This is a genomic window from Paenibacillus sp. FSL P2-0121 (assembly GCF_037975345.1).
Classification (GTDB): domain Bacteria; phylum Bacillota; class Bacilli; order Paenibacillales; family Paenibacillaceae; genus Paenibacillus_AQ; species Paenibacillus_AQ odorifer.
Map to the genome: position 1 here is coordinate 2,422,205 of NZ_CP150245.1, position 461,373 is coordinate 2,883,577.

Sequence of the window (461,373 nt, forward strand, 5' to 3'; positions counted from 1 at the left end):
GCCGCCAAACAGCCGTGCTGTGCCTAATAGTTGACTAGCGTCCAGCCAATCATTAACTGGAATCATAGCTTCATCTTCTGGAGAGGTACTAACCGCAACATTGTAGGCAAATCTCATAGCTGGGAGAGTAATGAATCTTACATGAATAGGGGTAGAGTGATTAATAGTTGGCATAGATATAACCTCCTCAGTTTTAGTCATACCATCCGATGGACTGCATGACTTTTCGTTTAGTTCAGATAATAATTGATTTGTAATGGGTTCCTCGAGATGGGCGGATATCCACTGTAAAAAGAGATGGATTTCACCTTCTCTATTTGTTAGTTCTGTTTTTTGATTGTGAATAGAAGCCGCTTGCTGGCTGAGCGCTTCGTACATGGACTGAACGGACATATTTTTAAGCACGGTTCCAATATCCTTGATGCTAATATCCAGCTTTCTTAATAATGAGGTAACCCGGATGGCGAGTATTGCTTTCTCATCATAAATCCGCCAGCCAGAGCTGCTATCCCGCTTACTTTCATACAATCCTTGAGCTTCCCAGTGACGCAGAGTCCGACTCGTCAGTCCGAATTGCGCAGAAAGCTTATCAATGGTAACAAATCCGCTCATAGACAACTCCCATTTCATAGTTTGATAAGGCGCCTTATGTGGATTATTTTAGCATTTAACGTTACGTCAATTGCAAGGAGAATTAATGATTGGGTATTCGAGATAATTTACATTTCTCATACAAAACATTGTCCAGTATTTAACGTCCAGCTTCTACAATCAAGATATTGGTAGAATGTACCTATTGCAATATGAGGCTTTATACGGAGGATGATATTGTTGAAAGCTAGGTCTATGCATCTAACTATGAAATGGAAGTTGATTTTGAGTTTTTCCGCCGTTGTTCTTTTCTTTTTGGGAGTAGCGTTTTATCAAAACCATAAAATCAGCCAAGTGGAGATTTCTATGGAAACGCAAAAAGCTGAGATGGAAAAAAGAATTACCGTGTCTATAATTACGCAACTGCTGCAGGAAATGAATGCGGTAGAATCTTCGTTAGCGGGTTCGAGTGATTTGGAATTCGTCCAACCTTTTAAGGACAAGCAAACAAAGCTGACTAAAGAGTTGGCGACGGTGAATTTTGCGGCAGATTCGCCGGCATTTAAAAAGTTAGAACAATTACATAGTCAGATTGGGGAATATACGGGATATTTTGACGAATTGGTAAAGACCATAGAAGACGAGCAGCTTGATCCCATGAGTGTGCTGGAACAAATCGATGAATTACATACGAAGGCTACAGCGTTGAGTGAAGTCATGCTAGTGACAAATGAAAAGTTGTATACGGCAGCAGCAGAGAATGCAGAAAAAGCACAGGATTATTCTTTTGATCTGCTTAATCTGACCACCTCTATAGTTGCTTACGCAGCTGTGCTAGTGTTTATTTTCACATTAGTGATTGCGGTTATGCTCATACGTTCCTTCCTCAATCCTATTCATAAACTGCAAGTGGCTCTGCGAAAAATTGCCGAAGGAGATTTGCGTCAGCAGATTAATTCACCTTACAACGATGAGTTGGGCAGTTTGAGTCATCATTTTGATCATATGGTGGAGCGGGTCCGGGAAATGCTTCAGCATACCCAGTCAGTAGCCTCTTCGCTGGCAACTTATTCGCATTCTTTTCAAGAATCTTCATCTATAACGGCGCATACGAATCAAGATATCGTAAGCACTATACAGGAAATCTCGGTAGGCGCAGAACAGCAGGCAGGACAATCTGAGCAGAGCGCTGGCCTGATTCAGGAGCTGGAACGTGAAGTGAATGAGATCACGGAGTATACCGAGGTTATGCTGGCTACCAGTCAAACGGCTAATCACAATACTCGCAAAGGATCTGAATCCGTCATCGCCCTCCGGGAGGTGTCTGAGCATTCGCGAGAATCTGTTAATAAAGTATATCTGGCTTTAACCAAACTGAGTGATCAATCAAAGGACATCTCGCGCATCACTAAATCCATAACAGATATATCTAATCAGACCAATATCCTCTCACTTAACGCAGCAATTGAAGCAGCCCGGGCAGGTGCCTACGGAAAAGGGTTCGCTGTCATCGCTGATGAAGTAAGACAATTATCTGTGCAGACCAAAGAGTCCTCCGTACATATCAGTCAGATTATTAGCGAGCTGCAATCCGGGATGGATGAATTCCAGCAATATATGCTGGTGACCAAAGGAAATCTTGAGGAACAGGATCATAAAGTGGCCGAAACGTTGTCCTCTTTTGAAGCGATTGATCATTCTATTGTGGAGATTAGTAAACAGATTGGGCAAATTCACGACAAAGTGGATATGACTCAGACTATGAACCGTAGACTCGCGGAATCTGTTCATGCCGTCGCGGCCATCGCCGAGGAAACTGCGGCAGGGGTACAAGAGGTGAACGCCTCCAGCGTACAGCAGGATCATGCTATCCGTGATATAGCCCGTCAAGCCATTGAGATTAATGAAATTTCGCAGAATTTATTCAAAGAAATCAACATTTTTAAGATTGATTCGGATGGGGACGATGGGGTCAGATATGAAGGTGACAGGGATACAAAGCATGCTGGCAATCCAGAAGCTGGGGACACATTAGGAGACGCATTAGGAGATGATACATTAGGTGCTGGTGATCCTCCAGATGATGGCGGTACTCCAAATGATGGTGGTACACCAAATGCAGACGGTTCTAAAGAGGGGGCTTATCTGACAATCTCTGCTTAGCTCAGCGGGAAATGGCATTCGTAGCGTAAGGTGGAGTAGAGAATAGAGAATAGAGAATAGAGAATAGAGAATAGAGTAGGGAGTAGGGAGCAGTGAGTAGAGTCTAGAGATTAGAGTTTATAGAATAGAGTTTAGAGATGAGAGGCTAAAATTTAGTGCGTAGTGAGTTCTACCTGCCGTTTTGATTTTAAGTGTATTTTATACAACTAAAAAAGTTTGTATTTAGCTTGATTAGGGTTTAGTTGTATTTAGTGCAGTTATTTCGAGGCGAAATGACGATAACGGTGGTTTAGTGGGGATATAATTGCATGAAATACAACTAAAACCAGGTGGGAGTGCACATACCTGAAAATAGTTGTATAGAGTGCAATTAACTCATCGCGTAATTGTGATTTGTTGCATAAAGAAGCTGGCTCATTCGTGGGAGTATCCACGAATGAGCCAGCTTTTTATCGTAGAAATATAATTAGTAATTAGTCCTCGTAAGTTTGATTTAGGGTGCTAACTAACTCTGGGAGCCAGTCGCTTAGAGTGAGAAACTTGTATCCCTCCGATTGAGCTTTAGCTGTATCCATAAACCAGGATTGTGTGATCCCGAATGGAGAATTATGCGCATCCGCTGTTTCGCTTTGAATGACGGCTTGTTTTCCGGTCTCTTTTTCAATCAGCGAGATAAGGTCTTTAATACTAACGGTACCGTCTGAGCAAGCGTTGAGAGGACCCGTCACCATCGAGTTGCCGAGCCAATATAGAAAATCAGCGGCTTCGTCCGAACGGATAAAACAGATATTTGCATCTGGATTCGGAATCCCGATGGGCAGTTCGTTACGTACATGTTCAATATGAAAATGGAGTCTTCGTGTATAATCGTCAGTTCCCAGAACAATCGGAAAGCGGACAGCGGCTACCGGGAACGTAGCTTGTTGGATAAGGACAGCTTCCGCCAGTCTTTTCCCCTCCTGATAGGTGAAATCCTTTCGTCCTCCATAACGAATTGGGTACGTTTCAGGATCGAATATCTCTTCCGTCAGTGCTTGCTCACTGAAATCATAGACAGATAAACTTGAAGTCAGTATGTAACGTGTGGTTTTGCCGTCAAAAATACGGCGCGCCTGATCCGCTTCATCAGGTGAAAAACAAATATTATCGTAAACTACATCCCAACTCGTATCACCTAATGCTTGAGCGAAGGCCTCCGGTTGAGACCGATCTACCTGTATCCGGTGAACGAGATTGCCAAAAGGATCGCTTGTTTCCCCGCGCGTTAATATGGTGACTTCGTTCTTAGAATCCTCAAGCAGACGCTCGACCAAACGTTTTCCAAAAAAGCGTGTGCCGCCTAAAATAAGAATCTTCCTCATCAACCTCACTCCTTGATTGCTATTAATGGTTATTAAAACGACTGTTTATTGGTTTATATAAAGCTTCTGACTCATTGTAGATAAGCAGCGGGATCAGCCAGATCAGCAGCAATGTATTGAGTTTTGAGTGATACAAATTGGACTAAAGGGAAAGAGTTAGTTTGATTGTACTTCGTGCAATAGAATTCGTATTAGAGTGGAGAAAATTTGATCCTATTGCACTCTCTACAATCAATGGATGAGCAAGTGGCATTAAACTAACTTTTCACCAGAATCTATTGCAGAAAGTGCTGCAGATTCAATTTTTGCGGCCAGGACGGCGGATTCTGTTGCACAATATGCAACGTTTGTAGCTAGTTACCACAAACCGCCCAAACGCTAATTACACATTAAGCGCACTACTCGCAAATATATCTACTCGTTTTTAACGTAACGAGACACTTAGCTGCCCGAGATCCAGCTTAACGAAAAACTACGCCACCATACACATTCCTGGCGTGGTATAGTTCCAGCTGTTTGAACTGAATCCACCAGCTTGGAAGGTCTGGAAGCCTTGCAAGCTTTGGCTCGATACCGCCATTACAGGTTCCTGGCTTTCGTCCGCAAATACAAGCTCGATCAGCTCGTCAATTTCCCCATGTTCATACGCGGCTGCAAGGCGGCTCAAGACGATCTGCATGGCTGTGTCCTGTGGTAAGGAAGGACCATCGGCCTGAAGCAGCTCTTGTCTTACGAGAGGAAGGGCTTGCCGGGCTCGGTGCAGAGCGGCTTTTATTGCCCCTTCTGTGGTATCGAGAATCTCGGCAGCTTCCATTGCAGAGTGTCCCAACACATCTCGAAGCAGGAAGACCGCCTGCTGCAGCGGAGACAAATGCTCCTGTAGTGCTTGAAAAGCAGCTTCAATCTCAAATGAACCATACTCCGCAGAGGCCTCAGTGGGGGACTGATCCAGCTCCAACACTCGTGACAAGGTGGCTTTTCGCCGCATGATATCAATCCATGTGTTTCGGGCAATCCGAAAAAGCAATGCCTCAGGATTTGGGTGATTTGTAGAACGGGTATGATGAGTAGAATTTGTAGGAATCGTAGAATGCATTGCAGATTTTGCAGACGTTGCAGTATTAGTAGACGTTGCAGTATTAGTAGACGTTGCAGTCTTAGATGGCGTTACAGCCTTTGCAGACGTTGCAGTATTAGCAGACGGTGCAGTCTTAGATGGCGTTACAGCCTTGGCTGACATTGCAGTATTAGCTGCCGTTGCAGCCGTAGAAAACGTATAGTTCATTTTATTAGTTTGATTAGTTTCAATTTTTTCATTAGCTCTATTAGCCTCATTAGCTTTATCATTTTCAATGGCTTTATTTTGTTTAACTTCATTCATTGGACTGTTCCCATTATTTGCGCTCGTTGGGTGTGATGTCTTCATATAACCTAGGGCCTTGACCCATGTATCCTGAGCTAAATCATCGGCATCCCACGGGGATTGTGTCAATGCAAGACAATATCGCTTCAGAGCTATCTGCAAAGACCTGGTGTTACTTTCATCCGGCGCATCTCCGGTGCTAAGCTTCTCAAGGATGATCACTCTGCATAACTCCTTTTCCAGTAAGGTAATTTCGATTACTTCTAATAATAAACGAATGAGCAGGAAATTAAGATACGCAATTTTAAAAAATAAAAATTCTCACGCCTAACGTATCCTATCCCCATACTAATCCGTTTACAGGGTAGATTTCAAAACTCTAAAACAGATGGAGGTCGAATACGGATGGCGTACGTTCCTTATGTAGTCGAACAAACGAATCAAGGTGAAAGATCTTACGATATTTATTCGCGGCTGTTGAAGGACCGGATAGTGTTCGTAGGTGCGGAAATTGAGGATCAGCTGGCTAACAGTATTGTTGCCCAGTTATTGTTTTTATCAGCAGAAGATCCGGATAAAGATATACACATGTATATTAATTGTCCAGGTGGCTCTATCACCGCAGGCTTCAGTATTTATGACACGATGCAGCTTATTAAACCGCCGGTGAATACCATTTGTACAGGAATGGCGGCTTCCTTTGGTTCTTTGTTGTTATTGGCTGGGGCCAAAGGGAAACGTTATGCCTTGCCGAATAGCGAGATTATGATTCATCAGCCGCATGGTGGGGCGCAGGGGCAAGCTAGTGACATTGCGATCAGTGCCAAACGTATTTTGAAGGCAAGGGAAGTGCTTGTGCAAATTACAGCGGACCGAACTGGGCAGACGGTAGAGAAGGTACTGCAAGATATGGATCGAGATTATTTCATGTCAGCCGATGAGGCGGTTGAATACGGAATTATCGATAAGGTCATCACAAATCTCTAAGACGAAGGAGTGAAGAAGGCTATGCTGGAGGTTTTGCAGGGAAAAGAGGTAACAATCTATTTTGTGGATGGCTCCAACGCTACAAAAGGAGTGCTGGAAACGGTAAGTGAAAAGTTCGTCAAATATCGGACGGATTTTGAAGAGTTTTATATTCCAATCAGCTCGATCTGTTCTATCTCTCTAGATACCAAAACGCGTGAACGAGCCAAAGTAGGATTCACACAATAACATCAATAACATCATCTGTATAAAAATGGGTTAGGAGCTCCACAGCTCCTAACCCGTACTTTCCCGAATAGCCAAATAATGAGCCACATTTGCATGATGCGGCACAACGGTCTCCCCTTTAATCAGCTTGATTAAGGTTCGAGTAGCGGTCATCCCAATCTCCGTTCCTGAGTATTCAACCGAGGAAAGCTTAGGTCGAACGATAGAGGCAATGAAGCTGTTATCAAATCCGAACACGGCAACATCAGCTGGCACCCGTAGACCGTTATCGATTAAATGATTCATGGCTCCAACTGCCATCCAATCTGTAGAGCAAAACACCGCAGTAGGTAACTCTCCGCTATCCATAATTCGGCGCATGGCGTCGCTCCCATCTTCGACGGCCATCGCACTTTCTACTACCCATTCTTTTCTTAAGGTTATGCCTGCATCCATAAGGGCTTGTAGATAGCCTTTATACCGATCCCCACCCACCGCATTATCTCCCGAGCCGCGAATCATAGCGATTTTGCGATGACCTTTTTGAATCAGATAAGTAACAGCTTCATAAGAGGCAGTTATATTGTCCAGATGAACGGAAGGAATCGTATCCACCTGCGATTGTTGCCCGACAAGCACGCAAGGTGTATTTGAGTTGCGGATGATCTCCAAATGTTCATGGTTTGGAATAGAACCCACAAATATATTTCCTTCTGTCCCCATCCGCTGGAACATCTTCAAATAATGTTGTTCACTTTCTGCACTGCCGTCCGTTAATCCGACCATAATGTCGTATCCATACAAATCCGCGAGATCGCGAATGCCAACATTGAAGTCATCCAGTACAGTGTTGCTATTCTGCGGAATGATCACACCGATCAGCTGTGTATTAGCTTTGTCCGTTTCAAGGCCGATGACATTCGAACGGTAGTTGGTTTGTTTAATAGCTTCCAGTACTCGTTTACGGACATCATCGTTAACTGGTTTGCTGTTATTGATTACCCTGGACACCGTAGAGATCGAAACGTTCGCCAATTGGGCTATATCTTTTATCTTTACCTTCAAGAAGATCACCATAACTTTCCATATGATTCACTTGGTGTTTCAACTCTCGCAAGCATATCACGGATAGCTTCAAGAATCCAAAAGATTGTTGTTGACCTAGGAAATAAAAGGTCCTATAATGATCGCTGAAGGAAAATTATTTCCTTGAAAAAAGCTTGTTTTGAACGATAAAGTTGAATTTTTGCTAAAAACAATAACTGAATTATTAATTCTAATGAATTTCGGGAAAATATTTTCCTGTGAAGGGTATATGAATACGAAGGAGCTGCATGCATTGAACAGAACATGGTGGAAAGAAGCCACAGCGTATCAAATTTACCCACGGAGCTTTATGGACAGCAATGGTGATGGTGTAGGCGATCTGCAGGGAGTCATTTCTAAACTTGATTATTTGCAGGAGCTTGGCATCAATGTCATTTGGATCTGTCCTATTTATAAATCCCCAAATGATGATAATGGTTATGATATTTCGGATTATCAGGATATTATGGCGGAGTTCGGCAGCATGGCCGACTTTGATCAGCTGCTGCATGAGGTTCATGCACGAGGCATGAAGCTGATTCTGGATCTAGTGATTAATCATACTTCGGACGAACATCCATGGTTTGTTGAAGCACGTTCAAGCATGGATAATCCGAAGCGGGATTATTATATTTGGAGTGATCCTAAGGACGGGAAGGAGCCGAATAACTGGGAGAGTATTTTCAGCGGTTCGATTTGGGAGCTTGATCCCGCCACAGAGCAATATTTTATGCATGTATTTTCCAAAAGACAGCCAGACCTCAACTGGGAGAATCCTGAGGTGCGCCGTGAATTGTATAGCATGGTCAACTGGTGGCTGGACAAAGGAATCGACGGCTTCCGGGTGGATGCCATTTCACATATTAAAAAAATCACCGGACATCCCGATCTGCCGAATCCACAGAATCTTCCGTATGTTCCGTCTGGCGATGGGCACATGAACCGTGAAGGGATTCACGATTTCTTGCAGGAGCTCAAGCAGGAGACGTTTGACCGATATGACATCATGACGGTTGGCGAAGCGAGTGGTGTAAATGTTGATCAGGCGGAGTCGTGGGTGGGTGAAGAGCAAGGCAAATTTAATATGATTTTTCAATTCGAGCATTTAGCTCTTTGGAATAAGAGTGTGACAGGTGGATTGGATGTTCTGCAGCTAAAATCAGCTCTCTCCCGTTGGCAAAAAGGTCTTGAGGGCAGAGGCTGGAACGCATTGTTCATCGAAAATCACGACCAGCCGCGTTCAGTTTCTACTTGGGGAAATGATGGCCAGTATTGGAAAGAGTCAGCTAAATCGTTGGCTACGATGTATTTCCTGATGCAGGGAACACCATTTATTTATCAAGGTCAAGAAATTGGGATGACCAATGTAAGATTTGAATCAATGGATGATTACGATGATGTGGCGATGAAGAACTTGTATCGTTTGGAGACTGAAGCCGGTAAATCGCATGAGGAAGTCATGGAGGTAATCTGGAAGAACGGTCGGGACAACTCTAGAACACCAATGCAATGGAGCGACTCTGAAAACGCTGGTTTCAGCAGCGGCAAGCCATGGATGAAGGTGAATCCGAATTATACGGAAATCAATGTGGAGCGGGCGAAGCAGGACCCTTATTCCATCTATCATCATTACAAAAAGCTTATCGCTCTTCGGGCTGCTAATCCCGTTACTGTTTACGGGACTTATGATCTCATTTTGCCTGAAGATGAACGTATTTATGCTTATACGCGGACGCTTGGAAATGAAAAACTGCTGGTCATGTCTAACCTGACAGCAGAGGAAGCGCTGTTTGACCTTCCATTTGATTTGGAGTTTGATACTAGTGAATTGCTCTTGCATAACTATGAGGTTGATCCTGCGGAGCCGATTGAGACTGTCGCATTACGGCCTTACGAGTCCCGTGTGTATATGCTGGTTAACGCACCTGTAGAGCAAGAGGGTAGCAGTGAACTTGTACCTGCACAAGAGTTAAGTGAAGCTTCTTTTCCAGAAACCGTTTAATATATTTATTGTAATTCAAAGCGCCCAGTTATCCGGGCGCTTTTTTTGTTGCGGTAGTGTAGGGCTCTTGCACAAAATGAATGCGCTTACTTAGGCAAGTCGTATAAAAATATTATTTTTTCTATTATTTTTGTTCCCAAAATTAATAGAATACTATATTATGTTATGAATACAGATTCATATAAGTGTATATTCATTCAATTTGGGGTGAAAGTAGACAAAATTATAGGAGGTAAAAAATGTCCAAGAGAATACTATCTTTATTACTAGCTTTTACACTTATGATGTCGGGTCTGCTTCCAGCTGCATATGCAGGTGAAGTTGCAACCGAAATTAACCCGCAGGCGGTTGTTGCTCCGGTTTCTACGGAGAACACAGCTGATCCAGCGGTGCTTTCTTCAGAACAAACTACGGTAGCGACTGCTGTCTATGAACAAATAGCGGCGACAGTTTCCACAGAAGTATACAAAGCTTCTATGACGGAAGCTAGAACATTAGAATTGACTTTAGAGCTTCCTGATGGGGCATCGCCTCAAGATATCATCTGGAATTTTGGCAGAACGGCGGAAGAGATGAAGCCGCTGGCAGAGTGGAAGAAATGGAATAAAGATGCGAAAGATTATTCAGGTAATCCTTTCGTAACAGTGACCTATGAGCCGATCTCAGGTTCAAAAGTAAAAGCTTTAATTCATTTTGATTTGCTGTACGGAGAGAATCTCTCACTAACGGGTATACGTGCAGAGTACGTTAAACGAGTGGGAATTTATAATCTAATCGGGACATTACCTGCTGGAGATGTGCTGGTAGAGCAGCAAGTCAAACTAAATCCATATGAAACCTATCATACATATGATGAGATTAAACCGGCGATCGATAGGATTACTGCTGAAAGCAATAATAAATATGATCGATATGTAGAGTATCAGCAAATTGGGACCTCAACTCAAGGTCGTGCCATTCATTTCTCTATTGTTGCTAAGGATAAGTCCTCAGTAGATCAATATTTGAACGAGACCTTACCGCTTATGATGAATGATCCTGAAGCCCTGCAAAAGAAAATTAACGACGGGGATCTGCAGGATTATAAGGTACCTATCTGGTTGAACAACATTCATGCCGATGAAGCCAATGGTGTCGATGTAATCATTAAGTTTTTGGATACGCTGATGACACAGCAAATTGTCACCTATGATACCACTGATGAGAATGGAAATCCGAAAAAGGTAGTTCTGAACATCGACGAAGCGCTTGACCATGTGATATTCCTGCTTGATTATGTAGAGAATCCTGACGGTCGCGCGTTAAACACGCGTCAAACTTCAACACTGCTTGATCCAAATCGGGACAACTCTTACCAGACCCAGCCTGAGACACAAGCGGTAACTGCACAAATTGCTAAGTGGACGCCGCTTACCTTTTTGGACATGCATGGATTTGTAAGTGGCTTCTTGATTGAGCCTTGCACACCACCTCATGATCCTAACATTGAATATGATCTTGTAATGCCAAGTATGCTTGAGCAAGCAAATGCCATGGGGAAGGCGGGAATTGCTAATACTAAATATGATTCCTACCATATCCCTTATGAAGAATACGAAAAAACACAACAGGATCCGAACTATAAAGGAACGAATGCAACAGGTTGGGATGATGCTTCACCAGCCTACACAGCTGTATATGCCATGCATCAAGGCGCACTTGGGCATACGATTGAAGTGCCTGAATTGAATGAAGATTCACTGGATGCCTTTTATTATGCGGCTTTGGGGGCAACCGATTATGTGATCAACAACAAGCAGGAACTGTTCCTGAATCAATTGGAAATCTTCAAACGGGGTATCCAAAATGAGAATACTAATGCTGCTGTTAAAGATTATCTAATCAATGCACAGAATGAGTCCATTGGACGTCCAGGGGTAGATGAGAATACGAATTTCTTCCCTGAGTATTACATTCTTCCGGTTGCAAAAGATTTGCAAAAAAATGATCTGGAAACCTACAAAATGGTTCAGTATCTACTGCGTAACAATGTGAAAGTAGAACGGACAACAGCCAGTGTAACTGTAGATTCTGTAGTCTATCCGGCTGGAACCTATGTGGTGAATATGCATCAAGCCAAAAGAGGTTATGCGAATCTTGTCTTGTATGATGGACTAGATGTCTCGGATTTTAATGAGATGTATTCAGATACGGTACAGAATTTCTCGGCTATGCGTGGTTTTGACCGATATATTAGCCGTTCTGTTGGAGCATTCACTGGGAAAACAGAACAGGTTAGCAGTGTAACGATCCCTAGTACGAATCTGGATCAATCTCCGTTCGAGCAAAATTATGTGATTAAAAACAGCAACAATGATGCGATAAAAGCTGTGAATGAGCTGCTAGCCAACCATAAGGCAGTGACACTGCTGGAGAATGGGGGGACGGGTTACGAGAAGGGAAGTTTCCTTGTTTCCAGATCCAACCTTAGAACGGTATCGTCTAAATATCTGCTGGATATTGTGCCGTTTAGTGCTTCAGAGAACAGAACGGGTAAATTGCTTAAGGCTCCTGAGGTAGCTATTGCAGGAGCGACTGCATTTATGCTGAAGGATCTTGGATTTAACGTAACTACGGATACAGTGGCAGCAGATGTTCTAATCAATTCGGGAACGAATCTGATTGCTACAGGTAAATCATTTATCGGTTATGGAAGAACGATGCTGAAAACTGTTAAAGGGCTTAAGGTCCTCCCTGGACTGGACTATTCAACTCCGGTCAATAAGGAGGGCAAAGAAGATGCTCATGAGGGATTGTTTAAGGCTGAGGTCTCTCAGGACAATGTAATTACAGCGCCTTATGCCGATAGCGAATACCTCTACACGGTTTCCGCGGCTTATATTACAAAAGTGCCTGAAGGCGCAGAGATCTTGGCGAAATACGGATCAGGCGCTGACTTTTTCAAAGCAGGCTGGTGGCCGAATAACGAGGCTGCACAAGACCAAGTATTGGCGCTTACTTACAATACAGACAACATTCATGTGACGTTATTTGCGAATGATCTGATGAATAAATATCATCCGCAAAATCAATTCAGATTGCTTGCCAATTCAATCTATGCTGCCGCTCCAGCGGCGACTGAAGAGGATGGTATGGATAACGGGGTGAATGAACAAGAGCCAACAATACCTTCGACACCGTGGCAGCCATCTGTAACATCAACACCTGCACCGACCGTGCAGCCGTCTGCAACACCAACGCCAGCTCCAACTCCAACTGTGCAGCCGTCTGCGACACCAGCCCCAATAGGTTCTAACTTCACGGATCTAGGTAAGGTGGCGTGGGCAGCATCGGCGATTAAAGAGCTGGCGGCAAAAGGGATTCTGCAAGGGGTGAGCGATAATACCTTTGCTCCGCTTAAAGAGGTGACGCGTGCCGAGTTTATTACCATGATCGTGCGAGCTTTTGATCTGCTTGATGTGAAATCATCCGCTGCCTTCAGTGACGTGAAAGCTACTGACTGGTCTTACGGATACATTGCATCCGGGGTCAAGAACGGATTGATTAACGGTGTAGGCAATGGAAAGTTTGATCCTAACCGTGCGATTACACGCGAGGAAATGGCAATCATTGTATCCAATGCACTTAAGAAATTTAAAGGCAAGTCGGTAAGTGATACAAATGCCGCTTTGGCTAACTTTAAAGATCAGGCTACAATCGCTGCTTACGGTAAAGAAGCGGTGGCATTACTAACTCAGGAAGGTATTGTGCAAGGTCTGACTGCGGATACCTTCGGTCCTAAAAACATTGCCAACCGTGCTCAAGCAGCAGTGATTATCGATAGGATGTTGAAGCTTAATTAAGTTTTAGATTCTTATAAAAAATGCAAAAATGCCCCTCAGCTATTTGGCTGAGGGGCATTTTTTTATAGTTACTTTGCATCATCCGTAGAGGGTAAATCCGGCAGTTGTTGAATGTAGCTGTTTGACATATTTAGAAGCCGCTGAACGGCGTCAAATTGTTCTTTTGTCGAACCGCCCTCTGTTTCTGAGCCATCGATTAGATTAAAGTTGTCTCCATCGTCGTAATCGACACCAGTTAAATACATGCTTGTGTCATTAATGAAAGAGCCGGTAGGCAAAAAGTGTCTGACAGGCAGCATGTTGGTCTGTTGGTTCATCAGGTCTTCTCCGAAGTGGAGCTGGTCTTTCATTGAAATCCCTAACAGGTTAGCTACAGTTGGCATAATGTCGATTTGACCGCCAGTTTGGCTGTACACGGCAGGTTCACCTACACCAGGGGCATGAACGATGAAAGGAACATTGAACATATCGGTATAACCATATTCGTGTCCGACCATTTCTTCCATTAACGATTTCTCGTTGCCATCAAGGGAATATAGCGATACACCCTGATGGTCACCGTAAAAGACAATGACGCTATCATCCCATAGACCACTGGACTTTAATTGATCCAGGAATTGTCCCATTGCATAATCTGCGTAATTTTGAGCTAGAATATAGTTGCCAACTAGGGTGCCTTCATACCGTTTAGGCAGTGTCATTTTATTTTTTAACTCTGGCATTTTATAAGGGTGATGAGCACTCATAGAAATGACCATCGCGTAAAAAGGATCATCTTTAGCATCCATTTTGACTAATTCAGGAACAGTCTTGGCATAGAGTACCTCATCTGAAGCACCGAATGCGATATGATCATCATCCCCATAGAACGCTTGATCATAATACTTATCAAAGTCTAGAACTTTGTATAGGGTTTTGCGGTTCCAGAATTCTACGCTATTGGTGTGAAAGGTTGCTGTGTTATATCCATTAGCTTTCATTAACTTAGGCAGGCTCGGAAGCGCCTTATCCATATAATTGGATGAAGTGGCTACTTCGTGGTGAGGAACGTACAACGAAGTATTCACTACAAATTCAGCATCCGAAGTTGTTCCTTGCCCGGCATTAGTATAGAAGTTATTGAAATAATGTTCGCTTTTCAAAAGCTTATTTAGATTGGGTGTTACTTCCTGCCCGTCAATGCTCAGGCCCAGCAAAAAGTTCTGAAAAGATTCCATTTGTACCACGATTAGATTCTTACCTTGAGCTGCCGCCCAGTACTTCGGTGAGACAGGCTCTGTAATCCCTTTGGTCTCGTTAATGGATGGTTGCGTGATTTCTTTGCTGTCGATTATTTCTTCTGTTTCCCTTGTATCGGCAAAAATAGTATAGACCTCGTAATTAAGAATCCCCATACTCTCCGCTTTTTTGTTCTCGTTCATACTGGCATGATTTGGCCAAACATTAAAGACACAGACCGCCAAAGAAACACTGATGATTCCAAACAAAGCAGTCCGGTTCATGCGGCGGTTCATACCTCTTTCTTTCCAGATCGCAATATATTTCGGACGGAACATAAAAAACATGAAAACTACAATATCCACAAAAATGAACAAGTAGTAAGGGTCCAGCAATGAGTATGTGCTTTCTCCCACCTTAGTTACTTTATCTGCTTGTTCTAAGGCATGATAAGTAGCAATTACACCGTAATATTTGTAATACATTAGCACGGCAAAATATATGACTGAAATCAATAGGTTGGCTATCATGTAATACAGAAACTTTCGTTTGGAAGCCATCCATTCTATGAGTCCAAATACGATAAAGAAAAATGGGATCTCTGTCAGCAGCATGCTCCAGTTAGGACCGTCGCTAAAAACTACGAACCAGGCCACTGCGCATTTTAGCAGCAGGACGAAGCTAAAGACTAGGAAGGGTTTATTTTTTATATCAAAATCTTTTTTCACTCGTTATCATCCTCTCTGATGCAATTACACCAAGGTCCTGCATATACCTGTATTTCATGGAAATCCGTTGCAATATGCCGAAGCTTATTATGCTCTCGAAGTTAACAAGTGTCAAAAGGTGGACGAGAGCCCTAGAGCGAAGCAACAGGCGATTTATGCCGCATAAGCAGGTAAAATCAACGCCAATCCCAAACTACAGGGTCCTATGCGTATAAAATGATTTTAATAATTTCCAGTATCCCGCAACTTTGTATAATATTCCTCAGTCTAAATATAGAGGAGTGATTAGAGAGGCGGGAATCAGATGACTAAGCGGCAGTTTGTAACGATGGTAACGATTTGTTTTTTTGTACTCTTAAACTCTGGATGTAATCAAGGGGAGAACTCCATAGGTGTGGAACCTGCTGCCTCTATAGCTTCAACGTCTGTACCACAGGTAACGCCGACATCTGCTCAAGTAACTATGATTCCCGAAGACTTTTTGCAAACACTGGATTATAAAGTTCAGAGCCATCCGGAGGTATTTGCAGTTGAGGTACCGCAGAACTGGGAGGTTAAGCTGGGGGAGTATCCAGTGGGACTTTACTGGCAATTAGCGAATGAGTTCTCTAAAGATGCAGGATTGGATTTGACACTGCTGAAGGGGACCACGGTAGAGGTGCAGCGGTATTCCTTAGTCGATGGTTTACCTGGTTCTGGCGAACAAAAAGAATTTTCTTATCCCTCCAACCTCGTTTTGCTTGTGCAATCAGGGAATACCGTTGGTGCGTGGCTGGAATTTAATATTCAAAGTATCGGCCCGTCGATTAAGAAGCGTAGCTTGACCGACATTACAGGACTTACATTTGAGGAGTGGACGGAGAGAGAAGGTTTGTTTGCTGAGGAAGGTGAGAATGGTGACTTAGCCTCATTAGACCATTTCGAACTTCTGGATGCTTTCTTTCAGGCTATTCAGGATGGTAATCATCCCCGTGCCCGCGCATGTTTGAATCCTAATGCCTTACTCACTGCATTGACGGTTAACCGTCAAACGCATCAACTCTATAACCCGGATTTTGGTGGTGAAAATGCTCTCAGTGAAAGTATTGTTGAGGCTAAGCCTACCTCTTATAAAGTGATGGATTATGATACTGGCTCAGAAATTAAAGACATCGGTGACCGCACAACGTTAAATATTGTGGTCGATCTGTATATGAAATCACTAAATCCCGTCTTCAATACCCCAGATGGCCGGGAGACTCGCTTCGCAGTGTTGACCAAACACGCTAACGGCTGGAAGATTGGAGGTTTTGGAACGGGACCGTGAGTTGTTGCGTTATCTATTTTTTAATAAAAAGGAGTGATCTCAAGTGTTTAAACAAAGCTTGATGTCAAAAGTGCAGGTAAGTCGGATTTGTAGAGTTGTTGTCGGGACTGTTCTTTGCCTGACTATGGTCTCACCCTTAGTGGCAGCAGCAGATAATGTGAATTCACCTGAAGAAAAGAAATTATTGTCTGGCATCACCCAACTGGACGCTGGTGACAGAAGTGCGTATGCCGTCACTGTGGATGGAACAGCCTGGGCGTGGGGTGGTGGGTACGGCTCTATTGGTAATGGGGCGACCACACCAGCGTATACTCCTGTCAAAATGCATATCGATCATGTAAAGCAAATCTCAGGTGGTTATCGCCATAACTTGATGTTGAAGGACGATGGTACAGTGTGGGCGGTAGGGGGGAACGAGCATGGACAACTTGGCATTGGAACACAGTCTTCTAAGATTCTTGTAGAGCCTGTTCAAGTGCAAGGGCTAACAGATGTGAAAGCTGTTTCTGCGGGGGGCACCTTTAGCTTAGCTCTTCTTAAAGATGGAACGGTCTGGGCGTGGGGAGGCAATGAACAAGGAGAACTCGGTGACGATTCGCGGAAAAACAAGCTAACCCCGGTGCAGGTGAAGGGACTACCCACCGTCCTGTCTATAGCAGCGGGATCGAATAATTCAGTGGCTCTTGGTAACGGCGGAGAGGTATGGGTGTGGGGATCACAGCAACCACTGGGAACTCAGAAGGGCGTAATCTTAAAGCCTACGCTTATTAAAGGAAGCGGAGAATATAGAGCGGTTGATATGGATGGAGCCTATGGACTTTATGGGGCGGCATTGAGATGGGATGGCACAGTATGGATTTGGAATAATTACATAGATCCATATCTGGGAGAAGCTCTAAAGCCTGTTCAGATTCCAGGACTTACAGACGTCATTTCGCTGACAACAGATTCCGCAGTGAAGGCGGATGGGACCGTGTGGCAGTGGACGGTTGGCGATAAGAACAAGATTAATGTTACACAGTCTAAAGGCATCCAGAATGCAGTTTCCGTTTCTAAAGGGAGCAGAAATCATTATGTACTCTTAAAAGATGGTCATGTCCTTGCCTGGGGGGCAAATGAATTTGGACAGACGGGTCTGGGGGTCAGAGAGATCGAGGTGAGTACGCCTCAGCTGGTGAAGAAATCTATTCAAGTGTTGTTGAATGGGAATGAAATGGAACTGACTATGCCGCCGTTACTAATCAATAATTCGACATATGTTCCTTTAAGAGGAGTCTTCGAGCAGATGGGAGTTAATGTTCGTTGGGATGTTCCATCGAGAGCTGTGGTTGCTGTGAAGGGATCTACAACGCTGATCTTGAATTCGGTAACTGGACAAACGACTGTTAATGGAAAGATTATCGCAACAGATCAAAAACCGGTCTTCATTAATGATAGCGTTTATGTACCCCTCAGATTGATAAGTGAAATGTTGGGGGCGCAGGTAGAATGGGATGCAGATGCTTATGCCGTTCGAATAAATTCCAATAAATAAGTTGACTATATATTAGAAGCTTTAGGCTGAACTCTCCTTCAGGGGAGCTCAGCTTTTTTGCGTGGAAGGCAGAAGATTTAGGGGGGATATGCAATGATCGTAAACAAAGCGTACGCGATTTTGAAGAATGTGTGCGGGAATCTTTTCGAGGATTCTTTATACGGATGATGATGAATATTGGAAAAATGGGACAACTTATAATTATCCCAATGATCGTTCAATTATGGGCGCGAAACGGATGGGCATAGCAACAACGATTAATATTGGGACAAAAACGGGTAAGAGTATATATTACGGCCTCTTTGTATTTGCTGCAGTGCTGTTGATTGGAATGTGTGGAAACCGAACTTCTTTAGGCGGAGTTGAAAGGGTGGTGAGATTTTTCATTGATTTTAAAATAAATCGTATGAAGTATAACCCTCTTGTGATAGAATAATCTAGTTGCCCTAGTTTCTGAAAATCCACTCTGTTCCAGCAAAACACCTGATCTATACACGTGGATAATCGAGGAAATATGAGCATTTAAGAGTATTAACAAGATTTCTTAGAGATTTTACACAAAACACATCATTTTTTGTCGGTTTTTATTGATTTATTCAAAAATATTATGTATAATCAGCCTTGTTGATTTTGCAAATGGAATTTTAGGAGGTTTTTATTTTGGGAAAAGCGTTAATTATTGGCGCTGGCGGCGTAGCAAGTGTTGTTGTTCATAAATGCTGCCAGAACCCGGATGTATTTGAAGAGATCTGCATTGCTAGCAGAACTGTCGCGAAATGTGACGCTCTGAAAGATAAATTAGCCGGAGGCCGCACGAAGATTTCTACTGCTCAGCTCGATGCAGATAACACGGACGAAGTCATTGAACTGATCAAGAGCTTTGAGCCGGATGTCGTTATTAATGTCGCTCTCCCATATCAGGACCTGACGATCATGGATGCGTGCCTGGCAACAGGAGTGCACTATGTGGATACTGCCAATTATGAACCACAAGATACAGCGAAATTTGAATATTCCTGGCAGTGGGCTTACAAAGAAAGATTTGAGAAAGCTGGCCTTACCGCTTTGCTCGGCAGTGGATTTGACCCAGGTGTAACTGGCGTATTCACGGCTTATGCGCAAAAGCACTATTTTGACGAGATCCATACCATTGATATTGTAGACGCCAACGCTGGCGATCATGGATATCCATTCGCTACAAACTTTAATCCTGAAATCAATATTCGTGAAATTACAGCTAATGGCCGTTATTTCGAGAATGGCGAGTGGATTGAAACTGCACCACTTTCTGAGAAGAAAGTTTACGATCTTCCGGAAATTGGACCTAAAGATATTTATCTTTTGTACCATGAAGAGCTGGAATCCTTGGCTGTTAACATCAAGGGCGTGAAAAAGATCCGTTTCTGGATGACTTTCTCACAGAACTACCTGACTCACTTGAAAGTGCTTGAGAATGTGGGTATGACTTCTATCGAGCCTATCATGTACGAAGGTAAAGAGATCGTTCCTTTGCAATTCTTGAAGGCAATGCTGCCTGACCCAGCTTCCCTGGGACCAAGAACAAAAGGTAAAACTAACATTGGATGTATCATCCAAGGTACTAAAGACGGTAAGCCAAAAACTTATTATGTATACAACGTTTGCGATCATGAAGAATGTTATGCAGAGGTTGGCTCCCAAGCCATTTCCTATACTACAGGCGTTCCTGCAATGATCGGAGCAATGTTAATTATAAAAGGAATCTGGAAGAAACCAGGCGTGTACAACGTAGAAGAGTTCGATCCAGATCCATTCATGGAAGCTTTGAATAAACATGGTCTGCCTTGGCAAGAAGATTTCTCGCCAACGCTGCTAGACTAAGGCGCGATTGATGGATATTGATATCAGCGTTGTCCCGTCACCATGTTACCTTGTAGATGAAAGATTGCTTACCCGCAATCTTGAGATTATGAATTCTGTACAAGAACGTACAGGAGCTAAGATTTTGCTCGCCCAAAAAGGCTTCTCTATGCACTCCTTGTATCCGCTAGTTGGCAAGTACTTGCATGGCGTAACTTCCAGCTCCTTATTCGAAGCCAGACTTGGCTATGAAAAAATGGGCAAAGAGGTTCATGTCTACGCACCAGCTTATGTGGACAGTGAATTCGATGAGCTTCTTGAATACTCCGATCACATTGTGTTCAATTCTTTTGACCAGTGGAATCGATTCAAGGATCGTGTGAAAAATGCACCGAAGCACATCAGCTGCGGCATTCGAGTGAATCCGGAGTATTCCGAGATCGAAGTTCCGCTGTATGATCCATGCTACAATTATTCCAGAATGGGAGTAACTCTCCCTAACTTTAGACCTGAAGAGCTTGAGGGGATTGATGGATTACACTTCCATACCATGTGCGAACAAAATTCAGACACACTGGAGCGTACGCTCAAGGTAGTCGAAGAGAAGTTCGGACCTTATCTCAAAGGGATGAAATGGCTTAATTTTGGTGGCGGTCATCATATTACACGTCCCGATTATGATCTGGAGACCCTTGTCCGCTGCATTTTGCATATGAAAGAGACTTACGGTGTGGAAATCTATCTGGAGCCAGGTGAGGCCGTTGCGCTTAATACTGGATATTTGGTAGCTACCGTTCTGGATGTTATGCATAACGGAATGGACATTGCGATTCTCGATACTTCGGCTGAATGCCACATGCCAGATGTACTGGCTATGCCATACCGCCCGAACATTATCGATGCTGGACAACCTGGGGAATATCCTTATACGTACAGATTAGGTGGAATGACTTGCCTAGCCGGAGATGTTATTGGAGATTATTCCTTCAAGGAGCCTTTGAAATACGGCGATAGACTCGTATTCCTAGATATGGCGCATTATTCTATGGTGAAGAACCATATGTTTAACGGCGTGAATCTGCCAGCTATCGTCAGCTACAATGACGAAGAAGGAATTAAAGTAATCAAACAGTTCGCTTTCGAAGATTTCAGCGGACGTTTATCTTAATAGAATGATCTAAAAAGGTGTCCCTTCAGGGACACCTTTTTGCTATGGTTCCAGTCCTTTGAAAGCGCGATTACATCTAGGAAAAGAGAAGTGATGCTAAAGGACCGTATGACAACTATTGGTGTTTATTAGCTCGTTTAGCTAAGGTTATGGACAGTATGGCTCTTATTGGCCGGATAATGACTATAATTAGGGCGCATTTGGTAGAATAGCTGCAACTGAGTCCGATTGTATGCTGATACAGCCGATTTTTCGGAAATAGAGTCTCCTCGGTCCGATTCATGTTCGTGGGGATGGGGAGAAGATAGATATCGAACCGTTTTTTCATAGGGATCCTTCTCTTGTTATTGGGTCTAGCTTACAGTTGTATACTTGTATTACTGGAAAAGTTTCTTCATAATTAGCCGCTCACAAGTAAGGTCTCATGTGATACAATAATTTAGTCTGTTTTTAAAAATAGTTATTGAAGGGTCCGTATCTGAGGAGGAAGTCAGCATCAATGAAACATGCACCGTTTATTGCAGTGGAAGGCCCGATCGGGGCTGGAAAAACAACATTAGCTTCGATGCTTGCAGAGGAATTAAACTTACCGATTATTAAGGAGATTGTTGATGAAAATCCGTTTCTAGCTAAATTTTATCAGAACATGGATGACTGGAGCTTTCAACTGGAGATGTTTTTTCTCTGTAATCGGTACAAGCAGCTTGAAGATACAGTAACTCAATACATAGATAAAGGTAAACCGGTGATCTCGGATTATCATATTTATAAGAACCTTATCTTTGGGGAACGAACGCTGAAGGGAACGAAACGAGAAAAGTATCGACAAATCTATCATGTGCTGACGGATGACCTGCCGAAGCCAAATATTATTCTCTATATAAAAGCGGATCTCGATACCTTGTTAAAAAGAATTGCCAAACGCGGACGCCCTTTTGAAGGGGATATGGATACTGCGTATTTGCAGCAATTGATAGAAGATTATGATGATGCGATGGCCTCTCTAGCGATTCAAGAGCCGTCTACCGTTATTATTACCATAGATGGAAATGCAGTCGATTTCGTGGAGAACCCAGAACACTTCGTCGAAATTGCCTCTCACCTAAAGGAGCTAATGAAATGAATCCATATAACATCCCAGATAACGCCATAATTACCGTGGCAGGAACCGTGGGGGTGGGGAAATCCACTTTAACAGGTGCTTTGGCTAAAAGGTTGAATTTTCAAACCTCGCTGGAGCAAGTTGATCATAATCCTTATCTTGAAAAATTCTATCATGATTTTGAGAGATGGAGTTTTCATCTACAGATTTATTTCTTAGCCGAACGTTTTAAAGAACAGAAGAAAATGTTCGAAATTGGCGGTGGTTTTGTTCAAGATCGCTCGATTTATGAGGACACTGGTATTTTTGCTAAAATGCATGCGGATCAAGGCACGATGTCTAAGACAGACTATGAAACCTATACAAGCTTGTATGAAGCTATGGTTATGACACCCTATTTCCCGCACCCTGATGTACTGATTTATATTGAAGGCAGTCTTCCTTCTATTTTAGCGCGAATTAATGAACGTGGCCGTGAAATGGAAATTCAAACGGACGTGTCCTACTGGGAGCATATGCATGGCAGATATTCGAAATGGATCAATGAGTTTACAGCTTGCCCAGTGCTCCGACTGAACATTGATGATTATGACGTGAATGATTCGGCATCAATGGCGGATATTCTTACGAAGGTAGGCAACACCATTCGTAAGCCTGTTGATACAATATAATAGTTGATGATTAGCAGCTCCCGTGGTTTGGGGGTTGTTTTTTTATATGCTCATAAAAAAAGACCCAAATCTATGATTTGGGCTAATAGGGAAGTGTCAGTTGTCCTAATCATAAAATACGAAAAGTAAATTAAAATGGTGTGGACATTGTAATGTGCTTAAGGGCCACCTCCTATTTTATTAGCCTTTTTTTATAAAAATAGGTTCCAGTCTAATAGAAACTAGTTATTGGTCCATGTCTAAAATTAATAAGATGCGTACACTGAACTATCTTTATAGGGAGGTGTACGCATTGAGTTGTCCAGACGATAAAAAGTGTCATAAGAAAAAAGTCGCCACTGTATTTCCTTCGAAAAGAAAAAGAAAAGAACATCGCCGAAAGGTTATTAAGAAGATTGTAAAAGTAACCTGTCCTCCACCAGAAGTGAATGTTACTACTCCCACAGTCGTTGGTGCTACAGGACCGCAAGGGCCACAAGGAGCACAAGGACTCCAAGGAATACAAGGGGCCCAAGGCATTCCCGGAGCTCAAGGAGCACGAGGACTCCAAGGAGCTGAAGGACCTCAAGGACCTGCAGGCGGCCCTCCGGGACCCCAAGGACCTCAAGGTGAACCCGGGCCAGCGGGAGCGATTGGTCCTCAGGGTGTAGCGGGCCCCGTTGGTCCTCAGGGTGCGCAAGGCGTTCCGGGTGCCCAAGGAGTTGTAGGTCCTCAGGGATCGCAAGGTTTACCGGGTCCTGCAGGAGCTATAGGACCACAAGGTTTTGTAGGAGCAACCGGAGCGCCGGGAGCGCCGGGAGCACCGGGAGCACCAGGAGCACCGGGAGCAACCGGAGCAACAGGAGCACCGGGAGCGCCGGGAGCGCCGGGAGCGCCGGGAGTAGCTGGAGCAACAGGAGCACCGGGAGCGGCCGGAGCACCGGGAGCAGCAGGAGCACCGGGAGCAGCAGGAGCACCGGGGGCAGCAGGAGCCGCGGGAGCAACCGGAGCACCGGGAGCAGCAGGAGCAACGGGCGCAACCGGGGCAACAGGAGGCGTATTAGGTTTTGCTGATTTTTTTGCCCTAATGCCTCCTGATAATGCAGCAACTGTAGCACCGGGCACAGACGTAAGTTTTCCTCAAAACGGACCTACTAGCGGGACAACAATAGCACGAACAGGTCCTAGTTCTTTTAATTTAGCGGCAATAGGGACTTATCAGGTGTTGTTTCAGGTTAGTGTAACCGAAGCGGGACAACTCATCTTGACTCTTAATGGCGCAGATCTCGCTTATACCGTAGTTGGACGCGCAACAGGTACATCGCAAATCGTAGAAATGGCTATAGTGCAAACAACGGTCATTAACACCATCCTGACCGTTCGGAATCCTGCTGGTAACTCTACTGCACTTACTATTACTCCTCTCGCTGGAGGAACAAGATCTGTTTCAGCACATCTCGTTATTACACAATTAGCGTAACAAGGTATATTTCGTATAGATAAGTTGGTCATCTTAATATTGGTGATTTTACTTATGATTATTGTAAGAGGAGGACGAACGAAGGTCTTCCTCTTTACTCAGAGTATATACTGGCTTTCAAAAAAGCAGCAATCGAACAAGTTCATTTTTTAATCAAGGTGATGCTAACATTCTATTGTTTTTCTATCGTCTAACAACTTAAAATTCATCATCTATTTATGTGAATTCTTTTGATTCTATCTTAAGATGCCATATCGGTTTCCTCATGATACAATAAAAGATAAGTTTATAAGGATGAGGTGACTCTAGTTGAAGTATGATTTCGATCGCGTAATTGACCGCCGTAATACTAGCTCTTACAAATGGGACCAATCCGAGAAGTTGTTTGGTGAGAAGGATATTATGCCGCTTTGGGTGGCAGACATGGATTTTGAAAGTCCTCCCGCAGTGAAGGAAGCCATTCTGCGCCGCGCAGAACAAGGAGTTTACGGTTACAGTGTACCTAGTGATACTTATAAAGAAGCCATCACGTCATGGTTTAAAAGACGGCATGATTGGCAGATCAAACCGGAGTGGATTTCAGATTCTCCCGGAATTGTAACTTCCTTAAGCCTCTCTGTTGAACTGTTTACTGAGCCTGGGGACGAGGTTATTTTACAATCGCCAGTTTATTATCCCTTTTATGATGTCATCCAGATGAATGACCGGAAGGTTGCCAAGAATCCGCTTATCGTCCATAATGGGCGCTTTGAGATGGATTATGAGCAATTGGAAGGGTTGATGTTGGGTGGAGCGAAGCTGCTGCTGTTATGCAGTCCGCATAATCCAGGCGGTAGAGTATGGGAAAGAGAAGAGCTGTTGAAGCTCGGTGAACTGTGCTTGCGTCACGGAGTGACAGTTATCTCTGATGAGATCCATTGTGATTTGGCGCTTCCAGGTTATGAGCATATTCCTTTTGCGTCCTTGTCTGAGGAAATTGCCAATATTACGTTAACCACCCTTGCTGCGACCAAAACCTTCAATCTTCCGGGGCTTCAATCCTCTTTTATCGTGTCCTCGAATCCGGAATTGAAACGTAAATTTGATCAAAAAATGAAAGCCTTGAGCTTACATATGGCTAGTTTCTTCGCGCAAGGAGCGGTACAAGCCGCTTACAATGACGGAGAAGAATGGCTGGATGAGCTGTTACAATATGTATCAGATAATGTGGATTATACGGTCAGCTATTTGGCGGAGCATTTACCACAGGTTCATGTGATGCAGCCGCAAGGAACCTACCTGCTCTGGGTGGATTGCCGCGAACTGAACTTGGAAATAGACGGTCTGAAGCAGCTGATGTACAAAGAGGCTAAAGTGGCTTTTAATGAAGGTTCTGTTTTTGGAACAGAAGGCAAAGGCCATCTGCGGATTAATCTGGCTTGTCCGAGATCCACATTAGTTGAGGCATTGGAACGCTTTTGCAAGGCAGCCGCAGCTTATACAACGAAATAAACGGTGATTACTGAAGCTTGATGATTCCGCTAATGGGATCGTTAAGCTTCTTTATTTTGCAATAGGGTAAAAAGAATAATAAAATAGAGTCCATTACGACAAGCAGGAGGACTGCAAATGAAATGGGTAGCTCAGCTTCCGTATTATAAGATACAACGAGAAATTAGGGATGGAGAACAACGAAATGTTGCTTCGAATCGGCTAATGTATCTGTATCAAGATAGAATTGTAACACGCCATCGGGAATTCCCGCTAAAAGATATTTTCGATATGTCTTATCGCTCAATGGGGGATATGGGCGGCATGTTCTATCTCCACACGAGTAAGGGCGTGTATGCTTATTTGATAGAGTGCGATCCTGAGCGGTTTATTGAAGCCTTTAAAGAACAGGAATTGAATAAAAATTGAGCGACCCTCGTTGGCCGTGATATGATAGCTTTTATGAAAAAAACATAATGGGAGAGAACATAAATGAGCAAAACACGAATTATTATTGATGCAGATACAGGTATTGACGATGCACTGGCGATTCTATATGCCTTGCGTGCTCCAAACGTAATTGTAGAAGGAATTACAACCGTTTTTGGAAATATTGAGGTCGAAAAGGCGGCGGACAATTCACTGCGGCTAATTGAGCTTGTTAAGCCCGGTTATGAGATTCCTGTAGCGATCGGAGCATCCAAGGCGCTTGTTCGTGAACACTCAGGCTACGCCACTCATGTGCATGGTGAGAACGGTATTGGCAATGTGGAAATTGCTCCATCCAGCCAGCGTCCCATTAGCGAAACTGCATCTGAGTTTATTGTTCGGATGGCTAATGAGAATCCCGGAGAGATTGTATTAGTCACACTGGCACATCTAACCAACCTTTCAATGGCGCTTGATATGGACCCTGGTATTAAGAATACTTTGAAAAAAGTAGTGGTGATGGGCGGTACGATCTTCAATCCCGGCAATAGAACACCGGTTGCGGAAGCAAATATTGCCGGGGATCCGGAAGCTGCTGATCATGTATTTACATCTGGGCTTCCTGTTATGATGGTGGGTCTAGACGTTACGCTTAAGACGCGGATTACACAAGAGCATATCGATTTATTAAAACGTTTTGGACGTGAAGAAAATAAAGCGATCATTTCGTTTATGGAACAATCGCTTACTCATTATTTTAATTTCTATCGTGAAGCGAACTTTTTGATCAACAGCGCACCGCTGCATGATCCACTCGCACTTATGGTTGCGCTGCAACCAGATCTGGTAACCTACAAAGAGATGAATGTTCGTGTGGAGCACAAAGGTGAGTTTACATCGGGAATGGTCGTAGCGGACTTGCGGGCTCAGCCAAAAGTGGGTAAACCCATACAAGTTGCAGTGGATGTAGATGTTGAACGAGCAGTGGGAACCTTTTTGAGCGTGTTTATGTAATTTTGCCGACCTCTTCTAATATGACAAATAATTTCGCAGCTCATAAATGACAATCTATTAATTTTACAATTGGATAATCTTTGGTAAAATGGTAGAGGACATATAAGAGTTTACAAGATTAGACTGCATATCATAGAAGAGGGAGACTTAACATTCATGAATAAGCGAATCGGTAAATTAGTATTATGTATGGCTATTTCGCTAGGAGGCACCACGGCGTTATTCCAAAATACTACACAGGCAGCCACAGCTGGTGGAGTTAGTATTGTGCTGGATGGTTATCCACTACCATTTCCAGTAGAACCTGTTGTGATGAGCGGAACAACGATGGTGCCATTCCGAGCTATATCTGAAGCTTTGGGAATTAATGTCGAGTGGAATCAAGCGCAGAAGAAAATTACGGCTACCAAAACAGATACTGCAGGGACCAAAGTGGTAACCCTGACCCTTGGCAGCAAAAATGCAGGTGTTAACGGCGCGGTTGTGAAGTTAGGAGTTGCTCCGCAGACGATCCGGGATACAACGATGATTCCCCTTAGCTTCTTCGGCCAGCAGTTTGGTGCGGGTGTAGCTTGGAATCAATCCACGAAGACCGTATCTATTACTTCGCCGAAGACTGAGCTGTACACTCTTGGTTTCTATGCGCTGAGTTCTTATAGTGAGATTTCCTTACTTCCTAATTTTGATGCTATGGCCTTCGGTTGGAGTGGGATTGATAAAAGCGGGCAATTCACCACAACGGGGACTGATTTCAAATGGCCTCAGGCGGCTGGTGACGTAACACCAGAATCAATTGTCACGAATGCAGCGGCAGGTGGAACAGCTCCTTATCTGATGGTCTTCTCTGGAGACACCGCATCAGAGTTAACTAAGAACCTGGAAGATAAGCAGCTTCAAGAACAGACGATTACTGGAATCGTAGATCTTGCAACGCAAAAAGGATTCCAAGGCATTACCCTGGATCTGGAGGGCCTAGGTCTAACCGGTGATAAGGCGAAGGTGCAAGCAGATTACAATGCTTTTGTGAAAAACCTATCACAAAAAGCACATGCAGCAGGACTTAAACTTACCGTTATTCTTCATCCATTAAATAGTTCTTATAAAGGTTATGATTACAAAACTTTAGGAACACTTGCAGATGATTTGGTCATTATGGCGTACGATTATTTACAAGAGAAAAAAGTTCCAGAGCCGATGAGTTTAGTTGATGAAGGCATCCGGCTTGCGCTTCAGCAAGTGAGTAAGGATAAGCTGATCCTCGGGATCTCTGTGTATAGCGAAAACGAATCTTCAGTGAATTCTAAGGTAGGACTTGCTAAACGTTATGGTCTTAAAGGAATTGCAATCTGGCGTTTAGGTCTGATCGGACAGCCTGTCTGGAACGAGATGGGGAAGTCAGTAGAGTAAGCAGCAACGATCAAAAAGAGTGGTACCGCGAAGGTTAAACCTATCGCCTCTTTGGAGGCGATAGGTTTTTTCTGTTCTCTATTGAATAAATACTATTGAAGGTGGGTGTTTTATCTACCTAAGGTTTTTTTATGGGCAGAATGCAACTGTTTAGAGAGAATATCAGACGAGAGTGTTGAACAATTGGACTGCTATGCCGCTGCTTGCGAGTATCTTTTAATACCAAAGTATGAAGAACGTTATTTAGATACGGAGGTTACACTCAACGATATAACTATGCACATGCAAAATCTCAAGAAAAAATGGATAAATGGATGGCGTGGATAATTAGCCGCCGTAACTGGCAGCCGATTGCTGTCTTCATAAGCGTTTAACGCCAATCTTTCGAGTGTTGGAGGTGAACACAACTGAGGGCATAAAGAGACCAAAAATACGAAACCAGTCCGAAGTTCGGAGCAGGTGTTGTGTTTTATCGTTCATTAAGCAGTAGCACAGAAAAATTGTAAGTTCTTCATTGGCCTCTGCATCTGCAGAGGGCTTTTCTATTGATCGGATCAATTCCATTAATCGCAATACTCAAGTCATTTAACTAACGAATCATATTCATGAGGAACAAACATATCACCAAATTTCTTTCTCATCATTATTTGAGTTTGTAATGCTTGTTCATAATTAGAACCCGTAGCAATGAAAGCCAAATTCTTCTCTTTAACATCTATCCAGTTAGTAGATGGCCAAATATTGATGTTTTCAAATCTATCATCAAACCACATTAGACCGTATTGATTTATTTCGTATGGTGCGGAGGAGTCTAGATAAAATAGAGTACTCATATTTATGCCTTTATTTCTTTTAGTGATATATACAGTGACCTCTTGATCTTTTGTGAAGTCATAGGCATCTATTGAGACATTTCCAACAAATTTCTTTTGACCAAATATTGGTTTATATAGTGTCCCATTAACCTTAATTATGGTACTTTTAGCTGAAGAAGAGTTGTTAAGGGTGAACACGACGGCAGTACGTTCTACGTTAACCTTTTTCGGGAAATTGTAGTTATATAAAAACAAAGCAACACCTATTAGCACTAAAAATAGTACAACTGAAATTAAGGTTATAGGTTCCTTTAATCTCATAATTCCCCTCCAAATCTCAACTTCAAATAATTGAAATCTATTACAATAAATAACCCATACCCATAGGCATAGCAGGGGTAATAGTTTGAACGGTTTTACCATCAATCCCGGTAAGAGTAATTTTTGTTATGAAAGAAGTTGTAGTAGGCCCGCTGAGATAATAATTTATTGCGGCAGAAGAATCTCTATGATACAGGGCAGTATAACTAAATTGTTTCGATGATCCCTGATTTATTGTTGCATTTGTTGTGGCACCAGTTGTTGAAGCATAGCTAAACGTAGGAATAGAATATGCACTAGCGCCGCTAACTGTACTAGTAATTAATGCTAAACTTTGATAAGAATCAGAAATAAAGTTCTTTACCGCGTCATATATAGTTATGGTAGCACCTACATAACTATTAAATGAACCAAGAGTAGTTGTCGCAGCTGACACCAAAAGATTGGAAGCCCCCGCTTGAATTTGAGTTTGAAAGAAACGTTACTCCCGTATTCTTGAGTGCAGAATTTTGAGCATTAGATTCTGCCGTTACATGTTGAACTTCATATGTAACCCCATTTTTGACCCAGTTAGACCGGAAACTAGACCAAACAATATTTGTGCTCGCCGGTAAATCAACAAATGGTTGTATTTGTGAGCTGTCTGTTCCTAAGAATTTTTTGTCCTATTACAACTTGTGCTTCCTCTGGAGTTAAATAATCTACCCCCAAAGATTCTAGTTCCTTCCCTAGCTTTTCATATTCTATTTCGTAGCCAGCCTTATGTTCTCCCAGTAGATCCGCTCTTTCTTGATAAATCTTACTAATCTGTGCTTCGACATCGTTGTTGTTGCTACTTGAAGCGCTTACAACACCTCTTGATCCAAGAAGTAAAGAACTAATCAGTACTAATGAGGCAATTTTTCGGTATATCAGATTCCTCTTTTTTACCAAAAATACTATATTTCGGATTTTTATTAGTATATAAGATCTTATGAAAATCTGTCAATGATTAACATAATCGAATGAAGGAGAGATTCAGGAATGCGCTTCGAGAGTACCATACAAGGGAGATATGATTGTAACTTCTGATGATCGTAGGTAACTTTGTGTCATTGACTTTTGCGTGTTCTTCTAATTCCTCAAATGAAATACTTGTGAAGCTCACGTGCTCTTCTCTTACTTTAGGGGCTTCGCCAACAACGCCTACAGATAAACTTTCTTCATATAAAAGCTCCTTTAATTTAAAAGGGTCTATATAATCCAGAGTGAAAGTAATGTAAAATATAACCTTTATTATATTGTATAACCAATATATAGTGGTAAAGGAAATTTTGAAACTGTGGCGTGTTAGCGACTGTCCGAAAGCTTTCCGAAGGAAAATTCGCCTCGTTAGCAGAGGTTGTCTCCGGAATCCGACCAATTGATACGGTAATAACAAAGAAAACTGGAGACAAATCCGGTTGGAAGAACGGATATTTCCGTAGTCACGATCGTTAGCTGTTATAGCTGGAAATCCGAATGTTATAAAACTCACATTAACCTAAGCCATAAACCTATATAATCTCTAAGGTTGAACTTTTGAACTAAATTCATTATTTTTCAGGAGGACTTTAGAGTATGAGATATAAAGCATTAGAGCTCGACAAACCGCTTACTTATGAGCTGGAAGGGTTAGAAATAGGGGTAACTTCGAACTGTAATTTCCGCTGCGATTATTGCTGTGCATATAATAGAAATGATGGACAAAGCATCAAAGCCAAAGAGGTCATCCGCATTCTGGACGAACTTCCAGGCCTTAAAAGAGTACGCTTATCAGGTGGAGAAGTGACGCTGAAATTCGATGACTGTGTGGAAATTGTAACCTACTGCGCATCCAGAGGGATTCAGACACAGTTAAATTCCAACGGCAGTCTTTTAAATGCTGAACGAATTGGCCAATTGGTCTCCGCAGGATTAACGACTATACATATTTCCTTCAATTTTACTACTGCGGAAGCTTTCTCAAAATATTATAATATTCATCCAAGCATCTATGAAAAAATAAGAGAAAATATTACCCTATTCGCTGCAACAAGTGTGGATACCGTACTGGAGACGCTGCTGTTCAGTGAAACCCAGGATAATATGAAGGAGATCAGCGATCATGTCTACGCAATGGGCGTGCGCACACATGAAATTCAGAACAGTATTATCATGGATCATACGGGTTGGAAGTCTATAGCTGCACGGGAACAATTAAAGAATGCAGTGAGCGAGCTGATCGCACGGAAGAAAGAAGATACGATTCTGTATTTCACCTGTATGGACCGCTTTATGGACGCCCTTGGGTTCGAAGAGCAGCCGGGTGTGTATTTTCCTCACTGTATTGAGGGGAAGAAGCAGCTTCATCTGCATGGAAATGGCGACATTTTGATTTCAGAGCTTTGCCATCCGGTGATTATCGGCAACATTTATCAAGGAACTTCACTAAAAGATTTATACAATAATATGCCGGCGCCATTGGCACAGTTTTTGGATAAGCAGCCCTGCCCAGCACTGGATGCATTGTTTCCACAAGGCATAGAAGTTTAACACTCTATATAGATTACTTCGAGGGGCCAATTTAAGAATTGGTTCCTATTTTTTTATGGTAGACTTAATAAAAAACAAAGATAAGGGATGTATGAGCTTCATACATAAGGTGTACTGCCAAGTGTTTGCTAATATAAGAAATGGACTCATCAAATCTAATGTTGTTCTAGAAAAGATTATGCCGTTATTAACACCCACGGCCATCGTGGTCGGCGTACTTAACGAAAGCAGACTGCTGCCGTTCACAGGTCTCGTGCCCTGGATTTTTGCTGTAATGACGCTGATCGGTAGCTTGAAGTCCAACCTAAAGGATCTGTTGGGGGTACTTCTGAAACCTCAGAAGCTGATTATTCTAATGGTAATTTTACATATTGTAATGCCGCTGATCGGCTGGCTTGCAGCCATGGCTTTTTTTCCGGGAGATCCATATACAGTAACTGGTTATGTATTGTTGTTCGCGATTCCTACAGGTGTTGTAAGTGTGGTATGGGTGTCGATGTACGGAGGGAATATTGCGCTGACATTGGCGCTTATTCTGATTGATACGCTCTTGTCGCCCATTGTTGTCCCGGGTACCTTATATTTGCTGATGGGAGCGAGTGTTGAAATTCAGCTAGGCGATATGATGAAAGGGCTGCTATGGATGGTAGTCATTCCTTCTGTAGTTGGGATGCTGCTGAATCAATGGACAAAAGGGAAAGTAAATACGGTATGTGGACCGCCGCTTGCTCCGTTTGTTAAAGTCGGATTGTTTGTAGTTGTTTCTATTAATGGGGCCAGCATTGCCCGTTATCTGAAACATCCGGATGGCAAATTAGCGATCATTATTGGAGTGACCTTCATAACCGTTGTGCTTGGCTATGTGATCGGAGCTTTGGTGTCACGCCGTTTCCGCTTTAGTTATGAAGATTCCGTTGCGGTGCAGTTTAATTCGGGTATGCGGAATTTAAGTGCAGGAGCTGTATTAGCGGTGAAATATTTTCCTCCTGCTGTTGCGCTTCCAGTAATTTCGGGGATGTTATTCCAACAAATACTCGCTGCGATGTCTGGTCTATTTTTACGTAGTAGAACTAAACGACTGTTAAGTGAGGGTGCATTAATGCAAGCGAATACGGTCTCTCAGCTAGAACCACCTAGTTCTTCTAGGACAGATGACAGGCCTTGTTAACCATCTCTTGAGGGCTATATGACCTAAAAGCTGTGATATTTTATTCATTTACATGAAAAATTTCGACATTTTATGATATATTTCTTATTTTTGCGCGATTTATATTCACTATTCAACTTTGCCACCCGATAGTAATTGTATTATTTACAATTTCATTGTTCGCAAATGAACAAGCAGTCGGAAGGATGAAAAGAATATGAAGATTCGCCTAAAGTTATCACTTGTTATGATAGGTGTGACCCTTTTATGTATTTCTGTAATGGGGATATTTACGTATTTGAAATCAACTCAGGCGATTGTGAATCTTACTGAGAATTCTATGAAGCAGGTCAATACGAACAAAGCTCAGACTATATCAGCCATGATAGCAAAAGAGCAGAGAAGTACAGAGCTTATTGCGAGCCGTTCGGAAATTGTTGATCTACTGCTGCAAGCTGGGAATGGTGGAGTTAACAAAGGAGATAAGCTTCAGAATGAGGTGAACGCCAGTCTACAAAGCATTGTGGAGGAAGCAGGAAACCTTGAGCACATTCTAGTCAGTGATATGAAAGGTATTAGTGTGGCTGACAGTGATACTAAGCTTATAGGGACAGATTTTAGTGAAAGAGATTATACGAAAAGAGTAATGGAGACGGCTGAGCCTGTGATCAGTGAAACGCTGAAATCAAAATCTACAGGAGCTTATGTAGTGGCTTTTGTACAGCCAGTAAAGAGTAATGGAAAGATGATTGGATTTATTGCATCAGCTGTTTCCGCAGATAGTATGATTAAGTATTTGGCCGATACCAAAGTGGTAAACACGACGAGCTCCTACGCTTATTTACTGGATGAGAACGGCAATAAATTATATTATCCGGATAAAACACAAATTGGTCAGCCTATTGAGAATACGCAGATCGCAGCTGTTATGGAGCGTGTGAAATCTGGTGAGAAGGTAGCGGATGGCCTGCTCAATAATACATATAATGGTGTGGAAAAAAAATCAACCTATACAGTTTTACCTGAGACGCACTGGTTGCTTGTATTAACCGCAGACCTCGATGAAATCGTGAAACCTGTCACTGATATGAGAAATTTCAACTTATTTCTTGGTGTGGGAAGTTTGATTATTGCCTTGCTGATTGCTCTTTATTTTGCTAAAAAAATCTCTTCTCCGATTGTTAAACTAACGGACATGATTAATAAAACGGCAGAATTGAATTTGACGCATGACTCAGAGTATGAGTATTTGACTAAAAACAAAGATGAGACAGGGACGATCGCCAAAGCGATGTTCAGCACCCGGGCTACACTTCGTGAGATGGCTGGAAGCTTAATTACGATCTCGTCCAAAGTGCTTGAAAATGCAGAAACGCTGGAGAAGCTGTCTATAGATGTGCGGGAAAATGCCCACGATAATTCAGCGACTACGCAGCAGCTATCGGCAGGTATGGAAGAGACCGCAGCCTCCACAGAGGAAATGACAGCAGCAATTACTGAAATTGATAACAATGTATCCGGGATCACCAATAATGTGAAGGAAGGCGCTGCCGTTTCTAGACAAATTAGTGAGCGGGCGCTGGCTCTCCAAGATGAGGCAACAGAATCTACGACGAATGCTAAACAAATTTATGAATCCGTGCGAATGGATATGGAAAAAGCGATTGAGCAGTCGAGCGCGATTGCAGAGATTAATGTACTGACGGATACGATTCTATCCATTGCCAGTCAGACCAATCTGCTGGCCCTGAATGCAGCTATAGAAGCGGCAAGAGCGGGTGAGGCAGGCAAAGGTTTCGCGGTTGTAGCTGGTGAGATTCGGAAGTTGGCTGAGAAGTCGTCTAAGATTGCGGCTGGAATTCAAGGTGTGGTAACAGGTGTATATTCCTCTGTTGAATCCATGAAGGAGAATTCTGAGGCATTACTTTCTTTTATTGATCAGAATGTCCTAGCAGATTATGAACGATTAACTGAGGTAAGTCAGCAATACAACAGTGATGCTGCTACTGTAAATACGCTGTTAAAACAATTTGAGAGCGCAGCCGATCATTTGAGTATGGCTATATCAAGTATTAATATTGCCGTTAATGAGGTAGCTGCTACAGTAAACGAGGGAGCCATAGGGATTCAGGATATCGCGGTAAAAACGGCGGATATCGTGGAAAAAACATTCCTGGAGGTTACTATGGCTGATGAAAATACTCAAAGTGCCAAAGAGCTTCAGGGGTTAGTAGATAAGTTTAAGATCTAAGGGTTTGAAATGAATTAAGGGAATCCTTATCTCTTTTTCATAAAATATTAAGCTTGCAGGGTTATAGTACATGTATAACCTCCCTTATATATAGACTTTACCCCGCCGGTCGCCGGCGGGGTCTTTTTTTATGCAGATCTTTTTAGGAGGATATCAGGCAGCAGTTTAGCCAGTAATAAGGTAGATAGCTTCATCTAATGGAACTATAACCTCTGTTTGTTCCTTCATATCCTTCAGACGCACCTTATCCACACTGGATTCACTCTCGCCGATCAGAATAACGTAACGTATATTTTGGGATGAGGCTGTGGCGAGTTGCTTTTTAAGTTTTCTTTTACCGGATACCAGACTGGTCCGGATAGAACAGGCACGGAGCTCGGCGGCTGCAATTAAAGCCTGTGGGAGCGTCTCGCCAATCGGAATGACCATAACCTCTGCTGTCTTGCGCTCTTGGATAGGACGTTCTGCAAGGAGCGCCATGATAGACTCCATACCAAAAGATAAGCCAACCGTAGGATATTGAATATCCTCTCTGCCCACTAGCTGTCCGATGATAGCGTCATATCTGCCTCCACCACCCAAGCTTGAGGTAAAGGAACCGGATGCATCAAAGATCTCGTAGACGGTTCCAGTGTAGAAAGAAAGCCCGCGGGATAAGAAGGGATCGAAACGGCAAGTCTGCTGCAGCTGAATGTCTTGGAGCAGCTTTTGCAGGACAAGAACCTCCATTGCTCCCGGTTGTCCGGTAAGACTATATTTTTCGCATAACTGCTCAAAGCTTGGATTGTCCATTTCAATAAGCTCTAGAATATCAGCGATGGTTGCAGATTCGATTTCCTTGCTGATCAATTCATTTTTCACGCCGACGAGGTTGATTTTTTCTAATTTATCCAAGGTTAGCATAACGGACAGTTGGTCCTCGGCAGGTACACCAATCGATTCCAGGATCTCACCGAGAAAACGTCTGTTGTTCCATTTTAGGATGATCGGGATGTCCAGCTTGCGAAAAGCTTCTGTGGCCAGCTGCATCAATTCAGCTTCCGCCTCAGGTCCTGAAATACCAACAACATCAACATCGCATTGCAGAAATTCACGCAGGCGCCCACGTTTCACGGGACCATCACGGAATACTTTTCCGATCTCATAACGCTTGAAGGGAAACACTATTCCAGGATTTAAGGCGATCACTTTGGCAAAAGGGATGGTCAGATCATATCGTAAGCCCAGCTTGCGGTTGCCTTGATCGGTGAGTTGGTACATCTCCTTGAGAATTTCATCCCCACCTGCATATTTCGAGGTTAATAACTCCAGTTCATTTAATAATGTGGTGTCCATGGATTCAAAATCATAGAGTTCGAACAAATCCTGCAGCGTATTTTGAATGTTCTTTCTGAGCGCCTGCTCTTTTCCGAAGTAATCATAAGTTCCTTTAATGTTTTGCATCGTTAGTAGCTCCTTTGAATTGGCATAGTTTAGAAATAAAAAAACGCGCAGGACCTCATGGTCCTGCGCGTGATCTATGCCGCAGGGAGGCCAACGCGAGTAGCGTTAGCCTCCCTGAGAATTTCAGGGTTGCTAACGCTGTTTGTGATAATAATGAAGTTGATTCAGCATGATTGTTATGGTGTTCATCAGAATCAATTCCCTTCGACATTTTGATTACTGCCGATTATAGCGGATCATTTGGAGTCGTGCAAGTAAGAATTTGTTATAACAAAGATTTTTAGTAGGCGAATGGACAGGCAATCAGCTATAATAGGGCTTCGATATTTCATAGGTGAGGGGAGCTTGTTGACGATGAATCAATCTTTAATAATAGCCCGGGCGGAAGAATTTGTGAAAGAACAACTAGGACAAGATACTACGGGGCATGACTGGTGGCACACCCATCGGGTCCGCAGCACGGCATGTGAAATTGCTGAGATCGAGCGTGCGGATGTTTTTATCTGTACGATGGCAGCCTTGCTGCATGATGTTGCAGATGAGAAGCTTAATCCGTCAAAAGAAGCAGGTCTGCTTAAAGTCCACACTTGGCTTACGGCAAACCTTACAGAGGAGGAGCAAATTCGTCATATCATGCTGATCGTTGAAACGATGTCTTTTAGTGGTGGTGGAGGAGAACCTATGCAGACTCTGGAAGGTCAAGTGGTGCAGGATGCAGATCGACTAGATGCACTTGGCGCGATTGGCGTTGCCAGAACCTTTATTTTCTCAGGCGCAAAGGGACGTCCGGCTTATGATCCGGAAGTTTCTCCACGTGAGGAGTCGCTGCAGAAGGAATACAGGGATTATAGCAAAGGGACGGCTGTGAATCATTTTTATGAGAAGCTGTTGAAACTAAAATTCTTAATGAATACGGCTTATGGACGCAAGTTAGCGGAAGAACGGCATGATTTCATGTTGAATTTTCTGGACCAGTTCTATAAGGAATGGAATCAAGGACGCCAATAACTGTTATAATGATAAGTATGCACAAGATGGAAGGATCGCGGAGTTTCCGCTTTAACCAGAACAATCGGCATAGAAGAGGTTGAACGATGAGTGAATTGCAATTTAGAGATTATGAGTTAGACGAAGAGATAATTAAAGCACTGGATGTTCTGAAATTTATGACACCTACGGAGGTACAGAGCAAGGTAATTCCTGTGGCTTTGCAGCAAAAGGATCTGATTGTGAAATCGCAAACAGGCAGTGGCAAGACGGGAGCTTATGGTATTCCGCTTTGCGATCTGGTGGATTGGGTGGAGAATAAGCCGCAGGCTTTGATTCTTACGCCAACTCGGGAGCTTGCGATGCAGGTGAAAGAGGATATTACGAACATCGGACGTTTTAAACGGATTAAAGCAGTTGCTCTTTTCGGCAAGCAGCCCTTTGCCCCTCAAAAGATAGAGCTTACGCAAAAAACACATGTTGTCGTAGGTACGCCTGGACGCGTATTTGACCATATTGAAAGAGGCACACTTCCGCTAAAAGAAATCAAATATTTGATCATCGATGAAGCTGACGAAATGCTGAGCATGGGCTTTATTGAGCAGATCGAGAAGATCATTAAGCAGCTGCCCAAAGAGCGAGTAACGATGTTATTCTCAGCTACCTTACCCGAAGTCATTAAGAATTTGTGCTTAAAATATATGAGCGATCCAACAGATATCGAGATTCAGGCAAGTGGAATTACGACGGCTACGATTGAACATGCGTTGATTGAAGTGAGACAAGCTGCCAAATTCTCTTTGCTAAGCGATATCATAACGGTGGAGAATCCGGATAGCTGTATTATTTTTTGCCGTACGCAGGAGCAGGTGAATGCTGTATTCAGAGGACTGGCGGATCTGGAATATCCTTGTGATAAGATCCACGGGGGTATGGAGCAGGATGAGCGCTTTGAGGTCATGAATGCTTTTAAAAGAGGGCAATTCCGCTATTTAATCGCTACCGATGTGGCGGCTAGAGGGATTGATATCGAGAATATCACCCATGTGATTAATTACGATATTCCACTGGAAAAAGAAAGCTACGTGCATCGTACAGGCAGAACCGCGCGTGCAGGCAAGACAGGTAAAGCGATCACTTTTGTCACTCCGAATGAGCAGAAGTGGGTAACTGAAATCGAAAGCTATATTGGCTTCAGCATTCCGCATATGAAAGCTCCTTCGGACGACGCAGTGGCCTACGCAAAGGATGCGTTCGAGCAGAAGATCAATAAGCAGCCTGTCCGCAAGAAGGACAAAAGCGAAAGCTTAAACAAAGAGATTATGAAGCTATACTTCAACGGCGGCAAGAAAAAGAAGCTAAGAGCCGTCGATTTTGTCGGCACAATAGCAAAACTTGAAGGTATTTCCGCCGGAGATATCGGGATTATCTCGATTCAGGACAATGTGACCTATGTGGATATTTTGAACGGTAAAGGCGCAATGGTGCTGCAAGCGATGAGAGAGACCACCGTGAAGGGCAAGCAGCTGAAGGTTCATATTGCGAAAAAATAAGTCAAGGATGACAGCTTATTGCTGAGTTCCTTGCAAATATGCCGCTACTGATGCGGTTTAGATGAAGAGGGAGTCGTGTTCACAACACGGCTCTCTTTTTATTTGTTGTTGTATCTCAGTATCTCCAAGGAATGCCGAAATGAATGGTATAATTCCCGTACAATGCGTTGATCCAGCTGGAAGTGGCGAAATGTACGGTAGAACTCCCGTACAATGTGCTGATCCTGCTGGAAACGTCCAAATGAACGGTATAAATCCCGTACAATGCGCTGATCCAGCTGGAAGTGGCGAAATGAACGGTAGAACTCCCGTACAATGCGCTGATCCTGCTGGAAACGCCGAATTGTACGGTAAAATTCCCGTACATTCAGTCAGCATGTTATGTAATCCAAGGAACAACACCATAATGGTGTCGTCTCTTGGGTTTTTTCGGCGCTAAATGGAGCTGATAACGCAGATCCGTTCAGCTTAAGTAAAATAAGATCGAAAATAATTTATTTTCGTTCCATAAATGGAAACAAATGTGATATTATGGCGATATAGAGCCCATACTTCACGGATGACCTGCCTAGCTTGGTTCCTCCTGAGGATAGGCTCTGATTTTTTTTATGAGGAAGGTGGTGTGGCCCGAGCGGTATCGGGGAACAGGAAGAAACGAAGCCATAAGGTTCGAACCTAATTCAGAAGGGAGAATCGAAGCGATGAAAAAAGGAACTTTTTTGAAAGCGCTTAATTTTGTTTTGGTTTTATGTTTGCTTGTACCTGTGTATTGGGCTGCACCCGCACATGCGGAGAACACGCTTATTCAGCAAAGCGATTTTGAAGATGGCACTGTTCAGGGCTGGAATGGACGTGGGGAAGTTGAGGTGCTTACAGCCAAAACAGATGCGGCACGCAGCGGCACATATGGCCTGGAGGTAAGCGGCCGAACAAAAACGTGGCATGGACCTTCACTGGATGTGACTAGCCAGCTGGAAGTAGGACAAACTTATGTGTTTATTGGATGGGTGAAGCTGCCTGCCGGATCATCTAACGCGAATATCTATATGTCACTGCAGCGGACATTACCTTCTACTATTCATTATGACAATTTGACCTTTGGTGCAGTGACAGCGAACGGTTGGGTGAAGCTTCAGGCGCAGTACAAGCTATTGGAGCCGGCAGATCAGCTTTCTATTTATTTTGAAGTGCCGGGTAGCGCGACAACTTCTTTTTATTTGGATGATTTTCGATTGGAAAAGCTACCGGATCTCGGTCCAATTGTCATCGAGGATGCGATTCCTTCGCTGAAGGATGTGTTTGCAAACAAATTTCTGATCGGCTCGGCGTTTACGAATAGTGAGCTGCTGACAGCTCCGGATCGGCAATTGTTGGCCAAGCATTTTGATAGTGTGACGCCAGGAAATGTTCTGAAATGGGACAGCACGGAGCCGCAGGAAGGTGTGTTTAATTTCGCTGAAGCTGACACGGCAGTAGCTTTTGCCACCGCAAATGGACAGCAGGTACGTGGACATACCCTAGTCTGGCATTCGCAGACACCGGATTGGGTGTTCCGTGACGCCAGCGGTAATTTGGTCTCCAAAACGGTGTTATATGAGCGGATGAAGAGTCATATTAAGACCGTTATGGAACGTTATAAAGGTGAAATCTATGCTTGGGATGTCGTCAACGAAGTGATTGACACTTCGCAATCTGATGGCATGCGCCGCAGCCTGTGGTACCAGATCGCGGGTGAAGAGTATATTGAGAAGGCGTTCCAGTTCGCTCATGAAACTGATCCTAACGCAAAACTGTTCATCAATGACTACAATACCCATGAGCCAGCCAAAAGCCAAGCGCTATACAATCTGATTGTACGACTTCAGTCTAAAGGGGTTCCTATTGACGGAGTAGGGCATCAAACGCACATTAGTTTGTATTATCCTTCGCTCTCTGAAATCGAAAATTCGATTATCAAGTTCAAGGCTTTAGGGCTGGAAACTCATATTACTGAGCTGGATATTAGTGTGTATTCTGATAATTCTCAAGCCTATGAGACCTTCCCTGATAATTTGAAGCAGCGCCAAGCGGCTTTATACAAATCATTATTTGAGATCTTCCTGCGGCACACGGATACGGTCACGAATGTCACTCTCTGGGGAAAGGATGACAGTAATACTTGGTTGCGCACTTATCCGGTAGCCCGTAACAATTGGCCTTTATTGTTCGATGAGCGCCTTCAATCTAAGCCGGCCTACTGGTCTGTATTGGAGACAGTGGCAGCTCCCGTAGTTCCAGCAGCTCCTGCTAACTTGAATGCAGCTGCGGGCAATGGGCTCGTGAATCTTAGCTGGAGCACCTCGGCGGGCGCGACTTCCTATACGGTGAAACGGTCACTTACGAGTGGTGGTCCTTATACCGCTCTGACTACGGCTACCGGGACGAGCTATAGCGATGCGGCGGTTAGCAACGGAACGACTTATTATTATGTTGTGAATGCTGTCAATAGTGCGGGTACGAGCAGCAATTCTGTACAAGCGATGGCTACACCGCAAGGCTCGGGGCCTGTCGAACCGTTCACCGGGCTTGCAGTGGCGTATCGGACAGCGGATACTAACCCAAATGACAACCAGATGAAGCCCTATTTTAATATTAAAAATAACGGCACAACTGCAGTCGATCTTAGCGAGCTGAGCATCCGTTACTGGTATACGATCGATGGAGACAAGCCGCAATCCTTTTTCTGTGATTATGCCCAGATCGGCAACAGCAAGGTAGCAGGCAGCTTTGTAAAGCTGGACACGCCACGAACGGGAGCAGATTACTATTTGGAAGTGAAATTCAATGCAGGTGCGGGCATGCTTGCCGCTGGAGGAACTTCCGGGGATATTCAGACCCGGATACACAAGACAGATTGGAGCAATTTTAACGAGGCCAATGATTATTCGTTTAATTCACTTCAGACCGCTTATGCGGATTGGAACAAGGTGACCCTTTATCGGAACGGGGTGCTGGTATGGGGAACAGAGCCGCAATAGCGAAAGTAGGAGAACTGAGCTTTAATTATGCCGTTTTTAATTTTTAGGGAAAACCTCCCTGAAAATAGCTATTTTTGCTGGTTACTTAGCTTTTCAGGGAAATCCTCCCTAAATATCGCCTGAATTCCACTATTATGAGTAAATTGGGGTGAATTGCGGGAGGTTTTCCCTGATTGCAAGGGTTAGAGCAATAAACCAAAGAAAATCAGGGAGGAATTCCTTAATCAAGCATCACGTTTGCTGCAAATAGAGGAGTTACGTGAAAAAGCAAGCCTAGTCGCCAAAAACATGGTGACTAGGCTTGCTTCATTTTTGCCCAGCTGTGGCAAATTACTTTTTAAAAATTATATTGCGCCTGATGCAGACGGCTGTAAATTCCACCAGCATGGACTAATTCCTCATGTCTGCCTTGCTCAGCGATTCCTTCTTCATTCACGACCATAATCCGGTCGGCATTTTTGATTGTCGTCAAACGGTGAGCGATGACGAGTGTGGTTCTGCCTACGGACAGATCAGCCAGGGATTGCTGAATCGCGGCTTCGGTCTCTGTATCCAGCGCGGAAGTAGCTTCATCCAGAATCAGAATCGGCGGATTCTTGAGGAACATGCGAGCGATAGCCAGGCGCTGCTTTTGTCCACCGGACAGCTTCACACCGCGCTCCCCGATGACTGTCTCCATTCCATCTGGCAGATTCTGAATGAGCTCCTCCAGATGAGCACGTCGCGCAGCTTCCCAGATTTCAGGCAGCTTTGCATCCAGTTTCCCATAGGCGATATTCTCGCGAATTGTCCCGGAGAACAGGAAAACATCCTGCTGCACGATCCCGATTTGTTTGCGCAGCGATTCCAGCTTCATGTCACGGATATCGATGCCATCAATCGTGATGGCCCCGGCTGTGACATCATAGAAGCGCGGAAGCAGGCTGCAGATTGTTGTTTTGCCTGCGCCGGACGGCCCAACAAAGGCAATGGTTTCGCCAGCCTTTACGTTAAGGCTTATATTTTGCAGAACCGGACGATTCTCTTCGTATCCAAAAGATACATCCTGGAATGTAATATCACCGCGCAAAGCGTTGATCTCCACGGCATCCGGTTTGTCACTGATGTCAGGTTCCGTGTCAATGATCTCCAGATAACGTCTGAAGCCGGCAATTCCTTTAGGATAACTTTCGATCACGGCATTGATTTTCTCGATAGGGCGGAAGAAGATATTAGACAACAAGATAAACGCCACAAATTCACCGATTTGCAGCTCGCCATTGATAAAGAACCATGCGCCGCAGATCATCACCAGGATGGTAATGAGGCGGGTCATCATATAGCTGACGGACAAGCTTCTAGCCATGATTTTATAAGCCATAAGTTTTGTTTTGCGGAACATTTGATTATCTACTGCGAATAGCTCTTGTTCATGCTGCTCATTGGCAAAAGATTGCACGACCCGAATCCCGCCGACATTGTCTTCGATACGGGCATTGAAACTGCCTACATTTCCAAATAGCTGGCGATAAGTTGAAGTCATATTGCGGCCGAAGTAGATGATTACCCAAGCCATAATTGGAACGATAATAAAAGTAATAATCGCCAGCTTCAGATTAATATCAGCCATTAGGAGAAAGGCTCCGACAAGGGTCATGATTGCAATAAATACATCCTCAGGACCGTGATGCGCCACTTCGCCGATATCATTTAAGTCATTGGTGATTCTTCCGATTAGATGGCCTGTTTTATTATTATCAAAGAATCGGAACGAGAGTTTCTGAATATGGTCAAACATTTTTTTGCGCATATCAGTTTCGATATTTATGCCCAGCATATGACCCCAGTAAGTGACAATATACTGCATCACCGTATTTAAGGCGTAAATCGCCAGCAGCGCAACACAAGCGATAAGAATAAGCGGCCAATCTTGACCAGGAAGCAAATCATCAATAAATTTATTGACGGCTACCGGAAAAGCCAGTTCTAGCAGTCCCGCAAAAACAGCGCAGGAGAAATCCAATATAAATAATTTTCTATACGGACGATAGTAGGAAAAAAATCTTCGAAGCATTCTGTTCACTCTTTTCTGTGGTTTAAATATGAGTTCAAATGAAATTGATTCTCAACTACCCGATGATATGGATACTAAAGATGGTCAGCGGTTTTGTCAATAATTCGGGTATAAAATTACTTAAGGGTTGTAACTTCTAATAGAATAGTAGATGATGGTTCATAGTGTTTAAAATATTTCAAATCCTTGACAAGCTCTGTGCTTGGCGGGGTTATTTGTTTGTAATTTAGGAGGATACACGATGAAAGCTTCACAAAGCGAAGGACACATTCAGAATAATAGCTTAATGGACAGCAAATATGATCGCTGGCTGCTTGTGCTGGGAATTATTTTTATCGCTGCAGCGCTGCGGGCTCCATTTACTTCTGTGGGTCCATTAATACAATTGATTCAGGATGACCTCGGCTTATCCAATACTCTAGCAGGAGCTATTACTACTTTACCATTATTGGCTTTTGCCATCTTGTCCCCGTTTGCTCCAAAGCTGGCCCGCCGTTTTGGTTTAGCTAATGTGTTATTAGTTGCCATGGTCATGCTGGCTATGGGGATTCTAATTCGCTCGGGATCTGGAGCAGGTCTGTTGTTCACAGGTACTGCTATACTTGGATTATCTATTGCCGTGTGTAATGTACTGCTTCCAGGTCTTATTAAGGGGAAGTTTCCTCACAAAATCGGGCTAATGACAGGTATCTACACGGTTTCTATGAATTTATGCGCAGCTATTGCCTCAGGAATTAGTGTACCGCTGGCAACGAATGCTGGATTCGGTTGGAGAGGGACCTTGGCCATCTGGTTTATGATCGCAGCTCTAGCAACAGTGTTCTGGATTCCGCAAATGCGTAAGCTTAATCAAGGAACCGGCTCTAAGAGTGCAGCCTCAAGCAAAAATATGTGGCGTTCATCTCTTGCTTGGAAAGTCACGATCTTTATGGGCTTACAGTCACTGCTTTATTACGTCTTTATTGCCTGGTTTTCGGTTCTTCTCGGTGAACGGGGAATGTCGTCGAGTAATGCGGGTTGGTTTCTCTCGCTCATGCAATTGGCACAGCTACCCTTTACTTTCTTCGTACCGCTGTGGGCAGGCCGGATGAAGAACCAACGTATTCTAGTTATAATCACTGCTGTTCTTTATTTCATCGCATTAGGTGGCATCTGGCAAGGCAGCGGCGCTTTAATGGCTGTCTGGGCGGTATGCTTTGGTATTGCCGGAGGATTTGCCTTCGGTCTTGCGATGATGTTCTTCAGTCTAAGAACAAGAAGCACGCAAGAAGCGGCGGAGCTGTCAGGAATGGCCCAATCTGTGGGTTATGTACTGGCAGCAATGGGACCGGCATTATTCGGCTGGCTGCATGATGTAACGAACAGCTGGACGGTGCCATTGATTTTACTGCTGGGTGCAAGTGTGCTCTTGATGGTTGTGGGACTTGGCGCTGGCAGTGATCGGTACGTTGGAGATAGAAAATAGGATCCCGTGTAAAAAGAGTGTGCTAGCGCGTGTTAAGCGCCAGTGCACTCTTTTTTTGGCTATTGAACATGAGAAGGATTTCTTATCTATTCTAGCTTCGTTTGTAAGCAACAATCCGGATTCTGCGATAATCCATTACCCAGCGGCCGTCCTGATATAGCTTGGGTTTCAATTTCTGTTCCATAGAAGAGAGAACTTCTGCGCGTTCGGTGGGTGTGAGCACACTTAAGATTCCATCGGCAAAAGTATTCAGCCACCGCTGAAATCCTTGCTCCAAGCCTTCCAGTGGTGTTGGTCGGTCAAAACAAAGAGCGAGGTCCACGGTCAGTCCGTGCTTCTCTAGTAGAGTTGCATACTCGCCAACGCTTGGAAAGTACCAGGGCAAATGCAGCTTATGACTACAGCCAATGGCTGCAAAAGCTTGTGGAAGGCCAGCGACGATGGAAGCAATATTGCCCAGTCCACCGAACTCGGCCACGAAACGGCCGCCTACCCGCAGGCTGGCAACAATGGACGCCGCCGCTCCGTTTACGTCTGTTAGCCAGTGAAGGGCAGCGTTGCTGAACACAGCATCGACTGGCTGTTCCGCGACATAAGTTTGCCCATCAGCTAAGACAAAGCTTAGATGGGGATGTTTGTCATGGGCTGTCTGAATCATTTCGGCAGAGGCATCAATACCTGTCACAGTGGCACCCCTAGCAGCAATGGCTGCCGCCAAATCCCCGGTTCCACAGCCCCAATCGATAATCTGTTCGCCTGGCTGTGGGTGAAGCAGCTCAATCAATGATTCTCCAAACTGAGACACAAAGGCCATATCAGTATCATAGGTTTGGGTATTCCACTGCTGGTTCATAAGTATTCATCCTTTCTATTGATCGATTATTCCGACATCTCCGTCATAGCGCCTTACTTTATCTATGTTGTACCATAGGAGGCTTTATAATAGAAATATATAAACTGAATAATATTGATTGGTTGTGCCTATGAGTCTATATGAAGCCTATTTCAATAACACAAAAACCTTGCGTTTTAAGTGCAGAGGGAGTATAGTATTATGTATAGGCGGTTTTGGTCGCCAGTTACATAATATGCGGTCATGGCGGAATTGGCAGACGCGCTGGCTTCAGGTGCCAGTGGTAGCAATATCGTGGAGGTTCGAGTCCTCTTGACCGCATCCTATCAACAAAAACAGGTTTCTGATTTACCTATTCAGGTAGATTGGAAACCTGTTTTTTTTATTGAATCAGGTTCGAGTTCTTCTTCGAAAAAATACTTACTTAGCTAAGTATTGATATTCACCGGTTACTATGTTATTATTTTCACAATCTTAAGGAGGAGGTAATACATATGTTAACTACTTTTAAAGCGACAGCTAAAAAACTGCCTAATGGAATGCAAGTTGAAACCAATTCTAGAGGTTTTAAGATTATTATGGACGAACCAGAGGATTTGGGGGGGACCGATGTTGGTTTGAATCCCGTCGAGGCGTTATTGTGTGCCTTTGGTGCATGTCAGTCCATTGTCGCTAGTGCCTTTGCAGACGCTAATGATTTTAGCTTCGAAGAATTTTATGTTGAACTTGAAGGAGACTTAGATCCGGATGGTTTCATGGGTCTTGCAGATGTGAGAAATGGTTTCCAAGAAATTCGTTTTGTTATGCATTTTAAAACCAACGAAAGCCAAGAAAAGGCAGATGCTTTTGCAGACTTTATCGAGAAGACATGTCCTGTTGGAGATTGTCTTGCTAACGGTGTGAAGCTGGTAAAAGCAGGCGTAGTCATTCACTAATACATTCGCTTGAGGGGGCTCTTTATGAGTCCCCTCAAGGATATGAGGAGCATAACGATGGAAATAAAAATGTCTATGATTCCAGGTGGCAAAAAGGGGAAAGCAGGCAAGATAAATGTAAATATCGGAGACAAGATATCTGCAGGAGATACCTTGGTACAGATTGAAACTGGAAAAGGTAACAGATCGATTGAAGCGGCAGAAGAGGGGATTATTATCAATATATTGTTTGAAGAGGGGAGCGAAATTGCCTCAAATCAAGTCTTATTTGAAGTAAATCCGATCCAGGTGGAGGCTCCGGTCCAATCATCTGTCCCACAACCTGCAGTCGCCGTGCAACAAACTCATGCTATAAACCCTGACTTGCTTATCATTGGAGCAGGACCAGGAGGTTACGTTGCCGCTATTTATGCAGCAAAAAAAGGACTTCAGGTAGCGATGATTGAGAAAGAAGAATTAGGAGGTACCTGCTTAAATGTTGGCTGTATCCCTACAAAATCTTTAGTCAAATCATCTGAAATCTGTCATGAAATAAAAAACTCCTCTTTGTTTGGTATAACAACAGGATCTGATCTTCAAGTGGATATGAAGCAGGTTATTCGTCGTAAAAATGAAGTCAAAGAGAAATTGGTCTCCGGCGTTGGTTATTTAATGGAAAAAAACGGTGTTCAGGTTGTTCGCGGCCACGCTTCGTTCCTATCGGCGCATGAAGTGAAGGTAACCGGCGAAAATAGTTACCGTATTTCAGCAAAAAATATCATTGTGGCAACAGGCTCGAGGATTTCCAAGGTGAATATCCCAGGAATTGATCTGCCATTTGTAATGAACAGTACTGAAGCGCTCGCCTGCGAAGAGTTACCAAAGGTAATAACTATCATCGGTGGCGGGGTTATCGGCATGGAATTCGCCTTCATTTACCGTAACCTAGGAGTTGAAGTTCATGTTGTAGAATTTATGGACCGTCTGCTAACGATGCTGGACAGTGATATTTCGGTAGAAATTATGTGTTTAGCTCAGCGGGCTGGGATTCATATTCATACCAACTCCAAAGTTTCCAAAATCCAACGTGCGGATGATGGTCAGGCGATTGTAACCTATGAGAATAGTGAGGGTGAGCATCTGCTAGTTAGTGAAAAAGTATTGGTCGCTATTGGACGCGAGCCTAACCTAGAGGGTCTGGATATTGAAAAAGCAGGTATTCAACTAAATGAACGTGGTAAAGGTATTGCCGTTGATAAACAAATGCGTACGAATGTAGAGAATGTGTATGCGATTGGCGATGTAACTAACATTATTCAGCTTGCTCATGTTGCTTCACATCAGGGCATTACGGCTGTAAACACCTTACTCGGCGAATCCCAAGATATGCATTATTCCGCGGTACCGAATGTAATTTTCACCTCTCCAGAGATTGCCAGCGTCGGGCTGTTGGAAGATGAATGTAAGGAGAATGGGCTGGACTATCGCGTGAGTAAGGCATCTTTTGCAAGTAACGGAAAAGCATTGACTATGAATGAACCGGAAGGTTATATCAAATTAATCAAAGATAATGGCTCCGGAAAGATTGTGGGAGGGTCTATCATTGGTCCCGATGCGTCTTCTCTGATTAGTAGCCTTACACTTGCGATTGCCAATGGGCTTACGGAACAACAGATTACACAGACAATCTTTGCCCATCCAACTACTGGGGAAGTAATTCATGAAGCTGCATTCGGTTTAGGAATTGGGGCGTTGCATCAAGGATAAGTTGTTCTATGTATCTCGGGAGACGGATCCCCTACTGCAGCCTAAATAAATAAACTATTTGATCGCTTGAAAAGTATGTTCAGCTTCCTTAATATATTTTGCTATAATAAATTAGAAAAGAGTTGATTATTTTAAGATAAAACAGTTGGGATTGGTTGGTGTAAACATTGTTTAATTTAGATGACTGTATGGCCTTTATTGCAAACCGTAGTGCAAAAATATTCGCGGAAGCCTTGGAAAAGGAATTTCGGCCGTATAATATGACCCGGAGCCAATGGATTGCGATGTATTACATCTATACCAGTGAATCCATTACCCAGAGAGAACTAGCAGATAAAATGTCTATAAAAGAGCCCAGCGTAGTCAGGCTGCTTCAAAAACTAGAATCTGAGGGTTTCTTGCATCGCTCTGGCACCCATGCGGATAAGCGAGTCAAGCAGTTGGAATTGTCAGATAAGGGAGTACAGATCTATCTCGATTTACTGCCAGTTGCCGAAAAGTTTAAAGATGATACGATCACCAATATTTCCGAACAGGATCTTCAAACGTTTAAAATTGTACTAGGTGTCATGGTTGAAAATGCCTCAAAAGAGAGACCATAAAAAACTATGCAGAACAAAATAAAGAATAGGTCAGGTTGGGTATGTTCTTTTTTTACATATCTTATCTGGCCTATTTTTTTGTATAGACTTTTGTAGTTTTAGTATATGTACGAACAGTGTCTGCCATAATCAGATAGTTTGAAACGGTAAATTTGTTTAGAACATCAAAGTATCAAAGGAGAATCTTGTGGGGGAGTACCACATTTTCAGAGCGTTGGTTGGACTATTAACCCCGTGACGAAACTTTATTGAACAGTGTCTGCTAACGGAGTGTAGTGTCTGCTAACGGACCGTATGGCCGCTATTATTGATATTTGGCACATTTTACAGGGGTTTCGGACTGCATAGCGCTTATTGCTAAGGAATCGTGTGAAAAGCGAGTGTTTGGAGACGAATAGCTGCATCTGAGTCCGAACGTAAGCTGAAACACGCTTTTTTTCGGAAATAGCGGCATCTCAGTCCGATACATCATAATGAGGAAGGTATAGTTGCCACGGTGGGAGTATCTAGTTGCTGAGTAGCCCCCCAACAAATCCGTCCTAGCTAAGTGCTAGGCGTTTTTTTGTTGCGCTCATGATCGCTGCGATGAAAAAAATGGGTGTTTTTGTATTGACAATTATATCGGCTTCCGTAATAATGGTATTACGGAAGCCGATATATCGACAACAGTAATAGAATGGGGATGAAATGATGCCTGAAAGCACAGAAAGAGGCGCATTAACTGAAGCTGTATTTTATATCTTATTGTCTCTATATACAGCAATGCACGGATACGCAATTATGCAGAATGTGAAGGACTTAAGTAACGGTCGGGTTGATCTCGGCGCAGGCACTTTATACGGAGCACTTAACACTTTACTGGAAAAAGGCTGGATAAAAGCAGTGGAAGGGGAGCAAGGTTCCCGCAGAAAAGAATATGAAATTACCGGCTTAGGAAAGTCAGTGATTCAGGGAGAGATTATCCGTCTGGAAGAATTGATAGCGAATGGGAAGAGAATAGCTGGAGGTGAGTCCAAATGAAACATGTGGTTCGCAAGCTGATTTGGGATTATGAGAAGGAAGAAAAGTGGCTTAATGAAATGTCTGCGAAGGGGTTGGCTCTATCAGAATTATCCTGGTGCAAATATGTGTTTACAGAGACCCCCAATAATGAGTACACGTATAGAATTGAGCTTTTAGATAACTTGCCGGATCATCCGGATAGCATCAAATATCTCAAGTTTTTAGAGGAAAACGGTATAGATTGTGTTAGTACTTACATGCGCTGGGTTTACCTCAGAAAGAAGTCAGTGGAAGGTCCGTTTGATATTTACACAGATCTGGAATCCAGAATAAAACACTATAAGCGAATCAACAGGTTATGGAAATCTGTAATGTGGCTAGAGTTGATTTTAGGTCTATTTAATGTGATGATTGGTGTAATAAATTATTCTTTTTCATCACAGAATCTCAGTATGGTAAACGTAATAATGGGCGGAATGTTGATTTTGTTAGGTCTTGCTTTTTTAATTCTTGGTGCACCTATCCGTAAGAAAATTAAGAAGCTTCAACTGGAAAATTTGATAATAGAATAGGACTTTAGAGTTGTAACATGCACACACGGCAAGTTTCCTTTTCAGAGGGAGACTTGCTGTTTATTTTTGCGGAGTTTTACTGCGAAATTTACCAGTCTATCATTTAGGACTCAACTATCAAGCTTATTTACCGAAAAAAAGGTATACTGAAATTATTACAAGTTTGTTAATATAGTCCCCCATTTTCAAAAGAGGAGGCTTACAGGTGTCTGATTTTCTTTTTAAACAGCTATACTTACGGTCTTCTATCGGGATTGCGGTAGTCTCTCCGAAGGACGGGACGTTATTACAATCGAATCCTGCGCTATGCCAAATGTTTGGTTATGCAGAAGAAGATCTTTTGAATATAAATTATCTGGATCTTGTGTATCCGGAAGATAAAACTAATAACGATCATTCCGTTATCCTGAACGATTTGCTAGCTGAGCCTGGGACTGCATTGGAGAAAGAACGGCGGTTCTTGCGTAAGGATGGAGAAATCATCTGGGTAGCCCAACATATATTTTTAATCTATCAGGAGAATTCCAGTGAACCCTATGTCCTGATTTCTGAGTTAACGGATATCACTGACCGAAAACTTGCTGAACAAAAGATTCATGAAGATGAGCAGTTATATAATTTGATTACGAAAAATACACCGGATATGATTTCTTTTGGCGATCCTGACGGGACACTGCACTACGTATCTCCCTCAGTGGAGCTGCTATTAGGTTATTCTGCACAAGAAATGATAGGTACCAAAAGACCCGAGTATTATCACGTAGATGATGCTCTAGAGATGATTGAACAAGGTAAGATATATTCCGATACGGACGTATTTACTCGTAGAGCCCGTCATAAAGATGGACATTATTTGTGGATAGAGAGTTCTTCCCAAGTGGTACGTGATGAGCAGGGGAACGTTAAACAAATATTAACCATTGGTCGTGATATTACTCAGCGCAAGAAATACGAGGATATGCTGGCTAAAGCGCAACACCTTGCGAAGATGGGATCCTGGGAATGGGACATGACAAAATCACGGCTGACGGTTTCCAGAGAGATGCGTAATATTTTTGGCTTTTTGGAAGATGAGAGCAATCATTCTTATTTTGATTACAGACGTGTTTTTGCTTGCATTGATCCTGACGATTTCATCAGACTTGAACGGTTAGTACATCAATCCATGGAGAATGGGACTAATGGCGAAGTAACGGTCCGTATTCATAGTGCGGATGGAGAGCTGAAATATCTGGATGCGCACTGGGAAGTGATTACGGATGAAGAAGGAAGACTGCTGCAGATCAGCGGGATAGCCCAGGATGTCACCGAACGTCAACGAATGGAAGAACAACTGCGGGAAAGTGAGCAGAACTATCGTCTGATCTCAGAAAATTCTATGGACTTCATTTCACGTAATGCAGCGGACGGGAGCTTTACCTATCTTTATGCCTCACCCATCTGCCAGACTATGTTTGGCTATGCACCAGAAGAAATGTGCGGAACTAGAGGGATTGATTACATACATCCGGAGGACAGAATCAAATTAACTTCATATCTCAGCAATTGTATGGAGGGGAAGAAGCTTGAGCCTGTTATTCTCCGGTTTATTTGCAAAGACGGAACCTGTATTTGGACAGAAACGACACTGCGGTATATTTACTCTGAGACCTGCGGGAATCAGGAGCTTGTCTGTGTAACCCGCGACATTGGGGAACGTACGCGTCATTTTGAAGAAATACAGAAATTAAGTAACGAGTATGCGCTGATCTTGAATTCGGTCTCTGAGGGCATATTTGGGATGAACCTTGAAGGCAACACGATGTTCATTAATCCAGCAGCCATTACTATGTTGGGTTTCGATCCTACTGAGTGGGGAAACAGCAAATTTCATGCGATTCACCAAACCTGGCTGGATAACGAGTCTTTTACAGGAATTCAGAAGACGCTGCTTCCTTCGCGCTCCAATAATCTCACTATTGAAGATAGGGAGGGTGTGTTTTGGAGGCAGGATGGTTCAAGCTTTTTAGTCAGATATCGAATGACCCCACTGTTTGATGGTGATGAACGGATTGGGGCGGTTGTCGTCTTTCGTGATATCACGGAGGAGAAGGAGATTGTGCGGGCGAAGGAGTCTGCCGAGGAAGCGGACCGGGCAAAATCGGAGTTCCTAGCGATCATGAGCCATGAGCTGCGTACGCCTATGAACGGTATTATTGGGATGGCTGATCTTTTATCTGGGACGGAGCTGGATGAAGAGCAAAGCTACTACACACAGATCATTAACAAAAGCGGAGAGGCATTGCTTCATATTCTGAATGAAGTGCTGGATTTCAGCAAAATTGAAGCAGGCATGATGACGCTTGAACTGCAAATGGTGGATTTGCATGAAGTGATACAGAACGTTTGTGAACTGTTTTATCCGAAGGTTAAGGAAAAAGGGCTTTTACTTACTAGCGAGTTATCTCCTGAGCTTCCAGCCGTCATCATGACTGATGGGGCGAGATTGCGTCAAATTCTCGTAAATCTGGTTGGGAACGCAGTGAAATTTACGGAGACAGGTGAAATCAGTATCTCTGTTATGCTAGAAGCCTCAGAGGCATCCGGAAATCTTATCGTGAAATTTGTCGTAAAAGATACTGGGTTGGGGATTCCAGTTTCCAGCCAAGGTCTATTATTTCAATCCTTCTCGCAATTGCATCCGTCGATCAATCGTAAATATGGCGGAACAGGGCTTGGCCTTGCCATTAGTAAAAAGCTGGCCGAGCTTCTTGGCGGATCTATCGGTGTAAATAGCTGTGAGAATGAAGGCTCGGAGTTTTATTTTACAGTGGAGGTTTCTCTACCCAAAGAGGAATGGGATCAGAAATTGACCGTCAACGCCTCAACGGATTTGGTCAGAAATGATAAATCCACTGTTAAAGAGTTAACTACCGGTGAATATGGACCGATGTCCATTCTTATTGCTGAAGATCATCCTGTGAATCAGCAGCTTATGCAGGCGTATCTGAAAAAGAGGGGATATGTTCCTGACATCGCCTTAAATGGTGAGGAAGCAGTTCGGGCTGTGCTTTCCAATCATTATGATCTGGTATTTATGGATATTCAGATGCCTATTATGGATGGAATAGAAGCAACAGGAATCATACGTGAGAAGCTTGGGCTGAATCCAATCATCATTGCGGCTACAGCCTTTGCCAGAGATGAAGATAAGATGATGTGTCTTAGTGCTGGAATGCAGGATTTCATTTCTAAACCCATCTCGATAAAAGAGCTCGACCGGGTATTAAGAGAGTGGTCTGCCCAAATTCGTTTAGGTGAGCATCATTGACAAATAAGGTTATGATTAATATATTGATATTAATCGTAATCATTACGTATATTATTTGTCATGAAAGGATTCTTATCTTGCTAACAATGAAGCGCGGGGATATTTTAATTATTGTGATAGCCTTGTTAGCTGCGGGCTTGATTTATGGCATGAAGTGGTGGGACAGCAGCAATGAGCAGTATCAGCAAGGGGATTTGAAAGCTATAATTACGGTGGACGGTAAAGAGTACAAAACCGTTTCTTTGACTAAAGAAGAACAAATTATAGATATTCAAACGAAATTCGGTCACAATACGCTAAAGGTGTTTGATTATGGAATCCAAATGACCTATTCTGATGCTCCCTTAAGAATTGCTTTGGAAATGGGGTTCATCTCAAGACCCAAACAGCAAATTATCTGTATTCCAGCTCGTATTATGGTAGAAGTATTTAATCCTAATAAGTCTGAGAATGATGAGGATGAGCTAGATGCGATTATTTAGTAATCTTAGTTGAGCCTTCTAGCCCCTTCCATGCGGTGATAGAGTCAGGACTGGTGTAGATGTAAGGTGTTACGGGTTGTTTGATAGGTGTAATAGACTCTGCACTAATTTGCATAATTTCTTGACCTTTATAGGGAACAACTTGAAGCTTGCCCCGGACCTCTATCCAGGTATCGGTAGGCAGGCTTTTTAGCTTGCCGGAATCCACTAATATCCCAAAAGGTGTAGCATCGGCAGTACAGCATTGGACCAGAAATCTACCTATGGCAAAAGAATTCTCTGAATGTTCACCTTGATCACGATATAAAAAGCCGGAAATAGTAATTTCTTTGCCTGCAAATTGTTGTTTGTACAGCTCAAGCGCACCTAAAGTTTCGGAGAAAATCGCCGAATAAACTGGGACCACAGGTTGTGCATAAAGGATCTTGGCCAGCTCGGTAAGCTCTTCATGGTAAGGATCAATGGACTCGAATCTCGCGGAATTTTTAGCTTCAGTGGGCAAGGAGGATAGGGAGATTCCTTTTTTAGCAGCAGCCATACTTCCCAATGCGCGATCAGGAAGAAGAAATCCGAGCAGCAGTGGAAAAAGGAATAATCCATATAGCGCTGTACTTTTGAAAAAAGAATGTGGGAGCCGATGCTCGCAGTCACAGAGAACACTACCTTTGCCAAATAAAGCCTGTATGGTCAGACTGAGCGCCATAAGTGTCAGCGGGATTGGGCATAATTGAACCCAGCGTGCCAGTTTAGGAGCTACATAATAATGCAAAGCGTCCTGCTGTACCAGATGCCCGATATAGAGGGCGAAAGCGAGCAGAATGACCGCCCTTAAGAAATAGTGAAACCGGATGCTACGAGAGTCATTCATGCTCTATCCTCCTACCCATGTTGTAAGCAACAGCTTACCACCTCTATGAATTACAGCCACAAGGACATGAATACCGCCCCAACAAACACGCTTGCGAAGATCAGAAAGAACAAATAAAGAGCGAATTTGGTCTTAAACAGTGAGAGCAACATCAATGAATTTTTGAAATCCAGCATGGGTCCGAATACCATAAAAGCGAGCAGAGCCCCAGATGGAAAAGAATGTACGAAGGTGGAAGCTACAAAGGCATCTGAGGTGGAGCAGAGCGAGAGCACAAATGCCAGTCCCATCATGAAGAAATATGACCCCAGCGGCTTAGCTCCGATCGCGGCCAGACTGTCTTGAACCATAAATGTCTGAATACCAGCGGTTAACAAGCAGCCGATCATTAAATATTTCCCCATCTCAAAAAACTCATCTGAGGTATGGACGAAGACAGCGGCTATTTTTCCCCCGCGAGAATTATTCTGATGAGCTTCCCCCGTTTCACGCTGAACATTTAGGCGGATGGGAGATTTTTTGATCGTTGCGTAGATTATCAAGCCTATGAGACAGGCTACAACAAACGCCAGACCCATACGGGCATAGGCCAGCTCCGAGTGGCTGCGAAATGCTGTCATGGTCGCCCCATAGACGACAGGATTTAGGATCGGTCCGGACAAAATAAAGACGATAGCCACGTAAACAGGCATACCTTTATGGATAAGTCGGCGGACGAGTGGGATCATTCCACATTCGCAGACCGGGAAAATAATTCCAAGCAGACATGCGAACAGAATGGCCGGAAGAGGTCGCCGCGGAATGCACCGGGAAATCATTTCATCCGGGATAAAGACGCGAAGCAGTGAAGATAACAATGCTCCTGCTAATACAAACGGCAAGGCTTCCAGCAATATGCCGATAAAAGCGGTTTTGAAGGTGTCGATGTACGCATTATCCAACAGTTCCAGATGATTCGGCAGCCATACAAAACCAATGATAATCAGGAACGAGATCGGGAGGAGCAACGGCAGTATTTTTAATGGTGAAAAGGTAGTCAAAACTCGAATAAGGCGGACCACCGATCTGCCAGCTGTTCTTCATCTATATTCATCCCGATGAACACTACATAAGGCATACCAGGATAACGAGAGGCTTCCCAGGTAGTACGCATCCCCGCATATTGAACAAGCTGAACCGGCTCCTGTTCGGACAAAAGAATATGCCCCTTGGCACGTAATAGGTTGTCACCCCATTCTTGGAAGAAGGCCTCTAGGCGTTCTTTAGAAGGCATAGTTGTCCTTACCTGCGGAATGGTTAACGTGATGGCTGTTACCTGCGAGAAAGAAGCATGCTGCTCCTCATGCAGCTCTTTTACAGCGGTTCCCCCATGCTCTGAATGCATTTGTTTCAGTGATGCTCCTTTGAAGGTTTGAGGCGCTCGCTGCGGAGCCGGAGCTATGATTTTACGTGGGATAATTCCTGACAATATCGGAGACAGGTTGATTTCACTGTAATGGGTGTACACAATTTCAGCCTCCGTATTTTGTTTACGAACTCCCTTTTCAATTCGCCATAAGGTTTCCGGTTCTACGAGATCACTTTTATTAACGACAATAAGATCAGCTGTGGAAAGCTGCTTACGCAGGGTCCGAACGAGCTGTTTGTCAGAGGAGAGTCTGCTGTTATATTCCAGAGCATTTTCCGCATCTAACAGAGTGATGGTATAGTGCAGCTCCACCAGATCCTGTAGAGGAGTTTCCTGCAACGTTTTGGCGATTTCTTCAGGATCGGCGACGCCGGTCAACTCCATATAAATGGCATCTGGACGTCCTCTCAGCAGCACCATCAGGCTATCTGCCAAATCCTCTTTACGGCTACAACATACGCATCCGTCCAGCAGTTTAGTTACAGCTGTACCGGTATGCTCCTGCAAAATATACCCGTCCACATCTCGTTTGCCCAGTTCATTCATTACTACTCCTGGATTCAGCCCTCTTACCTTGCTCTCTTTCAGCAGGGACAACAGCAGAGTTGTCTTCCCGCTCCCCAGAAACCCGCTCAAAATAATTACTGGTATCTTCATGATCTCCACTCCTGCCTGATTCTCTAGGAATTACAAGAATCATATTTTTTATAATTCCATCTATACGTAATTTGTCCACCAGAAAGACCACAAAATTAAGAGAGTTGAAATTTTTACAAGATCATAGTTGACAGATTGTGAATAAACCGTGTACGATGTGTTAATCGTAATTATTACGATTTAATCAAAAGGAGATGGAAACAATGAGAGTAATCATAACTCTGGCATGTACGGAGACAGGAGATCGCAACTATACCACTACCAAGAATAAACGAAATCATCCAGGGCGTATGGAAATGAAAAAATATTGTCCACGCCTAAAGAGAGTAACCTTACATCGCGAAACCCGTTAAGGGCGGATGTTTTTAATCTTGATTTTATAAACGATAGGAGTGGTATAGTTGAAAAAGCTCCCTGTTACCGTGCTCAGTGGATATTTGGGCTCTGGGAAAACAACATTGTTGAATCATATTCTGCACAACCGTGACGGTCTTAAAGTAGCTGTTATTGTAAATGACATGAGTGAAGTGAATGTGGATGCGAATCTGGTGAAGTCCGGAAATACGCTTTCCAGGACTGAAGAGAAATTGGTTGAGATGTCCAATGGTTGCATCTGTTGTACACTTCGTGATGATTTGATTGTCGAAGTACAAAAACTGGCTGCGGAAGGGCGATTTGATTACATCCTGATTGAATCCTCAGGCATTAGCGAACCTGTACCAGTAGCACAGACCTTTACCTATGCCAATCCCGAGTTGGATATTGATCTGACTTCGCTTGCTCAATTAGACACGATGGTGACTGTTGTGGATGCTGGGCGTTTCTGGCATGACTTCTCCTCAGGTGATAGTCTGATGGACCGCAACCAAACGGCTGGAGAAGGGGATTTCCGCGATATTGTGGATCTGCTTATTGATCAGATCGAAACTTGTGATGTCTTGCTGCTTAATAAGTGCGATCTGTTGAAAGAAGATGAACTCAATAAGCTTGAAGCTGTGCTGCGTAAGCTTCAGCCGTCTGCTAAGCTGATCCGTACAATTAACGGCGTAGTAGATCCAAAGGAAATTCTAAATACCGGATTGTTTGATTTTGAGAAAACAAGCTTATCCTCTGGTTGGATCGCCGAGCTGAATAAAGAGACCCATACCCCTGAGACGGAGGAATACGGGATTTCTTCTTTCGTCTATCGCCGGAGAACACCGTTCCACCCGCAAAGATTAAGTTTTTTCTTTAGCAACTGGCCGGAAGAGGTCGTTCGGGCAAAAGGGGTGGCATGGGTAGCGGCAAAAGGTGATCTTGCAGCTACTGTAAGTCAGGCAGGACCTTCCATTCAGTTCGGACCTGCTGGTTACTGGTTGGCTACAATGCCTAAGGATCAGCAGCTGGAGGTGCTGGAAAGCGAACCTGAGCTGCGGGCAAAATGGGACGAGCAGTGGGGCGATAGAATAAATGAAATCGTATTTATCGGTGTAAATATAGATCAGGCACAACTCGAAGCCAGATTGGACAGATGTCTGCTGACAGCGGAGGAGCTGAAGCAGGATTGGACAAAGTTCAACAATCCACTTCCGTGGCCTGTTGAAGAACTCCTTGCGGCTGCTGAGGAATAGATACTTAGTAAATTAACGGTGGAAATCCGGAATCCAGAAGGTGGGATTCCGGATTTTTGTTGTATTCGAAAAAGGACTAATAGTTATTATTACGATTAATTTTCAGTTTTGGGTTTACAAATCGTAATGATTACGATATTATCAAATTTGTTAAATCGTAAAACTTACGATTTAATCTGGGTTGGACATAATATCAGTCAGAAGGGAGGCGAGGCATGATGATCCTATCATCCATGCGGAATGTAGTGTTCGGGTATGGGGATGAACCTGTTCTTGATGATATCTCATTAGATATTCATATCGGACAGTTTATTGGTATAACGGGACCCAATGGTGCTGCTAAAACCACCCTGCTGAAGCTAATGCTCGGCCTGCTTCGTCCATGGAGTGGAACGGTTCAGTTGAATAAAGAGTTATCAGATAACGGAAAGATGGTTATCGGCTACGTTCCACAGCAGGTAGCTTCTTTTAACGCAGGGTTCCCAAGTAAGGTGATCGAACTGGTTCGCTCGGGTTGTTATCCAAGGCTTGGATTATTTAGACGCTTTACACCTGAGCAGGACGAGATCGTTGAGCGAAGTTTAAAGCAGGTGGAGATGTGGCATTTGCGAGACCGGAAGATAGGAGAACTGTCAGGCGGCCAGAAGCAGCGGATTTGCATCGCTCGAGCATTGGCACAACAGCCGCAGATATTGGTTCTCGATGAACCTACTACGGGGATGGATCTGGACAGTCGTATTGGGTTCTATAAGCTGATGCGCCATGATGTCAGTGAACACGGCCGGACCGTAATCATGGTGACGCATGGCCTGGAAGAGACCAGCTCCTATCTGGATACGTTGATCAGCCTGGAACGAAAGGAGAATGAGGGTTGGCAATGTTTAGTTACGAATTCATGCAACGTGCATTTTGGGCCGGTGGATTAATTGGCATTATCGGTCCGCTACTCGGGGTATATCTCATGCTTCGCCGTCAGGTCCTAATGGCGGATACCCTCTCTCATGTTTCGCTTGCAGGAGTAGCACTAGGCTCAATACTACAGCTTAATCCGGCACTAAGTGGCTTCATGGTAGCGATTCTCGGTGGTATTGTCATCGAACAGCTTCGACGTTCTTATCGTACATATAGCGAGCTTCCGGTAGCGATTATTATGACCTCTGGATTAGCATTGGCAGTTGTACTTATGAGCTTAAAGCAGAATTTAAGTAAAAGCTTCAGTTCCTATCTGTTTGGTTCCATCGTTGCGGTCAGCGACACTCAACTAAAGATTATCGCTGTGGTTGCTGTAATCGGTCTGATCTATTTTATTGTGTTACGCAGATCCTTATATAATCTGACCTTTGATGAAGAGACCGCTAGTATCAGTGGAGTTCATGTGGGCTGGTTATCATTTTCGTTTGCTGTACTAACTGGAATGACAGTCGCTGCTGCGATGCCAGTTGTTGGAGTGCTGTTAGTCTCAGCGCTTATTGTTTTGCCAGCTTCGATTGCTTTGCGTATAGCGTCTGGTTTTACGACAGCTATATTGATCTCAATCGGCGTAGGATTACTCGGCGTTTTTAGTGGCCTAAGTGCCTCGTATTACATCAATACACCGCCTGGTGGGACGATTGCTCTTATACTGCTATCGTTCTTATTAATCGCAATTTTGGTACAGAAGCTGATCCGACTAAGAAATCGTCGGCGAATTCATAAAACTATTTCCAGTAAAGGAGTTACACCTCTCAATGAAATTTAGAATCCATCATTTAGCCATTTTGTCCCTGTCCGCGTTACTTATTGCCGCCGGTTGCGGTAATAATGCTGTTAATTCTTCTACTACTACGAATGCTTCTGGAGCCGCAGAAGCTACAGCCCTTCCGGAGTCATCTAAATTAAATATTAAAGTCAGTTTCTATCCTATTTACGAGTTTACCAAAAATGTGGCAGGAGATCTGGCGGACGTGGAAGCACTCATACCAGCAGGAATCGAACCCCATGATTGGGAACCGACAGCAAAAGATATGGCAGAAATCTCAGATGCGGATATGCTGATCTATAATGGCGCAGGAATGGAAGGCTGGGTAGATCAGGTGCTGGAAAGTGTATCTGGCACTCCGTTAATTACTGTAGAAGCGAGCAAGGGTCTGGACATCATGGAAGGCACGGAAGAGGAAGAAGCTGACCACCACCATGAAGAAGCTGACCACCACCATGAAGAAGGAGAGCATGCTCATGAAGAAGAGGAGCATGCTCATGAAGAAGGAGAACATGCTCATGAAGAGCATTCGCATGATCACGGTGGATTAGATCCGCATGTGTGGCTCAATCCTACATTAGCCATTCAAGAAGTGCGTAACATTGAAGCAGCTTTAGCTGCTGCCGCACCTGAACATGCCGAGGATTTTAAGACAAATGCAGATGCTTATGTAGCTAAGCTGGAGCAACTGGATCAAGAATTTAAGGACGGTCTTAAGGATACTAAACGCAAGGATTTTATTACTCAGCATGCGGCTTTCGGATACCTTGCCAAGCAGTATGGATTAACTCAGGTCCCGATTGCCGGACTATCTCCGGAGCAGGAGCCTTCTGCCGCAAATATGAGTAAGATTGTGGAGTTTGCGAAAGAGCATAAAGTGAAGACGATTTTCTTCGAGACACTTGTATCCTCCAGTGTGGCAGACACAATAGCAAAAGAGATTGGTGCCAAAGCAGCCGTTCTAAACCCAATTGAAGGATTAACAGAGGAAGATCGCAGTCAAAACCTGGATTATTTAGGAATCATGCGTCAGAACCTGGAAGCCTTGAAGAGTGCATTGAACGAGTAGATTTAAAGGATGGAAGGAGAACGAACATGGCCAAGAAATCTAAAGTTGTGAAAGAATTGAAGAGACAAGCACTAGTCGCCAAATACGCTGTTAAAAGAAAAGAACTAAAGGAACAGGGGGACTATATGGCTTTGCAAAAGCTGCCACGTGATTCCTCCGCAACTCGTCAAAAAAATAGATGCCAAGTGTCTGGCAGACCTCGAGGCTATTTGCGGAAATTTAATGTTTCCCGAATTGTATTCCGCGAATTGGCGCATAAAGGTCAGATTCCGGGCATTACCAAGTCGAGTTGGTAAATGAGAACGGCTAATCCTCCGTAGTTTAGAGGATTGGCCGTTTTTTCTGTTCATCCATCATGGGCTTTAGAAAATTCGGCTATGCTTAGAATAGGAAAATGATTTATCATAGAAGGAATATATTTCTATTTAAGATGGAGGTGATGCAAATGAGCTATACCGATACTTTTATTCGTGTAGCAGAGGACTGTCCTGAGGAAATAGGAGTTCCTCCGATGTCTTGCCGAACGCTCCCGCCTGCACATGTGATTCAATATGAACTGTTAATCAATGAGCCCTACAAATACAATCATGAAGAACTTCTGTACGAGGTTCATGTGCGCCATAAACAAATTCCACAGGAAGAACGTTTGGCCCGTAAGGAAGAAATATGGAACGAACTATTTTCCAAAAATCATCCTTGTCTAAGGGCTTCACTGTTGCCGAAGCGTTTTGGTTGGGGTGTTCATTATAACGGTGAGGGGAAAATAGCTCTCTATGGCAAAGAGTCTCCCGAATATGACTATTTCACCTCCCAAGGGGAGGGAGCTGTGAAATTACTGCCTGCGATGCGTAACAAACGTGCTTCAAAAGGAGCGGATTAAGGTGTATAAATTCATAGAAGAAATCACACTTAATACTTGGCCGGCGGAGCAAAGCGTTCTCCTGCAGGGCTGGATTCTACGTTCGGCAGCTGGTTATACAAAAAGGGCCAATTCGGTCAATCCATTATACGGGGCTGACAGCTCTCAGGTTGAACTCACAGAGCAAATCAAGCTTGCGGAGCGTTATTATGAGCATGCTGGACTACAGTCCGTGTTCAAAATAACCCCCTACATCCAGCCGCCAAAGCTTGATGAGATTCTTGCAGAGCGTGGCTATACAATTGCCGAGCCTTCATCTGTAAGGCTTCTTGATCTGGGGGACTTAGCGAGCCCCGATCTGCGTTATACGGTTCAGATACAGGAGAGCTTGACTGAAGAGTGGCTGCACACCTTCAGTGAGCTTACCGGCTTGTCTGATAAGAACCGGGAAACCTTAACTAGAATGTTGTCTGCATCACATTTGCAGCAGGGTTATGTCCTGTTGTTTAATCATGGTGTTCCTGTCACCTGCGGTCTTGGTGTGATTCAGAACGGGTACTTGGGTCTGTATGATATTGTCACTTCCCCTGCTCATCGTAGAAAGGGAATGGCGGAACAGCTGCTGCTAGCGTTGCTTAATTGGGGGAGAGCAAAGGGAGCAACAACTTCCTTTCTGCAAGTTGTGCAAGCGAATACGGGGGCTTCAGCCTTGTATGACAAGCTGGGTTTTAAGGAGATCTATCAGTATTGGTATAGAGTGAAAAACTAGCTGAGGAGGGGATGCGGTGAGAAAATTAGGATTGAATCTCCTGATCATTATTGTGTACTGTTTTCCATTTGTATATTTCGCGATGGATAAAGATTTCAATAATGGTTCAATGGTTGGTTATTTAATGATGATCGTCATAACATCACTAATAGCTTTTTTGGGAAAATGGTCTAATAATATAATTGCTATAGTCATTGGGAATATCGCTTCTGCATTTGTCTCTTATTATTTTATTAGCAACTTGTCAGGGGAAGGCGGTTGGGACGGGACGTTTTTCAAACCACTTGGACCTACAGGATCGTTTATATTTTTTAGTATGCTAAACCTGATCCCTCAGTTCCTTGCGATGAAATTAGCGAATAAATTTAAAAAGAAGGTCTAATCTATGTCCGAATACTGGAGTCGAAGATTTGCTCAGGAAGGAATGATCTGGGGGAGTGAACCTAGTCCTACAGCTCAGGCAGCAAGGGATATATTCCGGCAACATAACGTGAAATCAGTTTTAGTCCCGGGTGCGGGATACGGAAGAAATACGAAGGTGTTCTCAGATGAGTTTAAGACCTTAGGCATTGAGTTGAGCGAGGACGCGTTAAAGATGGCGGCAGAATGGGATCCCAAGAGCCATTTTATCTCAGGTTCTGTATTAGATCCTATTTCTGAAGTACAGGTTGATGCTGTCTACTGCTATGACGTATTGCATTTATTTCTCGAAGAGGATCGCCGCAGGCTCGTAGCTAATTGTCTGGAACAGCTGCGGCCGGATGGCTTGCTCTATTTTACCAGTTTTTCCGATGAGGATGCGAACAACGGCTGTGGAACACTTTTGGAACCGGGAACCTACGAATACAAAGAGGGAAAATACGCCCATTTTTTTAGTGAAGAAGATTTAAGACAACATTTTGCAGGTACGAAAATAATTACGACCGGCTCATGTGTGGAGACTTTATGTGGGCCGCTTGGAAAAAAACATCAATACATACTGAGATATATCGTCGCACGTAAATCTGCACTAAGCAAGTAATTTAGGGAGGAACTCCCTATAATTTCGTTGAATATCCGTAGAATCGGCTATATCAAATGAATTATAGGGACTTTTTCCCTAGACCTCTGTGCGCTGATCAGGAGTACCTTTTTTACACAAATTTACCTTGACCCGGTAGCGCCATTTCTTTGAAATTTTTGCACAAATGAGCAAGCTGAGTAGACAGCTCCTCACCTTCCATGGGTACTCCATGTCCCGAAAGAACAAGATGTGGATTCAGCAAGGCAAGGGTACGGACCGATTTCTCAGCAGCTTCCCAGTCTGTCGTGAAATAAGAGGGTGGGCCATGCACCACCTGATGCTGCGTAGCCACTGCAAATACAGATTCCTGTTTGACCGTAAGGAACGTATCACCTGCGATCAGAACTCTATCCTCAGGCCTGAACAGGGAGATATGTCCGGGACTATGTCCAGGGGTATGGATCCATTCCCAGCCCTTCGCACCAGGGACAGTCCTGTCTTCCGGCAAGGGATGAACGGCTGAACCAAGGTCAATGCCATGATGTGAAAATAAAGGGGAAATCATGCTCATAAGCCCGCCGCCTACGGCCGGATCGGCTGGAGGGTAGTCTTCTTTACCTGTCAGAAAAGGTAGTTCTAGAGGATGAGCATATACAGGCACATTCCATTCCTCAACAAGCCTTTTTACACCCCCAATATGGTCAAAATGCCCATGCGTCAGGATAATTGCCACCGGAGGTTTATCATAATGCTCCGTAGCAAAATCAATAATATTGCCTGTATATGAGCTAAGACCAGTATCTACAAGAACCCAATCCGAAGAGGGCTGGCCAATTAATGCGACATTTACAAACATAGTGCGAAGTCCAATGACACCAGGGGCCACTTTCCAAGTATCGGTATAGCCCTTTGACAGAATTCCGTTAAGTTTCATCTTGCGCCTCCTGACCCGTTCTTTAGTACTACACAATATATTTACACACAGTAGTATGACCTCTTTTTAAGAAAAAAAGGTATGGCAAATAACCCTTCTCATGATTTCTTGAAGAAGGGCTGTGTTAGACGTGTTTTGTGAGAGGATTGTATTAGAGCGTTCCGCAGTCTGCAAATAGAATATGGCGTGGAATCCGAAAGAAAGCTTCGGCTTTTTCCTGCAGAGCAGGGGTCGGCAGATGGCTGTTGTGGAGCCATTTTCGAAATGTTCCAGGATGGACGCCTATCCAGATACTTACATCCGTTACTGAGAAATCGTAAACCATACAAAGTCCGGTCAGGATAACATTGCTGCGCGGTGAACTGGTAATACTTCTTTTCATAAAACGTGAGGGTGTAGGCTGACATACAATGGGGCTTTGACGAATCAATGCTTCATTGAACAGAATGTGGGGTGGGTACCCCAATAGGCGGCAGGTCTTGTCAATGTTATTGTTGGAAGGGATACGACCTTCGTATACCCAAGCGCTTACACTGCGTGAGGATATACCAAGCTCTTCTGCGAGTCGTGACAGCTTGATATCCTTAGCCATCAATACAGCAAGCAGCACACGGTTTCTAATCTGGCTGCGCTTTGGACGGCGAAATCTTTTGACTCGAACGCCTTGTCCAAGGTATTTGCGATTGATCAGAGACCACGCCTGGATATTATGAGTTTCTTGTTGGTTATTAGGCATAATTCCTCCGATTTTTTTAAAAATATACTACAACACTTTCTGGTATATCGGCAATGGTTAATGCTGCTATTTCTGACAACACCGTTTAAGTTTCTTTCAGAACAGCTACGCTTATGATATATTTTTAATATCTAATTACAATATTACATTAGGGAGCGATATAGAATGATCAAACATATTGTGTTTTTCAAATTAAAAGATCGGTCCGAAGAAAGCGTAGCGGCAACGGTAGCGGTACTGCGTAATATGGAAGGTAAGATCCCGCAGCTTCTCTCCATCGAGGTGGGTGCTGACATCATTCATTCCGATCGTTCCTTTGATATTGCTCTAGTCACAGAAGTGGCTTCTCTAGAGGATTTACAGGCGTATCAGGTTCATCCGGCGCATAAAGAAGTTATTGCTCACATTAATGAAGTCAAAGAGCTCTCGATTGCTGTAGATTACGAAATTTAAGCAGCTGCTTGAATATAGTATCATCATTTTATACCGGAAGCGGTGACAGGAATGCGTGAGCTTGAGTATCCAATGGAAGCGTTAACTTATTTAGTCGTTTTTCTCGGAGCATGTTTCGTAATGTTCTTCTGGCTGAAACGCCGTGGCAAACGCGGTAAGTAGAGATTAGGACGGTTCTCTAACAATTATCGACATGGGGGTATTGCTGTGTATTATGTCAACCGCAATCAAATCGAAACCATTCTTGCTCAAATCCCTGATATTACCGCTGGTCTTCGGACTGTAGCAGCTTCCTGGGATGGTACAACATTAACTGGACTAATACAGGAACGCTGCCTCCATCTGGCAATAGAGGTTGTAACAGACGTTGGTAGCTGTCTCATTGACGGGTTTATTATGCGTGATGCTGGAAGTTATGAGGATATAATTTCTATTATTCATGAAGAGAAAGTGCTAGGTCAAAGTGAAATTTATGAGAGATTGATAGAATTAGTTGCTCTGCGTAAGCCACTCGTTCAGGATTATTATGCCTGGGAGAGAGGTGATCTGCATCCACTTACCCCCATTCTTTCGGAAGTACTTGAGCAGTTTGCCGTTGAGGTACGGAAATATTTGGACCAGGAGCTTGGAGCCAGCGTACCGCTATAATAGCATAGGGTAGAATCACATAGAATAGGCGATAGCCGTGAAAGAGAGGGGTTCCTTTATGATGAAGATGGGGCAGGAAAACGGATCGACAAGACAAATGATTATGACGCTCCTGAAGACGAAAGGAACACTGACCATCGGCGCGCTGGCAGAAGAATTGGGAATTACAGAGATGGGTGTCCGTCGTCATGTGCTTCAGCTGGAGCAAGAAGGGCTTGCAAAGACAAAAGTGGTCCGGCAAGCGATGGGGCGGCCTTTACATATGTACTCATTAACGGAGAGAGCCGAAGAATATTTCCCGAAAAGTTATCACAACTTGGCTTTGGAGCTTCTGCGTGAATTGGATTACGGCAGTGGACTGGATGCTGTTAATACATTATTTGAAGGACGCCGCCGCCGAATGCTCGCTCAGTATGCTCCGATGATGGAACGGCGGAATTTGGAAGAACGCGTCGCCGAATTATCTTCCATCCAAAATGCCGGTGGATATATGGCAGAATGGAACCGCGAAGAGGATGGCTCATATGTCATAAAGGAGTACAATTGCCCGATTCGCCAAGTGGCTACCCAGTATCGTAAGGCTTGCCAATGTGAGCATAGTCTTTTCGAAGAACTGCTGGATGCTAAGGTAACACGTAATGAATGTATGGCAGAGGGCGGACATTGCTGCCGCTACGCTATCGTACCCAAAAATGTTACAGACAAAACTTCTGAAAAGTTATAATAATTAGTCACAAGACAATCCCCTGCTGCTTATGATATAGCAGATATAGGCATTAGCCCGGTAGAGCGGGGAGCAATGAATTTAAAGGAGAGATGAAACGATGAAAAAGGACACCAAAGGCTTATTATGGGGCGCTTTAGTCGGCAGTGTGGTTGGATCGGTGACAGCATTGCTGTTCGCACCTAAACCAGGTAAAGAGCTGCGCAAGGATATTGCGGAAGGAACTGCCGCTGGTATTGAGAAGGTTCAAGAAATTGCCGTTCAAGCCGGAGACAAGAGCATTGAGATTTATGACAAAGCAAAAGATTCGATTGGGCATGTAGTGCATGAAGTTCGGGAATGGAGCAAATCATGTGCGAATGCTGTTGATGAAGAAGAAAAAATCACAGTAACTGTAAGCGGTATTGCTACAGAAGATGCTGTAGAAGCAGTTGACGCTGTAGAAGCTGTTGAAGAGGCTGCTGCCACTTTGGAAATGGAAACTGAGTTGGTTGAGGCCACTATAAGTGAAGATGTAAGCAAAGAAGTTAGCCTGGAAGAAGTCGTTCAAGATGACAAGGTTGATAAAGAAATTCTATAATGGGACCGTGGTTTAAATCCTCTGTTTCAGTGGTAAAAGAGTACTCATTCTCTTATAATAGAGCCGCTTTTTCGCATTGGGCGGAGGGTGGCTTTTTTAATTAGTTTGCACCCGCTTGTTAAATGATGGAAGAAGACTAGTCTTGAACTAAGAGGGCAAAAGGAGTAATATCTGCAATTGGGGCTGAAAGCCAGGTACATTTTGTTTTCACCTTACATAAGCTACACAAAACAAGTAGAAGGAAGCGGTGTGTTCGTGCAGCAAGCTATAGCAATATTAGACTCAGGTGTGGGAGGGTTAACAGTTGTCAAAGAAGTGATGAGGCAACTCCCGCGGGAGAAGATCATTTATTTCGGAGATACTGCCCGAGCTCCGTACGGACCCCGTTCGACCGAGGAAGTACAACTGTTTACTGAACAAATTGTAGATTATTTGATCCAGTTTAATCCTAAAATGATCGTTATCGCTTGTAATACCGCAACAGCTGCGGCACTCGATTATATCTCAGCCAAGGTCTCCATCCCTGTAATTGGGGTGATTCATCCCGGAGCACGCGCAGCAATTAGCGCAACCAAAAGCGGACATGTCGGCGTGATCGGTACGGTAGGAACCATCAACAGCGGAGCTTATACTAACGCATTAAAGCAGTTGTCCCCTTATGTTGAGGTTGTAAGTCAAGCCTGTCCAGCGCTTGTCCCACTTGTCGAGCAAGGCAAGTTCCGCTCAGAGAAAAGTTACGATATCGTAGAAGAGGCACTAGAAGGCATTAAAGACACTAACATCGATACTTTAATTTTAGGATGCACTCATTATCCATTTCTTGTAGAACCCATTGGTGAGACTATGGGATCAGGAGTCAAGCTGATCAGTTCTGCAGATGAGACCGCTCGTGAGATCAGCACAATTTTATATGACAAAGGCAAGCTGTCCATCGGCGATGAAAGTCCAATTCATCAGTTCTTCTGCAGCGGTGATGCTGAGATGTTTCAAAGCATCGCGCGAGACTGGCTTGGAGAACAAATTAGACGTACTCCAGTAGTGTGGCAAGTATCCACGTTATAAGCAGGAGCAATGTTGAATTGAATAGGGACAAACTCCATGGGAGTGTAAAAAGAAAAACAGACTGGGAAAGCACATTTCCCAGTCTGTTTTTTTGAAATATAAGCATTTATACGCTGCGGAACTGTAATATCCTTATTTTCATGAGAAATGGTTGCCATCTATAAAGGGCGATGACGTTGTTTTTTCTTGTGATTCATTTCTCCTTCATGCAGGGTAGTGGCGCTTGCATACAATAGAGTTAAGTGCTGTATGCCGCTGTTTTTGTATTGCTGTATCAGCAATTTAAGGCCGAGAGGATGAGACCTAATGCGACAATATATTGCAAACAGGGGAGATACCGTAAGCCGAATTGCCGCTCTACATGGATTAACTCCTGAGCATGTTATTCAAGGTAATCCATGGGTTGGGAGGCAGTCTTATTTATACCCAGGCCAGGTTTTATTTCTGCCATCTTCGCCGCGTAAAAGGTATGCTGTGCAGGAAGGGGACACTCCAGAACGGATAACCTCATTATTTAATGTGAATTTAGAGGATTTGGAGAAGCTTAATCCTGGGGTGACCTCAGGGCGCTGCTGTACACCTGGAAAAATACTTGTCATTCCACCCCCGATTCCAGACCGCGTGGTGTTTCTGCGCGGGGAGTACGGTCCGGCTGATGTTGAGAGTGACATTGACGGCTTGCTTGTCCAATACCCGTTTATACAAGCAGCCACAATAGGCACGAGCGTACTCGGCAAGCCACTCCATGTACTCAAGATCGGGAACGGCCCTCGTCATCTGCATGTTAACGCCGCTTTGCATGCCAATGAATGGCTGACTTCACCATGCTTGATGTCCTTCATAGAGGAGTATGCAGCAGCTTATGCTGAAGGCTTGGAATGGAATGGACATAACCCTGAGGTTTGGTTCCAAAACTGGACATTATGGGTCGTGCCTATGGCTAATCCAGATGGTGTGGAGCTGGTTCAGGAAGGGGTTTTGCCTGACCATCCGTTTTATGATGACCTCATGAGATGGAATGGTGGACGAAGCAGCTTCCGGCATTGGAAAGCTAACATCCGCGGTGTGGATCTTGGGGATCAATTTCCCGCTCATTGGGAAGAGGAGCGGGAACGTCGGGGAGTAAGGCAGCCCTCACCTCGGGATTACAGCGGCCCTGAGCCGCTGAGTGAGCCTGAAGCAGCTGCTCTGGCAGCCCTGGCTGAGGAAGCGCCTGGCGAAGCTGCAGTGTCTCTGCATAGCCAAGGAGGAGAGATTTATTGGAACTACCGCGGGTATGAGCCTCCCGAGAGCCGTGAATTAGCCGCGCAGCTGGCAGTTGCGAGCAGTTACCGGGCAGTGGAGCTGACGGGAAGTGATGCCGGATATAAGGATTGGTTTATTCAGACCTTCCGCAAACCTGGATTTACTGTGGAGCTTGGGATTGGCAAAAATCCGCTGCCACTAGCAGATTTTGAAGATATGACCCTGGAAACAGGACTTATATTAGCAACGCTCCTTTCCAATGTGAAATAATTATGAAACATTTGCAGTAAACTTGCGTAAAATAAACCATAGGGTATGGCCGCTGTCGTCACTACACGTTATCCGCGGCTGTATCCTTTTTACTTGGGAGGAGGGTCACCATGAAACTGAAAAAAATACTGTCACTAAAACAATGGTCCCATATCTTCAGTAGCTCCTGGCAATACATCCGCTCCCCTAAAGTAGCAATGGGGGACAAGCTGTTATTTACAATTCCAGTACTGCTCTATTGGGTCTTGCCGGACTTCATGCCATTTATTCCGATCGATGATATTGGAGTGACCATGCTGCTAATGGGCTGGTTCGTGTCACGAATGGGCCGGAAATATCCTACCCTTCAGCAGGGTGAAGGATAGCACCGCACATTTTCGACAAGAACTTCAGAGCTAATTAGCCAATATAGTTGCTTTTAGATGTCATTTACCTTTAAAATAAGTAATTGAGTATTTAATTTTCGGACTAGGAGATGGAATATAGATGAAGGTCAAAATTACCCGTAATGCGGCTAAAGTGATAAAGAAACAAATGGAGCTGGAAGGAAACAGTGAGTTGAAGCTGCGCGTAGCAATTACACATGCACACGGTGATCATGCTCACTACGGACTGGACTTGGACACGCCTAAAGAGAACGATGTTGTAGTATCGACAGATAAGGAAATCGATGTTATTCTTGATCCGAGCCAACCACTCCTTGATGGCGTGGTCGTTGATTATTTGTATCTTCCACAAGAAGGTTTTGTCATTACGAATCCCTCTAAAGGTAATCACGGCGATCACTAAACACTCGCCTGTAAATTTCGAACACAAAGAAGGGTTGCTCCATGGCTAACGAAATACAAGTGTGCGATGAATGTAATTTCATGAAGTTGAAAAGTATTATCCCAAAGCTGCAAAAAATGGCACCTGATGCCGAGATCAAGGTCGGCTGCAAGTCGTACTGCGGTCCATGTGGCAAACGGGCTTTTGTTTATGTGAATGGTCGTTATGTGAGTGCTCCAACGGAGGATGAAGTGTTGAAGAAAGCGGAAGCTTTTATCAAACAGCCCTCCGTTCAGAAATAATACTGAGTTCTTATCAACTAAGATAATAGGGTCGATCCCTCTTCATTCTCAGAATAAGTAAAAGTAAACAGAGCAGCGATTCTCCTGTTAATTTGGAGGATCGCTGCTCTGCGTTTTCTGGCCATTGACGGCTTACTTCAATCGTGCCCATCATCCCATCATTTCTCCGTCTCATCATCTCATCGTCCCACCATCTCACCGTCTCATCGAGCCCACCATCTCACCGTCTCATCGAGCCCACCATCCTATCATTCAACCATCACACAGGCGTTACGGACTCAGATGACGTTATTTGCCTGTTTTTAGCCTTTAAAGCAAGATTTCGGACCCCAGTGACGCTATTCCTTAAAAAGAGGCTCATATCGGCGTTTTCTAGGCTAATAGCTGCTCTGGAGTCCGTTAGCATTCCAAATCTCGGATAATGCTGCGTTTAGGGTCAGCTGTGTCCGTTAGTGAGATACTTTACGTATCTAAGTCGGAAAACCAAACGTGCTTCCAACAACGATCAAGTGGTAAATGTCCAACATAGAGAGGATATCGCAGCAGCCCTTTTCGATAGTTTTTTGGGCAGTCTCTTCGTTTACCCGGATGTAAGCTTAAGGTGCAGATTGTGTGTTCTTGAGCTTCTTGATTCCATCATATTTCATGATATCGTCGGAGATCTGTAGGCGGAGCTTGCTGGTCTCATACCCGATGCTGCACTCCCCTACGTCAACGGCTTCCCGGCTTTCGAGACTATAACAGGTTCCGCTGGCAAATTGCCCATTTTCGCTGGGGAGATAAGAAAGCTTTGCATCGGCATAGGCACCGGATCGCAGCGTTACAAGACGCTCATGCCGGCTAAACAGATTATTGCCCATGAGATAATAAGGATCACGTGAGATCCCCAGCAAATGGAGCAAGGAAGGTGTAAGATCCAACTGACCAGCTGGAGCTGAATCTAGGACAGAGGCGTTAGAGCCTGGCAGATGAATGAGCAAGGGTACCTGATGCATTATTTGCTGCATATCGAGTGCGCTAAGGCTTTTGCCGAGAAATTGTTCGTAATAAGAGGTCTCCTGGATCGAATTATCATGATCTCCATAGAAAGCAACAATGGTATTATCCCACAGCCCACGCTGCTTCATCTCTTTGACCATTTCCCCTAAAGCTTCATCCGTATAGTGAACAGCCTGCAAATAATCTCCGAAGATCGTGCCCTTGAACTCTCCAGTATCAAGCCCTTGTTTATCTGCAGGGAGAGAATAAGGATGATGGCTGGATAGTGTAGTCAAAAATGAATAAAAAGGCTGCTTTATCGTTTCTGAAGTGTCCATAATATCGAGGGATTGCCGCAAAAAGGATTTGTCACCCAGAGACCAGCCTAGAGGTTCGTCTATTGTATAGTCTTTTTTGTTATAAAAATGGTCATAACCCATCGCGTTATACATAATCTGCCGATTCCAGAAGCTGCCTTCGTACGCATGAAAAGCATTGGTACTGTAGCCCTTTGATTTCAAAATAGCAGGCAGCGTGTCAAACTGATGATCCGGGTAACGGACAAATACCGAGCCGGAGACCAGCGGGTACAGGGAAGCGTTGGACGTGAAATCCGCATCGGAAGTTCGTCCTTGTGAGGTCTGATGGTAGTAATTGCTGAAATAGGTGTTTTCTTTGATTAGAGCGTTCAGATTAGGCGTGATCTCCTGGCCGGATATTGAGCGTCCAACTACAAAGTTCATAAAAGCTTCAGCTTGAATAATAACGATGTTGCTTCCGCTGTATTTTCCAAAGCTGTCATTATTGGCATTTTGCTCAGTGTTTTGTTCATTGAACCAGAGCTGCATTGAGGTGGCTTCTTCTTGCGAAAGCTCGGGCTGCGGACCTAGATGATCTTTAGCATATAAGTAAATATCATAACCGTGAAAACCGATTAGTCCGGTTACGTTATACATCGCCAGACTCCACCAGTTGCCAGTGAATAGATCTTTAGCCCAGGTAGTAGCGTAGGTGTGGATAGGGCCAAAGGTCAGCGCGCAACCTAGCGCCAGAGCAACGATGCCATTCACGCTTCTTTTTAGCATCCTGCTCAGGCGTGAAGAGCGGCGGGAATAACCGTTTTGAGAATAAGAGTGAGATTGCCCATAACGGCGAGGGGCGGCATTAGACAAGTATGTATGGGTTTTCCGGTGGTATAACCCTATTCCGATTCCATAGGCAATAAGCAAAAGCCAGTCAGCAAACAAATAAAGATCGGAAGGACGCAGTAGGGCGAAGATACTTCCACCAAGCGCATCCATCTGTCCAGCCTGAAACAATACAGGTACCGTGATAAAATCCTGAAAATAACGATAGTAGACGATATCCGAATAAATAAGCAGTGTCAGAAGCAAGTTTATACTTAACAACGCTATCGTCTGTCCCCGGCGGGGAAGCCACAGAGTCCAAAAAGACAATAACATGACTGAACCTACAGCAATCCATTTGTCCTGCCGGTTCATATCTATATTGGGAGCATGCAGCCCACTATGCAGAAATAATAACTTGGCCAGCATGATGCCAAGAAAAAGGAGATAACCGATATATCGGGAGCGAATCACAGCAGCTATTGTACTTGTTACGGTTCTGTTGCTCCGAATTGATGGAAAGTCAGACATTATAAAACCTCCTAACACAGAAAATAATTAAAACCAGAATAAACAATGTTGTTGTCTTTTTCAGATGATAAACGTTTCTCATAGAAATATATGAGCGAAAAGTTATAGGCGCTAAACTAAAACAGTCTTATACTCGGAGAAAAACGGACATCCTCCTCATACGAGGTAGATGTCCGTTCTGCATTCAAAGCAATGGTGATCCTAATTATTTCGGATTTCTAGGTGGAAGTGGACCCAAGTATTGATAATATTGACACTCGATACGTCCGTTATACAGTTTGCGGCGTTTGTCTGCCTTACGACCGTAAAATTGTTCGAATTCCTTGTAAGGGCTGATCGCAAAAAATGACCATGTTGGCAGATATATCATCATTTCACCAAACTGGCGGGTCAGCTTCTCCACTTCTTTGTCATTACTGATCCGTTCCCCATATGGAGGGTTGGTAATGATACAACCATATTCTCCTTCAGGTCTTGCTTTGGCGGCAGCCATCACTTTGAAGGTGATTTCTCCGGACAGTCCAGCACTCTTGGCGGCAGCTTCAGCAATTTCAATCGCTTCTGGATCGATGTCCGTACCTGTTAATTGCAAAGGATAATCATCGCGCACCGCATCGAAAGCTTCTTCGCGCGCCTCTTCCCAAAGATGTTTGGGGATGACTGGCCAATGTTCAGATGGAAATGAGCGGCGTAGTCCTGGAGCAATATTCCAAGCGATCATGGCAGCTTCAATTAACAGTGTTCCCGAACCACAACATGGATCGAACAGGGGCCGATGGCCATTCCAGCGGCTAAGCTGGATTAGTGCAGCAGCCATTGTTTCCTTCAGCGGAGCCTCTGTTGCATGTCTGCGGTAACCCCGTTTGTGAAGCGCGGGTCCTGTGGTATCTAATGTGATCAAAGCGATGTCATTTAATAAAATCACTTCGATCACATATCGAGGACCGTTCTCCGGGAACCAGTCTGTATGATACGAAAGCTTCAGCTTCTCAACAATAGCTTTTTTGACAATCCCTTGGCAAGCGGGTACACTCGTTAGTTGTGATTTATGGGACCGTCCTTCAACCGGGAATTCTCCATTCTCTGGAATCCAGTCTTCCCAAGGCAACGCTTTAACCCCTTCGAATAACTCGTCAAAGGTTTTAGCAGGGAATTGGCCCATTTTAACCAATACACGGTCAGATGTACGCAGCCACAAGTTACAGCGACAGATATCGATGTAATCACCGCTGAATAATACTCGTCCGTTCTCGACCTTGGTCTCATAACCCAGTTCGTTTAATTCGCGCGCTACCACAGCTTCTAAACCCATAGGGGCAGTAGCGATTAATTGTAATTTGCTCAAATACTCTCAACTCCGTTTAACTTGTAGATAAATACAAAAAGCCAGTACAATAAGAAGAGACGGCATTGTCGTCCTTTAAAGCATCCATACAAGTATAGGGGAATGTGGGACACTTCACAATGCCCGGCATTCCATAAATCATAAAATGTTCCCCGTCATCCCTTACTATGAGCAAACGGGGGATCCTCAAAGGAGAATCTTTATGCTTACGCAAGAAGAATACAGTGAACAACTTTATACAGAGGACGAAATTCTGCTTCGAGTAAAAGAAGCAATCGTTCAAGCAGGCATGCCGCCGGTGTCTGTCGAGCCGGGGTACGGAAGACTGCTCACCATGCTAGTTAGACTGTCTCGCTCAAAGCGTATTTTGGAAATTGGCGCACTTGGCGGTTACAGCGGAATTTGCTTGTCCCGCGGTTTCTCTGAAAGTGGCACACTGACTTCGCTAGAGCTGAGAGCCGACTATGCTGAGCTTGCCCGACGTAATTTAGAGCTGGCAGGCTTCGGCGATACTACGGAGTATAGAATAGGACCCGCAATGGACAGCCTGAAGGCACTGGAAGCAGAGGGCGCTAGGTTCGATTTCTTTTTCATTGACGCAGATAAGTTGAACTACACTAACTACTTGGAATATGCCATCAAGCTGGCTAATCCAGGAGCGATCATTGCGGGTGATAATATTTTTCTCCGTGGACGGACCTTAAATACAGATAGAAATGGTCCTGCCATCCTGGCTGTGCGCCACTTCAATGAGATGATCGCTACGGATGAACGTCTTATCAGTACATGTCTGCCTGCCTATGATGGACTGGCACTAGCGATGGTCAAATAGCTGATTAGCGAAATAACCGCGGTGTTGTTACTTTGTACAGCTTCAATCGAACCCAAATCGTATTAACCAGCAGCAAGCAGCCGGATATAATGAAGAGCCCCTCAATTCCGATGTAACCTGATAGAAAGCCGCCCAAGATAGCTCCCAGCATATTGCCTAGCGCCAATGTACTGCTGTTGAAGCCGAATGCGCGGCTTTCTTTTCCGTCAGGGGTATAGGAGCGGATAAGCGCATTAACGCTGGGCAACAGTCCGCCCATGAAGACTCCCATTAGGAAACGGACTATAATCAGCTGCCAGACACTAGTTACGAATGCCTGCGGAATTAGGAAGAGTGAAGCGCCAATTAACGCATAGGTCAGAATACGATGTGCGCCGACTTTGTCACTTAGCTTCCCAAGCAAGGGAGAAGCCAGCATATTGGAGATCCCTGTAACGGCACTGACCATCCCGGCCAAGAAGGCTATATTCTCAGCGGGTCCATTTAATTTTTCTACATAAAGTGGCAACAAGGCCATAGGACTAATCATTGCAAATTGCAGCAGAAAGGTTACACCGAATAGAGCTGGAAGCTGAGGAATTTTGATTAATTCCTTCAAGCCTGCGAGTACAGAAACCTGTGGCTCTTGTGCGGCTTCGGCGCGGTCGAATTTTTCTTTAACAAGAAATAATGCCAGCAGAGAGGCGATAAAGAGCAAGGCTCCAACGACATAAAAAATCGGCCGAAATCCGATTAAATCGGCAAGTAAGCCACCAATCAGTGGCCCTAGAATTGTCCCTGCTACAGATCCTGATTGCATCAATCCCATGGAGAAGCCCATACGTTCTTTGGGGGTAGTACCTGACACCAGTGCGATGGAGGCGGGATTGAAGCCAGAGATTGTACCATTTAAGAGACGGAGCAGGAGCAGCTGTAAAGGGGATTGTGCGAAGCCCATTAATACCATGACAATAGCCATGCCAAAGCTGGAACGCAGCAACATGATTTTACGTCCATATTTGTCTGCAAGCTTGCCCCATAATGGCTGGAATATGAAAGAGGTTAAGAAGTTTGCGGCAAAAATAAGTCCCGCCCAGATTCCAATTTCATGTTCACCCTGGACACCAAGATCCTTCGCAAGGTACAAGGTCAGGAAGGGTGTAATCATTGTCATTCCAGCATTCACCAAAAATTGCCCGAACCAAAGCACTAAGAGGTTGACCTTCCAGGTCTCCCATTTCTTCATAGTGCTTTCACATCCTTTCAAAGAATTTCAGAGAATATATGATTCACGGAAAAAATGCCATTTTATCAGTATATCATTTTTTGCAGCTTCATGTGTGCAACACATGTCATAGTAATGTCATAGGATTGTCATTCCAAACTCTTCGTATTAGTTGTTACAAGCTTTTAAAAAGGGCATAATAGTAGATATGCCGATTAAAAAAATCTAATAAAATATAATGGAGATCTTATCATGACCTACAATGACACTTTTATCCGCGCCTGCAGAAAGCAGGACACGGAGCACGTTCCCGTATGGTACATGCGGCAGGCCGGCCGTTATGATCCCGAGTACCGTAAAATTAAGGAAAAGTATTCGTTGCTTGAAATCTGCAAGCAGCCTGAGCTGGCGGCAGAAGTAACCATGATGCCCGTTCGCAAGCTGGGTGTGGATGCGGCCATTTTGTATTCCGACATTATGAATCCAGTTGCTTCAATCGGAGTGAAATTCGATATCGTTAAGGATATCGGTCCAGTGATTGAGAATCCGATCCGTAGTGCAGCTGATGTGGAGAGACTAAAACCCATTGATGTGGAGGGTGATCTGAGCCACATTTTGGAAACGATTGCTATTCTGGATAAGGAACTGGACGTTCCTTTGATCACTTTTGCAGGCGCGCCGTTTACAATTGCCAGCTATTTGATCGAAGGTAGACCTTCCAAAGGATATATCCGTACGAAAGAGCTAATGTACAGTGAACCCCGTGTCTGGGAAATGCTGATGGACAAGCTGGGCGATATGATTATCACTTACCTCCGAAGTCATGTGCGGAGTGGAGGCAAAGCCTTCCAATTGTTCGACAGTTGGGTTGGTGCGCTTGCTCCACGCGATTTTGAAACATACGTGCTGCCGACGGTTTCTCGTATTTTTTCCGAATTATCTGATCTTGATGTACCTAAAATATACTTTCCTGGCGTAAGCTCTGGAGAATTGCTGCCAAGTCTTACGAAACTTCAAGCAGACGTAATCGGGCTGGATTGGCGAGTTAGCTTGACTGAAGGCCGACGCAGAATAGGCAATAAATTTGCGATTCAAGGAAATCTTGATCCATATTTGCTTACAGCTCCGATGGACCTCTTGAAAGAACGCGCGAAAGCACTGATCGATGAAGGTGTGCTTGAGCCAGGTTATATCTTCAATCTGGGCCATGGATTATTCCCGGAGGCCTCATTAGACAAACTTAGAGAATTGACGGAGTATATTCACACTTATTCTCAGGAAGTATTACAAGAAACGGCTAAGCAACGTTCGTAAAAATATAAGAATTTATATGTTCCACGCTATTAAATTGTAAAGGGGACGGAATCCGTGACAGTAAAAATAGGTGTTCTCGTCATGTCGTATGGCACTCCTAAGAGCCTAGAAGATGTTAAAGCTTATTACACGCATATTAGACGGGGGAATCCGCCAACAGCGGAGCAGCTTAAAGAGTTAACCGACCGTTATGAAGCAATCGTCGGGGGGGTATTCCCACTGCGGGAGAATACAGACCGGCAAGTAGAAGCTTTACAAGCAGCATTAAATGCGGATAAAGCGGGAGCGGATGTTGAATTTGTCTGCTATCAAGGCTTGAAGCATGCCAGTCCCTTTATTGAGGACGGCGTGGAGGCTATGGCGAAGGATGGCATTACTCAAGCAGTGGGTATTGTTTTGGCGCCACACTATTCCAGTATGAGTGTAGGGAGCTACATCAAGCGTGCGCAGGAAAAGGCTGATGCATGCAAGATTGACATGGGTTTTGTAGAGAGTTACCATATGCATCCTGAATTGATTGATGTGTTAAGCCAAAGAGTGTCGGCGAAGCTGGATCAATATATTGAAGCAGGCGCGACCCGTGATGAGATTCGCGTATTATTCAGCGCTCATAGTCTTCCAGAACGTATTCTGGCTATGGGTGATCCATATCGGGATCAGCTGCTGGAAACTTCGCAGGCAATTGCAGCTCAAGCAGGCATAACCAACTGGCAGTTTACTTGGCAAAGTGCTGGCCGCACAGCTGAACCGTGGCTTGGTCCAGATATTCTGGACACGCTGCAACAGCTTAGTAAAGAACAGGTGGAATACGTATTGGTGGCCCCTATCGGATTCGTATCCGATCATTTAGAGGTACTGTACGATCTCGATATTGAGGCAACAGCCGTAGCTGCAGAGCTTGATATGCGTCTTATGCGGATTGACTCACTGAATAGTGATCCCGCATATATGTCTGTATTGAGCGATGTAATTCGTAAACGACTGGAGCAGATGAAGGCCGCTCAATCATGATTGGCCCCACAAGAAAAATTGTTATCATAGGCGGAGGGCTGAGCGGACTCAGCGCCGCCTTTTATATTCGTAAATTTTATAAAGAAGCGGGTATTAAGCCTGATATTGTCTTGCTTGAGAAAGAGAAAAACCTCGGTGGAAAGATTGAAACCTTACATCGCGATGGTTTTGTGATTGAAAAGGGACCGGATTCATTTCTGGCGGAAAGGGCGGAGATGTGCGAGCTGGCTAAGGAACTGGAATTGGATCACGAGCTGGTATCCACTAACCCTCTTGCTAAGAAGCGATATATCTTGCAGCGGGACAAGCTTAATCCTTTGCCAAACGGTCTTGTACTCGGTATCCCTACCGAACTGAAACCTTTTTTATCAAGTGGGTTAGTTTCGTTTGGGGGTAAAATACGTGCGATGATGGATTTTATTCTTCCTCCGCGGCGTAATGATGAAGACGAATCGCTTGGTGAGCTTATTGAGCGCCGTCTAGGGTCTGAAGTGCTGGAGAACTTAACCGAGCCACTCCTCTCTGGCATGTACGCCGGAGATATACAAAAAATTAGCCTGCATGCTACTTTTCCGCAATTTGGACAATTAGAACAACAGTATGGCAGCCTTATTCGTGGAATGCGCACAGGGCGAAAGAATAAAAAGGTACAGGAAGGTACTACACAGAGTACCTTCCTGACGTTCCGCAAAGGGCTGCAAAGCCTCGTGCATAGTCTGATTTATGAGCTACATGATGTAGAACAACGGACGGAATCTAACGTAGTTTCTATTCAGGCTGTTGGGAGTCCTTCTATTTATGAGGTAGAGCTGGAGAATGGCGAACGGTTGCTTGCAGATGATGTATATATCACTACGCCTAACTTTTCGGCTGCTGACTTACTTCGTCCCCATATGGAGGTTACGGCGCTGGAAGCGGTGGATTATGTTTCAGTAGCGAATCTAGTCATGGCTTTTAACAAAAAGGATATTGTTAACGAATATGATGGATCAGGTTTTTTTGTGCCTCGTAAAGAAGGGCGAAATATTACTGCCTGCACATGGACATCTACGAAATGGCCGCATACGGCTCCTGATGATAAGGTGCTTTTGCGCTGTTATGTGGGTCGTTCTGGTGATGAACAGAATGTTCAGCTGCCTGATGAGGCTTTGACGGAGCTTGTGCTTAAAGATTTGCGAGAGATCATGGGCATTACTGCGAATCCAATATTTACGGAAATCACCCGCTTAGAGCATTCCATGCCTCAGTATCCTATAGGACATCTTGATAATATTACCGAATTCCGCAAAGAATTAGCGGCTTCGCTTCCTGGTGTGTATGTCATTGGCGCCGGATTTAATGGCATAGCAATGCCGGATTGCATCAAGCAGTCCAAGCTTATTGCGGAAAGCGTTGCTAAACAGCTAATGAATGAAATGTGAGTACGATGACTAAATAAAACAGTGAAGCGAAGCATGAGGCGCTTCACTGTTTTTCTTTAGTTAGTAAAATTTTCTATTTCTATCGACTCTCTTATTTGTAGGGTGCTGTGATAGATATGCTATAATAAAAACAATTTGAGAGTAGAGGAGATCACAGAAACCATGTATCCGCCGCGATCGCGTTCTAGACAAAAGAACAAACATAAGAGCAAACGCAAGCGCAGAACGGCCTGGGCTTGGATCAATGCAGGTCTTCTTTTGATGATTACCGTGTTATTGACTTATAGCTTTACGAATGACCCTGACAAGAAAAGCGCCACACCGCCTCCGGTAGCAGAAGCGACAGCTACGCCTATACCAGAGAGTAGTGATCAGCCTCAGACAGCACCTCCGGTGGTTGCAGTTGCAACGCCTGAAGCTACAGAGACGCCAAGCCCTTCTCCTACGGCAACTCCAGAGCCAACGCCTACAGCGCAGGAGGAGCCCGAAGAGATTATTGAAACACAAGCTCCTGAAGCGACAGCGACCCCTGCGAAGGATGAGGACAGCTCGGAAGCAGCAAATAATGATGCATTGTCTGGTCTGCCGTCAGATGATAACGCGTCTGGTAAGACGGTAACTTTGAATTTTGGTGGAGATGTTATATTTTCCGGGAAAGCTGGAGAACTGCTGGAGAAGAAAGGTTATGATTATTCGTATGCCGCATTGGAGGGTCTGTTCAAGAAAGATGATCTTACGATCTTGAATCTGGAAACTCCAGTGACCACAGGTGGCGTAAGTGCCACTAATAAGCAATTTGTATTCAAAGGATCACCACTCGCTCTGGATGCGCTTAAGTCAGCTGGTGTGGACGCAGTAAATATGGCGAATAATCACACGCTTGATCAAGGAGAGCAAGGCTTGCGGGATACCCTTAACCACCTTGCTGAAAGAGGAATTCCTTATGTGGGTGCGGGGCTTAACAGTAAAGAAGCATATTCGGCGCAATATTTTGAACGTAAAGGCATTAAGATCGCTTTGCTGGGATTCACCCGGGTGATTCCTGCGTCGGATTGGATGGCAGGAAAAAATAAGCCGGGGCTTGCCTCCGTATACGATAGTGCAGAGGGATTGAAGGCAATTGCTGCAGCCAAAAAGAAAGCCGATTTGGTGGTCGTAGTTGTCCATTGGGGTAAAGAACGGGTAGAACAATATGATAAAACGCAACAGTCACTGGGCCATAGCTTTATCGATGCAGGAGCCGATCTTGTCATTGGCGGCCATCCACACGTGCTGCAAGGCGTGGAGCCATACAAGGGCAAATGGATTGCCTACAGCACCGGGAATTTTATTTTTACGAGATCTACAGTGCCTGCCACTTGGGAAACTGCGGTTTTTCAGGCGGAATGTAGTGTAAAAGGTCAATGCTCCTTAAAGCTGAAGCCTATGAAAGCCGAGCTAGCACAGCCTGTGCCGATGAACGAAGTGGATGGAAAGCTTTTGTTAAAAAGAGTAGAAGCTCTATCCGCAGGACGGGTAAAGATCGGTAGCGACGGTAAAGTCACTCAAGTTACCAAATAGGGTTCCTGGGAGGTCCTTATGATGAACAATTTGTGTGTAGCCCATCGAGGGTTTTCCGGTAAAGCTCCAGAGAATACATTGGCAGCCATTCGGATGGCGATTGCCATGCCCTATGTGCACTGGATGGAAATTGATGTCCAGCTCTCCAAAGACGGCGTTCCTGTTGTCATTCATGATTATACGTTGGACCGGACGACCAATGGTCATGGCAAGGTGAAGAACATGGACTGGGAATATATCCGGCGTCTGGATGCGGGGAGTTGGAAAGGGCGTTCTTTTCAGGGCGAGCGGGTGCCTTCTTTGGAAGAGGTGCTGTCACTAGCCTCCGGAAGATTGCATCTGAATATTGAACTGAAAACAGTGGGAGATATGTATCCTGGCATTGAGAAGACGGTGACGGATCTTATTTCTGCAAAAGGTATGCGGGACGACGTGATCTTGACCTCTTTTGATACTGGAGCATTAAAAAAAGTCAAGGAAATTGATCCCCGTTTTCGCACCGGATTGATCTTTGATTCCAGATTTGGCAATCCTGCACGCAGGCTGCATGAACTGGATTGCTCTTTACTTTCGATTAGCTTCTCGCGTCTGAATCCTAGACTGGCTAAGCTTTTGTCCGAGCGTGGGGTGGAAATTATGGCTTGGACTGTGAACAAAGCGAAAGAGATGCGTCGCTTAGCCGACATGCATTCTGATATAATGATCTGTACAAACCGCCCGGATATATGGGGCGACACCTTTCTGAAGGTATAAATAATCCAAATCGATGGGAAAGAGAGCTGACTGTTTATGTGCGCTGCTGTTAATAATCTATATTGTGTTGGACGCAACTACAAGCTACACGCGGAGGAATTGGGTAACAATGTGCCCGTGGAGCCGCTCATCTTCATGAAGCCCTCACATGCGGCTGTTTCCCTCGATAAAGCAGTAATTAAGCTGCCAAAGGATGCGGGTCAGATTCATTATGAAGGTGAACTTGTACTGCGTATTGCACGTGATTATACACCAGGCATGAGCGTGGAGGATCTGGTAGATGTAATGGCACTGGGACTGGATTTCACGCTGCGTGATGTGCATAATGATCTGCAGAAGAAAGGTTTGCCGTGGACGCCAGCTAAAGGCTTTAAAAATGCCGCACCACTCACCCCTTACATAGCGTTTCCAGATAAGGAAGAGCTGGAGGGAACTGATTTTACAGTGGTGAAAAATGGGGTGGAAGTACAACGCGGCAATGTTAAAAACATGATTTTTTCACTTCAAAAAATTGTTGATTTTATCGCCGAGCGCTACGGGTTAGGGAAAGACGATGTGATATTTACAGGTACTCCGGCAGGCGTGGGTCCTACTGTAGCTGGCGACGCTTTCGAGCTGTACTGGGGCGACAAGCTGATGGGGACTTGCCTGATCGGTTAATAGATCTGTTGGAGATGAATCTATGCAGTGGGTTATTGGCGCTTTAGGCGCTTTGATTGTTGCGGGAGCGGCATATTGGAAGCAGTCTTTAAGTCTCTCTGGCATGATTGCCGCGGTAGTGATGGGCACTATTTATTTTGGAGCCGGAAATGCTTTTTGGTTTGGGATATTGCTGATCTTCTTCATCACTTCAAGCCTGCTGTCCAAACTTCATCATGATAATAAAGCAGAATTAGAGCTGACGTATGCTAAGACGGGCCGCCGCGATGCCGGGCAGGTCTTTGCTAACGGTGGACTTGGCATGGTTCTGGTTCTTCTGAATGCGATCTTCCCGCATGAGCTGTGGGGGTTCCTATTTATTGGTGTAATGGCTACAGTAACCTCGGATACATGGGCTACGGAGATCGGAACACTGAGCAAGAAACCGCCTCGTTCTGTCCTTACGGGTAAAGTTCTTCCTGCCGGAGCTTCGGGTGGTGTATCCAGCTTGGGTACGCTGGCGGCGGCAGCAGGAGGCGCACTCATCGGTGCGTCAGCTTGGCTGCTGCGTATGATATCCGGCATGCCGGATCACTCTTTCGTGCTGCTTACCCTAGCAGGACTTGCCGGAGGATTAGTCGGCGCCTTTGCCGACTCTATCCTTGGTGCAACCGTGCAGCAGATGAACCGCTGTACCGTATGCGGCCGCGAAGTGGAAGGCTCACAGCATTGTGGGGCTCCAGCTGTACACGCAAGAGGCTGGAAGTGGATGAGCAATGACGCAGTCAATGCCATCAGCTCTATCCTAGGAGGTGCGGCAGCCTTACTGCTGAGCATGATCATTTAGCATTTGAATTTAAGCTTTGAACGGCACAGTTTAGGGAGGGACCGATGAGTAGCACATCCAATCAAAAACATACTGCTATTCTGGATGCCGCATACGAGCTCTTCGGTTCAGGTGGATTTTACGAAACGAAGATGTCGGAAGTGGCGGAGCAAGCCGGGATAGCAAAGGGCACCGTTTATTTATACTTCAAGAGCAAGGAAGAATTATTCATGGCAGTGACTCGCCGCGATTGTGAGGGATTTCTCCTGCAATTACAGGAAAGGCTGAAGGCTAGTGATACTTTGGCCGGTAAACTGTCGATCATTGCTAAACATCACCTGAATTATTATTATGAACGCAAGCGGCATACGAAGCTCTTTTTCCGTGCCCCTAACAATAATCCTGAATTAGTGGCGTATATGACTCAATTTATGGAGCAGTACATGCAAGATGTGGTCAAGGTATTATTAGAAGGTGGAGCATCCGAGCCTGAGCTTATGGCACAGTCCTACATAGGGATGCTGGATCGTTTGAAGATGGATATTTTATTTGATCCGTCTTTTACGGAGGAGGACGCGTATAAACGCGCTGATTTCGCTGCTGGTCTTTTTATTAGAGGGGCCATGATCACCTGAATTTTGGATAGGATGATAGACCGGATAAATAGCATTGGTTAGATGCGGGCCGGTTTTATGAAAATATAAGGCAAGCGAGGAAATAGCATGAATATTATGACCGTGGAACATCTTTCCAAGAGTTATGGCGAGAAAGTACTCTTTAGCGACGCTTCATTTGGTATGGACGATCGGGATAAAATTGGCTTGATCGGTGTGAATGGAACGGGTAAATCAACCTTTTTACGGATTATTGCCGGTCTGGATACTCCGGATGGTGGACAAATTGCCATCGGGAATAATGTAAGAGTACAATATTTGGCGCAGAATCCTCCTTATGATCCTATGAATACAGTTTTGCAGCAAGTGTTCGCCGGGGATGATCCAGACCTTGCTACCATGCGTGAGTATATGGAGACTATGTCCCAGCTTGAACAGCAGCCTGGTAATGCTGAACTGGAAGGAAAACTAGTAAAGATTGGGCAGGCGATCGACGCTGCGGGAACATGGCATTTGGAGAGTGAAGCCAAAAGCGTGCTTACCAAGCTAGGCATCTTAAAGTTTGATGCGTTAATGGACACACTTTCTGGTGGACAACGTAAACGTGTGGCTCTGGCAGCTGCACTGATTACCCCCTCTGAACTGCTGATTCTTGATGAGCCTACCAACCATATTGATACGGATTCCGTGGCTTGGTTGGAGCAATATTTGCAGAAACGGCGCGGCGCTCTTTTGATGGTGACGCATGATCGTTACTTCCTGGAGCGTGTGGCTAGTGTCATGCTAGAGCTAGATGGTGGCCAGCTTTATCGTTATGAAGCTAACTATTCACGGTTTCTAGAGCTTAAAGCCGATCGAGAAGAACGAGAAGCCTCTGCCGAACAGAAGCGTAAGAATCTGTTGCGTACAGAGCTGGCTTGGATTCGTCGCGGTGCCAAAGCCCGTTCAACAAAACAGAAGGCAAGAATCGACCGCTTCGAGAAGCTGAAAGAGAGTACGGGAAGCAGCTCGAACGGTTCATTGGATATCTCTGTGGCTTCTACACGTTTAGGTCGCAAGATCATTGAAATTAATGACCTGTCGAAAGCGTTGGATGGTCGTCAGCTAATCAAAGATCTCAGCTATATCGCTGTACCCCAGGATAGAGTGGGCATCGTCGGCCCGAACGGCAGCGGCAAATCAACACTCTTAAATATGATTGCAGGTCAGCTGCAACCCGATAAAGGTGAAGTTCAGCTTGGCGCTACGGTTAAGCTTGGTTACTTTACACAAGAGCATCAGGATATGGATGACAGTATGCGTGCCATTGAATACGTGAAGGAAGAAGCAGAAGTGATACGGACAGCAGACGGCAGTGTGATTACGGCTGGTCAAATGCTGGAACGCTTCTTGTTCCCTCCTGCGATGCAGTGGACACCGATCTCCAAGCTGTCTGGTGGCGAAAAAAGGCGCTTGTATCTGCTTCGTGTATTGATGGGAGCACCTAACGTATTGCTTTTGGATGAACCTACGAACGATTTGGATATCGGCACATTGGCTGTTTTGGAAGATTATCTGGATGAATTTCCGGGTGTCGTCTTTACCGTATCCCATGACCGTTATTTCTTGGACCGTACGATAGATAAGCTGATTGCTTTTGAAAATGGCGATATCCGGATTCATGTTGGAGATTATACGGAATATGAAGAATGGCTGGCCAAAAATGTACCGTCACGCATTGGAGAACCGAACAAAGAAGGAAGCTCAAAGCAAAAAGAGGCCGCGGACACTGCCAGCAACCCTGCAGCTTCAACGACTCCCAAAACAAAACTCAAATTCAGCTTCAAGGAACAGCGTGAATATGAGGGCATTGATGAGCAAATTGAGCTTGCAGAGCAACGTTTGACGGATATTAGTGTACAGATGGAGGCGGCTTTTGCTGACTCTGGAAGGCTGCAGGAGCTAGTAGAGGAGCAACGCCTAGCCGAAGCAGAGCTGGAGCGTCTTATGGAACGCTGGACCTATCTGAACGAGCTTGCGGAGAAAATCGCTGGTAAGGCTTAAACCCGTTGGATGGCTTTGAATGAAAATAGGGGAGGGCTCTGTGTGGAAGATAAACTTAAAGCTGCCGTAGCCCTACGCAACGCTGGTAAAGCGGAAGAAGCCAAAATGATGCTGTTTGAGCTATATGAGCAGAATGCTGGGGACGCTGAACTTCTATATCAATTGGCCTGGACGCATGATGTGCTGGGTTTGGAGCGGGCGGCAGTACCCTTTTATGAGAAAAGCTTGGCGTTAGGATTACCTTCTGAGCAGAGAGTTGGCGCTCTATTGGGACTGGGCAGCACCTACCGGACACTCAGAGAATACGAGAAGTCAAAAGGTCTTCTGATGCAGGCTGTTCAGGAGTACCCGGAGAATAAGGAATTTCCGGCGTTCCTAGCCATGACCTTGCACAATCTTGGAGAGCATAGTCAAGCGATGGAACTGCTGCTTAAGCTGTTGGCAGAAACCTCTGCGGATGAAGGGATAAGAAGTTACAGTAAGGCCATTTCTTATTATTCAGATAAACTGGAGCAAGTCTGGGATTGAGGCTGGCTTTTAAATCACAGTGATTCTTACAAATCACTACCCGGACACAGCTAACCTTAAACGCAGCATTATAACCCATTTGGAATGTTAACGGACACCACAGTCGCTATTGACACTAAAAGCACCCAATACGTTCCTTTTTTGCGTGAATAACGTCGCTTGGGTCCGAAAGAATGCTCCAAAGGCTAATAATTTGCGAATAACGCCTTCTGGGTCCGTAAGCACCAGCCGAAAGTGATGACCACCGGAAATTCCGGCAGTGTCTGTTGAAGAACAAGTGAACCACCAATAAACAAAAAAAGAGTAGGATCCTCCACTAATTGGAGAATTCTACTCTTTTATTTTTCTACTTATTTATTTCGTTCCGTCCACAGCAATCATTTGTACTACAGACCGAGAATCGCCGGGTACAATGATTTCCTTCGCATTCATCTGGGAAGAGCCATCTCCGTCCAAGAAGATGCCTTCCAGACCCTTAGCAGGAACTGTCTGGAGGATCGCTGAACGGAACTCTGCCGCTGTTGAGAGCGTTGGGGTAACAATCAGCCAGAGCTTTCCTGTGTTGTCATACACCATGCCTGAGCGCAGGCGTTTCTCATCAGCGTAAGGAAGATGCTCTTCAGCTACTGCCGCTTCCCATAAGTCTTCGTGTCCCAGATTCATACTAATGCCACCTTGCGCAAAATAATGCTGGCGATCAGTAATCTTCAATTCTTCTCCAGAAGAGACAACCTGTACGGAGAAGCTACGGCTGGCACCATCCCAGACAAGGGTTCCACGTGCGTATTTAGCATTGAACCAGCCAGACCCATAACCCTTCTGGGCTCCGTTGACTGGAGTATCATTCATGATAGCCATGGATAAAAGCGCATCTTGATAGAAAAAACCACCGTTAATCCCATATGCATTAACTTGCCGTAAAGGGACACCCGCGGCCCTGAGCTTAATATCTTCAGGTGAAAGTGACATCATATAGAGCTGCACGTTATCTGTACTCACTGTTTCCAAAAAGCTATAGGCGTGAGGAAGACCTTTAAAGGGATCTTCCTTGTGATTTCTAAATACCAGAAACAACGATAGCGCTAACCCCACTATCAATAACACCAGAAGTGAGACGATAAGTCCCTGTCTGCGCCTCCAGAGCTGGTTCAGCTTGCCAGAGCTACCCTCAGTTTGTCCCCACATAAGCAGCGAGAAGCTTAGCAGTGTTCACTACAGCTTGCTTATGCGTACGTTCCATGGAGTGGGAGGCATGTACACCTGGGCCAATCAATGCTGCACGGATATTGTTTCCGCCTCTGAGCGCTGCGGAAGCATCGGAGCCGTACATAGGATAAATATCAACGGCATAAGGAATTGCGAGTGCTTCTGCCAGTTCAATCAAACGACCTGTCATAACATAATCGTAAGGGCCGGAAGAGTCTTTTGCACAGATGGATACATCGGTTTCTTTACAGCTGAGATCATCACCCATGGCGCCCATATCGACGGCAATCATTTCATTGATTTCACCAGGAATCCAAGCTGTACCATGTCCCACTTCCTCGTAGTTAGAGATGAGGAAAGAAAGGTTGTGGAGAGGTTTCCAGCCTTCACGTTTAATACTTTCCAGCAATCCGAGAAGGGCAGCCACGCTTGCTTTGTCATCTAAATGACGGGATTTAATGTAGCCGCTAGGCGTAATCACTGCACGTGCATCGAAAGAGATGAAATCTCCGACGGAAATGCCAAGCTTGAGTACGTCTTCTTTAGAAGATACCAGCTCATCAATACGTACTTCCATGTTCTCCTCTGATCGTTTGAAGTCACGAGCGTCTGGATATACGTGAACAGATGGATGGCTGGTTAAGATGGTTCCTGTATAAGTTTTGCCGCTACGGGTATGGATCGTGCAGTATTCATTCTCAATGCTGTGCATGGCGAAGCCACCCACAGAGGTCAGACGCAGTGTACCATTAGCTTTAATCGAGCGGACCATGGCACCAAGTGTATCCACGTGAGCGCTGATGCCAATAGTACGAGAGGGATCTAGGCCAGGGACGTTAAGAATTACGCCGCCTTTTTCATTCCAGCTTAAAGGTACGTTCAGCGCAGCTGCTTCTTCAGCAACTAGTGTCATTACCTGTGCGGTGAAACCGCTTGGGCTGGGGGTGTCGAGTAATTTTTTTAGGATGGAAAGTATGTAGTCTTCATTAGGTTGAATGGTAATCATTAGTTAAGCCCTCCTGTTAAGCCATCATTGTCTGTGTTAAAAGAATCCAGTGAAGTGTCGGCATCACGAAGCTTGGTAAGCTCAGCAGTTAAGCTTTTAATTTGCTTTTGTAGTTTGTATTGACGAAAAATGCCGTAAGAGCCCACGATGATTCCGCCAATTAACGCGCAGCCAAGAATAACGAGTATAAGTGGTATATTAACCACATCAAAACCGAAATTGACTTGAACGGGATCAACGTTGATGACTGCGAATATGGCGGTTAGCAGCGCGAAGATTAGACCCGCAATTAGTGACCATTGAATTCTCATTGAATTCTTCCTCCTCAGGGGGATATAACAATATAAAATCCCCTGCCCAGATAGGGCAAGGGATTAATGTAATACTAAGCTCTCTGCCTTATTTGGTCAACTGTTCCATTTGCTCGATAACACTTTCGAACACACTCATCGCTTCGCGAATCGGCTCAGGAGACGACATGTCAACGCCTGCTTTTGACAAAATATTGATGGAGTAATCACTGCCACCGCTCTTCAGGAAGCCGAGGTAACGATCTACCGCCGGTTTACCTTCTTCAAGGATTTGTTTGGCAAAGCTAGTCGCTGCCGAGAAGCCTGTTGCATATTTGTAAACATAGAAGCTGTTATAGAAATGCGGAATTCGTGCCCATTCCATCTCGATATCCTGATCTACAACCATTTCTTTGCCGTAGTATTTGACATTCAGGTCGTAGTAGATACTTGAAAGATCTTGAGGGGTAAGCGAATCGCCCTCTTCAACACGCTGATGAATGATCTTTTCAAATTCTGCGAACATTGTTTGCCGGAAAATCGTTGTCCGGAACTGATCGGCATAGTAGGTGAGCAGATACATTTTTTCCTTAGGATCTGTAGACTTTTTGAGTAGATAATCCATAAGCAAAGCTTCATTGGTAGTCGAAGCAACCTCTGCAAGGAAAATGGTATACTGTGCATCCCGATAGTTCAGAGCGTTGTCTGAAAAATAAGAGTGTAGAGCATGACCCATCTCATGTGCCAGAGTAAACATACTGTTCAGATTATCGTTATGGTTCAGCAGGACGTATGGGTGTGTGCCATAAGGGCCCCAGCTGTAAGCTCCAGAGCGTTTATTCTCGTTCTCATAGACATCAATCCAGCCATTGTCGTAGCCTTTTTGCAGCACATTCAGATAATCTTCACCCAGCGGTTTGAGGCCTTCTTTGGTAATTTTCTTCGCTTCTTCGTACGTGATATCCAGCTTATATTCATCTACTAGTGGTGCAAATAGGTCATACATATGTAACTCATCCACACCAAGCAGCTTTTGACGCAACTTCATGTAACGGTGCATTAAAGGAAGACTCTCATGAATCGTATCGATCAGGTTGGTGTATACCTCTTTTGGAATGTTATCACCGTAAAGAGACATTTCCATTACAGATGGATACTTGCGGACGTGTGAGAAAAAGACGTTTTTGTTCACATTGGCGCTAAGCGTTGCTGCGATGGTGTTTTTTTGCTTACGATAGGTGTCATAGACTGCTTTAAAAGCATTTCGGCGAACCTCGCGATCGGAGCTTTCCAAGAACTTGATATAGTTGCCGTGAGTCAGCTCGACCTCTTTGCCATCTTCATCTTTAATCTTAGGGAATTTCAGATCTGCGTTGTTCAGCATACTAAAAATATTCTGAGGCGCTTGTGCTAGGTTTCCAACTTGGGCAAGCAGAGCTTCCTCAGCCTTGGACAATACATGCGCTTTCTCACGTTTCATCTCTTTTAAAGTGAAGGTGTAAGCGGACAGTTCAGGATCAGCAATAAATTGATCCAGCTTCTCAATAGGCAGTGCCAAGATTTCTGGGGTTACAAAAGAAAAGGCTTCGCCTGCTTCGATCCCAAGCTTCTTCGCTTTGGAGGACAAAGCTTGATATTCAGGATTAGCAGTGTCTTCATCCTGACGCATATGAGCATAGACAAAAAGTCGCTCAGTGGAGACGGACAGCTTGTCATCCAGCTCAAAACATTGTTTCACAGCTTCTGCGGAATCAAGTTTACCTTGGAAATCAGCAGCTTTTTTGATCAGTGATTTAGCTTCAGCATATTCTGCATCCCAATCCTTCTGAGAGGCAAATATATCTTCAAGCTTCCAACGATTCTCAGCAGGTACTTCACTTCTCTTCAATAATTGTTCCATAGAAACCCTCCTAGAATGATGAGATGTAGTAGGCATAATCTCCCTCGGCAATACTGTGGATGATATTTCACCCGGTAGCAAGCTGAGCACAAGTAGAAGAGGGATGGACTTGAGTGTAATAGGCATGACGTCCTCCTCTTTGAAAAGTAGAGTCAGCTTATTATGTCCTGCTAAGTCCTGATTATTAATATTTAGTCTTCTTTATATGGTAGTTATGCCAACAAGCTATAAATAACAAAGATGAAAGCAAACAGAATCATTACGACCGCAGCCATGGCCATACCCCGCTTTAGTTTCGGCGGGACACGATCCTTGGTCATAATTAATACTGCGCCTAGACAGAGGACTAGGACAACATAAATCGTGAGATTTTCGTTATTCATTTCCTGTTATACCTGTTTGAAAGCTGCAATGATGTTTTTGTACTCTTCTTCATTGTCTTTATAAGATTCTTTGTTGAAGCGGTTATTCACCCATTGCATCATCGCTGGACGACTCAGGAAGGTATGTGTTTCTTCTCCCCATTGATCGGAAATTTCGCGGAGTACAATGTAGCGGCCTTGAACTTCTACCGTCATCATATTCCATTTGTCTGTTTTGTATATTTCATGTTTTTTGATCATTATCATTACCACCCTGGCGATTTTTGGCTTTTGGCTCAATGATAACGCACTGGAGAAGGGAAAAGCAAATTAAATCATATATTAAGGGTTGGGTTTGATTGATTTGAACAGAAGATTGCAGTATACTATAGTTATACGCCATATATGGCGGTTATTTTTAGGAGGTTGTTCAATTGAAAGGTACAGTAAAATGGTTTAACGCAGAAAAAGGTTATGGTTTTCTTCAAGTAGAAGGCGGCGAAGATGTATTCGTACACTTCTCAGCAATTCAAGGTGAAGGATTCAAGACTTTGGACGAAGGTCAAGAAGTAGAATTCGACATCACTGATGGTAGTCGCGGACCGCAAGCTGAAAACGTAGTAAAATTATAAGAAACAGCAGGACAGTTAAGCTGTCTGCTACAAATATATAATTTACTTGGCAAGCCCTTGCAAGAGTGGTTACCAACTTACAGAACACAGTTCTTTCGGGAACTGTGTTTTTTTACGCCCACTATAGATGTTCTCCTAAATGAAAAAGGTCGTTGCACTCCATTGAAGGGGAGTGCAACGACCTCTTTGTATTATGGAATAATACCAACCCTAATTATAGGGAGGCTTTTTTGTTCTTTTTTCTGAAATAATTGATCGGCTCCAGGTTGGATTTCAATAAATGCTGTCCCAGAAACCCTGCAAAAGCAAGCAAGCTGAAACCCGTAGCCACTATATAAAAAATATAACGCCCCGCCTCTTGATAAATAATGCCGCCAAAGGTACCGCTAAGCAGCCCAGAGGCACTTGACCAAACGACGGTGAAAATGGCAAGACCTGTTGCCCGAAGGCGATCCGGGATAATCCGGGTGATATAACGGACAGATGTTACATAAAAAACACCAAATGATATACTGTGCATGGCTTGAATGGCAATCATTGAGCCTGGATGATCCGCCAGGGACATCAAAAGAAAACGCAGAGCATACATCAGACTCCCCAAGGCCAGCAAGGGCAATTCTTTGAATTTGTCGCCGTATCTGCTGAGGATAAATAATACAGGGATCTCACTAAGAGCTGACGCGAGCAATGCCCAGCCAATGATTTCCTCACCTGCGCCTAGTTGTTTTAGACTGATCGTCAGAAAGGCTTCGTTCATTCTATGGCCTAACGCGAGTACAAACACACAGCCGAAGAACCACAGCACCTCTTTTTGCAACAATATATCTTTAAGTCCATTTTTGCTATTATCAGCTTCAGCTGTGTCCTTATCTTGATTCGTTGTTTCTATAACAGCAGGTCTTTTAACATCCTTAAGACCTAGGGTAATTAAAAGTGCAGCAATAATGATGATGATACATAGGGTCAAGCTCCAAGTAGAGCCCAATGCTCTTAATGCATAGCCAACGGTTAGAGCAAAGAAAGAATAGCCTAAGGAGCCAAAAACGCGAATGGTAATGAAGTTCCGTCCGTGTCTTTCGGCAACTTTGATAGCCATTGTATCGGCAAGCGGAAAAACTGGGTAATAGAAGAAGTAGAAGAAGGACAAAATAAGCATGACAGATGAAAATTCGGCCGCTCTGGCTAATAGAAGACCAGTTACTAATTGACCCGCAAGTAGTATGAACATGATCTTTCGAACGGTGCCTAACTTATCGCTTATCATACTCCAGAATAGATTGGATAGGATGGAGATAAGGGGACCGAGGGAATACAAGTAGCCTATCTGAGAACTGCTAAACCCTAAATGTGTGTAGAATAAAGGAAAGTAGGATACTACAAGGACGCTGGTACCATATATGGTAAAAAGAAAGGAACGCAGCCAGTTTTGATCACTGTAAAGGCTGCCGGTCCGTTTTGAAAACATGGATTGCACTCCTCCGAAATTGAAATATGCCTAGTATAGCATAAAGCAATGGGGAGATGTTTTTAAAAACTGCTGTATTTCTGAATCTTTCATGATTTTACGAAAGTGATTTTGTTGTTTGTACAAATACGCCTGATCATATTATAATAAGTGGTGATTTGGATAAGGAGACAACAATGTGGAGGCACTGTCATTGAGTGAATTAGAGCAAGGCCGTTACCTTAGCCCGCGTGGTCCACTGGGACTTATGAACAGGGTCTATAAGTACGTGCTGCCGGAAGTGAGAGAATGTCTCCATTTCTGGCGCCAAGATGCGAACGGGATTCCCGATCCCGAGCTCCGGAAGCAAGCACTTGCCAGCATTGAAACTAAAGAGTTTCATTGCATAGGCGGTGGTATTTATGCCGCCGGCAATTTATCGATGAAACATATACTGATTCCGCTAATTGTTGCTTATCAAACTATCAGTGATTATCTGGACAACTTATGTGATCGCAGTACTTCGCTTGATCCTGCAGATTTCAGGCTGTTGCATCAATCTATGCTGGATGCTATTGATCCAAATGCTGAGCCAGGTAATTATTATGCGCTTCGAAGTGAACAGAATGACGGCGGATATTTGTACAGGCTGGTTCGTAAATGCCAAGAAATGATTTCTTTGTTGCCAGGTTATTCCGCTGCTGCAGCGGAGATTCGAGAACTGGCTGTGCTCTATACAGATTTACAAGTGTATAAGCACATCCGCCCGGAACTCAGGGAAACAGCCCTGAAGGAGTGGTGGGAGGAACAGGGCAGTCGAGCGCCGCATCTGCAATGGAATGAGTTTTCGGCTGCAACGGGATCAACACTAGGTGTATTTATGTTATTTCTTTCCGCATGTGATCCGAAGCTGAACCAAGCTTCTGCGGCTTCGATTCGAGCCGCGTATTTTCCGCATGTATGTGGTCTGCACATTATGCTGGATTATCTGATTGATCAGGAAGAGGACCGAGCAGGCGGTGATCTTAATTTCTGCAATTATTATGATGACACGGATACCATGCTGAGTCGGATCGCTGCAATGGTTGAGTGGGCCCGTAAGGATGTTCGTAATCTTCCAGAGTCTTCGATGCATCGTATGGTGATTGAGGGATTGCTGGCACTTTATTTATCTGATCCCAAAGTTAGCGAACAGCGGGAAGTTCGCTCTGTATCTAAAAGCCTGATGAAAGGCAGTCCGCTTACAAGACTGTTCTTCTTCGCTAACAGCCGTTGGATACGCAAACGCTTTTTGTAACCATGTCGCGAAGTTGTTTTTATAAGATGTATCAGGCTTCGCACAATTTTAAGGAGGAACAACAGAATGTCTAAAATTCAAAAAATCGCAGTATTGACTAGTGGTGGAGATTCACAGGGAATGAACGCCGCTGTTCGTGCGGTTGTAAGAAGCGCACTTTATTTCGGTATTGAGGTATTTGGGGTGCAACGTGGTTATCAAGGTCTGCTGAATCGCGATATTTTCCCAATGGATCTTCGCAGTGTAGGGGATATTATTCAACGTGGCGGTACTGTTCTGCAGTCTGCAAGATGTCTGGAGTTCACGAAACCGGAAGGACAACAAAAAGGCGCGGATATCCTTAATGAACTGGGTATCGATGGTCTAGTAGTTATCGGTGGAGATGGTTCTTATAAAGGAGCTAACAAATTAAGTAAACTTGGTATCAAGACTATGGCTTTGCCAGGTACGATTGATAACGATATCTCCTTCACAGACTACACTATCGGGTTTGATACAGCGGTTGGCGTTGTTGTAGACGCTATTAACAAGTTGCGTGACACTATGTCCTCCCATGAACGTTCTTCGATTGTAGAGGTTATGGGACGCCACTGTGGCGATATCGCGCTGCATGCTGGACTGGCTTCCGGAGCAGAAACAATTCTTGTGCCGGAAATGCCGTATGATTTGAATGAAGTTGCTGACCGGATGCGCGATAACTTTATCAGAGGTAAACGTCACAGTATCGTAATTGTTGCCGAAGGCGTTGGCAAAGGTGAAGATGTGGCTCAAGCTCTGAAAGACCGTCATGCTTCTCTGGATGCACGTGTTACTGTACTCGGACATATCCAACGTGGTGGAACACCAACTCCTGGAGACCGGAATCTGGCTAGCCGTCTTGGCGATTTTGCCGTACGTAAGCTAATCGAAGGTGAATCCGACAAGGCTTGTGGTATCATCAAAGGTGAATTAACCCTTACGGATATTGATCTCGTTGTAAATACGAAAAAGGGCTTTGACCTGGAGCTGTACGAGCTGGCTTCCCGTCTTTCCCAATAATTAGCGACCCTATATATAAAAAGGAACAGCTGCGAGATGCGCACTGTTCCTTTTTTGTGTAATATGGATCGTTAACTCTGTGGTTGTTCCTGTGTGTATTGTGCGGCATAACGCCGTTGAACTTTGATAAGCCGAGACAATAGCAGGGTCGCACCGATGGCAAGACCGGTAATAAGACCAATCCAGTAGCCGAATGCTCCTAGATCTGTATAAGTTGCAAGTACATAACCTGTAGGTAAGCCAATTACCCAATAGGCAATAAAACAAATGATAAAGGCTGGGTTAACATCCTTATATCCGCGAAGCGCCCCTTGAGTAGGTGTAGCAATTGCATCTGAGATTTGAAAAAAGATTGCATAGATCAGGAAATGCTGAATCAACGAGATGACATCGGGTTCATCTGAATATAGACCAGCTACATGATTTCCGGCAAACAAGAGTAATAAAGCTGTGGCCAGCGAAAGGATTGCCGCCAGCCCGATACCCATTATGGCATATTGGCGTGCATCCTTTTGTCTGCCAGACCCGGTCTCGAAGCCGACGAGGATGGTAAGGCTGATGCAAATACTGAGCGGAATCATATAGAGTGTTGTTGCAAAATTGATTGCTGCCTGATGCGCGGCAATTGTTACGGTGTCAAATCGGCTCATTAACAAGGTTACAGCGGAAAAGACAGCCGTTTCGAAAAAAATCGAGAAACCGATGGGTACTCCGATTTTGAGCAAATCTTTAATGCTGTTTAACGATATGAAGTAGAAATTACGGAATAATCTGAGATTTACAAAGGCCTGAGAACGATATATGAACAGTAGAGCAACGGCAAATATAACCCAATAGGTAATGGCTGAAGCTACGCCTGCACCAACACCCCCGAGACGAGGAAATCCGAAGTTCCCGAAGATGAGCAAATAGTTCAAACCTACATTTACAGGCAAAGCTATTAGTGTAATACACATGGATACGCGTGTTTGTCCTAAAGCGTCTATACAGCTACGAAGTACCGTATATCCAAACAGGGGGATAATTCCGAACGAAATAGCACTGAGGAAGCGGAAAGCAACATCTCTTACACCAGGCTCCAAGTTCATAAAATTAAGAATAGGTGACAAGGCAAAGCTGCCAATCAGCAAGACGATGATCGAAACAATCAGTGACAGCCAAATACCTTGTGTGACTTGAAAGGCAACATCCTTATCTTTTTTGCTCCCGATGAGCTGTGAAACAATAGGTGTGATCCCCATAAGAATACCGCTGAGACCGGTTTGGATTGGAATCCAAAGACTAGTTCCTATCGCAACTCCTGCCAGATCGACGGTTCCGAATTTACCGGACATATTAGTATCAAAGAAGGTGATCGCGGATAAAGCTATTTGTGTAACAAGGATTGGGAATAAAATATGAAAAAATTGTCCTGCTTTTTGTTTTAAAGAGGTGGTCTGTATCATAATTCTGTGCCTCATTCTTTATGATTTTTCAAGGAATAGGTTACATAGTTCAATAAGTTTCCGTTAAAAGACCCGGCAGACGCCGGGTCTTTAGCATACGTATATCAGATCAGCTATAAATAATAAGGGCTGTATTCATTGTTTTTCGTAATCAACATCGGCTGTATAGCGATTATTGGCGTTCCAGAGAAGGAACTCATCCACATTCTCATCTTTTAAAGCGCGGATTTGATCTTCCACCTGTTTTTTACCATATTTCACATAATGACCACTTCCGAGCCAGCTTGCTGTAAAGTCTTGAATCCAAGGCCGAATAACGGGTTTGTAGCTGCCCAGTGGATCAAGCTTCTTATGTGTATCAACCATGGAGCCTTTGATTGTAGCGTAAGGATCTAAGTCGGGCTCTTTCACGCCAAACCATCCCGTTGAATAGTGACTTGGATAAACCATTGGACTGATAACATCCACATTCTTGGATATTTTAACAAAGTCTTGGCCGATACCCTCAGCAGGGGCAGATGCGGCATATCCAAAAATATCTACGGACACACGGACACCAAGTGGAGCTAGCTCTGCTTTGGCATATTTAACAAAATTAGATACAATTTCTACGCGTGAATCACTGGTTTTAGTGTATTTAAGGGTTTCAGCGCGTTTTTCGAATCCTTCCGGAAAACGAACATAGTCGAACTGAATTTCTTTGAAGCCGAGCTTGACAGCTTCCTTGGCGATATCCACATTGTATTTCCAAACATCTTCATTATAAGGATTAACAAAGCTGTCGCCGCCTTTATTCTTCCATACAGTGCCATCAGAATTAACAAAAGACATCTGCGGGTTCTTCTTGGCAAGAATGGAATCTTTAAAAACAACAATCCGGGCGATAGGATAAACATCATGTTTCTTCAAACGTTCCATTAACTTGCTGATATCTCCAATAAAAGGCTGAGGGTTACCAAGCTTCTGAAGGTCGGCATTATCGGTCTTATACGTGATATAACCCGCATCGTCCTTAATGTCTATAACCATTGAGTTAAGTTCGGTTTGGTCAAGCAATGTAAGCAGCTTTTCCATTCGTTCCCCACCAGCACTGTAGGCGGTAACATAAATGCCTTTTACTTTGGGTGCGTCTGGCTGTGGATCGGTGTGTAACATACTTTCTGAGTTTGTTGCTTCAGGTGAAGCGCTTGGAGCTGGAGTTGCTACATTCGAATTGTTGTTTTGTTGTGCAATGATGGGGGGATTCATGGCGGACTTCAAAGCGATCGCCACTTCAGCGTCATGTTGGTTCTGTTGTACGCCTACGCTTCCCAAGGCCATCATCAGTAGAGCCCAGGTGATGTTCATTCGTTTTTCTCTCCCTTTATGTACTTTCCCCTAAATTATATAGGAACGGTTGCTCCCAAAAAGAACAGTGTTGTAACAATATTAGCTCAGATTGGGAATAAAAAACCGCCTTTGTTGTTTATAAACGAGATGTATGGATTCGAAACGGTATGAAAAAAGTAAATGCCGCCTTAAATCGGCAACAGGGCCGAACCCAAGGCGGCAACTATCAAGACTTCTCTTGCGGCTTGCTCATTGAAGATACGCAGAATTCTGATGTTCACAGATGCTGTAATGGATAATATCCATGGCATCTGCAGGTTCCAGAATACTTAGCCCGTCTCGCAGAACGATTACTGAATTTAATTCGTCCTGTTTGAGAAACGGCATCATATCAGGATACCACCTCATGACGATTGCTGACAGTTTTACCGTTTCCATTTCCACAAAAATCACCCTTTCCTTTTTCGATAGTTCTGAATAGATTCAGTGTTCATCGGAAAACGAAGTGCTTTGGAAAAAAGAGGGGTAAATCTCAATCTTTATGAAATTGTTAGGGTTCTGCGTGTGTATAATATATCATAATTCTGAGTTTGGTGCATTTTCCAATACTAGGAATTTTTATTTCCTCATTTTGTCTTTCCGGAAGGAGCCCATGACACCCACTGTTTCAACAATATTTACAAAAGCTTGAGGATCTGTCGTGCGGATGATACGTTGCAGCTCTGCAAGTTCGTAGCGGGTTGTTACCGTCATTAGCATGTCCTTTTCAACGTGAGAATAAGCGCCTTCTGTTTTAATCTTTGTGACACCTCGTTGAAGGCCTATCAGATGTTGCAGTAATTCATCTGTACGGTTTGTTACAATATATACAGTTACTTTTAAGTGGCTGATATGAATCATATCCAACACTTTACCTGTTACATATATAGATACCATTGATGAAAGTGCTAAATTCCAGTTCTGGTCAAGATAAGCGGCCGCCAGGATAACTAGTCCATTTAAACTTACCACTACATTACCGACCGGGAAATCACGGTATTTAGTGATAATTGAACCCAAGATGTCAAAACCTCCGGAAGAACCTCCTGCACGGAAAGAGATACCGCAGCCAATCCCAACGAGAACTCCGCCAAATACAGAGGACAGCAGCATATCTGTAGCCACCAGATGCTCGGGAATCACCGTTAAGAACCAGGTTGTAAACACAACGGACAACATGCTCATAATAATAAATCTCCGGCCTAACTGGAACCAGCCAGCAGCCAGCAGAGGAATATTAAAGAGCAAGTATAGGAGGCTTATGTTTAATGGAGTGAAATAACCCACTAACATGGAAAGCCCAGATACGCCACCACTTAGTAAACGGTGTGGAATTAAAAATAGATTAAATCCACTGGCGATCAGTGCTGCCCCTAAAAAAACAACCAAACAATTCAAAATCTGTCTTAACAAGTAAATCCACCCTTATATATATATTTAATAAAATAAAACATGAAAGCAATGAAAAGAAAGGAACCCACTGGTATTCTCACATGTGTTTGTGATATAATGTATAGGATATTCTTGAGTAGAACGTTACAATGGTATTTTTGCATTGCATCGGATGTAAAGCTACAGTTGCTCAGGTACAACAAGGTACCTGATGATTAGGGAGGCTTTTCGTCCCAAAAGCGCTATATCATGCAGAAAATAGAGCATGATTGGACAGCCTATAAATGTGTTTACCGCTACTTAAGAATACAGACAAGCATGTGGAATGTCCACTGTATAGAAGGAGCATGAATAATTTGAAAACATTCGCAGAATTTGGCTTGGAGCCAAAAGTGCTACAAGCAATCACAGAGTTAGGATTTGAGGAGGCAACACCGATACAGGAACAGTCGATCCCATTAGCATTGACTGGGTCGGATCTGATCGGTCAAGCTCAGACTGGTACAGGTAAGACTGCTGCTTTTGGTATCCCCCTCATTTCGAAGATTAACCGTGAAGACGAAAAAATCTTGGCCCTTATTATGGCACCAACTCGTGAGTTGGCCATCCAAGTGTCAGAAGAAATTGGCAAACTAAGCCGTTTCAAAGGTCTTCGCTCGTTGGCGATTTATGGCGGACAGGATATTGGACGTCAAATCCGTGGATTGAAAAAGAAACCACAAATCATTATTGGTACACCTGGTCGTTTGCTCGATCACATCAACCGTAAAACGATCCGTTTGGATGATGTTCAAACCGTTGTATTGGATGAAGCAGATGAAATGCTGGATATGGGCTTTATGGAAGATATTCAGACGATCTTGAAGCTCGTTCCTGTAGAACGTCAAACCATGTTGTTCTCTGCTACAATGCCACCAAACATTCAACGCCTAGCTCAACAATTTCTTAACAACCCGCAACATGTCTCCGTTATTCCGAAACAAATCAGTGCCCCACTGATTGATCAAGCTTATGTGGAAGTGCCTGAGCGTCAAAAGTTTGAAGCTCTTAGTCGTTTGATTGATATGGAATCACCTGAATTAGCTATCGTATTCGGACGTACTAAGCGCCGGGTTGATGAGCTTGCTGAAGCTTTGCAAAAACGCGGATATTCTGCTGATGGATTGCATGGTGACTTGTCACAGAACCAACGTGATGCTGTAATGCGTAAATTCCGTGATGGCAGCATTGACGTGCTGGTAGCTACTGACGTAGCGGCACGTGGTCTGGACGTATCCGGCGTAACTCACGTAATTAACTTTGACTTGCCACAAGATCCTGAAAGCTATGTACACCGTATTGGTCGTACAGGACGCGCAGGTAAAGAAGGTACGGCTTGGTCATTTGTTACTCCACGCGAAATTGATCACCTGCATTTGATCGAACGTGTTACTCGTCACCGGATTACTCGTAAACCTTTGCCAACAATGGCTGAAGCTATTGAAGGTAAACAACGCGTTACTGCTGAGCGTTTGCTTGAAGTGGTAGAAAGCGGAGAGTTGAACGAGTACAAAGGAATTTCTATTCAATTGCTTGAGCAATATGATTCCGTACAATTGTTGTCCGCAGCTATGAAGCTTCTCACTGGCGACAAGAAGGATTCTGCAATTGAATTGACTCCTGAAGATCCAATTCGTGCTAAACGTCGTGGTGGCAAAAACGATATCCGCAGTGGCCGTAAACCTAATGGTGGTTATGGCGGAAACCGTGGTACTTCCGGTGGCAGCGGTAGCGGTGGCGGATACCGTGGTAACCGTGATAATAACGGTGGCGGTAGTCGTGGTGGCTATAGCAGCGGTGGCAGTAACTACGGTAGCGGCAGTGGCGGCTATGGCGGTGGCTATAAAGGCAACCGTGATGGCGCACCAGCTCGTGACGGTGGTGCAAACCGCAGCGCAGAGCGTAAACCATACACTCGTCCAAGCAGCACGAGCACTCGTCCTGCAAAACGTGAAGATTTCGATAATTAATACTTCGTCCAGATACCAAAGAAGACGAGATGCCGCATTGCGGTTCTCGTCTTCTTTTTGCTGAAATATAAGGATGTTTGGTGAATTGTTGTGTCCTTAGTAGGGCGCGAATTTGTTTTGTGAGATATTAGTATCCGAATGTACGAGTGATGATAACGAGCAAGATAAACAATACGAGGATCGTGCCTGTAGAAGTCCAACCGCCGAAGCCAACAGGTGTAGACATGAGATAACCTCCTTTAGAATGTGGGGATTTTGGTATTTCTTATGGTTACAATCCTAATATATGGACTATAAAGGCTTTACGTATAGACGATAGTCTATAATTCAGAAAGTTGGGCTATGGAAATGAGGAGGTCAAATGAGGTATAGTTAAGATATGTAGTATGTAAGAGACAGAGGAGGAAGGGAATTGGAGTTTAAAGGAGCAATGGGCGGCTTATACCGCGTCACAGAATGGATTTCACGTATCGCAGGAAGTAATATCTTATGGGCACTATGTTCCGCCCCGTTTTTGTTTTTTGGTGTTTTAAAGATGATTATGTTAGGGACAGGCGCAGGTGGAGCGAACGAGCAAATTACATTGAACTGGGCAATGGGGATTCTAGCGCCCTTTACGGTGTTTCCAGCTTCAGCCGCTTTATTTACTGTAGTACGTAAGTGGGTAATGGGGAATACGGATGTAGGAACTTTTCGTACATTTTTTCAGGGGTATAAAGAGAACTATGTAAAAAGTATGCTCGGAGGAGTTATCTATACATTGATGTTCGTTGTTATGTACGTTGATGTAACAGTTTACATGACACAAATGCCTAACTTCAGAATTGTTGGTATTTTGATGTTGGTGCTGATGATACTTTTGTCGGTATCCATGTTTAACTTCTTTTCCATTGTGGTTCATTACCAAATGGGCTTCAAGCAAGTGATGACCAATTCTATATTGCTGACTATAGCACGCCCAATTCGTGTGTTCTCTACATTGATTGCAGCCGCGGTTCTTGTTTATATCGGTCTTAGATATCCGGCTCTGTATTTCATTTGTATTCCAACGTTGATTGCAATGGCGGCCTTCTTTAACTTCTACGCTACTTATAATAAGTTACAGCTGCAAGTAGAAAAGAAGAAACTGAAAGAGCAGGAAGAAGCAGAAGCAGCAGCATTGAACAATCGGGCGGATGAATATGACGACGATGACGATGATGATGACTACGAGGATGAAATTGATGAAAAGGACACCAAACGCATTTAACAAAATGCTGGATTAAGCGTTGGATATTTCCAGGTAATTAATTCCTGTGTAAAAATAAAGCGCATACAGGTTTACTTTTTCGTTAAAACGCAATATAATAATAACAAATCCTGCGATGTACGTTACGGTTACTCGTTGTTTTGAACCAATGATAATGTCTTGGGAGATCTACACGAAGCGCAGCTGAACCGCCCTGTCTATATGACTTGGGGAATTCAAAAACGTTTTCTGCGATCACCCACCTGCTCTAGCAGGTTCAGAAGACACTGTAGCCGGACGGCATAAGCGGGTTTTCTCTTGTTTAAGCCAAGGCGCCCTGTTTCCCGTGAATAATGGGAGCGGGCGCTTTTTTGTATGTCTGGAATAAAGGGAAAGTGAGTTATACCCTTTTGTTCCTGAGACAAGAGTGTTACACTTAGAATAATGAACTTGGGATTTGTAGAGGGGGAAGAATTTTGTCGTTAAAAAGAACCTTGGTTGGCTTATTCCGCAGTCATGATGGAACAAGCGACCGCGCCAAAGATCCGACATTAAAAACGCGTTATTACAATCTAACTAAAGACAAAGCATGGGAAGAAGTTTCATCAACTTTAAAGAAAGTTCCTGGATTTAAGGTGCTTCACGAAGTGGAGTCTGTAGGTGAGATTACTCTTGAGAAAAGAACGGCATTTGGCCGTACGCTGGACATTACGGTATCGGTGCTAAATACGACGCCTGTTCGTTGTGGTGTAGACATGTATTCTGCATCTAGAGGTTCACTTGGTGATCTCGGGGCGAATTACCGTGTGATTCAACGCTTGTATGCATCTTTGGACAAAAAATTAGGAAAATACAAAGCAGACTGATTTTTAGAGGCCCGTCAAACCCTTCTTGCTTAGGGGTAGTATGAATGCGTTTACGTAAACGGTGAGCTGCTCAGTGTGTTATCGATAAATCTTTCTATTACAAAAAAAGCGGGAGAAGGATGGACCTTCTGCCGCTTTTTTAACAGAGATAATTAAGTATTGTTGGAATAACCGCTACTGATTAAAGAATTAGAGCAGCTTCTTCACAGCAGCAATAGCATCTTCATAGTTAGGGTGCTCGGTCATTTCACTCAAATATTCAACATATACGATCTTGTCGTTCTTATCCAGAACAAAGATGGAGCGCATATCTAAGCGGAATTCTTTAATCAGCACACCATAGGCTTGTCCAAATGAGGTTGCTTTGTGGTCGGATAGAGTAATTACTCGATCGATGCCGGCAGCACCGCACCAGCGAGCTTGGGCAAACGGCAGGTCCGTGCTTACCGTGAGAATTACCACATCGTCACCAAGCTCTGCGGCTTCACTGTTGAACCGGCGGGTCTGTGCGTCACATACCCCGGTATCAAGAGAAGGGACAACACTGATTAGCTTGATTTTACCGGCATAATCACTTAGAGACACGTCTTCTAGAAGATTCTTGCTCAGAACAAAATCGGGTGCAGGATCACCAGCTGTTAGCTTAGGTCCTACGAGAGTGATGGGGTTGCCTTTAAAAGTAGCTACGCCTGTTTTTTCTTGCGTCATATCCTTGTTTTCCTCCTCGAATTATAATATTGGATTCTTACTGCCACAATAAATTATAATCTTAATAGCAGGAAGATGTCCAACCGGACAAGATATATATGTAAAGGGATGGGTGTTATGATATTTATTCGATACGAAAATTGGAAAAGTTATGTCCGGTATTATCCGGTAACCTGTCTGCTCATATTGGCCAATGTGATCATGTTTATCCTGACGGTAATTAACGGAGGATCAACTAATATTCAAACGCTTATTGATTTTGGTGCTATAGTTGATGTGAGTCCGTACAAAGAGGAACTGTGGCGCTATCTGGCCGCTATTTTTTTACATAATGGGTTTTCCCATCTGTTCTTTAATTGCTTCGCTCTCCTGGTGTTTGCACCGCCTCTGGAGCGATTGCTGGGCTGGTGGCGTTATGCGCTGCTCTATGTGGCGGGTGGTTTTCTGGCAAATCTGCTTACAATTGCGATTAGTGCCCGCTCAGTTGTAGAGGTTGGTACGGTTTCGGTTGGCGCTTCTGGAGCAATCTACGCCATTTATGGTGCATTTTTATACATTGCCGTTATTCAACGGGCGATGATGGATGAGGGCTCGCGTAAGACTTTATACGGATTGCTAATGATCGGGATCATTATGTCGTTTGCTACACCGAATGTGAATTGGGTTGCACATCTCGGAGGTTTGGTTTCTGGCTTTTTCGTATATGGGCTAATTATTCGTATATTCAAAAAAAGCCTAAGACAGGGGCGATGATGGAGTGGAGCTAAGACAGCTGCAATATTTTTTAAAGGTAGCTCAAAAAGAACACGTAACAAGAGCGGCAGAAGAGCTTCATGTAGCGCAGTCTGCGGTAAGCCGTCAGATTCATCAGCTGGAGCAAGAGCTTGGGGTTGATCTATTCATGCAAAAAGGGCGCAATCTGCAGCTTACCCCTGTTGGGCAGCTCTTTTGCAAGAAGGTTGAGAGTATCCTTAAGGAGTTGGAGCATTCAGTAAATGAGGTGCATGAATTTCTGGATCCCGAGCGTGGTGAGATTCGGATTGGATTCCCGCATAGCCTTGGCACACATCTAATCCCGACTATCGTTGCAGATTTTCGTAAGTATTATCCTCATGTCAAATTTCGTTTTAAACAAGGATCTTACCCTTCTTTGATAAAAGACGTATTGTCTGGAGAAGTGGATTTAACTTTCATTTCGCCTTTTCCGGAGAATGATGAGCATGTTTCGGGGGATATTGTAATGACTGAAGAGTTGTTTGCGATTCTTCCTCAGAATCACCGGCTGGCAGGAGAATCTGAAATTCGGTTGGAACAGCTGCAAAAAGAGAAGTTTGTTCTATTCAGCCAAGGCTATTCGTTGAGACCTATCGTTTGGCAAGCTTGCTTGCAGGCGGGATTCCAACCGCAGATTGCTTTTGAAGGCGGAGAGACCGATACCATTCGTGGTTTGGTGGCCGCAGGGATGGGTGTAAGCCTGCTTCCGGAGATGGCGTTCTATCAGACGAATCCTCTCCAACCAGCCCAGGTGAAGGTTGTGGAGCCTGCGGTGACGAGAACGGTTGGCTTGATCTACCGTACAGATAGTAAATTACCGCTGGTGGCACGTTCCTTTCGGACTTTTTTAATCTCCTACTTTAAAGCTAGGCAAAATAATACCCCGGTCGGCTCTTAGCCTTCCGGGGTTTTTGTTGTTTAGAGGTATGCGATATTAGTCGCGGTTGCCTAAAAAGACGGTGATCAAGCGAAGCAATTCAAGCAAGGATACTAGAGCGGCAGCAACATAAGTTAATGCAGCGGCGTTGAGAACCTTTGCTACTCCGCGTTCTTCTTCGTTGCGGATGAAACCTTGTTCTACCATGACCTGACGAGCCCGGTTACTGGCGTTGAATTCTACAGGCAGCGTTACGAGCTGGAATGCAACAGCTGCTGAGAAGAAAATGATACCCAAGCCTATAAGATTAAAGTAACCGAAGATGAAACCTGCCATCAGCATGAAAGGCGCGATGCCTGATGCGAAATTAACTACCGGGAACATCCGGTGACGAAGTGTCAACATAGGATAACTTACTTTATGCTGAATCGCGTGGCCTACTTCGTGACAAGCGACAGAAATTGCAGAGATGGAACTTTCATAATACACAGGCTCTGATAAGCGTACAACTCTGTGGATGGGGTCATAATGGTCTGAGAGTGTGCCTCTTACAGGTTCAATCGGAACATCGTGTAAGCCATTAGCATCGAGCATACGTCTCGCGGCTTCATATCCAGTCAGGCCGTTCGAATTAGCTACCTTTGACCACTTGCTGAAGGTTCCTTTGACTCTAAACTGTGCCCACAATGAGAAAAGAAAAGCAATAATTACTAATAGGTACATAAACATAGATGCATTCCTCCACTGTATTGTAAATATGGTATTTACATTGGCGGTCCTTGCGTAAGCAATAGCCGGATCGCTTCCATGCAGGCTAATCCCTGAGGGAGCAGATTTGAAAGTACGCGACTGGCCTGTCCTGGCTTCAAACCACTAATAAGAGGTTCAAGGGCTTTTACTTCCCGTTCTAGCCGCTGCATTTGCTGCTCTAACTCAACTAATTTATCAGAGACGTCAGTTTCTGGTGTTGCCTCGTTCCATTTGCCTAGCATAGATTTGATTTCTTCCAATGAATACTTGTCATGCTTTAATTGAGTAATACGTTCTAAAGCAGCCAAGGTTTCATGGCTGTATAGCCGATAATTTTTGGTGCTTCTAGATTCCGGGGAGATTAATCCCAGTTTCGTGTAATAATCAATAGTTCGTTCACTAATGTGAGCAGCCTTAGCTAATTCTCCAATTCGATACAAAATCATATCCCCATTTAATCTCGCCTCACTAATTGAATACGACTGCCCATAAGTGGCGGTCATCTCCTAAATTGATGGTTTCTTATGCTATCTGTAATGATAACAAACTGGAAACCATACAGTCAAACGTCATACTTTCATAAAGTATATGCAGTAAAGAAGGGTTAATTCATGAACGGTGATCTGTAGTTTCTATACAATACACTCAAACTTAAAGGGATATCAAATTTGAAGAATGATTGGGGTTGAAAACTATAAGTTACCCCAATACATAACATTAAATGTTATGTATATTGTGATTTTGGTAAAAGATGCGTTCAAGTATTAGGTAATATATATGAGGTTGTGCGCGTAGTTATTTTAATGAAAATGCAGCTAGAATCAGGTCTTTAGGACCTCTAGTCCATTAGTACTGTGAAAATTTCGTGTGCTCAAATAAAATAAAATAAAAACATTCCCAAAATAGTCTTGTCAATTTACCTGACTTCTGATTATAATGACATTAAGAGTTTCACGCTTTGTTAGAAAATATAACATTGGGGAGTGGGGTAAAAATGAAAAAGAAATGGTTGATGATGTTACTGGCCATGATTACACTGATGATTTATCCGGTAAGTGCTTTTGCAGCGGACGGTCCGACGAACGTAGACTTACAAGTCGGATTGGACACAGCGTTTACCTTCCTAGCATTCATTTTAGTATTCTTTATGCAAGCAGGGTTTGCAATGCTCGAAGCGGGTTCGGTTCGGATGAAGAATGCAGGGCACGTAGCAGGTAAGACAGTACTTACCCTGGCTATCGCAAGTCTTTGCTTCTGGGCTATCGGCTTTGGACTTGGTTTCGGTAACGGCAATGGCTTCTTCGGTACTACAGGCTTCTTGTACGGAGGAGATTCAACCGCAGCTTCTTTTGAATCACTTGCATTTTCTGATGTTACTTTAAATGTTAAATTCTTATTCCAAATGGCCTTTGCAGCAGTTTCCTTGGCTATCGTATCTGGTGGTATGGCAGAACGTGCGAAGCTAAGTGTGTATATCATTTTCGGAATTTTGTTCTCCGTCGTAATTTATCCAGTTGTAGCTCACTGGGTATGGGGCGGTGGCTGGTTGGCTGAGCTGGGTATGCAAGATTATGCAGGTTCCACGGTTGTCCATCTTACAGGTGCAACGGCAGCAGTCGTAGCAACCATATTGCTTAAGCCTCGGCTTGGTAAGTTTAATAAAGAAGGTAAACCCGTGATCATTCCAGGTCATAACCAAGTATTTACTGTACTCGGTGTTATTATCCTCTGGTTTGGTTGGTTCGGATTCAATCCAGGTAGTGCTTTGTCCCCAATGGGCGGTTTCTTCGGTCACGTAGCCCTAACAACGAACATCGCAGCAGCAGCAGGTGGTTTGGCAGCATTGATTGCTTCTTGGTTGTACTTTGGTAAGTCTGATATTCCAGCAATGCTGAATGGTGTTCTGGCTGCATTGGTTGCAATCACAGGAGCGTGTGCTTTCGTTGATCCATGGGCAGCAATCATTATTGGTTTTGTAGCCGGTGCTTTTACATTCATGACTTCCCAATGGCTGGAACGTGCAGGGCTTGATGATCCAATCTATGCTTTCTCGGTGCATGGTATTGCGGGGATGTGGGGTGCAGTTTCAACGGGTCTGTTCGCTGTACCTGAGCTTATCACTAAAGGCGGCTTGGTAGGTGAAGCTGGGTTGTTCTACGGTGGTGGTTTCCATCAACTAGGCGTTCAAGTGCTTGGTGTGGTTGGAACATTTGTTTTCGTAGCCGTTCTTTCTTTCATCATCTTGTATGTAATGAAGGTAACTATCGGACTTCGTGTTACAGAAGAAGAAGAATTGATGGGCCTGGATATCAGTGAACATGGTACTTACGGATACCCTGAGCAAATGAAATTGATCGCAGATTCGGAATCCAAAACCCTTAAACAATAACATTTCAACTCGGACAGGGAGGCGGACCGTGTGGCATCGATGGAGTTAACAGATGAGTATAATGAAGAAAGCTTTAGGACCATCGTATTGGCCGGTTCGTCAGAGGAGCTTAGGGAGAGGCGTGTTGCCTGTCAAAAAGTACTTCTCGAACAGTTGAATGTTATTCCTATAGAGGAATGGATGTTCCGTGTGAATACTATGCATGATCTTATTGCCCAAACCGCAGTACTCATATGTGAGGCGCAGATGAAAGAGGCGGGCTATGGCCCGCCTCCCTGTGCTTATTCCTTTATTGTGTTTGGCAGCAGTGGGAGGCAGGAGGCAACGCTTTGGAGCGATCAGGATAATGGCCTGATAGTCGAAGGAGAGCCTGATGGGGAAAAAAATCGCTATTTCGAATTTTTCGGAACTTTGTTATCCGATATGCTTGAAGAAGTAGGATATGAGAAATGTGCGGGGAAGGTAATGTGCTCCCAAGTCATGTGGCGTAAGACATTATCTGAATGGATAGAGCAGCTTGATAGCTGGAGAACTCAGTTGGAATGGGAGCCGATCCGGTATCTTATTATCTCTTCGGATATGCGTCATGTGGCAGGAAGCGTGAAGTTATCAGCGAAGTGGCAAGAAGCTTTCTATGAAGGCTTTGCGGAAAATGAGCAGCTGTCTAATGCTGTTCTTCGCAATACAGTACGCCACAAAGCGACTTTGAATTTACTGGGACAGGTGTTAACAGAACGGTTTGGTGATTATGCAGGCGGATTTGATGTTAAGTATGGGGTCTATATTCCGTTAGTGAACATTGTTAGACGGTTGTCATTACTACATGGCATTAGAGCTGGCTCGACATTAAAGCGGATTGAAGCGCTTGATAGGCTTGGGAAATATCAACATTTAGAGGATATTCGCAGAGCTTTCTTATTAGCAATGCGGTTGCGAGTGAACACGCCATATAGTGTTCAGGATGGATTGTTAATCAGCAGTGATTATGTAGCTGAGAGTGAATTGAAGAATAAGCAGCTGCTGTCTGAGCTGCGTGAAAGCCTGCTGCTTGTCAGACGCCTTCATCGGGCGCTGCAGCGTCAGCTCCGCTCAGCGGAAAGGTGGCGGTCATGAGGGAGCCGAACAAAAGCGGAGGATTCTGGAGTAATCTAAGACAAGGTGGAATGCCCTCGGCAATTGCTTCGATGAGAGGTGGGGAAACTGCGCAACAGACTGCGCAGCAAATGGCCTTTATTCGATCTTTGATGCGAGAGAAGCGGCGGCCTGAGGTGCTGCATACCCCATTGTCTGAATTAGAGACAGTGATCTTTGATCTAGAGACTACAGGCTTTTCCCATCAGCATGGGGATGAGATTATGTCTTTCGGAGCCGTCAAGGTTGTTGGAGAGCAGATCAAAGAAGAGGAATGCTTTTATACACTGGTGAACTGTCAGACGGCTATTCCGGAGGATATTACGAGGCTGACTGGGATTACGGAAGAAATGACACAATCCGCTCCCTCCTTAATGGATGGCCTTCATAATTTTATGTCCTTTGTAGGTCAAAATGTGCTGGTGGCACATGCAAGCTCACATGATAAGGCTTTTCTTAATGCTGCTTTATGGAAAACCTCTAAAGTTCAGCTAACACACCGTGTGCTGGACACGATGATGTTAGCGCGATGGCTTGAGCCACAGCGAAGTAATTATTCGCTGGATGAGCTGCTATATGTGCATGAAATTCCGATTCATGGCCGTCATCATGCCTTGGAAGACGCAAAGATGACAGCACAGCTGTGGGTGATCTACCTGCGGGAAATTTCGGAGCGCGGCCAAGTGGATACCTTGGGTGATCTTTATGCTTATTTAAGTAGAACGTGAAGCGGGGCTTGAGATAAACCGCGGAACAAATTTCCGCCGCGGTTATCAGGCAAACGCTCAATATAAAATCCGTTCAGAATGGGATTGCCGCTATCTTTGGTGTTGGGAGAACCTATAAGATAAAGCGCAAACTCAGGTCCTAGTGCTGTTAATCCTTTATAATCGGCAACTGAAGGGATAGGTGCTGAATGTGGGTGGGAATGAAATAGGCCGATGATTGTCGGTTCGTTGTAAAGAACATCAATCCACTCTTCAGGGTGGGGAGTAAAGGTGTGCAGCGGGTCTGGCGCTACGTTGCGCAAGGGTACGTAAGTATCTATGAGCATGCCACCCGCTGCGGCAGCACCCAGCAGGACTCCGCATGCTTCATGCGGATAACAGGACAGCAGGTGCTTCCCCAGTGCTTGCTGTACGGAATATTTCAGTCTAATAGGCTGGACATTTCCCTGGAATGCTGCCATTTGTTCACCCCTCTCTCTTCATTAGGGTTTCGTCGCAGACGAAACCCTCTTTTTTATTATAAAAGTATATATTATTGTGTAAAAAATGGATGGTTTGAAATTTAACCTATTGAGGGTACAATAGTAGAAAACTATTCCAATCGTAAAGGAACAGATGACTATGAAAGCAAGTAATAAATTAAATATAACAGTATTACTCATAGTTGTATGTGTTGCTGTGTTTGCGGTGTGGCATAATCGTGAGCCAAAAGCAGAAGCTGTGCTTGCGCAACAAAATGAGCTGCCGATGAAGAGCGGACCTAAGGCTGGACTGCGTGCACCTTCGTTTTCACTTCAGGGAACAGATGGGACTACCTATGTTGTTGATGGCCCCAGAGATAAAGCGGTAATCCTTAATTTCTGGGCTTCATGGTGTGATCCCTGCCAGCAGGAAGCTCCTGAACTTAATACCATGGCCACTAAGTATAAGGATGTTCTAGATATCTACGGTATTAATGTGAGCAGTCAGGATTATAAACCCAATGCTGAACGTTTTATCAAGAAATACGGTCTTGTGTTTCCGGTTATGTTTGATGTAAAAGATGAGGTGTACAGCAAATATAATGGAGCTGTTTTTCCCACCAATGTGCTCATTGATAAGAATGGAGTGATCTCTGAGATTATTCTAGGTATTCTTAGCCCTGAAGAGTTGGAGGAGAAAATAATCAAGCTTACCGAATCATGAAGCAGGCTGTCCCATGTGGAGACAGATCTGCTTTTTTCTCCAAACAGCAAAAGTCTACAGATCAGCGATTCTTCTTTTTGGAGGATCGCTGATCTGCGTTTTTGGTCAGCCACGATTTGCTTTAGTTGACTCCAAGCATTAATTTCACTATACAGTGGAACAGAAATAGCTGGAACCCCGAAGGAAGCCTCATTGTACAATTGGGGAGTTTTTCCCTATTATTTCGAGATCTCGGGTCATTCAACGAATAATTAGGGAAAATATCCCTCTGATCTAGCTGTTTTGGTGGAAAATAATGAAATCACCCTGATTTTTAGGGAGGAATTCCCTGGTTCTGTTCATTTATAGCGAATATCGGCTATTTTCAGGGAGTTTTTCCCTAATTACTCTACCGCACCCGCACCCTGCACTCGCCCCCGCGCATCCCGCACCGCACACTGCCCATTGCTCACCGCCCACCACCCAAAGTCTATGGGCTAAAGCAATAGTCCGATACACAGCCTATTTAATAAAAAGAAGCTGCCCTAAAAGTAGAATTCTACTTATGGGAAGCTTCTTTTTTGTCTTACAAAATTCTATAAGTGATCAATTAATGATTGACCAGGCCTCTAGGTTCACTGCTGGTCGTCTTCTCATTCTCCAAAGAGAGCTCATTGAGAAGCGCGTAGCGCATACTGTCAACAAGTGCCTCCCAGCTGGCTTCAATTACGTTACTGGAGACACCAACCGTACTCCAGGTGTCTGTGAAGTTCTTGGATTCAATCAATACCCTTACCTTCGCTGCAGTCTGATCCTGTTCATCTATTACACGGACTTTATAGTCGGATAGATGCATTTCCTTTAATTGTGGGAAATAGGTCTGTAATGCTTTACGAAGCGCGTTATCGAGTGCGTTGACTGGACCGTTACCTTCAGCAGCGGTATAAAGATTCTCACTGCCAACTTTCAGCTTCACGAACGCTTCAGATACTACTGGGTGTTCTGCGGTTTTCTCAACTAACATCTTGAAGGATTCAAAGGTAAAGGTTTCATTCATCTCGCCAGTAGCTTCCCGAAGGAGTAGCTCCAGTGAGGCATCGGCACCTTCAAACTGATAGCCTTGATGTTCCATCGTTTTGATTTTCTCGATCACTCGGCGAGCCTGCTCGCTGCTTGGATCCAGATTTAAACCCATATCCTGCGCTTTGGAGAGTACATTGCTCTGTCCAGCAAGTTCGGAGACCAGCACCCGCTGCTTGTTCCCGACAAGCTCAGGAGAGATATGCTCATAGGTCCGTGAATCACGCATGATGGCGGAGACATGGATTCCACCTTTGTGTGCGAAAGCTGCATTTCCGACATAAGGCTGATTTACGGGCAGATTAACATTGGCAACTTCACTAATGTAGCGGGCAGTGTTGGTAAGCTGTGACAATGAATCGCCTGGAATACAGTGATAACCCATTTTGATCTGTAGTGTAGGAATAATAGAACATAGGTTGGCGTTGCCACACCGTTCACCGTAACCATTAATGGTACCTTGTACTTGCCGTGCTCCAGCTCCGATGGCGCTAAGTGCATTGGCAACCGCTAGCTCACAGTCATTGTGAGTGTGAATTCCGAGATTGGCTCCGGGCAATTGTTGATTTAGAGCGGTAACAATCTCATGAATTTCGTAAGGTAAGGTCCCACCGTTGGTATCGCACATTACAAGCCAATCTGCTCCGGCTTCCCGGGCTTTGGACAGAACAGCTGCTGCATATTCAGGATTATTCTTGTATCCGTCGAAGAAATGCTCGGCATCAAAAATCACTTCAAGGCCTTGGCGTTTCAAGTAGGATATGGAGTCGCCGATCATGGCGAGATTCTCCTCAAGCGTAGTCTGTAATGCAGTGTGTACATGAAAATCCCAAGATTTTCCGACGAGTGTAGCAGCAGGAACCCCTGCGTCAATCATACGTTTTAAATTGTCATCGTTTTCGGCCAAGGAATTCTTCCGCCGAGTGCTGCCGAACGCTGTAATTTTGGCGTTCAGATGAAGCTCCTTGACTCTTTTGAAAAATTCAATGTCTTTATTGTTGCTTCCCGGGATGCCACCTTCAATATAGTGCACACCCAGATCATCGAGTTTCTTGGCAATCTTCAGCTTGTCGTCAGCCGACAGACTGATGCCTTCACCTTGGGTGCCGTCGCGTAATGTAGTATCGAAGATGGAGATGGACTTAGACATGAGAGTCCTCCTTATAGGGAAATGAATTTATATATTATAGCATTTTTACGCGGGAATGTAACAAAGAACTTTACAGCCTCTTAAGTTGACCTAACCGCAGCGGAGAGTTATTCTAAATTGGACAATAGAAAACCTGAGGATAAGAAGGTAGATATTGTGCAGAATGTTGATCAGTATTATCCAACGAGTGGCAGGGTTATCCTGCATGTTGATATGAATGCTTTTTACTGCTCTGTGCATGAGGCAGAGGACCCTGACCAATATAGAGGCAAAGCTACTGCGGTTGCGGGTAGTGTTGAATTGCGGAAAGGGATCATAGTGACTTGTTCCTACGTCGCCCGCAGAATGGGGATTTCGACGGGAATGCAGGTTCAGAAGGCGCTTCGTATTTGTCCATCGCTTATCGTTATTAAACCGGACTTCCATTTATACCGCAAATATTCTAATGCTTTTATGCAGATTGCATATAGCTATACTCCGTTACTGGAAGCAGTGTCCATCGATGAATGTTACCTTGATATAACTGGCTCCAGACAATTCGGTACACCCATGGAAATAGCGGAGACGATTCAGCGCCGTATAATGGAAGAATTGGGCTTGCCATGCTCAGTGGGGATCGCTCCCAATAAGCTGCTTGCGAAGATGGCTTCCGATTTAAAAAAGCCAAACGGTATTTCAGTGCTGCGGCTGCGGGATGTGCCTAAGATTTTATGGGACAAGCCTTGTAACGAAATGTTCGGCATTGGTGGAAAAACAGCAGAAAAGCTCCGCAAACTGGGCATTTACAGTATTGGTCAATTAGCAGCGGCTGATGAAAATATGCTGGTTGAGAATTTCGGAGTTATGGGCTCATGGCTAAAGCGTGCTGGCAACGGTATTGATCATGGGATCGTTAATCCTGAGCGGGAGCAGAGTAAGTCGATTGGACACACCACAACATTGCCGCGGGATGTCATAGGTCTTGCTGAGGTACGACCGATTTTGTTGAATTTAAGTGATCAGGTAGCCCGGCGCTTGCGTAAGCAAGGACTTGTTGCTTCAGGGGTGCAGCTGACCATTCGGACACCCGATATGAAGACCATAACCCGTTCGCGTCAGCTAGAGGCTCCTTCGGAGAGTGGGGAGGATATCTACAAGTCCGTCTGCGATCTATATGTTCGTCATTGGAATGGGGCGAAGCCTGTGCGGCTGCTGGGTGTGACCCTGCAGGGCTTGATTGCTAAAGAGGATTCTGCCATTCAGCTTGATTTGTTCGATTACGAACGTCAGCCTAAGAAAGAGTCTCTTAACAAGACTATGGACATGCTACGTAATAAATTCGGTGAAAATGCAGTGTTGACCGCCGGGATGTTAAGCGATTCTCACTCTGCAAGGCTCCGCAATCATAAAGAACGTGGCACTTCGTTGCAAAAGGATAATCTTCTATCTGTCGAGTCTGATAAAGAGTAACAAGATCATTCTACGACATGTCAAAATAGATGCCGTAGAATGCGTCAGAAATGCAAACGTATTGAAAATCGATTGAAATTGTATTCTTTTTATATTAATATGAGAAAATATAAGACGCTGGTACAACAGCGCTGTATTGTTCAACGGGAGGCAGAGATAAAATGGCTAAGTACACTTGGGTCGAAAAAGACACTTGTATCGCTTGCGGTGCATGTGGCGCAACGGCTCCTGATATTTTTGATTACGATGACGAAGGTTTGGCAGAAGTTATTTATGAAAATGACGGAAACCACGGCATCACAGCGATTCCGGATGATTTGTTTGATGATCTCCAGGATTCTTGTGATGGATGCCCAACCGACTCTATTAAAATTGCGGATGAGCCTTTTAACAAAGAGGGCTAATTAGCCGGGATTTTGTAACTTCTAGCACAACATAAAGACATCTCTCGCGAACTTTTGTTCAGCTAGGGATGTCTTTTTTGCGATGTCTGACCGATATTAATGTAGGAAGGAATTATAAAATTTCGGAGGTTCCGATGAAAAATTCTCAGCACCTCAAAGCATATGTACAGATGCATCCAGACAATAAGATGGCATGGTACTTGCTGGGTAAGGAATACTATAAGAACGGTCAACAGGGGAAAGCTAACTATTGCTTCAATCAGGCTGGAGAAGTATATGAAGCTTTCGAGCATAGTAAGGTGCCTGCGGAAACGCTACGGGAATATGAGGAAGGGCTGCTTCAGGCAAGCCGCCAGCGGGACCGAAGGCAGCAAAGATTCCGCTACATTATGCTTGGGCTGATGCTTCTATTACTGGTTATGGTGCCATCGGCTGTGGCTCCGGGTCTAGATATTGCGGAAGATCAGGAAATGGTCCAAGACACGGTTGCTTCTGAAGTCAAAGATCCGCTTGACCAAAAAGATGTTAAGAAGGAACCCGTTCTAGAGGCACGAAAAATGATGTATACAGCGCAAGAGAGTGGAGCTTCGGCTTCGTCAGGGAAGCTGATGGCAACTATGCTAATGCGCGAGGAACCGTTTCAAGCTGCTATTTTGGGCATGGAGCGGGAAGGGAAGTGGCTGCTGTGGAAAGAGAAGCTTCCGCTTAATTCCACACTGCAGAAGAATGGGAACGGACGGTTGGTATACCAATCCTATGATCCAGCGGCATGTGCATGCGAACCGCCAGAGCAAGGGGAACTTGCGGTGGATGCAGCTAAGTGGCAGGGGGATCAAGAGGAGCTAGCTACATTATGGAGTGCAATGAGGTCTTATCAGAATCATAAAGGCAAGCTTCCGGCTTCTCTGGCGGAATTGACCAGACCTTTTCCGGAAAATTGGATTGGCGGGACGACACCAGTTATGAAACGTGAGTTCAAATCTCTTAAGGAAATAGCAACTGCTAAGGCACTGGGTACACCGGAAGTTGCGGGTGAGCCTCCAAGCTCAACTGCTGAGGCGGGAATGGGCATACCGACGGCGTTAAGCGAGAGTGGAAGTAGTGGAAAGGGCGTTCCTTTTTTTGACCAGCCGCTTAGAGTGATTGTGGATAAACAAAAACACCGCTTGGCAGTAGTCAGCGGCTCTGTTATTCTACGAAATTATGAGGTAGGGCTTGGGGGAGACAAGACTCCGGAAGGCAATTTCATCATTACAGATAAAGTGGTCAATCCAAACGGTCATGATAATGGGGAGTTCGGAAGCCGCGGACTACAACTTTCAGATAGTAATTATGCTATTCATGGCACCAATGAGCCAGAAAGTGTCGGCAAGGATGAATCCCTTGGCTGTATTCGGATGAGTCGAGAAGATGTGGAAGAACTATTCGCTATGATTCCAAAAGGAACAAAAGTGGTGATTAGTAAAGGGGTTCTGCCTGACAAGCAGCTGCTGCCGGCGAAACGCTTCAACCCTGCTGCTCCATATGATCAGACCAACCCCCACAAAGTATACCACTGGCTGAATTAGTTCCCGGCAACTATAAACAGAACGATGATGAGAAGAATTAGTAAAGTTAAACTTACGCCGATCCACATTAGCGCTTTACGATTAACTTCTTCTTTCTTTTGCTGCAAAGTTGGTGGTTTACGTTTAGTTGACATCCAGCATACCTTCTTTCTCTCTTAATCGCTGATTACCCCTATATTGTAATGCGTTTACAAGAAAATTACTATACTTTGGGTTAAGCTCTCTGCACACTTACAGGGTAAAATGCTTTTCTTTTGTTCAAGAAAAGGCTAAAATTAAGAAGAAACCTACAGAATCGGGTAGACACGTGGATTAGTGAAGTACCCCTTAAGGAGCGAGAACGGTGTTGTATCGTAATTTTGGTAAACCAATTTTCTTTAAGCTGGACCCTGAGAAGGCTCACCATCTCGTCATAGGTGGATTGGATAAATCATCGTCAGTTCCAGGGGGAAGCGCGGCATTGCGTTTAATGTATGGCGTTCCTGAAACGGCAGATTTAGCAGTTGATCTGTTTGGCATACATTTTCCGACTCCAGTTGGACTGGCAGCAGGCTTGGATAAGAATGCCGAGGCTGTTTCTGGATTCTCTTCGATCGGATTCGGATTTATGGAAGTGGGGACGGTTACCCCTAAGGGTCAACCGGGAAATGATAGCCCGCGTTTGTTCCGTCTTCCCTCTGATGAAGCTCTGATCAATCGTATGGGCTTCAATAACGAAGGGGCTGACGCTATGGCAGAGCGTCTAAAAAAATTAAAAAATCGCAGAGTTCCAATAGCAGTAAATATTGGACGGAATAAAATAACTAGTAATGAAGCGGCTCATGAAGATTATCGTCAGTGTATCCGTACGCTTTATCCGTACGGTGATTTTTTTGTGATCAATATCAGCTCACCAAATACACCGGGGCTGCGCAGTCTCCAGCATGGCAGCGAATTAGCGTTCCTGCTAGCACAAGTAAAGGAAGAAATGGAGATTCAGCGTAAAGCCACAGGCATGAATAAGAGCTTGTTGGTTAAGATTGCTCCAGATGTAAGTGATTCTGAATTGGAGTATATGGTTCAATCACTGACAGAAGCTGGTATGGATGGTATTATTGCTACGAATACTACATTGAACCGGGATGGACTTAGTCATGAAAAGGCTAATGAGACAGGTGGATTAAGCGGTAAGCCACTTCGTGACCGGTCAACGGAAATCATTCGTAGGATTTATCGCCAGACTGAAGGGAAGATGCCGATCATAGGTTCAGGGGGCATATTCACCAGTCAGGATGCGTATGACAAGATAAGAGCAGGCGCAAGTCTGGTCGAAATTTATACAGCACTCATCTACGAAGGACCGGAGGTTAACCGCAGGCTGCATGCCGGATTACGGCAGCTCTTACGGCGGGACGGATTCAGTCATATCTCTGAAGCAGTGGGTGCTGATCATCACTGATTGAAGGAGTCGAAAGGACAGGAGGACGAAGGCGATGGACGGCAGGGACTGGGGAACTTTTTTGCTTCCATATGAACAGACTGTGGAAGAATTGAAAGTTAAATTCAAAACAATGCGTTCGGAGTTGAAGAAAAGAGAGGAATACACGCCGATTGAATTCGTAACTGGTCGTGTAAAGCGGCTGTCAAGCATTTTGGAGAAGGCTAAGCGCCTGAATGTGAAGATGGAGGATCTGGAGACAGGCATTGAAGATATAGCCGGGATCCGGATTATGTGCCAGTTCGTGGAGGATATCCGCAGAGTGGCCGAATATATCCGGGCTCGTAAGGATCTTGAAGTCCTGTATGAGAAGGATTACATCACCAATTATAAAGAGAGCGGGTATCGCAGCTTTCATATGATTATTAAATATCCTGTGCAGACAGCTCTGGGACAAAAAATAGTGCTCGCAGAGATCCAAATTCGTACACTAGCTATGAATTTCTGGGCAACCATAGAGCACTCTCTGAATTATAAATATCGGGAAAGCTTACCGGATGAAATGCGAGTGCGCCTGAAAACCGCAGCTGAAGCAGCCTCCATCTTGGACAGCGAAATGTCCAGTATTCGTGATGAAATCCTGGAAGCACAAAAGACCTTCGAGGAAAACTCGAATATGACGACTCAAATTCTCAAATCTATTCATCAATTGTATTTCTATCATTTGGTGAATGAGGCTATAGATACTCAGGCTCGATTTAACGAAATATGGCAGGCTCAGGACATGGAAGCGATGAAGGAGCTTCTGGATCATGTACGGGGACTTCTCTCCGCAGCTAAAAAGGATAGTTTGCCGGATGGCTTATGATCCGTTGTACTTGGCGTATCTAGTGTACTTTAATCGTGACCGGGATTATTTCGAATGTCACGAGGTGCTCGAAGAGCTATGGCTTGCCAAGCAACGCGACCCATTGTACAAAGCACTTCTCCAAGTAGCTGTTGGGTTGTACCATTGCCGCAATAATAATATGCGTGGTGCAACGATTATGCTAAGCGGGGCTGCTGCCAAGCTGGAAGAATATTCAGCAGTGACACTCGGCATTAATTTGGCTAAGCTAGTGGTGGAAGTGAAGGATTATGTTCGCCGCATGGAGTCGTGTGAGCAGCAGCCATTTTCTTATTATGATCTGACTATAGAAATCATTGATCAAGGTCTAGCGGATGAAGTGAACTCTGCGGCTGAGGTGATCACACCGAATAATCCTCAACGACGAGGTCCTCAAAGACCGACCTCTTCTCATCGTAAATAATGATCCTCTATAAATGAGTATTGCCAAAGGGACACCCGTAAGGGTGTTCCTTGAATCTTTAAACACCTAAATTTTAGCAGTACTATCAGGAGGACGGCATCATGGCGGCACAACTGCCCAGTTCTTTCAGCGAGCGTATGATGGACTTGCTGGGAACGGATTATAATCAATTTGCGGATTCGTACAAGGAGACCCCTAACGGAGGCGTTCGTGTTAATACCTTGAAAATTTCAGTGGAGAAATTGCAAGCTCTTTCCACTTTAGAGCTGGAACCCATTCCGTGGTGTCCAACCGGATTCTATACAGAGGATGGGGCCAGACCAGGTAAACATCCACATTATCACGCGGGATTGTATTACATTCAAGAGCCAAGCGCTATGGCACCTGTGGAACTGCTTGATGTACAGCCAGGAGATCGTGTCCTTGATTTATGCGCTGCACCTGGGGGCAAATCCACACAGATTTCTGCCAAGCTCTCAGGAGAAGGCTTGTTGGTTACCAATGATCTTCATCCAGAACGCACGAAAGCCTTAGCCAAAAATCTAGAGCTATATGGGGTGCGCAACGGTATCGTACTAAACGAAAGTCCAGATCATATTGCAGCGGCATTCCCGCTTTATTTTGACAAAATCTTGATTGATGCTCCTTGCTCAGGTGAAGGGATGTTCCGTAAAGATGAAGACATGGTGAAGCAGTGGGATTCAGGTACACCTGCCAAATATGCTGCCATGCAGCGGGATATTTTACGTTCTGCTGCAATAGCGTTGGCACCGGGAGGCACACTTGTCTATTCAACCTGTACATTTGCTACAGAAGAAAATGAAGAAATTATAGCGGAGTTTATTTCTGAACATCCACAGTTTTCGGTGATTACAGTTGGAGGCACTGGCTCATTTGCTCCTGGTTTTGGAGAACTATCAGGGACAGCAAGACTATGGCCGCATAAAGTAAAAGGTGAAGGACATTTCATGGCTGTGCTGCAGCATGTGGGGCCAAAGGTATCTGCAGAGGAACGTGATCAAGCCGAAGTTAAGTTGAGTGCAGTTACACGGAATACGAATAAAAAAGGCACTGCTCATATTAAATCCGCAAACAAACCAGAAGCCAGACGAGGGAAAGAAGGTAAGTTCTCTAATAAATCTGCTGCTGGCGCTGAACGTGGCCGTCAAGGTTCAGGAGAAGAGCAAGCCTTGGCTGCATATGGAGATTTTATAAAAGACCAGCTTGGCTGGGAGCCAAAAGGGTATCCGATTTTCTTCGGTGATCATCTGTACATCTCCCCACTACCTAAGGAAAGATTAAATGGATTAAAGGCGATTCGTCCAGGATGGTATGTAGGACATGTCCGTAACGGCAGATTTATCCCAGGACATCCAATGGCTACCGCGTTACACCCTGAAGAGAGCTGCCGAAGTGTCTCACTTTCCAGTACGAGTAATGAGGCTATTTCCTATCTTAAAGGAGAGACATTGTTGATTAGTCAAGAACGTCTCTCTATTAAAATAGGAACTACCCAAAAAGGATACGTACTGGTCTGCATAGATGGTTATAGTGCAGGCTGGGGGAAGTGGCAGGACGGTGTGCTCAAGAATGAATATCCCGCAGGCTGGAGGTGGATGTAAGAATGAGCCTATCAGGGAAAACTGCAAAAAAGCAGCGTTTAGATAAAGTATTGTCCCATATGGGGGTAGGATCACGCAGCGATATTCGTAAACAAGCCAAGCAAGGTTTAATTACCGTGAATGGTGCAGTCGTCAAGGATAGTGGATTTCATGTAGACCCTTATCACGATAAAATTGTGGTTGGCGGCGAGCTTGTTACCTATCGTGAATTTATTTATCTTATGATGAATAAGCCACCGGGAGTTCTGTCGGCAACAGAGGACAAGCGGGATCGGACCGTTCTGGATCTTTTAAAGCAGGAATATGTACAGTTTGAACCTTTTCCTGTAGGAAGGTTAGATAAGGACACAGTAGGGCTGCTTCTGCTCACCAATGATGGAAAGCTTGCTCACGAGCTACTATCGCCACGCAAGCATGTCCCTAAGACGTATGAAGCAACAGTTGAGGGAGACGTAGATGCAGACGATGTAGCGGCTTTTGCGGCAGGTGTCGAGCTGGAAGATGGATATGTTACTTTACCTGCACAGCTAACTATATTGGGAAGAGAACGCGGCAGTAAAGTAATCTCACATATTTCGCTGATCATCACAGAAGGAAAGTTTCACCAGGTGAAGCGAATGTTCCAAGCTGTCGGCAAAAAAGTCACTTTTCTGAAACGAGTATCTATGGGAGAATTGAAGCTGGATGAAAGCCTGCCACTGGGAGCTAGTCGTGAAATTACGCTAGAGGAACTGGCACTCTTAAGTACAGAAGCATCAGAACAATAATATAGAGAAAAAATGGTATATAAATTGAATTTGGAAACTTGGGATAAGGGAATGGAGTGGCGGAGGGGAAATTTGGAACTGTAAGAGCGATAGCGGCCGCCTTTGTTTCCGGATTTCAACCACTAGTAAACGGTATAAATCAAGAAATCTGGAAACAACAGCGGCTGGAAGTCCAAATATTCACCGCAGTTGCGACTGAAACTTAACTCAAATAGCCAGGTTCAATATATATAGAAAAAGAAAGACAAGGATGGTGGGAGTATGAGATACAAACTGATTGCACTAGATGTAGATGGTACACTGTTGAATGATGATCACCACTTGAGCACTGAGAATAAAGAAGCCATTGCTGAGGTTACGCGTCTTGGCGGGCAGATCGTGTTATGTACCGGCCGCAGTCCGCAGAACTCGATTCCTTTTATGGAGGAAATGGGGCTGTCTGGTTATGTGCTGGGTCATAATGGAGCTGCTACGGTTCGTGTGAAAGATCGGGAAGTGCTGCATCAATACGGTATGGATGCTCGTGGTCTTGACCCTTATATTGATTATTGTAGAAAGCATGATATTCATTATGATGTGAATACGGCTTTTGATATGTATGTAGATAATGTAGAAAACCTGACCAAAGAAGCCAATTATATGTATGAACACTTCCGTATCGTGCCGGCTACACTGCCAGCATGGGAAGATTTCCGTGAACCGGTTGTTAAGTTTACTGTATTTACACAACCAGAAATCCTTGACGAAGCTGAACGTGAATGGCGTACTTGGACCCATGAGTACAATATTTTGCGCAGTGGTGAATTTTTCGTTGACTTGATGCATCCGGAAGCCTCCAAGGGCAACGCCTTAAAGAATCTGGCTGTGAAGCTGGGAATTCCGCAAGAGGAAGTTCTTTCGATCGGTAATTATTTTAATGATATTTCTATGCTTACATACGCGGGTATGGGCGTTGCGATGGATAATTCTCCGGTTGAGGTCAAAGCGGCAGCGAATGCTGTCACGGGGTCTAACAACGAGCATGGTGTGCGAGATGCGCTGGTCAAATATTGTTTATCTTAAGCATAAAGCGGACTTGAGTCCGTTCTATGCTTTTTTTGTTGTGAAGGAAATAAAAGAGATACCTAAACAGAAATGATTTTATCCATAAATAACCCGCCCTTAGGATTAACTAGAAAGGGCGGGACATAGATTAACTTCCTTTATTAAAGTTTAATTTCCTCGTTCCGGCTAGGATCGCTATATTTATAGATACCAGGGTTCAGTTCGATTTTTTCGTCGAAAGGGATATCTTTGTAGCTATCAATATTAGTTCCTGTAGATATCATGCCCTTAGGTGTAATTTCAGGCACCACTTCTTTGCCATTAATCCGTAACGTAGTTTGGTTAACGCTTTTGAAGCCAGAAGATTTGGATGTTGATTCGACAATCAAATTTTCGCCCTCAGTATAGTAAGTGAATTCAATTTTTAACCCATCGACATCAAGTGAAGTGAACTGCTTTTCTTCTTTAGGTTTGTTTATAGTGATCCAATTCTTAGTAGTATCACGTTTCTCAATGACAGCATCCTTTAATATAAGTTTCATTGGAACATCGGACCAGTCGTTATACCATTCCGGAGATTCGAATTGAAATAAATGCTGGTAGCTTTCGGAATGATCTCCTTTCAAATTCCAACCCCCAGTGATTGTTTGATCACCTATAACCAACTGAGCGGTATTATAGTGGACAATTCCTTTTTTAAGCGAATCATTTTCATCTATTAGAATTTGGATATCCAAAGGGGTAACCACTAGCTGATCTAAGGTTATGCCGGTCTTTTCTTGAAATTCAGGACTGTTATACAGTTTCTTAGTGTAAATCGCCTCACTTGCTTTTTGTCCATCTGCTTTAAAATCGAACTTCCACGTACCTGAAAATCGTTTCGCTTCTTCAATGTAACTAAAATGAAGACTAGCTTCCTTCCAATCTGATTCAGTTATATTGAAAACCTGTTCAATAAATAAATCCGATCCTTCGTTAGGCATGATGGTTGGAATTGCTTCATTCTTTTGACCACCAGTACTAACTACCAAATGTGGATTACCCCGTCCTAAGTCAGATGGTGATGCAGCGACTTTGTAACGGATAATGGTTTGATTGGAAACATATCGAACGGATTCGATTTGAAGGCTTGGATATTGCTTAACTCCAGTATTGATAGTATCCCCTGCTTGATGATTAGATTGTAAGGGAATATTCCGATCACTGTAAAAAATGAGATTCCGTGCTTCAAACCTATAGTCCTTTTTATCATCCTTTAATGTATCAGGTGTCTCATATACTCCAATGAGTTTCTGGCTTTCAGGATCGTATTCTAAATAACCGTATACCTTTGCCTTGGCACCGGATTCACTAGTCATGATGTTTTCCTCTGTAGCAAATCCAGTATATTTGGATAGATCAGATTTAGTATCAAGTGATAACAGCATTTTCATTTTTTCTCCATCAGTTACAACACCGTTCAAATTCATTGTTACTCCTGAACTGGAAGTTTGAAGATTATACTGTTGACCGATGCCGTTATTTAATGCATTGCTCACACTTCGACCACCAATTTTATCCCAATTAATCGTCATACTAGCGAATACAGGAATGGCTACAAGTAAGAGGCAAGAGAAGACAATACTGATAGGAATAACCTTTTTATTAGACCTAGGAGTATTCTGGGAGGCATGCAGATTTCTTTGACGTGTATAAGCTTCTTGTTTTATGGCAGTCCACATCAAATCATAATCCGGTCGGGGAATATGTTTATCTTTTTCAATATAGAGACTCATTACTATTCAGCTCCTTTAGTTGGGTTCCACCCATTCTATTTAGTATTTTAAGTCCCTTGTTCAGTCTGGATTTTACAGTTCCTTCGGGTATGCTCATAACTTTAGAGATCTCGGGTACAGTCAATTCGTTTATAAAACGAAGGACTACTACCATTCTGATTTTGTCGGGAAGCTGACTGTATAACCCTTGTAATTCTTTTTTAGTTTCCTGTCGATCCAAACGTTTTTCTACAGGGTTTGATTCCTCAGACCTGGATAGTAAATAATTACGTACTTCTTTCATCCACCCCGTCTTACGCCTTTTGATCACACTGTTGCACTCATTCGAAGCAATTCGTAAAATCCAAGCTTTCAAGTTTCTTACCTTCGACTTATCCGCTAAGATAACTTTTACAAATACCTCTTGGGAAATATCCTCCGCATCTGCCTGATTTTTCATTAAGTAGTAACAAAAATAATATACTTGTTCTTTATAGAGCTCGAAAATTTCCCGGTCACTCATTTTGCTGCACCCCCTGTCTTTGCTGTTCTCATTAATAAGACTTATAAGCGTATGTAATCGTTCATTTTTCATTTTGATTGTAGTATTTCTTCTGAGTATCATAGCGAATTCGAATGGAAGATAAGTCGTTTACAGGTAATTATAACCATGATAAAATTAGCGGTGGGACATGCGTCCGTAATCTAATTAAAACTAATTGAATGTCCGCGTTAAAGGTAAAATCATCGAAAGATGATGACACAAAGCCATGGGTCTAAAGCCTTTCGACAGAAGGAAATGATCGCCAGGCCGCCATAGGGATGTCTTATGAAGCATAAAGGATAGCTCTAAAAATATGTAGTCTATTTTGAGCTCTTTTATTATTTCGACCTATACGGCGTTACATTATCGCAAGGGGCCGAAAGGGGAAGTACATGAACAGTTTTTTCAAAACAATAGGTACTAGTTTGGCAGTAGGTGCTTTATTGCTGTCCGGAACGATCGGATGGATGTCTAATCCAGGAGTAGTGTCTGCAGCTACCTCAACAGTAGTAACCGCGGATCAGATGATCAGCAAAGTAACGGCAGCCTCCAAAGCAATAAAGAATTTCCATCTGGATGTGACCAAAAAACAGGATATTCAAAGCGGCGGGGTGCGTATCAGCAACACCAACACTCTGAAGCTGGATATCAACCGTCTGCCGAATTTTGCCGCAGCAGGCACTGTCGCTAGTAGTCTTTTAGAAACATCGTACAGTCTATATGCCAATGACAAGGAGTTTTACTATCTTGTAGACGGAAGTGAACTGATCGATGAATCTGAAGATGAAGGTTACGACGATGACGGGGAGCCAATCGATCCTGATGCACAATATTGGCTTGGACTGGAGAAAACGGAATGGGATGCCTTTTACTCTAAAGGCCAATACGATCCTGTTTCCATGCTTGATTCGGTCAAAAGTTATAAAAAATCCATGAAAGTCAGCACTGCTGGCGCACAAACAGTCTTACAATTCACGGTAACCGATCCGACAGCAGCTAAGGGGATAATCAAACTCTATGACCAGGAGAACCTCTGGGATGGTGAGACAGTTCAACCCAAAAGTGTAACGTGGAAATTATTCGTCAATACTAAGACTTGGCAAACGGAAAAGCTGACAGTCGATCTGAGTTATGTGCTGGTAAGTGACGGAGCTAAAGATACATACACCACGAAAATCGAAGCTAAATATTCCAAAAATAATAAAGGTGCAGCCATTGTAAAACCGGCCGAACTAGAATAATAAGGACGATTCATAACGAGCGAAAAGCGCTGTTCAGCGGAACAGCGCTTTTTGTTGTATCCAACAGCAGTTCTTTATTAGTTGACAAGAATAAATCATTGCTGTAATTTATATGTATGCGCATGTATATAATAATTTATCTAAATATAATTTAATGAAAGTTGGGAAAAAGATGATAGCACTAGACACAGCATTAACTTTTCGCAGAGGGCTGACATTAAAAAACCGAGTGGTTATGGCTCCAATGACCACTCGAATGAGCTTTTATGACGGTGTAGTAACACAAGATGAATTGAAATACTATTCGCTAAGAACGGGCGAAGTAGGTGCGGTCATCACTGCGGCAGCAAATGTACAAGAGGGTGGAAAAGGATGGGAAGGTGAACTTAGTGTTTCCTCCGATGAATTTATTCCTAGCCTCAGCCGATTAGCATCTACTATTAAACGAAATGGAACAAAGGCTATTTTACAGCTATTCCATGCAGGAAGAATGACAGATTCAAAAATATTGCGTGGCGTACAACCCGTTTCCTCCAGCGCCATTGCTGCCGAACGCCCGAATGCAGAAATTCCAAGAGCATTAACAGAAGATGAAATTTTCGGTGTAATTGAGGATTTTAAAAAAGCGACTCAACGTGCTATTCAAGCTGGATTTGACGGGGTAGAAATTCATGGAGCAAACACATATTTAATCCAACAATTCTTCTCTCCACACTCCAACCGTCGTGAAGATCAATGGGGAGGAAGCTTAGAGAAAAGATTTAATTTCATTAACCAATTAGTGGATGCAGTTATTGCTGTCGTTGACAATTCAGAGGTTAAGGATTTTATTGTCGGGTATCGTTTTTCTCCAGAAGAATATGAAGAGCCTGGAATTAAAATCACCGATACCTTTTATCTCATTGATAAATTAGCTGATAAAAAGCTGGATTATCTGCATATTTCATTAGGGGACTTCAAGAAAGTATCTGCATCAGAAGATTTTAAAGAAAAATCAATCCTGCAATATGTGCATGAGAAAATCAATGGCCGTATACCTTTAATTGGGGTAGGAGATATCCGTACCAAACAGGACGCAGAGGACACGTTGACAAATGCTGAATTAGTAGCAGTAGGACGGTCTCTTATCATTGATCCTCATTGGACAAGTAAAGTACTGGAGGGTAAAGAAGATCTCATCAGAAGAGTACTTGCTGATCAAGATAGAGAAGAACTTGTAGTAGAGAATGGTATTCTAGAATTCCTTAAATTAATGATGCCTGATCGTTTACGCTAAACCCAAACACAGTTTTGAGGTCTAAATCTATAACGTTCCGCGGTAAATTCCGCGGAACGTTATTTTTCTGTAACGACTCTATTCCCTCTTTAAGATTGTTGTCGTATGTTTCAACATTCGATTCATGAGATTTCGCCGTTCTGTTTTTATGTCGGTGTCGCTTCTCTTTAATGCGTCGCGGATGGGGATGATCTCTGTAATTTTCCTGCCGCTTTTTATTCTTCGATCTACACAAGTCGGGATGTAACCTACGTTAGTTATACTCGTGTGTCCTTTTTCATCCTTCTTTATTTTAAGCGTAAGAATGATACCGCTTTGTGTGTAAGGAATATTCATTAGTTTAGTCGAAACAAAATTCCCCAATGAGTAAATAACGAATTGTTTTTTTCCACGAAGCGCTAACGGTTGAAGAACATGTGGGTGAGACCCCAGTATGATGTCGGCGCCATTTTTAAAGAAGAGATTGACCAGCTCTTTTTGCCTCTTGTTTGGAGTGTAACGATATTCGCTTCCGAAATGCAGATAAAGCAAGACTAGATCGACTTTCTTTTTTAAATCTCGAATCTCCCGAATGATCTTGGGCGTAGATATCCGGTTAACCAGCCATGGCTTACTCACTGGTACAGGAATTCGGTTGGTTCCTGCTGTGTAGGAGAGGATGCCAATCGTAATTCCTTTGACGTTTTTAATAAGCGTTCTCTTGGATTCTTCTAATGATTTAGCTGTTCCCGTGTGGTCGATTCCATTACGGTCCAGAACTCGTAACGTCCGAACCAGACCCGGGGCACCATAATCCATGCAATGATTGTTGGCCGTTACTAATACGTCGAATCCGGCTTCCTTAAGTGCAGGGGCCAGTTCGTCTGGACATTTGAATATCGGACCGCCTGATCGGGGACTTTTCCGGCATTCGGGGCCACTTCCAGCAAAGGTGGTTTCGAGATTGCCAATCGTCAAATCAGCCTGTTTCAGATAAGGAGCTACTTTTGCAAACAGGGGGCTGAACGAATAGGTTCCGTCAGGCTGTTTAGCATCCGAAATAATATAACGTTTGACCATTAGATCTCCCACAGCAGCTATTTGTATTTCAGTCATGGATATCCACCTTTTTATTATTTTCATTAGGATATGGCATAAAGTTGTTATGGGTTATTCTTTCTTTAAGGCGAAGTGCAAACATTTGTGTGGCTTTTTATTTAAAATGTGACTCAACGCATAATCACTTTATTTAGATCGTCTAAATTTAAGGTATTCATTTTTTTCAATCTTTTATAATTTGATTCAAATCCTCTTTTTTGTTTGGCAGCCATAATAAAATAAGGTTGTTGATAAACATTATCAATCAAACATTGGAGGTTAAAGAAATGAGTACACAATTCAAAAAAATCGCCGAGGATACTTACTGGATAGGCAAAATCGATAACCGCCAGGTTCCATTTCACCGCCTGATTCTGGCAAAAGGAACTACCTATAATTCTTATTTATTAAAAACAGGTAAACCAACTGTCATTGATACCGTAGATATGGAATTCGGACGTGAATATGCCGAGTGTCTGGGTGAAATGATTGATCTTCTAGATATCCATTACATTGTAATTAATCATACAGAGCCTGATCACTCTGGTGGACTGGCAGCTCTCGCTGCCAAGGCTGCAAATGCCACGATCGTATGCACCGAGATTGCTGTTCCCGAATTGCAGGAAATGTACAAGCTTCATAGCCGGAACTTCCTGGTGGTTAAAGACGGAGATAAGCTGGATATTGGCGGGAAAACGCTGCTGTTTAAAGAAACACCGTATCTCCATACCGCAGAAACGATGATCACCTATTGTATCGAAGATCAAATCTTATTTCCTTGTGATATTTTCAGCACGCATGTTGCGGTGGAGAATCTATTCAGCGATGAAGCCGGGTTTGATATTACGGAAGATTTCCAGGGCTATTACGCAGCAATTATTCATCCTCACAGAAGATATGTAAGAACCCTGTTAGAGGCTGTTAAGGATCTTGAGATCCGGATGATCGCTCCTTCCCATGGGTTTGTGATCCGGAAGGACATACGTAAATATATCGGGATGTACGCCACATTGAGCCGTGAAACGACGCAAGGAAAAAAGGCAACCATCGTATATACCACCATCAAAAACAGTACCAAGAAGATAGCCAAAATCATACAGGATTGCTTGCAGGAAAATAATATAGAGACAGAGGTCTGGGATGCAGATAAAAGTAGTGCCACTGATATTCTGAACAGCATAACGTCAGCGGACGCGGTCTTTATTGGCAGCTCCACTAAATACGCGGACATGATTGGGAACCTGGAGAACATTCTGAAAGAATTGCACAATATGAATCTGGAAGGTAAACTTGCTGCAGCCTTTGGCTCCTACGGCTGGAGTGGTGAAGCCATTGAAGTCATTCAGGATTATCTGAATGGAACAAACATGACGGTGCAAAGCACATCTGAGGTTATTAAAACCACGGGGATGACACATGTAGAGTTCCCTGTACGAATCAGATTTTCCCCGAAAGAGCCTGAGAAAGTTCAAAAAATTAAAAATGCGGCTGAATTTGTTTCGGATTTGCTGCTGAGTTCATTTTAGGGAGGAGGAACATAGGATGACAAAACATTACGTTATTGTTGGCGGAGGAGTAGCCGCCGTCCATGCCGCCAAAGCCATCCGTGATCAAGACGCAGAATCGGAAATTTCGATCCTCGGGGAGGAAAGTCAACTGCCCTATAACCGGATTAAGCTGACCAAAGGGCTGTTTACCGACCTGCACAGTGAGAAGGTGCTGATTAAAAAGGAAAAATGGTACCGCGATAACCGTATCTCCGTAAAAACCTCGACCCGAATCCGTTCTGTCCACCCGGACCGGCAAATAGTTGTGACAGAAGATGGGCAGAGTGTTTCTTATCATAAGCTTTTATTGTGTATGGGAGCGAAGAATCGTGCACTCTCCCTTGAGGGCTTCGCCCTGAACAATGTTCATACCCTCCGGGATATGAACGATGCGGACAGATTGAAAGAAAACCTGCAGGATGGCAGCCATGTAGCCGTAATCGGTGGGGGAGTGCAGGGAATCGAAACCGCTTGGGCGCTGCATGAAGCTGGATATCAGGTAACGGTGATCGAAGCTTTTCACCGGTTGATGGGCAGACAGCTTGATGAGAAATCCTCACAGCTCCTTAAAGAGAACCTTGAACAAGCAGGTGTGAAGGTTATTCTTCGAGCTGATGTAGCGTCTATAACAGGAACTGAGTATGTTACCGGAATTACGCTGCACGACCAATCTCATTTTTCCTGTGACCATGTAGTCTACTCTATTGGTATTGTACCGAATACGAAACTGGTAAGTGGCTCGAATATTCAAGTCCGGCAGGGCATTATCGTAAATGAACAAATGCAAACAAATGATCCGCATGTGTATGCAGCCGGAGATGTGGCTGAAATTAACGGGCATGTGGAAGGACTGTGGGGCGGAGCGATTGAGCAGGGCAGGATTGCCGGCAGTAATATGGTCGCCAATCTGACGGCGTATCGTAGAGCTGTTCCGGTTACCTTGTTTACCGCCTTTGGTATCTCTTTATTTTCGATAGGCAACGTGGATGAACAGTGTTGCGATAAGGCGGTAAGCGGAGATGACAATGGGGCGTATACGCGTATCTATGTGAAAGATAACACAATGATCGGTGCGATATCCTGGCAAGGTGCAGCTGCTTCTCTTGGGTATAAAACCGCTGTAGAGTATGGCATCTCCCTTGAGGGGATCGATGTTAACGGGAGTAGCATCGAGGAGATTATGGCTGAAGTACAAACCAGGTTGAACTAAACTATTAACTTTTTAGGAGATGATAAAGATGAAAAAATACATTTGTCTACCCTGTGGTTATATCTATGATCCGGCATTAGGCGATCCCGATGAGGATGTTGTTGCAGGCACTGCATTTGAAGATTTGCCTGAAGATTGGGTCTGTCCGGTATGCGGTGAAGATACCAGTCATTTTGCGCCGGTTGAAGATAAAAAAACTTCTGTATCCTAAAGGAAAGTAGGAGTTGTACAAAAAAATGAACAACAGGGGGGACAGTTATGAAGGAGTATTCTTGCCAATACGCTGCTGAACCTTGTACCCGCAAGGTGCCTATTTTTGCTGCGTTAAGCGATGACGATCTCTCCCGGATCAGCGCTATGATCAAGCATCGTAAGTTTACTAAAGGTCAACCTTTAATTCTGGAAGGGGCGCCGTCAGATACGCTGTACATTATTCAGCGAGGGCATGTTAAATTATCCAAAACAACTCCTGAGGGCAAGGAACAAATTTTGCACATCTTGACGAATGGAGACTTTTTCGGAGAACTGAGCATTTTTAACAGCGATGAGCTGAGTAACTTCAGTGCTTATGCTCTGAAAGACACTAACATTTGCATGCTGACCCGAACGGATATGGAGCAGCTGATGAGGGATAATCCGGATATTTCGCTCAGACTACTGAAGAGTGTGACCAAAAGACTAGCCCATACGGAAAATCTGGCGCAAAGCCTGGCGACCAAAGATCCCGAAATACGAATTGCTTATATGATCATGGAACTCAGCGACAAATATGGTAAGCAGCGTGGCACTCATATTCATATTGACCTTCCGTTGTCTCGTGAAGAGCTGGCCAGTTATGTTGGGGTCACCCGCGAAACTATTAGCAGAAAATTCTCAAGGTTTGAAGATTCAGGTCTTATTGAGCTAATCGGAAACAAGCAAATGCTCATTATAGATCCAGCCGGTTTGGAGAGTTATATGGGGTATTAAGAGGATTACGGTGTATTGACCGCTCTGTATGACACCGTGGATGCAGAACATACGCTATATGGGGCCAGACTCCGATACTTGTCGTTCCCAAAGGATTTCAGTATGATGAATACTATATAAACTTGTCCCTATGGGCTCGATTAATCGGAAGATGGCGAGGAAACCCAATGCAGAAAAGGAATAGCAGAAAATTTTTCCGTATCAGGCTAGAGGAAATGGTTCAAACCTTGCGACATGAAATTCATTCGGGAAGTATAGCGATCGGCAGTTATCTTCCTTCAGAAAGCGACTTAGAGGTGCGCTTCGGACTTAGCAACGCTTCTGTGCGCAACGGGCTCAAGGTGCTGGTGGATGAAGGCTTAATTGAGAAAATTCCGCGTGTTGGCAATCGGATAATTCCCCCCGTAGAGGAAGGCAGAACGACGATCAAGTTCGGATATGTGAACACCATCTCCAAGCTTGTAGAGATGCAAGAGCTACTGAATGAGTTCGGCAAACGCTATCCGCATATCGACGTTCAGCCGCTCGAGTTGTCTTCAGGAAACTACTCGACATCTTTGAAGGAATATTTGCAGTCGGAAATCATGGATGTCGTACTGATGAATAATAACAATTATCAGGATTTTTTGGAGCAAGGCTGTACGGAGCTGCTGGAGCCGATGGAGGAACAGCCGGACACGTATCGTTTTCTTTCCGACCCGTTCCGGTATGGTGACCGTAATCGCGTTCGCCCCTTCATTTATTCTCCAGTCGTGCTTTGTTATAATAAACAGCACTTTAAGGAAGCCGGCGTATCACCACCAGACAGTAGCTGGACCTGGGACGATTTGTTTGCTAATGGTCGAAAGGTAGCTGAAGGTCATGACTGGTATGGTTTTTATTTTTATTTGCCTTCTCGTAACCGGTGGCCGTTGTTCCTGCTTCAAAGCGGCACAACGTTTGCGGCAGAACAGGATGACGAAGGGAAATACCGGTTCAGCGGCTCAAAGCTACTCGACAGTTTAGGAACCATCCGAAAGCTGATAGGCATGAAAGATGTATTTCCAGCCGTATTGTCCGAGAGCGATGCGGATGCGGAAGCCTTGTTCTTGCAAGGCAAAGTGTCCATGATAATGACGACCTATTACTTCTTGAATCAATTGCGTCAATCCGATTTGGCATTCGATATTGCTCCATTGCCGCGGCTGCAAAATGCTGATACGCTGCTGATTATAAATGGACTGGCGGTTAACAGCAAATCACAGAACAAGGATGCATCCATGCTGCTCGTTGATTTTCTCACCTCACACGAGGCGCAACTGATCATTAGGCGCAAGACGCTGAATATTGCAGCCAACCGTTTGGTGATGGATTGGGAAGGCGAGGAAGTGGGGTATCGTCCGGCCCGTTTTCAGCTTTATCGTGAGATCTTCCCTACCTATCGTCTGGTTACAGAGCTGGGTTTGAGCAACCTCCAGTTGAAAGAGATTCAACGTGATATCATGATGTTTGTTTCAGGTCTACTGGACAACGACGAGTTATGCCGCAGACTTGAGGAAATATTGAATGCGGTAAATCAGGAGACTCAGCACTCTTGAGGACTGAAAGTTTATGTGAAAATCCCGGCACAGGTTCAATTCTGAATCTGTGCTTTTTGGTATGTTGAAGTATTTGTTTGTTGCACAAGAATTGACTCATATATGACTCATAATAAACATAAAAACTTGTTGACTATGCTTTTGTTGTTATTATATGATGCAATAGAAGTCAGATATGAGTTAACGCGAACTCGATTTTATTAAGGTGGTGTAGCTGCAAAGATGGAAAAGGAAGGCGTTTATTTTCACAATGTTTCGGAGCTGGTTCATAAACCCTATCAATCTGGATTGCATCTCCAGCGTTTTCCACAGCATGTGCGCAATGGCTTGTCAGAGAAAGGAAGAACCAAAGCTATACAATCGAACGGCTGCGAATTGCGGTTTGTCACCGAATCCAAGCATGTTAGGGTCACTGTCGGATCGAATGATAGTAACGGCCGCGTTGTGGTATGCAGAGGGGATTTTTTTCATTCTCAGCATTTTCTGCAGGCGGGTACGGTAACCACTCTGCACTTGGAGGAGCCGGAACGTTTTACAGAGGTATCAAGTAAGCGGCTGAATCAGTCTGGATTTTCCTCTAACGTATGGCGTTTGCATTTTGATCGTTTCGGAGCTGTTTTCTACGATGTGGATGCTTTTGGTTGTGAAGTACGTGCGCCTAGACCGGAAGAGGTACCGAAGCTTACGATGCTCGCCTATGGATCTTCCATCAGCCAGAGCGCGGGATCCACGCATCATTTCAATGGTTACTTACAGCAGACAGCGCGCAGACTTGGTGTAGATGTGCTAAATCTTGCGCTTAGCGGATCTTGTTATTGCGAGGACGTAGTTGCCGATCATCTGGCTGAACGTGAGGATTGGGATTTTCTGTTTCTGGAACTTGGTGTCAATATGCGTGCTGTAGTGTCTCCCGAGGAATTCAAGCGTAGAGTGTCTTACATGCTGGACCGGGTTATCAAAAATCATCCTGACAAACCTGTGTTCGTTACTACGATTTATCCGAATCGTGCAACGTATTTTCTTGATACAGGCCATCTTCTTCATGTCCAAGAGGCGGTTTTTAACGAAGTGCTGCTTCGTTACTGTGAGAGCAATAAACATCCACAACTACATCTGCTGGATGGCGCATCAGTCATGCGCGATCTAACCTCGCTGACCTCCGATCTTATTCATCCTTCCGATTATGGACACACGCTAATGAGCGAGCATTTAGCAAAGCTGTTGCGGCCCATGATCGAACCCCTCCGAACTTCTAGTCATTCTACCGAAGTGTCCCCAATTTTATAATAGGGAGTTGATGGAAATGAAGCGTTGGATGCTTACCATGGTGGGAGTTTCATTATTAGCCGTCTCTATGAATGGATGTTCCTCTTCTAATAAGGGGGGAGAAGAACAAGCAGGGGAGAGTCCGGAAAAAACCACTGCTTTCTCCATATCGTTCCGGAGCGGAAACATTTCGTATGCAGACAATCATCCGAATATCAATGATGACAAATGGGTCAAAAAGCTGGAGGAACTTACAAATACAGATCTTAACATCCGTTTGATGCAGCAGAAAAATTTTGATTCGCAAATGATTCAAATGTTCGCGATCAACGACATTCCGGATGTCGTGCAAGCAAGCTCTGGGCTGACGAACCCTCAGTTGGCAGGTTCCGTGGAAGCCGGAGTATTCATGCCCCTAAATGAATTGCTTGAGCAGTATGGGCAGGATCTTCTCAAGAAAGTTCCGAAGGAGGCATGGGAGAAGGAGACCGATGCGAAAGGTAATATCTATGCGATTCCGGAATGGCTGTCCAATCCGTCACGCCGGGCAACTTGGATTCGTGCGGATCTTTTGGAACAAACAGGGCTGCCAGAGCCTAAAACAGTAGATGACTTCCTGAATGTCATGCGTGCTTTTAAGAAGCTGGGTGTGGAGAATCCTTATATGGGCCGGGAGGACTTTGTATATTCGGATATGTTCTTCGGATCTTACGATACCTTTGCTAATTTCTTTATGAAACAAGGGGATCAAATTGTCCCGAAATTTATGAATATCGAAAATATGCAAAAGACGATCCAAACGTACAAGACAATGTTCGACGAAGGACTGATCAACAAGGAATTCGTCACAATTAATCCCACGAAATTTAAGAACGATATTCTTGCAGGTAAGGCGGGCATCTGGAACATGAATGCGAACCTGTTGATCCAATGGGATCAGCAGCTAAGAGAACAGGTGCCTACTGGTAAAATGAAGCTGATCGCCTCGCCCACAGGGCCAGACGGTAAGGGGGGACTTCGTCTTGTCGGTACGGTGCCGCGAGCGTATTTAATTAACAAGAATGCGAAAGACCCTGCCGGGATCGTCAAGTTTTTCAACTGGATGGTTAGTGACGAAGCGGAGAAGTTTTTTACCTTCGGAATTGAAGGGGAAAACTACACTGTAGAGAACGGAAATATTAACTATAACAGACCGAAAACAGCTGATGAAGTTGATGAAGAAACGTTCCGTCAAATCCTGCTGTGGTTCGTACAGGATACTACCTACAATAAAGGTGCGCTTAGTCTCACACCCGAAGGAAAAGATTTGATGAAGCTCTACGACACAGTACTTGCGAATGAGGGACGCGACGGGATTCAATTTGAACCGCAAGTAAAAGGCTATCAGAAAAACCCGGACATCACTCCAGGTGGAGATAAATTGCCGCCTGTTATATTGACGCATGTGATCAATATGGTATACGGCAAAAAGCCGATCTCCGACTATCCGAAGGTGGTGGAGGAATGGCTGCAGAAAGGGGGAAGTGATGTCGTCAAGGAAGCAACAGAACGTTATAACAATAACGACGGTGTGATTTTGTCCCGACATTAATAAGCTGCACCTCAAAAGAGGTTTGAACTCCATAATGCTTGTGATTACCTATACCATGACAGGGAGGAATTCATTTGAGAAACGGACTATATAGGAAAGCTTTTCGAGTGGGCATTAGAGTACTGTTGGCTTTGGCTTTGTTATATTCGCCTTTGGAAATGCAAGCGCTTACTGAAGTTTATGCAGACGGAATAACCGATGACTATGTTACGCTCTACGAGGAAAACTTCGATGACCCTGACAATTTTGGATCTACCGGTGGTATTGCCATTCCGGGGCCTTGGCTGCAGGAAGGCGAAGGAAACAGTATGGCGAAAACTTCGGTTTCGTCCACGGCCCCGTCCGTACCGAATCTGGTGAAAATCGATGGCAAGGATGCATTGGCGCTGCCAGTGAATTCGACGGGGTACCGCAATCTTCAATTGAGTTATTATACACGGGCATCCTCCTACATCGGAGGAAGCGTCATCGTAGAATGGTCAAGTGACGGAGGGATAAATTGGACAACGTTGGAGGAATTTAAGCTGCCCCCAGGAACGCTGGAACAAAAGAACAGTGAGCCGAACCAACTCAAAGTCCAAAACTTGGGCAGCGGAGCTGACAACAACCCGAACGTCAAAATCCGGGTTCGTGTGGGGGAGCTTATGAGCGCGAATATGTACATTGATAGTGTCGCCCTCAAAGCTCAAGCGATTCCCGGAATACCACCCGCAGAGACACCGGTGCCAATCCCTACACCGGCTGAACCTAAGCCGTTTGTGGTTCCTGAAGGCGTTAAGCTGTATGAAGATGTGCGGATTGGGAATGCTGGAACGCGGCCGATTTATACTTCGATTGCCGTACCCAAGATCCTGCCTCAAGCACCCGTGCCAGTGATGGTATACATTCATGGCGGAGGTTGGAATCACGGAGACCGGAAGCAAGCCCTTGCCAGTATCTGCAACTATGTAACCAAGCGAGGATATATCGGAGTATCGCTGGATTACCGCTTAACCCCGGAAGCGCCATTCCCGGCGCAAATTCAGGATGTGAAGCTTGCTATTCGTTACTTGCGCGCGCATGCGGCAGAATACCATCTGGACCCGAGTCGGATCGGTGTATGGGGTTCGTCATCAGGGGGGCATCTGGCCTCACTGCTCGGTACGACTGGGAACATTAAGTCAGGCGAGACAATCACATTGGATACAGGACATACCGTAAATGTTCCGGATTTGGCAGGAAATGGCGGTTGGCAGCAATATTCTGATCAAGTGCAAGCCGTTGTCGATCTCTACGGTCCAGCGGATTTTACAACAAACTTCGCTAATAGCTATAAATCAGTGAAAGCGCTTTTAGGCGGGAACGACGCGTTCTCTGTGCCAGACCAAGCAAGGTTGGCCATGCCTGGCACTTATGCGTCACCGGACGATCCGCCTTTTTTCATCCGCCATGGGGATGTGGATGCAACGATCCCATACACGGACAGCATTACGTTCTCCAATCAATTGAAGGATGCAGGCGTGAAAGTGGTCGATGTAAAAATTGTACCTAAACAAGGTCACGGTTTTATAGGCGAAGCGGCTGAGCAAGCAAGCGCCGAGGCTTGGGCTTTTATGGATCAATATGTAAAGAATCGAATGGCAACAACACCTGATGATGAGGTTGTATACCGCGATCTAGCCAGTCTGGCACCGAGCGACGATGCAGTCATCGACAGCAGCAAGCCCACTGTAAACTTCAATAGCGCGACGGGCAGCAGCAATGGATTGTTCAGTATTTCTTCTGGCGCCGAGAACAAGAAATATGTGTATTTTAAATTTGATGTCTCTTCATATAGCAATTCTGCAAACAGGTACATTTTTAATGTTGCTGCCAAAAAGGGTTCATCCAATGCGGACCTCGAACTTTCGTTATTCGGCCTAAAGGATACAAATTGGACTGAATCGGAGCTGACTTGGAGCAATGCGCCTGTCACGGATCTGACCATTGCTTCGTTAAGTGGGAAATTTACCGTAACGGCAGACAAATCAGGAGCTCCACAGGTTTACAGCATCGATGTGTCCGAGTTTGTCAGAGAAAGATTGTCCGCATCGGGCGGTAATATCGCTTTTCTGCTTGGTGATGCGGCAAGCACTGGAATTTCCCTCAATGTCTATTCGAAAGAAGCTAATGGCAACAGCAACCCCCGTCCACAGCTGGTTGTTCAAGAAGCGGTTGCACCTTCAAGCGACCATGAGAAACCTTCCTGGCCGGATGGAAGTTCTCTGAAAGCTGTCAATATAGGTACAGAGTTCATTCAACTTTCTTGGCCGGCCGCCAGCGATAATCAAGGTATCGGCTCCTATCGCGTATACCGGGATAACACCCTGTTATCCAATGTTACCGGTGCAACGTATACAGCCGTCGGGCTTAGCCCTAGCACGGCGTACAGTTTTAAGGTTGAAGCGGTGGATCAGTCGGGCAATACATCCGTACCGCTTTCTTTTACGCGGTCAACGCTTACAGAACCCATCATTCCTTACGCGATTGCAAACGTGACAGCCAGCGACAGCGATGGCAATATCGCAACGAATACCATCGATAATAACTTGTTCACCCGTTGGTCCGCCGCAGGTAACAGCCCGTGGGTCCAATACGATTTAGGCGAACGGAAGCAGATCAGTTATTTAGGTATTGCCGTTTATAAAGGTGACACGCGTACGGCTCAATTGAGTATCGAAACTTCAAATGACGGTTTGGCTTGGACTACCATATGGACTGGTGCAAGCATGTACAGAACCATAGAGATGCAACCTTTTGATCTTCCTGACACAGAAGCCAGATATGTGCGGATCGTGGGTCTTGGAAATTCTGATGGCAGCGCGTTTACAAGTTTATCGGAGGTAAACATCTATGCGCCGTTCGCAAATGGCGATACACCTGTAGCCAGCATCCCGAACTACACACCTAATCCCTCCCGGGAACCGATCCCATTCACAGCTCCCGGATTAACCGAACCTGAGGGTACGGTGCATCCGGTTCATTCCTCACCTACTACCACTGGGCGCATCTTGAACGTGCTGGACTATAATGCTGATCTCGCCGATAACGACACAGATGACGGTATTGCTATTCAAGCTGCCATAAACAGTGCTGAGCCCGGCGATGAGGTCTATTTGCCGTCTGGGGTTTATAATTTGAACTCAACATTGGATACTCTTGTCAATTTGAAGCTCAAGTCAGGAGTAAACCTTCGCGGTGAGGATCAATCAACAACCATCCTCAAGACATCTCTCAATAAGGTAAAAAACAGCGCCCTGATGAAAGTATCCGGACAGCATGATCTGTCCATATCTAATCTCACATTGACTTCTACCTGGAACGGTGTCTACACGACGGACCATAAAGTGAACAACCCGGACGCCGGTGGTCCCGACAGCATGATTATCATCGCAAATTTTGGTGAGGTTCCGTCATACAACATCACGGTTGATGGGGTTACTGTAGAGAAGTATTCACGTATGGGTGTGCGTATCGACAACAGCCGTGATATTGTCGTACGCCGCAGCACGTTCCGAAATGCGACAGATGTAGGTCCGGGCGGTGCTGGCTATGGTGTGTCGATTCAAGGCATGGCCAAACAGGATCGCAACGGGTATGAGAACGACACGGTTTGGAATGTTGTGGAGGACTCCCATTTCGAAGGCCCTTATTTGCGGCATGGGGCGCTGATCCAATTTGTTGCCCATAACAATGTCCTGCGAAACAATCAGTTTATGAATACAAAGCTGGATGCCATCGATCTGCATGGAGAACTCGAATATTTGAACGAGATATACGGCAATGTGATTATTGACATTCCCTACGGTGCGGCGATCGGGCTGGGAAACACCGGGGGTACAGCACCCAGCAATCACAGTAAGTCAGGACCGCACAACTATATTCATGACAATACGATTCGTAATACAAGAGAAGGAATCAATGTAACTATGGGCACCCCGGATACAGTCATTGAGCGAAATGTGATTGAGAATACAACTCATATAGAGGACGCCAAGGGCATTCAGATTTTGAACGGGCCAGGTACTATCATTAAGGAAAATATCATTCGCAACAATACCGCGTCGAATTATTGGGCTGTATCCCTTGAGCATGATCCCGGCGACAGCAAAGCAAATGATATCGGAGCGGGCGACCCGCAGGACGTTCAATTGATCGAAAATTCGCTGATTGGCAATACGAACGGTATTCGACTTCTTGCTGGAAAAGGGATCATCCTGCTGGGGAATCTTATTGACAGTATAAGTCGCAATTATTTCAAAAATGACCATGTGGTAGTAGAGGGTTGGCCGTTACCGATTATACCCTAAAGAAAACACAAGCTCACTCATAGAAACTCCATATTGCAAGCGCTTTATTGTAGGTAGAATGAGGTTAGATTCATTCACTATTTAAGGAAATGGAGGAAAGCCGATGCCACATATTGAGATTAGGATGTACGAAGGCCGAACGAGTGAGCAGAAGGAGGAGATAGTCACCGTATTCACGCGGGAGTTATCCCGAATTATTGAACGGGAGGAACGATTTATTACCGTCGAATTTCAAGAAATTCCCCTGGATGAGAATGCTCCGGCGAACCTGCTGAAAACAGGACCTATAGGAAACGGTTATGAAAGCTAAGTTAACTGGGGTTGACCTTATTAACTACAAAGCCGACACGAAAAGGTCCTTGCTTTTAAACATGTGGAAATTCAGAGCACTCTATGTGATTGCGATTCCCGGGATCTTGTATTTTATTATTTTCAAGTACTTGCCGTTGGCTGGTTCAGTTATTGCGTTTCAGAACTACAATATTTTTAAAGGCTTTACAGGCAGTGAATGGGTGGGACTCGAGCACTTTAGGACGATGTTCCAATACCAGGATTTCGGAAGAATCTTGAGCAATACAATTCTGCTAGGCTTGTATGATCTTATATTCGCCTTTCCGGCTCCAATATTGCTTGCGCTTCTGCTGAATGAAATTCGGCTTGTGTTTTACAAACGGTTTTTGCAAACGGTGGTTTATATGCCCCATTTCCTATCTTGGGTAATTGTCAGCGGTATCGCCTTGGGTATCCTCTCCCCAGGAACAGGGATTGTGAATCAGGCTTTACAAGCTTTCGGCTTTGAACCGATTTATTTTCTTGGTGAAAATTCATACATTCGCACGATTTTGATCAGTTCCGGTATCTGGAGGGATTCCGGGTACGGTACGATCATTTATCTGGCCGCGTTGGCAGGAATAAACCCAGATCTTTATGAGGCTGCTGAAGTAGACGGAGCCGGGCGCTGGAAACAAACCTCAGCCATTACACTGCCGTCTCTTATACCGACGATTATGATTTTGTTCCTTCTCCATATCGGGAGATTTCTTGATCTTGGCTTCGAGCGGGTATGGGTATTCCTGAACGCGCTTAATACCGGGAACGGGGAGATTCTGGACACTTATATCTATAAGGCGGGGCTGCTGTCTCAGCAATACAGCTATACAACAGCAGTGGGGCTATTCAAGTCGGTAGTTGGACTCATTCTGGTGCTCATCGGCAACATTTTGAGCAAAAAAACAACCGGTGAATCGCTGTATTAATCGCTCTTTATGGAGGTAGGGATGATGAGAGTACGCTATACTCGCGGCCAGAATCTATTTAATGTGTTCAATCTTTTGTTTCTGACCGCTCTCGCTTTGGCTATGTTTCTGCCGTTTCTGAATGTGATTGCCCAGTCCTTTAGCAGCTCTGAAGCAATTATTAATGGCAGGGTAGGCTTGCTGCCAAAGGAATTTACCGCGATCAATTATCAGTACGTTTTCAGCGATCATTCCATTTGGCGGGCGTTCGGTGTTTCCGTCTATATTACGGTACTGGGCACCGCCATTAATCTGATTGCGACAGCTTCTCTCGCTTATCCGGTGTCGCGGCCGGAATTCGTAGGACGTAAATACATCGTCATGATGGTATTGTTCACTATGGTATTCAGTGCCCCTCTTATTCCAAACTTTATCCTGATCAAAAATTTGGGGCTTATGAACTCCTTATGGGCACTTATGATTCCGGGGGCCATCAGCGCATTTAACTTTTTCGTGATGAGAAGCTTCTTTATGCAGCTGCCTCAGGAGCTGATAGATTCCTCCAGAATCGATGGGTGTGGCGAGCTGCGGATCATAGTCAATATGGTACTGCCGTTGTCCAAACCGGTAATGGCCTCATTGGGGATTTTTTACGCCGTCGGGCACTGGAATACGTACATGAGCGCTCTGTATTATATCAACAAGCCGTCATTATGGCCTCTGCAAGTGATGTTGAAGAAGCTCTTCGAGACGGACGATATCAGCATTGATCCGGCTTCCTCAGTTTATAGCTCTTTGGCCCACACCTCACCTGAGGGCATCAAAATGGCTGTTATCATTGTCGCTACTATTCCGATTATCATGATTTATCCGTTTCTTCAACGCCATTTCGTTAAAGGAATGATGGTCGGATCCGTCAAATCCTGATCTATCATAGTGTGGTAGAATAGGAACGCGTTAAGCGAGACGAATCGGAAGGTGGTATCCATGGATGAGATGTGTATTAATCGTAGACGACGAGCCCATGATTCGAAAGGGACTTTCTATCATGATCCAGCAATGCGGCGAGCATCCGTATAACATTAAGCTGGCCCAGAATGGCGAGGAGGCCATCCAGCTCATTATGGAGGAGCAGCCGGATTTTCTTTTTACAGATATCCGTATGCCCAAGGTAGACGGACTGGAGCTGTGCCGGCGGCTGTCGGAGATGGAGACGGATATTCAGACTGTTGTCATCTCGGGTTATGGGGATTTTGAATACGCCCGCCAATGCGTGTCCTATGGAGTGAAAGAATATCTCCTGAAACCCGTGAGCAAAGGGAACCTTCAAAATGTGATCGCCAAACTGGAAGCGCATAGAGAGAAGTTAGAGAGTTTTGTCTCTGTCGCTAAGCTCGATGAATGGGTCGTGCGTATGGATGATGCCATCTGGACCTTGGATAAAGAAAGGCTGTACCTTGTACTGAAGGAATGGGAAACTGACTTCCTCCAGCGTAAGATGAGCCGGATTCAGCAAAAAGAGCTTCTGGAAGAGGGCTATGCTTTACTCGTGAAGAAGCTGCTTGTCAATTCAGTTACACCCGGTAAAAGCCTGTTAGACTTGTCCGCAGCAGCTGGACCTGAGCAGTTATTTCACTGCTTCGCAGAAGCGTCAGCAGCTATATTGGAAGAGCTTCGTAGAAAGCGCAAGGGTAAAGCGAAGGATCCGATAGAGGAAGCTAAAGCATTTATTGAAAAGCATCTCGCCCAGGAAGTATCGCTGGAAGAAGTGGCGGAAGTGCTTGGGCTAAATGCCTCTTATTTCAGCCAGATGTTTAAGCACTCAACAGGAGAGACCTTTGTACATTACCGCATAAAACGCAGGATGGAGAAGGCCAAAAGATTACTTGCCGATGCAAGCTATCGGATCACCGATATTTCCTATGAAGTCGGGTATGCAGACCATCCTCATTTTACGAAGACGTTCAAAAAGTTCACCGGGCTGGCTCCTTCTGAGTACCGCAACCAGCTGGGGATCGATTGATGAGAAAGAGTCTGTCGAACAAGCTGTTTGCCTCCTTTCTGACCGTCATTCTTCTATCCTTGTCCATGGTTGGATTTATCTCTTATTTTCAGGCTTCGGCTGAGCTGGATAAGTCTTCTGAGAAGTCCATTGCTCAAGTCATCAGAAGTGCGTCTTATCAAACGGATCTGTATTTGCAAAATTATGAAAAGGCTAGCGATTCCATCCTGTCCTACAATCAAGTCAAGGAGTTCTTGGATATGGACCCGGAGGATAGCTTCTCCTACTATCAATATACGAATGACATTCAGAAGTATTTGTTTCGTTCTTTGTTTATTCTGTATCCCCAGATTAATCTGATGTACGTCATCGGTGAACACGGCAAGGCCATTAGCGATGATAACTCCTATCAGGCACATAGCCTGCAGTTTCATCCTCAGGAACGCTACCGTTTCTTAAGCGAACATACGCCGGAGAGCGGCCGCATCACCATTCTCAACACGAATGTGATGAATGAAGGGGATAAGAACATTATTACGATGGTCCGCCGAATCAGAGGGGTCTCTTCCTATCGTCCCAAAGGTATAGTCGCCATTGAATTCAAGGCTGAGGATCTGGCCCGTATATGGGAACCTCTTGATCTGGGACAGGGCGGGTCCTATTTTATCATGGACGAATTCGGCAAGCTCCTTTACCGGGCGGAAGGGAATAATAACCACCCTGGGTTATCTGCTGAGCACATTCAGAACGTATTTCAACACCCAAATGACTCTGTGGTGGAAAAAGTAGACGGGAAAGAGTATTTGTTCGTGTCGAGAAAATCCGAATATTCCAAATGGCAGCTTGTAGTATCCATACCCGTTGGTGAGCTGCGCAAGCCTATTTCTACCATTCGTACGACCACGCTGGTGGTGGGAGTTCTCACGCTTGTCGGCACACTGCTCCTTGCAGCCTGGTTCGGACGATCCATCACGAAGCCCATCCTGATTCTTAAGGAGGGCATGAGGGAGACGGAAAAAGGCAAGTGGCGCAGGCTTGAGATGAACGGCCGTCAGGATGAACTGGGGGGATTGATGCGCAGCTACAATCTCATGGTGACCCGGCTGTCCGAAATGATTGAGCGGGTATACGAAGCGGAGCTTACCACCCAGAAGGAGGCTCTGGAACGTCATCAAGCTGAATTCCAGGCACTCCAGCTGCAGATTAATCCGCACTATCTATATAACACATTAGAGACTATCAAATGTTATGCGGTCGTTCAGGATTCGGATGAAATCACAGAAATAGTGGAGGCCATGGCATTCATGCTTCGCTACTCCATCCAAACTAATCTGGAGGAAATTACGATTGCCAATGAGCTTAATCATGTACTGAGCTACATGACGATTCTCAAGCACCGGATCGGCAGGGAGTTCGAAATTGACGTAGTGATTCCGCCGACGCTGCTACTGGCTAAGATGGTCAGGCTTACACTTCAGCCCTTGATCGAAAATATTTTTCAGCATGCGTTTCCCGAGGGAATTGAAGACAAGCACTATATTAGAATCGACGCCAGAAAAGAGGGAGATCGTTTTCTAGTTCTTGTAGAGGATAACGGCGCAGGGATGTCCCGCGAACGGCTTGATAAGCTTCGTGAGAAGCTGAATCTGAATCAGCTGGCGGATACGGAAGGAGACTCCCTCTATCATAGAGGTGGAATCGGGCTCATGAACGTGCACCGGAGAATTCAAATGGTGTTCGGTGAACAATACGGATTAAGTGTCGAAAGCGTGGAGAATGAGGGAACCCGGTTGATCTTATCCATGCCTGCGGAGTGAGGAAAAAGATGTTTTCAGAAAAAATTACTATTAGGAGGAAATAGGCAATGAAAATTGATTTGACTGGTAAAATTGCGCTTGTTACAGGGTCCAATGCAGGGATAGGCCGACAAATCTTGGAGACTTTGGCTGCTTCCGGCGCCAAAGTGGCGGTAAACTATTTGTTCGGTTCTGCGGAGGAGACGGTGGAAGCGATCCGTCAGGCCGGAGGAGAAGCTTATGCTTTTCAGGCAGACGCAACAAGTCCTGCCCAATTGGAAAATATGGTAAAGGAAATAGAGGAGCATTTCGGCGGAACCATCGATATTCTCGTCAACAATGCAGGCGGCATGATCAATCGGGTTCCCAATACTGAAATGAACGAAGAGCATTACAACAAGGTGATGGACGTCAATTTTAAATCATGCGTGTTTGCCTGCAAAGCCGTATCCGCAGGGATGATTGCCAAGAAAAGCGGTAAAATCATCAATGTATCTTCCCTTGCGGCCCATGACGGCGGCGGACCGGGGGCTTCCATTTATGCAGCGGGCAAAGCTGCGGTATGGTCTTATACCAAGGGACTTGCCAAGGAGCTGAGTCCTCACGGGATTAATGTAAACGCTATCTCTCCTGGATTTATCGGTCAGACCGCTTTCCATGCTACCTTTACTGCAGATGCGGCAAGACAGGCAACGATTGCGAAGATTCCGCTGGGCCGGGAAGGTGCTCCACAGGATGTGAGCAATGTGGCACTCTTCCTCGCTTCAGAGCTGTCGGATTATCTGACAGGCGAAATTATTGAAATTAACGGAGGCTTGTTCATGCGATGATGAACCTTAAGGAGAAAGCAGATACTTTTTCCTGGGTTGGTCTTGAGGTGGATAAATTGAAAATGGAGCTGGATCCATTCCGGAGAGAAGAGATTCTGCTCCCGACAGAACCTGGTGGCTGGTGGCACCAATATGTATGTCCCCAGCATCATACTGAGCTAATCTTCGATGTTATGGAGCAAGATGCGGTTGTCTTTTCTTGCCCGAAGGGCTGCAAGCTGGAAGGTGAACCCTACCGGGGAGCATGGCTGGTATACCGGCATCAGGCAATGGCGCGATACGCCCTGCAAGCTGCTGTGGTATTCGCCGCAGACGGAGAAGAATTATACAGCAGCTTAGCCCGGAAGATTCTTGTCGGTTATGCGGAGCAGTTTCCTTTGTATCCGGTTCATCCCGATGCTCAACCCTGGATGCTTAGTGGCCGTGCCTTTCATCAGGCGCTGACAGAGGCTATCTGGTCCACTACGCTTATTCGGGCCTATCTGCTGCTTGTGGATCATGGAGTAACGTTCGCTGGGGAGGAAGAGGTAAAGCTGCAAGTGTTCTTCACGATGCTGGAGGAGAGTATGGAGCAATACCGCCACATCCTCATTTACGAGAAGAAGAATGCAGAGAACAATTATACCGCATGGCTGAATGCTAGCCTGGCTTGTGTATATGCCGCCAAGGGTACCAGAGAAAAGCTTGCTTCTTTGCTGGAGGGAGAAGGCGGATTCTATCATCATCTGTCCATTGGCGTGAAGCCAGATGGTTTTGAATTTGAAGGCAGCACGTACTACCATATTTTTGTATTGCGGGCTTATCTCATAGCAGCCGAGATGTACGGGCGCTTCGGGGTTGACCTCTATGCTGCCAAAGGAGAACAGGGACAATCCATCCGTGGCATGTTTCAGTTGCTGGCAGAGCTTAGCGGCGATAACGGGGAGCTTCCAGCCGTGCATGATGGTCCTTATGCGCGCGTTCCTTTCGCCCGAGAAATTGCTGAAGTATTTGAAATAGGTATTGCGGTTTACAAAGACCCGAGTCTCCAGCCAATACTGGCGAATGCTTATAGATATCTATACGGGCAGGAATTAAGGACTGGTCTGGAGGCAGTGCTGTATGGAGCAGGTGAGAGTAAGGAGCTTCAGACCAGTTACAGGGTGAGAGACTCTGTCCTACTGCCGGATTCCGGATTCGCCGTGCTCCGCCACCCGGGCAATCCGCTGTCCGTGCTGGCGGATTTCGGAGAGCATGGCGGATCACATGGACATTTCGACAAGCTTCATATCACGATTATGCACCGATGGGGCGAGGTTGCTCCCGAGCTGGGTATGGTTCCTTATGGATCTGTTTTGCGCAAGGAATGGTATTCCGAAACTGCGAGCCATAACACGGTCACCATCGGAGGTCGTTCCCAAGCTCCACATACCGGAAGCTGCTGTCAATTTCGCCAGGAAGGCAACGCTACGTACTTATGGATTCGTTCAGACAGCGCCTATGAAGGAGCTGTTCTAGAGCGGCATCTTGTATTGGCCGACGGTTGGCTGCTGGATTGGTTTCATGTTGAGCAAGTAACGGAGCGGAGTCAGGAAGTAGACTTATGGTTTCATCCGACGGGACATTTGCTGTTACCGTTCGACCCTCACCGTGTCCAGAAGGATTCTCCGGCAGTCCTTGGACTGGAAGCGGGTTATGGCTCAGTAGAAGTACTGTCCGCAATGAAAAATGAGACGGACTGCCCGTTAAATACGGAGTGGAATATCCGTTATGATGGAGTGAGCACCGGCCGGGAGTATGAAGTATCCACGAGTACTCTACTGGCGCCCGGCTCCACTATGTATGAAATCCGCACACCGGGTAATGCCGAAGACCCGAGTAGATTGCTACGAGGCATTATGCTTCGGCACAAAGGCCCGTCGGTTGATTTTATTACGGTTTATCGGGACGGTCACGAACCTGCTGTACTGAAGCTAGTGAGTCAGGTGGGCGAACCGCCCCGAATCCAAATAGCAACAACTGGGCAAGCAGTGGTGTATTGCCTTGACCCTAAAGCGGGACTGATTCAGGAAAAGTCCCGGAATACGGAGGAGTAGAGATGTTAGAACCTTTATTTCAACCTACCAGCGGCGTACTCGACCTGTCGTATGGGCCAGATGAACATATAGATGTTGGAGAGAATCCTCCGCGGTTTACTTGGATGCCTGCTTGTCTGGAAGAGAGCATGTATGAGCTGCAGATCTCCTCAAAAACTGAATTTGAGTCTGAAGATACGTTGACCTACAGTAGAATTCCCTATAATTTGTTTACCCCGGATAAGCCGTTGGCGCCCGGCTCGTATTATTGGCGATACAGTCTTATCGGGGAGGATGATATCCATTCCGAGTGGAGTAAAGTAAGAGCTTTTGTGGTGGAGGATGAATTGCCGCTAACGCCACTGCCTTCCCGTACAGAACGATATTCAGCTGCTTCCGCCAACCATCCGCGGCTTTGGCTTCAAGCGGAACAGCTACCGTCTTACCGGGAAGTTGTCCGCCAAGACCCGATTTCAACTGGCTGGGAAGACTTCCTGAAGCATTCCGTTCTACCCTGGACAAAGCGCGAGCTTATTCCCGAGCCTGCACCGTATCCAGATAATAAGCGTGTCGCCACACTATGGCGGCAGATGTATATGGACTGCCAGGAAGTCTTCTATGCTATCCGGCATCTTGCTATAGCTGGAGTTGTGTTGGAGGACGAGGCGCTTATCGCCAAAGCTAAAGAGTGGCTGCTTCATGCTGCAAGCTGGAACACAGATGGTACCACCAGCCGGGATTACAACGATGAATGCTCCTTTCGCATAGCCGGAGCGTTGGCATGGGGCTATGATTGGCTTCACGGCTCTCTGACGGAAGAAGAACGCCTTAAGGTAAGGCAGGCGCTACTGCGAAGAACCGGGCAGATCGCATTCCATGTCATCGAACGTTCCCGCATCCATCAAGTTCCTTATGACAGCCATGCGATCCGCTCTTTATCCTCTGTACTCGTACCGTGTTGTATTTCCATGTTGGGTGAGGAGGAGAAGGCGCAGGAATGGCTTGATTATACGCTGGAGTACTTCTCCGCCATGTATACTCCATGGGGTGGCAAAGATGGCGGGTGGGCCGAAGGTCCGATGTATTGGACCACTCAGATGGCATTCGTTACGGAGGCGCTCAATCTAATTCGCAAATACATGGCAATCAATTTCTATGACCGTCCTTTCTTTCGCAAAACCGGTGACTTTCCGCTCTATTGCTTCAGTCCGGATACCGTGAGGGCCAGCTTCGGCGATCAATCGTCACTGGGAGATCCGGTCAATCTCAAAACGGGCTTCAATATCCGCCAATTTGCCGGTTTAACCGGGAATGGCCAGTACCAATGGTATTTTGAGCAAACTAAGGAACTGAACCCTGACACCCAGATGATCTTCTATAACTACGGCTGGTGGGATTTCCGGTTCGATGAAATGGTTTATCGCACAGATTATCCGCAGATTTCTTCAGAGCCACCGGTGGCTGCAGAACCTCTGAAGTGGTTTCAGGATGTGGGATGGGTCGCCATGCATCATCGGATGGAGGATCCGCAGGAACATATCATGCTGTTGACCAAGAGCAGCCGTTACGGCTCTGTGAGCCATAGCCATGGGGATCAAAACGCCTTCCTGCTGCATGCCTTCGGCGAGCCTTTGGCTATTGAAAGCGGCTATTACGTTGCATTCAACAGTACGATGCATATGCAGTGGCGCAGGCAGACCCGCTCCAAGAACGCAATTCTTATTGACGGCAAAGGCCAATATGCTGGCACGGACAAGTCGAAGAACATGGCAGCCTACGGCAAGGTGTTGAAGGCGTATAGTACGCCCGGAATCAACTACACGCAAATGGATGCCACCGAAGCCTACCGCGAGAATGTACCCTATATCAAGCGGTATGTGCGGGAAATATTTTTCTTTGATAGCGCTTACTTTGTTATCGCAGACAGTGTCGAGCTGGAACGTCCGGGAAAATTGGATTGGCTGTTTCATACACTGTATCCCATGAAGTTGAAGGAACAATCTTTTAAAGTAAATGGTAAAAAAGCTCAGATGGAGGGCAGATTTGTCTATAGTTCCTCGGGAGAAATGACACTTAGCCAAAGCAATCAATTTACAGATGTAGATCCGAAAGAATGGGAAGGGCTGCCCGAGCATTGGCATTTGACTGCCTCTACCCAAGAGGCCGTAAGTCATCGGATCGTCACTCTTCTGATTCCCCAAAAATCAGGAAGCCGGGATTACGTATCGTACTTTATGGACGATCAGGACCATGGGGTTCATGTCTACTTTACGAATCAGGGAATTACCCACCGGGTTGAGATCCCAAAAGCTTATTAGCCTTAAAATATCTTCATTTACGTATACACCCCATTGTACAAGGAGAGGGTTATATTATGAAAAAATGGATTGGCATCTGTCTGGCTACCGTAATGGGTGTTACCGTTATTGCAGGTTGCTCGAACAAGGACAAAGAAGAGACTGCCGGAGGTTCGTCAAATACGCCGCAGAAAACTGAATTCTCGATCTCGATGCGGACGCTGGCTTTTAACTATGTTGAGAAATCACCCGACTTGAATAAGGACAAATGGGTGAAAAAGCTGGAGGAGATGACAAACACAGACTTGGATATTGTGTTGGTTCCTCATAAAGAGTTCGAGCAGAAAATGGTGCAGATGTTCGCTACTAATGATATACCGGATGTCGTTCAAGGCTCGGGCGGCGTAAATGGCAAGGAGATGGCTGGTTCTGTTGAAGCTGGTGTGTTCATGCCCTTGGATGATCTGCTGCAGCAAAACGGCCAGAACCTTTTGAAAGTAATCCCGAAGGAAGCTTGGGAGAACGTCACCTATCAAGGAAAAATTTATGCAATACCGGAGTTTCTGTCCAATCCCTCCCGCCGGGCGACTTGGATTCGCAAGGACCTGCTGGAACAAACCGGCTTGCAGGTTCCAAAAACGGTCGATGAGTACTTGACTGTGTTGCGTGCCTTCAAAAAGCTGGGGATAGAGAACCCGTACATGGGCCGCCAAGACTTCAAATATGCGGATGCTTTCTTTGGCGCTTATGATGTTTTTCCGTATCTGACTATGTTCGAGGAAGTAAACGGCCAGGTTCAGCCGAAGTTTATGGATAGCGAAAATATGATGAAGGCGTTGCAAACCTACAACACCATGTATACAGAGGGTTTGATCAACAAGGAATTTGCCACCATTAACCCGACCAACTACAAAAATGCGATTCTCTCAGGCAAAGCGGGCATGTGGACGATGAATGCCAACGAGCTTCTGCAGTGGGAGCAGCAACTGAAGGCTACGACGCCATCCGCCAAGCTGGAGATTATTCCTTCGCCAGTGGGACCTGATGGAAAAGGAGGCTCCTACTTGTACGGCTCCGCCACGCGCACCTACTTTATTAAGGAAGGTACGAAGAATGCTGCGGATATCGTGAAATTTTTTGACTGGATGCTGAGCGAAGAGGCAGAAACCTTCTTTACCTTTGGGATTAAGGACGAAACCTATAAGGAAGAGAACGGCAAAATCGTATACACTCCTCCTGCGGATTCCGCCGCTATAGATGAGGAGCGCTACCGCCAGTCATTCCTCTGGATGGTGCAGGATACTACTTATAATAAGGGTGTCCTTAACATGACAGAAGAAGGTAGAGGCTTGATCAATGTATACGATACTATTCTGGCTAACGAAGGCCGTGACGGAATTCAGTTCGACCCTCGGCTAGATGCCTTGGTGAAGAATCCAGACATTGCACCTAACTCGGACACGGCTCCTCCGGTATTGCTGACGCACATGGTAAAGATGGTATATGGCAAGGAACCTATCAGCGACTGGCCGAAGGTTGTGGAAGAGTGGCTTTCTAAGGGCGGCAACGACGTCATTAAGGAAGCTACGGAAAAATATAATAACAAAGCTGGCGTCACCATGCCTCGCAGATAAACTTATCCTCCAGGGGAGTTGGAATTCAATTAAGGGCTGCCGAGAGGTAGCCTTTTTAGTTAGGGCCAGTTTACTTTAATGTAATATCCAAAGTATGGATTATATGGTAAGTTAAATGGAGACATTCTAATTCTAATGAACTATATAAAAAGAAATGGAGTGATTTCATGAAGATGCGGAATTCAAAACTTTTATATTATCTTGTCTGGATCATAGTGGGGGCGCTCTTATTACATTATGGAAACTCGCTAATTAGTCATTACACTGAAGAGGCACAAAAGAACTATCAATTAGAAAATACTGTATGGATCACGGCTATTGTCCCGTTTGTCTATGGAATCTATCTGGCATTATTAGAAGGATTACCTAAAGCTTTTGTTGTTAATTGGCTTCTGTTGTTTATTGTGTTTCTTCCAAGTTTTCTTCTGCTTATGTATCCAACTTTAGTAATGTATTTTAACATTTCGAATATGGAGATATTCAAATTCGCAACCATACATGATGGAATAGTATTTGGTCTGGTTAGTGGAATGGCACTAGTTAAATCTCTAACGACAAACCGTTAACGAGATTACAGCATTGCTGTTACAGAATTATTGGAGCAGTATAAAATAGTTATATGTAAAATCACCCTTTCAATTATTTGGGTTTTATTGCAAGATATTTATGCATCATGTATTTTATTGAATAATAAGGGGGAGTGCGAATAATGTTATCATCCACAGAGCTTAGCAAGCTGAACGAAGTGAATTACAGGGAGGACCGTTTAGAGGTAGTTAATCATTTTTATGAGGATCTCTGTGATAAAAAAGTAGTCGATGGTTATATTTATTCTCTTAGTCGTTACGGGAAAATCTTTGCTAGTGCTGCCGGAGGTCGTTTCAGTTACGAAGAAGAAAGCACCCAGGAAATGAAAACGGATACAATTTTTCGTGTTGCTTCAATTACGAAGCTATTTACGGCGACAGCGATTTGGCAGCTTGCGGATGATGGTAAGATTTTTATGGGGCAGCCTGTGAGTTCTATTCTTCCAGAGTTTGATGCCGACCCTTTTAAGCCGATTACCATTGCACATTTACTGACTCATACCTCTGGCATCGCTCCCGATCCTGGCACTATAAGTGATACTTACTATAAAAGTGCATGGTGGTATATTTTTGAATCAGAGCTTGGAAAAGAAAACTGGATTAAAGCCGGTCTATCTAAAGGGATTCATTTTCCGGTAGGGACTCAATGGATGTATTCATCGTTTGGATACGCGATCTTGGGTGCAATTATCGAGAAAATAACGGGTGTTTTTGCAGAAAAATACATAATGGACCACATTGTAAAACCGTTAGGCATGAAAGATACCTTCTTTGATATACCAGCAGAAAAAGCAGGTAGGATCGCCATTCGTTCGGAAAGGGCTAAGGAATATCTTCAGAAGCTGCAAAACGGGGAAATTACGGACGCGGGACATAGGTCTGAGGAAGAAATCAACGTTCCCGAAACTGGTGGTGGGTTATATTCCACAGTTGCTGATCTGCAAAAGTTCGGGATTATGCTGCTTAATCAAGGGGAATACGAAGGGGGTCATATCTTAAGCCGTATGGCTGTACAAAGAATGACCAAGCGGTTTAATTCTGAGAAAATTCCAAACTACGCATGGGGAGATGCAGGAGCGGATCGACCATACGGACTGGGACCAGACCTTCGCTATAATGTGAGTACTTCTTACTCTGAAGGCACTTTTTTTCACGAAGGGGCTGGGGCCTGTGCCTTATTCGTTGACCCGGTTGAAAAGCTGATTGCCGTTTGGTATCTTCCTTTTCACAAAGGGGTATGGGACGGTAGAGCGGTATTTGGCACCCACAATGTGATCTGGTCCGGACTCGAATAAGAAAAAGACTTTTTTTATGTGATATCTATAGATAGGCAGGATGTGACTTATGTTTGAGATGATAAAGCACCGCTTTCGCATTATGAGGGCGGTTGCTTTTGTTACTTATAAGGAATGGAGTGCGTACAGGACGCATTCGATGGTTTCTATTTTTGTAGGCCCAGTGTACTTTTTAGTGCAGTATTATATATGGAGCGCTGTTTATAGCGGGGAATCTTACATCAACGGGATGTCACTCTCCCAAATGCTTTCCTATTTTTGTGCTACGATGTTGATCAACTATTTGACGATGGATTTTGCCGATTGGAATTTACAAATGCTTATTCGCACCGGGAAATTCATTACGTTTTCGTTAAGACCGCTAAATCATATGTTCTTTGCTTTGTCTCAGAAGGCAGGGCATAGGGTACTTGGGCTTTTATTTGAATTTTTACCCTGCTTTATGATCTTTTTCTTTATTTTTCATATTGATGTCTTACCCGCAAATTTACTATACGCGATTCTTTCGATAGCTATGGCGTTTATGATGAATTTTTTCATTCATTATAGTATTGGAATGGTCGCCTTTTGGATGGTGCAATCCTCTAGTATTCGTAATTTTTTTAATCTTTGCGAAGGGATATTTTCAGGATCGCTGATTCCATTAGTATTTTTCCCAAAATCCTTACAAATGGCGTCCTTTTTCTTACCCTTTCAATACACGGCCTTTCTTCCTGCAATGGTCTATACAGGTAGCTATACTTTAGCGGATATAACCTTACCTATTCCTCAAGTGTTATTGCTGCAGCTCATAGCGGTAATTATTGCCGGAGTTGTCTGCCGGGTGCTGTATGCGGTGTCGCTTAAGCATTTTACGGGGGTGGGCGCATGAAACGTATGTATCAAATATATAAAACCTGCATGAAGGCGAATATTGCTTCTGCTATCACTTATCGTGTTAATTTTATTCTTAATAGTCTTATCATGCTCATAGGGAATGTGCTGTTTCCTCTAGTAACGGTATTCATTTATAATTCGAATGCTTCATTTGCAGGTTGGACCTTTAAAGAGGCGCTGTTGATTCAATCCGTTTTTATTCTGTCTACGGCTTGTGCCGGGATTTTTTTTAACGGAATTATGTGGAATACGATGTCTCATGTTGTAGAAGGGACTTTGGAAGTGGTATTAATTAAACCGACCTCGAGCCTTTTTCTGCTGTTGGCCAGATCTTTTGAGTTCGAAAGTATCGGGCTTTTAGGCGGAGGAGTAATCATGTTCGTATACGCACTTAGCGGAATCGATGGGATGACCATCGGCTCTTGGTTATTGTTCCTGTTGTTGTTTGGCGCAGGGCTGCTTGTTATGTTCGGCGTGGCGCTTATTGTGGCAGCGATTTCCTTCAAATGGGTAGCGAATTCCCGCTTGCCGGAGATGTTTGAGAGCATTAAGTCTTTTGGACGTTATCCAGGGACGATTTTTCCTAAAGCAGTCGTAGCCGTGAGTTCTTTTCTGTTTCCGGTTTCCATGATTGCTTACTTTCCAGCATCTACACTGATTGGCCGATGGGAACCCTATTTTTTTATAGCGATTATCCCTTGTGTGTTATTTGCTGCCTTCGGAATTTGGCTCTATACATACATGCTTCGCAGTTACAAAAGCGCCGGAGGATAAAAGATTAGTTTAGCTCTAAGAAGGAGAATTTCACTTGGACATTATTACCGTCAAGAACTTAACCAAGCAATATGAAACCTATCACCGTGGACAAGATGCAAAAAGCGTATTTAAAAGTCTGTTTCACCGTGAAAAATCGATCATTACCTCTGTAGAAGATCTTTCGTTCAGTGTTGGAAAAGGAGAAATCATTGGCATTCTGGGTCCAAACGGTGCGGGTAAATCTACGACTATTAAAATGCTGACAGGCGTTCTCTATCCTACCTCGGGCGAAATAAATGTTCTAGGGTACAACCCTCATAAGCAGAAAAATCAATATGTAAAACAAATCGGGGTATTGTTCGGACAGAAATCGCAGTTAATATGGGACATACCCCCTTTGGATAGCTTTTATATGAACAAGGAAATCTATGATATTCCTACGAACGACTTTCGTACAAGACTAGACCGATTTGTAAACATGTTTGAGATTGGCGATATTATCACTAAACCCACACGAACCCTTTCCCTGGGAGAACGAATGAAATGCGAGTTTATTATGGCGATGCTTCATTCACCACCTGTGGTTTTTTTGGATGAGCCGACGATCGGGCTGGATGTGATAGCTAAACAAAGAATCAGAGAATTCATTAAGCAAATGAATCAGGAAGGCACCACATTTATTCTGACAACACATGACTTGGAAGATGTAGAGCGTTTGGTTCAAAGAGTACTTATAATTCATCAAGGGAAAAAAGTATATGACGACAAGTTTTCTGAACTTCGACTGCATCTGGGCGCCAAAAAAGTAGTTAGGCTTTCAGCCGCCACAACTATTGGAGATATTGATCTGCCTGGGACTCTGATATCGGAAAGAATATCGGATTACGAAGTGGAGCTGCTGATCGATACCGAGCAATGTAAAATGGGCGAGTTTCTGCATATTCTTAGCGAAAAGGTAGAGATCCTTGATATATCTATTAAGGAGATTCCCATTGAAAAAATCATCAGCTCCATTTATGAGATGGATACGGGAGAGCATATTCAAGCTTGAGAACGGATCATCTGCAGATTTAGATCGACCATGGACCATAACTTTTCAGTGATCTCTTTTGCAGAGCAAGGATTACTATGAGTAAACCACCATTCAATCACTCCGACAGTCGCCGAACTCAAAAATTGCACAGATATATCTTTACTCAGCTCATCCAGGTTAAAATTGTTTTCTAAAAATTGTACCTTAATCTGCTCATTTATCATTTCTTGTAATTGGTTTCTAAAGGAGAGTAAAGCTTTGTTTCTTAATAAAGTCTTATAAAAGAGAGCATTCTCCTCCAATTGTTCCAGCGTGCGGAGCAATGACGCCTTCGAGGGATTAGGTTCGGTTTCATCCTCCACTGCGGAGCAGCTTTCGATTAGTTGCCGGAGCTGAGCCTCCAGACATTTATCCATCAGATCGTATTTATCCGCATAATGGGAATAAATCGTTCCGCGGTTTACATCAGCGCGCTCTGCGATTTCGTTGATCGTTATTTTTTCAAAATCTTTTTCAGCCATCAGTTGAATTAATGCATTCATGATGGCTGTTTGGTTTTTTTTAATTCTTCTGTCCATGGTAAGACTCCCTTTTTATTAAACAATGTATTGTATTCTGTTGAAAAATCAACAAACCCGATCAAACTAACGATTGAACCCTACCCGAGATGTGATAATCTGATTTTATCGAACAGTTGATCAAAATTCAACAAATGTCTAAAAAGGGATAGAGGAGTTAAATATGAGAGTTTTAGTTTTTGGAGCGGGAGTATTAGGCAGCTATCTTGCACATGTTCTAGTGCGTGGGGGAAATGATGTCACCATGCTTGCCAGAGGAAAGCGAGCAGAGCAATTGACGAAAGACGGACTTGTGCTTCGCCATTATTTTCAAATTAAAAACACTGTGGATACAGTAAAGGTCATCTCTACGCTTCGATCCGATGATCTCTATGATCTTATTTTTGTTGTTATGAAATATAATGATTTTCCATCTGTGCTACCTATTCTAGCTGAGAATCAGAGTCAGAATATAATTCTTGTGGGGAACAATGGCGATGCTCTTGGCATGCAAAAGGCTCTCCAGGAAATGAGCAATGTGAGGAAAAATATACTCTTCGGATTTCAGCTTAGTGCAGGAATTCGGGAAACGAGCGGTCGTGTTATCAAAATACACGCAGGAGGGCAAATGGTACTTGGCAGTTTAGACGGTGAGATCTCAATAAAACACTTACTGGAAAAAGCGTTTGAGAACGCTAAGTATAAGCTAACTTATCATGAGGATATGGATGCTTGGCTCAAAAGTCATATCGTGCCTATAGTGGCTTTGAACTCCCTTAGTTATCTGCATGACGGGGATTTGAAAAAGGTATCCAAAGATAAGAAGCTATTAAAACAAGCCATTTCAGTAATGGATGAGGGGTTTCAAATCATGGAGCAATTAGGTTATACTGTCACTCCAGCAGGGCAAGTTAACTTTGTTCGAAAGCACAAGCAGGCTATATATTATGGTCTGACAATAATTCATAAATTACCGTTTATGAAATTAGTGGACGGTTCTTTCAGCGAAATAGCAGCTTTGTTTGATTCATTTGATATTTTGAAGCAACAAGCAAACATCGCAACGCCTAATTGGGATCAACTTAAAAAACAAGCGTTTTCGAAGTTTAATGCAAATGTATAACAATCTTGTTCAGGAGGTATACAATCGATGGCTATATATTTTATAAGGCATGGAATAGATGAAGAAGGCTTTCGTGGGGGTTGGAGTCAACGTGGACTTGTAGTAGAGGGATATAGACAAGCCGAACGTCTTGGATATTATCTTAAGGAAAATCAATCTAGCTTTAACATAACCCGTATTCTTTGTAGTGATTTGCAACGTGCGTTAGATACAGCAAATGAGATCGCCAGAGAGCTTAATTTGCCTGTTGAAAGCAGCCAGTATTGGAGAGAAACGAACAATGGTGTAATCGCTGGAATGCCCCATGAAATCGCAAATGAACGATACCCGGGTCTTTATTTCTCGGCTTTAAGAATGGATGAGAGATTTCCAGGAGGAGAAAGTCCTCAGGAATTTTTTACGCGAATAAGTTCAAGTTTCTCAAAACTATGTAATGAACTGGAGAGTACTGATCCAAATGAAAATGTAATTATGGTCACTCATGGTGGCGTAATTAATGTTATATACCATATTTTAAAAGGGCTAACGTGGACGAATAAGAATGCTCATTTCCCGACTTCATATACTAGTATTCATAAAATAGAGTATCAAGCAGATAAGTGGGCAGTTACAGCAGAAAATCTTACGGAACATATATCAAGGGATCAGGCTGCTGGTATGGCCAATTGATTGGGAGGTACAAATATGGGTTTATTGAATGCGCTGATTGAGCAAGCCAAGAATCCTAGAGGGTTCGTAGGAAATATCATGATCAAAATCATGAATCAGGCACATACCAGCATCACCGTTCAACGATGGATTTTTTGGGACGATCACAGCGATTCAGACGCATTATTTCTGGCCGGACCTCGAACAAGATATAATTGAAGCATTTAGGGTGCTGATAGCAGGCGGTACATTTGTTATTATTTCTGAGATCTATAAAATCAATTATCATATGAAGCAATTCACTAAGAACGAAGAGATGGAGCAGTTATTACGGAAATCGGGCTTTCAGACGGTAAATATTCACGAGAATAACAAATGGAGATGTTATGTCGGAAAGAAATAAAGCGGCCGCACCGCCCCAAAAAAGGACGACACAGCCGCTTCGTTTCACCAGCTAATTAAGCCGGGAAGGTTTTAAACAAACAACGAACGGGAAATGATGACCAGCAAGATGAAAAGTACCAAAATCGCTCCGGTCGAAGTGAAAGCTCCTCCTTGAAATTCACCCATGATTTATTCCTCCTCAACTTATGTCTTCTTCTCAATTGCTGTGACTGGTGTCGCAGCTTTCTGAGATAATGACATCATATGCCGAAGAGGGCCTGTTGCACTGGTCTATGGCCTATTGCTCGTCAATATGGGCTTTTAGGATACGTAATCCTTTAGGGAGATGATTTTTAAGCTGGCCTAAACTCGCCTTGCCCCAACTAATTGGCAAACCATCTAAAGTTACAAGCGTCCATCCATGTAATTCGCTGGGGACAGGCAGGCTTTCACCGCGGAGCCAAGCATGTATTTCCGGGCCCTCACTGCTGAGATCAAAGCTTCGTGACGCTTGTAGGGGCTGAAGTGCCATAGCTAATGCATGAGCAGGTTCAATCCGATTTTTCTTCAAATGGGCAATATGTAGTCCAGCTCGTGGAATACGCAGTCCGTCCAGCAGCCCGGTATGGAGGTTGCCATTAAAGGATTCTGGCAGCAAATAAAGAGATTCACCGAAGAGCAGGGGTACACCTTGGCATGACAGACCAGGCAGTTCTACCGCAGCCCAGTCTTGAAAAAGCTGGTAGGCATCACGTACAGAAGAATTAGTTTTTGGGTTGTTTTTGCTTCGGCGTTTTTTGGCGTTGCGGTTGGCATCGTCATTCACGGATACAGTGTCAATTTGCTTACGCAGGAGTGCTACAAAGTGACCTTCGCCCTTTTCTAAATGCGGCCAAAGGCGTTTGCAGGTGAGTAGTTCCATATCGGGGTAACTAGCCGTCAATCGAGCAATGGTTTCTTCATTCTCTTGACGGTTAAAGGTGCAGGTAGAGTAAGCTAAAGTACCCCCTGGTTTAAGCATAAGGTAGGCGTCTTGCAGGATATCCCATTGTCTCGCAGCGCACATAACTACATGAGCAGGAGACCATTCTTGAATGGCTTTTGGATCTTTTCGGAACATGCCTTCTCCAGAACATGGAGCATCCAGCATAATTCGGTCAAAAGCTTGCGGGAAACGCGCAGATAGCTGTTCTGGAGTTGCACAGGTTACGAGGGTATTCTTAATGCCCAGACGTTCAACGTTCTCTGCTAGAATTTTTGCGCGTTCCGGATGGATTTCATTAGAGATTAAGAGGCCTTGTCCCTGCATTAAACCAGCGATATGCGTAGTTTTACCTCCAGGGGCTGCTGCAAGATCGAGGACTGTTTCACCGGGTTCAGGTGCCAGCAGTTCAGCTGCGGACATTGCGGAAGGCTCCTGAATATAATATAGTCCAGCGGCATGGTAAGGATGTCTGCCTGGTCGAGCGGGCTCATCATAATAAAACCCGCCCTGGCACCATGGGATAGGTTTCAAATTAAATTGTGAGACTGTACGGTCCACCGCAACTTGGCCTATGGCTGAGGTGCTTTTTAGCGGATTAAAGCGCAGTCCTTGAGTTCGTGGTGCTGAATAACTTTCTAGAAAAGCATCTGCCTCTTGCCCCAGCATTTCTTTAATAGATGCGGTGTAAGAGGCAGGCAGCTGTTCTTCCTTCATAGCTCATTCTCCTTTTTCTTAGTTGCTGTTTCATGTTTATACCGATAAAATCAAGGTATGGGGAACGTAATCGTACCTGAAATTCTACATATATTCAACTATATCATAATTGCCAAGTCTTACAGTACACAGGGCAATTGTAAAGGGGATGTACCATATGAATTTGCTGCAAGCGCTCTTCTTCCCGCCGGAGCAACCCGGTGGGGTATCATCTATGATCCCTTATCTTCAGGAAAGATTCCGTTCAAGCCGTTGGGAGATGGATTTGTTTTGGCTGCCTAAGCGGATTCGCAATAAGGGGCATGAGGAAGTAATATTCGAGACGTTTGATTGGACGCAGTATGGAGAAAGTCCGATCGTTCAGAAATATATTCAGACCTATCGTGATTATTTATGGTGGACGAAACTGCGGATGAGTAAGCCCTATGATCTTATTCATTCCCATCATCCGATTGCTGGCTTAGCAATGAAAAAAGTGTTCCCTGATACTCCATTAATTCATACCCTGCATTCCAGTTACGAGCGAGAATTGATTTTAAATGGAGCGATTTCAGAGGATGGCTTGGAGCATCGTTTTCTAGTCTCACTTTATCGTGAACTTGAGCATGTTAGTGATCGATTAATGACGGTGTCGCGATCTTTTGCAGATTATGTGGCCCCTTATATTATTGATCCTTCTAATATAGGTGTTATTCCGAATGGTTTTGATGAAAAAAGATTTAAGCCTGTTCCGCATGATAATGCTATTCCGCAGCTAGTGACCGTGACACGTCTGGTTCCGGCTAAAGGAATAGATATATTACTCAAAGCTTGCGCGGAGCTTAAAAATCGCGGCCATGAGTATGTACTGCATATTATTGGCGACGGTCCTTCACGTGCGGATCTGGAAAAGATGGCCCAACATTTAGGGATCTATAATGAAACGATCTTTTACGGATATACGCTGCACCCTGAAGAATTCATGCCATTCTTTGATATTTTCGTATTGCCCTCTCGGGCGGAGGCGTTCGGTTCAGTGTTTGCGGAAGCGGCACTTAGCTGCCTGGCTTTAGTGGGGACAAATGTGGGCGGAATACCGGAGCAGATTGAAGATGGTGTGAATGGTTTATTGGTCAGTCCTGACGATGAGATTGCTCTTGCTGATGCATTAGAGAAGGTGATATCTGATCCGGCTTATCGTTATGAGCTTTCGCGCTCCGCATGGGATAAAGCCAAAAGCCTATATTCGTTGACACGAGTTGCTAATGAACTTAAAAAAACCTATTTACAGTATCCTTCAGGAACGAAAGGGTGAGCACCTATGATTCCATTTCGCTTTCTGCATACTGCTGATTTACATCTGGATAGCCGTTTTGCCGGGCTGGCGCATATTTCGCCAGCCATTCGTGCTTATTTACGTGAGTCTACCTTTGCCGCCCTCGGGCGGCTTGTCCGCGTTGCGATCCAAGAGAATGTTGATTTTATTGTCATTAGTGGAGATGTGTATGATGTTTCAGATGCATCATTACAGGGACAGCTGCGATTTCAGGAAGCGCTCAAAGAACTCGGTGAGCACGGGATTCACGTGTTCCTGATTCATGGCAACCACGATCCGCTTGACGGACTGCGTCTGACAACGGAAATGCCAAAGCATGTTACCGTATTTGGTGGAGAGAAGCCAGATCACGCTACAGCTTGCCGCCGTATAGATGGCCAAGAAGTTGCCATCGTTAGTGGAATCTCTTACCCAACGGCGAAAGTGACGAACAACACAGCAGTAACCTTTTCTCGTAAACCTGGCAGCCGCCTGTTTCATATTGCGATGCTGCATGGCAATGTAGACGGTGATTTGCTGCATGAGACCTATTCTCCTTGCAGTCGCAGGGACCTTATCGAACGGGGGTTTGATTATTGGGCGCTTGGACATATTCATAAACGTAGTGTACTGCATGAGAAGCCTGTGATTGTATATCCAGGCAATATACAAGGGCGCAGCATTAAGGAAACCGGAGCTAAAGGTTGTTATATTGTGGATGTAGATGAGGCTGGAAGATCCACTCTGCAATTTCATGAACTGGATTTCGTTCGCTGGCAGGTTAGAGACTTATCTATAGAAGGATTAAGCAATGAAGCAGAATGGATACAGAAAGTGGAGCAGGTTATTGAAGACATCCGCGCGGAGCTCCCGGAGCTCATGTCGGTGGTCAGATTTCGTCTGATTGCGCGAGGGGACGTACATAAAGTATTGGCTGAAAAAGGGGCAGCAGAGGATTTGCTGTCTGAACTCCAGCGCCGTGAGGCGATTAGGGCTGAGCGTAAAGATTACAAAGGGCTTGTCTGGACGGAAGGGTTCGCTATAGAGTCCGGTTTAGCTATTGATCGCCAACGCTTATTGGAAGAGGATAGTTTTCTTGGAGAAATGCTGCGCATTGCAGAGCATACGGAACATTTCCCGGAAGCGCTCGAAGAACTATTAAATAGTGCGCTTAAACCGCTATTGGAGAATCAGGAGCTGCGAAAGCTGTTGTCTATGACTAGTCAAGAAGAGAAATTGAGCTGGCTACGTGGTGCAGCAGAGCAGGGAATCACGATGCTTGGCGGGATGGATGATACTGTTGAAGCGGCGGAAAGTCTTTCGTATCAACAAGCCGGAGGGCAAAACGATGAGAATTGAACATTTGCATATCAATGGCTTCGGGCGTCTTCACAATCGAGAGATTCATTTAACGCAGGGAGTGACCGTACTTTATGGGCGTAATGAAGCAGGAAAAAGTACGACACTGCAATTCATACGCTCTATGCTGTTTGGAATTCCAAGCCGTGGAAATCCCTTGGAAAGGTATGAACCTTTGCAAGGCGGATTGCATGGGGGAACCTTGAAGATACGTGACAGTAATGATGGTTTGTGGACCATTCGCCGTTTTGCTTCAGGTGCTGAGGGATCAGGAAGAAATGAAAAGCTTAACATTACAGTAAATCATCCAAATGAAATGACTCAAGAGCTGGGACAAGCTGAAATGGAACGACATTTACTTGGGGGGATCTCTAGGAGTATGTTCCAGCAATTGTTCGCAGTTTCACTGGACGAGCTGCAGGAGCTTGCTGCCCTTCAATCTGAGGAGATGAGCAGCTTTCTTTTTCATGCAGGTATGGGCGGTGGCGGTGCAATCATGCGCGCGGAACGCCGTTTGGTGCAGGAAGCTGAGAAGCTGTACAAACCTCGTGGCAAGCTGCAAGAAGCAGCAAAAGTTGTGCAAGCCATAGAAAAGCTTGAGCGACAAATGGTTGAGAGTCGTTCTTATCTTCCGCGATATAACGATAATATAGTGGCATTGAGGGTAACGGAGTCGGAGCTAGATGAATTGGAGCAACAGCGCAAGCTCACTGGAGAGCAGCTAGTGATGTTTCGAAAAGCACAGGAAGTCCGTGAGCTGTGGTTAAAGTGGAGCGAGGCTCAGCTAGAGCTGCAAGGATTGCCATTGATTTCAGCCTTTCCTGAAGAAGGAGCAACTCGCTTTCAGGCGTTTGAAGGAGAAATTCGGAATGCACAGGGATCAGTAGTACGTTATGAACGTCTTCTAAGCGAGCTTACTATTGAACTGGCAAAGAACCCTCCAGATGAAGTATTAGCAGCACAGGGGCCTGTTTTAGAGCGGCTGGACCGGCATCGGAGCAGTTACGAGAACCGTAGAACGGAAAGACAGCGGCTTGAGGGAGAATTAACGGCGCTGAATGAGCATTTGCGGCGAATTCTGCGCGGCATTGATGTGAGCTGGGGCCCTGCAGAGCTGACTTCGTTCTCTGGGACAGCGGCGGATCGTGAAGCTGCACGGAAGTTTGCGGCGGCGTTCGCTAGTTATGACCGCCGCATGGAGGCGGAGGGTGCAACGCGGCAGTCGTTGCGCTCCCGTTTGGCCGCTGCCTCAGCGTCGCTCCAAGCAGCAGAACGGGCGCTGGCGCGTGAGCACGCTACCGGCGCGGAAGCTTTTGCGCAGCTGGCTCCGCGCAGCGCCCGTGAAGTGCTGCAGCTGTGGGACGAGCTGCAGCAGGCGGCCGAACGCTGGCGCGAAGCGCAGCTCAGCGAAGGGCCAGCGCGCGGCGCCGGAAGTGACGGCCTTGGCGCGAAGCGCATGGCCGCGCTCTACCGGCGCCTGCTGTGGGCTGGGGCAGCACTAACCGTGCTGCTGCCCGCAGCGCTGTGGCTGACCGGTGCTCCGCCGGCCAGCGCCGTGCTTGCGATCGGCCTGCTGGGCGCGGCCGATCTGGCCCTTTGGGCCGGCTTGCGCGGAGCGCGCCGGGTGGAAGCGTCCCCGCCAGAGCATGGCGGGGACGTCAGCGCAGCCGCAGCCGAGATGCTGCGGCTGCGGGGGCAGCTGCTCTCCGGGGCGGAGCCGGAGAGCGTTGTGCCGGGGCGGCGGACGGCCGCCCCGGGGTCCAGCCCTGACGCAGGCGGGCTGGAGGCCTCCATGAGGGAGCTTCGCAGGCTCATGGAGGCTTGGTCAGCTTGGCGGCAGCGCATCGAACGCTATGCCGCCGAGCGTGATGCCTGCCGCACGGAGCTGGAGACGCTGGCAGGCCAAGAGAAGCTGCTCGCTGAAGAAATGCACCGGGCGGAGGCGGCATTCACGGAAACGGCTGAGCAATATGAAGAATGGCTTTGCCAACGCAGGTTGCCTGAAGGATTATCTCCTGAAGGGCTGCCGGATATTTTTGCTATGGTTGAACAAGGGAATGAGCTGCTGCGCCAAGAGAATAAACTCTCCTTACGATTGAAGGAGCTGGAAGCAGAATGTAACATGTTTGAGGAGGAGCTGCTCGCTCTTATTTATGAGTCGGGTGCTGATCTTGGCGACGAGTCTGGTGTAGCGGCAGCTGGCTTTGAAATAGATCCGCAAGAGGGGAAACGAGTATCTGCATTAACCTTACTAAGCTGGCTGGAACTGCGAAAAAGAGCATGGGATGATCTGAAAAAGGACTTGATTCGCCGGGAAACTATGCAGTCAAGATTGCAGGATGTGGATGAAGAACTCAAGGAGAGCCACAGGATATTAGGTGAGCTGAGAGAACATCGTGAGCTTCTGATACAGGAAGGCGGGGCGACTGGTGGAGAGGATTTCTTACGCAGGTCAGCAGCTGTGCAGCGGCGCAGTGATCTGAATAAATCGATTCGCCAGTGGGAGCTTGCTATGTTCGGTGGTTGGGAGGAGGAGCGGGTTGCTGCTCTGCTGGAATTATTAAATCATCATGATGCGGAAGCATTGCAGCTGGAGCGGTCATCGGCTGAAGAATTGATGGAACGGCAGGAAGAGGGTTGGAACACCCTGCTGGAGCAACGAGGCAAGCTGCTTCAGGAAAGGGAGTATTTGAAGGAGCGCTGCGTGGAGGATTCCGTTATTCAGCAACTGGAAGAGCAGAGAGCAGCCTTGCGGATCGTGGCTGATAAATATGCAGTGGCAGCGATAACTGCCGAACTAATCGGGCGAACTCGCCGTGTGTATGAGCAGGAGAAGCAGCCACAGGTATTACTGCTTGCCTCAGATTATTTCTCCAAGCTGACGGAAGGGGAATACAAAAGGGTTGTTATGACACTAGGGCATAAAGAGCTGAAAGCTGAACACAAGGACGGGGGACTGCTGGACAGTGGACTGCTCAGCCGAGGGACGGCAGAACAGCTGTATCTTGCCATCCGGCTGGCATTGGCAGAGACCATGTCACGGCAAGTATCGCTGCCGCTGTTATTCGATGATCTCTTCGTTAACTTTGATGAGTCTCGTCTTCATGCTGCGCTTGGACTTCTTGGAGAACTGTCGATCTCCCGCCAGATTGTGATGATGACCTGTCACAAGCATGTGGCGGAAGCGGCAGCACGTATGATTCCTACAGCAGCGGTTATTTCCGTGTAGTTCGGGTGATTGGTTTTACGGATACGAGACTGTTCCCCTTCTCCTTTGAGTTCGATGAAGTATTAATACCTGGTGGAGAGGACCATGGTGTTCGTAGCAGTTTGACAGCCCAGACCAGTGATAAACCTCCGAAGATTGGGTAGAACACGGAGAGCAGTGAACTAAAGCCGAACTGGCTCAGTAAATAGCAGACCAACATCAGAAGAGGTGTGATTAGTGCAGTTGATAGGGGAAGCCGTTGCTTAAGCTGTACAGCTACTCCATAAATATCGGCGACAAAAGTGCTGAAGATCTCCAAAAAGATCAGCAGCAGATATATAGTTTGCACTACAGTACCCAACCGGACGGCGATGCTGCCCATCGGAATTTCAAACTTGAGAATCCCTGGCATCTGTGAGCTCATTGCGAAATGTGCGGCAATCAACATAAAACCAATCCCGGTACCCCCAATAATACCGCCCCATACAAGGGATTTTTCTTCCTCTGTGTGACGAGCCATAGGGACTAAAACAGCTTGTGCCATCCCTAAATTAAAGGCGGTGTAGAGCAGCGGTGACATCCATGCCCCAAAGAGAGAGCGATCGTTATCAAGGAACAGGAACCGTCCAGCTCCCGGAATTTGAAAAGTATTAAAAATAATGATAAGTGACAGAGTAAGCATTAAAGGAACAACAATACTGTTCATTTGCAGAATACCGGAAATCCCTCGTTTTAGCAGAAAGTATGAACCAAGCAATGTGATAAGTAGTCCAGTCTGATAATGAAGTCCGAGATGCTCCTGAAAAATAGCGCCGGCCCCTGCAAGCATAATACTGTTTACTCCGATCAGGACGACCATCGTGAACAAACTGATGGTGCTTCCGACCTGTTCCCCGAAGAGGTGACGGTTAAAGTCCTCATAGGATTCCGCTTCTATTCGCCGAGCAATGACCATCATTTTTGTACCCAGCCATATGAACAATATAGTTGAGAGCAGGATGGTCAGGACTGCCCAGTGCCCGTAACGTGTGAAAAATTTTAATATTTCCTGCCCGGTGGCGAATCCGGCTCCTACAATGGTGCCAATATAAGTGAAAGCGATCTGTAATGTTCGGACATGTGATTTCATGGCTCCCCTCCTAATAGTTTTACGAAGCTAAAGAAAAATCATAACGAGTGCTATGCAGGATAACCTTGTGTACTCTGTATAGTACAGGTTATGATGAGGATCAGTAGGACATGACTTCCGTCGTAATTGCTTTATGATCAGTGATTAATTTGTACGGAATGTCTGCGATTATAAAGGGTATTGGAGGTTCAAAGTCATGGAAGTGTTGAAACAGCGGATTTTGGAAGAAGGTGTCGTCGTTTCGGATGAGGTGCTGAAGCTGGATGCACTGCTAAATCATCAGGTTGATCCACAGCTTACGATGGAAATGGGACGGGAGTTTGCCGGGAGGTTTGCGGACTCAGGAATTACACGTATTGTGACCGTTGAATCCTCGGGCATTGCCGTGGCATTTGCCACCGCGTATGAATTAAAGGTGCCGCTAGTTTTTGCACGCCGCAAAAAAACACTGTTAGCTGATCCGGATGCGCTTTGCGAAAGAGTTCCGTCTTTTACAAAAGGTATCGTTACCGATATTATGTTGTCTCGCCAGTTCATCTCTCCAGAGGATAAAATCCTCTTTATTGATGATATTATTGCCAATGGTGATGCAGCGCGTGGATTGATTAAGATCATTCAACGTTCTGGCGCTGAGCTAGTTGGTCTTGGTGTTGTAGTAGAAAAAAGCTTTCAGGCAGGGGCTCGGACGATCAGAGAGCAAGGCATTCGTCTGGAGTCACTCGTAAGAATTACCTCTCTAAATGGAGGCACCATCGAATTTGGGGAATAGCCTAATTGGCAATAAGAACAGGCCTATTTTTTAAACAACTGCTTTTCACCCTATGGATTTTCCTTTATAATAAAAATTAGACATAGGGAGGAGGCGTCACAATGGGGAAAGAACCGGTGACTGAACAATTTTTTATTGATAAATTAACCGAGGCCAAGGATCATTTCGAGCGTGCGCTGGATTGCAAACACACGGAATTCGACGATCTGTATCCCTATATGATTGAACATCCTCAGTTTTTTTGGTACAAACGCTATGTAGCCTGGTCAGAGCTTCTGACAATCAAAGGTTTGTGCGAAGAGTTATCCTTCCCGTGGAGGGAGAAATTCACAACTAACCAAGTGGAGTATCTGGAGCAACGTGTGATGTCCGCTAAAGTTCTTGACTTCTGGTTTGAGAAGAATGAAGCGCTGATATAAGAATGCTTTAGTAGACATGCAAGTCGTTAATTGCCTACATGAGACCCAGATGATTTATCATTTGGGTCTTTTTTCTGAAACTAAATAGGACAAGCTATGACAGGAGGGATGAATGATGATTAGCGATGAGCAATTGGATGCCTACCGGATTTCCGGTGAGAAAATTCGTGTAGTGCGTGATGGCTTGGAAAGTAACGATGTAAAAGGGATAGTTCTTGCTTGGGATGATTCTCAGGTGATGATACGTCGTCAGAATAGACGAGTAGTGAAGCTGGATCGCAATTATTTATTCCAGCCATTTAGTGAACCAAGACAAGATCCGGATAATATATAATCTTCACAGTAATAATTTTCGCAGTAATAATCTTCATAATACAAAACAGCTCCTCGCCCTACTGGGCGGGAGCTGTTTCTGTAATATCATTTGGGATTATATAGTTAGAGCTAGTTCAGACGCATTCTCTTCTCTGGAGAGTATGGAGAGTTCTGTGGACAGTCCAAGATACGCGCGCATGCGCAGCATCATTTCTCTACGGAAGCCTGGCCATAATATATTCATCTCTCCTTGAAATCCTCTGCAGGAATATAAGGCTTCGACTCCTCGCTGATCTTGGCGAACGGTAGTAATCTTCAAATCATGGGAGCTCAGCTCGCGCGTAACCTCTTGAAGCATTAGTGACGTCTTCTTTGTGGCACCAGATACGAGCTCCATATATAGCTGAGGGGTCTTAAACAGGCCGCTTCTACTGATTACACGGCAGTCACGTTCGAACACTTTATGAATAAACGTTAGCAGCAAATAGCTTCTGACCAGGGACAGTTCTTCTTTAGTTACTTCTTCATCAATAATGGATGTGTTTAGCTTTGTAGTCGCCATTATAAATCACCTCATTTATATTATGCGAACTTTTGTTCTCATTATACCTTATATTCGGCAACAAAAGCAATAATTATCCATAAATTAATGAATGATAAGAAAACGGCGAAAATATATTGACGTTGGATTCTCAGCGTGGTATGATCTATCTTGTGACCGCAATAAGCGAGTCATTATAATACGCGGTCATGGCGGAATTGGCAGACGCGCTGGCTTCAGGTGCCAGTGGTAGCAATATCGTGGAGGTTCGAGTCCTCTTGACCGCATAGCTAAAAGGATTATAGAACTGCTCTAGTAGCAGTTCTATAATCCTTTTTTTATGTTTATCAGCAGACGGTAGTGCGAAAGAGGAAGGTATCCTTAAGATCCATCACCTGAGGCTAACGGACCCAGATGAAGCTATTTGCTCATTTATAGACTTTTGAGCGTAGTATCGGACCCCAGTGCAGCTATTGCATGGAAAAAGGATCACAATTGGCGTTTTTTATGCCAATAGCGACTGTGGGGTCCGATAGGAATCCAAATCTGCTTTAAAGCTGCGAATAAGGTCAATGGGGTCCGACAAGAATTCAAAGTGCTCTAATGCTACAAATAAGGTCAGTTGGCCCGATAGAATCCAAGTGTACTCTAAAGCTGCGAACAAGGTCAGTTAGTCCGATAGAAATCCGAGTTTGCTCTAAAGCCACGAATAAGATTAGCTGGGTCCGATAGAATCCAATATGCTCGAATGCTAGAAATAAGGTCAGCTAGCGTCTCTCCACGCGCAGATTGGATAAAAACTAATTTGTATTTTTGCTTCTAAGCTACTCGCCCCGCGGAGTCGTCATCATCTCCTGAGGCTTACGGATCTAGCTGAAGCTATTTGCTCATTTATCACCTTTTGAGCGTAGTATCGGACCCCAGTGCAGCTATTGCATGGAAAAAGGATCACAATTGGCGTTTTTTATGCCAATAGCGACTGTAGGGTCCGATAGGAATCCAAATGTGCTCTAAAGCCACAAATAAGATCAGCTGGGTCCGATAGAATCCAAATGTGCTCTAAAACCATGAATAAGGTCAGCGGGGTCCGATAGAAAACCAAATGTGCTCTAAGCTGTGAATAAGGTCCGCGGAGTCCGATAGCGTCTCTCCACGCGCAGATTGGATAAAAACTAATTTGTATTTTGCTTCTACGTTACTGCCCTGTGTAGTCATCATCATCACCTGATGCTAACGGACCCAGATGAAGCTATTTGCTCATTTATCGCCTTTTGAGCGTAGTATCGGACCCCAGTGCAGCTATTGCATGGAAAAAGGAACGAATAAGGCATTTTTTATGCCAATAGCGACTGTGGGGTCCGATAGGAATCCAAATGTGCTCTAAAGCCACGAATAAGATCAGCTGGGTCCGATAGAAAACCAAATGTGCTCTAAGTTACGAATAAGGTCAGCGGGGTCCGATAGAAAACCAAATGTGCTCTAAGCTACGAATAAGGTCAGCGGAGTCCTATAGCGTCTTTCCAGGCGCAGATTGGGGAAAGACTAATTAGTGTTTTGCTTCTACGTTACTCGCCCCGCGGAGTCATCATCATCACCTGAGGCTAAAGGACTCAGATGAAGCTATTTGCGCATTTATCACCTTTTGAGCGTAGCATCGGACCCCAGTGCAGCTATAGCATGGAAAAAGGATCACAATTGGCGTTTTTTATACCAATAGCGACTGTGGGGTCCGATAGGAATCCAAATGTGCTCTAAAGCCACGAATAAGGTCAGCTGGGTCCGATAGAATCCAATATGCTCTAAAGCCACGAATAAGATCAGCGGGGTCCGATAGAGCCTTCGCACACGCTGATTAGCGAAATACTAATCTGTGTTTCGACCCGTCGTTACCTGCAATAGCGAACTGCGTTTGCTTTTAAGCTACTCGCCCCGCTGGGTCCGATAGCACCATCGCACGCGCAACTATGCTCGAATCCAATAAAGTTTGTTGTCTAGATCAAAGTCTAAGACACGAAAGAAAACAGGTGCACCCGGCATGGCTTTTGGGACACACCTGTTTTTTTATAGGATAATGAATTACACTGTTGCTCTACGCAGCATCAAAAACGATAAAAGAGCGTACACAACTGTCAAAGGCATGGACCACAAAGCAAGTTCAAATGCGGTATATCCAGCAAACCAGTTGAAGAGGTCTACCCACCACTGATTATAGGTCATTAATAATACACCGAGACTGCACAGGATAAACATAGCCCCTGAGAAAATGAACAAACCGCTTCGGCCAAATCTCCGGAAGATACTGGATATCATTAGCCCCAGAAAAAACATATTAAGAAAGAGCACAAAATACATCCACAGCTGTTCTATGGCATTACCATCATTTAAATAGGGCAAATGAAAATAATGTAGTTCCAAACCCCAGCCACCCGTGAGCTTGCTTTCAATGATTGCGAGCAGGTAGAGGAGAATTGAGTAGGTGGCGCTAGTTATAATAGCCATTAAGGAAGTGCCTATGAAATAATCCGTTCTGCGTTGGCTTAGGCCCAGAGCAAAAGGGAAGGTCTGCACCAAAATGAGTATACCGGTGATTAACATATAAATGAAGATGGAGACGAGACCGCCGGTATAGATTGGTTCTTGGATGAAAGAAGCGACGATGACATTTACCAAGAAGCTGGATAACAAGATTACCCAAGGCATATACAACCATAACCACTTATCTCTGAAATGCATTTTTATCATGCCTGCCGTAGGATTCATTACACGGTCACTTCCTTTCCTAGAGATTTTTTATTTGTGAGATGAACGATTAATTGCTGTAAAGATACAGGTGAGATCTCTAAGCCTAACTTTTCAGCATGTGCGTGATCTTTCGCGTTGAAACCGATAATGGTGGCCGTAAGCAATCCGCCAAAAGACTCGCGGGAAATGACTTGTTTGCCGGCGATAAAATCTTCGATCTTCGCTGTCGCGCCGATTACCGTAACAGCTTGCCCGCGAAGGGCTTCAGCATCTTCGTTAATAATTAGCTTGCCGTTGTCGATGACGATAACATGCTCTAAAAGCTGACTTACCTCATCGATCAAATGGGTGGACAAAACAACTGTGCGTGGATATTCAGCATAATCTTCAATTAGGCGATCGTAAAACAGGCTTCTAGCTACAGCATCAAGTCCTAAATAGGGTTCGTCAAAAATGGTAAGCGGAGCACGGCTGGCTAGACCTACTACAATTCCTACAGCCGAGAGCATACCTCGGGATAGCTTTTTTATTCTTCTTTTTAATGGCAGATTGAAATCCTTGATTAAAGAGTGGGCATATTCCCGATCAAAGTTTGGAAAAAATAATTCGGATACCTCCAGTACATCGATAATTCGGTACGTGTCCGGATACCTTTGGCTTTCCTTAATGAAGCAAATCTGCCTGAGAACCCGGTTATTCTCGTATGGATGTTCACCAAATACGTTCAGGACACCACTTGTGGGGAAAAGCTGAGCTGTGATCATATGCATTATTGTGGTTTTTCCTGCACCGTTTCTGCCGAGAAGCCCGTATATCTTGTTTTTCTCCAAAGAAAAACTGAGTTCATGGATGGCAGTGACATTTCCGTATGACTTAGTCAATCCTTTGATTTCAACAACTTCATTCATGACTTGTTGTCTCCCCTCTGAATCATAATTGTTAATTGATCCAACGTAATTCCTAATTTTTCAGCTTCACGGATCATGGTTACTACATACTGTTCATAAAATTGTTCTTTTCTCTTCTCCATCAATACTGCACGCGCTCCAGATGCCACAAACATACCGATTCCTCGTTTTTTGTACAATATCCCTTGATCCACAAGCAAATTCACACCTTTCGCAGCTGTAGCCGGATTGATCTGGTAGAAAACAGCAAACTGATTTGTCGAAGGAACTTGTGATTCCTCCAGCAGTGTTTCTTCGATGATGTCATTTTCTATTCGTTCGGCGATCTGCATAAATATCGGTCGTGTATCATCCATTAAGTTTCCCATGTATTCACCGCCAACTTCATTGGTTAGTTAGTTATGTAATTAACCATATATGCAACGAAGTTAATTGTCAATATTTTTAATTATTTTGGGCTGTATCCACATAAATAAAGGCTGCCCAGAATGCTCTGGATAGCCTTTTATTTGCACAACATATCTGCTATGATTTTGTCCTTGGTAAAAAAGAAGGGGGAGTTCAGCTATGAATGATTATGGTCCGGATCTGTTCAAAGATACTGCAAGCTATTACACCAGATATCGCCCGCTATATCCGTCCTCACTGATTCGATATCTAGTGGACAAATTCTCACTTCACGGAGAGGGCCGGTTGCTGGACTTAGGTTGTGGTACTGGGCAGTTAGCGCTAAGGTTTACGGATTGGTTCGAAGAAATCATTGGCGTAGATACTGAACTAGAGATGCTAGATGAAGCAAAGCTGTTATCACAGTACAACAGGGTTGAGAATGTTAGCTGGCAACAGGGGAGAGCGGAAGAACTATCCAATGACTGGGGTTCCTTTCGTCTCATCATGATGGCTAAGGCGTTTCACTGGATGGACCGAGAATCCATACTTGAAGTTCTCTATCATAGTTTAGATGATAACGGTGGTATTGCTGTAATTGATACTTTTAATGAACAACTAGAACCGTTACCTTGGCAACAAAAGGTAGAGGAAGTAGTGAAACGCTGGTTGGGTGACGAAAGAATAGCCGGAAAAAGTACATATAAACATCCCCAAGAAAGACATGAGGATGTTGTAAAGCGATCCAGTTTTAAAGACGTTAAAAGACAGGTATTACCGAGTTATTCCATCACTTGGACTGTTGATTCGATACTAGGAAATTTGTATTCTACGTCTTATGCTTCTAAGCGATTATTTAGAGATAACTTAGAACGTTTTGAAGATGATATGAAATCAGCTTTATTAGAAATAGAGCCTACAGGTATATTTACAGAGGAATTGTCGGTTTCCGTCATTACTGCCTTTAAAAAAGAAGCGGATTTACGATAAAAACCGCGCATTGATCTCACCGCATCCTGCTGTGTTAGGACTTAGTTTAAGGCGAAACGTGTTCTTTTTTAGTATGGATTTTACTTGCTTAGGCGTAAGAGAAGGGTTCTTCTGGAGTAATTGCGCGATCACACCCGAGACGATTGGTGTTGAGACACTGGTACCGGACAGCACAAAGTAATTTTTAGCTATCCGCAAATAAGGAAGCTCGCGATCCAGCTTGGATCGTGGAGCACGAAGGGAGATGATCGTCTCGCCTGGAGCAACGAGATCTGGTTTCTTCCTTCCTCCCGGTGCGGGTCCACGACTGGAGAACCAAGTGATTCGGTCGTCCGCTTGCGTGAGCGTGCGACGGTCATCCACTGCACCAACAGTAATTGCTGAAGGACTAATCCCTGGAGATTCGATCGTACTGCGTCCCGGGCCGCTGTTTCCAGCAGCTATTACAACGTTAAGTCCGGCTTTAATTGCTTTTTCTACAGCTTGGCAGAGTGGATCATCTGAACAAGGAAGATTCACCTTACCCCCGAATGACATCGAAAGAATACGAAGATTAAGTCTTCTCCGATTCGCAATACACCATTCAATTCCTTTAATGATTGTGGAGTCATATCCATCGCCATTTTTATCTAGTACTTTGACACCTACTATCCCTGCCTCTGGAGCAGGGCTTTTGTATTTTCCTTTACTCATCCATCCGTTGCCTGCTGCATCCCCTGCGATATGAGTTCCATGGCCGTTATCGTCATAGGGCTGTTTTCTATGATTGATAAAATCTTTAAAAGCAACTATACGGTTAACAGGGCGAAACAGGTCAGGGTGACGATACACCCCTGTATCAAGAATCGCAATGTTTATTCCTTTTCCGGTAAGCCCCTTTTTCTTTTGAGCGGTTGTAGAACCAATGGATGGTGTGGCTATATTAAGGGATGTTTTTTTGACTTGATCCAAATAAATTTTCTCGATTCCATCCCAGCGGCACATCCGGTTCAAGCAGCTTTTTGAAACTTTGGATGATATCGAATTGAGCAGGTGAAGATGATGTCTGATCGGAAGGTCGTGGGATTTTAAATGCTTTTGTAAAGACTGTAGCTGGGCTGTAGTTATTTTTTGTTTGAATTTAATGATAACTGGAATGGTATTCGCTTTATATCCTGGATAATAGGAACGTTGAACTCTTTTTCTCAAGGAATGGTGCATTTTCGAATGATATTGCTCTAGCCATTTTTGACCGTTCATTAGTAATGAATCACCTCTTGAAGGTATTATATGCACTGCAGAGCTAGTGGACACGAAACTATGAAACTAGGGTTTAACATATTTTCAGATTTGTAGGTGAAAGAGAGGTCAAATCTTACGATTCTTGCATTTACTAACGTATCCTAAAAAGAAAGTGGTGAAATAAATGGCAATGATTAAAAAACCAGTTAACAAGCAAGCTGTTATGGCTAGCAAAGTTCTCGCGGCTAAAAAAGCGAAAGCAGCTGCTACAAGAAAGAAACGGAGAATTAGACAGACTCTGGATAGATTCATTGTTGTTGCTATTGGTACAAATGCAACGGGTACACCTAAAGATACTACGGGGTGGACAGCTTCATTGAGAGCTGGAACTACAACGGTTACTGCTGATTTTGACGAATTTGGTGTAGTTAGATTCCCAACAATTAGTACCTTAACATCGGTACCTTATCTTCTCACTTTAAGAGATGAGAGTGGAGCTACTATAAGAAGCTTTAACGTTCCCGCAGACCGCGAATTTTTTGTGGCTAGATTCTAGTTTGGACAAGCCAGGTCAAGTAAACAGCATGCGTCGATTTTATATCGATGCGTGCTGTTTTTTTTATTTTTCTAACTTTGATTCAATTGAGTAATTTGTTACAGACAAACAGAATGGAGGGATGCCATACTTTCAGCATCATAATTTTGGGAATATAGTACAAAAATGGACAATATATAAGGCGGGTGAAAGGTTTCGTGAAAGAAAAAGGGAATATATCAGGAATTCAATATTTTTTATTAGGAATGCTTGTATTTTTAATGTTAGGAATGGATATGTTCATCATGGGATTAGATCAATGGTTATGGGGGGATTTGTTTAATATAGACGACTTTTTTGTCAGCCCTTGGTACGTACTAGTTGTTCATTGGAGCATAGTTACCCTATTGTGGGCAGTAGGAGCTATGATGTTTCTACTTTGGTTCAGGAAGAGGAAGATGATTGAACAGGTTATATCTTTTCATTGGAGCTCTAAGGTCATTCCTTTGTTAATTGTAGCTTTTATATCAAGCTTTTTGTTCGCTGTGTTGGAATTTTGGATTAATGGGGAGAGCATTCCACAGATTTATAGAGAATATGAAAACTTCAAGTTAGAACATGGTTTTATGGGCATATGGGTTGCCTTGGTTCAAAACATATATTACATTGTGGAAGCTGTACTAGTTGTACTATTGGTTGCGCTAATGCAGCGTGCAGGAGAAGTATGGTTTAAGAATCCTTCTCTTCCTTATGGGGGAATAGGTTTAATGCTGACTTGGGGATTAGGTCATTTGACGCATGGTCTGCAAAGCGGCTTGTATATTACTGCTTTTTCTTTGGTATTTGGCTGGCTGTTTGTGAAAGCGGGCAAGCAGTGGTGGCCAAGTTTTCTGTTTATCTGGCTTGTATTTGTTTTATAATAATTAGTTTAACGGGGGGACACCATTGTACAATTCAGAGAAGAGAACAATTACTACTGAAAGATTGATTTTAAGACCTTTTGCATTGTCTGATGCACAGCGTGTCAGTGAGCTCTGCAATAATTATAATGTTTACAAAAGTACATTAACTCTACCTTATCCATACCCTATTGATTGTGCATTATCATGGATTGAAACACATGAAGTTGAGTTCAATAATGATAATTCATATGAATTCGCTATTACTGATAAAAATACAAACGAACTGTATGGTGCTATAGGTTTGAGAAATAACCGGACACACAGAAATGGCGAGCTTGGATATTGGATAGGCGAGGAACACTGGGGTAATGGATATGCTACAGAAGCAACAAAAGCGGTCATTAATTTTGCTTTTACAGAAAAACATTATCACAAAGTGTACGCCAGATTCTTTGCTTCAAATCCTGGTTCGGGACGAGTTATGCAAAAATCTGGCATGCTGAAAGAAGGCGTTTTGTTACAGCATATTTATAAAGAGAATGAGTTTGTAGACCTTATTCATTATGGGATATTAAATACGGGAGTTACTAACTAACGCTTGGATTTCATGCACCACTATTTGAAGTCACGCCCATAGGGCGTGGCTTTTTTATTAGAAATGCTAGTTGGCTTCAACGGACAATAATGAAATTCCTTCTTATTTAAAATTAAAATAAAATTCTTGACACTTCTCATTGATAACGATTATCATAGGAATCGATGAGTGAAAATGAAAATCATTATCACTACATGAAACGTATAAATATACATATTTGGAGGGATAGATTTTGAAAAAAATATTAGTACTACTGGTTATTGCAGCGCTTACGGCAATGACTGCATGTTCGTCTACAAATACAGCGGACAATCCAAAAAATGAAGCGGTAACGAATACAACTGCTAATGAATCGAAAGAAGCAAATGCAGCAAAAACAACAGAAGTAGCAAATACAGCGGAAGCTGCCGGCAAGGTGTACAGTCTGGAGAATGATGGTGTAGATGAAGCATTGTTCAACGAAGCGTTAAGCCAATTCCCAGCCACAGTCCCGAAGCGTATTGTAACAACTTCTGTACCATTAACAGAAATGCTTTATTTGCTCGGCATAACACCGGTAGGTGTACCAACTTCAACGAATCCAATCCCTGCTGATTTCGAAACAATTGATCGTATTGGATCACCTATGGCGCCGGATCTGGAGGTAGTAACAAAACTCGAACCGGACTTGCTGCTGGGAGCAGAATCACTTCGCAGCACGTTAGACAAATCGCTAGAAGGAATCGACCTACAAAAAGCATATTTGAGAACAGAATCATTCGAGGATCTAAAGCTTAGTCTCAAAGTATTAGGCACTTATTTTAATAAAAAAGATGAAATGAATGCTGCTTTAACTAAGATTTTGGACAAAGAAAATGAGCTGAGTCAATTAGCAGAAGGTAAAGAACTGCCAAGCGTGCTGCTCGTAATCGGAACCGCAGATTCCTTTATGGTCATGAGTGAGAAATCTTATTTAGGTAGCTTGGTTAAAAAGCTTGGTGCTGATAACATCGCAACTTCTGTATTGCAAGTTACTGACACTTACTCACCTATCAATATGGAGAACATTGTAGCCGCTGATCCAGACATCATTCTCGTACTCGCTTCAGGCGATCACGGAGCGACTGAGGATAAGTTCAAAAAAGAAATAGAGAAAAATGAAACTTGGACAAAGCTTTCGGCTTATGCAAATAACAAAATCAACATTCTAGATTACAGCGTATTCGGTGTCACTTCGATTATTAACGCGGAGACAGCCTTAACCGAAATTGCAAAATACTTCTATGAATAATTAAAGGAGACAGCAAGTGATAAATACATCTCGTAGCAGAATTATTGTTATTGTAACGTTAGCACTTGCGCTCGTTGCCGCTATAATTGCGATTGGACTAGGCTCAGTATACATTCCTATACCAGACATCCTAAGCACGATCTTTGGTTCAGCGGCAAAAGCGGTGAATGCGACCATCATATGGGATATTCGTTTGCCGCGTGTATTACTGGCGATGATCATTGGGGCAAATATCGCGGTTTCGGGTGCTCTTCTGCAAGCCGTGATGGGCAACCCACTTGCTGATCCAGGATTGACCGGTGTAACGAGTGGAGCGGCTGCATGTGTGCTTGTCATTATGCTTGCAGCTCCACAATATACGGAGTTCATTCCAATTGCGGCTTTTGTGGGTGGACTAATTGCTGCAGGGATTGTATATGCATTAGCGTGGAGAAGAACCGGTATTTCGCCCATCACTATTATTTTATCAGGAGTTGCTGTGAATGCTCTTTGCGGGGGATTAATAGGACTCTTGACCATCATGTACAGCGACAGACTTCCGGCAGCGGTCCAATGGTTAAACGGCAGTCTGGCTGCTAAAGGGAACAATGCCTTGATGATGGTTTTCCCGTATGCCATAGCAGGCTGGATCTTATCCTTTTTCGCGATCCGCAAGGCGAATATTATACGTTTAGGGGATCAGGTAGCTTCGAATTTAGGTGAAAATGTGGACCGAATTCGTATTCTACTTTCCTTGCTGGCAGTATTTCTAGCGGCTATCTCTGTAGCGGCTATTGGGATGATTGGCTTTGTAGGGCTTGTTGTGCCACATATGGCTCGATTGTTGGTGGGTTCAGACTATAAATTTCTTTTGCCGATGAGTATGGGACTTGGTGCATTGGTATTGTTGATAGCAGATACAGGTGGACGTACCCTATTTGCACCTTTAGATATTCCTGCGGGTATCCTTATGGCGGTGATCGGTGGACCTTATTTTCTATACCTGATGAGAAAGAAGGCGTTCTAACATGTTTACTGTCGATTCTATTTCGATTCGGTATGAGCAGAAAAACATTATTAACAACTTCTCTTTTTCCGTAAAAAAGGGTGAAATCGTCTCGATTATAGGACCAAACGGCTCAGGTAAATCTACATTGCTAAAGGCGGTATCACGGCTAATTCCATATCATACGGGTGCGGTCACACTCGATGGTACGGATCTAAAGTCTATGACTGCCAAACAAGTCGCTCGAAAAATGTGTATGCTGAGCCAGAAGAACCAAGCACCTAATGATATGACTGTGATCGATCTCGTCTCCTATGGAAGGTATCCACATAAAAAATGGTTCGAAAAATTAAATCATGAGGATATGGACATTGTCGACTGGGCACTGGAGAAGACACATTTAAAGGATTATAAGGATCGAGCCGTTTCCTCGTTATCCGGTGGTGAATCACAGCGTGCTTGGATTGCTATGGCCTTGGCGCAGCGTCCTTTGGTTATGTTGCTTGACGAACCGACCACTTACTTGGATATTTCGCATCAGCATGAAGTTCTTGAGTTAGTACGTGAGCTAAATCAAGACATGGGGATGACCGTCGTGATGGTGTTGCATGACCTCAATCAAGCCTCTACCTATAGTGATAGTATTGTTGTGGTGCAGGCGGGTGAAAAAGCGATGTATGGGACACCAAATGAAGTTATGACAACCGATATGATCCGGGATATATACCGAATGGATGCCGAAGTTCAATATGTTCCTACAGAGACGAAACCTCGTATTCATTTGCTAAGTACCGTTCGCTAGATTCGTGGCTAGATTACATAACCTATTAATGGAGGGATTTTATAATGAAGAAGCCTGTAGATGTTGAAAAAAATAAAGAAAACTATTTGCAATTTATTGCGAATCGTAAAAATCTGATTTTGAGCTTGATTGATGACGAAGGAAAACCTTTTATCAGCTATGCTCCTTTTGTTAAGCATGAAGGCAAGCTGTATATCTACATTAGTAAGATCGCCGAGCATTACAGATATATGGAAAATAACGATTTTGTAGATGCGCTTCTAATTGCAGATGAGTCTGCGACGAATAATAAATTTGCAACGGAACGTGTGCGGTGGAATTGCACATCAAGCAATATCGGGAATGACGGGCATGAGGAGATCTTTGAATTGTTTAATGCTGATCATGGGGCGGCAATGGTGAATTTGCTGCGTGGATTGGATTTTTCATTGTTTGAATTGACCCTTCTCCAAGGGCGTTATGTTGTTGGTTTTGGCTTGGCCTTTGACATCGACGTAGATGCGAACCTGTTCAACCATGTGGTGATCGACAAGAAAAAAGACGAAGAAGCCACTGTACAAGGGAGCAAATAATCTATGGCTTTCACTTCAGTGTTGCCAATCTGGCAAGCGGTGCAAACGCGATTTCATAAAATGGTGAAGACTTTGCCGGAAGAGGATCTTAACCTTAAGCTAGGGAACTCTACGATTGGGGGATTAATTCAGCATAATGCAGAAGTTGAGTTTATGTTCGCAGAGTGTTTTTTTGGAAGACCTAATCCTCAAGGCGACAAGGCGGTATATTCTACATTGAATGAACTCGTTGATCTGCTGACTGTTTCCAATGAGAATCTAACTGCTGCGATGCAGGAGCTTCCGGAAGAAGTGTGGCATGTGAGTGTGGAGTCGGCTTTTGGCACATCTACACCGCTTGAAGCGATAGGCAGACTTATGTATCATACAGGCATTCATGCCGGACAGATTTCGCTTATACAGAAAAATGCAGTTCGAAGTGAAGTATAGTGAATTGGGAAATGATTGATGAGAAAACGGCAGAAATGTCGTTTTTTTTGTGCGTAAATAAGGAGTTTTTAAAAAGGAGTTTGGGTAGTTGTTGACGTTCTTTTGATGTCCCTTTGATGTCCTTTTGATGTCCTCTGCAGCCTCTGGATTTGGTATAATGTAGGGGATTCTAAGGGGGCGCTGATTATGACAGAGTACTTGCGAGGCCAAATTGCCAAAATGGCGAATGTGAATATGGAGACGTTAAGGTATTATGAAGAGCTCGGATTAATTAGCACTCCCTTACGTTCGGAAGCTGGTTATCGTCTTTATTCGGATGAGGTGTTTAGCCGACTTGTTTTTATACATAATGCTAAACTGTGTGGTTTCACTTTAAAGGAAATCAAGAAGGCACTCACTAAATCTGAAAGCAGCGGCATTAGTATAGCTGATTTTGTAACTGTTGTGGATAAGAAAATGGATCGAGTTCGTGGCGAAATTGCAAAACAGGAAATAAAACTAACAGCCCTCGCAGATTTGAGGAAAAATTTGTTAGCCACAGATAAACACCCAGGCGTACAGTCCACGCTCGAAATCCTAAAAATGGATTCTTAACTTGACCTTGTAGTCTCCTACAGACTTTACAATCTGAGTTGAAAAGAATTGTAGGAGGGATTTACGAGATGGAAAAGACAAGTACAGAGCAGCTTGCAGCGATCAAAGATTATTTGCGACAAAGCAACCGATGGGATAGCAAGTCTATCGGGCAAATACGGCAGGAGATGGCCGCGACAGCTGCAAACATGCCCAGTCCTACTGATGTTATCGTCGAGCGGGTCATGATTGGAACCTTAAGCGGAGAGTGGATTATTCCTGTGAAATCTGCTTCACCCGCTGATGAAGTGATCCTTTATTTCCACGGTGGGGGTTTTATTTCGGGGACTTGTGAATTTTATCGGGATCTGGTTACACGAATTGCAAAAGCTAGTGGTAAGAAAATACTAGTCATTGAATATCGCTTGGCACCAGAGTTTACTTATCCGGCTGCTAACGAAGATTGTATAGACGCTTATCTGTGGCTGCTCGCGAATGGATATTCTGCCGGGAATGTCGTGCTTGGAGGGGATTCTGTTGGAGCCAGCCTTGTGCTGATGACGTTGATTACTTTACGGGATGCGGGTGGAGAACTGCCGGCGGGTGCTTTTTTAATCTCGCCGCATACAGATCTCGTCCATTTGGATGGTGAATCGTATTTGAGCCGAGCGGAGTTTGATCCAACAGGCAGCTTAAAAGGAAATAACCGAATAATTGAATTTTATCTAGGTGCTCGGACAGAACTAGCTCCTATATTATCTCCTTTAAGGTTGGATTTGCAGGGATTACCTGATTTACTTGTTCAAGTAGGCGACCACGAGGTATTGTTAAGTGATGCAACGAGGTTGGCTGAACGAGCACAAGCTGCGGATGTTCATGTAGAACTGGAAATATGGGAGAACATGTGGAGTGTCTTTCACTTTTTAGCTTATATGCTGCCAGAGGCGCAGCAAGCGATTGCGAATGTCGGTAAGTTTGTTAGGACGAGGTTAGATCGGATTGAGCAAAAAAGCAGCTGATATTACCCGCCTTCTTGAGAGATCAAGGAGGTTTTTTGGTGAAATCGTTAGGTTGGCAGAAGGTGGATTGCTAGATGTTGGGCTGCTTCATCGTAACGGACCGTATTGCAGCTATTTGCTCAATTTAGCGTGTTTGGCTAACTTTTCGGACTGCATAGCTCTTATTAGCACATTAGAATGCCGAAAAGGTGGGGATTTGGGTGAATCGCCGCATTGGAGTCCGATAGCATGGCGAATTACGGTGATTTTTGAAAATAAGGGCTCCTCAGTCCGAATTCATGTAGTACGGGGCTACGGAGAATAAGATACTAAACTGGGACCTAAGTTTAATAATTGGGTGCGAGTATATACTGATAATGATTTAACGAATGACAAAGTGGTAATATTGTCAGTTCGTTTTTGAACATAATATGCTATGATAATTACCACCAGAGATAGAGCGAGGGGAATACATATGTCGAATGATCTTCCATTATCAAAAGAAAACATTTTGGACGCGGCTGAACAAGTGCTCCGGCGTTTTGGCCCGGACAAGACTTCTGTTGTAGATGTAGCGAAGGTGCTTAAAGTAAGTCATGGTACGTTGTATAGACATTTTTCCAGTAAATCTGCTTTGCGAGAAGCCGTAACCGAAAGATGGTTGCAGTATAATATTTCAGAGCCTTTAAAGAATATTTCAGAGCATTTTGATGGGAATGCCAAAGAGCAGCTCCGATTATGGATGGATACGCTGATTCGTAGTAAACGCACCTATGCTGTGGATGATGCCGAAATGTTTGCTATGTACGCAGCTGTAACTTTAGAAGCGGTGGATATGATTACCCTACACGTAGATCAATTAATTGGGCAAATCGCAGGCATTATTGAACAAGGCATACAATCCAAAGAGTATAGAGTGGTGGAACCAGTGGTAACGGCTAGAGCAATTTTTAATGCTACTTCGCGGTATCATCATCCAGCACATGCTATAGAGTGGCAGTCGGCTACGATTGATCAGGATTTCGCCTCCGTTTGGGATTTGATTATTTCCGGGATTTCTTTGTAACATCTACTTAAAACCTTCTGATATTCAGGAGGTTTTTTTGTGTCTTAAAGAGGTATAAATCCCGTTGATTAGTCTGAATTGAGCAACTAGGGGCAAATGAACGGTATAAATCCCGTTGATTGGTCAGAATTAAGCGACTTGCAGCAGATGAACGGTATAAATCCCGTAGATTAGGCTGAATCGAGGGACTAGCAGTAAATGAACGGTATAAATCCCGCAGATTAGTCTGAATGGAGCGACTAGCGGCGAATGAACGGTATAAATCCCGCAGTTTAGTCTGAATTGTGCGAGTTGCAGCAAATGAACGGTATAAATCCCGTAGATTAGTCTGAATGGAGCGACTTGCAGCAAATGAACGGTATAAATCCCGTAGATTTGATTGAATTAAGCGATTTGCTAGCAGATGAACGGTATAAATCCCGTAGATATGATTGAATTGAGCGACTAGCGGCGAATGAACGGTATAAATCCCGCAGTTTAGTCTGAATCGAGTGACTAGTAACAGATGAACGGTATAAATCCCGTAGATTAGGCTGAATTGAGCGACTTGTAGCGAATGAACGGTATAAATCCCGTAGATTTGATTGAATTGAGCGACTAGCGGCGAATGAACGGTATAAATCCCGTAGATATGATTGAATTGAGCGACTAGCGGCGAATGAACGGTATAAATCCCGTAGATATGATTGAATTGAGCGACTAGCGGCGAATGAACGGTATAAATCCCGTGTGCAAAACCAATTTTTAAATGACAAATATTAAAAAATGTCACTTGTAATTTGTAATCGATCGATTTATAATCAGACCAACAAGAAGGCCAAAGCAATAGGAGGAGTAATTATGAATCAGAATTTAGCTGGAAAAGTAGCATTAGTAACAGGTGCATCGAGAGGCATGGGCCGGGAGATTGCGGAGAACTTGGCACAACAGGGTGCGAAGGTGGTCGTTAACTATTCGAGTAACCCCGGCAAAGCAGAGGAAGTCGTAACCGGTATTAACCTGAAGGGTGGAGAGGCCGTCGCTATTCGGGCAGACATCAGCCAGGTGGCAGAACTTGAACAATTATTCCAAACCACACTAGAAGCCTATGGACAACTCGACATTCTCGTCAACAACGCCGGGATTATGATTACGAAGCCGATACTAAATATGACGGAAGAAGATTTCGACAAGCAGTTTGCGATAAATGTAAAAGGCACCTTTTTTGCTTGCCAGCAAGCAGCTAAATATATGAATGATAACGGACGGATTATCAATTTTTCAACTTCCGTTACGGGTCAAATGTTCCCGACCTACAGCGTCTATGCAGGAACTAAGGGAGCAGTGGAACAAATCACTCGTCAGCTGGCCAAAGAATTTGGACGAAAAGGAATCACTATCAATGCTGTTTCACCTGGACCTGTGAATACGGAGTTATTTACCGTAGGGAAATCAGCGGAAGAGATTGCGACCGTGGGGAATATGAATTCCTTTGGACGTTTAGGCGAGCCTGAGGATATCTCAAACATTGTGTTGTTCTTAGCCAGCAAAGAATCACAGTGGGTTACAGGTCAGACGATCCGTGTCAATGGTGGATTTATTTAAGCTGGTGGTTAAAGGGATCTTTTTAATAGCTGAATGTGGTCAATCCTTCTAAAATGAATGTAAATAAAAGGAGGAGTGAAACCATGACGCGGATCATCTGCTCACCGACTAAATATATACAAGGACATGGTGAAATTCGTAAGCTGGGAGATTATTGTTTGCAGCTTGGAGCGACAAGAGCTTATGCCATTATTGATCCTTATATTTTCTCTGTGTACAAAAAAGAGATCACATACAGTTTTGAAATGAACGAAATGCCACTAGTGATGTGTGAATTCAAGGGCGATTGTAGCCGTAATCAGGTTAATGAGTTAGTAACCGCAATTGGCTTGAAGGATACCGAAGTCATTATAGGGATTGGCGGCGGCAAGACCTTAGATACGGCAAAAGCAGTAAGCCACATGAGTAACCTCCCGGTAGTTATTGTACCCACAGTGGCTTCAACGGATGCACCTTGCAGTGCTTTATCAGTGTTGTATACGGATGAGGGAGACTTTGACTGTTATCTTCCATTAAAAAGAAATCCTGATCTGGTTATCGTAGATGTCGATATCATTGCTAAAGCTCCTGCAAGATTACTTGTTGCCGGAATGGGAGACGCTTTGTCCACTTTTTACGAAGCAAGAGCTTGTCGAGAATCTGGGGCAATTACACACGCAGGTGGGACTAGCACAATTGCAGCCCTTTCATTAGCTCGTGCCTGTCTGGATACCCTTCTTGCAGAGGGTGAAACGGCATTAAAAGATGTTAAGCAAGGCATCACCTCTCCTGCGGTGGAACATATCATTGAAGCCAATATTTACTTGAGTGGCATTGGGTTTGAAAGTGGAGGACTTGCTGCGGCGCATGCGATTCATAATGGATTGACGCTGCATGAGGAATGCAGGAATACTCTTCATGGTGAAAAGGTTGCTTTTGCTACGATCGTTCAGCTTGTACTGGAGAAAGCACCATATGAAGAGATTGATCAGGTGATTGGTTTCTGCAAAAAAATCGGTCTTCCCGTTACTCTCAACGATCTTGGAATTACCAGTAAGGATATTGATCCATTGATGATGGTGGCGGAAGCTAGCTGTTCTGAGGATAGCCCCATCTGGAATATGCCCTTTGAAGTTCAAGCTGTGGATGTGCTGGAAGCAATTCTTGCCGCAGACGCGCGGGGACAATAGAAAAAGCCCGATTGTAAATTATTGCGAACCCTCCCCGTACATATTTAACCTTCGTGAACCAAACAATGAGAATAATTGTTTAAGACGAAGGAGGCGTTCCTCTTGATGAAGGACAGTCGAAAGTTTAATCGTTATTTACTAATTTGGATTGCTGTTGCTGCTCTAATGGTTACTTTAATCGCTCCCATGGCACCGTCTGTTTCAGCTGCCGAGTCCAGAGACAACCCTACAAACACACCAAGTGAAGAGAAGACATCTCAACGTAATAAGGTCGTAATTATTATTGACGATTTCGGCAATGGCATGAAGGGGACGGATGAAATGTTTTCGCTGCCAATAAAGCTTACTGTGGCGGTTATGCCCTTTTTGCCTACATCTGTGAAGGACGCCACACGTGCGCATGAACGCGGAGATGATGTTCTGGTCCATTTGCCGATGGAGCCCCGCCAAGGGAATCCTAAATGGCTTGGACCCGGAGCTATTCTGGCTAAGATGTCTGATGAAGAAGTGCGTCAAAAGGTGGAAGCCGCGCTCGATAATGTGCCTTATGCTATCGGTATAAACAACCATATGGGCTCTAAGATTACCGGGGACGAACGGATTATGGGTGTGATTTTAGCCGTCTGCAAAGAGCGGGGATTGTTTTTTGTGGACAGTAAGACCAACTACCGTTCTGTTGCTGGTAATATGGCTTATCGAATGGGGCTGCCGCGCGTAGAGAACCATATCTTTTTGGATGATACACATACAGCTAATCATGTGCTGAAACAAATGGGTCTCGTAAATAATCTGGCGAAGGATCAACGATTCTGCGTAACCATTGGTCATGTTGGTGTATATGGAAAAGAAACCGCCGCAGGCATCCGCAGCGGTGTGGAGCAAATAAAAGATGATGTTGAATTTATAGGCATATCTGATCTCGTTAAAAACGAAATGAAATGGAACTCGAATCCTACACTTCCATAAGATAAGCTACTATGCCGCCAGCAATTGCTTCAGCAATTTCTTGTTGCCCTTTAGGGGTGCATAGCTTTTCGCGATCTGTCGGACTGCTTACAAAACCCGCCTCAACAATTACGGTTGTGGCGGTTATTTTGTTGAGTAAATAAAAAGGTTTACCTGGTCTTGTCTCAGCCTGGATATTATAGAGACTGTTTAATTGTTGCTGAATGGTCTGGGCAAGAATAAAGCTGCGGCCTTCTTGGCGATATAATACAAGTGGTCCATGCTTGGATGGTGAAGGTGCCCAGTTAACATGGATGCTGACCACTACAGTAGCTGGTAATGTCTCAGCCAGCTCTTTACGCTGAGCAAGGTCGCGCAGATGCCGGGATTTACTGCGCAGCCAGCGGTTCTCATCGCTTGGGGCGTAATCTCCATTACGATTTAAGGCAACGTCAAATCCATCGCTGCGCAGCAGCAGAAATAATCGGCGTGAGATATCTAATGTAATATCCTTCTCAAGAATGTTGCCGTAGGAAGTTCCTCCGTCGATCCCCCCATGTCCTGCATCAATTAAGATCATCCGGTGGCCGTGGCTTAAGAGATGCTGACGTTCATCATTCACTACGGGTTTGGATGGAGTTGCAGTAGCATATGCACTCCCCATAAACAGCATTAGAAGTCCAACTGTGGTTAAAGTAATACGCAAGCCGCATATTGCAGCTGCTGTCTTGGAATAAGCTTTATTTCTCCCAATGTTCAAATGAACTCCTCCTTGCATGTGAATAACCTCGTGCCCTAGATTCTTTGTTATATTGTGCTTTAATAGGTAAACCTATTCGAACAATTCGAGACAAGAGTTTAGATATATGCTCGGTGGTGCACACTAAGAGCATGGAACGACGCTGGCTATCTTAAATCACTTACAATGTAGGAGGTGTTACAAATGGCTTCCGGCGGCGATGAGCTTGTAAAGTATATCACTGAGAAGGTAGTTGTTTATATCGAGGATCCGCGTGCCATTCATGCTCGTAGAGCGGCTACAAAGCAGCCGTGGTCACAGAAATGGTTCGGTATGCTTCCGCTTGGTTGGTCGATCTGGCGAAGCAAATGGAGCCACAGTGACAAGGATTGAATTTCACAAATAACAAATAACAAATAACAAATAACCTTCCAGTGCCTTGTTGAGGGTGGCAGCGGAAGGTTATTTGTTATGTTTAGTTATAGATATTTCTGTCGGGCAGCTTGTGCAGTGTTCCTATAGCCTGCAAGGCAGTGAGTGGCAAATACCGTCTTCCTTCTGGCCCTGATGCTGCGTAAACGGTAGGCATGTTGTTTATTGCTTTTGTTTTATTCGAAGCAGGCAACCAGTTTTGATAACCTGTAATCATAAAAGGTGCCCCTACGATATCATTTCGGCCAGCGGCTTGATAAGCAATACTTTCCTTGGGACGAATCAGTGTGGCGATATTGTCACCGCCTACAGCAAGCAGTTTTGGGGAGGTCAACCACATGATATCTTTATAAGGATCATCTGTTCCCCCGCTTTGATAGGCCGAAAGCGGAGACAAATCAGTAGTTAGGTTAGTGATTACATCCGTTTCTGTCTGCTGTCCTTTAAGCACTTCTTCCGCTTTACTTAGCGTCCACGGTAAAACTTGCGGCACGGAAGCATTGATAAATATTGTCTTATTGTCAATGACGATTTTCCATACGGGTAGAAGTGGTGCATATAAGGCTGTGAGTTTTATTTTTCCTGTATAAGATGAAGGTATAAGTCCTTCCTGCACCAAAAATTGGCGCAGTTCTAATAAACTATAGGGGAGTCCGTAAGTGCCAGCTCCATATTCGCTAAGCATATAACCACCTTGATCCGTAGCGGAAATGATCATGTAGCCGATCCGCTGTTCACCTTTCATAACGTTGACAAGCCAGCTATGAGTACCTGGACCCAGAGGATAATATTCTATTCCTGCGTCCTTCCAGGCTGTAAATGGAGCTTCTGCTGCGAGCTTGTTCAGTGTACTCTTGGCAAATTCTTGGACCGTACCGGGTGAAGGTAAGATATCCATCTGCAGTACAGGTATCAAATCCTGTGTGACTGAATCAACTACACTTACTCTGGAAGCGGCAAGCGCAGAAGAGGAACCGGAGCTCGTTGCGATGAGTCCGATGCATAGAAGCAGGAGGAAGCAGCTTTGACCTGCAAGAAGCAGCCTCCGCCGTACACTTATTTTCATGGCGTCGTTCACCTTTCTTTGTTATGAAATATCAGAAAGTAAAAAGCTTCCTTTTTATTGTAGAGGACAAGCTATAAAAAGGCTGTTGCTTGCTGTCGCGCCGGAAGGCGGCATTTCCCTTGTTTTTTTGCCTGCTTTTAGCGAGTAGGGTCGCATTCTATAGGCTCCGCAGATGAAACAGTCCATAGGTCACCGCAGAAACTGCGATTTGCGGCTCATATTGCCAAATGGTCTCTTGTCGACGCCGATTATACTGCTCTTGAGTCGCTAGGCGTTTTTCTTCGTCAGGCTCCTTCAGCAACTCTCCATAATAGACATCAATGATGTCCAGTTCAACCCTTAGCCGCTCACGTGCCTGTTCTGCCCAAGTGTAGTCCAGTTCGGCTAACTGAGCGGTAAGATGAGTTTCCAATAAGTCGGTAGCGGCTGCTACTGTCATTTCATAAGGCTGGATATGCACATTTTCCGGTAAGCGTGGCATCATCTCTTTTGTGGAAACTTTTGCATTAAAGTCATCAATGATGGTTCCCTTTGTTAGGGAGATGCCAAGATAATGGAGTTCTTCACGTTTCAAATCGCAGCTCATCTCCACTTTATAGCAGACACTAAGCCATGGCTCGTAAGCGGCAGAGAACAGCGTGTTTCGCTGCCTGCTGCCCGGGTCCTCAAATAAGTAAAGGCATTTCCCTTCGTCCCGAGCGGCGTTCCAAATCTGTTGCAATCGCTTGCTTCCGTAAATAATATCCTCTCTGCGGATCATTCCTGGCCCAATTCGTGGGAGTGCCGGCACAATGCCGAAGTAGCGGGCTAGGATACTTTCCTCCGGGTCAGTAGATGGAGCATTCACTGCTTCTGAGCCCGGGGAGGCGGATTCGAGTAAGTCAGTGCTGGCCTCTGCATCGTTTGTTCCGCCTGTAGTTAGGCTTCCGGTGACAACTTGATTCAAAATGCCAGCACTACGATTTGCAATGGGGGGAACCTCTACTGCAGCTTGACTGTCGTATTTTTCCGGATCAAAAACAAAGGTGAAAGAAAGGGTCTCAGGATCTACACCTGTGCGCTCCACGAATCCCCAATAATACGGCCGGTCGGTAAGCATTTTGTCAGCTCTAGGTGATAATTTCACAGTTACGTGAAGGGGCGAAGCCTCAATGATGGAGCATTCAGTGGCTTCAAGATAGTCCATCACATGCTTGCGTACTTCCTGTGCGGTGAGGGTCATGTCGCAGTCCCACTTTCTTTTTTAATACCCTGTGTCAATTCACTGAGGGATTCACCAATATGGTCCAGCTCATGCCGCAATTCTTCGTCGGAGCGGGATTCGAGCATGATTTTGTATAAACTTTTCTCCAGCGATTCCTTCTTTTCAAAACGTTCCAGGATTACATCCAGCCCGCCAATCACCATTTCAAACATATTGATTTTTTCATGCAGCAGATGCAGGATATGTTCTTCAATCGTGCCTTGCGTAGACAAGTTGTAGATCACTACGTCATTTTCTTGCCCTAACCGATGGACACGTCCGATACGTTGCTCCACGCGCATGGGATTCCAGGGCAGATCAAAGTTGATCATATGGTGGCAAAATTGCAGGTTAATTCCTTCACCACCGGCTTCCGTTGCAATCATAACTTGAGCGCGGCCGCGGAAAAGATCCATCATCCAATCTTTTTTTCCACGGTTCATTCCGCCGGAATAAGAGACACACATCAGCCCATGTTCACGGAAATACTGTAGTAAATACTCTTGAGTTGCTCGATATTCCGTGAAAACGATGACCTTTTCATTCATTTCTTGAATGAGGGCTAAGGTTGTTTCAGCTTTAGTGTTTGTTTTAACGGTACGGAGGGTCTGTAGCAGCTCCATCATCCGGTCTCTTTTTGGGGAATCCGCAGGCAGCTTTTTGATCAAATTAACTAAAGTGATAAAGACGGCATCCCGGCTGCTGCACACCTCACGTTGAAGGGTTACCAGAGAAAGCATACTGCTAAGATTGCCGCCGGATTCCTGATACTGGTCTTTGACAAAGGAAGTAACACTGTTATACAAATCTTTCTCTTCTTGGGAGAGAACTAAGGGAATATTACGGACTTTTCGTTTCGTGAAATTAACTGGACCTTCACCACGGCGATTGCGGATCATGACCTTCGAAAGCTCGTCCCGCAGTTGACCTTCATTCTTGGGCTGGCGTTTATCAACCACGAAATTCGAGGCAAAATCGCCCTGATTTCCAAGTTGCCCCGGCTTCAGTATAGTGATCAGATTAAAGAGTTCGCCCAGATCATTCTGAACGGGAGTCGCGGTGAGCAGCAGGCAATATTTTTTGCGTAATTGCTGTACAAATAGATAATTGGTCGATTTTTTATTCTTCAGCTTGTGAGCTTCATCAATGATCAACATATCGTATTCATTTTCCAGCAAGATTTCCTTATGAGGATCTCGTTTGGCGGTATCCATCGATGCGACGACTATGGCGTTGCCCCACGAATAGGCTTTTTTCTGAGCGACAGCAGTGATGCCAAATTTCGCATTCAGCTCACGAACCCATTGCAATACTAGAGAAGCAGGTACGAGAATAAGCACTTTGGAGACAAGACCGCGTACGAGATATTCTTTGAGCACTAGTCCTGCTTCAATGGTCTTGCCCAGTCCAACCTCATCTGCAAGAATCGCGCGGCCTGACATTTCGAACAGAACCTTATGCGCTGTATCCAGCTGATGGGGAAGTGGGGACAAGCCGGATAAATGCTTCATACATTGCAGCTCATCGAAGCTCGTTACTAGACCTGTTTCCTCTCCTTGTACGGCAAGCTTAGATAAACGGTAGTCTCCCCATGGGCCGCCCTTTTCCAATTTGAGCTCCAGATCTTGCAACCAATTCCGGTCAAAAGAAAGAGGAACAGGCAGTATTGGCGCGGGTGTTCCCCCTTGCTGGGGTAGAGAATTACGGAATAATTGCGTCATAATGCAGCCTCCTCAAGCTCGGATTTATATCACCATTCGTAAGAGTAGTATGCTCGTAAACGAGAGAATTCATAACCTCTTATTTTTCACGATAGCCTTTAAAAAAGAGAGCAAGAGCGAGAAAAAGCAGCAACGTTTGCGATAATCCGGCAACTTGACTCTATTTTCGAATAAGACCTTCGATACAATATGTGGTATAGTTTAAAAGCTGACGCACACAATATATTGTGACAAAAGCTTGAAAATGTATTTTTTATAGAGTGCTTAGCTGGTATTTGTTATTGACAAGATGAGCTTCCTACATACACCTGTTAAGCAGTGGAGGATGGTAAGGGGGTTTTTGTTGTGGGCCCATACCTTGGACCGGAAACTAATATCTACTACACATGCGGGAGGTTTTTTTATTGAGTAAAGTGGAACGTAAGCAACGCCTTGAAGGGCTAAGTGAAAAAATATTTTTGGATCGTTATGCTTGGAAGGATGCAGACAGCAACAATGCTAAAGTAGGCGATGTTGTATTGGTGCTGACCAAAGATGATCCGAAGTTTCCAACTAAGGAAGTCGGAGAAATTGTGGAGCGCAGTGGTCGAATCGTAACTGTAAAGACACGCAGCGGTGAGTTTGTGAAATCGGATGTTGAAAAGTTGACCCTTAATATAGAAAAAACTCCTGAGGAAATGTGGGACCGTCTATCCACAGCGATGGCTTCTGTAGAGAAGACACCTGAGCTTCAAGCAGAATGGGCGGGCAAATTCCGTTCAATCCTAGATGATTGGAAGCTTGTGCCGGGTGGACGTATTGCGGCTGGTGCAGGTGCTAGTGAAGAATTAACATTGTTCAACTGTTATGTAATCCCTTCTCCAAAAGACAGCCGTGGCGGCATCATGCAGACATTGTCTGAAATGACGGAGATTATGGCCCGTGGTGGCGGTGTGGGCATTAACCTGTCTTCATTGCGTCCTCGTCGTGCGATTGTTAGAGGGGTTAATGGTTCATCCAGTGGTTCCGTATCTTGGGGCGGTTTGTTTAGTTATACTACGGGGCTTATTGAGCAAGGCGGCAGCCGTCGTGGCGCGCTCATGTTGATGATTAATGACTGGCATCCCGATGTTGAGGACTTCATTACCGTGAAGCAAACGATGGGCCAAGTCACTAATGCTAACCTTTCGGTATGTGTGAGCAATGGTTTTATGAAGGCTGTAAAAGAAGATCTGGACTGGGATCTCGTATTCCCGGATACAACCGATCCTGAATATAACGAAATGTGGGATGGCGATCTCGACAAGTGGAAAGCTGCCGGCAAAAACGTTATCCATTATCGCACCGTAAAAGCGCGTGACGTGTGGCGTACGATCATTGAATCGGCATGGAAATCTGCTGAGCCAGGCGTCGTGTTCATGGAATACTATAACCAGATGTCTAACAGCTGGTATTTCAACCCGATTATTTGTACAAATCCTTGTGGAGAGCAAGGCCTGCCAGGCTGGGGAGTCTGCAATCTGTCTGCGGTGAACCTGTCCAAGTTCTACGATGAGAAAAATCATGATGTAGATTGGGAAGATCTTGCGACTACAACCCGTTATTCGGTCCGTTTTCTGGACAATGTAATTGATAAAACACCTTATCATTTCCCGGAAAATGAAGCGAATCAGAAAAAGGAACGCCGCGTGGGTCTCGGAACCATGGGATTGGCGGAGCTGATGATTAAATTGAACATCCGTTACGGCAGCCCGGAATCGTTGGAGTTTCTGGACAAGCTATACGGCTTTATGGCTCGTGAAGCCTACCTTGCTTCGGCAGAAATTGCTGGAGAGAAGGGTTCCTTCCTAGCTTTTGATACTGAGAAATATCTAATGAGCGGCTTTATGAAAAATATAGTCGAAGCGTATCCAGAGGTTGGCGAAGCGATTCGTGAACATGGTATGCGTAACGTTACAGTGATTACACAAGCACCTACAGGTAGTACAGGTACAATGGTAGGTACTTCTACGGGAATTGAGCCTTATTTTGCCTTTAAATATTTCCGTCAAAGTCGTCTTGGCTATGATGAACAGTTTGTTCCAATCGCTCAAGAGTGGCTGGAAGCTCATCCGGGTGAAGAGCTGCCTGACTACTTTGTAACTTCGATGGATCTGTCAGCTAAAGATCATATCCGTGCGCAAGCAGCGATCCAACGCTGGGTAGATAGCTCTATTTCCAAAACAGCGAACTGCCCGTCTGACTTTACGGTTGAGGAGACGGCTGAGCTATATGAAATGGCCTTTGATCTAGGATGTAAGGGTGTTACGATCTACCGCGATGGAAGTCGTGATGTTCAAGTTCTGGAAACCACGAAGAAGGAAGACAAAAAAGAAGCTGCTACGGTTGCGGCAGAGGAAGCTACAACTACTGTAGAAGCAAGTACAAGTGTGGTAGCAGCAAGTCCAGCGCCTCAAGTGACTACAAAAGAGGCGGATAAACAATACAAAAAACGTCCGCAGGTTCTGCGCGGCGCTACCTATAAAATCAACACACCATTTGGGATGGCATATATTACGATCAATGACCTTGATGGAATACCGGCTGAAATCTTCCTGAATGTAGGTAAAGCGGGTTCTGACGTCTTTGCTATGGCTGAAGCATTAGGCCGTGTCTGCTCCTTGTTCCTCCGTTACGGAGATCATGGTGAGAAAGTGGAGCTGTTGATTAAACATCTGAAAGGCATTGGCGGATCAGGAGCTATCGGCTTCGGCGCGAACCGGGTTGAATCCATTGCTGACGCTGTAGCTAAGGCACTGGAATCACATGTGCTGAACAATGCTCATGATGATCATGTACCTGCTCCGATTGCGGCAACTTTGGAGCTGGAGGATTTCAATGAAGCATTAAATGCGGAGTTGAAATCGAGCGTTCCGTCAGCTACGGAAGATGGACATGGTGGTCATCATGGACATAACCATGCTACGGCTTCCCGTGACCTTTGCCCATCCTGCGGCAGCGCCTCGCTGATTAATATTGAGGGTTGTAAGACTTGTGGCAATTGCGGGTATAGTCGTTGCGGGTAAAGGGTAGAGCCGATAAGTGTTTTGTGGGAAAACTAGAAATGTGACTATGCATAGCTACTAAAAGCAAGCGATCATCGAGAGGAAGTGTTTATCCTTTTATCTCAATGGATCGCTTGTTTTTTATTATTGATGATGTTCATTGAGAGGTTTTAACTATATGAGTTTTAGATACTATAGAACTACATACAGACTATGATAAAGAATTTATTGAATTTAGGGTAAGAAATGCTTTGGAAATGATAAAGGTAGTATTTAAAGAAAAAGATAAGGTTGGAATTGCGATTTGGTAAGTAACAACGTATTTACGCGGTGTGTCTGGTCTGTGAACTCTGTGTTCTGACTAAGCTTTTTAACACAAAAACACGCGTACTTGTCTAACAAAGGTACGCGTGTTTTTGTTATTCCACTACGAGAGGAATTATTTTTACATATCTAAATTTTTGAATGCATAAGGCAATAAATCCCTTAAACTCAGCTCTAAGATTTCTTTTTTCTCATTGGTTAAATAGACAGGCATGTCGGGCAAACAGAATTCCGATAATACTTGTCTGCAGATACTGCATGGCGGCAGAAAATCCATTGTGTCACCTGCTACAGCTATAGCCTGAAAATCACCTTTAGTATAGCCCTTTGTAATAGCTGTGAAGATTGCTGTTCTCTCTGCACAATTAGTAGCGCCAAAAGATACATTTTCTACGTTTACTCCATTAATAACATTTCCATCTTTAAGCAATAAGGCTGCTCCAACTGGAAATTTAGAATATGGGGCATAAGCAGCTTTCTTTGTGTTACGTGCGCTTTCCATTAATTCTTCTTTATTCATAATACTCACCCTTTTTAAATAAGAATGAACCTTTCGGTCCCCTTATCGCCAACTTTAAGGTTGGCAGGACTTCTAATATTATAGTCACACCAAATGGTTGTCAACATGTACTACTCGATAAGTATCATTAGGGAATCATAGCTTTAAAATATAACTAGATATAGTAAATAGAAGTTACACATATTAAGCCTGCCATGGTAACCTTATCTTAAAAGCGACGAGTAGAGGGGTTTTATAATTTGGGAGCGGCAGAGAATACATTTAAACAAAAAATATTGAGCAAAAAACCGGGTATTTTAACATATGGAATGACACCACCGAAGGCAAGCCACGCACCAGAAAAGGTCTCGGAAATCGCCCAGAAACAGGTTGAGAGACTTAAAAATCTTGATTTAGATGCGTTAATTCTGTACGACGTTCAGGAAGAAGTAGACAGAGTGGATCATGAAAGACCTTATCCCTATTTACCAACGATTGATCCGGCTGTCTATGGTGATAAATATCTAAGACAGGTGGAGGTCCCGAAAATAATTTACCGGTGCGTCGGTAATGATACTAGAGCTCAGTTCGAGGATTGGGTTAAAACTGACGAAAATGAAGATAGATTTTCCGTGTATGTGGGCGCTTCGTCAAGTAAACAAGAGGTGAAATTGAATTTACCAGATGCTTATGAGCTAAGCAAACAGTTAAATAGTAATTTAACTTTTGGTGGAGTTGTCATTCCGGAAAGACATATAAAAAAGAATGATGAGCATATACGGGTTGTCGAAAAGACCAACAGTGGGTGCAACTTTTTTATTACACAGGCAACTTATAATGTAGAGGCATCTAAGAATTTATTGTCTGATTTATATTATTACTATACAAATAACGGTTTTGAGATGGTTCCTATTTTATTTAATCTTGCACCATGCGGCACCGCGAAAACATTACAATTTATGAAGTGGTTAGGGATCAGTATCCCGGGATGGTTAGAAAACGAGTTGAAATACTCGAATGATATTTTGGATAAATCAATCCAGCTATCGCAAAAAATCTTTGAAGAATTACTAGATTTCGGGCTGGAGAAGGGAATTCCTATTGGTTGCAGTATTGAAAGTGTTTCAACAAGTAAGTTGGAGATTGAAGCATCCGTACAGCTTGTTAAAGATGTGAAGGCTATTTTGGATAAGAAGCTGCCTACCAAATAGAAAAAGATTCCTCAAATTATTGAGAAACCCAGGTCATTTAAAGACCATGGGTTTCTTTTTAGGTTATATGCCACTAGGTCAAATTATTAAACATTATAGCCGAAGCCCAGTATAGTAAAAGACTTGTCCTGATCTTCCGGCACCATTCTGATTTCTACCTGATGCTCCCCGCTAACCTCATTTTGATAAAGAATTACCGGATTGCAATGTGTCCAATTATTCTCATGTGGATCAGCGGTGACTACAAGACAACCATCGACGTAAATGTTTGCCTTGCCGAATTCGCTGCTGCCAGAATCCTTGTATACAAGGATGAGATTTTTGCTTGTTATCGTCAGCTTGAAGCTGTGTTCCCCAGACGACGCTGAATGCATCCAATTATGAGGGAATTCCGGAGTTCCGAAAGGATTGGTATCCATTTCTACCCGCTGCAAATCGGTATCGATCCCCGAAAATCCGCCCACCTCGATCCTGCCTGCGTCAATATGGCTTTTGCGGTCCAGCAGGAGGGTTCCCGCAAAATCATTCCCGATGACCGGATGTTGATCCAATAGGAGATCATCTTCGTCCATTAGCGTTTTGTGGGTTTCGGAGAATAAATAAGCCAGACAATCAGCCATTACCCGGTGACCATCATTAGTAGGATGATAGATATCATAGAAAAATTGCCGTTTCGAGAGGATGTTCCCCTCATTTTTGCTTAGGCGGAATTGCCCGGATACCGCATCCTTTACACTAACCATAGGAAGATTATAAGCCCGGCCAATGGGGGAGAGCCGTTCCTGCAGGTTCCAGTCATTCATAAACACGCTGAACAGGAGAACTACTGCCGGTCTATTATCGGCGGAAAGTATTTTTAGGCATAAGCTTTCAAAACAGTTGCCTTTCGTTTCATCCCCTTCGTCGTTTACCGCAAATTCTACCACCACGATATCAGGTGTTACAGAACCTTCCCGGAGAATATCCCTTTCATAACGGATGACCCCAAGCTCGGACGGTGTTCCACCTACCCCAGCCTTCACAAAATGGATGTTCTCACCACCATTCGTACCGAATAATTCCTTAAATCTCAGATACGATTGGTAGGCATAACATTCTGTATGGATCGGCTTAGCACCTGCTCCCTGAGTAATGGAACCCCCAATATAAGCAATCGTGACATCCTCACCTTTTATAGCCTTATGGATGGCCGTTTTTAATCTTTTATTATTGCCCGGATGAAGCAAGGATTGGGTAATGATCTCCCGGTATTCGTTAGAATCAAACGCTACAGGCGGTTCAATGATTAGCTCTGGTACAGAATAACCGTCATGCAAATAAAAAATTATACTCGCGATGGCCAGTTCGCCTTCATGTTTAAATTCAAAAGCGAATTTGCCGAGCACCGCATCCTCTTCAGACCATTCCAAATCCTCTAACTTCAAGAGGACTTCGGAACCGTCGGAGGGACAGGGCACACGTATGCTGCTGCCTGTTTCGTATTTGCTGGTTTTGCCCCAGTTCTGCAATAGAAAAGAGATGGGCTCGTTCTGCTCAGGATCCCTTCTCACAGACACTCCGATACTATGGACTAATTTGCGAAATCCAACGCAGTTTCCTAGCAGCTCCAGTATTGTCTCATCAGTGACGCCGCCAATATATCTGGCCTTGTCGATTAGATAGTTACCTTCCAGATAAACTTCCTGTGAAGGTGGACCTTCGGCCCGGGCTGTCGCCTCAATCGCGGTTTCGTAGACCACAAAAAAACCGTTCCTGCGTTCAGCCGGATCCTTGGGCGCCTTTGGACCTTCAATCTTGCCTCCTGTAATGATCCCGTTATTGTTTTTCATATTGATCATCCTCGCTTTTTGTATAAGCTTTTCTTGTTATGGATGCGCTTGCAAAAAACATATTTTTATTAGAAGGAATACCTGTTAACAGTAACACCAAATATCCAGATTGTTCAACCGATAAACAAAGTTTCATTTAATAATTACAAAAAGTTGCTAGTTTACACATGGATGTTGAAATCGCTTACTTATATAATGTGCCTAGTCATACGAAAATAGGATGCTTAAGGGGAGAATTATCATGCCTACGAAGGAATTGTACCTTGTGAAGCAGGGCAGTGCTGCCAAGATTTACGTGGACCCCAAGGGGAAAGATTATGAGGGATTACGCCGGGTGGCACAGTCTTTTGCAGCAGATGTTAAACAGGTAACAGAGGTAGAACCTGAGATATATACACAATTGAACAAATTGGATGGAACAGTCATAATCGCTGGATCGATAGGCAGCAATGATTTTATCGATGATTTAATCGCGGAGGGAACCGTTAATGTATCGGCCATCCAAAATAAAAGAGAATGTTATAAAATTCAGGTGGTTGAACAACCCACAGCGGGAGTGGACAAGGCGCTAGTCATTGTAGGAAGTGATAAACGGGGGACGATTTACGGGTTGTATTCGATCTCCGAAAAGATTGGAGTTAGTCCTTGGGTGTACTGGGCGGATATTGTGCCGGAGAAGAAGCCGGCATTGTCCATTCCTGATAACAAGCTTCATGTGATCTCCAAGGAGCCTTCGGTTAAATATAGAGGTATTTTTTTGAATGACGACTGGCCGTCTTTAGGTTCTTGGGTAACTCAAAGATTTGGTGACTTTAATGAAGATTTCTATGACAAGGTATTTGAACTCATTCTTCGCTTGAAGGGGAATTATTTATGGCCGGCGATGTGGAGCGCCGAATTCAGCCTGAATGGTAAAAGCAGCCCGATTGCCAACGCCAAGCATGCACAAGAATACGGAATTATTATGGGGACCTCCCATCATGAACCCTTATTCCGGGCAGGCAGTGAATGGCAGAAGGTATACAGCCAATACGGAACAAGTAACCTATGGGATTTCGCCCTTAATAAACAGGCGATTACAGATTTCTGGGAAGACGGAATCAAGCGTAATCAGGACTTTGATAACTTGATTACCCTAGGCATGCGGGGGGAAAGTGACTCTGCGCTGGAGGGCTCCGATCAGGAGAATATTGATCTGCTTAAGGACATTATACTTACGCAAAAAGAACTATTGAAGAAATACAATCTTGAACATGCGCCGCAAATTTTGGCCGTTTATAAGGAAGTTGAGAAGTACTGGTATGGCACTGCCGGGGCGGAAGGGTTGAAGGACTGGGATGTTCTGAATGACGTTACGATCCTGCTTGCTGACGATAACTTTGGCAATCTCCGCAAAATCCCGACAAAAAACGAACGTAACCGCAGCGCAGGATGGGGGATGTATTATCATTTTGACTATCATGGTGGTCCGCATTCCTATGAATGGTTAAATACGACCCCGCTTGAAAAAGTCTGGGAGCAAATGTGTATGGCATACGATTATGGCATCCGTGATGTATGGATTGTGAACGTCGGGGATTTGAAGCCTATGGAATTGCCCATTTCCTACTTTCTGGATTTGGCCTACGATTTTGAGGCTTGGGGGACAGGTGCAATCAATCGGACTGTGGAATACACCAACCGTTGGGTAGAGCAGCAATTCGGATATGTGCTGGAACAAGAGACATGTCTGGGAATCGCACAATTGTTAGGGGATTATATCCGGATGAACGGTCGGCGCAAGCCTGAAATTATTTATCCGTCCACCTTCAGTCCTATCCATTACAATGAGGCGCACAGAGTTCTGGAGCAAGCGGTGATGATCGAGAAGGCTGCCGACAAATACGATGAGCTAATCCCGGAACAACTAAAGGATGCTTACTTCCAGCTCGTATATTTCCCTGCTGTTGCCTCGGCCAATGTGGTCAAAATGCAAATTTATGCTGGACTGAACCATCTATACGCTAAGCGAAATAGTATGTTGGCAAATACTTACGCTGCTCTGACCCGCGAAACCATCGAACGGGATAAGTATCTGGAGCTGGTTTATAATAGCGGAATTTCGAATGGAAAATGGCAGGGAATGATGAGTTCCCCTCATGTAGGGTATATACATTGGAATGCAGAAGGGTGGAAATATCCGGATGTAAACACCTTGACGCCCGCCAGAGGTTCTTTAATGATTGTGGATGTGGAAGGAACGGAACAAGCGTATGTTTCCGGCACGGCTAATCTTCCGGTAATTACAAATCTTCAAAAAGAAAACTATCGCATCACAATCAGTAACGGTGGAGATGCGGGTTTTGAATATCAGGTGCGGAGCAGCGTGGATTGGATCAAGCTTGAGAAAATACGCGGCTGGATTGAGGCAGGGGAGACGCTTCAGGTTTCCGTAGATTGGGAGAAGGTCAAAGAAGCATCGACGGGCGAAATTACGATCTCCGGTGCCGGAAATATAGTTAAGGTGAAGGCAGCCGTGGATTGGATAGACATTCCGGATATGCCACCGATGACATTCATCGAGACCCATAATATCGTGTCCATTGAAGCGGAGCATACCATAACTCGTGTTTCGAAATCAGGGGTGGTATGGAAGACCATTGACAGCTATGGACGTTCTTTATCCTCGGTTAAAATGTTTCCGGATGCTGTATCTTTTGAACAACCGGAGGATGCTCCTTGTCTGGAATATCAGATTCTAGTGCAGCAGGACACCGATTATAGCTTAACCGCGTATATTGCGCCGACAAACAATCTGTCACAAACTAGCGGGTTAAAATATGCGATAAGCTTCGATGATGAGGCACCCGTGATTAAGGATGCTTTACCAACGAACTTTGAAGGCGGCAATCATGATAATGAACCATGGTGCCGCGCGGTTATGGACAATATTCATGCTGTGACCACCAGCCATGCTTTAACGAAGGGTCTTCATACCCTCCGCTTTTACGGATTGGATGCGGGTCTGGTTCTGCAAAAGCTTGTATTGTCCGCTGCCCAGCTTCCTTATTCCTATTTAGGGCCGGAGGAGAGCTTTTATACTAGCGGGACGGCGTCCATTCTTAGTTAGGTTGAATTAAAAGGGCGAACAACTAGGTTGTTGCTTCGAATCCTCCGTTATTTCAGGGCAGATGACGGAGGATAACCCTTTATATTTTTGAAAACGTTGCTGAAGTAGGCGACATCTTGATAACCACAGTGCGCTGCCACTTCGGACACATTAAAACCACCTGCCGATAGAATCATCTCAGCATTGTTCACGCGCACCTTGTTTATAAATTCTTTACAGGTGGAGCCAGTGTTCTGCTTAAACAGCTTACCAAGATATACGGGATTTAGGGCAACCAAATCTGCCAGCTCCTTGATCGTAACTTCCTCCGAATAATGATCCATGATATAGGTCATCACTTTTTGGATTCTTAGATCTATCAGAGGTGTTTCTTGATGGTGGGCGATACTTAATAAGCGGTACACAATCAGTTGAAAGATGGCCCGGGCCTTCATTTTGTAGAAAGGTTGTTTGCCCATCCAGATATGTGAGAATTCTTTAATATCCTCTAGAATCTCTTTAGTTCTCCAATTCCTAGTTACAGTCTCAAAAGGGAGCTGCACATGATTGTCCTCACCCTCCCAGAAGAAATTGAAGGCAAAGGAACGCATGGGTGCCTCCTTGAAAGTCTGAGCTTCCCGAATGCTGCCAGAAGGGGCATAGAGCATATCCCCGGCTTCAACCGTGAATTTCTCTCCATTAATAAAATAGTCAGACTTCCCTTCTACGATGAAGGTAAGATCATGGAAATCAATTTTACTCCTCGTAATCTCCCAATCCGGGAAGGATCGGCGATCAACGAACAAAAAAACACGGGGAACAAGATTTTCGTATTTGGTAATGTCCATTTCTACCATCCCTCTTTCCTTATAAATAGATCCGCGCTAATGCCGATTGGTATATTATACAAAAATGAATCCAATTAAGAAATGGGATTGTAAATTGACTTTGCGCAATCAGAAGAATACAATAGTTTTATGACTATCGAACAATATTCCTTAAAAGATGATGAAAAGCGAGTGAAGATTTTTAAAGCATTAGCAGAAGTGAAACGAATTGAAATGATTCGTTATCTTCATCTCCATAAGGAGAACAATACATGTGGATCCATTGGTGAATCTATGGGAATGGATAAATCCAATGTGTCGTACCATCTGAAGATTTTGTATGAAGCTGATTTAGTAAGTGTCACACGTATGGGGCAGAATAAGATTAGCCAGCTTCGAGAGGATACGTTTAGCGAATTATTACCGGGTTTCTTGGACAGTTTATAATATGTCCGGAAACCTATAATTTTTTCTTGATAGTTTGATAGTTTTATAACTATTTGATAATCATGTACAGGGTTTGGTTAATAGTTATAGGTAGCAGCAAAAATAAATATTAATGGAGTAGTGATCTATGAATCAGTTGAAAAATAAACAGGTCCTGTTAATTTCACGTCCTGTAGGCATGCCAACCCAGCAAAATTTCGAGTTCAAAGATATTCCTGTAGTTGAAGCAAAAGAAGGACAAGTTGTTGTACGTACGTTGTATTTGTCAGTGGATCCTTATATGCGCGGAAGAATGAATGATTCTAAATCGTATATTCCTCCGTATCAGCTTAATGAAGTCATCGCTGGAGGACTTGTGGGAGAGATCGTAGAAACCAAATCGGAGCGATTCAAAGCTGGAGATAAAGTCATCGGTATGCTGGGCTGGCAGTTATATAATACTGTAGATGCTAAAGCAGTAACCAAAATCGATGATTCGATTGCACCTGTATCGGCTTACTTAAGTGTTCTAGGTTTAACAGGGCTCACTGCATATTTCGGTTTACTTGATATCGGGCAGCCGAAAGAAGGAGAGACTGTCGTAGTGTCTGGAGCAGCGGGTTCAGTGGGGATGTTTGTTGGACAGATTGCCAAAATCAAAGGCGCTCGTGTCGTTGGGATCGCAGGTAGCGATGATAAATGCGACTATTTGAAAAAAGAACTTGGCTTTGATGCAACCATTAATTATAAAACAACGGAAAATTTAGACCAGGCTTTGGAAGAAGCATGTCCAAATGGTGTGGATGTTTATTTTGACAACGTGGGTGGATCGATTTCAGATGCTGTGATGAGCTTGCTTAATGATTATGCACGTATTCCCCTATGTGGCGCTATTTCTTCCTATAATAGTACAGATGGAGATATGGGACCACGTATTCAGAGCAGATTGATCAAAACCCGCTCCCTTATCAAAGGATTCGTTCTTAGTGATTACGCAGCCCGCCAGTCAGAAGGACTTCAAGAGCTTGGAAAATGGCTAACAGAAGGTAAATTAAAATATGAAGAAACAGTTGTTGAAGGATTCGACAATGTGGTTGAAGCATTCCTGCAATTGTTCCAAGGTGCGAACCTCGGGAAGATGCTTGTTAAGGTGAGCGACTCCGAATTCTAAAACAACACAAACAGCTCTGGTAGAGATTTTTATATATCAGGGCTGTTTGTATTATTACCAATCAAATCCGTTCAGACCATACCCTGTTTGGACTTCATGCATTTAAGATTGTATGTGCGGCCATAGGCTTTTGCATATTTGACGATTCGCTCAATCATGCTGGTGTCATTCAGTTTGGTAAACGGGCACGGATCGGGGGCAGTATTTACTTCCAAGATCCATGGTTTAAGGCGTCGATCCAAAGCAATATCCACACCGATTTCCTGCAGGCCGGGATAGGCTGTGCTCAGCTGTCTGGCGGAGTTCACTCCGATTTGTTGCATGGACCGGATCAACGCGCTACTATTCTCTACGTTTGTGTAGGATTCTAATAATGCCTCTACCGGATAAATCGTTCCCCCTTGGCTCCCATTCGTAACCACTTTGCGAGGATGAGCTACGCGACCCGCAATGCCTGTAGCTTCCCACCCACCCTTAAGATTTCTTTGCACCATAACCCGGATATCAAATGGCCTTCCCTCATAAACCAAAAGCCAAATCCCTTTTTGCACCAAATAGGACTTTCCTTGGGTCTCGCTAGAGATTGCCCGATAAGCCATCTCGTAATCAGAAAATGTATGTTTATGCGTACCGGACTGATAGCTGTAGGCTGGTCGTTTTTTGGAGGAATGATCTTGCGATCTTTCAATCCGGATTACACCCTGTCCCAAAGATCCACAGCAGGGCTTAATGTACACCATTTTATGTTTTTGCAACATCTCATAGAGTACGTTTTTATTCATTTTTTTCGTTACCGGTATATACTTCCTTAGCTCTTGTTTTCTAAGCAGTACCCTTGTTTTCGTCAGCTTATTGGATATCCGCCGTATTGGCTCCTTCATTTTGTTCCTCCGTTCTATATATCTATAGGCTATATTACGGGAATACGCAGTTTTTGCTTGGGCAACCACAGAATAATAGAACACATGCAAAGAATTCTACATATGAATATTGGAGGCATTTATTAAACTTGGGCTGCAGCATGCGGTCAACGGGAGGCGGCTATGATGCTGCTCGGGAAATTGCAGAATAAGGTGCAAGAAGTAATGGACGAATACCCTTGGTACAAGGGGCTGATCGATGGGGAGAAAACGAATTATAACCTGCAGAACTTACCTCTTATGTCTTCGAAAACACTTGAAACCTTCTATTATAACCAACCCATCGATCCTTCTTGGACTGTCTATAGGACGTCTGGTACAAGCTCAGGCCGTAGAAAAGCAATCCTTTACTCTGAGGAAGATGACAAACACTATGTGGATATTAAAACGAAGCTATTCGGCGAGCTTATTGCGGGAAGCGGATGTAACAGAGCGTTGGCGGATATGGGCACTGGACATGCAGCAAATACTGCGCTGACCATTTTTGAAAGGTTAGGATTGGAGAAAAGTTCAATACCCTTTGAACTGCCAATCGAACAGCATATTGAACAGCTTAAAGCTTTTAAACCTGACTTGCTCTATACGATGCCGTCCATCCTTGACCATATCGTATATGCTGCCAGAAACCCGCGTGAATTCGGAATTCGCAAGATTATTTTGGTAGGGGAAATTGCTCCGCCTGAGTGGCAGCGGAATATGGCTGGCTTGTTTGGTATTGATCCTAGAGATATCATCGATACTTACGGCTCCATTGAAATCGGTACGATCGCTTATTACTCCCATGATCATGGCAGGTACATTTTTGCCGACGGAATTTTTGCGGAAGGAATCGGGGTTCAGGAGTTAGACGAAGAAGTAAGGCCGCTTCGAAACAATGAAAGTATTCTGGTGCTTACCTCAACTGTCCGCAAGATGCTGCCAGCTCTTCGTTTTGTTACTTATGACGTTGTAAGGGATTTTAGGCCTGTGATGATAGACGGGGTTGAACAACAAAGCTTTGAGTCCATTGTAAAAAGAGTGGGTCAAGAACTGAAGCACGGTGAGAAGATCAGCCTGTACGATATCGAACAGGTCGTATACCGTCATATTGAAGATGCAATCATTCGGGTCAAAGTAAAAAACAATGCGCTCTCTATTTATATCATGAGTAAATCTGTGAAGCCCTCTATTATTCCGGTAATCAAAGAGGAAATCAGGGAGTGTATTCCGGAAATCGGGATGATGATTCGCAACCATCTGCTTGATGATATTGAGATCATTATAGTAGCTAAAGGGGAGTCGCTGGCCAGCGGGCAGGTCAAGAACAAGAAGTTATATTATCAGAAGGACAAAGCTAAGGTGGACATAAATATCCAAGGCGGTATCTTGTCGACTATCGGAAAAACGCCATTAATCAAGCTGAATAATCTGTTCCAGAACAGTGAGTTCGAAGTCTACGCAAAAATGGAACTGCTAAATCCGGGAGGAAGTGCGAAAGACCGTCCAGCTCTGCGGATGATCCATGAGGCATGGAAGGAAGGGAAAATCGGGCCGGGAACTACTATTATTGAGTCAAGTTCGGGAAATATGGCGATTAGCTTGGCGATGATTTGCCAATATTTAGGGCTGCGGTTTATTAGCGTGGTTGATCCAAGAACTACCACAACAAATCTGCAGATTCTGAAAGCATTAACTGCAAAAATTGACTTTGTTAGCGATCCCGACCCCGAGACCGGTGAATATCTGCCTGCTAGACTGAATCGAGTGCAGCGACTCTTGGAGGAAATACCGGGCAGCTACTGGCCGAATCAATATGCAAACGCAAATAACTATTTGTCCCACTACCATACGACCATGAAAGAAATCGTGACTGAGCTTGGCGAAGTAGATTATTTGTTTTGCAGCGTAAGTACATGCGGCACGATTCGAGGTCTCGCGGAATATGTAAGGGATCATGGTCTGAAGACTAAGATTGTTGCCGTCGATGCGGAGGGAAGTACTATTTTTGGTGGCAACAAAGAGAAACGGCGGTTCCCGGGACTGGGTGCTGGCATCGTACCCCCTTTCTGCAGAACGGATTTAATCGACCGTATCGTGCATGTCTCAGACTTGGATATCGTAAAAGGATGCCGAGCACTCGCTCAGAATGAATCGATTCTGGCCGGTGCATCCTCAGGGGCTAACCTTGCCGCTGTTAGGCGTATGGAGCAAGAATTGGCTCCAGGATCTGTCTGTGCGGTGATCCTGCATGACAAAGGGGAGCGTTACCTCGATACGGTATACTCTGACCCATGGATTCAGAATGAATTTGGGCAGGAGTTCTCGGCTGACGGTGGAGATGTCCTTGCTTAACGAACGGCAAAAGGAGGTTGTGGAATGCTGTATTTAAACGATCGGGACATCCGGGAGGTGGGGCTTGATTGGCCTTCTCTCGTGGAATCGATAGAAACTACGGTGCGCATACTTGATTCTGGAGATTACGCGCAGCCCGTAAAACCTTATCTAAGGTATAAAAATCCTCAAAATCGTATTATTGCAATGCCCGCATACGTAGGGGGGAACGTGAACGCAGCAGGGATCAAATGGATTTCCAGCTTCCCGGATAATATCCAGGTTGGTCTTCCCCGCGCGCATAGCATCATTGTCTTGAATGATCCCATTACGGGCGAGCCTATATCCGTCCTAAGCTCTCCGCTCCCCAGCATCGTAAGGACAGCTTCCATCAGTGGACTGATGATTGGCTACTTTTTGCAGGCACGTTCACTTGAACGGATTTATCTTGGCATTATCGGCTGGGGACCAATCGGGCAATATCATTTTCAAATGGTTATGGCATTGTACGGAGATCGAGTTGAACGTGTCCGCATCTTTGATATAAGGGAAGTAGATTTGTCAGACATCTCATCTATATATAAGGATAGGATAGAAGTGGAGGAGACGTGGGCGGACGTTTATCTAAAGTCCAATATCTTTATCACCTGTACCGTATCCAATCATAGATATATCGATATGCTTCCGGCGGAAGGTAGTCTTCTACTGAATATTTCACTGCGTGATTATAAGCCTGAGGCATTAGCTTCGGTGAAGTCCATAATCGTCGACGACTGGGATGAGGTGTGCCGCGAAAATACTGACATACAGCAGCTCCATCTGAAACATGGGTTAACTCGTGCCGATACCCGAATGATTACCGATGTCGTCTCGCGCCATTGCCTGAATGAACTCAGAGCCGATGAGCCGATTTTCTTTTGTCCGATGGGGATGGCGGTTTTTGATATCGCAACAGCGGTATACTTCGTGAAGAAGGCTAGAGAAAAAGGGATCGGGACTGAGCTACAGTAAGGTTGTAGGCATACGTTCGCTATGGGATTTTTTATAGATTTTTCTGATGTAACTAGACTATGATCCGTCACTTTTAAGGGTGGATTGCTGTCTAGTTTTTTTATTGTCTTGTTAACGTTCCATTCATAATACTCTGATAATCTCTATAAGTGTTAGGCGGATGATCATCCACCCCAATAAATGATGACTCGGAGGATAATAATGTTGACACCTATGAAAAAAAGGCTGATCGCTGGTCTGACCCTATTGGCTGTGATTAGTGCCGGCTTTGGCGCAAGCTTGGTATTTCCCGGGAAACGGGCCTCTGCTGAGAACCAAACGGGTCAAACCGGACTGCCGGCAGCGCAAATTGAAGCATTTGCCAATCTCGATGATACCTCGGGACTGACTAGCTTCGTTGATGGAATTATGGAAAAAGATATGAACCGGCTGCAAATTCCGGGAGCGGTTATCTCCATTGTAAAAGACGGCAAGATTATTTTGGCCAAAGGTTATGGCAGTTCCAATCTGGAAGAAGCGGCACCGGTTAATCCGACAACCAGCATGTTTCGAATCGCTTCAACAACAAAGCTGTTCACCTGGACAGCGGTGATGCAAATGGTCGAACAAGGTAAGATAGATCTGGACACTGATATTAACACCTACCTGAAATCATTGAAGATCCCTGCTACTTATCCTGAGCCGATCACGATGCGCCATTTGATGACACATACAGCGGGGTTTGAAGAGGGTGGAGTGGGTTATCAAATCACTACCGACCCTGCCAAATTGCCGGGATCAATCTCGGAAACACTCAATAAGCATATGCTGGCACGGGTAAGACCCCCCGGAGAGATGAGTTCTTATTCGAACTTCGGGGCTACTCTCGCGGGTCTGATTGTGGAGGAAGTCAGCGGTGTTCCTTACAATGACTATATACAAAAGTATATTTTCGATCCGCTCGACATGAAATATTCGACGGTGGTAGAGCCTTTGCCGGAGTCATTCATACCCAATCAAGTTGTAGGGTACACGAGTGAGAACGGTAGCTTTATTCCTGGCACACCTACCTTCGAGGGAGGCTTTCGTCCTGCCGGCTCGGGTACAGTATCAGCAGTAGACATGGCGCACTTTATGATTGCCCATCTGCAGAACGGGAAATATGGTGACCAGCAGATTCTTAGAACGGAGACTGCAGAACTAATGCATTCAACGGCGTACCAATTCGATAAACGTATGCCGGGAGTAGATCTGGGGTTCTCTGAGAAACGCATCAATGGTCTTCGACTAATCACTCATGGTGGTTCCGACCCCATGTTTAATACGGAGTTTTATCTTGTGCCTGCCAAGCATGTAGGTATCTTTGTTTCCTATAACGGCGGTCAGGGCGGTGATTCCGCGGCAGGCCTAGTCCATGCCTTTTTTGAGCGCTATTATCCCGATCCTGAAGCGAAGCAGCCTGAATTCTCCACTTCTGCAGAATCTGTTCAGAAATATGCGGGAACCTATCAATTCACACGCCGTAACCACAGTGATATTGATAAATTTTTCAATTTTTTTGCCCAGCTAAATGTTAAGGTAAAGGACAATAAGCTATCTTTGGGAAGTGGTAGTGAACAACAGTTGTATAGAGAAATCGCTCCGAATCTGTTCCAGCTCGAGGGAGGCACCGAACAAATCGGCTTCCGCACAAATGAGTCCGGTAAGGTTACACATATGCTCTTAGGTATGGCACCGGAAATGCCACTGGAGCGTACGCCACTCTTGAATCAGAATAAGTTTTGGCTTATCGTACTTGGCGGCTCGGGGTTGATTTTCATCACTGCATTGCTTGGACTAATCTTCTCAAGACGCAAGATCAAGGCGATGACGCCTCCGGAAAAGTGGGCCATCCGCTTATCTGCGGGAACTGCTGGGTGGGCGCTGCTATCTTTCGTTACGATATTTATGGTGGTTATGTCCATGGATACGATGCAGAAGTTCAGCGGTATCAGTCTTTCGCTTTCTCTCAGTTTAGTTATGCCAATCCTTTTGGTTGGACTGACTTTAGCTTTGCTAATCTCGGCTATACTGGTTTGGAAGAATAAATACTGGACAGCTTTCAAGCGTGTGCATTATACACTAGTGGCACTTTCGGCTGTAGTGATGACTCTGTTTTTCTACTATTGGAACCTGTTGGGTTGGCAGTTCGGATAACTTCGTTTCTTGTCAAGAATATATCATATATAATGTAAGCTTAAGAGAGGAGGACAATCGTGGCTACTATACTTATTGCTGATGATGATGATAACATCCGAAAGCTAATGTCTTTGTTTTTGCGAAAAGAAGGTTTTGACCTCAAAGAAGCCAGGGATGGTACCAAAGCGCTGTCCATTATAGAGAACTCGCGAGTCGATCTCGTCATCCTAGATATTATGATGCCAGGATTGGATGGTTGGGATCTGTGCAGAGAAATCAGGCGCTCTGATGCCAACATTCCCCTCCTCATGGTGACGGCTAAAGGAGAATCTGCACATAAAGTGAAAGGTTTTCAACTCGGCACGGATGACTATTTGACCAAACCGTTTGATCCGCTTGAACTGGTGATGCGAGTAAAAGCTTTGCTTAAACGCTCGCTGGTTGTTTCTTCCCAGTCTGTGCAGTTGGGCAATGTGGTGCTTAACCGCCGCACTTTCCAGGTTACGCGTGATGAAGAACCGGTAACGATTCCTTTGAAGGAATTTGAGCTACTGTTTCTGCTGGCTAGTCACCCTAGGCAAATCTTCACAAGAGAACAGTTGATTTCTCAAATCTGGGGATTGAACTATGAAGGAGACGGCCGGACTGTAGATGTGCATATAAGCCGGTTGAGGGAGAAATTCTGCGGTAACGACGAGCAATTTCAAATCGAAACGGCCCGCGGCCTAGGATACCGGCTGATCCCTGCGCTATGATCAAGACATTGTATGTACGCGTCGTTCTCACGTTTCTAGGCATCATTATCTTTAGTCTGATCTGTTCCTTTTTCATTGGTTTGTATGTCTTTCAGAAACAAATAAGTTACGAGGGACAGAATGAAATGATCACAGTGGGGAAGGAGATCATTCACCGTTATGATGACGCCAAGCCTGAGGATACAGACGAGTTCTTGAATAGTATGGTTAAGGTATCTGCATACCCTATCCACTTGTATAATCATTCCGGGGAATATACCTTTTATGGGCTCAAGGATAGTCCGGCCGTCACTATCACCCCCGAGGCTGTGAAACAAGTGCTGCAAGGAAAACTCTATCGTTCCTCCGCGAAAGATAAGGATACCTTTATCGGGATGCCCTTTATGTTTAACGGGGAGTGGCAAGCAATGTTCTTGCAGTATTCTGCCGAGAACGAAAATATCGTCAATCGGATGCTGCTCTTTGTGCTTTTACTCGTGCTTTTACTGGGTAGTCTATGCATTCTTATTGCCGCCAGATATTTGGTGGAGCCGATCAAAGCTTTGACGAATGCGACAAGAAGGCTGGCCAAGGGTGATTTCGAGGTAGAGCTTAAAGTAAACCGAGTAGACGAAATAGGGGAACTGACACAAAGCTATGTGGAGATGGCCGGGGAGCTGAAGCAGCTGGAACAGATGAGGCAGGATTTCGTATCCAACGTTTCTCATGAAATTCAGACACCGCTTACGTCTATTTCCGGCTTTGCCAAGGCATTGCAGAACAATGATCTAATCGTGGAAGAGGAACGTTCTGAATATCTTGATATCATCATTGCAGAGAGTGAACGTCTGTCGAGGTTAAGTGATAATTTGCTGAAGCTCGCTTCCCTGGATTCTGAACATCATCCCTTTAATGCAGGTTCCTTCAATCTTGACGAGCAGATTAGAACCATCGTTGTGACCTGTGAGCCACAATGGTCAGCCAAAGGCATCGTTATCGATCTTGAGCTGCCGGAAACTGTCAAAATTAAGGGTGATGAAGATCAGCTGAAGCAAGTATGGATGAATTTGCTGAGCAACAGCATCAAGTTCACACCTGAAGGCGGGAACATCCGCATTAGTATAGATGACAGTGCAGCAGATGTATCGGTCACCATCAGTGATAACGGGATCGGGATTTCCCCGGAAGAGTTCAACGCCGTATTCCAAAGATTTTATAAAATAGACAAGTCACGGAATGGAAACAACAATGGCAATGGCTTGGGACTTGCAATCGTTAAAAAAATTGTCTCCCTGCATCAGGGAAACATAGAAGTGGACGGTGCGGTTGGAGCGGGAACGACGATTATCGTCAGGTTGCCCCATAAGTGAAATTAAGGGTTTGTCTGATTCTTGGATTGCCGTACGCCAAACATAATGAAATCCTTGAATTGCCGGTCCATAACCCGATCTTCCTCCGTAACCACACCCCCCCGCTGATGAGTAATAATGACGGCTTTTTGTAAATACATGAAATACAGGTGGGTGGACTTGTGCAGAATGTCCAGCCACTTATTTTTTTCCTCCGGAGCGACTGATATGGACTCAAGGAGAATTAACCGTGAATACCAGCCTTCCATAGCCTGCTTAAAGTCAGGAAGTTCCGCGGGATTTTTGGAAAGCGTGCTGTAGTAAACTCCAAAAATGGCATCATAGTAGATCAGGGCTTCCTGCTGATCTCTTAATGCCAGATATTTATCGAGAATGTTCTCCAATGACTGTACAGGGTGTTCAAAATCAAAATCAAACAGCAGTTGTCCAAACATCCGCTCCAGATTAAGGACATAGATTTGAGCGGCTAACTCTTCCTTGTCTTTATAATGATGATACAAAGTACGCCGGGAGATGCCGGCTTGTTCCGCAATCTGTGCCATATCCGTGCGCTCAATACCTTGAGCACAGAATAAGCTAAGCGCTGTATCCTTAATGATCTCCCTTGTCATTTGCATTTGCTTTTCCCGCAAATTCATTGATTTTCTCTCCTGTCTTGTTGCAACTCTTCCGCTGCTTCTAGCACTATTTCTGAGCTGGCTTCGAATTCATGAGGAATTTGCTGCCCACTGAATAGGGGTTCTGCCGGTTGATCGCATCACCTAACCAATTCAGAAGCTTCACACCATCCTGTTCAGCCTGAAAGAAGGTCTCTCTGGTGGCAAAAGTGTGCGGAGTTGTACCCGTCTTAGCGTTCAGTCCATAGTCGGTGAGATAGTAATAATAATTAGGTAAAGTGGCTGCCAAAGAAGAAACAGATTGCCGCATTTCGTGTGACCACTCATTAATGATACTTTGATCTCTTGGCCCCTTGTAATCGTTGATGTTGTTCTGAAAGTGGATTAGAATCTCGTCAAATACCGAGTAGGATTGCAATATTATCGCATTCGCAGGAAGTAGATGGCCGTTCGCTTTAAAAGCTGCCCCGATGATATCCGCTTCAGGGGCATATCCGAAGTTCTTCACGAAGTCTGCCTGCCATTCCTGCTTCACAACATTTGGCCACTTGTCTGATTTCAAGAAGGAACTGTCTGAATATTGGAAAATCTCGGAGTTCTTGTAATGAGAGGCGATCTCGGGAGCCCAAAAAGCGGACCCGAAGCCACCGGCACTTTCGCCAGCAATCAGTAGTTTGCCGGGTTTATCCACGTTGGCATATATCCAATCGAGGCTGCTTCGCACATTATTGCTGCCGTTATAACGCATAGTAAAGGGGCTGCCGTCATCTTTTTTATATTCAACTTTGCGGTTGCCGATATGGAAGTCACCGGTTGAATAGGGAAGGTAGACCACATTCCAGCCATGAAAAGGATTGGCAGGGTTATCCGTATCCATCATGCCTCTCAGCAATGTCAACATATAGAAGGGGATGTTCTGGAAATAGTTGCCTGTATCTCCACCTTTAATAAAGTTCATAAGCTTGATGGGGTGTGCGGCACTTTGGGCATCCCAGCTGGCTCCGCCACCGGAAAAAAAGATGATCCAGTTATTATTTTCACCCTTTTTATTCCACAAAAAATACTCTGATCCATCACTTGATATGACATTTCCGTCTAGCGTGACTTTATTCCACTTGTAAGGCTTCACTTCCGCAATTACAGGGGTGGTAGTCGCCGGTCTTTTGATTACAAAAGCGCTGATTGCAAACATGGCAATCAAAACAAGGCTGAATAATCCAATACCTGTGAATATTGTGATTTTCCTCATTTTTCTCATATCCATCTCTCCCTTACTCGGAGTATACGTCAAGATCACTCATTACACAAGGTGTATACCTAAAATCATAAAACAATCGTGAGAAAATATATAAAGAGGTGTCCTCGCAGCCTTTGATCCATGGCTACAGGGACACCCCGATTTTTGTATGTTACTTTATTTGTATGTTACTTTATTAATTTTGCTGCTTCAATTTCAAATGTTTTTAGTTCGTAAGGTTCAAGTATAAAAGTAATGACAGGTTCAGTGTGGACTTCCCCTTCAGGACGCTCCATTAGATTACACTCTTGCCACGAAATAATATTCAAGTCGCTAGTCATATCAATTTGCTGACGGCTTCCGGAATAGTCGTGCACACGTACGATTAATTTTTGACCATCCTCAGACTTCTTGATCGCAGAAACCATAACCGTCTGAGTAGAAAGGCGAATAAGCGACTTGGATGCTCCTTCTGCTTGCCCCATGGTGCTCCGTAGAGGGTTGTTGACGGACCAAGCTTGACGGACGGTGTCACCCTGTAGCCAATCCCCAGTATGAGGCAGGATAGAGTAGGTGAAAGTATGTTCACCTTGATCCGCTTCAGGGTCAGGGTGCGTTGCCGATTTGATTAAGGATAGACGCATCACATTATCCTTGATGTCATAACCGTATTTGCAGTCGTTCAGCAAGCTAACGCCATAACCACGATCTGATAAATCTGCCCACTGATGCCCCACAGTCTCGAATCTAGCGTAATCCCAGCTAGTGTTCCAATGTGTTGGACGCGTAACATTACCGAACTGGATATCATAAGTGGCTTCGGTAGCTCGTATTGCAACAGGGAAAGCTACTTTCATTAGCTGTTGTCGCTCATGCCAGTCTACCTTTGTCACGAAATCGATACGACGATGGTGTGCATGTAAGATCATTTGCTGCTTAATCGTGGAATCCATATAACTCCATGTGAATTGTACAACACATCGCAGTGAACCCTTTTCTATGACTTCAATGCTGCGGCAGTCGGTGACTTCACGTTTCTTTTGCTGATAGTAGATGTCAATGTCCCAAGCTTCATGGGCTAGGGGTTTATCTTCAAACACTTGGAACACGTTACCGTGACTTCCGTTTGCTAATACTTGTCTTTGTTCATTTATATCATAGATGGATACTAATTGACCTTGTTCGTTCCATTCAATTTCGAAGTGAGGCGTTGAGATTCCTGATTCATTTAGCTTGAATGGAGCGCTTAGTGACTTAGAATTCACATCTTCTACGAAGGAGATCGTTGTGTATCCAAGAGAAGGAATGTTAGATACTTCAACGATCCAGCGGTCACCTTCACGCTGAGCTTGTAGTTGTTTTCCTTCTGAGCTTATCCAATGTCCTGTTTCCATCCCGGCTTCAACAGTAATTTCTACGAGTTCTGTCAGCTCCCAAGCAGCATTGTTCCAGATCGTATATTTACCGGCTTCATTTCCGCTCACAAGTGCCTTACTGGATTGCTCCCAGACAGACTGACCTATTGCTTCTGCTTGTGCATACTCAATTGTACTGTCTTCATACACTTCACGAATCGAAGAGCCCGGAATAATATCATGGAATTGGTTGCGCAAAATAATTCTCCAGCCCTCGTCTAAATCGGTCTGACGATAGTTCGACCAGTCACCTGTCATCACACTTTGCAGTGTATTTAGCCATTCCGCCTCACGGTATAGCAGCTCAAGCTTACGGTTCATCCGCTTATTGTAGGCTTGGCTTGTGTAGGTGCCGCGGTGATATTCTAAGTAAAGCTCGCCATCCCATACATGGACATAACGATCTGTATTTGCAACAGTTTCTTGCAGGGTACGGAAGTAGTCTCCCGCTGTTCCTGTTTCAATCTTCGGCAGACCGGGAAGATCGTTTAGCCGACGGCGCATCTCTAGCATTTCACGGTTCACACCCCCGCCACCATCGCCATATCCGTAAGAAAGTAACAGATTGCGATTCACTTCTTTATCCCGGTAAGTATCCCAAATTCCTTTCACAGTCTTAGGAATAATCCGGCCATTATAAGTGTAGAACCAAGAATCTTCTTCGGACCAAGGCTCAGGCGTTGTAATAAAGTGTGTTAACACCTCTGTGCCATCAATCCCACGCCATTGAAAGGTATCATGTGGCATCCGGTTATATTGATTCCAGCTAATTTTTGTGGTCATGAAGGTATTAATTCCTGATTTTTTTAGAATTTGTGGCAAGGACCAGCTGTAGCCAAATACGTCCGGCAGCCATAAATAGTCACATTCAACCCCAAATTCATTACGTAAGAAGCGAGTTCCATAGAGTAATTGACGGACTAGAGACTCCCCTGAGGTCAAGTTGCAATCTGCCTCAAGCCACATGCCGCCGCCAGCTTCCCAGCGTCCTTCAGCTACACGTTCACGAATATTTTCATAGATTTCTGGATAGTCATTTTTGATATATTCATAGAGTTGCGGCTGAGTCTGTAAAAAGGTATAGTCCGGGAACATTTCCATCAGACGTAGTACGGTTGAGAAGGAACGCGCACATTTCTCACGGGTGTGTTTCAATTGCCACAACCAAGCCACATCAATATGGGTATGGCCAATACAGGTAACTGTGACGGGTGAGGATTTCTCCATTTTGTTAATTTCATCACGCAAATAATTGCGGGCTTCCCCGATCGAAGCGTAGAAGTTGTCTGAACCTGGACGAGACCAGTCGATCAGAAGAAAGGAGCGGTCTACTGTACTCATAAGTTGTGTATATTCTGGAGTTTTGGCATCGAGTACGTTCAGCGTCTCAACTACAGCAAGCGCGGTAAAATAGAAATCATCCGTTGCTTCATCCAGCCAACAAATTTCAGCCATGCGAATGCCATGTGTCTGATCTTTTTTAGGGCCGCCACCTTCGAGTCCCGACCATAACCGGAAGGTCAGTGGAAGCTGAGTGCCTGTCGTTTCATTTGGCAAGAACACTTCGGTATGATTGGAATCCACACCTTGATAGGGTTTGCCGTTGAAAAAGAATAAGGATTCAAATCCGGAGTTATTTCCAGCACCCGTCTCGCCAAAATCAAATCGACCCAGTACTCTACGGCCTGCCCAAGAGGCAGGCACGTCTATATTTGTCGTTAGCCATAAATACAAATCGCGGCCTTTCCAGGTATCTCCAACTCGTAGCTTAGACCATTCTCCATCCACGGGCGGTTCGGCTGCAATTTCACCTTGTTCGTCAATCATTGAGTTGAAAAAAGGAATGTGTATACGATCCCTGTAACGATATTCGGAAATTTCGTTTAGTTGGGAGTTGAGTTTGCGTTTGGTTAGAAACATGAGTAATAGCCCCTCCAATATGTTGATGGGGGACGAGGAAATTAAGATCTATTTGGGTTATTATAGGTTTGTTTGGGGGGTAGAAATCAACTATAGACGATTTTGTGTGAGTTGTAAACTCTCGGTGGAGAGAAAAGGTGGAGCGCTAGAATATATAAATAAAAAAATGCATGCGCTTCCATTGCAGAAAAAGAAGTGTGATGTTAAGCTTCTAATCCTAAAGGTGATATTCAGAAAGAAGGTGGCTTTGTTGAATGTAAAGAAATTTTATCAAAACCATTTGCAGAAAAAACTGTTCAATAAAATTTTAGCTATATACTCTTCGATCATTATAATTACGTTAATTGCCTCATCCATTACCGTATATAAATACTATGAGCAGACGATCACTCGCCAACATGTAGATGCCAATCGGGAGGTGCTGGATTATGTAAGTTTGTATATGAATCAGCAGTACGAAAGCATCCAAGTGGCTATCCAGCAAATTTATAGCGATGCCTCTGTCAGTGAGGATTTGTCCTACTTTTTGCAAAATGATTATGGGGATTATCTTAAATACCGTTTAGATCAATATGCAGACATAGGGAGCTCCGTTCCTCATACGTTCGATACTTATTTCAAAACCTATTTGAATCAGAAAAACGGGATTTATGACGTTATTTTATACAGTACAGAGAAAGAATTTTATTATTTATATAAAAATAATACCCGACAATTCTACTTGAGCGACATGGACGGTTCTAAGCAAAAGTTATCCTTACCGAAGAATGGCTGGGTCTCGCATGAAACCAAATTAGTGCTTAAGGAAATAAGAGAAGACAATAACAATTTGTATACAATGACTAGGGAAATTAAAGATCCGATTACACTGAAAACGATCGGGATGCTCATAGTAGATTTTGACGCAGAACTTATTTCAAAATGGCTTGGCACAAAAGTTGCAGAAAATAATGGTCAATTGTTGGTCTTAACCCCAAGCGGTGACGTTATATATGATTCATTGGGAAGGTATATGGGACAGCGATATCCACATCTCGATGCGCTTCATGCGGATGGCTGGACAACACTGGATGGGATCTCCAAGGTTAACTTAAATACAACGAATAGCTCAGGTCTTATTATGGCAGGGATCATTCAGAAGTCACAGGTCAACAACGAAATGAAAACGGTTCGAACTTGGATTATCGGGACTACCACAGCGCTTATTATTACTGCAATGTCTTTTACATACGGAATTATTTTACGTTTTTCTAAAAAAGTGAAGATCATTATCAAATCTATGAAGCGCTTACAGGAAGGTGATTTAAGCACACGTATTCACCTAAATCGAGAAGATGAATTGCAGCTAATTGCGAACAACTTTAACTATATGTGTGAAAGATTAGAACTCTATATTAATAAAGTGTACATTTCGGAGCTTACGCAGAAAAATGCAGAGCTAGTTGCACTTCAATCGCAGATTAATCCACACTTTTTATATAACACACTTGAGGCGATTAGGATGCGGGCAATTACGCAAGGAGCGAAGGATGTAGGTCAGATGATTTACATTTTATCGACATTATTTCGAACGATGATTAAGAAAAGCATGGTCGTTACAATATCTGATGAGATTGAATACTGCAATTTGTATCTGGAGTTGTTTCAGATTAGACATAAAGATAGGCTCCAAATCATATCACAAATAAGTCCAGTTGCCATGAATTGTTCTATCGTTAAATTGCTCATCCAACCGGTCATTGAAAATTATATTGTTCACGGATTTAGACCTGACCGTTTTGGCAATCTCATCCGTATTGAAGTTACTGAATCTGGCGGGGAAATTCAAATTGCTATAAGTGATAACGGGAATGGAATTACTGCCAGCAAGCTGACAGAGCTACAGCAAATGCTTCAAGTCAGTATGAGAATGGATGAACCTCCTTCTTCGGTAGGCCTATGTAATGTGAATGAACGAATTAAACTTTATTATGGGACTGAATATGGATTAACGATCGCTAGTGAAGTAAATAAAGGAACAATAGTCATCATGAATATACCAGTAGTAAGGGAGAGTACTAATAATGCACAATATACTTATCGTGGATGATGAACCTCTTATTCTTGAAGGATTACGTTCAGTGATTGAATGGGAAAAATATGGATTGAGAATCGCGGGACAAGCGTCTAATGGGGAAGAAGCTTTAGAATTTCTACGCAATCATAATGAAGGGATCGACATATTAATTACTGACATTACGATGCCAAAACTTACGGGACTTGAACTGATTCAGCAAATAAAGGTTTTTGATTCAAAAATGAGGTTTATAATCTTGAGCGGGTATGAGCAATTTGAGTATTTAAAAGCTGGAATGAGTCTAGGCATTGAAAATTATATTCTCAAACCCATTAATATACATGAGTTGGAATCAACCATTGAACAAATTGTTGAAGTGCTGAATCAAGAGGATGTTGAACAATTTCATGCTAAAGAGGATTGGCAAGTTCTACGCAATAATATTCTAAACCGCTGGGTAACTGGCAATATAGGCCGGCAGGAGCTACAGCACCGTTCAAAAGTCTTAAATATCTCACTGGACTGTTCATTTTTTACGGTGGCTGCGATTCGGCTTATCACCGAACAGGATGACGATGAGGGCCAGGATAAACTCCATAGGAATCAGCTTATGGATGAATGTTATCGTATCGCTGTGAAATCATTAGAGCAACTTGGAACCGTTATTGTATTTATAGATATGGAAGGTGATCTTGTTCTTATTATTGCTGAGCGGGCTGAAGCTGAGAACAAAGAAGAGCTTTATTGTGTACTGGAGCAAGTGCAATGTGAGATTATGCATGAGTTAGAAAAGTCTGTCTGGATAACGATAGGAAGTAAGGAGCATGCTTTTCAGGAAGTCCCAAATAGTTATAAAAAGGCGAAGAGTTTATATGTTGATCATCTTATGCTACCGGGTTACCCGATTATAGATGTGGAACAACTATCAAAGATGGTTCTGCATGAGGAGAAGCTCGAAATTGATTATGAGGAATTCACCAAATTATTATTATCTGGAGACCGGGAGGCTACGAACCAATTTATCGCAGAAACGTTCGAAAAGCTGTTTGGCTGTGGCATGATTACCCGCATTGATAATTACAACGTAGCGATTGAGTTAATGTTGATTGCTAAGAAAATGGAGAAAAACTCTAATTTTAGTGCCGTGTTTAATCCATTGCTGCGCATACATACTATTGAGCAATTGGTGCACCATGTGCAGGAAAGTGTGAAAGAAACACTAGACCAATTATCATTAGTAAATGATGAGCTCAGTCCGAATATGAGATATATGGTTGATCAAGTAAGCAAACACTATAGAGAAGAGCTATCCCTGAAAACGCTCAGTCAGCGTATGGAAATGCATCCTAATTATTTGGGCCAGCTATTTCAGAAGGAAATGGGCCGTAGTTTCTCTGATTATGTTAATCAATTTCGAATTGAAAAGGCAAGACAATTGCTGCTTCAAACTACGTTACTAACCAACGAAATTGCAGCTGAAGTAGGATATCCGGATCCAGCATATTTCTATCGCCAGTTTAAAAAATCAGTAGGTGTATCGCCGACAGAGCTTCGGAATATGTACAAAAAAGCAAAATCCTAAAATAAAGGAAATGTTCCTGAGTATCACGTTCAAGTACGGGCTTCATGGACGTTGATAACGAGAATGTTTCCTTTTTTTTTGCTCAAATTTAAGGGGAAATAGACTTTTTAAATGTCCCTTCTGCTGTGGATCTTTAATTTTTACATCTGATTCTGGAGTTTTTCAACTTTATGAAACCGCTTTTATAGCGCAGAATTAAGGGTAGTTAAAGGGGCGAGGGAAAAAGATCGAAGGGATATATAGGGGTTGTTTGGGGATAGAGAGAAGGGGGATGTGGAATAATGCCTGCATTTTTCAAAAGTTTAATTAAGGATAAAGTACTCTGGTTTATGGTATTACCAGGGACATTATGGTTCCTGATCTTTTGCTACTTACCGATGTTTGGAACAGTAATTGCATTCAAGGATTTCAAGATTCATCGGGATGGATTCTTTGCAAGCGTTTTAAATAGTAAGTGGGTTGGCCTTGAAAATTTCAACTTTTTGTTCTCGACGGAGGACGCCTATATCATTACAAGAAATACGATTCTTTATAACTTGGCGTTGATCTCTCTCGGTTTAGTTCTTGCGGTGGGCATTGCGATCACCTTAAATGAACTTGTGAACAAACGGATGGCTAAAGTTTATCAAACGGCGATGTTTATGCCTTACTTCCTTTCTTGGGTCATTATTAGTTTCTTTACCTTCAGCTTTCTGAGTGTAGATAAAGGAATATTGAATCAAGTGGTTGTTTACTTCGGAGGCGATCCTATTTCCTGGTATGGGGATACTCGCTTTTGGCCATATATCCTAATTTTCATGGGGATTTGGAAATCAATTGGTTATTCAAGTGTTGTTTACTTAGCGGCTATAGCGGGTATCGACAAGTCCTACTATGAAGCAGCTATGATTGATGGGGCCAGCAAATGGCAGCAGATTAAGTTTATTACACTTCCTTTGCTTAAACCTTTAATGGTAACGCTAACGATTTTAGCGATTGGTGGTATTTTTAGATCGGACTTCGGTTTATTCTATCAAATCCCTCGGGATTCAGGTGTTCTATACTCCGTAACGAATGTTATCGATACTTATATTTATCGCAGCATGAGTACGACAGGTAATCTAGGGATGAGTACAGCAGCGGGTCTATATCAATCGATTGTTGGATTTATCATGGTGCTTGTAACGAATTCTATTGTGAAAAAGATCAGCAAAGAGAATGCGATATTCTAGAAAGGAGTTAGTGACGTTATGGCAGTATTCAAACGTAAGCCAAAAGAAATCGACAACAACGCCATTACTCCTTTATGGAATGTGGTACTCAATATTATAATTGGCATCTTCGCTTTTACTTGTGTGTTTCCGTTCTTGTTTGTCATAGCCATTTCTTTTACAGATGAGAAAGTACTTGCTCTAAATGGATTTAGCTTGTTACCCGAAAAATATAGTTTAGCAGCTTATCAGTTTGTTTTTAACACAGGTGATCAATTGCTTCGTTCCTTTGGAGTTACTTTGATGGTTACTGTACTAGGTACGCTCATTAGTTTATTTCTAATAACAACTTATGCGTATGTTCTCTCTCGAAGATCATTTCGCTATCGTAATTATTTCAGCTTCTTCGCCTTCTTCACGATGTTATTCTCAGGCGGAATGGTTCCCAACTATATCGTGGCTACGCAGTTTTTACATTTGTACAACACGATATGGGCTTTAATATTGCCCATAGCGATGAATGCATTCTTTATTCTAGTAATGCGGACCTTCTTCCAGACTAGCGTACCTGATGCACTCATTGAGGCTGCCAAAATTGATGGGTCTGGTGAGTTTCGGACCTTCCTGCAAATTGTACTTCCAATCTCTTTACCGGGGATTGCAACGATTGGATTGTTCTGTACGCTGGGCTATTGGAATGATTGGTTTAATGCCCTGCTGTATATAGATGATGCGAGTCTTGTTCCACTCCAAGCGATGCTGATGCGAATTCAGAATAATATGGAGTTTGTCATTCAGAACAGTATGCAGATGGGATCAAGCTTTGAGATTGCTGCAACCTTGCCAACAGAAACCGTTCGTATGGCGATGGTTGTACTGGCGACCTTACCTATAGCACTAGCGTATCCGTTCTTCCAAAAGTATTTTGTACAAGGCTTAACCGTGGGCTCTTTAAAGGAGTAACACTACTAAGATGTATTTATTCGAATCGCTAGGACAGGAATCGATATAAATAAAGCGTTCATTAATCTAAAGGGGGAAAATAGAAATGAAAATGAAAAAAGGCTTAACACTCGCTCTTGCAGGGACAATGCTTTTTTCTGGCCTTCTAGCTGGATGTGGTTCGAATAATAATACAAATGCTGCTAAAGAAACAAACAATTCAGCGGCAGCAGGGAATTCAGCAGGGAACACATCAGAATTAAAGCCATATGAGTTGAAGATGTATTTAATTGGTGGACCTCAAAAGGATTTAGATCTTGTCTTAAAAGAAGTTAATAAATATACCCAAGAAAAAATTAACGCGACGTTGAACATTACGATGTTCGATTGGGGCGATTACGATAAGAAGATGCAAGTCATCACCGCTTCCGGTGAGCCTTATGATATTGCCTTTACCTCTTCTTGGACAAATGACTTCCGTCGTAACGCTGCTAATGGGACGTTCTTGGGTCTGAATGATCTGCTAGATAAGTATGGTAAGGAAACGAAAGAAGTTTTGGACCCTCGTTTCTTAGAAGGAACTAAGATTAAAGGTGAGATCTATGGTGTTCCTGTAAATAAGGAGCTTGGACAGCAATGGGTATGGCGCTTCAATAAGAAATATGTTGATAAATATAACATGGACATTTCCAATATCCGTACATTGGATGATCTAGAGCCACTTCTTAAAACGATTAAAGAGAACGAGCCGGCTGATATTACACCTCTAGCTGTTCCTAAAGGCTTTAAACCATTCATGCCATTTGACTATGTACTAGGTGATGAGCTACCTATCGGGGTCTATATGGATTCCACAGATGGCAAGGTTGTTAATATTCTGGAGACACCTGAACTTGCAACATCGTTAGATACGATGCGTAGACTTTACACAGCAGGTTACTTACGCCCAGACGTTGCGACACTTGAAGGTATTGATAACATTAAGACCGGTAAATGGTTTGCCGATCGCGAAATCACACAGCCTTATGCAGAAAAAGGTTGGTCTCGTTCAGCAGGTTATGAAATTGTAACTTCGCCTATGCATGAGCCTTATGTATATACACAGTCCGCCGCAGGTTCGATGCACGCGATTTCCGTAACCTCAGGTGATCCTGAGCGCGCGATGATGTTCTTGAATCTTTTGAATACAGATAAGTACTTACGCAATTTGCTCAACTATGGTATTGAAGGCACTCATTATAAGAAAATCTCCGACAATGTCATTGAAGATCTGCCAGCTATGCAAGATAGCTATGCAATGCCAGGCTTCACACTTGGGAACATGTTACTGACTTATCTGCATGCTGATGACCCTGCTGATAAATGGGATGCTTTCAAGAAGTTTAATGATTCTTCAAAAGAAGCCCCTACCTTCGGTTTTGCATTTGATCCTACACCTGTAAAAACAGAAGTAGCGGCTATCAACAACGTAACTAAAGAATTTATGCCAGCGCTATACACAGGTTCTGTTGATCCTAAAACATATCTGCCAAAAGCAGCGAAGAAATTTAAAGAAGCTGGACTTGATAAAGTCATTGCAGAAGTTCAAAAGCAACTTGATGAGTGGAACCAGACAAAGAAATAAGCTAATGAACGTAACACGCCTAAGATTAATCACTAAAGGTAACACAAATAGGATTAGTGGAGACGGGCAGCTATGCTGCCCGTCTCTCTATCTATCCCCATTTATTATGAAGGAGTGAGAATATGGAACAATTCCGACTTCCCACCATCTCTATGCCGAAGCTGCCGCTTCCTCAAGCGGTTCAAGAAGTATTGAACGAAGCAGAGGAGAAGTTAGCTCATCGGCCGAAGCTGTTGCAGCTTTTTAAGAACTGTTTTCCCAATACGCTTGAGACAACGACTAAGCTTATGGATGATGGGACAACGTTTGTAATTACAGGAGATATCCCAGCTTCTTGGTTGCGAGACTCTGTGGAGCAGGTTATGCACTACGTGCCCTTTGCTAAAAACGATCCCGATCTTCAGCGGATTATTGGCGGGTTAATTAAACGTCATATCGAGTATATTCATATCGATCCGTACGCCAATGCGTTTAATGAGACAGCGAATGATTGGCATTGGAGCACTAGCGATATTACGGAAATGTCCCCCTGGGTGTGGGAGCGTAAATTCGAGATCGATTCTCTTTGTTTTTCCATGCGTCTGGCTTATGCCTATTGGAAAGAAACCGGAAAGGCTGATATATTCGACGCCGGATTTAAGGCAGCAATGATCAAAATATTCAACCTGTTCAAAACTGAACAGCGCCATAGTGAATTATCTCCATACCGGTTTACGCGTAACAATGGGATTCCTGAAGATACACTGCGTAATAACGGTCTAGGTATGCCTGTTAATTACACGGGTATGGTCTGGTCGGGATTCCGCTCGAGTGATGATGCATGCGACTTTCATTACAACATCCCGGGGAATATGTTCGCTGTTGTTGCATTACGTCATATGCAGGAATTCGCTGAATGGGTATTCCGTGATCTTGAATTTCTGGAACAGCTTAAAGCATTAGAAGCTGAGATTGATCACGGAATTCAATTGTATGGTATTTATCGTCATCCGAAATTCGGTCCAATCTACGCCTACGAGACCGATGGTTATGGCAACTACTGCTTGATGGATGATGCGGGAACACCAGGACTCCTGTCGATTCCTTATCTCGGCTATGTTACCGCAGAGGATGAAATTTATCAGAATACGAGACGATTTGCTCTGAGCAAGGAGAATCCTTTTTATTTTGAAGGAACCGCAGCGAAGGGAATCGGCAGTCCGCATACTCCCAAAGACTACATCTGGCATATGGCATTAACCATGCAAGGTTTGACGGCTTCAACTAAGGAAGAAAAGCTGGAGATGCTTGCGATGTTAGAAGCTACGGATGCGGATACTGGCTTTATGCATGAGGGATTCCATGTTAATGATCCGAATACGTTCACTAGAAAATGGTTCGCCTGGTCCAATAGTCTGTTCTCCCAACTTGTCTATAAAATGATGAAGGAAGGACTACTATGAGCAGCCTGAGTAGACCTGTAATCATATTTTATGATTCTGATTTTCCAATTTCCAGTCCCATTCCTAGCGATGCGATTACATCCATGAGTGAGTTCGGATCTATTGTAAGTGAGAATCAGCTTGCACAAACGCTATGCGAAACGAAAGGCGGCTGTTTCATCAATCTGCATGCACCCTATTTCCCGAAAGCGGCCTGGATAGCCATTCTTGAATACCTGCAAAGAGGTGGCGGGTTGATTAGCATTGGAGGCGCACCCTTCAAACAACCTGTTCGTTGGGAAAATGGCCGATGGCATGTCGAAGCGGAGCAGACTTCCTATCATCAGGAGCTGTATATTCATGAGGCACTTCGTGTTGAATGCTCACGCAACCATTCATTGCTTGCCTTGGATGTCATTCCTCTGCTTAAGGGTCAAGAATCTCTTTTTCTAACGAGTGCGGACACATGGAACCTCGTGCCACATACGACAAAGACGAGTGATTTACCACATCAAATGGGCTCGGCAGGTCCGATGAGCACACGGATTTACCCGCTCTTAAAGGGAATTACGTCCGAGGGTCGAGAAACCGCTGCCCCAGTGGTTCTTTGGGAGAATACGAGCGGTTTGTATGCAGGTTCACGCTGGCTGTTCGTAAATACACCTGCAACAGCTTCTTTTTGGGAGCAAAAAGGTCCTTCCGCGATATCCAATTGGGCGCGTTTCTGCAGCAAGGGTGTTACGGAAATGTGGGTTAAGCCCAATTACGCGTCTTATGAATCAGGAGAACGTGCTTCCCTAACCCTTCAGATTCAGCAGCTTGAACGAGTGAGACCTTCTATGCGAAATGAAGATACATGGAATTTCACAATTCATGTAGAGCATGAATCAGATACCTCTTTGAAGTGGTCTCAGAGTTTGGAAATGAAGGCGAATGCAGAACTAAACATGGTGCGTCTGCCTATTCCTTTGGAGATAAGTAGGGGCCTCTACCAGATTGTCTGTGAAGCAGAAGCCAGTGATGGTGAGGTTCGCATTCTGCGCCAAGGGTTCTGGGGTCATGCTCCTGAGCTGCTGGCAGCAGGCCATCCGGTAACGAGCGGCAGAGATTATTTTATAAAAGATGGGCGTCCGCTACCAGTGGTCGGCATGACTTATATGGCGAGTGATGTGGCGCGTAAATTTCTATTTCTGCCGAACGTCGGAGTTTGGGATCGTGATATGGGCCAGATGCGGAAGGCCGGGATTAACTGGATCCGTACAGGGATCTGGACAGCTTATCGCAATGTGATGCAAGACGATGGACATGTCTCGGAAGAAGTATTGCGGGCGATCGACGCCTTCATCATGACGGCGAAAAAGCATGATCTTCAGGTGACGTTCACGTTTTTCTCCTTCACCCCGGAAACGTGGGGTGGGGTAAATCCTTATCTGGACCCACAAAGTGTTGAGGCTCAGAAGCGGTTCATTCGGTCTATTGTATCTCGTCATAAAGATTCTTCGAATGTAGACTGGGATCTTATTAATGAACCGTCGATGTTTGATCCGGACCGTATTTTCTCGGACGGCCCGAGTTCATGCCATGATCGCTTTGAGCGACAAGCTTTTAGGGAATGGCTACAAGAAAGACATGGTGTAATCGAAGTGCTGCAGGAACGCTGGAATATGACGCCCGCACAGCTTCCGGCCTTTGCTTCGGCAGGGCTGCCTGAAGCAAAAGAGATGAACTTCGACGTACAAGATATGCACAGTGCTAAGAGGGGGACACGCTGGTTGGACTATTGTTTGTTCTCTATGGAAATGCATAACCGTTGGGTGAAGCAATTATACGATACCATTAAGGAGCAATGTCCAGCTCAGATGGTTACGGTTGGCCAGGATGAGGGACTAGGAGCGCAGCGTCCTTCGCCGTTTTTCTATGAGGAAGCGGTAGATTACACTACTGTGCACTCCTGGTGGTTTAACGACTATTTGATATGGGATGGCATTTTTACCAAAACCCCCAATAAGCCAAACCTAATTCAGGAGACAGGCGTCATGTATGTAGAAACTCCAGATGGCCGAGCCAAACGTTCAGAACAAGAGCTGCGGAATTTGCTGGAACGCAAGTATGCTTACGCTTTTGGAACGGCTGGTGCGGGAGCTATTCACTGGATCTGGAATACGAATTTCTATATGGATAATGCGAATGAGTCCCATATCGGAGCACTGAGAGCGGATGGAACCGAGAAGCCTGAGGCAGACGTATCTTATGATTTCGGGAAGTTTATAGAAGGTATCCGTGATATATTTGGTGATCGGAAATTGGAAGAGATTGCGGTGGTGTTCCCTTATTCGAATGATTTCTCTAATCGAAAGTTGGCTTTTGCGTCTACAACAGAGCTTACCCGCATTCTGTCTTATGAGCTCAAGATGTCTTTTCGGGGGGCTTCTGAATACCACCTAGATGATTTGGAGAAGAACCCTGCGAAGCTGATTATACTGCCAAGCGCGCATAACTTCGCTGATGCAGCGATGGAACGGTTGTTACATATCGTTGAAGAGACAGGAGCGGTATTGCTTGCCACTGGACCGTTAAGCATTGATGCCTACTGGCGTTCTTCGGATCGGTTGAGTGATATTCTTGGCAAACGCGAATTGCGTAATGTGCGCCGCGAAGAAGTGCTTATGCTTCAAGGTCAAGTACTGCCTGTCTCTTTCGGCCACCGCCGGATAGCTGAGGTGACGAAGGAAACGATCATTCAAAAAAATGGTGGGAGTTCTACTATAGACACTGTCGTGAACCTTCCGCTGGGCAAGGGTCGACTCCTATGGAGTCCACTGCCAGTTGAATTGAGTGAGCGTAGGGATACTACGGCTGCACTTTACCGCTACGCGGTTAATGCTGCTTTTGTGGAACGTGATTTTGAATGGATTAGTGGTGGGGACTTAGCGGGTATCTACGGACGAAAACTGAGCTTTGCTACGGGTGCACTTTTTACCTTCGTGTCGGAATATGCCCAGGATGCAAAGATCGAGGTGAAGGATTCGGCCACTGGCCGAACTTATTCGTTCGTGTTGGAACAGGAACGTTCTGTTCTATTTGCCACGGATAGTAAAGGAGATTTGCTTGGTGTTTATCGCCCGCAGGAAGTCGAGATTCATGTCAATTATCCACATCTTCTACATTAAGCAACTTGGTAGATAGAACGCATTGCATATAAGGAGGTCTTCACTTTGGAAAGCTCAAAACAATCAATTAGCCCTCAGACAGCCCATATCATTTCCCATACACACTGGGACCGGGAATGGTATCTTCCCTATGAGAAGCATCATGTACGCTTAGTGAAACTGGTTGATGAATTACTGAACCGGTTGGATGAGGATAACGAATTTAAGAGTTTCTATCTGGATGGACAGACGATTATTCTGGAAGATTATCTTCAGGTACGTCCAGAAAATCAAGAGCGGCTACAGAAATATATTACGGAAGGTCGCCTTCTAATAGGACCTTGGTATATTTTGCAGGATGCGTTCCTTACTAGTGGGGAGGCCAATGTTCGTAATATGCAGATTGGCCATCAGGATTCGAAGCGTTACGGGGAACCCTCCAAAATCGGTTATTTTCCGGACACCTTTGGTCTAGTCGGCCAGACTCCACAATTAATGCTGCAATCCGGCATCAATAATGCCTTTTTTGGAAGAGGTGTGAAGCCCACTGGATTCAATAATACGGTGTCGGATGGAGGTTACGAATCCTCATTCTCGGAGCTGATTTGGGAAGGCCCTGATGGATCAAAAGTGCTAGGCATCCTATTTGCCAATTGGTATTCTAACGGAAACGAAGTGCCTGTAAATGAAGCAGAAGCCAAAGTGTTCTGGGAGAAAAAGCTGGCAGATGCGCGGAAGTTTGCCTCTACAGGTGAGCTGCTGTTCATGAATGGTTGTGATCATCAGCCGGCTCAACTGGATTTGCCAGAGGCTATCGAAGCTGCGAAGCGGTTGTATCCAGATATGGAGTTCATTCATTCGAACTTTCCTGATTACCTTAAGGCCGTAGAGGGTGTAGTGGATCGCAGCAATCTGTCGACTGTAAAGGGCGAACTGCGGAGCCAGCATACCGATGGATGGGGTACGTTAGTGAATACCGCGTCTGCTCGTGTCTATTTGAAACAGATGAATCAGGAAGGGCAAATCTTGCTTGAAAAGTTGGCCGAGCCACTTGCTTCGTTCGCACATTTACTGGGCAAAGAGTACCCCCATCATCTGTTCACCTATGCATGGAAGACATTAATGCAAAATCATCCGCATGATAGTATTTGTGGATGCAGCGTGGATGAGGTACACCGTGAGATGGTCACCCGTTTTGACAAGAGCCGTCATGTGGCAGAGACCATTGTTGAGGATAGTAAACGAGTGATTGCAGAAGCTGTGGATACGTCCGGGTTTACCACATATGGTGAAGACGTGCTTCCATTAGTAGCGATGAATATGACGGGTTGGAGTCGCACGGGTACTGTGAGCGTAGAACTTGATGTGGCGCGTCTATATTTGCGAGAAGGATTCTCTCTGGAAGAAACGGCTAGCCGTATGACTGGAATTGACTTGCACGGTCGTGTGTTAGTAGACGATCAAGGGAATAACATTGCCTCCCAGCTGGAGGACTTGGGTCTTCAGTTTGGTTATGATTTGCCAGATGATAAGTTCCGTCAGCCGTATATGTGCCGCCGGGTAAGACTTACCTTTGAAGCCGTAGAAGTTCCTGCGCTAGGTCTTCGATCATATGCTTGGGTTCGCCGAGCAGATGCAAAACTGCCAATAGCCGCTGAATCTTTGCTATATGGAGATCGGGTGCTGGAAAATGACGTTATCAAGGTAGTCATTAATGATGATGGTTCGTTTATGCTAAGTGACAAAACTAGTGGAGTGACCTATAACGATCTTGGTGTATATGAAAACACCGGGGATATCGGCAATGAATATATGTACAAACAGCCAGAGGCTGAACAAGCTTTGACGACTAAAGGACTGAAGGCTAACATTTGTGTACTGGAAAATACATCGTTTCGCGCCGCTATAGAAATTAACCATAACTGGGAGATTCCAGCCTCGGCAGATGATAAGCTGGATGAGGAGCAGCGTGCACTGGTTTACTATCCGGAGCGCAAAGCTCAGCGCAGTAGTGACACAGTCATTCTAAAACTTCGTACTGTAATCACCTTGGAGCGGGGCGGAAAGGGATTGCATATCGAAACGACAATAGATAACCAGGCCAAAGATCACCGGATTCGTATACTGTTTCCAACAGATTTGAACGCTGCCACGCATCGTGTAGATTCGATGTTCGAGGTTGCTGAGCGGAATATTGAACCAGCCACAGAATGGAAGAATCCGAGTAACACGCAACATCAGCAAGCCTTTGTTGATGTTAGTGATGGGAAAGCGGGTCTAACCGTCGCTAATTTTGGATTAAATGAATATGAAGTGCTGCGAGATGGGCGTAACACTATTGCGATTACGCTGCTACGTTCTGTTGGCGAACTTGGTGACTGGGGGCTATTCCCAACTCCAGAAGCGCAGTGTCTGGGAGAGCACGTTGTTCGTATGGAGCTAATCCCGCACACAGGTGAGGGTATAACTTCTGGTGCTTATGCTGAAGCTTACCAATTCCAGGTTCCGTGGATTGTATGTCAGACAGATGTACATGCAGGCGTGGTTGCGCCGGTGTATACTCCATTTGATTGGGAGAGTAGGGAACTCGCATTTTCTTCACTGAAAATGAACGAGCAGACTGGAGATATACTGCTGCGTTGGTACAACATGAGTCAGCAGAACACCAACCTGGCCTTCCATTCGTCTATTCCACAGCAGTATTTCTATAAAACGACGATTCTAGAAGAGGAGAGCCACCCAGTCACTAGTGATGAGAAAGAGAAAGGTAGCTTTGACTTACAGATCGGTCCATGCGAAATTGTAACGATTGGTATTAGAAAATAAATGGAAAAGGACGGTATCCAGAGAGTCGTATGACTTTTGGATATCGTCCTTTTTTGTATAAATACGTATCTTAGGAAGAAGATTTGCCGCGCGCAGTGGATCCAAGCTGATCAATCTGCTCTTCCAGAACCGCACTTGCTTGGCCTAAAAACTGCGAAATAAGGGCGAGCTCTTCATCCGTATAAGAAGCTGCGAGCTTAACCATGGCGGTATGGAGCGGTTGGTACGTATTAATGACATCATCTTTATTCTCATATAATGGCACAATAATCACTTTACGGCGGTCATTCGGGTCATTTTGTCTGCGGACATAGCCATTTTTTTCGAGCCGGTCTATTAATGCCGTAACACTGCCTGTGGTCAGACCGGTTAATTTAGACAGTTCTCCAGCAGTGATCGGACCTTTCTCCCGTAGAATATCTATAGATAAGAAATCATTATTGTATAACCCAAGTGAGGCGGCTACATTTTGTTGGTACAATACCGTTCGGTTTCCCAAACTGCGCATAAGCAAGGTGAATTGTTCCTGCTCTGGTGTAGGTTGTTCGTGGCTTGACAAAAGATAACGCTCCTTTTAAAATAATTATATCTTGATAGTCAAGATATTAGATTATAAAGTTATTTGAAAATTTTGTGATTTATCAAATACATTCTATCGAAATTAGAAATGTTTTGCAAAATAATTGCAATCCAACAACTTTGGGCAACCATATGGATAGAAGATATAACTACGAACCAGTGGGTTGAATTGAGAGGGGAATAGATGTGAAAGAGACTATTGTTATTAAAGGGGCAAGAGAGAATAATCTGAAAAATGTCTCGCTCACGATTCCTAAGTATAAGCTAGTTGTCCTGACAGGACCTTCGGGATCAGGGAAATCGACGTTAGCTATGGATACACTTCAGCGGGAATGCCAAAGACAGTATTTGGATTCCATGGGCATGACGTCAGATACGATCAGCAAACCAAAGGTGGAGTCTATTATTGGACTGTCTCCGTCCATTAGTGTTGGACAACATGTCACCAATCGTAATCCCCGTTCGACAGTTGGGACAGTCACCGACATCTATACGTTTGTCCGGTTTATCTTTTCCAGATTAGGCGAGCGGGTTTGCCCTTCCTGTAGTGGCAGCATTCCACCTTCTTTTGAAGCGAGGGGATTGCTGATCGAGGAAGACGAGGAAATGCATGGTCAAACGATGGGTTGTCCGCATTGCGGAGCTGAGCTTGAGAAGCTGGGCATGTCACACTTTTCTTTTAATAAGCCGGAGGGAGCTTGTGAAGCCTGCGGTGGTGTTGGATCTGTGGCAACTATAAATGAAGTGGCAGTGTTTAATCCAGAGCTTAGTATGCGTGAGGGTGGGGTGGCCTCGCTGAATGGTGTTCATCGTGATATACAGATGCGTATATTAGTGGCCGCTGGCAAGCATTTTGGTTTTGAGTTTGACCCAGATCAGCCCTTAAAAAATTACGGCGAAATTCAGCGCGACTTGTTATATTACGGAGTGGAAAGTGAGGCGTTTAAGCGCCATTTTCCCAATGTTAAGCCGATTCAAGGCACCAAATTTGAAGGCGTCATTCCTGGTTTGTGGCGGCGATACAAGGAGAAGGAAGGAGAAGCTGGTACACAGGAAAAAGACGGCGGATTTTTTCATGAGCAGCAATGCCCGGAATGCCTTGGCGCTCGCCTAAAAAAAGAAGTTCGTCTCGTTCGGGTAGCTGGCGCATCGATTACGGAGGTATCAGATTGGCCATTAAGCGATGTTTACGAGTGGACTAAAGGCTTGGAGGCGGCTTTGCCAACCGAGGGACTTCATCTGCTTGAACCCATCCTTCACGATATGCCTACCCGACTAAAACGGATTATCGATGTTGGTCTTGGTTATCTTTCCATGAACCGTCAGACGGTCTCCCTCTCTGGTGGAGAGGCACAGCGGCTGCGCCTTGCCTCATTGCTGGGGTCAGGTCTGACTGGAGTGTTATACATTCTAGATGAACCGACGACCGGGCTTCATCCGCGGGATACTGTTGGCCTCATTCGTGTGCTTCAGGAGCTGCGCGATTTGGGTAATACGGTGCTCGTTATCGAGCATGATATCGAGATGATGCGCGCTGCCGATCATATTATTGATATGGGTCCGGGTGCTGGTCTGGACGGAGGGCAAGTTGTTGGCGAGGGCAGCATTGAGGATTTGATGGCAAGCGAGGCTTCTGTTACGGGAGCCTATCTTAGAGAAGAGCGTCATAAGACTGCTGCATATGTTCGCCGGAAAGGTGACGGAAAACAAATCACCATCCGACAGGCACAGTACCGGAATATTGATATCCCGGAGGTTTCTTTACCTCTAGGTTGTCTGGTCTCTGTAACTGGAGTTTCGGGTTCAGGCAAGTCGACCCTAGTCTTTGATATTCTTGCGCAAGGCAGTACGAAAGGACATGAGCAAATAGGCTGTGCGGAGATTGCGGGCTTAGATCAGGTTGGAAATATAGTGATCTTTGACCAATCGCCCATGGGTAGAATGCTGCGTTCTAATGTAGCGACGTATACAGATGTATTCACACATCTGCGCCAGCTGTTTGCTGCTTTGCCGGAGGCGAAAAAAAGAAAACTGACCTCCAAGCATTTTTCCTTTAACACACCGGGTGGACGCTGCGAAACCTGTCAGGGTCTTGGGGTGCTGACTGTAGACATGAATTTCTTACCCGATCTGGAGGTTAAATGCCACGCATGCAAGGGGAGAAGATTTACGGATGAGGTTCTCCAGGTGAAATATGATGGATATTCCATCTCGGATCTGCTGGACATGTCCGTACAGGAAAGCTTGCCGATTCTTAAGTCGGAAGCCAAAATGGCGGGGATTATCGAGACATTGTGTGAGGTGGGTCTCGGTTACCTTAAATGGGGACAATCTGTCAAAACCTTATCCGGTGGTGAAGGGCAACGGATTAGACTGGCTAAAGAGCTGAGCAAACCTTCCAAAAACCATACGCTCTATCTGCTTGACGAACCCACAACAGGCCTTCATCCGTCAGACATCAAGCAGCTCCATACCTTATTGAGCAAATTGGTTGATACGGGAAATACTGTCGTAGTTGTGGAGCACAGCTTAGAGCTGATTCGGGAGTCCGACTGGGTGATTGACATCGGCCCTGAAGGTGGCGTTGTGGGCGGTAAGCTTGTAGCTGAAGGTACACCGGAGCAGGTTGCTGAAGTACGGGAATCCTACACAGGGATGTTCCTGAAACGGATTCTGGCTGAAGGGCTGTAACTTAATAAAAGAGGTGCCCAAAAGCCATGAAAATGGCTGGGGCACCTCTCTTTTTTTGAACTTAAACCAAACCTCTGCTCTCAACTCTAAACTTCGTCTGAACGTCTGAACCAATCTCATTCGCGCGTACTTAGCACTTTCGGAATAAGAGATGATCATGAGTCAATGGTGTTTGATCCGCAGATGATTAGGATACGGTAGCATCAGACAGCGAAAGACAGCGAAAGACAGCGAAAGACAGCGAAAGACAGCGAAAGACAGCGAAAGACAGCGAAAGACTATGCTTCGGCGGTATCGGACTCAGCAGACGTTATAAGCAGGAAAATCCGCCATTTGGAGTATTATCGGACCGCATAGCTCCTAATGGCGGAAAAATCACCGTATAAGAGCCCCTTTCTAAGAAATAGCTGCGCTGGTGTCCGATGAGTTGCTGAAAAGGCGATAAATTAGTAAATAGCGTCATTGGAGTCCGAATGCCTCAGCAGGAGATCATGGTATCAGTAGCAATAGCAGTAGCAGTAACAGTAGCAATAGACCCAGCGAATGATCATACTTCGGCGGTATCGGACCCAGCAGACCTTATAAGCAGGAAAATCCGCCATTTGGAGTATTATCGGACCGCATAGCTCCTATTGGCGGAAAAATCACCGTATAAGAGCCCATTTCTAAGGAATAGCTGCACTGGGGTCCGATAAGTTGCTGAAAAGGCGACAAATTAGTAAATAGCGTCATTGGAGTCCGAAAGCCTCAGCAGGAGATCATGGTAGCAGTAGCAGTAGCAGTAGTAGTAGTAGTAGCGGTAGACCCAGCGAAAGACTATGCTTCGGCGGTTTCGGACTCAGCAGACCAGCGAATGATCATTCTTCGGCGTATCGGACTCAGCAGACCTTATATGCAAGAAAATCCGCCATTTGGAGTATTATCGGACCGCATAGCTCCTATTGGCCAAAAAAACGCCTTATAAGAGCCAGTTTCTAAGGAATAGCTGCACTGGGGTCCGATGGATTGCTGAAAAGGCGATAAATTAGTAAATAGCTTCATTGGAGTCCGAAAGCCTCAGTAGGAGATCATGGTGTCAGTAGCAGCAGTATCAATATCAATAGCAGTAGCAGTAGAGCCAGCGAATGATCATACTTCAGCGGTATCGGACTCAGCAGACCTTATATGCAAGAAAATCCGCCATTTGGAGTATTATCGGACCGCATAGCTCCTATTGGCCAAAAAAACGCCTTATAAGAGCCAGTTTCTAAGGAATAGCTGCACTGGGGTCCGATGGATTGCTGAAAAGGCGATAAATTAGTAAATAGCGTCATTGGGGTCCGAAAGCCTCAGCAGGAGATCGTGCATCTAGCGCAGCTTAATAATCTAGCAGACGTCCATTATCATGCCATTGCCCGTACATTTTATTTTCTTTAGTGTTTGCTATGAATTTGTCTAATTTACTCTTAAATAAATCTGGCTGATGTTTATTGCTTTGGATCGTGTCGATCCGAACTCTTTTATAAAGGGCTGGAAAGGCCGTGAAATTCTCATATACTTGCCTGTCCTCTTTTAGCCGTTGCTCTATAATCTTATCTACTATAAAAGAATCAGGGTTCATATCAGGAAGTATCCGTTTTCCTTCAGCACTCATTAACCCCAGCTTTTCGAGGCGGCGGACACGCTCTTTATTCAATTCAGTCCAAGAGCTTTTGTTGCTTCGGGGAGAGAGTCTTTGCGCCAGCTCCGTTTCCGAAATTTTCTTTTTCACTCCATCGATCCATCCAAAACACAAACATTCCTCAACTACGTCCAAATATAGCAACGTTTCTGAGTTTGGCGTCATACTAACGAGTACCCAACAAGATTGTTCAGTCTTACAATTCTCCTGCAGCCAAACTCTTAAATCTTCTCTCGTTTTCACTGTAATTAGATTTTCAATCTCCATAATTAAAATACAATTTCCTTTCTAGGTATGGAGTGGAGCGTCTTGCCCATCCGAGATTAAATAGCTTCCGCAGGAACCTGATACCAAAAAAGAGCATAGTCATTCATGGTGGAAGCATGGCCTAACTGCCGTAACATAGTAGATACATTGCCTCTATGATAAGTCCCGTGATTGGCGACTTGCAACACAATTTCTGATAGGCGTGTTTGGCGGATTCCGGCGAATGGATTGTCAAGCAGAATGGTTTGCTCCAAATCGGATTGGTTGTGTAACCATGCTTTGTATTGTTCTGATAGCTGGGCAAAGATATTTACGTATTCATCCACAGAATCTAGAATGCTCAAATTTAGCGGGATACTTTGTTGAAAAGCCTCTGGCATGGCAGTGCCTGTTAATACAAGATACCACATCGTATCAACCGCATAGATATGGCTAAGGGCATGAGCGATGGTGGGAAATGAGCTGTTCACTTCTTGACTTAGCACAGAAGGCGGGAGTTCCTTGATTCTTCCCAGGATAGTTTGGTTTGCCCAAGTGTGGTATTTAAACATTTCTACTGTATAATTTGTCATTCGTACATTCTCCTTTTGAATGGTCATGGATTTGTTTTTGTTACTGTAGTTAATATAAAAGAAGAAGTATGACATCAGACTGTCATACTTCTTCATAAAGTTTGAGTGTGTTTTGAAGCTGCTCTTTTAAAATACCTCGCAATGCAGGGGGTTCGAGGACTTCGGCGCCGCTGCCAAAACTCAGCAGAATGGACCAAAGCCAATGTGCTTCCAATGGCTTATACACAGGAATTCGCATCGTCATGCTTTTATCGGAATGAAATTCCTTGTCGACTTGATGAAACTGATCCAAAGCTTCTGCCAGAGCCTCAGGGCCTACCCGGATCACTATTTCCTCCACCTGATCTGCCCTGTTTGAACAGCCGGCCTCTTTGGGTACCTCATGTTGCGAATGAAAGGTATCCTGCGTCAGGAACAAATTCAGCATCCGGGAAAGTCGGAACTCCCGATAGTCCTGCCGTGTCCGGCAATAACCATAGATGTACCAGTTGCTATATTTAAAATGAAGCTTTACTGGTTCCATTTCACGGGTTGTACGTTCATTTTTTACACTGATGTAATCAAAACGGACAACATTTCGTTCCGATATAGCCGCACGTAAAAGAGGAAGTGCGTCAGGATCCGTACGCCGGGTTTCAAGATCCACCGCGAGACTAGAGGTCTGTGGCTCCGTTCCAATCGTTTGCAGCCGTTCAATGGTTCCTTGCGTATGCTCATCTTCAAAAACGGAAGAAAGACTGTTAAGTACAGTAATCAGAGAAGTGACATCATACGAACGGAGCAGGCTTTTATCCATTTTATATCCGTCCATTATGCCATATCCACCTTTAGTACCCTGATACGATACGACCGGGATGCCAGCGGCACAAATCACATCGATATCCCTATAGATTGTTCGCTGGGAAACCTGAAACTCTTCAGCCAGCTTGGAGGCAGATAAAACTTCGTGGTTCAATAGCTTGTAGATCATAGAAATCAATCGTTCCAATTTCATGTGTGCATTCCCACCCATTAGTCCATTTCGTGTTACAGCGTGATTATATCATAGATTTTTTCGGGCTAATTTTGGGAGGGAGGAGTTTTGTTGTTGGCGATGAAGAAATATCCTATGACAGAGTCGATTAAATCTATTTACAGATTAAATCCGCAGGCTCGCCTGATAAATCATTAACAGAAATAATAGCATCGTTTTTTTTCACAGGTGGGGTCCAATATTGCTCATTCCCAGGCAGGTCATCGAACCATTCGGCGTCCTTTGGACAATCTAGAATCATAAATTTTCCGTATTCCTGATCTCTGGATTGATGGTATTTGAGATAGGCTTTTCCGTTATCAATGGCGAGAATTTCTATTTTTCCTGAGGTGTGGCTCATGGATAAGCGTACTCTTTTGCCAAGTCCTGAGGTTCTGGCTTTGGCTTCTTCTACAATTTGATAGACTTGCTCGAGCGGTAATACGAAATCCCGGTTTCCGGCTACGGGCCGGTTCACAAAGAAGTAGTAGGGTGTAACGCCAGCCCATGAAAGCCGGTCCAGTAGTTCCCCTAAAATAACGGGATCATCGTTGATGCCTTTGAGGATGGGGGTCTGATTTACGACAATTGCCCCTGCGTTGTGGAGAGCTTTAAATGCTTTTTTGGCTTCAGGTGTAATTTCACGAGGATGATTGATATGCGCCATAACATAGATTCGTTTGTCTTCGGTAGAGTAAGTACGAATCAGCTCCAGCAGTTCTTCGTCTTCAGAGATCCGCATCGGATTAAATACGGGAATTTTGGAACCCAGTCTAATGATCTTAACATGCTCAATGCTTCTTAGATTTTCAATAATGGATCTTAGCTTCGGTGTGGAGAGAATTAAACTGTCCCCGCCCGTAAGAAGTACGTTGTTAATCTCCGGATTATTTGCGATATACTCCAAACCCGGAGAGACATCAGCCATCGCCTCTTTCACGTCATTTCGGAACAGACGCTTACGGAAACAGTAGCGGCAATAAGCCCCGCAGACCTCGGATACAATCAGCAGTGCAGTTGTTCTATACTTGTGCTGACAACCAGGTACCACATAATTCGTGTCCTCATCGGAGGCGTCCCAGCGCCCATACTCCAGCAGTTCACCTTCGTTAGGAATAACCAGCTTACGGATGGGATCATTTGGATCATCCCAGTTAATCAAAGACAGATAGTAGTCATTTACACGAAAAACAAATTTGTCCGTAATTTCTTTCAGATTCTCTTTTTCCAGCTCAGACAACATAGCTATTTTGTTAATATCCGTGAAGTACTTTACCTTTTGCACGTACATCTCTCCTTTGTCTCGTAGTGTGAGAAATGAGGGAGCCTTAGTGTCAAAGGCCAATCTACTGCCAGCAGGGTCCAAAAAAGCACCAAAAGAGACCCTTAGCAAGGGTCTCTGGTTATGTAAATAACATGAAAAGCAGACCCATCCACTGCTGACGAGGTTAGCTGACGGACTCGGGTAAGATGGTACCCTACATTCTAATGCTCAATGATTCGCCCCAATTAACTGGTTCCCCCGCTTTTCAACTGTAAAAGTTGGAAATTAAGCGTAGATAAAGTATACCCTATCAAGTTTTGAAAAGTCAAAAGAGAATCCTAGATTCACTTTCAATTGCTAGCGCTACTTCCGCCGAGTAGTTTAGGCAACAGCGTTAGCAGCTTCTCCCGGGTTAACGCATCACTAGAGTTCCATTTGCTTCCGTCGAGCAGATAAACATGTCCCTGACGTACTGCCGGGAGATTGTTCCAAAGTGAACTGTCTAGTAATCGTTCCATCGCAGCTCGCGAGTCTTTGCGTTCCGGAATGAACATGAAGATATGATCTCCGGCGTAGGCAGGCAGTCGTGTTGGATCAACTTCGGCGAACCCTAACTCTTCGTCCAATATGGCCTGGATCTCTTCAGTCGGTTGTAATCCACATGGGGCATAAAGCGCAGTGGAGAATCCGGACATTCCCATAGCATACAGATGATCTCCATGATCATAGACCAAAGCAGAGGCGGTTTCTCCAACTTGGAGGGTTGTCGTGTAAAGCTGCTGCCACATGGCAGCGTTTTTGATTGTGAATGACTCCAGCCATGCTTCGGCTTCGCGCTGTTTACCTAGCCAACTGCCTAGTGTCCGCATTCGTTTGTCGAGAGATGCAAATGAATCAAAGGTGAGTGTCGGAGCGATACCAGAAACTGCTCTGTAGGCTCTTTCATCACTATTTGCCAAAATGATCAAATCTGGGTTTAGGGAAGCGGTCAACTGCGGGTCCAGTGGAAACCCGACGTTGGCGAGCTTCTTAAGCCGATGTTTATAGACGCTGTTCCGGGCGAACGCTTCATCTCCACCGATAGGCTTTACGCCTAACGCGAGAAGGTCGCCAAGTGTTTCGCCATGATAGACAATACGTTTCGCTCGCTCTGGAATCTCCACCTCATGACCCGTCCAATCCTTGACGGTAAGCTTACGACCTTGCTGATGTGCATATTGTCCGGGTGTAACTCCGGTTTTTTGCCGAAAGCGGCGGCTGAAATAGTATTCGTCCGAGAAGCCGACCAGTCTGGCGATTTCCCGCAGTGGTTCAGTCGATTCCTGCAGGAATCGTTTGGAATGATTAATGCGCAGATCCGTCAGGTATTCAAGCGGCTTTTTACCCGTAAGCTGCTGAAAGATCGGTGTATATTGCCAGATTGATATTCCCGCCAGTTCAGCTAACTGCTTCACGGTGATACTCTCTGTATAATGCTCCTGAATGAATGTTATGGTCTTTTCTACGGATTCCGTAGGACTTGGCAGGTGTTTGGAAGGGTAATTATGCTCAAAAAGTAGCAGCAGCAATTCTTGGAATTTTAATTGTCGCTTGAATTGTTGTACATCATCGGTGTTATTCCTGTTCATGAGCAGGTCTTCGACTAGTCGGATTACCTTGGTGAACGGGTGCACAATTAACTCCCGTCTGCCGGAAAGCAGCTCTCCAGAATATCGTTTAGGAAGCTTGGTTGTATAAATTGCTGTAAAGGTGATGAGGTAATAATACAACGTCAGCTCCTGGTTGTTCGTACTATAGGAGATTCCAGGAGATAGTAGATAACATTTATCCGTACTTAGTATCACGCTTTGATCATCGAGGTTCAATTGTCCGTTCCCTCCAGTAAATATGAGAAGGGTATAGTCCTGGGTTGTACGCGTTATAGAGCTTGAATCGGCAGCTTGAATCATCAGTTCGGCCTCGTTTAGCTGAAATAGCAGAGAGTGGAGTGGGGGCAGGACGATGATGTATGCAGCATGGGTTCAGCCTCCGTTCATTTGGTGAGAATGATTATCAATGAATTCATTGTATATAAAAAAAAGAAGCATATCAACAGCTGTTGACATGCTTCTTGCAGTTTTTTATCAGCCTTGTGTTAAACTCTTCATCTCGGAAGGTTATTTCATATTCAATAGCTGTGGAATTTCGCCAAGCAGCCATTCTCTTGTTGTCGCATCACTTGAAGTCTTCATGATGTCTTGTGTATAGACATATCCGTTCTTGACGGCAGGAAGGCTCTTCCAGATAGGGCTCTTTAATAGATTCTCTGTGGATTGTTTTGCTTCTTCTGCCACTGGAGTCAAGATGAATATCCGGTCTCCGGCATATTCTTTCAGGACTTCCATGGATACTTCCTGGAACCCTTTACCTTCATCAAGGATCGTCTGAATAGCTGGAGTTGCCTTGAAGCCATTCTCCCCATAGAGTACCTGGGAAAGTCCGGTTGCTGCCATTATAAACAGTCTGTCTCCTGGATAATAAGTGAAGACCGCAGCCGTTTCGCCCTCTTTCATGCCTGCGGATTTCAATTGCTTCCACATGTTCTCTTCAGCGGTTTTATACTGCGCAAGCCATGCTTCTGCTTCAGTCGTTTTCCCAACAATTCCACCAATGTCCAGCATACGTTCCTGGAGTGGGGCAAAGGTATCAAATATTATAGTGGGTGCAATTTTGGAGAGCTGTTCGAAATCAGCTTCATCTGTGCCCGCATAGATGATCAGGTCAGGCTGAAGCTCCAATGTTTTTTCCAGATTGATAGGGAAGCCTACATCCTCCACACCTTGTAATTGATCTTCAAAAACCTGGCCTTCACCCATAGAAAGAGGATAACCTACCGCCTGCACACCAAGTGCGAGCAAATCGCCATAAGTTTCTCCAGAATAGATAATTCGCTGTGGATTCACCGGAATCTCTACAGTATGCCCTATGTAATCTGTATAGGAGCGGGTAGTCGCTGCTGCTTCATCTGTACTGCTATCTGAGGGTTCTGCTGAAGGTACCGCGGTTGCAGCGGAAGAGTTCCCGGTTGCGTTCACCGTACTATTGGCAGAGGATTGTTCCTTTGAGTTTCCGCACGCCAGTAGCAATGTACTCAGCAAAAATAGTACACATACCACAGCGAAGGACTGTCGTACCTTGTTCATATCTTATTGCCTCCCTATTATATGTAACGACCACCAATAATGATAATCATTCTCGATTAAAATATATCATAAATTAAAGCCTCTTTTTACTCAATGGACAAAAAATAACCCCGTAATTTGATTTGTACAATCAAGTAAAAAGGATGTGTTTAAAATTATTTTGAATTATTTTTAGCTGCTTGGAAAAATACTCTAAATAACAGCAATCGAGAGAAAGAGAGGGAGCTTGTCTTCATAATAAACTTGGCAAAGGAATCCCTTGAAGCACATAGGATTGTGGTGTTTTTTTGAATCTGATTACTGTTATGTATTAAGAAGTTCAGGTGATGCAAAAATCCAGGTTTGTCCACATTGATTGTAATCGTTATCATTACGTGGCATGTTATCTACCGTGCTTGACGTCAGTAGAAGGGCTTTGTTATGGTTTTTATAGTCAAACGCAAGCCGAAATAGCTTTTTGTAGAATATGCAGAAGGTTTTGCGTAAGATATTCTAACCAAACATAATACGAGGGAGATGGTTGATTGTGATCAAAGGAATTATTTTTGATTTTGACGGAACGATTATCGACACGGAGACTGCTTGGTACACCGCATTTAACGAGGCTTATGCAGAATATGGAGTGGATCTGACGCTTGAACAATATTCCACCTGCATCGGCACGAGCTTGAACAGTTTTAATCCTTATGAATATTTAATGACTGATCTTAAGCTAGCGATTGACAAAGAAGAGTTCAGTAAGGCTGTTAAACAGAGACACAGCAAACTTATGGAGCTTGAAACAATACGACCAGGCATTCAGCATTATCTTGATTCCGCCAAAGCAGCTGGACTACGCGTAGGGCTGGCCTCAAGTTCTTCCCTGGAATGGGTGGAAAAATATCTGAATCAATTGGGTATTCGCGAGTATTTCGAATGTGTTCGGACTGCCGACCATGTGGCAAAAGTGAAACCAGATCCCGAGCTATATAACCAAACGTTAGCTTGTCTTGGAATCACAGCTGATGAGGCGGTTGCTATCGAGGATTCACCGAATGGATCTAAGGCAGCGGCAGCAGCTGGCATCCGTTGCATTGTGACGCCTAACGAAATTACTAATTTTCTTGAATTCGATAAGCAGCACCATAAAATTGATAATCTAAGTCTTCTTGAATTTGATCATGTAGTTACTCAACGTTGCTTCGTATAGAGAAACCGAGAAACTAAGTTCAAATTAAAGGGGGATACCAAATTGAGAGCCGTACATTTTGGAGCAGGTAATATTGGCAGAGGTTTTATTGGGCCTATGTTGTCGGACTCCGGTTACAATGTTTGTTTCGTCGGAAGAAATAAGAGTAAAATTGCCCAATTGCAAAAACGTGGGCAATATCCTGTCACCCTAGCTAACAAGAACCGGGACAGCTTTATTGTTGATAATGTTACTGCAATCAATCTGAATGATACTGAGGACGTTACTAGAGCTATAGCAGAAGCTGAAATTGTGACAACTGCCGTCGGAATATCCGCTTTAAAAGATATTGCTGAGACCATTGCGCAGGGCATCGAACGAAGGCTTGAAAATAGCAGAAATCTCAACCCTCTTCATATCATTGCCTGTGAGAATGGGATTGGAAGCAGTCAGAAGTTGAAAAAATCAGTTTATCGGCATATGAAGCAATCCTTCAAGGAACTTGCTGACCGCAATGTCGCTTTTCCCAATGCGATGGTGGACCGGATTGTACCTATGCAGAAAAATACAGATTCACTTGAAATCCTCGTTGAACCCTTCAGTGAGTGGGTTATTCCCCGCAGTGGAATGATTGGTAATTACAATGAAATTAAAGGCGTCCATTATGTGGATTCGCTGGCGCCATACCTCGAACGGAAGCTATATACTGTGAATACAGGTCATTGCAGTGCAGCCTATTTTGGATACCTGGAAGGTTATACTAGCATTCAAGAAGCGATGTCTGATCCCGGAATCAGAGTTCGTGTTCACGGGGTGCTTAAGGAAACAGGGGCCTTATTGGTGCATTTATATGGCTTCAAGCCCATAGAACATGACCGGTATATAGAAAAGATGATGGAACGATTCACTAACCCCAACTTTAACGATAAAATTACACGTGTCGCCCGCTCCCCGCTTCGCAAGCTTTCACCTAATGATCGACTCGTAAAACCGGCAATGCTTGCTCATGAACTTGGTTTTGAGACTTCACATTTAGTCTCAGCTATTGCTTCTGCACTTTATTTTGATCATGAAAAAGATCCAGAAGCCTTACAGCTTCAAGCGGACATCCGAAACCACGGGCTAAGTGAAGTCATTGCTGCACAACTAAAAATCCCCACGGAGCATCCGCTTCATGGTCGCATTATTTTGGAGTCCAACAAATTACGCGCGAGATATCCTCATAGGACTAGAATGAAGACAATAAACGTCAGGGTACCCTACTTTTAATATAAATCGATGGTTATAAAACTATAAAAGAGTGTTCTCTGCTGGATGGGCAAGAACACTCTTTTTTAGGTTACGAAGGTCTGTAAGTCTCTAATCCAATTCAATCCGCAGAACAACCGGAGTCTCACTGCGAACCGAGGTCGTTTTTATAACCAAGGCTTCATCGGTTCTTTCCCATGCAGGTTGTTCCTCAACACCTAAGATTTTGATCTGTTTAATCATCCCATGGAAGTGCGCAGAGTTTTCTTTAAGGGATTTGATTTGCACTATTCCGTTGTTTGGATAGACAAGAACAGTAGCGTAAAGATAACTGCCTTTTACCGTAAAGCGGATATCTTCATTAGTGAAAATTTTCGTGATCCCATCTGTAAACTGACCTTCAACGATCTCTGTAGGGCCTTCCCCGAAGGTGCGCCAGTAGGTCGTATCATAGATTGCTTCACCATTCACCTTTAGCCATTCTCCGATGCCAAGCAGAATTTCCTGATCCTGAGCTGGAATGCTGCCGTCCGCTTTAGGACCTATATTCAGCAGCAAGTTGCCGTTTTTGCTTACGATATCTACTAGATCTCTGATAATTTCTACGGCAGATTTATAATCATTTTCCGGTGTATAACACCATGAATTTTTAGCAACTGCTGTATCCGTTTGCCAGAAATAAGGTTTAAGCTCGGAGAAATGACCTCTCTCAATATCTGGGATTGCTGAGCCAAACATGAAGGCATCATGCTTATAATTGATTGCAACCGGAGTTCCCCATTCCTCTCCCTTATTGTAATAGTAAGCGGCGAACTTTTTGAGATAGGGTTTGAAGGCAGCTGTATGAATCCACCAGTCAAAGTAAAAGATTTTCGGTTGATAATTGTCTACCAGCTCGCAGCAGCGAATCAACCAATCCTCCAGAAATTCTTGATTGGGTGGGGAGCCGAATAAATCGTGATGATCGGGTTCGGGCATAGATGGCCAATAGAAATCTCCACATACAAGCGGTTCATGGATATCGGAATCAAATTCCTTGCCATGAGACAGGAAGAACCAGTGCTCAGCTCTATGGGAAGATACACAAAACTCTAATCCCTGCTGCTCAAAAGCGTCTTTCATTTCCCCGACTAAATCCCGCTTAGGACCCATCTCATATGTGTTATAGTGGGAGTAAGCGCTCTTATACATTTGAAAGCCGTCATGGTGCTCTGCAACAGGCATCACGTATTTGGCACCAGATAATTTGAAGAGACTGGCCCATTCCTCAGCATTGAAATGCTCAGCCTTGAACAAGGGGATGAAGTCTTTATAACCAAAGGTTTTATGCTCACCATAAGTAGCAAGATGATGTTCATATTCCCGCGAACCCTGGATATACATATTTCGGGGATACCACTCATTGGCGAAAGCCGGAATAGAATAAAGGCCCCAATGAATGAAAATACCAAACTTAGCGTTCTCATACCACGTAGGCACTTGAAATTGACTTAGTGAATCCCAATCGGCTTTGAATCTTCCAGTTGCGATCGTATCTTCGATTACTTTTAAATATTTGCTTTTATCCACCATTTTGCAATCATCCTTTCAAACGTTTATTTCTTCTTCATTGTAGTGATTGGAGGTGGAAATCAAAATGTAGGACATTAACTTTTAGATGTACAAAACTAACCTGATAAGGCGGAGTAAGGGATGGATAACCATGTTTTGCTTACAAATTATTTATCCAATTTAAAGGTTGATTTATTTATGGCTGATTACAATCTTTGTGGCCGTGACTGGAGAGATCTTGACTACACACCTGACTATAGTAAATTTTATTTTATTTGCGATGGGGAGGGTTGGTTAAAGATTGGTGATCGAGAATATTATCCGAAGCCTGGTCAGCTTTTTTTGATGCCTGAGGGAGTTAAGCAATCTTATTCTTGCATAAGTGATCAACCCTTTGAGAAGTATTGGTGCCATTTCAGCGCAAAAGTCGGAGACATCAATCTATTCAAAATGTTAGAGCTAAGTCATGTATGCAGAGAAGTAGATCCTCATGTAATCCAAGAGATATTCAGCAGCCTAACGAGTCATATGAAATCTGATGCGGTGTATGCTCATTTATTAGCCAAAAGTAAGTTAATGGAGTTATTTTCTTATTTTATTATGAACATAGATGTAGACGAAATCACTTTTAAGAATCTAAGCTCGATCGAAAAATTAACGAAAATATTAACGTACATAGACACCCATATCGAGCGTAATATCACCATACACGAGCTTGCCGAGATTGCGTACATGCATCCCAACTATTTTATCCGGCTATTTAAACAGCAAATCGGAGTTCCACCCATACAGTATATCACCAGAAAAAAGATAACTAAGGCCAAGGAGCTATTGAGGGGGACGCAAAGTTCTGTCGGTGAGATTGCCCATGATCTTGGTTTTAGTGATCTTTATTATTTCTCCAAACAGTTCAAGAAAAATGTGGGTTTAAGCCCTTCGGAATTCAGACAAGGAACAGTAGCAGTGAAATAAATAAAAGAAGACCGTCCTGTGTGGTAGAAACCAACCAGAGACGGCCTTTTTTATAAGTGGAAGAGATTAGAGCAGTGAGACAGTGAAACGGAAGATGTACGGGCGATTAGCCGGCAGAGTGAACTCTTCGTGGGTTGGTGCGCCCCAGCTGTCGTCCCCGCCAACACCCATTTGCTTGTAGTTAACTCTTAGTACGCTTTTGTTCGAGACTGGCAATTTATAGACGTGGTCATGGGCTTCCAGTTCCTCAGGCTTCCAAGGCAGGGCATTAATTTCGATAGGCGTTGCACTTTCAAAATAGAATCCTGTTCCATCGTTGCCCTCTGTAATCGAAGCGAATCTGACATCAGTCTTGTTGCCGCACTCTTGAGGTTTGAGATAAGGTGTGAATTGATCACTGACCTTACCAGTGTAACGTCCAAGTGGGGCTCCGGTTTGTCTATCCCAATAATTCTCATGAGGTCCGCGGCCGTACCATGACAGGGTATCAAGACTTCCATCTAGAACGAACATCATTCCGAACTCAGGGATTTCTGGCAGAACGCTGCTGCCCGGACTCAATTCTTGCGTGATCTCTAAAGTCCCGTCAGCACGAATCACGTACTGGACCCGAAGCGTGGAATCCGGACTTGTAGCCAGAAGGTAGCTGGCAGAGACGAAACAGAGAGAGCCTTCGGTTCTAAATGTAAAGCTGATTAAGTGTTGTTTATGCGATGCCTGCTTCCATACTGCACACCGCTGTGGCAATTTATTACCACAATCATTATCAGTGACTGCTCTCCAGAAGTTAGCTCTTACAGGTTCAAGCAGACGTTCTTTGCCTGAGGAACGATAAGAGTTCAGAGCACCCGTAGTGGTACTAAAGCTCAGTTCGAAATTATCACCTTGTACATTCAAAACATTCTCAAGCTCGCTGACACGCAGTGGTTCTGCGATTGTCTTTGAGGTATTGGTTACAAAACGGGGTGACAGAATGAACTGTTCCCAAGCGATTTCGTGATTAGCTTCTGCCCATATAGTTGCTGAAGGCTGAATAAAGGAAAGATTCAGAACTGCTTCATGATTGCCACGCAGTGAATCCAGCTCGTAAGGAACTTTGCATGAAATGTTCTCACCTGGTGCACATGAGATCTTCAGCAAGCCTTCTTGTGCAGTTACTCCGTCTAAACGAACTTCCCATTTGAGATCGTATTCCTTTAAGTTGGTAAATAAGAAGGAATTGCGAATCTGGAAGAGTCCTTCTAGGATATTTTCAGCCGTTACTTTAATATTTTGATAACATTTTTTGACCTCAAAGAGCTTAGGAGTAACCGTACGATCAGCAAAAAGCAATCCGTTGCCACTAAAGTTGCCGTCATGAGGCGATTCACCAAAGTCCCCGCCATAAGCGAGATATTCAATTCCCTCGGAGGTGTGGGTCCGAATGGCTTGATCTACCCAATCCCAAATGAATGCACCTTGAACAATATCATATTTGTCGAACAAGTCACAGTATAAGTGCAGCCCACCGCATGAATTGCCCATGGCATGACTGTATTCGCAGAGGATATAAGGCTTTTTCGGATTATTAAGCGCATATTTTTCAACATCCTGCGGTTTAATGTACATAGTAGATTCTATGTCACTTGCTGCTTCCGATTCTCTACAGTGGAAGATTCCCTCATAATGAACCGGCCGCGAAGGATCGATTTCTCTCAGGTAGTCGTGCATAGCGATAAAATTGTCGCCTCCGAAAGATTCATTGCCGAGAGACCAAATGATGACTGAAGGGTGGTTTTTATCCCTTTGCATCATGGAGTTGCAGCGGTCAATGACATTGGCCCGCCATTCCGGTTTGCTTCCAGGGACATTCCCGTCATTCAACCCTTCTTGGCTGTATGCCCAGGTGCCGTGCGTTTCCAGATTAGTTTCGTCAATCACATATAATCCGTATTCATCACATAACTCGTACCAGACAGACTGATTCGGGTAATGGGAGGTTCGAACAGCATTAATATTATGTGTTTTCATTAATTGGATGTCGCGCAGCATATCTTCTTTGGCTAAAGCACGACCTGTGTCGCAAGAGAATTCGTGGCGATTGACACCTTTGAGTACGATTCTTTTGCCATTGATCTTCATAAGTCCGTCTTTAATCTCGAACTTGCGGAATCCAACCTTACAACTGACCGTTTCTTGTGTATGCCCGTTGCCGTCATTTATAGACAGAACTAAGGTATAAAGATAAGGGGTTTCAGCACTCCATTTAAAAGGCTGCTCAACCGGGGCAGCAAGCTTGAGTTGTTGAACGCCTTCTTGCTCAAAGGAACCCGTAGCGGAGATAGGAGTCTCCCAAACAGGCTGGCCCTCTTTATTGTAAAGCTGCATTTGCAGTGTATATGGGCTTTGCTCGTTAAAGTAATTTTCCACCTTGATATCTACATTTAAATCCGCATGTACGAAGTTTTCATCCAGATCTGTGTGGACGAAATAATCAGCAATATGAACGGAAGGAGCCGAATAAAGATAGACTTCCCGAAAAATACCGCTCAGGCGCCAGAAATCCTGATCCTCTAGCCAGCTGGCATCACACCAACGATAAACCTCGACAGCTAGTTTGTTGTCCCCTGCCACTAAATATGGGGTGATATCGAATTCTGATGGAGTAAATGTATCTTCACAGTACCCGACAAGTTCACCGTTTACCCAGACGTAGAAAGCGGATTCAACACCCTGAAAGCTTAGGTACACCGGTTGACCGTTCCAAGACTCAGGTACAGTAAAGGTTCGTAGGTAAGAGCCTACTGGATTATATTTTGTTGGGGCAAAGGGGGCTTTAAGCTCTGGCTCGGATTCCGCCCAAGGATACCGGAGATTTGTATATTGTGGGTAGTCGTAACCTTGGAACTGCCAGTGGGACGGTACAGGAATTGTATCCCAAGTACTGCAATCAAAATCGGTTTTATAGAAATCCACAATTCGTTGATCCGGTGTTTCGGAAAAAGCGAATTTCCAAAGCCCATTGAGGGTTTGGTAGAAAGGTGAGGTTTCTTTATCGTTAGTTAGCGCTTGGGATAAGCTACGGTAAGGGATCATGGAGGCATGTGCATCCAATCGATTCAATTCAAAAGTCTCTGGGTTGTTATTCCATTCCGGATAACCGTTAGCAGGTGGCTGGTAGACAAACTTTGCTCGCATGAGTTGATCTCCTTTATAATCATTGTAATGTTATTATATTCATATTATAAGTTGAAGTAATGTTAGGATAAATAAAAGAATTTTAGTCCCAGATAACAAAATATGAAACGAGGACTTTTTATGGAGAGCAAAATTATTTTTTTGCCAAACAGAAGATGTAATCATGCTGCCGCTTTATGCTACAACCCTTGGATTTTGGGAGCATCAGCCAGAAACTATACGTCCTGCAGGCTTTCCAGACTATCAAATACATCAGATTCACGAAGGCAAGGGTGAGCTTATCATTCATGAGAACCGATATCTCGTGGGTCCAGGGGATGTGTTCTTTTTGTTCCCGGATATTCCTCATTCGTATGCCCCTATCAGTGGGAAGGAATGGAAGGTATCATGGGTCTCGTTCAATGGCAGAGAGGTTGGTCAAATGCTGCTCTATGCGGGCATCCGCGAGTCTGGTCCTGCTAGATTAAAAGAAGATCAATGGCTCAATCCTCTAAAGCAAATCCTTATGCTGCCAGATAGCAATGAGCTGGAGACTAATTTGGCACGATCTAAACATCTTTATGCATTGCTTCTGGATTTAAAAAGAAAGCTAGTATCGCCTCTGAATGAGGCACATGAATTGGAGCGAATTAAGCCGGTGCTGCGTTATATTGAGAGCAATCTGCATAGGACGCTTCCTTTAAAGGAGCTGGCGGAGATTATTTCTGTATCGCCACAGTATTTATGCAGGCTTTTTCAAAAAACAATTCATGATCGACCTGTAACCTATATCAATAAGCAACGTATCAATTTGAGTAAACAGCTTATGTTTAATGGACGCGATAAAAAAATGTATGAAATTGCCCAGCTAGTGGGTTTTGATAATGCTAGTTACTTTTGTTTGGTGTTTAAAAGATTGACAGGGATGAGTCCTGAGCAATTTAAGCAGCTGCATGGTTTGGATTAGATAAACGCTTACTTGTTACCGTCTAGCACAACATGATATAGTTTACTTGAGTTCCTGCGATGTTTTTTTTGCGGCTTAGCCCATACTTTTACTGCCACAAGAATTCAATACATAGAACCAAATTAACGATCTGAAATGACGAAAAGCATCAGGAAGGAGACATCATTTTGAATGAGAAGCTAAAGCAAGCCTATGAGCGTTTGAACTTGCCTGAAGACGTTACCCGGGAGGAATTGAACAAAAGGTTAGATATGCATTTGAAACGCCGTCGATCGAATTCGACTGAAGATGAGGTTGCAGCTTATGAAGAGGAATTCCGCGCTTACAAAACCATTCTAGATGGCTTGGATCAGAAGGAGATTCAGGAAGCAGAGGACAAGCGGCTGGAGAAGTGGGGAGCCATGTCCGGCGTAGCACGTAAATCGGAGAATTTCTTTCGACTCTACAAAACGCACACTATTATTTCTATTATCGTGCTGCTGGTAGTTATCTTTGGAGGGAAAGCGCTCTATGATCAATGGCAGGAAAGAAAATATGAAGCTACGCTCCCACCGGTAGATGTTCGAATCATGTTCCTAGGCAACTATGAATCTCAGGACTCATCAGGTAAGAATGAAGAGCTAAAACAAGAAATCATCAAACGTTACCCGGCTTGGAAGAGAGTGGAGGCAGAAATCGTTTATCTACCCTCAACAGGTGGGACGGACGGTGGAGCCTTGGATATGAGCTATATGCAGCGGGCTATGGCGATGCTGGCAGCCGATCATCCGGATATCCTGATTATGGATGATGCTACTTTTGAATGGATTGGCCAGCAGTCGGGACTGCAAAATCTGGAGTCGTTTATTAAATCCGCAGGACTTCCTCTTGATGATAACCGTTTGAAACGTATGACTAACCCGGAGAGTGGTCAAGAGCTGATTACTGGCATAGATATCACAGATACGGATTTTGCTACAGAACTCCCTATCCATTCAAATCAGATGATCGTCGGAACGTTAGGACAAGATGACAGTAAGACTAAATCAACTGATTTTGTTGAGTTTTTACTTAAACAGATCACTAATCAATAAATTAATAGGGCCGATGTTGTATGGATGTTCATACGATATCGGCTTTTTTATGATCTGTAGAGTTTGCGGTACGCGATGGGTGTCTGGCCGACTATTTTTTTGAATACAGCGTTAAAGGAGTCGATGTCACGGTAACCCACTAGCTCGGCAATCATATTAATTTTATCTCCAGAAGTACGCAGCAATTCACAGCTTTTATGCATTCGCAGATTCTTCAAGTAGGTCCCAAAGGACTGGCCAGTATGCTTGTGGAACATGCGCTGAAGATGCCTGCTGCTCCACTGTGAAATACGGGCTAATTCGGCAAGTGTAATCTTTTCCGACAGATTATGCTCTAGGTATTGAATGACTTGCGTGAAGTCTGCCATATCCATCGTAGATTTGTCATCTTCTCCGTATTTTTGCCTGTACACTGCTATGATTAATTGACTTAAGAGGGTGTAAAGCATTGTTTTGGAGCCCATACCGGATACCGACATTTCATGATATAAATTCAGCATTAAGCGCTCAATAGAGCCATCTCTATCTGAGACGGAAAAGTAAGATGAGCTGCTACTCCCAAGAGTGGCTAGGTGCTCCCGGATAGATGGCTCTTGAAGGACGATATTTAATTGCTCCACCATTTGCATATCAAAAAGGCAGTTATAGACGATCAGGCGATTCCCTAAAGTATCAGAAGATGCTGGACGGAACACATGGGGGGCACCTACAGGAATCACGAACAGCATTCCTTTTCTAACGGGAAAGATCTCATTTTCAAGGTGATGAAAACCTCTTCCTTCAGCTACATAGCAATACTCAATAAATTCATGAGCATGAAAAGGGGCATGGAAGTTCTCTGAATAGCGGTTAACGAGCAGATGCAGATCGTTTTGAAAAAAGATTTCATTTTTGAACAACTCGGTGGTTCGTTGCATATTGAATTGCCCCTTCCAGATTCATGGCATGATTGCAGGGATATGATGTCCTTTTTACCGGGTGATGAAAGCGGTAACCCAGCTATAATTATAGGGCAAAGACTAATTTGTCGCTATAGAAGGAGGTTTTATCTATATGTTCGCAATCACTAAGCTTCGTTGTGAGTACAAAGAAAATCCGCTAGGAATTGATGTGATCAGACCCAGAATCAGTTGGCAGTTAGTTTCAGATGACAGGGACTGCATGCAGTCTGCTTATCAAATTCAAGTGGCGGAGAATATGCTTTTTCAAGGCAAGCTATGGGATACAGAGGAAGTAAAGTCTTCTCAATCGATCCATGTTGAGCTTGAAGGTCTGCTGCTGGAAGCTCGCACGCGTTATTATTATCGGGTTCGGGCATGGAATCAGAATGCAATGGACTCGGGTTGGTCTGAGGTTGCATTTTTTGAAACCGGACTATTAGATGCAGGGAATTGGCAGGCGGAGTGGATCAGCGCTCCTACAGCCTCTTTTTCACAAGATTCTGAGAGTTGCCCACAGCTTCGTAGATTCGTGGATGTAAAAGGTCCAGTGGAAAGTGCAAGGATTTATGCTACTGCTTTGGGCTTGTATGAACTGCAGCTGAACGGAAGTCGGGTGGGAGATCATTATTTTACTCCAGGCTGGACCAGTTACAGTAAGCGGCTGCAATATCAAACTTATGATGTCACAAAGCTTCTGCATGAAGGTGCGAATGCGTTAGGCGCACTGTTGGGCAATGGCTGGTACAGAGGGTATTTGGGCTGGGATAATCAAAAGGAGATTTATGGATCAAAGACTTCACTTCTGCTGGAGCTTCATATCCGGTACGCAGACGGTTCAAATGAGCTTATTAGCTCAGATCAGAATTGGCAGGCTGCAAAAAGCGCAATTATGATGTCTGAAATTTATAATGGTGAAACCTATGATGCTCAGCTGGAGCTGGATATCACCGATCCTTCATCAGAAGGTTGGCATCCAGTGGAGATTATTAATTATTCCAAAGCGATCATCGTTGCACAGGAAAATGTGCCAGTGACACAAGTTGAAACCTTGAAGCCGATTGCACTGCTGACTACCCCGCAGGGAGATAGAGTGCTGGACATGGGCCAGAACATGGTAGGGTGGTTAAAATTTAATGTAAAAGGTCAATCTGGTCAGGCGGTAGAACTTCAGCATGCTGAAATATTAGACCGGGACGGAAATTTCTACACGGAGAATATGCGTAAAGCGAAACAGTGCATCCGCTATACTCTGAAAGGTGGGGAGCAAGAGACGTATGAACCACACTTCACCTTCCAAGGCTTTCGGTATGTGAAGCTTAGTGGGTTCTCAGCAGATCTTCAATTAGAGGATTTCACAGGAATAGTGATGCACTCTAATATGGAACGTACGGGTGATTTTCAGTGCTCAGATCCACTTGTGAATCAACTGCATCACAATATCCTGTGGGGGCAAAAAGGGAATTTCCTCGATGTGCCCACTGATTGTCCACAGCGTGATGAGCGGCTCGGCTGGACGGGGGATGCTCAGATGTTTGTCCGAACAGCCTCTTATTTGATGAATACGGCACCTTTCTTTACGAAATGGTTACGGGATTTGAAGGCAGACCAAACCCCTGAGGGCGGCATTCCGTTTTTTATTCCAGAGCTGAGAGCAGCGCCTCCTGGCGACGGAGATACTAACCATTCTTCTGCAGCCTGGGGGGATGCAGCTACGATCTGTCCATGGACAATCTATGAAATGTACGGCGACAAAAGGCTGCTTGCAGAGCAATACGAGAGCATGAAGCAATGGATTTCATATATCTATGCACAGGGAAGTAACCCTTATCTGTGGAATACTGGCTTTCATTTCGGCGATTGGCTAGCGCTTGATTCCAAGCCAGACAGCTATGTGGGAGCTACAGATCGGGATTATGTCGCCACCGCTTTTTATGCCTATTCCGTTTCTCTTACTTTAAAAGCGGCAATAGCCTTAGAAAAATCGGAGGACGTGGACTATTATAGGGAGCTGCACGCCAATATTATAAAAGCATTCAGTGATGAGTTCATAACACCTGCGGGAAGGTTGTCCGTCTCTACCCAGACTGCACAGATATTAGCCCTACGTTTCGATCTTATAGAAGGGGTCGCCAAAGAACGTGCAATTCAGAAGCTCACTGAGCTGCTTGCTGAAGCTAAGGATCATCTGACTACTGGATTCGTGGGCACACCATATCTGAATCCTGTGCTCAGCGAGATTGGAAATAATGAACTCGCGTATAAGCTTCTTTTTCAAAAGGATTATCCATCCTGGCTGTATCAGGTGACGAAAGGTGCGACTACGATTTGGGAGCATTGGGATGGGATCAAGGATGACGGCAGCTTCTGGAGTGCAGATATGAATTCCTTCAATCATTATGCCTATGGCGCAATAGGTGAATGGTTGTATCGTTACGTTGCAGGAATCGGAACAGATGAGTTAGAGCCTGGTTTCAAAATCGTTCATATCAAGCCACAGCCAGGCCCCGGTCTGGATTACGCAGAAGCTAGTCTTGAAACCATGTACGGAAAAGTAGAGTCAGCGTGGCGGCGATCAGAGGATAATGGAATGATGATTCACGTTACGATTCCTGCCAATACCAACGGTATTGTCGTTCTGCCTGGAGCCAATCAACTAGGGTTATTAGAAAATGAAGTTCCTGTGGAGCAGTCCAGAGGTGTGCACAGCATCAGCTTGGTCGATAACGGAGTGAGACTTCAATTAGGTTCGGGCAGCTATCAATTTACGTATTCTTTATAACCTTTACTAGGGCTTCCTAGTGTGAACTGACATCGAGGGGTATTCGGTGTCAGTTTTTCGTTTTCGAATTGACGAATGTAGAGAGGAGTTATTATAATGATTTATATTGATATGAACTAAGTAATATAAATATAAATCAAATTGGAATTCACAAGGAGGAAGACAAAAGAATGAAGACAGAAGGAAAATTGACGATACATACGCAGCAGCGGGGGGCGGAGTTAGGCGATCTATTCGGTATTTTCTTCGAGGATTTGAATCATGCGGCCGATGGTGGGCTTTACGCTGAGCTAGTTCAGAACCGATCTTTTGAATTCGACCCGATTGACCGGGCAGATTATCATGCGCTGATGGCTTGGGAGCCTGTAGAACGTGGAGATGGAAAGGTAAATATCTCTGTAGAAGACAGCAAGCCCTTAAATGATCGTAACCAACATTATGTTGCCATCGATATTGTGGCTGAAGGTGACGGCGTTGGCCTGATGAATCTAGGCTTTAACAGTGGTATTCCGGTAAAAGAAGGTGAGAATTATAACTTCTCGGTGTATGCCCGCCGGGAGACAAGCTTTGATGTGCCGCTTACCGTAAACATTGAAAGCACAGACGGCATCATTCTTGGTGAAGTGGAGATCGCCGTAAGCAGCTCTGAATGGACCCGATATGAAGCCGTTATTACAGCTAATAGCACGGACACAAGCAGTCGTCTTGTAATCGTTACCAAAGGTAACGGGAAGGTATATCTGGATATGGTTTCCCTGTTTCCTGAGAAGACCTTTAAGAATAGACCTGGAGGCATGCGTGAAGATATTTCGCTGCTGCTCGCTGATTTAAAACCTAAGTTTATGCGGTTCCCAGGAGGATGTCTGGTGCATGACGGTTCCTTGGATCCAGATGACAGAGACTCCATGTACAGATGGAAGAATACGATTGGGGATGTTGCGCAGAGACCGGCAAGACGCAATAACTGGTCATATAATCAAACGCTTGGGTTAGGTTATTATGAATATTTTCAGTTCTGTGAGGATATTGGAGCTAAGCCGATCCCCGTACTTCCGGGCGGCTACGACCCGCATCATAAACGGATGGTACCGCTGGATGAATTAACGCCTTGGATTGAGGATGCTTTGGATTTAATTGAATTCGCCAAGGGGGATTCTTCCACGAAGTGGGGAGGCATTCGTGCAGAACTGGGTCACCCTGAGCCTTTTGGGCTGGAGTATGTCGGCATTGGGAATGAAGAGGTAGGTGCACCCTTTTTCGAGAGATATCCTTACTTTCATCAAGCCATCAAAGCAAAATATCCGGAAATCAAGGTCATTAATTCTAGCGGTCCGTTCTCTGCCGGTCAGGAATATGAACGGGGCTGGACGTCGGCAAAAGAGAACAAGTCTGACCTCGTAGACGAGCATTATTACTGTACACCTGAATGGTTCCTGGCTAATCATCATCGTTATGATGACTTCAAAGCCGATGAGCCAAAGGTATTCCTCGGTGAATATGCCTCATGGGGCAATACCTATTACAATGCATTGGTGGAAGCAGCATTTATGACAGGTCTGCAAAATAATGCGCATGCCGTTGGCTTAGCTTGTTATGCTCCAATGCTCTGCAATGTGGATTATATTAACTGGAAGCCGGATATGATCTGGTTCAATAATCATGAAGTGTACGGAACGGCAAACTATTATGTGCAAAAGCTATTTATGAACCATCAGGGAGATCATTTGCTGAAGATGGAAGCAGATGGCTTCACGGCACCGAAGGAAAGCAGAAAGGAAGCGATCACTGGAGCCGTCAGTTTCGGTGTGGATGCCTCTGCTGCTCGTTTCTCCGAGATCACCTTAGTCAACAATCTTACGGGAGAAGTGAAGACGTATTCTGACTTATCAGAGGAAGTTTCAAATCTGCCTGACCCTGCTCAGAACAAAACGGCTAATCGGACACTAGAGCTTGGTGAGACAGAGTGGGAAAACTATACTTTGCATTTTAAGGCTAGACGAACCGCAGGAAATAAAGGGTTTATCTTCTATTTTGGTAAAGCGGATGATCAGAATCATTTGTACTGGGAGCTGGGTGGCTGGCAGAATCAGGATTCGATTGTGGCCTCAATTATCAACGGAAGAAATTCTGTTCTGACGCATGCTATGTTTACGGTTGAAACAGATGTAGAATACGATCTTAAGCTAGAAGTAGTGGGCAGACAGATCCGTACTTTTATTAACGGAGAACTGGTGAATGAGACAGAAGATAAACTTCCGGTGATCGAACCGCTGTATTACACGGCAAGTGTGGAAGACTTAACGGGGGATATTATCCTCAAGACAGTAAACGTACAAGAGAATAGTGTTTCTGCTGAGGTTGCACTGGAATCTTTGGCAAAAGAAGCACTGACCATCGAAGTCTATGAAATGTCGGGATACCCGCTTGAGGACGAAAATAACTTCGAGAATAAGCAGCAGGTCTCTCCGAAACAAACCAGCTTTAAGACAGAAGGAAGCAGCTTTAGTTATGAGTTTCCGAAGCAATCCGTGACAATTTTCAGAATAAAATAACGAAGAAGCCCCCATGAATCTATGGCTTATTAAAGATTCATGGGGGCATTTCTATGACTATTACAAGTTAACTTAGCCGTTCACCCGCAGACGAATCACATTCCAGGAAGCTTTTGCGAGAAGGGCCTTTACATGTCCACCCTCAACAACGGCTTTGCCTTGGCTAGGCATCACGTTATGTGGATTGGATTTGGTGTTTACAGCTTTAATATCTTCATGTTCCAGTACAATATGCTCAATGATGTTTACGGAACTGAAGCTGCGCAGATCCACGTCGAGCTCTAGTCCTTCGGATAAATGGCGGTTTACAGCAAAGACGGTTACTTCATTCAGCTCCTCGTTGTATACACTAATGGCTTCCAAATAAGGCACATCAGTGAAATCTTTGGAATCGTATTTAGGGCTGGAAATCAGCGGGTGAAGTACGGTTCCACGACCATAAAGGGAAGCATGCAGGTACGGATAATAAGTAGTCTGCAGCCAAAGCGGTCCGCCATTTTCAGTCATAATTGGGGCGATAACATTGATCAGCTGCGCTAAGCAGGCCATTTTCACACGATCAGCATGCTTCAACAATGAAATAAGACAGCAGCCCACAACGAGTGCATCTTCAAGTGTGTAGACATCTTCGAATTCTGGCGGTGCGATCTGCCAGTGTTGTTCGGCACGGCTGCTGCCTTGTGATTTCCATACATTCCATTCATCCAGTGACAGATTAATTTTCTTTTTGCTCTTTTTCTTCGCTTGAACATAATCACAGGTGGCAGCCACACTGCTGATGAAATGATCCAAATCCATGGAGCGGGCTAGGAAATTAGGCGTATCGTCATTGTTGTTATTGTAGTACGTATGCAGTGATAAATAATCTACATTATCATAAGAAAGATCAAGCACGGTAGCTTCCCACTCGGCAAAAGTGTCCATGCCGCTGCCGGAGCTGCCACAAGCCACAAGTTCAAGCGTTGGATCGACCCAGCGCATAGCTTTTGCAGTTTCGTTCGCTAACCGGCCATATTCGACTGCGGTTTTAGCTCCAATCTGCCACGGACCATCCATTTCATTTCCGAGGCACCAGGTCTTAAAAGCGTGAGGCTCTTTATACCCATGAGAGATCCGCAGGTCACTGTAGTAGGAGCCGGAAGGATGATTGCAGTACTCTACTAGATTTCTAGCTGCATCTATACCGCGTGTTCCAAGGTTAACTGCCATCATGACTTCGCTGCCTACGAGCTTAGCCCAATCTGCAAATTCGTTGGTACCCACTTGATTGGTTTCTGTGGTCCACCAAGCTAGTTCAAGAGATTGCTTGCGTTCATGCTTGGGTCCAACCCCATCTTCCCAATTGTAACCGGATACAAAGTTTCCTCCAGGATAACGGATGATAGGAACGTTTAGGGCACGAATAGCTTCGATGGCATCGTTCCGAAAACCATTCTGATCCGCAGTAGGGTGACCCGGGTCATAAATCCCACCGTAAACTGCTCTTCCTAAATGTTCGATAAATGAGCCGTAGATCCGCGGGTCTACTTCAGCTAGTCTGAAATCTTTGTCAATAATCATTGTCGATTTAATCGGCATGAGTGTACAGCTCCCTCTAGTTGAATTAATGATTTCACTAATTAAGTAATTGTTTTATGATTACATGATACTGATTTTCGCTTATAATAAGCAATGAATTAATTTAGGATTCGTTAAAATGCTAATTCAATAAGCATAGGAGACGTTGGAATGTACTTAACTACAGATTCTGAATCCTTGCAGGTGTATGAAGCGCTGGCAAGTGAAGTTAGGCTGCGAATTATTGAACTTCTGGACCGCAGAGAGATGCACATCAAAGAGCTGGCAGCGGAGCTCTATCTTAGTAGTGCAATTGTTAGTACTCATGTAGCAAAGCTGCAAAAAGCAGGCCTGATCAGTTCTAAAATGAGACGAGTAAATGGAGGAACCTATAAATATTGTTCTTTGTCTGCGAATTACCTGCAGATTAAATTATCGGGCTCCCGTGGAGTTGCCAGAAAGGTGGTTGAGGTGTCTATCCCTGTAGGGCAATATACCGATATTCAGGCTTTACCTACCTGCGGGATTGCTACTACTGAGAAGCTGATCGGCTATTATGATGATCCGCGTTATTTTCTGGACCCGGAACGGGTGAATGCCGGCATAGTATGGTTTGCGAAAGGTTCTATCGAGTACAAGATTCCAAATTATCTATTTCAAGATCAAGTGGTGCAGGAGATTGAGATTTCGCTGGAAATAGGTTCCGAAGCTCCACATGTAAATGAGAAGTGGCCGTCGGATATTGGCTTTATGATGAATGGACAGGATTTAGGGAAATGGACTAGTCCGGGCGACTTTGGCCTTACTAGAGGACGATTAAATCCCATTTGGTGGCGTTCAGATGTTAACCAATATGGTTTGCTGAAGGTTCTGCGGATTAATGCAGGTGGAACCTTTGTGGATGGGCAGCAAATTTCAGATATTACCCTGAAAGATGTACGAGTAGAGCAGGATCAGTGGACCTTTCGTTTAACAGCAGAGAATAGCGGACGGAGAAGAGGCGGACTAACCATATATGGCCGTGGGTTTGGGAATTACGAGCAAGACATTATGTTTAGAGTGTATTACGAATGATTTCGAGTTTGCAGGTAAGGAGTTTTATAAGATTCTGTAGAAAATTTAAGCTTGTGTACCAATTATTACCTCTGATAAAATAAAAATAAAAAATATATTGTAATGAAAACGTTTTTATGTTAATTTAAATCTATAAAAACGTTTTTATTCGTAAAGGAAGATTGAATCATTATGGAAAAGGTAACGATCAAAGATGTTGCCAGAGAGGCTGGAGTCTCCATTTCTACGGTTTCCAACGCGTTAAATGACGTAGATGTATTGAACCCGGAGACGAAATCACATGTTCTTAAGGTTGCGAAGCGATTAAATTATGTTCCTAACCTGAACGGTAAGCTCCTTAGGAACGGGAAAACCAAAATGCTGGGTTTTTTCACAACAAGTGTGTCGGGTCCATACTTCTATAAGCTGGTTGAGTCCATGTCGCGTGAATGTGATCGGCTAGGTTACGGGCTGAATGTATTTGTTACCAAGGATAAACAAGTGATTATGAGCAATATTCTAGGCCGGCGAGTGGATGGTGTCATTATCTACGAAGAGCTGAGAATAGACGAAGAAGAAATTGCCGCAATGGTGAAAGACAAGATCAAGGCTGTATTTCTGGATCGGCCGCTTAAGAACGACACGATGGGAAGCGTGATTTTTGATTCCTTTGAAGCGGGGTTTGAAGCGACCAAATATTTAATCAGTCTAGGGCATAAAAAGATTGCTTACATATCTGGTGTAGATGAGATGTACGACAGTGTTCAGCGGAGAGAAGGATACTTAGCTGCTTTGCGTCAGTATCAGCTACCCACGCATGAAGAGTATATTATACAAGGATATTTTGAAGAAGAAAGCACTTACAACGCTATAAAATCTTTCCTTCACTATAGTCCTGATAAAATACCTGATGCCTTCTTAGCAGGGAACGACTTGAGTGCAATTGGATGTATTCAAGCTTTGAAATCGCATGGATACGAAGTTCCGCTAGATGTTAGCGTTATGGGGTTTGATGATATTGATATTGCGCAGTATTTCTCACCGCCTTTAACTACTGTAAGAAATCAAATTGCTAGACAGGGTATTTTGGCTATTAATCACCTAGTTCGCATGATCCAGAAGAAGGAACAGGGCGAGATGATGAAATTGGCGGGTGAATTAGTCGTAAGAGGTTCTAGTCAAGTAAAGATTGGTCGGTAAGAACACATATATGTAATGGGTTCAAGATTTCACCCGATCATTTTTTAAAATTTTGTTGTTTTGGGAGGGTTTTTTTTTCAAAAAAATAAAAACGTTTTTATTGTTTGGGGATCATGATTTGGAGGGGAGAAGAAAAAGTGGATAAATTAGCCGTAGTGCCAACAAACGGAAAGAATCCAATGAGCGGGAAAAAGCCTATGGGGCAGAGGGTCAAAGAATTTGTAATTGATTATAAGAGACAATGGGAAATTCAATCCATGGTCATCCCGGGAATTATTTTTATGATTATCTTTTGTTTTATTCCGATTTACGGATTGACGATTGCTTTTAAAAGCTACACCGTAATTGATACACTCGATTCTGCACCTTGGGTAGGGCTCGATAATTTCAGAATTATTTTATCTGATAAATATTTTTGGGACGCTGTAGTCAATACATTAGGGATCAGCTTTCTGAAATTAGCCATAGGGTTTGTTATTCCTATTATTTTATCCGTTATGATTTACGAATTAAGTGGTGGACGCTTTAAAAAGATAGTGCAAACCATCTCTTATTTACCACACTTTTTGTCCTGGATCGTTCTCGGCGGGATGCTGATTGCCTGGTTTTCCTCATCCGGTATGTTTAATGAGATTATGCTCAGTTTGGGACTGATTTCGAAACCGGTAAATATTTTGCTTGATGCGAATAAATACTGGTGGATTGCAACGTTATCCGATATTTGGAAAGAGGCTGGTTGGGGAACGATTCTCTACTTAGCCATTATGTCGAAAATTGATCCTACTTATTATGAGGCTGCCAAAATAGATGGCGCAAGCCGTATGAGACAAATTTGGAATATCACGCTTCCTAACATGAAACCGATTATCAGTTTAAATCTGATTCTCACTGTAAGCGGTTTATTAGGATCAAATCTGGATCAAACCCTGGTATTGATGAATTCTCAGAACCGCGTTAAGGCGGAGGTCATTAATTCTTATGTGTATCGTATGGGTATGACGCAAGGTGACTTCTCTTATGCTACTGCTGTTGGTTTAGGTGTCTCCATCGTTTCAGTCATCCTACTGATTAGCGCCAACAAAGTATCCAGTAAATTAAATGATAATCAATCAGTTCTGTAGAAGGAGGCATTTCTGTGAATCGTACGGTGGCTAAAGAAGATCTCGATAGTCGAATCTTTAATACCTTAAATATTATCCTGCTCTGTATTTGTACAATCATTATTGTCGTTCCTTTATGGAATGTAGTCATATCCTCTTTAAGCTCGGGCAAGGCGCTTGCGGAAGGCGGATTCATATTTTGGTCTCCAGAGTTCTCCTTGGAAAATTATCGTGCTGTATTTCAAGATGAGACCATTGGTTTAGCATTCGTAGTATCGCTTGCCAAAACATTTATTGGTGTCATTACCCACGTATTCTTTTGTGCCATGATCGGTTATGGCTTGAGTAAGAAATACATACGTGGACGTAAGCTGTATGTTGCCATGGGTGTAATCACTATGTTTTTCTCTGGTGGAATGATCCCTACGTATTTATTGATTAAATCATTAGGCCTCTTAAACAGCTTCTGGGTTTATATTATCCCGGCCTTGTTCAGTTATTATGATGTAGTTATTCTAATGAACTTCTTCAGAAATGTACCGGATTCACTTGAAGAGTCAGCCAAAATTGATGGTGCAGGTGACTGGCGCATTTTCCTGAAAATCTTTATCCCTCTTTCCATGCCGGCTATGGCCACCATTGCGTTATTTAACGGGGTTGGGCAGTGGAACGACTTTATGACTACCAAGTTATATATTACCGATCAATCGCTGTACCCGCTGCAGATGAAGCTCTATGAAATCATTGTTCAGTCGCAAACACAATCCATGCAAAATGTTGGTGGATCTGCGATTATCGAAACTACGACTAAAGGGGTTCAACTAGCAACAATTGTCATTACAACTTTGCCGATTGTTGTGATGTATCCAATATTACAGAGGTACTTTATCTCAGGCATGATGATGGGGGCGGTGAAGGAATAGTAAGTAAATCTCCAAGTAGTGAATGCTTACAAAACATTTTAGGGGGAAACAAAAGATGAACAAAGCATTTGGGAAAAAAGGACTCAAACTTTGTACGGCACTTATGGCTGTTGTATTAGTATTTACAGGTTGTGGATCGAAAGGTAATTCTGACAGCTCCAGTAAAGAGTTAAGCTCCATTGAAGGCCGTTATACTATAGATCCGGAAACACCGGCATGGAAGCTGGATACAAAAAAAGAGACAACAGATCTGACTTGGTACGTGAATGCAGACTGGTGGAATACTGATTTCGGAAAAGACCTTGTCACCAAGAAAATTAAAGAGGATTTAAACATCAACATTAAATTCATTACAGGCGATGACACTAAGCTGAATACGATTTTTGCCGGCGGTGAAATGCCAGATCTGTTGACTATTTTTGATTCCAACTCTCCAGTCGTACAAAAAGCTGCTACCTGGGCATTGCCTTTAAATGATCTGGCAGATAAATATGATCCGTATTTCAATAAAGTTGCAGAAAAAGATACGATGAACTGGTTCCAGTTAGCAGATGGCAAGACCTATGGATACCCTAACTATTCCAATACGCAAAACGATTATGATAGCGGTAACATCCCTGCTAAAACAGCCTTTGTCATCCGCAAGGATGTTTACGAAGCCATTGGAAAACCAAGCTTTGGAACTCCTGAGGAATTCAAGAGCGTTATGCAACAAATCAAAAAACAATTCCCGGACATGATTCCTTTTGGTTTTAACTCCATTGGTTCAGGCACTGGTTCTTTGGGAGATGTATTGGAGGATTTCATCGGAGTGCCGATGGAAACTGAAAATGGCGAGTTCTACAACCGTAACCTAGATGAGGATTACTTGACTTGGTTGAAAACGTTAAATGAAGTCTACAGAAATGGTGACATCAGTGATGACAGCTTTGCTGATGACGGTACTGCCTTTGAAGAAAAAGTGAAATCTGGTAAATATGCAACAATACTTTTGGATGGAACCCCTCAACAAAGTGGTAACCTGCAAATCTTCATGACAGAAAATCCAGGCAAGGAATATATCGCTATTGATGGCCCACAAAGTACTGTTGGACATGAACCAACGTTGAATCAATCCGGAATTACAGGTTGGATGATTAGCTATGTTACTAAAAAGGCTAAGGATCCTGCAAAAGCGATTCAAATTTACACTTATTTGCTCAGCGACGAAGGACAAAAGCTCATGAACTACGGTATTGAAGGAGAGACCTATAAAGTTAATGACAGCGGTAAAATTGAATTCTTGCCTGAAATCAAAGACCTGCAATTAAATAATGCCGATAAATTCAAAAAAGATTACCGGATGGGCGAATTTATGTTCTTTGGACATGACCGTGATAAAGCGCTGAGTAATGACGCATTCGCAGATTCCATTAAACAAATGCAAGAGTGGGGCAAAGGAAAGCTAAAACCACACTTTATTCTTGAAAATATTAACCCGGCTCAAGGAACGCCTGAAGCTCGCAGTCTTACTGCAATTGATACTACTTGGAACACTACGCTTGTAAGTATGATCCGCGCTAAAGACGATGCTACATTCGACAGCACCTTGGCTGCTTACAAAACATTTTTGAATGATAACAACTGGGATAAGATTGTAGAAGTTCGTTCTGAAAAAATGAAAAACAACAAAGAAAAATTAGGCCTTAAATAAGTTAGATAATAGAATGTGGCCCCTTCACTGGGGCCTCTTCATAGAAAAATGGAGGGAAACAACATGCCAGAGCTTAAAATATATCAATCCACCGGGGAGAATACATTGTTTGTAGAGCAAAGTCTGCAACAATTAACTCCAATTGCTGACGCAGAGGCGACCACTACTGTAACTATTGACGAGAATCAAACCTTTCAGGAAATGGATGGCTTTGGAGCATCCTTTACGGATTCATCCGCTTATTTGATTAATCAAGTCCTGGACAACGAACAGAAAAAGGAAGTCATGAGCAAGCTTTTTGACGCACAAGATGGAATTGGTTTGTCCGTATTAAGAAATCCAATGGGGGCATCGGATTATGCTAGAGATATTTATAGCTATGACGATAGACCTGCACAGGAAACGGATACGGAATTAACCCACTTCTCTATCGCACATGATGAAGCAGACATTATCCCTTTGTTGCAACAAGCTCTGGAAATTAACCCTGAGATCAAACTGATGGCTTCTCCATGGAGTGCACCAGGTTGGATGAAGACTAGCGGATCGATGATTGCTGGAGAACTTAAACAAGAATATTATCAGGCTTATGCCGATTATTTTGTTCGATATATTCAAGCTTTTGAAGGGCACGGATTGCCAACTTATGCTGTAACACCACAGAACGAGCCTTTATTTGAACCCAAACACTACCCTAGTATGTTAATGTTGCCTGAGGCGCAAAAAGATTTCATTAAAAACTACCTGAAGCCGAGCTTTGTTAAGCATAACATCGCTACAAAAATTCTCTGCTACGACCACAACTGGGATCGTCCAGATTATCCGTTAACCGTGCTCGATTATGCAAAAGATGAAGTGGATGGTGTAGCTTGGCACTGGTATGGTGGCAATGCGTCAGCGCAATCAGAGGTTCTGAAAGCTTTTGCTGATAAAGAAGTGCATTTTACAGAAGGTTCTGGTGGAGAATGGATTCCTCCGTTTGAACAAGCCTTCTCCAATGTAATGAGAACAGGGATTGATATTCTTAGAAATCATAGTAAATCCTTTGTGTTATGGAATATGGCCTTAGATGAAAAGAACGGCCCAACCGTACCGGGTTTTGGCAAAAGTACTTGTCGTGGTGTTGTGACAGTCAACCAAGAGACCAAGGAGCTTACGTATACACTCGACTATTATGCGCTGGCCCATTTCAGTAAATTTATTCGTCCGAAGGCTGTGCGCATTGACGCCTCCACCAATCAAGAAGTGATTCGTTCCGTAGCTTTTAAGAATACAGATAACTCTATTGCAGTTGTTCTGTTCAACGATAGTGAAAAGGCTGAGAATGTGGCTTTGAACTTGCCGGGAGCGGATGAATTATCTTTCCGTTTGGCGTCAAAAAGTGCTTTATCCATTTTGATAAAATAATTAGAGGACGTAGCTCAGAAGCACTCGAATCTTGATTCGGGTGCTTTTTTTATGAAAATAATCGTATAAAAAATCAATGTTCGGTAAGCAAAGTTTTGAATTTACGGATTTTCAATAATAGTAAATAAAAATGGCAGTCCAGAGCTGAAGTTCAGCGTCTGGACTGCCATTTATTTTTTGTGTAATTGGATTGCGAGTTCTAACGTTCTAAACGGTAACCACCGTGAAATACAGGACCCACATATTCATTAAACGCAAATCCATTACGAATGGCTGCGGAGACAAAATCTTTAGCTTTTGCAACAGCTTCATGAACCGTTAAGCCATTAGCTAGACCGCCTGTAATTGCTGCGGCAAAAGTACATCCAGCTCCATGATTGTGAGCGGGTTCGATTTTGGCTGTTTGGAATACAGTGTACTCAGAACCGTCGAAGAAGATATCAATCGCTTGATCGCCGCCGAGTGCTTTGCCGCCTTTAACCACGACATTACGTGCACCGAGCTTATGAATCAGACGGGCAGCTTCTTTCATTTCCTCAAGGGTAGTAAGTTTGCCAAGACCTGAAAGAACACCTGCTTCAAACAAGTTTGGGGTGACCACAGTTGCTAGTGGTAGCAATAAGTCACGAATAGCCTCAGCGCTGTCAGGGTTCAAGACTTCATCTTCACCCTTGCACACCATAACTGGATCAATAACTACATTAGTCTGAAGATTTTCTTTGATCGCTTGCTCTGCAACGCGCACAATTTCAACACTTCCAAGCATACCTGTCTTCATGGCATTAACCGGGCCACCAGCGAAAATAGTTTTTAACTGCTCAGCAACAATGGAGGCATCAATTGGATAAACATTATGGTGCCAGCCGTTGTCCGGGTCCATAGTAACGATAGTGGTCAAGGCACTAAAGCCGTAGGTACCATACTCTTCAAATGTTTTTAGATCCGCTTGGATGCCTGCGCCACCACTGGAGTCGCTGCCTGCAATAGTTAGAGTTTTAATAATTTGAGTCATGGTTACGTCCCCTTTATATATGTCTGAATTCATAAACAACGCATTGCATTGATTATAACAAAAAATAGCACCTACGTCTTTCTAAAAGCAAGAGCAAGGTTGAAAATACCTTCCTCTAAAAATTCCCGCCCTTAGTCCAGCTTCTCTGCGTTTGGGTCAGCAATGAAGAGCGGTCCATGATTATCTGTAAAGAACTTCATGAGGGTCTCCACTACTTCCTGCTGTGGGGATGTTTGAGCTTGATGTATTCCGATACTGCGGAATAAATAACCCCATTCTCCCTTATCGTAATAGGCAGCACCCTCATCCTGATAGCCGTTCGCGTCTGCTTGAAGCGTATATCTGACCGTTCTTGCTTCAGCTCCGGCAGTACCTAAAATATGCTGTTCGCTAAACTTAAGTGGATTATTAATGGTAAATCCCAGCGCGTCAGCCCATTCGGCTTTTTCCGGAAAATAGGCTCCGATTGCAGTGATGGCACAACCTGTGCAAGTCCAAGCCGTATCTGAATAGTGCATGTTTTGTTCCGGATGGTTCGGATCCTGAAAGGTAACTCCATAAGAACCGTTAGCACCGACAACCGCGGTAGCCTGCCATCCGGCAGGAGCGAGTAGAAGATAACCTCCACCGATATCAGGGCGGTAGACCAGCGTTGCTTCTACTTGGTTTTTCATGTCTTGAGATAAAGCAAAGGTCATTTCAGGTATGGGGGGGATTTCTGTATTTACATATTCGTCACCACTATCAATATGTAGCTGCGCGAGCGTAGTGTGCAGTGGAATGATGACCTGCCCATTATCGGGATCACTGCTCGGAAATTCGAGCATTTCTTGAGTGGAGCTGGGTTTGTTATCTGCTTCATTATTAGTTTGTGCGTTGGTGGATGTAGGTGGTGTGGTAGGTGTACCCCAGTCGAGCCCTTTATATCCAATCAGCAGCACTAGTACAATTACGACGCACAATATTGAAGTTAAGATCCAGCCGTTTCTAACTCCTCTTCGTTTGGATTTCATATATGTTGTACCTCCTTTGATCTTACTTATATAGACCTAAGAATGGAGTGGAAAGTTTCTTACATAACCTTTATATTTCTGAAGTTCTTCATGATCGGGCGGGATAGAGAGGGAGTCCGTTTCTTAAACCCTGCATATCAATATAGAAAGAATTTCAAACAAAGCGTGTAGGAGGGCGAGTATGGTTACGATTAGTTTATGTATGATAGTGCGAAATGAAGAAAAAAGCTTGCACCGATGTTTGTCTACCATTGCAAGTCTCGTAGATGAAATTGTTATCGTGGATACAGGCTCGACGGATAAAACAAAAGAGATTGCGTTGTCCTTCGGAGCTGTAATTTATGATTTTGAATGGATTGATAATTTTAGTGCCGCACGTAATTTTGCCTTTAGCAAAGCTACTCAGGAGTACATTTTGTGGCTTGATGCGGATGATTATATAAAGGAAGAGGATCAGATTCTTTTTAAAAAACTAAAAGAAATCCTGCCAGGACATATTCACAGTGTGAACATGCAATATAATCTGGCTTTTGACGAAGCGGGAAATGTCACAGCTAGTTTACGCCGCAACAGGCTGGTTCGGCGCAGCTGCAACTTTCAATGGATTGGGCCTGTTCATGAGTATTTAGAGGTAAGTGGTCCTTCTTTTAGTAGTGATGTCTGCATCACACATGAGAAAGATAAGGAATACACAGATCGTAATTTGCGGATTTATCAAAAACGTGTTGCACAGGGTGAAGTATTTTCGCCGAGAGACCAGTATTATTATGCGAATGAATTAAGGGATCATGCTATAAATGAAGAGGCTTGCAAATACTATGAGATTTTCTTAGCGGGTGGGCAGGGCTGGATTGAAGATAATTTCCAGGCTTGCCTAAAGCTTGCCGAATGCCGGGAACGGTTGGGGGATAAAGAAGGTGCATTTGAAGCGTTATGTAAAACCTTGCAGTATGATAAACCACGTTCAGAGTTCTGTTGCCGACTGGGGGCACTTCTGCTGGAAAAAGGCCAGTTGCATCCAGCCGCATACTGGTATGAGCTAGCGATTCAGCTACCGCGGGATAACGATTCGATGGGGATGAAGAATGGGATCTTTTATACCTGGCTGCCGCATCTTCAATTGGCACTTTGTTATGATCGTCTCGGCCAACACGAGAAGGCGAATCATCACAATGAAATGGCGTTGAGTTTTTATCCATCCCATCCTAGTATGTTATACAATCGCACCTATTTTAAAAATCTGCTTGGCGATAAATATGTAGCGCTTCAGGCTTAATTTAGTAAAAGAGATGCCCCAGCCGTTCTGATTATGACTGCTGGGGCATTTATGTTTTTTTTGGAGCTTGCAAGATTACTGGCAGTGGGGAACCTTCCCGTGATCCCCGGCAAGCTTCGCGGATTTGCTCCAGATTTCCGCGTAGGAAGCAGCTATCGGACCCAGCTGACCTTAAACGTTGCTTTATGCCACATTTGGAATTCTAACGGACCGCATAGTCGCTATTGACCATAAACACACTCGATTTGGAGCAATATCTCAGGAATAGCTGCACTGGAGTCCGAAACTGTGCTCAAAAGGCGATAAATGGGCAAATAGCGTCATCTGAGTCCGGAAGCATCAGAGGGGAGAGAGTGAAGCGGATAGTTACTGGCGGAGTTGCGCTGTCCTCTTGATCCCCGGCAATCTTCGCTGATTGGCTCCAGATTTCCGCGTAGGAAGTAGCTATCGGAATCAGTTGACCTTAAACGTTGCTTTATGCCAAATTTGGAATTCTAACGGACCGCATAGTCGCTATTGGCCAGAAACACACTCGGTTTGGAGCAATATCTCATGAATAGCTGCACTGGAGTCCGAAACTGTGCTCAAAAGGCGATAAATGGGCAAATAGCGTCATCTGGGTCCGAAAGCACCTGGGGCGAGAGTGGGGCGGGTGGTTACTGGTTGTAAGAGTAAGCTCGGGGAAATGACTCCGGTAGTGTAGGAGAAAAGGCGTGGCGGATGATTACCGGGTGTAAGAGTAAGGTATGAGGTGTAAGATTCCCGGTAGCGTAGGAGTATAGGCGTGGCGGATGATTACTGTGTGTAAGAGTGAAGCGCATAGTTACTGGTGGGGTCTTGGTCGTTTCCCTTGATCCCCGTCAAGCTTCGCTGATTGGCTCCAGATTTCCGCGTACGAAGTAGCTATCGGACCCAGCTGACCTTAAACGCTGCTATATGGCACATTTGGAATTCTAACGGACCGCATAGTCGCTATTGACCTGAAACACACTCGATTTGGAGCAATATCTCAGGAATAGTTGCACTGGAGTCCGAAACTGTGCTCAAAAGGCGATAAATGGGCAAATAGCGTCATCTGGGTCCGGAAGCAGGGGCGAGAGTGGGGCGGATAGTTACTGGTGGTCTTGGGATTTTCTATGATCCCCGGCAAGCTTCGCTAATTAGCTCCAGATTTCCGCGTAGGAAGTAGCTATCGGACCCAGCTGACCTTAAACGCTGCTATATGGCACATTTGGAATTCTAACGGACCGCATAGTCGCTATTGACCAGAAACACACTCGGTTTGGAGCAATATCTCAGGAATAGCTGCACTGGAGTCCGAAACTGTGCTCAAAAGGCGATAAATGGGCAAATAGCGTCATCTGGGTCCGGAAGCACCTGAGGCGAGAGTGGGCCGGGTGGTTACTGGTTGTAAGAGTAAGCTCGGCGTAAATGACTCCGGTAGTGTAGGAGAAAAGGCGTGGCGGATGATTACTGGGTGTAAGAGTAAGGTATGAGGTGTAAGATTCCCGGTAGCGTAGGAGTAAAGGTGCGGTGGATGATTACTGTTTGCAAGAGTGAGGCGGATAGTTACTGGTGGGGTCTTGGTCTTTTCCCTTGATCCCCGGCAAGCTTCGCTAATTAGCTCCAGATTTCCGCGTAGGAAGTAGCTATCGGACTCAGCGGACCTTAAACATTGCTTTATGCCAAATTTGGAATTCTAACGGACCGCATAGTCGCTATTGACCAGAAACACACTCGGTTTGGAGCAATATCTCAGGAATAGCTGCACTGGAGTCCGAAACTGTGCTCAAAAGGCGACAAATGGGCAAATAGCGTCATCTGGGTCCGAAAGCACCTGGGGCGAATGGTTACTGGATGTAAGAGTAAGGTCAGGGGTGTAAGATTCCCGGTAGCGAAGGAGTAAAGGCATTGCGGATGATTACTGTGTGTAAGAGTAAGCTCGGCGTAAATGACTCCGGCAGTGTAGGAGTACAGGCGTGGCGTATGATTACTGGGCGCAAGAGTAAGCTCGTAGGTGGATCATTATCAGCAGCGTAGGAGTAAAGGTAGACAGTAATTAATATTCAGAAGATATCCCAAAGAGGGTAACCAAGCATCCATGAACTAGATGCTTGGTTACCCTCTTTTAGTAAGCTGGATTGTATTGTTGTTCCTTTTTATAATCGTTTGGAGGGAGACCTACCTCTTGTTTGAAAAGCTTGGAGAAATAGGAGTAGTTGCTATAGCCGACTTTGTTCGCGACGGTATATACAGACATATTTGTGGTTTCTAATAGATGTTTCGCAGCAGCGATTCGGACGTGGATGACGTAGCTTCCTAATGAAACCCCAGTTTCTCGTTTGAATATCCTCGCCAGGTAATCAGGATTGAGATAAACAATTTCAGCCAAATCATTTCGGGTCAGATCATCGCCGTAATGTGAATGAATGTATTGTTTGATTTCTTCTGCGACGGACTTAGGCTGGGCAGCAAAGTCACGATATTTCATGGCTGTAGTGACAAGGTATTTAAGATATTCTTCCATATCCTCGATTGAATCCAAAGAGTGCATAGATAATTTATCATTAGTTTTGCCAGAGTATAATTTGTGCGATCGTATCCCTTTCAGATTGAGAAATGAATAGACTAGCTGAACTACATCTAAACGGAACAAGCTAAGGACAGAGGTCTCAAGTGTTCTATTGTTAAGCATGACCTTTAAATATTGTGTAACTTCTTCAAGAAAAGCAGTGAATTTATTCTGGTTCAGCAGCTCTTCCAAATAGGCAAGATCCGGTGGTGTATAGCCCGGTTTATTTTGCTGCAGATAAGCCTCCACCAAAAAGGTCTGATTTCTGCATCTCGTAATTTCTTCATCCATAGTCAGGGATTGTTTTAGAACATTCCCTACATTACTCAGTTTATCGTATAAGCCAATATTGCAGCAGACATCACATTTTAAATAAGGATTCGCCTTTTGAATAAAAGAAGAACATAATGCTTCAAGCCGTTGCGTGTCTGGTGCCTGGTTCCATTTTAAAATGGCGATCCAGTTATAATCTCTATATTCCAGAATGCTTTCGATGGTAAAACAAGGGTGCTGAAACAATTCGTACAATACATTTAGCAGGGCAAAATCAAACAGATCCTTTTCTTCTTTTCCCATGCTGCCATTGTAAGGGAATAAGTTAAATATCAAAGGCTGTAGAGTATCGCTCATTTGATAGGAGAGGTTTTGTTCTTCAATGGCATGTGTGATGTCTGCCAACTTAATCGGAAATGATGTACTGCCACTGACTAGCTTCCGCCAAAAATGCTCAAGAATCTTCGCCTGATTTTTTTGCCAAAAGTAACCGCCCTGAATGGCTTTTTCGTTTTTTTGCTGCTCTTTTGCTTGGGTGACCGCCTTTTGGATGATCAACATCAGCTTGTCAAATTCAATGGGTTTGAGGAAATATTCAAAGCTCTGCAATTCGATTGCTTTCTGCGCATAGTTGAAATCTGCATAATTGGTAAGAAGAATAGTCTGAATACTATAATTTCCCTCGCGAATCCATGCCAGTAATTCCAGTCCGCTGCCCTGCGGCATTTCAATATCTGAAATCAGAATTTGAACAGAATGCTTTTCTATTATTTCACGTGCTTGAGCGACATTATTAGCCGTATAAACAGTATCAATGTGGAGTGATTCCCAATCTATTTTCTTTTGCAATGCGGCAATAACATAAAAGTCATCATCAACAAGCAGTACATTCATAGTTTGCTCTCCATTCATTTAGATTTATTAGGAAGCTTCGGAAGATATAAGATTACACTAGCGCCGCCGCCCTCCAAATTGGAGAAGGTGACGGTTGCTCTTTTTAAATATAGGTACTCTAGTCTTTTAAGCGTATTCATAATGCCGATTTGCGTACCTTTACTTTGATCCAAGGGCTCTCCAAGATTAAGTTTCTCTAACACCTGAGGTGGAAAACCGGGACCGGTATCGGTGAGCTGGATAATGAGCATTTCTTCTTCCTGCTCCATCTGTAATCGTTGTACTGTAAGTCTGATCTCGGCTTCATGTTCGCGTGAAATCGCATATTTAATTGAATTTTCGATAAAGGTTTGCAGCACTAACGGTGGAATTTCCACACTGCCTGCCTGATCCTCTTGTTCGATGTAATAAATAAATGCGTCCTGATAACGTTGCTTTTGAATCTCCAAGTAGGTTCGGACATGCTCGATTTCATCCTCCAACCGGACAAAATTCTCGCCATTCTGAAAAATGTAACGGAAATACTTAGAGGTAGACAACGTCATATTTTCAATTTCTTTATACATATGAATTTGCGCCATGCTATAGATGCTAGTCAGACAGTTTAAGAAAAAGTGTGGTTTAATCTGTAGCTTCATATAGTCCAGCTGTATTCTTTGTTTCTCCAGTTCCTGCTCGTACATAGCGATTTTAAAGGTTTTGATTTGTTCAACCAAGCCTTTAAACTGAGTGTTTGCCTGTTCCAGCTCTATAATCTCACTGCTTTTGAAATCTGCGGGTTGCCCAGACTCATTAATGAAGGCAAGGTTATCGGAGAAGCTTTGAATCGGACCTAACACTCTTTTTTTGAAAAAGAGCAGAACAATGCATAACGTGGAGGTCACAATGAAGAACAATAACATAATAAGCAGCTGGGCAATCATGATTTTTTCGAATATGCCATATTTAATGACCATTTTGGTGCTGAAGGTGGTGTCTGAGAATGCGCTGTTGATGGTTGTACGCGATTGCAAAAGATTAGCGAATCCCCCATTTTCCGTTATTAACGTTCCGCTATTGGAGATCGGACTGGTTAAAGGCTGTTCATTCTCATCTACTAGAGAAACATAACCATTGGCGCCAAGATTAATTTGGCGTAGCGGCCGGATCAGATTATCTGCGGAGATCAGTCCAATTAAATAGCGATTGTAATAGGGCACGATATTAATTACATAATAATGGTTGTTCACAAGAATAGGCGTCCATTTGGAATAAAACTTCTCATACATCTCCTTATCATCAATATAAGAAATAATCTTCTTTTTCAGCTCCCTGTAATCCGTATAGCTTACGCTGATCGGTGCACAATTCAAAAAATAGGTCTCATTTTTCAAATAGTAGAAGAAGTTATACTCATGCCCGTAGTTTTTTTGCAGCTCGGTAAAGCGTTTGAACAGATTATCATTTGCTTTTAAGAACTCGATACTGTTGACCCCGTAAGTATTCATCGTTAGTAAGCTCTCATCGTTCCCAAGCGTCCAGCCCATATAGTGATTAATGTAGGCAAAATCATGATTAATACGATTGATGTAAAGCGCCGCAGTATCCTGCAAATTTCGAGTGGACTGCTGCTTAACGATGGAAATGGAAGCGATGCTGATTCCTAAATCCAGAATAAGGACTGTGAATGAAACCAACATCATGACTTTTATATAATGGCGAATGGGGTAGGTTTTGTGTTTCACTGTTTTTTTGATCATAAAGTCATTATAAAACCTCTGCGTGAAAAAAACATAAGAACTCGCTATCGATTCCCCTCAAAGTCCGGATAGCACATACAGAAGTCGGGATACTGTTATTAAATCTCCCCAAGTAGAGCATTTAGCTTTTGTATTTTTTGTAAGCGAATTCAAAGGTCTGGATAACCGTCTTAATGTGTCCGGAATACGAAAAAATAAGAAGTTATTATAAAGCTATTCAGATGCATTTTGATAAATTGAAATGGGGGATTAAGAGATGAGTCAACACAGTAAGAAAAAAACTGCAAAGAAATGGACTGTGGGTCTGCTGGCGGCTGCGATGGTATTTGGAATTGCTGGCTGCGGCGGTAACAAAGGGAATAATGCAGCGACAAATGAAACGAGCAGCTATAACAAAGAAGGCTTGCCGATTGTGAATGAGCCTGTGACACTTAAAGTGCTGACTGTCCGTTGGGGGAGTATGGGGGACACCTTTACGCAAAACCAATGGCTGAAGGATCTGGAGAAAAATACGAATGTCAAAATCGATTGGCAAGTAATGTCCTCCAATGACTGGGGTGAGCAGAAGTCCATTATGCTGGCAAGTGGCACGCTTCCGGATATCGTTTTGGGAGATCAAACCTTTGGGGATGCCGATATCGTAAATAATCTGAGCTTTTTCCGGCCGCTTGATGATTATATTGAGCAAAATATGCCTAATCTCAAAGCAGCTATGGAAGAAACCCCAGAAATGAAAAAAATCAGCACATTTCCTGACGGAAAAATCTACTCCCTGCCAACAAGACTTCCTGCACGTCCAAAAAGCTCACGTCAGCCTGTGATTAACAAGACCTGGCTGGACAAATTGGGCTTGAAGGTGCCTGAAACGATTGATGAGCTTTATAACGTGCTCAAAGCTTTTAAAGAACAAGATCCGAATGGGAATGGAAAACAAGATGAGATTCCTTTTATTGAAATTGGTAATGACTTGATTAGTCCTTTCGGAATTGCCGATTTAAATAACAATAATATGATCATCAAGGACGGAAAAGCGATATATTTCCCTATTTCGGAGGAGTTCAAAGAAGGTCTCAAATGGGAAAATAAATTGTATGCGGAAGGCTTGCTAGATAAAGAGGTATTCACTCAGGACGATACGATGAGATCGGCTAAGTTCCAGAATCCGGATGCTCCAATCGTAGGCTTTACGTACCAATGGACTCCAGACGCCGTGTTTGGGAAATGGAGCGATCAATATGTGACGATTCCACCGATTGCCGGACCAGATGGTAAACGTTATACGATCGGGAATCCGATTGGGATGAATCTTAACCGTAATGAGCTGCTGATCACCACGTCCTGCAAATATCCTGAGGTTGCCGCACGTTGGGCAGATCAGTTCTATACTGACGAAGCGAGCATTCAGAATTTCTGGGGTGCGATTGGAACGGTTATTAAGAAAAACGATGATAGCACTTATACATTGGTGGATCCACCAGCTGGAACCAGCGCAGATGCTTGGTATTGGGATCAATCGCTACGTGATTTTGGACCGAAATATGTGAGCCCATCCTTTGAATCGAAAATCGTCCTGAACCCTGAAAGTGGAGATGGACTGAAGCTGCAACTGGATAAGCTGGGCAGTGAATATGTAACCACACCTTTCCCTAACGTAATGTACACTTCTGAGGAGTTCGAGGAGCTGCCAACCTTGACTACGGATATCGACAGCTATGTGAATACTATGCGGGCGCAATTTATTAGCAAAGGCGGAATTGACGAGGGCTGGGATGATTATGTGAGCAAGCTTAATAAAATGGGACTTGAAAAGTTAGTTAAGATTCGCACGGATGCTTACAGCCGTTATATGAACGTGAAATAACCTATTCGTCTTTCGAAAAAGGTGCTGCCCTGCAGGATAGCTGTGGGGTAGCATTCTCTATTTTAAATAAGGAGGGGATGTCATGAAATCTAGTCCACTTCATTTCGGGCGGAAATTCGGACAAATCAAACAAAATTGGGGTCTCTATCTATTGCTTTTCCCTGCTGTAGTTCTGACGCTATTATTCGCGTACAAGCCAATGTACGGGGTGCTGATTGCTTTCAAGGATTATAGCCCGGCGTTGGGAATTGGAGGCAGCCCTTGGGCTGGATTCAAGTACTTCGAGAAATTTTTTCATTCCTATCAATTTTCATCAACGATTAAAAATACATTGATCATCAGTGTATACAGTCTGATTACCTTTCCGATTCCAATTATACTGGCGCTGATGGTTAACCAGATGAGACCAAACCGGTTCAGACGTTTTTTCCAGACGGTGTCCTATATGCCGCACTTTATCTCCACGGTAGTAATGGTGGGTTTAATGATGATTTTGTTCTCACCTAGCACCGGACTGCTGGGCAATATATATAGTCTTTTTGGAAAAGAGGCTCCTGATCTGATTGGCTCCGCTGGATTATTCAGCAGTGTGTATGTTTGGTCAGATGTGTGGCAGCATGTCGGCTGGGACAGCATTATCTTTATCGCTGCGCTCTCCGCAGTTGATCCTAGCTTGTACGAGGCGGCAACCGTAGACGGAGCAAGCCGGATGCATAAAATTCGTTATATCGATATTCCGATGCTGATGCCAACAGCGATAACCTTGCTTATTTTGCGGGTCGGTGGATTGCTTGGGGTTGGGTTTGAAAAAGTGTACTTAATGCAAAATGACTTGAACATCACTTCAAGCGAAATTCTTTCTACTTATGTCTACAAAATTGGCTTGCTCAGCAGTCAATACAGCTTTTCCTCGGCGATCAACCTGTTTAACACCGTTATTAATTTTATTTTATTGATCATGGTCAATCAGATTTCTAAAAAACTAAGCGAAAATAGCTTGTGGTAGAAGGGAGGAGCATTGAAATGGGAGGTTTAGAGACAGTTACTAAAGGGAATGTGGGGAAAATAAAGAAGAATCGTTCTTCGGATACTATAATGGAAATAGTGATGTATGTTATATCAGCAATTTTTCTAGTTATCTTAATTTATCCGCTATATTTTATCGTCATTGCTTCGTTCAGTGATCCTTCCGCGGTGGCGGGGGGGCAGGTTTGGTTATTTCCTAAAGGGTTCACCTTCGATGGTTACAAAGAGCTGCTGCGTCATGAAAATATTTGGATCGGTTACTGGAATACCATCATGTATACGGTGGTAGGGACGGCAATCGGTTTAATTGTAAATATTTCTGCGGCCTATGCGTTGTCCAGAAAGGATCTTGTGGGGCGAAAATATCTTTCCCTGTTTTTCATCTTTACGATGTTTTTTAATGGGGGGTTAATTCCGACTTTTCTAACGATCCGTGATTTCCATCTGTACGACACATTTCTGGTGATGGTACTGCCTTTCTCCGTTGGGGTGTTTAACATTATCGTTGCCCGCACCTTTTTTCAGTCGAGTATTCCGGGAGATTTATGGGAAGCTGCACAGATCGATGGTTGTGGAAATCTTCGATATTTTGTACAAATCGTTTTGCCACTATCGAAGGCGATTATTGCCGTGCTGGGTCTATGGATCGCCGTTGGTTACTGGAATTCATATTTTAATGCCTTGATCTATTTGAAAAATCCTAATATGTATCCCTTGCAGCTGATTCTGCGAAATATTCTGATCACCAATCAGATGCAATCGGGGATGGGAACCGGGGAAGCTGCGCAAATCGCACTACGACTCGCCAATATGATGCGGTATTCTGTTATTATCGTGGCAACGGTTCCGATTATGTGTGTGTACCCCTTTGTACAAAAATACTTTAACCAAGGGGTAATGATCGGCGCAGTGAAGGAATAGTACATTCGGCTATTCTACTAACATTCATTCGTAAGGAGCAAGAACGTTATGAAAAAGCAACAAAAAAACAGGATATATAGAACAATCACCGTCATTCTTTTAGTGACAACGTTGCTTGCTAGCCTTACTGCCTGTAAAGGGAGCAATGGGGTTAATTCTGTTGAACCTGAGCCGGGCGGATTTAACAAAGAAGGATTGCCGATAGTGGATAAGCCTGTGACGCTGAAAGTACTCACTGTCCGGTGGGTAAGCATGGGAGATTCTTTTACCGAGAATCAATGGCTCAAGGATTTGGAGAAGAACACGAATGTCAAAATCGAGTGGCAGGTGATGTCCTCCAATGATTGGAGTGAACGGAAGTCTATTATGCTGGCCAGTGGCACACTTCCAGATATCATTTTAGGGAGTCAGACCTTTGGAGATGCGGATATCGTCAATAATTTAAGCTTATTTCGGCCGCTAGATGATTATATTGAGCAAAACATGCCTAATCTCAAAGCAGCTATGGAAGAAACACCGGAAATGAAAAAAATCAGCACCTTTCCTGACGGGAAAATCTACTCGCTGCCTGCAAGATTACCCTCACGTCCTAAAAGCTCACGTCAGCCTGTGATTAATAAAACCTGGCTGGACAAATTGGGTTTGAAGGTACCGGATACGATAGACGATCTTTATAACGTGCTAAAAGCATTCAAAGAACAAGATCCGAATGGAAACGGAAAACAGGATGAGATTCCTTTTATCGAATTAAGTAATGATCTAATCAGTCCCTTCGGAATTGCAGATTTGAATAATAACTTCATGGTGGTCAAGGACGGAAATGCGGTTTATTACCCGATTTCAGAGGAATACAAAGAAGGGCTCAAATGGGAGAGCAAATTGTTTAAAGACGGATTACTTGATAAAGAAGTATTCACTCAAGACGAAACGATGAGATCGGCAAAGTTTCTAAATCCGGATGCTCCAATCGTAGGCTTCTCTTATCAGTGGACGCCAGACGCTATGTTTGGCAAATGGAGTGATCAATATGTGACCATTCCGCCAATTGCTGGACCAGACGGGAAGCGCTACACCGTTGGGAACCCGTATGGGATGAATCTGGAACGCAACGAGCTGTTGATCACCACATCCTGCAAGTATCCAGAAATTGCAGCACGCTGGGCGGATCAGTTCTATACCAATGAAGCCAGCATTCAGAATTTCTGGGGTGCCATTGGAACGGTGATTAAGAAAAATGACAACGGTACGTATACATTGATGGACCCTCCAACCGGCACCAGTGCGGATGCTTGGTATTGGGAACAGTCACTCCGGGATTTTGGGCCGAAATATGTAAGCCCAGCTTTTGAAAAGACTATCTTTCTAAATCCTAAAACCGGAGATGGACTGAAGCTACAACTCGATAAGCTGGGAAGTAACTACACAACACCACCTTTCCCCAACGTAATGTACACTGCAGAAGAGTTTCAGGAGCTGCCGACCTTGACCACCGATATTGATAGTTACGTCAATACAATGCGTGCTCAATTTATAATCTCAGGTGATATTGACGAGCAGTGGGATGACTATGTGAAGCAGCTACGGGGGATGGGCCTCGAAAAGATGGTGAAAATTCGGACAGATGCTTTCAGCCGTTATATGGGCGTTGAATAACAAGAAATGAGGTTTTTACTTGATGGGAAATATAATGAAAGAGCCAACCCCTTTGGCAGCCCAATTAAAGCTGCATTCTGAACCAGGCAGTAATGCTGACGCGATTATTCAGGGGGAGTGCTATCGGTTCACTGTCTTAACTCCGGAGCTTATCCGGATGGAATATAGTGAGGAAGGTTTTTTCGAAGATCGGGCGTCGCAGACCGTTGTGAATCGCAATTTCCCGGTTCCAGAGTTCCGCGTAATGGATCTGGGGAATAAACTTGAGTTGATTACGGAGCGCCTGCATTTAACTTATGACAAGCAGCCTTTCTCCCGGCATGGTCTCAGTGTTCGGGTGAGAAACGAAGCGGGTCACCTAATGAGTGTCTGGAATTATGGAGATACAGTCCAAGATTTGGGAGGGACTGCACGTACCCTGGATAATGCAGATGGTGCCATTCCGCTGGAGCACGGACTACTTTCGCGTGCGGGGTATACGTTAATTGATGATAGCACCTCCCTAGTACTGGAAGAGGATGGACGGGTCGAGCTACGGGCGTTGGCTGGCCTCGATGTTTATTTTTTTGGATACGGTCATGATTATTTGCACTGCTTGAAGGATTTCTATCACCTTTGCGGTCGTACGCCCCTATTGCCACGTTATGCCCTTGGCAACTGGTGGAGCCGTTATTACCGATATTCAGAAGAAGAATACAAAGCGTTAATGGAGCGGTTTGAGCTCGAACGAATTCCGTTTTCCGTCGCTGTTATAGATATGGATTGGCATCTCGTCGATATTGATCCGCAGTACGGCAGTGGTTGGACGGGTTATACCTGGAACCGGGAACTGTTTCCGGAGCCTCAAAGATTTTTGGCATGGCTGCATGAAAAAGGACTTCGAGTAACGCTCAACGTACATCCAGCAGACGGTGTACGGGCGTTTGAAGATCCTTATCTTGCCATTGCTGCGGAGATGGGTATGGACCCGGAAAAAGGGGATGCTGTGGAATTTGATATCACGGATCCGAATTTTTTGCGAGCATACTTTAAGTATCTGCATCATCCGCTAGAGAATGAAGGTGTGGACTTCTGGTGGATTGATTGGCAGCAGGGTGGAGTGACTAAAGTACCGGGACTAGATCCGCTTTGGATGCTGAACCATTATCACTATCTGGATAGCGGCCGGCGAGGCAACCGGCAGATTACTTTTTCCCGTTATGCAGGTCTTGGCAGCCATCGTTATCCTGTGGGCTTCTCTGGAGATACCATTGTTACTTGGGAGTCGCTGGATTTCCAGCCATACTTCACAGCCAACGCCGCTAACGTGGGATATGGTTGGTGGAGCCATGATATCGGGGGCCATATGAATGGTTATTTAGACGATGAGTTGGCAATGCGCTGGGTGCAATTCGGTGTGTTTTCGCCTATTCTGCGGTTACATAGTTCAGCTAGTGCCTTTAACAGCAAGGAGCCATGGCGATTCAATAAGATTGCGGAAGATGTGATGAAGGATTGCCTGCGTTTGCGGCATAGTTTACTTCCCTATCTGTACACGATGAATCGCTATGCCAGCCGCGATAGTCTTCCGCTAATCCGACCGATGTATTATCATCATGCGTTGTCGAATGAAGCCTATGAAGTGCCCAATGAATATTATTTCGGAACGGAACTTATTGCCTGTCCGATTACACAGCCGGTCAACCCAAAGGTAGGCGTTGCCGAATTTAAGGCTTGGTTACCTGAAGGGATTTGGATAGATTTTTTTAACGGAAGAGTGTACGACGGTGGCAGAAAGCTTTCTCTTTATCGCAATCTTGAGAATATCCCTGTATTAGCTAAAGCGGGTGCTATTGTGCCCATGGCAGATCTGACGCAATTTACCTCTTCAGTGGATAATCCGAGGCATATGGAGGTCCGTGTATTTGCGGGAGGAAGGGGTCATTTTCATCTCTGGGAGGATGAGGGCGATACTGCGGAGGATCAGGACGATCAATGGTGTGATACAGAAATGATCCTGGAAATGGGGGATAGAGCGAGCTTCAAGATCCTCTCTGCTAAGGGAAATACAAAGGTTGTGCCTGAGCGGAGATCGTGGAAGCTGTCCTTTGTTGGTTTTGCTGATACGAAGGTACAGGTATTCGCTGGCGGCACAGAAATCGAAGCAAACATGGACTATGATGAGGCTACACATACGCTTACGATCATGATTTCGGATCAAGCGGTAGAGCATTCATTGGAGGTAACGTTCACAGATGCCCGGATTGCGGTGAATTCGGTAGATGATGAGGTGTTCAGCCTTCTGAACCGTGCGCAAATTCTTTTCCAATTGAAAGAACAAATTTACCATGTAGTCAAAGCAGCAGTAACGCCGATGGCAGCCCTGGCTTCTCTTGCCTCGTTGGATCTTGAACATACACTGTATGGAGCGTTATGCGAAATACTGTCGGCAAGACTTTAAGCACTATTTCATTGAATTTAATAAAAAAGGAGGTTCTCTCTGTGCGCTGGCATAAAGAGAACCTCTTTTTTATTAGGAATGAACCGCTGCTACTTAATTAGCAGGGTTTGAATGGCATGAGCCGGAATCATGTTCTCAGCCAGTTCGTCATGGAAGCGCAGGGTGAATGGAAGCTCTTGCTCTGTGCGGTTCATAACGATAACAGCAATAGTGCCATCAGGGTTGCGGAAAGCTGTTGTTTCAAGCTTATCTGTATATTTGGAGAAACCAATGCGTTTAGCACCCGGACGAATATATTTACTGAAGTGCCCGATGTAATAGAAAGAGCTCTCAAAAGTAATTTCATCGTTTTTGGTATCTCCGATAATTGGAGCGTCACAGTAATTTCCTACATGATTAGGTCCACCTTGCTCATCCAAGACAATGTTCCAGTCTGTCCAGCTCGACATCCAGTTGTTCAGATTGCCAATGATATCATGTCCGTAACGTTCACCGGTGTTCCATGAGCCGAGATGAACGCCACCTTCTTGGCAGCCTTCGCTGAAGAACAGCTTTTTATCTGGGAAACGATCATGTACAGCAGAGAGGGCTTCGAAGTGATCACCGGAATACCAATGGAAGCAAATTCCCCATATGTATTTGGACGCTGCTTGATCTTCAAAAGCAACCTTAGCACGGTCATATACCCGTTCTTTGTTATGATCCCAGATCATAACTTTTACATGGCCCAAGCCCGCTTGTTCCAGAGCAGGTCCCAAGTAGTCACGCACAAAATCCTTTTCTTCTTCAGCGGTATACAGGCAGGAATCCCATCTTTGTACAGCTTTGGCTTCATTCTGAACACTGACAGCCCAGATATCAATCCCTTCTGCAGCGTACGCCTCAATATATTTAACGAACATGTTAGCCCAAGCCTCACGATATTCAGGCTTAAGAGCTCCGCCTCCGTTCATTTGCCCGTTTGTCTTCATGAACGCTGGAGGACTCCATGGGGAAGAGAACAGACGAAAATCTTCACCTACTGCTGCGGCAGCATTTTTTATGAGGGGGATAATTGATTCGTGATCTCTGGAAATATCGAATGAACGTAGCTCCGCATCGCCTTCCTCTACATAAGCATAGTTGCCCAGTGAGAAGTCGCAGCTTTGGATGTGTGAGCGGCAAAGGGTGTATCCAATGCCGTGCTCAGGATGAAAATAAGCGTCAATGATTTCTTTTTGTTTAGCTTCACTAAGTTTAGCGATAGTAACGGCAGAGGACTCCGTAAGGGCTCCACCAAAGCCTTCAATTTCTTGATACTCCAGATCATCATAGATATTGATTAGCTCTGATTCGACTCCTGACGTATCGGGAAGGAAAATCAGAGGGTCCTTTTCTGTTAAACGATCCGTGGTTTCTTTAGCGGTTTGAATGACGCGAATAGTTTTACTCATAATGGTTGATAACCTCCTACATATGAATTCTGTCTTTATTATAGAAGGAGATTCACTGCACTTTGAAGAAACTATATGGCTAAGAACCTCAACAATCTGGTCATTGATTACTATAGAAAGAGGAGCAAATGCGATGGAAACAAACAGCGTTCAAATTAGTTTGTGTGGATTTATCCGCCATACTCAGCCTTTTCGGCAACTATATCGCAGTGGGTTGGATACCTATATCATCAGGCTGCAAGCCGAAGGGGAATGTGAAGTCCTCATTGATGGAGAAATGACTACCGTAGTACCTGGGGATCTACTATTATTTAAGCCCTATGATATATATGATCTGAGAATCGGTGAAAAGAAAAGTCCTCTGGGACATAGTGTGGACTATTTTGTAATGTGTACAGGGGAATGGGTGGACCACTGGTGGAACCTGCGTGAGCGACCCAAAAAGGTAAGAATTGCGGATGATGGTAAGCTGCAAAGTATATGGCAACAGCTTGATCTGGAGAATAGAAGACTAGACGGGGGTAGCCCTGAAATACTAGAAGCGCTATTTAAAGCTTTATGTTTGCTGTTAGATCGGGCTATGGAAGAGGCACCTGCATCATCTTCGGCTTCACTTCTACACGGACTTAAGATGAAGAGTTATGTGGAGGAGCATGCTACTTCAGAGATCAGACTAAAGGACGTAGCCGCTCATGCTGGAATTAGTGTGACAAGGGCCGTGCATGTATTCAAAATCCAATTCGGTTATTCTATTATGCAATATGCGGGGCAAATCCGGCTTGCGATGGCACTGAGATTAATGGACAATACCAATTACACCTTAGAGCGTATAGCAGAGGAGACGGGGTTTGGAAGTTATACCTATTTTCACAGAGTGTTTCGGGAGCGTTATGGTGTCTCGCCAGGTATTTATCGAAAGAGAGTGTAGAAGGTTTAGCAGTAAAAAGAAGCTGCCCCATAAATCACAGAATAGGGCTTAGGGGCAACTCCTCGATTAGACGTTAATTATAATAAGGCCAGCCAGCTGAATCCCATTCGAGATCACTGATTAACAATTTGGGTGCACCATTCTCGGCGACACTGTAAGCATGGCGGACGATAACGTTGGTTCCATATATATCCTGTCCACCAGGACCCGCCCAAAAACTGTTGCCGCTATCGATGACCGTAGCCCCGCCATTTTTCATATCAGTACCGTCCTTTGCATAGAAAGGCCCCAGTACGCTGGTTGAGCGTCCCACTGCAATTTTATAGGTGCTGTTTACGCCTGAGCAGCATTGGCCAATGGATACGAATAGATAATAATATCCGGTATTTGGATTGTAAACCATGCTGGAGCCTTCAATCCCCCCGGATTTAGTGGCAATGCGATAGGAGTTGCCCGTTGGCTTCATGGTTGTTTTGTTGATGGAGGTAATGTAAATCCCGTTGCTCCAGGAACCGAAGGTCATCCATAGGTTTCCGTTAGCATCTGCCGTAATGTTAGGATCAATGGCGTTATAATTGGAGGCGTCATTTGACGAGATAACGACACCTTGGTCCGTCCATTTTCCCCCGGAGATCGATTTAGTAGTTACTAAACCAATAGCAGACACTCTTGAGCCGAATGTGGAGATAGAATAATAGAGGTAATAGGTACCGTTATAGTAGAAAATTTCTGGAGCCCATACATCTAGCCCTTCTTGATTGGGAACGTAAGAGCTCCACCAGGAGGGTTTCGAGTTATAAATCGGGAGGGAGCGAATATAGTTCGTTCCATCGTTTGAAAACATCACTTGGAGACCTGATCCCGTGCTGAATACCCAATGTGTGTTTCCCTCTTTGATATATGAAGGGTCGTGTACGTTGGTATCTCCAGCCAGATTCCAGGTTGCTGCATAAGCTTGCGATCCTGCTGAAAAAACAGTTGTAAAAAGCATTAAAAAAGACAACAATAACAACCGATAACCTTGCCTACCTTTTTTAGCCATATTCCTTCTCCTTTTAGTTTAGATTTCCCTAAAGTGTTTCATTATTTTGCAATTGATAACGCTTACATAATATCTTGTATTATTTCTCTAGTCAATGATTCTTTTGGATCAATAAAAAAGCAAATCTCGGCCATCGGAGACTTGCTTTTTTATATTTTTATAATAAATCTGTGATCGCTTGTTCAAATAATCTGACACTATTTTCCCAAGTCCATTTGCGCGAATATCTTTCCCCCTGCTCCGCTAATTTAGTTCTTAAGTTGGGATCACGTATTAAGCGGATGACATCTTCACCGAGCCGGTTCTCATATCGATAAGAGAGCAAACAGTTTTTCTTGTGATGGGCGTATTCCATATTCCCGCCTGAATATACACAGACTAACGCTGCTCCACAACGCATGGCCTCAAGTCCCGGTAAAGAGCCTGTATCAAAAATACTTGAGCTAACAAAAATATCCGCACCGTTATAGTGATAGCAGAGCTCCTCATCATTTGCTGGCGTAAAGAACCGATATTTGCCAGTAGCTTTCATTCTTTGGAGAATTTCTGAGGTGTTGAATTCGTCAGGCGGACTGATGAAGTTAATATTTACATCGGGATATTGGCTTTTTACGTAATCCAGCTGTTCTATAAGATAATCTTGCTCACGGTGCCAGGAGAAACCTCGTTCTGTTTTTCTTAATATAGCTGTTATGTTTAAAGGCTCTTGAAGACTGTGACGGATATTCATATTTTTAAAAGAGGAGCTAATGCCAATGGGCACGATACTGCCGGTGATGCCATGATTTAAACGGATCAGCTCCTGCTGCCAACGTGATAAAACGATTAGATGCTCAGTGATGTGATAGGAGGGGAAGGAGCGTCCGTTATCCGGTAAAAAAGGTGGCTCATAACATAAAGATAAACGTACATGAACCCCTTTTCCTAGTTGGCTTGCTGCTTGGGCGATGGGGACAGTTGTAAAATAATTAGAAACAATGACGTCTCCGGGAGGAAAGTCATGCTCGTGAATATTCATATGTGAGGAGCGGATTACGTTTGCGCGCACATCATAAGAAATAGCGCCATCCACAGGCAAAAGGAGATTGACCTGATGACCCAAGTCTGTCAGCCCATTGGTGAGCTCTACTAGCATACGTTGTGCTCCGCCATGAGATAAGGTCAGAATAGGGAATGTGAATCGCATTGATAATCCCGTCCCTTCCAAGTTAGAGCTATAATGGTGAAACAATATGATTCAATCGTTCTGTTTTTTATTTTATTCAGCTCCTATAGAAAAGTACCATTTATCAAGCTTATAAACAAAAGGAGAAGGAAGAGGGGTTAGTATGAGTGAAATCATTATCGAATGTATGAGAAGGCTCGATCAATCCTTGGGGTATGTGGAGCAAGCTGTAAATAAGCTATCGACCGAAGAGATCTGGTTTCGTCCAAAGTCAAAAATGAATGCCATTGGTAACCTATGCCTGCATATTGCGGGCAGCGAATATCAGCATCTGGTCAGCGGAATCGGCAATAAGTCAATAGAAAGAGATAGACCTAATGAATTTTTGACCAGAGGCGGTTATTCATCACAGGAATTATTGCAGTATATGCTAAAGGTCAGGGAAGAAAGCCGTTCGGTGGTGGGCAATTTGACGAAGGCTGATCTAGAACAGGAGTTCACCATTAGTTTCCCTGAGAGGGCTGGAATGTAGAATAATACTTGGAGTATTCAAAAGATTATGATCGGAGTGCAGAGCATTATTCCTATCATACAGGTCAAATCGTATATGCCTCTAAATTGCTGCAGAAAGAGGATGATCATCTGCTCAATAACTGGAAGCATTATTTTTGAGCATAGAAAAAGCTGGGGATAGATGCGCAGCTGCTGCTAACACCTATCCTCAGAAATGGATTTTTATTGTGTTATAGGAGCAAGCTTCTTCAGTAAAGCAACCGTATCATTAACCTCCAGATCCTTGATATCTTCTAATGACACATCGATCATTGGCTTATATTCTTGGAGTTTGCGCAGGAAAGCCTCGGTATGGAATACTCCGCTGCCTGCTTTTCCGTGGTATGCTTTTTCACCATCTTGATAGATATCTTTTAAATGCGCCAGAATGATACGGTCGCCGAATAATCTGAAAGAATCATCGACAATTTGATCCTGCAAATGCGCAGCCGTGCCAATAAAATTACAAGGGTCCAATACAACACCTATACAGCTTGATGGGACTTCATCTAAGATGCGGCGCATCTTGTCTGGTGTAGAAAGTGTATGTGTGCAGACCCCTTCTAGTCCTAGAAAAACGCCCCATTTTTCAGCTTCCTCTGCAAGTTCTTCTACAGTTGCCCTTAACGTATCCCAGCCGATAGCTTCGTAATGGATCGGATCTTGTGCTTGAAAAGTAGTAAGCGCACCTGTTTCTGTTGCCACCATAGGTGCGCCGAATTGGCGGGCATAACGAAGATGCTCTTTAAAACGATTGATCTCAGCTCTCCGGATGACAGGATCCGGATGAACAGGGTTGATGTAACAGCCCAAAACACCGATACGTATTCCTGCTTTGTCAAATTGTTCGCCAATATAGCTGGCAAGACCTGGACTTAGTTTACCGGTAGAAGTGTCGATGTCCTGAATGGCTTTGGATAATGCAAGCTGAACAAAATCGATATCATAATTCTGAAGGGTTGCAGTTAACGACTTGAGCGGCAAGCAGCCAAATGTGTGGGCTAGAGTTCCGTATCTGATGAGTAACCTCTCCTTTAATAGAGTAAGTATGAGTAATAACCTTCATAATAGTAACGCTTTCATAAGGATGCAAGTGATTTATCATTATCGCGGGTCAGGAAATTGATGATTTCAGTGTTGACTCTATCCGGTTGCTCATGATTAATGCCGTGTCCCGCACGGGGAATCACTTGGTAATGAAACTTTCCATCCTCTAAAATATCTATGAAATCCTTTGATTGTTTTAACGCGTGTTCTCCTACTAAAAAATAAAGCTTATCTCTGACGGCAACTGCGGCGTTTTTATCATATTTTTGAAGCTTATGAACAAACATAGCTTGCTGATTATGAGCTCGCATTAAAAGAATTAGATGAGCAGCTACTTCTGGGTGATTGTTAAATAAAGGGGAGTCAGGCGCACTTAACTTCTTCAGCACTTTCAGTAAATTGCGATCCGTGGGAATCAGAATCTCTGGGAACATCATCATTAGCGTTTGCAGCATGGCTTTGATGGGTGTGGTGACCATTCCGCCTTCCAAACAAATCACACGGTTCACTTTGTCCGGTTGCTTGGTTGCATAATTAAAAGCAATATAGGCTCCATTTGACACCCCTGCAATATTAAAGATGTCTATGCTCAGATGTTTGGCTATTTCATTAATCCATTCCACCTGCTCAAACTTTTGTTTATTAAAGTGCGCATTAGGAATGCTTTTTCCGGGTCCGCCCAGAGTATCAATAGCAACGCAGTAAAAATGCCGCGATAATTCCTCGATGTTAAGGAGCCACATGACCGCCGAGTTATCACCAACGCCATGAAACAGAAATAAAGTGGGATTACTCTTTTGCCCGGTAAGGATACAATGCGTCAGCCCATATGTGGTTGGGAGATCGAGCTCTTCAAGAGGAATAGGCCACTGATCAACTAGCTGTTGGTAGGATTGCCACACTCGTTCTTGCACCTTGGCATTCTTAAAGCTATTTACCATCACAAACCTCCTTAGTGAAAATACAACATCTGTATCTTATTCCAATAAGTATACTACGAGAGTGCGGAAGGAGGAGCGCGCAATAGGAACATTCCTGTGAAAAGAGGGGTGCAGACCAGATAAGTGTATTTCATACAACTAAATTGCTACTTTACTCTCACTACGGTGAAATAGATGTACTTCGTACAACTATTTCTCTCGTATTTAGCTGATTCAGCTAAATTGGGCGAAGTTAATTGCACAAAGTACACTTAACACATTAGGCGTGAGCATTGAAGATCATTTTAGTTGTAGAATGTGCAATTAAATAATGCATGCCGGTCTCTTTTGCGGTAAATTTTGATAGGGAAGTTATTAATAACGTTCTAGGTGGGGATGATTATGCTCGTTGAGCTAAAGGAAGCTAGTGTTTCAGATGGACGCGATATTTTTGAGCTGATTGTGGAGATAGGTCCGGGGGAAAATGGATTCGTCAATAACGGATTTGATCTGGCTTACAGTCAATTTCCTGATTTCATCCAGGATCGGATAGCACTTTCACAAGGTGATAATCTTCCACCACAGTATGTAGCACAAACCAACTACTGGCTACTGATTGACGCTTATCCCGTTGGTGTCGGAAAACTAAGACATTCCTTAAATGATCAATTGAGGAAGTCAGGTGGACACATCGGTTATAGTATCAGACCCAGTGAAAGAGGAAAGGGTTATGGCACGATCTTTTTGGCAGAGCTGTTAAAAAAAGCTGCGGACATGGGGATTGATAAGGTCATGCTGACTTGTGAGCCGGACAATATATCTTCGAGAAAGGTTATTGAGGCGAACAAAGGAATACTAAATGGCATTGAGAATGAAAAATGTAACTACTGGATCACCCTTTAAGCTGGTGTGAAAAATAGGGGAGGAGTTGCCAAGAGGCAGCTCTTTTTTGTTATTCGCGATGTTATTGTAGTTCATCCAATAGAGATTCGTCTAAAATGTGAAAAAAATTTAAAATTTTGTTGAAAGCGCTCTATTCAAACACAAACAAATAGTTTAAAATCAAAACAAACAAAAATAAACAAAAAAACAAACATTCAAAAACGGAGGTATTCACAAATGGTACAAAACTTATGGGATTCATCTCGGGAAACGAAATTAGACGGGGGATTGGATGCATTAGTGTTCCGCTCTAATCTGCTGGGCGAAGATCGCAGAGTCTGTAACTTTGGCGGAGGGAATACCTCCAGCAAAACGATAGAATTGGATTTTCGCGGGCGTGAGGTAGAAGTAATGTGGGTGAAGGGCAGCGGCTCTGACCTTGCTACGATGAAAGCAGGCAACTTTACCGGACTAAGGCTTCAGGATATTGCCCCGTTATTTGAACGTGATGAAATGCCAGATGAAGAGATGGTAGCTTATCTCGCAAATTGCATGATTGATCCTAAACATCCGCGTGCTTCTATCGAAACGTTACTGCATGCATTTTTACCTTTCAAGCATGTGGATCATACGCATCCAGATGCCATTATCAGTTTATGCTGCGCTCATAACGGTAAGGAAATTGCCCGTGAGATTTATGGGGATCGTTTCGTATGGGTGCCATACATCCGTCCAGGCTTCACTTTATCCAAAATGATTGCCGAAGGTGTGCTCGCAAACCCGAAAGCTGAATTAGTGCTGATGGAGAAACACGGTCTCGTGACTTGGGGGGATACACCTGAATCTTGTTATGCCAAAACAATCTCCATAATTAACGAAGCGGAAAGTTATATTGAAGAAAGAATTGAAGATCAGAACCTATTTGGCGGCCGCAAATCAGAAGCACTTCCAGAAGCAGAGCGGCGGGCTGTAGCGGCGGCAGTGATGCCACTGATCAGAGGCGCGGTCAGCGATGAGCGTAAAATGATTTTGACCTTCGACGATGCGGAGGATGTCCTGCGTTTTGTAGGAGGGGCTGACTCGGAGAAGTTATCCGGTGTAGGCGCAGCTTGTCCAGATCATTTGGTACATACCAAAATGAAGCCGCTTTTTGTTGCGTGGGAGCCAAATACCAATGATATCGATGGCTTGAAGGCGAAGCTGAGCGAAGCGATTAGCGATTATAAGGAGCAGTACAAAGCGTACTTCGACCGTAATAAACATGAAGGCGATGTAATGTTCGAGGCTGCGCCACGTGTGATCCTGATCCCTGGCGTGGGCATGATCAACACAGGTAAAAGCTGGAGCAATTCTAAGATCAGCGGAGCCTTGTATCACCGGGCGATTGCTGTTATGCGCGGAGCTACTGCGCTGGGAGATTTCGTCTCTCTAAGTGAGAATGAATCGTACAATGTGGAATATTGGCCCCTGGAATTATATAAATTATCATTGGCTCCGGCAGAAGCGGAGTTCTCCCGTAAAGTTGCCTTTATTACAGGTGGTGCTGGGGGAATTGGGAGTGAGACGGCTCGTCGTTTAGTATCAGAAGGAGCGCATGTTGTATTGGCAGATCTCAATCTGGAGGGTGCACAAAAAGTAGCGGAAGAGATTAACGCTAAGTTTGGTGAAAATCGTGCATTCGCCGTTAAAATGGACGTAACTCAGGAAGAGCAGGTAACCGCAGCTTATGCGGAGACAGCCCTTTTTTATGGCGGGGTCGATATTATTGTTAATAATGCTGGGCTTGCAACCTCCAGTCCGTTTGATGAGACTTCATTGAAAGAGTGGAATTTGAATATTTCTGTGCTGGGCACAGGATATTTTCTCGTTGCACGCGAAGCTTTTAAAGTGATGAAGGAGCAAAAAATCGGAGGCAGCATGGTATTCATCGGCTCCAAAAATTCTATTTTTGCAGGTAAAAGCGTCTCGGCTTACAGTTCTGCCAAGGCGCTCGAAGCCCATCTGGCCCGCTGCATAGCAGCTGAAGGTGGAGAGTTTGGCATCCGTGCCAATACGATTCTGCCCGATGCAATTCTACAAGGATCAGCTATCTGGAATTCGAACTGGCGTAATGAACGGGCGGCTGCTTACGGGATTGAGCCGGATCAATTAGAGGAGCATTACCGTAAACGCACGACGCTGCTAGTTAATATTTATCCACGTGATATTGCCGAAGGCGTTGCTTTTTTTGCTTCTTCCAAGTCAGAGAAAACTACGGGTTGTATGCTGACAATCGATGGTGGAGTGCCAGCAGCTTTTACTAGATAAGAGGTAGCTTGAATATAGATAGGGATAACGGAGGGAAATCATGCTGATTGCAGACAGATATGAACGAATCGTAGAACTAGTGAATGAACGCGGCAGTATCCGTGTCTCAGAATTGAGTACATTATGCCAAGTGACGGAAGAAACCATTCGCCGCGATCTGGATCGATTGGAAAAAGCGGGGCGGCTGCTGCGTTCGCATGGCGGAGCAGTTAGCCTGCGTGACCGGCAACCGGAGACCCCTTATGCTGAACGAGAAATCATGAATGCAGCGGAGAAACAGCGGATTGCCCGTGAGGCGGTAATGATGATTAAGCCGGGCGATCGGATTCTACTGGATGCCAGTACAACGGCTTGGTATATGGCTTCGCATTTGCCGGATATGCCGCTCACTGTGTTGACCAATTCTACTAGAGTGGCAGCAGAGTTAAGCGGGAAGGAGCGGATCGAGGTCTTTTCTACAGGCGGGCAACTGAGCCGCAGATCAATGTCCTATGTTGGTCATTTAGCAGAACGTTCGCTTGAATTGTATCACGTGGATAAAATGTTTTTTTCCTGCAAAGGATTTCATCTCGAACGTGGCGCTAGTGAATCAAATGAGCTGCAAGCTATGGTGAAACGAAAGATGATTTCTATTGCGGAGCAAGTGATCTTATTATGCGATTCCAGTAAATTCGGAATTCAAGCGTTCACACATTTTGCGGCTCCTAGTGATGTGGATGTTCTAATAACGGATTACAGCCCTGTTGAAGAACAAATGAAGCAGTTGCAGAAGCTGAACATCGCAATAACGACGGTGTAGTAAATAGTTGTGCAGGAGGTGAAGGCATGAAGGTATCGATGTTTATAACTTGCGTCAGCGATGCCGTGTTCCCGAAGGTCGGGGAAGCCATGGCTCGTCTGCTGGCCAGATATGGCGTACAGCTGGAGTTCCCGGAGGTGCAGACCTGCTGCGGACAGCCTGCGTACAACAGTGGATATTGGAATGAAGCGCGGCAAGCTGCACTTACGATTCTGCAGGCCTTCGATGACAGTGATTTTGTCATTGCACCTTCCGGATCCTGTACGGGGATGCTTCATCATTACCCTAAGCTGTTTCAGGATGATCCGGTTAATCTGGTCAAGGCGCAGAATTTGCAACGTAAATCCTATGAATTCAGCCAGTTTATGGTGCAGGTGCTTGGCGTAACTGATCTAGGAGCAGTGTTTCCGCATAAGGTTACCTATCATCCTTCCTGTCATGGCACAAGGATTCTAGGGATTCGCGACGAACCTATGCAGCTTATGCAAAATGTGAAGGCGATGGAGCTGGTACCACTGCCTTTTGCTGAGGACTGCTGTGGGTTTGGTGGAACCTTTGCCGTGAAAATGTCTGATATCTCCGGGGCGATGGTCACTGAGAAATCAGATCATGTGCTGGAGACGGAAGCAGAAATCCTAACGGGTCTGGATATGGGTTGTCTGATGAATATTGCCGGGAATCTGCGTTACCGCCGCGAACCCGTTCGAGTTATGCATTTAGCAGAACTACTGTATGAGGGGGTGACTGATAAATGAGTCAAACCACCACCAATCTAACGGCGAAATCAGAGAACGGGAAGCCAGCAACAGTAAAAGAGCGTGCAGACTTGGCACTGAATAATGACTTTTTACGCAAGGCTGTTCGTTTTACCACGGAGAGACTGCGTGATGGAAAACAAAAAGCAGCTAACGATCATGGCCACTGGGAAGAGTGGCGTGAACGTGGGCGACAAATCCGTCTACACACGATCGCCCATCTTGATTACTATTTGAATCTTTTTGCAGACAAGGCAAGAGCAAACGGCACACATATTCATTTTGCAGCAACGGGTGAAGAGGCTGTGAAGATTGCCCTTGAAATCGCGCAGCGAAAACAGGCAGCTTCTGTGGTCAAATCCAAATCAATGGTTACTGAGGAGCTGCATTTAAATAAGGCGCTGGAATCCATTGGTGTGGAGACCATAGAGACGGATCTGGGGGAGTATATTATCCAGCTTGCCGGGGAAACCCCGTCACATATCATTATTCCGGCGATTCATAAGAACCGCTACCAGATTGCCGAGCTGTTGTCCAAAGAGGCAGGGGAGGAGCTTTTGCCTGAAACTACTATTCTTGCTGGATTTGTACGGCGAAAGCTGAGAGAGAAGTTCCTTGATGCGGATATCGGAATGACTGGCTGTAACTTTGCTATTGCAGAGACGGGTTCGATGGTGCTGTTCGAGAATGAAGGCAACGCTCGTATGGTCACCACTTTACCGAAAACACAAATTACCCTGATGGGGATGGAGCGGATTATTCCTTCGTGGAGTGATCTTGAAGTGATGGCTACATTATTGCCTCGTTCGGCAACAGGGCAGAAGTTAACGGTATATATGTCGGGTATTTCTGGTCCCCGCAGAACCAACGATGGTGATGGGCCGGAAGAGCAGCATATTATTATTCTTGATAATGGCCGATCTGAGCAGCTAGGCGATCCTGAGTTTCAGGAGCTGCTGAATTGCATCCGCTGTGGAGCTTGTCTGAATGCTTGTCCTGTCTACCGTCATATTGGCGGTCATGCATATGGGGGAACGTATAGCGGACCTATAGGAGCGGTGTTGACCCCGGCGCTGAATAAAAATGTAGATCAATGGGATGACATCGCCTCAGCCTCTAGCCTGTGCGGAGCATGTTATGAAGCCTGTCCGGTCAAAATCCCTCTGCATGATATGCTCATCTATTTACGCCGGCGGAAGGTAGAACGTGGTTATGGGGATAAGGCAGAAGGTCTCGGCATGAAGGGTTTTGGGGCGATTATGGCGAAGTCACAGCGATTTAGTAATGTGATGAAGGTAGGTAGAATCGGGCAAAAGCTGCTCGTGCGAGACGGAGGAATTCCGTCGAAACTGGGGCCGCTGAAAGGCTGGAACAATTATCGGATCGCCCCGAAGCTGGCAGATCAATCCTTCCGTGAGAGCTGGAAGGGGCTGCAACAGGAGCTAGACAAGAACAGTCGCGAAATGGACCCGGCGATACAGAAGCGAATGGAAGATTTACTAGCGAAGCGGAAGCGGGAAGAGCTGGAAGGAGGGGCCGGACATGACTGAAGAGACGCACAGTAACTGGTTGGAACGTATGGAGCAGGATTCACGTGAAAAGCAGCAGACATTCATGAATGATATCGCTCGCCGCCTGAAGCGGCCGAGAATTACTGAAGCTCCTGCACATCCTTTTCGCGGCGCACCGCAGTATTGGCAGCAATTCCAGTGGAGTCCGGAGGAAAGGATTGAACAATTTACGGCGAATTTTCAAAGCGCCGGTGGTCATGTATTTCGTGTGAAGGATATGGATGAAGCCAAAGCTTTCATCGTCAGCAAAGTCAATGAGATGCTCGCACGGTATATTCTCCGGCAAAATGTCACCGAGCTAGCAGCACTTCGACTAGAGGAGGAACTCACAGATACACGGGTGTCTGTCTGGAATACAGATGATCAGGAGGCATGGAAAGCTAGGGCGGCCGAGGCTGATATTGGAATTGTGATTGCGGATTATGCAGTTGCTTATACAGGCTCCATTACTGTGCTGTCCTCTGAGAATAAAGGCCGTTCAGTCAGCTTATTACCTACCGCATTAATTGCCATCGTTCCATTGGAGCGGCTGAAGACTCGTCTCGGTGAGGTGCTTATTGATTTTGATGAAGCTGGGCCATCGGGGCTGCCGGCGGGCATCCATTTTATCTCCGGACCTAGCCGTTCAGCGGATATTGAGAATGATCTGACGATAGGCGTGCATGGTCCAGGAATCGTATTCGCTTTGCTAGTAGGCTGATAGGAGATAAGGAGTGTTGTATAGGGATGAATACACAAGCTCATAATCAGAATCATATTGCTGTTGATATCGGAGCCTCTAGTGGGAGAGTGGTCTGTGGAACCTTGCAGCAGCCGGGAGGAACCCTGTCTATAGAAGAAATTCATCGCTTCAGTAATGGATTCGCTGAACAAAATGGTAATCTATATTGGGATATAGATTATTTAGTTGCTGAAATCGTCAAGGGCTTACAGCAGGCCAAGGCTAGAGGGATCGAGCGCTGCACCGTGGGCATCGATACTTGGGGTGTCGATTATGTACTTCTCGATCAGGAGGGAGCGCGGATCCATGAGGTTTTTTCTTATCGTGACTCCCGAACGGATGGAGCGATAGAGAGGCTGCATCGTAACATCTCAACTGAAAGCGTTTACGGAAAAGTGGGGATACAATATCTCCCGATAAATACGTTGTATCAACTGTTTGTGCATGATCAGGCGGAGCTGGAAGCAGCACATTCCATTCTCCTGGTCCCTGATTATCTTTATTATCGGCTTACGGGTCGCAAGATTAGTGAAGTGACGATAGGTTCCACCTCTGGGATGCTGAATCTTCACACTCGTGATTACGATGAGGATCTTCTGTCGGTGCTTGGTCTTTCAAAAGAGCAATTCCCTCCCTTAACAGAACCTGGGGAACCCGTTGGGAGGTTGACGGAGGACTTGGCGGCTCGCGGCGATCTTCCAGATTGCGAGTTCATAGCAGTAGCCTCTCATGATACAGCATCAGCTGTACTAGGGGTTCCGGCAAACAGCGAGAAATGGGGATTTCTCAGTAGTGGTACTTGGTCACTCATCGGGGTGGAACGGAGTTCAGCCATCACAAGTCCAGAGGCTATGTTACGCAACTATACGAATGAATGGGGAGCCTACGGCTCATTCCGTTTTCTTAAAAACATTATGGGCATGTGGTTGATTCAAAAGGTACGTGAGGAGTACGGCGGACAATACAGCTTCGGCGAGCTGGTAGAGCTGGCAGCACAAGAAATCCCTTTTAGATCGATCATTTATTGCAATGATGAACGCTTCATGAATCCACCGAGCATGATTGACGAGATCCGCAGCTATTGTGTGGAAGCAGGACAGTTGGTCCCTCAAACGCCTGGGGAAATGGCTCGATGTGTTTTTGATAGTCTTGCTTTATCTTATTATTTCTACATTCAGGATCTCCAGCAATTGACGGGTGACAACTTAGAGAGGTTGCATATCGTTGGCGGAGGTGCGAATAACGGTCTGTTGTGCCAGATTACGGCAGATCTGCTGGAGATGGAAATTCACGCCGGACCAACAGAATCTACGGCTTTAGGCAATCTGGTTGTGCAGATGATCAGCACGGGTGCTGTAACTGATCTTCAAGAGGCGAGAGAAATTATAAGTCGTTCATTCCAAGTAACATCTTATATACCGAAGGGGATGGACCCCACGACCAAAGAAGCGGCTTTGGCACAGTTCGCCCGGCTGCAGGTCGTTAATTAGTAGCTAAGTTTAGTGGAAAACGAGCCAAAGAGAGGCAAAAATGCCTCTCATCGAGCGCAATACGCGGAAAACGAGCTAAAGAGAGGCAAAAGTGCCTCATCTAAAACACACTAAGTTAAAAATCAGGAGGCTCAAACATGGAGCAGAGTAAAGAGAGCTTACAGAGCATTCAGAACAGCTACAATGAAGCGAAAAAGCTTTACGCACAGCATGGGATCGACGTAGATAAAGTGTTGGAGCAGCTAGCGGAAATTAAGATTTCTTTGCATTGTTGGCAAGGTGATGATGTGAAGGGTTTTTTGAATAAGGAAAAAGAACTGAGCGGCGGGATCGCAGTCACCGGAAGTTACCCGGGGCGGGCCGGGAATCCGGAGGAGCTGCGCCGGGATTTGGAACAGGCTCTAGCACTCATCCCAGGGCAACATAAAATAAATTTACATGCTATTTATGCGGATACAGAAGAGACTGTAGATCTCGACGCGTTAGAGCCTAAGCATTTTGAGCGCTGGGTGAGCTGGGCCAAAGAGCAGGGACTCGGATTGGATTTCAATCCTACCTGTTTTTCTCATGAAAAAGCAAATGATGGCTTCACACTGAGTCACCCAGATCCTGAGATCCGCAACTTCTGGATCGCTCATTGCAAGGCCTCACGTCGAATCGCCGAGTCCTTTGGTCAAGCATTAGGTCAGCCTTGTGTCACTAATTTTTGGGTTCCAGATGGTTATAAAGATACGCCGATCGACCGCTTGTCACCAAGGGTACGGCTTCAGCAGTCACTCGATGAAATCTTCAGCGAGGAAATCGATCAGCAATATAACATTGATGCTGTAGAAAGTAAGCTGTTTGGTATTGGTTCGGAAAGTTACGTGGTTGGCTCACATGAATTCTATATGGGTTATGCGCTAAGCCGGGGTAAGGCGGTGTGCTTCGATGCTGGACATTTCCATCCAACCGAGACAATTTCGAATAAGCTGTCTTCCTGGCTGCTGTTTGGGGATCAATTGCTGCTGCATGTTAGCCGTCCAGTACGCTGGGATAGTGATCATGTGGTAACTATGGACGATGAGCTGCTCGAGATTGCCCGTGAACTGGTTCGTGGTCAGTTTCTGGGCAGAACGCATATTGGATTAGATTTTTTTGACGGAAGCATCAATCATGTTGCTGCTTGGGTGATCGGAACACGAAATACATTAAAAGCTTTGCTTCGTGCCATGCTGGAGCCAATCGAGCAATTGAAGCAAATTGAGCTGGATGGAGATTACACTTCAAGGCTTGCCTTGGTCGAGGAATTTAAATCGTATCCGTTTGGAGCCATTTGGGATTATTATTGTGCGAAGAATGGCGTACCGGTCCGGGAAAGCTGGCTAAATGAAGTGAAACAGTATGAGGCTGAGGTTTTATCGAAAAGATAGAGGTAGAAGTAGAAGTGAAGTAGAACGAACTTTAACAATATAAGTAGATAAAAGATAGGCGGTTACCGGCAGGTAGCCGCTTTTTTATGTTTATGAATCGTACATGATTTGAATTCAGCTCTGATCTCTGCTATGTTTTATCCAAAAGAGAGCGAGGCGCAAACTATGAAACAATATGGACCGAACCCGAATACGCTCTATCCCAATGAACAAATTAAAAGTATCTGCTATATAAAAAATGCGATTACAAGAGACAATATCATTGTTGGCGATTATACCTATTATGATGATATAAACGGTGCAGAGAAGTTTGAGGAACGTGTGACTCATCATTATGATTTTATTGGCGATAAGCTTATTATTGGAAAATTCTGCGCGATTGCCAAAGGCATTGAATTTGTCATGAATGGTGCCAACCACCGGATGAATTCGGTTTCGACCTATCCGTTTAATATCATGGCCCATGGCTGGGAACAGGCGGTCCCGGATTTAAAAGATCTGCCGCTAAAAGGTGATACAGTCATCGGAAACGATGTTTGGATTGGACAAAATGTTACGGTTATGCCAGGTGTGCATATTGGAAACGGAGCAGTTATCGCAGCCAATTCTACAGTTGTAAAGGATATTCCGGCGTATAGTGTAGCTGGAGGAAATCCCTGCAAAGTGATCAGACAACGTTTTGATGATGAAATGATCGAATATCTTGAAGCGCTGAAGTGGTGGGATTGGGATGCTGAGCGAATCTTTAAGAATCTTGAAGTGTTATGCAGCAGCGATTTAACGAAAATCAAAGCGATCAATTAATCGTAAGTAGGTTCAGGATACGGACTTTAGTTTATCTTAAAGATATAAACCTCAATTGAGGGAATACTTTAGGTATGTACGTCATATGAACCTTTCGGAGGGAACCGGCAATGAAGAAGGATAAGGTCAAGAATAGCATGGAGCTCACTGCAGAGGAATTTCCATATAGCAAAGAAAATGAGGAAATGGTAACGCAAAATTTTTGGACGAAAACTAAAAAGTTCGCAGGCAAAATTCCATTTACTAAAGATGCTATCGCAATGTATTATTGTGCCGTCGACGCTAAAACACCTTTATGGGCGAAAGGAATTGCTTTCGGTGCATTGGCTTATTTTATTTCTCCTATAGATGCTATACCCGATGCGATTCTAGGCCTTGGATTTACAGATGATGCAGCGATTATCGCAGCAGGCATTAAAGCGATATCCGGTCAGGTAACCAACGAACATAAGGAAAAAGCTGCAGCGTTTTTTAATGGGGAAAAATAAAAGGTGCAGCATTGAGCTACACCGTAATATCTGTACCTTCAGGACAGCTTTCTGCGGAAAGCTGTTTTGTTTTGTACACCTCGCCCCAATCTTTCATGAGTTTAATAATAGGAATCAGTGTCTTGCCGAATTCAGTTAAAGAGTATTCGACTTTTGGGGGAACCTGATGGTAGACCTCACGGTGTACAACCCCATCCTCTTCCAACTCTCTTAGTTGCAGGGTCAGCATACGTTGGGTAATGCCCGGGCAGATCCGGCGGAATTCGTTAAAACGTTTCGTGCCATCAATCAAGTGATAGATGAGAATTCCTTTCCATTTGCCTCCTATAACGTCCAGTGTGAATTCTACAGGGCAAGCTTCTTTGTTGCTTTCCGGGAAATTTCCGAAGCCACCTTTTCGGTCACGCATAGCTGTTCAACTCCCATGGTATCATTTTGTATACTACATAACATTATTGTGCGTACTTTTAAAGAAGTGATATATACACTAATATTAAGCATGTGATCGGCAAACAGTCAAATGCTCGTCGATGCTAATCAAGTAAAGGGAGTGTTACTCATGGATACTTTATCGTTAAACAAGAATGAAATCCTGTCTGCATATCAGTTCAGACATGCAACTAAAGAATTCGATAGCCATAAAAAAATTAGTGAATCGGACTTTCAATTTATTCTGGAAACTGGACGATTGTCACCAAGTTCATTCGGATTCGAGCCTTGGCGTTTTGTGGTAGTACAAAGTCCGGAAGTACGTGAAAAATTACGTCCTTATGCCTGGGGCGCACAAAAGCAATTGGCAACCGCAAGCCATTTTGTGCTTATTCTCTCACGTCTTCCTAAAGATATGGCTGCTGACTCCGATTATATTAAAGGGATCATGGAGAATGTGCAGGAGTTGCCTCCGCAAGGAATGGAAGGAAAACGTAAAGTTTTTGATAAGTTTTTGAAGGTTGATTTCGGACTGATGGAGAATGAGCGGGCAATGTTCGAATGGAGCTGCCGGCAGACTTATCTGGCGCTTGGGAATATGCTGACTTCAGCTGCGTTAATCGGGATCGACTCCTGCCCAATGGAAGGTTTTGATAAAGCTAAGGTTGAGCAGATTCTGGAAGAAGAAGGGATTTTGGACGCTGAGCATTTTGGAATCTCCTGTATGGCAGCTTTCGGATATCGCCTGAATGAACCACGTGGTAAGACGCGTCAAGGTGCAGAGCAAGTAATTCAGTGGGTTTAACGAAATTGAATCTTAATCTTTGAGCCTGTAAAGTCTCTGTATTCTGGGGATTTTGCAGGTTTTTTTGCGATATTTCTTATAAGATTCAAAAATTAATTGAAAGTTTCATGAAAACTCTGATACCCTTATGAAGGTGACTCCATATTAGCGCTATCGCTTTAACTTAATAATGAAGGGATCCTGCATCATGAAAATCATTCGCATTATTATCCAAGTGTTCCTGCTATATTTGTTCTACTTGGCTGGGGACTATCTGCAAAAGCAACTGCATCTCCCCGTTTCCGGGAGTATCGTAGGATTACTGTTACTTTTTGTTCTATTGTTATTCAGGGTCGTGCCTGTGAAGTGGATTGAAGAGGGTGCTACAACGATATTAGCTTATCTTCCGTTATTTTTTATTCCAGCGACAGCTGGGATCGTGAATCATATGGATATCTTTAGTGGTAGAGGTTTACTATTAATCCTAATCCTTATCGTTAGCAGTGTTCTCACGATTGCCGCAGCTGCACATTCTAGCCAATGGCTTACTAGCGTAAACAACAAGCTGAAAGCGGGATGGAGCGGCAAGAGACTAAGCGAAAAGGGGAAGGAAATATAATGTTTTTTATCGCAACAGGTATTGTACTGCTTAACGTAGCTATTTATTTGATGATGTCAGTAGTATATAGACGATTTCGTATTCCTGTACTTATTCCCGCGCTTACAGCAACAGTGATTGTTGTAACTTTACTACTATATTTTCATATTCCGTATGATACATATATGATAGGCGGCAAATGGATTAATCAGCTGCTCGGTCCTGCTGTAGTATCGTTAGCCTACCCATTATATAAACAACGTAATGTGTTGATTGAGAATCTCCCGGCAATTCTGGGCGGAGCCATTGTAGGTCTGCTTATAGGGATGTTTAGTGGACTGCTTTTGGCGGCAGGTCTAGGCTTCTCTAAATTATATGTTTTATCTTTATTACCTAAATCGATCACTACACCTGTAGCGATACAGATCTCGAACAGCTTAGGTGGGGACTCTTCTTTAACCTCTGTATTTGTTATGATTGCTGGATTTACAGGTGCGATTGGCGGACCTTTTATCATCAAACTGTTTAGAATTCGTAGTGAGGTTGGAATCGGAATTGGTCTAGGAACCGCTTCACATGCTCTAGGAACAGCAAAGGCCTTGGAATATGGTGAACAATCCGTTTCGATGAGCTCGGTTGCGATGACTGTTTGCGCCGTAGTTGGCTCTTGTATCGGCCCACTTGTAGCGTGGATGATGTACCCTTAAATTATTCTTTTAATTGGACTATGTTTGCAAAACACTCCATCGGGTAACTATAACTAAGGAACAAAAAAAGCAAAGCACCTGAGGAGGATTTCACATGTCCGATCACACACAAGATGAAGCGGAAATCCGCAACAAGGAAAATAAAGAAGGCGATTCATTAGCTGAAATTAAGAAGATGGAGAACGGTGTAGACATCGAGCCAGAGGCAGATGAGTGGGTAGCCAAACCTGCTGAATCCTCACACCCAGATCCGCTTCCCGATAATTTGGAGTAAATGATTCGGAAGACAGGCTGTCCTTTAGGGGACAGTCTGTTTTTGTTGATGATTATAGTAAGTATTGTATAATAAATAAAAGTACAACCTCATCAGAGTGTTTTCTCCAAGTTCGTCTTAGCTTTTCGCAAATTTCACAGATCTTTGCCAACAGGGAGGAAATGGAATGCGTAGTCGGAATGAGAACAGCCGTTACCGGCAAAAACGTGGTGAGGCTCTCGCAGGAAACTTTGAGAAAAAGTACGGTTCAAACTTTGGCGTACGCAGTGAGCTTAAGATGGATGCACTGAAGAAACAAAACGACGATCAGTTGCTGACGACACCTCATGAAGAAGAGCATAAATAATTAGAGGTAACAAGTGGGAGACTTTTACTCCTGGAATTCTGGAATGGAGGCATAACCTTTTGGGTTATGTCTTTTTTTGTGCGCATATTTCCAGAACGATCAAGACATAATAGGGCCGGATGGACAACTAAGAAAATAATGACAACGGGAGGCGAGATTAGGTCATGATTATTCCTATATTTTCGTTAAGTGGAGATATAGCAGTTACTGTGGTGGGCCAATACTTTTTTTATTTTATGGTCTATTCCTTTTTAGGTTGGGTATTGGAAGGGACCTATAATCTATACAGTAATGGAAGCTTTCGCAAAGAAGGATTTCTAAAAGGTCCATTTAAGCCGATGTACGGCTTTGCTCCACTATTGCTATTGATTGCTAGAGATTTGACGCTGCCACTTCCGCTTTTCCTATTTCTTGCGCTAATCATTCCTTCTGCTGTGGAATTTATAAGCGGTTGGCTGTTAAAAACGGTATTCCATAAGCAATGGTGGGATTACTCAGGAATGTCTTATCAACTGCAAGGGCATATTTGCCTGCGTTTTTCTCTATATTGGTGGGGGCTTTCAGTAGCTAGTGTGTATGTAATTCAGCCGCTTATGGAGCTTTTATATTCGGGTGTTCAGCCTATTTGGAAATTCGTGCTTCCGATCGTGGGGTTCTACTTTATGGCGGATTTATTATGGACCTGCTGGAGCCGGTATCGGATGGAGAAAACCCCTCAATATCAGAAGTAATGGTTTTCTATATGTGTACTACGAGTCTTCTTTTGTGTATCAAGCACAAACATTTCGTGGACAGGCATTTCGATATTGCATATCCGTTTCTAGTCATAAATAATATAGCAATATATTAAATACTAGACGGACTGGTGGCGATAACGATGACAGGGAAGATTCTAGTGAGCGCATGTCTGTTAGGGCATAAAGTACGTTATGATAATGGCGATGTTCCGTGTCTCGATGCCCGATTCCTAAAGTGGTATGAGGAAGGGCGTTTTGTCCATATTTGTCCAGAGGTAGTGGGAGGTTTGCCAACCCCTCGTCCTGACGCACAGCGGCAAGGAGATCGGGTAGTGACGGGGGCAGGCGTTAATGTTACGGAGCCATTTATGAAGGGGGCTCAAGCCACACTAAAGCTGGCTAGGGAACATCAGGTTGCATTAGCTATTTTAAAACAAGACAGTCCTTCATGCGGAAGCCTGTATATTTATGATGGAACCTTTAAAGATACGAAAGCACCGGGAGAGGGCACCACTACGGAGCTGTTGAGGAAAAATGGGTTTAAAGTATTTGGCGAAGATCAGCTGGATGAAGTCGAGCAGGAACTCGCACGTACGGACGGGCAGGGCATTCTTTAAGTAATAAATAGGCTGTAGGATACATAGTGTGTATAAGGGGAACGAAGCAGTGTCCTTGGGAGAGGAAATGCCGTCCGATGAGCCATCCTTCATTTGGGATAGGAGGCGGACGCAGATGAGTATTGATCAGCTCATTGCTTTGCTCGTTCTTGTCATTATGATCGTACAGCTTGCTGGCACAAAAGGTAAACACTAAGACTCACCTCATTGTAACTGCTTCCGGAGCTCAGCATTTTTTGAGTTCGGAAGCTTTTTTTGTCCACGGCTATGCATATTGTGAAATCTAAAGGATTCCTTCATAGTGATGTCTAATATACATATAGTGGGTTTTTGGGAAGTCCAAGGAAAGAATTTAGGGGGAACTATGAAATTTAGAACATGGATAATCATTGTGCAGTTATTTATGATTGCTGTGCTTGTAGGCGTATTGGCGGCCGATCTAGGTGAGACAGGCTCAGATGAGTCTAAACATGATGATATTTTAATACATTTTGATCAAAAAGATTTAAACAGGATGAAAGAAACCGTTCAAAGGTTTAGTGAAGGTAAAGGAGATAACCTGATGTTGATTGAGCCAACCACGGATAGTGGACGGTTAATTCATGATTTCTATTCTAATGGTAAAGAGCTTCATTGGGTAAAGGATGATACAAGAGATGCATGGAGTAGTAGTCCTGGGAAGATCGAATATGTATGCCAAGCGATTGAACTAATAGAGACAGGTGAGCAGTTTAATGTCGAGTTATCTCAATGTAATGTTCAGCCAGACGTTGAGAAAATAAACGTGGTCAGCTTTTTAAAAGAAAGATTATAAACCCATTTACGGAGAGGATGGATGATCAATATGCCGATGTCTGAGTACTATCAAGGGATTCGTGGGAAAGTGGGCTCAGAATTATTAATGATGCCTTCCGTAGCTGCAGTAGTAAGAAATAAAGAGGATGAGATTCTGTTCATCCGCAAACCAGGAGAATCTTTGTGGGGATTGCCTGCGGGAGCGATTGAGCCAGGGGAGCGTCCCGGAAGAACCTTACGCAGAGAGGTATATGAAGAGACAGGGTTGATGGTTCATCCTACGTCGATTTTAGGTGTTTTTGGTGGAGCGAAATATAGATACGAATATAGTAATGGCGATCAGGTAGAATATACGGTTATTGTATTTGAGTGCTCTATTATCAGAGGAACGCTTAGAGCTATAGATGGGGAGATCGAAGAATTTAAATTTTTCAAAGAGAACGAGCTGCCAGAGATTGCAATTCTTTATCCTAGAGAGATTTTTATAAAAGACCGAGAGAAGACTGCAACGATATTTGAGTGACTGAGAGGAGTGCCTCATGAAGACATACATTTATATGGTTAGACATGCAGTGTCACCTTTTGTATTAGGGAATGAGCGGGAACGGGGATTATCCGAAAAAGGACACGCAGACGCTTATAGAATCAAAGAGCTTTTGACGGAGGAGGAAATTACATATTTTGTATCCAGCCCATATAGACGAGCCGTAGAGACAATTAAATATTTGGCAGAAGCTTCGAACCAAGAGATTGAACTGTATGAAGAACTCAGAGAACGAGCAATCGGAAGTGTCGAGATTGAAATCAGTGAAGATGATTTTCTGCGGGGCATTCGGACATCGTTCAGCGACAAGCAATATAAAATGCCGGATGGAGAGAGTACCCAGGGAGCACAAGAGCGTGCAATTCCTGTCATCAAGCAATTAATTCAACAGCATAAAGGCGGCAAAATCGCATTAGGTACGCATGGGAATATCATGACCATTATCCTGAACTACTTCGATAAGAAGTATGGATATGAGTTCTTTGAACAGACGTCCAAGCCGGATATTTATAAGCTGGAATTTGAAGAATTGGAGCTTACCCATGTGGAGCGGCTGTGGGACTCCGAAGTGCTGAACAGATGAAATATTTTATAAAGCTGAATGCACTAAGCGTACTTTATGCCTTTATGTTGTTTGTTGTAATAGAGCTGCCATTGAATATTTATCGAATCAGCAGAATTTCCGGCTTGGAGCTGGGAAAAGTAGATACCTTGCTGTTTATCTTCAAGCTTGTTTTATTTTTATTATCTTCTATAGTATTTATTTGGCTTACAAAAAAATATTTGAGCGGAAAAAAATCCATGTATTTCACTACGATCCTATGGTTTCCCTATTTGATTCTATTCATTAGTTTATTCGCAACCTGGTTCCCAATCACAGAACCTGCAGATAAACCTGCACCGGTAACAGGACTGATCATAATAGGAGCCATGATTATTTATCCGTTTTATATCGCAATGATTAGTATTATCGCAAGCATCAATTTTAAGTCAGAAGCTGGATAGAGGTTGGAAATGAGGATCAATGATTTGAAAGAAAGACTTTTTTATACTTGTATCTGCCTCGTTGTTATTGTATTGGGGTTAAGCTCTAGAGTATTCACGGATCAGCTGCCTTTGTTTGTATCTAGACATTTCGGAGATGCGCTTTGGGGCAGCATGGTTTATTTTATGTTTCGGGTCCTACTGGTAAATCAAAAGCTAAGGCTCGCCTTTGTATGGAGTTTGGTGTTTAGCTTCGGTATAGAATTTAGCCAGCTGTATCAAGCGGAATGGATCAACAGCATCCGTTCTACAGTATTGGGTGGTCTAATTCTCGGAAAAGGATTCCTGTGGATCGACCTTGTTAGATATTTAGTGGGCATTGCCCTTTGTTATGGATTGGATCAATACTTTCACCAAAAGGTGCACCGAAATAATAAATAGTGTTTATTGGAGAGGAACCTTTAAATGGTAAATAGTTTGATTGTGGTATGCTTGCTTACGATGATTATTCACACGGCAGAAACCTTATCGTATTCGGTACGATACGCCGGAGTGAAGCTGAACAAGATAGCCATTGCGTTATCTCTCACAGGCATTATTGTTCTCGTCTCAAGAACTGCAAATATGATCCAAGCTCCACTGACGGCTAAATTCGTAGATTATGCCAAAATACATTCAGATTTTCCACTTCTTAATTACTTGAGAATTATATTATTGGCTTCTTCATTAGGGACTTTAATTGCCATTGCTGTGTTCCCTACCTTTGTAGGCTTGTTTGGGAGAATCATCTCTAAGCTTGAAATCGAAGGTTCTATCCCAAAACTGCTTACCAGTGTGACGATCGGGCAACTTAAGAACACAAGAAAATACATAAGAAAACCAAAAGTGAACTTATATAACTTCAGATACCTGGGGATTCCTAAACGTTTTATTGTGATGAATGTTTTTGTTACAGCCTTTTACACCGTAGGTGTCATATCATCTTTGTACGCTGCTCATCTAATGCCTCAATATAGCACGACTGCTTCTCAAGCTTCCGGACTGATTAACGGTATGGCGACTATTCTGCTGACCATATTTATCGACCCACAGCTTGGTCTTATTACCCATAAGGCTACTGAAAATGTAGAATACCGTGATCAGCTAGGAAAAATATATGTGGTATTGATGGGTTCACGATTTGTAGGCACTATATTTGCTCAGCTCCTAATTGTGCCTGCAGCCCAATTAATTAGTATGTTAGTGAAGCTGATTTGAGCCGGTGGGGGCGAATCATAATCATTAGGGAAGTTTAGATTCTGCTGCTCGTAGTGCTAGCGAAATCTTCTGTTCCCAGCTGTAAATATTCTGCTGCATGGAATGAATTCGTTTCATTTGCTCATAGGATGATTTCAATTCTGTAGCGGCTCTAACTGCATCTCCTTGCTTAACAGCTGCTTTATATTGTTTGTCAGCTTCCGCGCGTACTTTCTGCGTGGCAGTGAGATTCTTACTTTCGGCAGTTATTTGTTTCTTTAAAGCAGTGATGGGTGCCAACGCATCTTTGACGGGTTTAAGCTTAGCAGCGGTTTGCTTGCGAGCGGCTGCCAAAGCGGTTGTCTTTGTCTTAATTTCGGCTCGGGCGAGGGTTACAGCAGCCTTTAGTTTATTACGCTTCAGGTCCAGCAATGTGACTGTTTTCAAGTCTTTAGCTTTCTTGGCTGCGGTAGACTGTTTACTGAGTGTGCTGTATTGTTCCAGAAGGGGGGCATGTTTCTTCTGAACTGAGCTAGCTTCTGAAGATAAGCGGCTTAACAGTGCTTGATCTGTTGACTGTATGACGGTACGAATAGATTTCAGAGCGTCATTATTCTGTTTGCGTAACTTCTGAATTTTTGAGTTATCTGTCTTGAGGGTGGCTTGAAGCGCGGTATAATTACCATGAAGACTGTTAATGTCATCCAGCGCGGAATCCCAGCCAGTAGCAGCAGACACAAGTGTGAGGTTACAGGTTAAGAAAGCTGCTACCAGCACTAATTGAGCCACCCATTTTAAATCCCTAATTCTGAAAATGTTCGTTCTACATCTGACGGTGTTTTTTGGCTTAAACATTCCTCTCAGCTCCTTAATGAATTAGTTAATATACGCAAAAAAGCACCTCCAAGATAGGCATTGACGCCTGTCTTGCGAGGTGCTTCTCCCGCACAGAAATATAAAAGATGCTCTTACTATAACTTGAAATTAATGGATAGTCAATGAACAATAGAACATTTGTTTGCTTGTTTTTATAATTGTGAAATACAAAGGGGAGTAAATATGAGTTCACATCTAGAGTATGGGCACGATCGAGTGGCTCTGATTACCGGAACCTCCAGTGGATTTGGACTGCTGACAGCGCTCAAATTAGCTGGACAGGGGTTTAAGGTGATAGCAACCATGCGTGATTTAAGCCGTAAAGGCGAGCTGGTGCAGCAGGCAGAGCAGGCAGGAATTTTAAAGCAGCTTCATTTAATGACCATGGATGTAACTGACAGCGATTCTATAGAGACAGCAATATCTTCAGTACACGAAACATTTGGAAGAATTGATGTTCTAGTCAATAATGCAGGTTTTGCCATTGGCGGTTTCATAGAAGAAATATCTATGGAGGAATGGCGGCGGCAAATGGAGACGAACTTTTTTGGATTAGTGGCTGTGACAACAGCTGTGCTGCCCATTATGCGAGAACAGCAGAGTGGCACGATTATTAATGTGGGAAGTGTAAGTGGATTATCCGGATTTCCAGGTTATGCGCCTTATGCAGCTTCTAAATTTGCTGTTGAAGGCTTCAGCGAAAGCCTGCGTCATGAAATGTCCCCTTATGGAATAAGGGTGGTATTAATTGAACCGGGCTCCTTCCGAACACCGATATGGGGAAAAGGCATGGAGCAAATTCGACGTAAGGAGGATTCTCCGTATAAAGCGCGTCTTGACGCTGTGCTACGATATTCCAAACATACTGCTGAGACAGCGCCTGACCCTAGTCAAGTAGCTAATCTTATCGGTCGTATTACCGAAATGAAGGCACCACGGCTACGTTATCCTATCGGCAAAGGTACGCGAATCTTAATCTTAGGCAAAACGCTGCTTCCATGGAAGTGGCTGGAGAGAATTATTGCGAAAGAATTGAGGTGATAGGATGGAGTCATCCATAAATTTAACAATCATTAAACTAATAGGTTATGTGTCCAGTTTGATGACCGTTTTTTTATGGCTAATTTTTATATTCATCAATCCTTATGCTGAGATTACGAATCGCTCCACTCTTGTGATTAGTATAATTATGTTGTTATTACCGGCGGGGTTATTAGCAATAGGTGTCTTTTTAAACAGAAGTCGGCTAATGCTGCTTGCATTTATCTGGAGTTTTCCCTACAGTTTATATATGTTATTAACACCGGGAATCTTTAGGTTGTTCGGGATTACGAGCCTAATGTATTTACTTTGTTTTGTGTTATTTAGAATGAACAAGATTAGATATTGAACAAGGATAGAGGTGTGCCGATGCTAGAATCGTCCGGAATCCATATCTGCTTCAACGCAGATGGCCGTGAAATAGAAATCCTCGATGTTACTCCATTTGGCAAAGATAAATTTCGAATTGAAGAGACACCGATTTTTAATCCGGCTGTTACAATGGGAGATATTATACAGGTGAAGGAAGAAAATGGAGTCTATTATTACCAAGAGACTGTTCAAAAATCTCCTTTCAAAAGATACGCTTGGCTGCTTAGTAAAGAAGCTGTTGATTCAACGGCCATTGCAGCTTTTAAACATAGAATTATAGAGAATGAAGGCAAATGTGAGTTGATCTTTGGCGGTTTGTTCGTCATTCATATTCCTAAGAATACTTCAATTGATGTTGATGGGGAAATGAATCGAATTATTGAGCGGTTCGAGATTTAAATACTAAGAAAAAAATGCTGCGTCATGAAATGCAAGGAAACTTGCACATGATGACCGCAGCATGGAGAATAGAAGAAACGCTTTTTATTTTATTTCTTCCATAAATGTCTTAAAATTTTCGGCGATTTCTTTTGATTTGGTATGGTGCAGATAATGTCCTGCATCAAGTTTTACCAATTTTCCTTGTACGGAATTTTTGACTTGCTCTTCATGCAATGATATCCAATCTTTTAAGAGAGTATCATCCCCTTGAACAAAGAGCAAAAGGGGGAGATCCTTTGGAAAAGTTGAATTTAGAGCCCCTTTATAATTAGAAGACATATGTTCCACTTCATTTAAGTTAGTGTAATTATAAGTGTTTCTAAGCGTAAGCAATCTCAATTGTTCTTTAGTTTCATCATCAAACGGCAATTCAGCATAGGGATTTCCACTTGATTTAAATAACAATCTGCCCAAGCCTGATTCTCTAAGTAGTTTTAATTTTCCTGTTGGTATTTTAACACCTATTCTGTCTTCCGTTGCAATACTATTATCAATCCCGACAAATGCACTCACTTCGTTTGGATATTTGTTCACATAATTCAAACTGTACATACCGGAAATAGAGTGTGCCATTAGAATATAACGGTCAATATTAAGCTGCTTTACAGCTTCATGAATTTCACTCACAATGTTTTCTGTGGTTCGCTCTTTTTCAGTTCTATCACTTAATCCATAACCGAAAGGCTCAATCACGACAACTTTGTAAAATGGAGATAGTTCATCTATTAACAGCTTAAAATCAAGTCCCGGTGCCACCGTTCCATAACCAGGTAAGAGCACGACTGTCTCTTCACCCTTTCCTTGAATCAAAACGTTCATATTTTTACCATCGACGCTTACAGACTGACCATAGGGTTTTATTTTAGCTTGGTCCGATTTATTGAGGAAAATATTAGCGACAAAAACAGTCACTAGAAAAAGTACTATTGCAGTAGCTAAAGCCCCTAAGGAAATAAGTATAATTTTCAGCGGTTTATTCATCCTTTTTTTAATAACCTCTTCTTCTGGTTTCAATCGCATCTTCTCCTGTTCTAATCGCTTTATTCTAGCTATCTTAATGAGTTGCTAAAGAAAGCTTACCCGATGAAGATGAACTATACATGACGACAATATGAACTGAATATGAACCAGCTAAAAAAAGTTTGACTCTATAAAATGAATGTGAGGTGAGCAATAATGTTGAAATTTATGAAGCAATGGTTGCCGAGTATTGTGATCGCAGTGGTTATTTCTTTGTTTGTTAGAACCTATGTTGCTGAAGCCATGAGAGTTCCAACGGGCTCTATGATCCCAACGATTCAAATCAATGATCGCTTAATTGTTGAGAAAATGTTATGGATGACCACACTGGAGCATGGAGATATTGTTGTATTTACGCCACCTGTAGCTGGTGATGAGAATAAAAGATATGTAAAAAGGCTAATGGGGCTGCCTGGAGATACCTTGGAAATTAAAGACGGCGCACTTTACCGAAATGGAGCGAAGGTTAACGAACCTTACCTCAATGAACAGATGGATTACACTTTTGGACCGGTTACGGTACCCGCCGATCATTATTTTTTTCTCGGAGATAACCGGAATATAAGCTATGATGCTCATTTGTGGGATACTCCATTTGTGTCGAAGGATAAGTTGATTGGGAAAGTAATCGCTGAATTTAGCAATCCCTTTTAGGTAGTGTGTAAGACGGATAAATGTAAGGCTTAATCTCTAAAAATAGATTTAGGGGTGCTGAAGTCGCGGGGGTCTTTTGAACTAACCGAGTGGTTTAATGAGTCTTTAACCATATTGTTACTTTGGAAGAATTTAGCTATCCTTAAGGTAAAATATACCTACATATAGTAAGGGGTGCTGAATTTTGAAAGCTCATGTCACAGATCTCAAACATGGCGATTGTCTAATCACAGATACATTCAATAGTGTTGGCCTACACGTGCTTCCGAAGGGGACAGTGGTCTACGGAGAAGAAATCACCATCCTGATGAGGCATCAAATTGATTATGTCGATATTGAACCACGCATGATGGTGCTGGATAATGAAGAAATGAATGTGGCACAAGGGATAGATGGTAATTTTGATCAAGCCATCCAAAACTATGAATCTATATTTCTGGAAGCACTCAGCAAGGGTAGCTTTACGCAGTCGGATGTTGATAATACGCTGCAGCCATTGCTGGAAAAATTGGATGAACAAAAGGATGTCGTTTCTTTATTATTGCTGCTGGAACGTGATGATATCAGTACATACAATCATTCATTGCAGGTCGGACTGTTATCGTTTTACATAGCGACTTGGTTAGGTCATACAAAAGCCGAAAGATTTGAGATTAGTAGAGCCGGTTATTTGCACGATATCGGAAAAAGCCAGATTGCTCCACATATCTTAAATAAGACGGATAACTTAACTCCCGAAGAATCAGAAGAACTAAAACGTCATACTACGTATGGATACGATATTATCCTTAAATCGATGAATGACGAAAAGACCGCACTAGTGGCGCTTCAGCATCATGAATTCGAGGATGGTACAGGTTATCCTAACAATCTCCGTAAACAGGACTTGCATCCGTATACGCAGATTGTTGCTGTCGCAAATACTTATGTAGGCATGACCTTAGGAAGAGCGAATCAACCAAAACAAGGCCTGATTAACGTTCTGCGCAAGGTACATGAGCTTGGATTTGGCAAGCTGAATGGAAATGCGGTACAAGCTCTGATCGGACATTTATTGCCGAATTTTGTGGGTAAGAGCGTTCAGCTTAGCAATGGTGAGCAAGGTACGATTATTATGAATAATCCGTTGGATATTTTCAAACCTCTGGTAAAAATAAATGAGACTACGTTTAGAGACTTATCTAAAGAGCGTAATTTGACTGTTGAAGAAGTATTTATTTAACGAATATTTTTGTGGCGATAAATAGGAGGCTATCTCCCTGATCCGTAAAATCAGGGGATAGCTTTTTTGTGTTATAATCGAAATTGGGTTAAAAACCCTTCAATATGGAATAGGAGAGTGCTTATCGTGATTATCAAATTCATTCGTTTACGTTAATTTGAGGTGCAATTCAATGATGACATCATCCATTTTTTTGAAAATGTATTGAGTCTTATTTAACTGTGCATTCATTGATAAAATTCGAATGAAATGAGGAATGAACAATGAGCGAAAAAATAGTAAAAGTAAACGGAATTGATATATGTTCGGAAAGTTTTGGAAATCCTAGCAATCCTGCGATATTGCTGATTATGGGTGCCACCTGTTCTATGGTTTATTGGGATGAAGAGTTCTGTCAGCGATTAGCAGATACCGGACGTTACGTTATTCGTTATGATAACCGGGATGTCGGACGTTCCGTTGTTTATGAGCCTGGGAGTTCCAATTATACCGTGATGGACATGGCAAATGATGCTGCTGGGTTACTAGACGCCTATAATATAGAACAGGCAAATATCGTTGGAATGTCCTTAGGCGGAATGATTGCGCAAGTCCTTGCTACACGTCATCCGCAAAAAGTTCTAACCTTAACCTTGATCGCATCAAGTTTTTTCGAATCTGACGATAATGATCGGAACTTGCCTCCTATGGATGAGCGGATCCTCGCATTCCATGCAAATGGAGCAACACTGGATTGGTCTAATGAGGAAGAGGTAGCCAATTATTTGGTTTCAGGTTCCGGCATACTCTGTGGTTCAAAACATAAATTCGATGAGAAAAGAGCGTATAAACAAGTAAGGCTGGAAATAAAACGTGCCAACAACTTGCTTAGCATGTTTAATCATTCTCTTCTTACAGGGGATGACGGCTACGAGGGCAAGGCAAAAAATATCATGGTTCCTACCTTGGTTATCCACGGCACAGAAGACACGGTGCTTCCTATAGAGCATGGTTTGGCGCTTGCGGCGGAAATTCCTAATGCGTCGCTTCTAACCCTGGAAGGAACGGGCCACGAAGTCCACCCGGATGATTGGGAAACAATAATCAAAGCCATTTCGAATCATACTTTAGGCGGTAAAGCTTAACAGGGCTTAAAGAGTAAAATAAAGAAGGGCTACAATTCGGTCTTGCCGATTGTAGTCCTATTTTTTCTAGGATTACTTCGTCCCTAGGAATTAAATCGCTTCACTAATTTTTCTTTATGTGCAGTAAAAGCTTCTTCTAAAGTGATGCCATATAAGTCAGCTAACAATGCGATATTTCCGAGAACATCCCCGATTTCCTCAATCAAGTCGTTTTTCAGTTGCTCTGGAGTACGAGTCGATTCATCCGGTCGATCTCTGCCGATTTCATAGGAGCGTACAGCTCGAGCGACTTCACCTGTCTCTTCCATTAAGAATCCGACTCTTATAAAAGGACCATAAGTAGTCCAGCCTCGTTCTCCATAAAAATGATTAATCCATTTCTGCACATCGTTAATTTCCATATTATGTAGCACTCCTTAATCTTTCACATGATTTATACTCCAACATATAGTATATTAGATAGCGGACATTATCAATATATAGTTTGGAGATGAGATTTTGAAATCAATATGTGTTTTCGCAGGATCGAATTTAGGGGTGCATGAGGATTATAAAGCTAAAGCTGTTGAACTTGGTAACTACATGGCTATGCATAATTATCGTTTAATTTACGGTGGTTCAAAAATCGGATTAATGGGTGAGGTCGCTAATGCTGTTTTGAATGGTGGAGGCGAGGTAATCGGGGTAATGCCTAGAGGATTATTTAATGGGGAAATGGTACATAGAGAGTTAACGCAGTTGATAGAGGTAGAGGATATGCATGGCCGTAAAGCAAAAATGGGAGAGCTGGCAGATGGCTTTATTGCTTTGCCTGGAGGGTTTGGAACGTATGAGGAGCTCTTTGAGGTTTTGTGCTGGTCACAAATTGGCATACACAAGAAGCCGGTAGGGGTTCTAAATATCAGGAATTATTTTGATCCTCTGATGAATCTGATACATAACAGTATCCAAGAAGGCTTCTCTAATTCTTCGCATCTAAGTCTGCTAAACGTATCCAACGAGCCGTTGGAACTCTTAACTCTATTGAAGGAGTATGTTCCGCAAACGCTTGAGCAAAAGTGGAAACAGCTCAACTGAATAATGAACTATTAGTTTAATGATCGGGTACTCGGGTACACTGTGATCTGGACGTAAACCAACCGAAATCAGGCATTAGTTTCTCCATGACCTTTACCGCTGAGCGTTCGGACTCAGAAGGCGTTATTTGCACTTAGGTTACTTTGGGTTCTCGCGCGATTTGAACTATCCCCCATGCTTGTGAACACACTTTTCCGATGGATCGGACTCAGCTGACCTTATTTCTCCATTTCGAACGTTTTAGGCGAGCTATCGGACTATATTGCAGCTATATACTCATAACCACACCGATTCAGCACTGTTACATGGTGATAAGAGCTATACGGTCCGATACTTCTGTAAAAATGACCAAAAAGCTCAAATAGCTGCAATACGGTCCGTAACATATTGAGGGGCTTTGGCTAGTTTGGTTATTTGGGTTACTTTAGTTGCTTGGGCATCATGGATTTGGTTCTTAGGTTTATCTCCGTTTGAGCAGGGTTTCGGACTCCAGTGACGTTATTTCTTATGAAGAGGTTCATATTTTGTGTTATTTTGCCAATAGCGATTATGGAGTCCGATAGCATCCCGATTATGGGATTATACTGTGTATAAGGTCAACTGGGTCCTATAGCGACTTCGAAAGTGGATTCGCGGCGCAAAAGGTACGTAATCAAACGAAGTGTGAGGTTTGGATTATGGCTACATTACCGCTGAATTTGAAATTCACTAGTGGATTGGCTATGATAAATATAGAGAAACGCTACAAGAGGAGAAATGAGATAATGACCCCCGAGAATCAAATCGAACAATTTAAGAAGCTTAAGCACGATATCACTCGTTTCATGTTAATTTATAAATTTGCATTGGATGAGATGGAAACGAAGATTGAGATCCTAAAACAGGAGTTTCAGTCTCTGCATGATTACAGCCCAATTGAACATACCAAATCGCGTATTAAGTCTCCAGAAAGTATCATGAACAAGATGCTGCGCAAAAATGGTGAATTATCGCTGGATTCAGTGAAAAATTGTATTAAAGACATCGCTGGTCTGCGGATCACCTGTTCTTTTATCTCTGATATCTATCATGTTAGTGAGATGCTTCAGAAGCAGGATGATCTAACGGTCCTTGAGGTAAAGGATTATATTAAGAACCCTAAACCTAACGGATATCAGAGTCTTCACTTGCTGATTCAAGTCCCTGTTTTTATGTCCGATCGCCAGGAGCTTGTCTGTGTAGAAGTTCAAATTCGTACCATTGCTATGGATTTCTGGGCAAGCCTCGAACATAAAATCTTTTATAAATATAATAAATCAGTACCTGAGAGTATGACTCGTGAACTGAAAAATGCGGCGGATGCCGCTCATGCCCTTGATCTGCAAATGGAGCGTCTGCACCGGGATATAAAGGAAATTAAAGACGATGATGAAGATGATCTTAGCTCCTTCGAGGAAGAGCTTCGCCGTATAGTGGTTCATAATAAGCAGTTCACACTTCCAGCTAACTTTATTAAATTGCTTGACGACAAATAAGCTGTTTTGTCCGCCTAGAGTTATCCGTTTCCTTTCGGGTGACTCTAGGTTTTTTTCTTGTATACATCATTGCCATAGATAACTAGAATAGAGTATTCTCAACTAGAAGAGAATGGTTACTTTAGCTTCATCATTTTTACATAAAAGGAGAATGAAGATGAGCGAGCGTACACTTCGCACCATTACTGTGAATCAAATCGGATATCCGCTGGATGGACAAAAGATCGCAGTATTTACAGGTACTGAGCATGATTTTCAGGTAGTTGATGTTGATAGTGGGACTATTGTGTTCAAAGGTAGTTCAGATGCTGGAAGATTTGATAAAGCCAGTGGAGTAACTTTGCACACAGGTGATTTCTCGGAAGTCAATACTGAGGGAAGATATCGGATTGAGCAGAGCGAGGGTGTAGCTTCGGCATCCTTTACAATCTCAGATCAGCCTTATCATGAGCTTCAACAGGGCTTGCTGAAAGCTTTCTATTATTATCGCTGTGGCGTTGAGTTGACTGAAGAATATGCTGGAGATTGGAAGCACAAGGCGTGCCATACTGCAAAAGGGATTGTATATGGGCAACCGGATCTTCAACTAGACTGTTCGGGTGGCTGGCATGATGCAGGTGATTATGGAAAATATAGCGGTCCCGGTGCGAAAGCTATCGCGGATATGCTGCTTGCCTATGAATTATATCCCTCGGCTTTTGTAAGCGCTATCCCATTGCCTGAAAGTGATGGATCTACGCCAGATGTGCTGCTGGAATGCAGGGTGGAGCTCGATTGGTTGTTTAAAATGCAAGACTCCGCAACAGGTGGTGTATACCATAAATTGACTACGTTAAGCTTTCCTGGTCTGGATGTTATGCCTGAGGACGATACAGCAGACCTGTACTTCTCACCAATATCTGCTACTGCAACTGGGGATTTTGCTGGTGTTATGGCTATGGCTGCAAGAGTGTACGAGCCTTTTGATGCTGCTTATGCGGGGAAATGTCTGGATGCTGCGGGGGCAGCATGGGAATGGCTTGTACAGCATCCAGATGTACCCGGTTTTACGAATCCGCCTGAGATTAGCACTGGAGAATACGGGGATGGAGTCGATAAGGACGAGCGGTATTGGGCAGCGGCGGAGCTGTATCGTACGACAGGGAAAGAGGAATATCATCAAGCTGTTCTGCAGCTAGTGCAGCTGGCTTTTCCAAAATACAGTTTAGGCTGGGGTGATATGGGGGGCTATGGCACTATTGCTTATCTGTTAAATGGTGAGGAGCAGGCAGACCGTGCTTTATATGCCTCGTTAAAAGAAGGGCTTGTTGCTGAGGCACAACGATTAGCGGAACAGAGTCGTGAGGAGGGCTATAGGATCTCCTTAAAAGAGGAGGACTATATCTGGGGCAGCAATATGCTAGTAATGAACAATGCAATGCTGCTGCTGGCGGCTGAATATTTTAGTGGAGACTCCGGTTTTGCGGACTGTGCCTTAGATCATCTACATTATCTGATGGGGCGTAACGTTCTGGATATCAGCTATGTTACCGGGTTTGGGGATCATGCCGTGATGAATCCGCATCATCGCCCTTCTGTAGGTGACCATGTGGCTGATCCGGTGCCGGGATTGGTGTCAGGGGGGCCAGATCGTGGGCTGCATGATGAATATGTAGTTGAGCATTTACAAGGAAAACCAGCTGCGCAGTGCTTTGTCGATCATGAGCTTAGCTATTCTACGAATGAAGTGACGATCTATTGGAATTCACCTGCGGTGTTTGTTGTGGCCCGTTTTAATCAATAAAAAGCAATAGTTCGAATAGGGAAAGACGTCCTGAAACTGGATGTCTTTCTCTTTTTTATAGCTGAAATGCTATAATACTAGACGGTATGCTATTTTAGCGGATGGTATTAGGAGGTAGGGGATTGAGTAGTATTTTTGAGATTCAGAGACTTGCAAAACTTAATTGGAAAAGTAACGACCAAACTTCGAAATATCTTTTCTCGGAGATCTCCGCAGACATAGCTGAATCGGACCGCATCGCATTGATTGGTGCCTCTGGCCAAGGGAAAAGTACACTCCTTAGAATCCTAGCTCTCTTGGATGCTCCGAATGAGGGAGATATGTTGGTAAATGGGACTTCATATAAAAGTATGGATGCGAGATTATGGAGGATGAAAATAGGGTTTGTAGCACAACAAGCGGTCATGCTGTCTGGCAGTGTGGAGGATAATTTAAGAACTGTCAGCAGACTGCATGACAAACCTTATGATCTTAAACTAGTGCAGCGACTAATTGGGCAATTGGGGCTGGAGCATTTGGATTTAAGCAAAAAAGCGGCAGATTGTTCGGGTGGTGAAAAGCAGCGGATTTCTTTAATTCGATCCTTGCTGCTCCGACCTACGGTATTATTGCTCGATGAAATCACCGCTTCGCTCGATGTTAACAGCACTCAAATGGTTGAGAAGCTACTAGAGGATTGGCATAAGGAAGAAGGCACTTCGATGATTTGGGTCACTCATGATCTTAAGCAGGCGAGCAGAATAAGCACAACTACATGGTTTATGGGAAAAGGCAGGTTGGAACAGCATGTGAGCGAGTCTTTTTTTGCTGAATCTGCGGAAGAATTGGCTAAAAGGTTCGTTCGGCCTTCGGAAGGAGCGTCGTTGTTATGAGTTATACAGCACTAAGTTTCACGCTTCTGTTTGTATTAGGGACAATGTTGGTCTCCGTGTGGCAAAAGCTCGGACTGGAAAAAGATATCATTGTAGGCACAGTGCGGTCGGCCATTCAATTGCTTGCGGTGGGGTATGTGCTGCAATTTATTTTTAAATCGGATCAGGTCATTTATGTAATTGTGATAATACTCTTTATGATCAGTGTAGCCGCATGGAATGCAGCCAAAAGAGGCAAAGGCTTGCGCGGATTAGTCTGGAGAATTGGACTGGCGATTGCTACTATGGAACTGCTCATGATGGGCATTCTGCTCAGCTTACATATCATTGAGGCTACGCCACAATATATCATTCCGATTAGCGGCATGACCATTGGCAGTGCTATGGTGGTTTCAGGGTTGTTCATTAACCATATCAAGCATGAAATTCAGCAGAGCAAAGGGGAGATTGAAACGTTGTTGTCTCTTGGCGCAACGGTCCCACAGGCGATCCAGGAAGTTAGAAAAAGATCTGTAAAATTCAGTATGATTCCTACCATCGACGGTATGAAGACGGTTGGGCTTGTTCAACTCCCTGGAATGATGACCGGAATGATCATCGCAGGCGCTGATCCTGTAGTAGCTGTTCGTTATCAGATATTAATTGTGTTCTCGTTCACTGCCTCTGCTGCCATAACGAGTATGCTGCTCAGTGTACTGAGCTACCGACTCTTTTTCACGCCGGATCTAAGGCTCAAGCAAATAGTGGAGCAAGGCTAAGCCTATTTCTCACAAGCGATTCCGTCTTTGTCACGGTCGCTTTTTTTATTGGCATTATAGAGTTCTTTCGATACGTAGGGTTTGTATTTCGTTTTGCCGCCTTTGTTCTTGGTTGAGCTGGAAATGGCTACTCCACCTTTGTAATCTTTGTTTAGCTCCGTGCAGTTTTTGTAGGTTTTGGCCTTGGATTCTGCGCTAGCTGTATTCAAGGTAGCGACGGATAGAGTGAGTAGCAGGCCTGCTGCTAGACAAATGTTTAAGATTTTTTTCATGGGAACACTCCTATAAAAATCTAATGAAATTGCTGGTTGTGTAGTATCATTGTATTTTATATTACCAGTTTAATTCATTGAGGTATACATTATTGGGAAAATTGGAAACGGTGTACATATTTATGGGTGAGGTGGGGGAATAATTAGATTCAATTCACATGTAGTGAACAGGCTACGAATGAGGTGATTCTAATTAGCAAAATGAAAATGGCGACTGCCCTAATTGCGGGATTGTTGCTTCTGCCGGGAATGGCTATGGGTGCATCAGCTCCCGTTACTATGACTCACGTTAATGGAGAACTGCTATCGGCTATGCCTAAGCCAGCTCCGGAGTCTAGGCGCATTATATTACCTTCTGCAATTCAAGCATCAGAGCTATACGGGTTCGGATTACAGCATCGGAATGCCTCGATTCAATATTCGATCTTCTCCAAAGATTTCAAAAAGATTATGTATCCGCGGTTTGTTGAACTAAACTGGGTGACGGGTGTCTCCAGCCCTTGGATCACGAACTACGAGGTCACTAAAGAAACGATAATTAACAAGAACTCAGAGGTCATAGAAATGCGTTTGGATACTGCGACTTCAAGTGGACCAGCACCTTCTATACTTTTGACAATTTCACTTGTGCAAGAGAAAAATAGCTGGGTGATTACCGGAGTGACATCGGACCCCGAGCTGCCGCGTGGCGGATTGCCTAGGAAGTAGGTTAGTTATGGATAGGAAAAAGAGCAAGCGTAGTAGGGGGTTCCCATATGCTTGCTCTTTTTTTGATTCGAAAGCACATCGTTCAGTCCACGTGGTCTGTTTCTCCAAATGATCAGTGACAATGTTCGGCCCAGAGTGACAATACCAACTTAGCATCACAAATGATCAACCTACGTTGTTAAGAAACCTCGCTTCACAGATCGTTACGGACCGTTTTCAGCTATTTTTGCTGCACTGCACGATCGTTACGGACCGTATTGCAGTTATTTTGGCATTATGGTCGTCCTGGCGAGAGTTTCGGACTGTATGGCTCTTTTTCCCCTAAAATCACGCATTATAGGAGTACATTTGGGTGAATAGCTGCATCTGAGTCCGATAGCATGGCTAATTCGCCGAAATTATGAAAATAAGGGCTCCTCGGTCCGATCACCGCCAAGCTCTAGTGTATTTAGAGTGGCAATGTTCAGCTCAGAGTGACAATGCCAGCTCAAAGTAGCAAGGCTAACTCAGAGTGGTAATGTTCAGCTCAGAGTGGCAATGTTGGCTCAGAGTGACAATGCCAGCTCAGAGTGACAATCCCAACTCAGAGTGACAGTGCAGCTCAAAGTGGCAAGGCTAATTCAGCGTCACAAATCATCAGCCTAAGTTGGTGATTACTTAAGAGACAGTGCTTCAGACATCGTTACGGACCGTATTGCAGCTATTTTAGCATTATGGTCGTTCTGGCGAGAGTTTCGGACTGTATGGCTCTTATTCCCCTAAAATCACGTGTTTTAGGAGTACATTTGGGTGAATAGCTGCATCTGAGTCCGATAGCAAGGCTAAATCGCCGAAATTATGAAAATAAGAGCTCCTCGGTCCGATCACCGCCAAACTCTAGTGTATTCAGAGTGACAGTGCAGCTCAAAGTGGCAAGGCTAACTCAGCGTCACAAATCATCAGCCTACGTTGGTGATTACTTAAGAGACAGCGCTTCAGACATCGTTACGGACCGTATTGCAGCTATTTTGGCATTATGGTCGTCCTGGCGAGAGTTTCGGACTGTATGGCTCTTATTCCCCTGAAATCACGCATTATAGGAGTACTTTTGGGTGAATAGCTGCATCTGAGTCCGATAGCACGGCTAAATCGCCGGAATTATGAAAATAAGGGCTCCTCGGTCCGATCACCGCCAAGCTCTAGTGTATTTAGAGTGACAATGCCAGCTCAAAGTGGCAAGGCCAACTCAGCGTCACAAATCATCAGAGACAATGTTCAGCCCAGGGTGACAATGCCAGCTCGCGTCACAAATGATCAGCCTAAGTTGGTGATTACTTAAGAGACAGCGCTTCAGACATTGTTACGGACCGTATTGCAGCTATTTTGGCATTATGGTCGTCCTGGCGAGAGTTTCGGACTGTATGGCTCTTATTCCCCTGAAATCACGCATTATAGGAGTACATTTGGGCGATTAGCTGCATCTGAGTCCGATAGCAAGGCTAAATCGCCGAAATTATGAAAATAAGAGCTCCTCGGTCCGATCACCGCCAAACTCTAGTGTATTTAGAGTGACAATGCCAGCTCAAAGTGGCAAGGCCAACTCAGCGTCACAAATCATCAGAGACAATGTTCAGCCCAGGGTGACAATGCCAGCTCGCGTCACAAATGATCAGCCTACGTTGGTGATTACTTAAGAGACAGCGCTTCAGACATCGTTACGGACCGTATTGCAGCTATTTTGGCATTATGATCGTTCTGGCGAGAGTTTCGGACTGTATGGCTCTTATTCCCCTAAAATCACGCATTATAGGGGTACATTTGGGCGAATAGTTGCATCTGAGTCCGATAGCATGGCTAAATCGCTGAAATTATGAAAATAAGAGCTCCTCGGTCCGATCACCGCCAAGCTCTAGTGTATTTAGAGTGACAATGCCAGCTCAAAGTGGCAAGGCTATCTCAGAGTGACATAGCTCAGCTTACATCACAAAGCACAACTGGAGCCATCAGCCCAACTCGCATCGCATAGCCCAACTCACATCACACAGCTCAGCTCAATCACCAGCTCAGCGCCAAAAACCCCAGCTCAAGCCACAACAGCTACCTAGATTATCCAGCTGTTAAGCGACTAATCTCTTCCCGCCTTCACCATTAATTCTGCCAGCATTTTGGGTTCGGTTCGAACGGTGGTCATGTGATCTCCTTTGCCCTCGATGAAGCGGAAGACGCCTAAATGACTGGATTGTGTAGGGTGGAATCCGTATGGACCTTGCGGTATCGCGGTGTCCTCCGTTAGATAAAGGTAACTTTTAGGGATCTGGAGACTGTAAAATTTCTTGAGATCAAGCTTTTCGAAAAGTGGACTTGCTGGCTCAGGAGGAGCTTGTTTATAAAAAGCTTGCGCTTCCGCAAGACTGGCGGTGTTGACGAATGTATCCCGGAAAAGAGGGAAAGGGAGCGTTATGGTGTTATTGCCGGAAGTATCTCTCAGCTGTTCAAAGTACTTCAGCGAATCAGCTGGAAATTGGTCCGCCACACTTTGCCCATCCAGCGGTACGAAGGCGTCGAAGAATACCAGACGTTTGATCCGATCCGGTACTTCCTGAGAGACGGTTTGGATCACCGAACCACCAAAGCTATGTCCGAGCAGAATGATATCCTTTAAGTCTTTTTGCTTGATATAGTCGACAACAGACTGTGTGATTTGCGCATGCGTTACATTATTGTTTTTGTCCCCGCCATGTCCGGCATATTCCGGAGTATAGACGGTGTGTCCTAAGCTGCGAAGTGCGGCGGCCGTTTGATCCCAAAAACCAGCAGTAGCCCAAGACCCATGAACTAGAACGAATGTAAGAGGCGCCTGTTTCGCTGCTGTTTTGTTATTGGCGGCCTCAACTGTGGAGCTAAGATTCATAGGGTGGAAACCCATAATTGTAAAGACAGTGATACATAAAGCTAACACTATTTTTGTGCGAATCGATTTCATACTGTGCCTCCTATGTGGGGTGAGAGTGTAATACTTAGAGGATGCCCCGTTTAGAAAAGAAAGATGAATTTTTATCAGGAGTAGTGAATCTCCGCACCTAGGCATAGGCAAACGCATATCTTGTGTTTAGGGAAAGCAAAAATTTATAGCAACAGAAAGGTAGGAAAAAAAGTGACTTCATACATGGACTATACGTCCCCCAATACAGAGTTTACTTTTGATGTGAACACTAATACACTTTTTAAAAAAGATGCCAACAACTTCATTAACTTGCTGTCGGTTAAACAATTGAATACGCTCGAGAACATATCACTGCTGGATATTTTTCTTAGCAAATCAAATGTGGTTGAACCTCATTATCATCAAAATGCTGCAGAGCTTGTATATTGTATCTGCGGTTCAGCGGTAGTGTCTTTAATCAATCCGTTCACAAATGAACTTCTGCATTTTCCGATTTGTCCGGGTCAAGTGGCAAATGTGCCGCAAGGCTGGTGGCATTATGAGATAGCTACTGTCGATAATACACATTTACTCGCGATTTTTGACGCACCTATTCCTGAGGTTATCTTAGGTTCGGATATTCTTAGCAAAACCCCGGCAAATGTATTAGCCCATACTTACTGCTTAAATGAAGCTAAGGTAAAAGAAGCTTTAGCTCCAATCAAGCCTGGAACCTTCATCGGCCCTCCTGCTGACTGCTGCGAAGAAGATAAAGTAATGGGCAGCAGCAATATGGCTCCTAATATGGCCCCTAATATGGCTCCAAATATGCAAGCCAATGTTAAACCAAATATGCATCCTAATATGCAGCCAAATATGAATCCATACGCTCATATGCAGGCACAACCCATCCCGATATCTTCACAAATGCCTCCAGCTACACAAGCCTTTAATTATCAGCCATACCCGATGCAAGGGTACTATACGCAGGGTTATGATCAGCATTATCGCCAACAACCCTATGTACAGCAGCAGCCGCATTACCAATATCCGAATAACCAAGAGTAAACTAAAAAAACCTCCCGGAACTCTAGATTCCGGGAGGTTTCGTTGTTAAACCTAGGATAAACGGACAAGTACTCTTCCTCTAAGGTTTCCTTGTAGAATATCTTCCAATGCTTGCGGTAGCTCGGTTAACGTGACTTCACGATCCACGAGGTTCTCCAGCTGACTTGGCTTCAGATCGCTCGCCATCCGTTTCCAAGCCTTCTGGCGAAGGTCTGCAGGACATTCAACGGAATCTATGCCGAGAAGGTTAACACCCCGAAGAATGAACGGAAGTACTGTAGTTGGAACTGAAGTGCCTCCGGTTAAGCCACTTGCAGCTACAGAACCTCTGTAGGTGATTTTACTCAAAACTGCGGCAAGGGTGTCACCACCCACCGAATCTACTGCGCCTTGCCATAATTGTTTGTCCAAGGGTTTGCTGGCGCCGCCAATGACCTCTTCACGTGAAATCACGTCTTCGGCTCCTATACCTCTAAGGTAATCGGTAGCTTCGGCGTTACCTGTGCTTGCCACTACGCTATACCCTTTTGCGCCAAGCATGGCAATAGCAGATCCACCTACACCGCCGGTAGCGCCTGTTACAAGTACTTTGCCTTTGTCCGGGGAAACGTCATGATCTTCCAGGGCCAGTATGGATAAGGCGGCTGTCAGTCCTGCAGTACCGTAGATCATAGCTTCTTTAAGCGTCAGGCCTTCGGGAAGAGGAGTGATCCAACCTGCGGGAATACGAGCGTATTCGCTAAAGCCACCAAAGTGTGATACGCCAACACCATATCCTGTCGCAATGACTTGCTGCCCTTTATGAAACCGTTCGTCTGTGGAAGATACCACAATACCGGATAAATCTATCCCTGGAATAAAGGGATATGTTCTTAGAATTTTACCGTTTGGAATACTGGCTAAACCATCTTTATAGTTTACACTGGAGTAAGCAACCTTAATTACAACCTCTCCAGCTGGCAGATCCTCTAGGGTAACCGGTTTAACAGCTATGGAGAAGGATGATTCTGTTTTGTCGACAACTAACGCTTGAAATGATTCTGTCATAAGTGTGAGCTCCTTCAACTACGTTATAGGTAAGACATGTATATAATATTTATTCTGCCCGGTCAACTAGTGATTGTCTATGATATAGCGCAATTGTTTATTAAGGTTCCGTTAAATCACGTGATAGAGGGTGAAGCTTATGAAATGGAAAAATTTAAGGGTTACAGTCTTAGTGGGTATCACATTAGTCTCACTTGGTTTTAATGGATATTCTTTTTATAACAAGCCACCAAAAGAGACTAACCCAACTACCAAGGAGCTAGTTCAAACTATAGGTGAGATTTCAATCCAATCTAACTCTGAGAGCGGAGTGCAGGGTGAGAGTGTGGAGGAACTGAAAAAAATTATTTATAAGTTACCGCAAGTGGAGAAAAAATTAGCTTTTATAAAGGGCGTTATCACAGAAGGGAATACGGTTTATCTGGATCTGGATGAGGTGGAATGGTTCGGTGGAGAGGCGGCAGAAATTGCAGCTAAAGAAGATGGTGTACTAGAACCCGAATCATTGCCTAATGGATTCTATATCCGAAACGCAAGCGAAGAAATTAAGCGGGTTAAGCTGGAGCCTGATGTAACTATAGCTGAACTAAACGGGGCGAGACATCAGCAAGTGGACTATACGAGTTTTATTAGCGAAGAGCTAATGGATAGATTATTCCATCTGACATTTGTAGAAGGTAAGGTTGTTTTGCTAGAAGAGCAGTACAGACCTTAGTGAAGGAGAACAACTAGAAAGGGTTAGTGGAGAAAAGGAATCGGCAGGATGCTCTACAGCATGCAGAAAAGGTAATGAAGAGTAGAAGAGCTTACGGTTGTTTATGCTTACATACACTTAAGATTATGATGAATTTTATTTTTATGGGAAAAATGGCTCTGTGCCCGTAGCTGTCATACCTGATGTATTTGGGTCGGGTGCGGATGGGAATACTGTAAGAAGAAAAATTTTTCGTTGATCTAGTTAATAGGCGGAAGATATGTTTAAATGGGAAAGTATAGTATTTTTTAAATAATAGGATTGAAGAAAGAGAGGCTAATTCATGTCGATTGCGACTACAATGATTATCAGGCTCGAAATTCGGAAATCGGTTGCATCTTTTGGCGATGTTGCTTCAGGAATTGCCGCAGCTGGCGGAGATATTGTTGCTATTGACGTGATACGTGCAGGGAAGGATGTCACTACCCGAGATATAACAGTGAATGTGCAAGACGCAGCTAATGGAGATATTATCTCAATATTATCGAAGATGCCGGGAATTAAAATAATCAACGTGTCGGATCGGACCTTTCTGGCTCATCTTGGCGGAAAAATTGAAATCACACCTAAAATGCCGATTAAAAATCGGGAGGATTTATCCTTAGTGTATACGCCGGGGGTAGCCCGAGTATGTACGGCGATTGCTGAAGATCCCAGAAAAGCTTATTCTCTGACGATGAAAAGAAATACAGTTGCAGTCGTTTCGGACGGCACTGCTGTGCTTGGACTAGGGGATATCGGCCCGGAAGCAGCTATGCCTGTCATGGAAGGTAAGGCGATGCTGTTTAAGCAATTGGCGAACATTGATGCTTTTCCGCTGTGCTTAAATACCAAAGATCCGGATGAAATTATCAATATCGTAAAAGCAGTTTCTCCTGGCTTTGGAGGGATAAACTTAGAGGATATAAGTTCGCCACGCTGCTTTGAAATCGAACGCCGGCTTGCGGAAGAGCTGGACATTCCGGTATTTCATGATGATCAGCATGGAACATCCGTGGTGGCTTTTGCAGGACTTTTGAATGCGCTTAAAGTTGTAAATAAATCTATTGAAAATGCACGGATTGTTGTTGTGGGTATTGGGGCGGCTGGGGTGTCCATATGTAATCTGCTGCTGGCAGCGGGCGCGCGTTATATTTATGCGGTTGATCGTGAAGGCGTTCTCAGAAAAGATCTCCAGTATGATAATCCGGAATGGCAGAAGCTTGCTGCCGCAACCAATCCTGAGGGAATTGAGGGTGGAATAACGGAGGTTATACGAGGGGCAGATGTCTTTATTGGGGTGTCCCGTGGGGGGATTCTAACCGTGGATCATCTCAAAAGCATGGCCAGTGATAACATCGTTTTTGCGATGGCTAATCCTACACCGGAGATTGAACCGGATTTGGCAGAACCTTTTGTTCGTGTCCTAGCGACAGGCAGAAGTGATTATCCGAACCAGATCAACAATGTGTTATGTTTTCCGGGTATTTTCCGTGGCGCACTTGATTGCCGGGCTAGAACTGTGAATCTCGAAATGAAGCTGGCTGCGGCAAAAGCCATTGCATCGGTCGTTCATCCGGATGAACTCAATGAGCAATATATCATCCCAAGTATTTTTAACGAAAAAGTAGTTGAACAGGTCCGCCTGGCAGTAATCCAAGCAGCTATATCCACGGATGCAGCACGCCGGATTCCTAAAGACGTAGCAGCTATAACGGAATAAGATCTATACGATAAATGGACTGCTTTGCTTCATTAGAGAGCAGTCTATTTGTTTTTATATTTGGAGGAAAATTGCCCGAATTGCAACTTTAAATCCACTTAAAGGTGGGGGAATGTATGAGAAGAATTCATATTATGGGAGCCTCAGGCGTAGGAACGAGTACATTAGGTTACGCATTAGCTAAAGTGTTGCCACATGTACAGTTAGACAGTGACGACTATTTTTGGGAGCATAAATTCACTAAGCAGCGTGAGGTCAATGCGCGATTAGCGAAACTTACAAGCGATTTGACCCATAAGGAGCCTTGGATTTTAAGCGGTGCGGTATGTGGCTGGGGAGATGGCCTTCGACCATTATTCGATTTGGTTATTTTTCTAGGACTTCCACCGGAAATTCGTTTAGATAGATTAAGAGCCAGAGAGTACGAGAGATATGGTGATCATATTTTGCCTGGAGGAAGTAAATACGAAGCATATCAGACCTTTATGGAGTGGGCGGCATTATATGATGTTGCTGGAGTTGAAGTCAGGAGCAAAGTGCTGCATGAGGAATGGATGTCCACACTGGAATGTCCTATTTTACGAATAGAGGAAGATTTATCGGTTGGAGAGCGCGTTGAGATCGTGCTGAGATATTTACAAATGGATATAAGCGATACATAGATTTAAAAGGGGCTCTGAATGTCTAAGCAAATAGGAGTGTAGTTCAATGAAGATAGGTTTAGTGAGGCACTTTAAAGTGGACAATCAACCGAGGCGCGGACGAATATCTGGGGAGAATTTTAACGCTTGGGTCGAAGCATATGATCAATCTGATATAAAGTTCGGGCAGTTTAGAAGCTCTGAGCAAGCTTGGGATGTGTGTCTCAGTAGTGATCTGCCTAGAGCCATACATACCGCGAATCTGATCTACTCTGGTAATATTATATATATGGAGCAGTTAAGAGAAATCGAGATTGCTGCAACTTGGCTGAAGGGAATTAAACTGCATCATTTTATGTGGTTAGTGCTGGGGCGGATGGCTTGGTATTATGGGCATTCCTCACAGTCAGAGAGTAGAACCGCAACATTACTCCGCACACAAGCAGTTATCGAGCGCTTAGAACGCGATTTTGGATCAGCAAATGTGTTAGTAGTTACCCATGGAGCTTTTATGAAGGTGTTGGCGCAGCAGTTGATCCAAAGAGGTTATAATGGAAAGCGTATATCTCATCCACGGAATGGTGGACTGTATGTGTATGAGCAGGGCTGTTAATTTAAAAGAAAGCAGGATGAACAATCATGGTTGTTATTAAAGAAATAGAAATGGAATCCCTTTCTGAACTGGGGAATTTATATCAAGAGCTGATGAATAAACCGTCTGACCTTAATAAGCTTGAAGAAGTATTTAAAGGGGTCAAGGCGGATAACCGCTACATTCTATTGGGTGCTTTTGTAGAGGGTGAGTTACTAGGGTCTTTGATGGGCATCGTGTGTCAGGACTTAGTGGGGGACTGCAAACCGTTTATGGTGATTGAGAATGTGGTGGTTTCAGTGCGGGCACGCCGTCAAGGCGTTGGCAAAAAACTTATGAACGCCATTGAACAAGCGGCCCGGGAAAGAGACTGCTATTATATCATTTTAGTCTCCGGTGAGCAGCGGAAGGAAGCGCATGTGTTCTATGAATCGTTAGGTTATAGAGATGAAAAGGTGGAGGGATACCGAAAACATTTAAGCTCCCATTAAAAAGCACACAACTTTCTAGGAGGTTTTTAACCTGCATACATTTTTTAATTATAACTGGATGGTCCGTGAACAATGGTATGAGTGGTGTGGAGATATTTCTGAGGAGGAGCTGCTCGCAACACGTATAGGTGGTGTAGGCAGTATTCTTAAGACGCTTTTTCACATTGTTGATGTGGAGTGGAGCTGGATTCAAGTATTGCAAGGAAAGCCGGATTTCCAAGAGGATTTTGAGCAGTACAAGACTTTGCAGCAAGTAAGAGAATTGGATGCAAAATTCCACACAGAGGTGGAACCCTTTGTAACGGCTTGGCATGAGGGTCTGGAACAGAGGGTTTTAGAGGATCACCTTCCGGATGGCAGGATCGTGACCGATGCCTGGGGTGAGGTAATGCGCCATGTGATTGCTCATGAGATTCATCATGTCGGGCAATTATCGGTCTGGGCTAGAGAGATCGGAAAACCGCCGGTTTCAGCTAATCTGATTGGCAAAGGGCTGATAAACAGCCTACCTGGCAAAGCATAGACAAGCTATTCAGCGTATATTCAGATTCATATTTTACAATCTCCTTGAACTGCGAAAACATAAATCTGTACTTCAAGGAGGATTACACATGGTGAAGAAGAAAAATTTGCTGAGAAAGTTCATGGCAGCTACACTAAGTCTTGCTATCGTCTCAACGGCGTTTGGTGTTGCTGGAAACACGCCCGTAGTTAGTGCGGCGGATGCAGGTGTAACGAAAGCGTATGAATCCCTGTTCGCGGGTGACAGAATCATTGATGTTAAAGTAACGATTGATGATGCGGATTGGAAAAGTATATTAGCAAGTCCCCTCGAAAAAGAATACAAAAAAGTTAAGGTTGAAGTTGACGGGAATGTTGTTGAAAATGTTGGATTTTCTACTAAAGGGAATCTGACGTTAAAATCGGTAGCCAGTATGACAGACTCGGACAGATACAGCTTCCGGCTGAAATTTGATAAATATGATAAGAAGCAAACGTTACTTGGTCTTGATAAAATGGTACTGAACAATAATTTCTCGGACCCTTCGTATATTCGTGAATATTTACATTACGAAGCGCTTCGTTCTGTTGGTGTGGATGCACCTTTGACTGTGTTCACCAATCTGTATATCAACGGAGAATTATATGGTTTTTATGTAGGTGTGGAAGCAATAGATGACAGCTACTTAGAACGTACCTATGGAGAAAATTATGACGATGGTGTTCTGTATGATACAGAAGAAAAAAGTTATCTGCAGTACAAAGAAGGCAGTGACTACGAAACGATAACTTATGATACAGGTAAAGAAGATGATAAAGCTTCGTTAAAGAACTTCATCAAGGTGCTGAATGAGATGCCTGCCGGTGAGAAGGGTTCTATTGAAAGTGTGCTAGATGTGGATTCGGCACTGAAGTATATTGCCGCTAATGCTGTATTGGGTAACTATGACAGCTATAACGGGGATAAAGGTCATAATTATATGTTGTACGGGGATGCATCCGGTAAATTCAGTGTACTTCCATGGGATATGAACATGTCCTTTAACGGGTATTCTGGTGGCGGAGGCGGCAGAACAGGGACAACAGATACAACAGCTGCTGCGGGCACAACTTCTACTTCGGCAACAACCCTTGCAGCCAATACCAACGCAGTAACTGCATCAATTGATAATCCAACGCTTGGGATAAGTTTAGATCAGGTCCCAATGATTGCTAATCTGTTGGAAGTGCCTGAATATAAGACTAAATACCTGAAATATGTATCTGAGCTGGTTGATTATTTGGAAGGAATTCAGAGCAGAATTACTGAATTGGCTACCTTGATCAAACCTTACGTTCAAGCAGACCCAACCAAATTTTATACCATGGAACAATTTGAAAGTAATGTTACTTATTCAGCAACAGGTGAAATGGGTGGTAGTGGAGGAATGACTCCGCCAGCTGGGATGGAAGGCATGACTCCTCCTGAAGGGATGGAGGGCATGACACCTCCGGATGGAACGACACCGCCAGCACGTCCTGATAATACAGGGACTGCGACTGATGGCAATCCTACACCTCCAACAGGTAACGCTGGAGGCGGGGGACAAGGTATGGGGACAATGGCAGCAGGTTCGATTATGACCTTTGCGCTGAACAGACTTGCTAATCTGCAAGGCCAGCTAGGGCTTAACGTCACACCTCTTCCCTCTGTAACTACAACACCATCAACAACGAATCCGAACACGACGGGCACTAAGGGAATATCCGTACTTTTAAACGGAACAGCGGTCAGCTTTGCAGATCAGCTTCCTGTGAATAAGGATGGCCGGGTGCTGGTGCCAGTGAATGCAATCTTTAATGCTCTGGGTGCTACAGTAACCATGGATCAAACGACTAAGAAAATCACCGCAGTAAAAGACAATACAACGATCGTAATGGCCATTGGCAGCAAGACTGCTTACATCAATGGCAAAGCACTCACACTCGACGTTCCTCCGCAAATTATCGGAAATCGGACACTGGTTCCGGTAAGATTTATTTCCGAGGGATTGAATATGGATGTGAAGTGGGATGCAGGGACTTCTACAGTTACAGCTACGACTAAAACAGCAGCTTTATAATTAGCTTTATCGCAAATGCGGAAATCCTGGGCAAGCTCTGGATTTCCGCATTTTTTATTTCAAGCAGATCAATTCGTGCTGCTAGAGAGCAGTGGCGGAAACCAGACATGACGAAGATCAACCCAACCCTGGCTATTGAAGCTAACTCCACGGACAGAAGGGAGATAAGCAGTCTGAGTAGGTTTTTCATACAAAATATGTAGGTGGTGCTCTTCAATCAGACGGTTCTCGATGATACTGAAACTTTCCGCTCGGGCCACCGGATTAGGTTCGCGCGCGATGGTATATAACCAGCCTTCAATATCCGCTCTAGTATGCGGTTCAATATGCTTAGAGAGTGTGAGGTATAGATCAAACAAACGAAGTTGTTCATCCTCGTCACGGAATAATGAGAAAACAATCAGGTCTGATTCCAGCCGAATCGGACCTTTAAATTCCTCTGGAGACACGGAAATGACATTGCATTTATAACCTTGTTGCTCTAGTCTAGTGGCAATAAAATCAGCATCGCCAGCATATTGTGGAATCGTAGAGATTTGCAACGTGATTTCTTGATCTATTATCGCTTCTTGCTCGATGGACGCTGAATCGTCTTTTAAACAGGAGACTATTTTTGCCCGAAGCAGGGGATCGCTTAGCGGTCCCTTTTTTTGCGTATTGCAGGTGACGAATTTCCGAATGGAAGACTCCGAATGAATTCGGCTCCAGGTCGAAGAACTGGCTGATGAGGGATTCTGAATCACGTGAAAAGCAGAACCCGTATCAGAGGATGACGTTTCGGTATCCCACGGGACATAAAGGATTTCAACCCGATCTAAATGAGCCCGTCCTTGAAAATAATAAGGAAAAACCTCCAGCACACAAGTGTCCTGGGTCATATCCACAACCTTAAAGGGGCCAGTCCCCACGGGTCTACGGCCAAAGCTCTGCTCATCCATTCCTTCTAAATCACGCGGTACAATTGCGGCTCTGCTCGTACACAAAAATGGCAGAAATAGTTCATTAGGCTGCTTAAGCGTAATTTGAACGGTAGATGGATTTAATGCGGTGACCCGCTGGATTTCTTTGAAAATATAGCTATAGAGTGTCCGTTTAGAGGTTTGCATCAACCGTCCCAGGGAATAGACTACATCCTTGGCTGTCAGCACTTTTCCATGATGGAATAACACCTCTTTGCGCAGAAAAAAAGTCCAGAGCGTCCGGCTCTCATCGACTTCCCAGGCGTGAGCCAGACAGGGAACAATTTTGTCCCGTTCACCGCTTCGTTTCACTAACCCGTCGAAAACATGGCTGGAAACAAATGACTCTGCCAGCAAATTCATATAGAGCGGATCGAAGGTATGGAGTTGCTGGGTAATAGGCAGCCGGAGAGTATCAATTTGCTTGTCACTACGAATTTCAGAATGATGCCCAAAATAGGTCAGCAGCCAACCCTGCAGTGTATCCTGCAGTGAGGTGGAGCTGGCATGGGTTTTGATACCTTCTATAGCGTTGTGGACATCTTTGCGGCTAATCGCCTGCATCATGGATTGAAGGGCAATTTCTTCGGAGGGTACAAGAAATTGCAGCAAAGAGCGGCTTCCCCGCCCACGCTTAGGCGTCCATTTGATCCATTCCTGCAACATCATTTTATTCACAATATGCAGGGCATTGCGGTGTGTACAGCCGAAAATCAATGCCAACTCATCCATCGTCACTGAGATTTCTGTGGCTCCCCCAAAATGAGATTGCAGCTTTAAAAATTGGCTATGCAGCTTCATTGTTTTGGTTCCTTTCGGAAAATAGGAAATTATAAATAAATTCTTTCTCTTTTTTTTCTTATTTTATCACGTAAAATAAGGATGAGAAAGTAAGAAAATGGGGGTAATTACCATGACCGAGGAAATGGAAACGGAAACGGAAACGGAAACGGGACTTAGGCTTAATCGATCGCTTGCTGCTTTGCTTGCCGCGTTCTTACTGGCAATAGTTCATCAGTATTTATTTTATGGAAAGCTGGCGGGCCTATCGTATCCAATCTTTGTATGTCTGTTCTATGCGTTCATGCTTTATTATGCCAAGGCTAAAATCCGCAAGCTTAACAAATTCAGTTACTTCTGGTTTGGAGCGATTTTTCTACTTTCATTAACCTATTTATTCTTTCATAATTTTTTCTTCTTTGGGCTGAACCTGCTGGTGATCCCGGTGTTGATTTTATTACATATGACTTATTTGCTTAGTGATAAACGGCCGGCTTGGAGCCGGCTTGGATTAGTGGGGAACACGCTGGAGCATGTGCTTCCACAGAATTTCCGCCATTGGAGCACTGTGTTTACGATCATTAAAAGGACTGGCGGCAGTAAAATGAAGGACGAGCGTAAGCAGGTTATGGGGAAAGTGCTGATAGGACTTGCGATCTCTTTTCCAATATTGCTGGTTGTGGTTACTCTGCTGTCCTCAGCGGACGGAGTGTTTCATCATGTACTGCTGGCGCTGCCGAATGTGCTGGATCAGATTTCATTTGGGGAAGGTTTTGTGCGGGTGCTGTGGATTATCCTACTGGGCATGGGCTTGTTCGGCTTAGTGTGGGGGTATGTGGATTCGAAAATCTATGACTGGAATATGCAGCCTAAGGAATATGGTCCAGTGCTGGCGCCTGTAAGCTTTAAAATGGATCCGATAATTATGACGACGATTCTTATAGCCATTAACACGGTATATGTATTGTTTGTTTTCGTACAGTTTTCTTACTTGTTTGGAGCATGGGAAGGGATTTTACCAGAGGGCAGCTCATATGCTGATTACGCACGTAGTGGATTTTTTGAGCTGATTATGGTGGCTGCGATTAATTTCGTGATTTTGCTGCTGGCTTTGGTGTCGGAAGGAAAAAGAAGTGGAGGGCTGCAAAAATTTATTAATGTTCTGCTCTACATTCTGGTTGGTTGCTCGACAGTTATGCTATATTCCGCCTATACCCGTCTGACTCTTTATGAAGAGGTGTATGGCTATACCACGACTCGGTTTTTAGTGCATGCATTTATGATATTTATGGGCTTATTGTTGGTGGTTGCAGCCTTACGGATAGCTGTTCAGCGTGTGCCATTGGCGAAATGTTATATTGTGCTGGGCTTGATCTCCTACGTCGTCATGAACTATATCGGGATGGATGTTATTATCGCTAATAAAAATATGGATCGTTATGCGGCAAGTGGTAAATTGGATGCCAATTATTTGGTCCGTTTATCTCCGGAGGTCATCCCTTCTCTGATAAAGTTTAGTGAACAGGAAGATGGGATGTTGGATGATTTTTTAAAGAATGAATGGAGAGAACTCAATAAGCGTGAGCAGGCATGGCAGTCGTTTAATTTCCCGCAATATCTGGCGCAGCGTGAGCTGGCTGAATATTTTGCACAGTAAAGGTAAGAAGAAGGTGTGAGGTCAGTGAGGAAGAAGCCATTTAAAAGAGGCTGGTCATTTATCATCATTTTTATTACGGTAGGTTTAAGTTACGGGATCTATCATATCTATTTATACAATGCGCCCAAACAAAATCATTACTCGCGTGTTTCCAGCACCCATCTTGAACAGGAAAGTCTGGGCGGCATTCAGCTGCTTCAAAGCCTTGATTCAATCGCTAGGGAACCTAAGCCAAATAATGATATAGAGCGGTATCAGTATTACGATCTGGGTCACGAGACAACAATAGCCACAGCACGTGGTGATGATAAGATCATTCTAATCAGCGTCTATTCCGATCATACGATGAGTACGGCAAGAGATATTCATATTGGAGCTTCAGCAGACGAAGTGATCAAGGCTTATGGCACTTCTTATTATAAAAGAGGGGAGCAAGGGGCTGAGATTATCGGATACGTGGATAAAATCAACCATCGGAGTATTGAATTTTGGCTGCAGGATCAGAAGGTAGATATGATTCGTTATTGTGTGGATTCTGTTGTAATGTAAAGTGTCATAGGAAAACCTTATTAAAAAGGACATATGTCCTTTTTTTGTGGGGTATTCTAAATTACACTGGAGCAAACAATAGAGGGGGCACTACATGCAGACGATAAATGACCGTGAGGCTGTCCGTGCCTTGGCAGTGAAGAACGGTCTGGACGGAATATTTAGCCCGCTGGTAACGCATAAAATGGAGTTGAGACGTTACGCGGATGAAGAAAAGCTGTGTTTGGTTGGCGATCAATTGGATGGGATGTTCATATTGGTTGAGGGCAAGCTCAAAATTCAGACCTTGCTGCCAAATGGCAAATCTATGCTGGTGCGGTTTACAAATCCGATATCTGTGATTGGGGATGTAGAGCTCCTTCACCGGTTCCCTGTTAAGAATCAAGTGGAGTCTGTGGGTGAGAGCTTGATTCTTTTTGCAGGGAGAAGACTACTCCTGAGAGAGCTTGAGGAAAATACAGCGTTGTTACGTTTTCTCGTCGGAGAACTTAGTCACAAATTGCATACGCTCGGTCAAGCCTCCGCACTTAACCTGTTGTATCCTGTGGAGAATCGATTTGCCAGTTATTTAATGTCTTTGTTCGCAGATAAAAACGGTGACCGGCGGGTGGAGGAGATTCGGACCTCAAGTCTTATTGAGACAGCAGAATTGCTTGGCACAAGCTATCGGCATCTTAATCGAATCGTACGTCGTTTTATTGATGAAGGAATCATTACACGAAATCGTGGACGCTTAAGTGTACTGGATGAATCGAAGCTGGCAGAGCTGGCTAACGGAAATTTATACGAATAAAAAGATCTCAAAAGACCATTAGTTCCTGCCCTCGGCCGGAAATAGGGGTCTTTTTGTTTTTTTAAGCAAACATTCAGTTCAAATTCAGAGAGGCTTAAGGGAGAGCTAGTAGGATAAAAGTACCAAATAGACCTACATACATATAGAGATGAGGAAAACCGATGGTGAAAAGTATCCGTGGGAAAATAGTCTTAGGATTTACTGCTGTGATCATAGTCTTTCTAGTGGCGATAGCCGGAAACACATTGTTTCAGGGGAAGGTTACCCAATTGACAGATCAGGTTAATCGTAACTGGGACAAGCTGTCACTTGTTCAAGGCTTAACGGATAAGATTCGTACCGCAGATGAGCTGGGTGCTCGTTATGTGATGAGTAACACAGATGATGAGCGGAATTCCTATCTGGCGCAGTATGAAGAAATGCTCCCATTGATTGAAAATGCTATTACAGAGCTGGAGAATGCCCGATTAAGTGAAGCTGAGTTAAAGGGTGTAGCTGAGCTGAAGAGCAAATGGAATGATTATTTAATCGTTCTGAAGGAAGCTTTTGCCTTAGCTAAGGAAGGCAACTTCCCGGAAGCGCAGAAGAAATTCACGAACCTGTCATTAGACGCTATGATTGAATCTCAGATTGTGTTTCAGAACATGCTCATGGAGGAAATAGAGAATGGACAAAGCCTGGCAAATTCGCATCGTAATAACGGTTTGATTACTAGCTTTGGTGTGACCGGATTGTCGGTAGTGCTCGCGGTGATCCTTGCGCTGCTAATTTCTGGACGGATTATTAAACCGCTTCGTGATGTGAACACTCAGTTGAAGGAAATTGCAGATGGGGATGCCGATCTTACGCGCAAGTTAAGTGTTCGTTCTAAAGATGAGATTGGTGAACTGGCGTTTAACTTTAATAAAATGACAGATAATCTGGGCACGATGATTGAACAGGTGAAGTTATCGGCGAATAGTCTCGCGAGTTCCTCTACAAAGCTTAGGTCAGATAGTGGAGTGACGGCAGGCGCCACAGAACGAATATCGGATATTATGGGTGAAGTCGCTTCCGGAACAGCCAGACAGATGAATGATTTGCAGACCAATACAATTACAATCTCAGAAATATCACTAGGAATCGGTCAAATTGCTGCCAGTGTCCAGGACATTTCGGAAGCCTCCCATCGCTCTGCGGCATTTGCCATTACAGGAGATGAATCCCTTCAGGCCGCTGGGCAGCAAATGGAATCGATTAATCACTCCATACAATCTTTATCACAGCAAGTCCAAGGTTTTGTGAATCGATCTCAGGAGATTGGCAGTATTGTAGGAGTCATAAAAGGAATCGCTTCGCAGACGAATATGCTGGCCCTAAATGCGACGATTGAGGCAGCTCGTGCTGGTGAACAAGGTAGAGGTTTCGCTGTGGTTGCCGATCAGGTCCGTAAGCTGGCAGAGCAGTCCGCGGAATCCGCCAATCAAATTGCAGAAATGGCGACTGGGATCCAAAGTGAAGCAGATGATGCCATGAAGGTGATGATGAGCAGCATGCGTGAAGTAAAGGGAGGTACGGAGATTATCGAGGAAGCGGGACGTTCCTTCGGTGAGATTCGATTATCTATAGATTCACTCGCCGAACAGGTTCAGGAAGTATCTGGAGCCGTGGAGGAGATTACGGCGGCTGCGGATGAGATTGTAGAGTCAATTCGTAACGTTACGCAAATCTCGGAAACAACCGCTGCGAGTACTCAGCATGTGTCAGCAGCCTCACAAGAGCAAATGGCTTCAGTCGAACAAATTGCATCCTCTGCGAGTGAATTAAGTACAATGGCGCATGGACTGCAAGGGTTGGTAGCTAGATTTAATGTATAACACGAAGCTTCGGAGAGTTAAGGGGCAATATAGTCCCCTTGACCTCTCTGTGGCTTTTTTTGTTGAACGTAATATCCCACATACAAAGCATAGAAATCGCCATCGACGGCCATCTACCTATAACTTATATTATTAGCGTTATTAGTTAGCTTGTATCCGTAATCCATCATTTCAAATGTAGGAGGCGAATGTCTATAAAACTACTGTTTTGAAAGCGCATCCTTTCTGCTGCATAGCTCCACAAAATTTTGGAAGGTGGTTATTCAATGATAGCAGCTTCTAAAAGATTTACAGGGAAGACGGCAGTACTATATTCTTTGATTGTTATATTATTTGTAGGTCAGTTAGGGTTATATCCTTCGGTGAGTTTAGCTGCGGGGAATTTAGCCCAAGGGAAGACTATTACTTCAAGCTCCTTCGGTGATGTATACGTAGCAGCCAATGCTAATGACGGCAGCCAAGGAACGTATTGGGAGAGCGCAAGCGGTGTTTTTCCGCAATGGATTAAAGTGGATTTAGGGGCAGCAAGCAGCGTGAATCAGGTTGTGCTAAAGCTGCCAACGAATTGGGAAACAAGAACTCAAACGTTAGCGGTGCAAGGAAGTACAGATGATGCAACTTACAATAACTTAGTAGATTCCGCCAATTATACATTTAATCCAACGATTGATTCCAATACAGTGACCATCAGCTTTACAGCTGCGAATGTCAGATATGTTAAACTGAATTTCACATCCAATACGGTCTGGCCAGCAGCACAGTTAGCGGAATTTGAGGTTCATGGTAATACAACTACAACTCCATCCTCAGGATATGAAGCGGAGGATGCCGCATTATCCGGTGGTGCCAAGGTTAACACGGATCATACAGGTTATACAGGTACAGGATTTGTTGATGGTTACCTAAATCAAGGTGCTGCGACTGCATTTATCGTTAATGTGGCTTCTGCTGGTAACTATGATGCTACATTAAGATTTTCAAATGCATCAGGCAGTACAAAAACCATTAGTGTTTTTGTGAATGGAACTAAAATTAAGCAAACCTCACTTGCGAATCTGGCCAATTGGAATACTTGGTCAACAAAGATTGAGACGCTGGCTCTGAATGCTGGCGCTAACACCATTACTTATAAGTACGATGCAGGAGACAATGGAAATGTGAATCTAGATAATTTGAACGTCACTCCAGCTTCTGCGACAACACCTACGCCAACGCCGACGGCAACTCCGACACCAGCGGCAACACCTACCCCAACGCCGACGGTAACACCGACACCGACGGTAACACCTACGCCAACACCGACAGTAACACCTACACCAACTCCAACGGTAACACCGACCCCGACACCAACAGTTACACCAACGCCTGGGGCGGGTTCCAATCTGGCTTTGAACAAAAGCATCAACGCTTCCTCTTCCGTCTTTACCTTTGTTCCTACAAATGCGAATGACGGTGATGTAACTTCTTACTGGGAAGGAGCAGGAGGAAGTTATCCCAATACATTATCTGTAAACCTGGGTAGTAATGCCGATATTACATCCATTGTCCTCAAACTGAATCCATCATCGGCCTGGTCCACACGTACTCAGACTATTCAAGTGCTTGGGCATAATCAGAATACAACAGCCTTTACTAGTCTTGTGCCAGCAACCGTGTATACTTTTAATCCGGCAACTGGCAATACGGTCACTATTCCGGTAACGGCCACGGCTAGTGAAGTACAGTTGAAGATTACCACCAATACTGGTTCAACCGCTGGACAAATCGCTGAATTCCAAGTGATGGGTGCACCAGCTGCTAATCCGGATTTGGCGATAACCGGTCTTACATGGTCACCTTCAGCTCCAGTAGAGACCAATGCCATTACTTTAAATGCAACGGTAAAAAACCTTGGAACGTTAGCTTCCATAGCGACTAATGTGAATTTCTACTTGGGCAGCACACTTGTAGGCACTAGCCCAGTGGGGGCATTAGCGGCTGGCGCATCTACGAACGTCACTTTAAATATAAGCGCAAAGGATGCTGCTACCTATACTTTAACTGCAAAGGTTGACGAGAAAAATACGGTTATTGAATTGAACGAAGGCAATAACAGCTTCACTAGCCCAAATTCTCTTATTATTGCTCCCGTATCCAGTTCTGATCTAGTAGCTTCCCCTGTTAGCTGGACACCAAGCAATCCAGCAGGCGGCAATGTGGTCAGCTTCTCGGTAGCAATCAAGAATCAAGGGACAGCAGCATCCGCAGGGGGTGCGCATAACATAACCTTGAAGGTTCTGGATGCTACTACGAATGCTGTACTCCAAACCTTAACTGGAACCTATAACGGCGTGATTGGCAGTGGAGTAACAGCGCCTCCTGTTAGTCTTGGCACTTGGACAGCAGCTAATGGCAAATATACTGTGAAGACGGAAATTGCCGTAGACACTAATGAGCTGCCAGTTAAACAGGCCAATAATATTCAAACACAGTCTCTTTTTGTAGGTCGTGGAGCCAATATGCCTTACGACATGTATGAGGCTGAGGAGGGTGTGATTGGTGGCGGGGCTGTGAAGCTTACTGCTAATCGGACCATTGGAGATCTTGCGGGTGAGGCTTCAGGCAGAAGAGCAGTCACACTGAATACTACAGGCAGTTATGTAGAATTCACTACTAAGGCTGACACTAATACACTGGTCACCCGCTTCTCCATTCCAGATTCGGCGAGTGGAGACGGTACGAATGCTACACTGAACATCTATGTGAACGGAGTTTATACCAAGGCGATTAATCTGACCTCTAAATATGCATGGCTGTACGGTTCAGAGATAAGTCCCGGCAATTCACCAAGCGCGGGTTCTCCGCGGCATATTTATGATGAAGCTAACATTATGTTCGACAGCACGATTCCGAAAGGTAGTACGATTCGACTGCAAAAGGATGTGGCAAATACCTCGCAGTATGCCATTGATTTCATCAGTTTGGAGCAGGTATCACCGATTACCAATCCAGATCCGGCCAAATATACGGTCCCAGCCGGCTTTACACATCAGGATGTGCAAAATGCGCTAGATAAAGTACGCATGGATACGACCGGAAATCTCGTAGGTGTGTATTTACCAGCCGGTAACTATCAGACCTCCAGTAAATTTCAGGTCTATGGAAAAGCAGTGAAGATCATTGGTGCGGGCCCATGGTATACGAGATTTTACGCTCCAACGAATCAGGAGAATACGGATATCGGTTTCCGGGCAAGCGATACCGCTAACGGCTCTACTTTTGCGAATTTTGCTTACTTTGGGAACTACACATCACGTATTGATGGCCCGGGTAAAGTATTTGATTTCTCCAATGTGGCAAATATTACGATCGATAACATCTGGACCGAACATCAGGTGTGTATGTATTGGGGAGCTAATACGGATTACATGGTGATCAAAAACTCCCGTATCCGCAACATCTTCGCTGACGGCATCAATATGACGAATGGCAGCACGAATAATCTCGTATCCAATATTGAGGCACGGGCAACAGGGGATGATAGCTTTGCATTGTTTTCGGCTATTGATTCCGGTGGTGCAGATATGAAGGATAATATTTATGAGAATCTCACTTCAATCTTAACCTGGCGGGCAGCAGGTGTAGCCGTCTATGGCGGATATGCCAATACCTTCCGCAACATTTATATTGCCGACACGCTTTGCTATTCTGGAATTACGATCAGCTCACTTGACTTCGGGTATCCAATGAACGGCTTTGGCGCTTCACCGACAACGAATTTTGAGAATATTTCCATTGTTCGTGCAGGTGGACATTTCTGGGGGGCACAGACCTTCCCGGCAATCTGGGTATTCTCAGCCTCTAAGGTATTCCAAGGCATTCGTGTCAGTGATGTGGATATCATTGATCCAACCTATCATGGCATCATGTTCCAGACCAACTATGTCGGCTCCACGCCGCAATTCCCAGTGACAGATACCCTCTTCACGAATGTCACAATTTCCGGTGCGCAAAAGAGTGGAGATGCTTTTGACAGCAAATCCGGAGTGGGCATCTGGGTAAATGAAGCGGCTGAGGCTGGGCAAGGTCCTGCCAGAGGGTCAGCCACCTTTAACAATCTGAAGATTACCAACACGGTAACGAATATTAAAAATAATACGTCTACTTTTACGATTAACGTTAATCCTTAAAAATAAATGCTGCCAGTACTGAACAGCCGTCTCCCGCTTTCGTGGGGGGCGGTTGTTTTCAGGTTGCAGAAACTAAGGTTCTGAATCGACAGGAGGTGCTGCTCACGTTACAATAATGGAAGGTACAGAAATGAAGGAGGCTCTAAAATGACATCCTTAGTGGTTAACAATATAACAGAGCTGATTGGGAATACACCGGTTGTAAGATTAAATCGGCTGACTAGCCCCCAAGATGCAGAACTATACGTGAAGCTGGAGCTTTTTAATCCAAGTGGCAGTGTAAAAGACCGGGCAGCTTATAATCTAATCCTGCAAGCCGAGCTAGCAGGTTTGCTGAAGCCGGGCGGGACGATCATTGAGCCGACTAGTGGAAATACAGGGATAGGCTTAGCGATGAATGCCGCGGCAAAAGGGTATAAAGCGATTCTTGTCATGCCTGATAATATGACCAAGGAACGAATCAATATTCTAAAGGCTTATGGTGCGGATGTTGTGCTGACGCCCGCAGCAGAACGGATGCCGGGAGCTATAGCAAAAGCGATTGAGCTGGGAAAAGAAGTGGAGAACAGTTTTATTCCACAGCAATTCGAGAACAAAGCCAACCCGGATATTCACCGGACAACGACCGCTCTGGAAATCCTGGAGCAAATGGAAGGTAAGCTGGACGTGTTTGTTGCTTCATCAGGAACTGGGGGCACGATAACTGGAACCGGTGAGGTTTTGCGTGAGCATCTACCTGATATCCGGGTTCTTGTGGTTGAGCCGCAAGGCTCGCCCGTATTATCTGGAGGAAAGCCAGGACCACATAAGCTGGTAGGAACGAGTCCGGGCTTCGTACCCGCCATTTTGAATACACAGGTCTACGATGACATCGTTCAAGTTGCGGATGAAGCTGCCTTGGAGACGGTAAGAACGCTGGCTGCAAAAGAAGGAATTCTGCTGGGTCCATCCGGTGGTGCCACTGTATGGGCGGCGTTGCAGGAAGCACGTCGTCTTGGGGCTGGCAAACGCGTGCTTTGCATTGCACCTGACACAGGGGAACGGTATCTTAGTATGGGAATATTTTAGTTTCGTCTGGAGGAATGGGAATGAATAAGCTCAGTGTGAGTTTCCTTATTGTTCTACTGCTGGCGGGCTGCTCAGGCTCTAACAAGCCAACCCCTTCTCCAAGTGTAGAGCCAACGCCAACGGCAAGCATGCAGCAGCCAGCAGCTTATCTGGAAGCTGAAAAGCTGAAGGCGAATTTTGGTTTTGCAGATGAGTCTGGCAAGAGCATCTTAGTCACCGGGCAGGAAAAAGGGCTGGATGCGCAAATGCAACAATTGAATGAAGCGATCGGCGATCATGGGCAAGTGCTAAAAGTGAAATTGAATAAATGGCAGGAGGGTACGGAGAACAGTAATGGCCGGGAGATGGCTCACAATTTTATGAATCTGCCAGGGTATCTTTATACGGTTGAAGAGGGGAATGCGACCCCTGATGAGACCTATTACCTGACGGATCAGGCAGAGTTTAATGCGAATGCGCTAATCTCTGTTAAGCCTACAGAGGTTAAGCAAGCCTCGCTAAATGTTGCAGAAAGTGTGCGGCAGAATATTGTTTCTGCGAAAAATCGTGAAGTAGAGCACATTTGGAAACTTGCTGACCTGTCTGGTGATCGGCAGCTGTATCTCGTTCAATTCATTAGACAGGATCAGGAGATGTTATTTAGTCTCGTGCTGGAAGATAAGGCCGGGCTTACCTTTATGGATTATCCGGCTGTCATTCAAGGCGATGAATTTTCCGTCTGGAGAGTGGATGATGGAGGGGAAGTGATACCTGAGATGTTCTCTATTCTTTTTGCGGCGGAAACTGCTGAAGGTCCATTACTCGGTATGGAGTGGTGGGGAGCGGAAGGCGTAAACACATTTTTCCTGAAAAAAGAGGGAAATGTTTTTAAAGAAATGGACATTCAATACGGACGCTACACATCACCACTATAACTGGGATGCAGATACATCGAAGGATGTATCTTTTTTTTGCTACAATATAAGAAAGTATAAATTTTCACTATATATTGCTTATAATATTATGAAGGATAGCATTATTTTTTTAAAATACTTAAATTTGTAACAATAAGAACTTTAAATAGCCCGATCGAGTCATGTAGCAGAATTGTGACGGTGATATTGTTAATCATAAGATGTACGGGAGGGGACAGCAACGTATAACCGAATCAAGTATATGATCCTGTTACTGCCAACGCTAATGGTAGGGATCTGGGAGGTCGTGCGCCATCAGTTTCTAATGCCTTATATCTCGATGGATCTGGGGAATTATTTGACACCTGTCCTCGTATTTTTGTTCACTCTTGTATTGCTCGTCCCTTTGTTTTCGCTGATGGAGCGGAATCAACGGGAGCTGGAGCAGGAACGTGCGCTCAAAGAGGCAATGAAAGCCCGGGAAGGGCTAGCTAAGGAACTGCATGATGGGATGGCGCAATCTTTATTTCTTTTATCTGTCAAAATAGATCGTTTGGAAGCAAGCCGCAGGAATGGGGAAGTCAGCGAAGAAAATGTGGATCAGATCAAAAAGACCGTCCACGAGGTGAACCGTTATGTTCGACAGGCGATCGCCAATCTGAAGGTACCAGTGTCTGAGCAGCACTCTTTTTCATTGGAACAGTCGGTTAAAGATCAGCTTGCTCAAATGGCTAACGAGATTATGATTGAGGTTTCCTTGGATTGGAGTCTACAGGATGAAGCCCTCTCTCCTTCGGAAAAAGCAGAGCTGCTATCTTGTATCCGAGAGGCTATTATTAATGTGCGTAAGCATACAAGAGCGGCGAAGGTTTCTATCACAGGTGCAGGCACTGAGAAAAACTGGAGCGTGGCGATTGTCGACAATGGCGAAGGATTTCAGCATGATCCCTTTGAGGTGAACGGAAGTTACGGCCTTCAGATCATGAAGGAACGTGTCGAAGGAATGGGATGGAAGCTTCAGGTGAGCTCCGGCAATACGGGGACAAATGTGGAAATTACGAAAGGAGGGGGAAGTTTATGAGCCGGTACCGGGTTTTGGTTGTGGATGATCATGCGCATGCGCGTGAGGCGATGTGTGAGATTTTGTCCATGGATGATAGTTTTGAGGTCATTGGAGTAGTGGAGAGTGGTCCTGAGGCGATCGCGTTCACGGCCCAGTGGATGCCTGATCTCATTCTTATCGACATTCAGATGCCGGAGATGGACGGGCTGGAGACTACTCGCCGGATCAAGCAGGAATATCCCTATGTCAAAATCGTTATCGTTACGGTATCGGACGAAATTTCCCACCTCCTCGAAGCATTGAAGCAAGGCGCACAAGGGTACTTATTGAAGAATCTGGCACCTTCCACCTGGATTGAATATTTGCAAGCGATTGTGAATGAAGAAGCACCGCTAAGCCGGGAGCTGGCTTTTCAAATCTTGAAAGAATTTACCGTTCCTTCATTAACGGACGAAGGGGAGTCTTTGACGGCGAGGGAGAAGGAGATTTTAAGCTGTGTGTCTTCCGGATCGACGAATAAAGAGATTGCCATAAGCCTGTCGATTTCGGAGCATACCGTAAAAAACCATCTGAAAAACATCCTTCAGAAGCTTCAACTCCAAAATCGTACGCAGCTAACGCGTTATGCTCTGGAGCAGGGGCTTGCTTCACGTAAACGTGATTTTCCGCGGTAAATATGAGGATAGAGATGAAAGTGAAAAATGATAAAATTACTTAAAGAAAGAGGCACTCTAACTATGAACAGATTATCTCGCAAAATAATGACACTCTTCGCACCAGCCGCTGCAACACTTCTGTTGTTCGCAGCCGTGGCTAGCGCGCACGTAACCGTAGCACCAGCACAATCCAGTACCGGAGCATGGGAGACTTACACACTTAAAGTTCCTTCAGAAAAAGATGTGGCGACTGTACAAGTCGATCTACGAATCCCGGCGGGTGCCGAGTTCAAGCAATATGAGGCTACACCGGGCTGGGATGTTACCATTGAGGGGAACAAAGTTAGCTGGATAGCTAATGGAGAAGGAATTAAAGCAGGGCAATTCCAACGTTTCTATTTCACAGCAAAGAATCCTGATACTGCAGGCGACATTGCTTGGGATGCTTATCAGCATTATGCCGATGGCAGCTTGGTGCAGTGGTCTGGTGAGGCAGGAACAGAAAGTCCGCATTCTATTACTTCGATTGTGCAAGCCTCCGGTGGGGATGAACATTCTCATGGTTCCAGTGACAATGGCATGAGCATGGAAGAACATAATGCCATCATGGAAAGCGAGAACAACTCCACCAGTGTCAACCCAATGGTCTATATCGCATTAGGGATCTCTTTACTAGCCTTTTTAATAGCAACCATAAGTATATTGCGCGGGCGAAAAGAGTAAGCGGGAATTAGTTGTGATACAAGAATATAGTGTTCATGCAAGAAGCCTCCGTCAATAAACGACGGAGGCTTCTTGCATGAATTAATTGGTGATGAGGATACTTTTTACTTATCTACAGCCGTTTGCGTTTGTAAAAGGTTACGAAAGCAGCGGTTAGTATTAGGAGAAGGATGGCGACGCCAGTTGTGATGGCTTCACTCGTGCTGCCTTTTTGCTGCATAGTACCAGCACCACCAAAGTCGCCACCGCCCATACCACCAGGCATACCGCCACCAAAGCCACCGCCGCCCATGCCGCCACCACCAGGACCATTTCCGCCGCCTTCAGGGAAAGCGGGTCCGCCCATAGCACCAGGCTCACCACCCGCGTCGCCGTCAAATCCACCTTGAGCAGCTTGGCCATTAGTGTTGGTTTGTCCACCTTGAGTAGCTTGCCCGTTAGTGTTGGTTTGTCCACCTTGAGCAGCTTGCCCGTTAGTGTTGGCCTGTCCTCCTTGAGCAGTTTGCCCTGTTTGTGTAGTCTGCCCACCCGCAGCTGCTTGTGAGTTACTGCCAGGCCCCTCGCCGCCATTAGGGATAGCCGGTCCGCCCATGGCACCAGGCTCACCACCTGCACCGCCTTGGGCAGTCTGTCCACCCGTAGCCGCTTGCCCTTCGGTATTTGGTGCAGCTGCATTTGCGCCAGCATTACCAGTAGCGCCAACCGCACCTGTGGCCTGCCCAGCGCCATCCGCACCTGTGGCCTGCCCAGCACCCGCAGCGCCTTGAGCTGCGCCATTTTTAGCGCCGCCACCAAAGCCACCGCCGCCCATGCCACCACCACTTCCTGATCCGTCACCGGAGGAAGGAATGGTACCGTCGAGCTGCTGCTGGATACTTTTGGCCATGTTCGACATGAAGGTCTCAACAGCCTTTATCCCATTTTCATACTGTTCGAAAGTGTAGAAGGCGGATGGATCCGCTTTGACATAGCTGGAAATCATCGTGTTCAGCTCATCCATCCGAGCCTGGAACGTATCGTCCGCTAGATAGCCAGTAATCATCTCATTAACAATTTCGTGATATTTCGTTTTGTATTCATCATTAGCGAGCAGTTTCGCAATCAGTGGGCGTTCTGCCAACGCACCTTGGGTAGGCTCGTCAATTAACACATCTGCGCTTCCCATGCCGCCAAAAGCCATATTGTAATCCCACGGCAGAATCGAGAAGACCCCATCGTCTTCATATAAGTAATAATTCTGCTTATTTCCACCTAAATAACTGTCCATATTACCCGTGACCGCATTTAGAGCGATATACTTCAGCGATTCCTCTACGTCGATGTATTTTTCATAATCGGTGCCGTTGTTTAGCTCATTCAGCATGTCGACAAGAATATCATCGTTAGACTTATCGGATTTCATTTCTAGTCCAGTATAGAGGGATGGATCATCGCCCAGCCAAGTCAAATCACTGCCCTGACCGGTCATTACACCTTTATAAAGTGCACCATAAGTGTTGCCGAAATTGCGTTCCAGATAAGCATCACTGATCTGTTCTACTGCAAGATAAAAACCCTTCAGTTCATCATTTACATACACATTTACGAAGGAATATTTCGGCGTCGGGAGACCGACACTTTCAGCGAGCTCATAGGTCAGAAATTCACGCATATAAGAAGCATCGCTGTAATTATTATTCAGGTTGATCTTAGTAATGCCGAATAAATTCTGGTTAACATACTCATCAAAAGAAATTTTGAAGCTGTAGCGGTCAGAGTCTGTCATCTGTACTACGCTTCTGAGACTGAGATTTCCTTTGGTCCGTACAGCTACATTATCGTATTTCATACCGTTGTACTCGACGGAAGCCATTTTATATTCTTCAGCACTGGCATTATCCAGCATATCCTGAAAATCGTCCGGGTCCAAGGTGATTTTGACATCCACGACCTTATCTTTTGGAAAGACCTGCTCGTCTAGCTTTTTCTCATCGCTCGAAATGACCTTGTCCTGAGCATCAGACGTTGGATTATTTGTTGCAGACGGACTTGCGTTCTGACACCCGGCTACGGCGATGACCAGCAGCAGGCAGCAAAAACTCAGCAGGATTGACTTACCTCTGGTTTTCATCTGGGGCACCGCCTTTCATCTCGTTGTAATTAAGATACATAGTCACCGCTATAGCTGATCAAGAGTGCATTTTTGACACCTTTAAGGTCAGAGACTGTGTTGACAAAGCCGCCTACTTTATCATCGAGACGAAGCTCCAGCGTCAATTCAATATTGTTTGCGGAGACTGTTTTTTGCTTCACATTGTAGCGTTTTACGGATTTGGTGATATGGCTGTGTACTTCACGTTCACTTTCATCACTGTCGCAGTTAATGACCAGTAAGTATGGCGTTTCGATAGAAGAGTGTTTGATGAACAGGAACAAAATGAGGCCGATAATGATCGAACCGATAATAGCCAAGGTGAAAAATCCTGCTCCAGTTACAATCCCTGCTACAGCTGCCCAGAACAAGAAGATCAGATCAGTTGGATCTTTGATTGGTGTTCTGAAACGTACGATGGACAATGCGCCGACCATACCGAGGGACAGCACAAGGTTAGAGTTAATCGCAATAATGACAGTAGCTGTAATCATGGTCATGCCCATAAGTGAGACGTTAAAGCTTTTGGAATATAAAACGCCGCTAAAGACACGTTTGTAGAGCAGGTAAATGAAGTATCCGATCAGAAAAGCTACGCCCAAGGTAATCAGCATCTTGGAGATACTAATATCAGATACAAAATTGTCGATCACCGAGTTTTTAATAATGTCTGAAAAATTATTTGTAGAATCTGTAGTCGTTGTTGTAGCTGCTAGCGGTGCTAGCGGTGCTAGTGATGCATTCATAATCAATAATCCTCCCAAGTGTTAGTTTTTAAGAATTTGCGGCAGATCACGTATTTCGAAGCGGACTGCCTATTCAGTCCCTCCAGCTGCAACGCGATTTTAATGTACTCCGGAATATACTCATCGAATTTCACTTCGAAAATTATGAAGTTCTCATCAATCGCCCGAATCGGATGCAAATCCTTATCGAAAATATCCGTAGAGTGCAGGCCCGTACGTAGTTCTTTATCGAACGTTATTCGCACATTTCCGTTGTGGCAAACATAAGGCTCGCGAACATAATCCACGATGACCTTGGGTCGCAGCAGGTTATGGCGCATCTGATCGTATAACTCCATGAACAGCGGACTGTCCGGGACGTTCAGCACTTCGTAGTTGCCCGCCATAATCTCGTCGTACATTTGCCGGGTTAGTGGTTCTTTGATTTTGGCGATATAATCGTCCATTTTAATTTTTTTCTCAAAGTGAATGATGTTGTCTTGGATGTTGTAAATGCGAATCCGGTATTTGGCCCGCTCTCGGAGACCGCCGAGCTTGTCTGCAAGTGCCGTGTTGTTGATATCGTCAAAATACAAACTCCGAATGTGGTATTCTCCACTCTCATTAGCGTGTTGATCTTTATCAATCAAGCTTTGCAATCGCTGGCGCAATATAAGGTATTGATGATAGTTAATGAAAAATTTAAGTTCATGCCGGAATTGAAGCTTCTTATTCATTTTCACACCTCGTTTCTCTCTCTATCTCTGGCTAACCTTCCTGCTTGACTAATTCTAGGAGACAGACCTTATGCTTAACTTAAAATAGACTGAATGTTTGCTGAATGTTTTACACTGCGTTAACAAAAGTCTGTATAAAGAATCGTGTGCAAATTTGACTTCTGACTTTGCAGGGGGCTATCTTATTGAGAAGGCTAGAGAGAAATTTTCATAAGGAGGTACCGTGATGAGAGACTATAAATTTGCCATAATCCTAGGAGTGCTTGTGATTGTGGTTATTTTAGTGGCTTATGGGTTGGAACGATCGAAAAGCGGAAGTAATGCAAATTCACCAGCACCGTATGATCTCGTGACTACCTTTAAGGGAGATGCGAGCACAAGCCGCGCGTTTACTTGGTATACAAGTGATTCGAGTGCAGCAGGCATTCTGGAGATTGTAAAGGGACAGGTGTCCTCTTTTGCAAATACGGATGTACAAAGGGTAGATGCGAAAAGTAGTTCCATCAAAACAGACAATGGCACCAAAGGTGTTCATAAAGTGGAAGCTACGGGTCTTGAACCCGGGACGTTATATACTTATAGAGTGGGTAGTGGCGTTGAAGGAGAATGGAGTCCGGCAGCGGAATTTACAACGGAAGAAGATGGACTGGCAAGTGTGTCTTTTATCAATGTAACGGATTCTCAAGGGGAAACGGCAGAGGATTTTAAGCTGTGGGGAAATACACTGAACAAGGCTTTTCAGACATTTCCTGAAGCCAAATTTATTGTGCATAACGGGGATTTGACGGAGGATCCGGAGGATTCGGCAGGCTGGGATGATTTTTTTGGCAATGTGCAGGGCTGGATTTCAGGGATTCCGTTAATGCCGGTAACAGGCAATCATGATGAGGTGGATGAGGATGCAACGTATTATACTTCACACTTCAACCTGCCGGATAATGGGGCAAAGGGTTCAATTGCAGGCACCTCGTATTCCTTCGATTATGGACCAGTGCATGTAACGGTACTGAATACAGAGAGCAATCTAAAAAAGCAAACGGAGTGGCTGAAGGAAGATCTGAAGAACACAGACAAGAAGTGGAAAATCGTTGCGATGCACCGTCCGGCTTACGGGGGGAACTCCTATAAGAAAGTTGAAAATTGGACGGATATTTTTGATACGTATGAGGTTGATTTAGTGCTGCAGGGTCATAATCATGAATACTCCAGATCCTACCCGTTACGTGGCGGAAAAATAGTTCCAGAAGGTGAGATTTCCAAAGGTGCTAAACGAGGGACAGTCTATGTGGTGACCAACGCTTCTGGAGGAAAATTTAACGAGAAAAAAGAAGATCAGTTCTATCATGCGGTGCATTTTCAGAACTATAAGCAAATGTTTGCGGGCATTAACGTTACCGGGGATACATTAACCTATCAGGCCTATGATGTGGATGGAAAGCTGCTGGATGAGTTTGTGTTGACACATTGAGCTAAGAGAATTGGATAATATTATTTAAATACCTTCTCTGCTGTAAAGTCGGGGAGGTATTTTTTGATTTGCATTAAAACACTAAATTCAGCGCAACAACTGTGTATCTTAAGCCGTTTTTTCACATGTCTACCTTTTCCGTCATATAAGCTGTTAACTTTATAATGATAAAATAGATTTAGTTATATTTGGATTTCATTTGAAGTGAAGGGGGAGTAATATGTTTATCAGAAAAATGGTTTTTATCGGTATCATTTGTATGTTAGGTTTGACAGGTTGTGCAGCGAACACTAAATCAGGTGCTGAAGGAGAGGGAGATAAGCGTGCAGAGGGGCTGCTCAGCATGTCTCGGAGTGAACTGGCTAAGCAGGAGAGCTATACTATAGAAATGGAGAAACAAGAAGAAACATCCAGCAAATCGGAAAAAAGTGAAGATAAACATTGGTCGAGCGCTGTTTCATTTCATGTCGACTATGTTAGAAATCCTTATACCGTATATCTAAAATCGGAGACTGCGGAAGGAAAGGAACGAGAAGAATACATATCGGATACTGAATATCATACAAAGGTAATGGATGATTTATTTATTAAGCAGGACGATTATATTCCAGCGAAAGAAAAACAAATCGCACAAAGATTTATTGACCCGTATGATTATATAGACATATACCGGATAGATTCTCAGGGGATCGTTGTTTCTGAGGAGGAACAAGAATACATACTTTCGATAGAGATATCGTCTCATGATGCGAGTAAGGAAACGATGAAATTGATGAAGCAGAATTTGACAGACAAGATTAAACTAAGATATACGCTGGATAAAACTACACTTTTGCCGCATAAAGTGGAGGCAGAAATATTCACTTCATTGAAATCAGAAAACTTAAATTCAGAGTCAGTGCTCACGTTGCAAACAACTATCAGCAATTTTAATGGTATAAAAGAGATTGTTATGCCTGTAGATACTAGTGAAGAATAGTTATATCAGAAGCCTCTGGGATTTATTCCGGAGGTTTTCTTTATCAGCAGAATTATTTTCAATCAAAATTTAGTGAAATTGTATCCTGAAGTGTGAAAATGGTACGATTTTTAGAGACAATCTTCTGCAAAATATAACCATTTTCTCTCGATAATGAAAAACCTTACCATTATAATGAAAGCGTTATCAGAAAATGGAGTCTAAGTTCTGAAGGTATGGATTAAGGGGGAGGGAGGAGCAGGGATATAGAGTAAGAAGAAGGCATAAACAAACCAATTATATCGTAGGAGGCGTAAAACGTGATTCGTAACCGTATCCGGAAAACAGGACTTTTGGTCCTGCTTGGCGCGATGGTAGGCTCTTTATTCTCTGCATTCCCAGCTACTACCCATGCAGCCTCAAGTGAACCTTACACCTGGAAAAGCGTTGTAACGGGAGCTGGCGGGGGCTTTGTACCCGGAATTATTTTTAATCAAACTGAACCGAATCTGATTTATGCCAGAACAGATATTGGCGGGGCCTATCGCTGGAATCAAGCTACATCTAGCTGGACATCAATTAGTGACTCGGTAGGCTGGGTGGATTGGAACAAGAATGGTGTTGATGCTCTGGCTACAGACCCAATTGATCCTAATAAAGTCTACATGGCAACAGGTACGTATACTAATCATTGGGATAATAATGGCCAGATTATGCGCTCTAATGACCGGGGGAACACCTGGCAAACTACTCCACTGCCTTTTAAAGTAGGTGGCAATATGCCTGGCCGTTCCGCTGGTGAACGTCTAGTCATCGACCCCAATAAGAACAACATTCTCTATTTTGGAGCTAGAAGTGGTAATGGTCTCTGGAAAAGTATTGATTCGGGTGTAACTTGGTCAAAGGTAACCTCTTTTCCAAACGTAGGAACGTATATTCAGAATCCGACACTTGATTATGGGAATGATCTTGTCGGATTGTCTTGGATCACTTTCGATAAGAGCACAGGTACACTTGGCAACGCTACTCAAACGATATATGTCGGTGTGGCCGATACGGCTAGCAGCATATATCGGAGTACAGATGGTGGAGTAACCTGGACAGCTCTGGCTGGACAACCTACGGGGTTCTTGCCACATCACGGCGAGCTGTCATCCACAGGTGATCTCTATATTACTTATAGTAATGGTGTAGGTCCCTATGATGGCAGTAAGGGTGAAGTTTGGAAATACAACAAAACTAGTGGGGCTTGGACCAATATCAGTCCTACGACCGGTGAAGATAACTGGTATGGCTTTGGTGGATTGGCGCTGGATGCTCAGCACCCTAACACATTGATGGTATCCAGCTTAAACGCTTGGTGGCCTGATGAAGTTATTTTCCGCAGTACCAATGGTGGGGCTACTTGGAGTCGCATTTGGGATTGGGGCAATTATCCAGAACGGACTTATAAGTTCAGCATGGACATCACCGCTGCTCCATGGCTCGATCATGGAACCACTTCAACATCCCTGGATCCTTCACCGAAGCTAGGCTGGATGATGGGTGATTTGGAAATTGATCCATTTAACTCGAATCGAATGATGTACGGCACTGGAGCAACAATTTATGGCTCGAACAATTTGACCTCATGGGATACCGGAGGCAAGGTAAATATCTCTGTCATGGCAAAAGGTGTGGAGGAAACTGCAGTGCTGGGGCTAATTAGCCCGCCAACAGGAACCTCCCATTTGATCACTGCACTTGGTGACGTTTCCGGTTTCCGTCATGAGGATTTGTCGGTAGCGCCGACTAAATTCCAGACCAGTCCTTCATGGGCAACGACGATGAGTATTGACTATGCTGAACTGAGTCCGTCCTATATGGTGCGGGTAGGCAGTGCAGATAAAGAAAAAACGCCAAGTATGAAGTCCATTGGTATCTCTAACGATGGTGGAGTGAACTGGTACATGCCAAACTCCGAGCCTTCCAATGGAACCAAAACAACGGTTGGCCATGGACAAGTAGCTGTCTCTGCAAGTGGTAATTCCATTCTGTGGAGCACCTCAGATATCGGGGTGTATTATTCCAAAACCTCAGGCAATTCTTGGACAGCAAGTGCAGGATTACCGGCTGGAGCGAAGATAGCGTCTGATCGCGTGAATCCTAACAAATACTATGGATTTTATGCAGGAACCTTCTATGTAAGTGTGGATGGTGGAGCTACATTTACTGCCACCGCAGCTTCGGGCTTCCCGACCAATAATGTGGCTGGATTACAGCCGAATGAAGCCCAAATCAGTATGAAGGCAGTTCCAGGTATTGAAGGTGACATCTGGTTCGCCGGAGGGAATACGGTTGAGAATAAATATGGTCTATGGCACTCCACTAATTCAGGTGCGAGCTTCACGAAGTTAACGAATGTAGAAGAAGCTGATCTTATTGGTTATGGTAAGGCTGCTCCGGGCCAAACTTATATGGCATTGTACACCGTAGCTAAGATTGATGGTGTACGGGGCGTATTCCGTTCTGATGATGTTGGCGCAACTTGGGTTCGTATTAATGACGATGCTCACCAATACGCTAAGATCAATATGGCGATTACTGGGGATCCAAGAATCTATGGACGTGTATATCTCGGTACGAATGGCCGAGGCACCTTGTATGCTGATCCTGTAAATCCACCAGCTACAGGCTCGACCATTACGCCAATAACTGCAAGCTTTGATAAGAAAACAGCAAATCAGACAGACGTCGCAGTAACTATGACGTTGAACGGAAATACGCTGAGCACGATCAAGAACGGAACGGCAACCCTCGTAGCCGGAACGGATTATACGGTAAGTGGATCAACAGTGACGATTAAAAAAGCGTATTTAGCGACGCAAGCGGTAGGAACGACAACGCTGACGTTCAGCTTTAGCGCTGGAGCTACACAATCCTTGGCGGTAGCGGTAACGGATACTACAACACCAGTATCCAACTCCACGATAACGCCTACAAGCGCGGGATTTGATAAGAAAACAGCAAATCAGGCAGACGTTGCAGTAACTATGACGTTGAACGGAAATACGCTGAGTGCGATCAAGAACGGAACGGCAACCCTCGTAGCCGGAACGGATTATACGGTAAGTGGATCAATAGTGACGATTAAAAAAGCGTATTTAGCGACGCAAGCGGTAGGAACGACAACGCTGACGTTCAGCTTTAGCGCTGGAGCTACACAATCTTTGGCGGTAGCGGTAACGGATACTACAACACCAGTATCTAACTCTACGATAACGCCAACAAGCGCGGGATTTGATAAGAAAACAGCAAATCAGGCAGACGTTGCAGTAACTATGACGTTGAACGGAAATACGCTGAGTGCGATCAAGAACGGAACGGCAACCCTCGTAGCCGGAACGGATTATACGGTAAGTGGATCAATAGTGACGATTAAAAAAGCGTATTTAGCGACGCAAGCGGTAGGAACGACAACGCTGACGTTCAGCTTTAGCGCTGGAGCTACACAATCTTTGGCGGTAGCGGTAACGGATACTACAACACCAGTATCCAACTCCACGATAACGCCAACAAGCGCGGGATTTGATAAGAAAACAGCGAATCAGGCAGACGTTGCAGTAACTATGACGTTGAACGGAAATACGCTGAGTGCGATCAAGAACGGAACGGCAACCCTCGTAGCCGGAACGGATTATACGGTAAGTGGATCAACAGTCACTCTCAAGAAGGAGTATTTGGCAACTCAAGCGGTAGGAACGACAACGCTGACCTTTGAGTTTAGTGCCGGAGCGGCACAATCCTTGGTTGTCACTCTCTCAGATACGTCAGTAGCTCCTACAGCAGCACTGAAAGTGCAGATGTATAACGGTACAGTGACTGCTTCCGGAAATACGCTAAATCCAAAGTTTAAGCTGGTGAACACAAGTACAAGTGCCGTTGCACTTTCTGATGTGAAATTAAGATATTATTACACAATTGACGGAGAGAAGGCACAAAGCTTCTTCTGCGATTGGTCACAGGCTGGAAGCGCGAATGTAACGGGCACGTTTGTGAAGCTGCCAACGGCTAAAGCGGATGCGGATTATTATCTGGAGCTTGGATTCTCGAGTGCAGCAGGTTCACTAGCTGCGGGTGCGAGCATCGATATCCAAGTGCGAGTAGCTAAAGAGGATTGGTCAAATTACACTCAAACCGGAGATTACTCCTTTAATGCGGTTGATACCAATTTTGTAGACTGGACAAAAGCGCCCGCCTACATCTCAGGTAACCTGATCTGGGGTAATGAACCTAACTAAGAATCTTCACCAATAGTTATGCTGAAGAGGCTGTCCTAAAAAGTAGAAAATTCTACTTTTGGGGCAGCTTCTTACTTTAACCCTCAGGCTATAGGTGGTATGTACGCTATGTGCTACGTTCTATGAGTCATGTGATATGTGGTATGTCGGATGCATTTATGGTTCCTATAGTGTTGGCTATATAGTAATTAGGGAAAACCTCCCTGAAAATAGCCGATATTTGCTTTAAATCAACGAAATCAGGGAATTATTCCCTGAAAATCAGGCGAATTCGTTAGTTTCCAGCAAATTAGCCAATAATTAGGGAGGTTTTCCCTAATTATTGGCTGGATGACCAAAAAACTTAGAATTTTAGGGAGAAATTCCCCAATTATGCTATCAACGCTTCACTTCCTCCTGTACGGTACGCAAAAACCAGCTAATGATATTTAAAAGTAGTTCTGACATACCATTTGCTGTTTTGGCTGTTACAATGTTTGTCCACTATCTATGGTAATGATCTGTCCAGTCATTGCTTCCTGTTCTAGCGCAGCGCAGACGAACTGGGCGATATTCTCGGCGGTTGAAATATGCTGAAGCAGCAGATTAGGGGCTAGTTTATGCATTTGTTCTTCTCGTCCAGACCACCATCTAGTAGCAACGGCTCCCGGTGCTACACAGTTAACTCTAATATGGGGAGCCAGCGCGTGTGCCAGCGATTTGGTAAGACCGTGGACAGCCGCTTTGGAGACGGCATAAGGAAGGGATGAGCCTAAGCCTGTCTGTCCAGCGATGCTGCCGAGATTGAGGATGGCTCCTGAATTTTTTTGGTTCATATACGGTGCAACCGCTCTGGCGCAGAAAAACATTCCTTTCACATTTACATCATATAACTCATCCCATACTTCCTCTGTTGCCTTTTCCAGATCTCCGAGAGCAATATGTTTAGTTATACTGGCGTTATTCACTAGCAGATCTATTGTCCCGAAATGCTGAATAATCGAATCGACCATACTTCGCACTTCCTGATCTTTAGACACATTCGCTTGTATTGCTATAGCCAACCCTCCTTGATTCAGAATCGTCTTTACGGTTTCATTGGCTTCATCCTCAGATCTAGAATAGTTCACTACGACGTGGGCTCCGCGTTTGGATAACTCCAAGCTTACAGCTTTGCCAATTCCAGTCCCTCCACCGGTTACTAATGCGACTTTATTGTTGAGATCCACCCTCAATCACTCCTTATGTTGGCGTATGTTGTTGTTATAAAGTATTCTATAGAGAAAAGTGGATTTCGTATAATTGAATATAATGAAGGTTTGGTTCAATTAATTTGAATTGAATAGGGGAGGGCACTAGGATGGATCTAAAAACAATAAAAACCTTTCAAACGATCGTAACTTCCGGAAGCTTTAATCGCGCAGCAGAAGAATTGAACTATGCCCAATCTACAGTTACGATGCAGATGCAAAGGCTTGAATCTGATCTGGGATGTCAATTGCTTGAGCGGGGGAAGCAAATCAGCTTAACAGAAGCAGGCAGATTGTTTTATGAAGAGAGCCTACATATTGTTAAAGATATGGAACGACTAGAGAGCCGTTTGGCTGATTTAAAAATAGGGGAAGCTGGCAACGTGCGATTAGGGGTAACGGACCCTACGGCGAGCTATCGTTTGCCGCAGCTTTTAAGTAGGTTTATGGTGCAATTCCCTAAAGTGAAGATCTCCGTGGATATTGCGGGAACCGCCGCACTTAGTGAACTACTCCTGCGTGGTGAAATTGATTTGGCAGTGTGTTCGGCACCAGAGCTCGGTAAGGAGCTGTATTTTGAACCCTTATTTGCGGAGGAATTCTTGTTACTTTTGCCAGAAGAGCATCCGCTAGCATCCAAGGAACGTATCACCCCAGAGGATCTACAGAGTCATCGCTTACTGATTACGGCAGCGAATTGTCCTTATCGTAAAAAATTAGAAAGTGTGCTGCAGGAATCAGGCGGGCCGCCACTAGATACAATGGAGATTGGGAGCATGACAGCGCTGAAATATTTTGTGGGAAGTGGTTTAGGTGTGGCACTTGTTCCTGAGATTGTGCTGAATCCAGCCCCAGCAGGAACTATAGTACGGAAGCTGGAGGGGAAGGTTATTGATATGACCTGTGGGATCCTATGTAAACTTTCAGATTATCCGCTTAAGCAAGCGAGCTCCAGTTTGTATCATTTTTTAAAACAGGAACTAACCGTGACAAGGATATTTTGAATTTTAAACGAATTGTTAAGAAATAGAAAAAATAGAAAGGGCGGTGTTTGATGTTTTTTAGGAGGAAATTCAGTTTCTGGCTTTCGATTATAAGTATCATCATCTGTCTGAGTGACTATCTGGGGGTGGGGATCGCGAATATTATTCTTGTACGTTTGAACCCTATTATAGATACACTGATCTTTACAGAACCTTTTGAAAGCTTCATGGTTGATGTAAATAATCCGAGATGGGGAACCAATAGTGCGTTAATCAGCGTCAGATTCCCAACTTATATTATTCATTTTGGAACGTTTTTGATTTTGGGTATTCTAATTGATTACCTTATTCGTATATTAAAACAGAAGTAGAAGTGTAGATGAGCCTAGAAGAGGAAAGGTGAGCTGAGATGAGCGGAGCAAAGGGAAAACTTGATTTGGAGAGAATTGTTTTTATTGGCAGAACCTATGAGGAATATATACGTATGTTTGATTTGCTGGAATCAGATCTTATCGGCCAGAGCATTCTGGATTGTCCTGCGGGTGCTTGCTCTTTTACAGCAATAGCGAATCAGTTGCGTGGTGAAGTAACGGCTGCTGATATTGCTTACTATTACTCTGAAGATGAGCTGGCAGACAAAGGGGTTCAAGATATTGCGCATGCGATGTCCGGAATGGAAAAAGTACAGGATAATTTCGTTTGGAACTACTTTAAATCAATCGAGGGACTGACCGAAGCGAGGAACGCAGCTTTAACCGCCAGCACTAAGGATCGAAGACAAACCCCGGAGCGTTATGTTCCTGTGATACTTCCGGATCTGCCTTTTGCGGATGAAGCATTTGACCTGACATTATCTGCACACTTTCTATTTATGTACAGCGATCGGCTGGACTATGAATTTCATTTAGAGACTGTTAAGGAACTCATGCGGGTGACGAGAGGCGAGCTTCGAATCTTTCCACTAGTCGACCTCTCTTGTAAAAGGTATAAGCAATTAGACCGCCTTATTGATGATTTGGTGAGGCAAGGATTTACTGCAGAGGAACTAGAGGTTCCTTATGAATTTCAAAAAGGTGCAAAGCAGATGTTGAAGATTAGAAGAGCAGAATTGTTCCTCTGAAATATAAAAAACGAGGGTGCCTCAAGCCATGATGACTTTGGGAGCACCCTCGTTTTTGTATACATATCTATAAAGCTTACGCTACAGTTTCTTTCCGTTCTGCTACAAAACAAGCTATGCCTAATACCAGACCAAGGCCCACTAGAACCGCACCGACCCAAGGAAGCGAAGTGATCGCTAGATGAGAAATAACCCAACCGCCAATAAAGGCACCCGCTGCGTTACCGAGATTCCCGGCGGAGTGGCTGGTCGTTGAAGCAAGTGCAGGGGCAGCCTGAGCCAGACTCATAATCCGTATTTGCAGACCTGGCATGACGGCAAAGGACACCATACCCCAGAAAAATATTGTGATTACCGCAGCTATTGGGCTATGCATCGTGAAGGAAAAGATCGTTAGAATCATACTGACTGCAAAATAAAGTCCCACGATAGAAGGCATCAGCTTCCAATCCGCAAGCTTTCCGCCAACGATGTTCCCGATGGTCACCCCACAGCCGAATAAGACTAGAATCCAAGTCACACTATGTTCAGCAAAACCGGTCACTTCTTCAAGCAGTGGAGTAATATATGTGAACACGGTGAACAAGCTGGCGTTCCCTAACGCCCCGATCAATAAGAATAGCAGCAGCTTTGGATTAGCCAGAGCAGCAATCTGCTGGATAACACTCGCTGGTTTCTCTTGTTTAAGCTTTGGAATAAAAATGAGGATGCCGATCAGCGCGGCGACTCCCATGACAGCAATCGCTGCAAATGAGGCCCGCCAGCCCATACTTTGTCCAATAAATGTTCCTAGAGGAACTCCGACAATATTGGCTATCGTTAAACCTGCCATCATAATAGATACGGCTCCGGCCCGCTTATTGGGTTGTACAAGATTGGATGCAATGACTGCGCCAACCCCAAAAAAAGTACCATGAGTTAAAGCTGTAATTATACGAGCTACCATGAGAACGGTATAGTTTGGTGCAAACACAGAGATTCCGTTGCCCAGTATAAAAAGAATCATGAGAAGACATAACAGTTTCTTTTGCGGAATACGCTGCGTGAGAATGGTCAGGATGGGTGCGCCAACGGCCACTCCAAGTGCGTACATTGTAATGAGTTGGCCAGCAGTCGAAATACTAACCTGTAAATCGTTGGCGACATTTGGTAAAATACCCATAATAACAAACTCAGTCATACCAATCGCAAAAGCGCCTACCGTAAGAGAAAGTATAGAGATGGGAAAGGGCTCTTTCCCTGCTCGTTCTTTGCGTGATTGTGCCTTGTTGAGGTTTGGAATTGCGTTCATGATGCCGATGTTCAACCTTTCTTCTGCCTGTAATGAAGCTCCACCTTGGTTAAGATGATAGATCCGACATGTAAGTATTGCTTTTCTATTATTTAGTTTTCTGAAAATATTTTCAAGATAAATATTTTTTCAGATAGTTTTCATTTTTATAGATCATTGAAGGGATGGTTATTTATGAATGATGAAAGCCAAGTCCAAGTGCTTGAATTGCCGGAAATGAAGCGAGAATTTAATAGCAGTTTGCAGAGTAATGATCGTGGATTGGTTATAGAAATCTATCAATTTGCGAACCCTTCCTGGCCCGATGAGACTGAATTGTTCCTTCCTTTGCGATGAGAAAAAATTATAAGCAGGCAGCTTTAATAGCGCTTCAGAACTTTGACCTGGATTGGACGCAGATTCGTTTTAACCAGCTATCGGATACCTGTACCTTTGTTATCGAAACTAATAAAGAGGGAACTTTTTTACTGCGCCTTCATTCGGGGAGATCTAAAGAGGAAATTAACTCCGAAATCGCGTGGCTGGAGCTTTTGAAGAGCAAAATTGATGTCCCCCTGCCAAAAGGTGTTCATGATCGCACGGGTGCTGTAACGTTCAGAGTGGAACAGGGAAATGGAGAAGGTGTTTATGCCTCTTTAATGCGCTGGGTTGAAGGGGAACATGCGAATGAAAATCTTACCGAAGAACAAATTTACAAAGAAGGCGTTCTATTAGCCAAGCTACATAAGGCGGCACAGGAGCTGGAGTTACCCCCTGGCTTTAATCGTCCTGTTTGGGATGAACATAGCTTTCGAAAAGCAATGCTTCGTTTAAAGCTGCATTATCATTGTTTTCTTACAGATGAAGAGTTTGTGCTGTATCAGTCGGCAGCTGAGAAGTTATACAATTGGTTAAGCAAGCAGCATAAAAATAAGAACAGAAGGTCTTATGGCGTTATCCATGGAGATTTACATCAAGGCAACATCATATTTAAAGAGGGTGAGCCTCGGCCGATTGATTTTGGGAGATGTGGTTGGGGGTATTATCTTTATGACGTAGCACATACCCTTCTTGGACTGTATCCATTGCAAAGAGAAGGGGTCATTAAGGGGTACGAAAGTATCGCCAAGCTTGACGGGGAGTGGGTTCAGACTTTAGAGAATTTTACGGTCATGGTGATGATCGAAAATTATTGCCATCACGCATCCGATCCGAGGGAAACCGAGGGTCTAAAAGCAGAACAGTTGTATGCGTTAGCGATCTTGAGAAATTATCTTAAGGGAGAACCCTTTCTTTTTAACAGGATTGAGATTTAACGTATAGAAATAGGGTCTCTTTGGGGAATTTATATAAAGTTCCCTAAGGAGGCTATTGTGATGAAAAAAAGCTGGATTGCTCCCCTTCTTGTCGCAGTGATGCTATTTCTGGCGCCACAACCTTGCTCCGCAAATAGGTTAATTCAACCTCAGTCTGTAACACCTTCCAGGTCTGATTCGGGACTTCAACTGCCAGATCAAGATTCTCGCGAACTTAAGTTTCAAGACATGCTGATGTTATTTCTTTTACCCCATATTGAGAAAAAGATTGCAGATATTTATTCGCCGCTTTTGCGAGAATCGCCAATGGTTTATCCTTACTTTGTGGATGTGACAGAGGTGAAGCGGACCAATGGTTTCCGGGGGTTTGATTTCTTGATTACACTTAACGTATATCCTACAGTTGGTCCACATATTTCAGTTGGAGAAGATACCATGACTTTTAGGATCTCTCCTGGTCCTAAGGTGAAGCTTGAATCGTTCAAGCATCTAAAAGACCCCAAAAAATCAGACTTTCCACCAAATTATCAGAACATCCTGAGATAGTGTAGTTTCGGTAAGGCGGGTGGGTGGAAGAGTAGATATTAATATGTGCCACACGTTGAGTTATGAGGCGAGCTATTTTTACATGTGTAGGGAGTTCTGAGGTAATGGTGATGGGAGTTGTAGGGAAAGGAGTCTTTGGGAGAGGGGAGGAAGGTTGGGTTAGTGGCATGATGAGGTGAGGGAGAGGGGAGGAAGGTTGGGTTAGTGGCATGATGAGGGTGTGCGTGCGTGTGTCCGGGAGCGGGCAAACGGGATAGTTGCAGTTTATACACTTACTTGCAGGAGATAAGAAGCTTAGTCACTTTTAGTTGCATTTGGTGCAGTTAAAAGAAGTCTTTTCACACTTATTTGTTAATATCGTTGAATTTAGTTGCAGAGAATACACTTATTTCGCTCGGGCAGCACAATGTATTGTTTATAGTTGTATAAAGTGCAATTAACTCATACATTCCCAAACGATTTTGAGCAAAATAAAAAAATCCATGGGTTAACGTTGCAATACCCAACTCATACCCAACTCATACCAACTCATACCAACTCATACCCAACTCATACCCAACTCTGCCCAGCCCACCGCACACACTCCGATCTTTGGGGTGTTTTTTTGTGGTTAGAAATGTGGTGGATTAATGGCGATTATGGTATTATGAAATTAGTGGATATATTGATTTAAGTTACTAAATTCAAATATGGAGGTGTGAGGGATTGGGTGATCATAAATTCGAAGGCGAACACAAGGGGAGCAGTATTAGCGAAATTAAAGATAAAGTCACTAGCGATAGCGCAAGTAACAACAAGGATAAAGTCAAAGTAGGTGTAGCCACTAAAGACGGGCAGTTGGGGTTTCTTTTTACAAGGGGAGGTCTTCGGGAAGGTGCAGGTAGAAAAAGCACTGGTGTAACTAAAAAGGTATCTTTGACGTTATCTGAGGACGTTTGGCAGGAGATAGAGCAGGCTTGTGCGGATCAGAACGCATCTCGCTCCCAAGTATTTCGGAACATCATTGAGGCGCATTTTGTAAAGGAATCTAAGGAGAGTTAGGTGAAGTCTTTGCTAATCCATGTTTCAAAAGATTCTCTTAGTACCGCTTTGCAGGCAGCATTAAAAGCCATATCCGCGAATAGCTCCTCACGTGTTCTGTCAGGAATACTTATTCAGGCGCAAACTCAGGGTCTGATATTAACAGCCAGCAATATAAGAATGACCATTGAATATAAGCTCCCTGTGAAGATGGATTCGATGGTTGTGCACAACACAGGTGAGATCGTAGTTCCCGCGCGTTATTTTTATGAGATCATTCGTAAGCTTGATCCTGGACTAATTAGGCTGGAAATCGTAGAGTCATTGATTTTAAATATTCAATCAGGAAACACTCAATTTCGTTTGTGTGGAATGGATGCGGTAGAGTTTCCGAGAATCCAATACATAGATCATCCAAACATTCAAAGGATAAGCATGAAGAACACTCTCCTGAAGCAAATATTTAAAAGAGTGGTTTTTGCGGTCTCTTCATCGGAAACCAGACCTGTGCTTACAGGAGTTTTGCTGCAAATAGAGAAGCATAATATTCGTGTAGTCGCCACTGATGGCATCCGCTTCGCCCAGCATGTTGTTGAAAGCGTAGATGATTACGGGGCAATTCCTTTAGATGTTGTAATCCCGGGCAGCACCCTGGAGGATCTTTTGAAAATATTAAACGATGATGCAGACAGCAGCACCGATTTAGAAATAGGCCCCAAGCAGATCAGATTTATTTCTAATGGATTGAGGGTTCAGTCTGCTCTTTTAGAAGGAACTTATCCCTCTGTCAATAATTTAATCCCAAAAGCGTACCTCTCCGAAGTGATTGTTAAGAAAGACCGATTGTTACATGTGGTTGAACGTATTTCTATATTGGCTGGTGAGAGTGTTATGCTCAGCGTACTTCCTTCTAATACGCTAAGTTTAGTGTCCAAGACTGCAGAAATTGGGGATGTAAAAGAAGAGATTCCTTTGGAGCATCTGGAAGGTGATCATTTTCGAGTAGCCTTTAACGGAAAATATTTCAGGGACATCCTTCGGGCGATCGATAGTGAGACGCTTAGAATCAGGTTCGCGGGAAAAGAAAGGGCGCTGGTGATCCTGCCTGTGGACGCATCTTCGTCCACACTTTTTTTAATTACTCCTGTGAGGACGCATGATTGAGGATTTGTTAAGTACAGTATTTGAGTAGGTTTGGGTGAATAGCTGCAACTGAGTCCGATAGTGTGGCAAAATGAGCAGAATTATGGAAATAAGAGCAACTGAGTCCGAATAGTTGGTGAAAAGAACACCGCCTGCCAAATTTGCTCCTAAACGTGCTGCCCAGTGCTTAAACTAGCTGTCTAGGGCTCGACCTAGCTACTTTGTGTGCGGATTAGCTCCCTATAGCTCAACCTAGCTACTCCGTGCGGAATAAGTTCCCTATAGCTCAACCTATCTACACCGTGCGGAATAAGTTCCCTATAGCTCGACCTATCTACACCGTGCGGAATAAGTTCCCTATAGCTCAACCTATCTACACCGTGCGGAATTAGTTACCTATTACTCAACCTTGCCGCCTACGTCCCAAACTACCTGCCTACGCCTCGAAACCAACTACCTTTTGATTGAACTTGATCGTAGCGGACCGTATTGCAGCTATTTCAGCACATTGGTTCATATTCCGAAGGTTTCGGACTGTATAGCTCTTATTGCCCCTGATTTGTGAAGAAAAAGAGTGCATTTGAGCGAATAGCTGCAACTGAGTCCGAATAGTTGGTGGAAAAAACGTCGCCTACCAAATTTGCTCCTAAACGTGCTGCCCAGTGCTTAAACTAGCTGCTTATAGCTCAACCTATCTACACCGTGCGGAATTAGTTCCCTATAGCTCAACCTATCTACACCGTGCGGAATTAGTTCCCTATAGCTCAACCTATCTACACCGTGCGGAATTAGTTCCCTATAGATCAACCTATCTACACCGTGCGGAACTAGCTCCCTATAGCTCAACCTATCTACACCGTGCGGAACTAGCTCCCTATAGCTCAACCTATCTACACCGTGCGGAATTAGCTCCCTATAGCTCAACCTAACTATACCGTGCGTGGAATTAGTTCCCTATAGCTCAACTTAGCCGCCTACATCTCGAAACCAGCTACCTTTTGCTCGATTGAGATCGTATCGGACCGTATTGCAGCTATTTCAGCACATTGGTTCATTTTGCAAAGGTTTCGGACTGTATAGCTCTTATTGCCCCTGATTTGTGCAGAAAAGGAGTGCATTTGAGCGAATAGCTGCAACTGAGTCCGATAGTGTGGCAAAATGAGCGGAATTATGGAAATAAGAGCAACTGAGTCCGAAATAGCCAAAACCCACTTCAACTTCACAGCTTTCCCAGACGGGAATGAGGTATATTTGATCTGGGAGGGGATGGAATGCATAATGCAAAGACGGCCATATTTTATTTCTCAGGTACGGGCAATACGGAGATTATTGCTAAGCAATTTGCTGAAAGGCTAAGAAGTAAAGGGCAAGATGTAGATTTGTTTAGAGTGGAAGATGTTTTTAAAGGCACTCGTTCTGTAGAATATGAAGCCTATGATCTTATAGGTATTGGTCATCCGGTTCTAGGCTTTGGCGCTTCCGGTTTTGTTGAACGTTTTGCAGAAGGGCTACCTGATTGTAATGGAACCCCGGCATTTGTATTCAAAACGGCATCCTCTCCACACTATATCAATAACGGTGCTTCGAATACGGTGCTTCGTTCTTTGCGTGGGAAGGGATATAATCCCTTTCACAATTCGATTTTGGCGATGCCATGTAATTTTTATATCAAATACAATGACAGGTTGAATAAGCAATTGTATCAAGCCGCACAGCGTAAGGTGGAATTGTTTGCAGAGGAAATCGTAAACCGGACACCACGAAATCTGCCGATTCACCCTGTGTTGGAGCGGGTTCTGAGAACAGTATATTATTGTGAGGAACACCAAGGGGGAAAATACTTCGCCAAAGGATTGCGTACAACCGACGCTTGCACACTATGTTTAAAATGTGTCAGAAACTGTCCAACATCCAATATTAGTAGCGGCGTAGAAGGAATTGTTTTCAGTCAAAATTGTTTATTATGTATGCGTTGTGTTTATTCTTGTCCTCAGAAGGCAATCCAAGCGACACGACTTAAGGCTAGCGTAGTAGATCCCTATACTGGAGGTCCGAAGCTTCATAAACTAATGAAGGATTCTGCGAATGATGGACGGTTTGTTACTCCCAAATCCAAGGGCTACTACAAGCATTTTATTAAGTATTTGGAGGAATGACATATGAATCTGTTTCGGATGGGATCGAAGCCACTGGGGATTGAGCGGATCAGCACATTTTTGGAGGATAATTATGTGAGTATCGGCTACCCCGGAATAGGGGATCTGGAGAATCTAAGCACAGAGGAACTTCGTGATCGATTGATTGGCACATACCAATATAGTGAGTTGGAGCTTACGCAACATCTGCGAGCCCTTCAGCTATTTGTACATACGATGCAAGATGGAGATTATGTGCTGGTGGCCGATGGAGATTGGGTACATCTCGGGGACCTCGGAGATTATTTTTACAACGAGTTTACTGATAATGTTGACGAGGGTACATGCCATCGGCGTGGTGTGACGTGGTTGAAAAGTGTGCCGATTTCTGAACTAAACACAGGCGTGCGGGAGTTATTTAACCAAAGTGCACCGGTTGTACAATATAAGGGTCCCAAACCAAGTGCTCGCTTGGATCTGTGGATTACAGGTGTTTCTGCTAATGAACAAGAAGTGAATAGTCCGCTGGAATTGGATGAGGAGACACTCTCTAAGGCGCTTAATATTTTGAAAGATGCTTTGATTTGTGATGACTCCGAACGACGGGAACGAGCAGCGATAGCCATTTTACAATATGCGAAGTAGAGCCCCTCTTGTATATCGGGTGTACGGTTCATTATCTTCATGATGAGTTCCAATTAAAAAACGTTCCACCCGCTACTTGCCTCGGATGGAACGTTTTGCTGTATCTATAATCAGATGAATTCAACGAATTCGTTGACTGGCTTACGGTAGCCGCGGGGTCTGATTTTATGTTTTTTGTCTTTGCCGATCGTGATCAGCATAACAGGTACCATATGATCTGGCAGATTCAAGGTGGATTGGATAGCATCAGCATCGAAGCCGATCATCGGGCAGGTATCCCAGCCTTTATCTTTGGCGATCAGCATAAAGTGCATGGCAGAGAGAGAGGCATTACGTATTGCTTCATCTCTTTGAAAAGCATCCTTATCAATGTAAGCATTGTTAATCATCTCTATTTGCTCATCATATTCCTCTTGTGACATCGCTCCTAAAGCTTTAAGCCCGCCATAGATTTCTGGAGCCTGCTGATAAGCATGCTTATCTCCTAGCACTACAATAACTGCTGAAGCAGTATGGATTTTATATTGGCCGTAAGCTGCTTCGCGAATTTCTTCTTTTAAGCTCTCGTTAGATATCACTTTGTAATTTGTATGCTGTAGATTATAGGCCGAGGGTGCCAATCTGGCATAAGAGAACATTTCCTCTAATTCATTCTGAGGGATGATAACCCCTTCCACAAAATTCATAGCGGATCTGCGTGACTGAATCAAGTCTGTAAAAGCGCTCATAAGTATTCCTCCGTTGTGTATGTATTCGGTTGTAAAATATCAACACCTGATATTTGTAAATGAACTAACTAAATGTTACTAACTCAAAATAACACAGCTTAAAAAATTCGTCAATGATAAAATTTATTGAAGTTAATCTTGAACACCCTGTTGTCAAAAAATAGGACATAAATTAGGATATTAGGATATGTAGAAACACAGTGGATGAAAGGGTGGATAAATTGATTAATAGTAGAGAACAATTGATGATAGATTTGCAAAGAATCGAAGAGAATGACTACGAGCTTAGAAGTGGAGAGGACATAAAGGATTATGTGAAGTTGATGCTTGAGCATATAGGAGATCCCGAGCCTGTACTGCGTGATGAATTGATTTATTCCACATTCTACAAATGGATTAATGAGAAACGTTGGTTTAATGATGCGGAGCTTCGTGAACTGCTGTGGATACTTCTTGACGAGCAGCATCTTTTTTATCACATTGGGAATAAAGAAGATCTGACGGTGTATACAAGAACATTTTCTGTATTGGTTGTTGCTCTTATTCTCCAGAGGCATAGGGAAATGGCTATATTGGATAGCTCTGAATTTATAAAGGTGAAGCAGGATTTGATTCGTTATTATGAGGAAGAACGGGACTTAAGAGGTTATATGGAAAAAGAAGGCTGGGCACACGCAGCAGCCCATGGCGCAGACGCCTTGGATGAGCTGGTTTTATGCTCGGAGAGTGATGCCGAGGTGCGGGAAGAGGTTCTGGCAGTTATTCAAAAGATGCTTTATAACGATCAATACATATTCAGGGAGGAAGAAGATGAAAGGATTGCTACTATTATAGTTACAATCATCGATCATCATTTACTTCCACAGCAGTCTATAACCGATTGGATTCTCAACTTGGCGCAATGTGGCAGTTGGCCTAGAAGCCACAGCCAGTACGTTACTCGAATAAATACAAAGAACTTCCTGCGTTCTCTTTATTTCAGGTTACTTCTAACAGAGAAGAATATGGACATTGTGGATGTTTTGTTGAAAACTGAGAAGAATTTGAATGAATTTGTACATTAATTCACTCAAACGGTTTTAATTAACACTAGTAATTTAAATAATTTATTATAATGTAATAAAAATCACAAATTTTTATGGAAATTCAAAAACTTTGTGACATTTATAACTTGATAAGTGCTATAATAGAAATATGGCGTTAAAAGTTCTTATGTTTTTCATTACTATTAAGCAGCAAAGCTTATTGCAGAGGAGATTTGGATATGTCAGAATCAATCACTCAAACACAACCTGAACAAGAATCACCAAAAGTAGCTGTTAGCAAGGAACAAATGGATGTTCTAGAACAGCTCTTGAAACCAGAAGTTCAGGAATCATTAACAGTCTTGGTGGAACAGCTGCCAAAATTAACTGAGCTTGTTGGCGTGCTTACAAAGTCCTATGACTTTGTGCAAACTGTCGCAGCGGATGATGTCTTGAAAAGTGATACGGTAAGTGCAATTAAAGAACTTGCTGAACCTGTAGTGCATTCCGCGAAGAATATGGCAGCTACAGTGATCGAAGCAAAAGATCGTGCGAATGAAAGTAACGAAGTTATTGGTCTTTTTGGTCTTATGAAGTTGTTGAAAGATCCGCAAGCGCAAAAGCTTTTCCGTTTCGTAAATGCATACCTTCAAGTTGCTGGAGAACGCAGTAAGCAGAAATAATCATTTTCATATCTTATACGTAAGGGACGGAGGAAACATCATGTCTAAACATATTGTCATTCTAGGAGCAGGTTATGGTGGTCTACTAAGCGCCTTAACCGTACGCAAATATCTCAAAAAAGATGAAGCTAAAATTACTGTAGTTAATCAGTATCCTACCCACCAAATCATTACAGAATTGCATCGTCTTGCAGCAGGTAGTGTTGCAGAGGGTGCTGTAGCTATGCCTCTAACTAAGCTTTTCGCAGGGAAAGATATTGACCTGAAAATCGCGAAGGTTAATTCATTTTCTGTGGAGAACAAACAAATTGTTCTTTCTGATGGTGTGACACTTACTTATGATGCGCTTGTTGTAGGTCTTGGCAGCACTACAGCTTATTTTGGCATTCCAGGGCTTGAACAATACAGTATGGTATTGAAATCAGCTGCAGATGCTAACAAAATTCATCAACATATTGAAGATCGTATTCGTGAATATGCGAAATCGAAAAATGAAGCAGATGCAAACATCCTGATCGGTGGCGGCGGCTTAACAGGTGTTGAGCTTGTTGGTGAAATCGCGGATGTATTGCCTACACTTACTAAAAAATATGGCGTTGATCCTAAAGAAATTAAGCTTATGCTCGTTGAAGCAGGTCCTAAAATCCTTCCAGTATTGCCAGATGCATTAATCGAACGTGCTGTAGCAAGCTTGGAGAAACGTGGTGTTCAATTCCTGACAGGTCTTCCTGTTACGAATGTAGAAGGCAATGCGATTGACTTGAAAGACGGTCAAAAAATTATTGCTAACACATTTGTATGGACTGGTGGCGTACAAGGAAATCCACTCATCGGCGAATCGGGTCTTGAAGTTAACCGAGGTCGTGCAACGGTGAATGAATTCTTGCAATCCACTTCCCACAAAGATGTATTCGTTGCTGGTGACAGCGCGGTGGTCTTTGCAGAAGATGGACGTCCTTACCCTCCAACTGCGCAAATCGCTTGGCAAATGGGTGAATTGATCGGATACAATCTGTATGCCTTCTTGAAAAATAAATCGTTTGAAAGCTTTAGCCCAATCAACTCTGGTACACTTGCTAGCTTAGGCCGTAAAGACGGTGTTGCCATCGTTGGTGCAAGTTCTACTCCGTTAAAGGGCTTGCCTGCAACTCTGATGAAGGAAGCAAGTAATATCCGTTACTTGTCCCACATTAAAGGATTGTTCAGCCTAGCTTACTAATATAGCTTAACCCTAAACCCTGCTCAAATCTGAGCGGGGTTTTTGTTATTGTTTTTTTAGTGAAATGTTTGCATTATTGATGTTTCACAGTAGGCTGTATTCATTGTATTTGATATAATAGATTGGGTTATATTAACAGAGGTAGTTAGAGGAGGATTTCATTTATGATATTCCAACAAAACGATGTCATTCTGTTTCAAGGGGACAGCATAACAGACTGGGGGCGTAATCATGAAGACGCTTCATCACTTGGAGTAGGTTATGCAATGATGGTCGCCGCTCGTCTGGGGTATTTATATCCAGAGAAGAATCTTACTTTTATTAACCGTGGTATTGGTGGCAACCGTATTGTTGATTTACAGGGACGTTGGGATCAGGATTGTCTGGATTTGAAGCCGACTTGGGTGTCCATTTATATTGGAATTAACGACACTTGGCGGCGTTTTGATTCTGGTGAAGAAACCACTCCCGAGCAGTTTGAAGCTTCGTATCGGGACCTGATCGAACGCACTCAGAAATCTTTAGATGCTAAATTAGTGCTTATAGAGCCTTTTGTTTTGCCTGTACCGAAAGATCGTAGAACTTGGCGTCAGGATCTTGATCCTAAAATTCATATTGTCCGCGAGCTGGCACGTGAATATGGGGCGCCGCTGGTTCCGCTAGATGGACTTTTTGCAGCGGCTTCCGTAAAAGCAGAACCGGCTTACTGGGCATATGATGGAGTACATCCTACTCCTGCAGGTCATGCACTTATTGCGGATGCTTGGCTCAAAACGATGGGAGTAATCTAATCAATTGCCATTTTAAGACTAGAACCACGCTTTAATAAGCAGGTTGTAGTCTTTTTTTAATCGCGTGTTCATAAAGTCGTTTTTATATATTTATAGACACTGTTATAATTGGAATATGCTTATGTATTGGAGGCGATTCGCATTAGGCGGTTAATATGGATAGCACCTTTGTTATTGGTCGTAGTGTTAAGCGGATGTAAAAGTGATTTGGGCTTCATCAATGCCAGATGGATCGAAGGCGTGTCGTTGACACCCGTGGCAACGAGTGATCAGAAACAAGCGGATCGTCCTTTGCACTCAGAGAGCTTAACGCTAAAGGATTCTGTTTTGATCAAGACGCTTGCGGAGGCTATGAACAAGAGTAAGAAATTTTCTGATGATCTGGATTGGGGTCCGGAATTTGAAATGAAGCTTGTTTATGGGGACGGCTATTCGGAAGATTATTACATAGCGCTTGGAGATCAACTTGGACATGAAGGGATGTTTACTACAGCAGAGAACAGCAGTCAGGGCTATACAATTCCTGTAAAAAACTCTGACCAGTTAAGAAAGCTCATTTATGGAACAATCGATACGGAGAACATTGAACAGGCAGACCCTGTGGAGACTTCTGTCGAGGTAACAGGTCCAGTAACCCTATCACATAATGAACTGTCTCCGGTCACAGGCAGAGCGGGATTTTTAAATCTGCAACTGCTAGAGGGGACATATAGCGAAGATTGGACTACACCGAGTCCGTTAGCGGGAAGAAACTGGAGTGGCCGATTTAGGCTAGTAGTGACTGATGAGCATGGAAAAACACTGAGTAGCTATCCGTTAAATGATCAATTTGCCCAGACCTTTAATGATTTTTTCCAGCTTCAGTTTGAGGATTATAATGGAGATGGTGATCCCGATTTTACGATCGGACAATATGGAACGAGTAACGGTTATTTCTACAAGCTTTTTACACTCAGAAGAAATAACGTGATAGAAGAACTGCCTATTAAACCTGAAAATCAGCTGTTTATCAGCAGTCCTGAGCGGTATTCCATAAAACTGGATAAAGTTGATGAGCATAGCTTCAAGAGAAGTTACTACGATAACGCAGCAGGCAAACAAGTGGAAGATACTTTTCAGTGGGTAGGGAGTGCATTTCAGAGGCTGGACAAATGATTAATTCATGAAGTGAGAGGAATGTGTGTTGGATGACAAGTGATACGGTACAAGATTTAGAAGGGTTAAAAGCTATTGGAAAAGTGGTGGGCCACACCATCGCCGAGATGAAAAAGAAAGTAACCCCTGGGATGACGACTGCGGAGTTAGATCTTATTGGAGCTGAGATTCTGGAAAGCTTCGGAGCATCCTCAGCCCCGAAGATAACTTATAATTTCCCGGGCAGCACCTGCATCAGTGTGAACGAAGAGGTTGCTCATGGTATTCCGGGTCCGAGAGTGATTAATGCTGGCGATTTGATCAACATTGATGTCTCTGCTGAGCTGAATGGGTATTATGGGGATGCTGGCGTTTCTTTTCAACTGCCGCCCTATAACGATGATATTCTGCGTTTATGCCGGAGTACAGAGGAAACCATGATGAGTGTGATCAATCATCTGCGGGCAGGAATGAAGGTTAACGAGATCGGCAGAATGATGGAACTTGAAGCTCGCAAACGCGGTTATAGAGTGGTGCGTAATCTGTGCAGCCATGGAATTGGCAAATCACTGCATGAGAAGCCTTTTGAAATTCTACCCTTCTATAATCCAAGAGTGACCACGGTGCTAAAGGAAGGACAAGTAATTACGATAGAGCCCTTCCTCTCGACTGGAGCGGACTATGTGGAGCAGCAATCGGATGGCTGGACGCTAAGTGTTGTAGATAACGGTCGGGTAGCGCAGTTTGAACATACGATTATCGTGACTAAAGGTGAGCCTGTTATTCTGACTAAGGCATAAAGAGTAGTGTGCGAACAGACCTTATTATTTATAGGTTGTGCCCCGCATACGCGATGCAAGGAATCGTTCGAATCTGAAGATAACTATCGGAGGGACCAGAGATGGCTGAGCAAAAGATGATTGAAGTGCCGTTTCAGCAATGGGTAAACGATAAGGAGCTGTGGGTACAGCTTAATGATTTGATGATGCAGGAGAGTAAACTCCCAGGACCACGAGTGAATTTGGAGCTCTCAGACCATTTTGCTAAACAATTCGCTCATCCTAATCTAACAGATACAGGCTGGGAGCTGCTCGTCTCTTGGACTGACATTACTGAAGCTGAAGCTGGGGTGAATGATCCCCGTGAGTTTCTGCCGTTTTGTGCAGTTAGGGCGTTGGGTGCTTATTACAGTTACGCTGGAGAAGAGCAGCAAGTAGTGATTCAAAACATCATCAAGACAGCTATGAATGATTCGCGATGGAGGGTGCGTGAAGCGTCTGCTATGGCGTTGCAAAGTATAGGGGAGGATGATTTCACCCTGCTCAGGCAGCTGATTGACATGTGGGAGAAAGGTGCGAACAGGCTTGAACAACGGGCTTTTGTAGCGGCGTTAGCACATCCTCCTCTTTTAAAAAAGAAAGAAAATACGCTGTATTGTCTTCAGTTGGCTGCCGGAATCATGGAGAGTATAGATGGTGGGGGAGCGCAACATGAGGACGCTGAGCATTTTCGTGTATTATCTAAGGGACTTGAATACAGCTTGAGTGTATTTGTGGCGAATGAGCCTGAAGAAGGCTTTGTTATGCTGGAGAGATTTGCAAAGAGCCGAGATGCCCGAATCCTTAAGATTGTGAAGAGTAATCTTGGCAAATCGCGTCTGAGTAAAAAATATGCTGCCCAGGTGGCTGAGATCCTAAAGGAATTCGATAACATAGGAAAAGACACTTAGGATACGAGTGCCATTTGGCAGTTGTATTTAATCATTTTTTTTGTTTTTACTTATATTAGAATTAACAATTAAAGAAACAAAGAGAATTAATATAATCAAAGAAAACCACTCTATGGATTGTTCGAATATTAAACTGTAGGTTATATTAATAAATTCAAAGACAACTATTATTAAAAGTATTGCCCAACGGTCTTTTTTTATTAAAATGCACCAACCTATCTATATGGAGAATATTGATAGATTATAAGTTGTTCATATCCTCAAAAGTTTGACAAATGCATAAAATGTAACTATTATAGTTGCATCTGAAGGATGTTTTGCAGCAAGGCAGAAGGAGAGATTTCCATGAATATTAGCACCCGATTTGCGGTAGCCATTCATATATTAACGTTGATTGACAGCAATAAAGAAGGCAAAAGCACGTCGGAGTGGATAGCTGGTAGCGTAAACACAAACCCTGTAGTTATCCGTCGGCTTACGAGTATGCTGCAAAAAGCAGGACTGGTGAATGCCCGCCCCGGAGTCGCAGGCGCCTCGCTTACACGTAGCGCATCCGAGATTACGCTGCTGCAGATTTATAAGGCAGTTAATGCGGTGGAAGAGGACTCGTTGTTTTCTGTACATGAGCATCCTAATCCAGATTGTCCTGTTGGCAAGAATATAGCCAGTGCAATTGTACCTGTGTTCTCACTCGCCCAAAAAGCAATGGAGAATGTTCTCCAGGAGGTTACATTGGAACAGATTGTGAATGAAATGCCAGAACTATGATTCCTCCATATCACAGCTTAGAAGTAAGGCCAGAACATGTGAAAACGTGATTCTGGTCTTTTTTGGCTTAATTAGGTTTATGGTCAAAGAAGGGAAGTAAGAGAGAATATAGAATCTGTATTTATAAGCCGGATTAAAGATAATATACATACATACATTGAGGGAGAGCTAAAGAATGTTAAAGAAATTACTGCCTATACTACTAATTATAGTAATGATTACCGGATGTAATGAATCAAAGGATACCACTAAATACGAGGATACTAATTTTGGAATCACCTTTAACTATCCGGATGATTGGGTTGTAACTGAGAAGTATGGAGCGCCATTATGGTTGATAGTCTCTACGACTGATTATAAACCTGCTGAGGGACTTAAAGGTCCGGGAGTAATGCTCTTTGGATTTAAGCCTAAGGACATGGAGCTTGTCAACAAATGGCTCGAGGATGCCCAAACGAATTACAACAACGGGGCGGAGCTGACAAAAAGTAAAGCTAGTTTAGGCGGGTTAGAGTCCGTAAAGTACGAAACTGAAGTATTCGAAGAGGAAGGGAGTAAAGGAAAAGCTATCTATTACGTTATTGAGGAACCGGAAATGTCATTTATGGTGCAGTTCCCTTATAGTGTGGATGAAGTACATAAAGAAGATATGAAGAGGATAGAGGATATTTTACAATCCATAAAGTTTACAAAAGATTAAGTGTGACTAGAACGAAGTAGCTGGAATGGTGGAATGTACGGTATAAAATGCGGTTGAAATGTACTAAAGTGGCTGGAATGGTGAAATGTAAGGTATAAATGCCGTTGAAACGGGCTGAAGTAGCTGAAATGGTGAAATGTATGGTATAAACGCCGTTGAAATGTGCTGAAGTAGCTGGAATGGTGGAATGTACGGTATAAATACCTTTGAAATGTGCTGAAGTGGCTAAAATGGTGAAATTTACGGTATAAATACCGTTGAAATGTGCTGAAGTAGCTGGAATGGTGGAATATACGGTATAAATGCCTCAGATTTGGCTGAAATCATCCAAAGAAGCAAAAAGAGAAGCAAAAATGCCCTATAAACGAGCAATAGTCGCTGAAAGTGTGAAAAGAAAGGCAAAAATGCCCTATAAACGAGCAATAGTCGCTGAAAGTGTGAAAAGAAAGGCAAAAATGCCCTATATACGAGCAACAGTCGATGGATGAGCGAAAAGAAAGGCAAAAATGCCCTATAAACGAGCAGCGGCCGCTAAATGAGCAGCAACAGCCGCTGATGCAGTACAATTACAATTAGTTTAGGATAAGTAACTTTTTTAAAGATCAATATATACGGAGGTTCTACAGTGGAGCAAATTGCAATAATCTCAGACATTCATGGAAATATACCGGCCCTTACGGCCGTTTTAGATGACATCCAGCAGCGGGGAATCAGCAGAGTCTTTTGTTTAGGCGATATTGTTGGAAAAGGACCGAACTCAGACCTAGCCGTTGATATCATAAAAAAGAATTGTGAAATCAGTGTTATGGGGAACTGGGATGATTTAATGAATCAGGATGTTGATTTTGAGATGGCTCGGTGGTGCCGCGGGTTGTTAGGTCAAGAGCGCCTAGCTTATTTAAGCACGTTGCCGTTTTCGATTGAGTTTATGATGAGTGGTAAATTTGTACGGTTATTTCATGCTTCGCCACGAAGCCTGTATGAACGTGTTCAACCTTGGGATGATTATGAAAAGCGATTATCTTTGTTTGATTATTCTGATCTCTGCCAGGAGAAACGACAAGCGGATATCGTAGGTTACGGGGATATTCATAATGCTTTTATTCAACATCTAGAAGGTAAGACCTTATTTAACGTAGGCAGTGTGGGGAATCCGCTTGATCTAACCCAGGCATCTTATGTGATTATGGAGGGAGAATACATGGGAGTGTTAGCAGCTCCTTTGAATATGCAATTTGTAAGAGTGCCTTATGACATCGAGTTAGCTGTTCAACAGGCCGTTGAGGCAGATATGCCAGCTGCAGAGCCTTATATTCGTGAGCTTAGAACCGCGCAGTACAGGGGAAGTGTCCGGGGATAATAAAGGAAAGGATAATAAAGGAAACGAAAAATCAAACTGCAACCTTAATCCAAGCCATCAAAAAGTAATGGAGGGAACAAATTGAAGCTTAGTCACGTATTTGAGCAATTCCCTACTTTGGAATCCGAGCAATTATTACTGAAAAAGATTGAAGTCAGCAACCTTAATGAGGTATTTGGGATATATAGCAATGATCAAGTATTTGAGTACTGTGGAATTATTCCGAAACATAATAAAGATACAGTCAAGAATATGATCGGTCATTTCGAACGTGATTTTACCAAAGGGGTAAGAGTGAAATGGGGGATTTTCCTCAAAAATAACCCTTACATACTGCTAGGTATCATCGAAGTTATGGATTTTAATCAAAAGGTGGATATGGTGACGATCGGTTACTTTTTGGCGGAACCTTATTGGGGAAAAGGGATTGCAGCTCAGGCCATTCAGTTAGTGGTGAAATATTTATTTGAGACTGCAGAAGTCAATCGAATTCAAGCTGAGGTTATGCCCTTTAATGAACGATCGAAGCGGGTGCTTTTGAAAAATGGCTTTACGAAAGAAGGCACGTTAAGGCAGGCGCATGTATGGTCAGGTAAAGGTCTGGTGGATCTGGAGATCTACAGCATTTTGGCAGAGGAATATTTTGCAAGCATCGGTAAGCCAAGAGTGAGCAATAGGATGTAATCCTAGTGAAAGAAGGGGAAATCATGGGCACTATCGTAGTGATTGGCGGGGGAGAGTTAATCGAGCTTGAAACGCTGGAAATTGATCGTAAAGTTGTGCAGCTAACTCAAAAGGCTAAGCCGAAGGCGTTATTTATTCCAACAGCCAGTAGTGATGCGCCGGGATATTGTGATACTTTTAGCAAAGTATATGGCGATATTCTTGGATGTGAAACAAGTCACTTATTGCTTGTGAGCCAAACCTACACTCATGATGAGATTACAGATTTAATTACAGCTGCTGATTTGATTTATGTGGGTGGAGGCAATACCCGAAAGATGCTGGAGATTTGGAAAAATACAGGGGTAGATACGCTTTTGAAAGAAGCTTATTCCTCTGGAACTGTATTGGCCGGGCTTAGCGCAGGTTCCATCTGTTGGTTTGAATATGGGCATAGTGACTCTGAAGCGTTCGACGACCAGGGGGAATGGCAGTATATCAAGCTTGAAGCCATGGGGATTCTGCCGGGCATTCATTGTCCGCATTATAATGAGGATATTCGGGTTGAAGATTTTACACGCATGGTTAAAGGTGGAGGTTTGCCTGGAATCGCGGTGGATAACAATTGTGCAATCATCTATAAAGATAAGGAATATAAAGTGATGTCGACCAGAGAAGAAGCTAAGGCCTACCGTGTGATTGACTCCGAGCAAGGTGTTGTCGTAACGGAAATAGAAGAACATCCGAGCTACAGACCACTTCATGAATTGTATGGTGCGTTATGATTATTTTTGAAAAGCAAGAGATCAGACTGAGAACACTTGAGCTAAACGATGCCGCATTACTTGTAAAATGGCTCTCAGACCCCGTTGTACTGGAGTTCTATGAAGGTCGTGATCGCCCGCATGATTTGGAGCTGGTGAAGGAGCATTTTTACGACGAGCAAGCCGAAGTTACGCGGTGTATTGTGCAATACAAGGAGCGGGATATAGGTTATCTCCAGTTCTATCTTATAGATGATGAAGAATTAGAGGTGTACGGCTACGTGGGATTCGAAGGTCAAATCTTTGGGATGGACCAGTTTATTGGCGAGCCTGATTTATGGAATCAAGGAATTGGTTCGCGACTCATTAAAGAAACAGTCAATTATCTAGTCGAAGCAAAACAGGCGGATAAAATTGTCATGGACCCGCAAGCCTGGAATGAAAGAGCCCTTAGAGTATACGAGAAGATTGGCTTTGTGAAGAAGAAATACCTTGAACAGCACGAACAACATGAAGGAGAACTAAGAGATTGTTGGTTGATTGAATACACGAAGCAGTCGAGACAATAAATATCTTTTTAACAATCGGATAAGGAAGGTGCACTTATTAAACTCCTGTTTGTCTGCAGCCAGAATCGCTGGCGGAGTCTAACTGCGGAGAAGATTTTTCAAGGAATTGATGGCCATGAAGTGAGATCTGCAGGGACTGAAGATCATGCCAGAATTAAAATTTCTGAAGGGCATTTGGGTTGGGCGGATGTGATTTTTGTGATGGAGAAGAAACATGTTCGAAGAATTCAAGATAAATTTAGAGACTGTGTAATGGGCAAAAAAATAATTTGCCTGAACATAGCTGATGACTATAAGTATATGGATGAAGATTTGATCGGCCTTCTGGAATCCAGTGTATCCGAATATTTTCTGGAATGGAGCAACAAAAATGAGGATTAGAACAGAAACTGTGGCAGACTATAATGGAGTATTTCAAGTGAATGTTGAGGCTTTTGGTGATCGGGAAGATGAAGCGCAGTTGGTCGAAAACATTCGTTCAGAAGCAAGGAATCGGCAAGGCGCTGATCCAAGAAGGGGTAAAAAGATGTAGAACGCTCGGATATGAGCTTGTCTTTTTGATCGGGCATCCCGAATATTACCCAAGATTCAGATTTCAACCCGCAGGGCTACATGGGCTGGAGTTGAAACAATTCGCGGTACCGGAGAATGTCTTTATGGTCTGTGAGCTGAAGGAAGGCGTACTGCAGAGGATTAAGGGAGAGTTGAAATACCCGGAAACCTTTTTTTGAATTACTTATAATATTATTTTGTGAATCATGTTTGGCTGTGAACCAGTCGACATGATTTTTTTATAGGTAATTGACAAACATATAGAAGGTAACTATACTAAAGATAGTTAATTTGTAACTGAAATAGTTACAGCGTGATTAGGAGGAATTTATAATGACGACTAAAACAATACTTCAACCAGACACTCAGATCGGTCTGGTGCAGATTAGAGTAAGCAATTTGGAGCGTTCGCTCACCTTTTATCAGAATGTTGTGGGATTAAGCGTTTTGCGGCAGACTGGCCGCGAAGTGGAAATGACCGCTGACGGTCAGAATGTGTTATTAATCTTGCGGGAGATTGAAAATGCGCGGGTGATCCGCCCTAATTCTGTGGCTGGGTTGTATCATTTCGCTATCCTTGTTCCAGATCGTCCTAGCCTTGGATTGGTTGTGCGCAATTTGATCTCTTCGGGGATTGAAGTGGGGCAGGGGGATCATCTGGTCAGTGAAGCGTTGTATATTCAGGATCCAGATAATAATGGGATTGAAATCTATCGAGATCGTCCTAAGAGTGAATGGAAATATGATGCGGAAGGGCATGTAATGATGTCCACTGATCCAGTGGATGTAGATGGACTATTGGCAGCTTCTGAAGGTTTATCATGGAACGGGCTGCCAGCGGGAACAGTGATTGGGCATGTACACTTTCATGTGGGGAATTTAAATAAGGCGAAAGCCTTCTACGTCGATTTGCTTGGTTTTGAACTAACAGCTAATTATGGAAGTGCTGCTATGTTTATCTCTGCTGGTGGCTATCATCACCATATCGGGCTGAATGTTTGGGCCGGACAGGGCGCACCTGCGGCTCCAGCTGATACTGTGGGAATTGATTATTTTACCTTAATTCTTACGAATGAAGAGGAACGCAACGCTGTGGTGGAGCGAGTTCGGCAGGCTGGTTACGCAGTTACAGAAGTGAATGGAAATCCTACATTCCAAGATCCTTGGAACATTGGAATCAGACTTGTTTTAGAGAGATAATTATATATCCATTTTCGTCCATTTATTTTATAATATTGGAAATAGATGGGCGGAAGGGTGAAGTTTGTTGGAAGCATTCAAAATGGCGTATATCATTCTTTGTCATAAGAATCCGGAGCAGATCAATTTGCTAATTGATAGTTTAACTAACGAGTCCGTAGAGTTTTTCCTGCATGTCGATCAGAAAAGTAATATTGAAGCTGATATTATTCATCGTAACGATATTCATTTTGTGGAAAAGCCTATTGATGTGCAGTGGGGGCATTACAGCCAGATTGAATGCATTTTGAAGTGCTTTTCGCTGATCAAAGAACATGGGGATTTCAATTATATCCACATCCTAAGCGGTCAGGATCTGCCTCTGGCTTCAAATGAAGTGATTCTAGATTTCTTTAAGGTGAATGAAGGTAAGGAATTTGTGAAGTATTTGCAGCTGCCTAATGCTGCGGAAACTTGGGGATGTTACGAGCGGGTCTCAGTTTATTATCCTAGATTCCTCATCTCAAGGACCCGGCGTATGACAGCGATCCGAATGAGGTACATTAAACTAATTATGAGCGTTCCGTTTCTGCAAAGAAGATTAAGCGCTCTGCCGAACGGTTTATATAAAGGCTCAAACTGGATGTCTATTACAGGTGGATGTATGGAGTACATCTTGGATTTTACAAAAAGCTCTCCGGAATACGTCAGATTTTTTAGGAACACTTTATGTGGAGACGAAATTTTTTTCCATACGATAATTTTGAATAGTGTTTATAAGATGCATGTGCTGAATGAAATTAAGCGGTATACAGATTGGGAAACAGGACCGGATTATCCTAGAACGCTAACGATAGAAGACTATGATCGGATCACTCAACGGGGCACGGAATGCTTTTGGGGGAGAAAATTTGATCTCGATATCGATAGAACCATCGTTCAGGAGCTCCTTGATATAAATATTAAAGCGAAAACATCGTAAACTCAGGAGGACAATCATATGAAAATCGCAGTTGTTGGAGCAAGTGGAAAAGCTGGAAGCCGAATTACGCAGGAAGCGTTGGATAGAGGTCATGAAGTTACAGCGATTGTGCGGGATGCATCTAAAGTAACAAATAGTAAAGCGAATGTCATTGAAAAGGATGTATTTGCACTTACCGCTGAAGATTTGCAGGGGTTCGATGTGGTTGTGAATGCTTTTGGTGCGCCGTTTGGACAAGAACATCTGCATGTGGATGCCGGGAATGTGCTTATTGAAGCGTTGAAGGCTTCGCCCGATACAAGATTGATTGTAGTTGGGGGTGCAGGAAGTCTTTATGTAGATGAAGCCAAAACGCTTAAAGTAGTGGATACGAATGACTTTCCTGACTTTATTAAGCCAACAGCGACGAATCAAGCCAAGAATCTGGAGATTCTGCAAGGAACAGATGCACTCTCTTGGACCTTTGTTAGCCCATCTGCTGATTTTGCCATCGGCACAAGAACGGGTTCTTATGTAAAAGGTAAGGATAATCTTCTGGTGAACTCCAAAGGCGAGAGTTATGTCAGCTACGAAGATTATGCCGTTGCTATTGTCGATGAAATCGAACAGCCGCAGCATATTCGTGAACGGTTTACGGTGGGTTCAGAGTCTTAAGTGATAATGAAGAATAACGATTATATATAACAAGAGAAGGCAGAACCGGATTTCAGGCTCTGTCTTCTTTTGTATCATTACAGCTTTCCTTTTCCTTCTGCTAGTTCAGCAATGCGTCTGTTTGCATCTCCGCGGTAGAGTCCGCCATGATAACAAATGACCGTATCGATCTCATACTTAGAGAACTTGTTCAGAGAGGCCAAAGCCAGCTCCATGTCAGGTGTGGCGGAAGGAGTGGGACCCTGTAGCTCGCCATCCTGAACGGTCAAGGCATCGGCGGCAATAAGTGTACGGCTATCATGATGGTAAAGACTGAGGTGCCCTGGGCTATGGCCAGGGGTATGGATCACCGTAATTCCACCGGCAAAAGGTAACTTTTCTCCATCCACAAGCGTTTGATCCACTTTTCCTTTAGGAGGATGGGCTAATACAGAGAGGAAGGCACGCCGCCACTCCTCAGGTACATGAGCTGGGATCATAGCCGCTGCCGCCGCTAAAGCTTCAGGAGTGTGCTTAAGGAGCATTCGCTCTCCTTGAATATAGGGCTGCTCAATTTCATGAGCCAGAACAGTAAGCTCTAGATCTTCATCAGCCAATAGGGCAGGGAGGCAACCGATATGGTCTAAATCCTGATGCGTGATAATAAGGGTACGGAGCTTCTCCCAAGGCACATTCGCTTCTTTTAGAGCCTCTTTGAAAGTAGAGAGTAGACCCGGGAATCCGGTATCGACGAGTACGGCGGCATGTTCATCCCAGAGTAGCGTGGGGTAAATCGTGTCTTTTCCACCCATAACCTGCGCTGTAATCTCGAGCATTTCTATTCCTTGAGCAATGTACATTATATCCCTCCGTGATTGATAATAAGAGCGACGCCGTGAGGCTAATGCATATATTACTCAAAACTGAAAATAAAAACAATAGATAAATATTTAATTATAACACAAATAAATATTTATGTCAATATGTATCTGATGGAATTTTTGTGGAATTTGTAGGGGATTTTAATGTTAAGAATCTTTTGCTAGATTTTGCCCTTGCCTAAAGCTTTGCGATATAATAATCAAATATAAAAAAGGGAGTTGATGTGGTTTGGAGACATTTCTAGTTGTACTCGTCCTACTTGGGCTTATCGCAATATCCAACATCATAAACCGATTCATTCCCTTCGTGCCGATACCCTTAATACAAATTGGCTTGGGTGTAGTGGTCGTACTATTGCCTTTGGGAATACATATGTCACTGGAGCCAGAGTTGTTTTTCGTGTTATTTATTGCTCCGCTTTTGTTCAATGACGGAAAGCGAACACCAAGAAATGAGTTATGGAACCTGCGGGCTCCAATCTTAATGCTGGCACTAGGCTTGGTATTTGCTACAGTGCTTATCGCTGGATATTCCATTAACTGGATGATCCCCACCATTCCACTCGCAGCTGCTTTTGCGCTGGCAGCGATTTTATCGCCGACAGATGCTGTGGCGGTAAGCGCAATCGCTGGGAGAGTACATCTTCCCAAGAGTATTCATCGTATTCTAGAGGGCGAATCATTGATGAATGATGCCTCTGGCCTTGTTGCGTTTAACTTCGCTATTGCAGCAGCTGTTACAGGCATATTTTCTTTGCCGAAAGCCTCCATTAGCTTTGTGATTATCGCTTTAGGTGGGCTAATTGTCGGAGCAATACTCGCGTTCCTCCTGATTCGGTTCAGTGTATTTATCCGCAGACTGGGGATGGAGGACATCACAGTACATGTGCTGCTGCAAATCCTGACTCCTTTCATTGTGTATCTGATTAGTGAAGAAATAGGGGTATCCGGCATTTTAGCTGTGGTTGCAGCAGGGATAATTCATGCGGTCGAGAAGGATCGTGCAGTTTCGCCACAGTATAAGCTACAGCTGGTATCCGCCAGCACATGGTCTGTGCTGCTCTACATCTTGAATGGCTTGGTCTTCCTTATTCTCGGATTGTCGATTCCAGATGTTATTGAAGTGATCTACCGGGATACAGCAGTGGACAATCTTATGGTGATTGGTTATGTATTAGCGATAACGTTACTGCTTTTTGTGCTGCGTTTTATATGGGTATATGTATTTTCCCTGGCTGGCGCCGGCCTGCAAAAAATGGAAAAATCGTCTATTAAGTCCATGCTAATCCTGACTATTTCAGGAGTGCGAGGCGCGGTTACTTTAGCCGGTGCCTTTTCGATTCCTTTTGTGTTAGGAGATGGCTCACCTTTTCCTGAACGTGATCTAATTATCTTTATCGCTGCGGGTGTGATTCTGATGTCGCTGCTGATCGCTAGTATCTTTTTACCAATTCTCGCAGGTAAAGAAGAGCCGGTTGCCGAACCAGGGGACACTGAGGTTGAACAGGCGGCCAAATCTAAGGTCGTTGCTGCCGGGATAACGCTGCTTCAAAGTATGATGACGGAGGAGAGCAAGGATTCCGCACAGCCAGCTTTGAGTGAATTCAGAGAAAAGGTTTATAGTCTGAACCGCGAGGATCAAGCAAACGATCCGGCATTTGAGGAACTCCGTCGGCTTGGGGTTGAAGCAAGGATAGTGGGCTTGCATGCTGAACGCAAAGAGCTGACCCGATTGCTTACTAACAATGAGATTCCTGCCTCAGTGGCTCAGAAAATGGAAGAATTCTTGGATCATAGTGAAGTTTTCTTAGCCAGAAGTCTCAACTCTCAAATTAGATTATCCCTTACAGAGATTAGAAGGCTATTTGCGGGGATGTTCTCAGGACAAAACGAACGGGAAGCTAGCCAACAAATGCTGCAACAGGCTGAATGTGCAAGAAAAGCTAAGGTTTCTATGTCCCGCGCAGCAATAGCTGCTGTTAATGCAAGTATGAATGAGAACAACCGAAAAGCAGTAGAGAAGGTTGCATGCAGTTATGAGCAACTAATCTCACGCTTCGAGCAGGGTCAAGGCTGGACAAAGGATGGTCTCGTTGATGATCAAAAGCTTGAATTGAAACTGAAAGCTATTCAGGAGCAACGGGATAAGGTGCAGCAAATGTACCAGGATGGAACTATTAACCGCAAGCTAGCCGGTAAATTACGCAAGTTCGTCGATCATTTGGAAACATCCATTTGGGAGGATTAGCTGTGTTGAACAAAGTAATGGGAGAAAGCTTGTTATTCACTGAAATTCGCGAAGAGCATCTGTCGGATGTACTCGATATTTATAACTATTACGTGCTGAACACTACGGTTTCTTTTCATACCGAGCCTTTAAGTTTGGACGAAATGCGGCAATCAGTGATGAATGATGATCCGCGGTTCAAATCATACGTTATTTTATCCTGGGATAATGTTATTCAGGGCTATGTTCTGATTGCTAGACATAAGAGTAAGCCGGCTTATGATAGCTCTGGGGAGATCAGTGTGTATTTGAAACCTGCTTGTGTGGGTAAAAGAATAGGACAGCATGCCTTATGCTTTATTGAAAAGAGAGCTGCCGAACTGGATTTCCATGTGTTAGTAGCTACCGTTTGCGCAGAGAATGAACGCAGTCGCCAGCTTTTCTCAAAGAATGGATATGAACAATGTGCCTACTTCAAGGAGATTGGCTGTAAATTTGGTCGAAGACTGGATATCGCCAGCTATCAGAAAATCTTAGGGGGAACTTAAAGATGAAACTTGCGGAAGCATTAGTGAACCGAAGTGATCTTACCCGTAAAATCGCGCAGCTAAAGCAGCGGCTCGATCGGGTCGTTAAGGTGCAGGAGGGGGAAGATCCGGCAGAGCAGCCGGAGGCTCTTTTGCATGAGCTAGAAATAGCTGTTAACGAGCAGACGATTTTGATTCGAGCGATTAATCGAACGAATTCATCTGTTGCCTTCAATGAGAATTGGAGTATTGCCGACGCCCTAGCCGAACGGGATAAAATGCTTCAGCTGCGGAAGCTGTTTAGCGATTTGCTTGAGCAAGCTTCGATCACTCAGGATCGGTATAGCCGCTCTGAGGTTCGTTTCCAGAGAACGGTGGATGTCGCTCAGATTCAGAAGCGGATTGATGAACTGTCTAAGTCATATCGGGAGTTGGATTTTAAAATTCAGGAGAAAAACTGGACGGTAGCCTTAATCACACCGTAATAAGCTTTATCACAGCAGAAGGTAACTGATCTTCATAAAGGCGAGTGCAACCCGCCAACAGGGAAAGTTGGACAAATTGACAGATGCCGGGCCATATCTGACCAATCATAACTTAGCCCCGTACTGTAACAACTGTAAAGAGTACCTATTAATGTAACTACCAAGCGCTGATTTATGTAAGAAAGGTGAGGGTGGGGACGGGGATATTTTTGCTGTGGTTAGGCTTTTACATAACATGAACTGGCTCTATTAGGATAGGTATATTCGTCATACATAATGTGAAATAATGTCGAATAAAGTTGAAAAAAGTTGAATAAAATTTGCATTATCGGCCTGTTTTGCCTATCTTATCGCTCGTTATCTTGTATAATTTACGAATACGCACGAGGACTTCCTAAACCGCTGATCTATTCGTATGTTGATTGTACAGGATGAGAGAGTGATTCATTGGCCGAGAAGGTTTAGTGGCCCTTGTCTCTTCAAACATTCTACTATTCCTTTCATGAAAGAGAGAAGTGACAAGTGACCATGAAATCAATTGCCTGGGTAACCGACAGTACATGTACAATCGATCCTGAATTCGCCAAGAACAACCATGTGTATATTGTTCCTTTACGTCTGATTATTAACAACGAGTGTTATAAAGAAAATATAGATATTACGATCGATGAGTTCTATGAGAAAATGCGTCAGCATGATCAAGTAGGCAGCTCACAGCCGCCAATCGGTGAGTTTATCGAGTTATACGAACGGTTGAAGGAAGAATATGATGAGATTATCGCGGTGCATCTTTCGACAGGGCTTAGCGGAACATACAATGCTTCCATGCAAGGTGCTGAAATAGCGGAAGCTAATGTTATTGGAATTGATTCCAAGGTTGGCGCTTATCCGATTCGGGAAATGATCACGCGAGGTATTCATTGGCACAAGATGGGCTTTACTGGCCTAGAGATTAAAGAAAAGATAGAGAATATCATTCAAAATATGTCCTTCTACTTAATTCCTGCAAGCTTGTCCCAGCTTCACCGCAGTGGGCGTGTTTCTGGCACACAGGTAGTGCTTAGTCAATTATTGCGGATAAATTTGCTGCTGCGTTTTGACGAGGGGAAGGTCATTGTTGTGGAAAAAATCCGCACGATGAAGAAGACAAAGCAGGCGCTGTTAGATATCTTTAAACAGGATTGTGGACTTGTTAGCGATGTGTGCATCATGCATTCCAATAATTTAGAAATGGCGCTGAAGCTAGAAGAAGACATCAAAGAAATGGCGCCTGATTTACGTACGGAGATTATGACATACATTCCTGCCGTGGCTGTTCATGCGGGTGAAGGTACCGTAGGACTTTCTTGGATTAAAAATAACCGGATCAATAGTATTTATTCGGAGGTTGAACCTGTAGCAGTACTTGTGTAGATAGGACAGTAAACAAAGAAATCGCTTCTTGGAAGAGGGATGGATGATCCTCATTATACCAAGAGACGATTTCTTTTTTTGAATCTATGAGATGACGTTGTAAGAAGGTTATGCTTTGCTTGCACGACGGCGGAACATTTGTCCGATAACTTCACTCAGTACCAGTCCAGCCGCAATTGCGCCAGAGAGCATTAATGCCCGAACAGCGATTTCTACAGCCAGATTATAGTTCTCTTCCACAAATCTACGCATAGCATCGTAAGCAAGGCCACCCGGAACAAGTGGGATAATACCGCCAACACTAAAAATAATAACCGGCATTTTGAAGGATCGGGCAAACAGCTGGCTGACGATGCCCACCACTACAGTAGCCGCAAACGTAGCAACAACAGGCCCACACTCTACATCAAGGATTACATACACCATCCAGCCTACCATTCCAGCAAAACCACACTGCAGTAGAGCGCGCTTAGGCGCATTAAATAAAATACAGAAGGTTGCCGCGGCGATAAAACTGGTTATAAGTTGCAAAATCATGAAGGGCTAACCTCTTTCACATGGAAAATTAAAATAGTGATAGTACAAGCCCAATGCCTGTACCGATCGCAAAAGCAGTTAGAAAGGCATCTGCTCCTTTGGATATGCCTGAGACCAGATGACCAGCCATCAGATCACGAACGGCATTAGTAATGAGTAGACCGGGTACTAGAGGCATCACGGAGCCGATGATGATTTTGTCCATTTCTTGACCTATGCCCAGCTTTACAGAATAGAAGGCTAGAAGTCCGATCAGGAAGGAAGCAGAGAACTCTGCAAAAAATCTAGTCTGCACAAGACGATGCAGGTAGATAACCGCAGCAAAACCTAACCCGGAAATCGGCAATGCGGGGAGAGCATCCCACAAGCTGCCCTTAAACATAACGGTGAAGCAAGCGCCGGTAAGCGCCGCTGCTATGATTTGCAGCCATACCGGATACGCATGTGCGGCATCATCGACCTCTCCTAATCGTGTCCGAGCTTCCTCGGCTGTAATCTGACGCTCGTTCAGACGCCGCGAGATATCATTAACCTCCGAGACTTTCTGCAGATCTGTTGTCCGCTCGGCAATCCGATATAACTTAACGGGCTCCGTTCTATTGGTGGTGAACATAATAACGGTTGGCGTCACATAACTGTGTGCCCCTGGAAAACCGAGAGAAGCAGCCATACGTGTCATTGTATCTTCTACTCTGTAGGTTTCTGCACCGTTTTGCAGCATGATCTTGCCAGCAAGAAGACAGAGATCAACGATTTCATAATAGGTAGTGTTAGTGTTGCTCGTGCTTTCCAACTTCTCCGGTCCTCCCCTGGAATGTTACATATCTATGTGTATATACTTATGATTGTCGCTTCATTGTGTGAAAATAAAATAACAACCTCAATATAGCATTATAAACGATATGGGATATATTTTAATATAGTTTCAGAAATAAAATGTATAAAGATGCACTGTTTATTTATAGTGCCCGCCAATCTTTCCGGATCTGTCCTTAAGTTGTCCAGCATCTGTGAACGATGCGGCGCGTCCGATGATCGATTCCCCGTATTTATTCTTCAGCGCATCAGTGGCCCGTTCGAGCTCGCGGTAGCGGGGGCGCGACTCAAATAAGGTTAGCTGATATTGGCTTTCGTCAGACAGATTGGACAGGCTTAGATGAATTCGGCGCACAGGCTGACCTTCCCAATGCTGTTTGAAAAGAGCGAGGGCGGCCTCGTATACCAGCTGGGTTGCATTCGTAGGATCGCTCATCGTAGTCTGTCTCGAGAAGCCGCTGGGGTCATCAAAGCTGGCGCCTTGGCAGCCAACAGACACGACTGCACCATGCACCTTCAGTTTGCGGCTGCGCCTGCACACCAGCTCTGAGAGCTCCAGAATGATGGTCTTGATCTCTTGCAGTGTATAGTAATCCCGTGGCAGTGTCATTTGGTGCCCGACGCTCTTGGGTGCAACTTCATAGGTAGCGGGACTTACAGGGCTATCGTCGATGCCATTGGCAATTCGCCAATATAGCTCGGCATCGATATCGCATTTTTTATGGAATTTCTCCCGCATGCGCCATTTCAGCTCGCTTAGCGGCATCTGTGCCAAATGGCCTATCGTTGTGAGACCCATGCTTTGGAAGTGCGCGGACATGCGGCGGCCTACCATAAACAACTCACTAATGGGCAGCGGCCAAAGTACATCTGGAAGCTCTTCCTGAGTGAGGGTAAATAGACCCTCCGGGTTCTTCTTGGCCCACAGGTCGCAAGCCATTTTGGCGGTAACCTTGGAATAACCTATACCGATACGTGCGCGCACACCTGTATTTCTGCGGATTAAGTCCTGAATGGTCGTAGCGATCTGTCTTGGGCTTCCGAATAAGCTGAGGCTGCCGGTGATATCAATAAACTGCTCATCGATGGAATAAGGTTCTACGAGGTCACTGAATTTGCGTAGAATGTCCGTGATTTGGGAGGAAACATCGATATATTGCTGCATATGTGGTCTGACGACGATTACTTCGGGGCATTTCGCGAGTGCTTCCTTCAAAGTCTCAGCGGTAGTAATGCCAAAAGATTTGGCTAACGGACAAGCGGCAAGTACAATCCCGCTTCGTCTAGCCGGATCTCCGGCGACAATAAGCGGTTTGTTGCTATATTGCGGATTAGAGGCCTTCTCCACGGAGGCGTAAAAGCTCTGACAATCGGATAACAAAATAACACGCTCTTTATTCATAGATTCACACTCTCCAGGTGAGGTAGAGATACGGTAGATGATTTTCTTATTATTATAATACGAACATATGATCGTGTATATTCATATTTTTTTCCATTTCTCTTCAGTCTCCAAGGTGCAGAGACCTGTGGCCACACCCCCAGCGATAATCGTGAGGATGGAGTGGAAGAAGGTTTCTTTGGAAATCAGGAGTCCTCCCGCGCCGATAATTATAAAATCTGTCAAAAAAATGATGAGTCCAAGGTTAAGCGGGAGATACCTTTTGATATATTGAGCAAGCAGATCCGTTCCGCCTGTACTGGCTTTGAACCGCAGCATAAGCCCAAGACCCGTTCCCATTAAAAAACCGCCAATAATGGCGCTGGAAATGGAGCCGAACTCAAAATAATACAGAAAGTGGTACTGCAAAGGACCGAGAAGCTCAATCAGAAACGATGAGGTCAATAAACCTAATACACTATTGAAAAAGATATCGCGTTCCTTCAGCCAGGCTAACAGGAAAATCGGAAAGCTGCAGAGAAGGACAGCTATACCGATTTTGGCATCGGATAAATAATTGATGATGAGGGCTATTCCTATTATTCCCCCATCTAGGATTTTATATGGGACTAGAAAAAAATTAGTTGCTGCTGCAATGAGCAAGCTTCCGATCAGGATGATCGCGTATCTTAATAATGACTGCATATTTAACATCTCCACATTAAAGGCATGTCTTATAAATATGCTTGTCACTTCCAAAAAATTGCAGTGAAGCAAAAAAACTGATTTCGGGCCTAATCATGCGGACCCAGAAGACCCTATTAGGCAGATACAAAGTATTTTTTCGAGCTAACGGACCCAGTTGCAGCTATTCCCACAAATGTGGTCCGATTGCGGGCAAATTATGAGCAATAAGAGCTATACAGTCCGAAATTTCCGAAAAATGGGCCTGAAATCACAAATAGGTGCAATAGGGTCCGATACGATCAAGATCGAGCAAAAGGTAGCTGATTTCGAGACGTAGACAGCTAGGTTGTGCAACAGGTAACAAAATCTGCGCACGGAGTAGCTAGGTTAAGCCATAGGTAACTAATTCCGCACGTAGTAGCAGGTTGAGCCATCGGTAACTAATCCCGCACGGTGTAGATAGGTTGAGTAACAGGTAACTAATTCCGCACGGAGTAGCTAGGTTAAGCCATAGGTAGCTAATTACGCACACGGAGTAGATAGGTTGAGCTATAGGTAGCTAATTCTGCACAGTGTAGCTAGGTTGAGCCCTAGACAGCTAGTTTAAGCACTGGGCAGCACGTTTAGGAGCAAATTTGTCAGGCGGCGATCTTTTCAGCAACTGTTCGGACTCAGTTGCTCTTATTTCCATGATTCCGCTCGTTTTGTCACACTATCGGACGCAGTTGCAGCTATTCGCTCAAATGTGCTCTTTTTCTGCGCAAATCAAGGGCAATAAGAACTATACAGTCCGAAACCTTCGCAAAATGAACCCATATGCTGAAATAGCTGCAATACGGTCCGATACGATACGATCAAGTTCTAGCAAAAGGTAGCAGATTTCGAGACGTAGGAGGCTAGTTTGAAAAACAGGTAACTAATTTCTCGCAGAGTAGCTAGGTTAAGCCCCAGACAGCTAGTTTAAACAATGGGCAGCACGATTAGGATCAAATTCGGCAGGCGGTGTTCTTTTTAGCAATTGTTCGGACTCAGTTGCTCTTATTTCCATGATTCCGCTCGTTTTGTCACACTATCGGACTCAGTTGCAGTTATTCCCACAAATGTAGCCCGATTTGGAGCAAATTATGAGCAATAAGAGCTATGCAGTCCGAAACTGCTGCAAAATGGATCGAAAATCACAAATAGCTGCAATCCGGTCCGCAACGGGGAATGCTATGAATGGATGATTAAGTAGACGCGTCTCCGGGGGATACAGAGAGTAGTGTGATGGCTATACAGTGAGTTACTTGCTGATAAGCTTTGGAGGGTCGAGCCGCATGATCGCCGTTGATCTATGATAAGTATGAGTGCGCCACGCCTAGGAAGGTAAACTGGTAAAATTATTGCAAGGAGCAAGGAGCAAGGAGCAAGGAGCAAGGAGCAAGGAGCAAGGAGCAAGGAGCAAGGAGCAAGGAGCAAGGAGCAAGGAGCAAGGAGCAAGGAGCAAGGAGCAAGGAGCAAGGAGCAAGGAGCAAGGAGCAAGGAGCAAGGAGCAAGGAGCAAGGAGCAAGGAGCAAGGAGCAAGGAGCAAGGAGCAAGGAGCAAGGAGCAAGGAGCAAGGAGCAAGGAGCAAGGAGCAAGGAGCAAGGAGCAAGAAGCAAGGAGCAAGGAGCAAGAAGCAGCAGAAGGATTTAGGCGGATCACGGGTACACAAGAAATGTGCCAAGCGGAGTACTGCTCCATCATAATAGTTACTTAAGTTTCTCCGATCTAGAGGAGCATTTCGCATCTCGCATCTCGCATCTCGCATCCAATTAATCCATAGCTGATCACGTAAGCCAGCAGCGCAGAAGAAAGCCAGCAGCACACAAGAAAGCTACAGCAGCGCACCGCATTAACAACGAAAACAGCACGCCTCCAATTATGAGACATGCTGTTTTTGCCGTTATCGGGAATACCGCTTGCGGAAGCGAAGCGGAGAGATTCCGATCTGCTGAGTAAAGCGACGCGAGAAGTAGGCGGTGCTCTCGAAACCGATACGTTCTGCGATCGCAGCTATAGGCATCTCTGTTTTAAGCAGAAGCAGCTTGGCCTGTTCCAAACGGTAATCCGTTAAATACTCCATCGGAGTCAGTCCATATACGCGTTTCATGCAGCGGGCAAGGTAGTTATAATGAAAATGCAGCGCATCCGCTAAAGAGGCATTGGAGAGAGGCTCCGCATAATGATTGCGGATATAAGTCTCTGTCCTCTCGGCGATCTCTACCGCATGACTTTCTGAAGTATCATGCTGCGCTAGATCCATCATCCGCAGCATTTCTTCAAAAATCCTTTGCTGCTCCCAAACTGCACTGGAACGTCTTCCAGTGGACAGCTGTAAAAGCTTCTCAGCTTGTCCACTCCGTTTAAAGGGATCAGGAAGGGGACCAAACTGCGGGATGCGAATGGTATATGGATGAGTAAGAAACTGCCGGAAATGTGTCTCTCGGTTGATATACACGGGCTCGCCATCAGAGCTTGACCAATCTGCGAGGGTATGAAAATGAATCCAAATAAACGAAGTCAGCTCCTCGCAAGACTTAACGGAATAATGATAGCGGTCAGGCAGCAGAAGCAGCGTATGCCCAGCCGCAACCTCCCATTGATTATGCTCTTCACCGATAAATAGGCAACCTTGCTCTACAATAATCAGATCAAATAAGCCGATATGGCTTCTATTTGGATGCTGCTCTCCGGGTTGATAAACAGTGTGATTGCATTCCAGAAAATATGGAAAAGGCGGCGCTGCGAAATGTACATAGGAAGGACTCACTGTGTTCTACCTCTCTTTTTATCGTAGTCCGAGCTCAAATAGTCCTTGGAATTAGGAGTGTGAAATAGTACAAAAAAGGGGTTGATTCTGATTATATTTTTTATCTATTGTACGCTCTATAATTGTAATTAGCGAGTATAAAATAAGGCTAAGGGGAAGATGATGATGAATAAAACGATCCAGGATCAGCAAGTTGTAAAAGATCAATCCGTTAGCATTAAAGATGATTTCTGGGGAAGTTATATAAAGCTGGTTCAGGATGTTGTAATCCCGTATCAATACGAGGCATTGCACGATAAAGCAGCGGGAGCTGAGCCCAGTCATGCCATTGCTAACTTTGAGATTGCTGCGGGCCGGAAGAACGGTGAATTTTACGGCTGGGTATTTCAAGACAGTGATGTAGCCAAGTGGCTGGAGGCCGTAGGTTATTCCTTAAGCATCAAACGTGACCCTGAGCTGGAGCGTCAAGCGGATGAAGTGATTGACCTCGTTGGAGAAGCGCAGCAGGAAGACGGGTACTTAAATACTTATTTTACGATAAAAGAACCCGGCAAACGCTGGACTAATCTGAACGATTGCCACGAGCTTTACTGTGCTGGGCATTTCATTGAGGCAGCCGTTTCTTATTACGAGGCTACAGGCAAAAGAAAACTGCTCAACATCATGTGCCGAATGGTTGATCATATCGATTCTGTGTTTGGTCCGGAAGAAGGAAAAATGCGGGGATATGATGGCCATCAGGAGATTGAGCTTGCGCTCGTGAAGCTGTATCGGCTCACAGGTGAGGAGCGGTATTTGAAGCTCAGCAGCTTTTTTATTAATGAGCGAGGTCAACAGCCGAATTTCTTAAAGCAACAATGGGATAGTCTGGGGAGTATCAATTTTTTCACAGGTCAGAAGGAGAATTTAGATTTAAAATATTACCAAAGTCATCTTCCGGTAAGAGAACAGGAAGTGGCTGTAGGACATGCTGTGCGTGCGGTTTATATGTATACTGCCATGGCTGATCTAGCCGCACTTACGGGAGATGATACCCTTCGCGAAGCATGCGAGAGACTGTGGAATAACATCACTACTAAGCAAATGTACATTACTGGCGGGATCGGATCTACGCATCGGGGTGAGGCTTTCACCTTCGATTATGATCTGCCTAACGATTCGGTGTATGCAGAGACTTGTGCATCTATTGGGTTGATCTTTTTTGCACAGCGGATGCTGAGAATATCGCCGGATGCACGTTATGCCGACGTCATGGAGCGGGCGCTTTATAACAATGTGTTGGGTTCAATGGCACAGGATGGTAAACACTATTTTTATGTGAATCCACTGGAAGTATGGCCTAAGGCATGCAGCTGCAACCCAGATAAACATCATGTGAAGTCCGAGCGTCAAGGCTGGTTTGGCTGCGCTTGCTGTCCTCCGAATGTGGCGCGTCTGCTGACTTCGCTGAATCAATATATCTATACGATCCATGGTGATACGCTCTATACGAATTTGTATATTGGGAGTGAGCTGACAACAAAGCTGGGTGGAACAGATGTTGCGATTCAGCAAGAGAGTAACTATCCATGGGAAGGTACAGTCTCGTTGAAGATTAATCCTGCAGCGGAAGCAGAGTTTGGGATTGCCTTGCGGATTCCATCTTGGAGCCAAGGAATGGAGATCAGAGTCAACGGTGAAGCAATGAATACTGCTGAGAACATCGAGCAGGGATACCTCGTTATCCGGAGACTGTGGAGAGCAGGAGATGTAATCGAAGTGCATGACCCTATGGAGGCACATCGTATCTACGCACATCCAAGTTTGCGTGCTGATGCTCAAAAAGTAACGATTCAGCGTGGACCTCTTGTGTATTGTCTTGAAAGTATCGATAATGGTGAGCCGTTAAGCTCGATTTCTTTAAAAGAAGGCAGTGAACTTACTGCGGCTTTTGATGAGACGTTGCTCGGCGGCGCTGTTGTTGTCGAGGCAGAGGGGCTGCGTGTAGATAAAGAGGGCTGGAGTGGTGAGCTTTACAGCAGAGTCAAGGCACCAGTTCAAACCGTAAAAGTTAAGGCGGTTCCGTATTACTTATGGGGAAATCGTGGCAGTGGTGAAATGAAGGTATGGATTCCGGAAGCCAGCGTTTAAGTTATAGGTAGACATAGATCTCGGGAATGGCTGTAGTTTATCAACATTTACCGATGAGGACAGCTGTAATTTACAGTCTGTCCTTTTCTTTTTGCAAAAAGGAGAACACACGCGAAATGGCGAAATTAGAAGAAACATAGAAATATTCTTAAATCCTATAACAGTGGAGGCGGGCTATATTTATAATCATGCTCCAGAGGGTTATACTTGTCCCTTTTGTTTGTTGGTTTCGGGCATTGAAAATGAAGATGTGCATTCTAAGCAAGCGGATATTATTTATAAAGATCATTACATAACGGCTTTTATTGCTTCTCATTGGTATCCGAATAATGAAGGGCATGTTCTAATCATCCCTAATCAGCATATCGAGAATATTTACACATTGGAGGTTGAGATCTCAAACCGGATACATGAGCTGGAAATTGAAATTGCTAAAGGTCTTAAAGAAGTTTATAAATGTGATGGCGTTTCTTCTAGACAACATAATGAGCCGGATGGCAGCCAAGATGTATGGCATTATCATTTACATGTGTTTCCAAGATATCATGGGGATAATCTGTATGGTACTTTTGGGAAGTTATCGGATGAATCAACAAGAAAAAATTTCGCCCAATTATTAAGCGGATATTTGAGCAAAAATAAGAACATTGGGGCTTATTAAGTTGAGAGAGGGAGAAGTATGAAGTCAAACTTTTTCGAAAAAGTTATAGAGTCAGAAGAAGAGCTAAGGTCTTTATTTGGGTACCCAAGCGAATTGGTTAACAACAAAACCATAACTGTTATAGATCATCATTGCCGTGATTATATCTCAAAATCTCCAATGCTTTTTATGGCTACAAGCGGTTCGTCCGGTGCTTGTGATGTCTCTCCGCGCGGGGACGCAGAAGGTTTTGTTCACGTGTTGGATGATAAACATTTAGTGATCCCTGAACGCCCTGGGAATAGACGGTTTGATTCTTTGCGGAATATACTTGAGAACCCAAAAGTCGGTTTGATATTCATCATCCCCGGACTTGAAGAAACATTAAGAATAAATGGGCACGCGAGTATAGTTAAGGATGAAGATATATTGAAACCTATGGAAGCGCATGGTAAAGTCCCGATCATTGGAATTGGCGTGGAAGTAGAAGAATGTTATATGCATTGTGCAAAAGCCTTTAAGCGGTCACATTTGTGGGATGACGATCATTGGCTTGCGAAAGAAGTCTTGCCTAATCCATCAAAAATACTGGCGCAGCATGCCCGTAAACTTGGAGTTACTCCAGAGGATATCTCAAAATCACTAAAAGAAAGCTATGAAAAACGGCTATATTAACATTTTCGACTTAGAAATGGAATGGGATTTGCCCTTCATTGTATGCTATATTTGATCTGGATAAGGTAACTGATCATTTTACAGATAATAATGGAGGCATCACAATGAGTAAACGTTATCGGATGACAAGAGCAATGCAGAATGCTGGAGATTCAGCAACAACCCTATCTTTAGAAGAGTGTAAGCAATATTTCGCATCCAAACCTGATTTCACCTATACATCAGTTTTTACAGTAACAGGTGCCACTACCATGTCCATTGAGGGAGATTTCTTTATGTGGAGCTATGGTGATACAACAATCCCATTTAGACATTATCAGGGCGATATTTATGTTTCTGGCGCCAATGAAGCCGTGATTCCTAGAATGCTTGAGGTCGCGAGTGATTTAAGAGCAGATATTGTGGAAGGGTAAAAAAAAGATGCCCCCTGAATCCTTCAGGGGGCATCCCACTGTTAATTTTAGATCCGATCCGCTCAATCGTTCAAACGAACGGTGAGCGGATTTTTTTGTATTAACCCAGTTCTACAACTACTTGGTGTACAGCACCGTCTCCAACAGGAGTGATGATGTTACCTTCTACAGCTGCGCCATCCAAGGTAAGACTAGCTACACCTTTGGATACATGGTTCGGGTTCTTGATTTGAATCACATAAGTATCTCCACGGAAGACACGGGTGATTTCAAAGCTGTCCCACTCTGTAGGAATACAAGGATCGATCTTCAGACCATTGAAGTCCGCTTGAATACCAAGGATAGATTGTGTAATCGCTACATAGTTCCAAGCAGCAGTACCAGTTAACCAGGAGTTTTTAGCTTCCCCATGGCGAACGGCATCTTTACCTGCGATCATTTGCGAGTATACATAAGGTTCAGTACGGTGAATTTCACTGATGTCCTCCAAGTAAGCAGGAGCAATTTTAGCGTAAATTTCAAACGCTCTGTCGCCATGTCCAAGTACAGTTTCAGCGATCATGATCCAAGGGTTATTGTGGCAGAAAATACCAGCATTTTCTTTGTAGCCCGGAGGGTACGTAGAAATTTCACCCAGGTTCAGATAGTACTTGGAATATGGTGGCTGTTGCAATACGATACCGTATTTAGTATCCAAATGCTCTTGCACGGAAGTCAGAGCTTTTTCAGCTTGACCATCTTCCACACCGATACCGGCCATAACACAGATACCTTGTGGTTCGATGAAGATTTTACCTTCTTCGTTTTCTTTGGAACCGATCTTGTCGCCATAGTGGTCATAAGCGCGCAGGAACCAGTCACCATCGAAACCGTGAGTGAGTGTGATTTCACGCATGTTGTCAATCTTAGCTTCTGCATCCGTAGCTACGTCATTAAGTCCGCGCATCCGGCAGATTTCTGCATAGTCCGGTCCAACGAAGACGAACAGACCCGCGATAAATACGGATTCCGCTACGCGGCCTTCGATGTTGGCAGTAGTTTGGAAAGATTCGCCTGGTTCTGTAGAGAAGCAGTTCAGGTTCAAGCAGTCATTCCAGTCTGCACGACCGATCAGCGGCAAGCCGTGAGGTCCGAGATTGTTAGTTACATGCTCGAAGGAGCGTTTCAAGTGCTCAAACAGAGTAGCTGTGTTATCCGGATTGCTGTCAAAAGGAACCTGCTCATCAAGAATCGATGTGTCGCCAGTTTCTTTGATGTAAGCAGCTGTGCCGAGGATCAACCAAAGCGGGTCATCATTAAAGCCGGTACCGACTTCATTGTTACCTTTTTTGGTGAGCGGCTGGTATTGGTGATAGGCACTGCCGTCTTCAAATTGTGTAGCGGCGATATCGAGAATACGTTCTTTAGCACGTTCAGGAATTTGGTGCACAAATCCGAGCAAGTCTTGGTTAGAATCGCGGAAGCCCATACCACGGCCAATACCGGATTCAAAGTAAGAAGCGGAACGGGACATGTTGAAGGTAACCATACATTGATATGGATTCCAGATGTTAACCATACGGTTCAACTTGTCGTCGCCACTTTGGATTTGATATTTGGACAACAGGTTATCCCAGTGTGCAGCCAGTGCAGCCAAAGCAGCATCCACTTGAGCGTCTGTAGCAAATTGCTCGATCATAGCCTCTGCTGGTTTTTTGTTGATTACGTTCAGAGATTCCCATTTGTCTTCTTCTGGGTTTTCAATGTAACCAAGGACAAAGATGAAGCTTTGCTCTTCGCCCGGCTCCAGAGTAATGTTCAGGGCGTGCGATCCGATAGGGGACCAGCCGCTCGCTACCGAGTTAGTTGGTTCACCTGCAGCAACAGCTTGCGGGCTTTCCAGACCATTGTACATCCCTACGAAAGCTTCGCGGTCAGTATCAAAGCCGGCGATTTCTTTGTTAACAGAGTAGAAAGCGTAGTGGTTTCTGCGCTCACGGTATTCTGTTTTGTGATAGATAACAGAACCCTTCACTTCAACCTCACCAGTGCTGAGATTGCGTTGGAAGTTAGTCATATCATCTTGTGCATTCCAAAGACAGAACTCTGCAAAAGAGAACAGTTTAACGGATTTCTTCGCGGAACCCGTGTTTTTCACTACAAGACGATGTACTTCAGCGTTATGACCCATAGGTACAAAAGCAAGCTGGTTTACAGAGATACCGTTGCGTTCACCAGTAATGGAGGTGTAGCCAAGACCGTGACGGCATTCGTAGAAGTCCAGATCACGTTTTACTGGCATCCAGCCTGGAGTCCAGAAATCACCATCATCATAAAGATAGTAGTAACGGCCGCCAGCATCCATTGGGATATTGTTGTAACGGTAACGGGTCAATCTTCTGAGACGAGCGTCTCTATAGAAGGTATAGCCACCAGCAGTATTAGAAATAAGTCCGAAAAATTGTTCATTACCAAGGTAGTTAATCCAAGGGTAAGGTGTTTTTGGTGTGTTAATTACATACTCTTTACGAGTGTCGTCAAAGGTACCGAATTTCATGTGAGAAAGTCTCCTTTCGATTGTGAACGCGCGTTTATAAGTTTCAGGAAAAATTCCCTCGAGGGAAGGGATTCTTTCCGTTGTTTCTAAAAGATAGTATTAGGCAGTGATTTCGAGACCCAATGATAGCAGCTCCACAGAAAAATATGTATTCTTCAGTGAATGATGAATCTGTGCTACTTCTTCGGCGGTTGACAGGAATCTCTCTCCACTAAACGAGCTGGAAAGCTGATCGTGCTGAAAGTCGGCTGCTGTGAATCACACAGCTCGATTACTTTTTCCACTGCAGCCTTGGACATTTCATAAATCGGCAAGCGTACAGAGGTCAGCTTAGGCTGAATACGGGATGCCAGCTGAATGTCATCGAAACCCGCAATGGAGATATCCTCAGGGACAATGATTCCATGTTCGGAGAACGCTTCCATCGCTGAAATAGCCATGTCATCGTTGGAAGAGAAAAAGGCAGTCGGCAAAGGTTCACCAGAAGCAAGCAGCTTCTTGACCTCTTCATAAGCCGTCTCTTTCAGAAAATCACCCTTAAGAATAAACTTTTCATTCATAGGCAGACCATGTTTTTTCAGCGTGTCCTCATAGGCCGTGTAGCGTTCTCGACCAGAGTACGTATTCATTTGCCCACAGATGATGCCGATCTCTTGATGGCCTAAGGAGATTAAATGTTCAATCACTTCTGTGGTGCCCTCGTAATCTTTGGAATTCACAATGGCCAAATGATTGCGGTCAAGATGCTCCGACATAATCTCTGAGATATCATAATCAATCAGTACTAGCGGAGAATCGAGTCCCACCATTTCGCGGACGATATTAATATCCTTCTGAGTGCCGACAATTATACCACCGTCAATCCGTTTTTGCAGAAAAGCTTGTTTTACCTTCAGAAAATCGTCCGGAGAGTATACCGTATGAATCAGAACGTAACATCCGCGGGCATTCGACGTGTCGACTACGGCATCGACGAATGGTGCAAAGTAATTGTTCTGATAAATTCGGGTAGTGTTCTCTTTCTCGTTCATACTGATGGCGAACAATCCGATGGTATCGGTTTTCTTACCGGCCAGAGCCCGTGCAAAGCTGTTCGGTTCGTACTGATGTTGCTCAATCACCCGCAGCACTTTGGCCCGGGTTTCTTCAGGAACATTGGAATAGTTGTTGATCACGCGGGATACCGTACTTCGGGAAACCCCGGCCAACTTAGCAATATCTTCGCTGCGCATGTTTCCCCTCTTTTCATAAACGCGCGTTTATGAGTTTATTGTAAGCGAAAGCATCGTATAAATCAATCGTAAAATAAGAAATTTTGCGATTAAATTAATAAAGGATGACATATTTTTAATAGAAGAAGAATCCTACCGAATAATGATAGAGCAGAACAACTAGAAATAGTTTGTATAAGTTTTTTGCGGAGAAAGTGCATTGAAAGCTATGAAAGTCATGCTACTATTGTGATAAAGGTTATTGAGAATGATAATCAATGACAATAAAGCATAGGAGTGAAGGGATCAATGGCAAGATGGGGTCAGAAGTTTTTATGGGCAGCGGTACTTATAATGGCAATAACTGCGCTGGCAGCATGCGGAACGAATAACAATACTGCGAAAGAAAACGTTGCTAAGACACAGAATGCAGAGGAATCTACCTCAGCGAGCACTAGCGCACCAACTGAAGGAAATGGAAATGCCGCAGAAGAGGGTGCAACTCGGACTATTGCCGGGGAATTCGGGGATGTTGAAATTCCAGTTAAACCGCAACGGGTAGCCGGGATCTATGTTGAAGATTATTTGAAGGCATTGGGCATTACCCCGGTGGTGCAGTGGTATCATCCAAGCTGGGGCAAACAGGATTATTTAAATCTTGATGTACCAGAATTTGATATTACCGGTAGTATGGAAGTGTTGCTGGAAAAAGACCCTGACTTGATTATTGTGGATGGAGGTGCGGATGCGGCGAAATATGAACAATATTCCAAGATAGCACCAACCTATCGTCTACCTGAGGCGGTGTTGCAAGACTCAAGACAAGTGCTTACGGCTATTGCAGATGCGCTCGGTATTCCGGAGAAGGCGGAATCTGTTCTTGCAGCGTACGATCAGAAAGTGGCAGAGGGGAAAGCTAAGCTGCAACAGGCCCTAGGTCAGGAAAAAGTAGCAGTGATCCGGCTCAACGTAGCGGATAAAACCTTTGCTCTATTCGGTGTTAAAAACCGTTTCACCGGTGTAATTTATTCTCAATTTGGCCTGACACCTGTGCCTATGGCGGCAGAAATGACCGAATATCAATCTATTATCTCCGAAGAGCTTATCCCTCAGCTCGAAGCGGATCATATCATTGTGTTCCCTGACAACGGGGGCTGGGATACTGAAGGGAATCAGGAAGCGACTCAAATCCTTGATGGCCCGTTGTGGAAGAGCTTGCCGGCGGTGAAGAACGGGAATGTTTATAGAATGGAACGTTCCCACTGGCAGACTGGTGCCATCACAGCCAATTCGATGAAGCTTGATGACTTGCTGAAAGCTATGGTGAAATAAAACGGCAGCCGTCGTAAGGAATAGCATAAAGAAGGTCTATCAGCATAGTTGATAGACCTTCTTTTTTATTCTAAACTATAGTAAAGTGAATGAAAATGGTTCTCAATTGGAGGGCGCTAGAATGGCAGAAGATTTACAAGACAGCAATAAAAAGAGGCTATTCTATAGCTTGATTAACATAGAAGCCCAATCCTTATCGGTGAACGGACAGACCTTAGTGTTTCAAAATCATACCCTGATCATTGTATCGGAAGGACAGGGATGGTTAGAAGCCGAGGAGAAGCGTTTTCCTCTGGAAAAAGGTGTCGGGTTCTTGTTCGAACCTGGGCTAATAAGCAAAATCAATGCCGAGGAGCGAGGACTTAGCTTCTATAGGCTTACGTTTGAAGTCATCGAAACGGGGGGAAGCAGGCAGAGTGGAATGGAAAAGGGGACTAAAGAAGGAATTCTCCAGTCCGGCCCGCTAAGCTGCAGACCTTTTTCACAATGTGCATTACTGCTGGAGGCTATCTATCATAGTCGCAGAAGTACGGAAGAGATTGAATGGTTCGCAGGCCATACCCGCTTTCAAGAGTTACTGCTGCTGATCATGCGGGCAAATTCCTCTGTCATCCAGATGAAAGGAGCCCATGAGGCGGTACAGCGTTCCATCCGCTATATGCAGGAACACTACAATCACGCCATAACCGTCGATCAATTAGCTGAAGTGGCAGGCATTACACGTGCACGCTACACACAGATTTTTAAAGAAGTGACAGGGCGGATTCCCTTAGAGCATTTGAACGGACTTCGTATTGAAAGGGCGCAGCAGCAGTTGCTGCTTACGAATGACCGTATGCATGATATCGCGTTATCTGTAGGGTATAGCAATGAGTATTATTTTAACCGGCGTTTCAAAAGATCGGTGGGCGTTACGCCCGGCCAATACAGAAGCTTCCATCAGGAAGGGCTGCGGGTGTTCGCTCCTTTTCTGGAAGACTACCTGCTGGCTCTGGATATTACACCGGTGGCGCAATATTCTCACGCTCAGTGGGGGAAGCAAGAGTATCTGTCCCTCCTCGATGTGCCTGCGGTTGATATTTCGACTGGCGATTGGCAGGAGCTCTCCCAGTACATGCCCGAACTGATCCTGCTGGATGATGGCTTTCAGCGTTGGCACCTGGATGAGTGCAGCCAAATTGCTCCGTTGTTCAAGCTGCCTTTTCATCAAGAGGATTGGCGGGCCACGTTATTTTCCGCAGCAGCCGTCTTTGGCAGAACGGATCGTGTCCAGGAAGTGATCGGCAATTATGAGCATCGGGCGCAGCAAGCTAGACGAGAGCTAAACCGTTCTGTCCAAGGGCAGACTGTAGCATGCCTTAGAATATCTTCCTACGGAATCAATCTCTACGGATGCGGGCAATTGGGTTATACAGGTAGCGTACTCCATCATGATTTAGGTTTGCAGCCCCATGCCTTGGTTCCGAAGTTGACTCGTGGACAGAAGCGGGTGAGCCTAACAAGAGAAGAGCTTGCGAGCCTCACTGCAGATCATTTGTTCATTACCTTTGATCGACAGGAAGGAGAAGGACGGGAGCTGTTGGATACACCGCTTTGGCGCAATCTGCCCGCTGTTCGTAATCGTTGTGTATATGAGGTGGATTTTATGGCCTGGATGAATTATGGGGTATTGTCGCATCAGCGCAAGATTGAAGATGTGTTAAGAGCGTTAGGGTAAGTCAGAAACTAGTCCAGATAAAAAAGAGGATAATAAGTGCCACTATACTGCTGATGCGAGTCATTAATAAATAGGCATCACTGGGTTCTACATCACCTTTCATCATCCAGCCATAGCGCATGTACCATCCCAAATGAGGAAAGAAGATATTAAGCAATGCTAATAGTACAAAGAGGAATATAAAAAAGCCCATGATTTATCACTCCTTTATCTAATGTATACGCCAGACTATACGGAGCGTTCCCTAACTAACAAGTGAGCTTCCATATATTTATTTTTAGGCGGGGGATACCCTAGCCACCTTGACAGGTGGTTGGGGTATTTTTGCGGCACTATTCAAGGCTATGTTATTGAAGGTGAATGTTTAGAGGCGTGCTTGTTGTGTTTACATAACAAAGAGTTCGGAAAATATAAAAATGTATTTCTAAAAATAAAGGAGGAATTGATCGATGTCTAACCAATATACGATGCAAGATCCTACCACTCAGTACACTAAGGCTGGACCGGAATTTCAGCAGCAACAAGAGGAGCCGGGTCTGCAGAAGAAAATGAATCCAGTACCTGATACAGGAGAAGATACCTATAAAGGAACTGGGCGTCTGACCGGACGTAAAGCGTTAGTTACGGGAGCCGACAGCGGTATAGGCCGTGCTGTTGCTATTGCTTTTGCTCGTGAGGGGGCAGATATTGTTCTATCTTATATGCCCGAGGAAGAGGAAGATGCAAAGCAGGTGGTCAAGCTAGTGCAGGAAGCGGGTCGTACTGCAATCGCCATTCCAGGCGATCTGAAGGATGAGACATACTGCGAACAACTCGTCGATACTGCGGTTAAAGAGCTAGGTGGAATTGATATTTTAGCCAATATCGCGGGCAAACAGCAATTCGTTCCAGACATCGCTGATCTCACTACGAAGCATTTTGACGACACATTTAAGACGAACGTGTATGCTATGTTCTGGCTGTGCAAAGCTGCGGTGAAGCATATGCAACCGGGCAGCACCATTATTAACACTTCTTCTATTCAAGCTTATAATCCCTCACCGATCCTTTTGGACTACGCGACCACCAAGGCTGCTATTAATACATTCAGTAAGTCTCTCGCTCAGCAAGTAGCTGATAAGGGGATTCGCGTCAATGTAGTAGCACCTGGTCCCGTATGGACACCTCTTCAAGTTGTGGGTGGGCAACCGGAGGAAGTGCTGAAGGAGTTCGGGTCGAGCACACCACTAGGTCGTCCGGGACAGCCTGCGGAGATGGCTCCGGCATATGTATTCCTGGCTAGCCAGGAATCTAGCTATATCAGTGGCGAAACACTGAATGCGAACGGCGGAACTCCAACTCCATAAACCGCTCAGCGGAATGTTGATATTGTAAATACGGCGAAGTATCCAAAAGTACCCTGCTAATTTTAGCTTTGGGTGCTTTTGTTTTTATATATAGAAAGGAGTATTATAGAATTCGAGACTTTTTCTCCCATAATTTTCATAGAATATGATCTATACTGATCAAGATTGTCGAATACATAGTTTTCCTGCGATTACCCAAGAAATAATTTGAACGGCTCTAAGTTATAGGGGAGACCCAGAAAGAATTAGGAGATGTATGATGCGAAAAAAGAAACTAGCGATCCTCACCATTTGCTGTGTCTTATTCATGGCGTGTTTTCAATCGGGATCTGTCCTTGCGGATAAAGGAAACGGAACAGTAGTAGATAGTGGAACCAAGGAAAGGCTGATGGAGAAGTATGATCTTGTAGAGCCTGAACCCGCAAATCCAGCAGCGCATGGGAGTCAATACGATTTTGGAATTAGTAACCCTATTTCTTTATTGGTCAGCATCAGTAGGCTGTATTTGTATCCATATATTTTTGCAGCAGAGGAAATAATTAATCATATGATCGATCAAAGCGAAATTAGTTATTAGTTACGTGTATGTCTTTCAAAATATAATCCCAGCTATCATAATCGTTCATATCCTCAGGAACTTCTAACACACAAATATTATTTATGTTCCAATTTAATTCTTGTACCGAGGTTGATTCACGAACGGGAATAAGAATAAGAATAATAAATTCGTTCGGTTTTAATAAATCAGACAAAATTGACTGTAGCTCTACAGCCTGTTCATATGAGGCGGACCATCTAATGAATAAAGTTTTTTTACTGTGGATTAACTTGTCCCAAAATCTATTAATTCGTAATTCCAGCTTCGCTTTATACGAAGGATAGGTTATAGACCAGTGTTTACCTTGGTGGATTGGAAAATCATGAACTGAGATAATGTTATATAAAGTATCCTGAATAAAATAGGATTTCACTAGTGCATTTTTATTCCCATTAGGATAGACTGGTAATCCATCCTCCAGAAAAAAATGTGTTTCATCAAGAATTTGCAGATTTATTAATTCCATGAAATTTTGAAATCTATTCTTATAAAGTCTATTTACATCAGCCAATGAATAAGAAACCATCCAGTCGAGCGGCATGGAGAATTTCCTTAAGCTATTTCTTTGCAGATTTATAGCAGGAGCACAAGACATCCCTAAGCTTACTATTAAATCATAGCTTTTTTTCACAGCTTGTAATTTCATGGACTCACCCATTTTCAATCAGATTCAGTTTCTAATAAATTATATACACCATTTTCTAGGATTGATTGGACTTTAAGTGCAATGAGATACACAGGAAAAAGAGAGCAGCAATTTTCACTGCCCCCTAAACCTATTAGTTACGTTGTAACAAAATATATCCGCTAATGCTTGAAGTTTTTTTACGAAAGACCACTTTAAAACCAACATCGTTGTCTAATAAGCAAGCCAAAGCGGTGTTAAGCAATCCGTTGGGTCTCAAGCTAGGTCTGCACGGCACGGCATTTCCAATAACACGGACGGCAATAATCCTACGTGCTGATCCAGCAACCAAAGGATTTCTGCTCCAACTGATCAATACTAAATCTGGCTGACGAGTAGCCATGGAAGATCTACCCCTTTCTATTAAGTTTCTTTATATAAAATGCACCATTGATTTTAATGTGCTAAACCATAGCGGAGTAAGGAATACATAGGATCGAGTAGGGAGAGGGGCTAATAATATGGACAAGGTGTTACATAAGATAGCTAATTTGATTAGCGGTGAGGCTAATAGATTCATCATTGGGATTTCGGGTCATGGTGCATCTGGAAAAACAACGTTTGCTCATAATCTTTTAAAGCTTTTGCAGCAGGATGATGTGAATTATATTAATACAGACCCCTATATTGTTGAATCTAGTCTTAGAAAATACACTTCTATCGACTATGAATATAAGAATGTACATTATCACGATAAAGTGACAGCTTGTCATCCTGCTGCTCATCATATATTTGCTTTAGAGAGAGACATTCATATGTTGAGGGATGGGTTGGATTTTTACACAATTGGCACGGACTATACAAAAAGTATGTTCATATCTTCACAAAAGAAGGTAAATATTGTAGAAGGCATGAGTGTTGCCTTTACTGATCCGAATTTGTATGATCTGAAAATCTACTTATACACGGATGGAGAAACTGAGTTGATAAGAAGGAGTACACGTGATGTTTCTGAAAGAGGAACAGATATTAATTATTTAAGAAAATCCCATGAACAGCGCAGGATGCAATATGAGTTGTTTATGCATTCTTATCATCATAAATTTGATATCGTTTTAAAAAATTCCAATGAAGAGTATGTTCTTGAAAAGGGAACATTGTAGAGGGGGAAGAGAATGCTTCCAAATGTTAGGCTAGCAACGATATGTGACGCGGATGTTTTGTCTAGGTTAAATCTTGAGTTCAATGGTGGAGTAAAACGTCCTGTGCCGGAGATCATCAAGTGTTTGAACAGCAATAATGAATTGGTGGCCGTGGCTACTTTAAGGGATGAAGTGGTTGGTTTTGGCTGTGCTCAAAGTCTGAAATCATTTTGTTATAATGAAGCATATGGTGAAATTACTGAAATGTATGTAAAAGAGTCAGCTCGTAGAAATGGTGTCGCTACTGCACTAATTTCTTTTCTGGAAAGTCAGCTTTATTCTCGTGGAGTCAAAACAGTTAAGATTTTAACAGGAGAAGATAATCGTGTAGCCATTAAAGCGTATGAATTGAGCGGGTATGTTAAGGATGATGAAGTAATGTTAAAGAAAAAACTTTAAAGCCATAGTGAACAGTGAATCAGGCAATTTATTGTGCTGGTCCAATTGGATAGCAATAAAAGGACGGAAGCCGCTTTACTGGCTTCCGTTTTTTTGGAACTGTGTAGAAGAACAGACACTATTTATTTATCGCTGAGTCACCTATTGGAGTGAATGTATTCTCCACAGTAAGGTTAGAGAACTTAGCATAGTTCAGTTGCTCAATCTTATTGGCGACATCATTGCTGTCAACGGCGAATCCGACATATACCGAACCATCCATAACAATAGTTCGCTCGCCAATTAGCTTCCAGTCTTTTCCGTCCGTTGATCCGTAAGCATAGAAAACCTCTCCCTTACGGCCAAGCTTGAGCCAATACCCTTGCTCCACACCATTAATTTTAAATGGAATATCTGAAAGAAGTTGAATGCCAGCTTTTTCAGCAGCAGATACGCTGTCTAAAGTTTCAGTTAATTCATCAAATCCTCCGCCCTTAATGTTTCTGCCCGTCAGATAAGATGACCAGCTGGTCTCTTTGGACAACTTCACATAGGAGATACCAAGGGCCGCCGCGGCACTGTCTTTATTCAAGTCATCGCGGATCATTAGCCCGGTGAAGGCATGGTTGTCAACGGCCCCGATTTCTTCGAGCTTCGCGGTAAATTCCATATCTCCGTTCATTTCTTTATACACGAAGTGGAAGTCATCTTTGGTTGCATTGTTTGCTTCGGATCGTTCTGTGCCACCTTCACTTTTTCCAAGCTTTCCGTTGCCTTTAACGGTAAGCACATCATTTGTCATACTTCCGGAACCCTTAATGTTCGGATCACCGATATCTGCTGTAGTCCAACCCTTTCCAGCCAGGGAAGAGGTAGCAGCATTGATATGGATGTTAGTGGCTGTGGTCTGCGTCTCATTTCCTTGGGTATCGGTCACTCTTGCAGAAATATAGTATGAAGCATCCGTTAAATTCTTGAGGGTATATGTGTATGTGTTGCCTTTTTTGACTGCTTCCCCAAGATATTTAGAACCATTATATACAGCAACTTTTTTTATTTTGTTTCCGGATCTAGGGGAAGCATTGATTTTAACTTCGACCTCTTTCCCGGTAACAAATTGTGCATTGTTTTCTGGCGCTAAAAGCTTAGCATCAGGGTTTTCGGCGACGTGTTTCATATCAACTAGGCCGTTAATATAAAGCTCAAGCCAGGTGTAACCATTTTTAGTAACCGTTTTGTATGCATCCTTGCTGCCCCAGATTTTATTTTTCTTTTCCCACTTGTCGTCTATTCCGTTTTTATTAGTGTCAAATTGCTTATCATATTGTGCCTCAATGACGCCAAAGTCTGAAATGTAACCCCCGACTTCATGTTCAGTGTTGATATATCTTCCCGAGTTCTGCTCGACTTCTGCCACAATTCTTGCATCGATAGCATCGCGACGTGGATAGGTAGCGCCCGCTTGTTGCAGAATGCTTTTTAATAGTGATTCATTCGCTTGCTTTACGCCGGACTTAACATAATTATCAAATGCTTTATTGGTAATACCATGGTTAACTCCAGTACTGTCCGCGGAAAGATATGGTGTGGCTGCAAGGGTCGTCTTTTGCTCACCACTCTGTACGCCAGAAAATTTCACATAATCTGAAGAATCATTCAGTAAGCCTGTGAGCTTACCGTTAATTCTGTTTCCAGCAATATAGAAACCGCCCAGCTTGGTAGCTTCACCGGCATCAATCACTCGGTTAGTTACATTATCTCTTGTACCTGGGCCGGCAATTTCGATATTGTTCATAAAGTTAGTAAAAGTAAACCCTCCGCCATAAGTGCCGTTAAAGCCCCAATTGTAAATTACATTGTTCGAGAACTGAACAACCGCCACATGATCAGCATCTGCAGCACCTGCGTAACCGCCGCCTAGTCTTGGATTTCGCGAGGTATGGTTCGCATACAGATTGTGATGGAATGTTGTTTTGTCTCCGCCTGAAATACCGCCGTAGCCATGTCTTCCTTTGGAATGCCCGGATAGAGTCAGACTTTCGGAAATAATGGACCACTGGATCGTGCCATTTTCGCCTCTATATAAAGATAGAGTTTCATCTGTGTTCCAACTGAAGGAACAATGGTCAATGAGGAAGTAGTTGTTGTCTCTCCCCCAAAGCGCATCCATTGAATCACTGCCATTATACACATTAGTGGCACCCGGACGGAAAGCGGTGTACCGAATAATGATATTCTCTGAATTGCTGATATTGGTATCCCAACCTGCAATGGTAATTCCGTTGCCTGGAGCGGTTTGCCCAGCGATGGTCAGGTTTTTAATATTATTGAGACTTAACGTGCTCTTCAGTTCAATCGTTCCGGAAACATGAAAAACAATGGTACGACCCTCTTTAGGCGTAGATAAAATTCCATAGCGAAGGGACCCTGCAATCGGTTTGTCTTTTACAGCGTAATCTTCAAGGGTAGTTACGATGTATACATCGCCCCCTCGACCACCGCTTGTATAGGCGCCGCCACCTTCCGCGCCAGGAAAAGCAAGAATAGAGGCACCCGCAAAACTTTTGTCTCCGTCTGCCTGCCCTGAAGCTGCAAGTGTGTGACCTCCTAAAAATGAAAACGCTACCGAAAAACTCAATAAGACACCTATAACCTTACCTGATTTTTTACTCTTCCATTTCATCTTTTTGACGTATAACATGGATACAGTCTTATCGCTGAATGCTGTTCCTGTTATACTTCCTCCTCTCAGTGAAATGTTACTGGTCTGCGACAAGCAGCTTACTGGTAATACTTTAAAACTTTTAGGGCGTATTTACCTGCCAAAAAAATCTTTTTTTGTGCCAACTATTGCTCTTTGGTTCTTGCGTAAACGAACAAATTCATATTATGTTCTTAGTATTACAGCAGCTATAGTGCTTGGCATTCCATGACGATAGGGAGAAAAACATGAATATTAAATATCAGCATCGTGACCAGGCGTTTCACTCCTTTATTTCTACCAATAACACTTATCCTCTTCATCTACACAAAAATGTAGAGATAATAATGGTTTTGTCCGGCAAAATCAATATCAACATCAATGGAAAAGAGTATGATTTGTCTGAAGGAGACATAGCGATTATTTTCTCCAATCAACCTCACAGCTACAAAACCCTAGAGAAAAGCCAGATCCTGCTGTTCTTTTTTGACGCCACTTTTCCGGGGGATTTTGCGGGGGATTTGCTTAATCATGTTCCGGATAACCCTATAGTTTCGAAACAAAAGGTGCTTCAAGATCTGTTGGCAACCTTGTATAAACTATATAAAGAACAATGTGATGTTCGTCTGCTCAAGGCTTATACCTCTGTAGTATTAGGGCACGCGCTGCCGTTACTGCTAATGAAAAAAGTAGACTACAAAAAAGAAATGGATCTCGTCCCCAAAATCCTAGCTTACATCGACATGCATTTTTTAGATCACATAAATCTGAATACGCTTTCAAGAGAGCTTGGCATTAGTAAATTTATCATTTCCCGAATCTTTTCTGAGCAGTTTCACATTTCATTTCGTGATTACATCAATGGCCAACGGGTAGCCTTTGCTCATATGCTGCTGTTATCCACTACCCATCCGGTCACGGATATCGCGTTTGATTCCGGATTCAACAGTTTGCGTTCTTTCTATCGTGTTTTTAAAAATGAATACGGGATCACCCCCAATGAATTTCGCCGAAAAGTATCGAAGGAGTGTGTAGAATGAAAATGATGAGGATGGCTTATATTCTATTTGATGGGATGACCACGTTAGATTTTGTTGGTTTTTACGATGCGGTTACCCGGATGGGAGTTCTAAAGGCGATAGAAAATGTATCGTGGGATTTTTGTTCCAACAAGGAAGAAGTCACGGATGATCGAGGATTGACGTTGAAAATAAACCAGGTTTCCCCTGATCTGTCAGCCTATGATTTGATATTTATCCCTGGAGGGTTTTCGACTCGACAACTTAGATTCGATACTGATTTTATAACATGGATTTAGACTAAGAGAAAATGGATTACCCATATTACAAAGACAATTAACCCTTCCAAAGGGAAATCATAACTATAATATATGGGAATTAATGATATAATTATCCAAAGTGAAATAATTAAGGTGATGAATAGAGGTGTAAGTATGTTGGACACAAATAATAGCAATAGAATGCTGGTAACTTTTCCTCATAGTAAAAAATATCCTTATTTAACTTCATATTGTTTATTAGCAAATGCTTTATACGTAGGTTTGAATGTGTTTTTTGATCTTAGTGTTTATTATTATTTATTTTTTGTCCTGCCAGTTTTTCCTTTTCTATTTATTTCGTTAAAAAGTCAAAAGGAAAAGCATAAACTTGAAGTACTAGATGATAATGTAGTAATTGGTGAAACAAATATTACGTGTGGTTCCTTGAAAAAAATTGTGATTCATAATCCTATTTCAATATTTTTTCATATAATTCCGGCTCGAAAAAAGAAAAAAATAATTACGATACAGGTAAATAAGGATGAAGCAAAAGATATTTTTACACTATTAAATAAATGGGCACAAAAAAATAGTGTGGAGATCGAAAAACAATATTAGAAGAGCCACTTAGTCCCAGAAGAGATGTTGAAGATATGAGGTGTCACGATGAAGATAGGAAAACCGATTAGAAAGAAGGTATACGGATTTATTTTGCAAGACAATGAAGTTGGAGAAAAGACTTTATTAGTCTATCTTAATGAACCAGAAGTACCCTTTAGATTAGTAGGTGGAAATATCGATGCCGGGGAAACAGAAGAAGAAGCGCTATTCAGGGAAATTCAAGAAGAAAGTGGACTTAAACAATTTAAATTAGTAAAGAAAATAGGCACACAATATTATTATAAGGATTTTATAGATGCGAATGTCGAAAGACATGACTACCTTCTAATTCCAGAAACGAGATTACCTGAAAAGTGGAGCTTCACTGGAGAAGGAGAAGGTGAAGACTGTGGGACTATTTTTAACTACCAATGGATAAATCAAGATGAAATATACTTATTAGACAAAGAGTTTAGAGAATACATGACGGAAGATTACATGCAAGAATTATTCAGCAAGGTAAAAAGGTAATCCATCTAAACCAAGTGCGAAATGATGATTTGAAAAATCGGCTGTAAGTATAAAAAGCATAAAGATGGTGGGATTGTTTTGCGTGCAGTTAAGCCTATAATGTTATGGTTTATTTCGACGATTTTATTCACCCTGGCAGCCTTTGGATTGGAGCTTTGGGAAGGAACTAAAATAAGTACAACAGAATATTACGGTTTTCAAAACATTGGGTTTGCTTTTATTTTTCTGGTGTTCCTCTTTTCAGTTCTTCTTTACCCGGTTATACTGCTTCCTTTATCATGGGTTATTCGAAAGATAGTTAATCCTTTAGTAAACCGCATAATGATATTCTTATTGAGTGGTATTGCGGGATATGGTTTCTTTTACGAGGTGTACGATGAACGCTTTATACGGGAATACCATTTGAATAGTAGTACAGCTATTATTTTTTTCGGTATTGCTGGTTTCATCTATGCTCTGGTGGATTACTATTTTGAGCGGCAAGCCATTAAAGGCGAACAAAATCCCTGCTAACCGTGGCGGCCGGCAGGGACGTTATTTTTTAATCTAAGTATTAGGTAATTTGTTAACCTCGTCAGTAAAGGCTTCCAAGTACTGGGTGAATAATCCTGTATCTATTTTGGTGGTTGCATCATTTGCAATAGGAGGCGTATCTTGGATTTGTTTGTACATACGATCCATCTCACCCGTGAGCTTAGCCCAGATGCTTTTAATTGAATCATATTTTGCATCAAGGTTGCTGATATAACTATCGTATTCCATTTTTTGAATCATAGCTTTTCCTAATTGCTCGATTGTAAAATCTATATCTATTGTTTCACCCGTAGAGCCAGTTCCTGAACCTGCATACCAGCTGATATCAACAAATCCATCATTCCAAATATCTGAAACGACAAAATTACTGATTTCTTTAAGCATCGCTTCAGGAGACTGTTCAGTTGTACCTGCATTACCTGAATCTGAAGTATTAATTACAGGTTCCTTGAAAAGTTTCCTCACTTCGTTAAATGCATCCTTATCTTTGTCATTAGACGAATACCCCCAACCAACTTTGTCATCTTTAATAAAAATGATAAGTTCGCTATTGGAGGAAGACTTCTCACCTTGGATAAGCACGAGTTTATCTTTTCCGCCATCTTTGTCCTTATAATCAGCTGTTTCAATTACTGTAGGATTCTTAAGTTTATTATTCTCGGGTGTCTCAGTAGATTCAGCCATTTGGAAAATGGGTTGTACATCTGGAAGTATATTTTCGGATACGAATTTCTTTTTCGCTTCGATATCTGAACCATTGAGGAAAATCTCCACATAGTTGAGAGCCAGTTTCTCGGAAGCTGTAAGTTTCTTTTTTGGCTCAGGAGTGGGCTCTGAAGGGCTGGCTGTTGCTTCGGACGGTATAACTCCTGTAGACGTTGTATTTTTTTTCTCTGAATTTGTTGTGGAACTACCACATCCTGAAAGGATTACAATAGTTGCCACGATACATAAAAAAGCTTTTTTGTTCAATTTTATATCCCCCTAAATCTGCTAATAATTGCTAATTAATTCTACCAGATATAGGAATAGTAATCTATGAATTATAATTTATGGCGGAACCAATATATTAGATTAGCGTGTTTTATTTGTCGGAGGTGAGCATTTTGCTGAAAGTACTAAGAGTGTGCGGTATTTTATTCAGTGCAGCAACAATCATTCTGGGAATCACATTTTTCCGCGGCCAGGATCAAGTGATAGTGTCTTGGACTATGCTGGGGATGTGCGGAGCTTTAATATTTAATGGAGCGGCATTGTATTTGAAAACGAAAGATAAAATGGCTGTGCTATCCTCGATTGTTGGGATTGTATTGTTAATAGTCTCGCTTACTCAGTTTCCTTTTTAAAAATTAAAAACAGCCTCGTCAACCTTAATGGGTCGGCGGGGTGTTTTTACGTTTTTTCCCTTTATATTTATTTCTTTTTTTTCTTAGTGGGTCCGATCTGACGTCTTACCTTATCGTTCTCATCTACCTCAATGATATAAATCTCCTTCACTGTACCGGAGAGAGTAAACCATTCACGCATAGCTTCAGCCTCAGTCATCGGTCCTAATATTCGTTTCCCCCTATAACATATAAAAAACACTCATACTCCTTAGTTTGTTTGCGGAAATGCAATAAATGCTTATAGAACAAATTATAAACCTGAGCGATGACTTTGTATGTAATAATTCATGCCTGACGGGATATTTTTACATTGATTAACGAACGTACGTTTGGTTATAATACAAACAAATGTTCTTATCCTTGGAAGGTGAGTAATTATGCAAATAAGCATCGGTCAAACCATTGAAATAGTGTATCAAGATAAATCAGGTAAGATATCTCAACGGAAAATTGATGTGAAAGGGATTCGTGGGGGATATATTCGCGCAACTTGCTTATCAACCGGAGCACCGCGCGTATTTCTGGAGGCTAATATTCTTGCTTGGCAGCCTGTGCAAAAAAAGCGCTATGCTTAGTGACACCGCCCGAAAGCTACTAATGATCATGCGCCACTCTGCCGTGCATCATGCTCATATGCCAACTCTACAGGAGTTAGAGATCAAGAGTGGACGGACACCAGATAAGATCATTAGTGGGCTTAGGGAATTAGTTAACGAAAAATATATAGAATGGACCCCACACACTCCACCCGAGAGCGCCCGAATTATTGAAGGCTGGGAAAGGATTGACCCTAGGTTTAAAAAGAGAAAGTCAGAGCCACAAGAACTCCAATGGGGGATAGATGGTAGTAAAACGAACTACTGGACGGATTATTAGGAGGGCAGCTTCATGATGAAAAAATTAGAGAACGTATGGGAGTGTAGCAGAATGATATTGCCCGAACATAAAAACCGGATTATAGATGACAATAATGAGCAGGAACGTCGTGAAAAACCCACTCTAGATCTACAGGAGATAGAGCGCTTTGAAATATTGTTATATCGTTCGATGGAAGAGCACAGCCCGATTACACTCACTCTGTTTGATCCCATGGAGAATAAATTAAAACGAGGTATCGTGATGAAACTGGATAAACAACAGGGAATTAAACTCCGCTGGTCGGAGGAGGAGTGGGATTGGTTCAAGATGGAGGATGTTATTGCAATAACTACATAATTCACTTCATAAAAAACAGGTTAGGAGCAATCTCCTAACCCGCGCTGTACTTCTGATATTAATGTTCTGCTCCGTGGAATAAGACCACTGGTGAGGTACTTGGCAGTGCTGGCGCAATGCTGACGATGGTGAGGACCAACAATAAAGAGACGGCAAATTTTTTCATAGAGACTCAACCCTTTCTTTGAAATTTATTATTTTCTCTTCAAAATCTTTAATCTGAGTAGCATCAGCATATGAACGTAATGATTCGAAGTATACTACTGCTTGTTTAAAGATTTTATCAGAGTTTGTGACCTCAGCAGAATCTAATAATTTCATGCTATATTTGATAGCTGAATTATAATCTTGAATTTTTGTTTTATATCTGATCATATTAATAAAAAAAGTTTCTTGGTAGGAATTTATTATAATTTCATCAGCAGCGGTATCCTCAAATTTTGAAATACTATTAGAGAAAAGTTCTAAATGAGATTCAATGTTTAAATTGAAATTAGTAGCTGTCTTTAACAAAGTTATCAGTCCCGGTAGAACTTCTTTAGTGTTGGATAAAAGGAAAGAAACATAACGATCTATGAATTGAATATTTCCGGAAAGCACTTCTACTTCTAAGAGATTTGGCTCTGATATGTACTTATAATAGGCTACCTCATTTAATCCTTCAGCATCTAATCCCTTGAACCAACTCAAATCACTGTAAGCTTTAATGTAAGTTCGAGCTTTATCATAATTTTCGATTTCTTTGTGGGCTAGTCCCAACATAAGCAAGCTGTATCCATAATAATAAATTAAAGGTCGTTGGTGTTTTAGTTCCAGTTCATTATTGTGTGTGTAATTATTATAAATTTGAGTTATTCGGTTGAAAAAGGTATCTGCTAGTTTTAGAAGATTGGGCCAGCTTTCAAAAGAATATATCATTTTAAGAACTTTTACGGCTGGATCAAGATCTAGAAGATTTATATCTAAATCTAAATCGATATTTCCATCCAACGGCCTCACCTGCCTTTATTTTACATAATATACCTGTATTATACAATGTAATCAATAGATGGTCAATTAAGTGCTCCATATAAAAAATAGATGATTAATAGGGACCAATAGAGTAAATCTATCCATTATTGCGCCATGATGTGTGCCTGGGAAAGCTTTGGTAGTAGTAGATTACCGCTCTAGATGGCCACATAAAAAGTCATATAGATTATGTAATGCCTCAAGAATAGCAGCAGCTACGACATAAACTAAAAGGTTGCTATTGATTAAATCATTTACCGTATTATGTTTTGTGAGTACAAACTGGAAGAATGTGTACATCGTTTGGAGGATGTGACAACAGTTGCTCTACTTAATACACAGTACGAAGATACAGTTCATTAGACGAGTAGGAGTATCCCTCTTCTCCCAAAGGCTATGACGAAGTAGCCGCAAACTATTCATTTAGTTGAGTTGAGCAACGTGAAGTAAATAAAAAGCCTACACCATAAAAATGTAGGCCCACCCATTAAAAGTTACTCTGTTACTAATTTTGAGAAAATGCTTAAATCAATAAACTTTCCTTTGGACTTTTCGCACTTTCTCATTGTTCCTTCGAATGTATAGTTTAACTTTTGCAAAACTCTGATGGAATTATTGTTTTCGGGTTCGACTTTTGCTTCTATCCTGTTGAAATTTAAAGTGTTGAACGCATAATCCATCAGAGATTGAATGGCCTCAGGAGCATATCCCTTGCCCCAATAATCTTTACTAATATCGTATCCGATCTCTGCTTTAGCGTTTGAAGAATCTATAGAATTATAACCGCAGGAACCAATTATGCGATTTGATTCTAACTCAATTATGGAATAACGAATAGCTTTGCTTTCCAAAGACAGGTTATTAAGAATTTTAATCATTTCTACTGCTTGGCTTTCCTCAGTGAAACTATTGATATTCATAAACTTTGTAACCTCAGGATCAGACCAAACGTTAAACAAACTAGCAGAGTCAGATAATTTCATTTTTCTTAATATTAGTCTTTTGGTTTGTATTTCTGTAATCAATATATTACCTCCATTATCTATTTGTTTTGGGGTTAAGATATCGATATCTGCGCATAGTTCAGTCCCTTCAATATTTAATTCAACATTATTATAACGTAAGAGTTTTTTTATGTCACAGTACGATGATACAGAACATTAAAGGAGTAGGAGTGTCCCTCCAAAGGTCATGACGAAGTAGACGCATATTGCGAAGTATAGAGGCTATCTAGCGGTAATGCAGCCTATTTCTCTTTTGGCAGAAGTAATGTTCTTATAAAAGCGCCAATACAGCCAGAAAGAATAATAATCATTACAACATTTAGTGATCTAATAAGTACCGAAGATGAAAAAATTAATTGAAGGCTTTTTTGTACGATGATAATTCCAAATACCAAAGACATGGTGATTAAGAATGTTTGGATAGATATTTTCAAATCATTAATTCCTCTCTAAACAAATTAACAAAATCTAAATTTAGTTTAACAAAAAATGATTGAGTGAAACGTAGTACGAAGATACATGACATTAAGGGATAGAGGAGGTTACAGCAATCCTCTCCCAAAGGCTATGAAGAAGTAGCAGCCTATTGCGCATCAGGGAAGAGAAGGTCGTCGTTTTGATAATGAAATGATGTTTTTGTCCTTATCATCACCATGGTCTGCATTTTCTTCTATCTCTTTTTTCTCATCGTGAAACTCAACAGGAGATTGGGCCGTGATGTAGTCAAATGGAGTGTAATTATTATTTGGTAATTTTCTTGTAAGGATTACCTTTACAATGATGATTCCTAATGAGAGATAGAAAATCGCGCCTACTCCAGCCAACATGAACAGTACTAATCTCATTGTTAACACCGCCTTTGTTTGATTTTATAATCAAATGTTAATATTTACAAGATTCAGGCTGCTGAGTACTATTCATTCGACTGAGATTTGATGCACAGTAGGAAATGCTTGGGCCACTAGATTTTACAAATGGTGGAACCTTCGAACATGGTCATACCTACACATGAAATGGTTTGACAGTTATAAATATTAATTACTTTAAAGCATCACAGAAAGGTTGTTTTACAGACACCATACTCATATGGATATCCGATCTCATCTATAATTGTAACCTCTGCACCATGTCGACAGATACTGCTCTTAGAGACAGAACCTTTAATGTTGTATATTTCATCTACTGTGCTTCTTGGGAATAAGATAGGTTTTTAGATATATCTGTTTCTAACGGTAAGACCAATTTTTATGTAGTTACTACATTGAATAATAATGGAAAGTTAAGTTTCAAAAGAAGCATCAGCTACCCCTCAGAAGGCAGATCAACCTGAACCAGAACCATCTGGTGATCGCGCAATACTCACAATTACATTAATAACTGGTCTTGAAAAAGTCAGTGTGGCGGTGGTGCCCCGAACTGCTGTATTTCTGTAACGTTTCCGCTTAATTGGATTTGTCAGATGCTTCATAGATTAGGCAGCGAAGGGTCTGATCAGGATAGCGGAACTCCGCGGTATAGCTACTTCCATCTTCCAGCAACAGTTTAACATCCACCATCCCGCGTTTGTTGTTAAATTCGGTATCGGTTAGATAAGCTTTGATAATGGTTCTTGTTTCTCCCTGCTTGTCCGTGATGACCTGCACGGCTTTATGAATCCAACTGGCATCCTTCTGGATGGTGCCGGCTGCGTCGTCGTCGATGGGAGTTCTCTTCAGTGCCAAATTAATGGCTGTCGTATCCTCTACGGCACCGGTTGTTGCATTAATCAACACATCATATTCCCAGAATACCTCGCCTGATCCGAGCAGGGTAAGATTCTTGTAAGGAGCAAAATGAACTGTCCAGGTTGGACGTTTGGTTAGTCCCAGCTCAATCAGCATTCCCGATGTTTTTAGCTTGGATACGTCGGCATCGAACAGCTTGCGCACACTGTCAGAGGCCAGTGCCTCAGCTTCAACCTGGCTGATTTTTTGAGACTGAAGCTGAGGCACAGTCGGATTTCGTTTGGACACGAAGTAATTCAGCCGGTAGTACCAGTCAATCAGCTGTAACAGTTCCTCATCACTCATACTCCTCTCCGGGTAGGTGTACGTATTGGTTTCTAAATCTAGATACAAATCTGCTTGTCCAGCCTTTAACGGCAGCTGCTGCTTGGGGCGGAGGCCGTCATACACATACTTATCGTCCAACACTTGTCTGCGGTTGATTTCGGATTCGGTTTCTTCCCGACCTGAAGTATGGGGATCTTCTGCCTTGTCTATAAAGTCATAGATTTGCTGGATTTGCGCTGCTGTCATCTGTTGATACAGGTCTTGTTGTATGGTGGATACTGGCGCCGGCGCCTCCACCTTCAGCACGGGTATCGTGCTTTCACTCAAAGCCAGCCGGTTACTGCCCTGAATTGACGAACTGTTCTTGGCGAAAACTACGGAATTCATCAGGCTGGGGACGAGCAGCGCACTGGCTGCAAGCACACCAGCTGAAAACAGGATAACAACTAATGTAGCGGACCGCTTTTTCTTGTTCAATCGGATTACCTCCATTGGGATCTAAGATGATGAATCTTTATACATCTTAACACCAAGTTATTATAGAATTAGGAGGATAGTTGTTATGGAGTTGTAAAAAGATCGGATACTTCCCCTTCACCAAGGACAGTCAGGAGTTAATCTCAATTTTGTCCACGTTTTTCTTCAAGAGCCACAGCTACAATGCAAGAAGTGTCTTTACAATAAAGATGTGCCAGAAGCGGGAAGTGTTTACTTAGTGTCGTATTTACATCGATGTGATTAGTCATAACTTTTCACCTAATTGGAAGTATGATTCGTGGGATAATTACATGAACAACAATAAAGTTATTAAGATGGACTTTAAAGCAGAAAAACGATTGGTTGCGAAGAAATAGATAGTTCGGAGAACAAGGAGTTTTTGTACTGATGAACAATAAAGATTTTCAATACAGAGAGACATACTTTATTGTGGGGAATCCAGCAACTCTATGGATACTCATACTTGGATTGGTTTCGTTTGGAACCAGATCCAATAGGCCATCTTATAGATTATGGTGGGATTGTAGAGGGGATGCACCGGATCTATTAAACTTGCTGGATCTCATTTTGTTTGGAAGTGATTTGAATTTAGAGCATGCATTCAATAACCTACGATATCACACTTCTTTAATCCGTTTGATCGCCCAAGAAGGAAAAGAAAATAAACCACTCTTAGTTCTTATTGTGAAGTAACCTGAAGAGTCGCTCTCCTGACAAAAACCAACATATGTCTCTCCACTGACTAAATGTATTTGTAGTTGTAATTCTGTTTCAATTGCGTGAAAAATCAGTGTGAGATTCATATTATAGCCCCCTTGCATAAGATGATTATATTCATAAAATACCCACTTCATTGTTAATGAACGCAAAATAGTTGACAATTGACAATGTTGTAATATTTTAAGCGTGATTTTGGCATAAGCATGTCTATAACAAATCCCCCAACAACCTTAAGTGGTAGGAGGGGGATTTGTTGTATTGATGAAAACTAACGATCCTTACCAGTGTTATAGAGCAGCATATATACTTCCAAATGAATTATATTAAGGTTATACAGTAAACTTTAATTCCTTTAGAATGATATTCAGGTGATTCCTAACGGATTTGTTTAATGGTTGTAAAGGCAAGGAAGACTAGGACTTTTAATTAAGCCGATTATTTCAGCAGCTGCTGAACTCACTCGAAGGCTACCGTAGCTATTGAATAACTTCCAGATCGGTTCTAGTAATGTTGAAAGGTGTTGTGCTTCTTCTAAATGGCCACTTTGAGTCATTCTTGTGATATCTAGACATAACCTCGGAAATAAACCACCTAGCACTGAGTACCATAAGTCACAACCTGCACTCAAGCCTGGATATGCGGATGGATTCCCGCTTATTCCAAACGTAACATGGAGTGGAATAACAGCTCTGAGTTTTTCTACAGCAATTCTGCTGTGCAGCTCATCACTGAAATGGAAATGTGAAGTGCCGGGATTATCATAAACACAAAGTGGAATGGAGAGTGAACTTGTCACCTGTTCGTATAGAAAAAACACCTCTTCATCTGTTAGTGCCTGATAGGAGATAGGAGCCAAGAGTACTGCACTTGCCCCAGCTTGTTGTGCATCTTCCGCTAATTGAAGTCCTTCTAAAGTTCGAATCGCACTTATGCTTGTCATCACGGGAATCCCTTCAGCAGAACTAACAGCAAGCTCAAGGACACGCAAACGCTCCCCTCTACTAAGATACGCATAGTTTCCAGTTGATCCCAGTACACCAATTGAGTCTACTCCCGCCTTTACCAATTCTTTAATAAAAAAAGGGACCAATTTTAGAGGCTAGGTGTTGTTAGAAATTATGAGTTGCCACGTTTGTCCCGTAGCGATTTAGATTCAGAACAAACATAAAATAACCTGTCAAGCTAATGCCTGAAGAGTCTATTAGGTGCTTATACGATAAACTCTGTAAATACTGGGCTTCGAAGCATGCCAGATTTGGTCCGGGACTCCAGATGTACAAACTCCGTATCCTTACCTTTGTATATCAAGATATCAAAGATGGCGTAATACGCTGGGAGTGTCCCAGTGAGTTGAGTTATTTTATCAGTTCCTCTCGCTTGAAATCGGCTCATAACAGATTCAAAATCGGATACTCTCAGTACGAAGATACAGGGACAGAGAGGGTTAATAGCCCTCCTCTCACAAAGGTTATAACGTAGTAGATACATATTGCGACATGAAAAAAAGATAAAAATGCTTATGCATCCTTATCCTTTTCAAGTAATTCTATTATTCTGTCTAATTTTTTTTCTCTATGCTAGTAGTTTTATCTGAAACCTTGTTTTTGGTTCCATAATCACCTTTTAACAGTAAAACCAAGGGAATCGCCAAAACAAATACCAACGGTATTAAAAAAAAATATTGCAAGATAGCACCTCATTAAAAGTTTTTATTTAAGTATAACAAATTTCAAAAAAAAGACTCTCTCCCACAAGGAGGATATAAGAGATAGTTTGGCTGTACTGAACTTATAAAGGGGTTGGATAATCTTCATTTCTTACCCATTAAAGATATACCATAGTAATCCATAAGCTATTCCGAAGTAAGCAATCACACCTAGTAAAGAGATGGATAAAAGAATAGTGATAACTTTCTTGCCGTTCATAAAATTCACCTCTTAATTAATATAGCACGGATTTAGGGAGGAACTGACGTCAATATGGTTAAGATCATCTTTGCTTTTATTCTCTTAGTTTCATTCATAGGGTAAATCGCCGAAATGGACAGAAATAAATTCGGTAGCATGACATGGCAGCAATATGTGTTGCTTCAATAATCGCATTAGCTGCGGTGGTTATTTTTTCATAAAACCCAAATTTGAGAGGAGCAATTATAAATGAAAGCCAACGTAACTACAAAGATCAAGGATATCAAATTTGGTAATAAAGAGGACGTAATCACGTTAACGATCGAGGGCAATATCACAGACCAGCAGGTATCCATCCTGCGAAACATTAAAAATACTGGCTAGCATTCGTAAGCTTCAGCAGCTCGCAAGCTGATCTGGATGATTATACTCCAACACATACGCATCAAGGTATTCGCGGAACGATTGATAATGATGGATCGGTTAATGTTGACTCCGGTCAGATGACGATAGAAGAGGTGACTGAAGAGGAAGACGAGAACGAAGAAAGAGAAGACGATCAGGAAGAACAGGAAGAACAACAGGAACTAAAAGATACAGATGGTCAAATAATTCCTGTGAATAAAGACGATCTGCCGTTCTAAGATGGTATACTCCCCGACTTCGGTCGGGGGATTCTTAACAAAGGGGGATTGCCCAGTGCAACAGATTTTATTGCCTGAGATAGATAGAGAACGGACGCAAGCTGCCGTTGAAGCGGCTCTTGAAAAATATAGGATATTTGAGTTTTTGTCTTTCGAGAAGGAGGAAGAGAAGGGTGATTGAACAAATGTATAAGACTACTTCTGATTATCCCTCTGTACTTACAGCGAAGGAAATACAACAAATACTTGGTATAGGTGAGCGTCAAACATATGAACTATTAAACTCGGGTCAATTTCATATCGTGAGGGTCGGAAAGATGATAAAAGTCTCAAAAGATGTATTTCTTAAATGGTTACAGGGATAAAAAAAAGTGGTGCCGATTATGGCACCACTTTTGCTTTAGTCTACTACAGGGCACCATAATGGCACCAATTCGTAATTCACTCAAAACATAAACATCCCTAAACAAAAGAAAAAGCCTTATTATATAAGGCTTTTTCAGTATAGGACGGATGGGGTTCGAACCCATGACCCCTACCCTGTCAAGATAGTGCTCTCCCGCTGAGCTACCGTCCTGCGACGAAATTTATAATACCATACGATAGAGTAGGATGGCAATTCTTTTTTATAATCAATATAGATGTAGAGTGGTATTATATCTTAATTTTCTCCGATTAAGTAGTTAAATAGCTAGAAAGGGGATGACCCTTCATCCCCCTGCACCGAGTCAGATAAAAAACGGGAGTAGAAATAGACTGCTTATTCCGAAAAAAGGGATACGGCGTGGATAGAAGCGGCGTCTTGGGTAAAAGCCGGGCTGGAACCCGAATTGTCTATAGTTCGACTGCTCGGCAGGCATTCCGTTCATACGATCGACCATTTCATTGCTGGGAACCGCTAGGGTGATATAGTTCTGATCCACGTGAGCGATGAAGCCGTCAAAGGATTGACCATCAGTCGTTACTATACCTACATATTTATTCATGCAATTCCAAGCGACCTGTTGATGAAAATTTGTATTTGATTCCATGGATATCCTCCTCGAATGTTTCAATCCTGATAACAGTCTATGGTCCTTTGCCTACAACGTTCACGGCGTTTGCCTATATGTAGGAAGGTTAATTTTCAGGGATAATCACTGAGGAGGATTCGATTAGTTCTTTAATCTATACACATGCTTGTGCTGTACTTTCTAATCAGTATTATTCTTGGAGTTATTGGAATGAGCTTCAATGGAGTAGATAACTTCTTTTTTGCCAGTAAGCGGGGAGTCATTTATAAAATACAATTTGTCACCGCTCCGTTTTACGAATTTCAAAGTATCTCCTTTAAAAGGAACATCGTTATTTTCCGCATATTCCTGATCCTTTGCTGTGAGTAGCTCCTTATACAAAAGGGTTCGCTCGCCTGTTTGGCGGTCGATTAAGGTTAGCAATCCATTCTGATTTCCACGAAGCAGTATGATTTCTTTATCAATGCTTTCTACATAGTAAGCATCTTCCTCGCCACCCAGCTTTACAAGATCAAGAGTATCTATTACATTGCCTGTGCCGTCTTGGATGAAACGTAAGGTATTACCATCATGCAAGATGAGGTTGCCATCATAAGGTTTGAAATCCGCATCTCCTCTGAACTGGTAAGCGAATGTGGCCTTGCGTAGTAATGCACCATTTTTGAATATGAGTGTGATTTCGCGTGTATTAATATGAGGCTCTCCATAGGAATCAATAATCTTAATGACTAGCAGACCCCCCGCCGTTTTCTCGATCTTCATTCCTGCCCAGTCAAAGTTTGTTTGGAGTGAAGTGAGTTTTATCACCGTATCCTTGCCTTGTGAGACATATAAATCACCATTAGCTTTGACCAGCGTATAGGTACGCCCTCCAAAGGATTCTGTGAAAACATTGTAGGTCTTCAGATCATCTGCTAAAAGTGTGTTCGTTGTGGAGTCCAGACGGAGATGGCTGCCTTCGAAAGCCTTAACGATAAAACGGGCCGGCACATATATCCCATCTTCTTTGGATTTAAAAGGTATTCCTCCTAGATCTACCGCTTTCCCGTCAAGCACGCCTGTTTGACTCCCGATTCGAACAGCAAAATTTTTAGTCCAGCCTTTGAATAGAGCACGTTTGCCGGATTTATCCCATTCCATTTTTAAGCCAGCTTGCCCAGCGATCCCCCGAACATCTACGTAGATTACACCATTTTTGAGCAGCGCAGGTCCGCCTATGTTTCCACCAGGAACGCCAAATTGGTAGTATACTTGCGAAGTATTAGCAGAGGAAGCTTGGGCGAGCGCAGAGGACTCCGATACAGTTAATGAAGAGCTTGCTGACATGGTGGCAGGGAGTAAAAGTGTTGAGAGCATTAAGACGGATAACCAAGCTTTGGAGTGAAAAGAGAGCATATGAACCAACCCTTTCTTTATCTGGCAGTAAAATTTATCCAAGATAGTTGGTTTGACGCTGAAACGTTTCTAAAAGTTGCGTCGTATACTTTCCAAAGGGCTCACTGTAGAAATATCCTTAATGCTTCTATGATAAGATAGATGGAACTGTACAGTAGTTTCTTAAAATTGAAAGATAAAGGAGCTTGTGATCTTGCCGCAAATGCAAAATGAGCAGAAAAAGAATACTTCTACTCCGCTGAAATGGTTGGGGGGCGGAGCCGCCATGCTCCTGTTAAAAGGAAAGGCGATTTTGTCTCTGCTGAAAATAGGTAAAATTGCCGGGCCGTTAATTTCCATGATGGTTTCGATAGGGGCATATGCTTTGATTTATCCGTGGGGGTTTGCTATAGGTATCGTCCTGCTTTTGCTTGTTCATGAATTGGGACATGTCATAGCCGCTAAGCGGATCGGGTTACCCGTCAGCGCTCCGTTATTTATTCCTTTTTTAGGCGCGTTAATTACTATGAAAAAACATCCGCTGGATGCGAAGACAGAAGCGTATGTTGCTTTTGGCGGACCGATTCTGGGTACTATTGGGGCTACTGCTGTTTTTGGAGCGGGATACTATATGGATAGTCCGCTTCTTTATTCCCTGGCTTATATAGGCTTATTACTTAATTTGATTAATCTGCTGCCAATCCATCCGCTAGACGGTGGACGTATTGCTACCGCAGTTACGCGCTGGCTGTGGCTTGTGGGTCTGGTGGGTGGCTTAGCTATAATCGTTTACTTGCGTTCGATTTTGTTCTTTATCATCTGGGCAATGTTTGCTTACGATCTGTATAATAAATATGTGAAAAGACGTAACAACAACCGCCCGCAGTCTGTGACTAAGGGGTTCTTAATTCCCGTGGAGCCCTTGCGAGAGGCGGGTTACATGATTCCAGGAGCTGAGCATCGCCGGGATTTACCTTTTACTACCTACAGTGATCTAGAGAGACAGCAGTATGTTGTGGTCAGATGGGACCAGCTGAATTATTATGGCAAAGCTACACTGCCACAGCAATGTATTATTGAAAAGGTAAGAATTTCGCAGCTGGAGCAAGTAACGTTAGAGAATGGTCTTCATTTAAAGATGCAATGTGACATCAGCTGTACCGTGCACGATAATGATAAGTATTACGATGTGCCAGCCAGTACACGCTGGAAATATGGAACAGCTTATTTTGTTTTAGCAGGCTTTTTGGTTGGGATGATGTATCTAGTCCATTTGGTTGGAAACGTCAATCTCTAAGAGGGCAACTGGAATGAATAGCTCCTATTGTTTATAAAGCTCCTGAATCGTCAAAGCTGTAGTGAGTATAACTGCAGCTGCGATGAAAGGAGCTTTTTTATGTCTAAAATTGTGAAATGGGAAGTCGGCGTTTGCCTAGTGTTACTGCTGGGTGTAGTGGGGTGCTCTACGGTGAAACCCGCAAAAGTTATCGAAATCAATGAGATGACCAATCTGGATGGCAAATCTAAAAGTCAGTATCCTCCGTTGTCACCTGTGATGCAAGACGTATATAACCGTTCAATCCCTGAAGAAGTATATTCTGTGGATTAGTCTACTGAGAGGTTAAGGATTCCATGTGTAGGCTTTTCTTTCTTGTCATTATTTTATATAATAGACAACTATCGTTGGCTATATAGAGAGAGGAGTTTGCAACTAACATGGCGGCAGAAATCTTACGGGTAACTACAGAGGAACAGCTTCAGATGGGGCTGGATATCCGCACTAAAGTATTTGTTGAGGAACAAAAGGTACCGGCCGAGGAAGAAATTGACGAATATGATGCCATCAGTCCGAATGCGCACCATATTCTGATTATAGATGAAGGGATACCTGTAGCAACGGGTAGATTGATCTATTACAAAGCAGGTACGGCTAAAATGCAGCGCATCGCCGTATTGAAAGAATATCGGGTCAAAGGATACGGACGTGTCTTGTTACTGGCGATGGAAGAGCTTGCTCGGGAGCTTGGACTGGAAGCTTCAATTCTAGATGCTCAGTGTCAGGCAGAGAATTTCTATAAGAAACTCGGCTATGAAGTTATTTCTACAGAGCCATTCTATGATGCAGGTATATTACATGTACGGATGCAAAAAATGCTTTAAAGATTGGTGCACATAATTATTGGACGCTCTACGCAAGCTAGGATGTGCCGAATGATGGCAAATCCAAGTGCAAGGGGCGAGCTAAAGTGCCAAATAACGAACGTGAATCTTTCGTAGCTGTTCAAAAAAATGGGGATGGCGATTTAACAAGCTTCCAGACCTCTACAGGACGTGTGCTGGCGTATGACCAAGCCCTGCAAGAAGTACAGGCCGGAAATATTGCCGGAGTGAACGCTTTTAAAGGTAAGGATGGAGAAACTTATATTCGCGGAGATGCGGATGGAGATCCAACTAACAATCTGGATAATTTGCCGACATTTTCATAGTTCAACACGAAAAGCCGTACATACGTCTACAGACGTTTATGTACGGCTTTTTTTTGTAAAGATCAGAGTTTATAGTTCACATGCTGCTCTAAAAATTCCATCTCTCCTGTAAGTCCGACGAAATCTGGTTGTTCATCGCTATAATGCATGAGCTTGATCCGCTCGCGAACATCTTTAGGCAGAGACATCAGCTCTTCCAGCGTGGTGTGAACAACGCCTGTTCCACCTAGTTGGCAGTCATGCAGGATGATCCGGATCCCGCGCTCCCGCACAAGGCTAATCAGTAGATCCGGCTGAAAGGTCATGTCCGCACTATAAAAAATCTCGTTGTTTATTAGAAGGGAATAACTGTTTTTCCCGGGAATATGCGGTGTTTGTATGATCTCTAATGAAAGAGTAGGAGAGAACTTGTAGGTATTTTCAGGCTGCATGGGCTTAACATCGAAGATATCAGATAAGGAAGACACAGCATCTTCTTGGTATAGACCTCCCTTTAACGTATTGTTCCATAAGGGCTCTATAAGTGTCTCGGGAAGAAGTAAGGTCATTTTTTTACCGTGCACATGCTTTAAGGTTAGTGCAAGCTCTTCCAGCCCTCCAACATGATCTGCATGAATATGTGTAATGAGCGTAGCATTTACGTCACTGAAGGATTTTTCAAGTCTATGCATGGCAAGCGGGGCTGTTATCCCGCAATCAATCAGCAGGGTGTAATTTTCATCTAGCAGCAAGCCATTGTTGTTAAAATATTTTTTCGCAAAAGCATTGCCTGTTCCTAGCATTTGTAGGCTTAGACTCATAAGAAAGAACCCTCCTGAAATCGGTTATAGCTAATGTTTCTACTTCGAATAAGACCATAATATCATTTTTCGCAAGATCAATGAAATATTTACCTGAAATCAGCGCAACTTGCTGAAACAAAGTAAGTATATATTAACAGCATGAATTATCTGGAGGGTCTCAAATGAATAGATGGAAAAAAATCACTTTTTGCGTGTTTGCTTTTTCCTTAATGGGTGGCTCATTATTATTCGCCGATTCCGTTAATCAGAAAATTAGAGTATGGAGCAACGGAAAAGAAATTGTAGACGGCGGTTATCTAATTGATGGAAAAACGTACATTCCTGCTAGAGAAACAGGCGGGGTTGTTACTTGGGACGGTTCTGGGAAAGTTACGATCCTTAAACCTAATGTCCATATTGTACTTTTTAAAGGGGATACGGTTTTTGGCAATGTCAATGTAGGCAAGCTGAAAATAAAGATATTAACTCAGGTAGATAGTCTGACCGAAGAGATTTCAGCTGTGAAAGTGGCCATGACAGATCCGTCTGGAAACGTTAAGGATATTCAGTCACAGGTGCTTGAAGGCTCGCAGAAGGATAATTTCTGGTTTCCAACCTCGGAGTTTACTTATGATTTTAAAGAAGCGGGCAAATACCGGGTAGGCTTCTATATTAAGCCCTCCAAAAATGCCGATTACGTACTTGTGTCGGAGAAGGTAATAACAGCGTTAAATTAGGTGTTCTAAATTGACCTGAACTAATCTAACGTGGTACGATACCAGATGTAGGATAATACAATTCAAAGTGAGGTATTACAATGAGCGATCACAAACATGAGCATGGTGAAGCATGCGGTTGCGGGCATGATCACGACCATGAGCACGAGGAGTTTGTGCTGACCTTGACGAACGAGCAGGGCGAAGATGTGGAAATGGTGCTTGTAGAAACGTTCGACATAGGCGAGAAATTATATGCTCTGTTGTTAGAGCGCGAGAATCCAGAAGCAGACGGCATTATTCTGCGTATGGAAGAAGAAGACGAAGAAATGGTATTGTATAATATCGAAGATGAAGAAGAATGGAAAGCTGTTGAAGAAGCTTACAACAATCTGCTTGCTCAGCAAGAATAGATTCTAGCGACTAAACTTAAGCTGTTCTATGTGAATGGAACAGTTGATGCTTATATACAGAAACCCGATACTCATTATGGTATCGGGTTTTTGTATAAATGATTTAAGTTTTTAAGGAAAAAAATAGATCTTAGGATATAGGATCGGCTTCAACAATCACCTTAACATTAGTGATGCTGCGGTCCTCAGGCCCTTTAACCGGCAGGCCGATTTCGACGTGGTCGATAATGTAGTCGATATTATCCTGAGTAATGACTTCGCCAGGGAGGAGAATCGGTATCCCCGGTGGATATACATAGATAAACTCTGCAATGATGTACCCAGCAGATTCGCGGAACGGAACTAACTGAGTGTCAGCATAAAAAGCATCTCTTGGAATTAAAGCAAGCTGCGGGATTTCTGGAACCTGAACCTTCAGTTCATAGATTTCACCCTTGCTATAATGGATAGCGGATAGCACCCGTAAAGCAGCTAATAATTTATCTACTGATTCTTGAGTATCACCTGGGGTAATAAGGCAAAGAATATTATACATGTCACTCAGTTCAACTTCGATGTTGTATTTCTCACGCAGCCAGTTTTCGGTTTCGTAACCAGTGATCCCTAAATGGCGAACGTGAATGTTAAGTTTGGTTGGATCTAGATCGAAAGTTGCTTCTGTTCCAAGTATTTCTTTACCAAAGCTGTACAAGCCTTCGATAGTGTTAATGGTCTCGCGTGCGTAGTTGGACAATTGGATGGTTCTTTCCGCCATTTCATGTCCGTTCAGCGCGAGATTGCGTCTAGATGTATCGAGAGACGCTAATAAAATATATGAGGTTGATGTTGTAGTCAGCATGCTCATAATGGTCTGCACCCGTTGTGGGTTAATCAGCCCAGTCTTCGCATTTAGATTCAGTACCGAGCTTTGCGTCATGGAACCACCAAGCTTATGCACACTAGTGGCAGCTATGTCCGCACCGGCCTGCATGGCCGATACCGGCAGATCCTCATGAAAATGAATCAGTACTCCATGTGCCTCGTCCACCAGAACGGGTACCCCGTAACGGTGAGCCAGGTCGACAATCGAACGCAGGTCGGCACATACGCCGAAGTACGTTGGATTGATAACTAGAACTCCTTTAGCGTCTGGATGACGCTTTAACGCTCGTTCCAGCGCACTGGTGGTTATGCCGTGATCTATCCCGAGATTCTCATCCTGTACAGGCGAGACGAACACAGGCTTGGCTCCGGAGAAGATAATGGCCGACATTACGGATTTATGAATGTTACGCGGCACAATTATTTTTTCACCCGGTGAGCAGACAGAGAGGATCATCGTCATGATGGCATTGCTCGTGCCCTGTACGCTAAAATACGTATAGTCGGCGCCGAAAGCCTTCGCAGCCAGCTTTTGAGCCTCCTGGATTACGCCAGTTGGCTGATGTAGATCATCAAGCGGTGCGATGTTGATTAGATCTATGGATAGAGCGTTATCGCCGATAAACTCACGGAATTCGGCATCGGTTCCTAGCCCCTTCTTATGCCCGGGAATATGAAATTGAACTGGATTGCCGGCGGCATGCTTTTTTAGAGCTGTGAAGAGGGGAGTACGGTGTTGATTCATTTAATGCTGTCACAACCTTTCGCGAATAGTTAATTTTTAAGGCAAGCATCAGTATAACAAAACAATCTTCAGAATACTAGGATTTGGATGTGATAGAATGTCCACGAAAGCTGAACAACGGATGAATATTAGTTTAGCATCACCATTTATTGTTGAGATGTGGGTAATTATTTTTTTAGTTGAATTTGTTAAAGGTTCGCTGCTTGTTGCCTTATTGCCAGTGTATATGGAGAATATACTGGGGCTGTCGGTGACAGTAGTGGGATTCGCTTTTGCCCTACAGTATTTGGGGGACAACGTCTTCCGCAGTCCTTCAGGCTGGGTTATGGAGCGCATAGGGTTCCGCTGGACGATGACAAGTGCATTGCTGCTGATTCTAGTAGCCATTGGTTTGATCATCTATGCCAAAACGGCCGTTGCGTTATCCATCGCCTGTCTCATTCTTGGGATCGGGACCTCACCGCTTTGGCCATGTGTGATGACCGGGATTACCGAGCTGGCCGGATCAACCAAAAGCGGCAGCAGTGGTGCGGCCATGGGCGCTGTTGAGATGGCTTCTCTCGCAGGAACAGGAATCGGTCCAATTGTTGTGAATTTTTTAATGGATCAGGGTGGACAAAGCTATCACGTAGCTTTTCTAGTCTTGTTAGGTTGTGCTGCCGCTGTAGTTGTAGTAGCCCTTTTCTTACCTAAACGAATCTCTTCTAGCGGGTCTCATGCTGTCGTGAGGGACATGCATGGACTTGGCGGAGCAATGGAGCGTAAAAAGCTTAGTCCGTTAGAAAGTATAAAAAGAACGCTGCATCAGGTGAGAACTACCCTGAAAGTCAGCAGATGGCTGTACCCGGCGTTGTTCCTACAGGCCTTCGCCATTGGCTTGATGACACCTGTAGTTACCTTGTTTGCACGTACAGAGCTGCATGTTAGTCCCAATCAATTCAGTTTGCTCCTCATTGCAGGGGGAGGGATTACAGTTCTTGCACTTATTCCCGCAGGTAAGCTGGTGGACCGTATAGGGACAACGGTGTTTCTGAATATAGGTTTTTTGTTAGCTGCCTTTTCGCTGGCCTTTTTCTCTCAGGTTCGCTGGCTGCCACTTGCCTTTATCGCGGTTGCGCTGGTCGGTATAAGCTACGCGCTTATCCTCCCGGCATGGAATGCCTTTCTGGCTAAGCAAGTTCCTAAGGGGGAACGAGGGACGGTCTGGGGGCTGTTCTTGACACTCCAAGGCTCAGGAATGGTAGCGGGGCCAGTATTGTCAGGTAGATTATGGGATCATGTAGGACATGGTGTCCCATTCCTGGCAAGTGCTATTGTAATGTTGCTGCTCTTCGGGCTGCATCTGCTTATCGTGCATAGAACGAAACAGAAATTTAAGACTAGCTGAGGAAAAAAAGCCGCTGATAACCGGAGAATGATCCGGTAAATCAGCGGCTTTTTAGAAAATTAGAATGATATACGATATAACGGAAGTAAGTTTCGAAGGTCTTCTGTATGACACTGTGCAGCTGAAGGACTAGAACGTTTATGCTCCAAAAGGACTAAAAGGCATTAAAATTCTCGATCAGCGTTTGGAGAAAGGCTGTTGCGGGTAAAAATAGTCAATAAACCAAGTTACCGCTACATAAACTGAAGTATAAAATAAGATTAAGACGAACGCAAAAAGGAAGTTAACTCAAGAAGAGGTCCGGCAGCCATGATTACTCTGGAATTGAACTAATGAAGGTTGGCTTTACAGATGTGAAGCTGTTAGGGGGGAGTGCCGTGAACAAAAACGACGAGGTGGAGTATTGTAACCTGGAACTGCGGTTCGACAGACAGCATATCCAGGACCTGATCAAGGATTTGATTCAAGAAGGTTATTCCCTATATTGGAGCGAGAATGAACAGGTCTTTGTGATTTCGGTCCGTACGGGTCGTAAGTTAGTGAAATTGCGGTTTCAAAGGATTAAAGACGGCTATAAGCTTGTGGGTGATTATATGATCCGTGATGCTCGCTTGTCAGAGTGGATGGAGAAATTAATTGGGGATATGCGCGGGCATGCAATCGTTAAACGTTTCCGGGATCGGCAGATTATTATTGAAAATATTTTGTTTGGCGAAGTGATTCGCCTAGTTGAAATTTCTGGTTATCAGCAGCGCGTGTTATATCAGAAGGGACCTATGCTCACAGATGAGGAGCTGACAAGACTCTTTTATTCTATTGAAGGGGAAGAACGGGTTCGCCAGCGGAGAATTGAAGTGGATGAACAGTTGGATCGGTTAAATGATGCCCTAAAGGCTGGAGATACGGTTCGCGCGGACAAATGTCGAGCTGAGCTTGCCTTTTTGACCAAGGAATTGTTTATGTTAGAATGGTAAGCAAGTGCCGCAAATGTTCTTTCAAGGCACCCCGTTCATCGGGGTGTCTTATATTTGTATTGGAACTTGCAGACAGGGGTTCACTTCTGACGTTAAAAACGTTAAAATAGTCATTGTGATCATTTCTTAGACTGAATTTGTCAATGAAATTGATCTCTATTCGCAGGGCAGGCTTTGCTGTCTCTGATAAAGGGTGGTATTCTTATACTGCGAGAAATGGATTTCACAAAAATATAGGGTGCAAAGGGTGGAGGACCAGATGGCAAAACAACAAATCGGCGTTATTGGCTTGGCGGTAATGGGCAAGAATTTGGCTCTAAATATCGAAAGCAAAGGTTTTTCCGTATCCGTATTCAACCGCTCCCCGGAGAAGACACATGATCTTCTTGCTGAAGCGGAAGGTAAAAACCTCGTAGGCACATTTTCCGTTGAGGAATTTGTAGCTTCGCTGGAAACACCGCGCAAAATTCTGATCATGGTTCAAGCTGGTAAAGCTACTGATGCTACCATCGAGCAACTGCTGCCGCATCTTGATCAAGGCGACATCATTATCGATGGAGGGAATGCTTACTTCCCTGATACAGTTCGTCGTAGTAAAGAACTGGAAGAAAAAGGTTTCCGCTTTATCGGTACTGGAGTTTCCGGTGGTGAAGAAGGTGCTCTTAAAGGTCCTTCGATTATGCCAGGTGGTCAAGAAAGTGCGTATAAACTTGTAGAGCCTATCCTAACGGCAATCTCAGCCAAAGTGGACGGAGAGCCTTGCTGTACATATATCGGACCTGACGGTGCAGGACACTATGTTAAAATGGTGCACAACGGTATCGAATATGGTGATATGCAATTGATCTGTGAAGCTTATCAGTTGTTGAAAGATGTTCTAGGTCTGGATGCAAAAGAACTTCACAATATTTTCAAAGAGTGGAACAGCGGCGAGCTCGACAGCTACCTGATTGAGATCACTACTGATATCTTTGCTCAATATGACGAAGAAACCGGCAAACCTATGGTTGACGTTATCCTTGATTCTGCTGGCCAAAAGGGTACTGGTAAATGGACAAGCCAAAGCTCACTAGATCTTGGTGTACCTCTGTCCATGATTACTGAATCCGTATTCTCCCGCTTCCTGTCTGCTATGAAGGATGAGCGCGTAGAAGCAAGCAAAGTGCTTAACGGACCAGAAGCAACAACATTTGAAGGCGACAAAGCCGAATTCATCGAGAACGTGCGTAAAGCATTGTTCGCGAGCAAAATCGTATCCTACGCGCAAGGTTTCGCTCAACTTCGCGTAGCTTCCGACGAATATGGTTGGGATCTGAAATATGGCGAGCTGGCTAAAATCTGGCGCGGCGGCTGCATTATCCGTTCCCGTTTCCTACAAAATATCACAGATGCTTATGAGAACAATGCAGAGCTTAAGAATCTGCTTCTTGATCCTTTCTTCAAGAATGTTATGGACAATTACCAATCTGCATGGCGTAAAGTCATTGCTTCTGCGGTAACTTTGGGTGTTCCAGTCCCTGGATTCTCCAGCGCATTGGCTTACTATGACAGCTACCGTACAGAACGTTTGCCTGCTAACTTGCTTCAGGCTCAACGTGATTACTTTGGCGCTCACACCTTCAAACGTGTGGACAAAGAAGGCGTCTTCCACCACAACTGGATGGCAGCGGAATAATCTAATTGACTGTATGACAAGCGGCCCGGACGGCTTCACCAGAAATGGGGAGCCTTTCGGGTCTTTTTTTACTGGAAGAAGCGGATTGTCTAATGTTTTGACCCTGTGTTATGATATGACAAATATCGCGGTTGGAGGATAGTCATGGCTGGGGATACAGAAGAACTAAAAACGATGAGTCAGGAAGATAAGAACAAAAACATTATTTTAGTAGGGATGATGGCGACTGGTAAGTCAACTGTTGGTGCTATTTTGGCCGAGGAGCTGGGCTATGAGCTGGTTGATTTGGATCATGTCATTATTGAGACTGAAGGCAGAAGCATTGCAGAAATCTTCGCAGAAGATGGTGAGGAATACTTTCGAAGCGTAGAAACTACGGTTCTAAAGCAAATGCTAGAGTCTGAGAATAAATTAATATCTACTGGTGGAGGCGCGGTATTGGCGCCGGGAAATACAGCCTTAATGCTGAGTAAAGGGCATGTAGTTGCGCTAACGGCAACTGAGGAAGAGATTATTGCACGTGTTAGCGGGGATGAGAATCGTCCGCTGCTCGCCGGCAATGCAGAAGAACGGGTCAGACGAATCATGGAAGATCGCCAGGATGCATACCTATTCGCGCATTACACGGTCGATACAACGGGACTGACTGCGGCAGAAGTGTCGCAACATATTTTAATGCATTACCGCGGTTGAGCTTTTAAGAGAGTGTCTCATTCCATTCAATCATACCGCCGCTGAGGTTCGCAGCATTATAACCAAATTGCTGTAGATATTCGCAGACACGTTGGCTGCGGGCACCGGAACGGCAAATGAAGATCACTTTGGCGTCACTTGGAATATCCTCAGTTCGGTGCGGAATTTCTCCCATAGGGATATGTTGTGCACCAGGAATCATCCCAAAGGCCACCTCTTCGTCTTCGCGAACATCGATGAGTACAAGGTCTTCACCTGTCTCTATACACTGCCGTAATTCTTGCGGTGTGATTTGTGGTACATTATGCATGGGTTTGACCTCTTTTCATCAGAAGAATGGTTTAATGATAACACAAGAACAGAATACCCTGTCAAACGAGCATTACATACCAACTACATCTACTAAGGAGAGTTTATATTATGGACGTTATTGTTAGGCCAACGCCATCTCTGCAAGGAGAATTTGGAGCCCTCTCTTCCAAAAACTATACGACACGTTATCTGCTGGTTGCGGCATTGTCTGAAGGAGTAAGTACGATTTATCATCCTGCACATAGTGAGGATAGCGATGCGATCCGCCGCTGCATAGCAGATTTGGGTGCTGTGCTTACAGAAGATGAGGAAAAAATTGTGATTCAAGGCTTCGGACGTCACCCAAAAGATGTTAAAGAACTTAATGTAGGAAATGCCGGAGCGGTGCTGCGTTTTCTTATGGCTGTGGCCGCGTTAAGTCCTGAGGTTACTTTTGTAAATACGTATCCAGACTCATTGGGCAAACGTCCGCATGACGACTTGATTGTGTCATTGGAACAGTTAGGTGTTCAGGTTGAGCATAATGAAGGGAAACTGCCGATCACGATCCGTGGGGGTAAACCGGTTGGAGGCAGAATTACTGTCTCTGGTGCAGTAAGCTCCCAGTTCCTAAGTGCTCTGCTATTTCTGACGCCATTGCTTGAAGAAGATAGTGAAATTATTGTCCTCGATGATTTGAAATCGAAGGTTGTCGTGGGCCAGACCTTGGAAGTGTTGGAGCAGGCAGGTATTGTGGTGCACGCTGCGGATGATTACATGTCCTTTAAAGTTCCCGGTCGTCAAGCTTATGCAGCTAAATCATATACTGTTCAAGGTGACTACCCAGGCTCTGCGGCAATCCTTGCGGCGGCTGCCGTTACAAAGTCGGATGTGAAAATTCACCGTCTTGCAGAACAAAGTAAACAAGGTGAAAGAGCCATTGTTGATGTGCTGCGGATGATGGAAGTTCCTCTTACACATGAAGAGGGTACAGTACATGTCCAAGGGAACGGTATCCTAAAAGCTGTTGAATTCGATGGAGATGCTGCAACCGATGCGGTACTGGCCATGGTGGCTGCTGCAGTATTTGCAGAAGGTACCTCCCGATTCTACAATGTTGAGAATTTGCGCTATAAGGAATGTGATCGCATTACCGATTACTTGGCAGAGTTAACCCGTGCCGGAGCCAAGGTAGAAGAACGCCGCGATGAGATTATTGTTCACGGCATGCCCGAAGGTGTCGAAGGCGGAGTCACCATTAATGCGCATTATGATCACCGCGTAATTATGGCACTATCCGTAGTAGGCTTGCGTGCGCGTCAACCTCTTTTGATTAAGGATGCACATCATGTGGCAAAATCTTATCCGCAATATTTTGATCACTTGCGTGCGCTTGGTGCGAATGTGGAGTGGGTACAATAGGAATAAGGGAGCTAGCGTATCTAGCTTCAGTTAAACAAGGATCATTAAGTGTAATTATGGAAAGGGGCACTACTTATGAGCTTTGAGAATCCAAGTCGGGAGCAGATCGGAGATATTCTTGCTTCCGCAGGTAACATTGCTGTTGTCGGCTTATCAGACAAAACAGATCGTACCTCTTATATGGTCGCGGGCGCCATGCAAAGCCGGGGATATCGGATTATCCCCGTTAACCCAACGGTGGACGGGGAGATCCTGGGTGAAAAGTGTTATCACACTTTAGCTGAAATTCCAGATCCAGTGGACATCGTCAATGTATTCCGTCGAAGCGAACACTGCGCAAAGGTCGCGCAGGAGGCAGCTGACATTGGCGCACGTGTGTTGTGGCTCCAGCAGGGTATAGTTAGCGCGGAAGCCGCTGAAATTGCCGCTGAGCACGGTATGATCGCCATTATGGACCGCTGCATCAAGGTCGAAGAAGCGATCACAATGCATGGTCGTAGCCGGCAGTAGGTTCGGTTATATAACTGTTAAACAGAACACCGAATTGAGTGTTTGGTGATTTACAGTTATCGTCGACCTACGGACTAACAAAGAACTGACGAAGAACGAACTAACTGGTGAAGAATGAGCAAACTGGTGAAGAACGAACTAACTGGTGAAGAATGAGCAAACTGGCGAGAACGAGCAAAGGTGAAATAAACTAACTAGGTTTAAATTTATGATGCTGTGGCTAATGCAAACTTAGATGATGAAGTTTAGCCAAAATAAGTGGTATTGTGTAACGCATGGTGCGATTTCTAATGCAAATCGCCTGTTGAGCTAGTTATAATGAGATTAGACGAAGAACGTCCTTTAACCGCTTTTTGCGGTGAAGGGCGTTTTTTTATTTTGTAGGGGAGGCTATAGGTTATGGAGTTTGAAGAAGCGCATGGTTTGTTTATCGACCAGCATATGAAATCAAGAACAGGTGAAAGAAGAGGGAGGCTGGTTAGAGGACATAATTTTGCGGAAAAGCTATTTTTGCAGAATGTATGGTGGCCTATGTTTGAGTCCCTAGACGATTTGCATCCAGAATACGAAGTATATGACTGGAATCGCAAATCACAATTTCTGGACTTTGCTTATCTTCCACAGACGGGCAGCAGCTTTGGGATCGAGTGTGATGGATATCAAAGCCATGTGAAAGATATGGACCGCGAGAAATTCAACTATTCAGTAAATCGGGACACTTTTTTGACTGGGATGGGCTGGAGGATGATTCATTTTTCTTTTGATGATATCCAGCAACGTCCCGAGGTCTGCCGGATGCTGTTACAACTGGTGCTGGCGCCTTACTTGGCGCGTAAATCTGCTAGCGTAGCTATTTTATCTGAGGAAAAAGAGGTTCTGCGTTTCGCTTGGCGTCTCGGTAGACAGGTTCGTCCAAAGGATGTGGCCATGCATTTCTGCATTAATTTCCGTACGGCGCGTCGATTGCTGCAATCATTAAGTGAGAAGGGGTTGCTGAAGCCGGTTAATCAGGGAGAAAGAATTCGGTATTATGAGGTGAAGGCTCTCAGACCAGATCAAATGTGGTAAGAAGATCTTTAGGAGGTTGGGAAAGGGAATAAGTGCACTTTATACAACTAAAACGCTAAAATAGCCATCTAAATGCGAAATAGTTGTACTTTGTACATTTAGAACGCATCAAAGATTAGGTTAAGTGGGAAATCACTAAAAATAGTTGTATGAAGTGCAGTTAAAAAGGTGCTCAGAGTAACGTCGATATGAATAGTTGTACAAAGTACACTTAAACTCAGGTGGAATTCCAAACTGTGAGTTTAGGGTGTTGGAGCTAGTTAATGGGGGAGAAAAGTTCGATGTTATGAAGCGGATGCTCTGAGATCAGATTAGTTCAGACCAGACCAGACCAGACCAGACCAAATCAAATCAAATCAGATCAAATCAGACCAGGTATGCTAGGGACATCTATACGATAGCTGCGAAGGGAATAATTGCACTTTATACAACTAAAACGCTAAAATAGCCATCTAAATGCGAAATAGTTGCATTTTGTACACTTAGAACGCATCAAAGATTAGGTTAAGTGGAAAATCACTAAAAATAGTTGTATGAAGTGCAGTTAAAAAGGTGCTCAGATTAACATCGATAGGAATAGTTGCACAAAGTACATTTAAACTCAGGTGGAATTCCTAACTGTGAGTTTAGGGTGTTGAAGATAGTTAATGGGGGAGAAAAGTTCGATGTTATGAAGCGAATGCTCTGAGATCAGATCAGTTCAGACCAGACCAAATCAGATCAGATCAAATCAGACCAAAGCATACCTGATCTGATCAGACCAGGTATGCTAGGGACATCTATACGATAGCTGCACAAGAGAATAATTGCACTTTATACAACTAAATCGTCGAAATAGCTATCAAAATGCGAAATAGTTGTACTTTGTACACTTAGAACGCATCAAAAATTAGATGAAGTGGGAAATCACTAAAAATAGTTGTATGAAGTACAGTTAAAAAGGTGCTCAGAGTAACGCCGATAGGAATAGTTGCACAAAGTACACTTAAACTCGATTCTAACTCTGTAGTATCGATAGCCTCACGTAAATACCAGCCGTTCTATGGATACTAATGAATAAATGTTTAGTGGAATGTGAGAATATTTGTTTTAAAAATGTAACGTGAAGATCTCATGAGTTTCTTTTGACAAAAATCCCCGCAGCGCTTACCATTCAATATAGAAAGAAAGGAGAGGGTAGCCTTGAATTGGCTCGGATCATTGCAGCAATTGGGCAGAGCCATAATGCTTCCTACCATGGTACTGCCGGCGGCAGCCATTTTGCTGAGTTTGGGCAGCTTACCTTGGTCTGCATGGGGACTTTCTTCGGTGTCTGAAGTGGCTACTTACGCGGGGCAGGCAATATTTTATTATATGCCTTATTTGTTCGCTGTAGGTGTAGCATGGGGGTTATCCAATCAAGCCGGAACAGCGGGGCTTGCAGCGCTGGCTGGGATGTTCACTTACGACCGAATTGTTACCCAAATGGGAGACGGGCTTGTACAACCTGCAACACTAATCGGAATTTTGCTGGGTATCGTTGCCGGTGTCGCGCAAAACCGGTTTAAAAATATTAAGCTTCCAGAGGCGATCCAGTTTTTTGGAGGGTCGCGTTTTGTTTTGCTGTTCATGGGCTTGTTCTCTGCCGGGTTCGCATGGGTAATGTTAGGAATATCTCCGTTGCTGCAGATAGGGCTGGATAATCTTTTTCAGGGAATATTGCAGACGGGCGGGTTTGGCGTTTTTATCTATGGGGTCCTATATAGGGTTCTGACCGCTTTTGGACTACATCATATTCTTAATAATGTGTTTTGGTTTCAATTTGGGAATTTTACGACTCCTGATGGCAGTGCTGTGGTTCAGGGGGATTTGCCGCGTTTTTTTGCAGGCGATCCAACGGCGGGGATTTTTATGGCGGGGTTGTTTCCGATTATGATGTTTGCGCTGCCTGCCATTGCTTTTGCAATTATTCAGGAAGCGCGCGAGGATTTGAAGCCCAAGATTAAAAAGACTTTTGTGCGGGCGGCGTTGGTTTGTTTTCTGACCGGGGTTTCGGAGCAGATCGAATTTGCATTTTTATTTGCTTCTCCGTATTTGTTCGCGGTACATACTGTAATGTCCGGTCTCGCTATGGTGTTGACCTACATGCTGGGAATCCATCACGGGTTCTCCTATTCGGCTGGAGCCATCGATTTCTTCTTGAACATGCATTTGTCACAGAGGGCTTGGCTGCTGATTCCGATTGGTATCGGCTACGGGATTGTATACTATAATTTATTTCGCTGGGCGATTCGCCGTTTTCAAATCCCGACACCGGGGCGTGAAGAAGGTTCAGAGCTTGGGGATTGGGCCGGCAATATCCCTTATCAGGCACCGCTGATCTTGGAGGCGCTTGGAGGCAAGGAGAATATTGTACAAGTGCAGTCCTGTATCACTCGTCTGCGGCTTACCGTTCATAATGACCGATATATAGATACTGGAGCGCTTAAAGGTTTAGGTTCTGCTGGGATTATCAAGCTAGGCGGTGGAAATGTCCAGGTAGTATTTGGCACGTATTCAGAACTGATCCGCGAGGAGATTAATAAGCTTATGCTTCGTGATTTACCGCAGGTGCTGTTCAGTTCGCCAATGCAGGGTAGAATGATGCCCATTGAGGAAGTGCCTGATCACATTTTTGCAGCTAAGCTAGTGGGGGATGGGGTTGCATTTTTGCCGGAAAAAGGGGAACTTACTTCACCCGTATTCGGGAAAGTTATGCACGTCTATCCTACAATGCATGCCGTGGGTATTTCGACGCCGGAAGGGTTGGAAGTACTCATGCATATAGGGATCGACACTTCACAGCTCAAGGGACCCTTTGAGGCGGTTGTAAAAGAAGGCGACAGCGTGGAGCCGGGTCAATTGCTTGTTAAATTCGACCTCGCTTATTTGCGTGAACATGCGGCCTCATTGGCTACACCGATGGTGATCACGAATCCTGATCGAGTCAAATCATGGAGCTATGCTCCATTTAAAAATGTTAAAAAGGGGCAATCATCAGTAATGTCCGTAGTCTTACACGAAAGTAACGTTGGAGGGATTGAAGGATGATACAAGGCATAGGCGCAGCAGCAGGTGTAGCTATCGGGAAGGCCTTTGTCTTGCCGAACTGGGAATGGAGCTTACCGGATACACAAGTGAACCCAGTGGATCTAGCTAAGGAGTTTGAGCGTTTATACGAAGGTATCCGTACCTCTAAGGACGAGATTGAATTCATCAAAAAAGAGTTCAGAGAAGTGGTAGGTCCGGAGGAATCGAGTATTTTTGATGCTCATCTGGCGATCTTAGATGATCCTGTGTTCATGAGTGAAATCCGAGGGATCATTGAGCGCCAGTACAAGGCGGCAGAAGTAGCTGTGAAAGAAGCGATTGATCATTTTGTAGCGATGTTTGATCTGCTAGACGATGAGTACATGAAGGAGCGGGCGGTGGATATCAAGGATGTCGGAAACCGTCTTTTAAAACATCTTTTAGGCGCTCCAGAGGTTACGTTACCATCGGATACACAGCCATATATTCTTGTTGCGAAGGAGTTGTCTCCTTC

423 protein-coding genes, 3 tRNA genes, 1 other RNA gene, 3 pseudogenes and 2 riboswitches (2 of these 432 only partly in view) are annotated in these 461,373 nt (G+C 43.9%); of the genes and pseudogenes, 307 read left to right on the forward strand and 123 right to left on the reverse strand.

What is annotated here, in order from left to right; genetic code table 11:
* Positions 1-612 carry the 5' portion of a MerR family transcriptional regulator gene (locus MKY54_RS10510; RefSeq protein WP_076308271.1) on the reverse strand. The gene continues 330 nt to the left of window position 1, outside the view, so 612 of the gene's 942 nt are visible here — the first part of the coding sequence; the start codon lies at positions 610-612; its stop codon lies off the left edge, out of view.
* 345 nt (positions 613-957) lie between these two features.
* Between MKY54_RS10510 and MKY54_RS10515 the strand changes: the two genes are divergently transcribed.
* Positions 958-2,754: a methyl-accepting chemotaxis protein gene (locus tag MKY54_RS10515; RefSeq protein WP_339190414.1), complete on the forward strand. Its 1,797-nt coding sequence runs from the start codon at positions 958-960 to the stop codon at positions 2,752-2,754.
* Between the two features lie 473 nt (positions 2,755-3,227).
* On the opposite strand, the gene MKY54_RS10520 is transcribed toward MKY54_RS10515, so the two are convergent.
* Positions 3,228-4,115 (reverse strand): NAD-dependent epimerase/dehydratase family protein, encoded by an 888-nt coding sequence (locus MKY54_RS10520; RefSeq protein ID WP_339190416.1) that lies wholly within the window; start codon positions 4,113-4,115, stop codon positions 3,228-3,230.
* 472 nt (positions 4,116-4,587) lie between these two features.
* Entirely contained in the window at positions 4,588-5,700 is a 1,113-nt protein-coding gene (locus MKY54_RS10525) for a sigma factor-like helix-turn-helix DNA-binding protein (RefSeq protein ID WP_339190417.1), read from the reverse strand.
* A 183-nt stretch (positions 5,701-5,883) separates the two neighbouring features.
* Between MKY54_RS10525 and clpP the strand changes: the two genes are divergently transcribed.
* Positions 5,884-6,465, forward strand: a complete 582-nt coding sequence (gene clpP, locus MKY54_RS10530) for an ATP-dependent Clp endopeptidase proteolytic subunit ClpP (protein ID WP_036679301.1) — start codon at positions 5,884-5,886, stop codon at positions 6,463-6,465.
* Between the two features lie 21 nt (positions 6,466-6,486).
* Positions 6,487-6,693, forward strand: coding sequence for a hypothetical protein (locus MKY54_RS10535; protein WP_076125006.1), 207 nt, complete (start codon positions 6,487-6,489; stop codon positions 6,691-6,693).
* 48 nt (positions 6,694-6,741) lie between these two features.
* Here the strand turns inward: MKY54_RS10535 and MKY54_RS10540 are convergent, their stop codons facing one another.
* Positions 6,742-7,737, reverse strand: a complete 996-nt coding sequence (locus MKY54_RS10540; RefSeq protein ID WP_254857034.1) for a LacI family DNA-binding transcriptional regulator — start codon at positions 7,735-7,737, stop codon at positions 6,742-6,744.
* Between the two features lie 274 nt (positions 7,738-8,011).
* Here MKY54_RS10540 and MKY54_RS10545 point away from each other — a divergent pair, with 274 nt between their 5' ends.
* Together MKY54_RS10545 and MKY54_RS10550 are read left to right on the forward strand one after the other, a co-directional pair.
* Positions 8,012-9,760: an alpha-glucosidase gene (locus MKY54_RS10545; protein ID WP_339190419.1), complete on the forward strand. Its 1,749-nt coding sequence runs from the start codon at positions 8,012-8,014 to the stop codon at positions 9,758-9,760.
* Positions 9,761-9,999: 239 nt separating this feature from the next.
* Positions 10,000-13,602, forward strand: coding sequence for a M14 family metallopeptidase (locus tag MKY54_RS10550; RefSeq protein WP_339190421.1), 3,603 nt, complete (start codon positions 10,000-10,002; stop codon positions 13,600-13,602).
* Positions 13,603-13,670: 68 nt separating this feature from the next.
* On the opposite strand, the gene MKY54_RS10555 is transcribed toward MKY54_RS10550, so the two are convergent.
* Positions 13,671-15,548, reverse strand: a complete 1,878-nt coding sequence (locus MKY54_RS10555; protein WP_076220704.1) for an LTA synthase family protein — start codon at positions 15,546-15,548, stop codon at positions 13,671-13,673.
* A gap of 304 nt (positions 15,549-15,852) precedes the next feature.
* On the opposite strand from MKY54_RS10555, the gene MKY54_RS10560 reads away from it, so the two are divergent.
* The 11 genes from MKY54_RS10560 (at position 15,853) to MKY54_RS10610 (ending at position 28,947) form a co-directional block, all read left to right on the forward strand.
* Entirely contained in the window at positions 15,853-16,854 is a 1,002-nt protein-coding gene (locus tag MKY54_RS10560) for a DUF4830 domain-containing protein (RefSeq protein WP_339190423.1), read from the forward strand.
* Between the two features lie 43 nt (positions 16,855-16,897).
* Positions 16,898-18,388: a stalk domain-containing protein gene (locus tag MKY54_RS10565; RefSeq protein WP_339190425.1), complete on the forward strand. Its 1,491-nt coding sequence runs from the start codon at positions 16,898-16,900 to the stop codon at positions 18,386-18,388.
* Between the two features lie 660 nt (positions 18,389-19,048).
* Positions 19,049-20,248, forward strand: coding sequence for a saccharopine dehydrogenase family protein (locus tag MKY54_RS10570; RefSeq protein ID WP_036679313.1), 1,200 nt, complete (start codon positions 19,049-19,051; stop codon positions 20,246-20,248).
* Between the two features lie 10 nt (positions 20,249-20,258).
* Positions 20,259-21,395, forward strand: coding sequence for a carboxynorspermidine decarboxylase (gene nspC, locus MKY54_RS10575; protein ID WP_076125019.1), 1,137 nt, complete (start codon positions 20,259-20,261; stop codon positions 21,393-21,395).
* A gap of 499 nt (positions 21,396-21,894) precedes the next feature.
* Positions 21,895-22,518, forward strand: coding sequence for a deoxynucleoside kinase (locus MKY54_RS10580; protein ID WP_076278612.1), 624 nt, complete (start codon positions 21,895-21,897; stop codon positions 22,516-22,518).
* Positions 22,515-23,168 carry a deoxynucleoside kinase gene (locus MKY54_RS10585; RefSeq protein ID WP_339190426.1) on the forward strand — a complete coding sequence of 218 codons (654 nt, stop codon included), beginning with the start codon at positions 22,515-22,517 and terminating at the stop codon, positions 23,166-23,168. The genes MKY54_RS10580 and MKY54_RS10585 overlap by 4 nt, the downstream gene beginning before the upstream one ends.
* A 283-nt stretch (positions 23,169-23,451) precedes the next feature.
* Complete coding sequence (locus MKY54_RS10590) at positions 23,452-24,627, forward strand: collagen-like protein (protein WP_339191162.1); 1,176 nt, start codon at positions 23,452-23,454, stop codon at positions 24,625-24,627.
* A 309-nt stretch (positions 24,628-24,936) separates the two neighbouring features.
* Positions 24,937-26,118 (forward strand): MalY/PatB family protein, encoded by a 1,182-nt coding sequence (locus tag MKY54_RS10595; RefSeq protein ID WP_339190428.1) that lies wholly within the window; start codon positions 24,937-24,939, stop codon positions 26,116-26,118.
* A gap of 117 nt (positions 26,119-26,235) precedes the next feature.
* Positions 26,236-26,526 (forward strand): hypothetical protein, encoded by a 291-nt coding sequence (locus MKY54_RS10600; protein ID WP_339190429.1) that lies wholly within the window; start codon positions 26,236-26,238, stop codon positions 26,524-26,526.
* Between the two features lie 63 nt (positions 26,527-26,589).
* Positions 26,590-27,540: a nucleoside hydrolase gene (locus MKY54_RS10605; protein WP_339190430.1), complete on the forward strand. Its 951-nt coding sequence runs from the start codon at positions 26,590-26,592 to the stop codon at positions 27,538-27,540.
* Between the two features lie 189 nt (positions 27,541-27,729).
* Positions 27,730-28,947, forward strand: a complete 1,218-nt coding sequence (locus tag MKY54_RS10610; protein ID WP_254847646.1) for a stalk domain-containing protein — start codon at positions 27,730-27,732, stop codon at positions 28,945-28,947.
* Positions 28,948-29,528: 581 nt separating this feature from the next.
* Here the strand turns inward: MKY54_RS10610 and MKY54_RS10615 are convergent.
* The 3 genes from MKY54_RS10615 to MKY54_RS10625 all read right to left on the reverse strand — a co-directional run bounded on the left by MKY54_RS10615 (position 29,529) and on the right by MKY54_RS10625 (position 31,016).
* Positions 29,529-30,083 carry a hypothetical protein gene (locus tag MKY54_RS10615; protein WP_076191281.1) on the reverse strand — a complete coding sequence of 185 codons (555 nt, stop codon included), beginning with the start codon at positions 30,081-30,083 and terminating at the stop codon, positions 29,529-29,531.
* Positions 30,084-30,123: 40 nt separating this feature from the next.
* Entirely contained in the window at positions 30,124-30,519 is a 396-nt protein-coding gene (locus MKY54_RS10620; RefSeq protein ID WP_339190432.1) for a hypothetical protein, read from the reverse strand.
* A gap of 179 nt (positions 30,520-30,698) precedes the next feature.
* Entirely contained in the window at positions 30,699-31,016 is a 318-nt protein-coding gene (locus MKY54_RS10625; protein WP_076191286.1) for a hypothetical protein, read from the reverse strand.
* A gap of 666 nt (positions 31,017-31,682) precedes the next feature.
* On the opposite strand from MKY54_RS10625, the gene MKY54_RS10630 reads away from it, so the two are divergent.
* The 3 genes from MKY54_RS10630 to MKY54_RS10640 all read left to right on the forward strand — a co-directional run bounded on the left by MKY54_RS10630 (position 31,683) and on the right by MKY54_RS10640 (position 36,034).
* Entirely contained in the window at positions 31,683-32,636 is a 954-nt protein-coding gene (locus MKY54_RS10630) for a radical SAM protein (protein ID WP_038569765.1), read from the forward strand.
* A gap of 121 nt (positions 32,637-32,757) precedes the next feature.
* Complete coding sequence (locus tag MKY54_RS10635) at positions 32,758-33,804, forward strand: bile acid:sodium symporter family protein (protein WP_076276373.1); 1,047 nt, start codon at positions 32,758-32,760, stop codon at positions 33,802-33,804.
* Between the two features lie 196 nt (positions 33,805-34,000).
* Entirely contained in the window at positions 34,001-36,034 is a 2,034-nt protein-coding gene (locus MKY54_RS10640) for a methyl-accepting chemotaxis protein (RefSeq protein WP_076191290.1), read from the forward strand.
* 165 nt (positions 36,035-36,199) lie between these two features.
* Here MKY54_RS10640 and MKY54_RS10645 read toward each other — a convergent pair whose 3' ends face one another.
* On the reverse strand, positions 36,200-37,477 hold the full coding sequence (locus MKY54_RS10645; RefSeq protein ID WP_076301240.1) for a histidine--tRNA ligase: 1,278 nt from the start codon (positions 37,475-37,477) through the stop codon (positions 36,200-36,202).
* Between the two features lie 354 nt (positions 37,478-37,831).
* On the opposite strand from MKY54_RS10645, the gene MKY54_RS10650 reads away from it, so the two are divergent.
* Together MKY54_RS10650 and MKY54_RS10655 are read left to right on the forward strand one after the other, a co-directional pair.
* A complete protein-coding gene (locus MKY54_RS10650) occupies positions 37,832-38,485 on the forward strand; it encodes an HD domain-containing protein (protein WP_339190434.1) in 654 nt (217 codons plus the stop codon).
* A gap of 86 nt (positions 38,486-38,571) precedes the next feature.
* The gene (locus MKY54_RS10655; RefSeq protein ID WP_339190435.1) at positions 38,572-40,017 is read left to right on the forward strand and encodes a DEAD/DEAH box helicase; all 1,446 of its coding nucleotides are present in this window, start codon (positions 38,572-38,574) and stop codon (positions 40,015-40,017) included.
* Positions 40,018-40,132: 115 nt separating this feature from the next.
* On the opposite strand, the gene MKY54_RS10660 is transcribed toward MKY54_RS10655, so the two are convergent.
* Positions 40,133-40,384 (reverse strand): hypothetical protein, encoded by a 252-nt coding sequence (locus tag MKY54_RS10660; protein WP_339190437.1) that lies wholly within the window; start codon positions 40,382-40,384, stop codon positions 40,133-40,135.
* 334 nt (positions 40,385-40,718) lie between these two features.
* Between MKY54_RS10660 and MKY54_RS10665 the strand changes: the two genes are divergently transcribed.
* Complete coding sequence (locus tag MKY54_RS10665) at positions 40,719-43,034, forward strand: endo-1,4-beta-xylanase (RefSeq protein ID WP_339190438.1); 2,316 nt, start codon at positions 40,719-40,721, stop codon at positions 43,032-43,034.
* Positions 43,035-43,371: 337 nt separating this feature from the next.
* Here MKY54_RS10665 and MKY54_RS10670 read toward each other — a convergent pair whose 3' ends face one another.
* Positions 43,372-45,087: an ABC transporter ATP-binding protein gene (locus MKY54_RS10670; RefSeq protein ID WP_076125049.1), complete on the reverse strand. Its 1,716-nt coding sequence runs from the start codon at positions 45,085-45,087 to the stop codon at positions 43,372-43,374.
* A gap of 286 nt (positions 45,088-45,373) precedes the next feature.
* Here MKY54_RS10670 and MKY54_RS10675 point away from each other — a divergent pair, with 286 nt between their 5' ends.
* On the forward strand, positions 45,374-46,552 hold the full coding sequence (locus MKY54_RS10675; protein WP_248549329.1) for an MFS transporter: 1,179 nt from the start codon (positions 45,374-45,376) through the stop codon (positions 46,550-46,552).
* A 91-nt stretch (positions 46,553-46,643) separates the two neighbouring features.
* Here MKY54_RS10675 and MKY54_RS10680 read toward each other — a convergent pair whose 3' ends face one another.
* Positions 46,644-47,405, reverse strand: a complete 762-nt coding sequence (locus MKY54_RS10680; protein ID WP_339190439.1) for a methyltransferase domain-containing protein — start codon at positions 47,403-47,405, stop codon at positions 46,644-46,646.
* A 237-nt stretch (positions 47,406-47,642) separates the two neighbouring features.
* Between MKY54_RS10680 and MKY54_RS10685 the strand changes: the two genes are divergently transcribed.
* The 8 genes from MKY54_RS10685 to MKY54_RS10720 all read left to right on the forward strand — a co-directional run bounded on the left by MKY54_RS10685 (position 47,643) and on the right by MKY54_RS10720 (position 56,054).
* Positions 47,643-47,726 (forward strand) — tRNA-Leu (locus MKY54_RS10685).
* A gap of 173 nt (positions 47,727-47,899) precedes the next feature.
* Positions 47,900-48,340, forward strand: a complete 441-nt coding sequence (locus MKY54_RS10690) for an OsmC family protein (protein ID WP_076125055.1) — start codon at positions 47,900-47,902, stop codon at positions 48,338-48,340.
* A gap of 57 nt (positions 48,341-48,397) precedes the next feature.
* On the forward strand, positions 48,398-50,086 hold the full coding sequence (lpdA, locus tag MKY54_RS10695; RefSeq protein ID WP_076308285.1) for a dihydrolipoyl dehydrogenase: 1,689 nt from the start codon (positions 48,398-48,400) through the stop codon (positions 50,084-50,086).
* Between the two features lie 188 nt (positions 50,087-50,274).
* Complete coding sequence (locus MKY54_RS10700) at positions 50,275-50,688, forward strand: MarR family transcriptional regulator (RefSeq protein WP_339190442.1); 414 nt, start codon at positions 50,275-50,277, stop codon at positions 50,686-50,688.
* Positions 50,689-51,378: 690 nt separating this feature from the next.
* Positions 51,379-51,708, forward strand: coding sequence for a helix-turn-helix transcriptional regulator (locus MKY54_RS10705; RefSeq protein ID WP_076133666.1), 330 nt, complete (start codon positions 51,379-51,381; stop codon positions 51,706-51,708).
* A complete protein-coding gene (locus MKY54_RS10710; RefSeq protein ID WP_339190443.1) occupies positions 51,705-52,262 on the forward strand; it encodes a DUF2812 domain-containing protein in 558 nt (185 codons plus the stop codon). Before MKY54_RS10705 ends, MKY54_RS10710 begins: the two co-directional genes overlap by 4 nt.
* A gap of 205 nt (positions 52,263-52,467) precedes the next feature.
* Entirely contained in the window at positions 52,468-55,572 is a 3,105-nt protein-coding gene (locus tag MKY54_RS10715) for a PAS domain-containing hybrid sensor histidine kinase/response regulator (RefSeq protein ID WP_076278625.1), read from the forward strand.
* 86 nt (positions 55,573-55,658) lie between these two features.
* Positions 55,659-56,054 carry a NusG domain II-containing protein gene (locus tag MKY54_RS10720; RefSeq protein ID WP_036679457.1) on the forward strand — a complete coding sequence of 132 codons (396 nt, stop codon included), beginning with the start codon at positions 55,659-55,661 and terminating at the stop codon, positions 56,052-56,054.
* Here MKY54_RS10720 and MKY54_RS10725 read toward each other — a convergent pair.
* Genes MKY54_RS10725 through MKY54_RS10735 form a run of 3 tightly spaced genes read right to left on the reverse strand, consistent with a single transcriptional unit; the run spans position 56,047 to position 58,987 of the window.
* Complete coding sequence (locus tag MKY54_RS10725) at positions 56,047-56,922, reverse strand: TIGR03943 family protein (RefSeq protein WP_339190444.1); 876 nt, start codon at positions 56,920-56,922, stop codon at positions 56,047-56,049. The genes MKY54_RS10720 and MKY54_RS10725 overlap by 8 nt on opposite strands.
* Before the next feature lie 50 nt (positions 56,923-56,972).
* Positions 56,973-57,962 carry a permease gene (locus MKY54_RS10730; RefSeq protein ID WP_339190445.1) on the reverse strand — a complete coding sequence of 330 codons (990 nt, stop codon included), beginning with the start codon at positions 57,960-57,962 and terminating at the stop codon, positions 56,973-56,975.
* Positions 57,959-58,987, reverse strand: a complete 1,029-nt coding sequence (locus MKY54_RS10735) for a GTP-binding protein (protein WP_036679372.1) — start codon at positions 58,985-58,987, stop codon at positions 57,959-57,961. The genes MKY54_RS10730 and MKY54_RS10735 overlap by 4 nt, the downstream gene beginning before the upstream one ends.
* A gap of 203 nt (positions 58,988-59,190) precedes the next feature.
* On the opposite strand from MKY54_RS10735, the gene rpmG reads away from it, so the two are divergent.
* The 10 genes from rpmG (at position 59,191) to MKY54_RS10785 (ending at position 66,053) form a co-directional block, all read left to right on the forward strand.
* Positions 59,191-59,340 (forward strand): 50S ribosomal protein L33, encoded by a 150-nt coding sequence (rpmG, locus tag MKY54_RS10740; RefSeq protein WP_076098468.1) that lies wholly within the window; start codon positions 59,191-59,193, stop codon positions 59,338-59,340.
* Positions 59,341-59,388: 48 nt separating this feature from the next.
* Positions 59,389-60,597 carry a GTP-binding protein gene (locus tag MKY54_RS10745; protein ID WP_076125069.1) on the forward strand — a complete coding sequence of 403 codons (1,209 nt, stop codon included), beginning with the start codon at positions 59,389-59,391 and terminating at the stop codon, positions 60,595-60,597.
* 218 nt (positions 60,598-60,815) lie between these two features.
* Positions 60,816-61,523 carry a metal ABC transporter ATP-binding protein gene (locus MKY54_RS10750; RefSeq protein ID WP_076184339.1) on the forward strand — a complete coding sequence of 236 codons (708 nt, stop codon included), beginning with the start codon at positions 60,816-60,818 and terminating at the stop codon, positions 61,521-61,523.
* A complete protein-coding gene (locus MKY54_RS10755) occupies positions 61,469-62,335 on the forward strand; it encodes a metal ABC transporter permease (RefSeq protein ID WP_076125073.1) in 867 nt (288 codons plus the stop codon). The genes MKY54_RS10750 and MKY54_RS10755 overlap by 55 nt, the downstream gene beginning before the upstream one ends.
* Entirely contained in the window at positions 62,325-63,404 is a 1,080-nt protein-coding gene (locus MKY54_RS10760; protein WP_339190446.1) for a metal ABC transporter substrate-binding protein, read from the forward strand. The genes MKY54_RS10755 and MKY54_RS10760 overlap by 11 nt, the downstream gene beginning before the upstream one ends.
* Positions 63,405-63,430: 26 nt before the next feature.
* Entirely contained in the window at positions 63,431-63,700 is a 270-nt protein-coding gene (rpsN, locus tag MKY54_RS10765) for a 30S ribosomal protein S14 (RefSeq protein WP_038569786.1), read from the forward strand.
* A 149-nt stretch (positions 63,701-63,849) separates the two neighbouring features.
* The gene (locus MKY54_RS10770; protein ID WP_081383129.1) at positions 63,850-64,284 is read left to right on the forward strand and encodes a DUF6157 family protein; all 435 of its coding nucleotides are present in this window, start codon (positions 63,850-63,852) and stop codon (positions 64,282-64,284) included.
* Position 64,285: 1 nt separating this feature from the next.
* On the forward strand, positions 64,286-65,032 hold the full coding sequence (locus MKY54_RS10775) for a GNAT family N-acetyltransferase (RefSeq protein WP_076309940.1): 747 nt from the start codon (positions 64,286-64,288) through the stop codon (positions 65,030-65,032).
* A gap of 16 nt (positions 65,033-65,048) precedes the next feature.
* Positions 65,049-65,414, forward strand: a complete 366-nt coding sequence (locus MKY54_RS10780) for a hypothetical protein (protein WP_076125079.1) — start codon at positions 65,049-65,051, stop codon at positions 65,412-65,414.
* Positions 65,415-65,417: 3 nt separating this feature from the next.
* The gene (locus MKY54_RS10785; protein WP_076125081.1) at positions 65,418-66,053 is read left to right on the forward strand and encodes a class I SAM-dependent methyltransferase; all 636 of its coding nucleotides are present in this window, start codon (positions 65,418-65,420) and stop codon (positions 66,051-66,053) included.
* A gap of 112 nt (positions 66,054-66,165) precedes the next feature.
* On the opposite strand, the gene MKY54_RS10790 is transcribed toward MKY54_RS10785, so the two are convergent.
* Both MKY54_RS10790 and MKY54_RS10795 read right to left on the reverse strand, forming a co-directional pair.
* Positions 66,166-66,969 carry an MBL fold metallo-hydrolase gene (locus MKY54_RS10790; protein ID WP_076125083.1) on the reverse strand — a complete coding sequence of 268 codons (804 nt, stop codon included), beginning with the start codon at positions 66,967-66,969 and terminating at the stop codon, positions 66,166-66,168.
* Positions 66,970-67,120: 151 nt separating this feature from the next.
* Positions 67,121-67,705 (reverse strand): helix-turn-helix transcriptional regulator, encoded by a 585-nt coding sequence (locus tag MKY54_RS10795; protein ID WP_036679391.1) that lies wholly within the window; start codon positions 67,703-67,705, stop codon positions 67,121-67,123.
* 165 nt (positions 67,706-67,870) lie between these two features.
* Between MKY54_RS10795 and MKY54_RS10800 the strand changes: the two genes are divergently transcribed.
* The 9 genes from MKY54_RS10800 (at position 67,871) to MKY54_RS10840 (ending at position 73,757) form a co-directional block, all read left to right on the forward strand.
* Positions 67,871-68,158: a Dabb family protein gene (locus MKY54_RS10800; protein WP_036689213.1), complete on the forward strand. Its 288-nt coding sequence runs from the start codon at positions 67,871-67,873 to the stop codon at positions 68,156-68,158.
* A 207-nt stretch (positions 68,159-68,365) separates the two neighbouring features.
* Positions 68,366-68,806 (forward strand): HepT-like ribonuclease domain-containing protein, encoded by a 441-nt coding sequence (locus tag MKY54_RS10805; protein WP_076184344.1) that lies wholly within the window; start codon positions 68,366-68,368, stop codon positions 68,804-68,806.
* 58 nt (positions 68,807-68,864) lie between these two features.
* The gene (locus tag MKY54_RS10810; protein ID WP_076184345.1) at positions 68,865-69,530 is read left to right on the forward strand and encodes a metalloregulator ArsR/SmtB family transcription factor; all 666 of its coding nucleotides are present in this window, start codon (positions 68,865-68,867) and stop codon (positions 69,528-69,530) included.
* 100 nt (positions 69,531-69,630) lie between these two features.
* Positions 69,631-70,110 carry a YtxH domain-containing protein gene (locus MKY54_RS10815; protein WP_339190447.1) on the forward strand — a complete coding sequence of 160 codons (480 nt, stop codon included), beginning with the start codon at positions 69,631-69,633 and terminating at the stop codon, positions 70,108-70,110.
* Between the two features lie 255 nt (positions 70,111-70,365).
* Positions 70,366-71,172, forward strand: coding sequence for a glutamate racemase (racE, locus tag MKY54_RS10820; RefSeq protein ID WP_339191165.1), 807 nt, complete (start codon positions 70,366-70,368; stop codon positions 71,170-71,172).
* 306 nt (positions 71,173-71,478) lie between these two features.
* A complete protein-coding gene (locus tag MKY54_RS10825) occupies positions 71,479-72,687 on the forward strand; it encodes a M14 family metallopeptidase (protein WP_339190448.1) in 1,209 nt (402 codons plus the stop codon).
* A gap of 110 nt (positions 72,688-72,797) precedes the next feature.
* A complete protein-coding gene (locus MKY54_RS10830; RefSeq protein WP_076125091.1) occupies positions 72,798-73,052 on the forward strand; it encodes a hypothetical protein in 255 nt (84 codons plus the stop codon).
* A 121-nt stretch (positions 73,053-73,173) separates the two neighbouring features.
* A complete protein-coding gene (locus tag MKY54_RS10835; RefSeq protein WP_036689223.1) occupies positions 73,174-73,476 on the forward strand; it encodes a heme biosynthesis protein HemY in 303 nt (100 codons plus the stop codon).
* 41 nt (positions 73,477-73,517) lie between these two features.
* Complete coding sequence (locus tag MKY54_RS10840) at positions 73,518-73,757, forward strand: DUF1450 domain-containing protein (RefSeq protein ID WP_036689224.1); 240 nt, start codon at positions 73,518-73,520, stop codon at positions 73,755-73,757.
* 13 nt (positions 73,758-73,770) lie between these two features.
* On the opposite strand, the gene MKY54_RS10845 is transcribed toward MKY54_RS10840, so the two are convergent.
* From MKY54_RS10845 to MKY54_RS10855, 3 genes are all read right to left on the reverse strand, one after another.
* A complete protein-coding gene (locus MKY54_RS10845) occupies positions 73,771-73,935 on the reverse strand; it encodes a hypothetical protein (protein WP_175617317.1) in 165 nt (54 codons plus the stop codon).
* Between the two features lie 418 nt (positions 73,936-74,353).
* Complete coding sequence (locus MKY54_RS10850) at positions 74,354-76,393, reverse strand: LTA synthase family protein (protein WP_339190449.1); 2,040 nt, start codon at positions 76,391-76,393, stop codon at positions 74,354-74,356.
* A gap of 205 nt (positions 76,394-76,598) precedes the next feature.
* Positions 76,599-77,738 (reverse strand): class I SAM-dependent RNA methyltransferase, encoded by a 1,140-nt coding sequence (locus tag MKY54_RS10855; protein ID WP_036689227.1) that lies wholly within the window; start codon positions 77,736-77,738, stop codon positions 76,599-76,601.
* Between the two features lie 202 nt (positions 77,739-77,940).
* Between MKY54_RS10855 and MKY54_RS10860 the strand changes: the two genes are divergently transcribed.
* Entirely contained in the window at positions 77,941-78,570 is a 630-nt protein-coding gene (locus MKY54_RS10860) for an O-methyltransferase (protein WP_076191324.1), read from the forward strand.
* A 4-nt stretch (positions 78,571-78,574) separates the two neighbouring features.
* Here MKY54_RS10860 and MKY54_RS10865 read toward each other — a convergent pair whose 3' ends face one another.
* The gene (locus MKY54_RS10865; RefSeq protein WP_038569803.1) at positions 78,575-79,795 is read right to left on the reverse strand and encodes an MFS transporter; all 1,221 of its coding nucleotides are present in this window, start codon (positions 79,793-79,795) and stop codon (positions 78,575-78,577) included.
* 231 nt (positions 79,796-80,026) lie between these two features.
* Here MKY54_RS10865 and hemE point away from each other — a divergent pair, with 231 nt between their 5' ends.
* The 10 genes from hemE to MKY54_RS10915 all read left to right on the forward strand — a co-directional run bounded on the left by hemE (position 80,027) and on the right by MKY54_RS10915 (position 90,483).
* Positions 80,027-81,088 (forward strand): uroporphyrinogen decarboxylase, encoded by a 1,062-nt coding sequence (gene hemE, locus MKY54_RS10870; RefSeq protein WP_339190451.1) that lies wholly within the window; start codon positions 80,027-80,029, stop codon positions 81,086-81,088.
* A gap of 54 nt (positions 81,089-81,142) precedes the next feature.
* Positions 81,143-82,099, forward strand: coding sequence for a ferrochelatase (gene hemH, locus MKY54_RS10875; protein ID WP_076191329.1), 957 nt, complete (start codon positions 81,143-81,145; stop codon positions 82,097-82,099).
* A complete protein-coding gene (gene hemG / locus MKY54_RS10880) occupies positions 82,096-83,520 on the forward strand; it encodes a protoporphyrinogen oxidase (RefSeq protein ID WP_339190452.1) in 1,425 nt (474 codons plus the stop codon). Before hemH ends, hemG begins: the two co-directional genes overlap by 4 nt.
* A gap of 162 nt (positions 83,521-83,682) precedes the next feature.
* Positions 83,683-85,080, forward strand: a complete 1,398-nt coding sequence (locus MKY54_RS10885) for a CapA family protein (RefSeq protein WP_339190454.1) — start codon at positions 83,683-83,685, stop codon at positions 85,078-85,080.
* A gap of 18 nt (positions 85,081-85,098) precedes the next feature.
* The gene (locus MKY54_RS10890) at positions 85,099-85,833 is read left to right on the forward strand and encodes a glycerophosphodiester phosphodiesterase family protein (protein ID WP_256718962.1); all 735 of its coding nucleotides are present in this window, start codon (positions 85,099-85,101) and stop codon (positions 85,831-85,833) included.
* 36 nt (positions 85,834-85,869) lie between these two features.
* Positions 85,870-86,493 carry a fumarylacetoacetate hydrolase family protein gene (locus MKY54_RS10895; RefSeq protein ID WP_036689251.1) on the forward strand — a complete coding sequence of 208 codons (624 nt, stop codon included), beginning with the start codon at positions 85,870-85,872 and terminating at the stop codon, positions 86,491-86,493.
* A gap of 22 nt (positions 86,494-86,515) precedes the next feature.
* Entirely contained in the window at positions 86,516-87,319 is an 804-nt protein-coding gene (locus MKY54_RS10900) for a DUF92 domain-containing protein (protein ID WP_036689254.1), read from the forward strand.
* Positions 87,320-87,363: 44 nt separating this feature from the next.
* Positions 87,364-87,933, forward strand: a complete 570-nt coding sequence (locus tag MKY54_RS10905) for a TetR/AcrR family transcriptional regulator (RefSeq protein WP_036689257.1) — start codon at positions 87,364-87,366, stop codon at positions 87,931-87,933.
* An 87-nt stretch (positions 87,934-88,020) separates the two neighbouring features.
* Positions 88,021-89,955 carry an ABC-F family ATP-binding cassette domain-containing protein gene (locus tag MKY54_RS10910; RefSeq protein WP_076125106.1) on the forward strand — a complete coding sequence of 645 codons (1,935 nt, stop codon included), beginning with the start codon at positions 88,021-88,023 and terminating at the stop codon, positions 89,953-89,955.
* Positions 89,956-89,997: 42 nt separating this feature from the next.
* A complete protein-coding gene (locus MKY54_RS10915; protein WP_254848719.1) occupies positions 89,998-90,483 on the forward strand; it encodes a tetratricopeptide repeat protein in 486 nt (161 codons plus the stop codon).
* A gap of 354 nt (positions 90,484-90,837) precedes the next feature.
* On the opposite strand, the gene MKY54_RS10920 is transcribed toward MKY54_RS10915, so the two are convergent.
* From MKY54_RS10920 to MKY54_RS10945, 6 genes are all read right to left on the reverse strand, one after another.
* Entirely contained in the window at positions 90,838-91,668 is an 831-nt protein-coding gene (locus tag MKY54_RS10920) for a hypothetical protein (protein WP_076184353.1), read from the reverse strand.
* The gene (locus MKY54_RS10925) at positions 91,652-92,692 is read right to left on the reverse strand and encodes a M42 family metallopeptidase (RefSeq protein ID WP_076184364.1); all 1,041 of its coding nucleotides are present in this window, start codon (positions 92,690-92,692) and stop codon (positions 91,652-91,654) included. The genes MKY54_RS10920 and MKY54_RS10925 overlap by 17 nt, the downstream gene beginning before the upstream one ends.
* 2 nt (positions 92,693-92,694) lie before the next feature.
* Positions 92,695-93,006 (reverse strand): lipopolysaccharide assembly protein LapA domain-containing protein, encoded by a 312-nt coding sequence (locus MKY54_RS10930; protein WP_042126298.1) that lies wholly within the window; start codon positions 93,004-93,006, stop codon positions 92,695-92,697.
* Positions 93,007-93,094: 88 nt separating this feature from the next.
* On the reverse strand, positions 93,095-94,885 hold the full coding sequence (gene pepF, locus MKY54_RS10935) for an oligoendopeptidase F (RefSeq protein ID WP_076125113.1): 1,791 nt from the start codon (positions 94,883-94,885) through the stop codon (positions 93,095-93,097).
* A 212-nt stretch (positions 94,886-95,097) separates the two neighbouring features.
* Entirely contained in the window at positions 95,098-95,268 is a 171-nt protein-coding gene (locus tag MKY54_RS10940) for a hypothetical protein (protein WP_036689267.1), read from the reverse strand.
* Between the two features lie 6 nt (positions 95,269-95,274).
* Positions 95,275-95,508 carry a hypothetical protein gene (locus tag MKY54_RS10945; RefSeq protein WP_036689271.1) on the reverse strand — a complete coding sequence of 78 codons (234 nt, stop codon included), beginning with the start codon at positions 95,506-95,508 and terminating at the stop codon, positions 95,275-95,277.
* A gap of 173 nt (positions 95,509-95,681) precedes the next feature.
* Between MKY54_RS10945 and MKY54_RS10950 the strand changes: the two genes are divergently transcribed.
* On the forward strand, positions 95,682-95,879 hold the full coding sequence (locus tag MKY54_RS10950) for a cold shock domain-containing protein (protein ID WP_036689272.1): 198 nt from the start codon (positions 95,682-95,684) through the stop codon (positions 95,877-95,879).
* 214 nt (positions 95,880-96,093) lie between these two features.
* Here MKY54_RS10950 and MKY54_RS10955 read toward each other — a convergent pair whose 3' ends face one another.
* Positions 96,094-97,344 carry an MFS transporter gene (locus MKY54_RS10955; protein WP_076125115.1) on the reverse strand — a complete coding sequence of 417 codons (1,251 nt, stop codon included), beginning with the start codon at positions 97,342-97,344 and terminating at the stop codon, positions 96,094-96,096.
* Between the two features lie 193 nt (positions 97,345-97,537).
* On the opposite strand from MKY54_RS10955, the gene MKY54_RS10960 reads away from it, so the two are divergent.
* Positions 97,538-98,620 carry a tetraprenyl-beta-curcumene synthase family protein gene (locus tag MKY54_RS10960; RefSeq protein ID WP_036689648.1) on the forward strand — a complete coding sequence of 361 codons (1,083 nt, stop codon included), beginning with the start codon at positions 97,538-97,540 and terminating at the stop codon, positions 98,618-98,620.
* A 66-nt stretch (positions 98,621-98,686) separates the two neighbouring features.
* Complete coding sequence (gene pfkA, locus MKY54_RS10965) at positions 98,687-99,658, forward strand: 6-phosphofructokinase (RefSeq protein ID WP_036689277.1); 972 nt, start codon at positions 98,687-98,689, stop codon at positions 99,656-99,658.
* Positions 99,659-99,729: 71 nt separating this feature from the next.
* Here pfkA and MKY54_RS10970 read toward each other — a convergent pair whose 3' ends face one another.
* From MKY54_RS10970 to MKY54_RS10985, 4 genes are all read right to left on the reverse strand, one after another.
* Entirely contained in the window at positions 99,730-101,103 is a 1,374-nt protein-coding gene (locus tag MKY54_RS10970; protein ID WP_076125117.1) for an MATE family efflux transporter, read from the reverse strand.
* Positions 101,104-101,238: 135 nt separating this feature from the next.
* Complete coding sequence (locus tag MKY54_RS10975) at positions 101,239-102,450, reverse strand: putative glycoside hydrolase (RefSeq protein ID WP_076125118.1); 1,212 nt, start codon at positions 102,448-102,450, stop codon at positions 101,239-101,241.
* A gap of 231 nt (positions 102,451-102,681) precedes the next feature.
* Positions 102,682-102,870, reverse strand: coding sequence for a hypothetical protein (locus tag MKY54_RS10980; RefSeq protein ID WP_036689649.1), 189 nt, complete (start codon positions 102,868-102,870; stop codon positions 102,682-102,684).
* 180 nt (positions 102,871-103,050) lie between these two features.
* Positions 103,051-103,884, reverse strand: coding sequence for a YitT family protein (locus MKY54_RS10985; RefSeq protein WP_036689285.1), 834 nt, complete (start codon positions 103,882-103,884; stop codon positions 103,051-103,053).
* 335 nt (positions 103,885-104,219) lie between these two features.
* Here MKY54_RS10985 and MKY54_RS10990 point away from each other — a divergent pair, with 335 nt between their 5' ends.
* A complete protein-coding gene (locus MKY54_RS10990; RefSeq protein ID WP_036689288.1) occupies positions 104,220-105,872 on the forward strand; it encodes a DEAD/DEAH box helicase in 1,653 nt (550 codons plus the stop codon).
* Positions 105,873-105,999: 127 nt separating this feature from the next.
* On the opposite strand, the gene MKY54_RS10995 is transcribed toward MKY54_RS10990, so the two are convergent.
* Complete coding sequence (locus MKY54_RS10995; RefSeq protein ID WP_036689290.1) at positions 106,000-106,098, reverse strand: hypothetical protein; 99 nt, start codon at positions 106,096-106,098, stop codon at positions 106,000-106,002.
* Between the two features lie 186 nt (positions 106,099-106,284).
* Here MKY54_RS10995 and MKY54_RS11000 point away from each other — a divergent pair, with 186 nt between their 5' ends.
* The 3 genes from MKY54_RS11000 to MKY54_RS11010 all read left to right on the forward strand — a co-directional run bounded on the left by MKY54_RS11000 (position 106,285) and on the right by MKY54_RS11010 (position 107,966).
* Positions 106,285-107,121: a DUF624 domain-containing protein gene (locus MKY54_RS11000; protein ID WP_076125120.1), complete on the forward strand. Its 837-nt coding sequence runs from the start codon at positions 106,285-106,287 to the stop codon at positions 107,119-107,121.
* A 104-nt stretch (positions 107,122-107,225) separates the two neighbouring features.
* A non-coding RNA gene (gene ssrS, locus MKY54_RS11005) (6S RNA) lies at positions 107,226-107,417 on the forward strand.
* 159 nt (positions 107,418-107,576) lie between these two features.
* Positions 107,577-107,966, forward strand: a complete 390-nt coding sequence (locus tag MKY54_RS11010; RefSeq protein WP_036689295.1) for a DUF1499 domain-containing protein — start codon at positions 107,577-107,579, stop codon at positions 107,964-107,966.
* Positions 107,967-108,155: 189 nt separating this feature from the next.
* On the opposite strand, the gene tpx is transcribed toward MKY54_RS11010, so the two are convergent.
* Positions 108,156-108,674, reverse strand: coding sequence for a thiol peroxidase (gene tpx / locus MKY54_RS11015; protein WP_076125122.1), 519 nt, complete (start codon positions 108,672-108,674; stop codon positions 108,156-108,158).
* Positions 108,675-108,791: 117 nt separating this feature from the next.
* Between tpx and MKY54_RS11020 the strand changes: the two genes are divergently transcribed.
* Both MKY54_RS11020 and MKY54_RS11025 read left to right on the forward strand, forming a co-directional pair.
* The gene (locus MKY54_RS11020) at positions 108,792-109,427 is read left to right on the forward strand and encodes a rhomboid family intramembrane serine protease (protein ID WP_076125160.1); all 636 of its coding nucleotides are present in this window, start codon (positions 108,792-108,794) and stop codon (positions 109,425-109,427) included.
* Between the two features lie 4 nt (positions 109,428-109,431).
* The gene (locus tag MKY54_RS11025; protein WP_076125124.1) at positions 109,432-110,346 is read left to right on the forward strand and encodes a LysR family transcriptional regulator; all 915 of its coding nucleotides are present in this window, start codon (positions 109,432-109,434) and stop codon (positions 110,344-110,346) included.
* 36 nt (positions 110,347-110,382) lie between these two features.
* On the opposite strand, the gene MKY54_RS11030 is transcribed toward MKY54_RS11025, so the two are convergent.
* Positions 110,383-111,054 carry a zinc metallopeptidase gene (locus tag MKY54_RS11030; protein ID WP_076125126.1) on the reverse strand — a complete coding sequence of 224 codons (672 nt, stop codon included), beginning with the start codon at positions 111,052-111,054 and terminating at the stop codon, positions 110,383-110,385.
* A gap of 35 nt (positions 111,055-111,089) precedes the next feature.
* Positions 111,090-111,521, reverse strand: coding sequence for a MerR family transcriptional regulator (locus tag MKY54_RS11035; protein WP_036689305.1), 432 nt, complete (start codon positions 111,519-111,521; stop codon positions 111,090-111,092).
* Between the two features lie 548 nt (positions 111,522-112,069).
* Here MKY54_RS11035 and MKY54_RS11040 point away from each other — a divergent pair.
* The 3 genes from MKY54_RS11040 to MKY54_RS11050 are packed head-to-tail and all read left to right on the forward strand — an operon-like array spanning position 112,070 to position 115,323.
* On the forward strand, positions 112,070-113,464 hold the full coding sequence (locus MKY54_RS11040) for an ammonium transporter (protein ID WP_036689307.1): 1,395 nt from the start codon (positions 112,070-112,072) through the stop codon (positions 113,462-113,464).
* 39 nt (positions 113,465-113,503) lie between these two features.
* A complete protein-coding gene (locus MKY54_RS11045; RefSeq protein WP_339191168.1) occupies positions 113,504-114,577 on the forward strand; it encodes a DUF294 nucleotidyltransferase-like domain-containing protein in 1,074 nt (357 codons plus the stop codon).
* Complete coding sequence (locus tag MKY54_RS11050) at positions 114,574-115,323, forward strand: exonuclease domain-containing protein (RefSeq protein ID WP_038569828.1); 750 nt, start codon at positions 114,574-114,576, stop codon at positions 115,321-115,323. The genes MKY54_RS11045 and MKY54_RS11050 overlap by 4 nt, the downstream gene beginning before the upstream one ends.
* Here MKY54_RS11050 and MKY54_RS11055 read toward each other — a convergent pair.
* Positions 115,305-115,784 (reverse strand): M67 family metallopeptidase, encoded by a 480-nt coding sequence (locus MKY54_RS11055; RefSeq protein WP_339190458.1) that lies wholly within the window; start codon positions 115,782-115,784, stop codon positions 115,305-115,307. The genes MKY54_RS11050 and MKY54_RS11055 overlap by 19 nt on opposite strands.
* A gap of 160 nt (positions 115,785-115,944) precedes the next feature.
* Between MKY54_RS11055 and MKY54_RS11060 the strand changes: the two genes are divergently transcribed.
* A complete protein-coding gene (locus MKY54_RS11060; RefSeq protein WP_076220683.1) occupies positions 115,945-116,508 on the forward strand; it encodes a TlpA disulfide reductase family protein in 564 nt (187 codons plus the stop codon).
* Between the two features lie 589 nt (positions 116,509-117,097).
* On the opposite strand, the gene cimA is transcribed toward MKY54_RS11060, so the two are convergent.
* The gene (gene cimA / locus MKY54_RS11065; RefSeq protein ID WP_339190461.1) at positions 117,098-118,717 is read right to left on the reverse strand and encodes a citramalate synthase; all 1,620 of its coding nucleotides are present in this window, start codon (positions 118,715-118,717) and stop codon (positions 117,098-117,100) included.
* A 156-nt stretch (positions 118,718-118,873) separates the two neighbouring features.
* Here cimA and MKY54_RS11070 point away from each other — a divergent pair, with 156 nt between their 5' ends.
* The 3 genes from MKY54_RS11070 to MKY54_RS11080 all read left to right on the forward strand — a co-directional run bounded on the left by MKY54_RS11070 (position 118,874) and on the right by MKY54_RS11080 (position 122,138).
* Positions 118,874-120,166, forward strand: a complete 1,293-nt coding sequence (locus MKY54_RS11070) for a DNA polymerase IV (RefSeq protein WP_339191171.1) — start codon at positions 118,874-118,876, stop codon at positions 120,164-120,166.
* Positions 120,167-120,327: 161 nt separating this feature from the next.
* Positions 120,328-120,570, forward strand: a complete 243-nt coding sequence (locus MKY54_RS11075; protein WP_036689316.1) for a ferredoxin — start codon at positions 120,328-120,330, stop codon at positions 120,568-120,570.
* A gap of 134 nt (positions 120,571-120,704) precedes the next feature.
* Positions 120,705-122,138 carry a L,D-transpeptidase gene (locus tag MKY54_RS11080; RefSeq protein WP_076130114.1) on the forward strand — a complete coding sequence of 478 codons (1,434 nt, stop codon included), beginning with the start codon at positions 120,705-120,707 and terminating at the stop codon, positions 122,136-122,138.
* Here MKY54_RS11080 and MKY54_RS11085 read toward each other — a convergent pair.
* Positions 122,135-122,272, reverse strand: a complete 138-nt coding sequence (locus tag MKY54_RS11085) for a hypothetical protein (RefSeq protein WP_167348489.1) — start codon at positions 122,270-122,272, stop codon at positions 122,135-122,137. The two genes, MKY54_RS11080 and MKY54_RS11085, sit on opposite strands and share 4 nt — an antisense overlap.
* Positions 122,273-122,481: 209 nt before the next feature.
* Here MKY54_RS11085 and MKY54_RS11090 point away from each other — a divergent pair, with 209 nt between their 5' ends.
* The 6 genes from MKY54_RS11090 to MKY54_RS11115 all read left to right on the forward strand — a co-directional run bounded on the left by MKY54_RS11090 (position 122,482) and on the right by MKY54_RS11115 (position 128,316).
* Positions 122,482-123,576: a quinone-dependent dihydroorotate dehydrogenase gene (locus MKY54_RS11090; protein ID WP_339190462.1), complete on the forward strand. Its 1,095-nt coding sequence runs from the start codon at positions 122,482-122,484 to the stop codon at positions 123,574-123,576.
* Positions 123,577-123,610: 34 nt separating this feature from the next.
* Positions 123,611-124,423, forward strand: coding sequence for a GTP pyrophosphokinase family protein (locus MKY54_RS11095; RefSeq protein WP_036689325.1), 813 nt, complete (start codon positions 123,611-123,613; stop codon positions 124,421-124,423).
* Positions 124,413-124,865, forward strand: a complete 453-nt coding sequence (locus MKY54_RS11100) for a DUF309 domain-containing protein (RefSeq protein ID WP_076130116.1) — start codon at positions 124,413-124,415, stop codon at positions 124,863-124,865. Before MKY54_RS11095 ends, MKY54_RS11100 begins: the two co-directional genes overlap by 11 nt.
* A 101-nt stretch (positions 124,866-124,966) precedes the next feature.
* On the forward strand, positions 124,967-126,487 hold the full coding sequence (locus MKY54_RS11105; protein ID WP_339172979.1) for an RsmB/NOP family class I SAM-dependent RNA methyltransferase: 1,521 nt from the start codon (positions 124,967-124,969) through the stop codon (positions 126,485-126,487).
* Positions 126,488-126,489: 2 nt separating this feature from the next.
* A complete protein-coding gene (locus MKY54_RS11110) occupies positions 126,490-127,254 on the forward strand; it encodes a pseudouridine synthase (RefSeq protein ID WP_076130118.1) in 765 nt (254 codons plus the stop codon).
* A 261-nt stretch (positions 127,255-127,515) separates the two neighbouring features.
* Complete coding sequence (locus tag MKY54_RS11115; protein WP_036689337.1) at positions 127,516-128,316, forward strand: Cof-type HAD-IIB family hydrolase; 801 nt, start codon at positions 127,516-127,518, stop codon at positions 128,314-128,316.
* 143 nt (positions 128,317-128,459) lie between these two features.
* On the opposite strand, the gene MKY54_RS11120 is transcribed toward MKY54_RS11115, so the two are convergent.
* Both MKY54_RS11120 and MKY54_RS11125 read right to left on the reverse strand, forming a co-directional pair.
* Entirely contained in the window at positions 128,460-130,073 is a 1,614-nt protein-coding gene (locus MKY54_RS11120) for a DUF4179 domain-containing protein (RefSeq protein WP_339190464.1), read from the reverse strand.
* Positions 130,057-130,575, reverse strand: a complete 519-nt coding sequence (locus MKY54_RS11125) for an RNA polymerase sigma factor (RefSeq protein WP_036689341.1) — start codon at positions 130,573-130,575, stop codon at positions 130,057-130,059. Before MKY54_RS11125 ends, MKY54_RS11120 begins: the two co-directional genes overlap by 17 nt.
* 204 nt (positions 130,576-130,779) lie before the next feature.
* A riboswitch (cyclic di-GMP riboswitch) is annotated at positions 130,780-130,871 on the forward strand.
* A 117-nt stretch (positions 130,872-130,988) separates the two neighbouring features.
* On the opposite strand from MKY54_RS11125, the gene MKY54_RS11130 reads away from it, so the two are divergent.
* Positions 130,989-131,837, forward strand: a complete 849-nt coding sequence (locus MKY54_RS11130) for a DUF6612 family protein (RefSeq protein ID WP_076186691.1) — start codon at positions 130,989-130,991, stop codon at positions 131,835-131,837.
* Positions 131,838-131,949: 112 nt separating this feature from the next.
* Complete coding sequence (locus tag MKY54_RS11135) at positions 131,950-133,113, forward strand: NADH-dependent flavin oxidoreductase (RefSeq protein WP_339190466.1); 1,164 nt, start codon at positions 131,950-131,952, stop codon at positions 133,111-133,113.
* 78 nt (positions 133,114-133,191) lie between these two features.
* Here the strand turns inward: MKY54_RS11135 and MKY54_RS11140 are convergent, their stop codons facing one another.
* Positions 133,192-134,208 carry a CapA family protein gene (locus MKY54_RS11140; protein WP_076130122.1) on the reverse strand — a complete coding sequence of 339 codons (1,017 nt, stop codon included), beginning with the start codon at positions 134,206-134,208 and terminating at the stop codon, positions 133,192-133,194.
* A gap of 269 nt (positions 134,209-134,477) precedes the next feature.
* Between MKY54_RS11140 and MKY54_RS11145 the strand changes: the two genes are divergently transcribed.
* From MKY54_RS11145 to MKY54_RS11250, 22 genes are all read left to right on the forward strand, one after another.
* The gene (locus MKY54_RS11145; RefSeq protein WP_339190468.1) at positions 134,478-135,716 is read left to right on the forward strand and encodes an FprA family A-type flavoprotein; all 1,239 of its coding nucleotides are present in this window, start codon (positions 134,478-134,480) and stop codon (positions 135,714-135,716) included.
* A gap of 16 nt (positions 135,717-135,732) precedes the next feature.
* Complete coding sequence (locus MKY54_RS11150) at positions 135,733-136,947, forward strand: FAD-dependent oxidoreductase (RefSeq protein ID WP_339190470.1); 1,215 nt, start codon at positions 135,733-135,735, stop codon at positions 136,945-136,947.
* Between the two features lie 28 nt (positions 136,948-136,975).
* The gene (rd, locus tag MKY54_RS11155; protein WP_076130123.1) at positions 136,976-137,158 is read left to right on the forward strand and encodes a rubredoxin; all 183 of its coding nucleotides are present in this window, start codon (positions 136,976-136,978) and stop codon (positions 137,156-137,158) included.
* 47 nt (positions 137,159-137,205) lie between these two features.
* Positions 137,206-137,916 carry a Crp/Fnr family transcriptional regulator gene (locus MKY54_RS11160; protein WP_051491610.1) on the forward strand — a complete coding sequence of 237 codons (711 nt, stop codon included), beginning with the start codon at positions 137,206-137,208 and terminating at the stop codon, positions 137,914-137,916.
* A gap of 167 nt (positions 137,917-138,083) precedes the next feature.
* Positions 138,084-139,493: an extracellular solute-binding protein gene (locus tag MKY54_RS11165; RefSeq protein WP_248549253.1), complete on the forward strand. Its 1,410-nt coding sequence runs from the start codon at positions 138,084-138,086 to the stop codon at positions 139,491-139,493.
* A 222-nt stretch (positions 139,494-139,715) separates the two neighbouring features.
* The gene (locus MKY54_RS11170) at positions 139,716-140,780 is read left to right on the forward strand and encodes a GDSL-type esterase/lipase family protein (RefSeq protein WP_076191358.1); all 1,065 of its coding nucleotides are present in this window, start codon (positions 139,716-139,718) and stop codon (positions 140,778-140,780) included.
* Between the two features lie 16 nt (positions 140,781-140,796).
* Positions 140,797-142,350 (forward strand): extracellular solute-binding protein, encoded by a 1,554-nt coding sequence (locus tag MKY54_RS11175; RefSeq protein WP_076130127.1) that lies wholly within the window; start codon positions 140,797-140,799, stop codon positions 142,348-142,350.
* Between the two features lie 74 nt (positions 142,351-142,424).
* Positions 142,425-146,678, forward strand: coding sequence for an alpha/beta hydrolase fold domain-containing protein (locus MKY54_RS11180; RefSeq protein ID WP_339190471.1), 4,254 nt, complete (start codon positions 142,425-142,427; stop codon positions 146,676-146,678).
* A gap of 103 nt (positions 146,679-146,781) precedes the next feature.
* Positions 146,782-146,988: a tautomerase family protein gene (locus tag MKY54_RS11185; protein ID WP_076130129.1), complete on the forward strand. Its 207-nt coding sequence runs from the start codon at positions 146,782-146,784 to the stop codon at positions 146,986-146,988.
* Between the two features lie 61 nt (positions 146,989-147,049).
* Entirely contained in the window at positions 147,050-147,934 is an 885-nt protein-coding gene (locus MKY54_RS11190; protein ID WP_339190473.1) for an ABC transporter permease subunit, read from the forward strand.
* Positions 147,935-147,955: 21 nt separating this feature from the next.
* Positions 147,956-148,840: a carbohydrate ABC transporter permease gene (locus MKY54_RS11195; protein ID WP_139329962.1), complete on the forward strand. Its 885-nt coding sequence runs from the start codon at positions 147,956-147,958 to the stop codon at positions 148,838-148,840.
* A 64-nt stretch (positions 148,841-148,904) separates the two neighbouring features.
* The gene (locus MKY54_RS11200) at positions 148,905-149,936 is read left to right on the forward strand and encodes a response regulator (protein WP_076130132.1); all 1,032 of its coding nucleotides are present in this window, start codon (positions 148,905-148,907) and stop codon (positions 149,934-149,936) included.
* The gene (locus MKY54_RS11205) at positions 149,936-151,732 is read left to right on the forward strand and encodes a sensor histidine kinase (RefSeq protein ID WP_076130133.1); all 1,797 of its coding nucleotides are present in this window, start codon (positions 149,936-149,938) and stop codon (positions 151,730-151,732) included. Before MKY54_RS11200 ends, MKY54_RS11205 begins: the two co-directional genes overlap by 1 nt.
* A gap of 47 nt (positions 151,733-151,779) precedes the next feature.
* Positions 151,780-152,541, forward strand: a complete 762-nt coding sequence (locus MKY54_RS11210) for a glucose 1-dehydrogenase (RefSeq protein WP_076186672.1) — start codon at positions 151,780-151,782, stop codon at positions 152,539-152,541.
* On the forward strand, positions 152,538-154,616 hold the full coding sequence (locus MKY54_RS11215) for a heparinase II/III family protein (protein ID WP_339190476.1): 2,079 nt from the start codon (positions 152,538-152,540) through the stop codon (positions 154,614-154,616). Before MKY54_RS11210 ends, MKY54_RS11215 begins: the two co-directional genes overlap by 4 nt.
* Before the next feature lie 2 nt (positions 154,617-154,618).
* The gene (locus tag MKY54_RS11220) at positions 154,619-156,913 is read left to right on the forward strand and encodes a DUF4962 domain-containing protein (RefSeq protein WP_339190478.1); all 2,295 of its coding nucleotides are present in this window, start codon (positions 154,619-154,621) and stop codon (positions 156,911-156,913) included.
* Between the two features lie 56 nt (positions 156,914-156,969).
* The gene (locus MKY54_RS11225; protein ID WP_339190480.1) at positions 156,970-158,526 is read left to right on the forward strand and encodes an extracellular solute-binding protein; all 1,557 of its coding nucleotides are present in this window, start codon (positions 156,970-156,972) and stop codon (positions 158,524-158,526) included.
* 173 nt (positions 158,527-158,699) lie between these two features.
* Positions 158,700-159,092, forward strand: a complete 393-nt coding sequence (locus tag MKY54_RS11230; RefSeq protein ID WP_339190482.1) for a hypothetical protein — start codon at positions 158,700-158,702, stop codon at positions 159,090-159,092.
* A 143-nt stretch (positions 159,093-159,235) separates the two neighbouring features.
* On the forward strand, positions 159,236-160,408 hold the full coding sequence (locus MKY54_RS11235) for a serine hydrolase domain-containing protein (RefSeq protein WP_076280250.1): 1,173 nt from the start codon (positions 159,236-159,238) through the stop codon (positions 160,406-160,408).
* Positions 160,409-160,457: 49 nt separating this feature from the next.
* Complete coding sequence (locus MKY54_RS11240; protein WP_076191374.1) at positions 160,458-161,279, forward strand: ABC-2 family transporter protein; 822 nt, start codon at positions 160,458-160,460, stop codon at positions 161,277-161,279.
* Positions 161,276-162,058, forward strand: coding sequence for an ABC-2 family transporter protein (locus MKY54_RS11245; protein ID WP_036689373.1), 783 nt, complete (start codon positions 161,276-161,278; stop codon positions 162,056-162,058). The genes MKY54_RS11240 and MKY54_RS11245 overlap by 4 nt, the downstream gene beginning before the upstream one ends.
* Before the next feature lie 34 nt (positions 162,059-162,092).
* The gene (locus tag MKY54_RS11250) at positions 162,093-163,091 is read left to right on the forward strand and encodes an ATP-binding cassette domain-containing protein (RefSeq protein WP_248549246.1); all 999 of its coding nucleotides are present in this window, start codon (positions 162,093-162,095) and stop codon (positions 163,089-163,091) included.
* Here MKY54_RS11250 and MKY54_RS11255 read toward each other — a convergent pair.
* A complete protein-coding gene (locus MKY54_RS11255) occupies positions 163,082-163,651 on the reverse strand; it encodes a TetR/AcrR family transcriptional regulator (protein ID WP_076309873.1) in 570 nt (189 codons plus the stop codon). The two genes, MKY54_RS11250 and MKY54_RS11255, sit on opposite strands and share 10 nt — an antisense overlap.
* Before the next feature lie 163 nt (positions 163,652-163,814).
* Here MKY54_RS11255 and MKY54_RS11260 point away from each other — a divergent pair, with 163 nt between their 5' ends.
* From MKY54_RS11260 to MKY54_RS11270, 3 genes and pseudogenes are all read left to right on the forward strand, one after another.
* The gene (locus tag MKY54_RS11260; RefSeq protein ID WP_339190485.1) at positions 163,815-164,753 is read left to right on the forward strand and encodes a 2-dehydropantoate 2-reductase N-terminal domain-containing protein; all 939 of its coding nucleotides are present in this window, start codon (positions 163,815-163,817) and stop codon (positions 164,751-164,753) included.
* A 27-nt stretch (positions 164,754-164,780) separates the two neighbouring features.
* On the forward strand, positions 164,781-165,422 hold the full coding sequence (locus MKY54_RS11265) for a histidine phosphatase family protein (RefSeq protein ID WP_076191382.1): 642 nt from the start codon (positions 164,781-164,783) through the stop codon (positions 165,420-165,422).
* Between the two features lie 15 nt (positions 165,423-165,437).
* Positions 165,438-165,804: pseudogene (locus MKY54_RS11270) on the forward strand (methyltransferase domain-containing protein).
* Positions 165,805-165,875: 71 nt separating this feature from the next.
* Here MKY54_RS11270 and MKY54_RS11275 read toward each other — a convergent pair.
* Positions 165,876-165,971 carry a sporulation protein YjcZ gene (locus MKY54_RS11275; protein ID WP_081383126.1) on the reverse strand — a complete coding sequence of 32 codons (96 nt, stop codon included), beginning with the start codon at positions 165,969-165,971 and terminating at the stop codon, positions 165,876-165,878.
* A gap of 112 nt (positions 165,972-166,083) precedes the next feature.
* The gene (locus MKY54_RS11280; protein WP_339190487.1) at positions 166,084-167,484 is read right to left on the reverse strand and encodes an RsmB/NOP family class I SAM-dependent RNA methyltransferase; all 1,401 of its coding nucleotides are present in this window, start codon (positions 167,482-167,484) and stop codon (positions 166,084-166,086) included.
* Positions 167,485-167,641: 157 nt separating this feature from the next.
* Here MKY54_RS11280 and MKY54_RS11285 point away from each other — a divergent pair, with 157 nt between their 5' ends.
* Genes MKY54_RS11285 through MKY54_RS11295 form a run of 3 tightly spaced genes read left to right on the forward strand, consistent with a single transcriptional unit; the run spans position 167,642 to position 173,366 of the window.
* Positions 167,642-168,778: a glycosyltransferase family 4 protein gene (locus MKY54_RS11285; protein ID WP_036689393.1), complete on the forward strand. Its 1,137-nt coding sequence runs from the start codon at positions 167,642-167,644 to the stop codon at positions 168,776-168,778.
* 6 nt (positions 168,779-168,784) lie between these two features.
* A complete protein-coding gene (locus MKY54_RS11290; RefSeq protein ID WP_339190489.1) occupies positions 168,785-170,137 on the forward strand; it encodes a DNA repair exonuclease in 1,353 nt (450 codons plus the stop codon).
* Positions 170,127-173,366, forward strand: coding sequence for an AAA family ATPase (locus tag MKY54_RS11295; protein ID WP_339190491.1), 3,240 nt, complete (start codon positions 170,127-170,129; stop codon positions 173,364-173,366). The genes MKY54_RS11290 and MKY54_RS11295 overlap by 11 nt, the downstream gene beginning before the upstream one ends.
* On the opposite strand, the gene MKY54_RS11300 is transcribed toward MKY54_RS11295, so the two are convergent.
* Positions 173,353-174,474 carry a hypothetical protein gene (locus MKY54_RS11300; protein WP_076143264.1) on the reverse strand — a complete coding sequence of 374 codons (1,122 nt, stop codon included), beginning with the start codon at positions 174,472-174,474 and terminating at the stop codon, positions 173,353-173,355. The two genes, MKY54_RS11295 and MKY54_RS11300, sit on opposite strands and share 14 nt — an antisense overlap.
* Positions 174,475-174,670: 196 nt before the next feature.
* On the opposite strand from MKY54_RS11300, the gene MKY54_RS11305 reads away from it, so the two are divergent.
* The 3 genes from MKY54_RS11305 to MKY54_RS11315 all read left to right on the forward strand — a co-directional run bounded on the left by MKY54_RS11305 (position 174,671) and on the right by MKY54_RS11315 (position 175,996).
* Positions 174,671-175,243, forward strand: a complete 573-nt coding sequence (locus tag MKY54_RS11305; RefSeq protein WP_038569895.1) for a xanthine phosphoribosyltransferase — start codon at positions 174,671-174,673, stop codon at positions 175,241-175,243.
* Positions 175,244-175,344: 101 nt separating this feature from the next.
* Positions 175,345-175,662, forward strand: coding sequence for a hypothetical protein (locus tag MKY54_RS11310; RefSeq protein ID WP_036689410.1), 318 nt, complete (start codon positions 175,345-175,347; stop codon positions 175,660-175,662).
* A gap of 115 nt (positions 175,663-175,777) precedes the next feature.
* On the forward strand, positions 175,778-175,996 hold the full coding sequence (locus MKY54_RS11315; protein WP_036689413.1) for a hypothetical protein: 219 nt from the start codon (positions 175,778-175,780) through the stop codon (positions 175,994-175,996).
* 96 nt (positions 175,997-176,092) lie between these two features.
* Here the strand turns inward: MKY54_RS11315 and MKY54_RS11320 are convergent, their stop codons facing one another.
* Entirely contained in the window at positions 176,093-176,539 is a 447-nt protein-coding gene (locus MKY54_RS11320) for a hypothetical protein (protein ID WP_051491615.1), read from the reverse strand.
* 182 nt (positions 176,540-176,721) lie between these two features.
* Between MKY54_RS11320 and MKY54_RS11325 the strand changes: the two genes are divergently transcribed.
* Positions 176,722-176,805, forward strand: a tRNA-Leu gene (locus MKY54_RS11325).
* A gap of 218 nt (positions 176,806-177,023) precedes the next feature.
* On the opposite strand, the gene MKY54_RS11330 is transcribed toward MKY54_RS11325, so the two are convergent.
* The 4 genes from MKY54_RS11330 to MKY54_RS11345 form a co-directional block, all read right to left on the reverse strand.
* Positions 177,024-177,182 (reverse strand): hypothetical protein, encoded by a 159-nt coding sequence (locus MKY54_RS11330; protein ID WP_339190494.1) that lies wholly within the window; start codon positions 177,180-177,182, stop codon positions 177,024-177,026.
* Positions 177,183-178,594: 1,412 nt separating this feature from the next.
* On the reverse strand, positions 178,595-179,278 hold the full coding sequence (locus MKY54_RS11335) for a hypothetical protein (RefSeq protein WP_076219465.1): 684 nt from the start codon (positions 179,276-179,278) through the stop codon (positions 178,595-178,597).
* A complete protein-coding gene (locus MKY54_RS11340) occupies positions 179,278-180,168 on the reverse strand; it encodes an ABC transporter ATP-binding protein (RefSeq protein ID WP_076280938.1) in 891 nt (296 codons plus the stop codon). The genes MKY54_RS11335 and MKY54_RS11340 overlap by 1 nt, the downstream gene beginning before the upstream one ends.
* A complete protein-coding gene (locus MKY54_RS11345) occupies positions 180,165-180,536 on the reverse strand; it encodes a GntR family transcriptional regulator (protein ID WP_036689422.1) in 372 nt (123 codons plus the stop codon). The genes MKY54_RS11340 and MKY54_RS11345 overlap by 4 nt, the downstream gene beginning before the upstream one ends.
* 199 nt (positions 180,537-180,735) lie before the next feature.
* Between MKY54_RS11345 and MKY54_RS11350 the strand changes: the two genes are divergently transcribed.
* Positions 180,736-181,545 carry a class I SAM-dependent methyltransferase gene (locus MKY54_RS11350; RefSeq protein WP_076280937.1) on the forward strand — a complete coding sequence of 270 codons (810 nt, stop codon included), beginning with the start codon at positions 180,736-180,738 and terminating at the stop codon, positions 181,543-181,545.
* Here MKY54_RS11350 and MKY54_RS11355 read toward each other — a convergent pair.
* Positions 181,537-182,784: a S8 family peptidase gene (locus MKY54_RS11355; protein WP_339190496.1), complete on the reverse strand. Its 1,248-nt coding sequence runs from the start codon at positions 182,782-182,784 to the stop codon at positions 181,537-181,539. The genes MKY54_RS11350 and MKY54_RS11355 overlap by 9 nt on opposite strands.
* 166 nt (positions 182,785-182,950) lie before the next feature.
* Here MKY54_RS11355 and MKY54_RS11360 point away from each other — a divergent pair, with 166 nt between their 5' ends.
* The 12 genes from MKY54_RS11360 (at position 182,951) to MKY54_RS11415 (ending at position 191,493) form a co-directional block, all read left to right on the forward strand.
* A complete protein-coding gene (locus MKY54_RS11360) occupies positions 182,951-183,322 on the forward strand; it encodes a hypothetical protein (protein WP_081383124.1) in 372 nt (123 codons plus the stop codon).
* A 197-nt stretch (positions 183,323-183,519) separates the two neighbouring features.
* A complete protein-coding gene (locus MKY54_RS11365; RefSeq protein WP_076304824.1) occupies positions 183,520-184,221 on the forward strand; it encodes a hypothetical protein in 702 nt (233 codons plus the stop codon).
* A 25-nt stretch (positions 184,222-184,246) separates the two neighbouring features.
* On the forward strand, positions 184,247-184,798 hold the full coding sequence (locus MKY54_RS11370) for a GNAT family N-acetyltransferase (protein WP_076280935.1): 552 nt from the start codon (positions 184,247-184,249) through the stop codon (positions 184,796-184,798).
* A gap of 232 nt (positions 184,799-185,030) precedes the next feature.
* Positions 185,031-186,068: an ABC transporter substrate-binding protein gene (locus MKY54_RS11375; RefSeq protein WP_339190499.1), complete on the forward strand. Its 1,038-nt coding sequence runs from the start codon at positions 185,031-185,033 to the stop codon at positions 186,066-186,068.
* A gap of 16 nt (positions 186,069-186,084) precedes the next feature.
* Positions 186,085-187,074: an iron ABC transporter permease gene (locus MKY54_RS11380; RefSeq protein ID WP_051491618.1), complete on the forward strand. Its 990-nt coding sequence runs from the start codon at positions 186,085-186,087 to the stop codon at positions 187,072-187,074.
* Between the two features lies 1 nt (position 187,075).
* Complete coding sequence (locus MKY54_RS11385; RefSeq protein WP_076301194.1) at positions 187,076-187,855, forward strand: ABC transporter ATP-binding protein; 780 nt, start codon at positions 187,076-187,078, stop codon at positions 187,853-187,855.
* Between the two features lie 44 nt (positions 187,856-187,899).
* Positions 187,900-188,427: a pyridoxamine 5'-phosphate oxidase family protein gene (locus tag MKY54_RS11390; RefSeq protein ID WP_076301193.1), complete on the forward strand. Its 528-nt coding sequence runs from the start codon at positions 187,900-187,902 to the stop codon at positions 188,425-188,427.
* Positions 188,428-188,430: 3 nt separating this feature from the next.
* Complete coding sequence (locus MKY54_RS11395) at positions 188,431-188,856, forward strand: DinB family protein (protein ID WP_339190501.1); 426 nt, start codon at positions 188,431-188,433, stop codon at positions 188,854-188,856.
* A gap of 186 nt (positions 188,857-189,042) precedes the next feature.
* A complete protein-coding gene (locus MKY54_RS11400) occupies positions 189,043-189,450 on the forward strand; it encodes a MerR family DNA-binding transcriptional regulator (protein WP_076280565.1) in 408 nt (135 codons plus the stop codon).
* 68 nt (positions 189,451-189,518) lie between these two features.
* The gene (locus MKY54_RS11405; protein ID WP_339190503.1) at positions 189,519-190,448 is read left to right on the forward strand and encodes an alpha/beta hydrolase; all 930 of its coding nucleotides are present in this window, start codon (positions 189,519-189,521) and stop codon (positions 190,446-190,448) included.
* A complete protein-coding gene (locus tag MKY54_RS11410) occupies positions 190,429-190,752 on the forward strand; it encodes a hypothetical protein (protein ID WP_339190505.1) in 324 nt (107 codons plus the stop codon). Before MKY54_RS11405 ends, MKY54_RS11410 begins: the two co-directional genes overlap by 20 nt.
* Before the next feature lie 150 nt (positions 190,753-190,902).
* On the forward strand, positions 190,903-191,493 hold the full coding sequence (locus MKY54_RS11415; RefSeq protein WP_076195024.1) for a TetR family transcriptional regulator: 591 nt from the start codon (positions 190,903-190,905) through the stop codon (positions 191,491-191,493).
* Between the two features lie 7 nt (positions 191,494-191,500).
* Here the strand turns inward: MKY54_RS11415 and MKY54_RS11420 are convergent, their stop codons facing one another.
* Entirely contained in the window at positions 191,501-192,265 is a 765-nt protein-coding gene (locus MKY54_RS11420; RefSeq protein ID WP_339190507.1) for a hypothetical protein, read from the reverse strand.
* A gap of 68 nt (positions 192,266-192,333) precedes the next feature.
* On the opposite strand from MKY54_RS11420, the gene MKY54_RS11425 reads away from it, so the two are divergent.
* The 3 genes from MKY54_RS11425 to MKY54_RS11435 all read left to right on the forward strand — a co-directional run bounded on the left by MKY54_RS11425 (position 192,334) and on the right by MKY54_RS11435 (position 195,212).
* On the forward strand, positions 192,334-193,077 hold the full coding sequence (locus tag MKY54_RS11425; protein WP_339190508.1) for an SDR family oxidoreductase: 744 nt from the start codon (positions 192,334-192,336) through the stop codon (positions 193,075-193,077).
* A gap of 83 nt (positions 193,078-193,160) precedes the next feature.
* Positions 193,161-194,246 carry a glycerol dehydrogenase gene (locus MKY54_RS11430; RefSeq protein ID WP_339190509.1) on the forward strand — a complete coding sequence of 362 codons (1,086 nt, stop codon included), beginning with the start codon at positions 193,161-193,163 and terminating at the stop codon, positions 194,244-194,246.
* Between the two features lie 105 nt (positions 194,247-194,351).
* Positions 194,352-195,212, forward strand: coding sequence for a divergent polysaccharide deacetylase family protein (locus MKY54_RS11435; RefSeq protein WP_081388374.1), 861 nt, complete (start codon positions 194,352-194,354; stop codon positions 195,210-195,212).
* Here MKY54_RS11435 and MKY54_RS11440 read toward each other — a convergent pair.
* Positions 195,199-195,951 (reverse strand): N-acetylmuramoyl-L-alanine amidase, encoded by a 753-nt coding sequence (locus MKY54_RS11440; RefSeq protein ID WP_254847629.1) that lies wholly within the window; start codon positions 195,949-195,951, stop codon positions 195,199-195,201. The genes MKY54_RS11435 and MKY54_RS11440 overlap by 14 nt on opposite strands.
* Positions 195,952-196,134: 183 nt before the next feature.
* On the opposite strand from MKY54_RS11440, the gene MKY54_RS11445 reads away from it, so the two are divergent.
* Positions 196,135-196,323: a YqzE family protein gene (locus MKY54_RS11445; protein ID WP_036689445.1), complete on the forward strand. Its 189-nt coding sequence runs from the start codon at positions 196,135-196,137 to the stop codon at positions 196,321-196,323.
* Positions 196,324-196,405: 82 nt separating this feature from the next.
* Here the strand turns inward: MKY54_RS11445 and MKY54_RS11450 are convergent, their stop codons facing one another.
* The 3 genes from MKY54_RS11450 to MKY54_RS11460 form a co-directional block, all read right to left on the reverse strand.
* Complete coding sequence (locus MKY54_RS11450; protein WP_076220063.1) at positions 196,406-197,428, reverse strand: hypothetical protein; 1,023 nt, start codon at positions 197,426-197,428, stop codon at positions 196,406-196,408.
* A 157-nt stretch (positions 197,429-197,585) separates the two neighbouring features.
* On the reverse strand, positions 197,586-198,650 hold the full coding sequence (locus MKY54_RS11455) for a YqhG family protein (RefSeq protein WP_076129984.1): 1,065 nt from the start codon (positions 198,648-198,650) through the stop codon (positions 197,586-197,588).
* Entirely contained in the window at positions 198,647-200,392 is a 1,746-nt protein-coding gene (locus MKY54_RS11460; protein ID WP_076129985.1) for an SNF2-related protein, read from the reverse strand. The genes MKY54_RS11455 and MKY54_RS11460 overlap by 4 nt, the downstream gene beginning before the upstream one ends.
* Positions 200,393-200,778: 386 nt before the next feature.
* Between MKY54_RS11460 and MKY54_RS11465 the strand changes: the two genes are divergently transcribed.
* Positions 200,779-203,436 (forward strand): adenosylcobalamin-dependent ribonucleoside-diphosphate reductase, encoded by a 2,658-nt coding sequence (locus MKY54_RS11465; protein WP_076129986.1) that lies wholly within the window; start codon positions 200,779-200,781, stop codon positions 203,434-203,436.
* A gap of 424 nt (positions 203,437-203,860) precedes the next feature.
* Here MKY54_RS11465 and MKY54_RS11470 read toward each other — a convergent pair whose 3' ends face one another.
* The gene (locus tag MKY54_RS11470; protein WP_036689594.1) at positions 203,861-204,259 is read right to left on the reverse strand and encodes a cytidine deaminase; all 399 of its coding nucleotides are present in this window, start codon (positions 204,257-204,259) and stop codon (positions 203,861-203,863) included.
* Between the two features lie 239 nt (positions 204,260-204,498).
* Between MKY54_RS11470 and MKY54_RS11475 the strand changes: the two genes are divergently transcribed.
* Complete coding sequence (locus MKY54_RS11475; protein ID WP_339190514.1) at positions 204,499-205,449, forward strand: 5,10-methylenetetrahydrofolate reductase; 951 nt, start codon at positions 204,499-204,501, stop codon at positions 205,447-205,449.
* 86 nt (positions 205,450-205,535) lie between these two features.
* Here MKY54_RS11475 and MKY54_RS11480 read toward each other — a convergent pair whose 3' ends face one another.
* The gene (locus MKY54_RS11480) at positions 205,536-207,278 is read right to left on the reverse strand and encodes an SGNH/GDSL hydrolase family protein (protein WP_339190516.1); all 1,743 of its coding nucleotides are present in this window, start codon (positions 207,276-207,278) and stop codon (positions 205,536-205,538) included.
* Positions 207,279-207,519: 241 nt separating this feature from the next.
* On the opposite strand from MKY54_RS11480, the gene MKY54_RS11485 reads away from it, so the two are divergent.
* A complete protein-coding gene (locus tag MKY54_RS11485; RefSeq protein WP_339190518.1) occupies positions 207,520-210,387 on the forward strand; it encodes a glycosyl hydrolase 115 family protein in 2,868 nt (955 codons plus the stop codon).
* Positions 210,388-210,434: 47 nt separating this feature from the next.
* Here the strand turns inward: MKY54_RS11485 and MKY54_RS11490 are convergent, their stop codons facing one another.
* Positions 210,435-211,214, reverse strand: coding sequence for a helix-turn-helix domain-containing protein (locus MKY54_RS11490; protein ID WP_076186480.1), 780 nt, complete (start codon positions 211,212-211,214; stop codon positions 210,435-210,437).
* 129 nt (positions 211,215-211,343) lie between these two features.
* On the opposite strand from MKY54_RS11490, the gene MKY54_RS11495 reads away from it, so the two are divergent.
* Positions 211,344-211,640, forward strand: coding sequence for a metalloregulator ArsR/SmtB family transcription factor (locus tag MKY54_RS11495; RefSeq protein ID WP_038569940.1), 297 nt, complete (start codon positions 211,344-211,346; stop codon positions 211,638-211,640).
* A 127-nt stretch (positions 211,641-211,767) separates the two neighbouring features.
* A complete protein-coding gene (locus tag MKY54_RS11500) occupies positions 211,768-212,790 on the forward strand; it encodes an NADP-dependent oxidoreductase (protein WP_339190520.1) in 1,023 nt (340 codons plus the stop codon).
* A 71-nt stretch (positions 212,791-212,861) separates the two neighbouring features.
* On the opposite strand, the gene MKY54_RS11505 is transcribed toward MKY54_RS11500, so the two are convergent.
* Entirely contained in the window at positions 212,862-213,671 is an 810-nt protein-coding gene (locus MKY54_RS11505; RefSeq protein WP_076129991.1) for a YheC/YheD family protein, read from the reverse strand.
* Positions 213,672-213,836: 165 nt separating this feature from the next.
* On the opposite strand from MKY54_RS11505, the gene sbnA reads away from it, so the two are divergent.
* From sbnA to MKY54_RS11530, 5 genes are all read left to right on the forward strand, one after another.
* A complete protein-coding gene (sbnA, locus tag MKY54_RS11510) occupies positions 213,837-216,041 on the forward strand; it encodes a 2,3-diaminopropionate biosynthesis protein SbnA (protein WP_339190522.1) in 2,205 nt (734 codons plus the stop codon).
* A gap of 24 nt (positions 216,042-216,065) precedes the next feature.
* Positions 216,066-217,031, forward strand: a complete 966-nt coding sequence (locus MKY54_RS11515) for a 2,3-diaminopropionate biosynthesis protein SbnB (RefSeq protein WP_339190524.1) — start codon at positions 216,066-216,068, stop codon at positions 217,029-217,031.
* Between the two features lie 201 nt (positions 217,032-217,232).
* Positions 217,233-219,206, forward strand: a complete 1,974-nt coding sequence (locus MKY54_RS11520) for a serine hydrolase domain-containing protein (protein WP_248549223.1) — start codon at positions 217,233-217,235, stop codon at positions 219,204-219,206.
* 59 nt (positions 219,207-219,265) lie between these two features.
* The gene (locus MKY54_RS11525; protein ID WP_076100805.1) at positions 219,266-219,943 is read left to right on the forward strand and encodes a response regulator transcription factor; all 678 of its coding nucleotides are present in this window, start codon (positions 219,266-219,268) and stop codon (positions 219,941-219,943) included.
* Positions 219,940-221,292 (forward strand): HAMP domain-containing sensor histidine kinase, encoded by a 1,353-nt coding sequence (locus MKY54_RS11530; protein WP_280752742.1) that lies wholly within the window; start codon positions 219,940-219,942, stop codon positions 221,290-221,292. The genes MKY54_RS11525 and MKY54_RS11530 overlap by 4 nt, the downstream gene beginning before the upstream one ends.
* A 2-nt stretch (positions 221,293-221,294) precedes the next feature.
* Here MKY54_RS11530 and MKY54_RS11535 read toward each other — a convergent pair whose 3' ends face one another.
* The 3 genes from MKY54_RS11535 to MKY54_RS11545 form a co-directional block, all read right to left on the reverse strand.
* Complete coding sequence (locus MKY54_RS11535; protein WP_076129994.1) at positions 221,295-221,930, reverse strand: TetR/AcrR family transcriptional regulator; 636 nt, start codon at positions 221,928-221,930, stop codon at positions 221,295-221,297.
* Positions 221,931-221,976: 46 nt separating this feature from the next.
* A complete protein-coding gene (locus tag MKY54_RS11540; RefSeq protein WP_175617385.1) occupies positions 221,977-223,167 on the reverse strand; it encodes a pectin acetylesterase-family hydrolase in 1,191 nt (396 codons plus the stop codon).
* A 167-nt stretch (positions 223,168-223,334) separates the two neighbouring features.
* Positions 223,335-226,481, reverse strand: a complete 3,147-nt coding sequence (locus MKY54_RS11545) for an alpha-mannosidase (RefSeq protein ID WP_339190526.1) — start codon at positions 226,479-226,481, stop codon at positions 223,335-223,337.
* Between the two features lie 250 nt (positions 226,482-226,731).
* On the opposite strand from MKY54_RS11545, the gene MKY54_RS11550 reads away from it, so the two are divergent.
* The 8 genes from MKY54_RS11550 to MKY54_RS11585 all read left to right on the forward strand — a co-directional run bounded on the left by MKY54_RS11550 (position 226,732) and on the right by MKY54_RS11585 (position 241,271).
* A complete protein-coding gene (locus tag MKY54_RS11550; protein ID WP_339190528.1) occupies positions 226,732-228,570 on the forward strand; it encodes a sensor histidine kinase in 1,839 nt (612 codons plus the stop codon).
* Positions 228,545-230,119 (forward strand): response regulator transcription factor, encoded by a 1,575-nt coding sequence (locus MKY54_RS11555; RefSeq protein ID WP_076195203.1) that lies wholly within the window; start codon positions 228,545-228,547, stop codon positions 230,117-230,119. Before MKY54_RS11550 ends, MKY54_RS11555 begins: the two co-directional genes overlap by 26 nt.
* A 281-nt stretch (positions 230,120-230,400) precedes the next feature.
* A complete protein-coding gene (locus MKY54_RS11560; RefSeq protein WP_076129998.1) occupies positions 230,401-231,330 on the forward strand; it encodes an ABC transporter permease subunit in 930 nt (309 codons plus the stop codon).
* A gap of 18 nt (positions 231,331-231,348) precedes the next feature.
* Positions 231,349-232,272, forward strand: coding sequence for a carbohydrate ABC transporter permease (locus tag MKY54_RS11565; protein WP_038569957.1), 924 nt, complete (start codon positions 231,349-231,351; stop codon positions 232,270-232,272).
* An 85-nt stretch (positions 232,273-232,357) separates the two neighbouring features.
* A complete protein-coding gene (locus MKY54_RS11570) occupies positions 232,358-233,875 on the forward strand; it encodes an ABC transporter substrate-binding protein (RefSeq protein WP_076129999.1) in 1,518 nt (505 codons plus the stop codon).
* Between the two features lie 122 nt (positions 233,876-233,997).
* Positions 233,998-235,317, forward strand: coding sequence for a glycoside hydrolase family 125 protein (locus MKY54_RS11575; RefSeq protein ID WP_339190529.1), 1,320 nt, complete (start codon positions 233,998-234,000; stop codon positions 235,315-235,317).
* Positions 235,314-238,466, forward strand: coding sequence for a beta-galactosidase (locus tag MKY54_RS11580; protein ID WP_339190531.1), 3,153 nt, complete (start codon positions 235,314-235,316; stop codon positions 238,464-238,466). The genes MKY54_RS11575 and MKY54_RS11580 overlap by 4 nt, the downstream gene beginning before the upstream one ends.
* 45 nt (positions 238,467-238,511) lie before the next feature.
* Positions 238,512-241,271, forward strand: coding sequence for an alpha-mannosidase (locus MKY54_RS11585; protein WP_339190533.1), 2,760 nt, complete (start codon positions 238,512-238,514; stop codon positions 241,269-241,271).
* A 70-nt stretch (positions 241,272-241,341) separates the two neighbouring features.
* Here MKY54_RS11585 and MKY54_RS11590 read toward each other — a convergent pair whose 3' ends face one another.
* Complete coding sequence (locus tag MKY54_RS11590) at positions 241,342-241,779, reverse strand: MarR family transcriptional regulator (protein WP_076130010.1); 438 nt, start codon at positions 241,777-241,779, stop codon at positions 241,342-241,344.
* Positions 241,780-242,036: 257 nt separating this feature from the next.
* Here MKY54_RS11590 and uvrA point away from each other — a divergent pair, with 257 nt between their 5' ends.
* Positions 242,037-244,541: an excinuclease ABC subunit UvrA gene (gene uvrA / locus MKY54_RS11595; RefSeq protein WP_076130002.1), complete on the forward strand. Its 2,505-nt coding sequence runs from the start codon at positions 242,037-242,039 to the stop codon at positions 244,539-244,541.
* A gap of 760 nt (positions 244,542-245,301) precedes the next feature.
* Positions 245,302-245,505, forward strand: a complete 204-nt coding sequence (locus tag MKY54_RS11600; RefSeq protein WP_339190534.1) for a hypothetical protein — start codon at positions 245,302-245,304, stop codon at positions 245,503-245,505.
* Between the two features lie 393 nt (positions 245,506-245,898).
* On the opposite strand, the gene MKY54_RS11605 is transcribed toward MKY54_RS11600, so the two are convergent.
* The 6 genes from MKY54_RS11605 to MKY54_RS11630 form a co-directional block, all read right to left on the reverse strand.
* Positions 245,899-246,468 carry a YdeI/OmpD-associated family protein gene (locus MKY54_RS11605; RefSeq protein ID WP_339190536.1) on the reverse strand — a complete coding sequence of 190 codons (570 nt, stop codon included), beginning with the start codon at positions 246,466-246,468 and terminating at the stop codon, positions 245,899-245,901.
* A gap of 56 nt (positions 246,469-246,524) precedes the next feature.
* Positions 246,525-247,040 carry a DinB family protein gene (locus MKY54_RS11610; RefSeq protein WP_339190537.1) on the reverse strand — a complete coding sequence of 172 codons (516 nt, stop codon included), beginning with the start codon at positions 247,038-247,040 and terminating at the stop codon, positions 246,525-246,527.
* 82 nt (positions 247,041-247,122) lie between these two features.
* On the reverse strand, positions 247,123-248,034 hold the full coding sequence (locus tag MKY54_RS11615) for a YafY family protein (protein ID WP_339190538.1): 912 nt from the start codon (positions 248,032-248,034) through the stop codon (positions 247,123-247,125).
* Positions 248,035-248,167: 133 nt separating this feature from the next.
* Positions 248,168-249,337, reverse strand: coding sequence for a KamA family radical SAM protein (locus tag MKY54_RS11620; protein ID WP_076130594.1), 1,170 nt, complete (start codon positions 249,335-249,337; stop codon positions 248,168-248,170).
* 139 nt (positions 249,338-249,476) lie between these two features.
* A riboswitch (cyclic di-AMP (ydaO/yuaA leader) is annotated at positions 249,477-249,618 on the reverse strand.
* Between the two features lie 48 nt (positions 249,619-249,666).
* A complete protein-coding gene (locus tag MKY54_RS11625; RefSeq protein WP_339190540.1) occupies positions 249,667-251,265 on the reverse strand; it encodes an AraC family transcriptional regulator in 1,599 nt (532 codons plus the stop codon).
* 207 nt (positions 251,266-251,472) lie between these two features.
* Positions 251,473-252,498 (reverse strand): ABC transporter substrate-binding protein, encoded by a 1,026-nt coding sequence (locus tag MKY54_RS11630; RefSeq protein ID WP_339190542.1) that lies wholly within the window; start codon positions 252,496-252,498, stop codon positions 251,473-251,475.
* A gap of 526 nt (positions 252,499-253,024) precedes the next feature.
* Here MKY54_RS11630 and MKY54_RS11635 point away from each other — a divergent pair.
* Together MKY54_RS11635 and MKY54_RS11640 are read left to right on the forward strand one after the other, a co-directional pair.
* The gene (locus MKY54_RS11635; protein WP_076130591.1) at positions 253,025-253,687 is read left to right on the forward strand and encodes an HAD family hydrolase; all 663 of its coding nucleotides are present in this window, start codon (positions 253,025-253,027) and stop codon (positions 253,685-253,687) included.
* Between the two features lie 42 nt (positions 253,688-253,729).
* Positions 253,730-254,935 (forward strand): mannitol-1-phosphate 5-dehydrogenase, encoded by a 1,206-nt coding sequence (locus MKY54_RS11640; protein ID WP_339190544.1) that lies wholly within the window; start codon positions 253,730-253,732, stop codon positions 254,933-254,935.
* 90 nt (positions 254,936-255,025) lie between these two features.
* On the opposite strand, the gene MKY54_RS11645 is transcribed toward MKY54_RS11640, so the two are convergent.
* Entirely contained in the window at positions 255,026-256,486 is a 1,461-nt protein-coding gene (locus tag MKY54_RS11645; RefSeq protein WP_339190546.1) for an alpha-L-fucosidase, read from the reverse strand.
* Between the two features lie 120 nt (positions 256,487-256,606).
* On the opposite strand from MKY54_RS11645, the gene MKY54_RS11650 reads away from it, so the two are divergent.
* On the forward strand, positions 256,607-257,437 hold the full coding sequence (locus tag MKY54_RS11650) for an AraC family transcriptional regulator (RefSeq protein WP_076280449.1): 831 nt from the start codon (positions 256,607-256,609) through the stop codon (positions 257,435-257,437).
* A gap of 66 nt (positions 257,438-257,503) precedes the next feature.
* Here MKY54_RS11650 and MKY54_RS11655 read toward each other — a convergent pair whose 3' ends face one another.
* Positions 257,504-260,614 carry a glycoside hydrolase family 2 TIM barrel-domain containing protein gene (locus MKY54_RS11655; RefSeq protein WP_339190548.1) on the reverse strand — a complete coding sequence of 1,037 codons (3,111 nt, stop codon included), beginning with the start codon at positions 260,612-260,614 and terminating at the stop codon, positions 257,504-257,506.
* 163 nt (positions 260,615-260,777) lie between these two features.
* Here MKY54_RS11655 and MKY54_RS11660 point away from each other — a divergent pair, with 163 nt between their 5' ends.
* Positions 260,778-261,560: an AraC family transcriptional regulator gene (locus MKY54_RS11660; RefSeq protein ID WP_339190550.1), complete on the forward strand. Its 783-nt coding sequence runs from the start codon at positions 260,778-260,780 to the stop codon at positions 261,558-261,560.
* A gap of 167 nt (positions 261,561-261,727) precedes the next feature.
* Entirely contained in the window at positions 261,728-262,633 is a 906-nt protein-coding gene (locus MKY54_RS11665; protein WP_076130585.1) for a hypothetical protein, read from the forward strand.
* 47 nt (positions 262,634-262,680) lie between these two features.
* Here MKY54_RS11665 and MKY54_RS11670 read toward each other — a convergent pair whose 3' ends face one another.
* Entirely contained in the window at positions 262,681-263,550 is an 870-nt protein-coding gene (locus tag MKY54_RS11670; protein ID WP_339190551.1) for an AraC family transcriptional regulator, read from the reverse strand.
* 136 nt (positions 263,551-263,686) lie between these two features.
* Here MKY54_RS11670 and MKY54_RS11675 point away from each other — a divergent pair, with 136 nt between their 5' ends.
* Complete coding sequence (locus MKY54_RS11675) at positions 263,687-266,353, forward strand: family 78 glycoside hydrolase catalytic domain (protein ID WP_339190552.1); 2,667 nt, start codon at positions 263,687-263,689, stop codon at positions 266,351-266,353.
* A 170-nt stretch (positions 266,354-266,523) separates the two neighbouring features.
* Positions 266,524-268,905 (forward strand): alpha-L-arabinofuranosidase C-terminal domain-containing protein, encoded by a 2,382-nt coding sequence (locus MKY54_RS11680; RefSeq protein WP_339190553.1) that lies wholly within the window; start codon positions 266,524-266,526, stop codon positions 268,903-268,905.
* Positions 268,906-268,977: 72 nt separating this feature from the next.
* Here MKY54_RS11680 and MKY54_RS11685 read toward each other — a convergent pair whose 3' ends face one another.
* Positions 268,978-270,483: an alpha-N-arabinofuranosidase gene (locus MKY54_RS11685; RefSeq protein WP_076100772.1), complete on the reverse strand. Its 1,506-nt coding sequence runs from the start codon at positions 270,481-270,483 to the stop codon at positions 268,978-268,980.
* Positions 270,484-270,633: 150 nt separating this feature from the next.
* On the opposite strand from MKY54_RS11685, the gene MKY54_RS11690 reads away from it, so the two are divergent.
* The 6 genes from MKY54_RS11690 to MKY54_RS11715 all read left to right on the forward strand — a co-directional run bounded on the left by MKY54_RS11690 (position 270,634) and on the right by MKY54_RS11715 (position 277,838).
* Positions 270,634-271,536: an ArsR family transcriptional regulator gene (locus MKY54_RS11690; protein WP_248547998.1), complete on the forward strand. Its 903-nt coding sequence runs from the start codon at positions 270,634-270,636 to the stop codon at positions 271,534-271,536.
* 171 nt (positions 271,537-271,707) lie between these two features.
* The gene (locus MKY54_RS11695; protein ID WP_036689737.1) at positions 271,708-272,715 is read left to right on the forward strand and encodes a LacI family DNA-binding transcriptional regulator; all 1,008 of its coding nucleotides are present in this window, start codon (positions 271,708-271,710) and stop codon (positions 272,713-272,715) included.
* Positions 272,716-272,894: 179 nt separating this feature from the next.
* Positions 272,895-273,836, forward strand: a complete 942-nt coding sequence (locus MKY54_RS11700; protein WP_036689816.1) for an ABC transporter permease subunit — start codon at positions 272,895-272,897, stop codon at positions 273,834-273,836.
* A gap of 14 nt (positions 273,837-273,850) precedes the next feature.
* A complete protein-coding gene (locus MKY54_RS11705; RefSeq protein WP_036689738.1) occupies positions 273,851-274,738 on the forward strand; it encodes a carbohydrate ABC transporter permease in 888 nt (295 codons plus the stop codon).
* A gap of 55 nt (positions 274,739-274,793) precedes the next feature.
* The gene (locus MKY54_RS11710; RefSeq protein ID WP_038569996.1) at positions 274,794-276,431 is read left to right on the forward strand and encodes a sugar ABC transporter substrate-binding protein; all 1,638 of its coding nucleotides are present in this window, start codon (positions 274,794-274,796) and stop codon (positions 276,429-276,431) included.
* A 63-nt stretch (positions 276,432-276,494) separates the two neighbouring features.
* Positions 276,495-277,838 (forward strand): glycoside hydrolase family 30 beta sandwich domain-containing protein, encoded by a 1,344-nt coding sequence (locus MKY54_RS11715; RefSeq protein ID WP_036689741.1) that lies wholly within the window; start codon positions 276,495-276,497, stop codon positions 277,836-277,838.
* Positions 277,839-278,037: 199 nt separating this feature from the next.
* Here MKY54_RS11715 and thiD read toward each other — a convergent pair whose 3' ends face one another.
* Together thiD and MKY54_RS11725 are read right to left on the reverse strand one after the other, a co-directional pair.
* The gene (gene thiD, locus MKY54_RS11720) at positions 278,038-278,850 is read right to left on the reverse strand and encodes a bifunctional hydroxymethylpyrimidine kinase/phosphomethylpyrimidine kinase (RefSeq protein ID WP_038570000.1); all 813 of its coding nucleotides are present in this window, start codon (positions 278,848-278,850) and stop codon (positions 278,038-278,040) included.
* A 131-nt stretch (positions 278,851-278,981) separates the two neighbouring features.
* Entirely contained in the window at positions 278,982-279,863 is an 882-nt protein-coding gene (locus MKY54_RS11725; RefSeq protein ID WP_339190556.1) for a DUF4850 domain-containing protein, read from the reverse strand.
* A 181-nt stretch (positions 279,864-280,044) separates the two neighbouring features.
* Between MKY54_RS11725 and MKY54_RS11730 the strand changes: the two genes are divergently transcribed.
* Together MKY54_RS11730 and MKY54_RS11735 are read left to right on the forward strand one after the other, a co-directional pair.
* Complete coding sequence (locus MKY54_RS11730) at positions 280,045-281,139, forward strand: glycosyltransferase family 2 protein (protein ID WP_076280456.1); 1,095 nt, start codon at positions 280,045-280,047, stop codon at positions 281,137-281,139.
* A gap of 1,911 nt (positions 281,140-283,050) precedes the next feature.
* A complete protein-coding gene (locus MKY54_RS11735; protein WP_256715861.1) occupies positions 283,051-283,179 on the forward strand; it encodes a hypothetical protein in 129 nt (42 codons plus the stop codon).
* A gap of 88 nt (positions 283,180-283,267) precedes the next feature.
* Here MKY54_RS11735 and MKY54_RS11740 read toward each other — a convergent pair whose 3' ends face one another.
* Both MKY54_RS11740 and MKY54_RS11745 read right to left on the reverse strand, forming a co-directional pair.
* Positions 283,268-284,878, reverse strand: a complete 1,611-nt coding sequence (locus tag MKY54_RS11740) for a helix-turn-helix domain-containing protein (RefSeq protein ID WP_076193819.1) — start codon at positions 284,876-284,878, stop codon at positions 283,268-283,270.
* A gap of 14 nt (positions 284,879-284,892) precedes the next feature.
* On the reverse strand, positions 284,893-286,617 hold the full coding sequence (locus MKY54_RS11745) for a sensor histidine kinase (RefSeq protein ID WP_254847626.1): 1,725 nt from the start codon (positions 286,615-286,617) through the stop codon (positions 284,893-284,895).
* A 256-nt stretch (positions 286,618-286,873) separates the two neighbouring features.
* On the opposite strand from MKY54_RS11745, the gene MKY54_RS11750 reads away from it, so the two are divergent.
* From MKY54_RS11750 to MKY54_RS11770, 5 genes are all read left to right on the forward strand, one after another.
* Positions 286,874-288,478, forward strand: a complete 1,605-nt coding sequence (locus MKY54_RS11750) for an extracellular solute-binding protein (RefSeq protein WP_076193821.1) — start codon at positions 286,874-286,876, stop codon at positions 288,476-288,478.
* Positions 288,479-288,560: 82 nt separating this feature from the next.
* On the forward strand, positions 288,561-289,484 hold the full coding sequence (locus tag MKY54_RS11755) for an ABC transporter permease subunit (RefSeq protein ID WP_076130366.1): 924 nt from the start codon (positions 288,561-288,563) through the stop codon (positions 289,482-289,484).
* Positions 289,485-289,501: 17 nt separating this feature from the next.
* Entirely contained in the window at positions 289,502-290,425 is a 924-nt protein-coding gene (locus MKY54_RS11760) for a carbohydrate ABC transporter permease (protein WP_076130365.1), read from the forward strand.
* A 48-nt stretch (positions 290,426-290,473) separates the two neighbouring features.
* Positions 290,474-292,078, forward strand: a complete 1,605-nt coding sequence (locus MKY54_RS11765; RefSeq protein ID WP_339190559.1) for an extracellular solute-binding protein — start codon at positions 290,474-290,476, stop codon at positions 292,076-292,078.
* A 22-nt stretch (positions 292,079-292,100) separates the two neighbouring features.
* Positions 292,101-294,518 carry a TIM-barrel domain-containing protein gene (locus tag MKY54_RS11770; protein ID WP_339190561.1) on the forward strand — a complete coding sequence of 806 codons (2,418 nt, stop codon included), beginning with the start codon at positions 292,101-292,103 and terminating at the stop codon, positions 294,516-294,518.
* A gap of 89 nt (positions 294,519-294,607) precedes the next feature.
* Here the strand turns inward: MKY54_RS11770 and MKY54_RS11775 are convergent, their stop codons facing one another.
* Entirely contained in the window at positions 294,608-295,951 is a 1,344-nt protein-coding gene (locus MKY54_RS11775) for a glycoside hydrolase family 30 protein (protein ID WP_076130363.1), read from the reverse strand.
* Between the two features lie 133 nt (positions 295,952-296,084).
* Between MKY54_RS11775 and MKY54_RS11780 the strand changes: the two genes are divergently transcribed.
* On the forward strand, positions 296,085-296,879 hold the full coding sequence (locus MKY54_RS11780; RefSeq protein WP_339190562.1) for an AraC family transcriptional regulator: 795 nt from the start codon (positions 296,085-296,087) through the stop codon (positions 296,877-296,879).
* Positions 296,880-296,952: 73 nt separating this feature from the next.
* Here MKY54_RS11780 and MKY54_RS11785 read toward each other — a convergent pair whose 3' ends face one another.
* Both MKY54_RS11785 and MKY54_RS11790 read right to left on the reverse strand, forming a co-directional pair.
* Positions 296,953-297,921, reverse strand: coding sequence for a glycoside hydrolase family 43 protein (locus MKY54_RS11785; RefSeq protein ID WP_076280332.1), 969 nt, complete (start codon positions 297,919-297,921; stop codon positions 296,953-296,955).
* A 157-nt stretch (positions 297,922-298,078) separates the two neighbouring features.
* On the reverse strand, positions 298,079-299,107 hold the full coding sequence (locus MKY54_RS11790) for a glycosyltransferase family 4 protein (protein WP_076193827.1): 1,029 nt from the start codon (positions 299,105-299,107) through the stop codon (positions 298,079-298,081).
* A 142-nt stretch (positions 299,108-299,249) separates the two neighbouring features.
* On the opposite strand from MKY54_RS11790, the gene MKY54_RS11795 reads away from it, so the two are divergent.
* Together MKY54_RS11795 and MKY54_RS11800 are read left to right on the forward strand one after the other, a co-directional pair.
* Complete coding sequence (locus tag MKY54_RS11795; protein ID WP_339190563.1) at positions 299,250-299,618, forward strand: DinB family protein; 369 nt, start codon at positions 299,250-299,252, stop codon at positions 299,616-299,618.
* Positions 299,619-299,626: 8 nt separating this feature from the next.
* Positions 299,627-299,758 (forward strand): DUF1572 family protein, encoded by a 132-nt coding sequence (locus tag MKY54_RS11800; protein ID WP_139329970.1) that lies wholly within the window; start codon positions 299,627-299,629, stop codon positions 299,756-299,758.
* Positions 299,759-299,821: 63 nt separating this feature from the next.
* Here MKY54_RS11800 and MKY54_RS11805 read toward each other — a convergent pair whose 3' ends face one another.
* Complete coding sequence (locus MKY54_RS11805) at positions 299,822-300,622, reverse strand: sugar phosphate isomerase/epimerase family protein (RefSeq protein WP_254857118.1); 801 nt, start codon at positions 300,620-300,622, stop codon at positions 299,822-299,824.
* A 95-nt stretch (positions 300,623-300,717) separates the two neighbouring features.
* Positions 300,718-301,626, reverse strand: coding sequence for an alpha/beta hydrolase (locus MKY54_RS11810; RefSeq protein ID WP_076186984.1), 909 nt, complete (start codon positions 301,624-301,626; stop codon positions 300,718-300,720).
* Between the two features lie 381 nt (positions 301,627-302,007).
* On the opposite strand from MKY54_RS11810, the gene MKY54_RS11815 reads away from it, so the two are divergent.
* The 10 genes from MKY54_RS11815 (at position 302,008) to MKY54_RS11860 (ending at position 312,834) form a co-directional block, all read left to right on the forward strand.
* On the forward strand, positions 302,008-302,508 hold the full coding sequence (locus MKY54_RS11815) for a GNAT family N-acetyltransferase (protein WP_076186987.1): 501 nt from the start codon (positions 302,008-302,010) through the stop codon (positions 302,506-302,508).
* A gap of 216 nt (positions 302,509-302,724) precedes the next feature.
* The gene (locus MKY54_RS11820) at positions 302,725-304,794 is read left to right on the forward strand and encodes a bifunctional aldolase/short-chain dehydrogenase (RefSeq protein ID WP_076186989.1); all 2,070 of its coding nucleotides are present in this window, start codon (positions 302,725-302,727) and stop codon (positions 304,792-304,794) included.
* A gap of 40 nt (positions 304,795-304,834) precedes the next feature.
* Positions 304,835-305,593, forward strand: coding sequence for a DeoR/GlpR family DNA-binding transcription regulator (locus tag MKY54_RS11825; protein WP_036689767.1), 759 nt, complete (start codon positions 304,835-304,837; stop codon positions 305,591-305,593).
* Positions 305,594-305,619: 26 nt separating this feature from the next.
* On the forward strand, positions 305,620-306,348 hold the full coding sequence (locus MKY54_RS11830) for a (Fe-S)-binding protein (RefSeq protein WP_036689769.1): 729 nt from the start codon (positions 305,620-305,622) through the stop codon (positions 306,346-306,348).
* Positions 306,345-307,898 (forward strand): LutB/LldF family L-lactate oxidation iron-sulfur protein, encoded by a 1,554-nt coding sequence (locus tag MKY54_RS11835; RefSeq protein ID WP_076305641.1) that lies wholly within the window; start codon positions 306,345-306,347, stop codon positions 307,896-307,898. Before MKY54_RS11830 ends, MKY54_RS11835 begins: the two co-directional genes overlap by 4 nt.
* A complete protein-coding gene (locus MKY54_RS11840; protein WP_339190567.1) occupies positions 307,891-308,619 on the forward strand; it encodes a lactate utilization protein in 729 nt (242 codons plus the stop codon). Before MKY54_RS11835 ends, MKY54_RS11840 begins: the two co-directional genes overlap by 8 nt.
* Before the next feature lie 26 nt (positions 308,620-308,645).
* On the forward strand, positions 308,646-310,130 hold the full coding sequence (gene rhaB, locus MKY54_RS11845; protein WP_339190569.1) for a rhamnulokinase: 1,485 nt from the start codon (positions 308,646-308,648) through the stop codon (positions 310,128-310,130).
* Between the two features lie 137 nt (positions 310,131-310,267).
* Positions 310,268-311,542 (forward strand): L-rhamnose isomerase, encoded by a 1,275-nt coding sequence (gene rhaA, locus MKY54_RS11850; protein WP_076280324.1) that lies wholly within the window; start codon positions 310,268-310,270, stop codon positions 311,540-311,542.
* 165 nt (positions 311,543-311,707) lie between these two features.
* Positions 311,708-312,346: a Vat family streptogramin A O-acetyltransferase gene (locus tag MKY54_RS11855; RefSeq protein ID WP_076130349.1), complete on the forward strand. Its 639-nt coding sequence runs from the start codon at positions 311,708-311,710 to the stop codon at positions 312,344-312,346.
* 110 nt (positions 312,347-312,456) lie between these two features.
* Complete coding sequence (locus tag MKY54_RS11860; RefSeq protein WP_081383451.1) at positions 312,457-312,834, forward strand: YkvA family protein; 378 nt, start codon at positions 312,457-312,459, stop codon at positions 312,832-312,834.
* A 16-nt stretch (positions 312,835-312,850) separates the two neighbouring features.
* Here MKY54_RS11860 and MKY54_RS11865 read toward each other — a convergent pair whose 3' ends face one another.
* Positions 312,851-313,243: a helix-turn-helix domain-containing protein gene (locus MKY54_RS11865; protein ID WP_076130348.1), complete on the reverse strand. Its 393-nt coding sequence runs from the start codon at positions 313,241-313,243 to the stop codon at positions 312,851-312,853.
* A gap of 150 nt (positions 313,244-313,393) precedes the next feature.
* On the opposite strand from MKY54_RS11865, the gene MKY54_RS11870 reads away from it, so the two are divergent.
* The 14 genes from MKY54_RS11870 (at position 313,394) to MKY54_RS11935 (ending at position 320,906) form a co-directional block, all read left to right on the forward strand.
* Positions 313,394-314,068 carry an NAD(P)H-dependent oxidoreductase gene (locus tag MKY54_RS11870; protein ID WP_076130347.1) on the forward strand — a complete coding sequence of 225 codons (675 nt, stop codon included), beginning with the start codon at positions 313,394-313,396 and terminating at the stop codon, positions 314,066-314,068.
* Between the two features lie 187 nt (positions 314,069-314,255).
* Entirely contained in the window at positions 314,256-314,666 is a 411-nt protein-coding gene (locus MKY54_RS11875; RefSeq protein ID WP_036689778.1) for a CidA/LrgA family holin-like protein, read from the forward strand.
* Entirely contained in the window at positions 314,666-315,352 is a 687-nt protein-coding gene (locus tag MKY54_RS11880) for an LrgB family protein (protein ID WP_076130346.1), read from the forward strand. The genes MKY54_RS11875 and MKY54_RS11880 overlap by 1 nt, the downstream gene beginning before the upstream one ends.
* Positions 315,353-315,446: 94 nt before the next feature.
* Positions 315,447-315,626, forward strand: a complete 180-nt coding sequence (locus MKY54_RS11885; RefSeq protein WP_036689781.1) for a hypothetical protein — start codon at positions 315,447-315,449, stop codon at positions 315,624-315,626.
* Between the two features lie 166 nt (positions 315,627-315,792).
* The gene (locus MKY54_RS11890) at positions 315,793-315,972 is read left to right on the forward strand and encodes a hypothetical protein (RefSeq protein WP_038570027.1); all 180 of its coding nucleotides are present in this window, start codon (positions 315,793-315,795) and stop codon (positions 315,970-315,972) included.
* Positions 315,973-316,136: 164 nt separating this feature from the next.
* Positions 316,137-316,703: a putative ABC transporter permease gene (locus tag MKY54_RS11895; protein WP_036689784.1), complete on the forward strand. Its 567-nt coding sequence runs from the start codon at positions 316,137-316,139 to the stop codon at positions 316,701-316,703.
* A 146-nt stretch (positions 316,704-316,849) separates the two neighbouring features.
* Complete coding sequence (locus MKY54_RS11900) at positions 316,850-317,326, forward strand: DUF523 domain-containing protein (protein ID WP_339190572.1); 477 nt, start codon at positions 316,850-316,852, stop codon at positions 317,324-317,326.
* 49 nt (positions 317,327-317,375) lie between these two features.
* Complete coding sequence (locus MKY54_RS11905) at positions 317,376-317,522, forward strand: hypothetical protein (RefSeq protein ID WP_155288116.1); 147 nt, start codon at positions 317,376-317,378, stop codon at positions 317,520-317,522.
* A gap of 168 nt (positions 317,523-317,690) precedes the next feature.
* The gene (locus MKY54_RS11910; protein WP_339190574.1) at positions 317,691-318,140 is read left to right on the forward strand and encodes a hypothetical protein; all 450 of its coding nucleotides are present in this window, start codon (positions 317,691-317,693) and stop codon (positions 318,138-318,140) included.
* 30 nt (positions 318,141-318,170) lie between these two features.
* On the forward strand, positions 318,171-318,644 hold the full coding sequence (locus MKY54_RS11915; protein ID WP_076130372.1) for an NUDIX domain-containing protein: 474 nt from the start codon (positions 318,171-318,173) through the stop codon (positions 318,642-318,644).
* Between the two features lie 16 nt (positions 318,645-318,660).
* The gene (locus MKY54_RS11920) at positions 318,661-319,248 is read left to right on the forward strand and encodes a histidine phosphatase family protein (protein ID WP_076193848.1); all 588 of its coding nucleotides are present in this window, start codon (positions 318,661-318,663) and stop codon (positions 319,246-319,248) included.
* Complete coding sequence (locus tag MKY54_RS11925) at positions 319,245-319,670, forward strand: hypothetical protein (RefSeq protein WP_076130341.1); 426 nt, start codon at positions 319,245-319,247, stop codon at positions 319,668-319,670. Before MKY54_RS11920 ends, MKY54_RS11925 begins: the two co-directional genes overlap by 4 nt.
* Positions 319,671-319,694: 24 nt before the next feature.
* A complete protein-coding gene (locus MKY54_RS11930; protein WP_248548018.1) occupies positions 319,695-320,090 on the forward strand; it encodes a DUF2809 domain-containing protein in 396 nt (131 codons plus the stop codon).
* Between the two features lie 24 nt (positions 320,091-320,114).
* The gene (locus MKY54_RS11935) at positions 320,115-320,906 is read left to right on the forward strand and encodes a lipid II flippase Amj family protein (protein WP_036689792.1); all 792 of its coding nucleotides are present in this window, start codon (positions 320,115-320,117) and stop codon (positions 320,904-320,906) included.
* A gap of 24 nt (positions 320,907-320,930) precedes the next feature.
* On the opposite strand, the gene MKY54_RS11940 is transcribed toward MKY54_RS11935, so the two are convergent.
* Complete coding sequence (locus tag MKY54_RS11940) at positions 320,931-321,740, reverse strand: hypothetical protein (RefSeq protein ID WP_143762462.1); 810 nt, start codon at positions 321,738-321,740, stop codon at positions 320,931-320,933.
* A 204-nt stretch (positions 321,741-321,944) separates the two neighbouring features.
* On the opposite strand from MKY54_RS11940, the gene MKY54_RS11945 reads away from it, so the two are divergent.
* Entirely contained in the window at positions 321,945-322,802 is an 858-nt protein-coding gene (locus tag MKY54_RS11945) for an SDR family oxidoreductase (protein WP_076130339.1), read from the forward strand.
* A 369-nt stretch (positions 322,803-323,171) separates the two neighbouring features.
* Positions 323,172-323,573: a DUF4265 domain-containing protein gene (locus tag MKY54_RS11950; protein ID WP_076130337.1), complete on the forward strand. Its 402-nt coding sequence runs from the start codon at positions 323,172-323,174 to the stop codon at positions 323,571-323,573.
* An 84-nt stretch (positions 323,574-323,657) separates the two neighbouring features.
* Here the strand turns inward: MKY54_RS11950 and MKY54_RS11955 are convergent, their stop codons facing one another.
* Positions 323,658-324,635, reverse strand: a complete 978-nt coding sequence (locus tag MKY54_RS11955; protein WP_076187003.1) for an alpha/beta hydrolase — start codon at positions 324,633-324,635, stop codon at positions 323,658-323,660.
* A 156-nt stretch (positions 324,636-324,791) separates the two neighbouring features.
* On the opposite strand from MKY54_RS11955, the gene lepB reads away from it, so the two are divergent.
* The 3 genes from lepB to MKY54_RS11970 all read left to right on the forward strand — a co-directional run bounded on the left by lepB (position 324,792) and on the right by MKY54_RS11970 (position 327,635).
* Entirely contained in the window at positions 324,792-325,289 is a 498-nt protein-coding gene (gene lepB / locus MKY54_RS11960; protein ID WP_076130335.1) for a signal peptidase I, read from the forward strand.
* Positions 325,290-325,473: 184 nt separating this feature from the next.
* Positions 325,474-326,511 (forward strand): HD domain-containing phosphohydrolase, encoded by a 1,038-nt coding sequence (locus MKY54_RS11965; RefSeq protein WP_076130334.1) that lies wholly within the window; start codon positions 325,474-325,476, stop codon positions 326,509-326,511.
* Positions 326,512-326,774: 263 nt separating this feature from the next.
* Positions 326,775-327,635 (forward strand): alpha/beta hydrolase, encoded by an 861-nt coding sequence (locus MKY54_RS11970; RefSeq protein ID WP_076193857.1) that lies wholly within the window; start codon positions 326,775-326,777, stop codon positions 327,633-327,635.
* An 83-nt stretch (positions 327,636-327,718) separates the two neighbouring features.
* On the opposite strand, the gene MKY54_RS11975 is transcribed toward MKY54_RS11970, so the two are convergent.
* Positions 327,719-328,036 carry a MazG-like family protein gene (locus tag MKY54_RS11975; RefSeq protein ID WP_076130332.1) on the reverse strand — a complete coding sequence of 106 codons (318 nt, stop codon included), beginning with the start codon at positions 328,034-328,036 and terminating at the stop codon, positions 327,719-327,721.
* A 97-nt stretch (positions 328,037-328,133) separates the two neighbouring features.
* Between MKY54_RS11975 and MKY54_RS11980 the strand changes: the two genes are divergently transcribed.
* From MKY54_RS11980 to fetB, 5 genes are all read left to right on the forward strand, one after another.
* Positions 328,134-328,712, forward strand: a complete 579-nt coding sequence (locus MKY54_RS11980) for a TIGR00730 family Rossman fold protein (RefSeq protein ID WP_076193859.1) — start codon at positions 328,134-328,136, stop codon at positions 328,710-328,712.
* 764 nt (positions 328,713-329,476) lie between these two features.
* Positions 329,477-330,226 (forward strand): GTP pyrophosphokinase family protein, encoded by a 750-nt coding sequence (locus tag MKY54_RS11985; protein WP_076130330.1) that lies wholly within the window; start codon positions 329,477-329,479, stop codon positions 330,224-330,226.
* A gap of 157 nt (positions 330,227-330,383) precedes the next feature.
* Positions 330,384-332,009 carry a glycoside hydrolase family 9 protein gene (locus MKY54_RS11990; RefSeq protein WP_339190580.1) on the forward strand — a complete coding sequence of 542 codons (1,626 nt, stop codon included), beginning with the start codon at positions 330,384-330,386 and terminating at the stop codon, positions 332,007-332,009.
* Positions 332,010-332,131: 122 nt separating this feature from the next.
* Positions 332,132-332,881, forward strand: a complete 750-nt coding sequence (locus MKY54_RS11995; RefSeq protein ID WP_179088807.1) for an ATP-binding cassette domain-containing protein — start codon at positions 332,132-332,134, stop codon at positions 332,879-332,881.
* Complete coding sequence (gene fetB / locus MKY54_RS12000; protein WP_076280315.1) at positions 332,878-333,639, forward strand: iron export ABC transporter permease subunit FetB; 762 nt, start codon at positions 332,878-332,880, stop codon at positions 333,637-333,639. Before MKY54_RS11995 ends, fetB begins: the two co-directional genes overlap by 4 nt.
* A 2-nt stretch (positions 333,640-333,641) precedes the next feature.
* On the opposite strand, the gene MKY54_RS12005 is transcribed toward fetB, so the two are convergent.
* Positions 333,642-333,911, reverse strand: a complete 270-nt coding sequence (locus tag MKY54_RS12005; RefSeq protein ID WP_076130327.1) for an excalibur calcium-binding domain-containing protein — start codon at positions 333,909-333,911, stop codon at positions 333,642-333,644.
* Between the two features lie 207 nt (positions 333,912-334,118).
* On the opposite strand from MKY54_RS12005, the gene MKY54_RS12010 reads away from it, so the two are divergent.
* Entirely contained in the window at positions 334,119-334,619 is a 501-nt protein-coding gene (locus MKY54_RS12010; RefSeq protein ID WP_139331043.1) for a hypothetical protein, read from the forward strand.
* A 2,104-nt stretch (positions 334,620-336,723) separates the two neighbouring features.
* On the opposite strand, the gene MKY54_RS12015 is transcribed toward MKY54_RS12010, so the two are convergent.
* Positions 336,724-337,581: an alpha/beta hydrolase gene (locus tag MKY54_RS12015; protein ID WP_076187335.1), complete on the reverse strand. Its 858-nt coding sequence runs from the start codon at positions 337,579-337,581 to the stop codon at positions 336,724-336,726.
* Positions 337,582-337,752: 171 nt separating this feature from the next.
* On the opposite strand from MKY54_RS12015, the gene MKY54_RS12020 reads away from it, so the two are divergent.
* The gene (locus tag MKY54_RS12020) at positions 337,753-338,589 is read left to right on the forward strand and encodes a cupin domain-containing protein (RefSeq protein WP_081383448.1); all 837 of its coding nucleotides are present in this window, start codon (positions 337,753-337,755) and stop codon (positions 338,587-338,589) included.
* A gap of 51 nt (positions 338,590-338,640) precedes the next feature.
* Here MKY54_RS12020 and MKY54_RS12025 read toward each other — a convergent pair whose 3' ends face one another.
* Positions 338,641-339,636: an acryloyl-CoA reductase gene (locus MKY54_RS12025; RefSeq protein ID WP_339190583.1), complete on the reverse strand. Its 996-nt coding sequence runs from the start codon at positions 339,634-339,636 to the stop codon at positions 338,641-338,643.
* A 139-nt stretch (positions 339,637-339,775) separates the two neighbouring features.
* Between MKY54_RS12025 and MKY54_RS12030 the strand changes: the two genes are divergently transcribed.
* From MKY54_RS12030 to MKY54_RS12060, 7 genes are all read left to right on the forward strand, one after another.
* Positions 339,776-340,351: a hypothetical protein gene (locus tag MKY54_RS12030; protein ID WP_076303027.1), complete on the forward strand. Its 576-nt coding sequence runs from the start codon at positions 339,776-339,778 to the stop codon at positions 340,349-340,351.
* 322 nt (positions 340,352-340,673) lie between these two features.
* The gene (locus tag MKY54_RS12035) at positions 340,674-342,092 is read left to right on the forward strand and encodes an NAD-dependent malic enzyme (protein WP_076130640.1); all 1,419 of its coding nucleotides are present in this window, start codon (positions 340,674-340,676) and stop codon (positions 342,090-342,092) included.
* Positions 342,093-342,208: 116 nt separating this feature from the next.
* A complete protein-coding gene (locus MKY54_RS12040) occupies positions 342,209-342,754 on the forward strand; it encodes an AAA family ATPase (RefSeq protein WP_076303026.1) in 546 nt (181 codons plus the stop codon).
* Between the two features lie 46 nt (positions 342,755-342,800).
* The gene (locus MKY54_RS12045) at positions 342,801-343,346 is read left to right on the forward strand and encodes a histidine phosphatase family protein (protein WP_076187345.1); all 546 of its coding nucleotides are present in this window, start codon (positions 342,801-342,803) and stop codon (positions 343,344-343,346) included.
* A gap of 26 nt (positions 343,347-343,372) precedes the next feature.
* Positions 343,373-343,816 carry a GNAT family N-acetyltransferase gene (locus MKY54_RS12050; protein ID WP_339190585.1) on the forward strand — a complete coding sequence of 148 codons (444 nt, stop codon included), beginning with the start codon at positions 343,373-343,375 and terminating at the stop codon, positions 343,814-343,816.
* Between the two features lie 31 nt (positions 343,817-343,847).
* Positions 343,848-344,339, forward strand: coding sequence for a DinB family protein (locus tag MKY54_RS12055; RefSeq protein WP_339191174.1), 492 nt, complete (start codon positions 343,848-343,850; stop codon positions 344,337-344,339).
* 88 nt (positions 344,340-344,427) lie between these two features.
* Positions 344,428-346,419 (forward strand): CotH kinase family protein, encoded by a 1,992-nt coding sequence (locus MKY54_RS12060; RefSeq protein WP_339190587.1) that lies wholly within the window; start codon positions 344,428-344,430, stop codon positions 346,417-346,419.
* Between the two features lie 68 nt (positions 346,420-346,487).
* On the opposite strand, the gene MKY54_RS12065 is transcribed toward MKY54_RS12060, so the two are convergent.
* Positions 346,488-348,179: an ABC transporter substrate-binding protein gene (locus MKY54_RS12065; RefSeq protein ID WP_339190589.1), complete on the reverse strand. Its 1,692-nt coding sequence runs from the start codon at positions 348,177-348,179 to the stop codon at positions 346,488-346,490.
* Between the two features lie 112 nt (positions 348,180-348,291).
* Here MKY54_RS12065 and MKY54_RS12070 point away from each other — a divergent pair, with 112 nt between their 5' ends.
* The 10 genes from MKY54_RS12070 (at position 348,292) to MKY54_RS12115 (ending at position 361,585) form a co-directional block, all read left to right on the forward strand.
* Entirely contained in the window at positions 348,292-349,815 is a 1,524-nt protein-coding gene (locus MKY54_RS12070) for a DUF4173 domain-containing protein (RefSeq protein WP_339190591.1), read from the forward strand.
* 24 nt (positions 349,816-349,839) lie between these two features.
* Positions 349,840-350,364, forward strand: coding sequence for a hypothetical protein (locus tag MKY54_RS12075; RefSeq protein WP_076130648.1), 525 nt, complete (start codon positions 349,840-349,842; stop codon positions 350,362-350,364).
* Between the two features lie 94 nt (positions 350,365-350,458).
* Positions 350,459-351,157 (forward strand): cyclic nucleotide-binding domain-containing protein, encoded by a 699-nt coding sequence (locus MKY54_RS12080; RefSeq protein ID WP_036683474.1) that lies wholly within the window; start codon positions 350,459-350,461, stop codon positions 351,155-351,157.
* Positions 351,158-351,318: 161 nt separating this feature from the next.
* Positions 351,319-353,013, forward strand: coding sequence for a methyl-accepting chemotaxis protein (locus MKY54_RS12085; RefSeq protein WP_339190592.1), 1,695 nt, complete (start codon positions 351,319-351,321; stop codon positions 353,011-353,013).
* A gap of 266 nt (positions 353,014-353,279) precedes the next feature.
* Positions 353,280-357,182, forward strand: a complete 3,903-nt coding sequence (locus MKY54_RS12090) for a discoidin domain-containing protein (protein WP_339190593.1) — start codon at positions 353,280-353,282, stop codon at positions 357,180-357,182.
* Positions 357,183-357,329: 147 nt separating this feature from the next.
* Positions 357,330-358,250, forward strand: a complete 921-nt coding sequence (cysK, locus tag MKY54_RS12095; RefSeq protein ID WP_036683481.1) for a cysteine synthase A — start codon at positions 357,330-357,332, stop codon at positions 358,248-358,250.
* 20 nt (positions 358,251-358,270) lie between these two features.
* Positions 358,271-359,164: a hypothetical protein gene (locus MKY54_RS12100; protein ID WP_339190594.1), complete on the forward strand. Its 894-nt coding sequence runs from the start codon at positions 358,271-358,273 to the stop codon at positions 359,162-359,164.
* Between the two features lie 241 nt (positions 359,165-359,405).
* Positions 359,406-360,224, forward strand: a complete 819-nt coding sequence (locus MKY54_RS12105; protein WP_076130653.1) for a histidine kinase — start codon at positions 359,406-359,408, stop codon at positions 360,222-360,224.
* Positions 360,221-360,880: a response regulator transcription factor gene (locus MKY54_RS12110; protein ID WP_076130654.1), complete on the forward strand. Its 660-nt coding sequence runs from the start codon at positions 360,221-360,223 to the stop codon at positions 360,878-360,880. Before MKY54_RS12105 ends, MKY54_RS12110 begins: the two co-directional genes overlap by 4 nt.
* 63 nt (positions 360,881-360,943) lie before the next feature.
* Positions 360,944-361,585 carry a DUF1775 domain-containing protein gene (locus tag MKY54_RS12115; protein ID WP_076130655.1) on the forward strand — a complete coding sequence of 214 codons (642 nt, stop codon included), beginning with the start codon at positions 360,944-360,946 and terminating at the stop codon, positions 361,583-361,585.
* A gap of 112 nt (positions 361,586-361,697) precedes the next feature.
* Here MKY54_RS12115 and MKY54_RS12120 read toward each other — a convergent pair whose 3' ends face one another.
* From MKY54_RS12120 to MKY54_RS12130, 3 genes are read right to left on the reverse strand one after another with little or no spacing between them, the layout of a single operon-like run.
* Complete coding sequence (locus MKY54_RS12120) at positions 361,698-363,695, reverse strand: CotH kinase family protein (protein WP_339190596.1); 1,998 nt, start codon at positions 363,693-363,695, stop codon at positions 361,698-361,700.
* 29 nt (positions 363,696-363,724) lie between these two features.
* Positions 363,725-364,462, reverse strand: a complete 738-nt coding sequence (locus tag MKY54_RS12125) for a DUF4956 domain-containing protein (RefSeq protein ID WP_339190597.1) — start codon at positions 364,460-364,462, stop codon at positions 363,725-363,727.
* 2 nt (positions 364,463-364,464) lie between these two features.
* Positions 364,465-365,178, reverse strand: a complete 714-nt coding sequence (locus tag MKY54_RS12130; RefSeq protein WP_036683495.1) for a polyphosphate polymerase domain-containing protein — start codon at positions 365,176-365,178, stop codon at positions 364,465-364,467.
* Between the two features lie 226 nt (positions 365,179-365,404).
* On the opposite strand from MKY54_RS12130, the gene MKY54_RS12135 reads away from it, so the two are divergent.
* From MKY54_RS12135 to MKY54_RS12150, 4 genes and pseudogenes are all read left to right on the forward strand, one after another.
* Complete coding sequence (locus tag MKY54_RS12135; RefSeq protein WP_339190600.1) at positions 365,405-366,646, forward strand: metallophosphoesterase family protein; 1,242 nt, start codon at positions 365,405-365,407, stop codon at positions 366,644-366,646.
* A 220-nt stretch (positions 366,647-366,866) separates the two neighbouring features.
* Positions 366,867-367,625 carry a DUF6612 family protein gene (locus MKY54_RS12140; protein ID WP_339190601.1) on the forward strand — a complete coding sequence of 253 codons (759 nt, stop codon included), beginning with the start codon at positions 366,867-366,869 and terminating at the stop codon, positions 367,623-367,625.
* A 350-nt stretch (positions 367,626-367,975) separates the two neighbouring features.
* Positions 367,976-371,128, forward strand: a pseudogene (locus tag MKY54_RS12145) (X2-like carbohydrate binding domain-containing protein); the annotation flags it as partial.
* Positions 371,102-371,884, forward strand: coding sequence for a X2-like carbohydrate binding domain-containing protein (locus tag MKY54_RS12150; protein ID WP_339191176.1), 783 nt, complete (start codon positions 371,102-371,104; stop codon positions 371,882-371,884). The pseudogene MKY54_RS12145 and the gene MKY54_RS12150, both read left to right, overlap by 27 nt.
* 467 nt (positions 371,885-372,351) lie before the next feature.
* On the opposite strand, the gene MKY54_RS12155 is transcribed toward MKY54_RS12150, so the two are convergent.
* On the reverse strand, positions 372,352-373,092 hold the full coding sequence (locus MKY54_RS12155; RefSeq protein ID WP_076220260.1) for an SDR family NAD(P)-dependent oxidoreductase: 741 nt from the start codon (positions 373,090-373,092) through the stop codon (positions 372,352-372,354).
* A gap of 131 nt (positions 373,093-373,223) precedes the next feature.
* On the opposite strand from MKY54_RS12155, the gene MKY54_RS12160 reads away from it, so the two are divergent.
* The 3 genes from MKY54_RS12160 to MKY54_RS12170 are packed head-to-tail and all read left to right on the forward strand — an operon-like array spanning position 373,224 to position 375,216.
* Positions 373,224-374,117, forward strand: coding sequence for a LysR family transcriptional regulator (locus tag MKY54_RS12160; RefSeq protein WP_339190603.1), 894 nt, complete (start codon positions 373,224-373,226; stop codon positions 374,115-374,117).
* Between the two features lie 50 nt (positions 374,118-374,167).
* Complete coding sequence (locus MKY54_RS12165; protein WP_076100716.1) at positions 374,168-374,467, forward strand: hypothetical protein; 300 nt, start codon at positions 374,168-374,170, stop codon at positions 374,465-374,467.
* Between the two features lie 38 nt (positions 374,468-374,505).
* Positions 374,506-375,216 (forward strand): SAM-dependent methyltransferase, encoded by a 711-nt coding sequence (locus MKY54_RS12170; RefSeq protein ID WP_339190605.1) that lies wholly within the window; start codon positions 374,506-374,508, stop codon positions 375,214-375,216.
* A gap of 76 nt (positions 375,217-375,292) precedes the next feature.
* Here the strand turns inward: MKY54_RS12170 and MKY54_RS12175 are convergent, their stop codons facing one another.
* Positions 375,293-376,507: an MFS transporter gene (locus MKY54_RS12175; protein ID WP_076129958.1), complete on the reverse strand. Its 1,215-nt coding sequence runs from the start codon at positions 376,505-376,507 to the stop codon at positions 375,293-375,295.
* A 174-nt stretch (positions 376,508-376,681) separates the two neighbouring features.
* Here MKY54_RS12175 and MKY54_RS12180 point away from each other — a divergent pair, with 174 nt between their 5' ends.
* From MKY54_RS12180 to MKY54_RS12210, 7 genes are all read left to right on the forward strand, one after another.
* On the forward strand, positions 376,682-376,843 hold the full coding sequence (locus MKY54_RS12180; RefSeq protein WP_175617408.1) for a hypothetical protein: 162 nt from the start codon (positions 376,682-376,684) through the stop codon (positions 376,841-376,843).
* Complete coding sequence (locus MKY54_RS12185) at positions 376,840-377,802, forward strand: phosphotransferase (RefSeq protein WP_076187646.1); 963 nt, start codon at positions 376,840-376,842, stop codon at positions 377,800-377,802. Before MKY54_RS12180 ends, MKY54_RS12185 begins: the two co-directional genes overlap by 4 nt.
* 60 nt (positions 377,803-377,862) lie before the next feature.
* Positions 377,863-378,348 (forward strand): DUF3888 domain-containing protein, encoded by a 486-nt coding sequence (locus MKY54_RS12190; protein ID WP_076187648.1) that lies wholly within the window; start codon positions 377,863-377,865, stop codon positions 378,346-378,348.
* A 705-nt stretch (positions 378,349-379,053) separates the two neighbouring features.
* Complete coding sequence (locus tag MKY54_RS12195; RefSeq protein ID WP_254857132.1) at positions 379,054-379,389, forward strand: hypothetical protein; 336 nt, start codon at positions 379,054-379,056, stop codon at positions 379,387-379,389.
* On the forward strand, positions 379,390-380,532 hold the full coding sequence (dnaN, locus tag MKY54_RS12200) for a DNA polymerase III subunit beta (RefSeq protein ID WP_339190607.1): 1,143 nt from the start codon (positions 379,390-379,392) through the stop codon (positions 380,530-380,532).
* A 1,250-nt stretch (positions 380,533-381,782) separates the two neighbouring features.
* A complete protein-coding gene (locus MKY54_RS12205) occupies positions 381,783-382,667 on the forward strand; it encodes an EFR1 family ferrodoxin (RefSeq protein ID WP_076179332.1) in 885 nt (294 codons plus the stop codon).
* Positions 382,668-382,670: 3 nt separating this feature from the next.
* Complete coding sequence (locus MKY54_RS12210; RefSeq protein WP_339190608.1) at positions 382,671-383,291, forward strand: hypothetical protein; 621 nt, start codon at positions 382,671-382,673, stop codon at positions 383,289-383,291.
* 110 nt (positions 383,292-383,401) lie between these two features.
* Here MKY54_RS12210 and MKY54_RS12215 read toward each other — a convergent pair whose 3' ends face one another.
* A complete protein-coding gene (locus MKY54_RS12215; protein WP_076129923.1) occupies positions 383,402-384,019 on the reverse strand; it encodes a nitroreductase family protein in 618 nt (205 codons plus the stop codon).
* Positions 384,020-384,240: 221 nt separating this feature from the next.
* Between MKY54_RS12215 and MKY54_RS12220 the strand changes: the two genes are divergently transcribed.
* The 19 genes from MKY54_RS12220 (at position 384,241) to MKY54_RS12310 (ending at position 398,791) form a co-directional block, all read left to right on the forward strand.
* On the forward strand, positions 384,241-385,083 hold the full coding sequence (locus tag MKY54_RS12220; protein ID WP_339190610.1) for a DUF2785 domain-containing protein: 843 nt from the start codon (positions 384,241-384,243) through the stop codon (positions 385,081-385,083).
* A gap of 200 nt (positions 385,084-385,283) precedes the next feature.
* On the forward strand, positions 385,284-385,727 hold the full coding sequence (locus MKY54_RS12225; RefSeq protein ID WP_036685888.1) for a DUF1641 domain-containing protein: 444 nt from the start codon (positions 385,284-385,286) through the stop codon (positions 385,725-385,727).
* 40 nt (positions 385,728-385,767) lie between these two features.
* Positions 385,768-386,946: an NAD(P)/FAD-dependent oxidoreductase gene (locus MKY54_RS12230; RefSeq protein WP_036685891.1), complete on the forward strand. Its 1,179-nt coding sequence runs from the start codon at positions 385,768-385,770 to the stop codon at positions 386,944-386,946.
* Positions 386,947-387,110: 164 nt separating this feature from the next.
* A complete protein-coding gene (locus tag MKY54_RS12235) occupies positions 387,111-387,737 on the forward strand; it encodes an SGNH/GDSL hydrolase family protein (protein WP_339190611.1) in 627 nt (208 codons plus the stop codon).
* 108 nt (positions 387,738-387,845) lie between these two features.
* Complete coding sequence (locus tag MKY54_RS12240) at positions 387,846-388,892, forward strand: hypothetical protein (protein ID WP_179088247.1); 1,047 nt, start codon at positions 387,846-387,848, stop codon at positions 388,890-388,892.
* Positions 388,893-388,924: 32 nt separating this feature from the next.
* A complete protein-coding gene (gene map, locus MKY54_RS12245) occupies positions 388,925-389,671 on the forward strand; it encodes a type I methionyl aminopeptidase (RefSeq protein ID WP_076218952.1) in 747 nt (248 codons plus the stop codon).
* 101 nt (positions 389,672-389,772) lie between these two features.
* On the forward strand, positions 389,773-390,600 hold the full coding sequence (locus tag MKY54_RS12250; RefSeq protein WP_339190612.1) for a hypothetical protein: 828 nt from the start codon (positions 389,773-389,775) through the stop codon (positions 390,598-390,600).
* Between the two features lie 345 nt (positions 390,601-390,945).
* Positions 390,946-391,368 (forward strand): Rrf2 family transcriptional regulator, encoded by a 423-nt coding sequence (locus tag MKY54_RS12255; protein WP_076100677.1) that lies wholly within the window; start codon positions 390,946-390,948, stop codon positions 391,366-391,368.
* Positions 391,369-391,543: 175 nt separating this feature from the next.
* Complete coding sequence (locus MKY54_RS12260; protein WP_339190614.1) at positions 391,544-392,068, forward strand: hypothetical protein; 525 nt, start codon at positions 391,544-391,546, stop codon at positions 392,066-392,068.
* Between the two features lie 302 nt (positions 392,069-392,370).
* A complete protein-coding gene (locus tag MKY54_RS12265; RefSeq protein ID WP_339190616.1) occupies positions 392,371-392,556 on the forward strand; it encodes a hypothetical protein in 186 nt (61 codons plus the stop codon).
* Positions 392,557-392,693: 137 nt separating this feature from the next.
* The gene (locus MKY54_RS12270) at positions 392,694-393,428 is read left to right on the forward strand and encodes a metallophosphoesterase family protein (protein WP_339190618.1); all 735 of its coding nucleotides are present in this window, start codon (positions 392,694-392,696) and stop codon (positions 393,426-393,428) included.
* An 81-nt stretch (positions 393,429-393,509) separates the two neighbouring features.
* Positions 393,510-394,112, forward strand: a complete 603-nt coding sequence (locus MKY54_RS12275) for a GNAT family protein (RefSeq protein ID WP_051491425.1) — start codon at positions 393,510-393,512, stop codon at positions 394,110-394,112.
* A 5-nt stretch (positions 394,113-394,117) separates the two neighbouring features.
* Complete coding sequence (locus tag MKY54_RS12280; protein ID WP_081387708.1) at positions 394,118-394,876, forward strand: peptidase E; 759 nt, start codon at positions 394,118-394,120, stop codon at positions 394,874-394,876.
* On the forward strand, positions 394,873-395,424 hold the full coding sequence (locus MKY54_RS12285; protein ID WP_076183268.1) for a GNAT family N-acetyltransferase: 552 nt from the start codon (positions 394,873-394,875) through the stop codon (positions 395,422-395,424). Before MKY54_RS12280 ends, MKY54_RS12285 begins: the two co-directional genes overlap by 4 nt.
* 36 nt (positions 395,425-395,460) lie before the next feature.
* Positions 395,461-395,805, forward strand: coding sequence for a protein tyrosine phosphatase (locus MKY54_RS12290; RefSeq protein WP_339191179.1), 345 nt, complete (start codon positions 395,461-395,463; stop codon positions 395,803-395,805).
* A 68-nt stretch (positions 395,806-395,873) separates the two neighbouring features.
* Entirely contained in the window at positions 395,874-396,155 is a 282-nt protein-coding gene (locus tag MKY54_RS12295; protein ID WP_339190619.1) for an N-acetyltransferase, read from the forward strand.
* A 154-nt stretch (positions 396,156-396,309) separates the two neighbouring features.
* On the forward strand, positions 396,310-397,176 hold the full coding sequence (locus MKY54_RS12300; protein WP_076202411.1) for a VOC family protein: 867 nt from the start codon (positions 396,310-396,312) through the stop codon (positions 397,174-397,176).
* 67 nt (positions 397,177-397,243) lie between these two features.
* Positions 397,244-398,137 (forward strand): beta-1,6-N-acetylglucosaminyltransferase, encoded by an 894-nt coding sequence (locus tag MKY54_RS12305; protein WP_143762697.1) that lies wholly within the window; start codon positions 397,244-397,246, stop codon positions 398,135-398,137.
* Between the two features lie 18 nt (positions 398,138-398,155).
* A complete protein-coding gene (locus tag MKY54_RS12310) occupies positions 398,156-398,791 on the forward strand; it encodes an NAD(P)-dependent oxidoreductase (RefSeq protein WP_076183276.1) in 636 nt (211 codons plus the stop codon).
* Between the two features lie 77 nt (positions 398,792-398,868).
* On the opposite strand, the gene MKY54_RS12315 is transcribed toward MKY54_RS12310, so the two are convergent.
* Positions 398,869-399,630 (reverse strand): MBL fold metallo-hydrolase, encoded by a 762-nt coding sequence (locus tag MKY54_RS12315; RefSeq protein WP_076279839.1) that lies wholly within the window; start codon positions 399,628-399,630, stop codon positions 398,869-398,871.
* A 250-nt stretch (positions 399,631-399,880) separates the two neighbouring features.
* Here MKY54_RS12315 and MKY54_RS12320 point away from each other — a divergent pair, with 250 nt between their 5' ends.
* From MKY54_RS12320 to MKY54_RS12335, 4 genes are all read left to right on the forward strand, one after another.
* Positions 399,881-401,899, forward strand: a complete 2,019-nt coding sequence (locus MKY54_RS12320; RefSeq protein WP_076129954.1) for a Na+/H+ antiporter — start codon at positions 399,881-399,883, stop codon at positions 401,897-401,899.
* Between the two features lie 2 nt (positions 401,900-401,901).
* Positions 401,902-402,426, forward strand: coding sequence for a GNAT family N-acetyltransferase (locus tag MKY54_RS12325; protein WP_254857016.1), 525 nt, complete (start codon positions 401,902-401,904; stop codon positions 402,424-402,426).
* Positions 402,427-402,428: 2 nt separating this feature from the next.
* The gene (locus MKY54_RS12330) at positions 402,429-402,890 is read left to right on the forward strand and encodes a DIP1984 family protein (protein WP_076129955.1); all 462 of its coding nucleotides are present in this window, start codon (positions 402,429-402,431) and stop codon (positions 402,888-402,890) included.
* Between the two features lie 528 nt (positions 402,891-403,418).
* Positions 403,419-404,303 carry a DegV family protein gene (locus MKY54_RS12335; RefSeq protein WP_076189809.1) on the forward strand — a complete coding sequence of 295 codons (885 nt, stop codon included), beginning with the start codon at positions 403,419-403,421 and terminating at the stop codon, positions 404,301-404,303.
* A gap of 108 nt (positions 404,304-404,411) precedes the next feature.
* On the opposite strand, the gene MKY54_RS12340 is transcribed toward MKY54_RS12335, so the two are convergent.
* The 5 genes from MKY54_RS12340 to MKY54_RS12360 form a co-directional block, all read right to left on the reverse strand.
* Entirely contained in the window at positions 404,412-404,840 is a 429-nt protein-coding gene (locus tag MKY54_RS12340) for a threonine/serine exporter family protein (protein WP_036685970.1), read from the reverse strand.
* A gap of 28 nt (positions 404,841-404,868) precedes the next feature.
* Positions 404,869-405,633 (reverse strand): threonine/serine exporter family protein, encoded by a 765-nt coding sequence (locus tag MKY54_RS12345; RefSeq protein ID WP_076129956.1) that lies wholly within the window; start codon positions 405,631-405,633, stop codon positions 404,869-404,871.
* 162 nt (positions 405,634-405,795) lie between these two features.
* On the reverse strand, positions 405,796-407,058 hold the full coding sequence (locus tag MKY54_RS12350) for a DNA polymerase IV (RefSeq protein WP_076189810.1): 1,263 nt from the start codon (positions 407,056-407,058) through the stop codon (positions 405,796-405,798).
* Between the two features lie 81 nt (positions 407,059-407,139).
* On the reverse strand, positions 407,140-407,742 hold the full coding sequence (locus MKY54_RS12355; protein WP_038570150.1) for a YitT family protein: 603 nt from the start codon (positions 407,740-407,742) through the stop codon (positions 407,140-407,142).
* Positions 407,743-409,648: 1,906 nt separating this feature from the next.
* Positions 409,649-410,515, reverse strand: coding sequence for an AraC family transcriptional regulator (locus tag MKY54_RS12360; RefSeq protein WP_076183289.1), 867 nt, complete (start codon positions 410,513-410,515; stop codon positions 409,649-409,651).
* 165 nt (positions 410,516-410,680) lie between these two features.
* Between MKY54_RS12360 and MKY54_RS12365 the strand changes: the two genes are divergently transcribed.
* The 4 genes from MKY54_RS12365 (at position 410,681) to MKY54_RS12380 (ending at position 414,373) form a co-directional block, all read left to right on the forward strand.
* Positions 410,681-412,645 carry a beta-L-arabinofuranosidase domain-containing protein gene (locus tag MKY54_RS12365; protein ID WP_339190624.1) on the forward strand — a complete coding sequence of 655 codons (1,965 nt, stop codon included), beginning with the start codon at positions 410,681-410,683 and terminating at the stop codon, positions 412,643-412,645.
* Between the two features lie 91 nt (positions 412,646-412,736).
* The gene (locus MKY54_RS12370) at positions 412,737-413,306 is read left to right on the forward strand and encodes an HIT family protein (protein ID WP_256721407.1); all 570 of its coding nucleotides are present in this window, start codon (positions 412,737-412,739) and stop codon (positions 413,304-413,306) included.
* Between the two features lie 18 nt (positions 413,307-413,324).
* Positions 413,325-413,960 (forward strand): pyridoxamine 5'-phosphate oxidase family protein, encoded by a 636-nt coding sequence (locus MKY54_RS12375; RefSeq protein ID WP_076212728.1) that lies wholly within the window; start codon positions 413,325-413,327, stop codon positions 413,958-413,960.
* Positions 413,961-414,064: 104 nt separating this feature from the next.
* Complete coding sequence (locus MKY54_RS12380; RefSeq protein ID WP_076130570.1) at positions 414,065-414,373, forward strand: hypothetical protein; 309 nt, start codon at positions 414,065-414,067, stop codon at positions 414,371-414,373.
* A 100-nt stretch (positions 414,374-414,473) separates the two neighbouring features.
* Here MKY54_RS12380 and MKY54_RS12385 read toward each other — a convergent pair whose 3' ends face one another.
* Together MKY54_RS12385 and MKY54_RS12390 are read right to left on the reverse strand one after the other, a co-directional pair.
* Positions 414,474-416,909: a glycosyl transferase gene (locus tag MKY54_RS12385; protein ID WP_036685988.1), complete on the reverse strand. Its 2,436-nt coding sequence runs from the start codon at positions 416,907-416,909 to the stop codon at positions 414,474-414,476.
* Positions 416,910-417,085: 176 nt separating this feature from the next.
* Positions 417,086-418,141, reverse strand: a complete 1,056-nt coding sequence (locus tag MKY54_RS12390; RefSeq protein WP_036685989.1) for a LacI family DNA-binding transcriptional regulator — start codon at positions 418,139-418,141, stop codon at positions 417,086-417,088.
* Between the two features lie 288 nt (positions 418,142-418,429).
* On the opposite strand from MKY54_RS12390, the gene MKY54_RS12395 reads away from it, so the two are divergent.
* Positions 418,430-419,452: an ABC transporter substrate-binding protein gene (locus MKY54_RS12395; protein ID WP_339190625.1), complete on the forward strand. Its 1,023-nt coding sequence runs from the start codon at positions 418,430-418,432 to the stop codon at positions 419,450-419,452.
* A gap of 121 nt (positions 419,453-419,573) precedes the next feature.
* Positions 419,574-421,169, forward strand: coding sequence for a helix-turn-helix domain-containing protein (locus MKY54_RS12400; protein ID WP_248548051.1), 1,596 nt, complete (start codon positions 419,574-419,576; stop codon positions 421,167-421,169).
* A gap of 1 nt (position 421,170) precedes the next feature.
* Here the strand turns inward: MKY54_RS12400 and MKY54_RS12405 are convergent, their stop codons facing one another.
* Complete coding sequence (locus MKY54_RS12405) at positions 421,171-421,362, reverse strand: DUF6199 family natural product biosynthesis protein (RefSeq protein ID WP_076130567.1); 192 nt, start codon at positions 421,360-421,362, stop codon at positions 421,171-421,173.
* A 256-nt stretch (positions 421,363-421,618) separates the two neighbouring features.
* On the opposite strand from MKY54_RS12405, the gene MKY54_RS12410 reads away from it, so the two are divergent.
* Positions 421,619-422,515 (forward strand): SDR family oxidoreductase, encoded by an 897-nt coding sequence (locus MKY54_RS12410; protein WP_076141729.1) that lies wholly within the window; start codon positions 421,619-421,621, stop codon positions 422,513-422,515.
* 259 nt (positions 422,516-422,774) lie between these two features.
* Entirely contained in the window at positions 422,775-423,092 is a 318-nt protein-coding gene (locus MKY54_RS12415; RefSeq protein ID WP_339190628.1) for a hypothetical protein, read from the forward strand.
* On the opposite strand, the gene MKY54_RS12420 is transcribed toward MKY54_RS12415, so the two are convergent.
* Positions 423,082-423,771 (reverse strand): DUF1796 family putative cysteine peptidase, encoded by a 690-nt coding sequence (locus MKY54_RS12420; RefSeq protein WP_339190629.1) that lies wholly within the window; start codon positions 423,769-423,771, stop codon positions 423,082-423,084. The genes MKY54_RS12415 and MKY54_RS12420 overlap by 11 nt on opposite strands.
* Before the next feature lie 197 nt (positions 423,772-423,968).
* Here MKY54_RS12420 and MKY54_RS12425 point away from each other — a divergent pair, with 197 nt between their 5' ends.
* The 3 genes from MKY54_RS12425 to MKY54_RS12435 all read left to right on the forward strand — a co-directional run bounded on the left by MKY54_RS12425 (position 423,969) and on the right by MKY54_RS12435 (position 425,339).
* Positions 423,969-424,130 (forward strand): hypothetical protein, encoded by a 162-nt coding sequence (locus MKY54_RS12425; protein WP_179089471.1) that lies wholly within the window; start codon positions 423,969-423,971, stop codon positions 424,128-424,130.
* A 129-nt stretch (positions 424,131-424,259) separates the two neighbouring features.
* The gene (locus MKY54_RS12430) at positions 424,260-424,901 is read left to right on the forward strand and encodes a phosphoribulokinase (protein ID WP_076141725.1); all 642 of its coding nucleotides are present in this window, start codon (positions 424,260-424,262) and stop codon (positions 424,899-424,901) included.
* 12 nt (positions 424,902-424,913) lie between these two features.
* Positions 424,914-425,339 (forward strand): GNAT family N-acetyltransferase, encoded by a 426-nt coding sequence (locus MKY54_RS12435; RefSeq protein WP_248548053.1) that lies wholly within the window; start codon positions 424,914-424,916, stop codon positions 425,337-425,339.
* 118 nt (positions 425,340-425,457) lie between these two features.
* Here MKY54_RS12435 and MKY54_RS12440 read toward each other — a convergent pair whose 3' ends face one another.
* Complete coding sequence (locus MKY54_RS12440) at positions 425,458-428,019, reverse strand: Ig-like domain-containing protein (protein ID WP_081383514.1); 2,562 nt, start codon at positions 428,017-428,019, stop codon at positions 425,458-425,460.
* Here MKY54_RS12440 and MKY54_RS12445 point away from each other — a divergent pair.
* The 6 genes from MKY54_RS12445 (at position 428,018) to MKY54_RS12470 (ending at position 430,942) form a co-directional block, all read left to right on the forward strand.
* Positions 428,018-428,251 (forward strand): hypothetical protein, encoded by a 234-nt coding sequence (locus tag MKY54_RS12445; protein ID WP_141118532.1) that lies wholly within the window; start codon positions 428,018-428,020, stop codon positions 428,249-428,251. The genes MKY54_RS12440 and MKY54_RS12445 overlap by 2 nt on opposite strands.
* Before the next feature lie 16 nt (positions 428,252-428,267).
* On the forward strand, positions 428,268-429,059 hold the full coding sequence (locus MKY54_RS12450) for an AraC family transcriptional regulator (protein WP_339190632.1): 792 nt from the start codon (positions 428,268-428,270) through the stop codon (positions 429,057-429,059).
* Entirely contained in the window at positions 429,056-429,337 is a 282-nt protein-coding gene (locus MKY54_RS12455; RefSeq protein ID WP_339190633.1) for a DJ-1/PfpI family protein, read from the forward strand. The genes MKY54_RS12450 and MKY54_RS12455 overlap by 4 nt, the downstream gene beginning before the upstream one ends.
* 72 nt (positions 429,338-429,409) lie before the next feature.
* Positions 429,410-429,916 (forward strand): hypothetical protein, encoded by a 507-nt coding sequence (locus MKY54_RS12460; protein WP_339190634.1) that lies wholly within the window; start codon positions 429,410-429,412, stop codon positions 429,914-429,916.
* A gap of 48 nt (positions 429,917-429,964) precedes the next feature.
* The gene (locus MKY54_RS12465; RefSeq protein WP_076224008.1) at positions 429,965-430,429 is read left to right on the forward strand and encodes an NUDIX domain-containing protein; all 465 of its coding nucleotides are present in this window, start codon (positions 429,965-429,967) and stop codon (positions 430,427-430,429) included.
* Positions 430,430-430,507: 78 nt separating this feature from the next.
* Positions 430,508-430,942: a hypothetical protein gene (locus MKY54_RS12470; protein ID WP_339190636.1), complete on the forward strand. Its 435-nt coding sequence runs from the start codon at positions 430,508-430,510 to the stop codon at positions 430,940-430,942.
* A 33-nt stretch (positions 430,943-430,975) separates the two neighbouring features.
* Here the strand turns inward: MKY54_RS12470 and MKY54_RS12475 are convergent, their stop codons facing one another.
* Positions 430,976-431,935, reverse strand: a complete 960-nt coding sequence (locus MKY54_RS12475) for a hypothetical protein (protein ID WP_081383512.1) — start codon at positions 431,933-431,935, stop codon at positions 430,976-430,978.
* A gap of 134 nt (positions 431,936-432,069) precedes the next feature.
* On the opposite strand from MKY54_RS12475, the gene MKY54_RS12480 reads away from it, so the two are divergent.
* Positions 432,070-432,309 (forward strand): hypothetical protein, encoded by a 240-nt coding sequence (locus MKY54_RS12480; RefSeq protein WP_076189823.1) that lies wholly within the window; start codon positions 432,070-432,072, stop codon positions 432,307-432,309.
* Positions 432,310-432,376: 67 nt separating this feature from the next.
* On the opposite strand, the gene MKY54_RS12485 is transcribed toward MKY54_RS12480, so the two are convergent.
* The gene (locus MKY54_RS12485; RefSeq protein WP_162636725.1) at positions 432,377-432,550 is read right to left on the reverse strand and encodes a hypothetical protein; all 174 of its coding nucleotides are present in this window, start codon (positions 432,548-432,550) and stop codon (positions 432,377-432,379) included.
* Between the two features lie 178 nt (positions 432,551-432,728).
* Here MKY54_RS12485 and MKY54_RS12490 point away from each other — a divergent pair, with 178 nt between their 5' ends.
* Genes MKY54_RS12490 through MKY54_RS12500 form a run of 3 tightly spaced genes read left to right on the forward strand, consistent with a single transcriptional unit; the run spans position 432,729 to position 433,566 of the window.
* Positions 432,729-432,926 carry a hypothetical protein gene (locus tag MKY54_RS12490; protein ID WP_282579736.1) on the forward strand — a complete coding sequence of 66 codons (198 nt, stop codon included), beginning with the start codon at positions 432,729-432,731 and terminating at the stop codon, positions 432,924-432,926.
* On the forward strand, positions 432,889-433,227 hold the full coding sequence (locus MKY54_RS12495) for a hypothetical protein (RefSeq protein WP_076130556.1): 339 nt from the start codon (positions 432,889-432,891) through the stop codon (positions 433,225-433,227). Before MKY54_RS12490 ends, MKY54_RS12495 begins: the two co-directional genes overlap by 38 nt.
* Positions 433,228-433,239: 12 nt before the next feature.
* On the forward strand, positions 433,240-433,566 hold the full coding sequence (locus MKY54_RS12500) for a YolD-like family protein (protein WP_339190638.1): 327 nt from the start codon (positions 433,240-433,242) through the stop codon (positions 433,564-433,566).
* Between the two features lie 162 nt (positions 433,567-433,728).
* On the opposite strand, the gene MKY54_RS12505 is transcribed toward MKY54_RS12500, so the two are convergent.
* From MKY54_RS12505 to MKY54_RS12530, 6 genes and pseudogenes are all read right to left on the reverse strand, one after another.
* The gene (locus MKY54_RS12505; protein ID WP_076130554.1) at positions 433,729-434,556 is read right to left on the reverse strand and encodes a hypothetical protein; all 828 of its coding nucleotides are present in this window, start codon (positions 434,554-434,556) and stop codon (positions 433,729-433,731) included.
* Positions 434,557-435,071: 515 nt separating this feature from the next.
* Positions 435,072-435,602: a GNAT family protein gene (locus MKY54_RS12510; protein WP_339190640.1), complete on the reverse strand. Its 531-nt coding sequence runs from the start codon at positions 435,600-435,602 to the stop codon at positions 435,072-435,074.
* A gap of 572 nt (positions 435,603-436,174) precedes the next feature.
* Entirely contained in the window at positions 436,175-436,426 is a 252-nt protein-coding gene (locus tag MKY54_RS12515) for a DUF3951 domain-containing protein (protein ID WP_036686019.1), read from the reverse strand.
* A gap of 597 nt (positions 436,427-437,023) precedes the next feature.
* Entirely contained in the window at positions 437,024-438,109 is a 1,086-nt protein-coding gene (locus MKY54_RS12520) for a hypothetical protein (RefSeq protein WP_081387258.1), read from the reverse strand.
* A 638-nt stretch (positions 438,110-438,747) separates the two neighbouring features.
* Entirely contained in the window at positions 438,748-438,933 is a 186-nt protein-coding gene (locus tag MKY54_RS12525; protein ID WP_038570197.1) for a hypothetical protein, read from the reverse strand.
* 246 nt (positions 438,934-439,179) lie between these two features.
* A pseudogene (locus MKY54_RS12530) lies at positions 439,180-439,925 on the reverse strand (dihydrodipicolinate synthase family protein); the annotation flags it as partial.
* A 1,081-nt stretch (positions 439,926-441,006) separates the two neighbouring features.
* Here MKY54_RS12530 and MKY54_RS12535 point away from each other — a divergent pair.
* From MKY54_RS12535 to MKY54_RS12550, 4 genes are all read left to right on the forward strand, one after another.
* The gene (locus MKY54_RS12535) at positions 441,007-441,141 is read left to right on the forward strand and encodes a hypothetical protein (RefSeq protein ID WP_256716060.1); all 135 of its coding nucleotides are present in this window, start codon (positions 441,007-441,009) and stop codon (positions 441,139-441,141) included.
* A 119-nt stretch (positions 441,142-441,260) separates the two neighbouring features.
* The gene (locus MKY54_RS12540) at positions 441,261-441,401 is read left to right on the forward strand and encodes a hypothetical protein (RefSeq protein WP_175618939.1); all 141 of its coding nucleotides are present in this window, start codon (positions 441,261-441,263) and stop codon (positions 441,399-441,401) included.
* A 55-nt stretch (positions 441,402-441,456) separates the two neighbouring features.
* A complete protein-coding gene (locus tag MKY54_RS12545; RefSeq protein ID WP_256716059.1) occupies positions 441,457-441,582 on the forward strand; it encodes a hypothetical protein in 126 nt (41 codons plus the stop codon).
* A 4-nt stretch (positions 441,583-441,586) separates the two neighbouring features.
* Entirely contained in the window at positions 441,587-441,766 is a 180-nt protein-coding gene (locus tag MKY54_RS12550; protein WP_076100890.1) for a helix-turn-helix domain-containing protein, read from the forward strand.
* 140 nt (positions 441,767-441,906) lie between these two features.
* Here the strand turns inward: MKY54_RS12550 and MKY54_RS12555 are convergent.
* The 3 genes from MKY54_RS12555 to MKY54_RS12565 form a co-directional block, all read right to left on the reverse strand.
* Positions 441,907-441,978, reverse strand: a tRNA-Val gene (locus MKY54_RS12555).
* 151 nt (positions 441,979-442,129) lie between these two features.
* Positions 442,130-442,432: a hypothetical protein gene (locus MKY54_RS12560; protein ID WP_036686108.1), complete on the reverse strand. Its 303-nt coding sequence runs from the start codon at positions 442,430-442,432 to the stop codon at positions 442,130-442,132.
* Positions 442,433-442,594: 162 nt separating this feature from the next.
* Complete coding sequence (locus MKY54_RS12565) at positions 442,595-443,740, reverse strand: copper amine oxidase N-terminal domain-containing protein (RefSeq protein WP_339190642.1); 1,146 nt, start codon at positions 443,738-443,740, stop codon at positions 442,595-442,597.
* Positions 443,741-444,011: 271 nt separating this feature from the next.
* On the opposite strand from MKY54_RS12565, the gene MKY54_RS12570 reads away from it, so the two are divergent.
* The 4 genes from MKY54_RS12570 (at position 444,012) to MKY54_RS12585 (ending at position 446,274) form a co-directional block, all read left to right on the forward strand.
* Positions 444,012-445,085 carry a site-2 protease family protein gene (locus tag MKY54_RS12570; protein ID WP_339191180.1) on the forward strand — a complete coding sequence of 358 codons (1,074 nt, stop codon included), beginning with the start codon at positions 444,012-444,014 and terminating at the stop codon, positions 445,083-445,085.
* A gap of 99 nt (positions 445,086-445,184) precedes the next feature.
* Positions 445,185-445,397 (forward strand): hypothetical protein, encoded by a 213-nt coding sequence (locus MKY54_RS12575; protein WP_076219148.1) that lies wholly within the window; start codon positions 445,185-445,187, stop codon positions 445,395-445,397.
* Positions 445,398-445,504: 107 nt separating this feature from the next.
* On the forward strand, positions 445,505-445,948 hold the full coding sequence (locus tag MKY54_RS12580) for a GNAT family N-acetyltransferase (protein WP_076129114.1): 444 nt from the start codon (positions 445,505-445,507) through the stop codon (positions 445,946-445,948).
* 86 nt (positions 445,949-446,034) lie between these two features.
* Positions 446,035-446,274 carry a DUF3892 domain-containing protein gene (locus tag MKY54_RS12585; RefSeq protein WP_036686113.1) on the forward strand — a complete coding sequence of 80 codons (240 nt, stop codon included), beginning with the start codon at positions 446,035-446,037 and terminating at the stop codon, positions 446,272-446,274.
* Positions 446,275-446,336: 62 nt separating this feature from the next.
* Here the strand turns inward: MKY54_RS12585 and MKY54_RS12590 are convergent, their stop codons facing one another.
* Positions 446,337-447,074 (reverse strand): MBL fold metallo-hydrolase, encoded by a 738-nt coding sequence (locus MKY54_RS12590; RefSeq protein ID WP_339190644.1) that lies wholly within the window; start codon positions 447,072-447,074, stop codon positions 446,337-446,339.
* 164 nt (positions 447,075-447,238) lie between these two features.
* On the opposite strand from MKY54_RS12590, the gene MKY54_RS12595 reads away from it, so the two are divergent.
* Together MKY54_RS12595 and MKY54_RS12600 are read left to right on the forward strand one after the other, a co-directional pair.
* Positions 447,239-447,793, forward strand: coding sequence for a copper amine oxidase (locus MKY54_RS12595; RefSeq protein WP_339190646.1), 555 nt, complete (start codon positions 447,239-447,241; stop codon positions 447,791-447,793).
* Positions 447,794-447,873: 80 nt separating this feature from the next.
* Positions 447,874-448,185, forward strand: a complete 312-nt coding sequence (locus MKY54_RS12600; RefSeq protein ID WP_036686118.1) for a DUF1292 domain-containing protein — start codon at positions 447,874-447,876, stop codon at positions 448,183-448,185.
* A 130-nt stretch (positions 448,186-448,315) separates the two neighbouring features.
* On the opposite strand, the gene MKY54_RS12605 is transcribed toward MKY54_RS12600, so the two are convergent.
* Positions 448,316-449,791, reverse strand: a complete 1,476-nt coding sequence (locus MKY54_RS12605) for an aminotransferase class I/II-fold pyridoxal phosphate-dependent enzyme (protein ID WP_036686120.1) — start codon at positions 449,789-449,791, stop codon at positions 448,316-448,318.
* 97 nt (positions 449,792-449,888) lie between these two features.
* Between MKY54_RS12605 and MKY54_RS12610 the strand changes: the two genes are divergently transcribed.
* The 4 genes from MKY54_RS12610 (at position 449,889) to MKY54_RS12625 (ending at position 454,520) form a co-directional block, all read left to right on the forward strand.
* Positions 449,889-451,178: an MFS transporter gene (locus MKY54_RS12610; RefSeq protein WP_076183344.1), complete on the forward strand. Its 1,290-nt coding sequence runs from the start codon at positions 449,889-449,891 to the stop codon at positions 451,176-451,178.
* Positions 451,179-451,555: 377 nt separating this feature from the next.
* Positions 451,556-452,152: a hypothetical protein gene (locus MKY54_RS12615; RefSeq protein ID WP_036686566.1), complete on the forward strand. Its 597-nt coding sequence runs from the start codon at positions 451,556-451,558 to the stop codon at positions 452,150-452,152.
* Between the two features lie 259 nt (positions 452,153-452,411).
* Positions 452,412-453,827 carry an NADP-dependent phosphogluconate dehydrogenase gene (gndA, locus tag MKY54_RS12620; protein WP_038570246.1) on the forward strand — a complete coding sequence of 472 codons (1,416 nt, stop codon included), beginning with the start codon at positions 452,412-452,414 and terminating at the stop codon, positions 453,825-453,827.
* 144 nt (positions 453,828-453,971) lie between these two features.
* The gene (locus MKY54_RS12625; protein WP_339190647.1) at positions 453,972-454,520 is read left to right on the forward strand and encodes a shikimate kinase; all 549 of its coding nucleotides are present in this window, start codon (positions 453,972-453,974) and stop codon (positions 454,518-454,520) included.
* 4 nt (positions 454,521-454,524) lie between these two features.
* On the opposite strand, the gene MKY54_RS12630 is transcribed toward MKY54_RS12625, so the two are convergent.
* A complete protein-coding gene (locus MKY54_RS12630) occupies positions 454,525-454,830 on the reverse strand; it encodes a rhodanese-like domain-containing protein (protein WP_036686126.1) in 306 nt (101 codons plus the stop codon).
* A 110-nt stretch (positions 454,831-454,940) separates the two neighbouring features.
* Between MKY54_RS12630 and aroA the strand changes: the two genes are divergently transcribed.
* The 5 genes from aroA to ptsP form a co-directional block, all read left to right on the forward strand.
* The gene (gene aroA / locus MKY54_RS12635) at positions 454,941-456,233 is read left to right on the forward strand and encodes a 3-phosphoshikimate 1-carboxyvinyltransferase (RefSeq protein ID WP_076129118.1); all 1,293 of its coding nucleotides are present in this window, start codon (positions 454,941-454,943) and stop codon (positions 456,231-456,233) included.
* Between the two features lie 75 nt (positions 456,234-456,308).
* Entirely contained in the window at positions 456,309-456,743 is a 435-nt protein-coding gene (locus tag MKY54_RS12640) for a CoA-binding protein (protein ID WP_076303382.1), read from the forward strand.
* A gap of 399 nt (positions 456,744-457,142) precedes the next feature.
* Positions 457,143-457,811, forward strand: coding sequence for a hypothetical protein (locus tag MKY54_RS12645; protein ID WP_339190650.1), 669 nt, complete (start codon positions 457,143-457,145; stop codon positions 457,809-457,811).
* A 1,182-nt stretch (positions 457,812-458,993) separates the two neighbouring features.
* A complete protein-coding gene (locus MKY54_RS12650; protein ID WP_036686132.1) occupies positions 458,994-460,880 on the forward strand; it encodes a glucose PTS transporter subunit IIA in 1,887 nt (628 codons plus the stop codon).
* Positions 460,877-461,373, forward strand: partial view of a phosphoenolpyruvate--protein phosphotransferase gene (gene ptsP / locus MKY54_RS12655; RefSeq protein WP_076220453.1) — the start only. Its footprint extends 1,273 nt past the window's final position; 497 of the gene's 1,770 nt are visible here — the first part of the coding sequence; it begins with the start codon at positions 460,877-460,879; its stop codon lies off the right edge, out of view. The genes MKY54_RS12650 and ptsP overlap by 4 nt, the downstream gene beginning before the upstream one ends.

Coding starts and splice junctions, on each gene's coding strand:
- MKY54_RS10515 (WP_339190414.1), top strand. CDS start 958: ATGGAAACGCAAAAAGCTGAGATGGAAAAAAGAATTACCGTGTCTATA.
- MKY54_RS10520 (WP_339190416.1), bottom strand. CDS start 4,115: ATGAGGAAGATTCTTATTTTAGGCGGCACACGCTTTTTTGGAAAACGT.
- clpP (WP_036679301.1), top strand. CDS start 5,884: ATGGCGTACGTTCCTTATGTAGTCGAACAAACGAATCAAGGTGAAAGA.
- MKY54_RS10535 (WP_076125006.1), top strand. CDS start 6,487: ATGCTGGAGGTTTTGCAGGGAAAAGAGGTAACAATCTATTTTGTGGAT.
- MKY54_RS10550 (WP_339190421.1), top strand. CDS start 10,000: ATGTCCAAGAGAATACTATCTTTATTACTAGCTTTTACACTTATGATG.
- MKY54_RS10560 (WP_339190423.1), top strand. CDS start 15,853: ATGACTAAGCGGCAGTTTGTAACGATGGTAACGATTTGTTTTTTTGTA.
- nspC (WP_076125019.1), top strand. CDS start 20,259: ATGGATATTGATATCAGCGTTGTCCCGTCACCATGTTACCTTGTAGAT.
- MKY54_RS10580 (WP_076278612.1), top strand. CDS start 21,895: ATGAAACATGCACCGTTTATTGCAGTGGAAGGCCCGATCGGGGCTGGA.
- MKY54_RS10585 (WP_339190426.1), top strand. CDS start 22,515: ATGAATCCATATAACATCCCAGATAACGCCATAATTACCGTGGCAGGA.
- MKY54_RS10600 (WP_339190429.1), top strand. CDS start 26,236: ATGAAATGGGTAGCTCAGCTTCCGTATTATAAGATACAACGAGAAATT.
- MKY54_RS10605 (WP_339190430.1), top strand. CDS start 26,590: ATGAGCAAAACACGAATTATTATTGATGCAGATACAGGTATTGACGAT.
- MKY54_RS10610 (WP_254847646.1), top strand. CDS start 27,730: ATGGCTATTTCGCTAGGAGGCACCACGGCGTTATTCCAAAATACTACA.
- MKY54_RS10615 (WP_076191281.1), bottom strand. CDS start 30,083: ATGAGATTAAAGGAACCTATAACCTTAATTTCAGTTGTACTATTTTTA.
- MKY54_RS10630 (WP_038569765.1), top strand. CDS start 31,683: ATGAGATATAAAGCATTAGAGCTCGACAAACCGCTTACTTATGAGCTG.
- MKY54_RS10640 (WP_076191290.1), top strand. CDS start 34,001: ATGAAGATTCGCCTAAAGTTATCACTTGTTATGATAGGTGTGACCCTT.
- MKY54_RS10645 (WP_076301240.1), bottom strand. CDS start 37,477: ATGCAAAACATTAAAGGAACTTATGATTACTTCGGAAAAGAGCAGGCG.
- MKY54_RS10650 (WP_339190434.1), top strand. CDS start 37,832: ATGAATCAATCTTTAATAATAGCCCGGGCGGAAGAATTTGTGAAAGAA.
- MKY54_RS10655 (WP_339190435.1), top strand. CDS start 38,572: ATGAGTGAATTGCAATTTAGAGATTATGAGTTAGACGAAGAGATAATT.
- MKY54_RS10660 (WP_339190437.1), bottom strand. CDS start 40,384: ATGTACGGGAATTTTACCGTACAATTCGGCGTTTCCAGCAGGATCAGC.
- MKY54_RS10665 (WP_339190438.1), top strand. CDS start 40,719: ATGAAAAAAGGAACTTTTTTGAAAGCGCTTAATTTTGTTTTGGTTTTA.
- MKY54_RS10670 (WP_076125049.1), bottom strand. CDS start 45,087: ATGCTTCGAAGATTTTTTTCCTACTATCGTCCGTATAGAAAATTATTT.
- MKY54_RS10675 (WP_248549329.1), top strand. CDS start 45,374: ATGGACAGCAAATATGATCGCTGGCTGCTTGTGCTGGGAATTATTTTT.
- MKY54_RS10680 (WP_339190439.1), bottom strand. CDS start 47,405: ATGAACCAGCAGTGGAATACCCAAACCTATGATACTGATATGGCCTTT.
- MKY54_RS10690 (WP_076125055.1), top strand. CDS start 47,900: ATGTTAACTACTTTTAAAGCGACAGCTAAAAAACTGCCTAATGGAATG.
- lpdA (WP_076308285.1), top strand. CDS start 48,398: ATGGAAATAAAAATGTCTATGATTCCAGGTGGCAAAAAGGGGAAAGCA.
- MKY54_RS10700 (WP_339190442.1), top strand. CDS start 50,275: ATGGCCTTTATTGCAAACCGTAGTGCAAAAATATTCGCGGAAGCCTTG.
- MKY54_RS10705 (WP_076133666.1), top strand. CDS start 51,379: ATGCCTGAAAGCACAGAAAGAGGCGCATTAACTGAAGCTGTATTTTAT.
- MKY54_RS10710 (WP_339190443.1), top strand. CDS start 51,705: ATGAAACATGTGGTTCGCAAGCTGATTTGGGATTATGAGAAGGAAGAA.
- MKY54_RS10720 (WP_036679457.1), top strand. CDS start 55,659: ATGAAGCGCGGGGATATTTTAATTATTGTGATAGCCTTGTTAGCTGCG.
- MKY54_RS10725 (WP_339190444.1), bottom strand. CDS start 56,922: ATGAATGACTCTCGTAGCATCCGGTTTCACTATTTCTTAAGGGCGGTC.
- MKY54_RS10735 (WP_036679372.1), bottom strand. CDS start 58,987: ATGAAGATACCAGTAATTATTTTGAGCGGGTTTCTGGGGAGCGGGAAG.
- rpmG (WP_076098468.1), top strand. CDS start 59,191: ATGAGAGTAATCATAACTCTGGCATGTACGGAGACAGGAGATCGCAAC.
- MKY54_RS10750 (WP_076184339.1), top strand. CDS start 60,816: ATGATCCTATCATCCATGCGGAATGTAGTGTTCGGGTATGGGGATGAA.
- MKY54_RS10760 (WP_339190446.1), top strand. CDS start 62,325: ATGAAATTTAGAATCCATCATTTAGCCATTTTGTCCCTGTCCGCGTTA.
- rpsN (WP_038569786.1), top strand. CDS start 63,431: ATGGCCAAGAAATCTAAAGTTGTGAAAGAATTGAAGAGACAAGCACTA.
- MKY54_RS10770 (WP_081383129.1), top strand. CDS start 63,850: ATGAGCTATACCGATACTTTTATTCGTGTAGCAGAGGACTGTCCTGAG.
- MKY54_RS10785 (WP_076125081.1), top strand. CDS start 65,418: ATGTCCGAATACTGGAGTCGAAGATTTGCTCAGGAAGGAATGATCTGG.
- MKY54_RS10790 (WP_076125083.1), bottom strand. CDS start 66,969: ATGAAACTTAACGGAATTCTGTCAAAGGGCTATACCGATACTTGGAAA.
- MKY54_RS10795 (WP_036679391.1), bottom strand. CDS start 67,705: ATGCCTAATAACCAACAAGAAACTCATAATATCCAGGCGTGGTCTCTG.
- MKY54_RS10800 (WP_036689213.1), top strand. CDS start 67,871: ATGATCAAACATATTGTGTTTTTCAAATTAAAAGATCGGTCCGAAGAA.
- MKY54_RS10810 (WP_076184345.1), top strand. CDS start 68,865: ATGATGAAGATGGGGCAGGAAAACGGATCGACAAGACAAATGATTATG.
- MKY54_RS10815 (WP_339190447.1), top strand. CDS start 69,631: ATGAAAAAGGACACCAAAGGCTTATTATGGGGCGCTTTAGTCGGCAGT.
- MKY54_RS10825 (WP_339190448.1), top strand. CDS start 71,479: ATGCGACAATATATTGCAAACAGGGGAGATACCGTAAGCCGAATTGCC.
- MKY54_RS10830 (WP_076125091.1), top strand. CDS start 72,798: ATGAAACTGAAAAAAATACTGTCACTAAAACAATGGTCCCATATCTTC.
- MKY54_RS10835 (WP_036689223.1), top strand. CDS start 73,174: ATGAAGGTCAAAATTACCCGTAATGCGGCTAAAGTGATAAAGAAACAA.
- MKY54_RS10840 (WP_036689224.1), top strand. CDS start 73,518: ATGGCTAACGAAATACAAGTGTGCGATGAATGTAATTTCATGAAGTTG.
- MKY54_RS10845 (WP_175617317.1), bottom strand. CDS start 73,935: ATGATGAGACGGAGAAATGATGGGATGATGGGCACGATTGAAGTAAGC.
- MKY54_RS10850 (WP_339190449.1), bottom strand. CDS start 76,393: ATGTCTGACTTTCCATCAATTCGGAGCAACAGAACCGTAACAAGTACA.
- MKY54_RS10860 (WP_076191324.1), top strand. CDS start 77,941: ATGCTTACGCAAGAAGAATACAGTGAACAACTTTATACAGAGGACGAA.
- MKY54_RS10865 (WP_038569803.1), bottom strand. CDS start 79,795: ATGAAGAAATGGGAGACCTGGAAGGTCAACCTCTTAGTGCTTTGGTTC.
- hemE (WP_339190451.1), top strand. CDS start 80,027: ATGACCTACAATGACACTTTTATCCGCGCCTGCAGAAAGCAGGACACG.
- hemG (WP_339190452.1), top strand. CDS start 82,096: ATGATTGGCCCCACAAGAAAAATTGTTATCATAGGCGGAGGGCTGAGC.
- MKY54_RS10885 (WP_339190454.1), top strand. CDS start 83,683: ATGTATCCGCCGCGATCGCGTTCTAGACAAAAGAACAAACATAAGAGC.
- MKY54_RS10890 (WP_256718962.1), top strand. CDS start 85,099: ATGATGAACAATTTGTGTGTAGCCCATCGAGGGTTTTCCGGTAAAGCT.
- MKY54_RS10895 (WP_036689251.1), top strand. CDS start 85,870: ATGTGCGCTGCTGTTAATAATCTATATTGTGTTGGACGCAACTACAAG.
- MKY54_RS10900 (WP_036689254.1), top strand. CDS start 86,516: ATGCAGTGGGTTATTGGCGCTTTAGGCGCTTTGATTGTTGCGGGAGCG.
- MKY54_RS10905 (WP_036689257.1), top strand. CDS start 87,364: ATGAGTAGCACATCCAATCAAAAACATACTGCTATTCTGGATGCCGCA.
- MKY54_RS10910 (WP_076125106.1), top strand. CDS start 88,021: ATGAATATTATGACCGTGGAACATCTTTCCAAGAGTTATGGCGAGAAA.
- MKY54_RS10920 (WP_076184353.1), bottom strand. CDS start 91,668: ATGTGGGGACAAACTGAGGGTAGCTCTGGCAAGCTGAACCAGCTCTGG.
- MKY54_RS10930 (WP_042126298.1), bottom strand. CDS start 93,006: ATGAGAATTCAATGGTCACTAATTGCGGGTCTAATCTTCGCGCTGCTA.
- pepF (WP_076125113.1), bottom strand. CDS start 94,885: ATGGAACAATTATTGAAGAGAAGTGAAGTACCTGCTGAGAATCGTTGG.
- MKY54_RS10940 (WP_036689267.1), bottom strand. CDS start 95,268: ATGAATAACGAAAATCTCACGATTTATGTTGTCCTAGTCCTCTGTCTA.
- MKY54_RS10945 (WP_036689271.1), bottom strand. CDS start 95,508: ATGATCAAAAAACATGAAATATACAAAACAGACAAATGGAATATGATG.
- MKY54_RS10955 (WP_076125115.1), bottom strand. CDS start 97,344: ATGTTTTCAAAACGGACCGGCAGCCTTTACAGTGATCAAAACTGGCTG.
- pfkA (WP_036689277.1), top strand. CDS start 98,687: ATGTCTAAAATTCAAAAAATCGCAGTATTGACTAGTGGTGGAGATTCA.
- MKY54_RS10970 (WP_076125117.1), bottom strand. CDS start 101,103: ATGATACAGACCACCTCTTTAAAACAAAAAGCAGGACAATTTTTTCAT.
- MKY54_RS10975 (WP_076125118.1), bottom strand. CDS start 102,450: ATGAACATCACCTGGGCTCTACTGATGATGGCCTTGGGAAGCGTAGGC.
- MKY54_RS10980 (WP_036689649.1), bottom strand. CDS start 102,870: ATGGAAACGGTAAAACTGTCAGCAATCGTCATGAGGTGGTATCCTGAT.
- MKY54_RS10995 (WP_036689290.1), bottom strand. CDS start 106,098: ATGTCTACACCTGTTGGCTTCGGCGGTTGGACTTCTACAGGCACGATC.
- tpx (WP_076125122.1), bottom strand. CDS start 108,674: ATGACGCAAGAAAAAACAGGCGTAGCTACTTTTAAAGGCAACCCCATC.
- MKY54_RS11020 (WP_076125160.1), top strand. CDS start 108,792: ATGATATTTATTCGATACGAAAATTGGAAAAGTTATGTCCGGTATTAT.
- MKY54_RS11030 (WP_076125126.1), bottom strand. CDS start 111,054: ATGTTTATGTACCTATTAGTAATTATTGCTTTTCTTTTCTCATTGTGG.
- MKY54_RS11035 (WP_036689305.1), bottom strand. CDS start 111,521: ATGATTTTGTATCGAATTGGAGAATTAGCTAAGGCTGCTCACATTAGT.
- MKY54_RS11040 (WP_036689307.1), top strand. CDS start 112,070: ATGAAAAAGAAATGGTTGATGATGTTACTGGCCATGATTACACTGATG.
- MKY54_RS11045 (WP_339191168.1), top strand. CDS start 113,504: ATGGAGTTAACAGATGAGTATAATGAAGAAAGCTTTAGGACCATCGTA.
- MKY54_RS11050 (WP_038569828.1), top strand. CDS start 114,574: ATGAGGGAGCCGAACAAAAGCGGAGGATTCTGGAGTAATCTAAGACAA.
- MKY54_RS11055 (WP_339190458.1), bottom strand. CDS start 115,784: ATGGCAGCATTCCAGGGAAATGTCCAGCCTATTAGACTGAAATATTCC.
- MKY54_RS11060 (WP_076220683.1), top strand. CDS start 115,945: ATGAAAGCAAGTAATAAATTAAATATAACAGTATTACTCATAGTTGTA.
- cimA (WP_339190461.1), bottom strand. CDS start 118,717: ATGTCTAAGTCCATCTCCATCTTCGATACTACATTACGCGACGGCACC.
- MKY54_RS11075 (WP_036689316.1), top strand. CDS start 120,328: ATGGCTAAGTACACTTGGGTCGAAAAAGACACTTGTATCGCTTGCGGT.
- MKY54_RS11080 (WP_076130114.1), top strand. CDS start 120,705: ATGAAAAATTCTCAGCACCTCAAAGCATATGTACAGATGCATCCAGAC.
- MKY54_RS11085 (WP_167348489.1), bottom strand. CDS start 122,272: ATGTCAACTAAACGTAAACCACCAACTTTGCAGCAAAAGAAAGAAGAA.
- MKY54_RS11095 (WP_036689325.1), top strand. CDS start 123,611: ATGGACGGCAGGGACTGGGGAACTTTTTTGCTTCCATATGAACAGACT.
- MKY54_RS11100 (WP_076130116.1), top strand. CDS start 124,413: ATGGCTTATGATCCGTTGTACTTGGCGTATCTAGTGTACTTTAATCGT.
- MKY54_RS11105 (WP_339172979.1), top strand. CDS start 124,967: ATGGCGGCACAACTGCCCAGTTCTTTCAGCGAGCGTATGATGGACTTG.
- MKY54_RS11110 (WP_076130118.1), top strand. CDS start 126,490: ATGAGCCTATCAGGGAAAACTGCAAAAAAGCAGCGTTTAGATAAAGTA.
- MKY54_RS11115 (WP_036689337.1), top strand. CDS start 127,516: ATGAGATACAAACTGATTGCACTAGATGTAGATGGTACACTGTTGAAT.
- MKY54_RS11120 (WP_339190464.1), bottom strand. CDS start 130,073: ATGAGTCTCTATATTGAAAAAGATAAACATATTCCCCGACCGGATTAT.
- MKY54_RS11125 (WP_036689341.1), bottom strand. CDS start 130,575: ATGAGTGACCGGGAAATTTTCGAGCTCTATAAAGAACAAGTATATTAT.
- MKY54_RS11130 (WP_076186691.1), top strand. CDS start 130,989: ATGAACAGTTTTTTCAAAACAATAGGTACTAGTTTGGCAGTAGGTGCT.
- MKY54_RS11135 (WP_339190466.1), top strand. CDS start 131,950: ATGTATGCGCATGTATATAATAATTTATCTAAATATAATTTAATGAAA.
- MKY54_RS11140 (WP_076130122.1), bottom strand. CDS start 134,208: ATGACTGAAATACAAATAGCTGCTGTGGGAGATCTAATGGTCAAACGT.
- MKY54_RS11145 (WP_339190468.1), top strand. CDS start 134,478: ATGAGTACACAATTCAAAAAAATCGCCGAGGATACTTACTGGATAGGC.
- MKY54_RS11150 (WP_339190470.1), top strand. CDS start 135,733: ATGACAAAACATTACGTTATTGTTGGCGGAGGAGTAGCCGCCGTCCAT.
- rd (WP_076130123.1), top strand. CDS start 136,976: ATGAAAAAATACATTTGTCTACCCTGTGGTTATATCTATGATCCGGCA.
- MKY54_RS11160 (WP_051491610.1), top strand. CDS start 137,206: ATGAAGGAGTATTCTTGCCAATACGCTGCTGAACCTTGTACCCGCAAG.
- MKY54_RS11165 (WP_248549253.1), top strand. CDS start 138,084: ATGCAGAAAAGGAATAGCAGAAAATTTTTCCGTATCAGGCTAGAGGAA.
- MKY54_RS11170 (WP_076191358.1), top strand. CDS start 139,716: ATGGAAAAGGAAGGCGTTTATTTTCACAATGTTTCGGAGCTGGTTCAT.
- MKY54_RS11175 (WP_076130127.1), top strand. CDS start 140,797: ATGAAGCGTTGGATGCTTACCATGGTGGGAGTTTCATTATTAGCCGTC.
- MKY54_RS11185 (WP_076130129.1), top strand. CDS start 146,782: ATGCCACATATTGAGATTAGGATGTACGAAGGCCGAACGAGTGAGCAG.
- MKY54_RS11190 (WP_339190473.1), top strand. CDS start 147,050: ATGTGGAAATTCAGAGCACTCTATGTGATTGCGATTCCCGGGATCTTG.
- MKY54_RS11195 (WP_139329962.1), top strand. CDS start 147,956: ATGATGAGAGTACGCTATACTCGCGGCCAGAATCTATTTAATGTGTTC.
- MKY54_RS11200 (WP_076130132.1), top strand. CDS start 148,905: ATGAGATGTGTATTAATCGTAGACGACGAGCCCATGATTCGAAAGGGA.
- MKY54_RS11205 (WP_076130133.1), top strand. CDS start 149,936: ATGAGAAAGAGTCTGTCGAACAAGCTGTTTGCCTCCTTTCTGACCGTC.
- MKY54_RS11210 (WP_076186672.1), top strand. CDS start 151,780: ATGAAAATTGATTTGACTGGTAAAATTGCGCTTGTTACAGGGTCCAAT.
- MKY54_RS11215 (WP_339190476.1), top strand. CDS start 152,538: ATGATGAACCTTAAGGAGAAAGCAGATACTTTTTCCTGGGTTGGTCTT.
- MKY54_RS11220 (WP_339190478.1), top strand. CDS start 154,619: ATGTTAGAACCTTTATTTCAACCTACCAGCGGCGTACTCGACCTGTCG.
- MKY54_RS11225 (WP_339190480.1), top strand. CDS start 156,970: ATGAAAAAATGGATTGGCATCTGTCTGGCTACCGTAATGGGTGTTACC.
- MKY54_RS11230 (WP_339190482.1), top strand. CDS start 158,700: ATGCGGAATTCAAAACTTTTATATTATCTTGTCTGGATCATAGTGGGG.
- MKY54_RS11235 (WP_076280250.1), top strand. CDS start 159,236: ATGTTATCATCCACAGAGCTTAGCAAGCTGAACGAAGTGAATTACAGG.
- MKY54_RS11240 (WP_076191374.1), top strand. CDS start 160,458: ATGTTTGAGATGATAAAGCACCGCTTTCGCATTATGAGGGCGGTTGCT.
- MKY54_RS11245 (WP_036689373.1), top strand. CDS start 161,276: ATGAAACGTATGTATCAAATATATAAAACCTGCATGAAGGCGAATATT.
- MKY54_RS11255 (WP_076309873.1), bottom strand. CDS start 163,651: ATGGACAGAAGAATTAAAAAAAACCAAACAGCCATCATGAATGCATTA.
- MKY54_RS11260 (WP_339190485.1), top strand. CDS start 163,815: ATGAGAGTTTTAGTTTTTGGAGCGGGAGTATTAGGCAGCTATCTTGCA.
- MKY54_RS11265 (WP_076191382.1), top strand. CDS start 164,781: ATGGCTATATATTTTATAAGGCATGGAATAGATGAAGAAGGCTTTCGT.
- MKY54_RS11275 (WP_081383126.1), bottom strand. CDS start 165,971: ATGGGTGAATTTCAAGGAGGAGCTTTCACTTCGACCGGAGCGATTTTG.
- MKY54_RS11280 (WP_339190487.1), bottom strand. CDS start 167,484: ATGAAGGAAGAACAGCTGCCTGCCTCTTACACCGCATCTATTAAAGAA.
- MKY54_RS11285 (WP_036689393.1), top strand. CDS start 167,642: ATGAATTTGCTGCAAGCGCTCTTCTTCCCGCCGGAGCAACCCGGTGGG.
- MKY54_RS11290 (WP_339190489.1), top strand. CDS start 168,785: ATGATTCCATTTCGCTTTCTGCATACTGCTGATTTACATCTGGATAGC.
- MKY54_RS11295 (WP_339190491.1), top strand. CDS start 170,127: ATGAGAATTGAACATTTGCATATCAATGGCTTCGGGCGTCTTCACAAT.
- MKY54_RS11300 (WP_076143264.1), bottom strand. CDS start 174,474: ATGAAATCACATGTCCGAACATTACAGATCGCTTTCACTTATATTGGC.
- MKY54_RS11305 (WP_038569895.1), top strand. CDS start 174,671: ATGGAAGTGTTGAAACAGCGGATTTTGGAAGAAGGTGTCGTCGTTTCG.
- MKY54_RS11310 (WP_036689410.1), top strand. CDS start 175,345: ATGGGGAAAGAACCGGTGACTGAACAATTTTTTATTGATAAATTAACC.
- MKY54_RS11315 (WP_036689413.1), top strand. CDS start 175,778: ATGATTAGCGATGAGCAATTGGATGCCTACCGGATTTCCGGTGAGAAA.
- MKY54_RS11320 (WP_051491615.1), bottom strand. CDS start 176,539: ATGGCGACTACAAAGCTAAACACATCCATTATTGATGAAGAAGTAACT.
- MKY54_RS11335 (WP_076219465.1), bottom strand. CDS start 179,278: ATGAATCCTACGGCAGGCATGATAAAAATGCATTTCAGAGATAAGTGG.
- MKY54_RS11340 (WP_076280938.1), bottom strand. CDS start 180,168: ATGAATGAAGTTGTTGAAATCAAAGGATTGACTAAGTCATACGGAAAT.
- MKY54_RS11345 (WP_036689422.1), bottom strand. CDS start 180,536: ATGGGAAACTTAATGGATGATACACGACCGATATTTATGCAGATCGCC.
- MKY54_RS11350 (WP_076280937.1), top strand. CDS start 180,736: ATGAATGATTATGGTCCGGATCTGTTCAAAGATACTGCAAGCTATTAC.
- MKY54_RS11355 (WP_339190496.1), bottom strand. CDS start 182,784: ATGAACGGTCAAAAATGGCTAGAGCAATATCATTCGAAAATGCACCAT.
- MKY54_RS11360 (WP_081383124.1), top strand. CDS start 182,951: ATGGCAATGATTAAAAAACCAGTTAACAAGCAAGCTGTTATGGCTAGC.
- MKY54_RS11385 (WP_076301194.1), top strand. CDS start 187,076: ATGTTTACTGTCGATTCTATTTCGATTCGGTATGAGCAGAAAAACATT.
- MKY54_RS11390 (WP_076301193.1), top strand. CDS start 187,900: ATGAAGAAGCCTGTAGATGTTGAAAAAAATAAAGAAAACTATTTGCAA.
- MKY54_RS11395 (WP_339190501.1), top strand. CDS start 188,431: ATGGCTTTCACTTCAGTGTTGCCAATCTGGCAAGCGGTGCAAACGCGA.
- MKY54_RS11400 (WP_076280565.1), top strand. CDS start 189,043: ATGACAGAGTACTTGCGAGGCCAAATTGCCAAAATGGCGAATGTGAAT.
- MKY54_RS11405 (WP_339190503.1), top strand. CDS start 189,519: ATGGAAAAGACAAGTACAGAGCAGCTTGCAGCGATCAAAGATTATTTG.
- MKY54_RS11415 (WP_076195024.1), top strand. CDS start 190,903: ATGTCGAATGATCTTCCATTATCAAAAGAAAACATTTTGGACGCGGCT.
- MKY54_RS11425 (WP_339190508.1), top strand. CDS start 192,334: ATGAATCAGAATTTAGCTGGAAAAGTAGCATTAGTAACAGGTGCATCG.
- MKY54_RS11430 (WP_339190509.1), top strand. CDS start 193,161: ATGACGCGGATCATCTGCTCACCGACTAAATATATACAAGGACATGGT.
- MKY54_RS11435 (WP_081388374.1), top strand. CDS start 194,352: ATGAAGGACAGTCGAAAGTTTAATCGTTATTTACTAATTTGGATTGCT.
- MKY54_RS11445 (WP_036689445.1), top strand. CDS start 196,135: ATGGCTTCCGGCGGCGATGAGCTTGTAAAGTATATCACTGAGAAGGTA.
- MKY54_RS11450 (WP_076220063.1), bottom strand. CDS start 197,428: ATGAAAATAAGTGTACGGCGGAGGCTGCTTCTTGCAGGTCAAAGCTGC.
- MKY54_RS11455 (WP_076129984.1), bottom strand. CDS start 198,650: ATGACCCTCACCGCACAGGAAGTACGCAAGCATGTGATGGACTATCTT.
- MKY54_RS11460 (WP_076129985.1), bottom strand. CDS start 200,392: ATGACGCAATTATTCCGTAATTCTCTACCCCAGCAAGGGGGAACACCC.
- MKY54_RS11465 (WP_076129986.1), top strand. CDS start 200,779: ATGCGGGAGGTTTTTTTATTGAGTAAAGTGGAACGTAAGCAACGCCTT.
- MKY54_RS11470 (WP_036689594.1), bottom strand. CDS start 204,259: ATGAATAAAGAAGAATTAATGGAAAGCGCACGTAACACAAAGAAAGCT.
- MKY54_RS11480 (WP_339190516.1), bottom strand. CDS start 207,278: ATGAAAAACAATAACGGGATCATTACAGGAGGCAAGATTGAAGGTCCA.
- MKY54_RS11485 (WP_339190518.1), top strand. CDS start 207,520: ATGCCTACGAAGGAATTGTACCTTGTGAAGCAGGGCAGTGCTGCCAAG.
- MKY54_RS11490 (WP_076186480.1), bottom strand. CDS start 211,214: ATGGACATTACCAAATACGAAAATCTTGTTCCCCGTGTTTTTTTGTTC.
- MKY54_RS11495 (WP_038569940.1), top strand. CDS start 211,344: ATGACTATCGAACAATATTCCTTAAAAGATGATGAAAAGCGAGTGAAG.
- MKY54_RS11500 (WP_339190520.1), top strand. CDS start 211,768: ATGAATCAGTTGAAAAATAAACAGGTCCTGTTAATTTCACGTCCTGTA.
- MKY54_RS11505 (WP_076129991.1), bottom strand. CDS start 213,671: ATGAAGGAGCCAATACGGCGGATATCCAATAAGCTGACGAAAACAAGG.
- sbnA (WP_339190522.1), top strand. CDS start 213,837: ATGCTGCTCGGGAAATTGCAGAATAAGGTGCAAGAAGTAATGGACGAA.
- MKY54_RS11515 (WP_339190524.1), top strand. CDS start 216,066: ATGCTGTATTTAAACGATCGGGACATCCGGGAGGTGGGGCTTGATTGG.
- MKY54_RS11520 (WP_248549223.1), top strand. CDS start 217,233: ATGTTGACACCTATGAAAAAAAGGCTGATCGCTGGTCTGACCCTATTG.
- MKY54_RS11530 (WP_280752742.1), top strand. CDS start 219,940: ATGATCAAGACATTGTATGTACGCGTCGTTCTCACGTTTCTAGGCATC.
- MKY54_RS11535 (WP_076129994.1), bottom strand. CDS start 221,930: ATGAATTTGCGGGAAAAGCAAATGCAAATGACAAGGGAGATCATTAAG.
- MKY54_RS11540 (WP_175617385.1), bottom strand. CDS start 223,167: ATGAGAAAAATGAGGAAAATCACAATATTCACAGGTATTGGATTATTC.
- MKY54_RS11545 (WP_339190526.1), bottom strand. CDS start 226,481: ATGTTTCTAACCAAACGCAAACTCAACTCCCAACTAAACGAAATTTCC.
- MKY54_RS11555 (WP_076195203.1), top strand. CDS start 228,545: ATGCACAATATACTTATCGTGGATGATGAACCTCTTATTCTTGAAGGA.
- MKY54_RS11560 (WP_076129998.1), top strand. CDS start 230,401: ATGCCTGCATTTTTCAAAAGTTTAATTAAGGATAAAGTACTCTGGTTT.
- MKY54_RS11565 (WP_038569957.1), top strand. CDS start 231,349: ATGGCAGTATTCAAACGTAAGCCAAAAGAAATCGACAACAACGCCATT.
- MKY54_RS11570 (WP_076129999.1), top strand. CDS start 232,358: ATGAAAATGAAAAAAGGCTTAACACTCGCTCTTGCAGGGACAATGCTT.
- MKY54_RS11575 (WP_339190529.1), top strand. CDS start 233,998: ATGGAACAATTCCGACTTCCCACCATCTCTATGCCGAAGCTGCCGCTT.
- MKY54_RS11580 (WP_339190531.1), top strand. CDS start 235,314: ATGAGCAGCCTGAGTAGACCTGTAATCATATTTTATGATTCTGATTTT.
- MKY54_RS11590 (WP_076130010.1), bottom strand. CDS start 241,779: ATGCGCAGTTTGGGAAACCGAACGGTATTGTACCAACAAAATGTAGCC.
- MKY54_RS11600 (WP_339190534.1), top strand. CDS start 245,302: ATGGTAGCAGTAGCAGTAGCAGTAGTAGTAGTAGTAGCGGTAGACCCA.
- MKY54_RS11605 (WP_339190536.1), bottom strand. CDS start 246,468: ATGGAGATTGAAAATCTAATTACAGTGAAAACGAGAGAAGATTTAAGA.
- MKY54_RS11610 (WP_339190537.1), bottom strand. CDS start 247,040: ATGACAAATTATACAGTAGAAATGTTTAAATACCACACTTGGGCAAAC.
- MKY54_RS11615 (WP_339190538.1), bottom strand. CDS start 248,034: ATGAAATTGGAACGATTGATTTCTATGATCTACAAGCTATTGAACCAC.
- MKY54_RS11625 (WP_339190540.1), bottom strand. CDS start 251,265: ATGATTCAAGCTGCCGATTCAAGCTCTATAACGCGTACAACCCAGGAC.
- MKY54_RS11630 (WP_339190542.1), bottom strand. CDS start 252,498: ATGAACAAGGTACGACAGTCCTTCGCTGTGGTATGTGTACTATTTTTG.
- MKY54_RS11645 (WP_339190546.1), bottom strand. CDS start 256,486: ATGGTGGATAAAAGCAAATATTTAAAAGTAATCGAAGATACGATCGCA.
- MKY54_RS11650 (WP_076280449.1), top strand. CDS start 256,607: ATGGATAACCATGTTTTGCTTACAAATTATTTATCCAATTTAAAGGTT.
- MKY54_RS11655 (WP_339190548.1), bottom strand. CDS start 260,614: ATGCGAGCAAAGTTTGTCTACCAGCCACCTGCTAACGGTTATCCGGAA.
- MKY54_RS11660 (WP_339190550.1), top strand. CDS start 260,778: ATGCTGCCGCTTTATGCTACAACCCTTGGATTTTGGGAGCATCAGCCA.
- MKY54_RS11670 (WP_339190551.1), bottom strand. CDS start 263,550: ATGCAACGAACCACCGAGTTGTTCAAAAATGAAATCTTTTTTCAAAAC.
- MKY54_RS11675 (WP_339190552.1), top strand. CDS start 263,687: ATGTTCGCAATCACTAAGCTTCGTTGTGAGTACAAAGAAAATCCGCTA.
- MKY54_RS11680 (WP_339190553.1), top strand. CDS start 266,524: ATGAAGACAGAAGGAAAATTGACGATACATACGCAGCAGCGGGGGGCG.
- MKY54_RS11685 (WP_076100772.1), bottom strand. CDS start 270,483: ATGCCGATTAAATCGACAATGATTATTGACAAAGATTTCAGACTAGCT.
- MKY54_RS11690 (WP_248547998.1), top strand. CDS start 270,634: ATGTACTTAACTACAGATTCTGAATCCTTGCAGGTGTATGAAGCGCTG.
- MKY54_RS11695 (WP_036689737.1), top strand. CDS start 271,708: ATGGAAAAGGTAACGATCAAAGATGTTGCCAGAGAGGCTGGAGTCTCC.
- MKY54_RS11700 (WP_036689816.1), top strand. CDS start 272,895: ATGAGCGGGAAAAAGCCTATGGGGCAGAGGGTCAAAGAATTTGTAATT.
- MKY54_RS11710 (WP_038569996.1), top strand. CDS start 274,794: ATGAACAAAGCATTTGGGAAAAAAGGACTCAAACTTTGTACGGCACTT.
- MKY54_RS11715 (WP_036689741.1), top strand. CDS start 276,495: ATGCCAGAGCTTAAAATATATCAATCCACCGGGGAGAATACATTGTTT.
- thiD (WP_038570000.1), bottom strand. CDS start 278,850: ATGACTCAAATTATTAAAACTCTAACTATTGCAGGCAGCGACTCCAGT.
- MKY54_RS11725 (WP_339190556.1), bottom strand. CDS start 279,863: ATGAAATCCAAACGAAGAGGAGTTAGAAACGGCTGGATCTTAACTTCA.
- MKY54_RS11730 (WP_076280456.1), top strand. CDS start 280,045: ATGGTTACGATTAGTTTATGTATGATAGTGCGAAATGAAGAAAAAAGC.
- MKY54_RS11740 (WP_076193819.1), bottom strand. CDS start 284,878: ATGAATGTACTGCTTGTTGATGATGACTTTTATGTTATTGCCGCATTG.
- MKY54_RS11745 (WP_254847626.1), bottom strand. CDS start 286,617: ATGATCAAAAAAACAGTGAAACACAAAACCTACCCCATTCGCCATTAT.
- MKY54_RS11750 (WP_076193821.1), top strand. CDS start 286,874: ATGAGTCAACACAGTAAGAAAAAAACTGCAAAGAAATGGACTGTGGGT.
- MKY54_RS11755 (WP_076130366.1), top strand. CDS start 288,561: ATGAAATCTAGTCCACTTCATTTCGGGCGGAAATTCGGACAAATCAAA.
- MKY54_RS11760 (WP_076130365.1), top strand. CDS start 289,502: ATGGGAGGTTTAGAGACAGTTACTAAAGGGAATGTGGGGAAAATAAAG.
- MKY54_RS11765 (WP_339190559.1), top strand. CDS start 290,474: ATGAAAAAGCAACAAAAAAACAGGATATATAGAACAATCACCGTCATT.
- MKY54_RS11770 (WP_339190561.1), top strand. CDS start 292,101: ATGGGAAATATAATGAAAGAGCCAACCCCTTTGGCAGCCCAATTAAAG.
- MKY54_RS11775 (WP_076130363.1), bottom strand. CDS start 295,951: ATGAGTAAAACTATTCGCGTCATTCAAACCGCTAAAGAAACCACGGAT.
- MKY54_RS11780 (WP_339190562.1), top strand. CDS start 296,085: ATGGAAACAAACAGCGTTCAAATTAGTTTGTGTGGATTTATCCGCCAT.
- MKY54_RS11785 (WP_076280332.1), bottom strand. CDS start 297,921: ATGGCTAAAAAAGGTAGGCAAGGTTATCGGTTGTTATTGTTGTCTTTT.
- MKY54_RS11790 (WP_076193827.1), bottom strand. CDS start 299,107: ATGCGATTCACATTCCCTATTCTGACCTTATCTCATGGCGGAGCACAA.
- MKY54_RS11795 (WP_339190563.1), top strand. CDS start 299,250: ATGAGTGAAATCATTATCGAATGTATGAGAAGGCTCGATCAATCCTTG.
- MKY54_RS11810 (WP_076186984.1), bottom strand. CDS start 301,626: ATGGTAAATAGCTTTAAGAATGCCAAGGTGCAAGAACGAGTGTGGCAA.
- MKY54_RS11815 (WP_076186987.1), top strand. CDS start 302,008: ATGCTCGTTGAGCTAAAGGAAGCTAGTGTTTCAGATGGACGCGATATT.
- MKY54_RS11820 (WP_076186989.1), top strand. CDS start 302,725: ATGGTACAAAACTTATGGGATTCATCTCGGGAAACGAAATTAGACGGG.
- MKY54_RS11825 (WP_036689767.1), top strand. CDS start 304,835: ATGCTGATTGCAGACAGATATGAACGAATCGTAGAACTAGTGAATGAA.
- MKY54_RS11830 (WP_036689769.1), top strand. CDS start 305,620: ATGAAGGTATCGATGTTTATAACTTGCGTCAGCGATGCCGTGTTCCCG.
- MKY54_RS11835 (WP_076305641.1), top strand. CDS start 306,345: ATGAGTCAAACCACCACCAATCTAACGGCGAAATCAGAGAACGGGAAG.
- MKY54_RS11840 (WP_339190567.1), top strand. CDS start 307,891: ATGACTGAAGAGACGCACAGTAACTGGTTGGAACGTATGGAGCAGGAT.
- rhaB (WP_339190569.1), top strand. CDS start 308,646: ATGAATACACAAGCTCATAATCAGAATCATATTGCTGTTGATATCGGA.
- rhaA (WP_076280324.1), top strand. CDS start 310,268: ATGGAGCAGAGTAAAGAGAGCTTACAGAGCATTCAGAACAGCTACAAT.
- MKY54_RS11855 (WP_076130349.1), top strand. CDS start 311,708: ATGAAACAATATGGACCGAACCCGAATACGCTCTATCCCAATGAACAA.
- MKY54_RS11860 (WP_081383451.1), top strand. CDS start 312,457: ATGAAGAAGGATAAGGTCAAGAATAGCATGGAGCTCACTGCAGAGGAA.
- MKY54_RS11865 (WP_076130348.1), bottom strand. CDS start 313,243: ATGCGTGACCGAAAAGGTGGCTTCGGAAATTTCCCGGAAAGCAACAAA.
- MKY54_RS11870 (WP_076130347.1), top strand. CDS start 313,394: ATGGATACTTTATCGTTAAACAAGAATGAAATCCTGTCTGCATATCAG.
- MKY54_RS11875 (WP_036689778.1), top strand. CDS start 314,256: ATGAAAATCATTCGCATTATTATCCAAGTGTTCCTGCTATATTTGTTC.
- MKY54_RS11880 (WP_076130346.1), top strand. CDS start 314,666: ATGTTTTTTATCGCAACAGGTATTGTACTGCTTAACGTAGCTATTTAT.
- MKY54_RS11885 (WP_036689781.1), top strand. CDS start 315,447: ATGTCCGATCACACACAAGATGAAGCGGAAATCCGCAACAAGGAAAAT.
- MKY54_RS11890 (WP_038570027.1), top strand. CDS start 315,793: ATGCGTAGTCGGAATGAGAACAGCCGTTACCGGCAAAAACGTGGTGAG.
- MKY54_RS11895 (WP_036689784.1), top strand. CDS start 316,137: ATGATTATTCCTATATTTTCGTTAAGTGGAGATATAGCAGTTACTGTG.
- MKY54_RS11900 (WP_339190572.1), top strand. CDS start 316,850: ATGACAGGGAAGATTCTAGTGAGCGCATGTCTGTTAGGGCATAAAGTA.
- MKY54_RS11910 (WP_339190574.1), top strand. CDS start 317,691: ATGAAATTTAGAACATGGATAATCATTGTGCAGTTATTTATGATTGCT.
- MKY54_RS11915 (WP_076130372.1), top strand. CDS start 318,171: ATGCCGATGTCTGAGTACTATCAAGGGATTCGTGGGAAAGTGGGCTCA.
- MKY54_RS11920 (WP_076193848.1), top strand. CDS start 318,661: ATGAAGACATACATTTATATGGTTAGACATGCAGTGTCACCTTTTGTA.
- MKY54_RS11925 (WP_076130341.1), top strand. CDS start 319,245: ATGAAATATTTTATAAAGCTGAATGCACTAAGCGTACTTTATGCCTTT.
- MKY54_RS11935 (WP_036689792.1), top strand. CDS start 320,115: ATGGTAAATAGTTTGATTGTGGTATGCTTGCTTACGATGATTATTCAC.
- MKY54_RS11940 (WP_143762462.1), bottom strand. CDS start 321,740: ATGTTTAAGCCAAAAAACACCGTCAGATGTAGAACGAACATTTTCAGA.
- MKY54_RS11945 (WP_076130339.1), top strand. CDS start 321,945: ATGAGTTCACATCTAGAGTATGGGCACGATCGAGTGGCTCTGATTACC.
- MKY54_RS11950 (WP_076130337.1), top strand. CDS start 323,172: ATGCTAGAATCGTCCGGAATCCATATCTGCTTCAACGCAGATGGCCGT.
- MKY54_RS11955 (WP_076187003.1), bottom strand. CDS start 324,635: ATGCGATTGAAACCAGAAGAAGAGGTTATTAAAAAAAGGATGAATAAA.
- lepB (WP_076130335.1), top strand. CDS start 324,792: ATGTTGAAATTTATGAAGCAATGGTTGCCGAGTATTGTGATCGCAGTG.
- MKY54_RS11970 (WP_076193857.1), top strand. CDS start 326,775: ATGAGCGAAAAAATAGTAAAAGTAAACGGAATTGATATATGTTCGGAA.
- MKY54_RS11975 (WP_076130332.1), bottom strand. CDS start 328,036: ATGGAAATTAACGATGTGCAGAAATGGATTAATCATTTTTATGGAGAA.
- MKY54_RS11985 (WP_076130330.1), top strand. CDS start 329,477: ATGACCCCCGAGAATCAAATCGAACAATTTAAGAAGCTTAAGCACGAT.
- MKY54_RS11990 (WP_339190580.1), top strand. CDS start 330,384: ATGAGCGAGCGTACACTTCGCACCATTACTGTGAATCAAATCGGATAT.
- fetB (WP_076280315.1), top strand. CDS start 332,878: ATGAGTTATACAGCACTAAGTTTCACGCTTCTGTTTGTATTAGGGACA.
- MKY54_RS12005 (WP_076130327.1), bottom strand. CDS start 333,911: ATGAAAAAAATCTTAAACATTTGTCTAGCAGCAGGCCTGCTACTCACT.
- MKY54_RS12010 (WP_139331043.1), top strand. CDS start 334,119: ATGGCGACTGCCCTAATTGCGGGATTGTTGCTTCTGCCGGGAATGGCT.
- MKY54_RS12015 (WP_076187335.1), bottom strand. CDS start 337,581: ATGAAATCGATTCGCACAAAAATAGTGTTAGCTTTATGTATCACTGTC.
- MKY54_RS12025 (WP_339190583.1), bottom strand. CDS start 339,636: ATGACAGAATCATTTCAAGCGTTAGTTGTCGACAAAACAGAATCATCC.
- MKY54_RS12030 (WP_076303027.1), top strand. CDS start 339,776: ATGAAATGGAAAAATTTAAGGGTTACAGTCTTAGTGGGTATCACATTA.
- MKY54_RS12035 (WP_076130640.1), top strand. CDS start 340,674: ATGTCGATTGCGACTACAATGATTATCAGGCTCGAAATTCGGAAATCG.
- MKY54_RS12040 (WP_076303026.1), top strand. CDS start 342,209: ATGAGAAGAATTCATATTATGGGAGCCTCAGGCGTAGGAACGAGTACA.
- MKY54_RS12045 (WP_076187345.1), top strand. CDS start 342,801: ATGAAGATAGGTTTAGTGAGGCACTTTAAAGTGGACAATCAACCGAGG.
- MKY54_RS12050 (WP_339190585.1), top strand. CDS start 343,373: ATGGTTGTTATTAAAGAAATAGAAATGGAATCCCTTTCTGAACTGGGG.
- MKY54_RS12060 (WP_339190587.1), top strand. CDS start 344,428: ATGGTGAAGAAGAAAAATTTGCTGAGAAAGTTCATGGCAGCTACACTA.
- MKY54_RS12065 (WP_339190589.1), bottom strand. CDS start 348,179: ATGAAGCTGCATAGCCAATTTTTAAAGCTGCAATCTCATTTTGGGGGA.
- MKY54_RS12070 (WP_339190591.1), top strand. CDS start 348,292: ATGACCGAGGAAATGGAAACGGAAACGGAAACGGAAACGGGACTTAGG.
- MKY54_RS12080 (WP_036683474.1), top strand. CDS start 350,459: ATGCAGACGATAAATGACCGTGAGGCTGTCCGTGCCTTGGCAGTGAAG.
- MKY54_RS12085 (WP_339190592.1), top strand. CDS start 351,319: ATGGTGAAAAGTATCCGTGGGAAAATAGTCTTAGGATTTACTGCTGTG.
- MKY54_RS12090 (WP_339190593.1), top strand. CDS start 353,280: ATGATAGCAGCTTCTAAAAGATTTACAGGGAAGACGGCAGTACTATAT.
- cysK (WP_036683481.1), top strand. CDS start 357,330: ATGACATCCTTAGTGGTTAACAATATAACAGAGCTGATTGGGAATACA.
- MKY54_RS12100 (WP_339190594.1), top strand. CDS start 358,271: ATGAATAAGCTCAGTGTGAGTTTCCTTATTGTTCTACTGCTGGCGGGC.
- MKY54_RS12105 (WP_076130653.1), top strand. CDS start 359,406: ATGATCCTGTTACTGCCAACGCTAATGGTAGGGATCTGGGAGGTCGTG.
- MKY54_RS12110 (WP_076130654.1), top strand. CDS start 360,221: ATGAGCCGGTACCGGGTTTTGGTTGTGGATGATCATGCGCATGCGCGT.
- MKY54_RS12115 (WP_076130655.1), top strand. CDS start 360,944: ATGAACAGATTATCTCGCAAAATAATGACACTCTTCGCACCAGCCGCT.
- MKY54_RS12120 (WP_339190596.1), bottom strand. CDS start 363,695: ATGAAAACCAGAGGTAAGTCAATCCTGCTGAGTTTTTGCTGCCTGCTG.
- MKY54_RS12125 (WP_339190597.1), bottom strand. CDS start 364,462: ATGAATGCATCACTAGCACCGCTAGCACCGCTAGCAGCTACAACAACG.
- MKY54_RS12130 (WP_036683495.1), bottom strand. CDS start 365,178: ATGAATAAGAAGCTTCAATTCCGGCATGAACTTAAATTTTTCATTAAC.
- MKY54_RS12135 (WP_339190600.1), top strand. CDS start 365,405: ATGAGAGACTATAAATTTGCCATAATCCTAGGAGTGCTTGTGATTGTG.
- MKY54_RS12140 (WP_339190601.1), top strand. CDS start 366,867: ATGTTTATCAGAAAAATGGTTTTTATCGGTATCATTTGTATGTTAGGT.
- MKY54_RS12160 (WP_339190603.1), top strand. CDS start 373,224: ATGGATCTAAAAACAATAAAAACCTTTCAAACGATCGTAACTTCCGGA.
- MKY54_RS12165 (WP_076100716.1), top strand. CDS start 374,168: ATGTTTTTTAGGAGGAAATTCAGTTTCTGGCTTTCGATTATAAGTATC.
- MKY54_RS12170 (WP_339190605.1), top strand. CDS start 374,506: ATGAGCGGAGCAAAGGGAAAACTTGATTTGGAGAGAATTGTTTTTATT.
- MKY54_RS12175 (WP_076129958.1), bottom strand. CDS start 376,507: ATGAACGCAATTCCAAACCTCAACAAGGCACAATCACGCAAAGAACGA.
- MKY54_RS12180 (WP_175617408.1), top strand. CDS start 376,682: ATGAATGATGAAAGCCAAGTCCAAGTGCTTGAATTGCCGGAAATGAAG.
- MKY54_RS12185 (WP_076187646.1), top strand. CDS start 376,840: ATGAGAAAAAATTATAAGCAGGCAGCTTTAATAGCGCTTCAGAACTTT.
- MKY54_RS12190 (WP_076187648.1), top strand. CDS start 377,863: ATGAAAAAAAGCTGGATTGCTCCCCTTCTTGTCGCAGTGATGCTATTT.
- MKY54_RS12205 (WP_076179332.1), top strand. CDS start 381,783: ATGCATAATGCAAAGACGGCCATATTTTATTTCTCAGGTACGGGCAAT.
- MKY54_RS12210 (WP_339190608.1), top strand. CDS start 382,671: ATGAATCTGTTTCGGATGGGATCGAAGCCACTGGGGATTGAGCGGATC.
- MKY54_RS12215 (WP_076129923.1), bottom strand. CDS start 384,019: ATGAGCGCTTTTACAGACTTGATTCAGTCACGCAGATCCGCTATGAAT.
- MKY54_RS12225 (WP_036685888.1), top strand. CDS start 385,284: ATGTCAGAATCAATCACTCAAACACAACCTGAACAAGAATCACCAAAA.
- MKY54_RS12230 (WP_036685891.1), top strand. CDS start 385,768: ATGTCTAAACATATTGTCATTCTAGGAGCAGGTTATGGTGGTCTACTA.
- MKY54_RS12235 (WP_339190611.1), top strand. CDS start 387,111: ATGATATTCCAACAAAACGATGTCATTCTGTTTCAAGGGGACAGCATA.
- map (WP_076218952.1), top strand. CDS start 388,925: ATGACAAGTGATACGGTACAAGATTTAGAAGGGTTAAAAGCTATTGGA.
- MKY54_RS12250 (WP_339190612.1), top strand. CDS start 389,773: ATGGCTGAGCAAAAGATGATTGAAGTGCCGTTTCAGCAATGGGTAAAC.
- MKY54_RS12255 (WP_076100677.1), top strand. CDS start 390,946: ATGAATATTAGCACCCGATTTGCGGTAGCCATTCATATATTAACGTTG.
- MKY54_RS12260 (WP_339190614.1), top strand. CDS start 391,544: ATGTTAAAGAAATTACTGCCTATACTACTAATTATAGTAATGATTACC.
- MKY54_RS12265 (WP_339190616.1), top strand. CDS start 392,371: ATGCCTCAGATTTGGCTGAAATCATCCAAAGAAGCAAAAAGAGAAGCA.
- MKY54_RS12285 (WP_076183268.1), top strand. CDS start 394,873: ATGATTATTTTTGAAAAGCAAGAGATCAGACTGAGAACACTTGAGCTA.
- MKY54_RS12295 (WP_339190619.1), top strand. CDS start 395,874: ATGAAGCGCAGTTGGTCGAAAACATTCGTTCAGAAGCAAGGAATCGGC.
- MKY54_RS12300 (WP_076202411.1), top strand. CDS start 396,310: ATGACGACTAAAACAATACTTCAACCAGACACTCAGATCGGTCTGGTG.
- MKY54_RS12310 (WP_076183276.1), top strand. CDS start 398,156: ATGAAAATCGCAGTTGTTGGAGCAAGTGGAAAAGCTGGAAGCCGAATT.
- MKY54_RS12315 (WP_076279839.1), bottom strand. CDS start 399,630: ATGTACATTGCTCAAGGAATAGAAATGCTCGAGATTACAGCGCAGGTT.
- MKY54_RS12330 (WP_076129955.1), top strand. CDS start 402,429: ATGAAACTTGCGGAAGCATTAGTGAACCGAAGTGATCTTACCCGTAAA.
- MKY54_RS12335 (WP_076189809.1), top strand. CDS start 403,419: ATGAAATCAATTGCCTGGGTAACCGACAGTACATGTACAATCGATCCT.
- MKY54_RS12340 (WP_036685970.1), bottom strand. CDS start 404,840: ATGATTTTGCAACTTATAACCAGTTTTATCGCCGCGGCAACCTTCTGT.
- MKY54_RS12350 (WP_076189810.1), bottom strand. CDS start 407,058: ATGAATAAAGAGCGTGTTATTTTGTTATCCGATTGTCAGAGCTTTTAC.
- MKY54_RS12355 (WP_038570150.1), bottom strand. CDS start 407,742: ATGCAGTCATTATTAAGATACGCGATCATCCTGATCGGAAGCTTGCTC.
- MKY54_RS12365 (WP_339190624.1), top strand. CDS start 410,681: ATGAATAAAACGATCCAGGATCAGCAAGTTGTAAAAGATCAATCCGTT.
- MKY54_RS12375 (WP_076212728.1), top strand. CDS start 413,325: ATGAAGTCAAACTTTTTCGAAAAAGTTATAGAGTCAGAAGAAGAGCTA.
- MKY54_RS12380 (WP_076130570.1), top strand. CDS start 414,065: ATGAGTAAACGTTATCGGATGACAAGAGCAATGCAGAATGCTGGAGAT.
- MKY54_RS12385 (WP_036685988.1), bottom strand. CDS start 416,909: ATGAAATTCGGTACCTTTGACGACACTCGTAAAGAGTATGTAATTAAC.
- MKY54_RS12390 (WP_036685989.1), bottom strand. CDS start 418,141: ATGCGCAGCGAAGATATTGCTAAGTTGGCCGGGGTTTCCCGAAGTACG.
- MKY54_RS12395 (WP_339190625.1), top strand. CDS start 418,430: ATGGCAAGATGGGGTCAGAAGTTTTTATGGGCAGCGGTACTTATAATG.
- MKY54_RS12400 (WP_248548051.1), top strand. CDS start 419,574: ATGGCAGAAGATTTACAAGACAGCAATAAAAAGAGGCTATTCTATAGC.
- MKY54_RS12405 (WP_076130567.1), bottom strand. CDS start 421,362: ATGGGCTTTTTTATATTCCTCTTTGTACTATTAGCATTGCTTAATATC.
- MKY54_RS12410 (WP_076141729.1), top strand. CDS start 421,619: ATGTCTAACCAATATACGATGCAAGATCCTACCACTCAGTACACTAAG.
- MKY54_RS12415 (WP_339190628.1), top strand. CDS start 422,775: ATGCGAAAAAAGAAACTAGCGATCCTCACCATTTGCTGTGTCTTATTC.
- MKY54_RS12420 (WP_339190629.1), bottom strand. CDS start 423,771: ATGGGTGAGTCCATGAAATTACAAGCTGTGAAAAAAAGCTATGATTTA.
- MKY54_RS12430 (WP_076141725.1), top strand. CDS start 424,260: ATGGACAAGGTGTTACATAAGATAGCTAATTTGATTAGCGGTGAGGCT.
- MKY54_RS12435 (WP_248548053.1), top strand. CDS start 424,914: ATGCTTCCAAATGTTAGGCTAGCAACGATATGTGACGCGGATGTTTTG.
- MKY54_RS12445 (WP_141118532.1), top strand. CDS start 428,018: ATGGATACAGTCTTATCGCTGAATGCTGTTCCTGTTATACTTCCTCCT.
- MKY54_RS12440 (WP_081383514.1), bottom strand. CDS start 428,019: ATGTTATACGTCAAAAAGATGAAATGGAAGAGTAAAAAATCAGGTAAG.
- MKY54_RS12450 (WP_339190632.1), top strand. CDS start 428,268: ATGAATATTAAATATCAGCATCGTGACCAGGCGTTTCACTCCTTTATT.
- MKY54_RS12455 (WP_339190633.1), top strand. CDS start 429,056: ATGAAAATGATGAGGATGGCTTATATTCTATTTGATGGGATGACCACG.
- MKY54_RS12460 (WP_339190634.1), top strand. CDS start 429,410: ATGGGAATTAATGATATAATTATCCAAAGTGAAATAATTAAGGTGATG.
- MKY54_RS12465 (WP_076224008.1), top strand. CDS start 429,965: ATGAAGATAGGAAAACCGATTAGAAAGAAGGTATACGGATTTATTTTG.
- MKY54_RS12490 (WP_282579736.1), top strand. CDS start 432,729: ATGCAAATAAGCATCGGTCAAACCATTGAAATAGTGTATCAAGATAAA.
- MKY54_RS12500 (WP_339190638.1), top strand. CDS start 433,240: ATGATGAAAAAATTAGAGAACGTATGGGAGTGTAGCAGAATGATATTG.
- MKY54_RS12515 (WP_036686019.1), bottom strand. CDS start 436,426: ATGAGATTAGTACTGTTCATGTTGGCTGGAGTAGGCGCGATTTTCTAT.
- MKY54_RS12525 (WP_038570197.1), bottom strand. CDS start 438,933: ATGAATCTCACACTGATTTTTCACGCAATTGAAACAGAATTACAACTA.
- MKY54_RS12535 (WP_256716060.1), top strand. CDS start 441,007: ATGAAAGCCAACGTAACTACAAAGATCAAGGATATCAAATTTGGTAAT.
- MKY54_RS12540 (WP_175618939.1), top strand. CDS start 441,261: ATGACGATAGAAGAGGTGACTGAAGAGGAAGACGAGAACGAAGAAAGA.
- MKY54_RS12550 (WP_076100890.1), top strand. CDS start 441,587: ATGTATAAGACTACTTCTGATTATCCCTCTGTACTTACAGCGAAGGAA.
- MKY54_RS12560 (WP_036686108.1), bottom strand. CDS start 442,432: ATGGAATCAAATACAAATTTTCATCAACAGGTCGCTTGGAATTGCATG.
- MKY54_RS12565 (WP_339190642.1), bottom strand. CDS start 443,740: ATGTCAGCAAGCTCTTCATTAACTGTATCGGAGTCCTCTGCGCTCGCC.
- MKY54_RS12570 (WP_339191180.1), top strand. CDS start 444,012: ATGCAAAATGAGCAGAAAAAGAATACTTCTACTCCGCTGAAATGGTTG.
- MKY54_RS12575 (WP_076219148.1), top strand. CDS start 445,185: ATGTCTAAAATTGTGAAATGGGAAGTCGGCGTTTGCCTAGTGTTACTG.
- MKY54_RS12580 (WP_076129114.1), top strand. CDS start 445,505: ATGGCGGCAGAAATCTTACGGGTAACTACAGAGGAACAGCTTCAGATG.
- MKY54_RS12590 (WP_339190644.1), bottom strand. CDS start 447,074: ATGAGTCTAAGCCTACAAATGCTAGGAACAGGCAATGCTTTTGCGAAA.
- MKY54_RS12595 (WP_339190646.1), top strand. CDS start 447,239: ATGAATAGATGGAAAAAAATCACTTTTTGCGTGTTTGCTTTTTCCTTA.
- MKY54_RS12600 (WP_036686118.1), top strand. CDS start 447,874: ATGAGCGATCACAAACATGAGCATGGTGAAGCATGCGGTTGCGGGCAT.
- MKY54_RS12605 (WP_036686120.1), bottom strand. CDS start 449,791: ATGAATCAACACCGTACTCCCCTCTTCACAGCTCTAAAAAAGCATGCC.
- MKY54_RS12610 (WP_076183344.1), top strand. CDS start 449,889: ATGTCCACGAAAGCTGAACAACGGATGAATATTAGTTTAGCATCACCA.
- gndA (WP_038570246.1), top strand. CDS start 452,412: ATGGCAAAACAACAAATCGGCGTTATTGGCTTGGCGGTAATGGGCAAG.
- MKY54_RS12625 (WP_339190647.1), top strand. CDS start 453,972: ATGGCTGGGGATACAGAAGAACTAAAAACGATGAGTCAGGAAGATAAG.
- MKY54_RS12630 (WP_036686126.1), bottom strand. CDS start 454,830: ATGCATAATGTACCACAAATCACACCGCAAGAATTACGGCAGTGTATA.
- aroA (WP_076129118.1), top strand. CDS start 454,941: ATGGACGTTATTGTTAGGCCAACGCCATCTCTGCAAGGAGAATTTGGA.
- MKY54_RS12640 (WP_076303382.1), top strand. CDS start 456,309: ATGAGCTTTGAGAATCCAAGTCGGGAGCAGATCGGAGATATTCTTGCT.
- MKY54_RS12645 (WP_339190650.1), top strand. CDS start 457,143: ATGGAGTTTGAAGAAGCGCATGGTTTGTTTATCGACCAGCATATGAAA.